Here is a 461,373-nt window from a genome sequence, read left to right as displayed (position 1 = left end):
AACAGCGGGGGCCACGTCAAGGTGTACGCCCAGTTCCGCGAGCCGCTGGACCGGCACACGGACCGGGGCCGGCACACGGACCGGGACCGGCACGAGGGCCTGGGCCCGGCAGCCGACGCAGAGGCCAACGCCGACGCAGAGGCCAACGCCGAGACCGTGCGGACGGGCCTGCTGGCCCTGTTCGAGGGCTGGGCCGCCCCCGTCCTCGAACTCCTCCGCCGCGGCACGGGCTTCGTCCGCCGCCCCCTCCACGTCCTTCCCGCGTCCCACACCTGGGACCACGTCTCCGGGGTGACGCTGATGGGCGACGCCGCCCATCTGATGCCCCCGTTGGGGGCGGGCGCGAACCTCGCGATGCTGGAGGGCACCGAACTCGCCGAGTCCGTCGCCGCCGCCTCCGGCCCCGGGGAACTGGACGAGGCCGTACGCGCCTTCGAGGAGCAGATGTGGGAACGCGCCGGCAGGTGGGCGGACATCACGATGGCCGGGCTGGAACGCCTCGTGAGCCCGGACCCCTCCGAGGCCCTCGCGCTCTTCGACGAGGTCCAGCCTTCCTGACCGGCGTCACGTGACCGGCGTCACGGTCACGGCAGCCGCTTCCGCGGGTTCTCGCGGAACGTCGTGACCGCCGCCAGGCACACCACTGCGATCCCGATGCGGCCCATGGCCTGCAGCAGCGGCCCCCGCAGCAGGATGAAGGCGTAGCCCGCGACGAGCGGGGTGACGATGGCGGGGATGCTGCCGATGGCGGCGGGGCCGGTGTTCTCGGCGGTGTGCCGTACGTACCGGCGGTCCGCGCGCGAGGCGAGGTAGCCCGCGGCGAGGAAGCCGCCGCTCATGCCCAGGGGGCCGAAGTCGAGCCAGAGTTCGGCCCACAGGGGCGCGGACAGGTTGGTGTTCTTCATGCCCATCCACTCGCCCACGCGTACGCCCGTGTCCTCCGGTTTCCCCGTCCACACGGAGCGGGGCACGAAGAACAGCGCGGTGCCGGCGGACTGGCGGCCGTAGGTGTGGCCGTCGCCCGCGCCGGCGAACGAGATGGTGTTCGCGAACATGCCGATCTGGTCGTAGTCCTTGAGGGTCAGGGGGACGAGGACGGAGTCGGTCTCGGGCTGGTTGGCGGCGTCCTCCGCGTAGCGGAAGCGGTCCGCGAACGGGAACACCACCAGGGCGATGACCGCGCCGAGCGCGAGCGCGCCCCGGTACATCACGGGGCTGCGCGGGAACGCCGTGAACAGCAGCGCGAAGAGCACCGTCAGGAACCAGTAGCGGGGGTTGGACACCGGGTTGTTGACGATCACGTTCACGCCCAGCGTCGCGGCCCACATGGCGAGCACGAGCGGCTTGCGCCGCGCCACGCGCGAGGTCACCAGCCAGCGGGTGAGGAACAGCAGTGCCAGCAGCACGGGGACGGTGCCGAAGCCGCGCAGGAACGCCGAGCCGGCCTGGGACGCGGCGGCGCCCGCCGCCGCGCCGGTGGCGGCACTGACGCTCTCGCCGATCTCCTGGCGGCTGCTGAAGAACACGCCGACGCCGCCGAGTTGGACGATCATGAGCGCGCTGGCGGCGTACGAGAACAGCACCAGCGCGTACAGCCGCGGCCGATGTACGGACGCCGGGCCCCGGTTGCGCGGCCGGCGCGGCGCCGGGCGGTGCCGGGCGAGGAGGGCGCCCACGTCGAACGCGACGACGCCGCACAGCACCAGCGCGACGGCCAGTACGGTGTCCGAACGCGGCCCGACGACGGGCGTCGGCGTACGGTCCAGCACGGTCTGGGCGAGCGGTGCCACGCCCATCGCGATGTACACGAACAGCCAGAACGAGCCCTGGATGAGGCGCCGTCGCGCGGTGAGCACCATGGAGCACAGGCGCGCGCCCGCGTAGCAGCAGAGGGTGAGCTGGAGCCAGAACGCGGTGTCCCGTGCGCCGGGTCCGGGCTGGGTGGCGACGGCACCGGGCAGTACGGCGACCATGCCGAGGACGAGGGGTACGGCGAGCGCGCGGGAGAGCGCGGCGCGCGGGGTGAAGTGCCGGAGCTCGGCCGGGTCGTACGGCGGGACCGCGCGCCCGGTGCCGGACGGCCCGGACGGCCCGCGCGTGCCGGACGGCCCGCGCGTGGCGTCAAGCGTCATACGGCCGCCCCCTTCGCACCCCGCCTGCCCCAGAGGGTGCATCCACTGTGCGGCCCCCGGGCAGTCTACCGAGTTGTGGAGCTGTGATCCGCGTTCTGTGACGCTCCGGTGACGGCGCCGTTAAGCTGGGCCGAACGCGCCGCGGGGAGGGCGCCGTCGGGGGTTCGGGGACTCTGGGGAGGGGATTCCGTTGAAGGTCCTGCATGCCGTCACGCTTCACACGCCCACACACGATTTCGGCGGTCCGACCCGCGTCGCGCTGAACCTGTCCCGCGGGCTGCGCGCCCGCGGCGTACAGGCGGCGATGGTGGCGCTCGGGGACGGCTTCGACGGGCCGCTGCCGCGGGAGGTGGACGGGGTGCCCGCCCGGCTGTACCAGGCGCGGCACGTGCTGCCGCGCTTCGAGGTCAGCGGCATCACGTCGCCCGCGCTGCTGGCCGACGCGCGGCGGCTGGTGCGCTCCGCCGACGTGGTGCACGTGCATCTGATGCGCGACCTGATCACGCTGCCCATCGCGCTGATCGCGCTCCAGTGCGGCCGTCCGCTGGTGCTGCAGACGCACGGGATGATCGACCCGACGGAGAAGCGCGTCGCGCAGCTCGTGGACGTGCTGGGGCTGCGCCGCGTGCTGAAGCGGGCGGACGCGGTGCTGCACCTGACCGAGCAGGAACGCGCCGACACGGCGGCGGTGGTCGCCCCGGAGCGGATGGCGCCCGCGTACCGGCTCGTGAACGGCGTACAGCCGCAGCCGCCGCCCGCGGCGCTGGAAGGCCCCCCGGAACGCGCGGAGGGCGAGAGCAAGGCGCCCACCGTCCTGTACGTCGCCCGCGTGCAGGAGCGCAAGCGGCCGCAGGACTTCATCTCGGCGATGCCGACGGTGCTCGCGGAGTACCCGGAGGCGCGTTTCGTGCTGGCCGGTCCCGACACCGGTGCGATGGCCGCGGACATGCTGGAGCTGGCGGGCACGCTGGGCGTCGGGCACGCGGTGGAGTACGTGGGCGCGCTGGACCACGCGGAGGTGCTGGCGCGGCTGCGGAGCGCGGACGTGTACGTACTCCCGTCCGTCGTCGAGCCGTTCGCGGTGTCCGTCCTGGAGGCGATGTCCGTGGGACTGCCGGTGGTCGTCACCCGTACCGGCGGGCTGGCGCCCGACGTGGCCGCCGCCGGCGCGGGACGGGTGGTGGACAGCCGTCCCGGCACCGACAACGGCGAGCTCGTCGGCCGGGCCGTCCTGGAGCTGCTCGACCCGGCCGCGCACCGCGCGGCTTCGCGGGCCGCGTGGGAGCTGGTACGCGACGGGTTCACCATCGACGCGGTGGCCGGGACGCTGCACGGGATCTACGAGCGGGTCATCGCGGCGCACTGAACTGCCGCTGCTCCGCGGCCTGCCTCAGTTCCCTGGCCTTGAGCCCGATCTGCCACCGGTAGAAGCTCATGGCCAGGGCGTAGTCGAAGCCGGCGCGCCCGTCGAGGAAGCCGCGCTTGTACACGTACGCGTAGCCGAACGACAGCAGCGGCTTGAACGGCGCCCGGTGGAACAGCTGCCCCTGCCGGGTCTTCGCCCGGCGGATCTGCTCCCGTACCTCCGGGTGGTGTTCGAGCCACGCCTCCCAGTCGGAGTAGCGGTTGTGCCGGTCGAACCAGGTGCGCACCGGGTCCAGGTCGCGGTGCTCGATGGGCGCACCGAGCGTGGCGACCTCCGCGCCCTCGTCGACGAGCGGCTGGTAGTGCCCCTCCTGCTCGCCCATGCCCGGCGCGTCCAGGTCGTCCGGTTCGGGGAAGCGGGAGCGCGTACGGTCCAGCAGCGCGCGTTTGACGATGGTGTAGCCGTGCCGCAGGCGCCGTCCCCCGAACCAGTAGCCGAGCGGGATGTCGAACGCCGCCGGGCGCACCGTACGGCCCGGCGGCACGGTGAAGAGCCGGCGCAGCTCGATGAGCAGCTCCTGGCTGGGCGTCTCGTCGCCGTCGAGGAAGAGCAGCCAGTCCCGTTCGGGGTGCACGTGCTCGAGGCACCACTGCTTCTTCTTCGGGTAGCCGCCGTCCCAGGTGTACGGCAGCACCTCCGCGCCGGCCTCCTTGGCGAGCGCGCGGGTGTCGTCCGTACTGTCGGAGTCGACGACGACCACGGATTCGAAGTGGTCGATCACCGAGCGGACGGTCGTCGTGATGTTCTCCGCCTCGTTCTTCGTCGGGATCGCGACCACGATGGGCAGCTTCTCCACGTGTTGCTCCTCGCCTGCTTTCGCGGCTGTTCTCACGGTCACTCGATGACTCCCGCGGCCTTCAGCAGCGGCTCGTACTCCGGGCAGAGGTGCTCGACGGCGGGCTTCGCGTTGGCGATCTCGCCCGCCTTGAGGGCGCTGAGCACGGCCTTGCGGTCGGCGTCGGCGACGGTGGCGATGCGTTCGCAGGCCGCCGTGCCGGCTTCGAGGATCGCCGCCGGGTCGGTGCCCTCGGGCACCCGGTCCACCAGGTACTTCTTCTGCTTCTTGCTGAACGTGCCGGTCGCGGGCGTGAGTTCGGACGTGGGCACCTTCGGGCCCTTGGCGGCCTTGTCCGGTGCGGGCGGGGCCGCCCGCTCTCCGTCCGTGCCGCCGGCCCCGCCGCCGTCCTTGCCCGCGGAGGGTGAACTCGCCGCGCCCGACGGGCGCTTCTCCGCGTCCGCGCCGCCGTCGCTCCCGGAGCAGCCGGCCGCGAGCAACACGGCGGCCGTCAGCAGGACGGCCGCCGTGCTGCTCCTGGCCCTGACGACGCTCACGGCACCTCGAACGTGAGGGTGAGCCTCGGTCCGGACGCCGCCGAGCGGTCGCTCGACCAGAGCCAGAGGCTGTCCGTACCGGTACTGGTCAGGGCGAGGTCCAGGTCGCCGCCCAGCTCGCCGGAGACCGCCGCCGGGTCGAGCGTGACCGTCTGGTCGGTGTTGACCGAGGTCGCGCCCGTCAGGGTGCCCAGGGTGGCGCTGTCCAGCGTCGGCTTGCTGGCGTACGTCACCGTCGACTCCGACCAGCTGCCGGTGACGAGGCGTACGCGGTGCGAGTCCGCCGAGGCGGCGTTCGCGTCGGTGCTGGTGCTGACGGTGAGCTGCGCCTTGGTGAGGGTCATGCCGCCCGGTGCCGAGGGCAGGCTGAACCGCGCGTAGCTCTCGTACGCCGACGTGCCGCGTACGGCCAGCTGCTGGTGGCCGCCGTAGTTGGAGGCCGTGGAGCCGGCGTTGACGTAGCTGTCGGCGGTGGCCTCCCGGGTGACCGTGGTCTGCTGCGGGGTGCCCGGCGTGGTAACCGTGGCCGCCGCGGACCTGGCACTGGTGTTGGCGTCCCCGGCGTCACTGGCGGTGATCCGGTACTGGTAGGCCGTGCCGGAGTCGGCGTCCGTGTCCGTGAAGCTCACCGTGGGCCGCTTCCAGAACAGCGAGTCGGCGGTGACGGTGCCGACGGGGGTGCTGGAGTCGTTCCGGTACACCTTGTACGTCAGCTTGCTGTCGTCCTCGTCGAGGCTCGCCCGCCAGCTGACCTTCACGTCGCCACCGGTGACGTTGCTCGCGGTCACCTCGTCGGGGACGGTCGGGTCGCCGGTGTCGGGCCCGGCCGCGAACCGTACGAGGCCCTGCTGCTTCATGTTGCCGTGCGTGACGATACGGGTGAACTCGCCGCCGACCCACATGTAGTCCGTGCCGCCGCGCGCGGACGAGACCATCGCCCGCGGGCCGATCTGCTCGGTGCCGGACGGGCCGTCGTCGGTGTCGGGGAACCAGGACAGCAGCGGCTTGGGGTTGCCGGTGGACTCGGCCAGCAGGTGCTGGCGCTCGTTCAGCTCGGGGAACTGGCCCATGCTGCTGCAGTTGTGCGCGTGCGAGGCGCTGTAGAGCACCGACCCGTGCACGGCGACGTCCTGGGTGGCGCCGAGGCAGGTGTCGCGCCAGCGCTGGTTGAAGTCGCTGAGGTTGAGGGCGAGACGGCCGTCGAAGACGCCGCCGCCGGTGCCCTCGTGCGCGGTGTAGACGCCGGTCGAGTCGACGGTCATGCCCTTGACCACGGAGGCGCGGTGGATGAACGTCGAGCCGTAGCTCTTGGTGACGCCGCCGGACGAGGAGTCGACCACGGCCAGCGCGTGCGAGGCACGGCCGCCTACGGTGTCGAAGTCACCGCCGAGGACCACGTTGTCGCCGTCGGGAGTGACCTCCAGGGCGCGGGCGACCTTGTCCGCCTTCGGGTTCCACGCGGTGAGGGAGCCGGTCGTGCTGACGGCGGCGAAGCGGCCGCGGGACTGGCCGGCGACGGTGAGGAAGTCCCCGCCCATGTAGACGGTGTCCGAGGTGACGTCCAGCGCCCGTACGGCGGCCGACACGGACACCTTGAAGCCCGTCTTGACGGTGCAGGACGCGATGTCGATCGCTGCAACGTTGCTCACCGAGGTGCCGTTGACCGCGCCGAACGTGCCGCCCGCGTACAGCGTCGTGCCGTCCGGCGAGACGTCCAGCGCCCGTACGGTCGCGGTGCCGCTGCCGACGGTGAAGTTCAGCCGGCAGTCGGTGGGCGCGCCCGTCGCCGCGTTGAACGCCGCGAAGTTGACGGCGCCGCGCTCGCTCGTGCCGGGCTCCGCGCCCGGCGGCCTGATCGAGGAGAAAGTGCCGCCCGCGAAGACCACGCCGTCGTGCTGGGCCATCGCCCAGACCACGCCGTTCGTCTGCCACGTCGGCAGGTCGTCGGCCGTGAAACCGACGGGCGGCGTCACCGCGTCCGCCTGCTCGGCGCTCAGCAGCTGCGCGCCCGTCCAGCCGGCGACCGTCATGGCGAGTGCGGCGCCGAGCGCCATCGCCTTCCGGCCGCTGAAGCCGCCGCTGAACCGGCCGCCCGTCCGGCCGTTGAACCGCCCGCGGAGCCGTCTGCGCGCTCTCGCGCCGCCGCCTCTCCCCGCCACCGCACTTCCCATGATCCCCACCTCTTGTTGCGTCTGCGCTTGTTGCTCGTTGCCGGTTGCCGGTTGCCGGTTGCCGGTTGTCCGGTGCCGCGGCTCAGCGGTCGATGCGGACGGTGGCCCCGGCCAGTTCGGCGTCGAGGGCGCTGATGTCCGCCTCGACCATGATCCGGGCCAGTTCGTCCCACCTGACCTGCGGCTTCCAGCCGAGCACCCGCTCGGCCTTCGCCGCGTCGCCGATCAGCGCGTCGACCTCGCTGGGGCGCTCGTAATTGGCGTCGAACCGCACGTGGTCCTGCCACTCCAGCCCGGCCGACCGGAACGCGGCGGCCAGGAAGTCCCGTACGGAGGCCGCCTCCCCGGTGGCGATCACGAAGTCGTCCGGCTCGTCGTGCTGGAGCATCCGCCACATCGCCTCGGCGTACTCGGGGGCGTAGCCCCAGTCCCGTACGGCGTCCAGGTTGCCGAGGTAGAGCCGGTCCTGGAGGCCGGCGCGTATCCGTGCCACGGCGCGGGTGATCTTGCGCGTCACGAACGTCTCGCCACGGCGTGGGGACTCGTGGTTGAAGAGGATGCCGTTCACCGCGAACAGACCGTACGCCTCGCGGTAGTTGACCGTCGCCCAGTAGCCGAAGACCTTGGCGCAGCCGTACGGACTACGCGGGTGGAACGGCGTGCCCTCGTGCTGCGGGGGCGGCGCCGCACCGAACATCTCCGAGGACGACGCCTGGTAGACGCGCGTGTCGATGCCGCTCGCCCGTACGGCCTCCAGCAGCCGCAGCGCGCCCATCGCCGTGACGTCCCCGGTGTAGAGGGGGGCGTCGAAGGAGACGCGTACGTGCGACTGCGCGCCGAGGTTGTAGACCTCGTCGGGCGCGAGATCCCGGAGGAGGTTGACCATGGCCACGCCGTCGGTGAGGTCGGCGTGGTGCAGGATCAGCGACCGTTCGGACTCGTGCGGGTCCTGGTAGACGTGGTCGAGCCGGGCCGTGTTGAAGGACGAGGAGCGGCGCACGAGGCCGTGCACCGTGTAACCCTTGGCCAGGAGGAGTTCGGCGAGGTACGAGCCGTCCTGTCCGGTGATTCCGGTGATCAGAGCGCTTTTGCCGCCTGTGCCGCCACCTGTGCCGCCGCCCGTGCCGCCACCCGTGCCGCCGCCTGTGCGGCCTGTGCCGCCGGGTCTGCCGTCCGTACTGCCGTCAGTCATCGAGTGCCCCCCTGCTTCGGGTATGTGGTCCGCCGCGCCCGGTGCGCTGGCAGAATCCGGTGGTATGACGCCACCGAGAGAGCTGTTGCCGCCCCGCGCCCGGATCTTCGTCGCGGGCCACCGGGGCCTCGTGGGCTCCGCCGTCGCCCGGCAGCTCGCCGACGAGGGCCACGAGGTGCTGACCCGCGGCCGTGCCGCGCTCGACCTGCGCGACGCGGCGGGCACCGAGGCGTACCTGCGGGACGTACGCCCGGACGCGGTCGTGCTGGCGGCGGCCACGGTGGGAGGCATCATGGCCAACCAGAACTTCCCGGTCCCGTTCCTGGAGGACAACCTCCGCATCCAGCTCAGCGTGATCGGCGGGGCGCACGCGGCCGGCGTGGGACGGCTGCTGTTCCTCGGCTCGTCCTGCATCTACCCCAAGCTCGCACCGCAGCCGATCACCGAAGAGGCGCTGCTCACCGGCCCGTTGGAGCCGACGAACGAGCCGTACGCCATCGCCAAGATCGCCGGCATCACACAGGTGCGCGGCTACCGGCAGCAGTACGGCGCCGCGTACATCTCCGCCATGCCGACCAACCTCTACGGTCCGGGCGACAACTTCGACCTGGAGACCTCGCACGTGCTGCCCGCCCTGATCCGCCGCTTCCACGAGGCCGTGCGGGACGGCCGCGAGGAGGTCGTGCTGTGGGGGAGCGGCACACCGCGCCGCGAGTTCCTGCACGTGGACGACCTGGCGCGGGCGTGCTCGCTGCTGCTGCGGACGTACGACGACGGGACGCCGGTGAACATCGGCTGCGGCGAGGACCTGACCATCCGCGAACTCGCCGAGACCGTACGGGACGTGACCGGCTTCACCGGGCGCATCGCCTTCGACACCTCGAAGCCGGACGGCACGCCGCGCAAGCTGCTCGACGTGTCGCGGCTCCGCAAGCTGGGCTTCGCGCCGCGCGTCCCGCTGGCGGACGGCATCCGGGACACGTACGAGTGGTGGCTGCGCTCCGGGGCCGCTTCCGCCTAGCGGCAGCGGGGGCCGCGGGCGCGGCTCGTCCGCGTACGGCTTGTACGGCTCGTCCGCGCGGGGCTCGTGCGGCTCGTACGCGTGCGGTTCGTGCGGCTCGTACGGCGGTGGCGCGGGGCGCATCAGTACGCCCCGCGTCCGTCGGCCACGGCACGGAATGTGCGGGCGAGCACGTCCGCGTCCATGGTGAGCGACCAGTTGTCGGCGTAGCGCAGATCGAGCGCCAGGCTCTCGTCCCAGGTCAGCTCCGACCGCCCGCCGACCTGCCACGGCCCGGTCATCCCCGGCTTCACGTGCAGCCGCCGCAGCTCCACGGGGCCGTACGCCGCCACCTCGTCGGGCAGCGGCGGGCGCGGGCCCACCAGGGACATCTCGCCGCGCAGCACGTTCACCAGCTGCGGCAGCTCGTCCAGCGAGGTGCGCCGCAGCAGCCGCCCGGCGCGCGTCACGCGCGGGTCGCGGCGGATCTTGAACGTCGGCCCGTCCTGCTCGTCCGCCGCCGCCAGCGCGGGCCGCAGCTGCTCGGCCTCCGTCACCATCGAGCGGAACTTCCACATGGTGAACGGGACACCACGGTGCCCGATCCGGAGCTGCCGGTAGAGCACCGGCCCGCGCGAGTCGAGCCGTACGACCGCGGCCAGCACCGCGAACAGCGGTGCCAGCAGCAGCAGTCCGAGCGCCGCGCCGGACCGGTCCAGCGTGTTCTTGACGACGAGCTGCGGGCCGCGCCGTACGGGCGCTGCCACGTGCAGCAGGTTCAGCCCGGCGGCCGTGTCCAGCCGTACGCGCCGCAGCGCCACCTCCGTCAGCCCGGAGGCGATCACCAGGCGCAGGCCCGCGTCCTGGACCGCCCAGGACAGCCGCCGCAGCCGGTCGCCGCCGAGCTGCGCCCCCGGCACGACGAGCACCATCTCCGCGCCGTGCCGCCGGGACGCCTCCAGAACCGTTTCGCCGTCGGTGACGTAGGCCGCTGCCTGCGCGCCGTCCGGGCCCGCGGGCGCGGCGGGCGGGACGGGGATGCCGAGGTTGAGCGTGATCTCGCCGGCCAGGGCGGCTGCGGCATCGGCGTCCAGGCCCGCGTCCGCCGAACGCTCCCCGTCCGGCGCCGCGTTCAGCCGCCCCGACTCGGGAACGCCGCTGCGCAGCGGGGCGTCGCCCACCGGCACCGCGCCGATCACCACGTACGCGTGGTCCGTACCGGACGCCAGCTGCCCCACCACCTCGTCGACCGCGCCCGCCTCGCCGACGACGAGCGCCCGGCACACGGCCTGCGCCGCGCGCCGCTGGGCGGTCAGATGGCGGTGCGTGAGCGTACGGCAGGCGACGGTCAGCACGACCACGGGGGTGAGCGCCAGCAGCGCGTACGCGGGTGCCGAACTCTCCCCGGTCGCGGCGCGGATGACGGCCAGCAGACCGAGCAGTGTCAGCCAGTCCTGCAGTGCGGAGACGAGCCCGCGTGACTCGCCGAGAGACCTGTGCACGTAGCGTTTGTGCGCGAGCTGGACCCCGAGCCAGATGAGCGCCGCCGTGGCCGCGGCGACTTCGGGGTGCGGCTGCGCGGCGGCTCTGTACACGAAGAGGACCGGCAGCGCGGTCCCCAGGATGTCGGCGGCCACGGCCAACGGTACGTACCACACCGCCTTGTCCCGGGCGCGCCGAAGCTCTCCGGCCGGCACGGAACCGGTGGCCGGTCTTCGCACGGGTCTGCGCTGACCGGACAGAAAAATGGCATCACGCCGCATGAACCCCCCAGATGCATCAACCCCAAACGGCGCACTGAACCTCCCCAAGCCCAGGGTGCCGTGTGTCAGCGACCATAAGTCATACGGAAGGGGTTCCACCGCTGTTTGTTCAAAATTCGCTGTGATGTCCAACTTGTTGGAGTCATGGCGATACTTTCCAGCCATTCCGCCGAAACCGCGCAGGAAGTCTCAGGCGTCCGCCGACGGCGTCGGCGCGTCCGCCCGCAGCAGCCCGTCCGACTTCAGCGCGGCCCAGAGCGCGGTGGGCACCGGACGTTCGAAGTGCGCCACGCTGGCGGCGACTTCATCCGGCGTACGGGCGCCGACCAGCGTCGTGGCGACCGCCGGGTGCGCCGGAGGGAACTGCAGCGCGGCGGCGAGCGGCGACACCCCGTACCGCGCGCAGACCGCCCGCAGCGCGTGCACGCGTTCGTCGCGCGAGTCCGCGTCCGTCAGCAGCCCGCCCTGGAAGACGCCCGCCGCGATGACGGCGACGCCGCGCTCCGCGCAGAGCGGCAGCAGATCCGCCAGCCCCGACTGGTCGAGCAGCCCGTAACGGCCCGCCAGCAGCACGCAGTCGGGGCCCGGCGCTGGCGCCTCGCGGAGGAAGCGGGCGGCGACGTCGGCGTGGTTGACGCCGAGGGACACGGCGCCGACGGCGCCGCGTTCGCGCAGCTCGGCCAGGGCGGGGTAGGCGCCGTGGAGCGCGGTGGGGTAGTCCTCGTCCGGGTCGTGGACGTGCAGCACGTCGATCCGGTCCAGGCCGAGCCGGTCCAGGCTCTCGACCACGGAGCGGTGCGCGGCGTCGTACGAGTGGTCGCGGCGCGGCCCGACGCCAGGCGGCGGATCGGCCCAGACGGGCTGCGTGTCCGTGCCGCCGGGCTCGATCAGCCTGCCGACCTTGGTGCACAGCACGTACTCCGCGCGCGGACGCGCCCGGAGCGCACGCCCGGCGCGGGCCTCGGACCGGCCGTAGCCGTACACGGGCGCCGTGTCGAAGAAGCGGAGCCCCAGCTCCCAGGCCCGGTCGACGGTGGCGCGCGCCTGCGCCCCGGGCACGGGCGTGAACAGGCCGCCGATGGAGGCGAGTCCGAGTCCGAGGCGCGTCACCGACAGGTCCGTACGGCCGAGCCGGACGCGTTCGTGTGCCTTCATGCGTGTGCCCTCATACGGCCAGCATCGCAGCACGGAGGACGGCACGGGGTGCGCCCTGGAGCTCTCTCAGCGGGACGGAGCCGTGTGTGCGGCGTGTACGGCCGCGTGCGGGCGCGGTGGCGCCAACTGCTCGGTGCCGCCGCGCTTCCGGCAGGTGCCGCAGACGTACGCGCCGCCGTGTGCGGTGCGTTCCGGCACGGACAGCCGCCCGCACCAGCGGCACAGCCGCAGCGTTAACTGGTCGCTCATGCCGCGGCCCCCCGGCGTCTCCGGGCCGTCCGGGCGTCCCGCCGCTCCCGCCCGTCGGGTCCGTGCCGTCCCCCGTGACGGCGTGAGCGGTGCCGCCGCGGTGGTACGGGGTGCTGGCCGGCGTCGTGCATCGTCGGGCTCCTCGCTGTCCCGGCCGCGCCCCGGACCGACGCCTCGCGTCGGTCGCCGAGTCCGCGCGGCGCCCTGTGACCGGGGAGTCACAACGCGCCGAAACGGTGCGGCGGTGGAAATGGCGTACAGCTCTACAGCGCCGCGCCGAGCTGCGGTGTTGCACATGAGGCAACCATTCCGGTGAGCCTCACCGAGGGTCATCGCCGGGCGGGGCGCACCGCCCAGCGCGCCCCGGAGGCCACCGCGCGCCGTCCGCGCGTCACGCGCCCCGCGCACTCCGCGCGCCGCGCACGGGCAGCACCAGGCGGGCGCCCGTACGCGGATGTTGGACGATCTCCACCGGCTGCTCGTAGATCCGCGAGAGCGCCTCCGCCGTGAACACCCCGTCCGGCGGCCCCTCCAGCGCGATCCGCCCCTCGTCCAGCACCGCCGCCCGGTCCGCGTACGCCGCCGCCAACCCGAGGTCGTGCAGCACCACCGCCACCGCCGTGCCCGCCGCCGCCCGCGCCCGGCACAGCCGCAGCACCAGCTCCTGATGGCGCAGGTCCAGCGCGGCGGTCGGCTCGTCCAGCAGCAGTACGGGCGCGCGCTGCGCTAGAACGCGGGCGAGCGCGACGCGGGCCCGCTCGCCGCCGGACAGCGCGGAGAACGGGCGGGCGGCGAAGTCCGCGACCTCCGTGTCGGCCATGGCGGCGGCCACCGCCTCGTCGTCCTCGTCCTCGGCGTCCGTGCCGGCCCACGGCGCCCGGCCCATCCGTACGACCTCCTCGACCGTGAACGGGAAGGCCAGCTCGGCGGCCTGCGGCAGCACCGCGCGGCGCAGGGCGAGTTCGGGCGCCGACCAGTCGGCGCAGCGGCGGCCACCGAGGCGCACCTCGCCCGCGCCGGGCGCGAAGTCCCCGGCGAGCGCCCCGAGGAGCGTGGACTTGCCCGCGCCGTTCGGCCCGACGAGGGCGAGCAACTCGCCTGCGGACAGCGCCAGATCGACGCCGTTGAGCACCGTACGGGAGCCGATCCGTACGGAGAGCCCGCGCGCCGCGGCGACCGTCGTACCCGTACGGGCCGCCTCCGGCAGCGCACGCCCCGCCGCGCCCCACACCCGTACGGCACGCAGCCGCCTGCGGTACGGCCCGTTCACGCCCAGCCTCCCTGCCGCCGCCGCGTCCTGCGCAGCAGCCAGAAGAAGAACGGCGAGCCGATCAGCGCCGTCAGCACGCCCAGCGGCAGCTCCGCCGGCGCCACGACCGTGCGGGCCGCCAGGTCGGCGGCCACCAGCACCACCGCGCCGCCGAGCGCGCTGCCCGGCACCAGGAAGCGGTGGCCGGGGCCCGCGGCCATCCGCAGCAGATGCGGAATCACCAGCCCGACGAACGTGATGATCCCGGCCACTGCCACGGCCGCCGCCGTGAGCAGCGCGACCACCAGCACCAGTACGATCCGCAACCGCTCGACGTCCACGCCCAGATGGCGCGCGGGCCGCTCGCCGAGCGCCAGCAGATCCAGCCGCCGCGCGTACAGCGGCGCCACGCACAGCCCCGCCAGCGCGCACGGCAGCACGGCCAGCACCTTGGCCCAGGTGGCCTGCGCCAGGGAACCGAGCTGCCAGAACGTGATCTGGGTGAGCGCCGCGTTGTCGGCGAAGAAGAGGAACAGGCCGATGAGGGCGCCCGCGAAGGCGTTCACGGCGATGCCGGTGAGAATGAGCGTGACGACCTCCGTACGGCCGCCGGACCGCGACAGCACGTACACGAGCAGCACCGTGGCGAGCCCGGCGGCGAACGCGCACACGGTGACCGTCCAGTTGCCGAGGAAGCCGAGCCCGAACGCGATCGACGCGACCGCGCCGACCGCCGCGCCCGACGAGATGCCGATGACGCCCGGCTCGGCGAGCGGATTGCCGAACATGCCCTGCATCAGCGCGCCGGCGCAGCCCAGCGACGCCCCGACGAGCAGCCCGAGCACGACGCGCGGGAGGCGCACGTTCCACAGCACGCTCTCGCCGACCCGGTCGAGCGGCGCGCCCCCGAGCCCGGCCCGGTGGGCGAGGGAGCCGAGGACGTCGGAGAGCGGGATGCCGTACGCGCCGCTGCCGACGGACAGGAGTGCCAGGACGGCGAGCGCGGCGGCGAGTACGGCGGTGAGCAGGGCCGTACGGGCGCGGCGCGGGCGGGTGCGGGTGCGGGTGCGGTGCGGGTCCGGGGTCGGGCTCGGCGCACGCGCCGGGGCGGTGGCCTCGTCGTGTGTCTCGCCGTCCTCGGTCACGGCCGCCGCACCGGCTTCCGCGGTCACCCGGCTCCCTCGTGGAACTGCCGTACCAGCGCGCGCAGCACCCGGTCCGTACGCGGCCCGTAGCTGAGCAGCACGCCGTCGTCGACGCTCGCGACGCGGCGGTCCATGCCCGCCGGGGTCTGCGCGACGCCCGGGACCTGCACCAGGCCGTCCACACCGCCGACGGACTCCAGGCCCTTGGCCATCACCAGGATCACGTCGGGCGCGGCCTTGACCAGCGCCTCGCTGGTGAGCGCCGTGAAGTCCTTGCGCAGCCCCGACTCCTTGCCCGCGTCCACGCCGCCCGCCGCCTCGATGAGCGAACTCGCGCCCGAACCCGCCCCGCCCAGCAGGTAGACGGACGCCGTGCCGCGCAGATAGAGGAACGCGACGCGCGGCTTTCCGTCCGTGCCCTGCCCGTCGCCGCCGCTGTCGCCGCTGTGGTCATTGCCGCCGTTGCCGCCGTTGCCGCCGGGGATGTCCTGGCGGGCCTTCGCGATCCGCTGCTCGGTGCGCGTACGGAGCCGGTCGCCCGCCTTCGTCACCCCGAGGGCGGCGGCGACCATGTCGATACGCGTGCCGACATCGTCCAACTCCCGTGCGGCGGCGACCACGACGACCGGCACGCCCGCGTCCCGCAGCTGCCGTACAGCCTCGTCGGGGCCGGTGGTGGTCTCGGCCAGGACGACCGTCGGCTTGAGCGCGAGCACGCCCTCGGCGGAGACGTCGTGCCCGCGGGTCACCAGCGGCAGTTTCGCCGCCTGTTCGAAAGTGGCCGACACGTCCCGTGCCACGACCCGGTCGCCGAGGCCGAGGGAGAAGACGATCTCGGAGAGCGAGCCGGAGAGGGGCACGATCCGTTCGGCGCTCTCGACGGTCACGCTGCCGCCGTCGTCTGAACTGCCGCCGCTGCCGCCGCCCTTGCTGCCGCCGCTGCCGCCCGGCTTCGCCGTGCCGACCGTGACCGGCAGGCGCGGGTTCGGCGCGGGCCCGGTCAGCGGCTCGGCCCGGTCGGCGCGAGCGGACGCCTTGGCGCGCGCGGGCTCGCCGCCCGCGTCCGCGCCGCCCGTGCCGCCGCACGCGGTGAGGACGAGGGCGGAACTGAGCAGGGCGGCCAACACGCCCAGGACACGCGGTGGTTGACGCACGGCGCACTGCCTTCCAGGGGGAGGGGGTTCCAGCGGGACCGGGGATAGCTTAGGTTAGCCTTACCTTTGTTTCCAGTCTTGATCTGCCCAGCCTGGTCTGCCCAGGGAGGTCCGCTGTGTCCGCGTTCAGAACCCTCCGCGTGCTCGCCGCCGCACTGCCCGCGGCGGTGCTCGCCGTCGCGCTGCTCCCGGCCGACGGCGCGCGGGCGGCGGACCGTACGGTCGCCGGCGGTCGGCTCGACTGGAGCGTCAAGGCGTCGTTCCAGCGCTACGTCACCGGGCCTGTCGCCGAGGGCGGCTGGACCCTCCGCGGGGGAGCGAGCACGGCCGGGGAAAGCCAGTTCCGGTTCCACTCGGCTTCCGGTTCGTACGACCCGGCGGACGGCGCGTTGCAGGCGGGCTTCCGGGGCGGCGTGCGGTTCACCGGGCATCCGAAGCCAGACGGCACGAAGGAGCTGGACCTCACGATCAGCAACCCCACCGTCCGCGTCACCGCGGGCGGTTCGGGCTCGCTCCGTGCCGACCTGCGCAGCAGGGCGAAGGGGTCCGGGAAGGTCACCGAGAGCAGGCAGGTGCCGCTGGCCTCGCTCGACCTGTCCGGTGTCGACATGCGCGGCGGCGGCACGCCCCTCACCCTCGCCAACGTGCCCGCCAAGCTGACCGCCGAGGGCGCCGAGTCGTTCGCGGGCTACTACCCGGCGGGCACGGCGCTCGACCCGGTGAGCCTGTCGGCGGACGTACGGGCGGCGGGCGGCGCGGGCCGTACGCCGGGCGGCGCGGGTGACGACGAGGGCGGTGCCTCCGGCTCGCCGCGACAGGCCGCCGTACGGGGGAAGTTCACGGACGCCGCCGTCGACTGGGGCGTGCGGCGCACGTTCCGCGAGTACGTCACCGGGCCGGTCGCCAGGGGCCGCTGGCAGCTCTCGGGAGGGGCGCGGGACGGCGGCGCCGCCTACCGCTTCCCCGCCGGCACCGGCCGCTACGACCTGGCCAAGGGCGAACTGGACGCGGAGTTCGGCGGCACCGTCCGGTTCACCGGCAAGCACCTGGACACGGCCCTGAGCGGGGTGTCCGTACGGGTACGGGACCGGAGCGGCACGCTGTCCGCGGACGGCACACCGCTGGTGACCTTCCCGGTGAAGGCGCTGAAGCCCGGCGCGGCACGCGACGGCCTGCTCCGCGTCACCGAGGCACCGGCCGAACTCACCGCGGACGGCGCGGAGTTCTTCGGCGGCGTTTACGCGAAGGGCACCGACATGGCGCCCGTGTCCCTCGCCGTCGCCCTGACCGAGGACGCCGAACTGCCCGCGCTGCCCGACATCGGCACCGCCCCGTCCGCTTCCGCTTCCCCGTCCGCTTCGGTTTCCGCGCGCCCGGCCGCGGCGGACCCGGACGCGGGCACGGCCGAGACCGCCGCGTCCGGGTCCGGGGCCGCGCTGCCGGTCGCGCTCACCGCCGCCTCGCTGGCGGTCCTCGGCGGCGTCTTCTGGTACCTGCGCGGCCGGCGCCATGTCCGTACGGCGGCCGCGGTCCCCACGTCCGTAACCCATCCCGATCCCGATCGCGACTCAGCAGCCAACTCCAAGGAGCAGCAGCCCGAATGACCGCCACCAGGAGCACCAGACCCACCAGGCCCGCCGGTCCCGGCAGGCCCGCCGTACACGGCGCGGCGCTCGCCGCCGCCACCGCGACCGTTCTCGCCGCGACCGCGTTCCTCGCCCTGCCCGCGACCGCCGCCGCCGTCGCCGCCGACGACGGCGGCGGCGCCCGCGACCGTACGGCCGCACAGGCGCCCGCCGCCGTCGAACTGACCGACGGCACCCTGGACTGGGGCGTCAAGAAGTCGTTCCGCGACTACGTCACCGGCCCGATCGGCGGCGGCGACATCACCGTCGGCGACGGCGCCGAAGAGAACCCGGACGGCACCTTCCGCTTCACCGCGGGCACCGGCACGTACGACCCGGGCAGCCACGGCGTGGACGTCGCGTTCGAGGGCAGCGTCCGCTTCGCCGCGCACGGCGGGCAGTTGGATCTCGCCTTCGCCGACCTCAAGGTGACCTCGGACGACGGGCGGCAGGGCACGATCACCGCCGACGTCAGCACGGGCGGTACGTCGAGCGACGACGTCGAGGTGGCCGCGCTCGACCTGGCCGCGGTCGAGCCCGGGCAGGGCGAGGGCGGCGAGATGACCTTCGCGGACGTCCCCGCGACGCTGACGGCCGAGGGCGCGAAGGCGTTCAACGGCTTCTACAAGGAGGGCGACGACCTCGACCCCGCCACGCTCGCGGTGCGCCCCGTAACCAGTGGTACGGGCGGTACGGGTGCCGCCGGTGGTGGCGGCGAGAGCGGCAACGGCTCGGCGGGCACGGGCAGTACGGGCGGTACGGGTGGCGCTGGCAGTACGGGTGCGTCAGGCGGCACCGGCGCCGACACCGGCCCCGCCCCCGGTACGGGCTCGGGCAGCGACCCCGCCGACCCCGCCGACCCCGCGACCGCCGAGTCCGGCGAGGTCGTCGACGGCAACCTGGACTGGGGCGTGAAGGAGTCCTTCCGTACGTATGTCACCGGCCCGATCGGCGGCGGCAAGGTCGAACTCTCCGGCGGCGCACAGGACAACGGCGACGGCTACCGCTTCCCCGGCGGCAACGGCGACCTCGACTCCGGCGCAGGCTCCCTCGACGCGGACTTCGACGGCGCCGTCCGCTTCCTCGCCCACAAGGAGTCGGGCCAGGGCCAGGAGTACGCCCTGGACCTGAAGTTCTCCGCGCTGCGCGTGGAGACCGACGGCACCGAGGGGTCGCTGGTCGCAGACGTGGCGGCCAAGGACCGGAAGACGGGTGAAGTGAGCGAGTACGACGCCCTGACGGTCGCCTCGCTCACGGTTCCCGACGGCGCCCTCACGCCGGACGAGGACATCGTCACCCTCGACAAGCTGCCCGCGACGCTGACGGCCGACGGCGCGAAGGCGTTCGGCGGCTTCTACGAGAAGGGCGACGCCCTTGATCCCGTGACCGTCTCCGTTGCGCTGGACGAGGGTGCGGAGCTTCCGGGCGGTGGGTCGGACGGTACGTCCGGTTCCTCGGACTCGTCCGGCTCGGACGGCTCGTCCGGCTCGTCGTCGTCGGCCGGAACGGTCGGCGGCGGTGACACCGGCGGCTCGGGCAGCCTCGCCTCGACCGGTACGGGTACGCCTGTCGCGGCTCTGCTGGGCGGAGCGGGCGGCCTGGCCCTGATCGGTGCGGCAGCGGCATACGCCACCCGCCGCCGCGGCCCTTCCAGCCCGTCCGGCGTTTGAGGACAGCCCTCAGCCGGAGTCCGAGCCGAGGTCGGCCCCCGGCCGCGCCCACGCGTACGCCGAGGTGACCCGCCAGGGTCACCCGTCCCGCGGTCGTGGCCGGGGGCCGTCCTCAATCGCCGGACGGGCTGGAATGGGCTGAGGTGCCGGATCAGGTGAGCGCCGGACGGGCTGGAATGGGCTGAGGTGCCAGAGGGGCTACGCGCTCGCCGGGAACTCCTCGCCCAGTTCCCGGAACACCGCCGTGTTCAGCGCGAACGCCCGCTTGCACTCGTCCACCACCCGCTGCTTCTCCAGGTCGTCCAGCGGCAGCGCGTCCAGCCGTTCGCGGTACGCGCGCTTGAATGCCGCCGGGTTGCCGATCTCCTCGAAGACGTAGAACCGCACGCCGTCGCCCTTGCGCGCGAAGCCCCAGGTCTGTTCCGCCTTTCCGCGGATGATCTGGCCGCCGGAGAGGTCGCCGAGGTAGCGGGTGTAGTGGTGCGCGACGTAGCCGCCCGGCCAGTCCCGCGCGAGCTCCGCGATCCGTGCCGCGTACGCGCCCGTGGCCGGGAGCGGCCGTACGCGCGTACGCCAGTCCGTGCCGCCGTGCAGGTGGTCCAGGTCGCGCCGCAGGGACGGCAGCCGGAACAGGCCGGGGTCGATGAACGGCCCGGCGACCGGGTCGGCGCGGAGGCCGTCGGCGGCGGATTCCATGGCGTCGTAGACGAACCACAGCTGCTCGGTGTAGCGCCGGTACGCGTCCACGCCGAGCCGCCCGCCGAGGAGGTGGCTCATGAACGCCGACGTCTCCGCCTCCTCGTGCTGCTCCTTCGAGGCGGTGCGGATGAGCGTGGAGAACGGCGTCGCGGCGGACTGGGCCGTGACATCGGAGGTGACATCGGACGCGGCCATGGCGGGGGCCTCCGTGGGTGCCGGGGCAAAAGGGGACGGACGGCGGTGCGAGCATGCCGACGCTCCGCCGATCCTCCTACTTAGGCTTACCTAAGTCAATGTTTTGCCGACGCGCTGTCGGCAAATCTGACCCGTGCCGCGGAGATCCCCACGGGAGACCCTCAGGGCAGCGTGAGGATCTCCGCACCCGTCTCCGTCACCACGAGCGTGTGCTCGAACTGCGCCGACCGCTTGCGGTCCTTCGTGACGACCGTCCAGCCGTCGTCCCACATGTCCCACTCGTACGTGCCCAGCGTCAGCATCGGCTCGATCGTGAACGTCATGCCGGGCTTCATCACGGTGGTGGCGCGCTCGTCGTCGTAGTGCGGGATGATCAGCCCGGAGTGGAACGACGAGTTGACGCCGTGGCCGGTGAAGTCCCGTACGACGCCGTATCCGAAGCGCTTGGCGTACGACTCGATGACGCGCCCGATCACGTTCACCTGGCGGCCCGGCCGTACGGCCTTGATCGCGCGCCGCAGCGACTCCCGGGTCCGCTCCACGAGCAGGCGGGACTCCTCGTCCACGTCACCGCACAGGTACGTGGCGTTGTTGTCGCCGTGTACGCCGCCGATGAAGGCCGTGACGTCCAGGTTCACGATGTCGCCGTCGCGGAGGACGGTGGAGTCGGGGATGCCGTGGCAGATGACTTCGTTGACCGAGGAGCAGAGGGACTTGGGGAACTTGCGGTAACCGAGCGTCGAGGGGTACGCGCCGTGGTCGCACATGTACGCGTGCGCGATCTCGTCCAGCTTGTCGGTGGTCACGCCGGGCGCGATGTGCTGCGCGGCCTCCTCCATCGCGCGGGCGGCGATGCGGCCGGCGACGCGCATCCGCTCGATCGTCTCGGAATCCTGCACTTCGGGCCCGGTGTACGGGGTGGGGGCGGGCTTGCCGACGTACTCGGGACGCGGGATCGAGGGCGGGACGGCACGCTGCGGAGAGAGTGTGCCGGGAACGAGAAGAGACTGGCCAGACATGTCGCGAGTGTAGCTGTGGTCACCGGCACGGCCCTGGGGCAGCATGAACGCATGGCACTCTTCAAGCGCAAGACGGTCGGCAAGCCGGGCGAGTGGTTCTACTGCCTCGAGCACCAGACGGTCGAGGAGGGTCCCGAGTGCCCGGGCAAGGACCGTTTCGGGCCGTACGCGAGCCGCGAGGAGGCCGCGCACGCCATGGAGACGGCCCGCGAACGCAATCTGAAATGGGAGAACGACCCGCGCTGGCACGACGCGACGCCGGCGGAGGACGAGGAGGCGGACGAGGAGGAGGGCCGCTGAACGCGCCGCCGGCACCACGCCGAACCGCGTCCCGCGCCGGAGCCGCCTGGCGCGGCCCCGGCGCCTAGAGCGACTCCTGCGTACGGCTCATGCGGGCCTCGCGGACCGCCTTCGCGTGCGGGCTCGTCCGCGCGTCGTACGCCATCAGCTTCGGCAGCGCGAGCGCCAGCAGCCCCGCCGCCGCCACGCACGCGAGTCCGCCGCTCCACACCGACGTCCGTACGGAGGTCAGCGCGGCCACGCCGCCCGACCGCACCTGTCCGAGCTGCGGCCCCAGCGAGTACGACAGCAGCTCGATGCCGGCGAGGCGGCCGCGCAGTTCGTCGGGGATGGACTGGTTCCACATCGTCGAACGGAAGATCCCGCTCACCATGTCGAAGCCGCCCGACATGGTGAGGAACAGCAGCACCAGCCAGATGTTCTGCATCGCCCCGGCCACCGCCATCGACGCGCCCCAGCACACCGCCGCGAGCGCGACCACGCGCCCGTGCCGGTGGATGCGTCTGCTCCACCCGCTCGTCGCGCTCACCAGCATCGAGCCGAACGGGAGCGTCGCGTACATCAGCCCCAGCGCCCACTCCGCGTCCAAGTCGTCGGCCAGGAACGGGAACAGCGCCAGCGGGAAGGCGAACAGCATCGCCGCCAGGTCGATCGCGTACGTGCCCAGCAGCTCCTTCCTGCTCCACGCGTAGCGGGCGCCCGCGAGAATGCCGCTGAGGGACGGCTTCTCCGCGTCGTGCGCGGCCGGCGACGGCCGCAGCTGCCAGGCCAGCGCGACGGACACGACGAAGGTGAGGACGTCCAGGGCGTACGCGACCTCCAGCCCGGCGTAGGCGATCAGCAGGCCGGCGAGGGCTGGGCCGACGACGCCGCCGATCTGCCAGCGGAGGGCGTTCAGCGCGGCGGCGGCGCTGAGTTGGTCGTGGGCGACGATCCGGGGCACGAGCGCGTCCAGGGCGGGCTGCTGGATGCCGGCGAGCGCGCTGGTCAGCGCGCCCGCGACGTACAGCGGCCAGATCATGGGCGACGGCAGCAGGGTGTTGAGGAGCAGCCCGAGCGCGGAGACACCGAGCGCGACCTCGCTCCAGAAGATCAACTTCCGTTTGTCCGCGGCATCCGCGAGCGCGCCCCCGTACAGGCCGAACACCACCAGCGGCACCAGCTGCACCGCGCCCAGTGCGCCCACCGCGACCGGCGACCCCGTCAACTCCTTGAGCTGGTACGGCAGCGCGACAAACGAGAGGAAGCTGCCGAACACCGTGACGGCGCCGGCGATCCACATGAGGCGGAAGTCCCGCGACGCGTGCCAGGGGGCGAGGTCGGGCAGCAGCGCCCGGAGCTTGGGGGACACGAGAGGTCATCGTTCACCGTGCCGAACGGGCGGGCAACGGAATATCCGCCGCGGGCGGCGGCCCCGGGGCCGGGGCGCGTGGTGTCCGCGGGCGCGTCTACCAGCGCGTGGGCGGTGGCGCCGTCAGCTGGTCGGCCAGCCGCGAGAGGCGGTCCCGGAAGCCGCGGGCGCGCTTGCGCGGGCCGGCGGCACCGGCGTTCGTCCCGTACGGGCCGGCGGAGTTCTCCCCGGCCGCGGCGCTCACCAGGTGCTGCAGCGTGTCCAGGTCGACCTCGTCCGGGTCGGCGGTGAGCGCGTCGTGCGCGAGGCCGCGCAGCTCGGGCGCGCCGCCCGCGCCACCGCCGCCCGCCTCCCCGCCGTCCATCGCGAGCACGGTGGCCCCGGCGCGGCGCGCGTCCTGTACGCGTTCCAGCAGCCCCGCGCCGGGCTCCTCCGGCGTCACCACGAGCAGCGTCTCGCCGCGCCCCGCCGCCGCGACGCGGCCGAGCCCGACGGACAGGTGCGCGGGGGCGGAGTCCGGCACCCGGTGCCGTACGAGCGTCGGCGACAGCTCCGGCAGCCCCGACCAGGCCGCCTCGTCGTCCAGGTGCGCGGCCAGATGCCACGGCTCGTGGTCCTCGCTGCCGACCAGCAGCAGCCCGCCGCGGCGGCGCGGCGCGACCGACGTACGCAGCGACCCGGCGAACCGGCGCGTGGAGTCCAACCACTCGGTCCCGGCGAGCACTTCACGCAGCAGCGCGACCCGTACGGCATCCATGGCGCGCATGATGCCGGACGGGACGGGTGTGGCGTGGCGGATTGCCGTGACAGGCCCGTGCGCCGCGCGCGTGCGGCGCACGGGCGGGGGCGGTGCGCCCCCGGGTTCGCGCGTGGGCGCATGGCGCGTGATGACCTTCACTACTCTCCGGTACGGCGAGTTCCGGTCCGGGCTGGCAAGATCTCCGTATGACCTCACCTGCCGCACCGAAGGCCGCTCCGAAGAAGGACCCCTGGGACCTCCCCGACGTGTCCGGGCTCACCGTAGGCGTGCTCGGGGGCACCGGCGACCAGGGGCGCGGCCTCGCGTACCGGCTGGCCAGGGCGGGCCAGCGGGTGATCATCGGCTCGCGCGCCGCCGAGCGCGCCCAGCAGGCCGCCGGTGAACTCGGCGAGGGCGTCGAGGGCGCCGAGAACGCCGAGTGCGCGCGCCGTTCCGACGTGGTGATCATCGCCGTTCCCTGGGAGGGCCACGGCAAGACGCTCGAGGCGCTCCGCGACGACCTGGCGGGCAAGCTGGTCGTCGACTGCGTGAACCCGCTCGGTTTCGACAAGAAGGGCGCCTACGCCCTGAAGCCGGAGGAGGGCAGCGCCGCCGAGCAGGCCGCCGCGCTCCTGCCCGACTCCCGTGTCACGGCCGCGTTCCACCACCTCTCCGCCGTCCTCCTCGCGGACCCCGCCGTCGAGGAGATCGAGACCGACGTGATGGTGCTCGGCGAGGTGCGGGACGACTGCGAGATCGTGCAGGCGCTGGCCGGCCGCATCCCCGGGATGCGCGGCGTCTACGCGGGGCGGCTGCGCAACGCGCACCAGGTCGAGTCGCTCGTCGCCAACCTGATCTCCGTCAACCGCCGCTACCGCGCGCACGCGGGGGTACGGCTCACCGACGTCTGAGGCGGCGGGGCGATGGGCGACAATGGCACCCGTACGTCCACCGCACCCGGGTGCGTACGCGCCGCCCGTCACGTACGCGCCGCCCGTCACGTACCGTCCCGTACGGTCCGTACGCCCTGAGCCCGCACCGCCGACTGGAGCCCGCCCGTATGACCGCCCCGACCCCCAGCCCCAGCACCGCCCCCGCGCCGTCCCGGTCCCGCGTGCCGCGCCCGCCCCGGGGGATCGCGCTGTACAGCACGGTCGTCTGCCTGCTGGCGGTCGTGGCGGCGGTGGTGTCGTTCGCCAAGGGCAGCTGGCTGGGGATCGTGTGGGTGCTGCTGGCGGGGCTCACGTCCAACATGGCGTGGTACTACGTGCGCCGCGGCCGCGCGGAGGCGGCGGCCGCCCGTACGGACGCGGACCGTACGGACGCGGGCGCGCGGGGCTGACCGTACGGACGGTCAGAACACGCCGCACCGTCAGAGCAGGCCGAGCCCCACGAACACGTTCTCCGGCTCGCCCGCCCAGAAGCGGAAGTACTCGAGGCCGAAGTAGGTCTCCGCGTCCGAGACGCCCAGCGACCGCATCACCGCGTCGATCGCGTCCCAGAACACCTCGTTGACCTGCGGAATCCACAGGCACCCGAAGACGACGAGCAGACCGTACGGCGCGAACGGCTCGGCCTGGGCGCGCGTGCGGTGCGACAGCCACGGCTCGATCACGCCGTAGCCGTCCAGCCCGGGCACCGGCAGGAAGTTCAGGATCGCCGCCGTCACCTGGAGCATCGCCAGGAACGCGAGCGCGCAGCGGAACGCCACCGGCACCCCGTCCATCGCGTCCAGCCACCACGGGGCGGTGAGCACCACCGCGAACAGCGCGTTCGTCAGCGGCCCGGCGGCGGAGATCAGACTGTGCCGCCAACGGCCGCGGATACGCCCCCGTTCGATGAACACCGCGCCGCCGGGCAGCCCGATCCCGCCCATGACGACGAACAGCACCGGCAGCACGATGCTGAGCAGCGCGTGCGTGTACTTCAGCGGGTTGAGCGTGAGATAGCCCTTCGCGCCGACCGACACGTCCCCGCCGTGCAGCGCGGAACGGGCGTGCGCGTACTCGTGCAGGCAGAGCGACACGATCCAGCCCGACACCACGAAGAGGAACACCGCGAGCCCGGTCACCCCGGCGAACCCGCCCCAGACCGCCCACCCGGACACCCCCATCACGGCAACCAGCCCCAGAAAGACGGGACTCGGCCGGCGGTGCTCGTGGCGTACGGAGGCGGCGCTGGTCATAGCGTCAGACCGTACCCGGCGCGGCACACGCTGAGCCACAGCCCGTCGGCTCCACCGGCGGGCGAACGGCCGCCCCGTTGGGCGGGCAAGCTCAGCCCAATCCAAGCCTGTCCGGCGTTTGAGGACGGACCGGGGCGGCCACGACCTGTCGGTGGACCGACGGGCTGTGGCCAAGTGCGCCGGCGTCGTGGCCGAGGGCCGTCCTCAATCGCCGGACGGGCTGAAAGGGCGCGCGGTCACGCGCCGTACGTGAGAGGCGCGCGCCGGACGGGCTGAAGGGGCGTGTGGGATCAGCGCTTGGCGGGCGCCTTCTCACACTTCTTCCAGGCGAAGTGGTACGTCGTGCCGACCTCGCCGTCCGTCGAGTCCATGGTCATGAAACTCGTCGTGTTCTTCGTGTCCGAGGTGCCCGCGTTGACGCGCAGCTCGGTGTTGATGTTGAAGTTGCGCAGTTCGCCGCAGGGCGCCCAGACCATGTGAGCCCATTCGGTCTCGTCCGTGGCCTGCCAGTTGTCGTTGTAGGCGCCGGTGTACGGGTGTTCGTGGTGCGTGGTCTCCGAGGAGCCCTGGAAGTAGTACGACGCCTTCGAGATGCTCGATGCGCCCGGCTCCAGGAAGGCGTAACCGCGGTAGTCCACGCTCGCGATGGCGTACGTGAACCCGTGCGGTACGTGCATGACGAGGCTGAGCTGGCAGTTCTTCCGGAAGTCGGTGGGCGTGGAGCCCTTGCCGACCTGTGCCAGATAGTCGGAGTAGGTGACCGTGAACGCCTTGTTGTCCGGGGACACGGCGACCGCTGCCGTCCCCTTCGGACACCCCGAACCGTTGACCGTTGCCACCGTGATCACGATCTCGTCCTCGGGCGGATCCTCGAAGTACGGCGGTGTGGCGTGCGGGTTCTGGACGGAGAGCGTCGAGGCGAACAGCGCAGCGAGTGCGCCGCCCGCGAGAAGAACACCGGGCATGGTTCTCCCATCGCAAGTCTGACTGAGAGGTACGCGCTGGTGATCAGCACTTCTTCCAGGAGAGCTGGAAGATGGTGCTGACGCTTCCGTCGGTCGAGTCCATGGTCATGAAGCTCGTCGACGAGTCGCTGTCCGAGGTGCCCGCGCTGACGCGCAGTTCGGAGTTGATGTTGAAGTTCTTGTCCTCTCCGCACGGGGCCCAGACCAGTTCGCTGTAGTCGGTGCTGTCCCTGGTCTGCCAGTTGTCGGTGAAGGGGCCCTTGAACTCGTGGTTCTGGTGCGCGGTGTGCGGGGAGCCCTGGAAGTAGTAGCTGGCCTTCTGGAGCCCCTTCGCGCCGTTCTGCAGCTGTGCGAAGCCGCGGTAGTCGACGGCGGCGACGGCGTACGTGAAGCCCTGCGGCACGTGTACGTCGAGGTTCAGCTGGCAGTTCTTCCGTACGTCGGTGGGGCTGGCGCCGCCGCCGACCTGGGCGAGATAGTCGCTGTAGGTCACGGTGAAGGCGGTGTTGTCCTGGGCGGTCGCCACCGCGGCCGTTCCCTTGGGGCAGCCAGAGCCGTTTACCGTCTGGATGCCGATCTCGATTCTCTGAGACGGGACTTCGGATTCCGCTGACGCTGGCGCGCTTTGCGCGGACATGGTCGACGCGAAGAGTGCCGCGACCGCGCCACCTGCGAGAAGAGCACCTGACATGTTTGTCCTTTCGAGCGTCGTGAGCGGCGCCGGGGGACGGAATGTGCGGTGGCGCCGCACGTGGGGGTGCCGGTTTCCGGGCAGGCTTCGCCCGCACGGTGAACCGCGGGACTGTTCACCTCCGCGCATCCCGTACGGAATGGGCAGAGGGCATGGCAATTGCGCGTTTCGAGTGCGAAGAACGAGAGAGCTCTGCGCGGCGCGCAGCCGAACCGGGCCGGTCGATGCCCGCAGGTCGATCGAGGTTGCCGAGCGGTCGATCGAGGCGCCTCGAGACCTACACGTGGGGGGAGTTGCATACTTCCCGGCAAAACCCACTATACGAACGAGAGCGCTTCCTTACCAGGCTCCGAGATGCCTGCGGGCTGAGGATTTCAGGCCACTTTTCGCCGGTGCGGCGGCAAAGGAACGCGTCGCGGCTCGGCCGGACGCGAGCCGCCGCGGACGCTTTCTGAAACATTCCTCCGGATTGCCGCGGCGCCTTGGCGGCGACCCCCGCTGACATGGGCGGTCACTCGGGCGGAGGTGTCCGTCAGCGTACGGGCCGCATTGTCGCGCGGGCGTGCGCGGACCGGCGTGGAACGGGGCGGGTGCGGGCGGCCGTACGGTCCGCGCGGGGCCCGTACAAGGGGTCCTAGCGCTCTCGCCTGGAGGTTCCGCTTGTGCGTCCGGACGTCCGGATTCCGCCGGGTGGCGGCGGGGATTGATTGAAAGCGTCACCAATTCACGGTGCGGAGCGGCCGTGGCTGCGCAAAAGAACTCCCGCATATACCACGCGGGAACAGCTGCCTTGGGCGGCCTTTTTCCCGCCGGGATAACCCGCGGCGCGGCCGCGGCAGCCCCCGGTGCGGCCGTTCGGCGCTCGGGGTGACCTGGCAGTATGAACAGGTGCGCTACCGCTATTGCGTTCTGGGGACCACGCAGGCAATCCGCACGGACGGCACCACGGTGCCGCTCGGCGGGGCGCGGCTGCGCGCCCTGCTGACCGCGCTCGCGGTGGCGGGCGGGAGCACGGTGAGCACCGAGGCGCTGGTGCGGTCCGTATGGGCGGCCGGCGAGGACCCGCCCACGGAGGAGGTCGCCGCACTCCAGGCCCTGGTCGGGCGGCTGCGGCGGGCGCTCGGCCGGGAGGCCGTGGCCTCGGGCGCCGGCGGCTACCGGCTGGTGGCCGACCGGGACGACATCGACCTCTTCCGCTTCGAGCGGCTGGCCGATGACGGGGCCCGCGCGCTCGCGGACGGCGACGCGGAGAAGGCCGCCGGGCAGCTGGACGACGCGCTGGCGCTCTGGCGCGGGCCTGCGCTCGCGGACCTCCCCGACGGCGGCGGCGCCACCGGCGTACGCGCCCGCGCCCGGCACCTCGCCGCGCGCCGCGACCGGCTGGCGGCGGACTGCGCGCTGAGCCGCCCCGAGACGGCGCTGCCCGCACTGCGCGAACTCGCCGCCGCGCACCCGCTGGACGAGCCCCTGCACGCCCTGCACCTGCGCGCGCTGCGCGACGCCGGGCGTACGGCCGAGGCGCTGGCGGCGTACGAGGAAGTGCGGGTCACGCTGGCCGACCGGCTCGGCACCGACCCCGGGCCCGAACTCCGCGCGCTGCACGCGGAGTTCCTGGCTCTTATCAACATCTCACGCTGCCGCACAAGGCGTAGGCGTAAAGCCAGGGAGGCGCCGGATCGTTGAACAAACAAACAAATTGTTGTATCTTATTTTTTAAGGATCCGGCGCCCACAGGAGACTACACCCAACACTTCGTCGGCAGCGTCAGATGGGGATAAGAGACCACACGTACCGGGTCCCCCAACGCCAGCGGCTCCACGGCATCCCCTTCCACACGGTCAGAACCCATCACGCATTCAACACCTGTCCGAGCACCGGCCCTTGCCCTCCCGGATCGAAACAGGCACAAGGCGCAAGAACCGCGGTAAGCGCAGACGCAGACGCAAGCGCGGACGCAAGCGCAACGAAACCCCCCGGTTTTCCGGGGGGTTCCGTTGCGTGGGGGGTCAATCGCTGTGGAGATCAGCCGATCTGCGCGCCGAACTTGTCGAGAGCCTCACCGACGGGCTGGAAGTAGGTCTCGCCACCGGAGGAGCAGTCACCGCTGCCGCCGGAGGTCATACCCAGCGCCTTGTCCTCGGCGAACAGTGCGCCGCCGCTGTCGCCGGGCTCGGCGCAGACGTTGGTGTGGATGAGACCGTCGACCGTACCTTCGGGGTAGGAGACGGAGGCGTCGACCGCGAGGACCTCGCCGTCGTGCAGCTGCGTGGTGCTGCCGCTGCGCTGGACGGTCTGGCCGACCTGGGCCTCACCCGCGCCGGAGATGGCCTGGGTGCTGCCGTTGTAGAGGTTGACCTCGCTCGGGTGCGGGGTGTCGGCCGTGTACATCGCCAGGCCGTAGTCGTCGCCCGGGAAGCTGCCGTCCTGCGTGGCCGCGATTTCGCCGCCGCCCTGCGAGTCGGACCAGCTGTCGACGGCGTTGGTGCAGTGACCGGCGGTCAGGAAGCCGGCCTCGCCGTTCACGGTGACGTTGAAGCCGAGGGAGCAGCGGGAGCCGGAGCCATAGATGGCGTCGCCACCGGCGATCTTGGTGGTGAACTTGCCCTCGGTGCGCTTCAGTACGGCCTTGCCGTCCTGAGCCGCGACCTGCTTCTTCAGCTTGGCCAGCTTGGCGCCGGTGACCGTCTTGTCGGCCGTGATGACGACCTTGTTGGTCTTCGGGTCGACGGCGCGCGAGGTGCCCACCATGTCGTTCTCGGTGAGCGTCTTCTTGACGCTGTTCAGCTGCGCCATGGTGTGGTCGACGACCTTGGCCTCGGCACCGGCCGACTCGACCTTCGACTTGGCGGCCTCGTCCACGACGTTGACGACGAGCTTCTTCGCCTTGGCGTCGTAGTAGGCACCGGCGTCGCCCTTGATCTCGGACACGAGGTCCTGGGCAAGGGTGGTCGCCTTGGTCTGCGACATGGTGTCAACGGCCGGCGAGTCCGCCGCGTTGGCGTTCGACAGGGTGAGCGCTCCAGCGGCCAGGGCCGCCACGCTCGCTCCGGCAACGGCCATACGGCGCTTGGATATACGACGGTTGTGTCTCAACTCCGCCTCCAGTGGGGGTTGGGCACACCCGAGTCAGAGCGCGCCCGGAGGAAGTACGGACACAGGCCTTCTCACTTGAAGAAAGTCGCGTCCATGCCAACTTGCGCGCTGAGTATTGCGCGAACGTCGGTTAACACACAAGGGCGGAGGCGGGTGCTGTCCGGTAATTGCCCGTCAGATTCCGGATTCCGGGGGGTTTTCGCGCGGTTCGCGCAGAGATGTCAGCCCTGGACCGGGTGCGGGCTAGATCCTCTTCCGCCGTTCCTCCCGCCCGGACTCCGTCTCGGGCTCCGCCTCGGACTCCCGCCCGGATTCCGGCAGCGCCACGTCGTCCTCGGGCGGTTCACCCAGCACCAGCGGCTCCAGGGGCTCCAGCGCCTCGGTCTCGTCGAGCGCTCCGCCCTGCTCCAGGGACGCGAGCGACGTCGGCGACTCCGCGTCCAGCAGCGGCGCCTGCTCCTCCGCCTGCGCCGCGTCCATCTCGGCCGCGCGCTCCGACGCCGCGGCGTCGGCCGTGCTCTCGGCCGCGCGGGCAGCCGTACGCGCCGCACGCGCCCGCTGCTCCGCCTCTTCGCCGTGCTCCTGCGAGCCGTGCTGCGTACGGTCCAGGAACCGGAGCAGCTCAACGGGGAACGGCAGCACCAGCGTGGAGTTCTTCTCCGTCGCGACCGAGGCGACCGTCTGCAGCAGCCGCAGCTGGAGCGCGGCCGGTGTGTCGGCCATCGCGTCGGCGGCCTGCGCGAGCTTCTTCGACGCCTGCAGCTCGGCGTCCGCGTTGATCACCCGGGCGCGCCTGTCGCGCGTCGCCTCCGCCTGCCGGGCCATGGATCGCTTCATCGTCTCCGGCAGCGAAACGTCCTTGATCTCCACGCGGTCGATCGTCACGCCCCACTCCACGGCGGGACTGTCGATCATCAGCTCCAGGCCCTGGTTCAGCTTCTCCCGGTTGGAGAGCAGATCGTCCAGCTCGCTCTTGCCGATGATCGAACGGAGCGCGGTCTGCGCCATCTGGGAGACCGCGAAGCGGTAGTCCTCGACGCGGATGATCGCGTCCGCGGGGTCGACGACCTTGAAGTACACCACCGCGTCGACGCGGACCGTGACGTTGTCCCGCGTGATGCCCTCCTGCGCGGGCACCGGCAGGGTCACGACCTGCATGTTCACCTTCTGGAGCCGGTCCACCGCCGGGATGATCATGGTGAATCCGGGCTGCTTCAGGCCACCTCGGAGCCGACCGAGACGGAACACGAGCCCTCGCTCGTACTGCCTCACCACCCGGGCCGCCGCCATGACGTAGAGCACGCCACCGCCGAGCCCCGCTGCGACCAACTCCAAGACCATTACGGCCCCCAAAGTCCGGTATACACACAACGGTAAACCTCGTCCCGACCGGTGGTCGAGCCCCGCACCGATGTGCCTTGCGGCCACGTGGAGCGCACCGTACGGACACGACCCGTGCCCGTACGGTCAGCAGTCCCCTCACCACGGTGCGCAGTGCCGCCGGCGCCCCTCGTCAGCAGTCACACGAGCAGCAGTCGCAGCAGTCGCACTTGTGGCAACAGCCCTCGCGCTTCTTACGGCTCCACGGCCCCTCGTACTCCTCCTTGCAGCACATCCGGCACGTGCAGCACAGGGCGAGGAAGGCGCCGCAGCCGGCGAGGAACGACCGCTTCGGCGGCCTGCCGCCGGGCCCGGGGCCCAGCCCGCCGCCGTACGGGCCGCCGGGACCACCCGGTGCGCCGCCACCGTACGGATTGCCGCCGTACGGATTCCCGCCGCCGTAGGGATCGCCGCCGTACGGGTTCCCGCCGCCCGCCGGCGGCTGCTGCCCGTACGGATTCCCGCCGCCGGGTCCGTACGCGCCTCCGTGCGCACCGTGCACGCCCCGCCCACCGTGGACGCCGTGCGGCGCGCCGCCGTGCGCGCACGTCACCCCGAACGCCCGGTCCACCGCCCTCGGCAGCTCGTGTACGAGCAGCACGTGCGCCAGCCTGCCGTCGGTGAACTCCGCGTCCCGCAGGGCGAGCCGTACGCCGTGCGCCGCGTCGTCGCACAGCCGCCGCACCTCCGCCAGGGGCGTGGCGGTGGCCGCGACCGGGTTCCACGCGCCCGACGCCTCATCGGCCGTCAGATCCTCGACGGCGTCCAGGAGATGCGCGAGACGGCCGAACAGCCGCCCCGCCTCCGTCAGCGGCGCCACGTTCGCGGGCCGCCCGGCGAGCAGCGCGGTGTGCGCGAAGGCGGCCGCCGTCGCCGTCTCGGTGGGCTCCGTGACGGCCAGCAGCGGGCTGCCCGGCCGTGCGGCGGCCTCGACCTCCGGCTGCCGGTCGATGGCCGCGGTCAGGACGCCCGTGTCGAAGCCGAGGTCCGCTCCCGTACGCGCGCCCGCCTGGTCCCAGCCCGCGGCCACCCGGCGCGCGGCGGCGGCCACGGGGCGGCGCGCCAGCAGCCCGTCGCCGTCGGCGATGTGGTCCCGCGTCTTCGCGGAGGCGAGCACGAGCGACACGGACGCGGCCAGCCGCGCCCCTTCGCCGCGCGCGACGGACGCGGTACGCATGCCGCGCAGTGGGCAGGGCCCGGCCGTACGGCGCAGCTCCTCCGTACGCGGCGACTGCGCCTCGGTCAGCACCGAGACAAGCAGGCCGTCGTAGTTGGTCACCACCCTGGCGAACTGCCCGTGGTCGCCGCGGAGTGCGAGGCAGAGCCCGCACAGGTGCGCCGTCCACGATGTCAGCAGCCCGTCGCCCAGCCGGTGGCGGCAGGGCCTGACGATTCCGAACACGCTTCCCCCGTTCCTTTGTGACGCCGGATCACGTTATCCGGGGCACAAGCTCTCTCACCCGTCTGTCAGTGGTGGCCACCCGTCCGGCGGGACGGCGTGGATCCAGCACACCGTCACCACCCGTACACGGAAAGATCCCTGATCCGGCGCCATGTGTTCTGCACCAGAACCGTCACGAATCCCGTCTGTAGCGCCAATCTACTTGGCACAACCTCCGCATCATGCATGACCATAGGATTGCGGAACCCGCGGCGGTGCCGCTATCGACAGTTTTCGACGCCGCGACGCAGAGGAGAGGAGGCGTCCAATGGGATCGGTGCGCAAGGCGAGTGCCTGGCTGGGCCTCGTCGACGACAGCGAGATGCGTTACTACGACGACGACTACGCCGAGGGACCGGAGCCCGGAGACGCCGCTCGCGAACCGTGGGTGACGGACCCGCGGGTCCGGGTGACGGCCGAGGCCGCCCAGGATCAGGGCGCCCGGATCGCGACGGTCACCCCGGACGGTTTCCGGGACGCACGCGGAATCGGGGAACTGTTCCGCGACGGGGTCCCGGTGATCGTGAATCTCACGGGGATGGACTCGGACGACGCGAAGCGCGTCGTGGATTTCTGCGCAGGGCTGATCTTCGGCCTGCGCGGTTCCATCGACCGTGTGGCCACGCGGGTCTTCCTGCTGACGCCGGCCGAATACAAGATCGTGAACGGTGAGGACCGCCGCACCGAGGGCGGCTTCTTCAACCAGAGCTAGGGTCTGGCTGACAGACCCCGGCGAACGCCCGGCGTTGAGCCGGGTGCGCAGGCGGCGGCCGTACGAGCGCCGCCCCCGTGGTCCGACGGCCCGGGGGCGGCCGGGACGCGACCCGTCGCGCCGTCATGCCGCCGCGCCGACGCCCCTCGGCGCCCCTCGGCGCCTTTCCCCGGCCTCCCCTGTGGGCCTCCCGGCGACCTCCGCCGGGCTACGACCGGGTGACCCCGGTCGACACGAGCGGCCCGCCCGCCGCGTCCTTCCGTACGGTGTCCGTCCGCGCCACGTCGCCCCGCGCGGCGTCCCCGCGTGCCGCGTCATCCCGCGGCGTCTCCCCGTGCGCCGCGTCGTTCCGCGCCGACTCCTCCTCCTGCTGGCTCGCGCACTCCATCGTCCGCGGCAGCCGCAGCGCCGCGAGCGCACCGAGCAGCAGCAGTCCGGCGCTGACGAGCAGCGTCACGTGCAGCCCGTGTACGAACGAGACGCGCGCCGCGTGCAGCAGCACACCGCCCGCCGGGTCGCCGAGGTGGGAAGCGACGCCGTACGCCTCGCCCAGCGAGTGGCTCGCGTCGCCCCGCGCGTCGCTGGGCACACCGGACACCTCGCGTACGCGGGGGGCGTAGGCGGCGTTCATGACGCTGCCGAGGAGCGCGATGCCGATGCCCGCGCCCAGCTGGTACGCGGTCTCGCCGACCGCCGCGGCGCCGCCCGCGCGGTCCGCCGACGAGTTGCTGAGCATCGACTCGTAGCAGCCGAACAGCGTCGTCTCCAGGCCGAAGCCGAGCAGCACGAAGCAGGCGACGAGGAAGACCGGCCGGTCCTCCTGGCCCGTCATGGTCAGGAGGAGCACGGCGAACGCCGTGAGCAGGAAGCCGAACGCGACCATACGGCGCGGCCCCAGCCGGTGCAGCAGCCGCGACCCGGTGAGGCCCGCCGCGATGGCGGCCACGGACAGCGGCAGCAGCCGCAGCCCGGTCTCCAGCGGGGACAGTCCCAGTACGAGCTGAAGGTACTGCGCGGCGATCAGCGCCAGCCCGACCAGCGCCAGCACGGTGAGCACGATGCAGCCGACCGCGGTGCCGAACGCGGGGCGGGCGATCGCGGCGATGTCGATGAGCGGATGCGGGCGCCGCCGCTGCCGCCGTACGAACAGGATCAGCAGCGCCGCGCCCGTCGTCAGCGGCAGCAGCCCGTCCGGGGAGAGGGCGCTGCCGGAACCGGCCGCCTTCACGCCGTAGATGACGCCGAACAGCCCGGCCGCCGCCATCGCGGCGCCCAGCACGTCCCACGGGCCCTCGCGGCGGCTGGTGGACTCGGGCAGCAGCAGACGGCCGATGGGCAGGCTGGCCGCCATCAGCGGGATGTTGATCAGGAAGACGGAGCCCCACCAGAAGTGCTCCAGCAGCAGCCCGCCGAAGAGCGGCCCGACCGCGGCGCCGACCGCGGCGACGGCGCTCCAGATGCCGACGGCCACCGCGCGTTCACGGCGGTCGGGGAAGACCTGCCGGAGGATCGAGAGGGTGGCGGGCATGATCATCGCGCCGCCGACGCCGAGCAGCGCGCGGGCGCCGATGAGCAGCTCCGGCGTGTGGGCGTAGGCCGCGACGGCCGAGGCGAGGGCGAACAGGGCGTAGCCGAACAGCAGTACCCGCCGTCTCCCGATCCGGTCTCCGAGCGTGCCGAAGAGGATGAGCAGCGAGGCACAGACGAGCGGATACGCGTCGACGATCCAGAGCAGCTGCTGCGAACCGGGACGGAGGTCCGCTGCCACGGCGGGGACCGCGACGTGGAGCACGGTGGCGTCCAGGGCCACGAGAAGAAGACTGGCGCAGAGGACGACGAGAACGGTCCAGCGGTTCGCGGCACCGGCCTCACCGGGCGGCGGGCCCACTCGCTGTGCGGGGACGTCGGCCTGGGTACCGGCCGTGGGCGTCCCTGACATGTACGCACCTCCTCTTGCATCCGGCCTCGTCGTACCGGGGGGAAAGCCGGAGCGCTCCGGGGGCGGCGCCCGGCCCGGCACAGCGGGACGGATGGGCGTCAGGGTACGCGACGCGGCGCGGTGGTCGAGTGGCGCGTCTCACCTCGGACCGCAGGCGGGCGGGCGTACGGGTCCCGCGCGGGCGGGCGTACGGGCGTCGGAGGGGCGGCCGGCGCGGGCGTCGTACGGGCTTCGGACGGAGCGTTCGTACGGGCTCCCCCGCGCGGGCGGGTCCGTGCGGCCCGTACGCGGGCGGGCCCGCCGTGGCCGTACGCTGGCGGGCCGCGGGACCGCGTTCGGGCGCTCCGCGCGGGGGTACCCGCCCCTGGTCAGGGAGTCTGTGCAAGGGTGTGCGCGCACCCGGGAAGCGAAGGGATAATTCCGGATTAAGCACTGGTGAACGGAATACAGAGAGACCGGGATACGCCGTTGTTAAGCAACGCCTAAACGCGTGATCGGGAGCCCGGATAAGCCACCGGAATACGCGGGATAAAAGCCGGGATGAGACGCACTCCACATCACATCGTCATCACAAAGGCGGTGACTAGTACGTTCACCTCTCAGACGCGTTGTAACGTCGATTGGGTGCGTACCGAGCGAATCCTCGCCAGGCTCGAGCAAGAGCCTGAGCGACCGAGCAGCCGCGATGTCCCGCGGATGAGCCGACACCGCAGGGTGCTGTTCGGCTCAACTGTGGTGCTGTATGCGGTCATTGTCGCCGCGGTCCTCCTGAAGAGCATTCTCGTACGGGTGGACTGGCAGGTGATGCTGTTCCGGCCGTACAAGCAGTGGCCGGAGTACCACGCGTTCCTGGACTACTTCGTGGTCCTCGGCCAGCGCGCCCCGACCGCCGTGCTCGTCGCGGCCTGGCTCGGCTGGCGCTCCTGGCGGCAGCGCACACCGCGCCCCCTGCTGATCCTCGCCCTGGCGCTGCTGCTGCTCAACGTGTCCGTCGGCGCGGTCAAGATCGGGCTCGGCAGGCTCGGGCCGCACTACGCCACCGAGGTCGGCTCCGCCGAACTCTTCGCCGGCGGCGATATATTCCCCTCCGGCCACACCGCGAACGCCGTCGTGACCTGGGGCATCCTCGCCTACCTCGCCAGCACGCCGCGGGCCCGCCGGATGCTCTCGCTGGTCGCCGCGTTCGCCGCCCTCGGCGTCGGCGCCACCACGGTCTACCTCGGTACGCACTGGGTCAGCGACGTGCTCCTGGGCTGGGCGGCCGGCCTGCTGATCCTGCTCGGCCTGCCGTGGTGCGAACCGGCCATCGCCCGCGCCGAGTCGCTGGTCCTCGAGTACCGCGAGCGGCTGCGCGCCCTGCGCCGGCGGCAGGCTCCCCTGCCGGTGTCCACCGCGTCCCCGTCGCCGGCGCCCGCGCTGGGGCGCTCCAACGGCCAGTACTCGGCGGCCGGGCACCGGTCCGGCGGGCGTTCCCCGCGCCCGTACGCGGGTGCCGGGGCCGCGGCCGACGAGGAGTCGGCCTCAGAGCACCCCGAAGGTGAACCGCACGCCGAGGAGCCCGCCTGGCCGGCCGAGCCGCAGCCCTCCGACGGCGCCGCCGTGCCGCCCGTCCCGGGCACACCCGGCGCACCGCCCGCCCGCGTGCACCACACGGCGCGGCCGCATCCCGTACGCGCCGCGGAACGCGCCCCCGCGGGCCAGGGCGGCGGCGGCCGCCGCCCCGCCGGCACGGACCGCACGGCGCCGACGCCCACCGCACCCCTGGGCCCGCGCGGGAAGTGACGTACGGGCACGGCGGGGGCCGTACCCGTGGCGGGACCCGCAGGGGCGGTCAGCCCTTCCAGCAGCGGACGACCGTGCCGTCCTGTACGGCGAGATTCAGCCGCCCGGACAGGAACTCCATGGTGATGATCGCGTCCGGCGCGAGCACGCGCACCGTGGACCAGCCCCGCGCGTGTGCCCGCTGCTCCGCGGTCTCGGAGGAGAGTCCGACATAACGTTCGGGATCGTCACGTTCGGGATCGTCCTGCGGGGAGTCCGGAGCTGCGGAATCGGGTGCCATGGCAGCCACCGTACGACCTCGGGCGGGGCACCCGGAAGTCCCGCCCCTATCGTTGCCTCGTCACACTTGTGTCACGGGCCGCGGTCTGTTCGGAGTTGTGTTTGTCACCCGAACGTGGCTTTTCGACCAGTCGTATTTATCCGCGGAGAAAAGCCTCTCACCGGGGCTTCCGGAGAAATTGCGGTGCTCCCAATTCCGTTTCCGCGGGCGCACGGGAATAGCGTCTCGCGCGCGCACGCGACGTGCCGAACGGCTCAGCCGCGGCGGTGAGTTCCCTCTGCACCGGTCCCCGCGCCGGCCCCTTCGCGGCCGGGTGCGGCCGAGGGCGCACCCGCCACCGCGTCCGCCCCCTCGGGCTCCCCCAGCGCCCGCGACAGGCGGTCACGGGCGAGCCGGACGCGGTCCACGAGCGCCGCGGGCTCCCGTACCTCGAAGTCGATGCCGAGCATCAGCAGGTGGATCACCATGACGTCCAGCGAGTGCGCGCCCGTACGCAGCAGGCAGGTGTGCTCGTCGACCGCCTCCAGCGTGCCGGTGGTCGGCGAGATGTGCTCGGCCGCCTCCTCGATCGGCGCCCGCAGCAGGGCGGTCGCCTGCTCCGTGTACGCGCGTGTGGACACGCCCTGGGAGACCCAGGCCGCGAGGTCCTCGGCGGGCGGTGTGCGCGGGGCGAAGCGGGGGCCGTGCGGCGGCTTGAGGGTGATGCGGTCGGCCCGGTACGTACGCCAGTCCCCGCGGTCCGTGTCCCAGCCGACGAGGTACCAGCGGCGGTGGCTGCTCACCAGCCGGTACGGCTCGACGGTGCGGCGCGACGGCGTGCCGTCGTGCGAGAGGTACTCGAAGCGCAGCCGCTCGTGGTCCCGGCAGGCGTGCGCGAGTTCGGTGATGGTGCGCGGGTCGGCGGCGGGGCCGCGGTACTCGCGGGTCATCGACACGGTGTACGCGTTGAGCGCGCTGACCCGGCGGCGCAGCCGGTGCGGGAGCACCTGCTCCAGCTTGGCGAGTGCCTGTACGGACGCCTCCTCGATGCCCTGCACGCCGCCGTTCGCGGCGCCCTGGAGCCCGACGGCGACAGCGACGGCCTCCTCGTCGTCCAGCAGCAGCGGCGGCAGTTCGGCGCCCGCGCCCAGCTGGTAGCCGCCGGCGGTGCCGGTGCTGGAGTGGACCGGATAGCCGAGGCCGCGCAGCCGGTCGATGTCGCGGCGCACCGTGCGCGGGGTGACGCCGAGGCGGTCGGCAAGGTCGCCGCCGGACCATTCGCGGTGTGCCTGAAGCAGTGAGAGCAGTCGCAGCAGCCGTGCCGAGGTCTCCAACATGCCTCGAGTCTGGCAGCGGTTGCGGACACCCACGGTCCGCAAGGGGAGCGCCCGCGGCTCAGCCGGGCGGGCTCTGCAGCCGCACCGCGAGGTCGTTGTCGCGGGTGTAGTACGGGGTGGCCGTGCCGGCCGCGGCGGAGTGCGACGGATAGACGACGGTCCGCTTCTTGTCCGGAACGTCGTCCAGGATGCGGCCCACCCGTACCGGCGCCGTTCCGTCCGAGGGGCGCAGCCACACGTCCCAGACGCGGGGTGCGCGCGTGCCGTCGGCCGGGGCGGCGGCGTGGAGTGCGGCGTCGGACGCGTCGAACAGGGCGTCGAAGGGCAGCGTGGCGCTGAAGCCGGTGCCGCCGCCGGGCGCCTCGCGTACGCCGGCGGTGACGCACTCGGCGCCGCTCCGGAGCCGCGCCTCGAGCCGGGCGCCTTCGTCGAGCGGTGCGCCGAACAGCCGCCCGCGCAGGCTCATGCCGCCGTCCGCGACGCGCAGTTCCTGCAGTTCGGCGTGCGGCCAGCGCAGCCAGGCCCGTACGGCCAGGTCGCCCTGCCGGGCGGCGTACGGGATGCGTACGCCGAGCCAGGTGCGGTGCGCGCTCGGGTCCCGCTCGCCGAGCGAGCGCAGGTCGAGAAGTCCGGGGCGCAGGCGCTGCGGCTCGTCCTCGCCGAGCGCGACGTACGCGTCCCAGCGGCCCTCGGCCAGCGTCATGGTGCTCGGCAGTGCCGCACGCAGCCGGTCCTCGCCGAACGGGAAAAGCGGCAGGCGCACCCAGTGGTCGGCGGTGTCGGTGGCGTCGCCGGGCGCGAACGGGTCGGCGTGCTCACCGGAGTCGGCACGGTCGGCCGGGGCGGCGTGGCCGTAGGGGGCGGCGGCGCCGGGCGCGTGGGCGCCCGCGGGCGCGTACGCGTGGGCCGGGGCGCGGCGGCCGGGCGGGCGTCTCTCCAGCAGGAGCGCGGCGTCCCAGCGGCCGGCCGCGGAGCCGTCCGGCAGCACGAGGTCGAAGGTCAGGCCGCCCGCGGTGTCCGCGGTGCAGTCGGCTCTCAGCCCGGTGCGCGGAGGGTGCGAGCCGGGCGAGGCAGGCGAAGTGCCGCCCTCACCGGGGGTCCTCGGCAGGGTCATGCGGAGAGTCCTCCGAGCATGCGGGGGTGGAATGTGCGGTCTCGTAGCGAATTGCGCATCTTTCCCAGATTCCACGGGGCCGCGCGCTCAGTTCCCCCACTGACCGCCTGACACCTGGATAGACCCCAAAAGGCGTGCCGGGGTTGGCCCGATTCACCACCTTGTTCTGTAAGTGTTCTGACATTGTGAGGCGCTGATGGGAACCCTGACGATCACATTGCCTTCACTGGCGTTCGGGGACGGTCGCTGACGAGCGAAAGATGTCAGGGACGGTACGCGAGCTGTGGGACCGTATAGCAGTTTTCGGTCATCTCCTCCTGACCTGTCCAGGACTCCGCCGCGTCCGCGAACCACCTCGCCGCGGCCCGGCCCTCCAGCTGCCACTGCCGCACACCGCGAGGTGGTCCGTGTCCTCGTGCTTACGGCTGCTGCCGGTCGCCCGGAGCGCGTTGCGGCAACGTGGCGCGTTCTTGTAGTCCTTCGCGACCGACGACGACCGGTTCTGAACGTTCGTGACCTTCGCGGTGAGCCGTACGGCCGTCGCGGCCCGCAGCACCTCACACTGGCGCTGCGGGCCGCGACGGCCGTGGTGTACGAACTGCGGCGCGGGACGGTCGCGTTCAGCGGCGAGCCGTCCGAGCCGCCCCGTGGCGGAATCCGGGAACTAGTCCTCGTCCAGCTCCAGTTCGGTGCCGATGGCGAGCACGTCGGGAAGCGGCCCGACCGCCTCGCGGTTGGCCTCGTACAGCTCCGGCCAGCCGCCCGGCAGCCCGTACATCTGGGCGATCGCCCACAGCGACTCCCCGGCCCGTACGACGTGGGTGCGCGCCGTCCCGTCGCTCACGCCACCGCTCGGATCGGCGCCGCCGGCCCCGACGGGGCCCTCCTCGGTGACGTCCGCGCCGTCCTCGCCGGCGTCGTCCAGTCCGCCGGATCCGGAGCCGGCGCCCTCCTTTCCGTGCAGGCCGTAGCGGGCAGAGCAGACGGGCCAAGCGCCCCAGCCCTGCTCGGCCACGACGCGTTCGGCGACTTCGATCTGCTGCTCGCGGGTGGCCAGGTCGGCGCGCGGCGCGTGGCGCAGCCCGCCGTAGGCCTCCCAGGTGGGCTGCCAGAACTGGAGCCCACCGTAGAAGTCGTTACCGGTGTTGATGTCCCAGCGCCCGTTGCTCTCGCACTGGGCGATGCAGCCCCAGGGCCAGCCGTCCGACGCACAGTCGGCTGCTGCGGGGAGCTGCTCGGATCGGGGTTCGGCGGAAGTGGCGTAGGCCGGGGAGACGGGCAGCAGCACGGCGGTCACTGCTGCGGCGACTACGGCTCCGGCACGCATACGAACACACATCTGCGGCATCGGCACACGCTAGGCACGGCCCTCGGCGTGTCCCGTCCCACCGCGCCCGCACGGCCACGGCGCCCCACCCGGTCGGAGCAGACGGCGCCGGGCGCAGGGGCCCGCACGTCGGCCCCGTACGTAGCCCGATGCGGCGATTGACCGGGCGCCGACGCGTGACCGCGAGCACCGCGCACCCGTTAGCCCTACGGATCAGCCCTACGGACAGAACCGAGCGCCGTCCGGCCCGACAGCCTGACCAGCCTGGCCGGCGTACCCGTCCGGTCAGCCTGACCAGCCTGGCCGGCCGGCACCATCCCGACCTCGTTTCCCAGACCAGCCCGAACCCGCAAGTCCGAACCGCAAGAAGCCAGGAGTCCCCCGTGCCCCCCATGCTCGACGTCAGCGAAGACGTACGCGCCGAGATCGGCGAAGACGAAGCCACCCGGCTGCTCGCCGGGGAGAACGCCCCGGGCAGCTACGACTGCACCTCCTGCCGCACCCCCGGCGACACCGAGCGCGAGCGCACCAGCACGGTGCTGTTCGTCGGCGAGGAGACGGCCGTACTCGCCTTCGCCCACGCCACGTGCGTCCCCTCGCAGGTCGTCTCGGTCTCCGAGGAACAGCTCCAGGGCGCCGTACGCTCCATCACCGGCCAGCAGGCGGGCCAGCAGGGCGGCCAGCCCGGTGCGCCGGCCGGCCGGCAGCCCGGAGGCCGGCCCGGCCCGCAGATCGGCCAGCAGATCGGCCAGCAGCCGGTGCCGGACGGGGGCACCCAGCCCGCGACTGCGGGCGGAGGCCCCGGCGCCGCCGACAGCACGCCCGCCACCCCCGAGAGCGCGGCCGGTGCCGCGCCCCGGCAGGCCGTCCTCGGCGTGACCTGCGGGCAGGTGCTGATCGGCGACACGCTGCACCCCGCCATCGTCGTCGAGCCGAACGGGCCCATCGCCCGGCCCGGTTCGGACGGCCCCGGCGACGACTTCCTGCCGCTCCTCATCGAGCAGGGCTTCCACCCCGTGATGAACCTGGACCAGGTGCCCGCGCCCATCGAGGGCTGGTCGGTGCTGCTGGCGATGGGCCAGCTGCACGGCATCCTGCAGCCGCCACCGGCGGGTTCCAGCCAGCCGGTGTCGTGGTGGCAGGCGCACCAGCCGCTGGACGTCACGGACGGCTGGCGCACCGCGGCGAACAAGAGCCACACGGTGCTGGTGTACGCCGCCCCCGTCGGCTCGATCGGCCAGCAGCCGCGCGAGGACCTGCTGCGTGAGGCGCTGGAGCGGGCCGCGGCGCACGGTGCCCTCGTGGCGGGCTCGATGCCGCTCGCGGGCACCTGAGCGGCGCGGCGCGGAGGGCGCGAGCCGTCGTAACGGAGGGCCCGCGCTGCCTTCGTACACCCTGCGAACAGGTCATTCGCCGCGCGGGCCCGCATCCGCCGGGCGGCGTGGTCGTTTGACCAGTCGTGCAGCCCTACGAACCCTCCTCCCCCGTACGGAACCATCTCGGCCAGAGCCACCTCCCCGGAATGCGCGAGCCTGACACGGCATCACCCGGCGGATCGGGTACGCCGATCTACGACGCGCTGTACGCCGAGTACAGGCGGCTGTTCCGGGCGCTGCCCGGGGACCGTTCCGGCGAGGAGGACTTCAGGTTCGAGCGGTTCGGGACGGTGCACGGCACCGGTACGGGCCGCTGGGGCGACACCCTGCGGCAGCGCGGCGGAGCACTCCCCGCCGCGCTGCCGCCCGCCCCACGGGACGGCCACCGCTACGGGTTGTGACTGCTACTCCTCCCTCGCCTCCGGGCACTTGTACCCGGCGTCGACACTCCGTCGGCCCGCGGTCGCTCGTCCCTCGCTCCCTCGGCCTCGTCACTCTCGACACCGGCGCGCCCTTTGGCTCGCGAGGGGATCCCTCGCCTCCGGGCGGTTGTACCCGGCGTCGACACTCCGTCGGCCCGCGGTCGCTCGTCCCTCGCTCCCTCGGCCTCGTCACTCTCGACACCGGCGCGCCCTTTGGCTCGCGAGGGGGCCGCTCGCCTCCGGGCGGTTGAGCCCGGAGGCCCAGGCCCGCCGCCCCGGGGTCCGGCTACTTCTTCCTGCCGCGCTTCTCCCGCACCCGTACCGACAGGTGCACCGGCGTTCCCTCGAAGCCGAACTGCTCGCGCAGCCGCCGCTCGATGAAGCGCCGGTAGCCCGCCTCCAGGAAGCCCGAGGCGAACAGCACGAACCGCGGCGGCTTCGTGCCCGCCTGCGTGCCGAAGAGGATGCGCGGCTGCTTGCCGCCCCGTACGGGGTGCGGGTGCGACGCGACGATCTCGCCGAGGAAGGCGTTCAGCCGGCCCGTCGGCACCCGCGTCTCCCAGCCCTCCAGCGCGGTCTCGATGGCGGGCACCAGCTTCTCCATGTGGCGGCCCGTACGCGCGGACACGTTCACGCGGGGCGCCCACTGCACCTGGACGAGGTCGCGTTCGATCTCCCGCTCCAGGTAGTAGCGGCGCTCCTCGTCGAGGGTGTCCCACTTGTTGTACGCGAGGACGAGCGCCCGTCCCGCGTCCACCGCCATGCTGATGATCCGCAGGTCCTGCACGCTGATCGGCTCGGTGACGTCGATGAGGACGACCGCGACCTCCGCCTTCTCCAGTGCTGCGGCGGTGCGCAGCGAGGCGTAGTAGTCGGCGCCCTCCTGGAGGTGTACTCGGCGCCGGATACCGGCGGTGTCCACGAACTTCCAGGTCTTGCCGCCGAGGTCGATCAGCTCGTCCACCGGGTCGCGGGTGGTGCCGGCGATCTCGTGGACGACGACACGGTCCTCCCGGGCGACCTTGTTCAGCAGGGACGACTTGCCGACGTTCGGGCGGCCGATGAGCGCCACCCTGCGCGGTCCGCCGAGGACGGCACCGAAGGTCTCGGCGGGCGCGTCGGGCATGACGCGCAGCACCTCGTCGAGCATGTCGCCGGTGCCGCGCCCGTGCAGCGCGGACACGGGCTGGGGCTCGCCGAGGCCGAGCGACCACAGGTACGCCGCGTCGGCCTCGCCGGAGGGCCCGTCAACCTTGTTGGCGCACAGCACCACCGGCTTGCCGGACCGGCGCAGCAGCTTCACCACGGCCTCGTCGGTGTCCGTCGCGCCCACCTTGGCGTCCACGACGAACACGACCGCGTCGGCGGCCTCGATCGCGAACTCCGCCTGCGCGGCCACGGACGCGTCGATGCCGAGCACGTCCTGCTCCCAGCCGCCGGTGTCGACGACCTTGAACCGGCGGCCGGCCCACTCCGCCTCGTATGTCACACGGTCCCTGGTGACGCCGGGCCGGTCCTCGACGACGGCCTCGCGGCGGCCGAGGATCCGGTTCACCAGTGTCGACTTGCCGACGTTCGGGCGGCCGATGACGGCGAGCACGGGCAGCGGGCCGTGGCCGGCCTCGCCGAGCGCGCCCTCCACCTCCTCGGCGTCGAAGCCCTCCTCGGCGGCGAGCTCCATGAACTCCGCGTACTCGGCGTCGCCGAGCTCACCGTGCTCGTGCCCGTCGCCGGACTGGGTCTGGTCGTTCATGGTCTCGTCCTCGTTCACAGTCATGTTCAGTTTCAGCGGCCGGTGCGGCGCCTGGCGTCCGCCAGGTGCCGTGTCAGCCGCTCCTGGATGCGCGCGGTCGCGGCGTCCAGGGCCTTACGGGTACGGCGCCCGCTGCCGTCGTCCGCGGCGAACGGTTCGCCGAACACGACGTCCACCCGCCCCCGCAGCGGCGGCAGCGCCCCCACGACCCGGCCGCGCCGCTCCGCGGTGCCCAGCACCGCCACCGGCACGACGGGCGCGCCGGAACGTACGGCGAAGTACGCCAGCCCGGCACGCACCTCGCCGAAGTCACCGTTGCCGCGGGTGCCCTCCGGGAAGATCCCGAGGACACCGCCGCGCTCCAGCACGCTCAGCGCCCTGCCGATCGCCGCCCGGTCCGGAACGCTCCGGTCCACCTTCACCTGGCCGATGGACCGCAGGAACGGGTCCAGCGGACCGGTGAACGCCTCCTTCTTGACCAGGAAGTGCACCGGCCGCGGCGCGGTGCCGAGCAGCATCGGGCCGTCGATCAGATGCGCGTGGTTGCCGGCCAGGATCACCGGGCCGCTGCCCGGGACCCGCCAGGCGCCGAGCACGCGCGGGCGCCACAGCCCGTACATCACGCCGGTCCCGATCCGGCGTCCGACCGCCGCGCCCCTGGGTGGTGGGACGTCGTCGCTCACTCGGCCAGCTGCTTCTCTTTGACGAGGGTCACCACGCATTCGACGACCTGTTCCAGCGTCAGCTCGGTGGTGTCCACCTCGACCGCGTCGTCCGCCTTCTTCAGCGGGGACGTCTTACGGCTCGAATCCGCCGTGTCCCGCTTCAGCAGCGCCGCCTGGGTGGCGGCCAGGTCCGCGCCCTCCTTGCCGCGCAGCTCGCCGCTGCGGCGCGCGGCGCGCGCCTCGGGCGAGGCGGTCAGGAAGATCTTGAGGTCGGCGTCGGGCAGGACGGTCGAGCCGATGTCGCGGCCCTCGACGACGATCCCCCGGCCCTTGCCCTCCGCGGACGGGCCGCCCTCCGCGGCCTCCGCCGCGATGGACCTCTGCAGCCCGGTGATGCGGGCGCGCACCTCGGCCACCGCGCTGACGGCGCTGACCGCGGCGGTGACCTCCTGCGTACGGATGGGCCCGGAGGCGTCTTCGCCGTCCACCGAGATGGTGGGCAGGGCCGGGTCCGTGCCGGAGACGATCATGGGTTTGCCGGCCGCGGCGGCGACGGCGGCGGGGTCCTCGACGTCGATGCCGTTGGACAGCATCCACCAGGTGATCGCGCGGTACTGCGCGCCCGTGTCGAGGTAGCTCAGGCCCAGCTCGGCGGCCACGGCCTTGGAGGTGCTGGACTTGCCCGTGCCGGAGGGGCCGTCGATGGCGACGATGACGGGAGCCGGTGCGGTTTGCACGGTGGGTGTGACCTTTCTCGATGCACGGGCGCGGGGCGGTGGTACGGGGACGGCGTACGGGGATCGGGCCGCACGGCGGCCCCGCACAAGGCTACCGGCTGCCGCGGTGCCTCCGTCACTGCGTGCGCAGTGCCCACCCGCGCTCGCGCAGCGCCGTGGCGAGCGACTGGGCCGCGCCGGACTCGACCATCAGCTGTACGTGCCCGGCCTGCTGGCCGGTGGCGTGCTCGATACGGACGTCCTCGATGTTGACGCCGACGGCGCCCGCGTCCGCGAAGATGCGGGCCAGCTCGCCGGGGCGGTCGCTGATCAGGACGGCCACCGTCTCGTACGTGGCCGGTGCCTGGCCGTGCTTGCCGGGGACCCGCGCGCTGCCTTCCCGGCCGCGCGTCAGCACGTTGGCGAGGGCGAGGGAGCTGTTCCCGTGCTTCTCCTCGTCCGCGGACTGCAGCCCGCGCAGCGCCTGTACGGTGCCCTCCAGGTCGGCCGCCAGCTCCTCGAGGACGTCGGCGACCGGGCCGGGGTTGGCGGCGAGGATGTCCAGCCACATCGCGGAGTCGGAGGCGGCGATGCGCGTGACGTCGCGGATGCCCTGGCCGCACAGCCGTACGGCCGTCTCGTCGGCCTTCTCCAGCCGGGCCGCGACCATGCTGGACAGCAGCTGCGGGGTGTGCGAGACGAGCGCGACGGCGCGGTCGTGGGCGTCCGCGTCCATCACCACCGGGACGGCGCGGCAGAGCGCCACGAGTTCCAGGGCGAGGTTCAGCACCTCGGTGTCCGTCTCGGTGGTCGGCGTGAGCACCCAGGGCCGCCCCTCGAACAGGTCGGCGGTCGCCGCGAGCGGCCCGGACTTCTCACTGCCGGCCATGGGGTGCGTACCGAGGTACGACGCCGGGTCGCAGCCGCCCGCGCGCAGATCGCCGCGGAGTGAGCCCTTGACGCTGCCGACGTCGAGGTAGCCGCGGGCCACGTCCTGCCGCTGCGCCTCCAGGACGGCCTCGGCGACCCGCGCGGGCGGCACGGCCACCAGCGCGAGGTCGACCCGCCCTTCCGGGTCCCGGTCGGTGCCCGCGCCGAGCGCGGCGGCTGTACGGGCCCGCTCCGGGTCGTGGTCGCGCAGGTGGACGCGTACGCCGCGGGCGGCGAGCGCGAGCGCGGCAGAGGTGCCGATGAGTCCGGTGCCGATGACGAGAGCGGTACGCATTTACTGTGCGATGTCCTTGCGGAGAGCGGAGGCGGCGCCGAGATACACGTGCTGGACCTCGTCCCGTGCGAGATCCGTCTCGACATGGGCGAGGATACGCACGACCCGCGGCATCGCGCCCTCGACTTCCATCTCCTGCGCGCAGATCAGCGGTACGTCCACGATGCCCAGCTCGCGTGCCGCGGCCGCCGGGAAGTCGCTGTGCAGGTCGGGGGTGGCGGTGAACCACACGCTGATCAGGTCGGTGGGCGTGAGCCGGTTGCGCCGCAGCACGGCGCAGATCAGTCCGGAGACGCGGACGCCCATGTGGTCCGACTCGTCACGGTCCAGCTGCACCGCGCCACGTACCGCCCGCACCGCCACCTGTGCTCCTCTGCTCGCAGCCGCGTCCGCCCGGAGCCGTACCGCGCCGCACCGTTTCGTACCGCACTGTCCCTGATCGCCCCTGACTGTCCTGCATGGCGGCCAGCGTAATGCGGGTGCGGCCCGTACGCGCCCCGCGTCCGACCGGCGAGACCCGGGCCCGTACGTGACCCTGCGATGATGGCGCCGTGACCTCTGACGACGGCGCCGCGGCGGCTGCGTACGGGCCCGTCGCGCACGGGCCCCCGGCGTACGGGCCGCACGCACTCGTACGCGACCACACCGTCTACGCGTGCGTCATGGGCTCGCGCGCCTTCGGCCTCGCCACGGACGGCAGCGACACCGATCGCAGAGGGGTGTTCGCCGCGCCCACGCCGCTGTTCTGGCGCCTCGACAAGCCGCCGACGCATGTGGAGGGTCCCGCGGAGGAGCAGTTCTCCTGGGAACTGGAGCGCTTCTGCGTCCTCGCGCTGCGCGCCAACCCGAACATCCTGGAGTGCCTCCACTCCCCGCTCGTCGAGCACGCCGACGCGACCGGCCGCGCGCTGCTGGAGCTGCGGGGCGCGTTCCTGTCCCGGCACGCGCACCGCACGTTCGTCGGCTACGCGGACGGGCAGCGGCGGAAGCTGGAGGCGGACGTACGCCGGCACGGCGCGCCCCGCGGCAAGCACGCGATGCACCTGGTGCGGCTGCTGATGAGCTGCCGCGACCTGCTGCGTACGGGCGAGCTGCGGCTCGACGTCAGCGCGCACCGGGAACGGCTGCTCGCGGTCAAACACGGCGAACTGCCCTGGCCCGAGGTCGAGTCGTGGATGCGGCGCCTCCGCGCGGAGGCCGACGACGCGGCGGCCCGTACGCCGCTGCCGCCCGAGCCGGACACGGCGCGCGTCGAGGACTTCCTGCTCGCCGTGCGCCGCGCCTCGGCGGCGGCCGAGCCGCCCGGCGGACCACCCGGCGGACAGCCCGCGCGGCGCTAGACCCCCCGCAGCCGCGCCCGTACGACCAGCTCGTCGAGCGCGTCGTACCCGGACGGCTCCCCGGGCAGCCGCGACGCCTGCTGCGCCTCGTCCAGCACCGCGTGCAGCGCCGCCACCTCCGCCCGTACGGCCTCGGTGTCCGCCAGGCCGTCCGCCGACCCGTGCTCGGCGGCGGCCTTCGCCTCGATCAGCGCGGGCAGCCGCGCGGGCGCCTCCGGCACGCTGCCGAGCAGCGTCGGCAGCTGGGCGACGATCTCGCCGCTGCGCATGAGGTGGATGCCGGTGAGCAGCACCCGGTACGTGTAGAGCAGCGGCTTGAGGCCGCCGTTCCGCTCGTACAGCCGCCACTGCGTACGGGCGAACCCGCGGTAGTGGTGCGCGTGGTGCCGGGTGAGCACGCCGGGCGCCAGCGCGACGAGCTCGGCGTGCGTGTCCGTGGTGTGCGGGACCAGCGGGGAGAGGAGCTGCTCCAGCACGTATCCGTTGCGCCGGAGCATCAGCCGTACGAACTTCCGCAGGTCGTGCGTCACCAGATCCATCTCGACGCCCTCCCGCACCCACATCCGCGACCGGGTCTCCTCCGGCTCCCGCAGGCCGACGAGGTCGGCGGCGGGCAGCAGATGGACACCGCGCAGATCGACGTCGGAGTCGCGGGACGGAAACCCGTACAGGTGCGCGCCGGACACGGTCGCGAAGACCAGCGGGTGGTCCCGCTCCTGCTCCGCCAGCACGGGGGCCAGATCGGGCAGGGCGGGGTCCAGGAACGCGCCGGAGGGCCGGGACGGGTACGGAGACGTGGACGGCACGGTCAGAGGCCGACCTCGTTCATCAGCATGCCGACCTCGGTATTGGTCAGCCGGCGCAGCCAGCCCGACTTCTGGTCCCCCAGCGGGATCGGGCCGAAGCGCGTCCGTACGAGCTTGTCGACCGGGAAGCCCGCCTCCGACAGCATGCGGCGGACGATGTGCCGGCGGCCCTCGTGCAGGGAGACCTCGACCAGGTAGTTCTTGCCGGTGTTCTCGACGACCTTGAAGTGGTCGGCGCGGGCGTACCCGTCCTCCAGCTTGATCCCGTCCTTCAGCTGCTTGCCGAGGTCGCGCGGGATGGGGCCCTGGATCGCGGCGAGATAGGTCTTCTTCACGCCGTAACGGGGGTGGGTGAGGCGGTGCGACAGCTCACCGTGGTTGGTGAGCAGGATGATGCCCTCGGTCTCGGTGTCGAGGCGCCCGACGTGGAACAGCCGGGTCTCCCGGTTCTGCACGTAGTCCCCGAGGCACTGGCGGCCCTCCGGGTCCTCCATGGCGGAGACGACGCCGGCGGGCTTGTTCAGCGCGAAGAACAGGTACGACTGGGTGGCGATGGTCAGCCCGTCGACCTTGATCTCGTCCTTCGCGGGGTCGACCCGCAGGCCCTGCTCGCGCACGATCTCGCCGTTGACCTCGACGCGTGCCTGCTCGATCAGGTCCTCGCAGGAGCGGCGCGAGCCCATGCCCGCGCGAGCGAGGACCTTCTGCAGCCGCTCGCCCTCCTCCTCGCCGAACGTCTTCGGGAGCTTGACGGCGGGCTTGCTGTGCCGCGCCCTGTTCCGCTCCTCGATCTGCGCCTCGTACTCGCGGGGGCGCGCGGGCGCCGACGTCCTGCGGGCGCGGGCCTTGGGGGCGCCGCTCTTGGTGACGCTCTTGGGGGCGCCGGTGCCGGTACGGGCGCCGCCGGCGGCCGCCTTGCCTGCACCGGCCTTGGGGCCGGTCTTCGGTCCGGACTTCGCACCGCCGGGCTTGGCCCCGGCCTTGGGGCCGGTCTTCGGGCCCGGCTTCTGGCCTGCCTTGGCGCCGGTCTTCGGGCCGCTCTTCGGACCCGACTTCGGCCCGGCCTTCGGGCCGCCCTTGGCGCCCGGCTTCGTGCCCGGGGCGCTCGCGCCGCCGGCGCGGGCCGCGGGGTGGCCGCTCTTCTCGTGGCGCCGCTCCTCCGGCCGGAGCCGTGCGGATCCGGAACGCTTCGCGCCGTCGCTCCCCCGGGACGCGCCACCGCGTGCCGCCCCCTGCTTTCCTCCACCCTGGGTGTTTCGGTTACCGCCGGATTTACCGGTGTTACTGCCGCTGCTTCGCATCAATGGTCCGTCGTCTGGGGGTCTGCGCTGTCGTCTACGTCGAACGACGGCATTCCCTCCTGCGTATCCCCCTCCACCGCGTCCGCCTCGGGGAGGAAGGGCGCGAGTTCGGGGAGCTCGTCCAGGCCACGCAGGCCCATCCGTTCCAGGAAGTAGTTCGTCGTCCTGTACAGGATCGCACCTGTTTCGGGTTCCGCGCCCGCCTCCTCCACCAGACCGCGCTGGAGGAGCGTGCGCATGACGCCGTCGCAGTTCACTCCGCGCACCGCCGAGACCCGGGAACGGCTCACCGGCTGCCGGTACGCGACGACCGCCAGCGTCTCCAGCGCGGCCTGCGTGAGCCGGGCCTGCTGGCCGTCCAGTACGAAGCTCTCCACCGCGGCCGCGTACTCCGGGCGCGTGTAGAAGCGCCAGCCGCCGGCGATCAGTCGCAGGTCAAAGCCGCGGTGCTGCTGCGCGTACTCGTCGGTCAGCTCGCGCAGCGCGTCCGACACCGCGCGGCGCGGCCGCTCCAGCACCTTGGCGAGATGCTCCTCGGTGACCGGCTCGTCGATGACCATGAGGACGGCTTCGAGGGCGGGCTTGAGGTCGAGCGCGGCGACGCCCTCGGGGGCGGTGCCGGTCTCGTCGTCCGGCTCGGATTCCGTTTCCGGTTCCGGCGACGGGGTCTCGTACGGCTCTTCGCTCACGGCTCATCCTCTGGTTCTGGTTCCTGCCGCCGGGCGGGCTGCGGCGACTCCTGGTCGAACTCGTCCGTCACCAGCGGCTGTTCCTCATCACCGCCGCTCCAGCGGACGGTGAGCGGCCCCAGCGCCTCGTCCTGGTCGAGCGCCACCACACGCTCGCGGTACAGCTCCAGCAGCGCCAGGAAGCGCGCGACGACGGTGAGCCCGTCCGGTGCGTCGGCGACGAGCTGCTGGAAGCTGGCCTCGCCCAGCTCCCGCAGCCGGGACACCACCACCTCGGCCTGCTCGCGCACGCTGACCAGCGGCGCGTGGATGTGCTCGACGTACACCTGCGGCTTCGGCTTGGGCTGCATCGCCTTCACGGCGAGCTGCGCGAACCCCTCCGGCCCGATGCTCAGCGCCACCTCGGGCAGCAGCTCGGCGTGGTGCGGTTCGAGGCCGACCGTACGGGGGTGGCGGCGGGCCTCGGCGGTCATCCGGTCGGCGAAGATGTCCGCGATCTCCTTGTACGCGCGGTACTGGAGCAGCCGCGCGAACAGCAGGTCCCTGGCCTCCAGCAGCGCGAGGTCCGCCTCGTCCTCGACCTCGGCGGCGGGCAGCAGCCGCGCCGCCTTGAGGTCCAGCAGGGTCGCCGCGACCACCAGGAACTCGGTCGTCTGGTCGAGGTCCCAGTCCGGCCCCATGGCCCGGATGTGCACCATGAACTCGTCCGTGACCCGCGACAGCGCCACCTCGGTCACATCGAGCTTGTGCTTCGAGATGAGCTGCAGGAGAAGGTCGAACGGGCCCTCGAAGTTGTCGAGCACGACCTTGAACCGGCCGTCGTCGACGGCGTCCTCCTCGGCGGCGGCCTCGCCGTCGGCGGCGTCCCCGGCCTCCGGCTCCGCGTCCGGCCCGGCTGCCGCCTCGGCTTCCGGTCCGGGTTCCGTGACCGGCTCGGGACCGGGCCCTGCCTCAGGTCCGTAGGCAGGACCAAGCCCGGCACCCGGTCCGGGTTCGGGACCGTCTCCAGCCCCGGGGTCCGCCTCCGGCTCGGCCTCCGGTTCCGGCTCGGGGTCTGGCCCGCCGTCCCCGGGTTCCGGTCCGGGCTCCGGGACCGACTCGGGTTCGAGTTCCGGCTCGGCCTCCGGCTCAGGGTCCGGCTCGGGCTCAGGCTCCGGCTCCGGCTCGGGACCGGGCCCTGTCTCAGGACCGTACGCAGGACCCGGCCCGGCACCCGGCACGGGTTCGGGACCGGCCCCGCTCCCGGCATCCGCCTCCGGCTCGGCCCCCGCCGGTACGGGCTCCAGCCCCGTCGCGCCCCTGCCGCCGGGCGCGCCAGAGCCCGGGCCGCGGCCCAGGGGGCGGCGCGCGGAGCGGGGCGGTGGCGCGTGGTCGTCAGGTGTCGGCATCGCGGGGCAGCGTACTGGGCTTCACTCCGGGAGGACGTCCAGGCTCACCCCACCGGCCGCCTGCGGTTTCCATCCCGTACATCCCGCACGCGCCGGCTGAGCGGCTCAGCGGCCCCGGAGGCGGCGTACGAGGATGCTCGCGTCGCCCCGCGACTCGAGGTCCGCGAGGACCACCGCGACGGCTTCCCGGACGATGCGGCCCCGGTCCACGGCGAGGCCGTGCTCGCCGCGCAGGACGAGGCGCGCGTGCTCGAGGTCCATGAGCTCCTCGGCCGAGACGTACACCGTGATCTTCTCGTCGTGCCGTTCGCGCCCGCTGGGCCGCCGGTTCGCGCCGCGTCCGCGGCGGCCGGAAGTGCCCGCGTCCTGGCGGCTCTTGGCCTGGCCGCGGGCCGGAGCGGCGGAGGTGGCGGCCGCGGCCTGCGCAGCCGGACGGCCGAGCGCGCGGCGTCCCTCCTGCTGGTCCTTGCCCTTGTGCTGGGCGGAGTTCGGGCCGACGGTCTGGCCCCCGCTCTGGCCGCCCTGCCCTGTCTGAACGTCGCGGCCTGCCTGACCGTCGCCGCCCTGCTCCTGGTCGCGCCGGCCGTGCACCGTGCCCGGTGCCGCCGCACCGGCGGACGCCTGCTGCTCGCGCCCGTTGTGCTCACCGGAGCCAGTGCCTCCGGAACCGGCGCCACCGGCGGGGGCGTCCGCCGCCGTGCCGGAGGACGGCGAGCCGTACTCGTTCGCCGTCGTGTGCTCGCCCGTGCGCTCCTGGTCGGGCTCGCCGGCGGGTGCGGGCACCCTGGGTTCACCATTGGGCTGCTGCGGCGCCGATGGCTGGACCGCGGAGCCCCCCGTCGTACGGAACAGTTCGTCGGCTGCCGGGAGACTCACTCGGCGTGGCACCGGGCGAGCACCTCCCTGGCCAGCTGTCGGTAGGCCGCCGCACCAACGGAGTTGGAGGCGTACGTCGTGATCGGCTCGCCCGCGACCGTGGTCTCGGGGAAGCGCACGGTGCGCCCGATGACCGTGTGGTACACGTTGTCGTCGAACGCCTCGACGACACGGGCCAGCACCTCGCGGCTGTGCACCGTGCGCGAGTCGTACATCGTGGCCAGGATGCCGTCGAGCTCCAGCTCCGGGTTGAGCCGCTCCTGCACCTTCTCGATGGTCTCCGTCAGCAGCGCGACGCCGCGCAGCGCGAAGAACTCGCACTCCAGCGGAACGATCACCTTGTGCGCGGCGGTGAGCGCGTTCACCGTCAGCAGGCCGAGCGAGGGCTGGCAGTCGATGACGATGAAGTCGTAGTCGGGCAGCAGCGGCGTCAGCGCGCGCTGCAGTGTCGACTCGCGGGCCACCTCGCTGACCAACTGCACCTCGGCGGCCGACAAGTCGATATTGCTGGGAAGCAGGTCCATGCCCGCGACCGCCGTCTTCAGCAGCACCTCATCGGGCGCCATACGGCGCTCCATCAGCAGGTTGTAGACGGTGAGGTCCAGCTCCATCGGGTTCACGCCGAGGCCGACGGAGAGCGCGCCCTGCGGGTCGAAGTCGACCAGCAGCACACGGCGCCCGTACTCGGCAAGTGCCGCGCCCAGGTTGATGGTCGAGGTCGTCTTGCCGACCCCGCCCTTCTGGTTGCACATCGCGATGATCTTCGCGGGGCCGTGCTCCGCGACGGGACCCGGGATGGGGAAGTAGGGCAGCGGCCGGCCCGTGGGGCCGATGCGCTCGCGGCGCTGGCGCGCCGCGTCGGGCGCGAGCGTGGCCGCGTACTCGGGGTCGGGTTCGTACTCCGCGTCGGGGTCGTAGAAGTGCCCCTTGGGAAGTTCGCCGTAGTTCGGGTCGTAGTCGGCGAGTCGATTTGCGGACTGACCGTCCGCCGGGTCGCCGGCCATGGCGTTCACGTTGTGGCCGTCCATGCTCTGGTGGGCTGTCGTGCTCGGTGACGGGCTCTGGTGGGCAGTGAAGGCGCGGACAGCGACGGAGCCGACAGCTTCGGGCCCCGCGGGGCCCTGGCCCCGTACCGGCGCTCCTGGTTGACCACCCCCGGGAGTAAATGTCGACTCATTCACAAGTCGTCCTACCTCCTTGGCGACCAGGAAACATCCAGACAGGTCAGCGTTGCACCATGCCGACGATTGGCGACTCTATGGCGTGTCGGTGGTCCGCAGCAACACAATCCACCGGACACGGCACGATGTGTCGGCAATGGAACGCCCCGATGTCAAGGCCGCAAGGGGGGCGTCAACGGGGTTTGGCGGGGGCGCGAATCGGTTAAGCAGTTATGTTCAAGGCGAGTTGACTTGCGATTCCGTCCCCCGGCGTGGCGCACGCCGACGCCACCGTCCGCACCTCGGAGGGCCTTGACCTCCAAAACACAGACGGTGACGTGATGTTGCCGACGTTGACGCGCGGCGTGCGGTGCGAGACGTACGGCGCGGCGCGGAGCGGTCGTCGGGTCGACTTGTCAGCCGAGCAGCGTGCTCAGCTCCTGCACGGCCAGCCCGTGCGCCTCGCCGACCGGCCCGTAAACGACCTCGCCCTCGTGCGTGTTGAGCCCCTTGGCCAGCGTCGCGTCACGCCGCAGGGCGTCGCGCCAGCCGCGGTTGGCCAGCTCCACGATGTACGGGAGGGTGGCGTTGGTCAGGGCGTACGTGGAGGTGTTGGGCACCGCGCCGGGCATGTTCGCGACGCAGTAGAACACCGACTCGTGCACCGGGAACGTCGGTTCGGCGTGCGTCGTCGGGCGCGAGTCCTCGAAGCAGCCACCCTGGTCGATCGCGATGTCGACAAGCACACTCCCCGGCTTCATCCGGGACACCAGCTCGTTCGTCACCAGCTTCGGCGCCTTCGCGCCCGGGATGAGCACCGCCCCGATCACCAGGTCCGCCTGGAGCACGGCCTGTTCGAGCGCGTACGCGTTGGACGTGACCGTCTGCACGCGCGTACCGAAGATCCGGTCGGCCTCGCGCAGCTTGTTCACGTCCTTGTCGAGCAGCGTGACGTGGAAGCCCATGCCGACGGCGATCTGCGTGGCGTTCCAGCCCGATACGCCGCCACCGATGACGACCGCGCGGCCCGCGCCCGTACCGGGCACGCCGCCCGGCAGGACCCCGCGCCCGCCGGCCGAACGCATCAGATGGTACGCGCCGACCTGTGGCGCGATCCGGCCCGCCACTTCGGACATGGGGGCGAGCAGCGGCAGCGCGCGGCCGGCGGTCTCGACGGTCTCGTACGCGATGGCCGTGGTGCCGGACTGGAGCAGCGCCTCGGTGCACTCGCGGGAGGCGGCGAGATGCAGATACGTGAAGAGGGTCTGGTCCTTGCGCAGCCGGTGGTACTCCTCGGCGACCGGCTCCTTCACCTTGAGCAGCAGGTCGGCGGTGGCCCAGACCTCGTCGGCGGTGTCGTGGATGACGGCGCCCGCGCCGGTGAACTCGTCGTCGGGGATGGAGGAGCCGGTGCCGGCCCCGCGCTGAACGTGGACCTCGTGTCCGTTGCGTACGAGCTCGTGCACACCGGCCGGGGTGATGGCCACGCGGAACTCGTTGTTCTTGACCTCGCTGGGGATGCCGACCTTCACGTCGATCACGGTCCTTGACTGAGAGAGTGCGATAGGGACCAGGCACATCCCACTGCATCAGCATTCATGAGCCTTATGGGCAGATGCCGGATGCCATTGGGCTGCGCACAGCGGAACCAGTCTAATGAAGGATCCCGACCTGTCGAGCCTTGCAATGAGTCAATCCTTCTCGGAATGGCTATTACTTTCGCAGGTTGGCCCACTGACAGCGCTGTCCGTACCGCCGGTCGTCGGACCGGCACTCTCGGTGTCCCCGGCGGGGCCGGTTCCGGTAGCCGTACGGGTGCCGCGCCCCGTGCCCGTACCGGCGCCGCGCCCCGTGCCCGTACCGGTGCCGCGCCCCGTGCCCGTACCGGTGCCGCTCTCCGCGTCGCTCCCGGCGTGCCGGACCAGCCTCTCGGCGGCCGCGCGGTGGGCGCGCGCCGCCCGCTCGTCGCCCAGCCGCGCGCAGGCGTCGGCGAGCCGTACGCGCAGCGCCGCCTGCAGGCGTACGTCCTCGGTGCGCTCCGCCGCGGTCAACGCGTCGCGGCAGGCGCGCAGCGAATCGCGGTGCCGCCCCGCGTACTCCTGCACTCGCGCGAGCTCGCTGAGCGCCCTGGCGTGCCCGCCCGGATCGCGCAGCCTGCGGTGCGTCGCCGCCGCCGCGCGCCACTCGCGGAGCGCCGCGTCGAGGCGGCCCGCGCAGGTGTGCGCGCCGCCCACGCGGGCGTGCAGCCGCGCCACGCCCTCCAGGTCGCCGTGTGCCTGCCGCAGCGCGAGCGCCCGCGCGTACCAGTCGGCGGCGCGCGCCCAGTCCCGCAGCTCGGCGTACGCGCCGCCCAGTGACTCCAGCGCGCGGCTGGTCGCGGCGGTGTCCCCGGCGGCGCGGGAGGCGTCCAGGGCGGCGCGGTAACGGGCGGCGGCCTGCCGCAGCCGGCCCGTACGGGCGTCCAGGTCCGCGAGGTTGAGCAGCGCGGCGGCCCGTTCCCGCGGCCGGCCGTCGGCGCCACGGTCGGCGACCTCGAGCACCAGCTCGTGCAGCCGGTAGACCTCGGGGGCGGCCTCCTCCGGCCTGCGGTACGTCTCGTACGCGCGGGACACCGCGTGGATCAGGCGGCGCGCCAGGGTGTCCAGTTCGCCACCGCCCTCCGCGACCGCCGCCAGGGCGCCCGCGAGTATGGCGGGCCGCCGCAGCTCCAGCCACGCGTGGGCCGCCGCCGCGTCCGCGAAGCGCAGATCGCGCGGCAGCCCCGCGAGCTTCTTGCGCGCGGGCGACCCGTCCGGTTCACCCGCGGCCCAGGCCGCGCGCAGCAGCCGTACGGTCCGCTCCAGCATCCGGGCGCGGGCCAGCATCACGTCCGCCGGACGCTCCGCCGCCTCCAGCGCCGCGCGCAGCAGCGGGTCGAGGCAGCCCGGCACGGTGTAGCAGCCGGGCGCGACGGGGTGCAGCAGGCCGAGCGCGGCCAGCTCCGCCAGTGCGCTGCCCGCGGCGGGCACCGTGCACCCGGCGAGCGCGGAGGCCGTGTGCCAGTCCACGAAACCGGCCGGCGCCAGTGCGAGCAGCCGCAGCAGCCGGGCGGTGGGAGACGGCAGCGTGCCGTGTACGAGGCGGAAGGCGCGGCCAAGGAAGTCCGGATTCCGCTCGTCCATCGGCGGCGGAACCTGCTCCAGCTGCTCGGTCGCGTCCGACACCGACAGCTTCGGCCGCGCGGCCAGCCAGCCGCCGACCAGGCACAGCGCGGCAGGCAGATCGCCGCACGCCTCCGCCAGCGACTCGGCACGGCGCGGGTCCACGGTGATACGGGGCGCGGCCCCGGCGCGGGCACGCAGCAACTCGACGGCGGCGGCCCGGTCGAGCCCGCCGAGGGTGCACGGCCGTACATCGGAGACGCCCGTCAGCGGTCCGGAGGCGACGGCGACCACCAGGCAGTCGCGGCTTTCCGGAAGCAGTTCGAGGAGCTGCTCCGGCTCGGCCACGTCGTCGAGCAGCAGGAGCGCGCGGCGCCCGGCGAGCACCGTACGGAGCGCCTCCGTCAGCTCGTCCTCTCCGGCCCCGGCCACGACGGGTTCGGCGCCCGCGGCCGCCAGCAGCTCCCGTACGGTGTGCTCGGTCGGCACGGGTGTGCCGCCGGGCTCGGTCAGCCGGGCGCGCAGCACGCCGTCCGGATAGTCGGCGGTGAGCCGCCGGGCCAGCTCCTCGGCGAGCGCCGTACGGCCGGAACCGGGGCGCCCGGCGATCAGCAGCACGCGGCTGTGCGGGGCGGGGCGGCCGGCGAGGGTGCTCAGGCCCGCGCGTTCGATGTCGGCGCGGAGGGCGCGGAGTTCGCGTTCGCGGCCTGCGAAGCGGGGGGTTGTGCCGCCGCTGCCGTGCGGCTGCGGAGGGTCGCCCGGCCGGGGCGGCGCGCCGTCCCGCGCCGGTCCGCCCTGCCGGGGCGGCTCGCCGCGTCGCATCGGCTCGCCCCGCACTGCCGCCTGATCCGCCACGGGTCACGCTCCCGTCCACCTGAGCCTGCGCGTATGCCCCTCCACGCCGCGAGCCGCTGCCGCGCGTCTGCGGCCGCGCGTCGCGCTCGGGCGGCGGGGACGCACCGAGCGTAAGTCACCCGGCGGGTGGGGGCGGGCAGCGCGCGACGGGCGCACGGAGGGAAGATCACCGCATCGGATCCATCCGCCCACTCAAGCCCGTCCGGCGTTTGAGGACGGACCGGGGCGGCCACAACGCCGCGCGTGGTCCCTCAGCGGTGGGGCCACCCACTCAAGCCCGTCCGGCGTTTGAGGACGAACCGGGGCGGCCACAACGCCGCGCGTGGTCCCTCAGCGGTGGGGCCACCCACTCAAGCCCGTCCGGCGTTTGAGGACGAACCGGGGCGGCCACAACGCCGCGCGTGGTCCCTCAGCGGTGGGGCCACCCACTCAAGCCCGTCCGGCGTTTGAGGACGAACCGGGGCGGCCACAACGCCGCGCGTGGTCCCTCAGCGGTGGGGCCACCGGCAGGCCCCTCGTGGCCGAGGGCCGTCCTCAAGCGCCGGACCGGCTTGATGTGGCGCACGCACACGCCACACTGCGGCCACGCCGTAGCCGAGGGCCGTCCTCAAGCGCCGGACGGGCTGGGACGGGTGGCCGGGGGCCGTCCTCAAGCGCCGGACGGGCTTGAAGTTGCGGGCGAGCCCGTCAGGGGTCGAAGGGGCGGGCCGGCCACGGCGCGTCCGCCGGACGCAGCGCGTCCAGGCCGTCGCCCGCCAGCGCCGCCGACAGCGACATCGTGCCCACGACCAGCACGTTGTTGTGCAGGTCCCCGGCCAGTACCGAGCTGACCAGCTCCGGCAGCGGCACCCGCGCCTGCTCCATCTCGGCCTCCTCCTCGGTGGCGGCGTACCGCTCGCCGTCCGCGTCGGAGATCTGGCGCGCGAGGAAGACCCGTACGGCCTCGTCGGAGCCGCCGGGCGTCGTGTAGACGTCCGCGAGCACCCGCCAGTCCTCGGCCTTGATGTGCGCTTCCTCGTACAGCTCGCGCTGGGCGGCGTGCAGCGGGTTCTCGCCGGGGACGTCGAGCAGGCCTGCGGGGATCTCCCAGAGCTTCTGCCGTACGGGGTGCCGGTACTGGCTGAGGACCAGCACGCGGTCCTGTTCGTCCAGGGCGACGACGGCGACGGAGCCGGGGTGCACCTGGTAGTCGCGGTTCACGACGGTGCCGTCCGGCATCACCACCTCGTCCGTGCGGACGCTGGTCTTGTTGCCGCGGAACGGGATGTCGCTGGCGGTGACCCGCCACTCCTCCGGGCCGTCGGCGAGCCGTCTGGCCAGGGCTCAGCCCTCCTTCTCGGTGGTACGAGCACCCTCGGCCGTACGAGCGCCCTCGGCCGTACGAGCACCCGCCGCGCCGCCGCTCTGCCGCTCGACCGCGGCCTTCACCAGGCCGGCGAACAGCGGGTGGGGGCGGGTGCTCGTACCGCCCCACCTCCTCCCACCCCCTGATCCACGGAAGGTGAATCCGCATGAGCGTCAATGTCCGAATCCCGACCATCCTGCGTACGTACACCGGCGGCCAGACCGAAGTCACCGCGGAGGGGGCGACGCTGGCCGAGGTGCTCGCGGACCTCGAGGCCAAGCACACCGGGATCGGCCCGCGCGTGCTGGACGACGCGGGGAAGCTGCGCCGGTTCGTGAACGTCTACGTGAACGACGACGACGTGCGGTTCGCCGAAGGGCTGGAGACGCCCACGCCGGACGGCGCCGGCGTCTCGATCATCCCGGCCGTCGCCGGCGGCTGAACGGGCGCCCGAACGGGCAGCCGTCACGCGGCGGTTAACCGGGCATTACGGCCGAGGCTCGTTTCCGATTGCCCCCTCCGTGTCATACCGGAGGGGGCAATTAGAGGTTTAGAAAGGGAGTAGAGTGGGATGCGCTCCCTCCCGACGTGTATGCACGCATTGAGAACGCGACAACTTGTGCCCAGGTTTGGTGCCGCAATTGTCGCGTTAGTTCGTTATGCCCGATCCCAATTGCCCCCCTTTTGCGGTGTATTCCGGATTGCGGCCGAAATGCCGTGCCCAGAATTCTCGTCGGATTGACCTGTTGCACACGGCGTTCGGGCAGATACATTCAGCGGCGGTCGACGCGCTCCGGCGCACATCTCCGGCTGCCGCCGGGGGTGAGGTCTGACCCGGGTTCGCGAAGTGCGGGCTCGCGCAGGGGCCAGTAATAGGGGAGTTAGGCATGGCTCAGGGCACCGTCAAGTGGTTCAACGCGGAGAAGGGGTACGGCTTCATCGCGGTCGACGGTGGTGCGGACGTGTTCGTCCACTACAGCGCGATCCAGATGGACGGCTACCGCACCCTGGATGAAGGTCAGCGAGTCGAGTTCGAGATCTCGCAGGGTCAGAAAGGGCCGCAGGCGGACATGGTCCGCGTGGCCGGCTGAGGCGCCGACCAGAACCGACAAGCTTTACGAGGGGCCCGTTCCGCGACCACCACGGTCACGGAGCGGGTCCTTCCGCTTGTTCGCCGTCGGAGGATCGCGCTTGCACTCGAGGGGGTCGAGTGCTAATCATGGGCGTTAGCACTCTGAGAGTGAGAGTGACAGAAGGACCGGTTCGGTGAGGTCTGCGGACGAGTGGGGCAGGGAACCACCCAGTGTGCAGGCCGTCCGTCGCGGGCGCCAGCGCGGTCCGGAGAAATCCGCCCCCTCGCACCGGGTGCTGGGGGGATCTCCGACGTCCGGGAGGACCACTTCACATGGCCAAGATCATCGCGTTCGATGAGGATGCGCGGCGCGGCCTCGAGCGCGGGATGAACCAGCTCGCCGACGCCGTCAAGGTCACGCTTGGCCCCAAGGGCCGCAACGTCGTGCTGGAGAAGAAGTGGGGCGCCCCCACGATCACCAACGACGGTGTCTCGATCGCCAAGGAGATCGAGCTCGAGGACTCCTACGAGAAGATCGGCGCCGAGCTGGTCAAGGAGGTCGCGAAGAAGACGGACGACGTCGCCGGTGACGGCACGACGACCGCCACCGTGCTCGCCCAGGCGCTCGTCAAGGAGGGCCTGCGGAACGTCGCGGCCGGCGCCAACCCGATGGCGCTGAAGCGCGGCATCGAGAAGGCCACCGAGGCTGTCTCCGCCGCCCTGCTCGAGCAGGCGAAGGACGTGGAGACGAAGGAGCAGATCGCCTCCACCGCCTCCATCTCGGCCGGTGACACGCAGATCGGCGAGCTCATCGCCGAGGCGATGGACAAGGTCGGCAAGGAAGGCGTCATCACCGTCGAGGAGTCGCAGACCTTCGGGCTCGAGCTCGAGCTCACCGAGGGCATGCGCTTCGACAAGGGCTACATCTCCGCCTACTTCGCCACCGACATGGAGCGGATGGAGTCGGAGCTCGAGGACCCGTACATCCTGATCGTCAACTCCAAGATCAGCAACGTGAAGGACCTCCTTCCGCTGCTGGAGAAGGTCATGCAGTCCGGCAAGCCGCTGCTGATCATCGCCGAGGACGTCGAGGGCGAGGCGCTGTCCACGCTGGTCGTCAACAAGATCCGCGGCACCTTCAAGTCCGTCGCCGTCAAGGCCCCGGGCTTCGGTGACCGCCGCAAGGCCATGCTGGGCGACATCGCCATCCTCACCGGCGGACAGGTCATCTCCGAGGAGGTCGGCCTCAAGCTGGAGAACGCCGGTCTCGAGCTGCTCGGCCGCGCGCGCAAGGTTGTCATCACCAAGGACGAGACCACGATCGTGGACGGCGCCGGTGACACCGAGCAGGTCCAGGGCCGGGTCAACCAGATCCGCGCCGAGATCGACAACTCCGACTCGGACTACGACCGCGAGAAGCTCCAGGAGCGCCTCGCGAAGCTGGCCGGCGGCGTGGCCGTCATCAAGGCCGGCGCCGCCACCGAGGTGGAGCTGAAGGAGCGCAAGCACCGCATCGAGGACGCGGTGCGGAACGCCAAGGCGGCCGTGGAGGAGGGCATCGTCGCCGGCGGTGGCGTGGCCCTGATCCAGGCGTCCGTGGTCTTCGACAAGCTCGAGCTCGAGGGCGACGAGGCCACCGGTGCGCAGGCCGTCAAGCTCGCGCTGGAGGCCCCGCTCAAGCAGATCGCGATCAACGCCGGCCTCGAGGGCGGCGTCGTGACCGAGAAGGTGCGCAACCTGAAGGCGGGTCACGGCCTCAACGCCGCGACCGGCGAGTACGTCGACATGCTGGCCGAGGGCATCAACGACCCGGCCAAGGTCACGCGCTCCGCGCTGCAGAACGCCGCCTCCATCGCGGCGCTCTTCCTCACCACCGAGGCCGTCATCGCCGACAAGCCGGAGAAGGCGGCGGCCGGTGCCGCCGACCCGACCGGTGGCATGGGCGGTGACATGGGCTTCTGATCCTTCCGGATCAGCGGTTCCGCTGTACGCGCCAAGGGCGGCTCCCTCGGGGAGCCGCCCTTCGGCGTGCGTGGCCCCTCGACCCCCGGCCCGTGGCCTCCCCCTGGCCTTCCTGTGGCCTTCCCCCGGCCTGCCCGGCCTGAGTCGCGATCGTACGTTCGGGCGGAACGGGGGCGGCTGTTCAAGACTGACCGTTCGGCCGATGATTCGCGGCTTTTCTTCCTGTTTGCTGTGACTCGACATCATTTGCTCTTCGAGAACAGGAAGTTGCATGAACCGAACCGTCACCGCCCGCCCCGTCGTCGCCGGTTTGCTCGCCCTGGGCGTGCTCGGCGCGGGCGTCGCGTCCGCCGCGACCGCCGCCGCCGTGGGGGAGCCGACGCCGCGCGGCCCGCAGTCCACCGCGGCCGTACAGCCCGCCAACCAGCTGATCACCGCGCGGGCCGACGCCACCACCGTCAAGGCGTGGCAGCAGTTCCGTGTGCAGGGCAAGGCCCAGGGCGTGAAGCCGGGTTACACCGTGCTGCTGCAGCAGAAGCAGGGCGCGTCCTGGAAGTCGCTGCCCGTCTCCACGACCGTCAACCGCGACGGCTCGTACAGCCTGCGCGTGAAGCTGGGCGTCAAGGGCAAGAACCAGCTCCGTACGATCACGGGCCGGCACGGCGACGTCGTGTCGCAGCCGATGTCCGTGGTCGTCCGCTGAGACCCCCTGCTGACCGGCAGGTTGGAGGGCGGCCCCACCCCTGGCGGGTGGGGCCGCTTCATGCGTGCGCGCGCCGCTCCGCCGCGGGCGCTCAGAGCAGTTCGAGTCCGCCGTCGACCGTGAGGATCTGACCGGTCAGCCAGGCGGTGTGGGAGTCGCTGAGCCGTACGATCCACGCCGCGACTTCGGCGGGTTCACCGCGGCGCCCCAGCGGGATGCGCGCCGCCTCCTCGGCCTTGATCCGGTCGATCGCGGCGTCGGGGAGGCCCGAGGCCGCCAGGGCCTCGCTCTCGGTCGGGCCGGGGGCGACGCCGTTGACGCGGATACGGTCGGGCGCCAGCTCCACCGCCCAGCTGCGGGTCAGCTGTTCCAGCGCGGCCTTGGAGGCGGCGTAGTGGCCGGCGTGGGGCGCGGGCCGGTGCCCGTACGTGCTGGAGACGTTGACGATCGCCCCGCGCGCGGCCTTGAGGTGCGGCAGCGCCGCGCGGGCCAGCAGGCTCGGTGCGGTGACGTTCGTCGCCAGGATGCGCGCGATGCCGTCCTCGGTGGCCTCTGCCAACGGCAGTACGGCGAACGCTCCGGCGTTGTTGACGAGGACGTCGAGCCGGCCCCACCGTTCGACGGCGGCCCGTACGACCCGTTCGGGCCCGCCCTCCTCCGTGATGTCGGCGGGGAAGGCGGCGATGCCCGTATGGGCGGCGGCGGTCTTGTCGAGGGCCTCGGCCCGGCGGCCGACCCCGAGGACGTACGCGCCGGCCTCGGCGTACGCCTCCGCGGTGGCGCGGCCGATCCCGGAACCGGCGCCGGTCACGATCACGACCTGGTCGGTGAAGCTGCCGGCCGTCGGGGTCCGCACGGTGGTCCTCCAGTGGTCGCCGGTGTTCGATGTTCTGCGAACTTCGAACGAAGGTAGCATGAGCGCATGAAGGATCCGCATCACCCCGCTCCCGGCGAGATCACGCTTCCGCGCGTGCTGGCAGCGCTCAGCGACCCCATACGGCTCGGGGTCGTACGGCTGCTGGCCGACGGCCGCGAGCGCGGCTGGGGCGAACTGCGGGCGCCCGTGGCAAAGTCCACGCTCAGCCACCACATGAAGGTCCTGCGGGACGCGGGCCTCACGCGCACCCGTCAGGAGGGCACGCGCTGCTACGTCGAGCTGCGCCGCGCCGACCTCGACGCCCGCTTCCCGGACCTGATGGGGACGCTGCTGGCGGTGGCGGGCGCCGAGGGCGTCGGCGGGGACGTCACCGCGGGCGGCACGGGTACGGGCGGTGCGGGCGGCACGGCCGGCGCGGCCGGGAGCTGCTGAGGGAGGGTGCGGTTACGACCCGCCCGCCGCCTGGAGCGCCGCACGCAGATGGCCGTGCGAGTCGGTGAGCAGCCGGGCGGCGGTGGGGCCGTCGACATGGCCGAGGATGGTGAGGATCGCGTGCTTCACCTCGCCGTCCGTGGCCTCCAGCGCCCGTTCGATCTCGTCGTCCGGGGCGCCCGTCGCCAGGGACACGATCCGCCGCGAGCGGGCCCGCAGCTTCTCGTTGGAGGCGCGTACGTCGACCATCAGGTTCCCGTACGTCTTGCCCAGCCGGATCATGGTGATCGTCGACAGCATGTTGAGCACGAGCTTCTGCGCCGTGCCCGCCTTGAGGCGCGTCGAGCCGGTCAGCAGCTCGGGCCCGACGACGATCTCGATTCCGTGGTCGGCGGCCCCGGCCAGCGCCGAGCCCGCGTTGCAGGAGAGCCCGACGGTCAGCGCGCCCAGCGAACGCGCGTGCTCGACGGCGCCCACCGCGTACGGCGTGCGGCCCGAGGCGGAGATGCCGACGACCGAGTCGTCCGCGCCCACCTTCAGCTCGTCCAGGTCGGCGGCCGCCAGCCGGGCGCTGTCCTCGGCGCCCTCCACGGACTTGACCATGGCGGAGGGGCCGCCCGCGATGAGGCCCATGACCTCGTTCGGGCCGGTGTTGAACGTCGGCGGGCACTCGCTGGCGTCCAGCAGGCCCATCCGTCCGGCGGTGCCCGCGCCGGCGTAGAGGAGGCGGCCGCCACGGGCCATCCGTTCGGCGATGGCGTCGATCGCGGCGGCGATGCGCGGCAGCGCGGCGGCGACGGCGGCGGGGACGGTGGCGTCCTCCCCGTTCATGATCTTGGCGATCTCCAGCGTGGGCAGCTGGTCGATCTCGGACAGCTCGCTGCGGAACGCCTCGGTGGTCATGCTGTCCAGCTGGGCGCGCAGTTCGTTGTACGACGAGTCGGCGGTGGAGGTCATGGCGAGGAGCGGCTCTTTCCGGTGCGAGTGCTGATGCTGATGCCGTGGCTGATGCCGGTGCCGGTGCCGCGCTGCACGGCGGTGTGCCGGCGCGGGCCCGTACGCGGGTGCCGGACGCGCGTGCCGCGTGCGTACGTGCCGAGCGCGCGCCGTACGGTCCCGGCGGTGCGTGCCCTGCACGCGGTCCGTGCGGGGCGCGGTCAGCGCACCCGGGGCGAGTGGCGGTGTGCCAGCGCCTCGTACGAGGCGGACAGGGCAGGCGCGGCGGACTCGTACGTCCGTTGTGCCACACCTATGAACAGGCAGTCCACCACGAGGAGCTGGCTCGTACGGCTCGACATCGCGGCCGGTCTCAGCTCGCTCTCGCGGGCGGTCGAGGTGGTCAGCACATGGTCGGCGTACTGCGCGACCTCGCCGTCGGGCCGTCCCGTGATGGCGATGGTCGTCGCGCCGTGGTCGAAGGCGACGCGCAGCGGCTCGATCACGTCGACCGTGCGGCCCGAGTGCGTGATCGCGAGCGCCACGTCGCCGGCGCGCAGCTGCACCGCGTTCGTCACCGCGAGATGCGGGTCCGCGTGGGCGTGCGCGACCAGGCCGATCCGCAGCAGCTTCTGCGCCAGGTCCTGGCCGACGAGCGCGGACGCCGCCGCCCCGTACACATCCACCCGGCGGGCGGCGGCCAGCGCCCCGACGGCCGCCTCGACCTGTGCGGTGTCCAGCCCGGCCGCCGTGTCCGCGAGGGTCTGCTGCTCGTCCTGTGCGAGCTTGCTGATGACCTCGCCGATCGGATCGTCCACCGCTATGTCGGCGGTGACGGACGGCGCGGCACCCGACTCCTGCTGCGCGGCCAGGCCCGCGAGCGCGAGCCGCAGATCGCGATAACCGGGATAGCCCAGCAGCCGCGAGGTCCGTACGACGGTGGCCTCGCTGGTGCCCGTACGCTCCGCGAGCCCCGTGACGGTCAGTCGCGCGCAGCCCGCCGGGTCGTGCGCGACGGTCTCCGCCACGCGCTGCATGGAGCGGGTCATCGACGGCGCCATCGTGCGCACCTTGGCGGCGAGGGCGGCGGGCCCGGGCGGGCCGGCCGTACGGACCGGGGGCGCGGGTGCGGGGACGGGCGAGGGTGCGTGCCCGCCACGGCTGGCGAAACTTTCCTTCACGCTGTTCGTCACGGGCAAAAGATATTTTCATTCCTACTGGCCAGTCAACCCCCCGGTAGCAAGCGACATCCGGCGTGGACCCGTACTCGCGCGAACTTTGGTCCAATTGAGACATGGAGCAGCAACCGGAGGCCCAGCCCCTCGAACAGGCACTGCACACGGCGCGCGCCCGCATCCTCGCCGACCTGCACGCGAGCGACGTCGACCAGGCCGACGTCGTCTCGCTGGTGGAGGACGCCGTGGTGCACCGGCGCTGGTGGGTCGAACAGTGGCCGGACGGCGTCTCGTTCGTGGACGGCCTCGTCGCCCAGGACGTCCAGGACGCGCTGCTGGAACGCTACGGCCGCTGGCCCCTGTGCCCGGCCTGCGGCGGCGCCGACCTGCACGCCCTGGAGGTCGAGCCGGAGCTCGGCGAGAACCCCCACTGGGTGTGCGGCAAGACGTCCACGGCGGTCGCCCGCGTGGGGGGACTGGGACGGCTGACGTGACCGTCTACATCGATCCGCCCACCTGGCCCGGACACGGCCGGATGTGGTCCCACATGGTGAGCGACTCCTCGTACGAGGAACTGCACGCCTTCGCGGAGGCCATCGGCTGCCCGCGGCGGGCGTTCGACCGGGACCACTACGACGTGCCGTCGGAGCGGTACGCGGCGGCGGTGCGGCAGGGGGCGGTGGAGGTGGGCAGCAAGGACCTGCTGCAACGGCTCACCTCGGCGGGCCTGCGGCGGCCGCGGCCGCAGTGACCCCCTGCCCGGCGGCTGCGCCGGGCCCGGCGGCTACCCCCTGCCTTTCGGCTTCGTCGTGCTCCCCGGCTACGCCGACGCCTTCGCGAGGTACTGCTGCCAGCCCCCGGTGGGCGACTGCCCCACCTCCAGGCCCCGCAGCTTCTCCAGCACCGCCGGGTCCTGGGCGTCCAGCCAGTCGGTGAACTGCCGGAACGAGACCAGGCGTACGTCCTTGCGGCCGGCTATCTGCTTGACCGTCTCCTCCACGGCGTCCATGTAGATGCCGCCGTTCCACTCCTCGAAGTGGTTCCCGATGAACAGCGGCGCGCGGTTGCCCTCGTACGCCCGCTTGAACCCGGCCACGTACGCGCCGGTGGCCTCCTTGCGCCAGGCCGGATGGTTGGCGGGCGGGCCGTTCGTGGAATTCTTGGACTGGTTGGCGAGGATGTTGTAGTCCATGGACAGGACCTCGAACTCGTGCCCCGGGAAGGGCAGGGCCTGCAGCGGCAGGTCCCAGATCCCGTTCTTCTTCACCGGCCAGCGCTGGACGCCGCCGGGCGAGGAGGCGTCGTAGCGCCAGCCCAGCTCGCGGGCGGTGGGCAGCAGCTTCTCCTGGCCGAGCAGGCAGGGTGTACGGGCGCCGACGAGCTCCTTGTCGTAGTCGAACGGGAGCGGCGGCAGGTCGTGCCAGCCGGTGTTCGTCCGCCAGTTCTTCACGAACGACTTGGCCTGGTCTATCTCGTCCTGCCACTGCGCGGAGCTCCAGTGCGCCACGCTGCCGCTGCCTTCACCGCAGAAGTGCCCGTTGAAGTGCGTGCCTATCTCGTGGCCTTCGAGCCAGGCCCGGCGTACGTACTTCAGCGTCTCCTTGATGTTCGCGTCGCGGAGGTAGCCGATGTCGGAGGCGCCCACGGTGTTGTTCGGCGGCCGGTACAGCCGCTTCTTCGATTCCGGCAGCAGATAGAGGCCCGACAGGAAGAACGTCATCCCGGCGTCGTACTTCTTGGCCAGGTCGAGGAATCTCGGGAACAGCCCGTTGCCCACCTCCCCCGCGCCGTCCCAGGAGAACACCACGAACTGCGGCGGCGCCTGCCCCGGCTTCAGCTTGGCCGGCGCCTCGGGCTGCTTCGGCTGCCGCCCCGTGTACGCCGTGGAACCGTCCCCGATCAGCTTCGGGTTCTTCAGCGAAGGGCCGCTGTCTTCCGGGCCCACCTTGTCGGAGTCGTCGGAGCCGTCGGAGTCGGAGCCCCGCAGGTCGTCCAGGGTCCCGCAGCCGGCCAGGGCCAGCGTCGCCGCCGCTCCGGCCCCCGCGGTCAGCGCGGTGCGGCGGGATACGCGTGCGGCCGTGCGCGTGGCCGTGGCCCTGGTCGTGGCCGTGCCCGTACGTGTGTCGTCTGTTCGCGCCGTTACGGCCTCGGCTGCGGCCTTGGCTGCTGCTCCGGCCTCGGGTGCGCCGCCCGTCGTCCTCTTCATGCTTGCCTTGTCCCTCCCGTTTTGCGGTGTCTGCCGCCCGGCAGTCGCCCCCGGATGGTCTTACCGGGTAACAAGTGAGAGGTCCGTACCGGCTGGAAAGTTGCACGAGAGGCCGAATGAAAGTGCGAAGCGGTCAGGTCTTCACAACTGGTAGGCCCTGGTCCATGACCGGAAGGTGGCCCTCCCGTCCACGGACCAGTTCCGCGGCCTCGCGTGCTACTCCCGCGTGTCACATGGGTCAACTCACCCTGTGCTGGGGCGGATCGGTCAGCGTGCGTCCACCATTGGCTTGGCCAGCGAGGTGTTGTTCGCCAGGGCGAGCAGCCTGTCCCGCGAGCCGTTGAACTTGTTGCGGTCGACCGGGTTGATCCCGCCGATGTTCCCGCTGTCCGTGTACTGCCAGACAGTCCAGAACGGGAAGCCGGACGGGATGGTGGGGCTGCCGGTCGTCCAGTGCGCAACCCACAGCGGCGACTTGTCGCTCATGCCGCTCCAGTTGCCCGTGCAGTTCTTCCACCAGTCGGCCGTGGTGTAGATGACCACGTCACGGGAGGTCCGCGACTTGTAGGTCGAGTGGAAGTCGGAGATCCAGTTGCGCATCGAGGCCTGGCTCAGCCCGTGGCACTGCGAGCTGGAGCCGTTCTCGATGTCCAGCACGCCGGGAAGCGTGAGGTTGTCCGCGGACCAGGCTCCGCCGTTCTTGGCGAAGAAGTCTGCCTGCGCCGCACCGCTCGACGAGCCGGGGCGGGCGAAGTGGTACGCGCCGCGGATGACCTTGTTGTTGTAGGCGCCGGTGTAGTTGGCGCCGAACTTCGGGTCCTTGTAGGTGGTGCCCTCGGTGGCCTTGATCCAGGCGAACTGGATGCCGGCACTCTTCACCGAGCCCCAGTTGATGCTGCCCTGGTAGTGGGACACGTCGATGCCCTGGACACCGCTGGTGTCCTGCGCGCCGATCTGACGGCGCTCCTTGCCTGCCGCCTCCTTCTCCGCGCTGATGCCCATGCGGCCTTCGCCGAGCCGGTAACCTTCCTCCTCGCCGCCGGCCGGGGCGGCGTTCGAGGTCCCGACGGTCGTCAGCGTGAGGGCCATCGCCGCACCGACGACGCCGGCGGCCATGGCGGTCCTCCGTACGGCCCTGCTCGCGGTCGTGTTCACGGCCTGGTCCGCGGTCCTACGCGCGTAGAAGCTGTGGGGGGTGGGTCTGCGCATGAGTGCCTCCTGGGTCAGGGGTGGTGTCTGATGCAGACATGTCACAAATACGCGACAGCGCGGGCGACGGAAAGAGCGCACGCGACGTGCCTGTGGTCTAGTCCGCTGATCGCGTCTGTGAGCTGCGGGGATGATCGCCGCCGGGCAAAACTTTCAACCGGCGAACGGCCCTCATCCAGCCGCTTCGGCCCGTTGCTTGAGTACGGACGTCGGCCACGACATCGAGCCTGTCCGGCGTTTGAGGACGGCCCTCGGCCATGGGTTGCGTGTTGTGGGCCGCTCGGCTGGGCCAGCCACCGGCCGTTGGCCGCCCCGGTTCGTCCTCAAGCGCCGGACGGGCTGGATTGGACGGGGTGCGGGCTGGCGCCCGGTCGGCGTCAGTGGGCCGAGGGGCCCCGGCCGTACGCCGCCGACGCGTCCACCGACGCGTCCACCGACGCGTCCGCCGCCGGCGAAGCCGCCGTCCCCGCCCCGCCCGCCACCACCCGCGTCGCCGCCACCCGGCGGTGCAGCCGCGACGCCACCGCCGTCGTGCCCACGGCCGCCGCGGCCAGCGCGGCGCCCGTCCAGGCGACGGCCGGGTACCCCCAGCCCGCGCCGATGACGAGCCCGCCGAGCCACGGCCCGAGCGTGTTGCCGATGTTGAACGAGGCGGTCGTCGTCGCACCGGCCAGCGTGGGCGCCGCGTTGGCGACGTTGAACATGCGGGCGTTCAGCGCGGGCGCCGTCAGGAAGGCCGTGAAGCCGAGCATGAAGGCGAGTACGACCGTGGCGGCCGGGTTGTGCGCGACGAGCGCCAGCACGCCGAGTACGACGGTCGACGCGGCGATCCCCGCGTACATCGTGCCGAAGAGGTGCGCGTCCGCGATGCGTCCGCCCACCGCCGTACCGGCCAGCGCTCCGACCCCGAACAGCCCGAGGATCCACGGCACCCAGCTCTCCGCGAGTCCGGCGGTGTCGGTGAGCAGCGGGGAGAGGTACGAGAAGAGGGCGAAGACGGCGGCGGCGTTCAGTGCGATCGTCGCGAGGGCGAGCCAGACCTGCCGGTCGGCGTAGATGCGCAGCTCGTTGCGGAGGCGTGGTGCGTCGGCGCCGGTCGCCGGGCGCGTACGGGGCACCAGCGTGACGACGCCGACCAGCGCGACCGCGGACATCGCGGCCACCGCCCAGAACGCCGAACGCCAGCCCGCGTGCTGCCCGAGGAAGGCGCCCGCCGGTACGCCGGCGATGTTGGCGATGCTCAGCCCGCCGACCATGATCGCCATGGCGCGTGCCCGCGCGTTCACGGGCACCAGGGAGATCGCGACGGCCGCGCCGACCGCCCAGAAGCCCGCGCAGGCGAGCGCGCTGAGGACCCGTGACGCGAACAGCACCGCGTACGTCGGCGCCACCGCGCCCGCCACCTGCCCCAGCCCGAAGACGGTCAGCAGCGCGATGAGCGTCGTACGGCGCGGCAGCCGCAGCGTGGCCGCCGCCAGCGCCGGAGCTCCGACCACCATCCCGATCGCGAACGCGGAAACGAGCAGCCCGGCCTTCGGGATCGAGACGTCCATGTCCCGCGCGAGCGGCTCGAGGATGCCCGCGAGCATGAACTCCGAGGTGCCCAGCGCGAAGACGGACAGGCCGAGTACGTAGACGGCGACGGGCATGCGTACGCGGGCAGCCTTGGGCGACCGGGCCGGGGAGTGGGTGGGCATGTCATCTGCCAACTCCACCCCGGACCCCACTATTCCTCCCCGCGCCGCCGACCCGGCCGGACACCGTATGAGACACGTCACCGCGCGGCGCGCATCGCGTCGCGCGGCGTCCGGCATTCGGCGCGGGGATTCAGGCGCTGAGCAGGTCCAGTTCCGCGCGGACGTTGTGGCGGGCCGTGCGTTCCCAGTGGGTGCGGCCGTACGGGGTGCGGAACAGGTGGGGGAGGGCGAGGAGTTGGTGCAGGACCTGTTTGCGGCCCGCGCGGAAGGCGTCGTCCGGGACGAAGCCGTACTCCTGGCGTACGGCGGCGGCGTAGTGCGCGTACGCCTCGGGGGAGCCCGCCAGGACGGCCAGGTCGGCGTCGCACAGGACCTCGCCGTTGGTGTCGCCGGGGGCGGGGTCGTGGCCGGCGGTGAGCCGTACGAGGCGGGCGACCTCGGCCGTACGGTCGGCGGGGACGCCGGCCTCGGCGAGGGCGCGTTCGGCGAGGTGGGCGCTGCGCTCCTCGTTCTCGCTGCGGTCGGGGCGGTAGACGGCGTCGTGGAACCAGGCGGCGAGGCGTACGGCGTCCGGGTCGGCGGCGTGCCCGGCCAGGGCGTCGACGTGGTCGAGGACGGCGCGGAGGTGGTCGGTGGTGTGGTAGCGGCGCTGCGGTTCGGCCCAGCGGGCGAGCAGGTTCGCGCCGTACGCGGCCGGGTCGGGCGCGGGGTCGAGGGCCGGGCCGGAGGCGGGGGCGTCGGCGCGTACGCGCGCGAGCAGCGCGGTCCACCGTTCGAGCAGGCCGTCGTCCGTGCGGGTGGTGCTCATGGACACAATTGTGAGGGCCGTCTACCGGGTCCGCCGGGGCTGTGGCAGTCTTTCTTACATGTCTAGACCAATTCTCGAGGTGATCGCGCTCGACGCCGCCGACGCGCGCGCCGCTCAGGCCGGAGGGGCGGACCGCCTCGAACTGGTCACCGACATGGCGGCCGACGGACTCGTACCCAGCCGCGAGACCTTCGTACGCATCCGCGCCGCCGTCGACATCCCGCTCCGCGTGATGCTGCGCGCGGCGGACGGGTTCACCGTCGGCGGCGCCGAAGCGCTCGACGGGCTGCTCGCGCGGGCGCGGGAGCTGCGGGCGGCGGGCGCCGACGAGTTCGTGCTCGGCTTCCTGGACGAGGCGGGCCAGCCGGACCTGTACGCCGTCGGCGCGCTCGCCGAGGCGACGGCGGGCTGCCCGTGGACGTTCCACCGCGCGATCGACCGCGCCGCCGACCGCGACGGCCTCCGCAAGCAACTCGCCGACCTGCCGGGCCTCGACACGTACCTCACCGCCGGTGCGCCCACGGGCGTCGACGACGGCATGGAGGTGCTGCGCGCCGAAGCCGCCCGCAGCGCCGCACGCGAACCGGGCTACGGGCCGCGGCTGATGGTCGGCGGCGGCCTGCGGCTGGAGCACGTACCGGCGCTGCGGGCGGCGGGCGTCGACGCGTTCCACATCGGCGGCGCGGCCCGTACGGCGGGCTGGACGTCGCCGGTCAGCGCCGCCGCCGTACGGGAGTGGCGGACGGCGCTGGACGGCTGACGGGCGCCCGGCACCTCCGGCAGGGCCCGGGACCCCGGCGGCATCCGCGGTGGGGCCTCGACGGCATCCGCGGCATCCGCGGCGCCCCCGGTGGGGCGCCCGCGTGGAGTCAGCGTGCGGTGGTCGCCGTCCACGAGTGCGCCACGTCGACCACCAGCCGGTCGCCGAGCTGGAACACGCGGAACGGCAGCCGCGCCCGTACGCCCAGGCCGAGTTGGGTCCGGCCCTCGTAGCTCGCGCCGAAGCGGGCGTCGCGGAACGTGCGGTAGCCGCTGAGGCTGACACCCGGCAGCGGCCGGCCGCCGCGTCCGGCGTACGTCGGCTGGTGGGTGTCGGGGTCGTAGCTCGGCGCGAGCGCCACGATCTCGAGGATCGCCCCTCCGGAGATCGCGATCTCCCGGCCGGAGCCGTCCTGGTGGAACTTGTCGACGTACCGCACCTGGTAGCCGACGGTGCTCGCGGGCAGTCCGCCGCGTACGTCGAGGACCATGCGGTCGTAGCAGTCGTGGCGGCCTGTCCGTACGTTCGTCAGCGGCCGGTCGCCGGTGCCGTCGGCGGCCTTGGGCAGGCTGCCCCAGTTGACGACGCCGCAGCTCGCCCCGGCGGCGGCGACCCGTACGGGCGCCTCGCCACTGCTCGCCGCGGCGGGCCCGACAGCCACGGCGGCCAGGAGCCCGGCACTGACGACGGCGATGCCACCGGCGAGCGGCCTGGCGGCGGACGGTCTGCGTGCGGACGATCTCTTGTTGCGCATGGAAGCCCCCTCTGATGCATTCCTTTATGGCAACACATCAGACAAGCGGGACTTGAACAAAGTTGTACGGATTGACCCTCTTTCGTGCCGCCTCAGTCACCCCTTCCGCTTGACGCATGCCCATATGGGCATACGATTGCCGCATGGCACGAGCCGCGACGACGTCGGACGTCTTCAATGCGATCGCCGAGCCGCAACGCCGGGAGATCCTGGTGCTGCTGCGGGCGGGTGAGCAGCCGGTGACCGAGCTGGCACGGGAGCTGGGGATGACCCAGCCGCGCGCGTCCAAACACCTGCGGGTCCTTCGTGAGGTCGGGCTGGTGCGGGATCGCAAGGCGGGCAAGCAGCGCCTGTACGGCCTTGACGCCCGTGGGCTGCGCTCCGTCCACGAGTGGACCGGCGGGTTCGAGCGGTTCTGGAGTGAGAGCTTCGACCGGCTGGACGCGTACGTGCAGGACCTGAAGCAGGAAAGGCAGGAGGAGTAGCTCATGAGCACGACGGGACGAGGAGCGCGGGCGCAGTCCGCGACGGCCGACCGCGAGGTCGTCATCGCCCGGGTCATCGAGGCCCCGCGGGAGCTGGTGTTCGAGGCGTTCACCGAGGTCCGGCATCTGTCGCAGTGGTGGGGACCGGAGGGGTTCACCACGACCACGCAGTCGTTCGACTTCCGTGTCGGCGGGGAGTGGGACTTTGTGATGCACGGACCGGACGGGACGGACTACCCCGAGTGGATCACCTGGACCGAGATCGTTCCGCCGGAGCGGATCGCGCTGCTCCACGGTGAGTCCCGCGGCGACCCGAACGCCTTCGAGTCGGTCCTGACGTTCGAGCCCGACGGCGCGGCGACCCGGATCGAGATGCGCACGCTGTTCCCCACCAAGAAACTGCGCGACGAGGCGGTCGAGACGTACCACGCGATCGAGGGCGGCCGGCAGACCCTGGGCAACCTGGCCGCCTACGTCACCGAGACCGTTCGGAAGGGAGCTGAGGGCTGATGGCCGGGAAGGTGTTCTTCAGCGTGTCGATGTCGCTGGACGGCTTCATCGCGCCCGAGTCCGTCGAGGACCTGATGGGGCGGCAGTGGATGGAACTGCAGCAGTGGGTCTTCCCGCAGCGGTTCTTCCGGGAGAACCTGAAGCTCGGCGCGGGCGGCGAGGAAGGGCGCGACAACGACATCCTGCGGGAGACGTTCGAGCGCACCGGCGCGAGCGTGATGGGCAAGCGCATGTTCGACGCCGGCGAGCAGGCATGGCCGGAGGACGCGCCGTTCCACACGCCGGTGTTCGTCGTGACGCACGAGAAGCGTGACCCCTGGGAGCGGCCGGGCGGGACCACCTTCCACTTCGTCAACGACGGCATCGAGTCCGCGCTGGACCAGGCCCGCGAGGCCGCCGGTGACCGCGACGTCCGCGTCGCGGGCGGCGGCGCGACGATCCTGGAGTACGTGAACGCCGGCCTGGTCGACGAGTTCTCGATCGCGCTCTCACCTGTGCTGTTCGGCGCCGGAATCCGTCTGTTCGAGGGCGTGGACGCGGGCCGCGTGGCGCTGGAGCCGGTCCGCGCGGAGCCCTCCCCGAGGGTGACGCACCTGACCTACGCCGTCCGGGAGCGGTAGCCGCACGGCACACGGCACACGGCACACGCCACACGGCGGACGCCGGCGCGCCCCCTCACTCCCCCTCCGGCCCCGCCGTGCTCGCGCGCGGGCGGAGGGCCGTGCGGAGCACGACCGTCTGGAGGGGTTTGTCCGAGCCCGCGATGCGTTCCTGGAGCAGGGCCGCCGCCGCGACCCCCAGGTCGTACGCGGGCAGCTGCACCGTCGTCAGCGGCGGTCGTACGAGCGAGGCCCAGGGGACGTCGCCGAACGACAGGATGCCGAACGACGGCGGTTCGACCCCCGCCACCCGCAGCGCCTGGAGGGCGCCGACCGTCATCAGGTTGTTGGCCACGAACACGGCGTCCGGCGGTTCGGGGAGGGCGAGCAGCTCTTCCATGGCCGTACGGCCGCCCTCCACGCGGAAGTCCGCGTGCCGCGTGTAGGCCCGTATCCACTCGTCCGCGGCGCCGGCCTCGCGCATCGCGGCGCGGTAGCCGGCGAGGCGCTCCTCGGAGGTGGAGGCGCCGGCGGGGCCGGTGATGCAGGCGACGCGCTGGTAGCCGCGGTCCACCAGGTGGGCGGTGGCCTCGTCGCTGCCGTGCTGGTTGTCGACCATCACCGCGTCGACCATGGCGGCGCGGGGCCGCCGGTCGACGGCGACGACGGGCATGCCGCGCTCGGCGAGCGCGGAGAAGTCCGAACGGCGGCGGGAGGCGGCGGCGACGATGACGCCCGCCATCTGTTCGGCGAGGGCGATGTCGAGGTAGCGCGCCTCCTTCTCGACGTCCTCGTCGGTGTTGCAGAGGACGACGGACAGATTCGTACGCTGCGACGCGTCCTCGACGCCGCGGGCGAGCGCGGTGAAGAACGGGTTCTCGATGTCGGGGATCATCAGCCCGATCACGCTGGCGCGCTGGGTGCGCAGGGAGCGGGCGACCCGGTTGGGTGAGAAGCCGAGTTCGGCCGCGACCTGGCGGACGCGCTCGGTGCGCTCGGGGCTGACCCGGCCGCCGTTGAAGACTCTGGAAACGGTCGCGGGGGAGACGCCCGCCGCTCGCGCCACATCGCTGATCGTTGACACCGGACTCCTTCGCACAACCTCTTCGCACAACCTCTTGACACCGCTCCAGGCGAACTTTACGTTCGCGTGAAATGGATTTCAACGGCATCACCCCAAGCTGCCGCTGAGGCCGGGCATCCACCACCAGTGTCCCTCTTTACTAGGTGGGATACCCATGGAGTCCAAAGAAATCGATTTCACGATCCTGTAGGAGTGTGTGCACGATGCTCGACGAGCTGTCCAGGCGTACGGACGCGGTCTCCCGGTCCGTGAGCCCGGAGAACTTCACCGGCGCCAAGGGGGCCGGCGGCCGGGCCACCGAGGGTACCGGGGCGCAGGCCGCCGGGGCACTGGGCCAGGGCTGGAAGATCTCGCCGAGCATCGAGATCGCTCCCGGCGAGACCGCCGAGCTCGCCGACATCGCGGGCCCCGGCACCGTACGGCACATCTGGTGTACGACCGCCCCGCACCGCGCCTGGCGCGGCACGCTGTTCCGGGCGTACTGGGACGGCGCGGCCGAGCCGGCCGTCGAGGTGCCGCTGGGCGACTTCTTCTGCAACGGCTGGAACGTCTTCAGCCAGGTCTCGTCCGTACCCGTGGCGGCCAATCCGAACGGCGGCTTCAACTCGTACTGGGCGATGCCCTTCCGCGACCGGGCCCGCTTCACGGTGGAGAACCTGTCCGCCGAGACGGTCGTCCTCTACTACCAGATCGACTACGAGCTGGCCGAAGTCCCCGGCGACGCCTGCTACCTGCACGCCCAGTGGCGCCGCAGCCACCCCGTCCCGTACGGCGAGACGCACACGCTGCTGGAGGGGATCGAGGGCCGCGGGCAGTACGTCGGCGCCTATCTCGCCTGGGCCACGAACAGCCCGGGGTGGTGGGGCGAGGGCGAGCTGAAGTTCTACCTCGACGGCGACACCGACTTCCCGACGATCTGCGGCACCGGCACCGAGGACTACTTCGGCGGCGCCTGGAACTACGACATCGAGGGCCGCGGCTACACCGAGTACACCACCCCGTATCTCGGTCTGAACCAGGTGCTCAAGCCCGACGGGCTCTACCGCAGCCAGCAGCGGTTCGGGATGTACCGCTGGCACGTGCAGGACCCCGTCCGCTTCGCGCAGGACCTGCGCGTCACGGTGCAGTCGCTCGGCATCGGCCCGGGGCACGGCAACGGGCTGCCCCACCGGTACCGCCCCACCAGCGACGACATCGCCTCGACGGCGCTCTTCTACCTCGACGCACCCACTGCGTCCGTACGTCCCGCCACGCCCGGTCTCCTCACGCTCGAAGTGGACTAGGGCGCGGTGTCCACGGCCTGACGGCCGCAGTGGTGTTCACGGCCTGACGGCCGCACAGGGAGGAACCACATGACAGTCGACAGCACGCGCGGCGTCCCCAGGCGCCGCGTGCTCGCGGGCGGCGCGGCGGCGGCGGGGACCGCCGCGCTCGCCGGCTGCGGACTCCAGGCGAAGGCCGAGGGCGGGCCGATGCAGTTCTGGAACTTCTACGCCCCGCAGCGCTCGGACGACCCCGCCCTCGCGGCGCAGAGCAAGTGGTTCACCGATCTGGTCGCCAAGTGGAACGCCAGCCACAAGACCAAGATCGAGCTTCTCTATCTGCCGCCGCCCATCTACCAGACGGGCTCCAAGCTGCCGACGGCGTTCGCCGCGGGCTCCGGCCCGGACATCTTCCTCGCCAGCCCGGGCGACTTCCTCCGCTACTACAACGGCGGGATCCTGATGGATCTGACGCCGCACATGGACAAGGCGGCCGTCAAGGACTACTACAAGGACGCGCTCGCCAGCCGCATGGTCGACGGCAAGGTCTACGCCCTCCCCATGGAGGTCGAGCCGCTCGCCATGTACTACGACGTCAGCGCGTGGGAGAAGGCGAAGCTCTCCGAGGGCGACATCCCCACCACCTGGGACCAGTTGCTGGACGTCGGCGCCAAGCTGAAGTCGCCCACCCGGGCCGGGATCGTCACCGAGACCAAGCCCGGCTATCTGCAGAACTTCCTCTGGTACCCGTGGATGTGGCAGGGCGGCGGCGACGTACTCGACGAGAAGGGCCGCCCGTCGGTCGACACCAAGGCCGTACGGCAGGCGCTCCAGCTGTGGCAGGACGCCGTACGCCTCGGGATCACGCCGCGCGTGCCGCCCGCCGCGAACGATCTGATCGCCGCGTTCCGGGGCGGCAACGCCGCCATGTGGCAGAGCGGCATCTGGCAGGTCTCCAGCTTCCGCGCGTTCGCCCCGAAGTTCGAGTACGGCCTGTTCAAGCTGCCGACGCCGCCCGGCGGTACGTACAAGACGGCGCTCGGCGGCTGGTCGTTCTGCGCCAACGCGAAGGGGCGCCACCCCGAGGCGGCCGCCGAGTTCTGCGCCTGGGCGCTCGGCACGATGGAGGAGGAGTGCCTCGACCGGATGGTCGACTGGTGCGTCAAGGCCAAGTCCGACATCGCGCCCCGCAAGTCCGTCCTCGAACGGGCCACCCGCGCCGGCGGCTACGACCAGTGGGCCATGAAGTACTTCAAGGACGAGGTCTTCCCCGGCGGCCGGGCCGAACCGCGCTACCCGCCGGTGATCTACAAGGCGATGTCCGACGCCCTGCAGGGCGCGATGCTCGCCGGCCGCAGCGTCGACAGCGAGACATCACGCGCCGCGCAGTCCGTCGAGGCGTACGTCAAGAGCTACAAGGGGGCGAAGCTGGTATGAGCGACCTCGCCGCACCCGAACGCACGGCCTCGGCCGCACCGGCGGCACGGCCGAAGGAGCCGCCGCAGCCGCGGCTCTCCCGCAAGCACCGCGAGTGGCTGGCCGCCGCGCTGTTCCTGCTGCCCGACTGCATCGGACTGCTGGTCTTCGTCGGCATTCCGATGGTGCTGTCCGTGGTGCTGAGCTTCTTCCAGGTCAGCGGCTTCGGCAGCTACGAGTGGGTCGGACTGGGCAACTACGAGCGGATGCTGGGCGATCCGCTGTTCTGGGACTCGATGAAGATCACCGGCATCTACGTGCTGGTGCTCGTGCCCGTGCTGTTCGTGGTGAGCCTCGGGCTCGGGCTGCTCGTCAAGCAGAACCTGCCCGGCGTCAGCATCTTCCGCACGATCTTCTTCCTGCCGTACGTCATCAGCCTCGTCGTGGTCGGCCTGCTCTGGAAGTTCATGCTCGACGAGCAGATCGGCGTCGTGAACAAGGCGTTCCGCTCCGTCGGCCTGGAGGGGGAGTCGTGGCTGGGCGATCCCGACATCGCCCTCTACTCCATCATCGCGGTCTTCATCTGGGTGATGATGGGCTACTACATGATCATTTTCCTGGCGGGTCTCCAGGAGATCCCCCGGGAGTATTACGAGGCCGCCCGGATCGACGGCGCCGGCCCCTGGACGCAGTTCCGCACCATCACCTGGCCGCTGCTGCGCCCCACCAGCTTCTTCGTACTGCTGATGTCGACCGTCGCCGCGATCACCGGAGGCTTCGAGCTGGTCTTCGTGCTCACCGAGGGCGGCCCGGCCAACAGCACGTCGCTGGCGATCTTCTACATCTACCAACAAGCCTTCGTCTTCGGGGAGTACGGCTACTCGGCCGCCATGGGCACCGCCCTCGTGCTGGCGATGGTCCTCGTCTCCGGAGTGATCTTCAAGATCACGAAGGGCGGGAGGTTCGACGATGGCGACTGAGACCCGCTTCGCACCGGCGCGCGTGACGCGCATGAGCGCCGGGCGCAGAGGACGCATCGGGCTGACGGTGCTCGGCACCGTCCTGGCCGCCGTGGCCTTCTTCCCCGTGCTGTGGATGATCACGTCCGCGTTCAAGACGCGGGACACCGTGACCGACGGGAAGCTGATTCCCGACGAGTTCACCGTGCAGAACTTCGTGTACGTCTTCACCGAAGTCCCGTTCGTCCGCTACCTGCTGAACAGCTTCTTCATCTCCGCCGTGATCACCGTCGTGGCGCTGCTGCTGCACTCGATGGCGGCGTACGCGCTGGCGAGGCTGCGCTTCCCGGGCCGCGAGACGCTGTTCATGACGATCTTCTCCACGCTGCTGATCACCGCGCCCGTCGTGCTGATCCCGCTGTTCCTGGTGGTACGTGAGCTGGGGATGCTCGACTCGTACGCGGGCCTCATCATCCCGGCGATCTTCAACGCGTTCGGCATCTTCCTGCTCCGGCAGTTCTATCTGGGGCTGCCCAGAGAGCTGGAGGAGGCGGCGATCGTCGACGGCTGCGGGCACTGGCGCGTGTACTGGTCGATCGTGCTGCCGCTGTCCCGGCCGATCCTCTCCGCGCTGGCGATCTTCTTCTTCCTCGCCAACTGGAACTCGTTCCTCTGGCCGCTGGTCTCCACGACGAACCCCGACCTCACGGTCGTACAGGTGGGCATCGCCTCGTTCCAGTCGCAGTACGGCTCCAACTGGAACTACGTGCTGGCCGCGGCGGCGGTCGCGGCGGCGCCCATGCTCGTCCTCTTCTTCAGCTTCCAGAAGCAGATCACCGAGTCCATCAAGACGTCCGGGCTGAAGTGACGGGCGGCCCGGGCCGCTTCACACGCACCACCCGACCGGCACCAACCGGCACCACCGCAGTACCCGCACCAACCCCGCACCACCTGCCGTACGCACCGCATTTCGGCACGACACACATGGAGGACCCCCCATGGCACGCATCGGTCTGCTCCCGATTTCCGACGGCCGCGACTACGTCCAGCGGGACGTCACCGAGCACGTCGGACGGGCCGCGACCCAGCTCGCCACCGTGCTGCGGAACGCCGGGCACGAGGTGATCACCGCCCCCGAGCAGATCACCAGCAACACCCTGGCGACCTCGCAGGCCCGCTGGGTGGCCGACCACCACCCGGACATCACGATCATGCACCACTCCGTGTGGACGTTCCCGCACTTCACCGCGCTCGCCGCGGAGGCCACGCCCGGCCCGCTGCTGCTCGTCGCGAACATCGACCCGCAGTTCCCCGGCATGGTCGGCATGCTCGCCGGCGGCGGCGCGCTCGACCAGCTCGGCCGCACCCACGCACGCGCCTGGGGCGACCTCGACGACCCGGCGGTGCAGGAGCGGATCCTCACCCACGTACGGGCCGGGGCCGCCGTACAGGGCCTGCGCGGCTCCACGTTCGGGCGGATCGGCGGGCGGCCGATGGGGATGTACACCGCCACCGCCAACACCGACCAGTGGATGAAGGTCTTCGGCGTCGACGTCGAGGAGATCGACCAGTGGGAGATCGTACGCCGGAGTGAGAACGCCGAGCAGTCGCGCGTCAGCCAGGCGCGCGCCTGGCTCGAGAAGCACGCCGCCGGCGTGCACTACGACGGCGACCGCCTCACCCCGGAGCTGCTCGAGCGCCAGATCCGCACCTACTACGCGATGCGCGAGCTGATCGACGAGTGGAACCTCGACTTCTCCGGCATCAAGGGCCAGCCCGAACTCACCGCGAACTTCTGCACGATGGACATCGCGGAGGCGTTCCTCAACGACCCGTACGACTGGGAGGGCCCCAAGCCCACCCATGTCACCTCCACCGAGGCCGACATGGACGCCGCCATGACGATGCAGCTGCTGAAGCTGCTCTCGGGCGACCCGGTGCTGTTCGCCGACATCCGGCACTACCACGGCGACAAGGACGTCTGGGACCTGTGCAACTCCGGGCAGCACGCCACCTGGTACGCCGCCCGCTCCGACGACCCGGCGGAGAACCTGCGGCACGTCAACCTCTTCCCCGAGGTTTTCTACTTCCCCGCGGGCGGCGCCTCCGTACAGCACCTCGCGGCGCCCGGCGAGATGACGTTCGCCCGGCTCACGCGTGAGGACAGCGCGTACCGCATGCACGTCATGCGCGGAAACCTGGAGACGTACGACGACGCCACCAACGAGCGCATGATGCGCGCCTCCACCTGGGAGTGGCCGCACGCCTTCGCGTCGCTGAACTGCGAGGCCGAGGAGTTCCTCACCAAGTTCGGCTCCAACCACCTGCACGCCGTGCCCGGCGACTACGTCGCCGAACTGCGCGCCGTCTGCCGCCAGCTGGGCATCCGCTACGACGGGTTCGGGGACGCCGCATGACAGACGAGCGGGACCAGGGGGAACCGGCGCCACCAACGGAGTTGGCGCCGGAGCCCGCGTCGGGGGCGCCGGAGCCCGCGCCGGCGCCGGCCTCGGGGGCGTCCGCGCCCGCGCCGGCGCCGCTGCTGGCGATGCGCGACATCGCCAAGAGCTTTCCGGGCGTACGCGCGCTCAAGGGCGTACGCCTCACCGTGCACGCCGGCGAAGTGGTGGCCCTGCTCGGCGAGAACGGCGCCGGCAAGTCCACCCTCATGAACATCCTCGCCGGCGTCCACGCCGACTACGAGGGCGTCATCGAGTGCGACGGCAAGCCCGTACAGATCCACTCGCCCAAGGCGGCGCAGGCGCACGGCATCGGCATGATCCACCAGGAGCTCAACCTGGTGCCGGAGCTGACCGCGGCCGAGAACATCTTCCTCGGCCGCGAGCCCCGCACCGTACGCGGCACCGTCGACCGCAAGGCCATGGACCGGCGCGCGGCCGAACTCCTCGCCCGGCTGGGCCTTGAGGTGCCGCCGCGCCGGCCCGTCAAGCACTGCCGTATCGCCGAGCAGCAGCTCATCGAGGTCGCCAAGGCGCTCAACCTCAACGTCCGTCTGCTTGTCATGGACGAGCCGACTTCGGCGCTCGCCGACGCCGAGGTCCGCCGGCTCTTCGACGTCATCCGCGACCTGACCGCGGATGGCGTCGGAGTCGTCTACATCTCCCACCGGCTCGAGGAGCTGGAGGAGATCGCGGACACCGTCACGGTGCTGCGGGACGGCGAGTTCGTCGGCGAACGCTCCATGACCGGCACCGACCGCGCCGAGCTCGTACGGCTCATGGTGGGCCGCTCGCTCGGCGAGCTCTACCCGCGCGGCAGCGCGCAGCGCAGCGACGGGCCCGTACGCCTTGAAGCCACCGGGTTGAGCTGTGCGCCCGAGGGCGGCAGCGCGCTGCACGGGATCGACGTGACCGTACGGGCCGGGGAGATCGTCGGCCTGGCCGGGCTGATGGGCGCGGGGCGTACGGAGGTGCTGCAGGCGCTGTTCGGCGCGTACGGCGCGGCGCGCGTACGCGGCACCATCACGCTGGACGGGAAGCCGTACCGGCCGCGCAGCCCCGGGCACGCCCTGCGGAACGGGATGGCGCTGGTCGCGGAGGACCGCAAGGCGCAGTCGCTCGTACTCGCCAACACCGTCCGCTTCAACACCTCGCTGGCGTCACTGGCGCAGTACCGGCGCCCGTGGCGCACCGTCGACCGGCGCCGCGAACGGGCGGCGGTCGCGGAACAGGTCGGGAACCTCAAGGTCAAGACACCCTCGCTGAACGCGATCGTCGGCAAGCTGTCCGGCGGCAACCAGCAGAAGGTCGTCCTCGCCAAGTGCCTGCTGACCAAGCCCAGTCTGCTGCTGATGGACGAGCCGACGCGCGGCATCGACGTCGGCGCGAAGGCCGAGATCCACGCGCTGATGGACGAGTTGGCGCGGCAGGGGACCGGCATCCTCGCGGTGTCGTCCGAACTGCCGGAGCTCATCGGCATGTGCGACCGGGTGCTGGTGCTGTGCGAGGGGCGGCTGACGGGGGAGTTCCACCGCGACCCGGCACACGGCCCGCGCGCGGAGCAGGAGGCGCTGCTGACGGCGGCGATGGCCCGGGAGGCGGTCCTGGCGGAGGGGGCGGTCCGGGACGGGCCCGTAGCGGATGCGTCCGTACGGGATGAACCGGCGGCGGACGAGCCCGTAGCGGATGGGTCCGTACGGGACGATCCCGCGGCGGACGAGCCCGTACAGGACGAGCCGCCCCCAGACGAATCCGTCCCGGACGGCGAGAGCGGCACGGAAGACAACGACGGGACCTCGGGGGTTCAGGGCACATGACCGGTACGCTCACCGACGCACCACCACCGGAGAAGGAAGCAGCACCCACGCCACTGGCCCGCGTCCGCCGGTTCCTCCCGGTGCTGGGCTCGCTCCAGGGCTACATAGGACTCGTCCTCGTCGTCCTCATCGGCATCGTCACCAAGGGCGACGTCTTCCTCAACGAGACGAACCTGACCAACGCGGTCGGCGCCTTCTCCTCCCGCGGCATCCTCGCCGTCGGCGTCACCCTGGTGATCCTCACCGCGGGCATCGACCTGTCCGTCGGCTCCCTGATGGGCTTCTGCTCGATGGCGGCGGCGCTCCTGCTCGTGAACGAGCAGATGCCCGTATGGCAGATCATCCCGCTGTGCATGCTGGCGGGCGCCGCGTTCGGGCTGATCAACGGCATCGGCACCTCCATCCTGCGCATCCAGTCGTTCGTGATGACGCTCGCCATGCTGTCCATAGCCCGCGGCCTGGACAGAGAGATGTCCGACAACGTCTCCGTCGGCACCCAGGTCGCCAAGCCCGACGGCACGCTGACCCCGGAGTCGGAGGCGTTCCAGAAGCTGGGGACGCCGGGCAACAACGTCTTCGAGGGCACCTGGCTGCCGCTCGTCGGCAAGGAGGGCATCTACTTCCCGGTGCTCGCCTTCGTCGTGGTCTGCATCGTGTTCCATCTGATGCTGTCGCGCTCGACGTTCGGACGGCACATCTACGCGGTCGGCGGCAACCCGACCGCGGCCCGGCTCTCCGGGATCAACGTCACCTTCGTCATCATCGCCGTCTTCACCCTGTCCGGCATGCTCGCGGGCATCGCGGGGCCGATCGACGCCGCGTACAGCGCCTCGGCCGACCCGCTCGCGGGCAACTCGTACGAACTCGACGCCATCGCCGCCGCGGTCATCGGCGGCGCCTCGCTGGCGGGCGGCAAGGGGACCATCGTCGGCACGTTCGTCGGCGCGCTGATCCTGACGCTGCTCGACAACGTGCTCGGACTGAACGCCGTCAGCGACAACTGGCAGCTGGTGATCAAGGGCTCGATCGTCGTACTGGCGGTGGTGCTGCAACGTCCCGATCTGTTCCGCAGGAAGGAGAAAATCGCATGAGGCGTACGTATTCCGTGGGCACCGTCGCAGCCGCCGCCGTCCTCGCCCTCACCGCCACGGCGGGGTGCAGCTCGGAGGCCGGGGAGGCGAGCGACGCGGGGGACAAGAACCAGGACGAGTTCGTCGTCGGCTACTCGCAGGCGAACAACGCCGAGCCCTACCGCGCGCAACTCAACCTGCAGCTCAAGCACTTCATCAAGAAGTACCCGAAGCTGAAGCTGCTGCCGATCGCCGACGCGAAGCAGAACAGCGCGACGCAGGTCAGTCAGATGCAGAACTTCATCCAGCAGAAGGTCGACATCCTGATCGTCTCGCCCAACGAGCCCGCCCCGCTCACCCCCGCCGTCACCCAGGCGTGCGAGGCGAAGATCCCCGTGATCGTGCTGGACCGCACCGTGAACACCGACTGCTACTCCACCTTCATCGGCGGCGACAACTACGAGATCGGCAAGAAGGCCGGCGAACGCGCCGTCAAGGCCCTCCCGAAGGGCGGCAAGGTCGCCGAACTCCGCGGTGTGCTCAGCTCCCAGCCGCAGATCGACCGGCACAAGGGCTTCGCCGACGCGATCAAGGGCCACGACATCGAGGTCAGCGCGCAGCGCGAGGCCAAGTGGCTGCGCGGCGACGCCACGAAGATCATGCAGCAGTGGCTGCAGCGCGGCGAGGACTTCGACCTGGTCTACGGCCACAACGACGACATGGCACTCGGCGCCCAGCTCGCCGCCAAGTCGGCGGGCAAGGACAAGGACATGAAGTTCCTCGGGATCGACGGCCTCGCCATCCCGAGCGGCGGCATACGTGCCGTACAGCAGGACAAGCTGGAGGCGACGTACCTCTACCCGACGGGCGCGGAGGAGGCCGCGAAGGCGGCACAGGACATCGCGATGGGGAAGGACGTGAAGAAGAAGCAGGTCCTGCCCACCGAGGAGATCATGTCCGACAACGCCGCCGAGATCTACGAGCAGTTCGACATGAGCGGGAAGATCAAGTGATGCGTCATGCCTGAACGTGAAGCGCTGGTGCTGGGCATCGACATCGGCACGTCCAGCTCCAAGGGCGTACTCGTGCGTGCCGTGGACGGTGAGGTCGTCGCCACCGCCGTCCGCGAGCACCGTACGGACACGCCGCGGCCCGGCTGGGTCGAGCACGACGCGGAGGAGGTGTGGTGGGCCGACTTCCGGGCGCTGGCCGGGGAGTTGCTGGGTGCCGGTCCTGATGCCGCTGCCGGTTCCGGTTCCGGTTCCGACTCCGGTGAGGGCGATGACAGGAGGGGAGCCCTCGCCGGAGTCTGCGTCAGCGGCATCGGCCCGTGCCTGCTGCCCACCGACCGCGACGGCACGCCGCTGCGGCGCGCGATCCTGTACGGCGTGGACACCCGCGCGTCCGACCAGATCGTCGCGCAGGCCGCCCGTTACGGCGGGATGCGCGTGCTGGAGCGCTGCGGTTCGCCGCTCACCAGCCAGGCCGTCGGCCCCAAGCTGGCGTGGCTGCGGGAGCGCGAGCCGGAGACGTACGAGCGGACGCGGCGCTGGTTCATGGCCAGCTCGTGGCTCGTGCACCGGCTCACCGGCGCGTACGTCCTGGACCACCACTCCGCCAGCCAGTGCACGCCGCTGTACGACCTCGACGAGGAGGAGTGGATCGAGGACTGGCGCGAGGAGATCGCGCCGGGGCTGGAGTGGCCCGAACTGGTCTGGCCGTCCGACTCCGTCGGCGAGGTCACGGCCGCCGCGTCCGAGGCGACCGGCATCCCGGCGGGCACACCCGTGATGGCCGGAACGGTCGACGCCTGGGCCGAGTCGACGGCGGTCGGCGCGACGAACGTGGGCGACCTGATGCTCATGTACGGCACGACGATGTTCCTCGTGAACGTCGTCGACGAGCCCGTACCGGACGGCCGCCTCTGGTCGACGGCGGGCGCCTTCGAGGACACGTACTGCCTCGCGGGCGGCATGGCCACCTCCGGTGCGGTGACCGGCTGGCTCCGCGACCTGACGGGCGCCGACTACGCCACGCTGACGGCGGAGGCCGCCGAACTCCCGCCGGGTGCCGAGGGCCTGCTGATGCTGCCGTACTTCGCGGGCGAACGTACGCCGGTCTTCGACGCGGACGCCCGCGGGGTGGTGGCGGGGCTCACGCTCCGGCACGGCCGCGCGCACCTCTACCGCGCGGCGCTGGAGGCCACGGCCTTCGGCGTACGGCACAACCTCACCACGATGAGCGAGGCGGGCGGCGACCTGCGGCGGCTGATCGCGGTGGGCGGCGGCGCACGGGAGTTGTGGACGCAGATCGTCTCGGACGTGACGGGCCGCGAGCAGAACATCCCGCGGCACACGATCGGCGCGGCGTACGGCGACGCGTTCCTGGCGGCACTCGGCGCGGGGCTCGCCCGGCGCGAGGACATCGAGGTGTGGAACCCGACGGAGTCGGTGGTCACCCCGGACCCGGAGCACGGCAAGACGTACGACGAGCTGTACCGGCACTACCTGGCGCTGTACCCGGCGACGCTGGAGGTGACCCACGCCCTGGCGGCCCGCCAGCACGCGGACGCGGGCGGGCCGGACGCCGGTTCCGATTCGGGGCCCGGTTCCGATTCCGACCCCGGGAGCGAGCCGGGCTGAGACCTGTGGTCCCGGACCCTCCCGGCCACCCCATGGTCCGGGACCACAGCCCACCCCCCATACGGGCGTGTACGCGTGCCCCGTCCGTACCGGCGCGTCGGCGCCGTCGCGTGCCTACACCCCCCTCGTAAGCGCGCGGCGGCGCCGTACACCGTGCGCCGTCAAACCCCCGTGACACCACGGTGGTCGGCCCACTCCTGCCCGGCCGCAGCCATCACCGCCAGCCACTCGGCGTCCGGCCTCCGGGCCGCGAAGTCCCGGTACATCCGTACCGTTGCCGCCGCGAACGCATCGACCGCGCGCCGCTCCGCGTGCCGCCACGCCGCACACCATGCCGCCCACGACTCCGCGGACGCGGCATCGTGCCCGGCCGCCACGAGCTGTACGACCAGGCACGCCGGGTCGATGAAACCCGCGCCGCGGGTGGGCCATGACCAGTCGACGGCCCACGTCTCCCGTTCCCCGATCAGGAGATTGCCGGGGTTGATGTCGGTGTAGAGCAGCGCATCGCCCTGGAAGAGCGCGGCTTCCTCGGCGTCCCGGGCGAACGGGTCCCACCGGGTCTCCAGCCACTCCCGAACCACGTCCGGCGGGCTCAGCCGACCGATGCGCTCCAGGACGCCGACGACCGCGGGCAGATCGGCCGAACCCCACGTGAAGTCCGATGGCCGTCCTTCGACCACGTTGAAACCGAGCGCCAGCCACTGCTCGTCCTCCGCGTTCCAGCGCAGAGCCGGAGAGACGGCGCGTACGGACGGGTTGACGAGCCGTTCCCGGATCAGCGAATCGCGTCGGCCCCCGGGCCGGTTGCGGATCGCCTTCACGAAGAAGGGTCCTCGTTCGCACTCGACCACGGCGGTGACATCCGAGCTGTGCCCCGCCGAGGTGTGCCGGACGTCGGTCACATCCCCGGTGTGCGGGCGGATGAGAGCCCAGAACGCTGAGGGAACGGCCTCGTTCATGATCCTTCAGTTCCTCGGGTTGCACGAGCTGCCGGGGAATCCCGGAGTGCATTCCTGATCGGGCCCGCAAGCACCGCCCTTGGCCGTACTGCGAATCCGCGCGTTCGCCTCGGCCATGGAGACGCCGCCGAGGATATCGGCCAACGAGCCGTCACGGATGTTCCCGACGCCCATCCAGTCGGAGAAGACGCACGGGGCGACCGTGCCGTCCGGGCCGACCACGGCCCGGCCGGTGCCGCACCGGCCGCAGAGACCGGACGTTGCCGGAGCACGCCCGTCCGCGCCGCGTCCGAACGGCCGGACGCGGTCGACGCTGATCATCGTCACGCCCAGCGCCTGGAGTTCCTGCTGTGCTTCGCCGATGCGCTGCGTTTCGTCAGAGGCGATGATCCCGGCACGCAGCGGGATGCCGAGTCGCACCGCGTGCTCGATGTTCGCGCGGGTCCGGTGGTGGCTGCGGCGGCCGGTGACCGCGTCGTGTTCTGCGGCCTGGTCCGAGTAGTACGACGTCGCGAGCGAGATGCCTTCGCGCCGTAAGAGGGTCCACCATTCCGGTGTGACGTGTACGAGGTTGCTGAACACCTCCACCTGGAGTCCGAGGGCCAGGGCATACCCGACCAGTTCGCGGGCGTGGGGGTGCATGGTCGGTTCCCCGCCGATGAACTGGACTCCGCGCACGCCGCAGTCGGCGGCCTGGTCCAGGACGCAGATCCAGTCCTCGCGGGCCATGGTGCCGTGCCTGCCGTCGGGACCCGACGCGTTGTAGCAGTGCCGACAACCGAGTTGGCATTTCCGGGTCAGATCCAGCCACAGAAACCGGGGCGCGGTCCGTTCAGTCGGCGACGCTTTCGTGAGCCTGGTCATTGTTGTTCCCCTCTCGCTGTGTGCCTGCGCCTGTGCAGGCGTGATGTCCGCTGAGCTCACCTGGTCGTACGTCTCGGCAGCACGGTGCCGTCTCCGGCGATGCCTGCTGCTCGCCGCTCGGCCTCCATCGCGAGCCGCACCTCATCCGGAGGGCACTCCCACTCCCGCCCGCCGCGCGGAGGACGCAGCAGCACGTACGGGCCGTCGGTGGCCATGAGGCGGCCGAGCTTGTCCAACCGCCGGTCGATCAGCCACGTTCCTTCCCGGTACATCAGCTCTGCTCAGTGCTGCGCCGGCGCCCTACCACCTCGGTCAACTTCCGTGCGGTGGCCAGATCGACGGCGCCGAGGCTGAGGAGAGCGGCACCCCCGTCGTCGGACGCGCTCCAGGTCGAGTGGTGCAGTTGCAGGGAGGGCAGCGTGATGCCTGCCTGGGCCAGCGCTTCACGAAGGCCGTGCAGGACGACCTCGGCGTTCTGGATGCGTTCTGTTCCGATGTGGTCAGTGGCCATGGGCGTGCTTCCTCTGGAGGGACGTCGTCGGGATGCGGCCACAGCACAGGCGCACACGTTGTCACTGTGTGCGCCTAGACTTGTTCACTCTGTAGCCGCTCCCATGAACGTACGGTGAGCGGCCCGGTGGAAAAACTGACCCACAGTACGGGTTGCGCAGAGTCCCATAGCGGCGGAACTGAGGACAGGACTGCACAGGAGGCACCCCTCTATGCACAGAACACTGACTGGGGGCGGGAGTTCGCGCCGACCCGTACGTGAGGGGGTGGTTACGGGGCACCTTTTCAAGATCACGCGCGAGCGGGCCGGACTGACTCAGCGCGGTCTCGCGGAGGCGACGGGCGTGGACGTGACGACCGTGCAGGGCTGGGAGTCCGGGCGCCGACCGCTTGCTGCCGTGCCGTCGGCTCATTTCCGGTCGGTACGGCGTCACTTGCTCCGCTGCGGGGCGGATCCGGCACTGCTGGTGTTGTTCGATGTGGCGATGGATGCCGACGCTGTCCTGAGCCACGCCCTGCATCACAGGGACTCGTCAGCGGACTTCCGGGCGCACCCGTTGGCGGGCTGGGTGTTCAACCGGACCTCAACACACATGATCGCTTGGGCGCTCGACGGCGCCGCGCCCGCCGCCGTACCCACCGCACCCACTGGGATGCCCCGCAGGCGCGGGCCGGTACCTGATGGCCCTCTGCTCGCCGAGCCTGAACGCCGGGCCGTCTTCGCGCACTTGCGCCGTTACGCCGAGATCGCAGACCGTGCGGGCGAGGACGGTGCTCTGCTGCGCCGGCAGGCGGTGTACCTGTGCGGCTACGACGCGGCGCCGGACACTCACGCCTGGCTGGCCCGTATGCGCGCCGGAACGCGGGTGAGGAACGGCCCGGCAGCCTGGGTGGATACGCGGTCGGTGGCCACTTCCCTGACGCGGTACGGCGAGTACGACGAACTGCGCAGGTTCATCGAGTGCGGCCTGTCCGGCGAACGGGGCGAGCGGGCGAACCTGAACTACTGGGCCCACTGGCTGGGACTGGACGTGCTGCCACGGGCGAGTGATGCGTTCATGGGCGACCGGTCGCTGTGGGACGGTGGCGCGCTGTTGCGCAGTCTGGCCGACCGGCTGCGTCCGGAGTTGGGGTGTGTGGAGCTGAACGTCCATTCCGTGTGGGCGTTGCTGGCCGCACGCCCCGGCCTGCTGGCCACGGACCCCGCTCTCGCCTCCGAGCTCAAGGGGCGCGTGGTGACATTGTTGGACGGCGGTGCGGTTTCCGCACGGTCGCGGCGCGAGTTGGAGACCCTGCATTACGGTCTGAAGCTCAACACGCCGTGATCCACCGGAGGGACAGACCGCATGTCTGACGATCAGCGTGCCAGCGGGACCGCGGGCTATCTGATGGAGATGGGCGCGCTCAAGCGAGGGAAGCGCACGGGCTGGTGGATCGTGGGCGTCAAGGATCCGGAGACGATCGCCGAGCACAGTTTTCGGACGGCGCTGATCGGAGCGGTGCTGGCGATGATGGAAGGAGCGGACCCCGCGCGCGTCGCGCTTCTGTGCACCTTCCACGACACGCAGGAAACGCGGGTCGGAGACATCCCCTGGGTCGGGCGGCGGTACCTCACCGCGGCGAAGAACGAGGACGTCACCCGGGATCAGCTCGCCGACGCGCATCCGGCTGTGGCCGCAGGCATTCAGGCCGTTGTCGACGAGTACGAGACCGGGGACTCCCTCGAGGTTCTGGTCGCGCACGACGCCGACAAGCTGGAGTGCGTGATCCAAGGGCTGGAGTACCTCGAGCAGGGCTACCGCAACGCGCGGGAATGGGTCGACACCACACGGTCCCGGCTCAAGACCCCGTCGGCGATGGCGCTTGCGGACGCGGCGGAGACGATGTCGTCGCTCGACTGGCAGCGGACGTACCTGCGGTAGGACGTACCTGCGGTAGGACGTACCTGCGGTAGGACGTACCTGCGGTAGGACGTACTTGCGGTAGGCGGCGTGGGGGCGGGTGAGCGACCGCCGCCCGACGGAGCGGTCAGGCGGCGGGGCACAGTGCCGCGGGGGCGGCCGGGGTCGCGTCGCGGGTCACCGTTGCGGGTACGGGGCGGGCGGGGCCCCCAACCCCCACCGGCAACGGCACCGGCGCCCCCACCCGGGTGCTGGTGCTCAACTCCGGCTCGTCGTCGGTGAAGTACCAGCTGCTGGACATGGCGGACGGCGCCCGGCTGGCGACCGGGCTGGTGGAACGGATCGGGGAGCGCACCTCCCGGCTGACGCACACCCCCCTGAACGGCGGCGGTGACGGCGGCAGCGGCAGCGGCGGAGAGACCCGTACGCACGACGCGCCCGTCCCCGACCACGACGCCGCCCTGAAGGCCGCCGCCGACGAGCTGGCCGCGGACGGCATGGGCCTGGACTCGCCCGAACTGGCCGCCATGGGCCACCGGGTGGTGCACGGCGGCAGGCGGTTCACCGAGCCGACACTGATCGACGACGACGTGCTGAAGGAGATCGAACGGCTCGTGCCGGTCGCCCCGCTGCACAACCCGGCGAACCTGCGGGGCATCCGTACGGCGCTGGCCCTCAACCCGCGGCTCCCCCAGGTCGCCGTGTTCGACACCGCGTTCCACACCACCATCCCGGAGTACGCCGCCCGGTACGCGATCGACGTACGGACGGCGGACGAGCACCGCGTCCGCCGCTACGGCTTCCACGGCACCTCGCACGCGTACGTCTCGCGGCGGACCGCCGAGCTGCTCGGCCGTGACCCGTCCGAGGTGAACGTCATCGTGCTGCACCTGGGCAACGGCGCGTCCGCGTCGGCCGTACGCGGCGGGGTGTGCGTGGAGACGTCGATGGGGCTGACTCCGCTTGAGGGCCTGGTGATGGGAACCCGTTCCGGTGACACGGACCCGGCGGTGATCTTCCACCTGGCCCGGGTCGCCGGGATGTCGGTCGACGAGATCGACACCCTGCTGAACAAGAAGAGCGGGCTCGTCGGCCTCTGCGGCGACAACGACATGCGGGAGATCCGGCGCCGGGTCGACGCGGGCGACGAGACGGCGTCGCTCGCGTTCGACATCTACGTGCACCGGCTGCGGAAGTACATCGGCGCCTACTACGCGGTGCTCGGCCGCGTGGACGCGGTGGCCTTCACGGCCGGCGTGGGCGAGAACTCGGCGCCCGTACGGGAGGCCGCCACGGCCGGGCTCGAAGGGCTGGGTCTCGCCGTGGACCCGGCGCGGAACGAGGAGCGCGCCGCCGTGCCCCGGCTGGTCTCCCCGGAGGACGCCCGGGTCGCGGTGGCGGTGGTGCCCACGGACGAGGAGCTTGAGATCGCACGGCAGACATACGCACTGGTCAAACACGTGTGACCGGGCTCAGTACGTGAGCCGGCTCACCCCCGATACGTTTCGCTCCTGAACAAAGTGAAAGGATGCCGCCCATGCGCCGTTCCAAAATCGTCTGCACCCTGGGCCCCGCGGTCGACTCCTTCGAGCAGCTGAAGACGCTGATCGACGCCGGCATGAACGTGGCCCGTTTCAACATGAGCCACGGGACCCACCCCGAGCACGAGGAGCGGTACCACCGGCTCCGCAAGGCCGCCGAGGACACCGGCCGCGCGGTCGGGGTGCTCGCCGACCTGCAAGGGCCCAAGATCCGCCTGGAGACCTTCGCCGAGGGCCCCGTGGAGCTGGTGCGCGGTGAGGAGTTCACCATCACCACGGAGGACGTCGCGGGCGACAAGTCCGTGTGCGGCACCACGTACAAGGGCCTGCCGGGCGACGTCGCCAAGGGCGACCCGGTCCTGATCAACGACGGCAACGTCGCGCTCCAGGTCATCGAGGTCGACGGGCCGCGCGTGCGCTGCATCGTGATCGAGGGCGGCGTGATCTCCGACCACAAGGGCATCAACCTGCCCGGCGCGGCCGTGAACGTGCCGGCGCTGTCCGAGAAGGACGTCGAGGACCTGGAGTTCGCGCTGCGGATGGGCGCCGACATGGTCGCGCTGTCCTTCGTACGGAACGCCTCGGACGTACGGGACGTGCACCGCGTGATGGACCGGGTCGGACGCCGCGTCCCGGTGATCGCGAAGGTGGAGAAGCCGCAGGCCGTGCAGAACATGGAGGAGGTCGTCCTCGCGTTCGACGGCGTGATGGTGGCACGCGGCGACCTGGCGGTGGAGTATCCGCTGGAGAAGGTCCCGATGGTGCAGAAGCGGCTGATCGAGCTGTGCCGCCGGAACGCGAAGCCGGTGATCGTGGCGACCCAGATGATGGAGTCGATGATCACCAACTCGCGGCCCACGCGCGCCGAGGCGTCCGACGTCGCGAACGCGATCCTGGACGGCACGGACGCGGTGATGCTGTCCGCGGAGTCGTCGGTCGGGCAGTACCCGATCGAGACGGTCAAGACGATGTCGAAGATCGTCGAGGCCGCCGAGGAGGAGCTGCTGAGCCGCGGCCTGCAGCCGCTGGTGCAGGGCAGGAAGCCGCGTACGCAGGGCGGTTCGGTGGCCCGCGCCGCCTGCGAGATGGCGGACTTCCTGGACGCGAAGACGCTGATCGCGTTCACCAAGTCCGGCGACACGGCCCGCCGCCTCTGCCGCTACCGCGCCGTCCAGCCGATCCTGGCCTTCACGACGGACACCCCGACGCGCAATCAGCTGTCGCTGAGCTGGGGCGTCGAGACGTACGTCGTGCCGCACGTGAACACGACGGACGAGATGGTCGACCTGGTCGACGGGGAGCTGCTGAAGCTGAAGCGGTACGACGCGGGCGACACGATGATCATCACCGCCGGCTCCCCGCCCGGAGTGCCCGGCACCACGAACATGGTCCGGGTGCACCACCTGGGCGGCGAGGCCTAGGGCCGCGCCGTACGTACGCGCCGCGCGTTGTGCGTACGCCCCGCACACGCCGGACGGGCTGGAGAGTGTTCTCCAGCCCGTCCGCTGCGCCGCGCCGCGTTCCGTTGCGTCGCGGCTAGCGCGTGATGCTCTGGTGCAGTCCGGGCACCGTGAGGGTGCCGCCGAACTGGCCCGCCTGTGTGACCTTCACCTTCGTGAAGAACACCTCGGGCAGGTTGACCGGCGGCGGGTGCTCCGGATCGAAGACGATCGGGATCAGCCCGAACAGGTTCCCCTGCAACCGCTCGGTGTACATGGTGACCTGGCCGTCGCGGATGGTGGACGTGGAGCCCTTGGCCGCCTGTACGTGGTACTTCGCGCCGTCCTGGCCCTCGACGATCTGGTGCAGGTCGCCGATGTCGAGGCTGGACGCCGTGAACTTCAGCGCCTGCTTGGACTCGCCGTTCGCCATCTTGACGTTGACGACGCCCTTGTAGTCGAGGCCGTGCAGGGCGAGTGAGGAAGCCTCCAGGTACCAGGGCTGGTTCGGGAGGGTGGCGGGGGTCTCCTGGTCGCTGCCGGCGACCTTCTTCTCCTCCACGCACGGGAACGGCTTCTTCCCGTCCTCGTCCTCGCCCGCCTTGTCCTTGGCGTCCTCGCCGTCCTTCTCGTCCTTGCCGGACTTGTCCCCGGTCTCGGACGGGGACGGCTTCGGCAGCTTGTCCTTCGCGTCCTCGGCACCCTTCCGCAGGCCGTCGGTGGCGTCCTCGACACCCTTCTCGACCTTGTCCGCGGTGTCCTCGACCGGGTTGCGGCTCTCGTCCCCGGCGGAGGGCGACGGCTCGGCGGCGGGCTTGTCCGCCTCCTCGCGCTCCTCCTCGGCCTCTTCCTGCTCGGCCTTCTCGCCGGGAGTGAGAACGTCCTTGATCTTGTCGCCCAGCCCCAGCGGGTCGAGCGGGTTCTTCGGCTCGGACTCCGAGGGCTCGGGCTCGGGGCTGTCGGCACCGCCGTCCCCGGACGAGCCGGAGTCCGTGCCGGAGTCGGAACCGGAATCCGAACCGGAGCCGGACTCGCCGTCGGAGGACCCGGATGTCCCGGAGGGATCCGGCTTCTTCGCCTCCGCCTTCTCCCTGGCTTCCTCGGCCGCCTTCTCGCGCTTGGCCTTCGCCTTGGCGGCGGCCTCGGCCTTCTCCTTGGCCTCCTTGGCCGCCTTCTCGGCCTTGGCCTTCTCCTCGGCCTTCTCCGCTTCCTCTTCCTTGTCCGGCGCGGACACGCAAGGCCCGTCCTTGAAGGGGTTCTTGGGCTGCGGTTTCGCGCTGGCCAACTGGGGCGTGAGCCCCATGCCCATCAGCACGGCGGACGGCATCGCCGCCATGGCTATCGCCTTGCCGGCCGGGACGTGCAGCCGGGTCAGCAGCGGTTTGCGGGGAGCGGCATGCCGCGGGCCGCCTCTCTCACGGCCGGCGTCCGTCGAGGCGGTCGCGTCCTCCCGCATCTCGTCACCCGGCACCGTGCCTCCCGTTCGCGTGGTTCGCGTCGGCTCCGGTCGGCGATGCCGAAGCGGAAGCCGTTCCAGTGACTGACAAGTCGTCCGTGTCCCGCTCGGACGCGGAGGCGTCCGAGGGTGACGCCGTATCGTCCGTGTCGTCCTTCCGGTCGCGCTCCCGTACGGGTTCGCCGGGCGCCCAGGAGACACCGAGCGCACCACCGATCAGCCCCAGCAGGAAGCCGATCAGAAAGGCACCGAAGTTCGAGACGACAAGCGAGACCAGGGCCAGCAGAATCGCCGCGACACCGGCGAACACCCGGGAGTGGGGCTGGTACCACATGGTCAGCCCGAGTACGACCAGCAGCACGCCGATGATCAGCGAACCCGCGCCCGCGGTGGTCGACATCCGGATGGTCAGCGAGCCCAGAGTGAGATTCTGGTACGGGATGTACATGATCGGCAGACCGGCGAGGAGTGTCAGCATCCCGCCCCAGAACGGACGCTGTCCTCGCCACACCCGGAAATTCGCGCGCATCCGGTCCAGCCGGTCGGTCGGCCGCTCTCGCGTGTCGGCGCTCATACGTACAGCTCCTCGGGGACTGGCACAAAGCTTGCTTGTGGAGCGGCCGTACGGGCGCGGGGAAGGGGGGTGCCCCCGCGCCCGTACGGATCAGTGCCTCAGTAGCACTCGTGGGCGCCCTTCTTGACGGCCATCTTGAGTCCACTGAGCTTGAATGTTCCGGCCGTTGTGGCCCATGCGCGCTGCTTGACATCGGTGAAGACGACGCTCTCCGCCTGCTGGGCGAAGGAGCCCGGCAGGTACTTGTCGCCCTTCTGCGGGCCGGGGCCCTTGGTGGTGTCATCGACGGAGACGCCGATGTCGATGTTCTTGAACGTCGCGTTCGTCGACAGGTCGTCCGCGTCGATGTACAGCTTCTTCGCCTCGACGGGGGTGCTTCCGGCACCCGCGCTGAGCTTCATCGACACGTCACCGAAGACGGGGACGGGTATGACGACCGACTGGCAAAGATTCTTGATCGATGCCTCGTTCATACCGACGACCGTGACGGGCTTGTCGCCCTTCTTGGTGCTGTCGATCGCGCCGTACTGAGCGAACCCGGTGCCTTCGAGCCGGTCAGCGGTCACCTTGAACTGCTGACCCGACACACTGAACGAAGCCGCCAGCGCGCCCTGGGACAGGGCTACTCCGATGGCGGCAGTAGCGGCAACGCTGGGCACCATGACAACGGCGAACCGCTTCCATCTGGTCCCGCCACGAGCCAGGGACTCCATGACTTTCCTCCTTCTCGGACGTACATCTCCGGCACGAGCTGCGGACCCATACCTGGGATGGGAGAAGTGCTACGTCCTCGGGAAGGAGCGCCGTCATCTGGAGCGTACTTCTACGTGCGTTCCGAGCTGTCGGCGATCACCCCCGAGCGACAACCACTGGCCACGCTCTCGCGCAACCCTGCATGGCGGACAGGCTCCGCCGGGCGGCAGAGACCCCCCTGCCCGCGGACCGGCCAAGGTGCCACCGGTCCACTCGGTGGGGACCCATCGCCCTTGGGTGCCCGACTGGTTGGCGGGCCGGGAAATGGACCGAGCCTGGCCGATCGTGGTGCATCTGACGCTGACGCACAAGGGGTTCATTACTTGCGAGTAACGCTTGGATAACCGGGAAACCTCCGGATGATGTCGGCCGGACACTCAGGGTCGCCGAGAAACATCGCGGGACAAGTGGATTATTCGGACATGTCCGGGTGGTTTTCCGCCTCGTTTTTACTACGAGTAACAGCGGCTGCGATTGCCAAGTTTTGGCAAAAGCAGCCGCTGATGTCGCTAAATCAATGAGTGGCGTGGGCCGTTGCGCACGACTCAGAAGAGGACGCGCGCCAGCGCGCTACGCGCAGTCACCACACGCGGGTCGTCCGCCCCGATCACCTCGAAGAGTTCGAGGAGCCGCAGCCGCGCCCGCTCCCGGTCGTCGCCCGCGGTCCGCTTGACGGTCTCCACGATCCGGCCGAACGCGTCCTCGACATGCCCGCCGACCAGATCGAGGTCCGCGGCCTTCAACTGCACGTCCACCGCGGTCGGCTGGTCCGCCGCCTCCTTGCGGACCTGCTGGGCGTCGAGGTCCTGGACCCGGGCGAGCAGCTCGGCCTGCGCGAGCCCGAGCCTGGCCTCGGTGTTGCCCGGCTCGTCGGCGAGGACGTTCTTGTACGCCTGGACCGCGCCGTTCAGATCGCCCGCGTCGAGCGCGCTGTGCGCGGCGGCGAGCGCCGGGTCCTCCGGGGGCTCGGGCGCCGCCGGCGCCTCCTCGCCCTCCGCCTCCGCGCCCTCGGCGTCGCCTTCCGGCACGCCCTGCAGGCCCGTGATCCCGAAGCGCTGCTCCGAGACCTGGATCAACTGGTCGAGTGTCTCCCGGATCTGCTGTTCGGGGGCGGCTCCCTGGAACAGCGGCAGCGCCTGGCCGGCGACCACCGCGAAGACCGCGGGGATGCCCTGCACACCGAACTGCTGGAAGAGCATCTGGTTGTGGTCGACATCGATCTTGGCGAGCAGGAAGCGTCCGGCGTACTCCTGCGCCAGCCGCTCCAGGACGGGCCCGAGCTGCTTGCACGGCTCACACCACTCGGCCCAGAAGTCGATCACGACGGGGACCTCGGCGGACCGCTGGAGCACCTCCGCCTCGAAGCTCGCCTCGTCGACGTTGATCACCAGGCCGGACGGTGCGGCACTGTCGCCGCGCTCGGCCGCGTCGGCCCGCACCTGCTCCGCCTTCTGCTTGGCCTCTCCGGCCGCCTTCACCGCGGCGAGGTCGACCACTCCGCTCATGGACATATTGCGTGGCTGCATGAGACCAGTCTCCCCCTTTCGCGCGGTGTTCGTTACCGGGTCCCCACCCGGTGTGTGGCTGTCGCGCCGATCATCGTTCCGCTACGACTTGTAGCGTAACAGCCCCGCCTCCAGCCCGTCCGGCGGCCGGGAAGGCCCCCGCCGCGGCGAAAGTGCGCCGGGGCGCTGCGTGATGGCCCACTGGCAGACCGTGTCCGCCGCGGACCCTCCTCAAACGCGGGAGCGGATACGGGGGTCGGTAGGGTGCCGCCATGGCCCGACCACGCAGCGCCGCCGCGGACCGCGCGATACTCGACGCGACCCGTGCCGCGCTCGTCGAACTGGGCTGGTCCAAGCTGACGATGGGCGATGTCGCGGCCCGCGCCGGTGTGGCGAAGACCACGCTCTACCGCCGCTGGACGGGCAAGAGCACGCTCGTCGTGGAGGCGGTGGCGGCGCTCTTCGACGAGCTCGAACTCCCCGACCGCGGCAGCCTCCAGGCCGATGTGAGCGGCGTCGTCCGGTCCTTCGCCGCGCTGCTGGAGCGGCCCGAGACGGCCACCGCGCTGATGGCGCTGGTCGCCGAGTCCACCCGCGACCCGGTGCTGCGGGACCGCATCCGTACGGCGATCGTGGACCGGCAGAAGCGGCTCGTGCTGGAGGGGCGCGCACGCGCGCAGGCCCGCGGGGAGCTGCCCGCGGACGAGGACCCGGCGGCGGCCGCGCGGCAGGCGGACCTGATCTTCGACGTGATCGCGGGCGCCGTCGTGCACCGGGTGCTCGTGAGCGCCGAACCGGTGGACGACGCCTGGGTGTCCGCCTTCACGGGCCTGCTGGTGTCCGGGCTCGGCTCACTCGCCTGAGCCCGGACGGACGAAGCACCGGCCCGCCGGAAGCAGCGGGGCCGGCGCGCGCTCAGAAGCCGGGCGGCTCCGTGTAGACGCCCCACTCGTCGCGGAGCACGCCGCAGATCTCGCCCAGCGTGGCCTCCGCCCGCACCGCGTCGAGCATCGGCTCGATCATGTTCGCGTCCGTACGGGCGGCCGCGAGCATCGCGTCCAGTGCGGCCCGTACGGCGGCGTCGTCGCGGGCGGCCTTGCGCTCGCCGAGGATGCGGACCTGGTCGCGCTCCACCTCGTGGCTGACCCGCAGGATCTCCAGGTCGCCGGTGACGGAGCCGGTGTGGCAGTTGACGCCGACGACCCGCTTGTCGTCCTTCTCCAGCGCCCGCTGGTACTGGAAGGCCGCCTCGGCGATCTCACCGGTGAACCAGCCGTCCTCGATGCCGCGCAGGATGCCCGACGTCATCGGCCCGATGGGGTGCTGCCCGTCCGGCACCGCGCGCCGGCCGCGCTCCTTGATCTGCTCGAAGATCTTCTCGGCGTCGGCCTCGATACGGTCGGTCAACTGCTCCACGTACCACGAACCGCCCAGCGGGTCCGCGACGTTGGTGATGCCCGTCTCCTCCATCAGCACCTGCTGCGTGCGCAGCGCGATCTCGGCGGCCTGCTCGCTGGGGAGCGCGAGTGTCTCGTCGAGGGCGTTGGTGTGCAGGGAGTTGGTGCCGCCGAGGACCGCGGAGAGCGCCTCGACGGCCGTACGGACCACGTTGTTGTACGGCTGCTGCGCCGTGAGCGAGACGCCGGCCGTCTGGGTGTGGAAGCGGAGCCACTGCGCCTTCTCGGACTCCGCGCCGTACACGTCGCGCATCCAGCGGGCCCAGATCCGGCGCGCCGCGCGGAACTTGGCGATCTCCTCGAAGAAGTCGAGGTGCGCGTCGAAGAAGAAGGACAGGCCGGGCGCGAACGTGTTGACGTCGAGCCCGCGGGACAGCCCCAGCTCGACGTACCCGAAGCCGTCCGCGAGCGTGTACGCCAGCTCCTGCGCGGCCGTCGAGCCGGCCTCGCGGATGTGGTACCCGGAGACGGACAGCGGCTTGTACGCCGGGATGCCGCGCGCGCAGTGCTCCATCAGGTCGCCGATCAGCCGCAGGTGCGGCTCCGGCTGGAACAGCCACTCCTTCTGCGCGATGTACTCCTTGAAGATGTCCGTCTGGAGCGTGCCGTTCAGCACGCCCGGGTCGACGCCCTGCCGCTCCGCCGCCACCAGGTACATGCAGAAGATCGGGACGGCGGGCCCGGAGATCGTCATGGAGGTCGTGACGTCGCCCAGCGGGATGTCCCGGAACAGGACCTCCATGTCGGCCGCCGAGTCGATCGCGACACCGCAGTGCCCGACCTCGCCGAGCGACTTCGGCTCGTCCGAGTCGCGCCCCATCAGGGTGGGCATGTCGAACGCGACGGAGAGCCCGCCGCCGCCCGCCTCGAGGATCATCTTGTACCGCTCGTTCGTCTGCTCGGCGTTGCCGAAGCCCGCGAACTGGCGGATGGTCCAGGTGCGTCCGCGGTACCCGGTGGCGTGCAGACCGCGCGTGTACGGGAACTCGCCGGGCCAGCCGATCCGTTCGAACCCCTCGTACGTGTCCCCCGGCCGCGGGCCGTACACCGGGTCGACCGGGTCGCCGGACAGCGTGGTGAAATCCGCGTCGCGGGTGCGCGCGGCGTCGTAGCGCGCCTGCCAGCGCAGCCGGCCTTGCTCGATGGCCTCAGCATCCATGCGGTTCTTCGCCTCTCCGCGAGCGCGCGGCCCCACGGGGTCTCCGCGGGCGGCTGCGGTCGGTTAATTACTAGGACGTCCTACTAATTGTCTGCCCGAACCCTGCCCGGCGCAAGTGATGCCGTACGAGGCTCGCGTCACGCCGGAGCGCCGCCGTAGCGGATGACATGCGTGGGCACCACCGTGCGGCGGGCGGGCAGCGGTGCCTCGGAACGGTCGTTGATGCGGTCGATCAGCATCTGGGCGGCGCGGCGCCCTATCTCGTCGGCGTCGTACGACACGATCGTCAGCGGCAGCCCGAGCACCTCCGCGAGATCGAAGTCGTCGAAGCCGGCGAGCGCGACCGGCCGCCCGAGCGTGCGCACGGCCCTGATCGCGCCCTTGGTGAGGCGGTTGTTGGTGCAGAACAGCGCGGTCGGCGGCTCCGGATCCGCCAGCAGCGCGGTCGCGGCGCGCTCGGCGGTGCCCACGTCGGCGAGGCCGCGGCGGATGTGGCGCTCGTCGGGTTCGACGCCGGCCGCCTCGTGGGCGGACCAGTAGCCGCGGAAGCGTTCGGCGCCGGTGTAGAGGGCGGGCGGGTTGCCCAGGAAGCCGATCTTCCGGTGGCCGTCGGCGAGAAGCTGCCGGGTGGCCTCCTCCGCGCCGCCGAAGTCGTCGACGAGGACGCAGTCCGCGTCCATTCCGGCGGGCGGCCGGGAGGCGAGCACGACGGGCATGCCGCGCAGGGCGCTCGGGGTCAGATGGCGGTGGTTGCTGCCGGCGGGAACGACGATCATGCCGTCCATCTGCCGGGACGCGAAGTCCGCCACGGCGCTGCGCTCCCGCTCGTACTCCTCCGCGGTGTTGCTGAGCACGACGCGCAGACCGTGCTCGGACGCCACCTCCTGCACGCCGAGGGCGAGGCGCGAGTAGAAGGGGTTGGCGAGGTTGGTGACGATCAGCACGATCATTCCGCTGCTGCCGAGCCGCAGCCGGCGGGCGGTCTCGTTGCGCCGGTAGCCGAGGGCGTCGACGGCACGCAGGACGCGTTCCCGTGACGCCTCGCTGACCCGGGCGTCGTCCTTGAGCACGCGCGAGACGGTCATGGCGCTGACCCCGGCACGGGCGGCGACGTCGCGCATGGTCGGTGCGCCGGCGTCGCTCGCTCGACGCTCTGTCATGGCCTGGCCTTCCTTCGTACCGTCAGACACCGTGCTCCGTGCGGTCGTACGGCAGCGGGTGTGCCGCCGGCGGGACACCCGGGCGGCGACATTCTAGGCGGGCCGGGCGGGCGGGGCGGGGCCGCCGGTCTGCCGCAGCACCCAGTGCGCCGCGCCGATCAGCGGCGCGTCGGCGGGCCGCGCCGCCGTACGCAGGTCCACCGCCTCCATGGTGCGCCCGTCCTCCCGCGCGCCGGCGTCCAGCCCGGCCCGCAGGGCGGGGGCGAGGAGGTCCCAGGAGGCCGCCATGGAACCCCCGACGACCAGCACGCCCGGCCGGAACGCGGCGCACCAGGGCGCCAGCGCCCGGCCCAGCGCGGAGAGGCAGGCCGTGAGCGCCGCCCGCGCGTGCGGGTCGCCGCGGCGGGCGAGCGCCGCGATGTCGCTGACGTCGGGTCCCTCGCCGGGGGCCGCGGTGTCCGCGCCGCCCGCACCGCCCGCACCGCCCGCACCGCCCGCCGTACGGGCGTAACGTGCGCGGATCGCGCGGCGCGAGACAACTTCCTCCAGCGGCAGCCCGCCGACGTTGATCCGGTGGACCCTGCCCTCGGGCGGCACCGAGGGCCCCTCGGTCACCGGCCGCCCGCCCCGCAGGAACGAGGAGCCGACGCCCGTACCGAGCGTGAGGCACAGCGCCCGCTCGTGGCCCGCGGCGGCACCCGCGTGGTACTCGCCGACGGCGAAGGCGTCCGCGTCGTTCAGGAAGCTGACGTTCCGCGGGCGCGGCAGCAGCCGTTCCCGCAGTCCCGCCCCGACGTCCACGCCGTGCAGCGACTCGAACTTGCCGATGCCCCGGAACCTGCCGACGCCGCTCCCGTAGTCGAACGGTCCCGGGATCGCGACGCCCCAGTGCGCGCCCTCCGGCACCTCGATGCGCCGCGCCGGAGCGGCGAGTGCGTCGAGGATCTCCCCGGCCCCCGCGTCGGCGGGCACCGGGCGGCGTACGACGCTGCCTTCGACCGGCCGGCCGTTGTCCGTGTCGACCAGGGCCGCGGTCACGTGCGTGCCGCCGATCTCCAGCACCGGCACCCGCGTCACGCCGGCCTCACCAGCGCCTTGACGACCTGTGCGGGACGCGTCCCGGCGGGGTGCAGCCGGTACGCGCCCACGGCCGCCGGAACGGTGAGGGTCTCGGCGAACGCGAGGTCGTGGCGCCGGCCGTCGGCGGTCTCCACCACGACGCCGTCACCGGCGGTCACGTTGAGGACGTGGAAACGCCCGTCGGTGTCGTCCTCGGCGGGCCCGGTGCCGTCGAGGACGAAGCGGTGGACGGCGTAGAACATGTCGGGCAGCTCGCCGAGCAGCTCCTCGCGCCAGCCCTCGCCGGAGCGCACCGTACGCGGCCGCTGGACCAGGTCCCGTACCACGTCCCCGCCGCGCCGCGCGGTGTCCAGATTGGCGAACGCGTGGCGGTGCGAGAGCGGCCGGGGCACGCCGGACGTGGAGCGGCGCAGCCAGTCGTAGAGGCGCAGGGAGTAGAGGTACGGCGTGGCGCTGATCTCCAGTACGAGATTGCCCTCGCCGGAGGCGTGCGGGACCCCGGCCGGGATCATGAACAGCTGCCCCGGCTCGGCGGAATGCGTCTGCACGTGGTCCTCGACGCGCAGCGGCGTGCCGTGCGCGGCGGACTCCTCGACTTCCTTGCGCAGGACGTCCACCTCGGCGCTCTCGCGCAGCCCGAGGTAGACGCGGGCGCCGGGTTCGCTCGCGGTGAGGTAGTAGGTCTCGTGCTGGGTGTACGTCCAGCCGAAGACGTCCCGCATGTACCGCTCCTGTGGGTGGCAGTGCACGGAGAGGCTGCCGCCGCCGACAGTGTCGAGGTAGTCGAAGCGGATCGGGAAGGAGGTGCCGTACCGGCGGTGCACGTCCGGGCCGAGGAACCGCTCGGGGTGCAGGACGCACAGCAGCTGGAACGGCAGCTCGACCTGGGCGCCGGCGTCCCGGCCGACGAGTATCCCGGACTCGGGGGCGATCAGCTCGTAGCCGAGGGCGGTGTTCCCGCCGTCGGGCGCGAAGCCGAGCTCCCGTTCGGCCCAGTGGCCGCCCCACGGGGTGGAGTTGAAGTACGGGCGGGTGCGCACCGGGCCGCCGGCGAGGCGGTCGAGGGTGGCACGGAGGGCGGCGCCGTCGAGGGACGCGGGGGCGTCCCGGTCCTGGAGGTCGACCCAGCGGTCGATACGGGGGGCGAGCGCGTCGCGGTGGCGGTCGGTGACGGGCCAGTCGGTGTAGAAGAGGCTGCGCAGCTCGCCGGGCACGCCGGGACGGCCGAGGTTGGCGCCGACCGGCAGCGTGCCCCGGGCCACGGCCCTCTCGGCGTACCGCTTCGGCAGGTCGGCCCACCACAGCAGGTCGGGTGAGCACAGGGAGCTGCCGGGGCCGTAGACGAGCAGGACGCCGTCGGCGGGGCGGTCCACCGTGAGCGGGCCGTCGAAGAGGTCGGCCACGGAGAACTCGGCGAGCGGCAGGAAGAACGCGTCGGCGTCCGCGTCGGGCACGCAGAGCCGTTCCACGGCGGCGGCGGACCAGCGGTCCCGCGCGTCGAGCAGCGCCACCTCGACGGAGCGTGCGCGCAGCGCCGCGGCGAGGCCCTCCGCGGCCGCGTTCCAGTCCAGGGCCGCGGGCCCGTCGAGGGCGAGCACGGCCGGGCCGGCCGGCAGGCCGGCGACAGCGGCCTCCCAGCCGCGGACCACGGCACCGTCGGTGGCGGCGTAGCGGGGGCTCAGGTCGTACGGGCGGGCGCGGTGCACGGGCACTCCTGGATACGGGGGGAGACGACCGAACCAATGGTACCGATAACACGAGACTCCAACAAGGCTACGATCCCAGCACCCACAGTATCTGTGCAGCTAGAGCAGCTCTCGTGTGGAGATGTCGACGCGAAGCCTTGTGCGCCAACGATGGTGTCGTTAACATCCTGGCAATCCGAACCGCCGAATCCGTGCGGTACGGCGAGATCTCCGAGGGAGGACCGGTCCCTCGTCCCCCACCACACGCCAGAGCAAGGGATCCCTGCCGGGGAGCCCGGAGGGAAGGGAATCCATGAGATCAACCGGCGAGGCGGCGCAGCGGCCGCACCCTCCACTCGCCCGTCGCGGCGTGCTGGCCGGCCTCGGCGCGGGCGCCGTGGCGCTCGTGGCCGGCGGCTGCGCCCGCGGGGACAGCACGGCGGTGCGGCCCGGCACCACGTCGCTCGCCAACGACAACGCCACCTGGGACGAGGGCTACGCCAGAGCCGGACGGGAGCTGGAGAAGCTCACCGGGTACACGCTGCGACCGCTGTCCAACCCGAACCCCACCTCGTTCAAGCAGGTCACACAGATCTCGCTGCAGACGACGAAGGCCGCGGACATGGTCAAGTGGGGCTCGGGCTACGTCCTCAAGTCCCTTGCCCGCACGGGCGAGCTGTCCGACCTCTCGCGGATGTGGGCGGCGTACGAGCGAAAGGGCTGGGTCACCAAGCCGGTGCGGGACGCGATGTCGTACCGCGGCACCGTCTACGGCGTCCCGCTCTACGAGTCGTACTACGTCCTCTTCTACAACACGGCCGTCTTCCGCGAGCACGGCCTGCGGGCACCGGACACCTGGCGGGAGCTCCTCCACAACGCCGAGGTGCTGAAGAAGGCGGGCATCACCCCGTTCGTCGCCACGCAGAACGGCAACTGGCCCGCGTACGAGTGGTTTCAGGAGCTCGTCAGCAAGGTCGACCCGGAGTTCTACGCGGAGCTGATCACCGGGACGGCGAGCTACACGGATCCCCGGGCGAGGAAGGCCATGGAGATCTGGCAGGACTTCATGGACAAGGGCTGGATGACCGCGGCCGACTTCGACCAGAACACCGGCCCGGCCGCGCTGAAGGCGGGCAGGATCGGGATGTTCCTGCACGGCTCCTGGCAGTCGCAGGGGATCTCCGCCACCGGCATGAAGCCCGGCGCCGACTTCGACGCCTTCGTCCTGCCCACCGTCGGCTCCGCCACCCGCAAGTCCGTGATCACGGAGTCCGGCGCGCTCGCCGTCCCCCGCAAGGCGGTCTCGCACGAGGCCGCCATGGCCAACGCCGCGAACTGGCTCCATCCCAGCGTGCAGCGGGTGTGGACGGACTTCCTCCAGGACTCCTCGGCCAACCCGCTGTCGCGGCCCGGCAATCCGTTCCTCGCCAGGCTCAAGGAGCGGGCGCGGAAGGAGCGCTGGATGCTGCTGCCGCGCTACGGCGAATCGGGGCCGCCCAACCTCATCCAGGGCAACACCGACGCGCTGGGCGGCTTCATGACGAAGGCCTCCTCCGCCGGCGCCACGCTGCGCGGCATGCAGGAGCGCGCGGACGAGGAGTGGGCGACGTGGAACAGGGACGAGTCATGAGCACGTCCCTCGACCGGCAGCCCCAGCCGCTGCCCCCGTCCGCCGAGACCGCCCCGCGGCCCGGCCCCGCGGCCGCGGGCGCCGTACGGCGGCCGCCGCGCCGGCTGCGCGACAGGGTGGCGGGAGCCGGGTTCCTGGCGCCCGCGGTGCTCCTCGTCGGGGCCCTGCTGCTCGCCCCGTTCGCGGCCACGCTCTACCGGAGCTTCTTCGACGACCGGCGGATCTCCGGCTTCGCCGGCCTCGACAACTACACGCTTTTCCTCACCGATCCGGTACTCAGCCGCTCCGTGCAGAACACCCTGATGTGGGTGGTCGGCACGGTCGCGCTCCCGCTCGTGCTCGGCCTCGGCATCGCGGTGCTGACGGACGGCGCCCGCTGGTCCCGTACGGCGCGGCTGTTCGTGGTCCTGCCGTACGCGATCTCCGGCTCGGCCGTCGCGGTCGTGTGGAACTTCATCCTCAACACCGAGGGCGCCGCCAACCAGGTACTCCGGGCGTTCGGGCTCGGTTCGCTGGCCCAGGGCTGGCTGCTGGAGTGGCCGGGGAACACCCTCGTGATGATCGTCGCCAACACGTGGCAGTCGGCCGGGGTGGCGGTGATCCTGTTCCTGGTCGGCCTGCAGACGATCCCGCCGGAGACGGTCGAGGCGGCGTCGCTGGACGGCGCGGAGGGCTGGCGGAAGTTCTGGTACGTCATCCTGCCGCAGCTGCGTACGGTCTCCGTGATCGTCATCGGCACCAGCCTCGTGAACGGGCTCAAGTCCTTCGACCTGATCTGGGTGCTCACCCAGGGCGGCCCAGGACGGCAGTCGGAGACGCTCGCGGTCTCGATGTACCAGGAGACGTTCCTGGCCCTCCGGCCGGGGGCGGGCGCGGCCGTCGCGGTCGCCCTCACCGTCATCGTGCTGTTCGCCTCGTGGCTCTATCTGCGGCGCCAGCTGACCCCGAAAGGCGACTGATCATGCGCACTGGACGCAGTACGGCGGAACGCGGCACCGTCCGCGGCGCGGCCGGCAAGCCGGAACGCGGCACCGTCCGCGGCGCGGCGGCCCGTACGAAGACGCCGCTGACGTACGGGCGCCTGGCGCGCCGTACGACCGTGGTGGTCATCTCCCTGCTCTGGGCGCTGCCCACCTGGCTGCTGGTGGTCAACGCCCTCGTGCCCGCCGCCGAGTACGGCGGCACGCCCCACTGGTGGCCGCAGGGCTTCGGCCTCTTCGACAACATGTCCGAGGCCTGGACGCAGGCCCACCTCGGCCCGGCGATGGGCAACAGCCTGCTGTACGCCGTCACCAGCGCCGGTGCCGCCATCGTCGTGGCCACCACGGCGGCGTTCGCGACGGTCGTCATGCCGGTGAAGCACAAGACCCTGTGGTTCTGGCTGATCTACTCCGGAACGCTGCTGCCGCTCCAGGTCTTCCTGCGGCCGCTGTTCCTCGCGTTCGCCGACACCGGGCTGTACGACGCCCAGTTCGGGCTGTTCCTCGTCTACGCCGCCATCGCCATCCCGTTCGCGTACTTCATCATGCGCAACTTCGCGCTGACGCTCCCGCCGGAGGTCATCGAGGCCGCCCGGATCGACGGGGCCTCGTGGTGGCGGATGTTCTGGCAGATCCACGTGCCGCTGTCGAAGTCCGCGATGGTGGCCGCGTTCGTCTTCCAGTTCGTCGCCGTCTGGAACGACCTCCTCTTCGGCATCACCCTCTCCACCAGCAGGAACATCCGTCCCGTGATGGCGGCGCTGGCCGAGCTCCAGGGCAACTACTCCAACGTCGGGCCGCCGGTCGTCCTCGGCGGCGCCCTGCTCGTCTCGCTCCCGACCGTCGTCCTGTTCTTCTCCGCACAGCGCTTCTTCGTCAGCAGCCTCAAGCTCCACGGCTGAACCTCCGCGCGTACCAGCCGCACACCGGACGCACGCCAGCCGTCCTACGAAAGGCAGTCCACATCATGGTGAAGACACCTGCCCGTACGGTGATCGCCCTCGCCGTCCTCTGCACAGCGGTGTGGGGCACCCCGGCCGCCGCCGCGGGCCCCGACGAGCCCGGCGGCTCGCAGAGTTCCGCCGCTCCGGCCTCCGTGTGGAGCCAGCGCGCCACGGCCACCTACGCCTCGCTCCAGGAGCACCTCTACCAGGGCGCCGACGAGCACGGCCTGTACCTGGAGAAGACCCCGCGCAAGGACGGCGAGAACCCGTACTCGTACCTCTGGCCGTTCCGCGAGGCGGCCGCGGCCGCCGTCGACATGTCCGAACTGCCGGGCACCGGCAAGCGGTACGCCGACGACGCCGACGAGCGGTTCGACACGCTGGAGCTGTACTTCAACCCCCGTGACGGCAGGCCCGGTTACGACTCGTACCTGCCCGCGCCGCTCGGGCAGGGCGGCGACGTCTTCTACGACGACAACGCTGTCGTGGGCCTCACGCTCCTCGACCAGTACCGGGCCACCGGCGACGCCGCGCTCCTCGACCGGGCCGCCGGGACGTTCGACATCGTCAGCCGCGGCTGGGACGGCGACCCGGCCAAGGAGTGCCCCGGCGGCATGGACTGGGTGGACTCGCCCAGCAACGACATGCGCGCCGCGAACGTCACCGGTCTCGCCGCCCAACTGGCCGCCGAGCTGTACGAGATCAAGCACGACGAGCGCTTCCTGGCGAGCGCGAAGCAGTGGTACGAGTGGAACTGGTCGTGCCTGCGCCAGTCCCCCGGCCTCTACAACAACAGCCGCGGCGACGACGGCACCGTGAACACCACCCTGTGGACGTACAACTCCGGCGCCATGATCGGCACCGCCGCCACCCTCTACCGCGTCACCGGCGACGACGGCTATCTGAAGCGGGCCGTGGAGGACGGTGAAGGCTCCCTCGCGTACTGGAAGCAGGGCGAGCGGCTGCACGACCAGCCCGCCATCTTCAACGCCATCTACTTCGACAACCTCCGGCTGCTGAACGAGGTGCGGCCCGACCGCGAGTACCGCGAGGTGGCCGCCGCGTATGCGGAACGCACCTGGAAGGAGAACCGGACCCCGGCCGACGGGCTGTTCCGCTTCCAGCCCTCCGGCGGCGGCGACCACGACCCCGACGCCCAGGCGGAGACCCTCGAGCAGTCGGCGATGGTGCAGATCTTCGCGGGCCTCGCCACGTACCGCCGCTGAGCACCGCAACGTACCGCCGCTGAGCCGCGGCTCCGAGTCGCACCGCACCGGAACCACAGAGAGTGGAGACCCTGCTCATGCCCCGCCCCGAACTGGCCCGTCCCTCCTGGTGGGACTCGGACATGGCCCGCGACATCCTCCGCGACCGAGGGGTGTCCGCCACCGGAGTCCTCGGCGGACACCGGGTCACGTTCTCCTGCGAACCCCTGCTGCGCCACGACGGCGACGGCGGCCTGCTCCAGTCCGTACGCGTGGCGGCGGAGCGTACGGACCGCACGGGCCCCGCGGCAGGTACGGCCCGTACGCCCGCCCGCGCCCGCGTCACCACCGTCTCCGGCGCCGCCGTGCGCTGCGACGTGGTGCGCGGGCCCGGGGGCAGCACCCGCCTCCTGGTGCCGGAAGTGGACGCGCCCACACCGGTCCTCGTCGAACTCCCGGACCTGGCCGAGGGCGAGACCGCCGAGGTGCTGCTGACCCCGCAGCGCCACTGGACGCTGCACCTGGTGCAGCACGCCCACCTGGACATCGGCTACACCGATCCGCAGGGCACCGTCCTGGCGGAGGGCCGCAAGTACCTCGACTCGCTGCTCGAGCTGTGCCGTACGACCGACGCCTGGCCGGACGAGTCGCGGTTCCGCTGGGCGGTCGAGGGGTTCTTCAGCTACGAGAACTGGTCCGCGAACCGGCCGCCCCGTCTGGTCGCGGAGTTCCTGGACCGCGTGCGCGAGGGCCGTATCGAGCTGGCCGCCATGCCGTTCAACCTGCACACCGAGACCTGCTCCACCGACGAACTGCACGAACTCCTCCGCCCGGTACGGGAGTTGCGCGAGCGGCACGGAGTCGCCGTCACCACGGCCATGCAGACGGACGTGCCGGGCCAGGTCGTCGGCCTGCCCGACGTCCTCGCGGACAACGGCATCCGCTACCTCTCCGTCGCGCACAACTGGGCGGGCCGCGCGGTCCCCCACCGCGTGGGCGGCCACGACCTGCCGAGGCTGTTCCGGTGGCGGGCGCCGAGCGGGCGCGAGGTGCTGGTGTGGCGCACGGACACGCCGCACGGCCTCGCGTACATGGAGGGGTCCGTCCTGGGCTTCGACGAGTCCTTCGACCGCGTCGACGATCTGCTGCCGCACTACCTCTCGGCGCTGGCGAACCACCGCTATCCGCACGAGGGTCGCGGCATTCCGGGATTCCCGATCCTGGACGAGGACTTCAAGGGCGACCCGTACCCGTGGGACATCCTCCATCTGCGGGTGCTGGGCAAGTTCGCCGACAACGGCCCGCCGCGCCGCATCATCGCGGACACGGTGCGCCGCTGGAACGAGGAGTGGGCCTTCCCCGCCCTGCGCACCTCCCGCAACGAGGACTTCTTCACCGACGCCGAGGCACGCCTCGGCGACCGGCTGGAGACGTACGAGGGCGACTGGACCGACTGGTGGGTGGACGGCGTCGGCGCGGGCGCCGTCCCGCTGGCCGCCACCCGCGACGGGCAGGCGGCGCTGGCCGACGCGCAGACGGTGGCGGGGCACGCGGAGATCCTGGGCGCCCGGGACGGCGCGGAGATCACGGCCGCCGCCCCGGAGGTGTACCGCGCGGCGTCCCTGTTCAACGAGCACACCTGGGGCGCGGGCGACCCCTGGACGCACGGCGACCACGGCCACTCCTCCGGGGAACGGCAGTGGCACTGGAAGTACGCGCAGGCGCTGCGCGCCCACGACGAGGCGCACACGCTGCTGGACGCGGCCGGAGCGGGGCTCGGCCAGCGGCTCGCGCCGCGTGAGGGCACGCTCGCCGGCTACTACGTCGTCAACACCCGGAGCTGGCCCCGGTCCGAGACCGTACGGCTGTTCCTGCCGGAGAGCACCGTCCCGCTCGACGACCGCGTGCGCGTCCTCGACGCACGCGACGGGACGCCGCTCGACGTGGTGGAGGAGGCGCAGTCCAACGACCGCCACCGGGCCGCGGGACGCTTCCTCCTGTTCCGGCTCGACGGCGTGCCCGCGCACGGGGCCGTACGCGTCGACATCGAGCCGGGCGAGGCGCACGACCCCGTGCGCGGCGAAGAGCCCGCCGAACCTGCCGGACCTGCCGGACCTGCCGATCCCGCCGTGCTGGAGAACGACCTCCTCCGCGTCCACGTGGACCTGCGTTCGGCGTGCGTCGACTCGGTCGTGGACAAGCGGACGGGCCGCGAACTGGTCCGCCAGGACGCGACGGTCGGCCTCAACGGCTATCTCTACGACGAGTACGCGACGGCCGGCGGCTTCAACCACCAGTCCAGCAAGACCACCGCCGACGCCTCCATGCACCTGCTGGCCTCGCGGAGCGCGGCGCCCCCTGCCGCGCTCGTGGAGCGGACGTCGGACGCGCTCGGCGAGACCCTCGTCTACGAGTGCTCCCCGGCGGGGACGCGGCGGCTGCGCGTCACCGTACGGCTGCCGCGCGCCGGCGCCCGTATCGACCTGGAGAACAGGGTCAGCAAGGACGCGACGCTGACGAAGGAGAGCGCGTTCTTCTCCTTCCCCTTCGCGATGGAGTCCCCTGTCGTACGGATGGAGGCCACCGGCGGCATGACGGGCACCGGCCTGCCCGTGGTTCCCGGATCGGCCCCGCACATGCGGGCGGTACGCCGCTGGGTGAGCCTCCGGGAGGGCGGTACGGCCGCGGCGCTGGCCACGCGGGACGCGCCGCTGATCCAGGTGGGCGGGATCGCGGTTCCCTACGTGCCGTACCCGCAGTCGCTGGCCCAGGAGGAGCCCGGGACCGTCTTCTCCTGGATACACAACAACATCTGGGACACCAACTTCCCCTCCGAGCAGGCCTTCGACCACGTCTTCCGGTACAGCGTCGGCTGGTCGGAACCGGACCCGGACCCGGACCCGGAACGAGAACCGGACGGGGCGCCGGAGCCGGACAAGGCCGCCGGTCCCGTGCTGGGCATGCGCACGGCCGCCGTCGACAGCCACCCGCTGGTGGCCGTACGGGCGGGCGGCACGGCCGTACGGCGGCCGCGGGAGTCGTACGCGCTGCTGGCGCTCGACGACCCGCGGGTGCGGGTGGTCGGCCTGACCGTGCCGGAGCCGGGGCGGGTCCTGGTGCGGCTGCAGTCCTTCGCCGAGGAGGCCGTGACCTGCCGGCTCACCCCCGGATTCCCCGTCGCCGAGGCGGTGTCGGCCCACTACCTCGGGGCGGCGGGCGCGGCGCTGGAACGCGCCGCGGACGGCTCCGCCCTGGTGCCGCTGCCGCGGCTCGGCACCGCGGCGGTGTCGCTGGCCCTCTCCACGGGAGCGGACTGAGGGCCGGTGGCAGGGCGCACCCGGCGCCCGGCGGAGCTCAGGCCTTCGCCGGTGCGCCGGGCGCGTCCGCCAGCAGTGGCTCGACCTCGCGTACGACCTTGCGCTCGACGAAGAACGCGGCCGTCGGGATTGTCCCGGAGAGCAGCACCCACAGCAGCTTGCCGAAGTGCCAGCGGGCCTTCTGGCCGAGGTCGAAGGCGCAGACCAGATACACGATGTAGAGCACGCCGTGGAGCTGCGAGACCACGAACGTGAGGTCCTCGCCCTTCTCGAAGCCGTACTTCATGACCATGCAGCCGCACAGGAGCAGCAGCATGACGGCGGTGACGTAGGCCATCACCCGGTAGCGGGTCAGCACGCTCTTCTTCATGCGGACGAGCGTATCCGCCGCTTACGGGGCGATCTTCACACCCCCCTGGCCCGTTACTCGCGGGCCTCGAAGTCCTCCGCCGCCACCCGCAGCGGGCGAAGCAGCGCGAAGATCTCGGCGCAGCCTTCCGCGTCGTACGCGCCCAGCCCGAAGTCCATGTCCATCAGGTCGCGGGTGGCCGCGTCGCACACCTCGCGGCCCTTCTCGGTGATGGAGGCGAGGGTGCCGCGACCGTCGTTCGGATTCGGGCGCTTGGCGACCAGCCCGGACTTCTGCAGCCGGTCGACGGTGTTGGTGACGGAGGTGGGGTGGACCATGAGCCGCTCGCCGATCTTCGACATGGGCAGCTCACCGGCCTGCGCGAACGTGAGGAGCACCAGCGCCTCGTAGCGCGCGAACGTCAGCCCGTACGGCTTGACCACGGCGTCGACCTGGGCCAGCAGGATCTGGTGCGCCCGCATGATCGACGTGATCGCGGCCATCGAGGGGGCGGCGCCCCAGCGGCGCGTCCAGAGTTCGTCGGCGCGCGCGATCGGGTCGAACGGCAGGCTCAGCGGCTTCGGCACGCGCTCGACCCTATCGGGCGGCCACATGCCGGCCATAGCCGTCTCACACACCGACCGCCGGGCCCGGCCGTGCCCGCTTCGCGGCGTCCGGTCCCGCGCGGTGGCGCCGTACGGCCCGCACGACCGCGAGGGCGCACACCGTGCCGGACGCGCCCGCGCCCGCCGCCACCCAGTGCGCGGGGGCGAACTCGGCGGCGAGGCCGCCCGCCGCCATGCCGATGCCCTGCCCGGTCATCAGCCCGCCGGACAGCAGCGTCATCGCGCGCCCGCGCAGCTCCTCCGGTACCGCGTCGAAGAACCAGCGGTCGAGGCCCAGGATGTACGCCATCCCCGTCCCGGTCAGCACCAGCAGCGCCAGCGACGCCACCAGGCCGGGCCGGAACGCGAACAGCACCAGCGGCAGCAGCAGGCACGCGGACAGCGGCAGCACGAGGCGTTCGCGCGCGGCGGGGCGCAGCCACGCGCCCGCGGCGAGCTCGGCGAGGGCCGAGCCGACGGGCATCGCGGCCAGCAGCAGCCCGACGGCGGCCGGGCCGGCGCCCAGCCCGTCGGCGTACGCGGGGGCCAGTGCCTCGGGCACCACCAGGAACGCCGACGGCACCCACGACAGCGCCAGCAGCGCCCGTATCCGCGGATCGGCGAGCAGCGCACGGATGCCGCCCCGGGTCCGTACGGAGGCGGCGGGCGGCCGTTCGCGGGTGCCGCGGCGCAGGATCAGCGCGGACAGCAGGAAGCAGCCGACGGTGATCAGCAGCGCGGCCCGCGGCGTCACGACGACGAGCAGCAGCCCGGCGGCGGCGAAGCCCGCGATCTGGGCGCTCTGCGCCACGATCCGGATCAGCGACCGGCCCAGCACGAACGCGTCCCCCGCCAGGATGTGGCCAAGGCTCGCCGCCCGTACGCCCGTGAACAGCGGCTGTACGAGCGCCGCCGCCGCGCGCAGCGCGAGCAGCACCGCGACGGGGGCGCCGGGCAGCACCATCGCGGCGACGCACGCGGCGCACACCAGGTCGCAGCCGACGAGCACGCGCCGCGCGGGGTACCGGTCGGCGACGGGCGCGAGGACGGCGCCGCCGGCCGCGAACGGCAGGAAGCCCAGCGCGAACGTGAGCGCGGACAGCAGCGGCGAGCCGGTACGGGCGTAGACGAGGACGGGCAGCGCGATGCCCGAAACGACGCTGCCGAGCATCGACAGCACGTGCGCGGCGAAGACCGCCCGGAACTCGCGGACGGCGAACACCTCGCGGTATCCGGCGCCGCGCGCGCGGTCGGCGGGCGGCACCGCGGGAGGCGGCACCGTACGGGAGCGGATCCGGGAGCGGGTGCGCTGGTCGGGCATGAGCGCAGCGTGCCGGGCGGCCGGCGGCGGACGTAGTCTTTCGGGTCAGGGCGAATCATCCGGGCGACACCCGTACGGGTCGGGGAACGGAGGGGTGCCGATGCCGTTCCGGCTGCACTTCGGCGCCGAGGACCTGCTGCGCTGCCGCTTCGCGCTGTCCCCCGCGTGGGAGACGCAGGAGGCCGTACGGCTGCTGACACGCCCCGGGCAGTGGGGCCACCACCTGCCGTGGCTGCGGCGCAGCGCCCCGGCCGCACGCGAACTCCGGCTGCAGCGGCTGTGGTTGCTGATGCCCGCACGCGGCTACACCCCGGACTTCCTCGCCCCGCTCCCCGACAGCCCGCTCACGTCGTTCGACGACGAGATCGCGCGCGTACGGGAGACGGATCCGGAGCTGGCGCGGGAGGAGATCGCGTGCTCCCTGGCGGACACCCCGGGCGCGGCCGAGTCCGCCGCGGGCCGCGCCATGCTCTCCGACCCCGCCGCCGCCGTACAGGCGCTGGCCGACGCCACGACGCGGGCCTGGGAGGCGCTGATCGAGCCGTACTGGCCGCGGCTGCGCGCGCTGCTGGAGGCGGACATCCTCTTCCACACCCGGCGGCTGGGCGAGGGCGGGCTGGCCGCGCTGTTCGAGGGCCTGCATCCGCAGGTGACCTGGGCGGACGGCACCCTCACCGTGGAGCGCTCCGTCGACTTCTCCCGGCGGCTCGACGGCAGCGGGCTGATCCTGATCCCCAGCGTCTTCGTCTGGCCGGACGTGATCAGCGGGTTCCGGCCGCCGTGGCCGTCCGCCGTCGTCTATCCGGCGCGCGGCATCGGCTCGCTGTGGTCCGGGCCCGGACCCGGCGGCGCCGCAGGCGGCATCCCGGCGGCGCTCGCGCGGCTGCTCGGCCCGAACCGCGCCGCCGTGCTCTCCGCGCTCGGCGAGCCCGCCACCACCACCGCGCTCGCGGACCGCCTCGGCCTGGCGCCGTCCTCCGTGTCCGTGCACCTCGCAACGCTGCGCGCCGCGGGCCTGCTCACCTCGCACCGCGTACGGCACCAGGTGCGGTACGAGCGGACGCCGCTGGGCATCGCCCTGGCGACGGGCGACGTGCCGGGCGACGGCCGTACGGACTGACCGCGGGCGCCCTCCCGTACGACGGCCCGCCACCGCCGTACGGCCCCGCCCGCGCTAGGGCCTGTCGTCAAAGTCCCGCCTTGCCCACGACGCCCTGCACGCACATCTTCCCCCTGGGCCTTGACGGCCCGGGAGGTGCCCCCTGCGTTGTCGCACCGCCCGAGTAGCCCACTACGAGGACGGCACTCCGCCTTGCAGCTGCACGCACCGGACGCCGTGGGCACCGCCTTCGGCGGACAGCGCTACTTTGACGACAGGCCCTAGCCGGAGCTCGTCGCCAGCGCCGGTTCCGGCTCGCTGTGCACCGGCGTCTTCTCGCCGAGCATGACGCCCTCGCCGCGCACCGTACGGCGGTCGCGTATGAGGTTCCCGCCGGGCGGGCGCCCGTCGCGGTACTCGCAGTACCACCACGCCGCCGGAGCCAGCGCCACGACCAGCGCGAGCAGGGACCACATCCGCATCGCCACGTGCGTGTGGCCAAGCACCACCGAGGCCAGCAGCGAGAAGCCCATCACGCCGGCCCAGGCCAGATGCGTACGGAAGGTGGCGGGCTGGTCGAGGCTCGCCGAGCCGCCCTTGGGCGTGACCACGAAGCGGCACGGGCGGCGCAGCGCGGCGGATGCCAGCGAGCGGGCGTAGATGGGCGCGGAGAGCGCCGACATGGCCATCCCGGCGAGGCCGCCGGAGCCCTTGGGCTCGTGCGGCGAGACGTTGTGCCGCCGGTTCCAGAGGTAGATCCCGATCTGGAGGGCCGCCGCGTCGGTGTAGAGCATGAGCCAGACGGACGGCGAGACCTGTGTCCCGGACGCCCCGAACCACAGGAACAGGGTGCAGCTCAGGGCGCCGAGCATCCAGGTCAGAGCGCTCATGGGGTAGTAGGCGAGCATCAGCGAGTAGCTGAACAGCCGCCCCGCGGACAGCCGGTGCGAGGTGCGGCCGTACTGCTTGAACAGCGTCTCGTACGTGCCGCGGGACCAGCGCAGCTGCTGCGTGAAGAAGTCGGTCCAGGAGACCGGCCCCTCGCCGACGGCGAGCACGTCCGGCGTGTACACGGAACGCCAGGGGCGTCGGGTCTTCGGATTGCGGCGCCGGTGCAGCTCGAATCCGGTCGCCATGTCCTCGGTGATCGAGTCGCAGAGCCCGCCGATGGACTTGATGGCGGCGATGCGCACGCAGTTGTTCGTGCCGACGAACATCGGGGAGCCGTAGCGGTTGCCCGCCCGCTGGATCAGCGCGTGGAAGAGGAACTGCTGGCTCTCCGCGAACTTGGTGACGGCCCGCTCGTAGTTGCCGTACACCTGCGGTCCGACGACGAACGCGACGTCCGGGTCGCGGAAGTAGCCGAGCATCCGCTCCAGATAGTTCGGCAGCGGCACGTGGTCGGTGTCGACGGAGGCGAAGAAGTCGTAGTCGTCGCCGTGCGCGTCGAGCCAGGCGTTGTAGTTGCCGTGCTTGGTCTTGGCGCGGTGCGGGCCGCGCGGCCGGTTCCAGTCGGCTATGCCCTTGCGGGTGAAGTGCCGTACGCCCAGCTCCGCGCAGAGCGCCTTGGCCTCCGGGTCGTCGCCCTCATCCAGCAGCCAGACGTGCAGCCGGCCGCGGTGCCGCAGCCGTACGGCGGCGGTGAGGGTCGCCCGTACCATCGCGATCGGTTCCTTGCCCGGCACGTACGTCGTGAGGAACGCGACGCTGCTGCCCTTCTTCGGGCGTACGGGCACGGGGTCGCGGGCGACGAGCGCGGCGTGGACCACGGATATGACGTTGACGAAGCGGAACAGCTCGATCAGGCCGATGGATATGAGCATCAGCCCGTCGACGACGACCAGCCACAGGGCGCCGTTGTCCCGGCGCGTCCAGTGCGAGGGCCACATCAGCCAGAGGAGCAGCACGAGCGAGACCGAGGGGGCCGCGGCCATCAGGGCTATCGCACGTATGCGGTGCGGCTCCCGGGACAGCAGGCTGCGGTAGCGCACCCGGTACTCGGGGCCGGCCGTGGCGTACGGCCCGGCGATTCGGCTGTGTGTCTCGTAGTCGTAGCCCTCCGGCGGCACAGTCCCTCCAGCAGGTCAACTCGGCTGACATACCTAACCAAAAGGGACATGTCAGTCCGTGTCGAACCGGGAGGGGCCGTGCGGGGGTCACACGCCGTCAGAAGTCCGTGCCGTACGTGAGGCGTACGGCAGGCACGCGTTCAGCCGCGCTCCGGCCGTCGCGTCAGGGCTTGACGGTGCCCTCGACGCGCTCCGTGCGGGCCCGCGCGGCGATCACTCCGGCCTGCTCCTCACGGCGCAGCACGCGGTCGCCGTACAGGCCGCCGAACGGCAGCACGGCGAGCACGAAGAAGAACGCCACCCGCTTCAGCGGCCACTTCGTGCGGTTCCACACGTCCGCGAGCAGCACGACGTACGTGACGAACAGCAGCCCGTGGATCAGCCCGAGCGGCATCATCAGGAAGTCGATGTCGGAGACCCGGCTCAGCAGCGAACCGAAGAGGAGCAGCGCCGGGAACGAGAGCGCCTCCGGCACGGAGACGAGGCGCAGACGGTGCAGGGCGGCGGCGGTCTTGATGTCCACGAGAGTGCCTTTTGTCGGGGATCGGGCTGTGGGTGTCGGAACCCGCCCATTGTCTCAGGCGGCCCCCGCGCGCCCCCGTACGGGTCCGGTTCCGGGCACGGGCCGGGTGCGGGCCCTGGTCTCCGCTCCCGCGGGCCGGTTATGTTCACCCTTGTGGCTCAGTTCCTCCTTCAGGGCAGCAAGGTGCTCGCCGTCACACTGGCCGGCGACGCCGTCAAGGCGAAGAACGGCTCGATGGTCGCCTACGACGGCCAGATGGCGTTCAAGAAGATGTCCGGCGGCGGTGAGGGCCTGCGCGGCATGGTCACCCGGCGGCTCACCGGCGAGCAGATGACCGTGATGGAGGTGAAGGGCCAGGGCACCTGCTACTTCGCGGACCGCGCGAGCGACATCAGCCTCGTCCGGCTGAACGGCGAGACGCTGCACGTCGAGTCCAGCAATCTGCTCTGCGCCGAGGGCACGCTGCGCACCGGCACCGCCTTCACCGGGCTGCGCGGCGCCTCGCAGGGCAACGGCCTGTTCACCACCACCGTCGAGGGCAGCGGCCAGGCCGCGCTCATGTCCGACGGACCGGCCGTCATCCTCCGGGTCACACCGGGCACGCCGCTGCAGGTCGACCCGGGCGCGTACGTCGCGCACACCGGCAGCCTGCGGCAGGACTTCCAGTCCGGGGTGAGCTTCCGGACGATGTTCGGCGAGGGCTCCGGCGAGTCGTTCCAGATCCGCTTCGAGGGCGACGGGCTCGTCTACGTGCAGCCCAGCGAGCGGAACACGCTCGGAGGTGAGATCTGATGCCCTTCCGCGAGGTCAGCGCGAAGATGGTGGAGGCCCAGGTGGCCCCCGGTCAGCGGCTGTTCAGCCAGCGCGGCGCGATGATCGCGTACAAGGGCGAGGTGTCCTTCACGCCGAACATGCAGAGCGGGCAGGGCGGCGTGATGTCCATGATCGGCCGCCGCGTCGCGGGCGAGGCCGCCCCGCTGATGACCGTGGAAGTTCCCCTCGGGCCTGGCGGCCCTGGGGATACCCCACCGGGCCAGGTGTGGTTCGGGCACGGCGGCCACCACATCCAGGTCATCGAGCTCTCCGGGGACACCCTCTACGTCGAGGCCGACCGGCTGCTCGCCTTCGACGGCACGCTCGAGCAGGGCACGATGTTCATGGGCTCGCAGGGCGGCGTGATGGGCATGGTCCGCGGCCAGGTCACCGGCCAGGGCCTGTTCACGACCACGCTGAAGGGCACCGGCGGCGTGGCCGTCATGGCACACGGCGGCGTCATCCAGCTGCCCGTCACCGGTGGCCGTCCCGTCCATGTCGACCCGCAGGCGTACGTGGCGCACCACGGCGACGTACGCAACAAGCTGTCCACCGCGCTCGGCTGGCGCGACATGGTCGGCCGCGGCTCGGGCGAGGCGTTCCAGCTGGAGCTGTCCGGCGAGGGCACGGTCTACGTACAGGCGAGCGAGGAGAAGCTGTGAACGCCACGGACGCCCTGGACTTCCACACGCTGCCGGCCAACGACAACGTCAACCCGTACACGTTCTGCGTCGACCTGCGCGGCCAGTGGTTCCTGCAGAAGGGGAAGATGGTCGCCTACTACGGGCAGATCGACTTCAACGGCATCGGCCACGGCCCGCTCGACCGGCTCGTCGCCGGCAGCTTCCACTCACCGCTGCACGCCGCCGACTGGGTCGTCGCCGAGGGGCAGGGGAAGATGCTGCTCGCGGACCGGGCGTTCGACGTCAACTCGTACGACCTGGAGCAGGGCAACCTCACCATCCGGTCCGGGAACCTGCTCGCCTTCGAGCCGACGCTGTCGCTGAAGCAGTCGATCATCCCCGGCTTTCTCACCCTCATCGGCACCGGCACCTTCGTGGCCGCCTCCAACGGCGAGGTGCACTTCGTCGAGCCGCCCGTACGGGTCGACCCGCAGGCGCTGGTCGGCTGGGCCGACTGCCCGTCGCCGTGCCACCACTACGACCACCGGTACATGCGGGGCGTACTGGGCGGGCTGCGGGCGCTGACCGGGATGGGCGGGGCGTCGGGCGAGGAGCACCAGTTCGAGTTCGTGGGGACGGGGTCGGTGCTCATCCAGTCCACCGAGGTGCTGATGGGGGACCTGGCCACCGGCGCCGTACCGCGGCAGGCGGGCGTGCCGGGCGGTGGCGGAGGCGGCGACGGGACGCGGCAGGGCGGGCAGCAGACGCCCAGGACGCCCGGACAGCTCGGCGGTCTGCAGCGCCGTTTCGGACTGTGAACTGACCGTGAACACGCCAGTACAGATCTCTGGGTAAGGTCGCGTGGTATGGACACCGAAAACGGCAGTCTCTGGCTCACCGAGGACGAGCAGCGGGTGTGGCGTACGCACCTCGACGTAAGCCGACTTCTGATGCATCAACTGGAGCGCGACCTCCAGCCGTTCGGCCTCACGAACAACGACTACGAGATCCTGGTCAACCTCTCCGAATCCGAGGACCACCGGATGCGGATGAGCGAGCTGGCCACGCGCACGCTCCAGTCGAAGAGCCGCCTCTCGCACCAGATCACCCGCATGGAGAACGGCGGCCTGGTGCGCCGCGAGAGCTGTGACTCCGACAAGCGCGGGCTGTTCGCGGTGCTGACGCAGCAAGGCTGGGACACGATGCGGAACGTCGCGCCGCACCATGTCGCGTCCGTACGGCGGCACTTCATCAGCCAGCTGCCACCGGAAGCGCTGGCGGACCTGCAGAAGGCACTCACGCCGGTCGCCGAACACCTGCACAGACTGCGCGGCGTCTAGCCGCCACCTGCTCCCGCCGCGACGGCGAGAACCACGACGCCCGAGGGCCCGGCGGCATCAACGACGGCCTCGGGCCGTCGCGGGGGCCCTCAATCGCCGGACGGGCTTGATTGTGCAGGCAAGTTCAGCGTGAGCAGGGCGCCGCCCTCCGGGGCGTCCGTCGCCGACAGCGTGCCGCCGTGCCGCACGGCCACGTCGCGGGCGATGGCCAGGCCCAGGCCCGCGCCGCCGTCGTCGCGGCTGCGGGCGTCGTCGAGGCGTACGAAACGCTCGAAGATCCGCTCCCGTTCCGGCTCCGGCACGCCCTCCCCGTCGTCGGCGACCTCCAGTACGGCGCGGCCGTCCTCCCGCCGCACCGAGACCCGTACCGCCGCGGCGGCGTGCCGCTGCGCGTTGTCCAGCAGGTTGCCCAGCACCCGCGCGAGCTGCGCGCGTGAGCCCGTAACGGTCACGTCCGCCAGTTCGGTGGCGGCCACCGGGTGCGGGTCGCCGGTGCGCCGCTCCAGTTCCTCCCGTACGAGCCCGGTCAGCGCCACCCGCCCCTCGCCCGGCCTCCCCCCCGCGTCCAGCCGGGCGAGGAGGAGCAGGTCGGCGGCGAGGGCCTGGAGCCGTACGGTGTCCTGCACCGCGCCGTCCACGTCGAGCAGTTCGGGGTGGGCGGCCCCCACCTCCAGCTGGGTGCGGAGGGACGCGATGGGGCTGCGCAGTTCGTGGGAGGCGTCGGCCACGAAGCGGCGCTGCCGGTCCACGGAGGTCTCCAGGGCGGCGAGCGTCTCGTTGGTCGTACGGGCCAGCCGCGCCACCTCGTCGCGGGCGGCGGGCTCGGGCACTCGGCGGGACAGGTCGGTGCTCGCGGTGATGTCGGCCATCCCCCGCCGGATGCCCTCCACGGGCCGCAGCGCGCGCCGGGTCACCAGCCAGGTGACGCCGCCGACGACGGCCAGCACGGCGGGCAGCCCGATCAGCATGGCGCGGCTGACGGAGGACACGGCCTGCTCCTGGCCGGCCAGCGACGTGCCGGCGTAGACGCTCACGGGGGTGCCGTCGCGGGTGAGGGACTGGACGGCGACGACGCGGAAGTCCTGTTCACCGGTGACGCCGTCGCCGCTCGCGAGTTCGCCGTCGTCGTCGACGGGGAGGCTGAGGGTCGCGTCGTCGCTGTCGCGGTCGAGCTCCACGGGCTCGGGGGGCGGCGTGGTGACGATCGGGGTGGGGTCGGAGCCGCGGCCACGGCCCTGGCGGTCGTCGCGGTCGTCGTCCGCGTCGTCTGAGTCGTCGGCGTCGGAGCCGGAGTCGGAGTCGCTGTCGTCCGCGTCGTCGGGGTCGGATCCGGAGTCGTCGGAGTCGTCCGTACGGCCGTCGTCGTCCCTCCCGGTGGGCCGGATGGTGCTGGGCTCCGGGTCGGGCCGCTTCTCGGGCGGCCGGTCGAAGCCGCCGAGCGCCGGGCGCCCGCGCAGCCCCTCGGACGCGCCGAGCACCTTGCCGTCCGCGTTCACGATCTGCACGGGGTCGTCGCTGTCCAGGCCGTCCACGTCGGCGAGCTTCCGTACGGTGGCGTCGCTGACCTGCGCCGCGACCTCGCGCGCCTCCGACTCGGCCTTCAGCCGCGCGTTGTCCGCCAGCCCGCCCCGCAGCGCGGCGACGACGGCCAGGCCCGCGGCGATGAGCGCGACCGCCACGACGAGGGTCGCGCCGACCGCGGCCCGGGTCCGTACGGAGCCCCTACGCACCGGCGTCCACCAGCCGGTAGCCCGCGCCCCGTACGGTGCTGATCCAGCCCGCGCCGAGCTTGCGGCGGAGGGCGCTGACGTAGACCTCGACGATGTTCACGTCGCCTTCGTACGCGAAGTCCCAGGCGTGCTCCAGGATCTCCGTCTTGGAGACCACCTCGCCGGCCCGCGTGGCCAGCTGCTCCAGCACCGCGAACTCCTTGGCCGTCAGCGCCACTTCGCGGGAGCCGACGGACACCCGCCGGGCGCCCGGGTCCACCGTCAGCTCCCCGAGGCGCAGCACGGCGGCCCCGGCGCGGGTGCGGCGGCGCAGCAGGGCGCGTACGCGGGCGACCAGCACCACGTACGAGAAGGGCTTGGTCAGATAGTCGTCGGCGCCCGTGTCGAGGCCCTCGGCCTCGTCGTACTCGCCGTCCTTGGCGGTCAGCATCAGGATCGGCGTCTCGTCGCCGGCGGCCCGGAGTGCGGAGCAGACGCGGTAGCCGTTCATGCCCGGCAGCATGATGTCGAGGACGATCAGGTCGTACGCGCCCTCACTGGCGCGGTGCAGGCCCTCGAGGCCGTCGTGGACGACGTCGACGGCGAAGCCCTCCGCCGTCAGCCCTCCGGCGAGGGACAGGGCGAGGCGGCGTTCGTCCTCCACGATCAGCAGGCGCATGCGTCCAGCTTGCCCGACGGCACCTGAAGCGATCTTCAGGGAGCTTCAGCGTGGCTTCAGCAACGCCTTGCGACGGTGGACCACATCAGCGACCACCAGGGAGGAACACCATGACCCGCACCGCTTCGAACAAGAGGAAGCTCCTCGTCGCCGCCATCGCCGCGGCCGCGGTCGCCGTCGGCGGCACGGCCGCCTTCGCCGGCGACGGCGGTTCCGGTTCGGACTCCGGCTCCGGCGACAAGGCGGCGGCCCAGTCCAGCGTGCGGACCACGGACGACGACGCGGACGACCGGGACGACCGCGACGACCGCGACGACGACCGCTCCGACGACCAGGGCGACGACCGCGACGACGCGCGCGGCCTGGCGCAGGCCAAGATCGACGCCGGCGAGGCGGTCGAGAAGGCGCGCGCGGCGGTCCCGGGCGGCGTGGTCGAGTCCGTCGAGCTGGACGACTACCGCGACAAGCTCGCCTGGCAGGCGGACGTCCACGGCAAGGACAACAAGTGGCACGAGGTCAGCATCGACGCGGTCAACGGCAAGGTCCTGAACCAGCACGTGGACCAGGACGACGACCACGACGACGACAGCGGCCGCGACGACCGCGACGACCGCGACGACCGGAACGACGACTGACCCTCGGGATGACTGACCTCTGAGTTCCCAGGTACCCGAACAAGCCACCGCCCGTCCCCGCCCCCCGTCGGGGACGGGCGGCCCGCGTCGTGCGGCCCGTCGGGCGTCCGGCCACCGGCCCGGCCCTGACCCCGGCCGGAGCTAGCTGTATTGATCATGAGCGTTGTTGACACTGGTCGGTCTTGATCACGGCGAAGACCTCCGGTGTGGTGGAGGTGTCTAGGCTTCACCGCACACGGAGGTCTTCGTGTCCCACCGTAATGCCCGGCTGACCGTTCACGGCAGGAGGATCCTGGTCGAACGCGCGCCTGACACGCGCCCTGCGCCCCGAACCCCTCATCCGCCGACGCGGCGAACGGCCACGACGGCGAGAGTCCGGCGGCACACCCGACCACCCCGCAGTGGCGGCGACCAACCGCGCGCGCCCGGCAATTCCGCCGGACCCACACCACCGTGGTCACCCGCCGTCGCGGCGGGATGAGGTTGCGGCATCAGCCGAACCGCCCCGGCGCGGGGGCCGGAGGCGTTAGCGCGACGTGGGCATCGCGTACGCCGTGGCGATCAAGTCGTAGCTGCGGACGCGGATTTCCGGGGTGTGGGCGTTGGCCGTGATCATCAGTTCGTCCGCGCCCGTGCGCTTGGTCAGCGCGTCCAGGCCGTCGCGTACGGCGTCGGGGGTGCCGTGGATGACGTTGCCGAGCCAGCCGTCGACGAAGTCGCGTTCGACCGGGCTGAAGGAGTACGCCTCCGCCTCCTCCGGTGTGGGGACCAGCCCCGGGCGGCCCGTACGGAGCCGGAGCATGGCCAGGGCGCCGGTCAGCACCTGGCGGCGGGCCTCGCGTTCCTCGTCCGCGGCCAGGGCGGACACGCCGATCAGGGCGTACGGCTCGGACAGCGCGGCGGAGGGGCGGAAGGACTCGCGGTAGAGCTCGAGGGCCGGGATCGTGTTGGCCGCCGAGAAGTGGTGCGCGAAGGCGAACGGCAGGCCCAGCTGTCCCGCGAGGCGGGCGCTGAAGCCCGACGAGCCGAGCAGCCACACCGGCGGCCTGCCGCCGTCGCCGCCCTGTACGGGGCCGGGTACGGCGTGGATGCGGGCGTAGCGGTGGTCGTCGGGGAAGTCGTCGTCGAGGAAGCGGGTGAGTTCGGCGAGTTGCTGCGGGAACTCGTCGGCGCCCTCGCGGAGGTTGTCCGTCCGCCGGAGGGCGGCGGCCGTCGCCCCGTCGGTGCCGGGCGCGCGGCCGAGGCCGAGGTCGATACGGCCGGGGGCGAGTGCCTCCAGCGTGCCGAACTGCTCGGCGATGACCAGCGGCGCGTGGTTGGGCAGCATCACGCCGCCGGAGCCGAGCCGTACGCGTTCGGTGTGGGCGGCGAGATGGGCGAGGATCACCGCCGGGGAGGTGCTCGCGACGCCCGGCATGGAGTGGTGTTCGGCGACCCAGAAGCGGGTGAAGCCGCGTTCCTCGGCGATCCGGGCGATGCGCGCGGACGCGCGGAGCGCTTCGGTCGCGGTGCTGCCGACGCCCACGGTCGCCAGGTCGAGGACGGACAACGGCACGGGGGCGCTGCCCCTGGCCTCGAAGGGGGTACCTCCCGGGCCCGCAGGGCCCAGGGGGCGGATGTGGTCGGTGCGGTCGTCGGCCACGGCTGGCCCGCCTCCCCTGCTCGTTGCTGCTCGTGCTGCCCGTGCTGCCCGTTCGCGGCCCCTCCGCACTCGACGGTCCGGGCGGTACGAAGCGGTACGGGCGCGCCCCCGCGCGGCGGCGCGGCGGCGCTCGTACGAACCGGGCAACCGGCCGCGCCCCCGCGCTATTCCCAGGGGGCGGGCAGAGGAGAGGGACGCGTCAGGCGAAGAGCTTCCCCAAGGCGGGCGTGTGCACCGTGCGGTCCAGGAGGCGCAGGCCCTCCCAGACGGTGACCTGGTTGGCGGTGAGCACCGGCTTGCCGAGTGCCTCCTCCAGGTCCGGGATCCAGGCGGCGGTGTGCAGCGCGGTGTCGGGCAGCAGGACGGCCTCGGCCTCCGGGTGGTCGCCGCCGCGTGCCAGGGCGAGCACCTCCTCGCGGCCCCAGGTGCCGACCTCCGCGGCGGTGATGATGCCGCTGCCGCGCATCGAGACGACCTCGGAGCCCGCCGCCTTCAGGAAGGCCGTGAACAGCTCGGCCACGTCCTCCGGATAGGTCGCGGCGATGGCGACCCGTGCGGCACCCAGCTCCTGTACGGCGTGGGCGAAGGCGAAGGAGGTGCTGGACGCGGGCAGCCCGGCGTTCTCGGACAGCTCGCGCGCCTGCGCGTGCGCGCCGTCCCAGCCGTAGACGAAGCTGGCGCTGGTGCACGCCCATACGACGGCCTCCGCGCCGAGCGCCTTCACCTCCTCGACCTTCGCCGAGAGCCGGTGGGCGGAGCCCATCTCGAGGAGCGCGTCGACGCGGTGGGCGTCCTCGCCGATGTCCGTGTGGACGAGCGGCAGCCGTACGTCCTCCGCCCCGGCGTCCCGGAGGATGCCCTCCAGCCGCGGAAAGTCGTCCTCCGCCGAGTAACCGGGGTAGAGGAACCCCACCGCCTGTGCCATGTACGCCTCCTGAAGCGTCGAACTCGGTCCTGTGATCGTGCCGTGCCGTGCCGTGCCGCGGTGTGTGCGGAAACACCCCGGGTGCGCCGCGTGCCGCGGCCGTACGTGCGGGCGCCGGGCCCGTGGCCCGGCACGTATGTGTCGTGTGTCTCGCTCGTGCGCGCGCGTGCGCGCACGCGCATGTCCGGTCGCCGGTACGCCGCAGCCGGTACGCCGTACGGCCGGCTCAGCCCGCGGGCTGTGCCCCGCCGCCCCGGTCGTCCGTGCCGGACGGCGGGAACGGCTGGTCGTACGGGGCCGGCGGCTCGCCGCCGCCCTCCAGGTCAGCGCCCGCGAGTGCGGCCTCCGGTGCCGCCGGCGGGGGCGGAGCCGTGTCCGCGTCCGCGGGGGACGCGGCGGGTGCGGGGGACGCCGGCGGCGCGGGCGCCGGGTCGGGCGCCATCGCCGCCGGCCCGCGTCGCGCGACGGGGTCGAGCAGCGCCTGGTAGGGGCCGACGGCCTCCTTGCCGATGCGCTGCAGCGCGGCCCAGACCGTCACCTGGTTCGCCGACAGCACCGGCATCCGCAGCTCCGCTTCGAGCTGCGGGATGACGTCGTACGTCGGCAGGTTGGTGCAGCTGATGAACAGCACGTCCGGGGCGTCGACGACGGCCTCGCGGGCCATGTCGACCACGTCCCGGTACGGCACCCGCCAGATGTGCCGGGTCAGCCCGAGATAGCTGCGGCCGGTGACGGCGATGCCGGCCTCGCCGAGGTAGTCCTCGAGCGAGTCGGTCACGGACTTGGTGTACGGGGTGACCACCGCGACGCGACGCGCGTCGAGCTCCTGCAACGCCTCGAGCAGGGCGCCGGAGGTGGTGAGCGTGGGCACCTCGCCGGCCTGCTGCATGGCAACGCTCATGGCCTTCTCGCCCGCGGTGCCGCCGACGAAGCTGCCGGATGTGCAGGCGTACGCCACGACCTCGGGGGACACGGCGGTCAGGGCGAGCACGGCCTCGTGCAGCGTCTCGTGCTCACTGACGAGCCGGGCGAGGTCGAGGCTGACCTCGACGGGGACAAAAGGGGTGCGGGTGAGGTGCAGTGAGACGTCGTCCGGCACCCAGCGCCAGAGCTCACGGTCGAGCGCGAAGTCGAACGGCGCGACGATTCCGACGCCGCGCTGCGGCTGCGGTCCACCGAGGAAGGAGACATCCATTTCGAGCCCCAAAGAGACGGAGGGGTGGCACAGGCCAGAAAGAAAGAGATAACCGGTCAGACGCCGGGAACGCCGGGACAGATGCCTTTGTTGACGAAGGTAGTTCGCCGTCCCTACCGTGGTCAATCCTCGCATCTGCGACGACTCTCCGCGCCCGAGCCCCATCACAGTCGGCTCCCGTTTCGAAACGGTTTCCTGCCTATGTCCGAAACATGTGTTCTTGTCCTGGATGCCGACCCTCTTCCCCGGCTCGAACGGCTCGAGGGACGGGCACGAATCGTGCACGCCGACGAGAAATCCCTGGCAGAGCGGCTGCCGGAGGCCGACGTGCTGCTCGTCTGGGACTTCCTCTCGAACGCCGTACGGGAGGCCTGGCCGGGCGAGGGTGCCCGGCCGAGGTGGGTGCACACGCCGAGCGCGGGCGTCGACCGGCTGCTGCCGGAGCTCGCCGGTTCGGACGTGGTCCTGACTAATGCCCGCGGCGTCTTCGATCAGCCCATCGCGGAATATGTGGCAGGGCTGGTTCTGGCCATGGCCAAGGATTTCTTCGGCAGCCGGGAATTGCAGCGCCAGCGGCGCTGGCAGCACCGGGAGACCATGCGCGTCGGCGGGTCCCGCGCGGTGGTCGTCGGCTCGGGCCCGATCGGCCGGAAGATCGGCCGTACGCTCCGCGGACTCGGCGTCCAGGTGGACCTCGTCGGGCGTACGCAGCGGGACGGCGACCCGGAGTTCGGGCGGGTGCACGGCAGCGGCGCGCTGCACGGGCTGCTCGGCGAGGCCGACTGGGTCGTGTGCGTGGCGCCGCTCACGGAGGAGTCGCGCGGCATGTTCGACGCGGCGGCGTTCTCCCGGATGAAGCGGAGCGCCCGCTTCATCAACGTCGGACGCGGCCAGCACGTGGTGGAGGACGACCTCGTCGAGGCACTGCTGTCGCACCGGATCTCGGGGGCGGCGCTGGACGTGTTCATGGAGGAGCCGCTGCCGGTGGAGAGCCGGCTGTGGGACGTGCCCGGACTGCTGGTCTCCCCGCACATGAGCGGCGACACGGTGGGCTGGCGGAACGATCTCGCCGAGCAGTTCCTGGACAACTTCGACCGCTGGTACGCGGGCGAGCCCCTGCTCAACGTGGTGGACAAGGACCTCGGGTACGTCCGGGCGGACTGACCGCCCGCAATTCCCCGGCCCTCCCGTACGGTTCCGCCGCGGCGCGGACCGTACGGGCCGTATGGTCCCGGCGGCCGTACGGACCACCGCCCCCGGTCCGCCGATCCACCGGACCGCAGATCCACCGGACCGCAGATCCACCGCTCCACAGGACCGTCGCTCCACCGATCCGTTGCCGAACCATCCGAGGAGGATGCGTTGTCCGATCTCACCGCACTGACCGCCGCCCGGCTCGTGGCGGGGTACGCCGCCGGGGACTTCTCGCCGGTCGAGGTGGCGCGCGCCGCCCTGGAACGGGCCGAGGCCGCGCAGCCGCGCGTGAACGCGTTCGTCCGGATCAACGGCGAGGTGGCGCTCGCGGACGCCCGCGCGAGCGAGGAGCGGTGGCGGCGCGGCGAGCCCGCCGGGCTGGTCGACGGCGTGCCGGTGACCGTCAAGGACATCCTGCTCCAGCGCGGCATGCCGACCCTGAAGGGCTCCTGGTCCGTACGCGAGGACGGCCGGGCGTGGGACGAGGACGCGCCCTCGGTCGCGCGGCTGCGCGAGCACGGCGCGGTGTTCCTGGCGCGTACGACCACACCGGAGTTCGGCTGGAAGGGCGTGACGGACAGCCCGCGGCACGGCGCGACCGGCAACCCGTACGACCCCGAGCGCACCGCCGGCGGCTCCAGCGGCGGCGGCGCGGCGGCCGTGGCGCTGGGCGCGGGGCCGCTGAGCCTGGGTACGGACGCGGGCGGATCGGTCCGCATCCCCGCCTCGTTCAGCGGGATCTTCGCGCTGAAGCCGACGTACGGGCGGGTGCCGATGTATCCGGCGAGCGCGTTCGGGACGCTGGCGCACGTCGGGCCGATGACCCGGGACGCGGCGGACAGCGCGCTGCTGATGGACGTGATCAGCGCGCCCGACCCGCGCGACTGGGCACAACTGGGGCCGGTGCACGGCAGCTTCCGGGACGGGCTGTCCGGCGGCGTGGCCGGGCTGCGGATCGCGTACTCGCCGACGCTCGGCGGGCAGGTCGAGGTCGACCCCGTGGTGGCCGCCGCGGTGCGGCGCGCGGTGGAGCGGCTGGCGGAGCTGGGCGCCGTGGTGGAGGAGACCGATCCGGACCTGCCGGATCCGGTGGAGGAGTTCCACACGCTGTGGTTCAGCGGCGCCGCCCGGATCACCCAGGACTTCACCGACGAGCAGCGGGCGGCGATGGACCCGGCGCTGCGCGAGGTGTGCGAGGAGGGCGCGCGCACCAGCGCGCTGGACTACCTGGCGGCGGTCGACGTACGGATGGCGCTGGGCCGCACGATGGGCCTGTTCCACGAGCGCCACGACCTGCTGGTGACCCCGACGATGCCGATCACCGCGTTCGCGAAGGGCGTCGAGGTCCCGGACGGGTCGCCGCTCCCCCGCTGGACCAGCTGGACGCCGTTCACGTACCCGTTCAACATGACGCAGCAGCCCGCCTGCTCGCTGCCCTGCGGCGTGGACGGCGACGGGATGCCGGTGGGCGTGCAGCTGGTGGCCGCACGCCACCAGGACGCCCTCGTACTGCGGGCGGCGCACGCGCTCTACGAGGCGGGCGCCGCCGACATCCCCGGGCCCGGGCCGGTCTAGGGCCCGGCCCCGGCCTACGGCTTACGGGGCGGCTACTGGACGCGCCGGAAGTTGAGGGTCTCGCCGATCGCGCCGGCCCGCCAGAGGTCCTGGCAGGCGTCGGCCATGCGGTCGAGGCCGTCCACTACCGAGCCCCAGACGATGCCGGGGACCCAGCCGGCGTCGCCGTTGATCAGCAGGTTGTTGCGTTCGTAGAAGAGGGCGAGGTCGACCACCGTGGTGCGGCCGCGGTGGTCGGCCTGCTCCTCGTAGCCGTAGGACGAGGTGGCCAACTGGGTCTGGGTGAAAGTGAAGTAGCACAGATCACCCGGAATGGGGGTGATGGTGGGGTTCTCGAGCGGCGGTTCTTCCGGTGCGAATGGCGGGATCAGTGCGTAGATCTCGTTTCGGGCGTATTTGGCGTGGTAGACATCGCCGCCGAGGGGCAAGGCGTTCCACACCGCCTCGCAGGTGATCGGCGCCCGGTCGTCGAGCAGCTTCGCGGTGCAGCTCACACCGCGCTTGTCCAGGGACACTTCGATGAAGCGGTCCGGCATCATGCCTCCCTCGGTCAGTCGTTTACCTGTCAATACTGACGTAGCGGTCAACACCACAACGACCACGTCAAGGGCTGGAAACGATTCGCATAACTCTCGGCTGCCTGGGTAGCCGCGCGCCCATGGCTCCACCACTTAGGGCGAGTACGCCATTCAACGGAAAAGGGATCAGCCGCCGCTCACTGCTCGCAGGAGCGGCGGCGGCGGGTGCGTTCGGCGTGGCCGGATGCAGCCGAGCACCGGACGAAGGGGAAGTGGAAGGGGGCGACCTCCTGGAGAGGCTGCGGGACAAGGGGAGCGTCCGGATCGGCATCGCGAGCGAGCCGCCGTTCGGATACATCAACGACGAGGGCGATGCCACGGGGGAAGCGCCGGAGATCGCCAAGGTGATCTTCAAAAGACTCGGCGTTCCCGAGGTCAAGGCGATCCCGGTGGACTTCTCCGCACTGATTCCCGGCCTCAAGGCACAGCAGTTCGACATCGTCTCGGCGGGGATGTACATCACCCCGGACCGTTGCGAGCAAGTGCTGTTCGCCGATCCGGAATACATCATGCCGGATGCCTTCATCGTGAAGAAAGGCAACCCGCACAACATCAAGACGTACCAGGATATCGCCGACAAGAAGCTCAAAATCGCTTCCGGTGAAGCTTATGCCGAAATTGCGACGGCCGAGTCGTACGGTCTCAAGGTGGAGATCTACCCGGACCAGGTCGCGGGCCTGAACGCCGTGACGACCGGCCGTGTTGACGCGTTCGCGGGCACCAACGTCACTGTCGAGACCGTGGTGAAGGGCGCCCGCAAGGCCGAGGCCACCCCGGCCTTCACGCCGAAGACGGCGGACGGCAAACCCGCCATCGGCGCGGGCGGCTTCGCCTTCCGGCTCAGCGAGAAGAACTTCCGCGACGCCGTCAACAAGGAGCTGCACAAGCTCAAGCAGAACGACTACGAAGAGCTGCTGAAGATCGTCAGTCCCTTCGGTTTCGGCAAGACCGAGATGACCGACCTGACCGCGAAGGAGCTGTGCGGCTGATGATGACTTCAGGCATGTTCACCACATGGTTCCTGCCGGGGATCTGGATCACGATCCAGGTGACCGTGTTCAGCGCCGCGCTGGCTGCCGCAGTCGCCTTCATCATCGGACCGCTGCGCACCTCGCCGTACTGGATCGTGCGCTTCCTCGCCGGCACCTACTTCGAGATCTTCCGCGGCACGTCGGCACTGGTGCTGATGTTCTGGATGTTCTTCGCACTGCCCCTCTTCGGCTGGCAGCTCGTCCCGATGTGGGCCGGCGTGAGCGCGCTGGGCCTGACGTACGGCGCGTACGGTTCGGAGGTCGTACGCGGCGCACTGGCCGCAGTCTCCCCGGCCCAGCGCGAGGCGGGGATCGCGCTGAGCTTCACCAGGCTGCAGCGGCTGCGGCGGATCGAACTGCCGCAGGCGTGGCCGGAGATGATCCCGCCGTTCAACAACCTGCTGATCGAACTCCTCAAGGGCACCGCCCTGGTGTCGGTCATCACCGTGGCGGACATGACGTTCGCCGGGAACCTCGTGCGGCTGGGCAGCAACGAGAGCGCGCCGATCTACACCCTGCTCCTCGTGCTCTACTTCGTGCTCGCCTTCATCCTCACCCGCGGCATGCGGGCGCTGGAGCGGCACGCGAGGGCCGGGATCGGCCAGGCGCCGGAGAAGAAACCGGGATTCATCAGCCGCAAGCTCAGCGAGCGCGGTGAGCGTGCGCAGGCCGGCAGCCAGGCCGCGGGAGGTATGGGATGAACAGCTGGGACTGGTCCAACGTCGACGCGTTCATGCCGCGGTTCTGGGACGGGGTGCTCGTCACCCTGCAGGCCCTGGTCCTCGGCTCGCTGATCGCCTTCTCCCTCGGTCTCGTATGGGCCATCGCGCAGCGCTCCACCCTGGTGTGGGTGCGCTGGCCGGTGACCGCGGTCACCGAGTTCATCCGGAACACGCCGCTGCTGGTGCAGCTGTTCTTCCTGTTCTACGTGCTCCCCGAGTGGGGGCCCACCATGTCACCGCTGACCACCGGCATCATCGGTCTCGGTCTGCACTACTCGACCTATACGGCGGAGGTATACCGCGCCGGCATCAACGGTGTGCCGGTCGGCCAGTGGGAGGCGGCCACCGCGCTGAGCCTGCCCAAGGCGCGTACCTGGACCTCGGTGATCCTGCCGCAGGCCATCCGCCGTGTGATTCCGGCTCTGGGCAACTACGTCGTGTCCATGCTCAAGGACTCGCCGATGATCGCCGTCATCGGGGCGTTCGAGATGCTCGGCGAGGCCCAGGCATACAGCAATGAGACGTTCACCACCGAGGCCATCACGGTGGTCGGTGTCGCCTTCGTCCTCATCGCGTACCCGGCTTCCCTTCTGATTCGAGCCCTGGAGCGTCGTCTTGTCCGCTGAGAACAAGTCCCCGAAAGAGACCGCGAACCCCGCCACCGACGGCAGCGAGCTGATCCGTTTCGACGGTGTCACCAAGCGGTTCGGCAGCAACGTCGTCCTGGACCACATGGACTTCACCGTGTCGTCCGGCAAGCACGTCACCCTCATCGGCCCCTCCGGATCGGGCAAGACGACGATCCTGCGGCTGCTGATGACCCTGCTGAAGCCCGAAGAGGGCACCATCAAGGTCGCCGGTGACTACCTCACACACGAGGAGCAGAACGGCAAGCTCGTGCCGGCGGGCGAGAAGCACATCCGCGAGGTGCGCAAGAAGATCGGCATGGTCTTCCAGCAGTTCAACCTGTTCCCCAACATGGGCGTCCTGCGGAACATCACCGAGGCCCCGGTGCACGTGCTCGGCCTGTCCAAGGACGAGGCCGAGGAGCGCGCCCGCGAGCTGCTCGAGATGGTCGGCCTGACCGAGCACATCGACAAGTACCCGACCCAGCTGTCCGGCGGCCAGCAGCAGCGCGTCGCGATCGCCCGCGCGCTCGCGATGCGGCCGCAGGTGCTGCTCCTGGACGAGGTCACCTCGGCGCTGGACCCGGAGCTGGTGGCGGGTGTGCTCGACGTCCTGCGGGACATCGCACACACCACGGACATCACCATGCTGGTGGTCACGCACGAGATGAACTTCGCGCGGGACATCTCGGACGACGTGCTGATGTTCGACGCCGGCCGGGTCATCGAGTCCGGTCCGCCGGAGAAGATCTTCTCCGAGCCGGAGCACGAGCGGACCCGCGAGTTCCTGAGCGCGGTGCTCTGAGTACGGCGCTCTGAGTACGGCGTTCCGAGCCGTACGGACCCCACGCACACGCGGCCCCCGTCTCCTCCCAGGAGGCGGGGGCCGCGCCGCACCCGCTCAAGGCATATGCCGAATGCAGCAACAGCCGATTACCGATGGCCTGTTGGCGGCTATCGTGTGACGGGTACGCGTGACCCCCCGCTCTGGTCACGATGCAGACGGTCACAACCTCCAGGGGGCACCGTGGCGCTCAGGCCGGAACCCACCGCACCGTTCCACTCGGTGCAGTACGCGCTGCGCGTGCTCGAGTCCGTCGCGGGACACCGCGACGGCGCCACCGAGGAGCAGCTGTCCCGTGAGACCGGGCTGCCCTCCGGCCATCTCGCGCACCTGCTGCTGATGCTGCGCCGCGAGGGCTATCTGGAACAGATCGCGGACGGCACGTACGTCGTCGGCGAGGGCCTGGTCCTCCTCGGCTCCGGCGGCGGCCGCGAACGCGCCCTGCGGGAGCGCCTCGACCGTACGCTCTCCGAGCTGCGCGACTCCCTCGGTGCGGCGATCTACCTCAGCCGGTACACGGACGGCGAGCTCGAGGTGATGCAGACGTCCGAGGGCCCGAACGCGCCGCTCGTCAACGAGTGGGTCGACTTCCGGTCGGCCGTCCACGCGACCGCGATCGGCAAGTGCCTCCTCGGCCAGCTCGACCACGACGGGCGCAAGGACCACCTGTCCCGGCACCGGACCGCGCGGCTCACCTCCCGCACCATCACGGACGAACGGCTGCTGCTGAACGCCCTCGACCAGCAGCCGCCCACGGTGCCGGTGCTGGACCTCCAGGAGTACGCGGTCGGTACGGTCTGCGCCGCCGTCCCCGTCACCGCGGGCTCGTCGGTCGGCTGCCTGGCGCTGTCCCTGCCGGTCGAGGACGCGCACCGGTTACGCCAGTCCGCGGAGGCGCTCAACAAGCGTGCCGCGCCGGTGATGCTGTCGCTGGCGATCTAGCGCGGGCCGCCGGGCCGTACGGCCCAGGCCCGGGTGCGCCCGCGGATGGTCGGGAGCACCGGTCCGGACCAGGTAACATGGTGGCGTCACCAGGCGCCGCTAGCTCAGTTGGTTAGAGCAGCTGACTCTTAATCAGCGGGTCCGGGGTTCGAGTCCCTGGCGGCGCACAGACGCTCGCCGGAAGGCCCTCTCGTACAGCGAGGGGGCCTTCCGCACGTTGGTCTGGTGAATTCCCGGCATGATCGCGCGGAAACTGGCCCGCATGGCGGACACGGCTCACGCGCTCGACGTGGCGGACACGGACCCCATGGCAGCTCACCGCGGGCAGCGGCCCGACCCCGCACGCTGGGGTCAGCGGCCGGTGGATCACCCACTGCTCGGTGCCGCCGTGGAACTCGCGGGCAGCGACCGGGTGCTGCTGACCGGCAGACTGTCCCCCGCCGCACAGCCCTGGCTCACCGACCACTCGGTGCACGGCTCCCCGCTGTTCCCCGGCTCCGGCTTCGTGGAGCTGGCGCTGCGCGCGGGCGAGGATGTCGGCTGCGGCACGCTCGAGGAACTCGTCGTGGAGGCGCCGCTGTTGCTCGACGAGCACGGTGCGACCCGTATCCAGGTCTCCCTCGGCGAACCGGACGCCGCGGGCCGCCGGAGCGTGGAGGTGTACGCAGCCGCGGACGACGGCAGCGGCAACGAGCCGCTGTGGCGGCGGCACGCCGGCGGCGTGCTGAGCGAGGCGGAACCGGAACCGCAGCCCCGGCCCGAGGCCGGGACCCGTACGGACGCCGTCGCGCATGCGGACGCGGACGCCGAAGTGGACGCCGGCACCGGCGCGTTCGGCACCGCCGCGTGGCCCCCGGAGGGCGCCGAGCCCGTACCCCTCGACGGCCTCTACTCCCGCCTCGGCACCGGGGGTTACGGCTACGGCCCCGCGTTCCAGGGCCTGCGCGCCGTGTGGCGGCGCGGTGACGAGACGTTCGCGGAGGTCGCGCTGCCCGAGGACGCGCCGCGCGACGGGCGGTTCCGGCTGCACCCCGTACTGCTCAACTCCGCGCTCCACCCGGAGGGCTGGGACGAGCGCGCGCGGCTGTCGTTCTCCTGGCACGACGTACGGCTGCACGGCGACGGCGGCCCCGACGGCGCCACCACCCTGCGCGTACGGCTCGCGCCCTCCGGCGACGGCGGTGTCGGTCTGCTGGCGGCCGACCGTACGGGCGCGCCCGTCGCCACCGTCGGCTCGCTGCGGACCCGGCCCGTACGGGCGGACGTGCTGCTCGCCGCGGGCGACCCGGTGGCCGACGTGTCGTACCAGGTGGACTGGCTGCCGCTGGCGTCGCCGGGTTCGAGCGGCGTGCTGGAGCACGTCGTCGCGCACGAGTCGGGCCGGGACTGCTGGGCGGTGCTGGAGGAGGAGCCGTCCGGGGTCAGCGGCGCCGCCCGCAGCATCGGGCTGTGCGTCGACACGTACCCGGACGTGGCGGCGCTCGCCGACGCCGTACGCGCGGGCGCGCCCGCCCCCGGCACGGTCGTCGTGCCGTGCCTGCCCGCGAAGGAACCGGTGTCCGAGGCGGTACGGGCGACGGCCGGGCGGGCGCTCGCCGTGGTGCAGGACTGGCTGGCCGCGGACGCCCTGTCCGGCACGCGGCTGGCGCTGGTGACGCAGGGCGCCGTGAGCACGAGGCCGGACGACGACAGCAGCGGCGACCCGGCCGCCGCCGCGGCCTGGGGCCTGGTGCGGTCCGTGAACGGCGAACACCCGGGCCGTACGGTCCTCCTGGACGTCGACTCCGACCTCACGTCCGGCTTCTGCCCCACCGAGGACGCGCACGCGCTCGGCGTCCAGCTGGTCGCCGCGCTCGCCTCCGGCGAGCAGCAACTCGCCCTCCGGCGCGGCGTCCTGCGCGTCCCGCGCCTGACCCCCGGCGCGCACGCCTCCGCGCCGCGCGCGTGCGCCGGCCGCGAACTCCCCGTACACCTCGACCCCGAGGGCCTCGCCCTGGTGACCGGCGGTACGGGCATGATGGGCGCCGTCTTCGCGCGGCACCTGGTGCGGGCGTACGGCGTACGGCACCTGCTGCTCGTCTCGCTCGACGGGCGGCAGGCCGAGGTGTCCGCCGTGCTGGAGGACGAACTCACCGCGCTCGGCGCCTCGGTGACGTTCGCCGCCTGCGACCTCGCGGACCGCGACGCGCTGGCCCGCCTGCTGGGCGGACTCGACCGGCGGCTGACCGCCGTCGTGCACACGGCGGGCGTCCTGGACGACGGCCCCGTCACGGAGCAGAGCCCGGAACGGCTCGACACCGTACTGCGCCCGAAGGTCGACGCCGCCGTGCACCTCGACGAACTGACACGCGACCTCGACCCGGAGATCTTCCTCGTGTGCGCCTCGGTGGCGGGCGTGTTCGGCGGCCCCGGGCAGGCCAACTACGGTGCCGCCAACGCCGCGCTGGACGCCTTCGCCGTGCAGCGCCGCGCCTGCGGGCGCCCGGCGACGTCCGTGGCGTGGGGCGTGTGGTCGCCGCGGCGGGGCATGGCCACGCAGCTGACCGGCGGGCACTGGGCGAAGGTGACCCGGGCCGGGGTGCTGCCGGTGTCCGACCGGCAGGGCACGGCGGTCTTCGACGCGGCGCTGGCGGCGCCGCGCGCCGACGTGGTGGGCGTACGGCTGGACCTGCCCGCGATGCGGCGCCGGTACCGGCCGGTGCCGCCGTTCTTCCGCGAGGTCGTACGGCCGCCGGCCGGCACGGGTGCGGATGGCTTTGGCGCGCACGGCAGTTGGGGCGCCGAGCTGCGTACGGCGCCGGCCGAGGAGCGCGAACGGCTCCTGCTGGACCTCGTACGCCGCTGGGCGGCCGGCGCGCTCGGCGCCGAAGGGCCGGAGGAGATCGCGCCGGACGGCGACCTGCTGGCGGCCGGGCTCGACTCGCTGGGTGCCGTCGAACTGCGGGCCGCGCTGGCGGAGGCGACGGGGCTGCGGCTGCCGCCGACGCTGGTGCTCGACGAGCCGGTGCCGGCCGGGCTCGCGGCGCGGCTCGCGGAACGGATGCCTGCGCCGCCGCCCTTGCCTGCGCCTCCGCCCTCGCCTGGGCCGCCGGCGGGCGGCCGCCTGCGCGCGGCGTTCCGCCGCCTCCGCGCCCGCCGCCGCCCGTCTGGCACTTGAGGAGGCCCTCAGCCACACTCCGGCCCGTCCGGCACGTGAAGACGGCCCCCAGCCACCGACATGCGGCAGCCGCCGGTGAACAATCACCGCATCACACGCCAAGCGCACCCCGGAACCGGGCCGAGGTCCGTCCTCAAACGCCGGACGGGCTTGATCTCGTCGTCAGTCCGGCACGAGGGACAGCGCGAACGCGTGCCGCGTCACCGTGCTCGACTTCAGGCCCGGGTACTGCTGCACCCGCCGCCACGCCGCCGTCGGGGAGCCGACGCCGTCACCCGGTGCGGCGAGGGCGTCGATGTGGGCCTGCTCGCTCTCCCATTCCGCGTAGTTGAGAACGTGCGCACCGTCCGTGCTGACGTGGAAGTGGGCCGAGAAGCCGCCCGGGTGCGGGTCCGGCTCGTCGTCGAGGGCGTCGAACACCGCGTCCACCCACGCCCGTTGGCGTCCCGCGTCCGGCCCCTCGAACTCGATCTCGACGGTCACGATGCAGCCCGGCACCCGTACGTCACCGGCCGCACCGCCCGGCGCGACGACAGCGCTGCGGTACCGGTCGTACACGCGCAGGCCGAGCCGTTCGGCATCGGGCACCGCCTCGAAGATATCGGCGAGGCGCTCGTCGCGGTGGTGCTGCTGGAAGACGCGGAGCGCCTCCTCGCTGGTCCACTGCGAGTAGTGGAGCAGGGTGTGCCCGTCGTTGGCGGTGTAGAGGCTGTACGAGAGCAGGTCCGCGGTGGGCCACGGCCTTGACTCCCAGGCGGCGGCGATGGCGTCGACGGTGGCGGCCTGCCGGTCCGGGCCGTTCGTACGCCACCGGCTGAAGACGGCGACGCCCAGGTCGGGGCGGTCGAGGCGGGGCGGGGTGTGCACGGCGGCCGTCATGGCGGTTCTCCTCTGGGTGACGCCTCAGGGTGGCGCCTCGGGGGCGCCTCGGAGGCGGTGTTTCCGGCTGACGGTGACCACCCTGCGACTTCAACTTCGGTTCAAGTCAACAACTTCCGATCAAGTCAACCGCCGTCCCGCGCACCACGGATCGGCGCGTCAGACCGGCAGCCCGGAGTACCCGCGCAGGCCCGGCGGGTCGGCCGCGCGGCGGCGGGCCGCGAGGAGCAGCGTGACGACGGCGCCCGCGACGGCCCAGCCGGCGAGCACCCACATCGGTGCGGCCAGCGCGTGCCCGTGGAAGTAGACGGTGTTGCGTACGGCGCTGACTCCCGCACCCGGCGGCAGCCAGTCGCCGATGGCGCGCCAGAAGGCGGGGATCATGTGCTCCTGGTACGCGCCGCCCGCGCTCGGGTTGCCCAGTACCACCAGCAGCACGATGGCGAGTCCGATCCCGAACACGCCGAACAGCACCTGCAGCGCGATCGTCAGCGTGCCCGCCGCGAAGACCACGAGGGCGCCGATGCCCCAGAGTTCGGGGAGATGGCCGGGCAGCGCGCCCAGTACGGGCCCGACGATCACCGCGCCGCCCAGCCCGGACACGGCGGCGTACACGGCGGTCGCGGCGAGCCGTACGACTGCGCGGCGCAGCGTCGCAGGCCGCGCCCCTGCGGTGACGCCGAGCATGGAGGCGGCCAGATAGCCGCCCACGAGCCAGCCGACGACCAGGTAGAAGGCCGTGAGGCTGCCCTTGTCCTGCGCGCCGGCGGGCGCGATGTCCTCGGTGGTGAGCGTACGGCCCTGGTCCCGGGCGAGTTCGCGGCCGATCTCGGTGACGGCCGAGGTGACGGAGCTGCCCGCGCCCGAGGCGATCAGCAGGGTGTCCTGGCGGCCGTCGGGGTTCATCACGTACGCGCCCTGGGCATCGCGCCGCATGATGCGTGCGCGTGCCTCGCCCTCGTCCCGTACGACGGTGCTGCGTACGGGTTCGCCGGGCAGCGCGTCGAGCCGGTCGGCGACCCGGTCGGGGGCGACGACGGCGAGCGGTACGCGCTGGGGCTCGGGATGGTGGAAGGCCCCGATGTAGGAGAGCAGGAAGCCGAGTTGGACGAGGAGGACGCCCAGCATCAGCAGGAAGGCGCGGGGCGTGATCGCGTCGCGGAGCTCGGCGACAAGGGGGCTGTTGCGCATGGGACGTATCCTTACGGGCGATTTGTCCCATGCTTACCCCACGCGGGTCCCGCCCGGGCGGCGCGGCGCGCGGCCCGGGCGGGATGCCCGTGCTTACGGGTACGGCGCCCACACTCGGGCACGCAGCCGGGCCCGTACTCGGACCCGCGCCCGCGCCCGTACCCGGCTCACATCCGTACCCGAGTCACACCCGTACCCGTCAGAACTCCACGTCCGCGCAGGAGTAGAACGCGTTGGCGGTGTCCGCGATGTTCCACACCGCGACGATGAGGTGGCGGCCGGACTTGTCCGGCAGCTTGCCCTCGTGACTCTCGGTCGCCTCGGGCTGCTTGCCGTCCATCGGCACCGTCAGGAACGGCTCGGACTCCAGGTCGGCGCGGGTGAGCTTGGAGCTCGGGTCCCAGCCGTCCTTGGTGACGAAGTACTGGTAGTCGGTGGTCGAGTGGCGGGCCGTGTTGGTCCAGCTGAAGGTGTGGTTCGCACCGCCGCTCAGCTTGGTGGTGGGCCACTCGCCGCCGCGCGGGTCGTCGAGTTCGGCGAAGCCCTCGTTGCCGCCGGCGCAGATGGTGCCGTCCTCGGGGCCTGCCTCGGGGAAGCCCTTGGGGCCCTCGACGCTCTGCGGCTCGTGCTGGACGGCGCCGCAGTCGGTCACGGTGCCCTCGGCGCAGTGCACCTGGCGGCTGGTCGGGGAGGAGGCGTAGCCGTGCCCCTGGGCGGAGCCGGTGGTGACGAAGATGGTGGCGCCCGCGATGCCCATGGCGGCCACGGCCGTGATGACGGTCTTGCGCTTGACTGTGCTGCGCTTGCGCATGCTCGCTCCAGTAGACGTGGGGGGTCCGCGCGCATACGAGCCGTACCGGCCGGGGCCGGCCCGGCTCACGTGCGGTTCTGGTCCAGGACTGGTCCAGACCAGAACTACGAAGCTAACGCCGGTGATTGGGCATGTCCAGACCAATGACGGATCGGTTCCGGGCCGTGCGCTCCGATACGGCTTCCATGGTCCGATACGGCTTCCGTGGCGATTCGCCCGCCGATCGGTGAGACTCGGCGCATGCCCCCGGAGAAGATCGGCCTCCGCGCCCTCAACCGCGCCTACCTCGCCCGCCAGCTCCTCGTCGAACGCAGCCGGATGAGCGTCCTCGACGCGGTCGAGCACCTCGTCGGGCTCCAGGCGCAGGCGCCGAAGCCGCCGTACTTCGGGCTGTGGTCCCGCGTCGCCGGCTTCCGCCCCGACCAGCTCGGCGACCTCCTGCTGGACCGCAGCGCCGTACGGATCGCGCTGATGCGCGGCACGGTGCACCTGGTGAGCGCGCGCGACTGCCGCTGGCTGCGCCCCCTGACGCAGGTCATCTACGAGCGCACGCTGCCCACCGCGTACGGCAGGCAGCTGGCCGGCGCGGACCCCGCCGAGATCGCCGCCGCCGGCGCCGCGCTCCTCGCCGAACGCCCGCGCACCGCGCAGGAGCTGGGCTCGGAGCTGCAGCGGCGCTGGCCGGAGCAGGAGCGCCGGGTGCTGTCGCAGGTCGTACGCTTCCTGCTGCCCGTCGTACAGCTGCCGCCGCGCGGGCTGTGGGGCCACCCGGGGCAGCCGACGTACGACACGGCGGAGCGCTGGACCGGCGAGCCGCTCGCCGCCGACGCCTCGCCGGAGCGGCTGGTGCGGCGGTATCTGGCCGCGTTCGGGCCCGCGTCCGTACGCGATGTGCAGGTGTGGTCCGGGCTGACCCGGCTGAACGAGGTGCTGGAACGGCTGCGGCCCGAGCTGCGTACGTTCGCCGCGGAGGACGGGCGCGAGCTGTTCGACCTGCCGGACGCGCCGCGTCCGGACCCCGGACTGCCGGTGCCGGTGCGGTACATCGCGGAGTACGACAACCTCATCCTGTCGCACGCCGACCGCACCCGTGTGATCAGCGAGCCGTACCGGAGGCGGATCGCCACCCGCAACGGCCAGGTGCCCGGCACGTTCCTGGTGGACGGCACCGTACGCGGGAGCTGGCGCACGGAGGTGAAGCGGAAGCGGGCGACGCTGACGGTCACGCCGTTCGAGCGGCTGCCGCGGAGCGCGGAGCGGGAACTGGAGGCGGCGGGCGGCGAGTTGCTGGCGTTCGCCGCGGAGGAGGCGGCGGAGCACGAGGTGCGGTTCGACGCGGCGGGGTGAACGCGCGGAACGGACCGCGCCGGACGGCCGTCACGCGTTCCGGCGGGCGGCCCTTGCGCGGTGACGGACCCTCGCGGGATTCGATCGGCATTCCAGGCGGGTCGGCGACCATGCCGAGCGGAAGCGGATCCCGACGGAGGAGTGGTATGGCGATGTCATCACGTGTGCGCACATCCCCCGGCGCGGGCGCCATCACGGGGCCGCCGGCAGCGGTGCTCTCCGGGCTGCCGGAAGTCTCCCGTCTGGACGAGCTGCTGTCGGAGGCGGCTCAGAGGTCACCGGACGAGACGGCGCTGCGTACGTCCCGCGGGATGCTGACGTACGGCGAACTGACCGGCAGGGTGAGCGCGTTCGCCGGTGCGCTCCGCGCGCTGGCCGGCGGGCCCGGCGCGGTCGTCGCGGTGACCGCTGAGCTCGGCTCCGCCTTTCCCGTGGCCTACTTCGGGGTGTCCCGCGCGTCGGGCGTCAGCGTCGTCCTGGATCCGCTGCTGCCGGACGGCCGGCTGGTCCACGCGTTGCGCGTATCCCGGGCAACGGTGGCCGTGGTCACGCCCGATATGCACTGCCGCCTGCTGGCGGCGCGCGACCGCCTTCCCGACCTCGCCGAGCTGGTCGTCACCCGTCGGGATGCCGCGTACAGCCCGCCGGACGCGCCCACCGTCGGCGAACTGGTCCGGCAGGGACCCCCGCACACCGCCGGGAGCGGGGACGAACGGAGCGCGGACGAGCCCGCCTCCCTCCAGTTCACCGGCGGAACGACCGGCGGACCGAAGGCCGCGCGGCTGACGCACCGGAACCTGACCGTCAACGCGGCGCAGACGGCGTACGGCACCCGGCTGACCGGCTCGTCCGTGCTGTTCCACCATCTGCCGGCGCTCCAGCCCGGCCTTCTGGCCGCGAGCGTGGCGGCGGGAGCGGCCCTCGTGCTGCACGAGGGCGAGGACCCCGCGGAAGCCGTACGCGCTGCCCGCCGGTGCGGCGCCACACACTTCCACAGCCTTCCCGCACGGCTGGCCCGGCTGGCGGCCGACGCCCGGCTGCCACGGCTGCGCGCCCCGGATCTCCGGGCGATCGTGTCCGGAGGCTCGGCGCTCTCCGAGCGGACGGCGGCGACGCTCGCGGGGCGCTTCCGCGTCCCCGTCGTCCAGGGATACGGGCTCGCCGAGACCGCCCAGGCCACGCACCTGGACGACCTCGCCCACCCCAGGCCGGGCTCCGCCGGGGTGCCGCTGCCCGGAACGCAGTGCCGTATCGCCGACCTGGTCACCGGCGCGGCGCAGCTCCCCGGGGCACGGGGCGAGATCCAGGTGCGGGGGCCCCAGCTCATGCGCGGATATCTGGACCGGAAGGACTCCGGCATCGGCCCCGACGGCTGGTTCGCGACGGGAGACCTCGGCTACGTCGACGCCGAGGGCCGCCTGTTCGTTGTCGGACGCATCGGGGACGCCTTCATCTGCGACGACCGTATGGTCATGCCGACCGAGATCGAGCGCGTTCTCAGCGGCCACCCGGCGGTCGACGACTGCGTGGTGCTGGACCGCCCGGAGCCGTCGCGCGGTGCGGTCCCCTGTGCGCTGGTGGTGGCATCCGACGCCGTGGAGCCGGGTGATCTGGTGGCCCACGCGAACGCCCAGCTGCCGTACTACGGACGGCTGCACGATGTGAAGCTGGTGCCCGGCATCCCCCGCTCCCCCACCGGCGGGGCGCCGCGCCGTGAGCTGCGGAGGTGGTTACTCGCACTGCCCCGGTGACGTCAGTACGGACATGTCGACCAGCCCGCGCAGTCCGTGCACGAACGCGTCGGCGTCCCAGTCGCCGAAGAGCGCGGCCTGTACGAGATACCCCTGCAGCACACCGCCGAACGTACGGGCCAGGTCCTCCGCGTTCACGAGCGGGTCGACCCAGCCGAGCTCCTGGTACTGCCGTACGAGCACCACCCACTGCTCGATCACCGAGCTGAAGCCGGCTGCCATCATCCTGGCGAACTCCTCGTTCCGCAGTGACTCTCCGAACACCTGGATGAGCAGCTGCGGCAGGTCCCGGTCGGCCTCGGGGGCCGGTGCGTTCCCCCTCATCCGCGCGAGCACCGAGGCGACGACCGTGTCGGGCCTCGGCGGCGGATCGGAGGTGACGACGGCGGTGTACGCCTCGTGGACGCTCTCGAGTGCCTCCGCCACGATCACGGCGACGATGTCGTCCTTGCCGCGGAAGTAGCGGTAGACGGAGCCTGCCGACAGCCCTGCCTCACGCAGGATGTCCTGCATCGATGTGGCGTGGAAGCCGTTGCGGGTGAAGCAGGCTCTGGCGCCTCGGAGGATCTGGCGGCGACGGGCGTCGGCGGCGCTCCGGGGGGACACGGCCATGCTTTACCCTAAAACGAACGTTCATTCTTGACAAGCAACGGGCCTCTTGGTGCACTGGCGTACAGAGAGAGAACAAATGCTCCTTCTTTTTGAGAGGACACATGTCCGCCCCTCCTGCACCCCACGGTTCCCCCATGTCACCGGGGCGCGCGCTCGTCGCGGTCCTCGTCCTCGTGCCGCTGATCGTCTCCTTCGCGCTCTGGGCGTTCGTCTGGCCGGCGGCCCGCACCGCTCCGCGCGAGGTGCCGATCGGGCTCGCCGGCCCGGCCGCGGCCACCGCCCCGGTCCAGGACAAGCTGACCCGCGCCGGCGACTCCTTCGACGTCCACCGCTATTCCGACGAGGCCCAAGCCCGCGACGCGATCGAGCAGCGTGACGTGTACGGAGCCATCGTCGTCACCCCTGACGGCCCCAAGGCGCTCACCGCGAGCGCCGCCAGCCCACTGGTCGCCCAGCTGCTGCAGACGACCGTGACGCAGATGGCGGGTGGCTCCGCACAGAGCGACGCGCCACCGGTCAGCGACGTCGTCGCCACACCTCAAGGCGACCCGCGTGGCACGGCGTTCAGCACGAGTGCTCTGCCACTGGCCATCGGAGGCGTGGCGGCCGGAACGCTGATCTTCATGCTGGGCCTGCGCGGCACGCGCGCGCTGGTCGCACTGGTCAGCGCGGCCGCCCTGATCGGCCTCGTCGCCACCACACTGACCCACAGCTGGCTGGAAGTGCTGGGCGGCAACTGGTGGGCCGAGGCCGGTGCGTTGTCGCTGTCGGCGCTGGCGCTCAGTTCCATCGTGGCCGGGATGGCCATGTTCATGGGGACAGCCGGTATCGGAATCGGAGCGCTGCTCGCCGTGATGCTGGGCAACCCGTTCTCCGGCGTCACCTCCGCACCCCAGATGCTGCCCGAACCCTTCGGGGCGATCGGTCAGTGGCTGCCGCCGGGCGCCGGCGGGAGTCTGCTGCGGTCGGTCTCTTTCTTCGACGGAAATGCCATGACGCAACCCGCGCTCATCCTCTCCGGTTGGGCGTTGGCCGGCCTGACGCTCGTGGCGGTCAACGGCTGGCGCAACCGGACCGGGGCTCACAGCAGTTCGACCTCTCCCGAATATGTTCCCGCGTCCGCGGCCTGAACGGGCACAATGACGCATTATGACGTTGATCATCCGGCTGGACTGGTCAACACCGGGCGGAGGGAGTAGGACCACACACCTCGAACGCGGGCGTACGGTGCGCCGTCGCCCGACTCCGCCGACCGAGCATCCCGAAGAAGTGCGGGTGCGCTGCCCGGTACATCCGATCTCCCCCGGTGACGTTGTCGGCAGTCCCCCCGCAGACTGATCCCAATTCATGTTCCATTGATGCCCGCTTGCGGCCTTCGATCAGTTCGGAAACACTCGTGTCAGCGCGTACGGAGCTGCACGGCGGGGATGACCGTGACCTGTCCCCGCCGTACGCCAGAACACGGGGACATGGGGGAGCTATGCCCGAACTGAGGGTGCTGTTGGCCGAGGACGCTCATATGGTCAGGGGCGCGCTTGTCGCCCTTCTGAAGCTGGAACCCGACCTGAGAGTCGTCGCTTCCGTCGACCGGGGGGACGCCATCGTCCCCACCGCCGTGGCGACGCAACCTGATGTCGCGGTGATCGACGTGGTGATGCCGGGCCTGGACGGACTGACCGCCGCGGAAGAGTTACGGCAACACCTGCCCAACTGCGGGACCTTGATCCTCACAGCCGTCGAACGGCCCGGCACTCTGCGGCGGGCTCTCGACATGAAGGTCGGCGGGCTGCTGTTCAAGAATGCGCCGCCCGAGCAGTTGAGCAAGGCCATTCGCTCCGTGGCGACCGGGCAGCGGTTCATCGACCCGCAGGTCGTGCTCTCCGCATGGGACTATCTGGAGAATCCGCTTTCACCACGCGAGCTGGATGTTCTCCAAATGGTTGCGGAAGGTGCCGATCCAGTGGAGATCGCGAAATCCCTGCATCTGTCGAAAGGCACGGTGCGGAATTACCTGACCACCATTGTCACCAAGCTCAATGCGCGGAGCCGGGTCGACGCGGTGCTCATCGCAAGGGAGGCCGGATGGCTTGCCTGAGTGCCCGTGACTCGGTTCGTCCGCGCTCTTTCGACATGCCGTAAATAGCGCGGAAGGAACGCACAGATTAACCGGACATGACACCTGGAGAGAAGGCACGACGAGCGTTCTACGGAACGGGTACAGGCTGTCAAGAATGCCCGTATATGAATCTTTCATGTATCAGGTCATGACCTGAACACTAGGCGTCAGTCAACGCGTATGACATTCTCGTCCTCAGTTCCATTTGCCATACCAGTCGCTTTCGAGGGGGACCCCCGGGAGGCGCTTCTCAGACGAGAGAGAGGCACAGTGGAGATCAATGTCCTGGGGCCGCTACGCGCCCTTGAACATGGAGTATCGATAGTGCCGAGTGCGGCGAAGCCTCGGCAGCTGCTGGCCTTGCTCGCGCTGCGGGCCGACAGAGTCGTGACCGTGTCGACACTCATGGAAGAAATCTGGGGCGAGTCGATTCCCCGTAGCGCTTCCACCACGTTGCAGACGTACATTCTGCAACTCCGGCGGAAGATCAGCACCGCCCTGGGAGCGCAGTCCGGGCTCCAGGCGAAGGACGTGCTGGCGACCCAGCACGGCGGCTATCTGCTGCACACACAGCAGGGTCTGATCGACTGTCAGGAGTTCGACCGGCTCGCCGAGGCCGGCCGGCGCGCGATGGAGGCGGACGACGCGCACCGCGCCTGCGACCTGTTCCAGCAGGCGCTCGCGCTCTGGCAGGGGCCCGCGCTGGTCGACGTACGGGTGGGCCGGTCGCTCGAGCTCGAGGTCCTGCGCATCGAGGAGACGCGGATGGCCACCCTGGAACGCTGGGTCGAGTCCGGTCTGCGGCTGGGCAGGCACGGCGAACTCATCCCGGAACTCCAGGTCCTGGCGGCCGAACACCCGCTGCACGAGAACTTCTCGGCACAGCTCATGGTCGCGCTGTACCGGTCGGGGAACAGGTGCCGCGCGCTGGAGGCGTACCAGCGGCTGCGCGGCTCGCTGACCGAGGAGCTGGGCCTGGAACCATCGCTCAAGCTGCAGCGGCTCCAGCAGGCCATCCTGACGGGCGCGCCGCTGGAGGAGCAGTCGCCGTTGCTGCTGGAGGCGTACGACGCCGGGACCCTGCCCGCACCGGGCCCCTGCGCGGTGGCACCAGCGCGGCCCACGGGCGTCCCGGCGGGCGGACGGCGGTCGCACGCCTGACCGCCGGCCGGTGCTCGGGCGATTCCGCCGCAGACCGTGACCGGTCTCCACCGGGCCACGGAACCGCATACCTCACCCGGATCCCTGCCCCCCGTCAGGGATCCGGGTGAACCCACGTCCGCGACATGCCCAGGGAGCGCCGGCAATGCGGCAACCACGTGCGGCACGACCGCCGGAGTCGGCCGGCCCGGCGGACTTCGTACCCGTGCGGTGGGGCGGCCGGCTGGAGCGCCTGGACGTGCTGGGCCAGCTGATCCGCCCCCTTTTCCGGTCGGACGTACGGCTGGGGCTCGGGAACGGCCTGGACGGCTTCGCCGCTTCCGTTCCGGTGTGGTCGGCCGGCAGCACGGAGCAACGCCGGTACGTCAGCGGCCTGTTGATGTCCGGAGAGCCCGTGGCCCTTCTCGGAGCCGGCCGCACGGAACAGGTGTGGGCGCGGGAAGAACCGTACGGCTGGCGGCTGACGGGAGTCGCCGAGGCGGCTCGCGGGCTGGAGCCCGCCCGTGCCTTGCTGGTCACCGCTCGCACCCCTGCCGGGCCGCGGGGCGGCAGACGTACGGCGCTGCTGGTGGACACCGCCACACACGTCCCGGGCCGCGATGCCGGCCGGCCGGTCCCGCGCGATGCGGTCGTCGGGGAGCTGGGGGGCGCCGCGGAACTGTGGCTGCGCAGCGCACCGCCGACCCACGCCCTGGTGGCGCCCGCGGCGGTGGCCGCCGGGGACACCGTGCTGCGCACGGCGCTCCGGTGCGTGCGGGACGCTGCCGGCACGGGGCGGCAGCCGGACGCGTACGGCCTCGACGCGGTCGCGGGTGCGTTCCTCGATCTGCTGACCGCCGACTGCCTCGGGCTTGTGGCGGCGCGCGCCGTCCAGCTGCTGCCGGACAACGCGGTCGTGTACGCGGCCGCGGCAGCGGCCTGGGCCCCCGCGGCGCTGACCGAGTCCGGCTACGACCTGGCGCCCCTTCTGGGCGCCGGGCTGTTCGCCCGTACGGGGCCCTGCGGCTCCTTCAACCGGCAGTTGCGCGGACTGGCGCTGCCCGCCCGCCGGTACGCGCCCGTCGCGTCGTGCCGGGCGGTGCTCGCGGCTCAGGTGTCGGCGTTCGCACAAGGGCCGTGGTTCGCAGACGAGAACGGAGCACCACCCGGGCTGTACCGTCCCGGCGACGGGCTGCCGCCGTTGGACATCCGTCCGTATCCGCTGGCCGCGCCGTCGGATCCGCTGGCGGGCTCACTGATCACGCTGGCCGCGCGGGCGGGAGGGGAGGGTGACGTCGCCGCCCACCCCGGCTGCGCCGGGGCGCTGAGCGCGGTGCTGCGCGTGCTCGTGGCCGAACTGCGCGAGGTGCACCGGTCCTTGGCCGCGTACAGGCCGGCGGTCACCATGGCCGCGGGCCCGCGGACGTACGGGCTGACCAGCCGCTACGTGCTGCTCCTGGCCGCCGCCGCCTGCCTCGGCGTGTGGTGGCACCGCTGGCGCGGCCCGCACGGCGGTTTCCTCGCCGACTCGTGCTGGGTGACCGCGGCGCTGCTGCGCATCGCCGCCCGGCTGGGCTCCGTCGGCACCGGCCCGGCGCCGTGCTGCGAACACGTGGTGCGGCGGGAGGCGTATCTGCGGTTCGTGGAGGGACGGAGCTACGACCTGTACGCGGCGCCGATCGACGGCCCGGACGTCCGCCGTTCCGGCCGTGAACGCCCGCCGGATGACCGCGGGAAGGCGGCCCTGTGAGCGTACGGGCCGACCGCCGGCCGCTGCTGCACGCGCCGGGAAGCCGTACGGACTGGCGGCCCGTACTGGACCGAGTGGAGCGGCACGGCTTCGCCGTCGTACACGGTCTCCTGGAGCGCTGGCTGCCGGACGGCCCCGGAGCGGGAGGCGAGTCCGCGGTCCGCGCTCTCCTCGGCCGGGACTGGGAGCGCTACCGGTCGATCGGGCACCCGGCGGCCCGCCGACGGTTTCTCGCCTCCCGCGCGTTCCTCAAGCACGCGTGCGCCCACGTCCTGGGGGTGCGGCCGGAATCGCTGGACCTGGCCCGCCTGCCGGGCGGTGCCCCCTGCCTGCGGGGCTGCGAAGGACTGCGCGTCAGTCTGAGCCACACGGGAGGGGTGGCGCTGGTGGGCCTCAGCACCCGCGGCCGTATCGGAGTGGACGTCGAGCCCGCCCGCAGGCGGATCGCCGGCACCGGGCTGGAGGCCGAGATGTGCGCCGCCGGGGAGAGAGAGGCCCTCGCGGCGCTGCCCCCGGCCGCCCGGAACGCCGAACTCGTACGGCTCTGGACGCTCAAGGAGGCGTTCACCAAGGCCATCGGGCAGGGGCTGCGGTTCCCGTTCACCGAGTTGGCCTTCTCGCCGCCGGCCGCGGGCGGTGCCCGGGAACGACTGCGGGTGCTGGCACCGGACGGTTCGCCGGGCACGGGCCCCGAGTGGGACTTCGTGAGCACCTGCCTCCCGGACGGGCGCCATGTGGCCGGGGTCGCCTGCGAGGAGGGCGCCCCCGGCACAGCCGGCACGGGACTCTTCCCGGACTCCTGGGACGAAGAGGTGCTGCACGTGCTGCGCACGCGCGGACACGGCCGTACGGCGGAAGGCGCGCCGTAACGCCGCACGGAACGTCAGAAGTTCGGCTTCGCGGAAGGCGCCTCGAGGTCGCCCAGGTAAGGGTGCCAGAGGTGGCCGGGGTCGGCCTCGACGGCCTCGACGATCTCCCGCATGGCGGACAGGGCCTTGGGCTCCTCGTCGTCGTAGACATCGCCCTGGAGCATCTTGAGGACGTCGAGACGGTACCGGTCGTCCTGCACGAAGGCCGTGAACAGGATGTTGAGGCGGTAGTAGATCGTGATGAACTCGTACCAGTTCCGCACGCCGCGGCGCAGCTTCTCCTCGTACCGGGCGAAGCGCGGCTTGGAGAAGTCGCCGGCCTGCACGGCAGCGATGATGTCCTGGCTGGCGATGCGGGCGCTGTTGAGGGCCACACTCACCCCGCTGGAGAAGATGGGGTCGACGAACCGGGCGGCGTCACCGATGAGGACGAAGTTGTCGCCCGCGATCTGCCGCATCCCGTAGCTGTAGTCGCCCTCGGTCTTCAACGGCTTGACCTGTTCGGCGTTCTTGAGCACGTCGAGGAGTTCCGGCCGGCTGGCGACGGTCTCCCAGAAGAACTTCTTCCTGTCGCCCTCGTACTCCCTGAACCGGGCCTTCTGGCTGACGACTCCGATGGACGTGACCGTTTCGGTGATCGGTATCTGCCACACCCACGTGTCGCTGACGGGCAGGAAGTGGATGAAGATGTAGTCCGCCTGGTCCTTGTTCACGGCGAGTGCCTTGCGGTCGAGACCGTCGAACCAGGTGTGCACGGCGTACTGGTTGAACACCGGGTCGGCCACCTTGAACTTCTCCTGGCTGCCCAGCATGGTGCGGCGTCCGCTGGCGTCGACCACCATCCGCACGGGGACGTGCACCTTCTGCCCGGCCATCTTGGCCTCGATGACGGGCAGTTCGCCGTCGAAGTCGACCTTGCCGACCCGGACGCCCTGATACACCTTCGCGCCGAGTTCCTCGGCGTGCTTGAGCAGGATCAGGTCGAACTTGCTGCGGTCCACGTGGAAGGTGTGGTCGCGGTCGACGCCTTCCTGGTCCCGTTCGCTGAACAGGATCTCCGCGGCACGGAAATCATGCGTCAGTCCGCGGAAACCGTTGTGGTCGATGTCCCGGTCCTCGGCCGAGGTCCATGCCGCGCCGAACTTCTTGGGGAAGCCGGCCTTCTCCATCTTCTCCATCGCGCCGATCTCCACGAGAACGGGAGTGGTGGCCGGCACGAGGGACTCACCGACGTGGTCCCGCGGGAAGTTCTCGCTCTCGAAGACGGCGACCGATATCCCTGCCTTGGCCAGGTACGAGGCCATTGTCGAACCGGCCGGACCGCCGCCGATGATACCGATGTCGAACTGCGCGTCCACTGCGTACTCCTCTTGTCGTGGTATGGACTGTGGTGAGCTGCCGAAGCCGGTCTCCGCCTCCCTTTCCGGCCCCTCACGCCGACTGCGGGGCGAGTCCGTACACGAGGTCGGTGACGGCGTCCAGGCTGGCGAAGTGCCGTCCCGTGATGTGCGTCGGCGGCACGACCACATCGAGTTCCGTCCGGATGAACGCGAGCAGCAGCGAGGTGTTCATGGAGGTGAGCACGCCCCATTCGAGAAGCGGCGTGTCCGGCGCCAGCTCGGTCACATCGCTGTCGTCGAGGAAGTTCTCCTGTACGTACTGCCTGATGGCGTCGTAGATGGTGTCGCGGTCCGGATGCACGGGTTCCTCCTGGTAAGCAGAGAGCGTCGGTGCGTGCTCGACCACACAGAGATTGGGCGACGCCGCTGGAGTGCGGCTTGTATTCCGCTCAGGTACGGAGCGGAGGCGAGGGTTCTACGGCCTGCGCCCCGCTCGTCAGCCTGGCCAGGCGGGCCGAGAGCACGGGCGGGAACGCGGGCTCGTTCAGGAAGAAGTGACCGCCGGGCAGCAGCGTGAGGTCGAACTCCGCGGTGGTCTCCCGCGCCCAGCCGAGCACGCCCTGAGCGTCCGTCAGCCGGTCGCGGCGCCCGGCGAACGCGGTCACGGGGACGTCGAGCGCCGGCCCCGACGGGCGCGCGTAAGTCTCCACGAGCCGCAGGTCGTTGCGGATGGCCGGAAGGAAGAGGCGCAGCAGGTCCGGCTCGGCGAGGAGTGATTCGGGCAGGCCGCCGTAACGGCTCAGCGCGGTCACGAACTTGTCGTCCGGAAGGCTGTGGATGGGCCGGTGCGACAGCGGTTCGGCCGGCCCATTCCGGCCGCCGACCAGGAGGGCGACCGGCGGCACTTCCAACTGGTGGAGCCTGCGGGCCAGTTCGACGCCGAGGATCGCGCCGAAGCTGTGCCCGAAGACGGCGAACCGCTCACCGTCGGCGGCGGGCCTGATGGTCCGCACCAGTTCCGCGACGAGCAGCTGGAGATCCTCGACGAGCGGCTCCCGTATGCGGGTACCGTGCCCGGGCAGTTCCAGGGGGCGGACACGTACGGAGGCGGGAAGGAAGTCGGACCACCGTCTGTACACGGCCGCGCTGCCGCCCGCATGCGCCAGGCAATAAAGCGTGAGGGAGTCGTCAGTGTGCCGGTTACGGGAATAGGACTGCACGGTCGTCATCTGGCTCCCCCTTGATGGCATCCCTGGAAAGGCGACGCTGATTCGCCAACGCACACAAGACCCAAATCGGTGCAATGGGTCGGGCGCTTACGGAGGCTACATGACGGCGCCGACTTGTCGAGGGGATGCCCGGTGTGCAATACCGCGCCCATTCACGTTCAAGTGGTTCTCGAGTTCCGGTTGCGACAATGCCGCAACGGATTGGGTTCAGGCGGCGAATGTCCACACGGCACGGGTTCTCGACCGGGCCGGGCGGCGGCGCGGCCTGACGGCATGGACTCTGCCGAAGCCAGCGGAGGAGACCGACACGTGACCGCACGCGAGTCCATTGCCATTGTCGGGGTCGGCTGCCGGTTTCCGGATGACGCGGACGGCCCGGACGCGTACTGGCGTTTGCTGCGCAGCGGCGGTGACGCCGTTACGGAATTTCCCGCCGACCGCGCGGACGACATCGGCATCGTCCGCCCCGACCCGGGCGCGCTCGGGGATTTCCCGCTCCGCGGTGGATTTCTGCGCCGCGTCGACCGTTTCGAGCCCGCGGTGTTCGGTATTCCCGCGCACGAGGCACCGGGCATGGACCCGCAGCAGCGGCTGGCGCTGGAAGTGGCCTGGGAAGCCCTGGAACACGCCGGGTACGCGCCGGACTCGCTCGACGGCACCGCCACCGGCGTGTACCTCGGGGTCAGCAGCTCGGACTACGCGCGATTACGACAGCTGTACGGCAATCCGCGTGACGTCGACGCACACCAACTCCTCGGTGAGCGCAGCTATGTCGCCGGCCGGATCTCCCGGGCCCTCGGACTGCGCGGGCCGAGCAAGGTGACCGACACCGGCGGATCGTCCTCCCTCGTGTCCGTGCACGAGGCATGCCAGGAACTGCGGGACGGCGGGTGCGACCTCGCGCTGGCGGGCGGCGTGCACCTGCTGCTCTCCCCCTTCGGCTTCGCCCTGCTGGAGCGCGCCGGCGGCCTTTCCGCGCAGGGCCGCTGCCGGACGTTCGACGCCGCCGCGGACGGCTGCGTACGGGGTGAGGGCGCCGCCGTGGTGGTGCTCAAGCGATTCGCCGAGGCGGTGCGCGACGGCGACACCGTGCTGGCGGTGATCGAGGGCTCGGCCGTCTGCCACGCCGGGCTGGACGACGGCCCGGAGGGGCCGGGGGTGGCGACGCGCCGGCATGTGGTGGAACGGGCGCTGGCTCGTGCGGGGGTGAGCGGCGCCGAGGTCGACTACGTGGAGGCGCACGGGACCGGTGTGCCCGAGAGCGACGCGGCCGAACTGCGCGCCCTCCAGGCCGCGATCGGCTGCCTGCGCCCCCCGGACTCGCCGCTGCTGGTCGGCTCGGTCACCGCGAACATCGGCCACCTGGAAGCCGCCGCGGGAATCGCGGGCCTGGTCAAGCTGGTGCTGTCGCTGCGGTACGGCGAGATCCCCGCGCAGGTGCACTTCCTGAATCCCACTCCGCGGGTCGACTGGTCACGGCTGCGGATCGACATCGCCCGGCAGACCCGCGCCTGGCCTTCCGCCGCCGGACGCCGCCCCATCGGAGGAGTGAGCGGTTTCGGCGCCAGTGGTACGAGCGCCCATCTCGTGGTCGCACTGCCTCCGGAGCCCGCACCGGAGCCCGCACCGGAGCCCGTACCCCGCCACGAGCGGCACACCGGGCCCGGCGTGCTGCTCGTCTCCGCGCACACGGAGTCCGCGCTCACCGAGCTCTCGCGCCGCTACACCCGCGATCTGCGGCGCTCCGTCGGACTCACCCACGCCGACGCCTGCTGGACCAGCCAGGTGGGCCGTGCCCGGCAGTCGTACGGGATCGCCGTGGCCGGCGACTCGACCGACGAACTGGCCGAGGCGCTGGAGGCGTACAACCGCGGCGAGCCCGACACACGGGTGCGCATGAGCAACCGGTCGGGCTCCGAAGGCAGCGGCGTCGCCTGGCTGTTCCCCGGACACGGCACGGAGCGGTTCGGGCTGGTGCGCGAGCTCGCCGGACTGCCCGCGTTCCGCGCTCCGTTCGAGGAGTGCCGTGCCCTCTTCGAGGAGATCCTGGACCGGCCGGTGGACCCGCTGCCGGTGCCCGGCCCGGCGCCCCGCCCGGAGCCCCGGCCCATCGCTCCGCCCGAGTTGTTCGCCGCGGAGTACGCGCTCGCCCGTATGTGGCTCGGCTGGGGCCTGCGCCCGGCGGCGCTGCTGGGCCAGGGCTGTGGCGAGATCGTCGCGGCATGCGTGGCGGAGGCCGTAAGCCTGCCGGATGCCGTACGGCTGGTGGCGCTGCACACGGAACTCACGGCCGGGACGGCGGACGAGGCGGTGCCCGACGGCACGAGCCCCGGCGGGCGTCTCGACGCCGCGGCGGACGGTATCCGTTACGCACCGCCGGTCTTCCCGCTGCTGTCGCAGGCGACCGGGAGGGCGTGGACCGCGCCGGCGGACGGGGCCGGACGCCGCGCCCTGCCGGCTCCGGAGCCCGTCCGCTTCCGGGCCGGACTGACGAACCTGTACCTCGACGGGGTGCGTACGTTTCTGGAGCTCGGCCCCGGGGAGCTGCTGAGCCTCGGCAACAAGGCGGTCGACGACCCCGACTGCGCGTGGATCCCGTCCCTTTCCCCACCGGACCGGCACGGCCGGGGCCCCGACGGGCGCGCCGGGACGCTGCTCGCGCTCGGCTCCATGGCGCTGCGGGGCGCGGAACCCGACTGGCGCGCCGTTCACGGGGACGCCCGGCCGCGCCGGGTGCCGCTGCCGACCTCCGTGTGGCGGGGCTCGTCGTACTGGTTCGAGAAACCGGCCGGTGAGCGGGCCGCCGAGACGGACGGCTCACGGCGCAGCAGCGAGCCGCTGCTCGGGCTCGGTCAGCGGCTGCGGGGCGCCATCCCCACGTACGAGATCCCGCTGGACGGCAAGTTCTGGGAACCGTTCGTACGCACCGACCAGCACGGCCGCCGGTATCTCACGCTGGGGCCGCTGGGGAAGGTCGTGCTGGCCGTCGCGGGGGACGCGCTGGGCGGGCGCTGGACCTGCATGGAGGAGCTGATCTCCCATCAGCTGATCCCGATGGACGGCTCCAAGAGGCTGCTCCAGCTGACGGTCCGCTCGGCGGGGCACGGCCACGCGACGGTGGAGTGCCACTCGGTCTCCGCGCGCGAGGAAGCCGCGGGCGCGCCCTGGCAGTTGCACGGCCAGGCCATTCTGCGGCGCCGGCTCACCACCCGGCCGCGCCGCCCCGATCTGCAGTTCCACCGGTACGGGGACAGCTTTCCGTACCAGACCGCGTCGCTGCACCCCGCGCTGATGGACCGGGTCACCAGCACGCGGCGCGGCGGCGACGGGGTGCTGGTGGCGCTCGCGCCGGACGACATGGAGAGCAGCCACGGCCTGGTCGCGGCCGTCGACGCCGCCGTCGCGGCGCTGTTCTGGGACGTCGGCGCCCCGGACCACGAACCGGGCGAGAACGGGTTCGCCCGGGTCCTGCGCGACGTGACCTGCGAGGAACCGCACCGCATCCGGTACGTGCGGGCCACGGCGCAGCCCACCGGAGACGGGCCTGAGCACACCTCCCGTACCAGCCGGGAGGTGCGGGGGGAAGCGGAGTTCTACGACTACGACGGCGCCCATGTCGGCGGCATCCGGGAGCTGTTCGTCGTCGAACCGGAGACCGTCAAGTCCGACAGGACACCCTGGCAGCACCCGGACGACCTGCTGATGCGGATCGAGTGGCAGCGGACCGGACGGCTTCCCGGCCCGCGGCGGCTGACCGGCGAGAGCGTGCTCCTGCTGCCCGACGGGGAGGGCGTCGCGGCACAGCTCGAGGCGGAACTGCGGCAGCGCGGCGCGCACTGCCTGGTCGCGGAGCCGTACGAGGCGGTGCCCGATCACGCCGTCCTGGCCCGGCTGCTGGACCGCTGGCTCGCGGACGCGGGGGCGGACGCCCGTACCCGCCGGGTCGTGGTGCTCACCGGCCTGGACGCCCCGGTGCCCGACGAACTGGACGCCGAGGACCTGCTGGAGTACCGGCAGCGGACCGAACTGACCGTGCTGGCGCTCGTCCAGGAGCTGGCGGCGGCACCGGAGCACGCGTCCACCTCGGTGTCGCTCGTGACCCGCGGGGCGATGCCCGTACTGCCCGAGCACGCCGTGACCTGCCCCGTGGCGGCCACGCTGTGGGGGCTCGGCCGGGCACTGGCCGTGGAGCGCCCGCAGCACTGGGGCGGCGCCGTCGATCTGGACCCGGTCGGCCCGTCCCGGGACGAGGACGGCACGGCGTTGCTCGCGGCCCTGCTGGACGTGGCCGCCGAGGACCAGCAGGCGCTGCGCGGCCGGGACCGCTACGTCGCCCGGCTCGTACGGCAGCGCACCAACCCGCGGCAGCTGCGCCGGCAGCCGCAGATCCGCACCACGGGGTCGTACCTCATCACGGGCGGCTTCGGCGGGATCGGGCAGGCCGTCGCGCACTGGCTGGCGCAGCAGGGGGCGGGCCGCCTGATCCTGCTCGGGCGCACTCCCCTGCCGCACCGTTCCGACTGGGACGCGCCGGGGCACTCGACGGCCGTACGCGCGCGGATCGCCGCCGTACGGGATCTGGAGGCCACCGGGGTGCCGGTGGAGGTCGCCGTGGCCGACGTGAGCGACGCGGAGCAGCTGGGGCAGGTCGTCAGCGGCTGCGCGGGCAGTGCCTATCCGCTGTGCGGCGTGGTACACGCCGCGGGCTCCCCGGCTCCCCAGCCGCTCCAGGACCTGGCCGCCGAGGACCCGCACGAGTACGACGCGGTATGGCGGCCGAAGGTGGTCGGCGGCTGGCTGCTGCACCAGCTCACCGAGGACCTCCGGCTCGACTTCTTCCTCAGCTTCTCCACCGCCTCGACCGTCTGGGGCGAGCGCCACCAGGCGGGGAACTGCGCCGCGAACGCGTTTCTGGACGGGCTGGCGGAGTACCGGCACGCGGTGGGCGAGGCCGCGCTGACCGTGAGCTGGAGCCCGTGGGAGACCGCGTCCAGCCTCTACGACGAACGCGCGCTGGCGACCCTCGCCGCCCTCGGTCTGCGGCCACTCGCTCATCCGCAGTGCCTCCAGCTGCTGGGCATGCTGCTGGCCGGGCCCGCGCCGTCCGCGATCGTGTGTGCCGCCAACTGGCAGGTGTACAAGCCGATGCTGGAGCAGCGCCGGGCCCGGCCGGTGCTGCGGGGCCTGGGCTAGTCTTCTGAGTCGGGAATTCTGTTCAGATAGCTGGCGAGGCGTTCGAGGATCTCGTCTGCGGTCTTGGTCCACACGTAGGGCTTGGGGTCGGTGTTCCATGCGGTGATCCAGGCACGGATGTCTCAAAAGAAACAGGAGGGGTAATAGAGTATGAGACAAATGACGAATAAAGTTGAAACGGATGAGCAGTAAGTGAAAAAAGACAAAAGTAAATAAATGAGTAGAAAGGGGAGGGTGGATGTGGAATGAGGTTATTATTTTTTTTTTTACAAGCGGAAGAGGGCATCCGAGATGGGCGCCCTTCTGTTGGGCTGGGATATGTTTATAAGAGACGTCCTCCCCGCCACTCTCAACGTATAGCGCACGGGGGGCCTTGCGGCAAGGCCCGGGTCGTACCGCACAATCGTCGGCCAAGGCCAGGACCTGCGGAAATCCGTGATCCGCGAAGTACGCGGCGTATGTATGTCGTTGTGGGCATACGGGCGCGCGGCGGCAGGTCCGCGGGGCCATCTCGTGGAGTGGGGGGATCATGACTGACGTCATCATTGCCGGCGGCGGCCCGACCGGCCTGATGCTGGCCGCCGAACTGCGCCTGCACGGCGTGCACGTGGTCGTACTGGAGAAGGATCCGGAGCCGCCCGCGTACGTCCGCGCGCTCGGGCTGCACGTACGCAGCATCGAGGTGATGGACCAGCGCGGCCTGCTGGACCGGTTCCTCGCGCTCGGCACGCGGCATCCGGTCGGGGGCTTCTTCGCCGGCATCCCCAAGCCCTCGCCCACCCGGCTGGACACCACACACCCGTACGTCCTCGGCATCCCGCAGACCACCACCGACCGCCTGCTGGCCGAGCGCGCCGCCGAACTCGGCGCCGACATCCGGCGCGGCCACGCACTGGCCGGGCTGAGCCAGGACGAGCACGGAGTGGCCGTCGAACTGTCCGACCGTACGGTGCTGCGCTCGCGCTTCCTCGTCGGCTGCGACGGCGGCCGCAGCACCGTACGCAAGCTGCTCGGCGTCGGCTTCCCCGGCGAGCCCACCCGTAACGACACGCTGCTGGGCGAGATGCGGGTGGACGTGCCGCAGGAGACGGTGGCCGCCGTGGTGGCCGAGGTACGCAAGACGCAGCTGCGGTTCGGCGTCGGGCCCTTCGGGGAGGACGTGTACCGCGTCGTCGTACCCGCCGACGGGGTGGCGGAGGACCGTACGGCCGCGCCGACCCTCGACGAGTTCAAGCGGCAGCTGCGCGCCTGCGCGGGCACCGACTTCGGCGTGCACTCGCCGCGCTGGCTGTCCCGGTTCGGCGACGCGACCCGGCAGGCCGAGCGGTACCGCGTCGGCCGCGTGCTGCTGGCCGGCGACGCGGCGCACGTCCACCCGCCGATGGGCGGGCAGGGCCTCAACCTCGGCATCCAGGACGCGTTCAACCTCGGCTGGAAGCTGGCCGCCGAGGTCAACGGCTGGGCGCCGGAAGGGCTGTTGGACAGCTACCACGCCGAACGGCACCCGGTGGCCGCCGCCGTACTGGACAACACCCGCGCGCAGGCTGAGCTGATGTCCACCGAACCGGGGGCCCGGGCCGTACGGCGGCTGGTGGCGGAGCTGATGGACTTCGAGGACGTGAACCGGCACCTGACGGAGAAGATCACCGCCATCGGGGTCCGCTACGACTTCGGCGACGGCGACGGCGACGGCACAAGCGACGGCGACGGCGCCAGCGACGGCCACCCGCTGCTCGGCCGGCGGCTGCGGGACATGCGGCTGAAGCAGTCCCGCCTCTACGAGCTGACACGCGGCGGCCGTGGCCTGCTGCTCGACCGGACCGGCCGGCTCTCGGCGGCGGGCTGGGCCGACCGTGTCGACCACGTCGTGGACGACGCGGACGACGCGGACGACGCGGACGACGGCGAGCAACTGGACGTACCGGCGGTGCTGCTCCGCCCGGACGGCCACGTGGCCTGGGCGGGCGAGGACCAGACGGACCTGCTCGCGCACCTGCCGCGCTGGTTCGGCGCACCCGCCGGTACGGGGGCGGGGGCCGGTACGGGAGCGGGCGCGGCGACGGGTCAGCGGGTTTCCGGTTCCTCCGGTGCGGCGGCGGGCGCGAAGTCGTACACGGACCACTCGGTGACCGGCACGTAACCGAGGCGCTGGTAGAGGGCGTTGCTGGTGGCGTTGGCGGGGTCCGCGAAGAGCACGACGTCCGTCGCGCCCCCGGCCAGCGCGGCCCGGCTCACCTCGGCCGTCACGGCGCCCGCGTAGCCGCGGCCGCGGAGGTGGGCCGGGGTGTAGACGGGGTCGATCCGGACCATGCCGGCGACCATCGACGTCGCGGCCGCCATGGCGACGGGAGCGCCGTCCGGGGTCTCCCAGAACGTGAAGTGCCGGTCGGCGAAGCGCGAACCGGCCCAGGACCGGGCGCCCACGGCGGGCACTTCGCCGACGGTGTCGACGAACTCGCCGCACCAGCGCACCCGTAGCTCGTGGTCCTCCTCGCCCACGGCACGGCCCCGGCCCTCGGGGAGCGGCTCCGGCGGGGTGAGCGTGCCGAGCCGGTACAGCCGGATGCGCGTACCGAGCGCCGGCGCCGCGCCCGTGTGCCGCTGCCATGCCCCGGCGAAGGCGGTGGCGGTGCCGTGGTCCGCGCTGACGGAGGGCAGGGAGTGCCCGAGGCCGGCCAGGCGGGCGGCGAGGGCGTCCGCTTGCCCGTGGGTGAGGCGGGTGGGGCTCAGACCGCGCGACGGAAGCCGGTAGCAGGCGGCGCGGACCGTACCCGCCTGCTCCAGCAGGCCGAAGACGGGGACTTGGGTGCCGTACGGGTCCGCGCCGCCCGTGCCGTACGCGTCCGCCCGACCCGTGCCGTACGCGCCCGCCCCGCGCGTGCGCAGCTTCTCGGTCACGGTCAGCGGCATGGTGTGCAGGGCGGGGCGCGAGCGCAGGAAGTGCCCGGCGCGGGCGAGGAAGTCGTCGACGTCTTCGGTGAGTTGCCAGTCGTCCGGTCGCATGCTTCATGGTTCCGCACGCCGCGGACCCGCCGCGCGGCGGCCTCCCCGTTACGGCATAGGAATCCCCTATACCCCCTGCTGAATTTACGTCTTTGCCTCTCATTCTTTTCCGTACGTACCGTGAACCCGCAACTGACACCCGCCTGGAAAGAATTCGAGAGGACCGGTGGCATGACCACGACCGAGAACGGATCGGGAACCCGAGAACTCGCGGGAAAGCGGGCCCTGGTCACCGGCGGCTCACGCGGAATCGGGGCGGCCATTGTGCGCCAATTCCTGGACGCGGGCGCCGAAGTGCTCACGAACGCCAGGTCGGCAGCGAGCACGCCGCACGACGGTGCCACGTTCGTGGCGGCCGACGTACGGACACGGGCGGGCGCGGAGACGCTCGCCGCGGCCGCGCACGAACTGCTGGGCGGGGTGGACATCCTGGTCCACAACGTCGGCGGGGCCGGGCCGCACAAGGGCGCGCTGGCCATCCCCGACGAGGAGTGGCAGGACACGCTGGCCCTGAACTTCCTGGCGCCCGTACGGCTCGACGCGCTGCTGGCACCGGGCATGCGGGAACGGCGTACGGGCGCGATCGTGCACGTCTCGTCGGCCGCGACCCCGCTCGCACCACCGCCGTTCCTGCACTACACGGCGGCGAAGGCGGCGCTGGAGAACTACAGCCGGGGACTGGCCGCGGAGCTGGCCCCGTCCGGAATCCGGGTCAACACCGTGTCCCCCGGCAGAACCGCCACCCCCGGCGGCGAGGCGACGCGGGAGCAGTGGGCGCTCCTCGACGAGGGGCCGGGCCAGGACACCACGGCGCCCCCGATAGGTCGCGACGGCCGTCCCGACGACATCGCCGACGCGGTGCTGTTCCTCATGTCGGACCGGGCGGGCTGGCTGACCGGAAGCAATCTCGTCGTGGACGGCGGCGAGTTCCCCAGAGGCTGAACCGCTTCCGGAATTTTTCAGAACTCCGGGACACCACGAAAGGTCACACGGAATGGAATTGCGGGGAAAGACCGCACTGGTCACCGGCGGCACTTCCGGCATCGGGCTGGACACCGCACGGCAGCTGGCCCGCGCGGGCGCCGAAGTCGTCATCACCGGCCGCGACGTCCAGCGCGGCAAGAACGCCGTGCACGCCGCGCGGGAGGACGGCGCGGTCCGGTTCATCGCCGCCGACATGGCCGACCTGGACTCCGCCGCCGAACTGGCCCGCGACAGCGGCCCGGTGGACGTCCTCGTCAACAACGCCGGCACCTTCCCCACCTCGCCCACCGTCGAGCAGAGCGTGGAGGGCTACGAGCAGATCTTCGCCACCAATGTGCGCGGCGCCTACTTCCTGGTCGCCACCCTCGTGCCGCACATGCTGGAGAAGGGCGACGGCGCCATCGTCAACGTCACCTCGCTCGCGGCGTTCCGCGGCTTCAGCGGCGCCTCCGTGTACAGCGCGTCCAAGGCCGCGCTGACCTCGCTGACCCGCACGTGGGCGGCGGAGTTCGCCGAGGGCGGCGTACGGGTCAACAGCGTCTCGCCCGGCCCGACCCGTACGGAAGGCGTGCTGGCCGAGTGGGGCGAGGAGGGCAACGAGGGCGTCGCCAGGGACCTGGGCCTCCAACGGACGGCCAGGGCACCCGAGATCGCCGAGGCGATCTGCTTCCTCGCCTCTCCCCGCGCCGCCTACATCACCGGCACCACGCTCCACGTCGACGCCGGCGGCAGCGCCTTCTAGCCCTCCTGAGAGCAGCCGCCCCCAGGGCGCGCGCCCGGCCGTCAGGGCACCGGCGAGAAGGCAGCGGGCTCAGACCAGGTCTCCTGGCGCAGGAGTTCGAGCAGCGCCGTCTCCGCCGGGCCCGCGTCCTGCCGGAGCACGGCGATGACCGGCTGGGACACGGCGGGGAACACCGGCCGTACGAGGTGCTCGTGCCCGTGCGGCACCGCGGAGGCGGGGACGAGCGTCACCCCCAGCCCATGGGCGGCCCAGCGTACGGCCGTCGCCGTCTGGGACGCGCGGGCGGCCGTGACGGGGGTCAGCCCGTTGTTCCGCAGCACGCTCACCAGTACGCCGTCGAGCGCGCTGTCGCGGTCGAACCGCACCCACGGCTCCCCCTCCAGCTCCCGCAGCCCGACCCGGTCCGCGGCGAGCAGCCGGTGCCCGGCGCCCAGCGCCACGGCGAACTCCTCGTCGCCGAGGTGGTGGGCGTCGGCGGGGGTCCGCTCGCACTCCGCCATCAGCGCGAGGTCCAGGACGCCCCGGCGGCACAGCGACTCCAGCTCGGCGGAGCTCGGCTCCTCGAAGACGGTGACCTCCAGCCGCGGGAAGCGGCGGCGCAGCGCACCCAGCGCGCCGGGCAGCTGCCGCGTACCGAAGCCCATCTGCACCGCGACCACCAGCTCGCCCGCCAGATCGTCGGCACCGGCCTGCGCGGTCGCCCGCGCCCGCCGCGCCGCGCTCACCGCGACCTCCGCCTCCCGCAGGAACGCGCGCCCGACCACGGTGGGCACCAGCCCGGTCGGCGTACGGGCGAACAGCCGCACGCCGAGCTCCCGTTCCAGGCCGCGGATCTGCTGCGACACCGACGGCTGGGCGACGTGCAGCCGCTCCGCCGCCGCCGTCACCGAGCCCTCCTCGGCAACGGCCAGCGCGTACTCGTACTGCCGAAGGCTCACCGGCTCCCGCCCCTTCCCGTCTCTGTCCGTCCCGTCCGTCCCGCTGTTCTCACCGTCCCGCTGTTCTCACCGTCACAGCAGGCAACCCGGCCGGGGCGGCGGGGATTCCCCGCGGGCACGCCACAGCGCGGGCACGGCTACGGCGCGGGGGCACGCCGCGGGCACAGGCGCGCTACTACGGCCGGCGCCCCAGGTACGCGGCCAGCCGGGTGTAGACGTCGGCGTCGTCGGCCACGGGGACGACCGGGCTGAACGGCCCCTGCTCGCTGCGCTCCTCCGGCGGCGCGAACTTCGAGAACCCCTCAAGCGCCCGCGCGCCGAGGTCGGGGTCGAGCTCGGCGAGCCGCCCGGTGGCATGTGCGAGGTCCCAGGAATGGGCCGTGAACTCGTGGGTGTAGGCCTCGAGAGCGTCCCGCCCGCGCAGCGTGGCCCACGGCAGCTCGACCATCCGGTCGAGCTGCCCGTCCCCGGCCCACACCCGCTCGGCCTCGCCACGTGCCTCGGCGAACGCGCGCGCCCAGCCGTCGTCGGCTATGCCCTCGGCCACATCGGGCACGCCGCGCGCATCGCCTCCGCTCCCGGCACGTTCGAGCTTGTGCAGCACGGAGACCACATGCCCGAGCAGCGCGCGCACGTCGTAATCGGCACAGGGAGTGCGCTTGCCCAGCTCCCCGGGGCTCACTGCCGCGACCTGCTGCTCGGCTTGATCAAGCGCCCGGACGAAGGCCGGACGGGGGTCGTGGGCCGGCTCTGTAGTCATGCTCGGGAGCGTACAAGGGCCCACTGACAGTCCGGTGTTGACGAGCCCCGGCCACCCGGTGGAGCAGTGTCAGCGGTGTCCGCTTGGATGTGCCGTATGACTGTCCACGATGTCGCCGCGGTGCTGCCCGGCATCCCGGTGTTGCGAGACCTCTGCAGGTCGATGGCCATGGCCGACGCGGTACTGAACCCGGACGACGAGCCGTACTACTCGTTCAACGCCGGCTGGTCGGAGACCGAGGAGCTCGCCTCGATGAGAACCGGGTCAGGTGACGAGTTCGACATCGTCTTCTCGTCCGCCGGCGCGTACATACGCGGCTTCGATCACGAGTCTCCGCTGAGTCCGTACCACCGGGACGACGTGCCCGCGCCGTGGCCGGGCGTGGTGGACACGGTCCCCGCCGTCTTCCGCGGCCTCGTCAGCGAGCCCGCGTTCACCGATGAGGACGGCACGCCCGTGGTGACGGTGTGCATGTGGCGGCAGGAGGGCGACGACCGCTGGCAGGCCGGGCAGATCGACTTCCCCGGCGGGCATCCGGACCCCGACGGCTCGGATTGGCTGTTCGGGCTGCTTGCCGACCCGACTCCCGAGGCGTTTCAAGCGTTCGCGGAGGACTACTACGAGACCGCCGTCGACATCGAGGCCGTGCGGCACGTCTACGGCCTGCGTCCGCTGGACCACTCCGCAGTCGCCGGTCTCAACCCGGACGCGTCCTACGACGATCTCGTCGCGGCGGCGGAAGCGATCGGCTACCCCCTCGCGTGACCATTGGCCGTACGACTGCCTGTCCGTACGCCTGACCGTCCGTCTGCCTGACTGTCCGTTCGCGGTCGCCAACCCGCCTGCCGCGAACGCGGGATGCCGCCGGACCGGCCTACCGCTGCCCGCAGCCGGGCGGCATGATCTGTGCCGGGAGGTGGTGGCGGTGGAGCCCTTGGCGGAGTCCGACCCACGGGAGATCGGGCCGTACCGGTTGCTGGCCGTGCTGGGCCACGGCGGCATGGGCCGGGTCTTTCTGGGGACCGGGCCGGACGGCCGGCCGGTGGCCGTCAAACTCATCCGCGCGGCTCTCGCCGACGACGCGCGCCACCAGGGGCGGTTCAGGCGGGAGGTCGCCGCCGCGCGCAGGGTGCGCGGCGCGCACACCGCCCCCGTGCTCGACGCGGACCTCGACGCGCCCACACCGTGGCTGGCCTCGACCTTCGTCTCCGGCCCGTCGCTGCAGCAGGTGGTCGATGCCGGTGCGGCCGGTGGCGGCATCGGCGGCGGCGCCGATGCCGATGCCGCCACCGTCGGAGTCACCACCGGATCCACCGGAACGCTTCCGGAGAAGGCCGCCCTGCGGCTGGCCGCCGGTCTGACCGCCGCCCTCGACGAGATCCACGGGGCAGGGCTGGTGCACCGGGACCTCAAGCCGGACAACATCCTCCTCACCGATGAAGCCACCACGACGGGCGTCCCGCTCGCCGGCCAGGGCGGGGTGCTCGTCAACGACGAGGGCGTCCGGGTGGTCGATTTCGGTATCGCGCTGGCCACCGACGACGCCCCGGGCAGCACCAGGCTGACCCGTACCGGATGGGCCGTCGGCTCGCCGCCCTACATGTCTCCCGAACAGGTCGAAGGAGCCGCGATCACGCCGGCGAGCGACATCTTCTCGCTCGGTGCCGTGCTGGTCATGGCCTGTACCGGAGCGAGCCCGTTCACGGGAACGTCGATGCCGCAGGTGCTCCACAGCGTCCTGCACTCCGAGCCCGACCTGTCGGCGCTCCCCGACCGGATACGCGCGGTCGCCGAGGCATGCCTCGCCAAGGACCCGGCCGAGCGGCCCGGCCTGGGCCGGCTGCAGGACCTCATCGGCCATGCCGCCGCGTCCACCCGGCCCTGGCCGCCGCGCGTCAACGACCTCGTACGGGACCAGCGGGCCGAGGTCGACCGGATCCTCGGCCCCGCGGGCGGGGCGGCCACCACCGGAGCGGAGGGAGACGGCAAGATCGACGAGGAGACGTGGAGCAGCAGGGCGACCGATCCGATTCCGTTCACCGCGGACGCCCTGCTGCCGGAGAAGTTCGTCAACGATCTCGACGGCGAGTACGTACGGGTGGCGGCGGGCCCCCGCCCGGCCGAGGAGGCCGGACCCAGGAACCTGACCTCCGTACTCACCTCCTGCGACTGCTCGCAGGTGATGGCCGGGGTCTATCTGGAGCAGGGCAGCCCGAACCCGCCCGTCCTGGTCTCCGTCACCGTTGTCCCCATGCCGGACAGCGCGATGGCGAGCATGGTCTACAACTTCCTTCTCCAGGACGGCGAGTGGGAGAAGAAGCTGACGCTCTGGTCCGCCCAGTCCCACAGTGACGGCAGCCCCCGCCGCGGCGACTACGGCGACGGTTTCTTCGAACGCGCCCACATGCGCACCTCCGGGCGCTACGTGATCACCGTACGGACCCTGCGCACCGACCTCCTCGCGGAGACCTGGCTCTATCCGTACGTGTACGCCGCGACGACCCGGGCTTCGCGCTCCTGCGGCCCGGAGAACTACGGAAAGCGCTGACCGCACCGCCGAGGCCCCTCGCACCGCCGAGGCCCGCGTCGGCTAGCAGGTGAGGGCCTCGGTGATCTGCCGGGTGGTCTGCGCGGCGATCCGGGGGTTGACGGCGGCGTAGGAGGTGTAGGCGTTCAGGCCGGTGGCCAGAGCCCAGCCGCGGCCCCGCAGCCAGGTGGCGTCGTCCACGCCGAGCGTGTCGCGGAATGCGGCTCGGCTGCCGGCCGTCATGAGGGTGAAGGCGATCATCAGGTCGCACGCCGGGTCACCGATGCCGAGCCCGCCGAAGTCGATGACGGCGCTGAGACGGCCGTCGACGGTCAGCAGGTTGCCCGTGTGGAAGTCACCGTGGAACCAGACCGGAGGGCGGTCCCACGCGGGGGCGCTCATGGCCGCGTCCCACAGCTCGGTCATGGCCGCGGCGTCGAAGACGCCGTCGACCTCGGCGATGGCGTACCGCGTCGCGCGGTCCCGGTCGGCCAACGACCAGCTGCCGAGCTCTCCGCGGCCGGTCTCGGCGGGAACGCCGTCGGGTGCGAACTTCTGCAGGGACCGCAGGAAACGAGCCAACTCGGCTGCGGCGCCGGTGGAGTCGGCCAGTGCGTCGACGGTCGCCACCTCGCCGTCAAGCCAACGGGACACCGCCCACGGCCACGGATATCCGAAACCGGGCTCCCCGACCCCCACCGGCACCGGAACGGCCAGGGGCAGATGCGGGGCGAGCCGGGGCAGCCACCGGAACTCCTTCCGCGCCTGCCCGATGGCCCCGGCATGGCGGGGCAACCGTACGGCCAACTCTTCGCCCAGCCGGTAGATCACGTGATCGCAGCCGGCCGAAGCGAAGAGTTCCAGGGGCAGCCCGGCCCACCGCGGGAACTGCGTGTCCACCAGACGCCTCACGAGCGCGGCGTCGATCTCGGGCCGGATGTCCGCGGTTCTCGCCGTTGCCAAGCCAGCTCCTGCGGTCGGTCCGCACCGTACGGCGGACAGCAGCGGCCATCACAGCGCCTCGCGGCAGCGCCTGTCGACCGGTTATCGACCCCTCCGCCCTTCCTGGGGCGTCGCTCGCCGACTGTCACATGCCCGCGGCCCACCGCCCGTTCCACCGGCTTCCGGGACAGGATGGGGACATGCCCCGTAACCGCCCGGCGGCGTCCGTCCATGCCGCAGTCGTCGCCACCCGAGGAAGGCAATCCCCATGAACGGATCGACCCTGCTCAAGACCGCGACCGCCTGCGCGGAGGAGCTTCCCGGAGCGCTGCCGACGCATCCCTTCGACCCGCACACCTACGGCATCGACACGCGGGCGGCGCGGTGAGTGCGGCCGACGACCGGCTCCAGGACACCGCCCGCCAGGTGGCCCTCGCCCTCCCCGACGTCAGCCACGGCCGCCCCTTCACCCCCGCACTCGACGTGTACAAGGTCGCAGGCAAGGTGTTCCTGATCGTCACCGACGACCCGGACGAGCAGATCATCACGGTCAAGTGCGAACCCGAGCACGCCCGCGCGCAACAACGCGGCTACCCCACGATCACACCGGGCCGCTACCTCGACAAACGGCACTGGATCTCGCTCGGTCCGGGCCCCGGCATCACCAAGCGGCTGGTCACGGACGCGGTCGAGCACTCCTACGACCTGGTCGTCGAAGGACTGCCGCGACGCGACGGCCCCGGCACGCGGTGAGCGCCGCGCGCCATTCCGCGACCGGCTGAGCCCTCGCTCGGCACGGTGACGAGGGACACTTTTGCAAGCACGGCGCTTGCAAAAGTTAGCAGCGCCGGGCACGGTGGAGTCATGGCTTCCCTGAACGTCGGCGGGCTCGGCGAGTTCCTGCGGGAGCAGCGGCGCACCGCGCAGCTGTCCCTGCGGCAGCTCGCCGACGCCGCCGGGGTGTCCAACCCGTACCTCAGTCAGATCGAGCGCGGCCTGCGCAAGCCGAGCGCCGAGATCCTGCAGCAGCTGGCGAAGGCGCTGCGGATCTCCGCCGAGACGCTGTACGTGCAGGCCGGGATCCTCGACGAGCCGCAGCGCGACCGGGACGACCTCGGCGTGGCCGCCGCGGTGCTCGCCGATCCGTCGATCAACGAGCAGCAGAAGCAGGTGCTGCTCCAGATCTACGAGTCCTTCCGCAAGGAGAACGGGCATCCGGCGACACCGCCGCCCGCGCCGCAGACGGAGCAGCGGGCGGACGAGCAGGCGGAGGAGCGGGCGGGCGACGACCCGGAGCAGACCGCCGACGCCACGGCCGACGGGAAGCCGAAGCCGCAAGCACAGCCGTAAGCCGTAAGCCGTAAGCCGTAAGCACAGCCGTCACAGCAGACACCAGACACCACCGCACGTCCTGGAAGGGATACGGCACATGCCCCTCGCCGACGACATCCGCAAGACCCTGACCGACCCGACCCCGCTGTACTTCGCCGCCGGCGTCATCGACAAGATCCGCGAGGAGGCCCCCGACCGCATCGCGGCCGTACGCGAGGCCGACCCCAAGGAGGTCCAGCAGAAGGTCACCACGCAGGCCAAGGAGACGCAGGCCAAGGTGAGCGAGGCGCTCGGGCACATCGACACCGACGTGAAGAAGCTGCGCGAGCAGGCAGAGACGCTCGCGCTGCAGAGCGTGGGCGTGGCCGCGGAGTACGCGGTCAAGGCCCGCGAGACGTACGACGAGCTGGCCGAGCGCGGCCGCGGCGCCGTGCAGACGTGGCGGGGCGAGGAGCCGCGCGACGTGCCCGAGGTGACGGTGGAGCGCACGACCGTACGCGTCGCCGAGCCGCCCGTCGCGGAGCCGCCCGCCGCCACCCGGAGCGGCCGGAACGGGAAGGCCGAGGACGGCGGCGCCGGCACCCGTACGACCCGCGATGCCGCGACGACCGCCAGTGAGAAGCCGCGCCCGGCGGCCTCCAAGGCGACGCCGAAGACCGCGCCGAAGACAGCACCCAAGACCGCCTCCAAGGCGGCGCCCAAGGACAAGCCGGCCGCCGCGAAGAAGACCGCCACCGCGCGGAAGACGGGCACCTCGGCGAAGAAGCCGACGACGCCCGAGTCGGACAGCTGACCCAGCGGGCCGGGCACAGAAGGCGTGCCCGGCCCGTTGTACGGGTAGCGTGGGCGCTACGGCTCCACGTGCGCCACGTGCTCCACGACGGATGACTGACGACGACCACCGACGGCGAACAAGGGTGTGTGCATCATGTTGGTGCAGGAATTCACGGCATCGGTCTGGCTGCTGATCGGCATCGTTCTGCTCGCGCTGGCCGTCTTCGCGTTCATCGACGCCGCGATGCGCCGGCAGGACGCGTATCCGGCGGCGGACAAGCAGAACAAGCAGTTCTGGATGATCATCCTGGGCATCACGGTGGCGGTGAACCTGCTGATCCCGATGCTGTTCCTGCAGATCATCGGCCTGATCGCGACTATCGTCTACATCGTGGACGTCCGCCCCGCCCTCAAGCAGGTCATCGGCGGAAACGGGCGCCGGCAGGGCGGCAGCAGCAGCGACGGGCCGTACGGGCCGTTCAACGGCGGTCGCTGACCCCCGTCACCGCGGAAACGCCGCGGAAACCCCCGCAGCATCCCCCGTCACCGCGGAAACCCCGGTCACCGCGGAAACGCCCCCGCTCACCCGCGGTCCAGCAGCAGCACCGCCACGTCGTCCGTCAGCTCGCCGCCGTTGAGCCCGCGGACCTCCTCCATCGTCGCCTCGAGCAGCGCCTCGCCGCGCCGCCCCTGCGCGAGGAAGCGGGCGACGATGTCGACCATGCCCTCCTGGCCCAGCCGCTGTCGGCCCGTGCCGACGCGGCCCTCGATCAGCCCGTCCGTGTACATCATCAGCGACCAGGCGCGGCCCAGCTCCACCTGACGCCGGGGCCAGCGTGCCGACGGCAGCAGGCCGAGCGCGGGGCCGCTCTCGTCGTACGGGAGCAGCCGCGGCCCGGCGCCGCCGCAGCCCGCGATGAGGGGCGACGGGTGGCCCGCCAGGCACACGCCCGCGCTGCGCCCGTCGGGGGCGATGTCGACGGTGCAGAGGGTGGCGAACACCTCGTCGGTGGGCCGCTCGTGCTCGATGACCTTCTGCAGGGTGCCGAGCAGTTCGTCGCCGCACAGTCCGGCGAAGGTCAGCGCGCGCCAGGCGATGCGCAGTTCGACGCCGAGTGCCGCTTCGTCGGGCCCGTGCCCGCACACGTCGCCGATCATCGCGTGCACGGTGCCGTCGGCGGTACGGACCGTGTCGTAGAAGTCGCCGCCGAGCAGCGCGCGGGACCGGCCGGGCCTGTAGCGGGCGGCGAACCGCAGGTCGCTGCCGTGCAGTAGCGGGGTGGGCAGCAGGCCGCGTTCCAGCCGGGCGTTCTCCTCGGCGCGCAGGCGCGACTCGGTGAGCTGGCGCTGGGCGAGGTCGGCGCGCTTGCGTTCGACGGCGTAACGGACGGCGCGGCCGAGGAGGCGGCCGTCGAGCTCGTCGCGGAAGAGGTAGTCCTGGGCGCCGACGCGTACGGCCGCGGCCGCCCGTTCGGCGTCCGCGCCGTCGGTCAGGGCGAGTACGGCGTGCCGGGGGGCGAGGCGGAGGACGCGGCGCAACATGTCCAGCTCGTCCTCGTTGTCGGGTACGTCGGAGCCGTCCGCGCCGCCCGCACCGCTCGCACCGCCGCCCGCACCGCTCGCACCGCCGTTCGCACCGCTCGCACCGCCGCCCGCACCACCCGCGCCGCCCGAACCGCCCGAACCGCCCGAACCGCCCGCGCCCGCCTCCGTACGGAGGGTGAGCGACAGGTCGAGCAGGATGCAGTGCACGTCGTCGGTCAGGAGCCGCTCGGCCTCGGTGAGGTTGCGGGCGGTACGGGTCCGGATGGGCTCGCTGGGCGCGCCCAGCAGCGCGGGCACGCTGACACTCCCGGTCGGGTCGTCTTCGATCACCAACAGGGTGAGCCCTGCGCTTCCGGCCCCTTCCCCCTGGGGCTCACCCTGGTTCGGGATCACCGCGAGCGGCGAGGCCGCCGTGTTGTCCCGATGCACGGGTACCGGCATGACTGCGATTCCTCTTCCCTCCCCCCGAGGGCGCGGCACCCCTGGTCGCCAGGCGCCGCAGGCGACACTAGCGCCCTGGCACACCCGTACGGAATGCCTGCAGGCAACATGCTCTTGTCATATGCCAGATGTCACGTCCCGTGCGTACGCCCGCCGCGAGCCGCCGCCGGCCGGCCGCCCGGCCGGCCGGCCATCAGTCCTCCGCCGGTCCCCCGTGTCAGCCGCCGTCCGCCGCCGCGTCACCGTCCGGCCGTACGACGCCGAGGATCGGCATCGAGCCCGCGCCCTCCACCGTGATCTGCCGCCCCGTGCGCGGCGCGTGCACCATCGAGCCGTCGCCGACGTACATCCCGACGTGGCTGGCGTCCTTCTTGTAGATGATGAGGTCGCCCGGCCGCATCTCCTTGATCGGCACCTTGGGCAGGGACTTCCACTGCTGCTGCGACGTGCGCGGCGGGGTCTCGCCCGCCGCCTGCCACGCGCGCATCGTGAGTCCTGAGCAGTCGAAGGTCTTCGGGCCCTCGGCGCCCCACTCGTAGTCCTTGCCGACCTGGTCGGTGGCGTACGCGAGCGCGCGCTTGCCCGCCTTCGACGCCTTGCCGCGGATCTCCTCGAGCACGCCGCTCTCGAGCCAGCGGGCCTGGCGCGCGTCCGCGGCGCGCTTCTCCAGCTCGGCCAGCTCCTTGAGCTCGTCCTTCTCCAGCTGCGAGCGCAGCTTCTCGGCCTTCTTGAGGCGGTCCTCGACGGTCTTCTTCGCCTTGGCCTTCTTCTTGCGGTTGCTCTCCAGCCGCTGCCACTGGTCGGCGGCCTCGGCCGCGTACCCGTCGAGCCGGTTGCCGGTGTCGGTGAGCTTGCCGAGGAAGCCGCGGGTGGCCTGCTGGCCCTTGCGTACGAGTCCGGCCTGCCGCATGAACTCCGCCGGGCTGTTGGCCAGGATCAGCTGCGCCTCGTCCGGCATGCCGCCGCCGCGGTACTGGGCGCGGGCCATCGCGCCGGCGCGGTTTTTGAGGGCGTCCATCTTGCCCTTGTTCGCGGAGATCTTACGGTTCAGCGCCGATACGTTTTTCCGCTGCTGCTTGGCCTTCTCCTCCGCCGCGTTGTACTCCTCCGCCGCGGATTCGGCCTTGCTGTGCAGGTCCTCGATCTCCTTGCGGACCTGCTCGAGGCTCTTCTCGCCGGAAGCGCCGGAGCCGCCGGACCCGTCAGAGCCGCCAGAGCCGCCAGGACCGCTCGCGGACGGCTGCGGATCCGGCGCGGGCGGGTCCGCGTACGCGCTCCCCGCCAGCGGCCCGGCCAGTACGCCCAGTACGCACGCCACGGCCAGCGCCACCCGGCTCCCGAGCGCGCGCCCGCCCCGTACGGTCCCGCGCACCGTCCCGCGTACGGAACCCGCCCCGCGTACGGAACCCGCCCCGCGTACAGAACCCCTCGGCTGCCGAGTCACCGGCCGCACCCCCTTTGCCTTCCGGCTCAACTCCCGCTCTGGTCACGTCAGCTGGAGCGGATGCTGCCATGCGGCCGCCGAAACGAACAGGGCGCCATGGCCCGTACGGGCAAGCGGACCGAACGACTCAGGTCTCGGCGAGGTCACGGCGGCTACCGCACTGACCGCCGAGGTTCACTTTGCGTTCACTCTCGGCCATGGGCCGCTTCACCTGTTCTGCCTAATTTCAGCCTTACAGCCCGCGCGCCCACGCCACGAGGCAAGGACCGCGCGACCTAGTGAACGCATACGACGGACTCCCGATCTCTTCGCGCGCCGACCCCACCGGCGGGCCCCAGGAAGGAACTGAACGAAAGTGAAGCTTCAGCGCACGAACCGGCTTCGCGCCCTCGCCGCCGGCGCTCTCGCGGTCTCCGGTGCCCTGGTCCTCACCGCCTGTGGCTCGGACGACAACTCGGGCAGCGGCGACGACGGGTCCAGCAAGGCCGCCAGCAACATCAAGTGCGAGGGCAAGGGCAACCTGCTCGCCTCGGGCTCCAGCGCGCAGAAGAACGCCATGGACGTCTGGGTGAAGAACTACCAGGCCGCCTGCCCCGACACCCAGATCAACTACAAGCCCACCGGCTCCGGCGCGGGCATCCAGGAGTTCCTCCAGGGCAAGACCGCCTTCGCGGGCTCCGACTCGGCGCTCGAGCCGGAAGAGGTCACGCAGTCGAAGAAGGTCTGCAAGAGCGGCCAGGGCATCGACCTGCCGCTCGTCGGCGGCCCGATCGCCGTGACGTACAACGTCTCCGGCGTGGACAACCTCGTGCTGGACGCCGACACCCTCGCCAAGATCTTCGACTCGAAGATCACCAAGTGGGACGACGCGGCCATCAAGAAGCTCAACCCGGACGCCAACCTGCCGTCCACCAAGATCCAGGCGTTCCACCGCTCGGACGACTCCGGTACGACGGACAACTTCACCAAGTACCTCAACAAGGCTGCGCCCAACTCCTGGAAGTACGAGCCCGCCAAGAAGTGGGCCGCCGAGGGCGGCCAGTCCGCGGACGGCTCCTCCGGCATCGCCACGAACGTCAAGCAGAACGACGGTGCGATCGGCTACGCCGAGCTGTCCTACGCCACGGGCAACAACATCCCCACCGTGAAGCTGGACACTGGTGCGGACGCCCCCGTCGAGGCCACCACGGCGAACGCCTCGAAGGCCATCGCCGAGGCCAAGGTCGTCGGCAAGGGCAACGACCTGGCGATGGACCTCAACTACACGACGAAGGCCGCGGGCGCGTACCCGATGGTCCTGGTGACCTACGAGGTCGCCTGCGACAAGGGCAACGACAAGGCGACGCTCGCCGCCACCAAGTCCTTCCTCAAGTACGCCGCCAGCGCGGACGGCCAGAAGGCGCTCGCCGACATCGACTACGCGCCGATGCCCGACGAGATCATCACGAAGGTCCGCCAGACCATCGACAGCCTCGCCTGACACCCGGACCGGCGGTCGCCGACGCCGGCTGGCAACAGCCCGTCGGCGGCCGCCGGTTCCGAGTGACCGAGCGCGTCCCTGAGTTTGGCAGTCCCGACAACTGAAACGTCAGGTTCCGCAGCCGAGCCGCCTCCCCGCGCCGCGCGCCGCGGGACCGACGTGGACCATCCGGTGCACCGCCGCCCGGGACCCCGCCCTGACACGCGGGCCTCCCTCCAGACCGGAGAAACCATGAGTATTGATTCCGCACCCGCTTCGGCCTCGCCGCCACCGCCGACCCCTGTGAGCACCGCCGGCGGCAAGAAGCCGACCCGCCCCGGCGACCGCGTCTTCCTCGGGCTCGCCCGCGGTTCCGGCATCACGCTGCTGGTCATCATGGCCGCCATCGCGGTCTTCCTGACGTGGCAGGCCACGAAGGCCCTCGGCGAGAACGAGGGCAACTTCCTCACGACGTTCGAGTGGGACGTCAACGCCGAGCCGCCGGTCTTCGGCATCGCGGTCCTCGCGTTCGGCACCGTCGTCAGCTCCATCATCGCGATGGTGCTCGCCGTGCCCGTCTCCATCGGCATCGCGCTGTTCATCTCGCACTACGCGCCGCGCAAGCTCGCCACGCCCCTCGCGTACGTGGTGGACCTGCTGGCCGCCGTCCCCTCCATCGTCTACGGCCTGTGGGGCGCGCTCTTCCTGGTGCCGCACCTCACCGGGCTGTACGAGTGGATGGACGAGTACCTCGGCTGGACCGGCATCTTCGAGTACAACGGCGGAGCCGCGCGCTCACTGTTCACCGCGGGCATCCTGCTGGCGATCATGATCCTGCCGGTCGTCACGAACGTTTCCCGCGAGGTCTTCAAACAGTCCCCGAAGATGCAGGAGGAGGCCGCGCTCGCGCTCGGCGCCACGCGCTGGGAGGTCATCCGGATGTCGGTGCTGCCCTTCGGCCGCTCCGGCGTCATCAGCGCGTCCATGCTCGGCCTCGGCCGTGCGCTGGGCGAGACCATGGCCGTGGCCACGGTGCTCTCGCCGAGCTTCCTGATCGCGCCCAGCCTGCTCGACCCGGGCGGCGGCACGTTCGCCCAGAACATCGCGGCCTCCTTCAAGGAGGCCTCCCCGGCGGGCGTCGGGCGTGAGGCGCTCATCGCCTCCGGCCTGGTCCTGTTCGTCATCACGCTGCTGGTCAACGGTCTCGCCCGGCTGATCATCGCGCGCCGCAAGGAGTACTCGGGGGCCAACGCATGACCGACGTCACCCTGGACAAGACGCCCGTCGACGAGGTGCCCGTACCCTCCGCTCCGCTGCGCCAGCCGCGGCTGCCGCGCTGGGCCCCGTTCGGCCTCGCGGTCCTCGCCGCCGCCCTGGGCTGCGGCATCGGACTGGCGGCCGGGCTGGACAGCCGTATCCAGTGGGGCCTGATCGCGGCCGTTCTCTACGTCGCCATCACGTTCAGCCTGACGACCGCCGTCGAGGGCAAGCGCCAGGCCCGGGACCGGCTGGCGACCAGCGTCGTGTGGGTCTGCTTCCTGATCGCGGTCGTGCCGCTGCTCTCCCTCATCTGGGAGACCGTCGCCCGCGGTTCGAAGGTGCTGGACAACACGTTCCTCACGCACTCCATGAACGGCGTGATCACCCTGCAGCCGGGCGGCGGCGCGTACCACGCGCTGATCGGCACCCTCGAGCAGATCGGGCTGGCGAGCCTCCTGGCCGCGCCGATCGGCCTGCTCACGGCGATCTACCTGGTCGAGTACGGGACCGGCAAGCTCGCCAAGGCCATCACGTTCTTCGTCGACGTCATGACGGGCATCCCGTCGATCGTCGCCGGTCTGTTCGTGCTGGCCTTCTGGATCATCTACCTCGACATGGGTTACTCGGGCTTCGCCGGCGCCATGTCCCTCGCGATCCTGATGATGCCCATCGTCGTCCGGTCCACCGAGGAGATGCTCAAGCTGGTGCCGAACGAGCTGCGGGAGGCGTCTCTCGCGCTCGGCGTGCCGAAGTGGCTGACGATCCTCCGGGTCGTGCTGCCCACCGCGATCGGCGGCATCACGACCGGCGTCATGCTGGCCATCGCCCGTATCGCCGGTGAGACCGCGCCCATCCTGCTGCTGGTGTTCGGCGCCTCGTCGATCAACGCGAACCCGTTCGACGGCGCCCAGTCGTCGCTGCCGTACTACGTCTACGAGCAGTGGAAGCTCGGCAACGAGGCGTCGTACGACCGAGCGTGGGGCGCCGCCCTGCTGCTGATCGCGTTCGTCATGGTGCTCAACCTGCTGGCGCGCGGCATCGCCGCCTGGAAGGCACCCAAGTCCGGCCGCTGAGGCCCCCGAGACCCCTGTCTGCTGGGGCCGAACCCCAGACCCCCGAGGAGTGATCCGAACCATGGCCAAGCGCATCGACATCAGCGGCCTATCCGCCTACTACGGCTCGCACCGCGCCATCGACGACATCTCGATGAGCGTCGAGCCCCGCTCCGTCACGGCCTTCATCGGCCCGTCCGGCTGCGGCAAGTCCACCTTCCTGCGCACCCTCAACCGCATGCACGAGGTCACGCCCGGCGGCCGGGTCGAGGGCAAGGTGATGCTGGACAACGAGGACCTGTACGGCTCGGGCGTCGACCCCGTCTCCGTACGCCGCACCATCGGCATGGTCTTCCAGCGCCCCAACCCGTTCCCGACGATGTCCATCTACGACAACGTCGCGGCCGGCCTGAAGCTCAACGGCAAGTACAAGAAGTCCGAGCTGGACGGCGTCGTCGAGAAGTCCCTGCAGGGCGCGAACCTCTGGAACGAGGTCAAGGACCGCCTGAACAAGCCCGGTTCCGGCCTCTCCGGCGGCCAGCAGCAGCGGCTGTGCATCGCCCGCGCGATCGCGGTCGAGCCGCAGGTGCTGCTGATGGACGAGCCCTGCTCGGCGCTCGACCCGATCTCCACGCTGGCAATCGAGGACCTGGTCGGCGAGCTCAAGTCGAAGTACACGATCGTGATCGTCACGCACAACATGCAGCAGGCGGCGCGCGTGTCCGACCGTACGGCCTTCTTCAACCTGGCCGCGGTCGGCCAGCCCGGCAAGCTCATCGAGATCGACGAGACCGAGCGCATCTTCTCCAACCCGGCGGTCCAGGCGACCGAGGACTACATCTCGGGCCGCTTCGGCTGACGTGCTGGTTCTCTCCCGCCGGCGGTGCCGGTGGGGGAGCCGCCTCGCGGTGCTGCATGGCGGTGCCACCGCAAGGCAGGGCCCGCTCCTGGCTCCCGGGGGCGGGCCCACGTCTGTCCCCAAGCCGTCGCTTGAGGACGGGCCGCAGCCACCGCTTCAAGCCCGTCCGGCGATTGAGGACGGCCATCGGCCACGACGGACCGGCAGTGGGCCACAAGCATCGCGACCACGCAACGGCCGGTGGCCGCCCCGGTTCGTCCTCAAACGCCGGGCGGGCTTGGGTGGGTGGCCGCTCAGGGCCGCTCGCGGGAGCGGGACGAGCCGGGCCGGGACGAGCCGGGCCGGGACGAGCCGGGCCGGGCCGGGCGGTCAGGAGACGAGCGTGACCGCCGCGTAGCAGACGGCCGCGACCCCCGCCGCCGCAGGCATCGTGATGAACCACCCCGCCACGATGTTCTTCGCAACTCCCCACCGCACCGCGGAAACCCGCTTCGTCGCGCCCACGCCCATGATCCCCGACGTGATCACGTGCGTCGTCGAGATCGGCGCGTGGAAGAGGAACGACGCCGTGTACATCACGGACGCCGCCGTGGTCTCCGCCGCGAACCCCTGCGGCGGGTCCAGTTCGATGATCCGGCGCCCCAGCGTCCGCATGATGCGCCAGCCCCCCGCGTACGTGCCGAGCGACAGCATCAGCGCGCACGTGATCTTGACCCAGGCCGGGATCTCGTTGTGGTCCTGTACGTCGGCGATGGTCAGGGCCATCACCACGATGCCCATCGTCTTCTGCGCGTCCTGCAGCCCGTGCCCCAGCGCCATCCCGGCCGCGGACACGGTCTGCGCTATGCGGAAACCCCGTTTGGCCTTGTGCGGGTTGGCCTTGCGGAACATCCACATGATCGCGAGCATCACCAGGTAGCCGAGGCCCATGCCCACGATCGGCGACAGGAACATCGGGATGACGATCTTCTCGAGCACGCCCGACCAGTACACCGTGATCCCGCCCGCGAGCGCGGCGCCCACCATGCCGCCGAACAGCGCGTGGCTGGAGGAGGACGGCAGCCCGTAGTACCAGGTGATCAGGTTCCAGACGATGGCACCGACCAGCGCCGAGAAGAGGATCGCCATGCCGCCCGAGCCGTGCGGGGTCTCGATCAGCCCCTCGCTCACGGTCTTGGCGACGCCGCTGCCGAGGAACGCGCCCGCGAGGTTCATCACGGCGGCCATCAGCAGCGCGGCGCGCGGGGTGAGGGCCCGGGTCGAGACGGACGTGGCGATCGCGTTCGCCGAGTCGTGGAAGCCGTTGGTGTACGTGAAGAAGAGCGCGACCCCGATGGTCACGACCAGCGCGAACGTGTCCACTAGCGGTCAGGACTCCTTGACCGCGATGGTCTCGACGGTGTTGGCCACGTGCTCGAACGCGTCCGCGGCCTCTTCCAGCGAGTCCACGATCTGCTTGAGCTTCATGACCTCCATGGCGTCGAACTTGCCGTTGAAGAGGTGCGCCAGCAGCTTCCGGTGGATCTGGTCGGCCTGGTTCTCGAGGCGGTTGACCTCGATCCAGTACTCGGTGAGGTTCTCCATCGTGCGCAGGTGCGGCATGGCTTCGGCGGTGAGTTCGGCCGCCCGCGCCAGCACCTCGATCTGCTGCTCGACCCCCTTGGGCAGCTCCTCGATCTGGTAGAGGACGACGAGGTCGACGGCCTCTTCCATGAAGTCCATGATGTCGTCGAGCGACGAGGCCAGTTTGTAGATGTCCTCGCGGTCGAAGGGCGTGATGAAGGAGGAGTTCAGCTGGTGGAAGATCGCGTGCGTCGCGTCGTCCCCGGCGTGCTCCGCGGCCCGCATCCGCTCCGCGATCTCGGCGCGCGCGGAGGAATCCGCCCCGAGCAGTTCCATCAGCAGCTTGGAGCCGGTCACGATGTTGTCCGCCGACGCGGCGAACATGTCGTAGAAACTCGTCTCCCTTGGGGTCAGACGAAAGCGCACAGGGGTTCCTCGGTGGGCATCGATTTCTCTGGGGGTCGGTCTCGATGATGCTAGGCGCATCATCCGGCCACGGCGAACCGGCGTTCCCCAGTGTCACCCATCGGACGACGGGCTCCACACGGGGCTCCGGAAATTGGGGTATAGTATACCCAGTGGGGGTATACGACCCGCTCTGTTACCGCCTTCTCCTCTCTCCACCCCTTCGGGAGGATCCCCATGACAACGGCCGAGAACACTCCCGTCGCCGCCGTGACGGCCGATCCGAAGACGGCCGAATGTTGCTCTGCTCACGCCGCGACCGGTGAACACGGCTACACGAAGGACAAGGACGCCCACCTCAAACGGCTCCGCCGGATCGAAGGCCAGGTCCGCGGCCTCCAGCGGATGGTCAACGAGGACGTGTACTGCATCGACATACTCACTCAGGTCTCGGCTTCCACCAAGGCACTCCAGTCTTTCGCGCTCCAGCTCCTGGAGGAACACCTGCGGCACTGCGTCGCGCACGCGGCGATCGACGGCGGCAGCGAGATGGACGCCAAGGTCGAGGAGGCCACTGCCGCCATCGCGCGCCTGCTGCGTACGTGACCCGCCTCACGCGTACCCGGCTCACGTGTACCCGGCTCCGGCCTACGGGACACGCCCGTACGGGACTTGCGCGGAGGTGCGTACGGGACATACACCACGTACCCGTACAGAACGGGGCATCGTACAGAGGGCAGGGGACGGCGGCACCGAGCTGAGCACTACGCCGGGCAGCGCACCGGACACCGCGCCGGACACGCGCTCAGCACCGCGCGTGCGGCGGGCACGCGGAGTCGTCGCGTCCGTGTTCCACCACGCGCAGCACCTCGTCGATACGCGCCACGCTGAGCCGTTCCTCGCCCGCCAGCTCCGCCGCCGCGGCCGCGATCATCAACTCACCGCACAGCTCGATCTCGGCGAGGGCGACATGGTCCTGGACCGCACTGCTCCGTGATCCGCGGGAGTTGCCGGGCACAGACCCTGATACCGGTACAGGCACACGCACCACCTCCTCGTGCTCCGAGGCGCCGGAACGCCGGATTCCCAGAGTAGGTAGGGGCGCACCCTCCGCGCATGGCACTTCCGAACCATTTCGGGACTGCCCGTACCGCCCGCCTACGGTGCGGCGATCTTCCCGGTGTAGATGTCCTCCGGAGCCGGCATCGCGACGTCCACCGGAGCACCGAAGCCGAACATCCCGGTGGTGGACGTCACCGTGGTGTCCGAGCCGTGCCCGCTGCCGCCGCCACCGTTGCCGTCGCCGGCGGCACCGAACGTGAACCGGTGCTGCACCTTCCTGAGGCGCGCCTGCCCATCGAGGAAGGCGTCAAACGACACGGTGTCCTCGGCGAATCCGCGCGCGGCCGCGGCCAGTTGCTCGCGTGCCGCGCCCGTCGCCGCGCGCGCCGCCGCACCCAGGTCCGTGACCCCGCTGTAGTGCCGGACGACGGCGCCGTCCATGCGTTCCGTACCGACGTAGCTCAACTCGCGGGCGCCGCGCAGCAGTTCGGCGGCGGTCAGCGGGTCGGTGGCACCGCTGGTGACCAGGTTCCCGTCAGGCAGCGTCGTGGTGTCCACGCGCACCCACTTGTCGGCGGGCACGCCGGCGCCGCGGTTCTTCATGTACAGCGCGCCCGGCGTGATCAGCTGCGTGATCGGCTTCCCGGTCGGCGCGCCGGACGGCTCCTGCGGGCGCGACACCTCGAGACGGCCGGTCCTGCGGCCGTAGTCGAAGCCGCCCGTGCCCCGGATCGTGACCCGGGTGCCGCCGCTGGCCATGCGTACGGAGGTCCGCGTACGGGAGGTGCCCGCGCGCTCCAGCGCGTCGGCGGCGCCGCGTACGGCCGCCAGCGGGTCGCGTTCCGGCTTGCCGTCCGCGGTGGCCGAGTCGGCGGCGTTGTCGGCGTCGCCGGCGCCGTCGGGGCCGTCCGTGGCGGCGCCGGTCGTCGCGCAGCCGGTGACCACGACCGTACAGACGAGTGCGGCACCCACCCCGGCAGCGGCGGCCGCAGCCGCACCCCTACGCCCGTGCCGTCCCGCGACCATGTGTCTGCCGACCCCCACAACCCGTCCTCGTAACTCGCTCCGCTTCCGCTAACGAGGACCCGCGGCAGCCGTCACGCTCTCCTTCGCGCCCCCGCCCTGGCAGTACGGTGGACGGGTGCGCCCTGAGAACAGCACGAGCGGCATGGCATTCCGGTCCGGCACCGGCCCGGCCGCCCAAGGACCCGAGGCGACGGCGGCGCAGGACGAGGCCGCCCACGACACGACCACCGTGGAGCACGGCGCGTTCTCGCACGCGCGCTGCGGGTGCGGCTGGCGGGGTCCGGCCCGGCGCTCCAGGGACCGCGCGCGGTCGGACGCGACGGCGCACAGGGGCACGGTGTAGGGCGCGGGGGCACGGCGGGAGCGCGGGGCGGCGCGGCCTGCGCGGGCCCGCGCCGCCGGGCGCTGCACCCGTTAGGCCCTTACGCCGTTACGCCCTTACGCCCGTTACGCCGCCAGGTCGCCGTCGTACGGCTTGCCGGCGCCCGCACGCTCGTCGCCCGGGTCCGACGCGGGCTCGCCCTCGCCGCTGCCGCCAGTGCCGCCCGTACGGGCACCCGTACCGTCCGCGCCGCCGTCGGCCGCGACCGCGGCGACGCCTGCCGCAGGGGCCCACACGAGGCCGCCCACGCGGGCCGAGCCCGCGACCGTCCGCACCAGCGGGGTCAGCAGCCACAGCGCGACGGGCGCGAGCAGCAGGGCCGCCGCCGTGCCGAGCGCGAGCCCGCCGATGACGTCCGTGGGGTAGTGCACGCCCATGTACACGCGGCAGAAGCCCTCGAGGAGCGCCAGCGCGAGGCCGACCAGGCCGAACCGGCGGTTCACCATGAAGAGTCCGACGGCGAGCGCCATCGCGAGCGTCGCGTGGTCGCTCACGAACGAGAAGTCGTTCTTCCCGGTCGCCAGCACCTCCAGCCCCTTGTGCTCGCGGAACGGGCGCGGCCGCTCCACCAGTCCGCGCACCGGGATGTTCACCAGCACCGCGATGCCCGCCGCGAGCGGTCCCCAGATCAGCGCGGCCATCGACGTGACGGCCGTCTCACGGTCGGCGCTGCGCCGCCGTACGGACCACCAGGCCCAGCAGGCGACGAGGACGAGCGCGGCGAGGATGCCGTACTCGCCGATGTGACCCGCCGCACGGTCCGCCCACGCCGGTGCGTCCTTGGCGAGCCCGTTGATGTCATAGAGCAGGTCGACGTCGGGGTTGTCCCATCCAGCCATCGCGGTACGGCCCCTTCACTCCTAGTCGAACTGCGCTGCCGATCCCCGTACCCCCGTGGTCGTGATTACGGAATGCCCATTCCGCACGAGAGAACGCCCGGCACCCCGCCAGACGTTCCTGTCTCCACCGAAAGATCACCCTGACGTTATCGAAGGGAGACCCATCCGCGCAGCTCAGGGCCTGCGCCTCACAGAGAGTTCACAATCCTTTGCGACTTCTGTCGGTTGTGCTTCGGCTCGGCGGCGGCCGGGTCGCGGCCGCGCGGCACGAACCGGTGCCCGTCAGTCCGCCGTCGGCCGTGTCGCCCCGAAGTAGTCCGGGGAGTCGATCGGGTCGAAGCGGATCTTCGCGCCCGTGTACGGCGCGTCGATCATCTGACCGTCGCCTACGTAGATCCCGACGTGGTGGATCGACGCGGGGTCGTTCAGGTCGTGTGCGAAGAAGACCAGGTCGCCCGGGAGGAGTTCGTCGCGCCCCGGGTGCGGGCCGGTGTTCCACTGCGCGCTGGCGAGGCGCGGCAGCTCGATGCCCACGGCCTTGTACGCCGCCTTGGACAGCCCGGAGCAGTCGAACCGGCCGCCGTCCTCGGGCGTACCGTCGCCGCCCCACAGATACGGCGTGCCGAGCTTCTCCTGCGCGTAGTTGATGGCGCCGGCGGCCTGCTTGGACGGGTCGACGCGGCCCTTGTTCGCGGCGAAGCTCTTCTCGAGCTTCTGGATCACCTGCACGTAGTTCTGCGTCTCCGAGTACGGCGGGACGCCCTGGTACTGGATCACGCGGTACGCGCCCGCGTTGTACGCCGCGAGCATGTTCTCCGTCGGATTGCCGGGCACGTCCCCGACGTAGTCCGCCAGCTCGCAGTCGTACGAGGCGGCGGACGGGATCGCGTCCTTCGGGTCCCAGACGTCCCTGTCGCCGTCCTTGTCGCCGTCTATCCCGTGCGTCGCCCACGTGCCCGGGATGAACTGCGCGATGCCCTGCGCCTCGGCGGGGCTCTGCGCGTCCGGGCGCCAGCCGCTCTCCTGGTACAGCTGCGCGGCCAGCAGCGCCGGGCTGATCTCCGGGCACAACTGCCCCCACTTGCGCACCAGATCCTGGTACGCGGCGGGCACGGTGCCCTTCGCCAGTCCGGTCGGGCGTCCGCCGCCCCCGCCACCCATGATCGAGGAGGCGGCCACATACGTGCCCACGACAAGCAGTGCCATGAGCCCCGACAACACCGCGGCCCCGGCCCCGACTCCCACCCACACCTTCCGCACGTCTCAACCATCCCCCAGATAGCCCGTGATGTCACAAGACAGCGGTAGAGTCATAGGAGTGCGCGGGGCGACCGCGCCGGGCGTCCCTGACGTCAAGTCACACCAAAACCAACATTCCGAGCGGGGCGGTGAGTTACGCATGATCCTGGCAGCTGAGAAGGGTGACATCACCACCATCATCGGTGGAATCGCCCCCGACTGGGGGCCGTTCGGGTCACTGGGCAACGAAGCACGGGTGATGATCGAGGTCGTGATGGCGGTCGCCATTCTCATCTGCCTCGGCATCGCGATCTGGGGCGCTGCCAAGCAGCGCATCGGTGCGACGGCGCTGCGCGACACGTTCAGCGCGGAGCAAGGGAAGGGGCTGATCGTCGCGGGGCTCACGGGCGTGTTCATCATCGGCTCACTCGGCACGCTCTTCACGATCGTCTACGGCATGGCGGTGTAGGCCGGGGCTGCTTTCGGCCGATATTCGGCTGAATTTCGGCCGAATTCCGCCGCCGCCCGTCACCCCGCAGCTCGCCGCCCGCTTTCCGTCGTCGGCTGCCGCAGGTTGTCGCCGGCTGCCGCCGGGTGTCCGGCGTCAGCCGCTCAGCGGCAGCGGCCTGGCCACCTGCTCCCAGCGGGTGTCGAACCACTGCCGGATCTGCTCGAACCGGGCGTCGTCCAGCGGTGACGCGCCCGGCGCGCTCCGGGTGAACGGGAACAGGCTGCCGTCGCTGTACAGCTCCAGGATGTCGAGCGTCGCGCCGTCCGGGTTGTTGTACATGTGGCTGCGGCGGATGCTGTAGAAGCCGGTGAGGATCTCCGCGTTGTTGATGATGTAGCGCTTCTCTCCGGGGATCGTCGGCATGCCCCGGATCTCCACCCGTACGTCCTCCACGAGGTGCGCCTCGGCGAGCGTCGTCAGCGAGTGCTCCAGCGCGCCCGCGTACGTGCGGATGACGTGCCGCAGCCGTTGCAGCGGGCGCGGGTCGTCGGGGTCGTCCACGTGCCGCGGATACGGATGCCGGGTCTCCAGGTCGGGCAGCAGCACCCGGACGGCGATGGACTCCGGGCGCTGCTCGCCCTGCCGTATCTCCGCGGCCTGGTTCTGGATCGCCTTGCTGAGCGTCTCCACCGTCAGTGACCACACGTCCAGCGACACGTGCTTCGCCGAGAACGCGCGCGCGATGTGGTGCGCCAGCGGCTGCAGGCTGCTGCCCTGCTGAGCCACCCGCGCGGCCCGCCCCGGCACGCCCTCCTCGATCAGCCCCTCCTCGCGCAGCAGTTGCAGCGCGCTCTGCACGGTGCCCCTGCCCACGCGGTAGCGGCGCTGGAGCTGCTGCTGCTTCGGCAGCGGCCGGTCCTGCCCGATTCTGCCGTCCAGGATCATGGCTCGGAGATCGTCCGCAACCCGCCGGTACCGGGGAATTTCGACGCTTCCGTCGGCCCCCGTGTCCCCCGCGTCCCCGCTCTTGCCCGCAGTCGTCGAAGCCACTTGCCGAGGCTACAACTGCCGTTCACACCGGGACAGATGGCCGCAACTTCCGGTCATCTCGGCGGATGCCCGTACCTTGCCCGCGTCATGCCGCCGACGGGTCGGCCGTCTCCGGTCAGGCTGGTCCGGTCGTTCGGAGTTGGTCAGGGTTGGTCAGGGGTAGGAGTCGAATCTACGAAGTACGCGACCAATGGCAGTGCCTCAATGAAGAGTTACTGCCAACGGGGATACCAACCGAAGGTATTCCACTCGGAAGGACGTGATCCGCAGGAGGTGAGGGCCATGGCGGCATTGGTCCGCACAAATCTGCTCATTGAGCTGCTGTTCCAGGTCGCCGTTGACCTGGCTGTGACGATTGGCTGGCACGGTGCCATGGTGGTCACCCTGATCACTGTGCTTGCGCGGGGACTTCGGCGGAATCCGATGCCCCAGAACCTGGTCTGCGTGACGAGCGTGCTGCTCGTACTGATGCTGATCGCGGACCGCCAGTGAGGCCGTAGCGCCCACGAACACACACGCACCGCCTCATGACTAAGGCTCCATGGGGCGGGCGATGGTGTCCCAGAGCGAGTCGAACCACAGCTTCGTCTGCTGTACGTACGCCTCCGTCACCTGGTCTCCCGGCACCGCCGTGTGGCGGAAGAGGATGCCGTCCAGGCCCAGCATGTCGTAGATCTCCATCGGATCGCGGCTGAGCTCCACGCGGCGCGGCAGCACTTGGTAGTGCCCGGTGAGGACCTCCTCGCCGTTCAGGATGAACACCCGCTGGGTCGGCGTGATCGACACCTTCCGCGCCTCCACCCGGACCTCCGGCACCAGCTCCCGTACCTCCAGCATCCGCAGCGAGTGCCGCAGCGAACCCCAGATGTGCTCGGTCACCTCGCGCAGCCGCTCGCGCGGCCTGCCGTCCAGCGGATCACCGACGACCTGCGGCAACGCCAGCGGATTGTCCGGGTCCGGCAGCAGGATGCGGACGCGCAGCGACTGCGGGCGCGGCTTCCCGGCGGTCACCGCGACCACCGGGCCGGCCAGCGCGGAAGCGAGCGTCTCCCCGCTCGCGCAGTACGCGTCGATGCTGACGTGGGTGCCGCGGAACGCCCTGGCGACCCGTTCGGTGAGCTCCAGCCCGGCCGTACGCGGCACGTGCTGGCGGCCGAACGGCGCCTCGCCCGGCGCCGCGGGGCGGTCGGGCACGTTCTGCACGACCTCGGCGGGGGTGCCCTGGCGGGCGCGCTTGATCAGCCCTTCCCGTTCCAGGAGTTCGAGGGCGCGGCGCACGGCGCCGCGCGGCACCGAGAACTGCTCGCTGAGGTCCGCCTGAGTGGGAATCTGCTGGCCTATCCGCAGCTCGCCGCGGGAGATGCGGCGCCGCAGCCCTTCCGCGACGACATCCCGCGGGCTTCGTTGTCCATCTGCTGCCATGCTGTCACTGGACACGGCCATTAGCCTACAACAGCCTGCCATTGAACAGGAGTTGTGCGGCAGGTTCACGCTCGTTCACCAGGGGCGGCCACTTCGGGTGGCCATTGAGGCACCAGCCGAGCGCCAACCGGGCGCCAACAGGCCGCTAAATGGAACGGCGCCGGGAGGACACAGCACGTAACCTGCGGCCCATGGTGTCGACCTCACTGCCCTTCGAGCGGTACCGCTCCGAAATCCTCCGGCAGACGCGGCTGTTCCGGGAGACCCTCGCCGGTGCCGACCCGTCCGCCCAGGTGCCGAGCTGCCCGGACTGGACCCTCCGCGAACTGGCCGTCCACCTGGGCGGCGCGCACCGCTGGGTGCACGAGATCGTCCGTACGCGGGCGCAGGAGGAAGTCCCGGACGAGGCGGTGCCGGAGTTCGAGGGGCCGCCCCCGAAGCACGAGGCGGCGGCGGATGCCGCGGCCCTCGACGAGTGGCTCGCCGAAGGCGCCGAACTCCTCGCGGGCGCGCTGCGGGACGCCGGACCGGAAGCACGCCTGTGGACCTGGTCGGAGGAGCAGAGCACGGTCTTCTGGGCGCGCCGTATGACGCACGAGACGGTCGTCCACCGCGCCGACGCCTGCCTGGCGGCGGGACAGCCGTACGAGGTCGCGCCCGAGGTGGCGGCGGACTGCGTGGACGAGTGGCTGGACATCGTGTGCAGTCCGGAGGCCCAGGCGTACGACGAGCAGCTGCTCCAGCTGCGCGAACGGGCCGGGGACAGCCTCCACTTGCACGCGACGGACACGGGCGGGGGCGAGGACGGGAGCGGCGTCAGGGCGGAGTGGCTGATCGAGCTGGGCCCGGACGGCCCGCTGTGGCACCGTACGCACGGCACCGCGACGACGGCGCTGCGCGGGCCGCTCACCGACGTGCTCCTCGTCTTCTACCGCAGGCTGGCGCCGGACAGCGACCGCGTCGAGGTGCTGGGCGACCCCGTGCTGCTGGACTTCTGGCTCGAGCGCACCAGCTTCGGCGGCTGAGCCGCCCGGTGCGCCCGCGGTTCCGCGCGCCGGTACGCCCGCGCGGGGTTGCGACCGCGCGGGCGTAACCCCGCGTGGGCGCCCTTCCGCCCCGGCTACAGGTCGAGCTGGCACTCCACCGCGCGGTGCGTCGGCACGTAACCCAGCGCGTCGTTGATGCCCCGCATGTACGGGTTGCTGTCGGCGGTGTCCGTCAGCAGACCGCTCAGTCCGGGGTGCCGCTCGCGCACCTGCCGTACGGACTCGGCCTTCATCCGGCGCCCCAGCCCGCGCCCGCGGTGCTCCGGCAGCACGCCGGTCCCGTAGTGCTGGCCGTCGCCCCTGCCGTCGCCCGGCACCACGAGTTCGGTGAACCCGGCGATGGTGCCGTCCGACTCGTCGACCGCGGCGACGGTGTACAGCAGGTCGCCGCGGGCCGCGACCGCCTCGGCCACCTCGCGGACGCGGGCCACGTCCCACTCGACGGTGCCGTAGTCCGTGTCGTCCATGGGCATGTCGTCCATGGCGCGACGCGAGTCGGCGAAGGTACCGGCCAGTTCGTCCGGGACGGTCCCGGCCCAGGACCGCAGCCGGTAGCCCGGATGCGGCCGGCGGGCGGCTGCCGCCGGTCCGGGCAGGTCGGCCGGTCCGGCCCCGGTGGACAGCGGCAGGCGGGCGAAGGTCAGCGTGAGGACCGTACGGAACCCGCGGGCGGCCAGGAACCGTTCGCCGGCCGAACCCGCCTCGGCCTGCGCGAGGACGCGCCCGCGCCCTTCGGCCCGCGCGGCGCCGACCGCCGCGTCGAGCAGCCGGGACCCGACGCCCGCCCGCCGTTCGGCGGGGTGGACGGCGAGCCGCAGCTCGGCGAGATGGCGCTGCCCGTCCCGGTGGAACAGCCGCAGGAACGCGGACCCGAGGGGCACGCCCGCGGCGTCGGACGCGAGCCACGCGAGACGGTGGCTGGACGGGGGTTCCGCGGCCTGCGGCGACGCGGAAGCGCCGGGGCCGGGATCGGCGCCGGGGTCGGTCAGCGGGGTGATGCGGGGCGTGTCGACCGTAGTGCGACCCGTAGTGCGAGAGGACAAGACGTCTCCGTGGTGAGGTGGTGGAAGGTGGCAGTGCTGCGCTGGCGCTGCTGCGGCTCGGGCGTGCGCATGAGCCGTACACCTCCCTCCCTGTCCGGTCCTTCCGTGCATCCGGAACCCGGAACGTAACCGCCGACGGGCCGCCGGGCAACGGAATATCCGCGGGCCCGTGGTCGGTCACACGTGCAGCGTGCCGTCCAGGACCGTGACGGCGCCGCCCGTCAGATGTACGCGGTCGCCGCGCACGGCGGTGCGTACCAGCCCCGAACGCGGTGACGCCTGGAGGCCCGTGAGCCCGTCGCGGCCCAGTCGCGCCGACCAGTACGGGGCGAGCGCCGTGTGGGCGCTGCCGGTTACGGGGTCCTCGGCGATGCCCTCGTTCGGCGAGAAGAAGCGGGAGACGAAGTCGTAGCCGAGCCTGTCCGTACTCGCCGGCGCCGTGATCATGACGCCGCGCAGCCCCGCCTCGCGCACGACCGCCGCCAGCGCGTCCGGATCGGGGCGCGCGGCCCGTACGGCGTCCTCGTCCTCGAGGACGGCCAGCAGGTCGCCCAACGCGCCGGTGCCGTACGTGGCTTGGGGCTCGGCGCCCAGCGCCGCCGCCAGCCCGTCGGGCACCGGCCTCTCGGTGCCGGGTGCGGCGGGGAAGTCCAGCGTGATGTCACCCTCCGGTTCGGCATGGGCGACGAGGACGCCGCTGAAGCGGCTGTGGAACCGTACGGTCCCGGCGATGCCCCGTTCCATACGGAGCACGTGCGTGGTGGCCAATGTGGCATGGCCGCAGAGATTGGTCTCCATGACGGGAGTGAACCAGCGCAACTCCCAGTCCACCGCGGACTCCCCGCCGGCCGCCTCGGGCCGCGGCCGGGCGAACGCCGTCTCCGAGTGGTTCACCTCGGCGGCGACCTGCTGCATCCACGCCTCCTCCGGCCAGTCCCCGGCGGGCAGCAGGCAGACACCCGCCGGGTTCCCGGCGAACGGGCGGGCGGTGAAGGCGTCGACGATGTGGATACGCGTGGCGCGCGATGTGGCGGACATGCGGGAAAGCTAGCCGTGCCCCGCACCGGCCCAACAGGTCCAATCGGACGACAGTGGACTGATGCGGGGCACGGTGGCCCTTACGGTGGACCGGACACGGCTGCCCTTACGCGCCTAGGCGCCTACGTGCTTACGCGCCTACGCGCCTACGGCGTCCCATCCGCCGTACGGGCGCGTGATCACTTCCATGCCGTGACCGGCGGGATCCATGAAGTACACGCCGCGCCCGCCGTCGTTGTGGTTGATCTCGCCGGGCCGCTTCCAGTGCGGATCGGCGGCGTACTCGACACCGCCGTCCTTGATCCGCTGGAAGATCCCGTCGAACTCCTCCTCGGTCACGAGGAACGCGTAGTGCTGCATGACGATCGACTCGGGATCGATGGACGCGAAGTCCAGGGTGACGCCGTTGCTGGTCTGCACGGGGATGAACGGGCCCCACTCGGCCCCGGTCTCCAAATCGAGGATGTGCGCCAGGAATTCGGCGGAAGCCCGGTTGTCACGGGCGTGAATGATGGTGTGATTCAACTCGACTGACACGGTGGAATGCCTCCGTCAGGCATCTCACGGGCACCTCCACGCCTCACCCGGCCGGTGACCGACGCGCGATGCCGTCCTCCGATCGTAGATCGGCCCCGCGCGCCCTGTCACGACAGATCCGGACCGCCTCGGCAAGATCCGGTGCACGCGACAGATTTCGGTCGCGTGCCGCCGGCCGGGGTGCCGCGGGTGCCGCCGGGGGCGGGAGCGCACGTTGGTACGGGTGTGCGACCGCTGCGCCCCCGGCTGCCTCCGGCAATCCGAGGAGATGCCCCGGTCCCTCCGTCTCACTGGACCCACGCAGCCGGTACCCCCGCTAACGTCGTGTGAGGGGACAATGCAGTGACGGCGGTTGACTGACTGAGAGTTGCTGAGAGTTGAGGGGCACGTCCGGCATGAGCGTTGAGGGAGCACGTCCGGCATGAGCATCGGCGGCGACGGGTACGACGAGCGCGGTCGTACGGGCGGCGAGACGGGCCCGTCGAGAAGACGCGGTTCGGCCGGCGACTCCGCGGGCGGCACCGGCCGCCTGGGGACGCGCACGCGGCTGCCGGGCGAGGACGGCGACGTGTACGGCGTCGGCAGACGCTCCGCCGGCCGCCCCGGCCGCAGCCTGGTCACCGTGGTGGGCGTCGTGGTGCTGCTCATCGCGGCGATCGCGTTCGCCAACCGCAGCGGTGACGGCGGCGGTTCGGACTCCGGCGGCACCCGCGCGGACGACGGCAAGGACGCCGCCGCCCAGCCGACGGCCCCGACGGGCCGCGAGCCCGTAACGGACAAGAACGCCGCCACGGGCATCCCGTCCGGCTTCGCGCAGTCGGAGCAGGGGGCGCAGAGTGCGGCGGCGAACTACATGGTGGCCCTCGGCGGGGACGGCATGTTCGACAGCGCGAGCAGGAGCCAGATCGTCGACGCCGTCTACGCCCCCGACATCGCGGCCACGCGCAAGGCCTCGCTGGACAAGGTCTACGGGGACGCCGCGTTCCTGAAGCGCATCGGGCTGAAGAGCGACGGGTCGACTCCCTCGGGCCTCACCTTCATCTCCCGCGTGATCCCCGTGGGCACGCAGACGCAGGAGTACGACGAGGGCAGCGCCAAGGTCAGCGTCTGGTACTCGTCGCTTTTCGGGCTCGCGGGCACCGATTCCAAGAACCCCGTCTCGGAGAGCTGGTACACCACCACCTTCGATCTCAAACGGGCCGGTGACGACTGGAAGGTGGTCGACTTCAAGCAGAAGGACGGCCCGACGCCTGTCGGCAGGGACCAACAAGCCTCTCGTGCCGAGGAGATGAGTGAGGCCGTGGAAGGGTTCGGAGGGTTCACCTATGCCCGTTGACACACGGCGGTTCCTGACCGTGGCTTCCCTCGTGGCAGGAGGTCAGGCCGCCGGGCTGGTCCTGGCAACCCGTGCCGCGGCGGCACCGTCGCCCAAGCCGGAGGACGACGCGTGCGACGAGGTACGCGGACCGGCCAGGGATTTCTGCGAGGACGACGGTGGCGGCGGCGGAGGCGGCGGTGAGCAGCCCGAGCCCGAGTATCTCGTCGACCCCCTCAACTCCCTCGCCAAGGGCTTCGCCGAGGCCGCCGCGTGGACCATCCACAAGCTGTCGGACCTGGTCAACGAGACGTCCACGGTCGACTTCACCAACACCTCGTTCCTCCGCCAGTACGCCATCGTGTTCGCCGCGTCGACCATCCTCACGCTCGTCCTGTGGCTGCTCGCGGTGGCCAAGCGGGCCGTGCGCGGCGTGCCGTTCGTGGAGGCGTTCACCGAGGCGATCGGCTTTCTGTGGCTGGTCGTGCTGGCGTCCGCGTTCACGCCGCTGGTGCTGTACACCGTCGTCACCGCGACCGACTCCGTGACGGCGGCCATCGCGACGGGCACGAGCAGTGACACGGACGCGTTCTTCGGTACGTTCGCCGAGGCCCTGGAGAAGGGCACGGGCATCGGCGGCGGGCCGATCATGCTGATACTGGTGTCGCTGATCTCCGTCCTCGCCGCCGGCGTGCTCTATCTGGAGCTGGTGCTGCGGGCGACGCTGCTGTACGTCGGGGCGCTGCTCGGCACGGCGGTGTACGCGGGGCTGGTGGACAAGAACCTGTGGGGCAAGGTGCGCCGTTGGGCGGGCCTCATGATCGCGGTGGTGCTCGTCAAGCCGGTCATCATGATCGTACTGAGCCTGGCGGGCGCGCTGACGACGTCGGAGGGGCCGAACTCGGTTTCGGCCATCGTGTCCGGGCTGGCGATCATCATTCTCGCCATCTTCGCCTCCGCGATGATCTACCGCTTCGTGCCCGGCTTCGGCGACGAGATCGTCAACTACCGCAACGCGAGCCAGGACGCGGCGTCCCGTACGTCCGCCGCGATCGTCGCGTCCCCCGCCACGACGCTCCGGCAGGGCATCAACACCCACGGCGCGCGCGGCGGAGGCGGCGGCAGCGGAGGCGGTGGCGGCGGAGCGGCCGGGGACGGCGGCGGTGCGTCCCGCCCCGCGAGCCCCGTCTCCGGCGGCGTCGCCGCGCACAGCACGCGCGGCGGCGACAGCGGTGGCGGCGGCCCTGGCTCGTATACACCTCTGTCGCCGCCGACGAAACCTGCGGGTTACGATCGTGGGTGCACGAGCCGGTGGCCCCGCGGCACCAGTTGATACCCCCGCAGTGGGACACCCCGACCCCGCCCCCGGGGTTCGGGCCGCCGGTCCCGCCCGGCGGGACCGGGCCGTCCGGCGGCGGGGGCGGCCGTCGCCGCCGCAACGCCCTGCTCACCGTCCTCGCCGTCCTGCTCGCGGCCGGACTCGGCACCGGCGGCTGGCTGATCGCCCGGGACGGTTCCCGTACGGGCTCGGAGTCCGGGCCCGCGGCACGCGACGACTCACCGCTCCCCGAGCACCGTGCGAGTGCCGGGATCGCCTGGACGAAGCCCGCGCGCCAGGCGCCCGAGCAGGCACCGGCGCCCGGCACCTGGTTCACGGACGAGGCGGTCGTGAAGACGCAGCCGGACGAGGTGGTGGCGCACGACCTCGCAACCGGCAAGAAGAGGTGGGGCGTTCCGCTCCAGGGGCGGGTCTGCGGCACCTCCGTCGAGTCCGCCGCGGGCAGGGCCGCCGTACAGCACGGCGACGAGTGCCGCTCGCTGACCGTCGTCGACCTGGAGGAGGGGAAGCGGCTGTGGACGCGGCAGCTCACCGACCCGGACGACCCGGAACGTTTCGAGGCGGGCGAAGTGGCCGTCACCGAGAACACCGTCGGCATCGCCTCCCTCAGCGGCTGGTCCGTCTACCGCATCGACGACAGGAAGCGGCTGCACGGGAGTTCGCCGACCAGCGAGTGCGGCGCCAAGGGGATGCGCGGCGGCGAGCAGCTGGTCGTCACCGGCTACTGCGACAACCTCGGCAGCAGCGAGGTCTGGGTGTACGACCCGAAGACGGGCAAACCGGACTGGACCTGGGACGTGCCCGGTGACCTCGAAGCGCTCAAGATCCCGTCGACCTCGCCGCTCGTCGTGGCGCTCGGCCGCGAGGAGACGGGCGAGGTCGAGTTCCTGATGCACCTCGAAGGCGAGGGCAGGAAACCCGTACGCATCGACATGAAGCGGCAGGCGCGCTACATCTGCAGCGACCAGAACGCGCTCTGCCCGGGCATCGTCGTCAGCGACGACGCCGTCTACGTGCAGGGCGAGTCCCACAGTTCCGCCGGCGACGGCGGTGCCACCGTCAACTCCGTCCTCGCCCACGACCTGAAGACCGGCGCCGCCGTCTGGGTCGGCGAACCCGAGGACAAGCGGGAACTGGTGCTTGCCGGCACCGTCGACGGCGACTTCGTCGGCTACGAGCCGCCCACGGGCGAGAAGGGCGGTGCCCTGCTGCGCTACGACCGGAAGACCGGCAAGCGCACGGTCTACGAACGCCACCCGGCCCAGACCAGCGAGCAGGAGATCGGCCTGGCCGAGGACGCGCTGCCGGTGCTGCACCGCGGCATGTTCTTCCTCGCCGCGCAGGAAGTGACCTCCGAAGCACCGGAGGAAGAGACGGCGAGCCCTCTCGTCGCCGCCTTCAGATGACGGCCGTTTTATTCGAAGCGGCCCGTGCCGAGGTCCGTCTACCATGACCGCCCGCCGCGCCGCCCCCGCCGTCGCCGCGCGCTTCCCGAAACCGGAGTTCACCGCCTGTCATGACACAACCGCCCGCCCCCAACGGCCCGGACAACACCCCGTACCACCCGCCGTACAACCCGCCGCCCCAGCCCGGCTGGCAGGGCCCGAACCCGTACGCGGGCGGGCAGCAGCCCGCGGTGCCGGGCATGCCGCCCGCCCCGCCCACGCTGCCGCCGCGGCCTCCGGGCGGGCCGGGTGGGCCGGGCGGACGGCGCAGGGGTGTGATGGCGGCCGTCGTGACCGCCGTGGTGGCGGCGCTCCTCGCGGGCGGCGGATGGCTGGTGTTCGCCCCGGGTGACGACGGCGGGGGCGGTGGCGGCGAGTCGAAGGGGAAGCCGTCCGCGCCGCCCAAGCCCGAGTACGCGCACAAGAAGGTCAGCAGCATCGCCTGGCAGGCGCCCGCGCCGAAGGGGAAGATCGTCGACCACCAGGCATCGGAGTCGCCCGGGATCTGGTTCAACGGGGACTCCGTGATCAAGCCGGAGCTCAAGGAGATCAAGGCGTATGGGCGGGAGAAGGGCGACGTCCGGTGGAAGGTCGCGTTCCCCGGCGACATCTGCGGCAGCCGTACGGGCCCCAAAGGCGGCTTCATCGTCCTCACCTACGAGTCCGGGGGAGTCTGCAACAAGCTCACCGCCGTCGACACGCGCAGCCACAAGCAGACGTGGACGAAGGACCTGCCCGCCAAGTACGCCAACGGCGACAAGGTCGAGTGGGCCATCACCGCCCGTACCGACGAGTCCGTGATCGTCGGGCACGACGGCCGACTGACCGCGTACGGCGCCGCCGACGGCGAGGAGCAGTGGCAGCGGAAGCTGTCCGGCGGCTGGCAGGTGCAGTATCTGGCGGGCGACGACAGCCTGCTGGCCACGGTGTTCAAGGAGAGCGGCGGAACGACCTCGTACGAGGTGCGGCGGCTCGACCCGGACGGCGGGAGCACGCACTGGAGCTGGGCGGTGCCCGCGGGCAAGAAGCCGATGTTCTTCGCGTCCAAGGCTCCGGTGGTGATCGGGCTCGGCTACGACACGCACTACATCGAGAGCGAGTTCATCACCCTGGACGAGAAGGGGAAGCTCCGCTCCCGCGTCTCCATCGTGACGGGCAACACCAGCCCGGACGACGACGTGCCGAAGAGGAAGTACCTTCCCAACTGCACGTACGCCGACTACGGCTGCAACGCCGCCGTAGTCGCCCACGACACGCTCTATCTGCCGACGGACAGCGTGCGCAGCAGCGGCTCCCTGGCCGACGACTGGCGGGAGAACAAGATCGTGGCGTTCGACCTCTCCGACGGGCGCATCAAGTGGTCGCGGCCGGTGGGCACGAAGCGCTCCGGGCTGCCGGTCGGCGTGGACGGCGGCAACCTCATCGTGTACGTGGAGCCCACCCGGGAGAGCGGCGGGCAGCTGCGCCGCTTCACGCCGGAGAACGGGGAGAGCTCGCTGTACCAGCGGCATCCCGACAGCCAGAGCGAGACGGAGCTGGAGGCGTACGGCTGGCCGGGCACCCCGATCTCCGTCTACTTCGACCGGGGGCAGTTCTTCACCGGGTACGAATCGCTGGGCGGCAGCGAGAAGTTCATGCTCACCGCCTTCGAGTGAGGCGGGCGGCGCGCCGCCCTTGGCGGCCGGTCCGCCCGGTCAGTCCACCCGGCGCGGCGTGCCCAGCAGCCCCGACTCCGCGTCGGTCGGCTGCGTCAGCGAATAGTGCCGGTCCCGGCGGGTGCACCACAGGGTGACGCCCTCGCCCAGCGTGGACAGCGCCTCCACGTCGGCGGCGGGCAGCGACATGACCCGGCCGATCTGCCGCGCCTCGTCCGGCGACACCCGCTGGATGCCCACCAGCGCCGCGCCGCGAAGCAGCCGCGGCGCCACCGGACTCAGATACGGCAGCAGCGTCAGCACCGACTGCCAGGGCGCCGAGGCGACCCGGCCGCGCGGCGGGCGCATGCCGCAGTCCCGCACCACCAGCACCGGGCTGCCGACGGTCGCCCCCAGCGGCGGCACGCGGCCGACGTCGTGCAACGTGATGCACTCGAGGCCGCCGCCGGCAGCCTGCACCATGTTGGTCCACGCCTGCTGCCGCCCCGTCTCGACGGCGACCCGCGCGCCCGTGCCCGCCGTACGCAGCGCCAGCACCTGTGCGGTCCACAGACCGCCGACCAGCACCACGTCGTACGGCACCGGGTGGTGGAAGCCGAGCACCTGCGGGCGGCCCTCCGCGTCGTTGCCGACGACCACACCGTCGTCGCCGATCGGCAGCGACAGGGCGGCCAAGTGGTCGGCGGGCAGCGCGTGATGGGCGCGGCGCGGGCCGCGCAGCCCCTGCAGATGCCGGATGCCGGACGCCATCAGCGCGCACCCCCCAGCGGCAGCGTGGCCAGCACACCGGGCAGTTGCTCCCGGTCCAGCCGTATGAGGCCCACCTTGGCGCCGCGCGCGGCCTGTTCCAGATGGCGCCGCGCCGCCGTCAGCTCTGTGTCCGAACGCCCGGTGACCCGCACGTGCCCGCTGACGGCCACCGACTGGCGGCGCACACCGCGGCCCAGCGTGAGGCTGAACGTGGTCGTGAGCGCGGGGACCGCGGTCAGCAGCGAGACCAGCCGCGGCAGCGGCGTCGCCGCCCGCCCGAGCTCCGGCCAGCGGCCCACGCCGTACGTGGTGTGCCAGCGGTCGTCGCAGCGCCAGGCGCGCGGCGTCTCGGCCGTACGCCGCACGGGCGGGGCGTCGGGCTGGCTGGCCCGCGCGGTGGCGATGGGATTGACGCACGCGGACGTGGCCACGGCGGCGACCAGCTCCTCCTCGTTCAGCAGCGTGGCGCGGAAGCCCGCGCCGGTGATCCGGCTCGCCAGCTGGTCGGCCGTACGCAGCAGCGCGCGCTGCGCGCCGCCGAGCCCGCCGCCGCGCGCCTCGACCGCCTCCCGGCACAGCTCCGGATCGAGCTTCAGCGCCACCCAGGTCAGCCGCAGCGCGGGCGCGCCCGTCTGCTCCTGCAGCGGTGCGTAACTCCGCCTGGCCACCGCCTGCTCGGGCAGATGCGGTGCGGGCGCCGGCTGCACGTGCTGCACCAGCTGCACCGACTCCAGCCGTATGCCGTCCACTTCGAGCGCGCCGTGCAGCAGCGCCAGCGGCAGCGCGCGGGCGCCGAACGCCGGGCGCAGCGCCCTGTCTCCCGCCTCTATCCGCACCACGGCGGTCAGGAAGCTGCCGTCGCCGATCATGCCGACGGTGCGCCGGTTCCGGTCGACGAACGCGTACGTCCGCAGCCCCGGCGCGCACTCGACCGCCGGAGCCAGGCTCGCGTCCACCCGCTCGGTCAGCGGCAGCGCCGACTGCCGTCTGCGGGCCCGCAGCTCCAGCACGGTGGACAGCCAGTCCCGTATCGACCGCTGGTGCCGGCGCATCAGCGCGAACAGCACCAGCCCGGCGGCGACCACGCCCGCCGGCACCAGCATCAGCTTGTCGATCGCGGCGCCGATCACGAGCGCCGCGAGCGCCAGCTCGATCAGCACGAGCTGTTGCAGCTGGAACGGCCCCACCCGGCTCGTACGCGACTCGGTGCGCAGCGCCGTGGACGCGGGGGCGCGTGGCCGCGAGCCGTTCGCCACGGCATCGGGACCGTTCGCACCGGGGCTGCCGGACCGGGCTGCGGAGCCCTGGCTGCGCGTCGCAGTGCCCATCGCCGCAAAGCCCCCTCATGTCCGAAATCGCCCTGGTTTTCACGGGCGCTGACCGGTCGATCACCCTACCGGAGCAGCGCAGGAGGATCGTCTACCGGCATAGTAGGGGGCCGGTCCGACAATCGGGTATCAGTGGCGGGGACCGGGAGTTCCTGGGACCGGTCGGCGGGGACCAGTGGGGAGAGGCAGCAAGACATGGCATCACGGCGGGACGAGCTCAATGCCTACACCTTCGCGAAGAAGCGGTTGCTCGCGGCGTTCCTCCAGCCCACCCCCAGCGGTACGGAAGAGGGTGCGCCGCGCCCGCTGCGCGCGGTGGTCCCGGGACTGATCATCGGGGTGGTGATCATGGCGGGATTCGGCGCGTGGGGCATGTTCAAGCCCAAGGCGCCGGAGGGCTGGGACGAGCCGGGCCAGAAGGTCATCATCGGCAGCGACTCGACCACCCGCTACGTCGTCCTGGAGGACGACGACGGCAAGAAGCAGCTGCACCCCGTGCTGAACCTCGCCTCCGGCAAACTCCTCCTCGACCCGGACAAGTTCGAGATCGTCAAGGTCGACGAGAAGACCCTCGACAACGGCGACATACCGCACGGCGCCACCCTCGGCATCCCGTACGCGCCCGACCGGCTGCCCGACGCCGGCGAGGCCTCGGAGGAGAAGCGCTGGGCCGTGTGCACGCAGCCGGGCGGGCAGGGCGAGACCGTGCAGAAGGCCGCGTTCGTCCTCTCCGACGAGGAGAAGGACAAGGTCGAGGGCAGGAACCGGCTGCGCGGAGGCGACGTGATGTACGTCGAGGGGCCGGACGACGATCTGTACCTCGTCGACCGCAGTGGCACCGCGTACCCCATCGAACGCGACCCGAACCTGCTGCTCACCGTCGTGGGCGGGGAGACCAGGGACGAGCCGCAGAAGGTCACTTCGGACTGGCTGTCCACCCTCAGGAAGGGCCAGGAGATCGAGTTCCCCAGCGTCACGGGCATCGGCGATCCTGCCGGCGCGGGCGACGGCCTGGACGCGAACGTGAACAAGGTCGGCATGGTCCTCCGGGCGCAGACCGGCGACGGGCCGCAGCACTACGTCGTTCTGCGCGGCCAGGTCAGGCCGGTCACCGACTTCATGGCGAAGCTCCTGCTCAACAGCAAGGAGGCCATCCCGCTCGGGCAGCACGGCCGGCCCACCGACGTGAGCTCCGCCGCGATCTCGCCCGGCGACGAGGCGTACGGCGGCAACCTCGACTGGCCCGACGACGAGGCCGTCACCGTCAACAAGGCGGGCAGCGGCCGGGACACCCTCTGCAACGTGCTGCGCGGCGTGGACAAGAACGCCCGCCCCACGCTGAGCACCTGGGTGAGCGACGACTACCCCGCGGTCCTGCCCAACGGCGCCACCAGCGCGTACGTCTCGCCCGGCACCGGGCTGCTGTTCCGGCAGGTGAAGGGCGAGTCGACCAAGTCCGGCGGGATCTTCCTGGTGACCGACACGGGGCTGCGCTACGCGGTGCAGGGCAACAGCGACAGCGGCAAGGACAAGTCGGACATCGGCTCTGACAAGAAGCAGGAAGAGCAGGCGCAGGAAGAGGGCAACAAGGCGCAGATCCGGCTCGGTTACCAGGACGCGAAACCGGTCCTGGTGCCGTCGGAATGGTCCCAGTTCCTGCCCACGGGGCCGCGGTTGAGCACGGGCGCGGCCCAGCAGCCGCAGGGCTCCTGAGCCGGGGAAGGGGGAGGAGCGGCGATGAGGCAGCGGACCGGCGCGGCGCGTGGGGAGGGCTGCCGTGCGGGCGGCGGCCGTACGTGGGGAGGCCGTACGGCCCGTGCGGCCCGTGCGACCCGTACGGCGCTCGCGGTGGCGGCGGTGCTCGGGCTCACGGCGCTGACGGGGCTCGGGACGCTCGTGGGGGCCCCGCCCGCGGCGGCGGACAGCGGGCAGTGCACGTTCCCGGCGAAGCCGTACAAGGAACGGCCGTGGTCACTCAAACGAGTGCTCCTCGACCAGCTCTGGCAGGACACCCGGGGCAAGGGCGTCAAGGTCGCCGTCATCGACACCGGAGTGGACGTGAAGCACCCGCAGCTGAAGGGTGCAGTCGACACCAAGGCCGGTAAGAACTTCCTGCCGAAGAAGCCCAAGAAGGACGAGGACGGCGAGACGCAGAAGCGCGGCAAGGAGGACGGCACCACCGACGTGGTCGGGCACGGCACGAAGGTCGCCGGCATCATCGCCGCCCGGCCCGACTCGAGGACCGGCTTCGTCGGCCTCGCCCCGGAGTCGACCATCATCCCGATCCAGCAGAACGACGGCGAGGGCGGCGGCACCGCCGCCACCCTCGCCAGTTCCATCGACTACGCCGTCAAGGCGGGCGCGGACGTCATCAACATCTCGCAGGACACGGCGGAAGCCCTGAAACCGGAATCCGCACTCAAGGTCGCGGTGGACAAGGCACTCGCCCGGGAAATCGTCGTGGTCGCCTCGGCCGGCAACGACGGCCTCGACGGCGACGACAAGAAGACCTACCCGGCGTCGTACGAGGGCGTCCTCGCCGTCGCCTCCTCCGACCGCAACAACGAGCGGGCGCCGTTCTCCCAGTCCGGCGAGTTCGTCGGGATCGCCGCACCCGGCGTCGACATGGTCTCCACGGTCCCCGGCGACGGCCACTGCTCGGACAACGGCACCAGTTTCTCCGCCCCGTACGTCGCCGGCGTCGCCGCCCTGCTGCGCGCCGAACACCCGAAGTGGAAGGCACACCAGATCGTCGCCCAGCTCGAACAGACCGCTGAACGCTCGATCGCGGGCCACGACCGGCATGTGGGCTGGGGCGTCATCGACCCCGTACGCGCGCTGACGGAGGACGACGAACCGGTGGACCGGCCGGCGCCGAAGGAGGGCGTCAGCAAGGCAAAGCCCCCCACACCAGCAAAGCTCCAGCTAGGCGAGACGACCCAGGAGCGGAACGAGCGTCTGGGCACCTACGTACTCATCGGCGGCGTCGTGCTGGTCGGCGTGATCGGGGGCGGCTCGCTGGTCTACCGGGACTGGCGGCGGCGCACGGTGAGTGAGTAACTGTCACAGAACCCTTACGTTGACGGCCCGTTGGCAAGTCAAAGCCGGGCAAAACGGGCCGTGGGCGAGTCGGCAGGTTGCTCTGTGGTCAGGCTGTCGACAGGATGAATCCCGCCTGTTGCAGACCACGGGTTGACAGCGAGAGGGTGCGGGTATCCGGCGGGTGAACGTGCCGGGTGGCCCAAGTCACCTCCGCTGGTTTGCAGTTGGAACAGCAGAAGCGAGTGGCTAGAGTGTCTTGGGACATCTGAGCATCGCGATGATCGCCACGGGTGGAGGGGGAGCCTGATGAGGGCGCCAATGTACGGCGGGGTTCCGACCAAGGACCTGAAGGTCCAGGCTGGCGACCTCCAGACATTCAAAACGCGCGTCGACAACATCATCACGGAACTCGAGACTTCCGCTGCGGGCAAAGGCAAGATGTCCGAGCAGGTAATCCCCCGGACGTCGTTCGGCGCCGGCGGCCTGAATGAGGCCGACTCCCTCTCGACGCAGTACAACCGCGTGCACACCCTGCTCACCACGCTCTCGCAGACGCTCAGGGACCAGATCGAGGCGATGGGCATCGCGGTCCAGGGCGCGAAGAACGGCTTCGACAGCCTCGAGGACGATGTGAAGCGCCGCTTCTGGGAGATCCAGACGAGGGCACACGAGCGCTACGAGCAGCAGAAGCGCGATCAGGCCGCACTGCGCGGGGAGAAGGACGCGAAGCCCGCCGGCTCGGACGGCGAGACCGAGGGCTTCAGCGATGGCGAGTGACCGAGCGTTTTCCGTTGAGGGGAGGGACATCGAGTGACTGGCAAAAACGAAGAACCGCCTCCGGAGGATGTGCTCCCCGCGGTTCAGAACGCCATGACCGATGTTCGAAGAGTGATGGGGTCCGTTTTCGGGTTCGGCTTCGACAAGGCACCACCCGGCTTCAGTAAGACCTCGTTCGAAGGTTTCGATCTCAACGACCTGGTCGACATGGTCGACAATGCCAATCCGGGCGACCTGGAAGCCGTGGGTGACGCCCTCTTCACGGCTTCGGGAAAGATCGAAGAACTCGGCGTCGACCTCTTCAAACACATCGAGGGCGTCGACTGGGAAGGCGAAGCCGGGACGGCGTTCCGAGAGTGGGGCAAGGACCTCGCCAACAACACCAAGAAGCTGGGCACATACACCGGTTCGGCGAGCACGCAGATCAAGGCCGCGGGAATGGGCCTGGCCATGGTCAGGAACTCCATGCCCCCGAAGGACGACGGCACCGGCCCCACGGTGAAAGACATCAAGTCACCGGCTCAGGTGGAGACCAACCCGGAGTTCGTCAAGGCGCAGAAGGCTGACGCCAAGCGGGAGCAGAACCGCCAAGAAGCCATCATCCAGATGACCAAGCTCAGCTCGTACTACCAGGTGTCGCACGAGACGCTGGCGGCGGAGAGCCCGCCGGTGTTCAAGCCGATGCCGCCCGCCGTTGGTGTGCCGAAGCCGCCGCCGATAGCGGGAGACCCGATCGTGGGCGGCTACGGGTCAAGCCAGCCGTCCGTGGGACAGTCAGGCATCACTGCTACTGGGGCCGAGGGCTTCAGCGGTGTGTCAGACGCCAGTGGGCAGCCGGGCGCGCCTGTCCCGGCGGGTCAGCCCGGCACCGTGCCGTCGCAACCGGTTGGGGCTATGCCCGACCAGCAGGTCGGCACCGAGATCGACAGCGTGCAGTCGCCGCCTGCGCCCAACACCACGGAACCAACCTCGCGGCCGGTGACCCAGCCGGGTCCTGGTCCGGGCCCGGCGAATCCCACCCCGGTGGGGCCCGTGTCGAACATGCCGCCGGCGCGTCCGGTTGGGCCCAAGGGCCCCAGCATCACGGGCAACCCGCGCTCCACAGGACCGACCAAGACCGGCCCCACTGGCCCCGTGGGTCGTCCGACGGGACCGCCCGGTCCGGTCGGCCGCCCCACCACCACCGGCCCGACCACGGGCCCGGTCGGCCGCCCCACCACCACTGGCCCAACAGGTCCGGTGGGCCGCCCGGTCTCGCCGCAGCCGACGGGCCGCAGCGGAATCTACGGTGGCCAGCCCAACCCCCGTACGACCACGGGCGAGTCTCGCGTGCCCAGAGGGCTGGTCGTGGGTAACGATCAGCCGGGACGTACGCCGATGGGTCGCGGCCCGATGGGCATGGGTATGGGCAACATGGGCCCCACGGGCGGAGGTGCGGGCAACTCTTCCGCCCGCAGGCTCGCATCCACACCGGGCGGCATCGTCGGCACCCCGCGGGCGGCTGCGGGCGGTCAAACGGGCAGGGCATTCACCCCTGGCGGTACGGGCCTGGTCCGCGGTGGCGGAGCAGGCAGCAACGCCATAGGGATGGCGCCGCGCGGCCAGACCCCGAACGGCCGCGACCGGGAACGCAACGACTCTCAGCGGCCGGACTACTTGGTCGAAGACGAAGAGACATGGACCACCGGGCGGCGCGACAGCGCCCCGCCCGTTGTCGAATAGCCCCCGACGAGAGAGCAGTGATGACGGCAGGACTCAGGCGAGGCAGGGAGACATCGTCGCGGCGGCGCAGGTGCCGAAGTCTCCTTCCCTCGCTGGCAATCACCGGTGCGCTCACAGTCAGCCTCGCGGGCCTGGCTCCTGCCGCCGCTGCCGACACCGGGCCGGAACAGTGGTACCTGGAAGCCATGCAGGCCGAGGAGATGTGGAAGGTCAGCACGGGAAAGGGTATGAAGGTGGCCGTGGTTGACACAGGAGTCAATGATTCGACTCCCTCCCTCCGGGGCCAGGTTCTCCCTGGTAAAGACACTTCCAATGAGCCCGGTGACGAGAACGTCGACCCTGACAGCCACGGTACGACCATGGCTGAGCTGATCGCGGGAACTGGTGACGGTGCCGGGATCAAAGGGCTGGCGCCTGACGCCAAGATCATCTCTATCCGAGCGGCTCTCAAGAAGAAGGGCCAGACGGTTGACTGGTCAAAGAGCGGAAATATCGATGAATCCATCCGAGCCGCTGCGGACAGCGAGGCTCAGATCATCAACCTCTCCTTTGCGAGTGAGTACTACACTCCACACCTCCAAGATGCGGTGAAGTATGCAGTCGGCAAGGGCAAGCTGGTATTCGCCGGTGTTGGTAACGATGGCGACGGCAAGAACAAAAGCCTGTACCCGGCGTCGCTGGAAGAAGCTGTTGCCGTAGCCGCAGTTGACGAGTCCGCCAAGGCTACCGAGTTCTCTCAGCATGGGGGTTACGTCGATTTGGCTGCCCCAGGGAAGAATCTACCTGGCTGGTGCCCGGGGCAGTTCGACCGCTACTGCACCGGGGGGTACGGGACAAGCCAGGCCACCGCGCTCGCCTCCGCCTCCGCGGCTCTCATCTGGTCCAAGCACAAGGACTGGACCGCCAACCAGGTTCTGCGCGTCATGATGGAGACCGCCGGCAAGCCCAAGGATGGCAAGGTCCCCAGCACACGCGTCGGTTACGGCGTCGTGCGCCCCAACGACGTTCTCCTGAAGGGCAAGGGCGACCCGGGGGACCCGGGCAAGCACCCGCTCGACATCCCGGAACCAGGCGAGTCCCCATCCACGTCTCCCTCAACCGGGAGCGGAAACAACGATGACAAGGGTGCGGCCGACAAGGTAAACGTGGCTGACTCGACAGAGTCGGACGACGACAGCAAGCTGGGGCTGATCCTCGGAACGGGGGCTGCAGTGGCTGTCCTTGCAGTTGGTGCTTTCGCCTTCGTGCGTATGCGCCGGAGATAGTCGGCGGCTGGTGTCGCACACGTGCACTTCGACGCCAGGTCAGCAGGCAAGAGCAAACAGACTGAAGGAGGAACAAAGTGGCCAATCTGCAGTTTGACGATCAGCAACTTCAGGCGCTCATCACCGACGTGCAGAAGATGCAGCAGACCCTGAAGAGCAAGATCAGTAACCTGAACGCGGTAGTGGACGCGATCGAGGCTGCTTGGCAGGGCGAGGCGCACAAGTCGTTCGACCAGACGCAGCGCAAGGCGAACGAGTACGCCCGGAGTCTGGACGCAAAGCTCCAGATGATGGAGGAGGCGCTCCAGGCGGCCAAGGGCGGATTCACGCGCGAGGAAGTCGATCAGATGGAGAACTTCAAGAAGATCGAGAACCAGAGCCCGATCAGTGACTTCAGCGGCGTGAACACCACCCCGACCGCTCGCTAGTACGGCAGGAGACTTAGATGACCATCAAGATCACCTACGGGACGGTCACCGCTGCTGCGGACGACATCAACAGCGCCGCGACGACGATCGAGGGTGAACTCGAGGCTCTCAACGCCCGTGTGGCGAAGGTAGTCGGCACCTGGGACGGTGACGCCAAGGCTGCCTACAACGCCAAGCACGCGGGCTGGGACACCAACGTCAAGGGGCTCACGAGCACTCTTCGCGCCCTCTCGCAGGCCGTGCACGGCGCAGCCGGAGGCTACCAGCGCACGGACAAGAAGGCGGCGCAGCAGTTCGACTTCTGAACGTCGCTGCTCACAACCTCATATGGGCAACGCCTCTGGGCGGACACGTGCGCAATTCACGTGTCCGCCCAGAGGCGCGCTAATACCTCTCCGAAATCGCTCGACGACGTACGGTAGTGTGCATGTCATGAGTATGTCGACGCCCCCTGGGTGGTACCGCGATTCGGAGCACCCGGCGTATGGCGGCGGGTCCGCTCGAGAACGCTGGTGGGACGGCGCCAATTGGACGGCCCACACTCGGCCCGTTACGCCTGAAATGGGCGCCCAGCCGCCTCAGATGCCGCCCCCGATTCCCGTCCAGACGCCACCCTCGGCACCCGGCCCGTCTGTTCCCGCTGCCGCGGGAAGCGGCGACCGCTCTTCACGTGGCCGGGTCATCGGCATTGTGGCGGGCAGCGTGATTGCCGGTGCCGGTCTCGCCGTGGGCGCGATGCTGCTGTTCGGCGGCGGCGACGACGACAACAGCTCGGACGATAACGCGAAGCCCGCTCCTTCGAAGAAGTCGAGCGCGCCGGCGAGTGGCGGACCGCGTCCCGGTCTGGAGACACCGGGTTCGGAGCCGGCAGAGCAGGAGGTGAATCCCACCTCGGGTATCAAACTGCCGATCCTTGATGGTTGGGAGCAATCAACACCGAACGCCGCTGGCGGAGACACGATCGAGACCGGGCTGCATCCCTGCGAGGACGACAAGGAAGCCACGTGTACGAGGGGTCAAGTGTCGGTCCATCGCAGCTCAGAGGACCGCGGCACGAAGATGACACTGAAGGAAATTGCCGAGAGAGATGTAAAGAAGCAGCTCAAGAACAGCTTTGGCGTCGAAGGCAACACGCATGAAGTTGCCAAGTCCGAGCAGGTAGTGGTCACCACAGAGTCCGGATACCGGGTGCGCTGGAAGATATCCGACAAGTCAGGGCCGATGGCCTACCTTGAATCGGTTGTCTTTCCGTCGCCACACGATGACGGCTCCATTTTGATCTTTCACATTTTTGCCCAGATCCATCCGAAGGCGCCGTCCATCGAGTTCTCTGAACAGCTGCTGATCAAGACTCAGAAGATTCCTCGAACCGATCGCGGAGGAGAGGGAGACACCATCTAGGCTTGGTCTGGGCTGTGTTCTCCGGGCCCCGGGGTTCTCTGCGCTATGGAACGGCGCCGCCAGCGGCGGCACCTTCTCCGCCGCTGACGGTCTGTTCAGTTGCCACACGAATACTCAGGGCTCGAGGTCGAACTCCCCGTCCCGCGCCCCCAGTACGAACGCCCGCCACTCCGCCTCCGTGTAGCGCAGCACCGTGTCCGGGTCCTTGGAGTTGCGCATCGCGACGGCGCCGCCCGGGAGGTGGGCGATCTCGACCCGCTCGTCCTGCGGGCCGTCCGGGGCGCTCTCCCAGACCGCGTCCGAGATGTCCATCGCGTACAGCTCCGCCTTCTCCTGCTCACTTGCCACGAGCGGACGTTCCCTTCGTTGAGTACGGCGGTGAAGTCACCGTGCCGACAAGGCCTTTCCGCCCACATTACTTCGGGCGTCACCGCGCCGGAGGCCCGTCGTCCGCCCCGTACGGGGGAATACCGAGGGGGTCCGCTACGGGACCAGCGGGCGGACCTGGTCCGCCGTGAAGCGGACGAAGCCTTCCGGGTCCGGTTCGTCCGCCGTGGGCTGCAGGATGACCGTGTCCGCGCCCGCGTCCGCCATGCGCTGGACAGCCTCCGCGACCGTGGCCGCGTCGCCGGCGACGCCGAGGTCGGGTACGGAGGCGTCGCCCGAGTCCTCCAGTTCGGACTGGAGGCGGGCGGCGGCGTCGGGGCCGGTGGCGGTGAGGAGGTAGACGATCACCTCGTGGTCGTCGGGCGTACGACCCGCTGCCTTGCGTCCCTCGTCCGCGAGCCGGCGGGCCTGGCGTACGCCGTCCGGCGGGACGCCCGCGTCGAGGATCGTGCCGTCCGCCGCCTCGCCGGTCAGCCGCAGCGAACGGGGCCCGCGCGCGCCCGCGAGCACGGGCGGTGCCGTCGCCGGGGGCCAGTCCAGGACGACGCCGTCGAGCTTCACGTACCGGCCGTCCACGGTGACCCGTTCGCCCCGCAGCAGCGCGCGCATGGCGTCCAGGTGCTCGCGCAGGAGCGTCATCGGGGACTCGACGCGGGCACCGACCTGGCCCATCCAGCTCTGGATGCCGTGACCGAAGCCGAGGAGTACGCGTTCCGGGAACAGCCGGTTGAGCGTCGCGGCCTCCATGGTGGCGAGCGCGATGTTCCGCAACGGCACGGGGAGCAGGCCGACGCCGACACGCAGCCGCTCCGTCCAGGCCAGGGCCGCGGCGGCGCTGGCGATGCCGCTCTCGAAGAAGCAGTCCTCCCAGAGCCACAGTTGCTCGAGCCCCGCGTCGTCCGCGGTCCGGGCGATGTCGCGTAGCCGTTCGGGGGGCAGTTGGGGCCGGAACACAGCGCCGAGAGCAGTCATGCGATCCTTCCTACCCGGCTGCTCAGGGGCGCACAACAGCTATTACGGCGGAGCCACGCGCCGGCTTCAGCGTGCCCCGCCGCAGGCTCAGCGTGCGACCTTGCCAGTGCTCTCGTCCGGCTTCGGAGACGCCGCGACCGTCTCCGGATCGGGGTAGTCGGGTTGCTCGCGGCAGTCCATGGCGGAGGTGACCTTCTTGGCGGTGGCGATGAGGAGTTTCGCGTGAGAATGAGCGCTCACCGCGAACTCGTCGCGCAGCGCGAATTCGAGGGCGTAGTTGTCTCCGCGCCGCTTGCCTTCCAGTTCGCAGCGCACCTCGAGCATCGCCGCGTTGCCTCCGATGGGCTCGCCCACCATGGTGCGGACGGACTTGCCATGGGGCACCCGGTGGCCCACCCAGGCGACGTCGAGGGACAACAGCTCATTGCCCTTTCCGTCGAGCAGGACGCAGAGGTCGTGGCCGGTTCCCCACGTGGTCTCCTTTGTCAGCGCCGCGGCGGCCGCGGAGGGGGCCTCGGCCTTGCCCTGGCGGACCCGCTCAGGGCCGGGGGGCTTTGTCGCCTCTGCCACGGTCTCCTTGTCGAAGACGCCGCCGCACGTCTGCTCCATGCGGACCATTTCGGCCTTGCTGTTCTTCCCTGACTCGTCGGACGCCTCGGCGTCGTCCTTCTTCTCCCCGTCGCCGCCGCAGCCTGCCAGCGTGAGTGCCGATACGAGTGCGCAGACTGTGAGGAAGAGACGGCGGGACCTGCGTGTCACCATGGGGGGCCTTTCGCACGTGCCGGTTCAGTTGCCGCTGCCGGTGAGCCGGCTGTCGTTCGCGCCTCGGTTGTAGCCGTTGCGGATCTCCTCGTTGGTTTCGCTGTACCAGTCGGTGTCGTTGGCCTCCGGATGTGCCGCCAGATATGCCTCAAGGGGGATCACCGAGCGGCGTTGACTCTTCTCCACGAAATCCTTCTGCATGTCGTGCGCGTCGCTGTCGACCTTGGTGTCGAATGCCTTCTGCTGGCGCTCTATCTCCCGGTCGATCATGATGCCCGATTCCGTCTCCAGCGCTCCCGTTCCGGCGTCGATGACCGGGGCGATGAACGGTGCCGCGCGGGCGGCCTCGAACGGGGCCTGGATGAGCGATGCCCCCGTGTTGACGGCGGTGCTCTTGGTGTACTTCTGCCACTCGCCGGACTCGCTGAGTTTCCGCGCCTTCTCTTCCTTGCTGTCGTCGGCGTCCGACATGATGGCGTCCGAGCGGGCCTCGTCGAGGATGCCGTGAGTTTCCGCGCCGGTACCGAACACCGTCGTGAGCACCCTGTCCGGTTCCGGGTGTGCCTTGATGGCGCTCGTGGTGAACTCCTGCTGTGCGGCGGAGAGTATGCCGTAGCTGCCCTCGTCGCGACCGACCGCGGACAGGAAGTTCTTGGCCGTCTCGTTGCCGACCTTGATGTCCGAGTCGCCGAGCGATCCGAAGGCGGCGTTACGCGTGTCCTCGCCGCCGAGGCTCGCATCTCCGTGGTTGGCCGTCGCCCAGTTCAGGTTGTCGATGTAGCCCGCGCCCATTCTCGCCATGCTGTCGCTGATGCCCGGTTTGGCGTCCACCAGGCCCGAGTTGTCGGCGACCATCGACACCGCCTGCGTCATGACGTTGGCGCTCTCCGGGCTCTTGTGCAGGCCCAGTTCCGGCTGGTCGTACGGGTGGCCCAGGGTGGCGGCCTCCAGGGCGTGGCCCAGTTCCCCGTAGCCGTACGCCTTCTTGTCGCCGGCGATGGAGTCGTTCACCCATTCCCGGTCCTTGAGCAGATACTGCAGGTCCGGGTCGGGCTTCACGTCGTGGGAGTTCTCGAATCCCTTCTGGTAGAAGAGATCCTGCGCAGCCTCGGGATTGCGGCCCAGCGCCTCCATGTAGCCGGCCATGGGGTCCAGCCCGTTGTCGCCGCCCGGGCCGAGGTTGAGCATCGCCTGGTAGCGGTCGTCGTCGCCGCCTCGCCAGAAGTCGTCCAGAGAGCCGTTCTTCGACGCCTTCTTGTCGAATTCGATGAGGCCCGGCACGTGGTTCTTGCCCTCCCCGTACCCCTTGCCGTACTGGGTGAGGAAGTCCTTGTCGTACTCGCCGTACCGCATCAGGCTGCTCATGATCTGGAAGCCGTACGGTCCCTTGGCGGGCCGGCCGCCCACGTCGAAGTTCGTGTCCTCGAAGCGCTGGGTGCCGAGCTTGATGGCGTCGTGCTTCCACTTCTCCATCGCGGCGCTGTCCGAGTGCGAGGCGGTGGCCAGGGTCAGGCTCAGGTTCTTCTGGAGGTCCGCCGTCGTCTTCGTCTTGGCGTCGCCGGTCTGCCGCTCGTCGGCGACGCGCTGCCAGAACGCCAGGGTGTTCTTCGCGCCCATGTCGGTGGCGAACTTCTCGGCGAAGAACGGGTCGCCGGAATGCTTGGCGAGGAGCGTGTTCGTGCGTTTGAGTTCCTCGGGCGTCAGCTCGCGGTAGTCGATGGACGCCAGCTTCGTGAGCTCCTGCGCGTCCTTCACGGCCAGTTCGCGTCCGGCCTTCGCGGCGTTCATGCTGTTGAGGCCCTCGTCGGTGAATCCCTTGCTGCGTCCGTTGGGATCGAGTCGGAGGGCCCAGTCGAGGAGTTCGTCGGCCTTCGTCGCCTGGTCCAGGACCTCGGTGATGTACCGGTTGTAGTCCATGGTGACCTGGCTGTAGTTCTTGGCCTGCATGCCCTGTGCCTGTGGGCTCAGCTCGTCCAGGTTGGTGGGTTTGTAGCTGACTCTCCCGGTGCCGTCGATGTCGAGATTCTTGTCGGCGTCGACGCTCTTCTTGTAGCCCTTGAGCTTGTCCTGCAGGCCCTTGAACTTCTTGTGCGCGCTCTGCAGCAGATTGTGTACGTCGTCGGCTTCCCCCGTCGCCTCGTCGAACTGGGTCGACACCTTGCGGATCTTCTCCCGCGCGGCGTCCGCGGTTTCGCCTTCCCAGTCCGAGTTGATCAGCGGCGCTTCCACCTGGTTGTAGAAGTTGACGCCTATCTGGCGGAACTGGCCGGGGAGGTTGCCCCATTTGGTGACGGCTTCGGAGAGGGGTTCGAGATCGACGTCGAGGAGTTGCTGATAAGAGACCACGTCTGCTTCCTGGGTGTCCGGAGGATGAGTGGCGTGTGCGCTGTCCGTGCACGTGGGCCCTAGCGGGGCACCCTGTCGTCTCCGCCGTCCTTGCCCTTGCCGCCGTCTTCGAGCGGGAACTTGTCGCTCGCCTCGAAGTTCGCCGCGGCACTGCGGAGGGCGCCGGCCACGCCCTCCTTCATCGACCCCTGAAGATGCTTCATCTGCGCCTTCCAGCGGTCCTCGAACACGTCGAAGGCGGCCGCCGACTTGAAGCCCTTGAGGCTCGCCTTGACCTGACCCGTCTCGGTCATGGTCTTGTTGTCCGCCTTCATGAAGTCGCCGGCGTTCTCGTCGGTCTTGGTCGCCTTCTCGCGCAGCACGCTCGGCGTGACCTTGAGTTTCGGCTTGCTGCCCCGCCCGTGCGCGTCCGGGCCGTATCCGGCCAGCTGCATGCCGGCGGAGCGGTCCTTCGCGGCCGCGGCTTCCAGCTGGGCCCACTGTTCATCGAATGACATGACCAACGTGATCCACCGTCCCCGTACGGTTGGTGACCAACAGCTGACTCACGTGTACGTATCGAATTAAAGCAGGGGCCACTGCGCGGCCACACCCCTATTCAACGGCGTTACGGCCAGGCCCTGTTGGACCGGTACGGCGGCCCCGCACCGCTCCGTACGGAACCCCCGTACGGCGGCCCCCCCCACCGCACGGCTAGTCCGTCATCCGCCCCAGCTGCACGAGCGGCGTCCCCCGCTTCCGCGAGGCGAAGAAGCCGCGGCCGGGCGGCATCGGCCGGGCCCGTACGTTGCCGATGATGTCGCCCTCGCTCGGGTCGCCGGACAGGACGACGCCCTGCGCGCCCAGTTCCTTGATGCGCTGCATGAACGGCTCGAACGAGGCCCGCGAGGCGCCCGCCGCGCTGCGCGCGATGATGAAGCAGACGCCGATGTCGCGGGCGAACGGCAGGTGGTCGGTGAGGACGGCGAGCGGGTTGCCGCTGGAGGTGGACACCAGCTCGTAGTCGTCCACGATCACGAACATCTTCGGCCCCTCCCACCAGCTGCGGTCCCGCAGCTGCTGCGGAGTGACGTCCTCCGGCGGCTTGCGGGCCTCCATCAGGCCCTGGAGCGCCGCCATGTGGGTGTCCATCGCGTTCGACATCGCGGCGTACACGATCATGTGCGACTCGGGGACGGTGCCCAGCAGCGAGCGCCGGTAGTCGGCGACGACGATGCGCGCCTCGTCCGGCGTGTAGCGCTCCGAGATCTGCCTCGCGAGCAGCTGGATCAGGTTGGACTTGCCCGACTCGCTCTCGCCGAAGATCAGGAAGAACGGGTCGGTCTCGAAGTCCACGAAGACCGGCTCGAGGTTGTTCTCGTCGATGGCGAACGCGACGCCGCGCTCCGGGTGGTCCGCGCCCTTCGGCAGCTGGTGCGCCGGGAAGTCGCGGGGGAGCAGCCGTACGGCCGGCGCCTCGGGCCCCTGCCAGGCGGCGGCGACGGCCCGGTTGAGCTCCTCCATGGCGTCGGAGAGGTTGTCGTCGGAGCCGACGCCGTCGATGCGCGGCACCGCCGTCATGAAGTGCAGCTGCTCGGGGGACTGACCGCGGCCGGGTACGTCGGCGGGTACGTTCGCCGCGACCTTGCGGTTGAACTCGGAGTCCATGGTGTCGCCGAGCCGCAGTTCCAGCCGGTTCGCCAGCTGGTCCTTGAGCGCGGGGCGCACTTCCATGGTGCGCGAGGCCGCGACGATGACGTGCACGCCGTAACCGAGGCCGCGCGACGCCATGTTGGTGACGACCTCCTCCAGCATGTCGTACTCCTGTTTGAAGTTGCCCCAGCCGTCGATGACGAGGAACACGTCGCCCCAGCGCTGGTCGGCGAGTTCACCGCGGGAGCGGCGGCGCCGGTAGGTGCCGATGGAGTCGATGCCGTTGGCCCGGAAGTACTCCTCGCGCTGGTTGAGGATGCCCGCGACCTCCGCGACCGTACGCCGCACCCGCTCCGGGTCCAGCCGGGAGGCGATGCCGCCGACGTGCGGCAGGTCGGCCACCGCGGACATGCTGCCGCCGCCGAAGTCCAGGCCGTAGAACTGCACTTCGGCGGGCGTGTGCGTGAGCGCGAAGGACGCGATGAGGCTGCGCAGCAGCGTGGACTTGCCGGACTGCGGGCCGCCCAGGATCATCATGTGGCCCGCGGCGCCGGAGAAGTCGCAGTAGAGCGGGTCGCGGCGCTGCTCGAAGGGCCGGTCGACGAGGCCGAGCGGGACGACGAGCTGGCCCAGCCGCGGGTAGTCGGGCTTGGTCAGGCCGCGGTTCTCGACGGGCGTGAGCCCCGGCAGCAGTTCGTCCAGCGGCGGCGCGGTCTCCAGCGGCGGCAGCCACACCTGGTGCGCCGGGGTGCCCTGGCCCTCCAGCCGCCGCACGACCACGTCCAGGACGGTGTCCGCGAGCGCGTCGTCCTCGCCCGGCGAGGCCGGTTCGGGCTCCGGCGTGCCGGGCTCCGGTTCGACGTGCTGTACGGGCACGGGCGCCGCGGTGAAGGGAACGGCGCGGCGGTTCAGCGGCAGCGGCCCGGACGCGGACTCGTCGTCGGACGAGCCGGAGCGGTACACCCCGGAGACGTACGCCGCCTTGAAGCGGGTCATCTCGTCCGTGCCGAACTTCAGGTAGCCGGAGCCGGGCACCGACGGCAGGTGGTACGCGTCCGGCACACCGAGCGCCGCCCGCGATTCCGCGGCGGAGAAGGTGCGCAGACCCACGCGGTACGAGAGGTACGTCTCCAGGCCGCGCAGCCGCCCCTCCTCCAGCCGCTGCGAGGCGAGCAGCAGATGCACGCCGAGGGACCGGCCGATGCGGCCGATCTGGATGAACATGTCGATGAAGTCGGGCTTGGCCGTGAGGAGTTCGCTGAACTCGTCGATCACCAGGACGAGTGACGCGATCGGGGCCAGCGGCGCGCCCGCGGCCCGCGCCTTCTCGTAGTCCTTGATGTTCGCGTAGTTGCCCGCGTCGCGCAGCATCTCCTGACGGCGGTTGAGCTCGCCGCGGATCGAGTCGCCCATCCGGTCGACCAGCGTGAGGTCGTCGGCGAGGTTCGTGATGACGGCCGCGACGTGCGGCATCTGCGACATCCCCGCGAACGTCGCGCCGCCCTTGAAGTCCGCGAGAACGAAGTTCAGCGTCTCGGAGGAGTGCGTGACGGCCAGCCCGAGTACGAGCGTGCGCAGCAGCTCCGACTTGCCGGAGCCGGTCGCGCCGACGCACAGGCCGTGCGGGCCCATGCCGTCCTCCGCGGCCTCCTTGAGGTCGAGCATGACCGGCTGCCCGTCCTCGCCCACGCCGATCGGCACCCGCAGCCGTTCCGCCTGCGAACGCGGCCGCCACGTACGCCGTACGTCCACGGACGCCGCGTCGCCCAGCCCCAGCAGGTCCGTGAACTCCAGCTTCGCCAGCAGCGGTTCGTCGTCATCGCCGCCGGTGCCCATGCGCAGCGGCGCCAGCTGGCGGGCGAGCGCCTCGGCCGCAGGCAGGGACAGCCCGTCCGGCTCCCCGTCGTACACCAGGCCCTGGCCCGACTCGAGCTGCAGGCTGCCGGGCCGTACGGTCACGGACAGGCCGCCGCGCGGGTTGTCGATCTCGCCGGGCACCACCTCGACGACGGTCACGCCCTGCAGCCCCTCCGGCGCCGCCAGCATCGAACCGGGCGACACCGTCGCGCCGCCGTCCAGCACCACCAGTACGTGCGGCTGGTCCAGCAGCGGCTGCCCGCCCGCGTTGAACCGGGGGCGGCCCTCCAGCCGCGGGACCAGCAGCCCCTCCAGCTCCAGCGCGTCGTCAGCAATCAGCCGCCGGGTGCCGGCGCCGTCCACCGTGCCGGGCGCCTGTACGTGCGGCAGCCACTTCGCCCACTCCCACCGCTCCGCCGAACCGCGGCCCGTCACGACGGCGATCACCAGGTCGTCGGGCGAGTGCAGGGAGGCCAGGGAGCCCACCATGGCGCGGGCCGTGCCGTGCACGGACTCGGGCTCGCCGCTCACCGTCATGTGGTAGAAGGCGCGCAGCGAGACGGCCATCGGCAGGCCGTCGAGCGTGCTGTGCGTGGCGAGGAACTGGTGCATGGCGCCCGCCGTCAGCGGCTCCAGCTCGTCCACGGGCGCGGTCTCCGGGGCGACCAGGGGAGTGGCCAGCTGCTGCGCGCAGAGCCCGATCCGCACCTGCCCGAAGTCGTCGTCGCCCGGCCGCCGTTCCCACACCCGGCTGCCCTCGGCGACGAGCGCCCACAGCTGCTCGGGGGAGGGGTGGAGGTAGAACTGCGCGTCGCGCTGCTTCCGCGCCGTCTTCCGTACCTTCCGCCGCGTCTGCGCCAGGTACTTGAGGTAGTCGCGGCGCATGTCAGACATCTGTCCCTGTGTGCCCCTGCGAAATCGGACCACCATCGCAATGACCATGGCGATCGTCGAGGCGACCATCACGAGACCCATGATGCGCATGAACGGGTGCGCGCCGGGCATGAAGAAGAACACCACCGAGCCGCCCATGCCCAGCATGGGCAGGACCTGCATCAGCATGCCCTCCTGCTGGCCGCGCGGCAGTTCGGGTGGCGGCTCGAGGGTCAAGTCCTCGCTGGGCACGCTCGGCGGCAGGGCCCGTGGGGGGCGCTTGACGACGATCTGACTCACGGCGCACCAATCCCTCATGTGTACGGGACAGTTCCTCGGTCGACGCCCCCGTGGCGACGGACCCCGTCCGCGCGGGCCGATCCTACTGGCATGACAACCCGACAGGGAGCGGTAGGGTGTCGCGCGGTGTGTGCGCAGCAGCGAAGCGTAGGTGTGCACGGCCGCGAACGAGCACTCCGCGGTGCCGGATCCGTGAACGATCCGCGGGCACCGTGAAATCTGTGGGCAGCCCGTGAGCAGCGTATGAGGGGGATCTCAAGGTGAGTACGACGGCATCAGCGGCCGCCACCGGGTTCTGCCGGGTCACCATCGTCGCGCCCGACAGCCGTATCGACGTGGCACTCCCCGAGGACATCCCGGTCGCGGACATCTACCCGGAGATCCTCCGGCTCAGCGGCCAGAGCCCCGCCGAGGGCGCCCCCGTCGGCTACCACCTGGTGCGCCGCGACGGCACCGTCCTCGACAGCGCCCGCTCGTTCGCCGCGCAGCGCGTCCTGGACGGCGACGTGCTCAGCCTGCGCCCGTTCGCGGAGTCGCTGCCGCCCGCCGTCTTCGACGACGTGTCCGACGCCGTCGCCTCCGCGGTCACCAAGGACCGCAGGCTGTGGAGCGACAGCCTGATGCGCGGCGCGGGACTCATCGGCGGGACGGTGCTGCTGGTCCTGGCGGCGTTCGTGCTGTGGTACGCGGACCCCGTACGGCACGACATGCACAGCCTGCCGGGCATCCTCGCGGCCACCGCCGGGGTGCTGCTGGTGGCGTTCGCGGCCGTACGGGCCCGGGTGTACGACGACCGGACCTCGGCGCTCGCGCTGGGGCTGGGCGCGCTGCCGCACGTCATGGTGGCCGGCTCGGGGCTGCTCCCGCTGGAGGACGGGCACGGCATAGGGCGGCTGCAGTTCCTGCTCGCCTGCGTGGCCGCGCTCGTCGCGTTCGTCGTGCTGATCGCGGCGACGCCCAGCGGCGACGGGCCGTTCGTCGCCGTCGCGTTCGCGGCGTCCGTCGGCACCCTGCTGACCTTCATCGCGATCCTGAGCGACATCCCGCCGGTGGAGACCGCGTCGATCTGCGTACCCGTCGCCGTCGGGCTGATCGCGTTCCTGCCCGGCCTGTCCTCGCGCTTCGCCCGCCTCCCCATCGGCTACACCGCGCCGCAGACCTCCACCATGCGCTACGACGAGGACCCGGACGCCACCCCGGCGAACGCCGGCCCGGTCGACGCCGAGCGCATCGCCGCCCAGGCCCGGCGCGGCCACGAGATGCTCGTCGGCCTCGTCGGCGGCTGCGCCGCCCTGGTCATCGGCTCCGCCGCCGTCCTCGGCTTCTCCGACTCCGGCTGGGGCCAGCTCCTCGCGCTCGCCGCGGGCCTCGCGATGCTGCTGCGGGCCCGCCTGTTCCGGTACACCTCCCAGGTCAGCTGCGCCCTGGTGGCCGGCATCGGCGCCATCGTGCTGCTCGGCATCGGCCTCGCGCTGAACCCGCCGGCCCAGCTGGTCGTCGACATGCTCAGCGGCGAACGTACGGACCTGGACATCCGTACGATCTGGCTCACCGCCGCCATCGCGGGCGCCGCCGCCGTGGTCACCGCGATCGGGCTGGTCGTGCCGAGCAAGGGCGTGACGCCGTTCTGGGCGCGCTTCCTGGAGATCTTCGAGACGTTCGTGCTGCTCTCGCTGGTCCCGCTGTGCCTCGCGGTGATGAACGTCTACTCTGCCGCGCGCAGCATGACCAGCTGAGGCTGGTAGGATTGCCCGGCCTCCCGAGTGTGAACAGACTCCCCTGTGAAGCAGACCAGGGGACGCTCGGCGGCCGGAACCCCTGAGGAGTACGCGTGTCGTCGCTCGATGCCGCCACAAAGAAGCAGATCATGACCGAGTTCGCCACCAAGGAAGGTGACACCGGCTCCCCGGAGGTCCAGGTGGCGCTCCTGTCCCGGCGTATCTCGGACCTGACGGAGCACCTCAAGACCCACAAGCACGACCACCACTCCAGGCGTGGTCTGCTGCTGCTCGTCGGCCAGCGCCGGCGCCTGCTGCAGTACCTCGCGAAGAAGGACATCCAGCGCTTCCGCGCCCTCGTCGAGCGCCTCGGCATCCGCCGCGGCGCGGCGGGCGCCCGCTAGCGAAGGAGAAGGGGAGCGGCTCCCGCATGACGGGGCCGCTCCCTTCGCCGTATCTCACGGGACGCCGAACCTTTGTAGGCTGGTCCCACAACGGCACAAGCGCGTACGAGTACATCGACGTACGCGGGAACACCCGTACACGTACAACAAGTACACGAGCACGAGGCGAGCGCGCCCGCACGACGTCGGTCCTCGGTAGTGGCTCCCGGACACAGACACGGTTCCGGGTGCTTCGATCGAAGACCGGCACCGCAGGGGGGCGCTCCGCCACCGACGGTTCACCGCCACACGGGCGGTGGACGCAGACGAGGAGATATCCCGAGTGGAGAACGAGACCCACTACGCCGAGGCAGTCATCGACAACGGCGCCTTCGGCACCCGCACCATCCGCTTCGAGACGGGCCGCCTGGCCAAGCAGGCCGCCGGATCCGCCGTAGCCTACCTGGACGACGACACCATGGTGCTGTCGGCCACCACCGCCTCCAAGAACCCCAAGGACCAGCTCGACTTCTTCCCCCTGACGGTGGATGTCGAGGAGCGGATGTACTCCGCGGGCAAGATCCCCGGTTCCTTCTTCCGCCGTGAGGGCCGGCCCAGCGAGGACGCGATCCTCACCTGCCGGCTGATCGACCGGCCGCTGCGCCCCTCGTTCCAGAAGGGCCTGCGCAACGAGATCCAGGTCGTCGAGACGATCATGGCGCTCAACCCCGACCACCTCTACGACGTGGTCGCCATCAACGCCGCCTCCTGCTCCACCCAGCTCGCCGGACTGCCCTTCTCCGGGCCCATCGGCGGCACCCGGGTGGCGCTCATCCGCGGCCAGTGGGTGGCCTTCCCGACGCACACGGAGCTGGAGGAGGCCGTCTTCGACATGGTCGTCGCCGGCCGTGTGCTGCCCGACGGCGACGTCGCGGTGATGATGGTCGAGGCCGAGGCCACCGAGAAGACCATCGAGCTGGTCAAGGGCGGTGCCGAGGCCCCCACCGAGGAGGTCGTCGCCGCCGGTCTGGACGCCGCGAAGCCGTTCATCAAGGTCCTGTGCAAGGCGCAGGCGGACCTGGCCGCCAAGGCGGCCAAGCCCACCGGCGAGTTCCCGATCTTCCTGGACTTCCAGGACGACGTGCTCGACGCGCTGACCGAGGCCGTACGCGGCGAGCTCGCGCAGGCGCTCACCATCGCGGCCAAGCAGGAGCGCGAGACCGAGCTGGACCGCGTCAAGGCGCTGGCGGCGGAGAAGCTGCTGCCGCAGTTCGAGGGGCGCGAGAAGGAGATCTCGGCGGCGTACCGCGCGCTGACCAAGTCCTTGGTGCGCGAGCGCGTCATCAAGGAGAAGAAGCGCATCGACGGCCGCGGCGTCACGGACATCCGTACGCTCGCCGCCGAGGTCGAGGCCATCCCGCGGGTGCACGGCTCGGCGCTGTTCGAGCGTGGCGAGACCCAGATCCTGGGCGTGACCACGCTGAACATGCTCCGCATGGAGCAGCAGCTGGACACCCTCTCGCCGGTGACCCGCAAGCGGTACATGCACAACTACAACTTCCCGCCGTACTCCACGGGTGAGACCGGCCGCGTCGGCTCCCCGAAGCGCCGCGAGATCGGCCACGGCGCGCTCGCCGAGCGCGCCCTGGTGCCGGTGCTGCCCGCGCGCGAGGAGTTCCCGTACGCCATCCGGCAGGTCTCCGAGGCGCTCGGCTCGAACGGCTCGACGTCCATGGGCTCCGTCTGCGCCTCCACCATGTCCCTGCTGAACGCGGGTGTGCCGCTGAAGGCGCCCGTCGCCGGCATCGCCATGGGCCTGATCTCCCAGGAGATCGACGGCGAGACGCACTACGTCACGCTGACGGACATCCTCGGCGCCGAGGACGCGTTCGGCGACATGGACTTCAAGGTCGCCGGCACCCGCCAGTTCGTCACGGCCCTCCAGCTGGACACCAAGCTGGACGGCATCCCGGCCTCCGTGCTGGGCGCGGCGCTCAAGCAGGCCCGTGACGCGCGGCTGCACATCCTCGACGTGATGAACGAGGCGATCGACGTTCCGGACGAGATGTCCCCGAACGCGCCGCGCATCATCACGGTGAAGATCCCGGTGGACAAGATCGGCGAGGTCATCGGCCCCAAGGGCAAGATGATCAACCAGATCCAGGAGGACACCGGCGCCGACATCTCCATCGAGGACGACGGCACCATCTACATCGGTGCCTCCGACGGCCCCGCCGCCGATGCCGCCCGCAACACGATCAACGGCATCGCCAACCCGACGATGCCCGAGGTCGGCGAGCGGTACCTGGGCACGGTCGTGAAGACCACCACCTTCGGTGCCTTCGTGTCCCTGCTCCCGGGCAAGGACGGCCTGCTGCACATCTCCCAGATCCGCAAGCTCGCCGGCGGCAAGCGCGTGGAGAACGTGGAGGACGTGCTCGGTGTCGGCCAGAAGGTCCAGGTCGAGATCGCCGAGATCGACCAGCGCGGCAAGCTCTCGCTGATCCCGGTCCTCGAGGACGAGGACGCGGCGGCCGAGGGTGACGCCGACTCCGCTGACAACGGCAACGGCAACGGGAAGTCCACCGGCGACGCCGGAAGGGACCAAGCCTCCTCGTGACGCGTACGCCCCGCACGACGACGGCCCGCCACTCCGCTGAGAGGCGGGCCGTCGCCCGTACCCAGACGCTGCCCGGAGGAGCCCCAGGCGTGGGCTCCGTACGCAAGACCGTCCTGCCCGGCGGGCTGCGGGTGATCACGGAGTCCGTGCCCACGGTCCGCTCCGTCACCTTCGGCATCTGGGCACGCGTCGGCTCGCGGGACGAGACCCCCGCGCTGAACGGCGCCACGCACTACCTCGAGCACCTGCTGTTCAAGGGCACCGAGCGCCGTTCCGCGCTCGACATCTCCGCGGCCGTGGACGCCGTGGGCGGTGAGATGAACGCCTTCACCGCCAAGGAGTTCACCTGCTACTACGCGCGGGTCCTCGACACCGACCTGCCGCTCGCCATCGACATCGTGTGCGACATGCTCACCGGCTCCGTCATCGAGCCGTCCGAGGTCGAGGCCGAGCGCGGCGTCATCCTCGAGGAGATCGCGATGACCGAGGACGACCCCGGCGACTGCGTCCACGACCTGTTCGCCAGCACCATGCTCGGCGACTCACCGCTGGGCAGGCCCGTCCTGGGCACGGTCGACACCGTCAACGCCCTCACCCGCGACCGCATCGCCCGCTTTTACCGCAAGCACTACGACCCCACGCACCTGGTCGTCGCCGCCGCGGGCAACGTCGACCACGACACCGTCGTACGGGAGGTCCGCGCCGCCTTCGAACGCGCGGGCGCCCTGCCCGGACCGGAAGCGGACGGCACCGCCGCCGCCGAGCCCGTCGGGCCGCGCGGCGGCACCCGCGCCATACGCACCGCCGGTCGCGTCGAGCTGCTCGACCGGCACACCGAGCAGGCACACGTGGTGCTCGGCATGCCCGGCGTCTCCCGCAACGACGAGCGCCGCTGGGCGCTCGGCGTGCTCAGCGCAGCCCTCGGCGGCGGCATGAGCTCGCGCCTGTTCCAGGAGATCCGCGAGAAGCGGGGCCTGGCGTACAGCACGTACTCGTACACTTCCGGCTTCGCGGACTGCGGCCTCTTCGGCGTGTACGCGGGCTGCCGTCCGAGCCAGGTGCCGGACGTGCTGAAGATCTGCCGCGACGAGCTCGACCGCGTCGTCCAGCACGGCCTCACCGACGAGGAGGTACGGCGGTCCGTCGGCCAGCTGTCCGGCTCGACCGTCCTCGGCCTCGAGGACACGGGCGCGCTGATGCACCGGATCGGCAAGAGCGAGCTGTGCTGGGGCGAGCAGATGTCCGTGGACGACATGCTCGCGAAGATCTCCGCCGTCACGCCGGACGACGTACGCGCGGTGGCGCGCGAGGTGCTCGGCGTCCGGCCGTCGCTGTCGGCGATCGGACCGTTCACCGACCGGCAGGCGTCCTGCCTGCACGAGGCAGTGGCCTGACGGCGTACGGAGGGCGGCGTACGCGGTGACGGCGTGCGCGGCGACAGTCGTACGCGGTGACGGGGGCGTACGGGGCAGAATCCGGCGCGGCACGCTGTCCGCGGCCGGCAGGCACGAGGAGTGAGAGGACTCCCTGATGAGCAACCGAATCCGGGTAGCCGTCCTGGGCGCGCAGGGGCGCATGGGCAGCGAGGCGGTCAGGGCGGTGGAGGCCGCGGACGACATGGAGCTGTCCGCGGCCGTCGATCGCGACGACAGCCTCGACGCCCTCACCCGGGCGGGCACCCAGGTCGCGGTGGACCTGACCCACCCGGACGCGGTGCTGGGCAACCTCGAGTTCTGCGTCCGCAGCGGCATCCACGGCGTCGTCGGCACCACCGGCTGGACCGACGAGCGGCTGGCACGCGTACGCGGCTGGCTCGCGGACTCTCCGGAGACCGGCGTGCTGATCGCCCCGAACTTCGGCATCGGCGCCGTCCTCACCATGCGCTTCGCCCAGCAGGCCGCGCGGTTCTTCGAGTCCGCCGAGGTCGTCGAGCTGCACCACCCGAACAAGGCCGACGCCCCCAGCGGCACCGCCGTACGCACCGCGCGGCTCATCGCGCAGGCCCGGCAGGACGCGGGCTGCGCACCGCAGCCCGACGCCACCAGCACCGCGCTGGACGGGGCGCGGGGCGCGGACGTCGACGGGGTGCCGGTGCATGCCGTACGGCTGCGCGGGCTCGTCGCGCACCAGGAGGTGCTGTTCGGCGACGAGGGCGAGATCCTCACCATCCGGCACGACTCGATGAACCGCGGCTCGTTCATGCCGGGCGTGCTGCTCGGCGTACGGCGGATCGGCACGGCGCCGGGGCTCACCGTGGGGCTGGAGAACTTCCTGTTCGACGAGCAGGGCCTGTCCGACGAGCCGGAGGCGTCCGGCGCGCCGGGGGCGGGGGACGGCTGACGTGCGGGCGCGCCTGACGTACTTCGCGCTGGCCGGCGTCCTGGTCGTGTACTTCGTCCTGGTCGGCAGCCGCGGCGTGCTGCTGATCCGGCAGGGCACGCTGCTCACCGTCGTCTTCGGCATCGCCGTACTGGTGCTGCCGGGCATCGGGGCCTGGTTCCTCTGGCACACCACCCGCTTCGCGCGCCGCGCCAACCGGCTCGCCCGCGAGCTCGAGGCCGAGGGCGGGCTGCCGGTGGACGAGCTGAAGCGGACGCCGAGCGGCCGTATCGACCGCGCCTCCGCCGACGAGGTCTTCGCGAAGCGGCGGGCGGAGACGGAGGAGCGCCCACGGGACTGGCGGAGCTGGTTCCGGCTGGCCGTCGCGTACTACGACGCGCGCGACACACCCCGGGCCCGCAAGGCCATGCAGCGGGCCATCGCGCTGCACGCGGGCGAGCAGAGCTGAGCCGTCCCGTACCTGCGGTTCTGGGCCCGCCGCTTCTGCCGCTACGCCGTTACGGACGGGGCCGGGCCGGTGCCGCGGCCACGCCGCGCGACTCGTCCGCCCACGCCTCTATGACGTCGGCCGCCCGGTCGAACGACTCCGTCCGGTTCAGGAAGTCGGCGTTGTGGTCGGTCAGCAGCGTCCGCAGCGGCTCACCCTCCGCGCCCTGCCCGTACGCCGCCGCGCCCTGCGGCACCTGATGCGCGCCGCCGGCCCCGGCCGCCCGTACGACCACCAGCGCCTGGCCCTGCACGGTGCGCGGCAGCCCGAGCCACCGTACGGGCTGCTGCGCCGTCCGTACGGCCGCGACCTCGCGCCACTCCAGCGTCACGGTGTAGAAGATCCCGACCTGCCGCAGACCGTGCGCGCTGACCCACACGCCGACGCGCAGCAGCCGCAGCGCGAGCGCGATCACCGCGGCGGCCGCTGCCGCGCAGACCGCCGCCCCGGGCAGCGCGCCCGCGAACGCGATGATCACCGTGGAGATCAGCAGGTAGGAGGCGAGCAGGAGCAGCAGCGCGCCACCGGCCACCCGCCAGGGTCCGGGCCGGTACGGGCGCCGCCACTCGTCACGTTCCTCGAACGGCGGCGGCGCCTCCCCGGCGAGCGCCGAGGCGTCGTCGTCCAGTTCACGGTCGGCCGTCAGGATGGTCAGGGGCACGGCGGGTCCTCGATCACGGGCAGTGGTGTCGGTGTGCCCGGTGAGATTAGCGAGGTGCGGCGGGACCGACTACCCCTGGGCCCTCACAGCGCCCCCGCGCGGCCCCCCACGAATCGTCAGCGGCCTTCGCGCGCCGCCTGTTTGCCGTGCCCGGGCTGGTGTCCCGGATCGAGTGCGGGGAGGCCGACGAGCAGCGATCCGACCAGCCCGGAGACGATGGTCAGGCCGAACAGCGCGGCACCGGCTCTGCTGCGCGGGTCGGGACGGGGCTTGGGCGGCGGGGTGACGTTGCTGCGGAACCGGTCGGCTTCGGCGACGAAGCTGAACGGCACTGGCTCTCCGCGGGGGGACATGCTTGTTGCTCCTGTAGATCGGTCTGGGCTGTACCTGGAAGAACGTCCGTACCTCCGATGTAGTGCCCGGTCTTGGAGGTATCTGCGAAAAGATTCGCACAGCGGTCCCGCTTCGCCCCTCAGCGTCCGGTTTGCCGGGCCGTCAATTCGTTGTCGGTGGCGGCCCGTAGGCTGAGCGCCGCCCCTTGAGTACGTACGTGGAAGGATCCGCCGGTGACCCGAGCCGACACCCCCGCCCCGACCCCCAGCTTCCGCAGCGACGTCACGGTCGAGCTGGTCAAGCACAGCGCCGCCGACACGGACGTGCTGTGGGCGGCCAGGGTCTCCACCGCCGGGGAGCAGTCCCTGGAGGAGCTGCACAAGGACCCGGAGCGTTCCAAGGGTCTGATCAACTTCCTGATGCGGGACCGCCACGGCAGCCCCTTCGAGCACAACTCCATGACCTTCTTCGTCAGCGCCCCGCTCTTCGTCTTCCGCGAGTTCCACCGCCACCGCGTCGGCTGGTCGTACAACGAGGAATCAGGCAGGTATCGCCAGCTCGAGCCCGTCTTCTACGTCCCGGACGAGTCCCGCAAGCTCGTCCAGGAGGGCCGCCCCGGGAAGTACGTCTTCGTCGAGGGCACCGAGGCGCAGCACGAGCTGGTGGGCCGCGCCATGACGGACTCGTACCGGCAGGCGTACGAGACGTACGAGGAGATGCTCGCCGCCGGCGTCGCCCGCGAGGTGGCTCGGGCGGTGCTGCCGGTGGGGCTCTATTCGTCGATGTACGCGACGTGCAACGCCCGCTCGCTGATGCACTTCCTCGGCCTCCGCACGCAGCACGAGGAGGCGCGGGTGCCGTCCTTCCCGCAGCGGGAGATCGAGATGGTGGCGGAGCTGATGGAGGCCGAGTGGGCGAAGCTGATGCCGCTGACGTACGCGGCCTTCAATGCCAACGGGCGTACGGCGCCGTGAGGTCCGCGTTTCCCGGTGTCCGTATTGCGACATTTCGAGAAGTTCATCTAGGCTGATTGAACGGACTCGGCACTGCCTGAACCCCCGAGCAGGCAGTGCCGGGCTCCGTATCCGACCGCCCCGAGGGAGCGACCGACCGCTGGCTGCGAGTAGCGTGGGACCCATGGCTCCGACCTCCACACCGCAGACGCCCTTCGGGCGGGTCCTGACCGCGATGGTCACGCCGTTCACCGCGGACGGCGCTCTCGACCTCGACGGCGCACAGCAGCTCGCCGCCCATCTGGTCGACGCCGGGAACGACGGTCTGATCGTGAACGGCACCACCGGCGAATCCCCGACCACGAGCGACGCGGAGAAAGCCCAGCTCGTACGGGCCGTGGTGGAGGCAGTCGGCGACCGTGCCCATGTGGTGGCCGGAGCGGGCACGAACGACACGGCGCACAGCCTGGAGCTGGCCCGTGCCGCCGAGAAGGCGGGGGCGAACGGCCTGCTCGCCGTGACGCCGTACTACAGCAAGCCGCCGCAGGAGGGCCTCTACCGGCACTTCACGGCCATCGCGGACGCCACCGAGCTGCCGGTTATGCTGTATGACATCCCCGGCCGCAGCGGCGTCCCGATCAACACCGAGACGATCGTGCGGCTCGCCGAGCACCCCCGCATCGTCGCGAACAAGGACGCCAAGGGCGACCTCGGCCGCGCCAGCTGGGCCATCGCGACCAGTGGCCTGGCCTGGTACAGCGGGGACGACATGCTCAACCTGCCGCTCCTCTCGGTCGGCGCCATCGGCTACGTATCGGTCGTCGGACACCTCGTCGCGCCCGAGCTGCGCGCCATGCTGGAAGCACACGTGAGCGGTGACGTCGTCAAGGCGACCGAGATCCACCAGAAGCTGCTGCCCGTCTTCACGGGAATGTTCCGCACGCAGGGCGTCATCACGACCAAGGCCGCCCTCGCCCTCAAGGGACTGCCCGCCGGACCGCTGCGGATGCCGCTGGTCGAGCTGTCGCCGGAAGAGACCGAGCAGCTCAAGCACGATCTCGCGGTCGGCGGAGTGCAGCTCTGACTTCAGACTTCACAACTGAATACCGACCAACAACTGCAAGTGAACGAAAATCGCTCGCGCCACGTGACCCCCACACAGGTCGCGTGGCGTGCGTGGTAAGGAGAGTCTTTTGAGTCATCCGCATCCCGAGCTCGGCTCACCGCCGCAGCTCCCCGAGGGCGGCCTGCGTGTCACCCCGCTCGGCGGCCTGGGCGAAATCGGCCGCAACATGACGGTGTTCGAGTACGGCGGGAGACTGCTGATCGTCGACTGCGGCGTCCTCTTCCCCGAAGAGGAACAGCCCGGCGTCGACCTGATCCTCCCGGACTTCAGCTCCGTACGGGACCGTCTCGACGACATCGACGGCATCGTGCTGACGCACGGCCACGAGGACCACATCGGCGGAATCCCGTACCTGCTCCGCGAGAAGGCGGACATCCCGCTGATCGGCTCCAAGCTCACGCTGGCACTCATCGAGGCCAAGCTGCAGGAGCACCGCATCCGCCCGTACACGCTGGAGGTCCGCGAGGACCACCGTGAGCGCATCGGGCCGTTCGACTGCGAGTTCGTCGCGGTCAACCACTCCATCCCCGACGCGCTGGCCGTCGCCATCCGCACTCCCGCGGGCATGGTCGTGCACACGGGCGACTTCAAGATGGACCAGCTGCCGCTCGACGGCCGGCTGACGGACCTGCGCGCCTTCGCGCGGCTCGGCGAAGAGGGCATCGACCTGCTGCTCTCCGACTCGACCAACGCCGAGGTGCCGGGCTTCGTCCCGCCCGAGCGGGACATCTCGCAGGTGCTGCGGCAGGTCTTCGACAGCGCGCAGAAGCGCATCATCGTCGCGAGCTTCGCCTCGCACGTGCACCGCATCCAGCAGATCCTCGACGCGGCGCACGAGTACGGGCGCCGCGTCGCTTTCGTCGGACGCTCGATGGTGCGGAACATGGGCATCGCCCGCGATCTCGGTTATCTACGGGTCCCGGCCGGGCTTGTCGTGGACGTCAAGACGCTCGACGACCTGCCGGACGACGAGGTGGTGCTGGTCTGCACCGGCTCGCAGGGCGAGCCCATGGCGGCGCTGTCCCGGATGGCGAACCGGGACCATCAGATCCGTATCGTCCCCGGCGACACGGTGATCCTGGCGTCCTCGCTGATCCCCGGCAACGAGAACGCGGTCTACCGCGTCATCAACGGGCTCACCCGGTGGGGCGCCAACGTGGTCCACAAGGGCAACGCCAAGGTCCATGTCTCCGGCCACGCTTCGGCGGGCGAGCTGCTGTACTTCTACAACATCTGCCAGCCGAAGAACCTGATGCCCGTGCACGGCGAATGGCGCCACCTCCGCGCGAACGCCGAACTCGGCGCCCTCACCGGCGTACCGCGAGAACGTGTCGTCATCGCGGAGGACGGTGTGGTCGTCGACCTGGTGCAGGGCATGGCGAAGATCGTCGGCAAGGTGCAGGCCGGTTACGTGTACGTCGACGGGCTGTCGGTCGGCGACGTCACCGAGTCCTCGCTCAAGGACCGGCGGATTCTGGGGGACGAGGGCATCATTTCCGTCTTCGTCGTCGTGGACAGCAGCACGGGGAAGATCGTGGGCGGCCCGCACGTGCAGTCACGCGGCTCCGGCATCGACGAGTCGGACTTCAGTGCGGTCATCCCGAAGATCGACGAGGCGCTGGCCAAGTCGGCCCAGGACGGCATCTCGGAGCCGCACCAACTCCAGCAGCTGGTACGGCGTTCGGTGGGCAAGTGGGTGTCTGACACCTACCGCCGGAGGCCGATGATCCTGCCCGTGGTCGTCGAGGTCTGACGGCCCAACAGGAGCCGGGGCGCCTCGATTTGCATCCAGGCGCCCCGCTCCAGTACGTTTACGGCTCCACCACAGGGGAACCCGGCCGCAGTTCTGCGCCGGAGAGCCCCGGCTGGAGAAATTCGGACCGGAATTCGGAACGAAGATCGTCTGGTAAAGTGGAAAACACGAAGGGAAGCGCCCGGAGGGTCCCGGTGAAACGGGTCCGATGGAAGCGTCCGTTCTTTGAGAACTCAACAGCGTGCTAAAAGTCAACGCCAGATATGTTGATACCCCGCCCCTTGTTTTTGTGGGGGGTATGGGTTCCTTTGAAGAACAACACACAGCGAGGATGCTGTGGACGTGTCCGGGTTATTCCCCTGGGCCGTCCCGCTCCCTGTGATGTCAGCTCTCTAGCTTTCTTGCTGGAGCCCCGGCCCCCGCCGTACGGGCGCCCCCGCGCCCGGCACCCTTCCCGCCGGGAACCTGCGCACCCGGCTCACCTCCTTCGTCGGCCGCGAAGCCGACCTCGACGCCATCCGTACGGATCTGCGCGGCGCGCGCCTCGTCACGCTGCTCGGCGCCGGCGGCGCCGGGAAGACGCGGCTGTCGCAGGAGGCCGCCGAGTCCGTCGCCGACCGCTGGCCCGACGGCGTCTGGCTGGCCGAACTCGCCCCCGTACGCGACCCGGACGCCATCGCCGAGGCCGTCCTGACCGCACTCGGCGGGCGCGAGACCGTCCTGCGCGGCAGCACCGCCGAGGGGCTGCGCGCCGCCACGGACCCGCACGCCCTCGATCCGCTCGCCCAGCTCGCGGAGCGCTGCGCCAGCCGCCACATGCTGCTCGTCCTGGACAACTGCGAGCACGTCGTGGACGCCGCCGCCACCCTGGTCGAGACGCTGCTGCTGGAGTGCCCGCACGTCACGGTGCTCGCCACCAGCCGGGAGCCGCTGGGCGTGCCGGGGGAGTCCGTACGGCCCGTGGAACCGCTGCCCGACCCGGTGGCGCTGCGGCTGCTCGCCGACCGGGGCGCGGCGGCGCTGCCCGGGTTCCGTACGGAGGCGGATCCGGAGGCCTGCGCCGAGATCTGCCGCCGGCTGGACGGGCTGCCGCTCGCCATCGAACTGGCCGCCGCCCGGCTGCGTTCGCTCACCCCGCGCCAGCTCGCCGACCGGCTGGACGACCGGTTCCGGCTGCTGACGGGCGGCAGCCGTACGGTGCTGCCGCGGCAGCAAGCGCTGCGCGCGGTCGTCGACTGGTCCTGGGACCTGCTGGACGACGCCGAACGCGCCGTGCTGCGGCGCCTGTCGGTGTTCTCCGGCGGCTGTGAGCTGGACCAGGCGGAGGCGGTCTGCGCGGACGGCGACGCCGAGCCGGCCGCCCGGCTGGTCGACCCGCGCGACGTGGCCGCCCTGCTGGGCGCGCTTGTCGACAAGTCGCTGGTCGTCGCGGCACCGGCGGGGCCGGGCGGGATGCGGTACAGGCTGCTGGAGACCGTCGCCGAGTACGCCTCCGAGCGCCTCGACGAGGCGGGCGAGCGGTCCGCGGCCGAACGGCGGCACCTCGTCGCGTACCGCGAACTGGCCCGTACGGCCGACCCGTTGCTGCGCGGCCCCGCCCAACGGGAGTGGCTGGAACGGCTCGAGAGCGACCACGACAACGTACGCACCGCGCTCCGCCGCGCCGTCGCCGCCCGCGACGAGCACGAGGCGCTCTGCCTCGTGCTGTCCATGTACTGGTTCTGGGAGCTGCGCGGCCACCGCTCCGACGCCACCACCTGGTCGAAGGCGGCGTCCGACCTCGGCCCCGACCCGTTCGCGGAGCCCGGCGTGCGCGCGCCCGCGCTCCGCGAGCGCTGCACCGACGCGCCTCCGCCCATGAGCCCGGAGCAGCTGGCGGAGGCCCGGCGCGAGGCGTGGATCATCCACTTCGCCTGCGCCCAGCCCGACGTGATGTGGGTCAACTCCGAGGAGGGCCGCGGGCAGTTGCGGGTGCTGGCCGAGACGTACGCCCCGGGCCAGCCGCAGGTGTGCCGGCCGCCCGCCGCGTCCTGGTTCTTCGCGCTGCTCGTGCTGGGCGAGTACGTCCAGGTGAACGAGGTCCTGGAGGCCTCCGTACGCAGCTGCCGCGAGTCGGGCGCCGAGTGGGAGCTGGCCATGACGCTCCACATGCGCTGCAGGATGCTCAACGAACGTCCGGGCGGGCTCGAACAGAGCGAGCTGGACGCCGAGGAGAGCCTCGCCCTCTTCACCCGGCTCGGCGACCAGTGGGGCGTCGCCGAGGCGCTCTCGGGGCGCGGCGAGGCGTACGAGCGGCTCGGCCGGCTGGCCGAGGCGGCGGGGGACTACCGCAGGGCCATCACCCTCGCGGAGGAGCTGGGCGCGCACTCTCAGGTGCCGATGCTGCGGGCGCGGCTGGCCGGGGTGCTGCTGGAGTCCGACGACGACTCGCTCGGCGAGGAGGGCGAGGACGCCGAGGCCATGCTCTACGAGGCCGTCGAGCAGGGCGAGCGCTCGGGCGGCGACACAGGGCACTTCGCACGCGTCGGGCTCGCGATGCGGCTGGGCCGCGAAGGGCGCGTCGAGGAGGCACGGGAGCAGATCCGCGCGCTGCGGGGCACGTTCGAGCAGTGGGCGCCGTCGTTCTTCTGCGGCATGATCGACGGGCTGGACGGCTACCTCGACGTACGGGCGGGCGAACCGAGGGCGGGGCTGGCCAAGTTGCGCGGCGCGATTGCGGGCATGCGCTCCGATCCGCTCACCCAGATCGTCGCGCCGCAGATGGTCGTCTGGTGGCTGGCCACCGTCGCCGAGGCGATGAGCGGCATCGGGCGGGCGGACACCGCGGCGCGGCTGCTGGGCGCGTACGACGTGCAGCGCGAGCCGTTCGGCAACGTGCCCGTGGTCACCCGCGAGTGCCGGGACCGCGCGGCGCGCGCGGCCCGTACGGAGCTGGGCGACACGGTGTACGAGCGGTTGTACGCCGAGGGCGGTGGCCTCACCCCCGACGAGGCCGCCACGCTGGCCGGCACGCACGATGACGGGCCGGCCGACGGGACGTGAGCCGACGGACGGGCCGGTGCCGCTCAGGTCTTCAGGTCTTCTTGCGGAACTGCGCGATCGCGACCGGCGCCGTGACCGCCGTCAGCCCTATCGACCAGATCACCGTCCACATCGCCGGACTTGCGACGGCGCCCTCGCCGAGCATCAGGCCGCGTGAGGCATCCGCCACGTGCGTCAGCGGGTTGACGTTGGTGAACGCCTCCAGCCAGCCCGGCATGGTGCCGACGGGCACGAAGACCGACGAGCCGAACTGCAGCGGCATGATCACCAGGAACGAGACGCCCTGCACGGCCTGCGCCGTACGCATCGTCAGCCCCAGCACCATGAAGATCCACACCAGCGAGGCGCCGAACAGCGTCGTCAGGCCCACCCCGGCGAGCATCTCCAGCCAGCGGCCCTCGATGTCCAGGCCGACCATGAAGCCCACCGCCAGCAGCACGATGATGGCGACCAGCATCCGGGCTATCTCCACCACGACCTTGGCGACCAGCACCGAGGAGCGGGCTATGGGCATGGACCGGAAGCGGTCCATCACGCCCTTGCGGAAGTCCTCGTTGATGCCGGTGCCGACGGCCATGGCGATGTTCATGCCCATCATCGCCATCATGCCGGGCATCAGGTAGTTGGTGTACGCGTCCCGGTCGCCGTCACCGCCGCCGGTGCCGATCGCGCCGCCGAAGACGTACACGAACAGCAGGGTGAAGATGATGGGCATCAGGAGCGCGTCCATCATGGACTCGGGGTCCTGCTTGATCTGCAGGGCGTTGCGCCGCACGAGCGCGCCGATGTGTCTCAGGTTGCCGCGGAGGCCGATCCGGCCGTCGTCGGCGCCCGGCTTCGCCGGAGGCGACTCGCCGGGCGTGGCGGGCGTACGGGAAACGGTGGCGGTGCTCACGCCGCTACCTCCTTGAGTTCGGGCTGCTGCCCGTCCGGGTCGTCCTGGCGCGTGGCCTTCTGGCCGGTGATGGCCAGGAACACCTCGTCCAGGCTGGGCATGTGGGTGGAGATGTCGGCGATCGCGAAGCCCCGCTCGCCCAGCAGCCCGACCACAGCGGTCAGTTGCTCGTCGCTGATGATCGGGACGGCCACCACGCCGCGCGCTTCGTCGGCCGCCGCGCCCGCCACCCCGTCCAGACCGGCCTGCGCGAGGGCGCCGACCATGCGGTTCAGCTCGCCCGGGTCGGTGGGGCGCACCTCCAGCGTCCGGCCGCCGACCCGCGCCTTCAGCTCGGGCACTCTGCCCTCGGCGATGACCTTGCCCTGGTCGAAGACGACCAGCTCACTGGCGAGCTGCTCGGCCTCCTCCATGTACTGCGTGGTGAGCAGCACCGTGTTGCCCCCGCCGACGATGCGCTCGATCTCGTCCCAGACCTCGTTGCGCGTACGCGGGTCGAGGCCCGTGGTCGGCTCGTCCAGGAAGAGGACCTTGGGGTGGCCGATCATGGAGGCGGCCAGGTCGAGCCGGCGGCGCATGCCCCCCGAATACTTCATCACCGGCTTCTTGGCGGCGTCCGTCAGCGAGAACCGCTCCAGCATCTCGTCGGCGCGCTTGCGGGCCGCGGCGCGGGGCAGGTCGAGCAGCCGCCCGATCATGTAGAGGTTCTCCCAGCCGGCGAGCTTCTCGTCCACCGAGGCGTACTGCCCGGTGAGGCCGATCGTCCGGCGCAGCTGCCGGGGCTGCCGCACCACGTCGTGCCCCGCGACGGTGGCCGTGCCCGCGTCGGGCAGGAGCAGCGTGGAGAGGATGCGTACGAGGGTCGTCTTGCCCGCGCCGTTCGGCCCGAGCACGCCCATCACGGTGCCCTCGCGCACGTCCAGGTCGATGCCGTCGACCGCTCTGGTGTCCCCGAAGTGCTTTACCAGGCCGCGGACTTCGACGGCGTGCGGGCCGTGCCCGTTGGTGTCCTGTCGCGTCATGGATCCCAAGATGCCACCCGCCACCGACAAACCCCCGACATCCCGCCTACACGCACGAACCGCCCCGCACTCGGCGAGTGCGGGGCGGTGGGTGCGTACGGGCACGGGCCGGGGCGAACCCGGCACGGTGGCGGTCCCGGGCGCGGTTACGTGAAGCTGTGCTCGGCCTGCGGGAAGCCGCCGCCCGTCACGTCCTCGGCGAACGCCTTCGCCGCGCCGCCCAGCGTCTCGCGCAGCGCCGCGTACTGCTTGACGAAGCGCGGCAGCCTGCCCGGTGTCAGGCCCGCCATGTCCGTCCACACGAGCACCTGGGCGTCGCAGTCCGGGCCGGCGCCGATGCCGATGGTCGGCACCTCCAAGGCGCGGGTGACCTCGGCCGCCAGTCCGGCCGGGACCATCTCGAGGACGACCGCGAAGGCGCCCGCCTCCTGGGCCGCCTTGGCGTCCCGCAGCACCTCGTGCGCGTCCTGCTCGCCGCGGCCCTGCACGCGGTACCCCATGGCGTTCACCGACTGCGGCGTGAGGCCGAGGTGGGACATCACGGGGATGCCGGCCGAGACCAGCAGCTCGGTCTGGGCCAGCGAGCGCTGGCCGCCCTCGAGCTTGATCGCGCCGACGCCCGACTCCTTGACCAGCCGGGTGGCGTTCCGCAGGGCCTGCGACGGGCCCTCCTGGTACGCCCCGAAGGGCAGGTCGGCCACGATGAGGGACCGCTTGGTGCCCCGTACGACCGCGGCCGAGAGGATCGCCATCTCGTCCATGGTGACCGGGACGGTGGTCTCGTAGCCGAGATGGCAGTTGCCCATGGAGTCGCCGACGAGCAGTACGGGGATGCCCGACTCGTCGAAGACGGAGGCGGTCATCGCGTCGTACGCGGTGAGCATGGGCCACTTCTCGCCGCGGCCCTTGGCAGCGGCGAGATCGCGGATGGTGATGCGGCGGTTCTGGGCACCGCCGTAGAGCGACTTGGGGGAGGACTTGGCTCCGGCGTCCGCGGCGGAAGCGTCCGCGGCGGGGGCACTCGGGGTCTGAGCGCCGGCAGAGAGGTGGGCAGGCGTCATCGCACTGGCTCCTGTTGGTCGTCGTCTCGAGGCGCCCTTACGGCGTCCCCGGATCTCCTGTCCATGCTGGCACGTGCCGGGGCCGCGCGGAAGGGCCGTCCAGGGACGGCTCTTGACCCTCCCTTTACGATACGAGACGACCCCGTATCGTAAAGGGTTTACGCTGGTGGGCATGAGTTCTCCCGTATCCGGGGCCGTTTCCGGGCCCGTGTCCGAGGCCGTGCACCGGCGGCGCTGGGCCATCCTCGGCGTGCTGATGTTCAGCGTGCTGATCGTCGTGCTCGACAACTCGATCCTGAACGTCGCCATGAAGACCATCGCGCAGCCCGCCCCCACGGGGCTGGGCGCCAGCCAGAGCGAGCTGGAGTGGGCGATCAACTCGTACACGCTGGTCTTCGCCGGGCTCCTGTTCACCGCGGGGCTGCTGGGCGACCGGATCGGGCGCAAGAAGGTGCTGCTGTTCGGGATGCTCGTGTTCGGCATCGGCTCGGTGCTGGCCGCCGTCTCCGGCTCGCCCGGCGAACTCGTCGCCTTCCGCGCCCTGATGGGCCTCGGCGGCGCCTTCGTGATGCCCGCCACACTCGCCATCCTCATGAACGTCTTCGAGCGCGAGGAGCAGGCCAAGGCCATCGGGATATGGGCCGGCGCCGTCGGGCTCGCCATCGCCATCGGCCCGATCACCGGCGGGGTGCTGCTGGAGCACTTCTGGTGGGGCTCGGTCTTCCTGGTCAACGTGCCGATCGTGGTCGTCGCCGTGCTCGCGATGGCCCTGCTCGTACCGGACTCCCGCGATCCGCGCCCCGGCCGTGTCGACGCGAAGGGCGTGCTGCTGTCCGTGGCCGGGCTGGTGCTGCTCGTCTACGGCATCATCAAGGGCGGCCAGCTCGCCGACTTCGCCGACACCGAGGTGCTGCTCACGGCGGGGGCCGGACTGCTGCTGCTCGCCGCGTTCGTGCTGCACGAGAAGCGCAGCGACCATCCGGCGCTGGACATGCGGTACTTCCGGAACCCGGCCTTCTCGGCCGCCGTCGCCGCCATCGCGCTGGTCTTCTTCGCGCTGATGGGCGTCACGTTCTTCAGCGTCTTCTACATGCAGAGCGTCCGCGGCTACTCCCCGCTCGCCGCCGGTCTGCTGCTCCTGCCGCTCGCCGTCGCCCAGATGGTGTTCGCGCCGAGGGCGCGGCTGGTTGTCGAACGGTTCGGAGCGAAGGCCGTCTGCACGGTCGGGCTGACCCTCGTGGGCGCGGCCATGGCCGGCTTCCTGCTGCTCGACCGGGACACGCCGCTGTGGGTGCTGGAGGTCATCTACTTCGTGATGGGTACGGCGATGGCGCACGTCATGCCGCCCGCGACGGTCTCGATCATGCAGGCGCTGCCGCGCGAGAAGGCCGGTTCCGGATCGGCGGTGAACAACACGTTCCGGCAGGTCGGCGGCTCCCTCGGGGTCGCGGTGCTGGGCTCGCTGCTGTCCGCCACGTACCGCGCGAGCGTCGAGGACGATCTCCAGCGGGTGCCGCCGGAGGCGCGGCACGCGGCGGGGGAGTCGATCGAGGGCACGCTGGCCCTCGCGGAGAAGCTGGGCCCGGCGGGCCGGGCGCTGGTCGACCCGGCCAAGTCCGCGTTCATCGACGCGATGCACGTCACGGTGGTGTGCGCGGCGGCGGTGGCGCTCGTCGGCGCGCTCGTCGTGGCGATCTGGCTGCCGGGCAAGCCCGCGGAGAGCGAAGCCGGCTCGGGCGGTCCCGAGGGCACGGGCGGCGGCGCGGAGGGCGACGCCGGCGCGGGCGGCGACAGGGCCGCCGCGGGCAGCGGAGGCGGTCCCCGGTGACCGCGGCGGACACGGGCCGAGGGACGGCCGCGGGCCGGGATACGGGCACCGGCCGGGACGCGGACGTACGGGCGGACGCGGACGATGTACGGCCGCCCTCCGCCCGCCGCGGACGCCCGCGGAACGCCGCCGCGGACACAGCGATCGTCGAGGCCGTGCTGCGGCTGCTGGAGGACGGGGCGAGCGTGGACGCGCTGTCCATCGAACGCATCGCCCGCACCGCAGGTGTCGGCAAGGCCACCGTCTACCGCCGCTGGACCGGCAAGAACGCCCTGCTCCTCGATGTGATGCGGACCCTGGACGAGCCCGCGGCCATACCGCCCGGCGAGTCCGTACGCGACGACCTCGTGCACCTCCTGGAACAGCTCCGCCGGCGCGGCCTGGCCAAACGGAACTCCGTGCTGCTGCGCACCATGATCAGCCACTTCCAGAGCCATCCGGGGCTGTGGCGCGAGTACCACGACACCGTGATCGAGGTGCGCCGGAAGCTCCTGTACGACGTGCTCCAGCGCGGCGTCGCCGGCGGCGAGCTGCGGGACGACATCGACATCGAAGTGCTGGAGGAGCTGTTCACCGGGCCGATGCTGGCGCGCGCGATCCTGCACGAGGGCAAGGACCTGCCGGAGGGGCTGGCCGAGCAGATCGTCGACGGGGTGCTCCAGGGCGTCGGCCCGCGCGCCCCGCACCCGTAACAGCGGCCCGCGCCCCGCACCCGTAACGGCGCCGCGGGGGCGGCGAGCCGTACGGGACCGCCCCGCGCCGGCCGCCCGGTATGTGCGCGTTCTGTCACAGCCGCGCGCACCGCGCGCCCAGCCGGAACCTGCCGTACCGCACCCCTCGTCCTGCACTCGGTACGGGCTTGAGGCACCTGGCGTCCCCGACCGCACGAACCGCGCGGGTTTCGCCGACTTCGCGGGTATCGCCGGTGGTCACCTATGGTTCCTCAGTCAGCAGCACGGTAATTGAGGACGGCGCATGGCACGGGTGTTCACCACGGAGGCCGCGGATTCTGTCGATGGCCGGCCACCACGTCCCCGCGGTGCCGCCGAGCGGCTGCGGAGCGCCTTCGGCGGCTGGCGCGGCGAGGGCATGTGGCGGCGCGGCTGGCTGCTCGCGGCCGTCGCGCTGCTGCTCGGCCTGGCGCTCCTGCTGCACGCGGAGGTGCCCAACGCGTTCGGGAACCTCGGCTCGCTGTGGGAGACGTTCCTGCCGTGGGGCGGTCTGCTCGTGCCGGTGCTGCTCGTCGGCGCGCTGATCCGGCGCTCCGTCACGGCGCTCGCCGCGCTGCTGGTGCCGACGCTCGTCTGGGTGGACCTGTTCGGCGGCCTGGTGTCCGACCGCACCGGACCGGAGGGCGACTTCACGGTCGTCACGCACAACGTCAACGCGGACAACCCGGACCCGGCCGGCACCGCGCGCCAACTCGTGGGCTCGGGCGCCGAGGTCATCGCGCTGGAGGAGATCGCGGGCAGCCGCGTCCGCACGTACGAGGAGGAGCTCGCGGAGGCGTACCCGTACCACGACGTGCAGGGCACCGTGGGCGTCTGGAGCCGCTACCCGCTGAAGGACTCCGAGCACGTCGACATCGGCATGGGCTGGAAGCGCGCGCTCCGCACGACCGTACGGACACCGCAGGGCGAGGTCGCGGTCTACGCGGCGCACCTGCCGTCCGTACGCGTGCAGTTCCGCTCCGGCTTCACTGCCGGGAAGCGGGACGAGAGCGTGCGGATGCTCGGCCGCAGGATCTCCTCCGACCCGGTGCGGCGCGTCATCCTGCTCGGGGACCTGAACGGCACGATGAACGACCGCGCGCTGGCGCCCGTCACCTCGCAGCTGCGCTCGACGCAGGGCGCGAGCGGGGACGGGATGGGCTTCAGCTGGCCGGCGTCGTTCCCGATGGCGCGCATCGACCAGATCATGGTGAAGGGCGTCGACCCGGCGTCGTCGTGGACGATGGACGCGACGGGCAGCGACCACCTGCCGGTGGCGGCGTCAGTGAACCTCTGACGCGCGAGCCGCTCCCGTACGGGTCCCTGCCGCGCCCCTGTGACGTACGCCTCTGAAGTGTTCGCCCGCGCGAAACACGCTGGTTTCTTCCGGGAGCACGGGACCCTGTAGACTTTGTTCAGTCTGAGAACATATTGAGAGCGGCCCACCCGGCCCGACGACGGCGTCGGCGCGCGTGCAGACACCGCTCGCTCCCCTCCCGCGTGACTGTCGCTCCACCCTGCCGGAAAGGTTCCACCGCCATGCCCCTGGCCTTGCTCGCTCTCGCGATCAGCGCCTTCGGAATAGGCACGACCGAGTTCGTGATGATGGGCCTGCTGCCCAACGTCGCGGAGGACCTCGACACGTCGGTGCCCACCGCCGGATACCTCGTCTCCGCCTACGCCGTCGGCGTCGTCCTCGGGGCGCCGCTCCTCACCGCCTTCGGCAACCGCGTACCGCGCCGGCGGATGCTCGTCCTGCTGATGGGCGTCTTCGTCGCCGGGAACCTCGCCTCCGCCCTCGCGCCCGGCTACGGCACGCTGCTCGCCGGCCGGCTGCTGGCCGGGCTCCCGCACGGCGCCTTCTTCGGCGTCGGGGCCGTCGTCGCCGCGCGGCTGGTCGCCGAGGACCGGCGGGCGCGCGCCGTGGCCACCATGTTCCTGGGGCTGACCGTCGCCAACATCGTCGGCGTGCCCGCCGGCACCGCACTCGGCCAGGCGCTCGGCTGGCGGGCGACGTTCCTGGTGGTCACGGCCATCGGTGTGGCCGCGATGGTGGCGCTCGCCACGCTCGTACCGCACCTGCCGCTGGAGCAGCACCGCGGCGTACGGCACGAGATCCGCGCACTCGGCGACCGCCAGGTGCTGCTCGGGCTGCTGACCGCCGTCCTCGGCTTCGGCGGTGTCTTCGCCGTGTACAGCTATCTCGCCTCGATGATGACCGAGGTCACCGGCCTCGCCGAGTCCTCCGTGACGCTGGTGCTGGCGCTGTTCGGCATCGGCATGACGCTGGGCGCGCTCGCCGCGGGACCGCTGACCGACCGGGCGTTGCGGCCCACGCTGTACGGGGGGCTCGGCTCGCTCGCCGTCGCGCTGCTCGTCTTCCACGCCGTGGTCGAGATCCGGTGGGCCGCGCTGGTGATGGTCGCGGTGCTGGGCGCGGTCGGCTTCATGACGACCACGCCGCTGCAGATGCTCGTCATGCAGAAGGCGCGGCACGCGCCCACGCTGGCGTCCGCGTCCAACCACTCCGCGTTCAACCTCGCCAACGCGGGCGGCGCGTGGCTGGGCGGCGTCGCCATCGCCGCCGGCTGGGGCTGGACCTCGCCGATGCTGGTGGGCGCCGTGCTGGCGGCCTCCGGGCTGGGCGTCGCGCTGCTCGCGGGGATGCTGGACAAGCCCGCGACCGGCTCCGTCTCGCGGGTCGTCGCCCGCGCGCCCGGCACCGGACCGCGCGAGTCCGCGCCGGCCGCGGCCTCCGCCGAGCGCGTACACAGCTAGAGGCGCGTACACAGCGGGAGGGGGCGACCGTACGGCCGCCCCTGTCCCGCTCCGCTCAGGAGCCCGTCTCGCGCCAGTGGTTGGTGATCGGCAGCCGGCGGTCCTTGCCGAAGCCCTTCGCGGAGATCTTCGTGCCCGGCGGGTACTGCCGCCGCTTGTACTCCGCGCTGTCCGTCATCCGCAGCACGCGGTTGACCAGTTCGGCGTCGAAGCCGCGCGCGACGATCTCGTCCCGGCCCCGGTCCTGGTCGACGTACAGCTCCAGGACGCGGTCCAGCACGTCGTAGTCGGGCAGCGAGTCGGTGTCCCGCTGGTCCGGGCGCAGTTCGGCGCTGGGCGGCTTGGTGATGGAGCGCTCCGGGACGGGCGGCGTGTGGCCGCGCTCGGCCGCCGCCTTGTTGCGCCACTTCGCGAGCCGGAAGACGGTCGTCTTGTAGACGTCCTTGATCGGCCCGTACGCGCCCACCGAGTCGCCGTAGAGCGTCGAATAGCCGCAGGCCAGCTCGGACTTGTTGCCCGGGGCCAGCACGATGTGGCCCTCCTGGTTGGACAGCGCCATCAGCATGGTGCCGCGCAGCCGCGACTGGAGGTTCTCCTCGGCGAGGCCGGTGAGGGCGAGTGACTCCATGTACGCGTCGAACATCGGGCCGATCGGCACCGTACACAGCTGGAGCCCCGTACGCCGCGCCAGCTCCTCCGCGTCCTCCAGGGAGTGGTCCGAGGAGTAGCGGGACGGCATCGCGACGCCGTACACGTTGCCCGCGCCGACCGCGTCGCACGCGATGGCGGCGGTCAGCGCCGAGTCGATGCCGCCGGAGAGGCCGACGAGCACGGAGCGGAAGCCGTTCTTCGCGGCGTACGCGCGCAGCCCGACGACCAGCGCGGTGTAGACCTCCTCGTCGTCCTCCAGGCGCGGCGCCTCGCTGCCGGTGACCTCCGGCTCGTACGGCGCGAGCGGCTCGGCGGACAGCGTGACGTGGTCGATCCGCAGCCCGTCGTCGACCGTGCCGGACGGCACCGGGCCCGCGGCGGGCAGCTCCAGGTCGAGTACGACGCAGCCCTCCTCGAACTGCGGTGCCCGCGCGATCACTCCGCCGTCCCGGTCGACCACGATCGAGTCGCCGTCGAAGACCAGCTCGTCCTGGCCGCCGATCATCGCCAGGTACGCCGTGCTGCACCCCGCCTCCTGCGCCCGCTTGCGTACGAGGTCGAGCCGGGTGTCGTCCTTGTCCCGCTCGTACGGCGACGCGTTGACCGACAGGAGCAGCCCGGCACCGGCCGTACGGGCGGCGGGCACCCGCCCGCCGTCCTGCCACAGGTCCTCGCAGATGGCCAGCGCCACGTCCACGCCGTGCACCCGGACCACGGGCAGCGTCTCGCCCGGCACGAAGTAGCGGAACTCGTCGAAGACGCCGTAGTTGGGGAGGTGGTGCTTGGCGAACGTCAGCACCACCTCGCCGCCGTGCAGCACCGCGGCGGCGTTCTGCGGGGCGCCGGCGGGCTGCCCGTAGCGGGGCTGCGGCTGCTCGACGCGGTCCAGATAGCCGACGACGACCGGGGTGTCCCCGAAGCCCTCCGCGTCGAGCCGCCGGGCCAGCGCGCGCAGCGCGGCGCGGCTCGCCTCGACGAACGAGGGGCGCAGCGCCAGGTCCTCGACCGGGTAGCCGGTCAGCATCATCTCGGGGAACGCCACGAGGTGCGCCCCCTGCTGGACGGAGTGCCGCGTCCAGTGGACGACGGCGGCGGAGTTGCCGTCGAGATCGCCGACGGTGGAGTCGATCTGATTCAGGGCGAGACGTAGTTGAGGCACGTCTCCACTGTAATCGTCTTACTGACGCGATGGGGGCGGAGCGGACCGCGCACCCCGTACGGGCTCCCGGCGCACTTCCGTACGGGCTGTCCGCGCGGTGGCCGCCCCATGACGGGGTGACGCCGTCACCTGGCGGAGTTACGACATTGACGCGAACTCGCCACCACGAAGATGATGCGTTCATGCTGGAGGCGCTCGATCTTGACCCCGTACAGCAGCAGACCTACGAGGCGCTTGTGGACGGGGCACTCACAGTCCCCGAGCTCCGTTCCTCACTCGGGATTCCCGCCACCCGGATCAGGGCGACGCTGGGCACGCTGCAGGAGCTGAACCTGGTCGAACGGGTCGCCGGTTCCCGCGGTGATCCGGACCGCTATCTTCCCGTGTCGCCGGATGTCGCGTTCGACACACTCCTGGCCACCCGCGAGGAGGAGCTGCAGCGCGCCCGCCGGCACGTCCAGCAGCTGGCCGCGCGGTTCCGCGCCAACAGCGACGCCCGCGACCCGACGGACCTGGTGGAGATCGTCACCGGGCGGGCGGCGGTAATCCAGCAGGTCGACCAGCTGCAGCGCAGCGCGCGGCGGCAGATCCGCGGCATCGACCGGCCCCCGTACGTCAACAGCGGCCCGGACCGGCGCGATCCGAAGACCGGCATGATGCCGCTCCAGGAGCAGACGATGCGCCGCGGCGTCGGCTACCGCGTCATCTACGACATGGAGGGCCTGGCCACCTTCCACCGCCTGGACATGGACATCGAGGCCTGTGCCGAACTGGGCGAGGACGCCCGGGTGATGGCCGGCACGCCCACGAAGATGATGATCGCCGACGACCGGCTCGGGCTGATCCCGCTGCGCGCGGCGCCGTACGAGGTGGCCAGCAGCGTCGTGGTGCACCCCTCGGGGCTGCTGGAGGCGCTGTGCGAGTTCTTCGAGGTGCTGTGGGCGGGCGCGCTGCCGCTCAGCGACCATCTCGCCGAGCGTTCGGGCGGCTCCGCGGACGGGCCCGAACCGGACGACGGCAGGCTGCTCGCCCTGCTCAGCACCGGTCTCACCGACCAGGTGATGGCGCGTCAGCTGGGCATCAGCCACCGTACGTTCCAGCGCCGGCTGCGCAATCTGATGAAGCGGTTCGGGGCGACCACGCGCTTCCAGCTCGGCCTGCGGGCCGCGAGCCAGGGTTGGGTGGAGGCGGGCAACGAGCGGGCGGCGGAGCGTTCGGGGGAGCGGCCCAACGCGGGTTCCACGGGCGGCGGCTGAGCCCGTACGGGGGGCGGAAACGCACCAGGGCGAGTCGCCCCGTATTGCTGACAGAAAACCCAATTGCCCGTTTCTCGGGGCCTCTTGTTACTCGCCGGTGAATGCGGTTGGCTGATCTGCATGCGCCCCCACACAGCGCTACCCCCACACGAGAAGGACTTTGCGATATGGCAGTAAAGCGTAAGAAGCTCGCCGTCAGCATCTCCGCCGCAGTCGCCGCGGCGGCCATCGGTACGGTCGTCGCCCTGCCCACCGCCAACGCCGCTCCGGCCGAGGGCACGGTCGTCGGTGCCAAGTCCGAGACCGCGATCAAGGGCAGCTACATCGTCACCCTGAAGAAGTCCGCGTTCAAGGCGGACTCGGCGAGTGGCAAGTCGGTCGTCGCCGACCACGGCGGCAAGGTGAAGCGGACCTTCAGCCACGCGCTGAACGGCTACTCCGCTTCCATGTCCGCCCAGGAGGCGCGCGAGCTGGCCGCCGACCCCGCGGTCGACAAGGTTTTCGCCAACCAGCAGCACACCATATCCGGCGAGCAGCCGAACCCGGAGAACTGGGGCCTCGACCGGATCGACCAGCCCGAGCTGCCGCTCGACGAGAAGTACACCTACCCGGACTCGGGCGGCGAGGGTGTCACCGCGTACATCATCGACACCGGTGTCCACAAGTCGCACACGGACTTCGGCGGCCGTGCCACGGACGGCATCGACACCGTCGACGGTGACGAGGAGGCCCAGGACGGCAACGGGCACGGCACGCACGTGGCCAGCACCGTCGCGGGCGAGAAGTACGGCGTGGCCAAGAAGGCCGACATCGTGGGCGTCCGGGTGCTCGACGACCAGGGCTCCGGCACCACCGAGGGCGTCGTCGCGGGCATCGACTGGGTGACCGAGAACGCCGACGGCCCGTCGGTGGCCAACATGTCGCTCGGCGGTGGCGCGGACGAGGCTCTGGACGAGGCCGTGCGCAACTCCATCTCCGCGGGCGTCACCTACGGTGTCGCGGCCGGCAACGAGAGCTCGGACGCCGGCAACTCCTCGCCCGCGCGGGTGACGGAAGCCATCACGGTGGGCGCCACGGACAACACCGACGCGCAGGCCGACTTCTCCAACTACGGCGAGGTCCTCGACATCTACGCGCCGGGCGTGGACATCACCGCGGCCTGGAACACCGGTGACGACGCGACCGACACCATCTCGGGTACGTCCATGGCCACCCCGCACGTCGTGGGTGCCGCGGCCGTGTACCTGGGCGGCCACACCGACGCCACGCCCGAGGCCGTCTCCACGGCTCTGGTCGAGGGTGCTTCCTCTGACGTCGTCGGCAACCCGGGCGAGGGCTCCCCGAACAAGCTGCTCAACATCGTCGAGTGACACACGAGTTGAGTGACTCTCGGGTGGTCTGACGACCGCACCACAACCGACCGCGGTCCGGCACACACAACGCCGGGCCGCGGTCGGCGTGTTCGGGCACGCCCGGACCGCGGGGGTCCGTGTGTGGGGGGCTGGTCGGGAAGGGCCGTACTGAGGGCCGTACCGGGGGCCGGGCCGAACCGGGCCGCGCGGCCTAGAAGCTGGGCGCCGCGGACGGGGCGCGCAGGGTCCCGAGGTACGGGCGCCACAGGTGCTCGGGGTCGTTCTCCACGGTGGTCACGATGTCCCGCATCGCCTTGAGCGCGACGGGCTCCTCGCCGTCGTAGAAGTCGCCCTGGAGCATCTTCAGCACGTCGATGCGGTACCGCGGGTCCTGCACGAACGCGGTGAACAGCACGTTCAGCCGGTAGTAGATGGAGATGAACTCGTACCAGTTCTTCACCGCGCGGCGCAGCGTGTCCTCGTACGCCGCGAACCGCGCCTTCCGGAAGTCCCCGGCCTTGTGCGCGGCGACGATGTCACGCGCCGCCAGCCGCGCGCTGTTGAGCGCGACGCTCACGCCGCTGGAGAAGATCGGGTCGACGAACCGTGCCGCGTCGCCGATCAGCAGGAAGCGGTCGCCGCAGATCCGCTGCATGGCGTAGCTGTAGTCGCCCTCGGCCTTGAACGGGGTGACGCGCTCGGTCTTCCGCAGCGCGTCGAGCAGGTCCTGCCGGCTGCCGACGGTGTCCCAGAAGAACTTCTCCCGGTCGGCGTTGGCCGCCTTGAACCGCTCCTTCTGGGTCACGACCCCGATGCTGGTGACGGTGTCGGTGATGGGGATCTGCCACATCCAGGTGTCCTCGAGCGGGAGGAAGTGGATGTAGATGTAGTCGGACTTGCCGGGGCCGGTCGCCATCGCCGAGCGGTCGAGCCCCTCGAACCAGGTGTGCACCGCGTACTGGTTGAAGACCGGGTCCGCGACCTTCACCTTCAGCTGCTTGCCCAGCATGGTCTGCCGGCCGGACGCGTCGATCACCATGCGGGCGGTGAAGTCCACCTGGCGCGGGCCGATCCGGCAGTTGAGCGTGACGCTGTCCGGGTCGGTGTCGAAGTCCGCCTTGAGCACGCGCGTACGGGGGAACACGTGCGCCCCCTGTTTCTCCGCATGCTTCAGCAGGATGAGGTCGAACTTCGCCCGGTCGACGTGGTACGTGTGCTCGCGGTGTACGCCGGGCTGGTCGCGCTCCACGAACATGACCTCGGCGGCGCGGAAGTCGTGGTCGAGTCCCGTGAAGCCGTTGTGCGGCACGTCGCGGTGCTCGGCCGAGGTCCAGGCCGCCCCGTACTTCTTGGGGAAGCCGGCGGCCTCGATGTCGTCCATGACGCCGATCTCGTCCAGGACGGGCATCGTCGCGGGCACGAGCGACTCCCCGACGTGCGGCCGCGGGAACATCTCCCCTTCGAACACGGCCACCGACAGTCCTGCGGAGGCGAGATACGAGGCCATGGCCGAGCCGGCCGGGCCGCCGCCGATGATCGCGGCATCGAAATCGGGTTCCATGATTCCTCCGTCAGCTCTTCGCGGCGGCCGCGAGATCGTCGATCATCGCGGCGATGGTGCGCGGTGTCTGGAAGTTGGCCGCGCTGAGCCGCTCCGGGGGGACCGTGAGCCCGAGCCCGTGGTTGATGTAGTTGAGCAGGATCGCCGTCTTCAGGGAGTTGAGGATGCCCAGCTCCATGAGCGGGGTCGCCTCGTCGATCACGAGGTCCGTGTCCTCGGTGAGCAGGTTCTCCTGGATGAACGACACGAGCTTCGCCGTGTTCTCCTGAGCGTTCACTTTGCGCTCCTCCGGTGCTGCGGAAGTCTGGCCAGGGCGGCTCAGGGTCTCGACTTCCGCTTAAGGCGCCCTAGAGCGGGCCTATCCGGGCAGGCCGGGCGTTCCGTACGGGCTCTGCGCAGTGCCGAGCCGTGCAGTGCCGCGCCTTGTCGCGCCGTCCCGCGGCGGCCGGGGAAGGGGCGACTTCAGGCCACTACCCGCCGGCATCCGGATGAGGTTAGCCTTACCTAAACGAGATGCGCCCCCCACCCGTACCGAGAGAGAGCTCCGGCGTTGAACTCCCTTCCCAGCACACCCCTGTCCCGGCGCGGACTGCTCGCCACCGGCGGCGCCCTCGGGCTCGGCGCCCTCCTCACGGCCTGCGGCGGCGACGACGGCGGCTCCGGCGCGAAGGGCGCCGACTCCGGCCCCTGGAAGTTCACCGACGACCGAGGCAAGAAGCTGAAGGCCGGCCAACGGCCGGAACGCATCGTCGCGTTCGTCAGCTCGGCCGCCGCGCTGTACGACTACGGCGTCGAGTGCGTCGGCATCTTCGGCCCGAGCGAGCCGTTGAACGGCAAGCCCAACCCGCAGGCGGGCGACCTCGAGACCGCCGAACTCACCAGCCTCGGCACGGCGTTCGGCGACTTCAACATCGAGAAGTACGCGGAGCTCCGCCCCGACCTGCTCGTCAGCAACATGTTCCCGTCGCCCGACCTGTGGTTCGTGCCGCCCGAGTCCAGCAAGAAGATCAGCCGTCTCGCGCCCACCCTCGGCATCAGCTTCGCGCGCACCTCCCTGCTCGACCCCCTCGAGAGGTACGAGGAGCTGGCCGCCTCACTCGGCGCCGACCTGAAGGCGGAGAAGGCCACCGCCGCCAAGGCCCGGTTCCGCAAGGCCGAGCAGACGCTGCGGGACGCGGCGAAGGCGAAGGGCGGCCTGAAGGTGCTGGCCATGACCGGCGACGCCGAGCAGATGTACGTGGCCGTCCCCGACTCGTATGTCGACCTGCACTACTTCAAGGACCTCGGCGTCGAGTTCGTCGAGGGCAAGAAGAGCGACAAGTGGGGCTTCTGGGAGTTCCTCAGCTGGGAGAACGCCGACAAGTACCACGCCGACCTGCTGATGCTGGACAACCGCTCGCAGGCGCTCACCCCGGACGACCTGGCCAAGAAGCCGGTCTGGGCCGGGCTCCCCGCCGTGAAGGCCGGGCAGACCGTCCCCTGGGCGATGGAGGAGCGGTGCAGCTACCGCGGCTGGGCGCCCGTGGTCGAGCGCCTGGCGGCCGCCCTCACGAAGGCGGACCGGCTGGACTAGGCCGGCACGGGGGCGCGTACGGTCGGCGTGCGCGGGCCGCTACGGGCGCGGGGCCGTAACACTCCGGAAAACGTGTGGTGGGATGGTCGAGTGCCCCGACGTGTCCGACGTGTGCCGAGGCGTCGCAACGGGCGGCTTGACCAGCGAGGATGGTGGATATGGATAAGCAGCAGGAATTCGTGCTCCGCACGCTCGAGGAGCGCGACATCCGGTTCGTCCGGCTCTGGTTCACCGATGTCCTCGGCTTTCTGAAGTCCGTCGCCGTCGCGCCCGCCGAGCTTGAGCAGGCGTTCGACGAGGGCATCGGCTTCGACGGCTCCGCGATCGAGGGCTTCGCCCGCGTCTACGAGTCGGACATGATCGCCAAGCCCGACCCGGGCACGTTCCAGATCCTGCCCTGGCGCGCGGAGGCGCCCGGCACCGCGCGGATGTTCTGCGACATCCTGATGCCGGACCTCTCCGCGTCGTACGCCGATCCGCGCTACGTGCTCAAGCGCACCCTCGCCAAGACCTCCGACCTCGGGTTCACCTTCTACACCCATCCCGAGATCGAGTTCTTCCTGCTCAAGGACAAGCCGGTGGACGGCTCCCGGCCCACCCCGGCCGACTCCTCCGGCTACTTCGACCACACCCCGCAGCACGTCGGGCAGGACTTCCGGCGGCAGGCGATCACCATGCTGGAGTCGATGGGCATCTCCGTGGAGTTCTCGCACCACGAGGGCGCACCGGGGCAGCAGGAGATCGATCTGCGGTACGCCGACGCGCTGTCCACCGCCGACAACATCATGACCTTCCGGCTCGTCATGAAGCAGGTCGCGCTGGAGCAGGGCGTGCAGGCGACGTTCATGCCGAAGCCGTTCTCGGAGTACCCCGGCTCCGGCATGCACACCCATCTGTCGCTGTTCGAGGGCGACCGGAACGCCTTCTACGAGTCGGGCTCCGAGTACCAGCTGTCGAAGGTCGGCCGCTCCTTCATCGCCGGCCTGCTGCGGCACGCGGGCGAGATCTCCGCCGTCACCAACCAGTGGGTGAACTCGTACAAGCGGATCTGGGGCGGATCGCAGCGGACGGCCGGCGAGGGCGGCGAGTCGCCCTCGTACATCTGCTGGGGCCACAACAACCGTTCCGCGCTGATCCGCGTCCCGATGTACAAGCCGGGCAAGACCGGCTCCACCCGGATCGAGGTCCGCTCGCTGGACTCGGGGGCCAACCCGTATCTCGCGTACGCGGTGCTGCTGGCCGCCGGGCTCAAGGGCATCGAGAAGGGCTACGAGCTGCCGGCGGGCGCCGACGACGACGTGTGGGCGCTGTCCGACTCCGAGCGCCGCGCCATGGGCATCGAGCCGCTGCCGCAGAACCTCGGCGAGGCCATCACGCTGATGGAGCGCAGCGAGCTGGTCGCCGAGACCCTGGGCGAGCACGTCTTCGACTTCTTCCTGCGCAACAAGAAGCAGGAGTGGGAGGAGTACCGCTCCCAGGTCACCACGTACGAGCTGCGCAAGTCGCTGCCGGTGCTGTAAGCCGTACGCGGGCCGGCCCCGTTCGCGGTCAGGCCGCGGCGGGCCGGTGCACGTAGGCGGGATAGTCCAGGTAGCCGGTGTCGCCGCCCTGGTACCAGGTGTCCCGGTCGGCCTCGCTCAACGGCGCCCCGGTCCGCAGGCGTTCGACCAGATCCGGATTGGCGAGGTAGGCGCGGCCGAAGCTGACCAGGTCCGCGCCCTGGCCGAGCCAGTGCTCGGCGTCTGCCCGCGTGGTCGGCTTCGGGCCGATCTGGCCGCCCGGGTTGGCGATGAACGTGTGCGGCCACGCCTTGCGGAGCGCGAGCAGCAGGTCCTCGTCGGTGGCGACGAGCACGTGCACGTACGCGAGGCCCAGCCCGGCGAGAGCGTCGAGCAGCGCCGCGTACAGCTCCGGGACGTCGTCCTCCGCCGTGTCCCAGACCCGGCCGCCGGGGGAGAGCCGGATGCCGACGCGGTCGGCGCCGACGGCGTCCACGGCCGCCTCCGCCGCCTCGACGGCGAACCGGATGCGGCCGGTGACGGAGCCGCCGTAGGCGTCGGTGCGCCGGTTGACGTTGGACGACAGGAACTGCTGGATGAGGTAGCCGTTCGCGCCGTGCAGCTCCACGCCGTCGAACCCGGCGTCGACCGCGTACCGCGCGGCGTCGCCGAACACCCGTGCCTCGCCCGCGGCTTCGCGCGTCGACAGGGCGCGCGGCTCGGGCGCGGGCAGCAACCCCCTGGGCCCGGTGAACAGTTCGGCGTCGAGCCGTACCGCGGACGGCGCGACCGGCACGTACCCCGCGACCTCGGGGTGCCCGACCCGTCCCCCGTGCATGAGCTGGGCGAAGATGCGGCCGCCGTTGGCGTGCACCGCGTCGGTCACCGGCAGCCACGCGGCGGCCTGCGCGGCGCTGTGCAGGCCCGGCGTGTACGGGTTGGACTGGCCCTGGAGGCTCGGCTGCACGCCCTCGCTGACGATGAGCCCGGCGGTGGCCCGCTGGGCGTAGTACGTCGCCTGCGAGGCGGTCGGCATGCCGTCCGCGGTCGCGCGGGCCCGGGACATCGGGGCCATCACGACCCGGTTGGGCAGCCGCAGGGCGCCGAGCCGGTGGCTGTCGAACAGACTGGTCATGGCGTTCGCTCCTCGGTTTGCGTCAGTGCTGCGGGGGCCGCGCGGCCGTTCATCGGCTACGCTAAAACCTGACACTGATGTCAGGGGCAAGCGTTGTCGCGCAGGTCACAGCGACCGGGGACAGAGCGAGGGGTGGAGAGCGGTGCGCATCGGCGAACTGGCCGCCAGGACCGGCGTGAGCGTGCGGTCCCTGCGGTACTACGAGGACCAGCAACTGCTCGGCTCCGAACGCAGCCCCGGCGGGCAGCGGCACTACGCGGAGTACGCGGTCGACCGGGTCCGGATGATCCAGCAGCTGTACGCCGCCGGCCTGTCCAGCAAGACGATCCTGGGCATCCTGCCGTGCGTCGTCACCGGCGAGGTGACACCGGAGCTGCTGGGGCGGCTGACGGCCGAACGGGACCGTATCGACCGGCAGATCAGCGATCTGGCCGCGACCCGGGACCGGCTCGACACCATCATCAGCGCGTCCACCTGCGTCCACGAGGCGGGCGGGCACTGCGCCCCGGAGGGCGGTGCACGGCCCCTCGCGGCCGAGGGCGCGTGCCGCTGAGGCGGCGGGCGAGCCGGTCGACGTGAGGCGGCCGCCGCGGTGATGATGGGCGGCGAGCGGAGTACGGACCAGCCGGGAGGCGTGCGCGAGGCGCCCGGTGCACAGCGGGAAAGGGCGTGAACGTGGCGCAGGGCGGGCGACGGGACAGCAGGTTCGGGCAGCTCCTGCGGCGCGGGTTCCAGCAACCGGCGGACGCCGTGGGGCTGCTGGACACACCGGGCCTGGAGCCCGTACGGGACGACACGCTCATTCTGGACGCGCTGGCCGCGACTGCCGACCCCGACCTGGCGCTGTTCGGCCTCGTGCGGCTGGTGGAGGCGCTCGCGGCAGAGCAGGCGGACGAGAGGCCGGTGAACGGCGCCGGGACCGCGAATGGCACGGGCACAGCGACCGACGGCGCGCAGGCCCTGCTGGACACGCTGCTCACCGCCAAGCCGCTGCGTGACCGGCTGCTCGGCGTGCTCGGCGCGTCCGAGGCGCTCGGCGACCACCTCGCCCGCCACCCCGCCGACTGGCAGGCGCTGGTCACGTACGAGGCGGCCGATCTGCACCCGGGCGTCGAGGAGTTCGTCGCCGCGCTCGACGGGATCGCCGGCCCCGACGAGCTGCGCGCCGCCTACCGCCGCTGCCTGCTGTCCATCGCCGCCCGCGACGTGTGCGGTACGACAGGTCTGGCCGAGACCGCCGCCGAACTCGCCGATCTGGCCACCGCCACCCTGCGCGCCGCCCTCGCCCTGGCGCGCGCCGAGGCGCCGGAGGACGCCGCCGCCTGCCGGCTCGCCGTCGTCGCGATGGGCAAGTGCGGCGGCCACGAGCTGAACTACGTCTCCGACGTGGACGTCATCTTCGTCGGTGAACCGGCCGACAACGGCACCCCGGAGGGCGAGGCCGTACGGGCCGCCACCCGCATCGCCTCCCGCATGATGCGGATCTGCTCGGACACCACCGCCGAGGGCACCATCTGGCCCGTGGACGCCAACCTCCGCCCCGAGGGCCGGAACGGGCCGCTCGTACGCACCCTCAGCAGCCATCTCGCGTACTACCAGCGGTGGGCCAAGACCTGGGAGTTCCAGGCGCTGCTCAAGGCGCGGCCGGTCGCCGGGGACGAGGCGCTCGGCGCCGCGTACGTGAACGCCGTGGCGCCGCTGGTGTGGCAGGCGTCCGAGCGCGAGAACTTCGTCACCGACGTGCAGCAGATGCGCCGCCGCGTGGTGGAGAACATCCCCGTCGCGCACATGGAACGCGAGCTGAAGCTCGGGCCCGGCGGGCTGCGCGACGTCGAATTCGCCGTGCAGCTGCTCCAGTTGGTGCACGGCCGGTCCGACGCCACGCTGCGCAGCCCCACCACCCTCGCCGCGCTGGACGCGCTCGCCGCCGGCGGCTACGTCGGCCGCCAGGACGCCGCCGCGCTCGACGCGTCGTACCGCTTCCTGCGCACCATGGAGCACCGCATCCAGCTGTACAAGCTGCGCCGCACGCATCTGATGCCCGAGGACGAGGCGGACCAGCGGCGGCTGGCCCGCTCGCTGGGCTTCCGCACGGAGCCCCTCTCGGAGCTGCACAAGGCGTGGAAGCGGCACGCCTCCTCCGTACGGCGGCTGCACGAGAAGCTGTTCTACCGCCCGCTGCTCGACGCCGTCGCCCAACTCGCCCCCGGCGAGATCCGGTTGTCCGCGAAGGCCGCCAAGCAGCGCCTGGAGGCGCTGGGTTACGCCGACCCGGGCGCCGCGCTGCGCCATCTGGAGGCGCTGGCCAGCGGCGTGAGCCGGAAGGCCGCGATCCAGCGGACGCTGCTGCCGGTGCTGCTGGGCTGGTTCGCGGACTCGGCCGACCCGGACGCCGGGCTGCTCAACTTCCGCAAGGTGTCCGACGCGCTCGGCAAGACCCCCTGGTATCTGCGGCTGCTGCGCGACGAGGGCGTCGCGGCGGAGAACCTGGCGCGCGTCCTGTCCGCCGGCCGGCTCGCCCCCGACCTGCTGCTGCGGGCCCCCGAGGCGGTCGCCCTGCTCGCCGCCGCGCACGAACTCCAGCCGCGCGGGCGCAGAGCGCTGACCCAGGAGATCCTGGCTGCGGTCGGCCGCGCGGACGGCCCGGAGCAGGCCGTCACGGCGGCCCGCGGAGTACGGCGGCGGGAGCTGTTCCGTACGGCCGCCGCGGACATCATCGGCGCGTACGGCACCGAGGACAGCCCCGTGCCGGAGGATCCCGCGCCGGCCGTCGACCGGCTCGGCGGCGCGCTCTCCGACATCAACGCCGCCACCCTCGCCGGCGCCCTCCGCGCCGCCGTACGCGACCAGTGGGGCGACGAACTGCCCACCCGCTTCGCCGTCATCGGCATGGGCCGGTTCGGCGGCCACGAGCTGGGCTACGGCTCGGACGCGGACGTGCTGTTCGTACACGAGCCGCGACCGGGCGTGAGCGAGGAGGACGCGGCCAAGGCCGCGTACACCGTCGCCAACGAGATCCGCCGGCTGCTCCAGCTGCCCGCCTCCGACCCGCCGCTGCTCGTCGACGCGGACCTGCGCCCGGAGGGCAAGTCCGGCCCGCTGGTGCGCACCCTGGCCTCGTACGCCGCGTACTACCGCCGCTGGTCCCAGACGTGGGAGAGCCACGCGCTGCTGCGCGCCGCGCCGGTGGCGGGGGACGAGGAGCTGGGTGCGCGGTTCATCGAGCTGATCGACCCGCTGCGGTATCCGGCCGACGGACTGAGCGAGGACGCCGTACGCGAGATCCGCCGCCTCAAGGCCCGCATGGAGGCCGAGCGGATGCCCCGCGGCGCCGACCCCACCACCCACGCCAAGCTGGGCCGCGGCGGGCTGTCCGACGTGGAGTGGACGGTGCAGCTGCTCCAGCTGCGGCACGCGGCGGCGGAGCCGGGGCTGCGCACCACGCGCACCCGCGAGGCGCTGGCCGCCGCCGCGGCGGCGGGCCTGCTGGACGGCGACGACGCGCGGACCCTGGACGAGGCGTGGCTGCTGGCGACCCGCGTGCGGAACGCCGTGATGCTCGTACGTGGCCGGCCCGGCGACACCTTCCCGTCCGAGCCGCGCGAACTCGCGGCCGTGGGCCGGTACCTGGGCTACGAGGCGGAGCCGGGGAGCACGGAGGGCGGCGAGCCCGGCGGCAGCGTCGGCGAGATGCTGGACGACTACCGCCGGACGACGCGGCGGGCACGCGCGGTGATGGAGCGGCTGTTCTACGGGGCGTGAGCCGCGCGGGCCGTACGGTCACGGTGTCCGCCCGTACGGTCACGCCGTACGGGCGCACAGTCACGCGATACGGCCACGGTGTGCGACCGGCCAACTCCGGTGCGGCACCGGCCCGTACGGACTCAGGCCGCCGTGCCGAGGGCCACTTGGCTCGGCATCTGGGCCGGCAGCCGCCCGTACCAGAGGCGGGTCACGGCGAAGCCGAAGCTGAGGCAGATCAGACCGCCGACGGCGTCGAGCCAGAAGTGGTTGGCGGTCGCGACGATCACGAACAGGGTCGTCAGCGGATAGAGCACGCCGAGAACCCGCACCCAGAGGGGCGCCGCGAGCGTGGCGATCATGATGCCGCACCAGACCGACCAGCCGATGTGCATCGACGGCATCGCCGCGTACTGGTTGGACATGTCGGCGAGGTTGCCGGACGCCATCGAGCCCCAGGTCTCGTGCACCTGCACCGTGTCGATGAAGCCCGCGTCCGGCATGAGCCGCGGGGGAGCCAGCGGATAGAGGTAGTAGCCGAGGAGGGCCGTGCCCGTGGTGGCGAAGATGACGAGTCTGCTCGCGGCGTAACGGCCCGGCTGCCAGCGGTAGAGCCAGACGAGCACGCCTATGGTGACGACGAAGTGCAGCGTCGCGTAGTAGTAGTTCATCGAGACGATGAGCCAGGTCACGCCGTTCATGGCGTGGTTGACCGAGTGCTCGAAGCCCAGCCCGATGGCGCGCTCCGCGTCCCAGATCCAGTCGGCGTTGCGCAGGGCCGAGTCGCGCTGCTCGGGCACCGCGTTCCGGATCAGCGAGTACGTCCAGTAACTGACCGCGATCAGAGCGATCTCGAACCAGATCCGGGGTCTGCGAGGAGCTCTCATCCGCTGCACGAGCGTCCGCGTGTGCGTGCGCGTCTGCGTTACCTCCGGGCCGGTCTCGCGACTCTCCTCATCGGGGTTGGTCGCGGCGACCGGCCGGTGGGCTGTCTTCGTCCTCACAGTCGGTGCCCCCATGGGGGAACAGTCTGCCAGACTTCCGCGCCGCGCCGATCATCCTTCGGTCGGGTCTTCGGCAGTTTCCGTCCTGCGCCCGGAGTAGGTGGAAACGGAGGCAGTTGAACCACGAACGACCAGTTCAGGGAGGAATACGAACTCGCTGTGCGGCGCCGGGGTGCCGCCCACCTCCTCCAGCAGCGCGCGTACGGCGGCCTGTCCCATCGCCGTCACCGGCTGCCGGATCGTGGACAGCGGCGGATCGGTGAACGCGATGAGCGGGGAGTCGTCGAAGCCGACCACGGACACGTCGCGCGGCACCGCGAGACCGCGGTCCCGCGCGGCCCGGATCGCGCCGAGCGCCATCATGTCGCTCGCGCACACCACGGCCGTGCAGCCGCGCTCCAGAAGCGTGCCGGCGGCGGCCTGGCCGCCCTCCAGCGTGTACAGCGAGTGCTCGATCAGCCGCCGCGCCTCCGGCTCGGCCAGGCCGAGTTGCTCCGCCATGGCGCCCAGGAACCCGTCGATCTTGCGCTGCACCGGAACGAACCGCTCCGGGCCCAGCGCGAGTCCGATGTCGCGGTGCCCCAGCGAGACGAGATGGGTGACCGCGAGCCGCATCGCCGCACGGTCGTCGGGCGAGACGAACGGCGCGCGCACCTTCGGCGAGAAGCCGTTCACGAGCACGAACGGGACGCCCTGGCCGCGTAGCCGCTCGTAGCGCTGGGTGTCGGCCGTGGTGTCGGCGTGCAGTCCGGAGACGAAGATGATGCCCGCGACGCCGCGGTCCACCAGCATCTCGGTCAGCTCGTCCTCCGTGGAACCGCCCGGGGTCTGGGTGGCGAGCACCGGCGTGTAGCCCTGCCGCGTCAGACCCTGCCCGATGATCTGCGCGAACGCCGGGAAGATCGGGTTCTCCAGCTCCGGCGTGATCAGTCCGACGAGGCCCGCACTGCGCTGCCGCAGCCGCACCGGCCGCTCGTAGCCGAGCACGTCGAGGGCGGCGAGGACGGATTCGCGGGTGGCAGCGGAGACGCCGGGCTTGCCGTTCAGAACACGGCTGACCGTCGCCTCGCTGACCCCCGCCTGGCCTGCGATGTCAGCTAGTCGTGCGGTCACGGTCCGGACTGTACCGGGCGCACTCGCACGCTGCACAGCGCACACGGTGCGGTACGGGGGGTGCGGAGCGCCGCCGTACGGGATTCAGCGGGCGATCCGGTAGCCGTACAGCAGCTCCGCGCGCCAGCGTTCGGCGGTGCCGGTGAGGGCCGGGCGCGGCGACTCCGTACGGCGCAGGACCGCCTCCCAGGCGGGCTCCAACTCGTCGAACAGAGCCTGGCCTTGGGCCAGCGGCTCCCGCGGCACCGCCTTGGTGAGCGCGGTGTAGAAGGCGCTGCGCACCGGGTCCGCGAGCACCTTCCGGGTGTAGGCGCTCTTGCGGGTCGGCAGCAGACCGAGCCGTACGGCGGCACGTTCCTGCTGCCGCGCGTCCGTCATGAAGCGGACGAAGTGCCGTGCGGCGTCGGCGCTGTCGGCCTTCTCGTCCCCGGAGTCCCCGCCGTCCGCGGAGTCCCCGGAGTTCCCGGCGTGCTTCGAGACCACCAGGTTGTGCCCGCCGACGGGCGCGCCCGCCCTGCCCGTCGAACCGGCCGGCACCGGGGCGACGCCGAGGTTCTCCGGGTCCGCGAACTCCCGCCCGGACAGCGCGTCCGCGGTCGCCCAGGGGCCGTTGACCATCATCGCCACGTCGCCGTTCTTGAACGCCTCCTGCATCGCGTCGTACGCCTTCCCGCCCGCGGGCGGCCTGGGCGCGGCCCCGGAGCGTACGAGTTCGGCGGCGGTCGTCGCACCCCGTACGGAGGCGGCGCCGGCGACCGTGATGGTGCGGCTGCCGCTGTCGACCATGCCGCCCTTCTCCCCGTACAGGAAGGGGAGCGCGAAGTACGGGTCGGTGTTGAGCGCGATGCCGTCCGCGCCGGTCGCCGCCGCCACATCGGCCGCGGTGGCCTTCAACTGCCGCCAGGTGGCGGGCGGTCGGTCCGCACCGGCCCGTTCCAGCAGCCGCCGGTTGTAGAACAGCGCGAGCGTGTCGGTGACCTGCGGGACGCCGTAGACGCCGCCTTCGAGCGCCGTGCCCGCGGCCGTGCTGGGCAGGAAGTCGCCCCTCTCGTGCAGCGCCGGGGTGTCGGTGAGGTCGGCGAGATACCCCTGCTCGACGAGCCCCGCCGTCCAGCCGACGTCGGCGCGGAGCACGTCGGGCACGCCGCGGCCGGTGCGCGCGGCGGCCTCGTACCGCCCGCGGGCCTCGGTGAAGGGGACGTTGACGTGCTTCACCTCGACGTCCGGGTACTTCCGCTCGAAGTCCGCGACGAGGCGGGCGAACACCGGCGCCTCCGTCGCGTTCGAGGTGTCCCACCAGGTGATCTCGCCCGAGACGGCGCCCGGGTCCCCGCCGTCGCCGTCCCCGCCGCAGGCGGTGCCGGACGCGGCCAGGGCGAGCGCGAGGGCGGTGAGGGACCGGGCTCCTGGCTTCATGAACTCGGAAGGTAGCGCGGGGTGAGACCGCGCGGAAGAGTTGCGGTCTGATTTGCAGAAAGTTGCCGCAAGGTCTTTCGGAAGTGTGTCGCCGCTGTTACGTTCCTCGGCATCTGGGCGCCTGCGACGGCGCCGGGGGCACACCTTGGGAGGAACGACATGCGGCGTGGCATAGGGGCCACCGCCCTGATAGCGGGGCTGGCGCTTGCGGCAACAGCTTGCGGCGGAGACGACGGCGGGGGCGGCGAGGGCTCGGACGGCGAGATCTCCGGCACCGTCACCTACTGGGACACCTCGAACGACGCCGAGAAGGGCACGTACAAGAAGATCGCCGAGGACTTCGAGAAGAAGCACCCGAAGGTCGACGTGAAGTACGTGCACGTGAACTTCGGCGACGCCAACGCCAAGTTCAAGAACGCGGCCGGCGGCAACTCCGGCGCACCGGACGTGATGCGCACCGAGGTCGCCTGGGTCGCGGACTTCGCCAACCTCGGCTATCTCGCGCCCCTCGACGGCACCGCCGCGCTGGACGGCGCGGACGACTTCCTCAAGGCCCCGGTCGGCAGCACGAAGTTCGAGGGCAAGACCTACGCCGTGCCGCAGGTCACCGACACCCTCGGGCTCTTCTACAACAAGAAGCTGCTCAAGGAGGCGGGCGTCGAGGTGCCCAAGACCTTCGACGAGCTGAAGTCCGCGGCGCGGAAGATCAAGAAGGACACCGGCGCCACCGGCCTCTACCTGCGCGGCGACGACCCGTACTGGTTCCTCCCGTACCTCTACGGCGAGGGCGGCGACCTGCTCGACGTCAAGTCGAAGAAGGTCACCGTGGACGACGGTCCCGGCGCCAAGGCGCTCGCCGTGATGAAGGACCTGGTCGACTCCGGCGCCGCGAGCAGCGACGCCAACAACGGCCAGGAGAACGGCCTCAAGGCGTTCAAGGACGGCGACGCCGCGATGATCGTGGACGGCCCGTGGGACATCGCGGGCGCGCTGGAGGGCAAGCAGTTCAAGGACAAGGGCAACCTCGGCGTCGCCCCCGTCCCCGGCGGCAGCGCCGGCCAGGCCGCCCCGCAGGGCGGCTGGAACCTCTCCGTGTACGCGGGCTCCAAGAACCTCGACGCGTCCTACGAGTTCGCCAAGTACATGAGCTCCGCCGCGGTCCAGGAGCGGACCGCCAAGGAGATCAGCCTGCTGCCGACCCGCGCCTCGGTCTACGAGAAGCCGTCGGTCAAGGAGAACGAGATGGTCCAGTTCTTCAAGCCCGCCGTCGACAAGGCCCACCAGCGGCCCTGGATCCCGGAGACCAACTCGCTTTTCGAGCCCGTACGGGTGCAGATGAACGCCGTCCTCTTCGGCGGCACCAAGCCCGAGGACGCCGCCGGGAAGATCGGCGACGAATTCCGCAAGCTGCTCAAGGACTACAAGTAAGGGCTGCCCACCCATGGCTGTGGACACCGGCAGGTCGGCGGAGACGGCCGCGGACGGAGAACACCACTCCGGCCGCGGCCGCCGCGGGACCGCGAAGAACGGAAACCCCCCGGGCCGGCGGCGCGCGCTGACCGGTCAGCTCGGACGGCAGCTCTCCCGGCACTGGTACGCCTGGGCGATGATCACGCCCGTGGTGCTGGTCATCGGCCTCATCATCGGCTACCCGCTGGGCCGCGGCGTCTTCCTCTCGCTCACCGACGCCGACGAGTCCAACGTCGCCCGCACCATCGGCGTCAACGAGATCCCGGCGACGTACGACTTCGTCGGCCTGGAGAACTACACCGAGATCCTCTCCGACAGCGTCTTCTGGGACCGGCTCGGCTGGACCGCCCTCTGGACGGTCGGCTGCGTCAGCGTGACGTTCCTGCTCGGGCTCTCCCTGGCCAACATGCTCAACCGGCAGGTCAAGGGGCGCTCTTTCTACCGCATCGCGATGATCGTGCCGTGGGGCATCCCCGCGTTCGTCTCGGTCTTCGCCTGGAAGATGCTGTTCAACGAGAAGTACGGCATCCTCAACGAGGTCCTGGACGGCGGCGGCATCGACGCCGTGCCCTGGCTGAGCGACCCCACCTGGGCCAAGGTGGCGGTGATCGCCGTGAACGTGTGGCTCGGCGTCCCGTTCATGATCGTCGCGATGCTGGGCGCACTCCAGGCCATACCCGACGAGCTGTACGAGGCCGCCGACATGGACGGCGCCAGCCCATGGCAGCGCTTCACGAACATCACGCTGCCCGGCGTACGGGCCGTCAGCAGCACGGTGATCCTGCTCAGCACCATCTGGACGTTCAACATGTTCCCGGTGATCTACCTGCTGACCCAGGGCGGGCCGGGCGACAACACCGAGATCCTGGTGACGTACGCCTACCGGCTCTCGTTCGTGAACAGCCCGCGCGACTTCGCCACTTCGGCCGCCTGGGGCGTCCTCATCCTCGTACTGCTGTCGCTCTTCACGCTGATCTACCGACGAGCACTGCGCAAGCAGGGAGAGGTGTGGTGACGATGCGCACCCAGAAGAGGAGCAGACCGGCCTCCGTCGGACTGCACGCGGGCCTGCTGATCGGCACCGCCGTCGCGCTGTTCCCGCCGCTGTGGCTGCTGGTGACCTCGTTCAAGCCGAAGAGCGAGGCGTTCTCCACGGCGCTGGTGAAGGACTTCACCTTCGACAACTACGACCACGTGCTGGCCGACACGTACTTCCTGGACTGGTTCGGGAACTCGCTGCTGGTCGTACTCGGCACCACCGTCGTCGGCGTCTTCATCGCCTCCACCACCGGCTACGCGCTCAGCCGGTTCCGCTTCCCCGGGATGCGGCCGCTGATGTGGGTGCTGCTGATCACCCAGATGTTCCCGATGGCGGTGCTCATCGTGCCGCTCTACAACACCCTGGCCACGATGGGGCTGCTGAACCAGCCCGTCGGACTGATCATCACGTACCTCACCGTCGCCGTGCCCTTCTGCGCCTGGATGATGAAGGGCTTCTTCGACACCGTGCCGGTCTCCATCGACGAGTCGGGCCGCGTGGACGGGCTCAGCCCGTTCGGCACCTTCTGGCGGCTGATCATGCCGCTGGCGAAGCCGGGGCTCGCCGTCACCGGCTTCTACACCTTCGTCACCGCGTGGGCCGAAGTCGCCTACGCCACCGCCTTCATGACGGGGGAGGAGAACCTCACCCTGGCCGGCGGCCTGCAGACCTTCGTCAACCGCTACGGGGCCGACTGGGGCTCCATGACCGCCGCCGCGGTCATCATCGCGGTGCCCGCCGCGGTGGTCTTCGGCTTCGCACAGCGCTACCTCGTCTCCGGGATGACCGCCGGAGCCGTCAAGTCATGAGTCCTGACGGACACCACGGAAGTCCTGTCGGACACCACGAACACAGGGAAGACATGACCCAGCACTCACCCGGCCCCGCCGCAGACACGGCCGCCGCCGGAAGCTCCGCCGCCCCCGGAGTCCCCGCCGCCCCGCACGCCGGCCGCGACCCGGACGACCGTACGGGCTGGTGGCGCGACGCCGTCATCTACCAGGTGTACCCCCGCTCCTTCGCCGACGGCGACGGCGACGGCATGGGCGACCTCGCGGGCATCCGCGAGCGGCTCCCGTACCTCGCCGGGCTCGGCGTCGACGCCGTCTGGCTGAGCCCCTTCTACGCCTCCCCGCAGGCCGACGCCGGCTACGACGTGGCCGACTACCGCGTCATCGACCCCATGTTCGGCACCCTCGACGACGCCGAGGCGCTGATCGGGGACGCGCACGAACTCGGCCTGCGGATCATCGTGGACCTCGTCCCGAACCACTCGTCCGACCAGCACGAGTGGTTCCAGCAGGCGCTGCGCGAGGGCCCCGGTTCGCCGCTGCGCGGCCGCTACCACTTCCGGCCCGGACGCGGCCGCAACGGCGAAGAGCCCCCGAACGACTGGGAGTCCATCTTCGGCGGCCCCGCCTGGACCCGTACCAAGAACCCGGACGGCAGCCACGGCGAGTGGTACCTCCACCTCTTCGCGCCCGAGCAGCCGGACTTCAACTGGGAGAGCACCGCCGTACAGGATGAGTTCCGCTCCGTCCTCCGGTTCTGGCTCGACAAGGGCGTCGACGGATTCCGCATCGACGTCGCACACGGCCTCGTCAAGGCCGCGGGCCTGCCCGACATGGGCCACGGCGAGCAGCTGAAACTCCTCGGCAACCAGGTCCTGCCCTTCTTCGACCAGGACGGCGTCCACGAGATCTACCGCTCCTGGCGGCACATCCTCGAGGAGTACGGCGGCGACCGCATCGGCGTCGCCGAGGCCTGGACCCCCAGCGCCGAGCGCACCGCGCTCTATCTGCGCCCCGACGAGCTGCACCAGGCGTTCAACTTCCACTACCTCAAGGCCCCCTGGGACGCCGCCGAGCTCCGCGCCGTCATCGACGAGTCGCTCGACTCCATGCGCCCCGTACGCGCCGCCACCACCTGGGTGCTGTCCAACCACGACGTCGTACGGCACCTCACGCGCCTCGGCGGCAGCCCCGCGCGTGCCAGGGCGGCCAGCCTGCTGATGCTGGCGCTGCCCGGCTCCGCGTACGTCTACCAGGGCGAGGAACTCGGCCTGCCCGAGGTGCTCGACCTGCCGGACGAGGTGCGCCAGGACCCGTCGTTCTTCAAGAGCGACGGCCAGGACGGGCTGCGCGACGGCTGCCGGGTGCCCGTCCCGTGGACGCGCGGCGGCAGCTCGTACGGCTTCGGGGCGGACGGCAGCTGGCTGCCGCAGCCCGCGGAGTGGGGGGCGCTGAGCGTCGAGGCGCAGACCGGCGACCCGGACTCGACGCTGGAGCTGTACCGCACGGCGCTGCGGCTCCGCCGCGAGCACCCGGACCTGGGCGCGGGCGACGCGGTGGAGTGGCTGGCGGCCCCGGAGGGGGTGCTGGCGTTCCGGCGGGGGTCGTTCGTGTGCGCGGCGAACACCGGGGCGGAGGCCGTGGAACTGCCGTTCGCGGTGGGGCGGATGCTGCTGGCGAGCGGGCCGTCGGAGGGGGACGGCCCGGACGCGGGCGGGTCGGCTTCGGCGCCGGGCTCCGTTCCGGCCGCGGACTCCGGTCCGGTCTCGGGCTCCGGTCCGGTCTCGGTCACGGGCTCCGTTTCGGGCTCCGTTTCCGGCCGCGGCTCCGCTGACAGGGCCGTGCTGCCCGCCGACACCACCGTCTGGTGGACGGCCGGATGACGGCACCGCCCCCGCTCCCCACCGCCCGCCTTGCCGACATCGCACTCCAGGCCGAGGTCAGCGAGGCCACGGTCAGCCGCGTGCTGAACGGCAAGGCGGGCGTGGCCGCGGCCACCCGGCAGAAGGTACTCGCGGCACTCGACGTGCTCGGCTACGAGCGCCCCGTACGGCTGCGGCAGCGCAGCGCGGGCCTCGTCGGGCTGGTGATCCCGGAGCTCACCAACCCGATCTTCCCGGCCTTCGCCCAGATCATCGAGCAGGCCCTGAGCGGCTACGGCTACACCCCCGTGCTCGGCACCCAGATGCCCGGCGGCGCCACCGAGGACGAACTCGTCGACCAGCTCGTCGAACGCGCCGTCACCGGCATCATCTTCCTCTCCGGTCTGCACGCCGACCTCTCCGCCGACCCCGGCCGGTACGCCAAACTCGCGGGCCGCGGCGTCCCGTTCGTCCTGATAAACGGCTACAACGAGAAGATCAGCGCGCCCTTCGTCTCCCCGGACGACCGCGCCGCGGCCCGGATGGCGGTCCGGCACCTGGCCGACCTCGGCCACACCCGTATCGGCCTGGCCGTCGGCCCGCAGCGCTTCGTACCGTCCCGCCGCAAGGCGGAGGGCTTCACGGACGCGGTACGCGCGCTGGGCGGCACCGTACGGGGCTCGGTGCGGCACACGCTGTTCACGGTGGAGGGCGGCCACGCGGCGGCGGGACCGCTGCTGGACGACGGCTGCACGGGCATCGTCTGCGGCAGCGACCTCATGGCGCTGGGTGTCGTACGCGCCGCCCGCCAGCGCGGCCTCCGCGTCCCCGCGGACGTCTCGGTCATCGGCTACGACGACTCGGAACTCAACGCCTTCACCGACCCGCCCCTGACCACGGTCCGCCAGCCGGTCCGCTCGATGGCGAACGCCGCGGTCCAGGGCCTCCTCGAGGAAATCGGCGGAAACCCGGTCCCCCGCACGGAGTTCGTCTTCCAACCGGAACTGGTGGTCCGCGGCTCCACATCCCAGTCCCCACCGGGCCGCCGCGACGCCTGAACGGGCCCGCCTGATTCAGCGACGCTTGATTCAGCGCGCCGGGCAGCGGCCCGGCAGGCGGCGGAAACGAGTGGTGTGGAGGCGGGATGGGCGCGTACACGTACTTTCCCGCCGTTCCCGCGGGGACGGGGACGGTCACCCGCCCAAGCCCGTCCGGCGTTTGAGGACGGACCGGAGCGGCCACAACGCGTCAGCCGGCCGGTCGGACGGCCCGCGGCCAGGCGTACCGCCGTCGTGGCCGGGTGCCGGGTGCCGGGTGCCGGGAGCCGGGAGCCGGGCCCCGGCACCCGCGCACCCCGCCCGCGGCGCAAAGTGACCGTACGCACCAGGGCCCCCTTGCGCCCCGCGCCGGCTTGTAGTCCGCTAACGCCCATGGCGAAGAGGAGCGTTGCCACACTGATCGCCGCGCTGGTCGCGGGTTCCCTGTTGACGGGTGCGCCGAATCCGAGTGCGGAGGCGGCCGAGCCCGGGGGCGGTGCGGCGCCGCCGGACGGGGTGCCTCCGACGACGGCGCTCGGCAACGGCGTCGACCTCGACACGGTGACGATCCCCGAGCTGCAGGCGCGTATGGCGGACGGTTCGCTGACCTCGCGGGCGTTGACCAACGCCTATCTGCGGCGCATCAAGGCCATCGACCCGAAGCTCAACTCGGTGCTCCGCACCGACCCGACGGCGCTGCGCCAGGCCGCCGCCAGCGACGTACGGCACCGGCGCGGCCACACCCGCGGGCCGCTCGACGGCATACCCGTGCTGCTCAAGGACAACGTGAACACCCGCGACATGCCGACGACCGCCGGTTCGCTGGCGCTGGCCGGGAAGCCGCCGCGTACGGACGCCGCCCTGGTGACCCGGCTGCGCGAGGCGGGCGCGGTCATCCTCGGCAAGGCCAACCTGTCCGAGTGGGCCAACTTCCGTGCGGCGAAGCCCACGTCGGGGTGGTCTGCGGTGGGCGGCCAGACCCGTAACCCGTACGTGCTGGACCGCAACCCCTGCGGCTCGTCGTCCGGTTCGGGTGCGGCGCTGGCCGCGTCGTTGTCGCAGGTGGCGATCGGTACGGAGACGGACGGCTCGATCGTCTGCCCGGCCGGGATGAACGGTGTCGTGGGCCACAAGCCGAGCCTCGGCCTCGTCAGCCAGGACGGCGTGGTGCCGATCTCGGCCGAGCAGGACACGGCAGGGCCGATGGCGCGCAACGTGATCGACGCGGCGCTGACCTTCGCCGTGCTCAGCGGCGCGGACAGCGCCCGCGCCGCGGACAGCGCCCGCGCCGGGGACACCGACACCGCCCCGAGCCTCGGCGACCTGCACGGCAAACGCATCGGCCTGTGGCGCCTGCCCTCTCTCGGCAAGGAGGTGGACGCGCTGATGGGCCGTACGGCGGAGAAGCTGCGCGCGGCGGGAGCCGAGGTCGTGGAGGTGACGCCGCCGTACCAGGAGCGGCTGGCGGAGCTGGAGTTCCCGGCGCTGCTGAGCGAGTTCCACCGGGACATCGACGCGTACCTCGCGACGCGCGAGGGGCCGCGCGACCTCGCCGAGCTGATCGAGCCCTTCTACTGCCCCATCGACCCCGCCATGCACCCCCGGGTGGACGAGGCCGAGACCCGCGCCGTCGACTGGATCGACCGGTCCGGCTTCTGCCGTACGGCCGCCGAACGGGCCTGGGTGCTCGGCAGCAGGAGCGCCGACTTCTACGCCCGCTTCGTGCCCGAGGCGGACCCCGACCGGCTCTGGATCACCGCCTGCTGGGTGTACTGGGGCTTCGCCTTCGACGACGCCCGCTGCGACGAGGGCGAACTGGCCGCCGACCCCGCCGCGTTCGCCGCGATGGCGGGCCGCGTGCAGCGCGCGCTGGAACTGCCCGGCGCGTACGAGGGCGACGACGCGCTCGCGGCCGCCGTACACGACCTCGGCGAGCGCTTCCGCGCCTGCGCGACGCCGACGCAGGTACGGCGGTTCGAGGCGGCGCACCGCGCGTGGCTGTCCGGCGTGCAGTGGCAGGTCGGGAACCGCGCCCGCGGCCTCATGCCCGGCCTCGACGACTACTGCGTCATGCGGCTGCACGCCGCGGGCGGCGAACCCACGTTCGCCATGCTGGAGATCGCCAACGCCGCGGAGGTGCCAGCCGCCGAGATGGACTCCCCGGCGGTCGTCGCGCTGACCGAGATGGCCATCCTCGTCGCCAGCCTCGACAACGACTTCCACTCGCTCGCCAAGGAGGCCAGCCGGGAGCAGACGGACCAGAACCTCGTCAACGTGCTCGCACACGAACGCGACGTGCCGTACGAGCAGGCCCTGGACGACGCGTTCGCCCTGCGGGACCGCATGCTGTGCCGCTTCCTCACCCTCCGCGAACGCGTCCTGCGCCGGGCGAGCCGCGAACTGGCCCGCTATCTCACGGACCTCGGCCACGGCATCCGCGGCAACGCCGAGTGGGGCCTGATCGTGCCCCGCTATCTCAGCCTCAACAGCGGCGCCGAGGGCCCGGGAGAGACCGCCGCGCCGGACCGCATCGTGTGGGCCGATCGCCCCCGCGACTCCCGCGCGGAGCCGCTGCCGCTGCCGTCCCTCGCGTGGTGGTGGGACGACCTGGTGCCGTGACCCGCCCGTGCGCCCGCCTGCCCGCGCGCCGTTCCCGTTCCGGCCCCATGACGCCGCGAACCGCCGCCGGGTACGGTCTGTCTGACCGCTCGGCGGCCGTACGGCCAGGCGGGCGCCCGCGCGGGGGAGCCGCGGGCGCAGGAGGGCGGAAGGGGCGAGGGGGGAACGATGCGCGAGCGTGCCACGGGTGCCGCGAGGGCGGCCGTCACCACGGAGGCGGAGACAGCGGCGGAGCCGGAAGCGGAACGGAAACCGGAGCCGGAAGCGGAACCGGGCGGCGCGCTCGTGCGCGTCGAGGACCTGCACCGCACGTACGGCACCGGCCCGACCGCCGTACACGCCCTGCGCGGCGTCTCGTTCAGCGTGCCGCGCGGCCGTCTCGTCGCGCTCAAGGGCCGCTCCGGGTCCGGCAAGACGACCGTGCTCAACCTCGTCGGCGGCCTGGACACACCCGGCTCCGGGCGGATCACCGTCGACGGCACCGAACTGGCCGGGCTCGGCGAGGAGCAGCTGCTGGCGCTGCGCCGCGACCGGATCGGCTTCGTCTTCCAGGCGTTCGGGCTGCTGCCCGTCCTCACCGCCGCCGAGAACGTCGGCGTCCCCATGCGCCTGCGCAGGCTCCCGGCGCGCGAGCGCGAGGAGCGCGTCGCGCTGCTGCTCGCCCTCGTCGGCCTCGCCGACCACGCCGCGCAGCGCCCCGGCGAGCTGTCCGGCGGCCAGCAGCAGCGCGTCGCGATCGCACGGGCTCTGGCCAACCGGCCGTCCCTGCTGATCGCCGACGAGCCGACCGGCCAGCTGGACGCCGAGACCGGCATGGCCGTGATGGAGCTGCTCCGCGCGGTCGTGCACAGCGAGGGCGTCACCGCACTCGTGGCGACCCACGACGAGACGCTGCTCGGCCTCGCCGACGAGGTGCTGGAGCTGGCCGACGGGCGGATACGGGAGGACTGACCGCCGCGCCCGCGGCCCCCGTACCGCTGCCCCGGTTCGCACATCCATACGGAACCCTGACGCCCGCACGCCCCCGTACGGCGCCCGTACGGGCGTCCCCCGGTGACAATGGGGGCATGTCGGCGGCACACCCCACCCGGCCCGCGCCCCGGCGCGGCACGCTGCGGATCTACCTCGGCGCCGCGCCCGGGGTCGGCAAGACGTACGCGATGCTCAGCGAGGCGCACCGCAGGGCCGAACGCGGCACGGACGTGGTCGTCGGCTTCCTGCAGCACCACGGCCGGACCCGTACGGAGAGGCTGTGCGACGGCCTGGAGCAGGTCCCGCGCCGCACGTACACGCACCGGGGCGCCGTCCTCGGCGAGATGGACACCGCGGCCGTGCTCGCCCGCCGCCCCGCCGTCGCCGTCGTCGACGAGCTCGCCCACACCAACGCGCCCGGCAGCCCGCACGAGAAGCGCTGGCAGGACGTGGAGGACCTGCTCGCCGCGGGCATCGACGTGATCTCGACCGTCAACATCCAGCACCTGGAGTCGCTGGGCGACGCCGTCGAGTCGATCACGGGCGTACGGCAGCGGGAGACCGTACCGGACGAGGTGGTGCGCCGCGCCGACCAGATCGAGCTGGTCGACATGTCCCCGCAGGCGCTGCGCCGCCGGATGGCACACGGCAACATCTACGCCCCCGACAAGATCGACGCGGCGCTCTCCAACTACTTCCGCCCCGGCAACCTCACCGCCCTGCGCGAACTCGCCCTGCTCTGGACGGCGGACCGCGCCGACGAGTACCTCCAGCAGTACCGCGAGGAGCACCGCATCCGGTCCACCTGGCGGGCCCGCGAGCGGATCGTCGTCGGCCTCACCGGCGGGCCCGAGGGCCACACCCTGATCCGGCGCGCGGCCCGGATGGCCGCGAAGGGCTCCGGCAGCGAGATCCTCGCCGTCCACGTGGCCCGCTCCGACGGGCTCACCGCCGCCTCGCCCAAGGAGCTCGCCGTCCAGCGGACCCTCGTCGAGGACCTGGGCGGCACGTACCACCACGTGATCGGCGACGACATACCGCAGGCGCTGCTGGAGTTCGCCCGCGGCGTCAACGCCACCCAGATCGTCCTCGGGTCCAGCCGCCGCAAGGCGTGGCAGTACGTGTTCGGGCCCGGCGTCGGCGCGGGCGTCGCCCGCGACTCCGGGCCCGACCTGGACGCGCACATCGTGACGCACGAGCACGTCGCCAAGGGCCGCGGACTGCCCGGCGCCCGCGGCGCCCGCCTCGGCCGGGCCCGTATCGGCGCGGGCTGGCTCACCGGGCTGCTCGGCCCCTGCCTGCTCACGCTGCTCCTCACCAGCCTCGAACCGGACCTCGGGCTCGCCAACGACGTGCTGCTCTTCCTGCTGGTCACCGTCGTCTCCGCGCTGATCGGCGGGCTGCTGCCCGCGCTCGCCTCGGCCGCCACCGGCTCGCTGCTGCTCAACTACTTCTTCACCCCGCCCGTCCACACCTGGACCATCTCCAGCCCCCGCAACCTGGTCGCGATCGTCGTCTTCGTGGCCATCGCCATCGCCGTCGCCTCCGTCGTCGACCTGGCCGCACGCCGTACCCACCAGGCCGCCCGGCTGCGCGCCGAGTCGGAAATCCTGTCCGTCCTCGCGGGCAGCGTCCTGCGTGGCGAGGACTCACTCGACGCGCTCCTGGAACGCGTACGGGAGACCTTCGCCATGGACTCCGTGGCGCTGCTGGAACGCGAGCACGAGCACGCCGGATGGAGCTGCGCGGGCAGCGTCGGCGGGGCCGGGAGCGGCGAGCCGCCGGCCCGGCCCGAGGACGGCGAGGTCGACATGCCGGTCGGCGACCGCATGATGCTCGTGCTCCGCGGGCGGGCGCTGCCGGCCGAGGACCGCCGGGTGCTGGCCGCGTTCGCCGCGCAGGCCGCCCGCGTACTGGACCGGCAGCGGCTGCTGGACGAGGCGGAACGGGCCCGCGAACTGGCGGAGGGGAACCGTATCCGTACGGCACTCCTGGCCGCCGTCTCGCACGACCTGCGCACCCCGCTCGCCGCCATCAAGGCCGCCGTCTCCTCGCTCCGCTCCGACGACGTCGAGTGGTCCGAGGAGGACGAGGCCGACCTGCTGGAGGCCATCGAGGAGGGCGCCGACCGGCTCGACCAGCTCGTCGGGAACCTGCTCGACATGTCCCGGCTGCAGACCGGCACCGTCACGCCGCTGATCCGCGAGATCGGCCTGGACGAGGTGGTGCCGAAGGCACTGTCGGGCGTCCCCGCGGGCAGCGCCGGGCTGGACATCGCGCAGTCGCTGCCGATGGTCGCCGTGGACCCCGGGCTGCTGGAGCGCGCCGTCGCCAACATCGTCGAGAACGCCGTCAAGTACAGCCCGGACGGCAGCCCGGTCCTCGTACGCGCGAGCGCGCTCGGCGAACGCGTGGAAGTACGCGTCACGGACCGCGGGCCGGGCGTGCCCGACAGCGCGAAGGACCGTATCTTCGAGCCGTTCCAGCGCCACGGTGACGCACCGCGCGGCGCCGGCGTCGGCCTCGGGCTGGCCGTCGCCCGCGGCTTCGCGGAGGCGATGGGCGGCACACTCGAGGCCGAGGACACCCCGGGAGGCGGCATGACGATGGTGCTCACGCTGCGCGCCGCCGCGCCGCCCCGGGCGGACCACGCCGCCGTACGGCCGCCGCCGGGGCGGTCCGCCGCCTCGGCCGCGCCGTGAGCGGGCCACCGTACGGTACGGGCGGCACCGGGCCGTACGGGCGGCACCCGCACCGGCATGGGCGGTACGGGCGGTACGGCTGCCGGGCGGCCCGCACGGGCCGCCGGCACGGAAGGCCCACGACAGGAAGGACGCTCCCGAATGCACCGGGTGCTCGTAGTCGACGACGAACCGCAGATCGTCCGCGCTCTCGTCATCAACCTCAGGGCGCGGAAGTACGTGGTGGACGCCGCGCACGACGGCGCCGGCGCGCTGCGGCTCGCCGCCGAGCGCCACCCTGACGTCGTCATCCTCGACCTCGGGCTGCCCGACATGGACGGCGTCGACGTCATCCGCGGCATCCGCGGCTGGACCCGCATCCCCATCCTGGTGCTCTCCGCCCGCCAGACCTCCGACGAGAAGGTGGAGGCGCTGGACGCGGGCGCCGACGACTACGTCACCAAGCCGTTCGGCATGGACGAACTGCTCGCGCGGCTGCGCGCCGCCGTCCGCCGGGCGGAGCCCGCGACGGGTGCGGGCGGCGAGGGGGTGGTCGTCGAGACCGACGCGTTCAGCGTCGACCTCGCCGCGAAGAAGGTCCACCGGGACGGCCGGGACGTACGGCTCACCCCCACGGAGTGGCACCTGCTGGAGGCGCTCGTACGGAACTCGGGCCGCCTCGTCAGCCAGAAGCAGCTGCTGCAGGAGGTGTGGGGGCCCTCGTACGGCACCGAGAGCAACTACCTCCGCGTCTACATGGCGCAACTGCGCCGCAAACTCGAGGCCGACCCGTCGCGGCCGCGGCACTTCGTGACCGAACCGGGAATGGGATACCGCTTCGAGGTGTGACGGGCCGGGTGCGAGAGACGGGCGGGGCGGGATGTGCCGCGGAATACGGGCGGGACGAGGCGTGATGGGGGCGTACGCGCACCGGTACGCTGGCGGTTATGACGGGTGCGATCCGAGACGAGAAGTCGGCCGGACGGTTCCGGCGCTTCCTGGAACGGCTGTCCTCCTCCGAGGAGGACCTCCGCTCGGCCGAGCTGCGCGAGGACGCGGTCACGACCGGTTGCACGCGGATCTGCGACTGCGGCGACCGGCAGGTCGTACGGGTCACCGGTACACTCCGCACGGTCACGCTGCGGCCGCGCGCCGGAGTGCCCACCCTGGAGGCGGAGCTCTTCGACGGCTCGGCCGCGCTGGACGTGGTCTGGCTGGGCCGCCGGGCCATCGCGGGCATAGAACCGGGCAGGAAGATGATCGCCTGGGGGCGCATCTCGATGAACCACGGCCGCCCGGTGCTGTTCAACCCGAAGTACGAGCTGCGACCCCTCGGACAGGAGTAGTGGGTGACCTCCCTCGACAAGCCGACCGGCACCGACCGGGACGGGCCGTCCGACCAGGACGGCCCTGACGCGAACGGTCTGCCAGACGCGCACGGCCGATCCGACGCGAACGGGGCGTCCGACGCGCACGGCCCGTCCGGCTCGCACGCCCTCACCGAGGCGGCCCTCTTCGAGGCGTTCGGCGGCGTGCGCGGCCTGGTGGAGACGACGGTGCCCGGCCTCGTTTTCATCCTCATCTTCACGATCAACAAGGACCTGCACGTCGCCGCGGTCGCCGCGCTGGTCCTCTCCGGCCTGCTGGGCGTGGCCCGGCTGGTTCGCCGCGACACCCTGAAGCACGCCTTCAGCGGCGTCTTCGGCGTGCTCGTCGGCGTCGTCTTCGCGATGGTGACCGGCAACGCCAAGGACTTCTACCTCCCCGGCATGCTGTACGGCCTGGGCCTCGCCCTCGCGTACCTCGTCAGCGCGGCCGTCGGCTACCCGCTGCTGGGCCTGCTCCTCGGGCCGGTCTTCAAGGAGAACCTCTCCTGGCGCACCCGCAATCCGGGCCGCAAGAGGGCGTACGTCAAGGCCAGTTACGCGTGGGGCTTCATCTTCCTCGGCAAGTCCGCGATCCTCTTCCCGCTGTACTGGTGGGCGGACCCCACGCGGTTCGGCTGGGTCACGGTGGCCCTGAAGATCCCGCCGCTGCTGCTGGCGGTCTACCTCACCTGGATCTTCCTCGCGAAGGCGCCGCCGCCGATCAATGTGATCGCGGAGATGGAGGCGGAGGAGGAAGCGGAGGAGCGGGCGAAGGCCGCGGCCTCAACCCCCACGGACGGCGCCCCCCGCCACCGCCGCGACTAGCCCTTCTGCGGCGCCGCGCCCCCTCTCAGCCTGCGGCTGGGGACGGGCCTCGCCGCATCCAGCCCGTCCGGCGTTTGAGGACGGCCCTCAGCCACAGACCGGCCGCACCCGCCGGTGGACGGACACGGCATCGCGGCCCAGCGCGCCCCGGCGACCGGCCGGGGTCCGTCCTCAATCGCCGGACGGGCTGGTTCGTCGGCTGAGCGCCGTGTTCACAGTGCCGGACGGGATCAGGTGGTGCCGCCGCGGACCGAGAGCAGGTCCTCGAGTTGCTCCTCCCGCGCCGGCGCCGCCACGAACAGGAGCTCGTCGCCGGCCTCCAGCGCGTCCTCCGGGTCGGGCGCCATCACGCGGTTGCCGCGGATGATCGTGACCAGCGCCGTGTCCTGCGGCCACGTCACGTCGCCGACGCGGGTGCCCGCGAGGGCCGCCTCCGGCGGCAGGGTCAGTTCGACGAGGTTCGCGTCGCCCTGCGAGAAGCGCAGCAGCCGTACGAGGTCGCCGACGCTCACCGCCTCCTCCACCAGCGCGGACATCAGCCGCGGCGTGGAGACGGCGACGTCGACGCCCCACGACTCGTTGAACAGCCACTCGTTCTTGGGGTTGTTGACCCGCGCGACGACCCGCGGCACGCCGTACTCCGTCTTGCCGAGCAGCGAGACGACCAGGTTGACCTTGTCGTCGCCGGTCGCGGCGATCACCACGTGGCAGCGTTCCAGCGCGGCCTCGTCGAGCGACGTGATCTCGCAGGCGTCCGCGAGCAGCCACTCGGCCTGCGGGACGCGCTCCACCGAGATCGCCGTCGGCGCCTTGTCGATGAGCAGCACCTCGTGCCCGTTCTCCAGGAGCTCGCCCGCGATGGAGCGGCCCACCGCGCCCGCTCCCGCAATCGCCACCCTCATCGCTGCTGCGCCTCCTCGGGCCCCTTCGCGAACGCCGCCTCGACGTCGGCGATCTGGTCGCAGCGCATCATCACATGCACCAGGTCACCCTCCTGCAGGACGGTCTGCGAGGTCGGCAGCATCGCCTCGCCCAACCGGGTGAGGAACGCGACCCGCACCCCGGCCTCCTCCTGGAGCTTGCTGACGCGGAACCCGACCCAGGCGGGCGACGCGTGCACCTCCGCGAGCTGTACGGCGCCGCTGGGGTCGCGCCAGAGCGGCTCGGCGCCGTCCGGGAGGAGCCGGCGCAGCATCTGGTCGGCCGTCCAGCGGACGGTGGCGACGGTGGGGATGCCCAGCCGCTGGTACACCTCGGCGCGGCGGGGGTCGTAGATGCGCGCGGCGACGTTGTCGACACCGAAGGTCTCGCGGGCGACGCGGGCCGAGATGATGTTGGAGTTGTCGCCGCTGCTGACGGCGGCGAACGCCCCGGCCTCCTCGATCCCGGCCTCCCGCAGGGTGTCCTGGTCGAAGCCGATGCCGGTCACTCTGCGGCCGCCGAACCCGGAGCCCAGCCGCCGGAAGGCGGTCGGGTCGCGGTCCACCACCGCGACGGTGTGGCCTTGCTGCTCCAGAGCCTGTGCGAGTTCGGATCCGACCCGCCCGCAGCCCATGATCACAATGTGCACGCCCGTCCCTCTCATCCCGTACAGCGGGCCGTATCAGCATCGCACGGCTGACCGCATACGATCCTCCCCGTGCCCAAGTTGACCGACGTACCGAAGCGCATCCTCATCGGCCGCGCCCTCCGCAGCGACAGGCTGGGAGAGACGCTGCTGCCGAAGCGGATCGCGCTGCCGGTGTTCGCGTCCGACCCGCTGTCGTCGGTCGCGTACGCGCCGGGCGAGGTGCTGCTCGTACTGTCGATCGCCGGGGCCTCCGCGTACCACTTCAGCCCGTGGATCGCCGTCGCCGTCATCGTGCTGATGTTCACGGTCGTCGCCTCCTACCGGCAGAACGTACGCGCCTACCCTTCCGGCGGCGGCGACTACGAGGTCGCCACGACCAACCTCGGCCGCCGCGCCGGTCTCACGGTGGCCAGCGCGCTGCTCGTGGACTACGTCCTCACCATCGCCGTCTCCATCTCTTCCGGGGTGGAGAACCTGGGCTCCGCGATCCCGTTCGTGGTGGAGCACAAGACGGCCTGCGCCGTCGGCATAATCCTGCTCCTGACGCTGATGAACCTGCGCGGTGTCAGGGAGTCCGGCACGCTGTTCGCCATCCCCACGTACTGCTTCGTCGCCGGCGTCTTCGGACTGATCGTCTGGGGCATCGTACGGAGCACGGTGCTCGGCGACGACATGAAGGCGCCGACCGCGGACTACGAGATCCACACCGAGCACACCGAGGGCCTGGCCGGCTTCGCCCTCGCGTTCCTGCTGCTCCGCGCGTTCTCCTCCGGCTGCGCTGCGCTCACCGGCGTCGAGGCGATCAGCAACGGGGTGCCCGCCTTCCGCAAGCCGAAGTCGAAGAACGCCGCCAACACCCTGGCCATGATGGGCGTCATCGCCGTCACGATGTTCTGCGGCATCATCGCGCTGGCGCTGGCCACGGACGTGAAGATGGCCGAGAAACCGGCCTCCGAGATCCTCATCGACGGGGTGCCCGCGGGCGCCGACTACACCCAGAACCCGGTCATCTCGCAGGTGGCCGCCGCGGTCTTCGGTGACGGTTCGCTGCCGTTCGTCTACCTCTCCGCCGCCACCGCGCTCGTCCTCTTCCTGGCGGCCAACACCGCGTACAACGGCTTCCCGCTGCTCGGCTCGATCCTCGCCCAGGACCGCTACCTGCCGCGGCAGTTGCACACCCGAGGCGACCGGCTGGCGTTCTCCAACGGCATCGTGCTGGTGGCCGCGGCCGCCACGATACTCGTCCTCGTGTACGAGGCCGACTCGACGCGGCTCATCCAGCTGTACATCGTCGGTGTCTTCGTGTCCTTCACGCTCAGTCAGATCGGCATGGTCCGGCACTGGAACCGGCACCTCCGGTCCGAGCGGGTGCCCGCGAACCGCCGCCACATGATCCGCTCCCGCGCCATCAACACGTTCGGCGCGTTCTTCACCGGCATGGTGCTGGTCGTCGTGCTGGTCACCAAGTTCTCGCACGGCGCGTGGGTCTCGCTGGTCGGCATGGGGCTGTTCTACGCGCTGATGACCGCCATCCGCCGGCACTACGACGGGGTGTCCGACGAGCTCGCCGCAGACGACGACAGCGGCGAGGCGCTCGTACGGCCCTCCCGCGTCCACTCCATCGTGCTCGTCTCGAAGATCCACAAGCCGACGCTGCGCGCCCTCTCGTACGCCCGGCTGATGCGCTCCGACACCCTGGAGGCCGTCACCATCAGCGTGGACCCGGCGGAGACGAAGGAGCTGCGCCGGGAGTGGGACCAGCGGGGCCTCGACGTACCGCTCAAGATCCTCGAGTCGCCGTACCGCGAGGTCACCCGGCCCGTCATCGACTACGTGAAGCGGCTGCGCAGGGAGAGCCCGCGGGACGTGGTGAGCGTGTACATCCCGGAGTACGTCGTCGGCCACTGGTACGAGCAGCTGCTGCACAACCAGAGCGCGCTGCGCCTGAAGGGGCGGCTGCTGTTCACGCCGGGCGTCATGGTGACGTCCGTACCCTGGCAGCTGGAGTCCTCCGAGATCGCCCGCAAGCGAGCCCGCAAGCGCGCCGAGTGGAACGCGCCCGGCGCCGTACGGCGGGGTCCCGTACCCGGTGCGCGCAAGAGAGACGAACACCAGCAGTAGACTGGACGGCTGTCCCTCCTTCGCACGGCCCGGCAGCCCCATTCCGGCCCGGTCCGCCGCCTTCAGCCGCCTTTCCCCGCCCCGTACTGGAGCCATCCCCCTCATGCCCGAGCACCTGCCCGACAGCGCCGACCCCTCCGCCGGCACGGAGCCCGCCGGCACGGAGCCCGCCGGCACGGAGCCCGACGCTCCCGCCGCCTCCCGCGTGGGGGAGGAGTACGAGCTGGAGGTCGGGCCCGTCGCGCACGGCGGGCACTGCGTCGCCCGTACGGAAGCGGGGCAGGTCGTGTTCGTACGGCACACGCTGCCCGGCGAGCGCGTACGCGCCCGCGTCACCGAGGGGACGACCGCCTCCAGCTACCTGCGCGCAGACGCCGTCGAGGTCCTCACCGCGTCCAAGGACCGGGTGCCCGCCCCCTGCCCGTACGCCGGACCCGGCCGCTGCGGCGGCTGCGACTGGCAGCACGCCAAGCCGGGCGCGCAGCGCCGCCTCAAGGGCGAGGTGCTCACCGAGCAGCTGGCGCGGCTGGCCGGGATGACACCCGAGGACGTGCACTGGGACGGCACCGTCGAGCCCGCACCCGGCGACAAGGTGCCGGCCGGCGAGGTGCCCCAGTGGCGTACGCGCGTGCAGTACGCCGTGGACGCGGAGGGCCGCGCGGGGCTGCGCCGGCACCGTTCGCACGAGGTCGAGCCGATCGACCGCTGCCTGATCGCGGCGCCCGGCGTGACCGAGCTGGGCATCGAGAAGCGGACCTGGCCGGAGCTCGCCTCCGTCGAGGCCATCGCCGCCACCGGCTCCAACGACCGCCAGGTGGTGCTCACCCCACGCCCCGGCGGCAGGCTGCCGCTGGTGGAACTGGACCGTCCGGTCTCGGTGCTGCGCGTCGGCGAGAAGGACAAGGCGGTACACCGCGTACACGGCCGCCCGTACGTCCGCGAGCGCGCCGACGACCGCACCTGGCGCGTCGGCGAGGGCGGCTTCTGGCAGGGCCACCCGCAGGCGCCCGGCATGCTCGTGGACGCGGTGATGCGCGGACTCACCCCGCGCAAGGGCGAGATGGCGCTCGACCTGTACTGCGGCGTCGGCCTCTTCGCGGGCGCCCTCGCGGAACGCGTCGGGGAACGCGGCGCGGTGCTCGGCATCGAGTCCGACAAGCGCGCGGTGGAGGACGCCCGGCACAACCTCGACGACTTCCCGCGCGTCCGCATCGAGCACGGCAAGGTCGACGCGGTGCTGCCCCGTACGGGCATCACCGAGGCCGACATCGTCGTCCTCGACCCGCCCCGCGCGGGCGCGGGCAAGCGCACGGTGACCCACGTCGCGGGCCTGGGCCCGCGCCGCATCGCGTACGTCGCCTGCGACCCGGCGGCCCTGGCCCGCGACCTCCGCTACTTCGCGGACGCGGGCTATGTCCCGCACTTCCTCCGGGCGTTCGACCTGTTCCCGATGACGCACCACATGGAGTGCGTCGCGATCCTGGAGCCGGCGAAGAAGCGGCGCTGACCTGAGGTTTTGTGCGTGCGCATGATGTGCGGTGTGGGCGTTACGGGCGATATCCTGACGCTGAAATGACGCTCGTGACGCTCAGTTGACGCTCGTTCTGATGGGGCGTCAGGCGCTTTGTCGGGCAGGTCAGGGCCCGGCAGGGCGGCGTATGTCCATGGGGCGCGGAGCGTGAGCGACGCCGAGCGCAGACCTGCTGAGTCCTGCGGCTCGTTGGCCGTGCTTGCTTCGTGGCTGCTCTGTGGTCGTGGGGTGGTGCCTTTCGACGAGCGGGGCAGGGCGTGGCGGGGGACTGTCAATGATGCGCGGGATCGCCGGTTGTGCCGCGTCCCCGGACCCCGCCAGACACTGCCGACCGATCGAGCACGGAGAAACGATGAAGGACTTCCAGGGCCTCATCCAGCCCTCACGTCTTGATCCGAACGGACTCGGTCGCGGTAGTGGCCGGCGATTGCGGCGAAGGCGGCCTTGGGCTCCCAGGGCAGGTCGGGGTATGTGTCGCCGTGGCGGTCTTCGAGGATCTTGACGATGCCGAGGCTGGCGAGGTCGAGGTCGTCGCGAGGATCGCCATCGGGGCGGTGGGGCAGGTTGTACAGCGCGAAGAGGAACACGAAGGCGCTGTCGACGCCCTCGCTGTCGAAGATCTCCAGCAGCTCGCTCAGGTAGGCCGCTTGGCCGGCCTCGTCGCGCTCGTATTCCCCGGTCAGCCGGATCGGCGCCCCGGTCGCTTCGTCGGTTTCGAGGATTTCCATGCTGCGGGGCGCGACGTCACCCGCGCCGCGCCAGGTGGCGGTGCCGAAGCCGGTGACAGCGACCGGTTTGGGCTGTGCGACGAGGCTGCGCACGGCTTCTCGGAATCGGTCGGCTACCTCCGCAGATCGGATGAGTTCGAAGGTCGTGAAGTCGAACAAGTCCCAGTCGACGGCTTCGAACTGGATGGCGGCGTAGGTGACCTTGCCGTGGAAGCGCTCGCGGACCACCGCCACGGCTTCGCGGAGGAAGGTGTTGAGGCGGGTGCCGACCGCGGCGATTCTCTCGGGCCGACGGGCCGGGTCGCTCAGTAGCCAGCCGAGTCGCTCTTCGGTGCCGTCGCCTTCGAGGAACCCATGGTTCATGACGCTCAGCTCGGCGCCGGTAACGAACACGACCTCGGCTCCCTGCGTCCGGAATCGCTCGGCCCGCTCTGCGCAGTCAGCGATCAGGGTGAGGATTTCCTCGGTCGTCAGCTCCAGCGGGTAGGGCGAGAACCAGATCTCCAGTCCGAGCTCGGCGGCGTGACGGGCGGCGAGTTCCAGGCGGCCCGGGTCGCCGCCGGTGATGTGGACCGCAGTGCAGTGGAGATCGTCACGGATGATGGTCAGCTCCTTCTTGACCAGGTCGGGGTCGAAGTGCTCCCGGGAGCTGCTGCCGTTGCGGAGGAAGCCGGTGTCGTAGCAGATGCCCTTGGCTCGCATGCGTCTGACCTTTCTGTAGGGGGGCCTGAGAGTAGGAGCAAATATTGCGCGCACGCAAGTTTGCGTGCACGCACTCAGGTTGGGATACTTCGAGGGTGACGACGAGACGGACCGGGCTGCGCGAGGAGAAGAAGCAGGCCACCCGAGTGGCATTGCGTGAGGCGGCACTTCGGCTTGCCCTCAAACACGGGCCCGACAACGTCCGCGTCGACGACATCGCCGAGGCCGCCGGGGTCTCGCCGAGGACCTACAACAACTACTTCTCCAGTCGCGAACAGGCGATCGTCGCCGCTGTCACCGCCGAACGGGAATCCCGGGTCGCCGCGGCCGTGGCAGCCAGGTCCTCCCAGGTCCGCCTCGCCGATGCCCTGGCCGAAGCGATCCTGGAGCAGTACACCGAACCGCGTGACCACGACGAGCTGCTGCTGATCACCGCCAGTCCCGTACTGCGTGACACGTTCCTCGCCGCCGCAGCAGCGATCGAACAGCCCCTCGCCGCCGCGATCGACCAGCGCCTCGGCCACGCCGGCACGCCTGCCCCGCGCGTCCTCGCGGCGAGCGTGGCCGCTGCGGTTCGGGTCGCGCTCCAGCAGTGGCTCCAACCTCCGGCCGCGCCCCTCACAACCGGTGGGCTTGTCGTGCCGTCCGGCTCGCTGCCAGACCTGCTCCGCTCCGCGCTCGCCACACTCGAACCGGCACTTGACGCCGCCGAAGAACAGGCACAACAGCGCTTGCTCACTGACGGCGCCGACGTCTAAGTGGGGCCGGAGTGAGCCGCAGCGTCAGCGATCGACGGCAGCTTCATAGGTGGTCCAGTCGGCTGCCTCCAGGCCCATGAGGGCGATGTGGGCCTGAGGGCCGGTCAGGACAGCTGTCACGGCGCTGGGGTGAGCGGGGTGGGTGACAGGGCGGACGTGGGCGTCGATGGGGGCAGTCACGCTGGGTTTCGTCTCTTCTGCCGGTGGCCGGACCTTGGGTCCGGCCACCGGCGTATGCGGGCTGCCATCGGGTTGCCCGCGCTCCGCGGGCGGTGTGCGCGGCCGTGATGTCGGCGGCCAGGCGCGGGTGGTGAGCCCCGGCCGCCGTCGCGGCGTCGGGACCATTCCGGTGGCGTGCTGCCGGCGGGTGCGGACGGCGCCGATGCCGGCGAGGGATCGGCGGACGCCGACGACGAGTTGGAACGGGGTGTTCGCTGTGATTCCGAACACGCTCCGAATATGATGAGTGCATGACGATCGCAGCGGAACTCCCCGGGGCGACCCGGCGTTCCTCGGACCTGAGCAAGCACTCGGCCGAGGTCTTCGCCGAGGCCGAGGACCCCCCTGTCACGGTGACGCGCCGCGACGGTGAGGCGCTGGTGCTGATGTCGCAGCGCGAGGCCGAGGGGCGCGCACGTCTGCTGAACTTCGCTGAGCAGCTCATCACCGTGACGCTCGACGACAACGGCACGCTCGCCGAGCGCATGTCCAGGGCCTTCCCCTGGATGCTGGCGCTCTCCCTCACGGATCGGGAGTCCTGCGCGCAGGACCTCGTCGACGCCGCGCGCGCCTCGCTCTCCACAGATCAGCCGCACCTGGCGATCGCCGAGCTGACGTCCTGGAAGGAGACGGCTGCGGCTGTGGCTGCCGGGCTCGGCAGCGCCGACCTCGAACGGCTCGACGACGACGCGGCCCAGACTGCGGAGCGTCCCTGAGCGTGGCGGCCGCCAAGAAGGGGCAACTGGTCCTGGCCACCGAAGAAGGCCGAGTACGAGATCCCCTTCGCCACCGCCGACGCGCAGAAGGGGTGGCGGGACCTCGCCGCAATCATCCGCAACCCATGACGGAGACCTGGGACTTCCTCACGCGCTCGCCTCTGGCGACGACGCCGACGAACTATCGGCTCAAGGGCGAGGTCGGGACGATCCAGCGCGGCGGCGCGGCCCATGAGCGCTGGCAGCACAAGCCGAGGCCGAAGGGCACCGCGTACATCTGGTCCTTCGTCGACGAACGCACGGTCTACCTCGAGCAGGTGCACACGAGCCACCCGAACGAGACGAAATGGCCAAGCGCCGGACCCAAGAGGAGGAGCCGCCATGCAGGAGGGCACGACGACGCAGTGGCCGGGCGACCCTGCAGCGTGGACGGACGCAGCCTCTTCCTCCCCGCCCCGGCTCGACCGACCTCGCGAGGTGCCAAGGCCTGAGTCGGTGGACGAGGTCGCGAAATGGGAGGACCCCGATGGATTGGGCCGAACGGAGCTCTACTACGCGCCGATCTTCTGGGTACTCCTCCCCCTTGCCGCGCTCGGGTACCTGATCTGGGGCACCGTCACCGACCCCGGCGACGGCTGGACGGGCAACCTGCTCGACGACAACTCCCCGGGGAATCTCTGGAACTTCTGGCTGGTGTGGGCCGGCGCCGCCGTCTGGCTGCTCATCGCGCTCGGAGTCCTCGTGTTCCGGTTCAGCCTCACCTCTCAGGTGCGCGCGGACAACGAGTGGATCCATCAGCACAGCATCCCCTGCTCGGTCCATCATTCCCCGTATCGCAGCGATGACGGCGAGGGCGGCAGCTGGCCGACCTTCATCGCCATCGATCACCGCACGGCGGACGAGCAAGCAACTCGGATCCACCTCGGGCTTCACGTCTGGCTGTCGCACGAGGGGGTGCGCGGCGAGCTGGACTCCGGATCGCTGCGGGAGCGCAGGGTGATCTCGTCCACGGAGTTGTTCGGCGAGGAGGCCGCGGGAGGGTTCTACCTCCGCTCCATCCCCGGCTTCGGCCCCGCCGAGGACTTCGAGGCGCATCGGTGGGTTCTCCTCACCGAACCCCGAGACGGGGAGGGTGACGCGACCGTGACGACGGTGCCGCGGCACAAGAAGCTGCAGAAGATCCGCCGCAGGCTCCGTCGGAAGGCAGCACGAAAGAGCACGTCATGAGGTGGCTCGAGCAGAGGCTCCCGCTCCACAATGCCGACGACCAGACTGCGGACTGGATCGCGAAGGCGCGCACTCCGGAGAGCCGGGCCCGTATCCGGCGCTGGTCCCGCGTGGAGACGATCGGTGTGCTCGTGGCGCTGGGCGGCCTCGCTGCGCTGTTCATCGCCCCGATCGTGACCCTGGCGTTGGCCATCTGGTCCGCCATCGCGGGAATCGACCGCACCGACGTCTACTGGTGGCTGTGGGGCGTCGCGATCAGCGTCTCAACCCTCGGAGCCATCATCATGACTGTCGGCAGTCGCAGGCGCCTCTACTCGTGCTTCGCGGACGGGCACGTGTCGACGGGTCGAGTCGACAGGGTGATCGAGAAGCCCGCAGTCGGGGACGATCAGGCCTGGTACGACCTCAGGGTCAGCGCAGAGCTGCCCGGCGGGGTCGTCCTCCGCCGGAGGCTGTACCGAGATGGGAATGATCCCCGCAGACGGATCGGAGAACCGATCCGTTTCCGGCACAACACCCTTGACTCTGACGACCTGCACGACGCGCTCTTCGACGGATGGCCGGGCGGCACGAAAGATGGTCGATGATGAGCAGCGGAAATTCCGGCATGCACGGCTGGCCGACTCCCCTCCGACGACTCTGGGAGGCGATTGTCCGTGAGTTCACCCCGCCGCCGAAGCCGCGTCCTGCCCCGAGCGAGGAACAGCTTGCCGAGGGGCAACTCGCCGTCGGCGTGATCGACGACGCGATCGAGGATGGTCCCGGATGCGATGTGCAGGGGCCCGACATGCTCATCATCAGCGCCGACGCTCCAGGGCACGGGATCCTCCACCGGAGAGTCCCGTGCCCGCTGTCGATGCCCGGCAGCGGGCGCAACCTGGTCGGACAGACCATCACCTTTCGTCACACCACTCTTGATCCCCACTTCGTGAACGACGTGCTCGTCGTCCGGTGGCCCGACGAGGTCAAAAGAGCCCTGGAACCGTTCCGCCCCACAGGGCCCGGAGCACTGCGCGCACGGGCATGGAGATTCCTGGCCGGGTGCAGTGGGGTGATCGCGGTGGGCGGGATCCTGTTGACGATGGTGATGCTCATCGGCGTGATCTTCACCGGCGGCGAGCTGTTCGCCGACCTTCCTGCATGGTTCCACCCCGGCATCGCGCTGATGGCGAGCGTGGGTGCGGCGGTGCTGGGGCTCTTCGCGTTCTCCATCTGCGAGTCACACGGGTGGCGTGTGCTGTCGGAAGGACAGCAGTGATGAGGGTTGGACACGCAGTGCCCCCCACTCCCCGTGCCCGATGGCGGCTGGCCGCACCTGCTGCGCACGGCGGTCGCGGCCGCGATGCTCTGGGCGATCGCGGGATTCGCCATGACGGCCCTCCTGCTGCCGCGGATCGATCCGCAGTGCTCTTCAGGCCCCGGGGCACGCGTCTGCCCGATGGATCCGGACCCGGCGATCTCGCACCGGTTCGACCCTGCCTGGCCTCGGATCCCCGAACTCCGGGGAGCTGCAGTGCTGGTGGTGTCGATGCTGCCCGGGGTCGCCATCGCACTGTTCATCGACACCAGCGCACCTTGGCCGAAGACCGGCGGCGCACCGCCCGTCGCGGGCTTCCTCGCCGGTCTCCCCGACCCGTCCGACTGGAACCGGGGCGGTGACGTGCCGGTCCGCTACCAGGATGACGCTGGAGAGCACTTCGTCCGGGCACGCCTGAACACCTACGCGCACCGGATCCCCGTGCCGGGCACGCACGTGAACGTCTTCACCGACGGCGACGGCGACGGCGACCTGCTCGTCGAGCTCGACCGGGCCCACCCGCTGGAGTACCACCCCGACAACCGCCCGTACGAGTCGGACTCCAGCGGCGGCGGGAACTGAGAGCGCTGCGCCGCCGGCCACTGGCGTGCATCCGTGCTCGCGGTGGCTTCGGCAGGAGGGGTTACCCGTGACCGTCGGGCTGGGGTGGCCCTCGGCATCGGCGCCTCCGCCGTGACACTCATTTGACGCTCCGCGCGTGTTGCGATCCCCGAGATCGTTCCTCAGGTTGGGGCGTGTCGTGCCGATCTGTCTTCGGGCGCCACCACGTGGCAGGCCGCGGTCATCCGGTCGCCGCGACCCCGGCTTTGGTGATGAGCATGTCCAGAAGCGAGAGCAGCGCACCGCGCGCGTCGTCACGGGAGCGGGCATCGAGCAGATGGATGGGTGTGTTCGGGTCACGCAGATGCAGCGCCGCTCTGATCTCCTCGGCGGTGTAGGGCTGTTCGCCGTGGAAGCAGTTCGCGGCGACCACGAACGGAAGCCCTCGGTTCTCGAAGAAGTCGACGGCCGGGAAACTGCGGTCGAGGCGTCGTGTGTCGACAAGGACAATCGCCCCGAGCGCCCCGTTCAGCAGGTCGTCCCACATGAACCAGAAGCGCTCCTGGCCGGGTGTGCCGAACAGGTAGAGCACGACCTGTGCGTCGGTGAGGGTGATGCGGCCGAAATCCATCGCGACGGTGGTGACCGCCTTGGACTCGATGCCGTCGAGGTCGTCGACGCCGACGCCCGCGCTCGTCAGCCGCTCCTCGGTGCGCAACGGCTCGATCTCGGAGACCGTCTCGACCAGGGTCGTCTTGCCGACGCCGAATCCCCCAGCGATGAGGATCTTGACGGGGTCCGCTTCCTGGGCAGGGGTGTCATATCCGGGCAAGGTTGTCCCTGATTTTCATGAGCAGGTGGACATTGGTGGTCTCGGTCCCTTCCAAGGGCGGCCGGTGCTCGATCAGTCCCCGATCCGCGAGTTCGCCGAGAAGAAGCGTCATGGGGGTGAGGCGGATGTGCGTGCGCGCCGCGATCTCGGCGACCGCCAGGCCGCCCGGAGGCGAGCACATCGCGAGGATGGCCTGCCACTCGCTGGGCAGGCTGCCGTGGCCGTCCGCGACGGCCACCGCCGTGATCGTGGTGTCCATGGTGAGGGCGGTGCGTGCAGCCGTCGTACGTCCATCAGTCAGCGCGTACAGCCGTGTCCGGCGGCGGCCTCCCTCTCGCGGTCCGGGCTCGTCCGCCATTAGGACCGCTGCGCCTGGCCGCGTTCAGGCGTGTTCAGCCACTCACCGAGCGCCTGAGCGGTGCGCACGGCTTCACCGCCCAGCTCCCCCAGCCGCGCCTTGCGGGAGGTCACCACGATGAGTGTGCTGCCCTCTCCGCACCCGACGATGCAGAGATAGCTGTCGTCCATCTCAACCAGCTGGCGGATCACCCGGCCGCCGTCGACCTCCCTGGATATCGCCTTCATCGTGGAAGCGATGCCGGAGGACGCGGCGGCCACGCGCTCCGCCTGGTCCCGTTCCAGCCCGTACGAGCTGAGCTTGATCCCGTCGTTGGAAAGGAGTACGGCTCCCTTGATGCCGGCGATCCTGCTCAGGTTGTTGTCCAGGACGCTGTAGATCATGTCGTTCGTTGTCGTCGTCATGGCTCATCCTGTCGGTGTTCTTCTTCCACTGTCTGAGTCCCGTGTTCGTAGTCCGCCCAGGCGTCGGCCACTTCTTCGGGTGTCGCAGCGTCCCGTTCGACGGCAGTCTCCGCTGCGTGTGGCGCGCGGAGCTGCTCGGCGATGTGAGCTTGCGGGACCCGCTCGGGGAGGGCCGGCTTCGCGTCACCGTCCCCTGTATGGGAAGACACCGGCGGCGGCTTACTCTTCGCCGGCTGCTCGGGCGAGCGCTCCGGCGTCCTACGGTCGGCTGCCCCGGTCTTCGCGTGCAGGAGCAACTCGGGCCCTCCTCCGTCGAGTGGGCCCGGTGCCGGGGCGGGCGTCGCCGCCGGGCGCGGCGCTTCATCTTCGACCCGGACCGGTTCGGTCGGCACCAGGTGTTCCTCGGGAAGGGTCACCACGGCCGACGTCCCTCCGTATACCGAGCGGCGCAGCGTCACTTGGGCTCCGAGCTGTTCGGCGATGTGGCCGACCACGAAGAGTCCGAGCCGGTGCGCGTTCTCCGCCAGGACGGAATACGGCGGGGCCGAGTGCAGACGCCCGTTCATCTCCTCGTAGGTTGAGGCGGTCACCCGAGGCCCGCGGTCCTCGATGGCGACCAACAGCCCGTCTGTCACCAGTTCGGCACGGACGACCACCTTCGACTGCGGCGGGGAGAACCGCGTGGCGTTGTCGAGGAGTTCTGCCAGGAGGTGGCTGATCTCGCTGATCACCCGCGGTACCACGCTGATCTCGTCCAGGGCCTGACGCTCGATCCGCCGGAAGTCCTCTACTTCCGCGGCGGCTTCGCGCAGCAGGTCGGCGACGCGCATGGGCTCGGTGTGCGGATCGGGGATCTCCCCACCTGCCAGGATGAGCAGGTTCTCGATCTGCCGCCGCATACCCACCGTCAACTGGTCGGATCGCATCAATCGGGCGAGAAGCTCCTCGTCGTGCCCGAAGGCGTCCTGCAGTTCGTCAGTGAGGGTCAGTTGGCGGCTGACCAGGTTTCCGGTGCGCGAGGCGATTCCCGCGGCGAACATACCGAACCCCTGACGCTCGGCCGCGAGACGCGCATGCCCGTCGACGGATACGGAGACGACCTGGGCGAACGCGTCGCTGATACGTCCGACCTCGTCCCGGTCTCCGCTCACAGCGGGCAGCGCAGCGTCGTCGACGGGCTGTCCGCGCTGGAGCCGGGCAATGACATCCGGCAGCGTGTACTCAGCAATGGCCACCGTACGTTGGTGCAGACCGCGCAGGCGGCGGAGCACCGAGCGCGTGGTGAGCACGATGACGGCCGCGAGGGCAAAGACGGCTGCGCCGTTTCCGACGATCAGCCAGACGACCTCGTTCTCCAGCTGCGTGGCCTTGGCGTCGGCGTGCACGAGCAGTGCTCGCCCCTGTTTCGCGTCGAGCGCGGCAACGCGCGGCGCGAACTGGTCGTACGCGGCCCGCCAGGCGTCGGCCTCCCTGGGCAGCTTGACGCCGGACGCGGTGTTCTTGTGGTCGGAGATGACCGCGTCTTCGATCCGGACCTTCGTCTTCCAGCCGTCCGAGGCGAAGACCTGGTCGTAGGCCGCTTTGTCCTCGGCCGTCAGATACGGCGCGACCCACTCGTCGTACTGGTACCGCTGGGATCCGACGGAGTTGACGAATTCGACGAACCCCGAAGAGCTCAGACGTTTGGACGGCCCGGCCATGGCGAGGATGGTGGTCTCACGTGCCACCATCTCGGACACCGTGAACACCGTGACGACCAGGCCGCTCTCCTGGATGAGCTCGGGGTCTTCCGCATGGCTGAACGCGTTCTGGTAGACCCGGATGATGCGTTCGACGAGGTCGGAGTAGTAGGCGATCGTCTGATCCGCGCTCCCGCTGCGGGCGTCCGCGCGCTTGCGGAACGCGGCCATATCCGCGAGGCCGTGCTTCAGCTCCGCGACGTAATGGTCGTCCTCACGCCCGGTCGCCGCCAGAGCTCCGTCCGCCGCCCGGCGGAACCCGTCTGCGGCCCGGTCCGTGGCCGCGCGCTGCTCGCGCAGCTCTCTTTCGGACACGGAGCCGCCCGCCCACCGTGTGGCGGTCATCCTCCGCTCAGCCTGCACTCTGACCATCAGCCTGGTCAGGGGTACGTCGGTCCGCTCTCCAACTGCCACATCAGCGCGCAGTTGCTCCGACTGGCGTTCCAGCCGCTGTGCGGTGACGAGCGCTTGGGCACTCATCGCCAGAATAGGGACGATTGCCAGCCCAATGAGCAGTGTACGCAGGCGCGGAGTACGCCGCCGACGAGTCGTCAACTGCCTTTGCGCGCCTTCGGGTTGTTCTATGGGAGACATCAGTCCTCGGAGGGGGAACGGTGGGGACGGCCCAACAGCCGAAGCCAGACGCAGTCCTGGGCTCAGGATTGGGGGAAGTCCGGTTCGGCTTTGATGCGACGTGGGGGGACCGATCATAACCAGCCGCGTCGAAGAAACGGAGAGATGACTTCTGTTGGCTGCATGTGGTAGGGGCGACGGATGCGTTGCGCACCGGACGTTGGCGTCCATCTGACGGCCTACCACAGGCGTGCCCGTGCAGACAGGGCATCCCGCTTTCCCCGTCGCATGTCCGACCGGCCACCAGGTCGCTTGAGGCGCCGGGTGGGGGGCCGGCCATACCGGCGGATGCGGCTCGTCGATCGTCGGATGAGCATGCGGAGCGGGACGGGAGCGGCGGCGCAGAGGTAGAGGTCTCACGGCCTCGCCGCTCTTCGGCGCAGCGCCGGAGCTTGCCGTAGTCGTTCATCCACGAGTGGGTGCGCTCGGCACCCACGCGCCGGCCTGGATCGGCGCATATCGCCCGTGCGCGCGATTTCGGCCGAGCTTCAGTCGGACGAGGGCTTCGTACCGCGGCGGGACGGGAAGTCCGGTACGCGGCGGTCCGCGAAGGCGCCGAGCCCCTCGCGGGCGTCAGCCGAGGTGAAGGCCCGCTGTCCGTACAGGGCTTCGCTGTGGAATGCCTGGTCCTGCGGCAGGTCGCCGAGGCGCAGGACTGCCTCCTTGATCGTCGCGAGCGCGGTGCCGCTCTTGCGCGCCAGCCGGTGGGCGCGGTCCAGCGCGGTGTCGAGCAGCCGCGGCGCCGCCACGACCTCGTTGAGGAGGCCGTAGCGCAGCGCTTGCGCCGCTGGGATGCGCCCGCCCTCGAGCATCAGCTCCATCGCCCACGCGTACGGGATCTGCCGGGTGAGCCTGGTGAGTGTGCCGCCGGCGGGCACGACGCCGACGCCGCTCTCGGGCAGGCCGAACTCCGCGGTGTCGGCGGCGATCCGCAGGTCGGTGGACAGCATGATCTCGAACCCGCCGCCGAGGCAGAGGCCGTTCACCGCGGCGATCACCGGCTTGAACAGCGTGGTGTGCTTCTGGTGCGCGGCATCCCACGCGGAGATGTCGAAGCGCCCCTCCGCCAGCGCAGGGATGGATTCGGTGAGGTCCGCGCCGACGCAGAACGCCCGGTCTCCGCGGCCGGTGAGGACGGCGATGGCGAGCGAGTCGTCGTCGCTGAACTCGGCGAAGGCCGCGCCGAGTTCGTCGTACATCGCAAGGGTGAGGGCGTTGAGCTTGTCCGGCCGGTCGAACCGGATGACGGCGACAGCGCCGTCCCGCTCCAGGGTGATGCCGCCCATCAGATGACGCCCTTCTCCCGCAGCGCGGCGATCTGCCCCTCGTCGAGGTCGGCGAGTGCCCGCAGGACCGTGTCGGCGTGCTGGCCGACGCCGGGTGCCAGACCGCGCGGCTGGGTGGGCGTGCTGCCGAGCTTGACGGGGGAGCCGAACATCCGCAGCTCCCCGAACTCGGGGTACGCCACGTCGACGATCATGTCGCGCGCGGCGATCTGCGGATCCTCGACGACCTCGCCGATGTCCTTGACCGCGCTCAACGGCACGGAGTCGCCGGCGATTTCCTCCAACTCGGTCTTCGACTTGTCCTCGAACCACGTGTGCAGCAGCGGCCGGACACGCCGCTCGTAGACCTCGGGGTCGAAGCGTTTGGCCATGCTGTCGATCTCGGGGTCGTTGGCGAGCTCGGGCTGCCCGAACAGCTCGCAGGACAGGCGCCAGAACTTGTCGGTGTAGCCGCCGAAGAACACGAACCCGTCCTTGCACGGGTAGAGCTCGTACGGCTTGACGAACGGGTGCTCGTTCCCCAGCGGTCCGGGGACCTTGCCATCCACCGTGTACGACACGACGGCGTTCTCGGTCAGGCTGAGCACCGAGTCCTGCTGCGACACGTCGACCAGCTGCCCCTCCCCGGTCTTCTCCGTCTGCCGCAGCGCGGCCAGCGTGCCGATGACGGCGTACAGCGTCGCGGACAGGTCGCCGATGATCGTGCCCACCCGCGCGGGCGGCCGGTCGGGGAACCCGTTCATCGACCACAACCCGCCCGTGGCCTGTGCGCTGTTGTCGTACGCGGGCCGGCGCCGGTACGGGCCGGTCTGCCCGTAGCCGGAGATCGCCGTGTACACCAGGCGGGGGTTCTCCGCGCGCAGCACGTTGTAACCGACACCGAGCTTGTCCATCGTGCCGGGCCGGAAGTTCTCGACCAGCACGTCGGCGCGCCGGGTCAGCCGCTTGAGTACGTCCTTGCCGTCGTCGGTTGACAGGTCGAGGGTCAGCCCGAACTTGTTGCGGTTGAACTGTGCGAAGAACCCGCTGAACTCGTCGCCGGCGGCGGACTTCAGTTTGGGCGGGAAGTCCCGTGCGTAGTCCGGGTCCCTCGGGTTCTCGATCTTGATCACGGTCGCGCCGAGGTCCGCCAGCAGCATCGAGCAGAACGGGCCCGCCACGACGCGAGTGATGTCCAGGACCACGACGCCGCGCAGCGCACCCTCGGACAGGCCGCCCGGAAGCATGTTCGCAATCCCGCTGTCGTTGATGCCCATGTTCGCCCCTGATCCGTAGGTGGTCGCTTTCGGTACCGGCGCGCTCGTTGGCTCACTCACCGTGAGCATCCACGTGGGCGTCCACGCGGACACGTGCCTCCAGGAGGGTGCCGCAGTCGGGACTGTAGAACTCGTCGATGAGCACCCTGCGGCCTTCGGTGCGCGGGCGCGCGCGGACGCCGTGCTCGGCGAGCCGGTCGGCGGCGACGTGGGTGGTCCTCAGCGCGGCGTCGTGCCAGTCCTCACCGGTGCCGAGGCGGGCGCCGCTGGCGGGCACGTACCAGCCGTGGGCGTCGCGGCGCGGCGCGGAGGACTCGGCCGGGGACGCCTCCGGGACCTCCCTGGCGGGGTTCCTGCCCAGGCGTGCGCGGCGCAGCGCCGTGCGCGCACGGCGGGTGGCCGCCTCGTCGGCGACGCCGTCGGCGAGGACCACGCCGTAGGTGTATTGCGCCGTGGCGGCAGGGACATAGCGGTCGCGCACGTCGGCGGCGACGAGCGCCGGGTCACGGAGCAGCGGGTCGCCGTAGCCGCCTCCGCCGGCGATCCACTGCACCAGCACGTCCCCGGAACGGATCGGCACGGACTGCTGGTTGATGGCCAGCAGCTCCTTCTCCTCCGCGCCCAGCGTGTCCCGGGTGGGGACCCGGCCCTCGGCCAGCTGCCCGGCGACATCGGTACGGCGCCACACCTCGTGACCGCTGCCGCCGCCGGGCAATCCACCGCCGTAGCCGTCGGCCACGACCTGGGCGTTCGGGGCGAACACAGTCTGCGTGACCTCCTGGGCGCCGTGCAGCGTCCACGCGAAGCGCAGCCCGAGCCCGCCGCGGTGTGCGCCGTGCCCGGCGCTGTCGGTGTTGAGCTGTTTCCACAGGTAGAGCACCGGGTAGAGCATCTCGTTCATCTCGACGTCCGGCAGCATGTTGTTGACCTGCGTCATCATCCCGGCGCAGTCGAGACCGTCGAGCTCCGGCTGGGCGCCGGCACCCATGCCGCCGCCGTCCATGTTGAACAGCACGAAGTACTCGCCGTTGTCGGCGGTGCCCGCGGAGATCCCGCCGGTCCACGAGTCGGCCCAGACGCCCTGGGTGCGGCTGCGGACCGTGTCGTCGTCGCTGGCGCGGCACGCGTCGTTCATCAGCTTGGTCACGACGCGGCTCACCCGCGCACCAGTGGTGAGGTGCCCGTTGCTGATCGGGGCCGGCGGCCGGGGGTTCACGATCGAGCCGGGCTCGGCCACGATGTCGAACGCGGTCATGACGCCCTCGTTGAACGGGACGTCCCAGGCGAGGATCGGCACGATCGCGCTCGCGACGCTGCCGACCAGCGCGCCGTAGCTGCAGTTGATGAACCCGTCGGTCTGCTCGCTGGAGCCGGTGAAGTCGAAGCTGACCTGCCTGTCGCGCTTGGTCATGGTGCAGGCGACGCGGTAGAGCTCGTCGACGTGCCCGTTGTGCTCGGTCCACTCCTCCGCCGTGTACGTGCCGTCGGGGATGTGGGCGATCCGCTCCCGTACGACCTGCTCGGCCAGCTCGAACGACAGCTTCGTGTAATTGCGGAACCGGTCCGGGCCGAACTCTTCGATCGTGCTGAGCAGCCGCCGGATTCCGGTGTTGTTGCTCGCCACCAGGCTGCGCACGTCGTTCCAGAACAGCGCGGGCACGCGGACGTTGTTGAGCAGCAGCCGGCGCACCCACTCCACGGGCTCGCCCCGCTCGAAGATCTTCACCCCGGGCGGCAGTCGCAGCGCCTCGGAGTAGCAGTCGTGGGCTCCGGGCGCGAATCCGCCGGGCGTCATGCCGCCGACGTCGAGCAGGTGTGCCTGGGACTGCGCCCAGCCGACCAGTTCGTCAGCGTGGAAGATCGGCGAGATCACGTTGGTGTCGGGCGGGTGGCTCGCACCGGCGGTGTGCGGGTCGTTGGAGATGAACGCGTCGCCGGGCGCGAGCGGCTCGCCCTCGATCGTCTTCACCAGATTCTGTACGGCCACGCTGCCGGACCCGATGTGGAACTGCACGTAGTCGGAGTAGGCGTAGATCCGGCCCGTGGGGTCGAACAGCGCGGTGTTGAAGTCGCCGGCCTCGGTGATCACCGGGGAGCCGGACGAGCGGATCATCGCGATGCCCATCTCCTCCACGATGGAGTCGAGGCGCATGCGGATCACTTCGAGGGTGACCGGGTCGTACCCGTCGGGCAATGCGTGCGGGGCGCTGGTCATGTTCGTCTCCTTTGACAGGCGGGAATCAGCGGTCGGCGAGACGCAGCAGGAAGTCGCCGCTGTCGGTCAGCTCGACGGTGGCGCCGGCCGGCACGTACACCGTCGTGTCGGGCTCCTCCAGCAGGCACGGCCCGGTGGCGCGGCCGAGCGCACCGAACCCGCGGTGCACGTCCATTCCGGTGCGCTCGCCGGCCAGCGGCTCGGTCACCTGACGGTGGGTGAGCTCGTGGCGCTCCTCGCCCGCACCAGCCAGGTGCTCCATGGTCTGCACGTCACTGCGGCCGATGGCGCGCACCCGGGAGTTGACGAGCAGGATCTCGGCCTCGGTCCAGGCGGTGCCCGCGCCGAACTCCTCTTCGTAGTCGGCGAGGAACCGGGCCCGCAGGCCGTCCTTGTCCGCCTCGCCGAACGTACCCGCGTGCAGCCGAGTGGTCACCTCGAAGATCTGGCCGACGAACTTCATGTCCGCCTCACGGTGCAACTCCCGCCGGTTCCCGGGGATCCGCTCGGCCTCGAACCACGCCTGCGCGCGTTCCTCAAGGGCGGCGAACTCCCTGTCCAGCGCGGCAGCGGGCTGATCCATCGTCCACGGGCTGGTCTGCACGGCGGAGAACACCGAGTCCGCGTGCATGAGGCCATGCGCGGAGAACACTGCGGCGTCGCGCGGGATCACGACCTCGCGGACGCCCGCCTCCGCGGCGATGCTCGCGGCGAACAGCCCGCAGGCGCCGCCGAAGCCGACGAGGGTGAACTCGCGCGGGTCGTGGCCGCGGTTCACGGTGATCTTGCGCAGCGCGTTCGACATCTGCGATGTCGCCAGCCGGTACACCCCCGCGGCCGCCGCGTCCTCGGTGATGCCCAGCGGATCGGCCACGTGCTTGCGTAGCGCGGCCCGCGCCTGCTCCTCGTACAGGGGGACGGTGCCGCCCAGGTAGTAGTCCGCGTTGATCAGCCCGAGCACCAGCGCGGCGTCGGTGACCGCGGGCCGGGTGCCGCCCTTGCCGTAGCAGGCCGGGCCCGGCGTGGACCCCGCGCTGTGCGGACCGACGCGCAGCAGGCTGCGTCCGTCGACCCAGGCGAGGCTGCCGCCGCCGGCTCCGATGGTCTCGATGTCGACGGCGGTCAGGCTGGTGGGCAGACCGCCGATCTCGGCCCGCGGCAGCAACCGGAACTCGTCGTCGATGATCGCGGCCGCGTCGAGGCTCGTGCCTCCCATGTCCGCGGTCAGCACCCGGCGGCGGCCGAGCTGCCTGCCCAGCAGCCGGGCGCCGGTGACACCGCCCACCGGACCGGAGTTGAACATCGAGATCGGGGCCTTGCCGGTCTCCTCCACCGACAGGAACCCGCCGTGCACCTGCATGATCTGTACGAGCGCGCGCAGCCCCCGGCCCCGCAGCTCGTCGGCGAGATGGTCGAAGTGCGACGCCACGATCGGCTTCACGGCGGCGTCCAGCGCGGTCGTGACCATCCGCTCGTATTCGCGGTAGACGGGCGTCAACTCGCTGGAGAGCGTGTACGGGACGTCCGGGTGGTGCTTGTCGAGGTACTCGCCGATCGCCTGTTCATGGCCGGGGTTCCGGAACGACCACAGCAGACACACCGCGATGGCCTCGGCACCCGTCGCGAGCACCGCGTCCACCGCGTCGGCGATCGTGCTGTGGGTGAGGGGGATCAGCACCTCGCCGTGCGCGTCGACCCGCTCGGCGACCTCGACAATGCGGCGGCGCTCCACGATGTCGGGCGGCGGGGACATCTTGTGCGGGTCGCGTTCGTCGGTGCGCGCCGAGCGGGCGATGCGGAGGGTGTCCCGGAAGCCCTGGGTGGTCAGCAGTCCGACGGCGGCGTACTTCTGCTCGTCGACGGCGTTGGTCACGATGGTGTTGCCCAGGACGAAGCGATCCACCGCGGTGAAGAACTCGGCCTCCGTCAGTCCCGCACGCTCCTGGAGCACGCCCAGCGCGCCGAGGATCCCGGTGGTCACGTCCCTGGTGGAGAACGCCTTGCCCCGGATCGCTCGGCCGTCCAGGATCGCCACGGCGTCGGTGAACGTGCCACCGACGTCAATGCCCACGTGAAGCGTCATGCGCTGTCTCCCTTGACTGCGTCGGTGCGGATCGTGGCGGGCCGATGGGGATGATCGATAGGAAAGGGTTGGTTTCGATTTTCACGTACGTTCTCCGTATCGCCCGCGGTCTGGACGCTACGAGTACGGACGTCGGCCGACTATGTATCGTCGGTACAGGATCTCCGGTAGTGCTCAGGGCCGTCAGCACAGGGAAGTGAGGTGGCCCGTGGCCGACACCGACGCCATCCCCGTCGAGGCCGTCGTCGACCTGTTGCGGGCGGCGTCCGCGGAGCAGGAGGTCGACGTGGACGCCCTGCTCGCCGAGACGGACCTGCCCGAGCTGGCCGCCGCGCGCGTCGGCCACGAGCTGCGGCGCCTGCGTTCGACCTCCGACCGCTGGCGGCGCCGCGGCCAGGAGCTCGCTGCGCTGTTCTCCTCCGCGCGCGAGCTCGCGCAGCTGCGCGACGTCGACGAGCTGCTGGGCCGGCTCGTCGAGCGGGCACACGACCTGGTGGGCACCGACGTGACCTATCTGTCCGAGTTCGACGCGGACAGCCAGGAGCTGCGGGTACGTACGACGCTCGGCACCGTCGCGCCCTCCTTCCTCGGCCTACGGGTGCCGCCCGGCATGGGCCTGGCGAGCCAGGTGGTCGAGGGGCGGCGGCCGAGCTGGACGTCCAGGTACACCACGATGACCCAGGTGCCGCACGACTCGGCCATCGACGCCGCCGTCGCCGCGGAAGGACTCGTGTCCCTGCTCGGCGTCCCGCTGCTGGCCGGCGACGAGGTGATCGGTGTGCTGTTCGCCGCGAACCGCGTGGAGCACGCTTTCTCCCCCGACGAGGTCTCCCTGCTCTCGGCTTTCGCCGACCACGCCGCCATCGTGCTGCAGACCGCCCGCCTCCTCGCGCGTACTCAGGAGTCGGCGGACGAGACCCGCCGCGCGTACGGGGAGCTCGCACGGCACGTCGAGGCGATGGAACGGGCCAGCGAGGTGCACAGCGACCTCACCAGCCTTGTCCTCCAGGGCGGCGAGGCACCGGATGTCGCGACCGCGCTCGGGCGCGCCCTACGGTGCGACGTCGAGCTTCTCGACACCGGCCGCCTCGACCCGTCTCTCGCCGACGCGGTGGACCGCAGCCGCCGCAGCGGACGGTGCGCGTCCGCGGGAGACGGCAGCTACGCGGTCGCCGTCCTCGCCGGGCCCGCCCTGCTGGGCGCGCTGCTGCTGACGCAGGGTGAGCTGGAGTTCGGGCCCGTCGAGCTGCGAACCGCCGAACGCGCCGCCCAGATCACCGCGCTGCTGAAGCTCAAACAGGACGCCATGATCGAGGCCGAGCAGCGCGTTCGGGGCGACCTGCTGGCCGACATGCTCTCCGACGACGCCGACCGCCGTGCCGGCCTTGCCACCCGCGCCCGCGCCCGCGGCATCCGGCTCGACGAGCTGCGGTCCGCGGTCGTGGTCTCCGTCCCGGCCGAACGCCGCCGCGAGGCCGTCCGTGCCCTCCGCAGGAACGGCGGCCCCGTCGGTGAACACGCCGACCGGGTCGTGGCGCTCACCGCCGATCCCGACCCGGGGGTGGCCGGTGCGCGGGTCCACGCGACCGTCAGCCGCGCCGTCCGGGTGCCCGTACTGGCCGTCGGCGCGGGCTTCGCCGAGGCTGCCGGCGACCTGCGCGGCCAGGTCGAGGCGGCCTCGGCATGCGTACGGATCCTGCCGTCGCTCGGACTGAGCGACACAGCCGTCACCGTCGACGAGTACCTCCCGTACACGGCCCTGTTCGGCCCGGGGGAAGCACGCGTGGCGACGTATGTGCGGCGCGTGCTCGGGCCCGTGCTGGACTGGGACGCGGAGCACGCGGGCAAGCTGCTGCCCACCCTCGCCGCCTACCTGGCCCACAGGATGAGCCCGGTCGCGACCGCGCGCGTCCTCCACCTGCACAAGAACACCGTCCTCCAGCGGCTCGAGCGGGCGGCGGAACTGCTCGGCGCGGACTGGCAGGAGCCGGACCGCCTCTTCCGTATCACCGTCGCGGTGCGCCTCGTCCAACTGACCAAAGGCCCATAACGGTGCGTTGGTTAGTGGACGATCAGTCCGTTCCTGGCCGATGTCATGCCCACTAGCGTCCCCTCCCGTACGCAGCCACACCGAGGTGGGAGGGCGCCATGCCCCGCACAAGTCGTATCCACGGTCTCCGGGATCTCTCCGTCGAGGCCCGGCGCAAGTCGGTCGCCGAGGCCGCCGGCGTCGACCCCGCGTCGCTCGCCGCCTTCGACCCCGGCCAGGGGCTCGGCCTCGGACTCGCCGACCACATGATCGAGAACGTCACCGGAATCCTCGGCGTACCGCTGGGGGTCGCGACGAACTTCGTCGTCAACGGCGCCGACGTGCTGGTGCCCATGGCCACCGAGGAGGCCTCGGTCGTCGCCGCGGCCAGCAACGCCGCCAAGATCGCACGGATCCACGGCGGGTTCACCACCTCCTCGACCACGCCCGTCATGCAGGCCCAGATCCAGATCGTCGACGTCTCGGACCCCGAGGCGGGGCGCGTACGGCTGCTGGAAGCCCGTGACGAGCTGATCGCGTTGGCGAACGCGCAGGACCCGAAGCTCGTCGAGTTCGGGGGCGGTGTCCGCGACATCGCGGTCCGGCTGGTGCCCTCACGTGCGGGCACGTACGTGGTCGCGCACCTGAGAGTCGACGTGCGCGACGCGATGGGCGCCAACGCGGTCAACACCATGGCCGAGGCGGTCGCCGGGCGTGCGGCCGAGATCGCCGGCGGGAACAGCCTGCTCCGGATTCTCACCAACAAGGCCGATCTCCGACTCTCCCGCGCCCGCGCGGTGTTCGACGCCGAAGCACTCGGGGGCGCCGTCGTCGTCGACAACGTCATCCATGCCGCCGCCCTCGCCGAGGCCGACCCGTACCGGGCCGCCACGCACAACAAGGGCATCATGAACGGAATCACCGCCGTCGTCCTCGCCACCGGGAACGACACCCGCGCCGTCGAGGCCGGCGCCCACTCCCACGCGATCTCCGCCGCGGGTCTCTACACGTCGCTGTCACGCTTCGAGAAGGACGCCGACGGCAACGTCGCCGCCACCCTCGAACTGCCCATGCCGGTAGGGCTCGTCGGCGGTGCAACCAGAGTGCACCCCGTCGCGCAGGCCGCGGTCACCCTCCTCGGAGTACGGACGGCCGCAGAGCTCGCGGAGATCGTCACCGCGGTCGGCCTGGCCCAGAACTTCGCCGCCGTACGTGCCCTGGCCACAGAGGGCATCCAGCGCGGCCACATGTCCCTGCACGCCCGCAACATCGCCTCCACCGTCGGCGCCACCGCCGAGGAAGTGCCGACCGTCGTCGCCCGTTTGATCGCCGACGGGAAGGTCCGCGCCGACCACGCCGGGCAGGTCCTGGCCGAGCTGCGGTCCGGTCGATGAGGCACGTGCGGTCGATCAGGCACGTCCGGGCGATGAGGTCCGGGCGATGAGCGGCTGCGGGACCGCACCGCTTCCCGGACTCCCCGAAGCTGTCACGATCTGCGAGGTCGGCCCCCGCGACGGACTCCAGAACGAGCCCCGGCCCGTGGACACCGGGGTGAAGGCCGAGTTCATCGAACGCCTTGCGGACGCCGGGCACCGGGTCATCGAGGCCACGAGCATGGTGCACCCCAAGTGGGTACCGCAGCTGGCCGACGCCGAGGAAGTCCTTCGCCGGGTCGACCGCCGCCCCGGGGTCCGCTACCCCGTGCTCGTACCCAACGAGCGGGGCCTGCGCCGCGCCCTCGACCTCGGTGTCTCCGACATCGCGGTATTCGCTTCGGCCACCGAGAGCTTCGCGCAGGCAAACCTCAACCGTACCGTCGCCGCGTCCCTTGACATGTTCGCCCCCGTAATCGGCCTGGCCCGCGAAGCCGGCCTTACCGTACGCGGATATCTGTCCATGTGCTGGGGCGACCCCTGGGAAGGTGCCGTCCCCACGGCGCAGGTCGTCGACGTCGCGACCAGACTGATCTCCCTGGGCTGCACCGAACTCAGCCTCGGCGACACCATCGGCGTCGCCACCCCGGGCCGTGTCGGCGCGCTGCTGGGAGCGTTGACGGCCGCCGGCGTACCGATCGACCGCATCGCCGTCCACTTCCACGACACCTACGGCCAAGGGCTCGCCAACACGCTCGTCGCACTCCAGCACGGAGTGACCACGGTGGACACGTCGGCGGGCGGACTCGGCGGCTGCCCGTACGCCCGGAGCGCGACCGGCAACCTCGCCACCGAGGACCTGCTCTGGCAGCTCGAAGGGCTCGGGGTCCGTACCGGGGTCGACCTCACCAAGCTCGTCCAGACGAGCGTCTGGCTGGCGGGGCACCTGAGCCGCGAGAGCCCGTCGGCGGTCGTCCGCGCCCTGGGCGAGCCGCAGGAGGGCTGAGCGAGGGCGGTCGAGCAGGTTCCGTTCGGGCCGGGCGCCGACCGCCCCGTGCACGGCACGGCGGCTTCGGCCTGCCCGGAGAGGCGTCGCACCAGCCCGAGCCCCTCCGTTCCGCCGCCCTGCCGTTCCGCCGCCCTGCCCTCGTGCCGGAGACCGCCATGGCGCTGCGCATCGACTTCACCGTGGAAGACCTGGCCCGCGTCCGCTTCCTGGCCGGGCCGCACCCGCTGTGGGAGGTGCTGCTGCCCCTGCACATGTTCCGTTCCGCGTACCGGAGCCCGGTGTTCGGCACCTGGCGGCGCCAGGTCGGCTCCCGGCTGCGGCAGACCGCGGAGCGGCCGGTGCGGGCACTGGCCCGGCTGGCGCCACCGCGCGGCTACTCACCCGACTTCCTCACCGACCTGCGCTCCGGCATCGACACCGTGCTGAGCACCCCGCGTACGGCGCTGCGTTCGGACCTGACCCGGCTGGCCGCCGGACACCCGCGCGGTGCCGCCTGGCGGCGGGGGCCCGAGGCGCTGCGGGGGCTCGGGGCCGGGATCGAGGCGTTCCACGGTGTGGCCGTCGAGCCGTACGAGCCCGCGATGCGCCGGTCGTTCGACGCCCGACCGCGCCCGGCGCGAACGGGCGCTGCTCGACGGCGGCGTCTTAACGTCCCGGTGCCGGGGCCCGCCAGGGGCCCCGGCACCGGGACGATCTGGTCCGCCGTCAGCGGCCGAGGCCCCCTACTTCCGGCACTCCTCCAGGTCAGGGCGGCCCGGTGGGGTCTCGCTGCCCATGACGGGGGCCAGGTTGTCCATGTACATCCGGTCCCAGGAGCCGTTGGCCTTGATCTCCCGCAGTGCCGAGCACACCTTGCCCTTCAGGATCGGGCTGTCGGGAAGCATCGCGATGCCGTACTTCTCGACGCCCTCGATGTTGTTCAGCCGCCGCAGCCTGTCCGGGTCCGCGTACTCGAAGCCCGCGAGGACGACGTCGTCCGAAGCCACCGCGTAGACGGGGGATTTGTCCTCCAGCAGCAGATTTTTGCAGCCCTCGTACGTGCTGGGCTGCGGGTCCTTCATGTTGAAGCCCCTCTTGTCCAGCTCCTTCTCGTACGTGGATTTCGCCGCGGTGCACACTTCGAGCTTGTCGTCGATCAGCTCGTTGGAGTCCGAGATCGGGCGCTTGCTCTGCTCGCGTACCAGGAATCCCCGGCCCGCGAGGTAGTACGGGCCGGCGAAGTCGACCGGGTACTTGCCGGACTTCTTCCGGTCGTCCGTGATGCTGTACGAAGCGATGACCAGGTGCACCTTCTTCTTCCACAGGTCGCTGCTCCGGTTCACGGTCTCGACCGTCTCGAGTTCGACCTTCCCCTTGTCGTACCCCATCTTCCGGCCGATCTCGTAGGCCAGCTCGACCTCGAAACCCGTGCGCTTGCCGTTCTTCTCGAGACCCAGGCCCGGCTGATCGTCCTTGACGCCGATCTTCAGAGTGGTGGGCGGCGACGCCCACTCCTCCGCCCCGCCGCCGTCCTGGCCCTCCTGACCCTCCTGACCCTCCTGGCCGGCATTGTCGGTCTTGCCGCCCGGATCCTCGTCGCCGTTCGCCACCAGCCAGCCGGCCGTGGCCAGCAGCGCCACGCACAGGGCCGCCGCCGCCACCTTCAGCCAGAGCCCGCGGCGCTGTCCGGTGCCCTGTCCGCTCGCCGCCGCGGCGGCCGGGGCGGGTGCTTCCGGGGTGGACGGGGCAGACGCGGCGGCCGCGGCCCCCGCCGCAGGCCCGGGGGCTACGGGAGCGGGGCCGGGGCCCCGTTGAGAGGCGGCCGTCGGCGGGCGCGTGGCCGCTGCCGGGGGTGAGTGCGGCGCGGGCGGGTCGCTCAGCACCTCCTGAAGCATGACCTCCGCCGTGGCCGCGTCCAGGCGTTCGCCGGGGTCCGTGCTCAACAGCCCCTGGATCACCGGGGCGAGGGGACCGGCGTACCGGAACGGCGGGTCCGGATACCGCCGGATGTTCTCCTGGACCTCCCACACTTCGCTGCCTGCGAAGGGGACGCGGCCCTCGACCATCTTGTACAGCGTGATCCCCAGCGCCCACAGGTCGGACGCGGCGGTGCGGTCGGCGGAACCGGAGGCGAAGATCTCCGGCGCCAGGTACGAGGGCGTGCCGATGACGGTGCCCGCCCGGGTCACCTCGGCGGCGCCCTCGAACGTCGCGATCCCGAAGTCCACCAGGATCACCAGCCCGTCGTCCCGGACCAGTACGTTGCCCGGCTTCACATCGCGGTGGACGACGGAGGCCGCGTGCACCGCCCGCAGGCCCTGGAGCATCTGGAGGCCGATGTCCGCCGCTCTCGGTACGGCGAGCGCCCGATCGGTGCGCAGCAGATCCTCCAGGGATCTGGCTTCGAGCAGCTTCATCACGATCCAGACCTGGTTGGCGGTCTCCACCTGGTCGTGGACCGTCACCACGTTCCGGTGCTCGATCTTGGCGATGGCCTCCGCTTCCCGGCGCGCCCGCTGCATCGCCGCGGCCCGGGTGCCTGCGGTCATCGCGTTCTGGTCGAGCATGCCCTTCACGGCGACGTGCCGGCGCAGCCGCCGGTCGTGGGCCTTCCACACCTCGCCCATGCCGCCGCTGCCGATCGGTTCCAGCAGCTCGTAGCGGTCCTCGATCACCACCTGCGGGGATGCCGGGGATTCCGGGGATGCCGGGGAGTCCGGGGCGGGTGGGGCCGTACGTGGGGGGGCGGGTGAGGGGATGGCCCGGGGCGGGGGGTGGCCGGGGCTGGGGGGGGGCGGGGGGGCGGGGGGGGGGGGCCGGGGGGGGTGCGAGCAGGCCGGGGCACGGGGGGGCTGCGGGGAGGGGGGCGGGGTGGGGGGTGCGGGGGGGGTTGGGGGCTGGTCTCATTCGCGGGCTCCGTTCGTGCGGCAACGTGAGCTGGGGGGCGCGGGGTTGGGGGCAGTGTGTGCCGAACTGCTGTGACAACGTTGTCTGGTGGGCACCCAGCACTATGGCAGAGGGCGGCGTGCGGCAGAAGGGGTCGTACGCGGCGTCCTCGTACCCGTAGTACCTGAGAGCTACGCGCCCCGACCCTCCTCACGCGTGACGACGGGGGCGCGGCGGCCGCGTAACTTCCGTACCGGCGGACGCGGACGCGGGTGCCGGTACGGCGGGGGTGGCGGCATGACGGAACGGCCGGCGGACAGAGCGCGCGGGGAGCGCGTCGTACGGCGTGCCCTGCGCGCCCTGCGCCATCTCCGCGTCCTGCGCGTCTTCCGTGTCCTCCGCGACGACCTGTGGACCACCGCCGCCGAGCCGCCGCCGCACACCGCCCGCCCCCGCTGGCTGGACTGGCTGCCCGCGATCGCCGTCGTGGTGGTGGTCCTCGCGGGCCTCCTGCTGGCGGGCAGCGCGAACGAGTACGCCTTCGACTACCACATGGGCACCCGCCCCGGACTCCTCCTCGCCGCGCTCCAGTCGGCCGCGCTGGTCGCCGCGCTGTTCCGGCCGGTACCGGCCTGGTGGGGCGCGACGCTCGTGATGCCCGTGGTCGCGTGGTACGCGCGGGGCGAGGCCGACGTCGACGCGCTGTACCCGTGGACCGGCACCGGGCTCACGGCGCAGGCGGGGGTGCTGTTCCTGCTGGCGCTGCGGGTGCGCCCGCGTATCACCCTGGAGACGCTGCTGATCAGCGCGGCGACCGGGCTCGGGTGCGGGCTGCTGCAAGCCGGGCGGCCCGGCGGCCACTTCGCCGTCACCGTCCTCGCGGTCGCCGCGCTCGCCGGCGCGGCCCTGCGCGGCAGGCAGGTCGCCCGTACCGAACTCGCCGCGCAGCAGGAGCTGACCGCCGAGGAACGCACCCGGCGGACCGTCCTTCAGGAGCGCACCCGGATCGCCCGCGAACTCCACGACGTCGTCGCCCACCACATGTCCGTCGTGTCCATCCAGGCGCAGGTCGCGCCGCACCTCGTCGACCGGCCCTCCCCGGAGCTGACCGAGAACCTGGCGGGCATCCGCGCCAACGCCGTCGACGCGCTCGCCGAACTGCGCCGCGTGCTCGGGCTGCTGCGCGCCGAGGACACCGCCGGGGGCGCCCCCGACGACGGCACGCGGCACGCCCCGCAGCCGGGCCTCGACCTGCTGGACGAGCTGCTGGGCAAGGTACGCGGCACGGGCCTCGCCGTCACCGCCGTCACGACCGGTGAACGGCGGCCGTTGCCGCCCGGCGTGGAGCTCTCCGCGTACCGCATCGTGCAGGAGTCGCTGAGCAACGTGCTGCGGCACGCGCCGGGGGCGCGGGCGCGGGTGGAGCTGGGGTACCACCCGTCGGGGCTCACGGTGCGGGTGCGGAACACGCGGCCGGAGGGGGCCGTTCCGGCGGCGGGGGCCCCCGGTTCGCGTACGGCTTCCGGTGCGGGCTCCCGTACGGGCTCCCGTACGGCTTCCCCTCCCGGCTCCCGTACGGCTTCCCCTCCGGACACCGGCCACGGCCTGCTCGGCATGCGCGAGCGCACCGCCATGCTGGGCGGCGAGCTGGCCACCGGCCCGACGCCGGACGGCGGTTGGGAAGTGACCGCCGTCCTGCCCACGACTCCCCCCGCCGAGGACGCCACGTGACGCCGCCCATCCGCGTACTGATCGCCGACGACCAGGTCATGGTCCGCCAGGGCTTCTCCGTGCTGCTCAACGCGGAGCCGGGCATCGAGGTCGTCGGCCAGGCCGTGGACGGCGCCGACGCGGTCGCCCGTACGGCCCGGCTCGCGCCGCACGTCGTCCTGATGGACATCCGCATGCCCGGACTCGGCGGCATCGAGGCGACGCGCCGCATCACGGCGGCGGCCGGCGCACCGGACGCCGCCCCCGTCAGCGTCCTCGTCCTGACGACGTTCGACCTCGACGAGTACGTCTACGAGGCACTGCGCGCCGGCGCCTCCGGCTTCCTCCTCAAGGACGCGTCCGCCGCCGAACTCGCCCATGCCGTACGGGTCGTGGCCCGCGGCGACGCGCTCCTCGCGCCGAACGTCACCAAGCGCCTCATCTCCGCCTTCGCCCGCACCGCGGACGCGCCGCGCGCCCCGCTCAAGGACCGCGTCGGCGACCTGACGGAGCGCGAGACGGAGGTGCTGTCCCTGATCGCACAGGGCCTGTCGAACGCGGAGATCGCCACGCGCCTCGTCGTCGCCGAGCAGACCGTGAAGACCCACGTCGGCCGCATCCTCGTCAAACTGCGGCTGCGCGACCGCACCCAGGCCGCCGTCTTCGCGTACGAGACGGGCCTGGTGCGTACGGGCGAGGGCTGAACCCCTCGGCGGGAGCGCGCAAGCGGAACCCGGGGCGGGCCGCTCAGTCCGGCTCGACGGGGCCGTAGTGCGCCGCGGGGGCGCCCGTCATCAGGGCCCAGTAGCGGTCGCCGTAGGACCAGTGCCACCACTCCGTGGGGTAGTTGACCAGCCCGGCGGCGGTGAGCGCGGCGCCCAGGATGTCCCGGTGCGCGCGGGCCTCGTCGCTGATGTTGCCGGCGTGCGTGTAGCAGGCGCCCGCGCTCTCCTCCGGGTCCGCGTTCATGCGGGTGCCCAGGTCGAGTTCGCGCCCGTCGGCGTCGGCGAGGGTGAGGTCCACGGCCGCGCCCGCGCTGTGCGGGGCGATCTCCGGCGGCGACACGTAGCGGCTGGCGGCCGACCTCAGCCGGTCGGCCGGCCACTCCGGATTCCGGGCGCGGAGCGTGGCCGCGTACGCCTCGAAGTACCGCCGCTGGAGCGCCGGCGGCCGGTACCCCTCGACGTACAGCAACCGCAGCCCGTCCGGCAGCCGCGCCTCCGCCTTGGCCAGCCGCTCGAGGACGCCTGCCCGCAGGTGGCCGCAAGCGCCGCCGGAGTCCGCCTCCTTACGCCCGTCGACGAGCAGCGAGCCCTCCCGCCGTACGTCCACGAGGCGTTCGCCGGTCTCCCGTACGGGCACGGCCGCGACCGCCGGGTCGGACATCAGGATGATCTCGTTCAGGGCCCGATCATCTCCCGTACCGCGTCCGCCGGTTGGCCCGCTTTCCCCGGTTCGCTCTGCTCGCTCCGTTCACTTCGTTCACCTCGGTTGCCTCACTCGGGGAGCAGCGGGAACAGCCGGGAGATGAGGGCGACCGGGCGGGCGCCGTCGGGGCGGGCCAGCGGCCGCTGCTCGCGGTCCCGGTACGGCGCGAGTGACCGGCGGATCGCGTCCGCGACCCGCTCCATCTCCTCGGGCGTGAGGTGGGCGACGGCGCTGAAGGCCTCGTCGCGGCGCCACTCGGCGGGCGCCTGGTCGCGCTGGGCGAGCCAGCGCTGCCAGCTCTCGTCCTCCAGGCCGCGCGCCAGATCGCCGAACTCCGCGGCGGGCGCCCCCTCCTGAGCCCCCGCGCCCCCTTCGGGCGCCCCGGCCGTGGCCTGCCGCCGCAGGCGCCAGGGGCGTACGCGTCCACCGCCGTGCGGTGCCTCCTCGACACGTCCGTGGCGTGCGAGCTGCCGCAAGTGGAACGAGCAGAGCCCGGAGCTGTAGCCCAGCCGCGCCGCCGCCTCCGTCGCCGTGACGGTGCCGACGTCCGCGAGCAGCTCCAGCAGCGCCGTACGGACCTCGTGCTCGCGCAGCCCGCCACCGGCACCGGCACCCTCACGCGCACCGGTGTGCGGAGGAGTCCGGCCGGACGGGGAGCTGAGTTCGTCTTCGGTCACTTTGCAAAGTCTGCTACTTTGCAAAGAGCTTGGCAAGCGTGCGGTGTGCGCGGCAGGACAGCAAGCCGGAAAGGGACCACAGCATGTCTGTTCGTCACGAGCGGTCACGGGCCGCCGACCGGCGGGTACGGGTGCAGGGCCGCCCCGTCGACTCCCACCCGGCACCGTCCCCGGAGGCGGAACGCGGTTCGCTCCGCCGGATCACCGTGGTGGGCGAGGACGTGCTGCACCGCCCGTGCCGCGAGGTGACCGAGTTCGGCTCGCCCGAGCTGTCCGCGCTGATCGACGACATGTTCCTGACGATGTTCGTGGCCGACGGCGCAGGCCTCGCCGCCAACCAGGTCGGCGTCGACCTGCGGCTGTTCGTCTACGACTGCCCCGACGACGACGGCGTCCGGCACGTCGGCCACCTCGTCAACCCCGTGCTGGAGCTGCCCGGCCCCGCCGGCCGCCGGCTCATCGACGACTTCGAGGGCTGCCTGTCCGTACCCGGCGCCGGGATGGCCGTCCCCCGCACCGACCGCGCCGTCGCCCGCGGACACGACAAGGACGGCAACCCCCTCGTCATCGAGGCGACCGGCTACTTCGCCCGCTGCCTGCAGCACGAGGCCGACCACCTCCAGGGCCACACGTACCTCGACCGGCTCTCCAGGCGCGACCGCAAGGAAGCGCTGCAGCAGATGACGGCGCGCCGCGAGGACGTCCTCGCCCAACGCGCCGCCAAGGCCGCCGGACTGGGCCGCTGACCGGCGGCGCTCGCCTTCGTGACGTACCGACCGGACTTCTGACCTGGCCGAATCGGCGGGTAGGGTGCGGCGCGCACGCCGAGTCGTACAGATTGCCGAGGGATACGCATGGCGTCCGAGACGGGAGTTCCCGGCTCCGATGAGCAGCCACAGGCGCGTACGGCGAGGGAGCCGCTGCCGCCGGCCCGGCGTAAGAAGGCGGGCATCACCGCCTTCTTCGCCGTACTGGCGCTGGTGTCCGGGATCGGGCTGCTGAAGACGGACTATCTGGACCCCAAGAGCGTCATCGACGACGGACGGCCGGGCGTCTTCACCCTGGACCGGTGCGAACGCACCGGCGGCAGCAAGCAGGGCCCCAGCACCTTCTGCCACGGCGACTTCCGCTCCGACGACGGCACGCTGAAGCTGACGGACCTGCGCCTGGAGGAGAGCCACGACGCCGAGGGGATGGAGAGCGGCGAGTCGTTCACGGCACACGCCACGCGGCCGGACCACGGGCCCCCCGGCCTCATCCGCTCCGACGACCAGGGCAGGAGCAACCTGACGATGCGCGGCGTCGGCGCACTCGGCCTGGCGCTTCTCGGCGCGATGCTGGGCGGGTTCGCGTGGCGGGCGACGCTGGCGCCCGGCCCGGCCCGGTCCCGGCTCGGGGCCTGGCTGGGCTTCGGGACGGTGACCTCGGCGCTGCTGTGGCTCCTCGGGATGGGCACGGGAGGCGGGTTCTGGGCGTGACGGCGCCCCTCCGATCCGGCGACGCCGACCGCCGACGGCTACGGCTACGGCTACGGCTACGGCTACGGATCTACGCGGACGGCTCCCCGTAGCGGGCGGCGATCGCGGCGGCCCGGTCGCGCAGGGAGGTACGCAGCCACTGCGGGGACAGTGCCTCCGCGTCCGTGGCGAGCCGCCACAGCGCCCACTCCGCGTGCCTCGGATCCTGGAAGGTCACTTCCAGCCGCAACCAGCCGCCCCCGTCGGCGTCTTCCGCTTCCTCGGCGAGGACGGCCAGCGCCGTGCCCGCCAGTTCCTTCCGCCGTGCCGGGTTCACCCGTGCCAGCACGGTGACTTGGTCACCGCCCGTACGGAACCGCGTGCTGCGTTCCTGCCAGGCCCGGTCCAGATCGACCCGGTCCGGTCGCTGCGCCGGTTCGGTGAGCTCCTCGGCCGCCGAGACGCGGGACAGGCGGTAGGTGCGGTCCGCGCCGGACCTCGTGGCCAGCAGGTAGCCCTGGCCGCGTACGGTGACCAGGCCGACCGGGTCCACCGTGCGCCACTTCGGGTCCTGGTCCACGGCCGCGTAGCGGATGCGCAGCTTGTGTCCGGCGAACACCGCGCGCCGTACCTCGGCCACCACGGCGTCGGGCACCTCCTCGGCGACCTGCCGGCGCGCGAGGAGATCGGTCTCCGGATCGATGAGCAGCCGCTGGACCGCGCCTGCCGCCGTGGCCCGTTGCCCCTCGGGCAGCGCGTCGACGACCTTGCGCATGGCCGAGGCGAGCGCCGCACCGAGGCCGAACGCCTGCGCACCGCGCCGCGATCCGGCGGCCAGCAGGGCGAGTGCCTCGTCGTGGTTCAGCCCGGTGAGCTCGGTCTGGAAACCGGGCAGCAGCGCGAACCCGCCGTGCCGGCCGCGTTCGGCGTAGACCGGGACACCGGCCGCCGACAGCGCCTCGATGTCGCGCAGCACGGTGCGGGTGGACACCTCCAGCTCGCGGGCGAGCGCGGCCGCGGACAGCCGGCCGTGCTGCCGCAGCAGCAGCACCAGTGAGACCAGCCGGTCGGCGCGCACACGGAGACTCTACTCCGATACGTGACACAGGATGTCGTATATCCCTTGGGAGGCTGAGCCGCATGACAGACAACAGAGCGGCCACCGAGCCGAACGACCTGGGCAGGTACTTCGTCGAGCGCGCCAACGCGGGCGACGTGGCAGGGCTGGTGGCGTTGTACGAGCCGGACGCCGTGCTGGCGTTCCCGCCGGGCCGCCTCGCGACCGGACACGCGGAGATCCGCGAAGTGTACGAGCAGTTCGTCGCGGCCGCGCCGGTCCTCTCGCCGGGCAGGCAGCACCCGGCGCTGGTGGCCGGCGACCTGGCGCTGACCGCGGCCACGCTGACCAACGGCGACGTGACAGTCGAGATCGCCCGCCGCCAGCCGGACGGGTCGTGGCTGTGGGCCGCCGACCAGCCGGCGCTGGCGCGGTAGGGCCGGGTGCCGCGATGAGGCGCGTCGCGACGATCGGCGTCTACGGCTTCACGCCCGTGGCCTTCCTGGCGAAGCTCGCCGACGGCGGCGTGGGGCTGCTGCTCGACCTCCGCCAGCGCCGCGGCGTACGGGGCCCCGAGTACGCCTGGGCGAACTCGGGACGGCTCCAAGACGCCCTCGCCGCGGCGGACATCGGCTACCGGCACGTCAAGGAGCTGGCGCCGACGACCGGGCTCCGCCGGCTCCAGTACCGCGAGGACGACCGCCAGGGCGTGGGCAAACGCGACCGTGTCGCGCTGGCACCCGCGTACGCCGAGCTCTACGTCCGCGAGATGCTCGACCCGTACGACCTCGGTGCACTCGTGGCCGGGCTTCCGGACGGTTCGGCGACCGCCCTTCTCTGCGTCGAACGCGATCCGGCGGCCTGCCACCGCTCGCTGGTGGCAGACCGCCTGCGGGCCGAGCACGGCCTGCCGGTCACGCACCTCCGCCCGGACTGAGCGTCGCGTCCACGCGGCGTCGCGTCCACGCGGCTGACGGGTCAGCGGCGCTGCTGACCCGTCAGCTTCTCCCAGTTGCCGGATCCGATCGCGGCCTTCTCCTCGTGGCTGAACGGTGCCTGCTCGAGGAACGAGCGGGCGACCCCGTTCGCGGTGTCGAGGAAGGGGAATCCGCCGGGCCGGGTGCCGAACGTGTAGGGGTAGTCGGTCGAATACATCATGCGCTCCGTGCCCACGACCTCCGCCGTCCACCGCATGTAGCGCTCGCTGACCGTGCCGCTGCCGCACACCCGGAAGTTCTGCGTGAAGTAGTCGGCGAGCGGGCGCTCCAGCCCGGCGTTGTGCGCCATGATCCCGGTGTGGTCCAGATAGAACAGGACGACTTCGCCCCAGTGCCCCGCGATCACCTGTAGCCCGGGATGCCGGTCGAAGACCCCGGAGAAGATCATCCGCAGATACTGGATGCCCAGGTCGAAGTACCAGCCGAGTCCCGCCGTCGCGAGCCCCATGCCCGTACCGCGCGCCATCCCCACACCGTCGTCGAAGCCGGAGTAGTACGCCTTGAGGACCTCGGGGACCGGGGTCTGGGGATGGAAGTGCAGCGGCACCCGGAGGCGTTCGGCCGTGGCGTACAGCTCCTCGAACTCCGGGGCGTCGGCCAGCTTGTCGCCCGTACGCCCGTACAGCATCGCGCCGGGGAAGCCGAGCCGGGTGACCGCGCGCTCCAGTTCGGCCGCGGCGGCCTCGGGCGCCGCCGTGGGGACGGCGGCGAACGCCTGGAACCGGTCGGGGCGCCCGGCGACGACCCCGGCCAGCGCGTCGTTGGCCTCGCGGGCCACGCTCACCGCGTCCTGGGCCGCGAGGTTCTGCACGCCGGGCGAGGCCAGGGACAGGACGGCGACATCGACGCCCTGGTCGTCCATGTCGGCCAGGCGCTGCTCCCCGGTGTCCCGCAGCCGCCGCGCGAACGGCTCGTCGCCGAACCCGAGCTGCGGGATCTGCGGCACGCCCGCCTTGGCCCACGCGTCGAGCAGCGTCGGCAGGGCGACGTGCTCCTCGAGAGCCACGATCTTGATCCGGTCTGGCATTCCGCGCTCCTCAGCCTCGATGATTCCAATGGAACCATCGAGACCGTAACACTGAAACTATCGATGGAACCACCCAGGCTGTATCGTCGGAACATGCCATCTCGTCCACACAGCGGTGGCGGCGCAGCCGCCCCGCCCGGCGCCACCGTCCCCGTCGCACCCGGCACTGCCGCCACCGGCCGCGAACAGCTACGGCAGCGGGTCATCGAGGCCACCATCGACCTGCTGACACGCGAGGGCCGCGACGCCGTCACCACACGCGCCGTCGCGGTCGCGGCAGGCGTACAACCACCGGCCATCTACCGGCTGTTCGGCGACAAGGACGGGCTGCTCGACGCGGTGGCCGAACACGGCTTCACCACGTTCCTCGCGGCCAAGCACATCGACCCCGACCCCGAGGACCCCGTCGAGGACCTCCGGAACGGCTGGGACCTGGCCGTCGAGTTCGGCATCGCCAACCCGGCGCTCTACACGCTGATGTACAGCGAGCCCACAAAGGAGACGTCAGCCACCTTCCAGACCAGCATGGAGATCCTGCTGGGCCGCATCCGGCACCTCGCCGCCCGCGGCTGGCTCCGCGTCGACGAGCACCTCGCCGCCGCGCTCATCCACGCCACGGCCCGCGGCGCGGTCCTCACCTGGCTCTCCCTGCCCGAGGACCGGCGCGACCCGGCCCTGCTGACCACACTCCGGGAGTCCATGATCACCAGCGTGACCAGCCAGGAGCCGACCGTGCAGGAACCGGGCCCGGCCGGCGCCGCCCGCGCCCTGCGGGCCGCACTGCCCGAACAGACCACACTGAGCAGCGCCGAACAGCACCTGCTCGGCGAGTGGCTGAACCGCCTCGCCTCCGGCGAGCCGGGGTCCTCCGCCTGACGGCCCCGGTCGGCACACGGGGCCGCCCCGGCCGCCCGTACGGACGGGTCAGCGCAGTCCGGCGAAGAGATCGTTCTCGGGCACGGCCGCGCCCGTGGCGTCCCGGACACGCAGGAAGGTCTCCATGCCCATCAGCTCGCCGAACCTCTCCCTGCCCATCTTGAGGAAGAAGATGTTGTCACCCTGACTGGCGTGCGCGGCCAGCGCGTCGAACTTCTGACCGCTGAACGCCGTGGTGTCCACCCACGTGGTGATCTCGTCATCGGGGAGTCCGATCTCGGCCATCGCCGCGGCCTCGGCAGGATCCGGCTCCGGCATGTCCTCCCCGAACTCGCGCATGAGCTCGCCGAACCGCTGCATCACCGAGTGCGGCATCGTGGTCCAGTACACCTTCGGCGTCAGCTCGGTCATCTCCAGCGCCGCCATCGTGATGCGGTGGGCCTGGATGTGGTCGGGGTGGCCGTAGAAGCCGTTCTCGTCATAGGTGACAACCACATCGGGCCGGTAGTGCCGCATGAGCTCGGCAAGCCGGGCCGCGCCGTCCCGTACGGGGGTCTGCCAGAAGGCTCCGGGGGCGTCGTTGCTCGGCCAGCCCGTCATCCCGGAGTCCGCATAGTCCAGCATCTCCAGATCGCTGATCTTCAGGGCCTCACAGCTCGTCTCGAGTTCCTGACGGCGCATCACGGCGACCGCCGCGGGGTCGTGCCCGGGATCACCCGGTTTGACACCCCCCGGCCCGTCACCACACCCGCCGTCGGTACAGGTCACGAGAACCGTACGGATGCCTTCCGCCGCATACCGCGCAAGGACCCCGCCGGTTCCGGTCGCCTCGTCGTCGGGATGGGCGTGTACTGCCATGAGCGTCAAGGGCCGGTCAGTCATGGAAAGTCCTCCTGCGGAATGCGTAGTGGTCCGAGCGCGCGGCGGGCGCACCGCGATCACGGGGCCCGGACCCCGGCGGAGCGGACAGCCCCGCGACCTCCGTGTCCCCCACCCGCGCGGCACCGGTCCCTCAACCGATGCAACCGCGCCGGCCGTACCTGCTGTTCCCGGCGCGGCCGATTGGCCCTCCAGGCCGCCGACAGCCCTACCGCGGCGCCCGGAAGCCGCCGATCTCGTGCTCGAGCAGTTCGGCCAGCCGCAGCGGGGTGCGGTCCTCGAACACCGGGCCGATGAGCTGCACCCCCACCGGCAGACCCGCCGGGGACCGGCCCGCGGGCACGGCCGTGGCGGGCAGGCCCGGCATGGTGGCCACACCGGCCCAGACGAGCTGGTCGAAATACGGGTACTCGACGCCGTCGATGTCGATACGGCGTTCCCTCGGGTCGGGATTGTGGTCGTGCGGGAACGCGGGAGTGGGCGTGACGGGACACACCACGGCGTCGAACTCCGCGAAGAACCGCCGCCAGCCATGGCGATGGAGCTCGCGACGGCCGTTCGCCTCGATCCAGTCACGGTGGCTGAACACCATGCCGCGCAGCCGCGCCGCATCAAGACTCCGGTCGTCCGCGCTCAGCCCTGCCGCGCGCGTCCGCAGCACCTCGTACGACTCGACGGGAAAACGCGCGACGGAACCCGAAAACAACAACTGCGTGTAGAGCACGGCGGCCTCGGCCAGATCGGGCAGCAGCGCACTGTGCCGCTCCACGCGGGCGCCGGCCTCGACAAGCGCGTCGGCCACACGCCGTACGCCCGCCCGCACGGCGGAACCGGTCGGAATGAACGGATGCTCGTCGAGGACCAGGACCCGGAAGTCGCAGAGCCGCTCGTGGCGCGCGGGCGGCAGCGTCACCTCGTGCGCCACACCGAGCGTCAGCGGATCCGGCCCGGCCATGACATCGAGCAGAAGCGCGAGGTCACGCGCACTGCGCGCCATCGGACCGACGACGGCGAGGTCGGGTTCGGCCGGCAACGCAGGTGTGAGCGGCGGGACCATACCGCGGGCCGCCGCCAGCCCGAGCGTCGGCTTGTGTGTGTAAATCCCGCAGAAATGCGCGGGAGTCCGCAACGAACCGGCCAGGTCGGACCCGATGGACAGCGCCCCGAACCCACACGCCAGGGCCGCCGCTGACCCGCCGGACGACCCACCCGGTGTACGGCCGTGATCCCACGGGTTGCTGGTGGTGCCGTGGATCTCGTTGAAGCTCTGAATATCCTGCAGCCCCAAGGGCACATTCGTCTTGCCGAGCACCACCGCACCCGCGGCCTTGAGCCGCGACACCTGCACCGCGTCCTCGGCCGGCATGTAGTCCCGATGCAGCGGCATTCCCCAAGTCGTCGGCATCCCGACGATGTTGTACGACTCCTTGACCGTGACCGGAACGCCGAGCAACGGCCCGTCCTCACCCTGGGCGCGCGCCCGGTCGGCACGGCGCGCGGCAGCCCGCGCACGGTCGAAGTCCGGCACACAGACGGCGTTGACCGCCTTGTCCTCCCGCTCGATACGGGCGATCGCCTCGTCCGTCAGGTCCGCCGACGTCACTTCACCGGCACGCAAGGCAGCCGCGGTGTGCTCGGCCGTCGGAAATATCTGCTCCATGAACCGGACCGTAACGACCCCTCAACGAGGGCAGAAAATCCAAATTCTCACAACACGGAACCCGAGAACCCACAGCCGCTTACATGCCGTTCGCCATGTCCACAAAGCGCGAATAGTGCCCCTGGAACGCCACCGTGATCGTCGCCGTCGGACCGTTACGGTGCTTCGCCACGATCAGATCCGCCTCGCCCGCGCGCGGCGACTCCTTCTCGTACGCGTCCTCCCGGTGCAGCAGGATGACCATGTCCGCATCCTGCTCAATACTGCCCGATTCTCGCAAATCGGACACCATCGGCTTCTTGTCCGTCCGCTGCTCCGGACCACGGTTCAGCTGCGACAGCGCGACCACCGGCACCTCCAGCTCCTTGGCGAGGAGCTTGAGGTTCCGGGACATCTCCGAGACCTCCTGCTGTCGGCTCTCGGGGCGGCGCGAGCCGCCCGACTGCATCAGCTGGAGATAGTCGATGACGACCAGCTGCAGATCGTTCCGCTGCTTCAGACGGCGGCACTTGGCGCGGATCTCCATCATCGACAGGTTCGGCGAATCGTCGATGTACAGCGGCGCGTCCGTGACCCCCGGCATCTGCCGGGCCAGCCGCGTCCAGTCCTCGTCCGTCATGCTGCCGGACCGCATGTGATGCAGCGCCACCCGCGCCTCGGCCGACAGCAGCCGCATCGCGATCTCGTTCCGGCCCATCTCCAGCGAGAAGATGACACTGGGCATGTTGTTCCGGATCGAGCAGGCCCGCGCGAAATCCAGCGCGAGCGTCGAGTTGTGGGTGGGGATCATGGACCGGGTGGCGAGATACAAGTGGTCGGGATTGTCCACCTGTACGCACCGGACGGGAACGCTCTCGATCTCGCGTACGTCCTTGATGAAGCGCTGCCCCAGCCTCGGCGTGGCAGGCCGCCTGCGCTCGCTGTGCACGCGCCGCTTGCGTGCCAGCCGGAAGACGTCCCCGGTCGGAGTGAAGGTCGTGATGTACACCGTGGACGTCTCCTCGGAGCGCCCCTTGACTCGCTTGACCGCCGTCCCGCACCGGTGACCGAGGCTCATCAGCAGCTCGCGGAAACCGTCGGACAGGGCCCGGCTGGTCACGGCGAACTGCACCGAGCCGGTCGCGTTGACCGTCCCGTCCGTGTCCAGCAAACCGGCCAGCAGAGCCCGCCGCTGCTCGACGGAGGCACGGAGATACTCCGCCGGAATGTGCTTGTCGCCCACGCGGTGGCCGTCGCCGAGCCAGGTGCCCAGCGTGTACGGCGCCACGGGCAGCTCGCGGTGCGGCAGTTCGAGGGGGGCGACATTCCGAACGCTGTGGTTCAGCCTGCCGTCCGCCACGCACCGCAGGGTCTCCGCGATCTCCTTGGTCGTTCTGACCTCGGGCCCGCCACCCGGACGCATCGCCGCCCTGCGGGAAGCACGGGTATCGGTGCGCCACTGGTGCTCCGCGTCGGCGACGACAGTCGTGCCGTCGTCGAACGTGACCTCGTAGCAAGGGCGTCCGGCCATCACCTCGGTGGCCGCGACCACCCGCGTCGGCGTCCCGTCGTGAGCCAGCAGCCGGTCGCCGACGCCCACCTCGCCCATGGTGGTCCAGCCCTCCGGCGTGGGCAGCGGCGTGTCCAGGGCCAGCGCCTTGCCCATGGCCGGCCGTGCCGCGACCACGACCATCTGGCCCGGGTGGAGGCCGTTCGTCAGGGAGTCCAGGTCCGTGAAGCCCGTCGGGACGCCCGTCATCTGGCCGCTGCGGGAGCCGATCGCCTCGATCTCGTCGAGGGCGCTCTCCATGATCTCGGCGAGGGGCAGATAGTCCTCGCTGGTGCGCTCCTCCGTCACCGCGTAGATCTCCGCCTGGGCGGAGTTGACGATCTCGTCGACGTCGCCGTCCGCCGCGTATCCCATCTGGGTGATACGGGTGCCCGCCTCCACGAGGCGGCGCAGCACGGCCTGTTCGTGGACGATCTCCGCGTAGTACTCCGCGTTGGCCGCCGTGGGGACGGACTGGACCAGGGAGTGGAGGTATCCCGGGCCGCCCACGCGGCCGATGTCGCCGCGCTTGGTGAGCTCGGCGGCGACGGTGATGGGGTCGGCGGGCTCACCCTTGGCGTAGAGGTCGAGGATCGCCTGATAGACCGTCTCGTGCGCCGGGCGGTAGAAGTCGTGGCCGCGGAGGACCTCGACGACGTCCGCGATGGCGTCCTTGGAGAGCAGCATGCCGCCGAGCACGGACTGCTCGGCGTCGAGGTCCTGCGGCGGCACCCGTTCGAACGGTGTGCCGGAGCCCCAACCGCCGCTGTCGCGGCCGCGGTCGTGCTGCTCCGGTGCCGAACCGCCGTTGCGGCGCTGGGCGGAGAGCGCGACGCGGTCGCCCGGGCCGCTCATCTCGGCCATCCAGGGGTCCTCGACGTGCTCGGGCTGCTGGGTCACCTCGCCACCTCCTCCCGTCGCGACCGATCCGGCCGACAGGCTCGGACCGTATCGACGCAGTGCCTCTTTCCTACGGCACGGCTCTGACAATTCCGTGACGCCCGGCTTCGCTTACGGCGCGTCGAGGCCGCGGTGAAGACGAGGGGAACGACAGGCAGGCGCTGGACCACGTTAGGCGGCCGGTGGGCGCCCAGCCAATCGTGTTATCCACAGGGGCTGTGGGTAGTCGACGTCTTCCTGTGGAGAACTCGGTGGAAGCTGTGTACGAGCCGGTGGACGGCCCTGTGGAGGAGTCTGCGGCGCCCCGCCGATATGCCGTCTGAGCTGGGGTTACGGCGTCCACCGCCTGTGCGCGGAAAAAACTTCGGCGGTTGGTGCGAGTTCACCTCGAACAGCACGCACAGGCTCACTCCACGCAACCAACGGTAATAGACGCTCGGCAGTTGCAGTCATTACCTGTGGATGTTTGAATCGAACCCGTGACCAGTACCGCGACGAGTGCCCGACGCCACGACCGAGAGATCCTCGCTCTCGCCCTCCCCGCCTTCGGCGCACTCGTCGCGGAGCCCCTCTTCCTGATGGCGGACAGCGCCATCGTGGGCCACCTCGGCACCCCGCAGCTGGCGGGGCTCGGCGTCGCGGCGGCGCTGCTGCAGACAGCCGTGCACGTGTTCGTGTTCCTCGCGTACGCCACCACCGCCGCCGTCGCGCGCCGGGTCGGCGCGGGCGATCTGCCCGCCGCCATCCGGCAGGGCATGGACGGCATTTGGCTGGCGCTGCTGCTCGGCGCGGCCGTCGTCGCCGTGGTGCTGCCTGCGGCTCCGGCGCTCGTCGACGTCTCCGGTGCCTCCGCGACGGCCGCCCCGCATGCCGTGACGTATCTGCGGATCAGCGCGCTCGGCATTCCGGCCATGCTCGTCGTGCTCGCCGCGACCGGGGTGCTGCGCGGTCTGCAGGACACGAGGACGCCGCTGTACGTCGCCATCGGCGGCTTCTCCGGAAACCTCGTGCTGAACGTGGTGTTCGTCTACGGCCTCGGCTTCGGCGTAGCCGGTTCCGCCTGGGGCACGGTGCTCGCGCAGTGCGCGATGGCCGCCGCGTATCTGGTGGTGGTCGTCAAGGGCGCGCGCCGGCACGGGGCTTCGCTGCGCCCGGACGCGGCCGGGATACGCGCCTGCGCGCAGGCCGGTGCGCCGCTGCTGGTCCGTACGCTCTCGCTGCGCGCGGTCATGCTGATCGCGACCGCCGTCGCGGCCCGGCTGGGGGACGCCGATGTCGCCGCGCACCAGATCACGCTGACCGTGTGGTCGCTGCTGGCGTTCGCGCTGGACGCGATCGCGATAGCGGGCCAGGCGATCATCGGCCGGTATCTGGGTGCGGGGGACGAGGCGGGGGCGCGGGCGGCGTGGCGCCGCATGGTGCAGTGGGGGATCGCGTCGGGTGCGGTGCTGGGGCTGGCGGTGCTGGCGGCGCGGCCGTTGCTGATGCCGCTGTTCACCTCGGACCAGGACGTGCACGCGCGGCTGTGGGCCGTACTGCTGGTGGTGGCGGTGACGCAGCCGGTGGCGGGGGTGGTGTTCGTGCTGGACGGGGTGCTGATGGGGGCCGGGGACGGGCCGTATCTGGCGGGGGCGATGCTGGTGACGCTGGCCGTGTTCGCGCCCGTGGCGCTGCTGGTGCCGCGTATGGGCGGCGGTCTGGCGGCGCTGTGGTGGACGGTGGCGGGGCTGATGATGTCGCTGCGGCTGGTGACGCTGTGGCTGCGGGCGCGGTCGGGCCGCTGGGTGGTGACGGGGGCGGTACGGGCCTGAGGCGCGGGGCCTGAGGCCCGCGGTCCGCTCCGTAGAGGCGTTGACCGCCCGCGGAGGCGGGGACCACCGGCAGAGGCGGGGCCCTGCCGCCGAGGCGCGCTCCGCCCCCAGGCGCGCGGTCCACCCGTACGAGGCAGCGCGTACGTACGCCCCGCAGGCGCACCCGTACGCCCGCGAGCCCCCGTACGGGCGCCGGCCCGTCGGGCCACCCGCCGCCGCGCATGCCGGAGGGCCGCACCCCGTGTGCCGGGATGCGGCCCTCCGTGCGTGCGGCGAGCCGTACCGCCGTACGGCCCGCGTGCGTGCGCTATGCCGTCTTGACCTCGACGTCGAAGCTGGCGACGACCTCGGGGTGCAGGCGTACCGAGACCTTGTGCGAGCCCAGGGTCTTGATCGGCGAGCCGATCTCGACCCGGCGCTTGTCCAGGTCCGGTCCCTTGGACTCCTTCACCGCCGTGGCGATGTCGGCCGGGGTGACGGAGCCGAAGAGACGGCCGCCCTCGCCCGCGCGGACGGTGAGGGCGACGGTGACGCCCTCGAGCTGGCCCTTGACCTCGTTGGCCTGCTCGATCGTGGCGATCTCGCGGATCTTGCGACCCCGCCGGATCTGCGCCACGTCCTGCTCGCCGCCCTTGGTCCAGCGGATCGCGAAACCGCGCGGGATCAGGTAGTTGCGTGCGTAGCCGTCGCGTACCTCGACGACGTCGCCCGCGGTGCCGAGGCCGGAGACCTCGTTGGTCAGGATGATCTTCATGGTCGGGTCACCCTTCCCTTAGCGCGCGGTCGACGTGTAGGGCAGCAGCGCGACCTCACGGCTGTTCTTCACGGCCGTGGCGACGTCGCGCTGGTGCTGGGTGCAGTTGCCGGTGACCCTGCGGGCACGGATCTTGCCGCGGTCGGAAATGAACTTCCGCAGCAGGTTCGTGTCCTTGTAGTCAACGTAGGTGATCTTGTCCTTGCAGAAGACGCAAACCTTCTTCTTCGGCTTGCGCGGAGGCGGCTTCGCCATTGTCTTTCTCCAGTGTGTTCAAGTAAGTGAGCGGCTGAGCCGGTCCCCTGACCTGGCAGGTCAGAAGGGGGGCTCGTCCGAGTAGCCGCCGCCGGAGCCGCCGGAGCCTCCGCCCCAGCCGCCACCGCCGCCGCCCTGCTGGCCGCCGCCGGCGGGTGCGCTGGTGGCCCACGGGTCGCCCGCGGGCGCACCGCCGCCGCCCTGCTGGCCACCGGGGCCGCCGCCCCAGCCGCCTCCGCCGCCGCCCTGGCCACCGCGGCCGCTGGTCTTGGTGATCTTCGCGGTCGCGTTGCGCAGGCTGGCGCCGACCTCGTCGACGTCCAGCTCGTAGACCGTGCGCTTGATGCCCTCACGGTCCTCGTACGACCGCTGCTTGAGGCGGCCCTGTACGACGACGCGCGTGCCCTTGGTGAGGGACTCGGCGACGTTCTCCGCCGCCTGCCGCCAGACCGAGCAGGTCAGGAACAGGCTTTCGCCGTCCTTCCACTCGTTGGTCTGCCGGTCGAAGGTGCGCGGGGTGGACGCGACGCGGAACTTCGCGACCGCCGCACCGGAGGGGGTGAAGCGCAGCTCGGGGTCGTCGACGAGATTGCCGACGACCGTGATGACGGTCTCGCCTGCCATGGGTGAACCTCTCGGCGGGTGCTGCTGCTGGGCTGCTTGTTGCGCTGGCTGCTGCGTGCAGTGCGTACGGTGCGCGCGGTACGTGTGCTGTCTGTGCCGCGTGCGCCGGGTGCGCTGCGTGTCGCGTCGGCTGCGAGTGTTCGCGCCGGCCGCGGCTGCGTGCTGCTCGGATTTCCGAGTGCCGACCGGACCGTCAGGTGCCGGTCAGTGCATCTCGGGACGGAGGACCTTGGTCCGGAGGACCGACTCGTTCAGGTTCATCTGACGGTCGAGCTCCTTGACGACCGCGGGCTCGGCCTGCAGGTCGATGACCGAGTAGATACCCTCGGGCTTCTTCTTGATCTCGTAGGAGAGACGACGACGGCCCCAGGTGTCGACCTTCTCCACCTTGCCGTTGCCCTCGCGGACGACGGAAAGGAAGGACTCGATCAGCGGGGAGACTGCTCGCTCCTCGAGATCGGGGTCGAGGATGACCATCACCTCGTAGTGACGCATGTGGAAACCCACCTCCTCTGGACTCAGCGGCCACGGTCGTTCCGTGGCAGGAGGGTCGTGATGCGTTGTCCGCACCCGGTGCGCCGCCGGCATGGCCGGGGCAGAGGGTGCAGACCGCAAAGGGTACCCGCACCGTGCCTCGCGGTTGAAATCCGGCTGTGTATGCCCGCAATCTAGAGGTATCGGGTGTGAGCGGCGTCATATTCCTCCGCCGCTCTTTTCCGGCCTACGGAGGTGCCCCATGGCACAGGCAGCACGTCATCAGCACAGCCTCCTGTCCTTCCTCAACACCGACGGCAAGGCGCATCCGGTGGAGAACACGCTCGCCGCGGTGACGGCCCTGCTGGGCGTGGTCGCGTTCGCCGCGGGCCTGGTCACCCAGCGGGACGGCGCGGATCTGCATCTCCTCGCGTCGTGGGCGGGGCTGGCGGGCGTGCTCACGGGCGGCTGGGGCCAGTTCATCTCGGCCACGACCGGCGAACGGTTCGTGCTGATCCTCGGGCTGGGTGCCGCGGCCATCGGGCTGTTCCTCGGCATGGCCTACGGCGGTCTGTTCGGCGGGCTGCTGGGCTGACGGGCCGAACGGGGCGCCGGAGCGGGCAGTAGGCTTCCGGGCGAGCCTTTCCCCAGCAGCATGACTGGGGTTCCGCCCGTCGCCGGAGGAGCGTCCCCTATGAGTCTGTCCTTGAGGACCATCAGCCGCGAGCAGCATCTGGCGTACATCCAGAGCCTGCCCTCGGCCAGTCACTGTCAGGTTCCGGCGTGGGCGGACGTCAAGAACGAGTGGCGGTCGGAGAACCTGGGCTGGTTCGACGACCGCGACGGGCAGCTGGTGGGTGTCGGCCTGGTGCTGTACCGCCAACTGCCCAAGGTGAAGCGGTATCTGGCGTATCTGCCCGAGGGCCCGGTGATCAACTGGCATGCGCCGAACCTGGAGGACTGGCTCAAGCCGATGCTGGCGCATCTGAAGGCGAAGGGCGCGTTCTCGGTCAAGATGGGCCCGCCCGTGGTGATCCGGCGCTGGGACGCGGCCGCGATCAAGCGGGGCATCCAGGACCCGGACGTGAAGCGGCTGCGCGATGTCGAGGCGACGGAGATCGTGCCGCGCGCGTTCGAGGTGGCGGACCGGCTGCGGAAGATGGGCTGGCAGCAGGGTGAGGACGGCGGCGCGGGCTTCGGCGACGTGCAGCCGCGGTACGTGTTCCAGGTGCCGCTGGAGGGGCGGACGCTGGAGGAGGTCCACAAGGGCTTCAACCAGCTGTGGCGGCGCAACATCAAGAAGGCCGACAAGGCGGGCGTCGAGGTCGTCCAGGGCGGCTACGAGGATCTGGCCGAGTGGCAGGCGCTGTACGAAGTCACCGCGCAGCGCGACCACTTCCGGCCCCGCCCGCTGGCGTACTTCCAGCGGATGTGGACGACGCTGAACGGCGAGGACCCGAAGCGGATGCGGCTGTACTTCGCGCGCCACGAGGGTGAGGCGGTGGCGGCGGCGACGATGCTCGTCGTCGGGGGGCACGTCTGGTACTCGTACGGCGCGTCCGCGAACCACAAGCGCGAGGTCCGGCCGTCGAACGCGATGCAGTGGCGGATGCTGCAGGATGCGTACGCGCTGGGTGCGAGCGTGTACGACCTGCGCGGCATCAGTGACTCGCTGGACGAGTCGGACCACCTCTTCGGGCTGATCCAGTTCAAGGTGGGCACGGGCGGGCAGGCTGCGGAGTACCTCGGCGAATGGGACTTCCCCCTCAACAAGCTGCTGCACAAGGCGCTGGACATGTACATGAACCGGCGCTGAGCCCGTTCCGTACGCCTTCCCGCACCCCAGTACGTACGCTCTCCGTATCGCTCCGTACGCTCTCCGTACCGCCTCTTACCCCTCTCGGTACGCCCGACCGGCCGCCCCCCTCCTTCCCCTTTCCCTTTTGAGCAGAAAGGCATCCGACCCGTCATGGCGCTCACCCTCTATGTCGACACCGATCGCTGGCGGGCGCACCAGCAGTCGGTGATCCAGCAGTTCCCCGGCATCGTCCCGGTCTGCAAGGGCAACGGCTACGGCTTCGGCCACGAGCGGCTCTCGGACGAGGTCACACGCTTCGGCTCGGACGTGATGGCCGTCGGGACGACCTACGAGGCCGCCCGTACAAAGGACTTCTTCGGCGGCGACCTGCTCGTGCTCACCCCGTACCGGCGGGACGAGGAACCGGTGCCGCTGCCGGACCGGGTGATCCGGTCGGTGTCCTCGGTGGAGGGCGTGGGCCTGATGCGCGGGGCCCGCGTCGTGATCGAGGTCATGAGCAGCATGAAGCGGCACGGCGTCACGGAGGCGGACCTGGGGCGGCTGCACGCCGCCATAGACGAGGTGCGCCTGGAGGGCTTCGCGATCCACCTGCCGCTGGACCGTACGGACGGCACGGACGCGGTGGACGAGGTCATCGGCTGGATGGACCGGCTGCGGACGGCGCGGCTGCCGCTGGACACGATGTTCGTGAGCCATCTGAAGCCGGACGAGTTCGCGCGGCTGCAGCAGCAGTTCCCGCAGACGAACTTCCGCGCGCGGATCGGCACCCACCTGTGGCTGGGCGATCACGCGGCCACGGAGTACCGCGGTTCGGTGCTGGACGTGACGCGGGTCGGCAAGGGCGACCGGTTCGGGTACCGGCAGCAGAAGACGGCCGGCGAGGGCTGGCTCGTCGTGGTGGCGGGCGGCACGTCGCACGGGGTCGGGCTGGAGGCGCCGAAGGCGCTGCACGGGATGACCTCGCGCGCGAAGGGCGTCGCGCGGGCCGGGCTGGCGACGGTCAACCGGAACCTGTCGCCGTTCGTGTGGGGCGGCAAGCAGCGCTGGTTCGCGGAGCCGCCGCACATGCAGGTGTCGATCCTGTTCGTGCCGGACGACGCGCCGGAGCCGAAGGTGGGCGAGGAGCTGGTGGCGCACCTGCGGCACACGACGACGATGGTGGACCGTACGGTCGACCGCTGAGCGGGCGCCGTACGCGGTCCCCGTAGGCGGGCGCCCGTACGCACGCCGCAGGCGGCACCCCGCAGGCCGCGTGCCGTGCGGCGCGTGCCGTACGTGCCCGACGCGCGGCGGCCCCGGGTGCTCGTCCGGGGCCACCGCCGCGTCGACGGCCTACTTCTCCGCCTTGCCCTGGATGAACAGCTCGACGTTCTGCCGGGCCTCGTCGTCGAAGTACTGCACGGGCGGGGACTTCATGAAGTACGAGGACGCCGAGAGCACGGGGCCGCCGACGCCCCGGTCCTTGGCGATCTTCGCGGCGCGGAGCGCGTCGATGATGACGCCCGCCGAGTTCGGCGAGTCCCAGACCTCCAGCTTGTACTCGAGGTTGAGCGGCACGTCGCCGAACGCGCGCCCCTCCAGGCGGACATACGCCCACTTGCGGTCGTCGAGCCAGGCGACGTAGTCGGACGGGCCGATGTGGACGTTGTCCGCGCCCATGTCCCGGTCGGGGATCTGGGAGGTGACGGCCTGCGTCTTGGAGATCTTCTTGGACTCCAGGCGCTCCCGCTCCAGCATGTTCTTGAAGTCCATGTTGCCGCCGACGTTCAGCTGCATCGTGCGGTCCAGGACGACCCCGCGGTCCTCGAACAGCTTGGCCATCACACGGTGCGTGATGGTGGCGCCCACCTGTGACTTGATGTCGTCGCCGACGATCGGGACGCCCGCCTCGGTGAACTTGTCGGCCCACTCCTTGGTGCCGGCGATGAAGACGGGCAGCGCGTTGACGAAGGCGACCTTGGCGTCGATGGCGACCTGCGCGTAGTACTCGACGGCCGTCTGCGAGCCGACGGGCAGATAGCACACCAGGACGTCGGCGCCGCTGTCCTTGAGCGCGCGGACCATGTCGACCGGCTCCTCGGCCGACTCCTCGATGGTCTCGCGGTAGTACTTGCCGAGGCCGTCGTTGGTGTGGCCGCGCTGGACCTGGACGCCCGTGCGGGGCACATCGCAGATCTTGATGGTGTTGTTCTCGCTCGCGCCGATGGCGTCGGCCAGATCGAGGCCGACCTTCTTGGCGTCCACGTCGAAGGCGGCGACGAACTCGATGTCGCGCACGTGGTATTCGCCGAACTGGACGTGCATGAGGCCCGGGACCTTGCTGTCCGGGTCGGCGTCCTTGTAGTACTCGACGCCCTGTACCAGCGAGGCGGCGCAGTTGCCCACGCCGACAATGGCTACGCGAACCGAACCCATTCCGGTTGCTCCCTGTGTGCTAGATGAGCCCGCCGAATGCGGGCTCAGTTGGTGTCATCGGACGGATCCGGCGGGGTGCCTTCCCGGTGCCGGGGCTGCCCGCCCGTCTCTTCTGGCCTGCGCTCTTCCGGCGCTTCGGGGCGCCGGTCGCGCCCTGCCCGCTCGCTCTCGATCAGCTCGTTGAGCCAGCGGACCTCGCGCTCCACGGACTCCATGCCGTGGCGCTGCAGTTCGAGGGTGTAGTCGTCCAGCCGCTCGCGGGTGCGCGCCAGGGAGGCCCGCATCTTCGCGAGCCGCTCCTCGAGCCGGCTGCGGCGGCCTTCCAGCACCCGCACCCGTACGTCCCGCGAGGTCTGGCCGAAGAACGCGAAACGGATGCCGAAGTGCTCGTCCTCCCACGCGTCGGGGCCGGTCTGGGCGAGGAGCTCCTCGAAGTGCTCCTTGCCCTCGGCCGTCAGCCTGTAGACGATCTTCGCCCGGCGTCCGGAGAGCGGTGCCGCGAGGGGATCCTCGGGCGGATTTCCGGATTCCTCGATCAACCAGCCCTGCTGGACAAGCGTCTTGAGGCACGGATAGAGGGAGCCGTAGCTGAACGCCCGGAAGACGCCCAGCGAGGTGTTGAGCCGCTTGCGCAACTCGTACCCGTGCATCGGGGACTCGCGGAGCAGGCCGAGGACGGCGAACTCGAGGATGCCGGAACGTCTGCTCATTGCCCGGTCCTCACCTCCCGCGTGCCGAGTGCCGTACGACCCCGTACCGGTGTACCGGGTGGCGTGTACCGAGCGGTATAGCGGGCCGATGTACCGGCCTGATGTATCGCCGCGATACATCTCGACGATAGGACGAAGCAGTCGCCGACGACAAGAGGGGGCCGGGGCGGATGGGGGTGAAGGGACTCACATTGGCCATTCGTCGAGGCGGGTTGCGCCGGATGAGGCGAATGTTCGTTAAGGAGTGTTTTGGAGCTGCGTAGTCTGTCCGCTGTGCAGACCACCAACCGGGAACCGTGCGGCGCAATCAAGCGTCCTCGTCCTGGGTGCAGTGCGCCTCGAAGCGGTTGTGCGACGGGGTGTGCTCGGGGGGACCAAGATGTCAACTGCCGCCTTCAGGCGTGTGTCTGTACCGCCTGCCCGAGGAGTAGCTGTTTCCAATGAGCGAGCACCGTCGAAAGCAGCCGCCTGGCCGCGGCCGGCGAGCGGCACAGCAGCCGCCGCAGTCCGGCCGGCGGGCGGCACCGCCGCGTGACGCCACCACCAGCTCGTACGGGGCGCAGGGGGCCGGCCGTCCGCCGGGCGGGCGCGCCGAGTCACGCCGGGCGGCCACGCCGCAGGGGGCGGGGGGCGGCAGACGGCGGGCGGCGAACGCGTCGGCGGCCGGCGCGGCCGGTGCCGCCGCCGCGGGCGGGCGCGCGGCGGCCCGCGGGCGCGCGCGTGTGCAACCGCGCGCCAAGAAGCGCTTCATCGACTACCCGCGCTCGGACCGCGACGGCCTCCGCCGCTGGGTGCCCTCCTGGAAGCAGGTGCTGGGCACGTTCGTCGGGTTCGTCGGGCTGCTGATGGGCCTGGCGGGCATCGCGTACGCAATGGTCGAGGTGCCGAAGCCGCAGGACGTCGCCACGTCCCAGAAGAACGTCTACTACTGGTCGAACGGCGACCGCATGGTCACCGCGGGCGGCGGTGACCAGAACCGGCAGATCGTCGAGCTCTCCCAGATCGCCAAGTCCATGCAGCACGCGGTGATCGCCGCCGAGAACGAGTCGTTCTACAAGGACAAGGGCGTCGACCCGGTCGGCATCGGCCGCGCGCTGTTCAAGATGGCGACCGGCGGCGACACCCAGTCCGGCTCCACCATCACCCAGCAGTACGTGAAGAACACGTATCTGGACCAGTCCCAGACCCTGACCCGCAAGGCGAAGGAACTGCTGATCTCCATAAAGGTGGGCGCCGAGAAGGAGAAGGACGACATCCTGGCGGGCTACCTCAACACCGCCTACTACGGGCGCGGCGCGTACGGCATCCAGGCCGCGGCGCAGGCGTACTACAAGAAGGACGCCGTCGACCTCACCACGAGCGAGAGCGCCTTCCTCGCGGCCGTCCTGAACGGCGCGAACCTCTACGACCCGCACGGCGGCGAGGGCGGCGGCGCGGCCCAGACCCCGAAGAAGAACAAGCAGCGTGCCGAGGCCCGTTGGAAGTGGATCCTCGACCGCGAGGTCGAGACCGGCCGGCTGGACAAGGCGAAGCGGGACGCCATCACGACGTTCCCGATGCCGAGGCCGCCCGAGCAGGCCACCAACCTCAAGGGCCAGATCGGCTATCTGGTCGAGCTCGCCAAGCGCGACATCACCAACAACCCCGACAGCGGCATCACGGACCAGAAGCTGAAACAAGGCGGCTTCGAGATCCACACCACCTTCGACAAGAAGAAGACTCTGGCGCTCGAGAAAACCGTCCAGAAGGTGAAGAAGAAGAACTTCGACCCGGACAAACGCGAGCGCGACAAACACGTCCAGTTCGGCGGGGCCTCGGTGAAACCGGGCGACGGCGCGATCGTCGCCGTCTACGGCGGCGCCGACGCCGTCACGCACTACACCAACAACGCCGACTACACCGGCGCTTCGGTCGGTTCCACCTTCAAGCCCTACGTGATGGCCGCCGCCCTGCGCGACGGCGTACGGGATCCGGACGGCCCGGAGGAACAAGGGCCGGACCAGCGGACGCTGGTCTCCCCCAGAAGCGTCTACAACGGCGACAACAAGGTGAAACTCCTCGACTACAACGGCGACACCTGGCTCAACAAGGACAACGAGGAGTGGCACCAGAAGAACGACGGTGACGACAGCTACGGCGACATCACCCTCAACGAGGCCATGGAGGTCTCGGCCAACACCCCGTTCATCCAGCTGGGCATGGACGTCGGGCTGAAGGAAGTGAAGCAGTCCGCTCTGGACGCGGGAGTCAACGAGGAGAGCCTGTCGGCGCTCACCCCGGCGTTCTCGCTGGGCACTTCGGCGCCGAGCGCGATCCGTATGGCCACCGGCTACGCCACGTTCGCGCAGAGCGGTGAGAAGGCCGAGCCGTACTCCGTCAAGGAGGTCAAGGAGAAGGGCGCGACCCGCTACAAGCACGAGAAGAAGACCGAGCGGTCCTTCGACTCGAATGTCGCGGACAACATCACCAGCATGCTGGAGAACGTCGTCCAGGGCGACAAGGGCACCGGCAGCACCGCCAAGGCGCTGAACCGCCCGGTCGCGGGCAAGACCGGTACCACCGACGACAACAAGCACGCGTGGTTCACCGGCTACACCAAGCAGCTGTCCACCTCGATCGGCATGTGGCGGATGGACGACCAGTCCGACAAGCCCGAGTTCCTCTCGATGAACGGCACCGCGGGACTGGAGCAGATCCACGGCGCCTCGTTCCCCGCCGAGGTGTGGACGGACTACATGATGAAGGCGATGAAGGGCCAGCCGAAGCTGCCCTTCCCGGAGCCGGGGCCCATCGGCGAGAAGGTGTGCAGCCACAGCACCTGCCCGTCGCCGTCGCCGACGCCCTCGGAGACCGAGGAGACGGAGTCGCCTTCGCCGTCGCCGACCAAGTCCTCGCCGTCGCCGAGTCCGACCGACTCGACGCCGAACCCGTCGCCGAGCGACACCTGCCGGTGGGGCCAGCCCGACTGCGACGACCAGGGGACGACCAACGGCCCCGGTGACGGCGGTGTCGACGGTGGCGCCGACGACGGCGGCGCCACGGACGGAGGCGCCGACAACGGCGGCCCGGGTGATCCGGGCGGCGGAGACGACGGCGGCGGCCTCTTCGGCGGGACGAACGGCGCCCGCAGAGAGTGACGCCGCGGGGCGCGCGGCCCGTACCGCACGTACATCACGTACGGCACGGGCCGCGCGCCCCGCACACGGGAGCGTACGGAGCCCCCGTCGGGTCTGGCTGGACCCGGCGGGGGCTCCGTGCGGCAGGATGTGCGCATGACGAGCGCGCACCACCAGCAGCAGCCCCCGGCACGTGAGGCCCCGCGGCAGCGGGTGCCGCTGGGGCGGCAGAGGGTGCGGCCCACCGAGCAGGACGAGGTGGCCGCCGCCGGCAGCGAGCTGATCGGCGGGCCCGCGGGGCGGCGGGCGGCCGGGCCGGGGTGGTGGACGCCGGTACGGGTGACCGTGCTCGTCACGCTGGGCACCTTCGTGCTGGGCATGCTGCAGAAGCTGCCCTGCTACAACGGCGCCTGGTTCTTCGGCCAGACCAGCCAATACGCACACGCGTGCTATTCCGATATCCCGCACCTCTACAAGGGGCGCGGCTTCGCGGACAGCCTCGTCCCGTACTTCCAGAGCATCCCGGAGGAGACCTCCGGCGGCATGGAGTACCTCGAATACCCGGTCCTGACCGGGCTGTTCATGAAGGTCGCGGCCTTCATGACACCCGGTGGCGAGGACCTCGTACACCGCGAGCAGATCTACTGGATGGTCAACGCGGGCATGCTGATGGTCTGCGCCGTCGTGATCACCGTCTGCGTCAGCCGTACGCACCGACTGCGCCCGTGGGACGCGCTGCTGGTCGCGATGGCACCCGCCTTCGCCCTCACCGCCACCATCAACTGGGACCTGCTGGCTGTGGCCCTCACCGCCGCCGCCATGCTCATGTGGGCACGCAGCCGGCCGCTCGCGGCGGGCGTCCTGATCGGACTGGCCACCGCCGCCAAGCTCTATCCGCTGCTGATGCTCGGCCCGCTCCTGCTGCTGTGCTGGCGCGCGGGACGGTGGCGAGAGTTCGGCTCGGCGGTCAGCGGCGCCGCGTTCTCCTGGGCCGCCGTGAACCTGCCGGTGATGCTGCTGGCGTGGGACGGCTGGAAGAAGTTCTACACCTTCAGCCAGGAACGCCCCGTCGACTTCGGCTCGTTCTGGCTGATCATCTCGCAGCGCACCGGCAACCAGCTGGAGGACGTCAACACGTACGCCACGCTGCTGATGCTACTGGGCTGCGCGGCGATCGCGGCCCTGACCCTGTACGCGCCCAGGCGGCCGCGCTTGCCGCAGCTGGTGTTCCTGGTGATCGCGCTGTTCATCCTCACCAACAAGGTCTACTCGCCGCAGTACGTGCTGTGGCTCATCCCGCTGGCCGTCCTGGCCCGGCCCAAGTGGCGCGACTTCCTGATCTGGCAGGCGTGCGAGGTCATCTACTTCCTCGGCATCTGGCTGTACCTCGCGTACACCGGCAGCGGCGACAAGCACCACGGACTGCCGCCCGAGGGCTACCAGTTCGTGATCCTGCTGCACCTGCTCGGCACGCTCTACCTGTGCGCCGTGATCGTCCGCGACATCCTGATGCCGGAACGGGACGTGGTCCGCCGGGACGGCTCCGACGACCCGGCGGGCGGCGTCCTGGACCGGGCGCCGGACCGCTTCGCGCTGACCCGGCACGTACGGCACGCACAGTCCGCCGCCCCGCGCAGCCACGCGGCGGACCTCGAGGGCGGCTACGTGCGGTGGGGAAGCCCGTCCACGGGCTGAGCGGGCAGAGCCGTCCGCCGCGGCTGCCTCTCCTGGGGGGCGACCCCCGGGCCCCCGGCCGTCCGAACCTGTCGTGGCCGATGTTTCACGTGAAACGACGGCCGAGTGTGTGAGGGTTGAGCGCATGCCACTCGTCGGTGATCTCCGCACTCTGCTGCGCTTTCCCGGGTTCCGGCGGCTGCTCGCCGTGCGTCTGCTGTCCCAACTCGCCGACGGCGTCTACCAGGTGGCGCTCGCCGCCCATGTGGTGTTCTCGCCCGAGGAGGAGACCTCCCCCGCCGCCATCGCCTCCGCGATGGCGGTTCTGCTGTTGCCGTACTCGCTCCTCGGCCCCTTCGCCGGGGTGCTCCTCGACCGCTGGCGGCGGCGGCAAGTGCTGCTGTTCGGCAACCTGTTGCGGTCCGTCATGGCGCTCAGCACCGCGGCGCTGATCCTCGGGGCCGTACCGGACTGGCTGTTCTACCTCTCCGCCCTCTCCGTGACCGCGGTCAACCGCTTCATCCTCGCGGGACTGTCCGCGAGCCTCCCACGGGTCGTCGACGACGAACGGCTCGTGATGGCCAACTCGCTCTCCCCCACGGCCGGTACGGTCGCCGCCGCGGCCGGCGGTGGCGTCGCCTTCGCCGTACGGCTGCTCGCCCCCGGCGGAGGCAGGTCCTCCGACGCGCTCGTGGTGACCGTCGCGGCCACCGTCTACCTCCTCGCTGGACTCGCGTCCCTCCGTATGCACCGCGATGTGCTGGGCCCCGAACCGACCCGCGTGCAGCCGCACTTCGTGGCGGCCGTCGCGAGCACGGCGCGCGGCCTCGTCGACGGGCTGCGGCACGTCGCGGAGCGCCGTACGGCGGCCCGTACGCTCGCCGCGATGGCGCTGATGCGCTTCTGCTACGGGGCGCTGACGGTGATGGTGCTGATGCTGTGCCGGTACGCGTGGGCGGACGGCGCCGGTCCCGGCGGTGCGGGCGACGCCACCGGCCCGGCCGCCGACGACGGCCTGAAGTGGCTCGGGGTCGCGGTCGCCGTCTCCGCGGTGGGCTTCCTCACCGCCGCGATCGTCACGCCGTGGGCCGTCGAACGGGCGGGGCAGCTCGGCTGGATCGCGGTCTGCGCGGGGTCGGCGGCCGTACTGGAGCCCGCGCTCGGGCTGCCGTTCGCCCCGGTGCCGATGATGGCCGCGGCGTTCGTGCTGGGCCTGGTCACCCAGGGGGCGAAGATCACGACGGACACGGCGGTGCAGTCGTCGGTGGACGACGCCTTCCGCGGCCGGGTGTTCGCGCTCTACGACATGCTCTTCAACGTGGCCTTCGTCGGCGCGGCCGGAGTCGCCTCGCTGATGCTCCCGCCCGACGGGCGCTCGACGGCCCTCGTAGTAAGTGTGGCCGGAATCTATCTTGCCGTGGCCGTCGCTATGGCCCGATTTCGGCAGTCTTCGCCCGTGGCCTGAGTGTCACAACTGTCACATCGATGCCACAGGTTGCTCCAGCGTCCTGATTCGGCCTGTCCTTATCGATAACTTACCTGGGTTACCTCGCACACCGTGCGATTCATCACCCATCAGAGGAACACCCCGATGACGACTCCGCCTCCCCAGGGACAGAACCCTTACGGCCAGCAGCCGGGCCAGCCCTACCCCGGGCAGCCGCAGCAGCCCTACGGCCAGCAGCCCCAGCAGCCGCAGTACGGTCAGCAGCCCGGTGGCGTGCCCATGGCCCCGCCGCCCGCACCGCAGCGCGGCGGCGCCGGCAAGGCCAAGAAGATACTCATCAGCATCGCCGGTGTCATCGCGCTCGTGGCGGCCGGCGCCGCCTGGTACTCGGGTCAGGACGACGCGGACCAGGCGGCCAAGGGCGACTGCGTCATCAACCGCGGCTCGGACATCTCGCCCGAGGTCGAGGTCGTGGACTGCTCGTCGTCGGACGCCGAGTACAAGGTCGCCGAGAAGCACGACGGCGAGGGCGAGTGCGACCGTGAGAAGTACGCCCAGTACTCCGAGACCAAGGGCAGCGACGTCCTGTTCACGCTCTGCCTCGAGCCGCACAAGAGCAGCTGAGCCCCACACAGCCGCCCGTACCGTTGTCCGCCCCCGGCGGTCAGTCCCGCTGCGCCGCCCACCACTCCTTGAGGGCGTCCACCGCCGCGTCCCGCCCCAGCGGTCCGTGTTCCAGCCGCAGCTCCAGCAGGTGCTGGTACGCCTTGCCGACCTCCGGTCCCGGCCCGACGGCCAGCACCTCCATGATCTCGTTGCCGTTCAGATCGGGCCGGATCGCGTCCAGCTCCTCCTGCTCCTGCAGCCGCGCGATGCGCTCCTCCAGACCGTCGTACGCCCGCGAGAGCGCCGCGGCCTTCCGCTTGTTCCGCGTCGTGCAGTCCGAACGCGTCAGCTTGTGCAGCCGCCCGAGCAGCGGCCCCGCGTCCCGTACGTATCTGCGCACCGCCGAGTCGGTCCACTCGCCGGTGCCGTAGCCGTGGAACCGCAGATGGAGTTCGACCAGCCGGGAGACGTCCTTGACCAGTTCGTTGGAGTACTTGAGCGCGGTCATCCGCTTTCTGGTCAGCTTCGCGCCCACCACTTCGTGGTGGTGGAAGGAGACCCGCCCGTCGGACTCGAAGCGGCGCGTCTTCGGCTTGCCGATGTCGTGCAGCAGCGCCGCGAGCCGCAGCGTGAGGTCGGGGCCCTCGTCCTCCAGGTCCATGGCCTGTTCCAGCACGATCAGCGAGTGCTCGTAGACGTCCTTGTGCCGGTGGTGCTCGTCCCGCTCCAGGCGCAGCGCCGGGATCTCCGGCACCGTGCGCTCCGCGAGCCCGGTGTCCACCAGCAGCCGCAGGCCCTTGCGCGGATGGGGCGACAGGATCAGCTTGTTGAACTCGTCGCGCACCCGCTCCGCCGACACGATGTCGATCCGCTCCGACATGGCCGTCATCGCGGCCACCACGTCGTCCGCCACCTCGAAGTCCAGCTGCGCGGCGAAACGCGCCGCCCGCATCATCCGCAGCGGATCGTCCGAGAACGAGTCCTCGGGCGTCCCCGGCGTACGCAGCACCCGCCGCGCCAGGTCCTCCAGGCCGCCGTACGGGTCCACGAACGTCTTCGCGGGGAGCGCGACGGCCATGGCGTTCACCGTGAAGTCCCGGCGGACGAGGTCCTCTTCGATCGAGTCGCCGTAGGACACTTCCGGTTTGCGCGACATGCGGTCGTACGCCTCGGAACGGTACGTGGTGATCTCGATGTCGAAGCGCTGCCGCCCCCCGCCGTCCGCCGGCCCGAACTTCTTGCAGCCGACCGTGCCGAAGGCGATCCCGACGTCCCACACCGCGTCCGCCCACGGCCGCACCAGCGCGAGGACGTCCTCGGGGCGGGCGTCGGTGGTGAAGTCCAGGTCGTTGCCGAGCCGCCCCAGCAGCGCGTCCCGTACGGAGCCGCCGACCAGCGCCAGGGTGTGCCCGGCCCGCTCGAAGCGGCGGGCGAGGTCGTCGGCGACGGGGGACACCCGCAGCAGTTCGCTCACGGCGCGGCGCTGCGCCCCGTTCAGCTCCTGGGCCGCGGCCTGAGGCTGCTCCGGCGGCTCCTGGCGTGGGCGCTGTGGCCGCGGGGGCTGCTGGGGCCGCTGCTCTGTCTGCTGGCTGTCTTCGTTGGCGTTCGGCACAGCAGAACAGGGTACGTTGACCTTTCCGCAGCCGTGCCGGGCGTCCCCCGGCTGATCATGGGGCGTGGTGGGCAGCCCCGGCACGCAGCACCCCCGGCGATCGTTACCATCAGGGGTTCAGGACCACCACACACCCACGACGGAACGACGGGACGGACAAGCGTGGCCGAGGCGGCTGAGATGCAAGGCACCCCGACCGCTCCCGTCCGCAGCAGGCTGCGGCGCGCGGCGGCAGCCGCGCTCGTCACCATGCCGCTGCTGTGCGCCGTTCTCCCGGCCCCCGCCGCGGCCGCCGCCCCTTCCGCCGACCGGCCGCAGGCGGGCCCTCAGACGGCGGCCCAGGGGTCGGCACAGGCGTCGCAGGCGTACGCGCGGGCACACGCGCACGCGCAGCCACAGGCGAAGGCCGGCGCGCGGACCGGTTCCACGACGAACGCGCCGTCCGGGAAGAACGCGCCCAGCGGCTCCCGTACGACCGACATCTCCGTCGACCGGCTCACCCCCTCGGTGCCGAGCAAGGGCGACACCCTCACCGTCACCGGCACCGTCACCAACAAGAGCAGCCGGACCGTCAGCAGCGGCCACGTCGCGCTCCGCCTCGGCCCCGCCATGAACAGCCGCAGCGCGATCGACCAGGCCGCCCAGCGCAAGGGGTACCTCCCCGGCGCGGACGGTACGGAGATCGACGACTCCCGCGTGAAGATCGCCGCCCTGCCGCCCGGCGTCACGCGCAACTTCAGCATGAAGGTGCCGGTCGGTGACCTCGGCCTGGGCCAGAGCGGCGTGTACCAGCTGGGCGTCTCCCTGACGGCGCAGACGAAGGCGCAGCCGTACGACCAGGTGCTGGGCATGGAACGGAGCTTCCTGCCGTGGCAGACGTCGGGGTCGTCGCCGAAGACCAAGCTGACGTACCTGTGGCCGCTGGTCTCCTCCTCCCACCTCACCGCCCGCACGGAGTCCGACGAGCAGCAGACCTCGGTCTTCCGCAACGACGACCTGGCCAAGGAGATCGCCCCCGGCGGCCGACTGCAGCAGATGGTCGAGCTCGGCGCGGACCTCCCGGTGTCCTGGGTGGTCGACCCGGACCTGCTGGCGAGCGTCGACGCCATGACCAAGCCGTACGAGGTCAGCACCGAGGACGGCGGCACCGAGCCGGGCAAGGGACAGGCCGCTGCCAAGGAGTGGCTCAAGAGCCTCCAGGAGGCCGTGCGCGGCCAGAAGATCGTCGCGCTGCCGTTCGCCGACCCGGACCTGGCGTCCCTCGCGCACCGCGGCCGTGCCGTGCCGGGCGCGCTCAGCCGGCTGCGGCCCGCGACCGAGCTGGCGGCGCGCACCGTCGAGACAGTCCTGCACACCAAGCCCAGTACGGACTTCGCCTGGCCCTACGAGGGCGCGCTCGACTCGTCCGTGGTCGAGGTCGCCACCTCCGGGGGCGCGCACAACGTCATCGCGCGCAGCGACAGCTTCCGCGAGACCGGCGGCATCCCGTACACCCCGACCGCCGCCCGGCCCATCGGCGGCGGCACCACCGCGGTGGTCGCGGACCACCGCCTGTCGACAGCGTTCGAGGCGGACCTGACGCGGGCCGGGGCGTCGACGCTGGCGGTGCAGCAGTTCCTCTCCGAGACGCTGTCGGTCGCGCAGCAGGTGCCCAACCGGCAGCGCAGCATCGTCGTGGCCCCGCAGCGCACGCCGACCGTGTCCCAGGCGCGGGCGATGGCGCAGGCGCTCAGCGCGCTCTCCGACGGCGGCGGCTGGACCCGGGCCGCCGGCCTCGCCGACGCGGCGAAGGCCAAGCCGGACCCGGCGGCCCGACGTTCGGTGCCGGGCGGCGGCGCGTACCCGGACTCGCTGCGCAAGCAGGAGCTGCCCACGAAGGCGTTCGAGCAGATCCAGCGCACGCAGAGCATGCTGAACGACTTCAGCGAGATCCTCTCCCGCAAGGACCGCGTGGTGCCCCCCTTCGGGAACGCGATAGACCGTGAGGTGTCCAACTCGTGGCGCGGCGAGCGTGCGGACGCCGAGCGCTTCCGCACCTCCGTGCAGGACTATCTCGTCGGGCTGACCCGCAAGGTGCAGCTGATCCACAAGTCGGACCTGACGCTGTCCGGGCGCAGCGCGACGATCCCCGTCACCGTCCAGAACAACCTGCTCCAGGACGTCAACGGGCTCAGGCTGCGGCTCACCTCCAGCCGCGCCCTCGGTCTGGAGGTCGGCGAGGACCAGCCGGTGGTCGTCGCCGGCGGGCACAGCCAGTCCGTCAAGTTCGACACCACCGCCAAGGCCAACGGCCGGGCGACCGTGACCGCGCAGCTGTACACCAAGGAGGGCAAGCCGTACGGGCCGCCGATGACGTTCCAGGTGAAGGTCACCTCCATCACCTCGACGGTGCTGCTGGTCATCGCGGGCGGCGTGCTGCTGGTGGTGCTGGCCGGCATCCGGATGTACACGCAGCGCAAGCGGCGGGGTTCGGACGCGGCCGGCGCGGGCACCCCGGGCGGCGGCGGGGACGAGAGCGACGCCGGGGCCGCTGCCGAGGCGCCGGCGGACGACGCGGTGACGGACGACACGGTGGCGGATCCGAACGACCCCTCGGGCACGTCACAACAGCACAGAGCGGCCGAGCAGCCGGGTGAGCGGGGCGCGGACACCGCGGCGGAAAGCAGCGGCCCGCAGGACACGGGTGAGAAAGTGGACCGTTGAGTCAGCTGGCCGAGCAGGGGCAGGGGTAGGTAGCAATAATGAACGCGCCGTACGACGGTGACCGTGGTGGCGGGCCCCAGCCGCCGGACGACCCGTATGCGCAGAACCCCTACGGCGAGGACCCGTACGCACAGGACCCTTACCAGCAGGACCCGTACCGGCAGGACGACCCCCGCAGCGGATACGCGCAGGACCCGTACGCACAGGATCCCCACGGCCAGCAGGATCCGTACGGCCAGTACCCGCAGGGCCGGCACCCCCAGGGCCGGCCCCCGTACGCGCAGGACCCGTACGCGCAGCAGCCCCCGCCCCCGGACGCGTACGGCCAGGATCCCTACGCCCAAGACCCGTACGCACAGGACCCGTACGTGCAGGACGCCTACGCCCAGGACGCGTACAAGCGCGATCCCTACCTCGGCGGCCCCTCCCCGCACGGCCCGGCCCACGACGGCCGCTACGACGGCGCCGCGCACCCGCCGCCCCCCGCCGGCCCGCAGGACCCGCGCGCGCAGCAGTACCAGCCGCCCCCGCCGGGCCCGTACGGCCCCGATCCGCGCCACTGGGCGCCCGCGCCGGCGCCGCAGTCCGAGGGCTTCTCGCAGTACATGCCGTACGGGGACGACCCGGCGACCGTCCAGTTCACCGGCCTCGACGACCTGCTGACGCAGGCCCCCCGCATGCCGCGGAGACCCCGCGAGCCGCGTGACCCCCGGACCGGCCACGGCCAGGGATACGGCGCCGAGGGGTACGGCCACGGCGCCGGCCAGGCTCCGCCCCAGGCACCGGGGCAGGGCCAGGGCGGCGCCCCGTACGTGGGCCCGGCGGGCGTCAAGCCCAACCCGGAGGACGCGTTCGCGCACCTCTTCCGCGACCAGTACCCGGCGCGTACGCAGCCGCACGGCGCTGACGGCGGCGCGACCGGTGCGCCGCCCGCCCCCGGAAGGCCGCCGGGCGCCGGGGAGGGGCCGGCGCAGGCGCCGCAGCAGACGGGCGGCAAGGCCGCCGGGCTGCTGCGCTCCAGCGCGATCATGGCGGCGGGCACCATGGTGTCCCGGCTCACCGGGTTCGTACGCTCCGCGCTGATCCTTGTCGCGCTCGGCGCGACGACCCTGGGCGACACGTACCAGCTGGCCATCACGTTGCCCACGATGATCTACATCCTCACCGTCGGCGGCGGCCTCAACTCCGTCTTCGTGCCGCAGCTCGTGCGCGCGATGAAGGAGGACGAGGACGGCGGCGAGGCGTACGCCAACCGGCTGCTGACCCTGGTCGCCGTCATCCTCGGGCTGCTCGCCGTGGCCGCCGTGGTCGCGGCGCCGGCGCTGGTCCAGCTGATGTCGGTGAAGATCGCGAACGACCGGCAGGCGAACGAGATCGCCGTCACCTTCGTCCGCTACTGCCTGCCGTCCATCTTCTTCATGGGCATCCACGTCGTCATGGGCCAGATCCTCAACGCCCGCGGCCGCTTCGGCGCGATGATGTGGACGCCGGTCCTGAACAACGTCGTCATCATCTTCACCATCGCCCTCTTCCTCTGGGTGTACGGCACCGCCAGCCACTCCGCGCTCGACGTCGAGACCATTCCGCCCGAGGGTGTACGGCTGCTGGGCGCGGGCACGCTGCTCGGCCTGGTCACGCAGTCGCTGGCGATGATCCCGTACCTGCGTGCGGCCGGGTTCCGGATCAGACCGCGCTTCGACTGGCGCGGGCACGGCCTCGGCAAGGCCGCGAAGCTCGCCAAGTGGACCGTGCTGTTCGTCCTCGCCAACCAGGCGGGCGTCCTGGTCGTCACCCAGCTGTCCACCTGGGCCGGCGCCGTCGCCTCCGAGAACGGGCACCCCGGCACCAACTACATCGCGTACTCGAACGCGCAGCTCATCTGGACCATGCCGCACGCCATCATCACCGTCTCCGTGATGGCCGCCCTGCTGCCCCGGCTGTCCCGCGCGGCCAGCGACGGCGACACCGGCGCCGTACGCGACGACATCTCGCAGGGCCTGCGCAACTCCGCCGTCGCCATCGTGCCGATCGCCTTCGGCTTCATCGCGCTGGGCATCCCGATGTGCACGTTCATCTTCGGCTCCGCGGGCGCCGACGGCGCGCGGTCCATCGGCTACATGCTGATGGCGTTCGGCCTCGGCCTGATCCCGTACTCGGTGCAGTACATCGTGCTGCGCGCCTTCTACGCGTACGAGGACACCCGCACGCCCTTCTACAACACGGTCATCGTCGCCGCCGTCAACGCCGCCGCCTCCGGGCTGTGCTTCGTGCTGCTGCCCGCGCGGTGGGCGGTCGTCGGAATGGCGGCGTCGTACGGCCTCGCGTACATCATCGGCGTACGCATCGCCTGGCGGCGGCTGAGCGCCCGGCTCGGCGGGGACCTCGACGGCGCGCGCATCGTCCGCACCTTCGCGCGGCTGTGCGGCGCGAGCATCCCGGCGGCGCTGGCGTCGGGCGGCGCCGCGTACGCCGTGACGGGGGCGCTCGGCAGCGGATTCCTCGGTTCGGTGTGCTCGCTGCTCGCCGGAGGACTGACACTGGCGGTTGTTTTCGTGCTGGCTGGGAAGCGGATGCGCATCGAGGAAATGAACGCGATGGTCGGCATGGTCCGCGGCAGGCTCGGCAGGTGATGCTGCGGATGACCGGCCGGCGACCGCGACGCAGGAAGGCTGGGCGCGAACACAACCATCCGCCACCACCGTGTGTCGTGCATAACGGCGGACTGTAGGCACAATTGTTTCTGGCTGTTTCTGAGAATCGGCCGCAATGGAATGGGGAGGCAGGAACGACGGTGGCGGAACGGAGCACAGCTGCCGTCGACGTGGCCAGCACGAGCGGCGAGCACAAGCCGCAGTCCGGCGAGACGGACGAAGCCACGACCGACGGTGCGACCGAAGGGCACAACGGCAGGCACGGCACCGAGCGGGCGGCGGACGGGAAAGCCAGGGGGGACACGGCAGCCGACGGCGCCGCGGGCGGGGAAGCGGAAGCGGACGGCGCCGCGGAGACCGGCCAGGAAGCAGCACGGGACGGCGCGGAAGCCCCGGACACGGACGGCACCGCGGACACCGCAGCCACCCCGGGCAGTCCCGATACGGAGGCCGCCGGCACCGCACCTGACACACCCGCACCGGCCCCCACACCCGCCCCCGCGGATGACTTAGGAGACTGAGTGCGTGTGATCTTGGTCGTCGTTTGTGACAGAGACGGGGACCACCGAGATCTCCACCGAGGCCGTCGTCGGCAGCGTCAGGTGGGTATAAGAGCCAGACGGGGGAACAGGGAAACGGGGGATCGCACGGGGGAACATCCGGCCCCGCGGCCGGACGCTGAACTCAGCGCCTGCCGCGGGGCTTTCGGCTGCCCGAGCCCGAACAGCTCCCCGAACAGCCGTCAGCGGCGCGGCGCGTGCGGCGAAGGTACGACGGGGCGGGCCGCCCGGCACTTTCGTACGGGCCGCCTGGCGGGCCGCTGCGTACGGTCCCGTCAGCGCGTCCCGAAGAACCCGGCCAGGCCGTCGGGAAGTTCGCCGAAGTCATCGGCGATGCCCACCTGGCCGCGGAGCGACCCGCGTTCCGTCCGCCGCACCGCCGGCCGGTGCGGCGCCGCCTCGGCGGCGGGTTCACCCGCTTCGCCCGCAGCGCGGTGCCGGGCGCCGGTCCCTGGCCGCGGTGCCGGGCGCCGGGCGCCGGTGCCGTGGCGCTCAGGCTCGGTCACGGTCGTCGCCGGCGTGCGGGTCGTCGTCGGGCAGGAGGCGGAAGGCGTCGTGGGGCGTGAGTGGCCGGATCGTGTGCGGAAGTGCCGCCGGTCGATCGTGAAAAGCGTGTCCGTGCGGAATTCCATGGCCAGCACCGCGTTCATCGCGTCCGTAAGTCCGATGTCCAGCTCGACGTACCGTTGCATCACGGCACGGGCGTACGGCCTTGTCACTGTCCGTGTACGGGTGCGCATCACCGCTATCGGCGTGCCGTTCTTGGTGATCACGAGGATTCGCCCTGTTCGACGCGGGCGAGGATGTGGGCGGCCCGCCCCGGGGCTCCCGGTCCCGCGGCCGATGTCCGCGGGCCGTCGTACGCTGGAGACCCCGGCCCGCTCGCGCGTCGGGTTCTTCGTGTTGCCCCCGCGTGCTGCCCAGTCACGCCCTGCCACCTCGGACGGAAGCCTCCATGAGCCTGCACGGTCTGCTCGATGCCGTCGTACGCGACCCTGCCCTGGACGAGGCCGTCAAGGCCGCCGCCGACGGCCACCGGCCCCATCTCGACCTCATCGGGCCGCCCGCCGCCCGCCCCTTCGTGATCTCCGCGCTGGCGCGCGGCGCGCGGCGGCCCGTGCTCGCGGTGACCGCGACCGGGCGGGAGGCCGAGGACCTGGCGGACGCGCTGCGTTCGCTGATGCCCGCGGGCCAGGAGGACGCGGTCGTGGAGTTCCCGTCCTGGGAGACGCTGCCGCACGAGCGCCTCAGCCCGCGCAGCGACACCGTCGGCCGCCGCCTCGCCGTGCTGCGCCGGCTGGCGCACCCGGACCCGCGCGACCCGGCGACGGGCCCGGTGAGCGTGGTCGTGGCGCCCGTACGGTCCGTGCTGCAGCCGCAGGTCAAGGGGCTCGGCGACCTGGTGCCCGTGGCGCTGCGGCAGGGCGAGAGCCACGATCTGGAGGAGATCGTGGACGGGCTGGCGGCGGCCGCGTACGCGCGGGTGGAGCTGGTCGAGAAGCGCGGCGAGTTCGCGGTGCGCGGCGGCATCCTCGACGTGTTCCCGCCGACGGAGGAGCACCCGCTGCGGGTGGAGTTCTGGGGCGACGACATCGAGGAGATCCGGTACTTCAAGGTGGCGGACCAGCGTTCGCTGGAGGTCGCCGAGCACGGCCTGTGGGCGCCGCCGTGCCGCGAGCTGCTGCTGACGGAGGACGTACGGGAGCGTGCCGCCGCGCTCGCCGAGAGCCACCCCGAGCTGGACGAGCTGCTGGGGAAGATCAGCGAGGGCATCGCCGTCGAGGGCATGGAGTCGCTGGCGCCCGTCCTCGTGGACGAGATGGAGCTGCTGCTGGACGTGCTCCCGGCGGGCAGCATGGCCGTGGTGTCCGACCCGGAGCGGGTGCGTACGCGCGCGGCTGACCTGGTCGCGACGAGCCAGGAGTTCCTGGAGGCGTCCTGGGCGGCTGCCGCGATGGCCAGCACGGACGAAGTCCGTCCCGGCAAGGGTGGTGGTGGGCGACGGGTGGGCGGGGGCGACGCGCCGATCGACGTGGGCGCGGCCTCGCTGTGGGGCATCGCGGACGTCCGGGAGCGGGCGCGCGAGCTGGGCATGCTGTGGTGGTCGGTGAGCCCGTTCGGCACGGACACCGCGACCGGTGAGCTGGCCGTCGAGGGGGCGGGCGCCGACGAGGTCGCCGGCCTGGACGACGCGCTGCAGCTCGGCATGCGCGCCCCCGAGTCGTACCGCGGCGACACCGCCCGCGCCCTCGCCGACACCAAGGGCTGGCTGTCCGACGGCTGGCGCTGCGTGTACGTCACCGAGGGCCACGGCACCGGCGCCCGCATGGTCGAGGTGCTCGGCGGCGAGGGCATCGCCGCCCGGCTGGACGCCGACCTGGAGCAGCTCAGCCCGTCCGTGGTGCAGGTGGCGTGCGGCTCGCTCGACAACGGCTTCATCGACGCCTCCCTCCGGCTCGCCGTCCTCACCGAGACCGACCTGTCCGGGCAGAAGGCCGCCGGCAAGGAGCTGGGCCGGATGCCCGCCCGGCGGCGCAAGACCATCGACCCGCTCACGCTCCAGCCGGGCGACTTCATCGTGCACGAGCAGCACGGCGTCGGGCGGTACGTGGAGATGGTGCAGCGCACCGTGCAGGGCGCCACCCGCGAGTATCTGCTGGTGGAGTACGCGCCGGCGAAGCGCGGCCAGCCCGGCGACCGGCTGTTCGTGCCCACGGACCAGCTGGAGCAGATCACCAAGTACGTCGGCGGCGAGCAGCCGTCGCTGCACCGGCTCGGCGGCGCGGACTGGACGAAGACGAAGGCGCGGGCGAAGAAGGCCGTCAAGGAGATCGCGGCGGACCTGATCAAGCTGTATTCGGCGCGGATGGCGGCCCCCGGGCACGCCTTCGGCCTGGACACGCCGTGGCAGCGGGAGCTGGAGGACGCGTTCCCGTACGCCGAGACGCCGGACCAGCTGACGACGATCAGCGAGGTCAAGGAGGACATGGAGAAGTCGGTCCCGATGGACCGGCTGGTCTGCGGCGACGTCGGCTACGGAAAGACGGAGATCGCCGTGCGCGCCGCGTTCAAGGCGGTGCAGGACGGCAAGCAGGTCGCGGTGCTGGTGCCGACGACGCTGCTGGTGCAGCAGCACTTCGCGACGTTCACGGAGCGGTACGGCCAGTTCCCCGTACGGGTCAGGGCGCTGTCCCGGTTCCAGTCCGACACGGAGACGAAGGCCGTCATCGACGGGCTGCGGGACGGCTCGGTGGACATCGTCATCGGCACCCACCGGTTGTTCTCGGCGGACACGAAGTTCAAGGAGCTGGGTCTCGTCATCGTCGACGAGGAGCAGCGCTTCGGCGTCGAGCACAAGGAGCAGCTGAAGAAGCTGCGGGCGAACGTGGACGTGCTCACCATGTCGGCCACGCCCATCCCGCGCACCCTGGAGATGGCCGTCACCGGCATCCGCGAGATGTCCACGATCACCACGCCGCCGGAGGAGCGGCACCCGGTGCTGACGTTCGTCGGGCCGTACGAGGAGCGGCAGATCGGCGCCGCCGTCCGGCGCGAACTGCTCCGCGAGGGCCAGGTGTTCTACATCCACAACCGCGTCGACTCCATCGAGCGCGCCGCCGCGCGGCTCCGCCAGGCCGTGCCCGAGGCCCGTATCGCCACGGCGCACGGCCAGATGTCGGAGTCCGCGCTGGAGCAGGTGGTGGTGGACTTCTGGGAGAAGCGGTTCGACGTGCTCGTCTCCACGACGATCGTCGAGAACGGCATCGACATCTCGAACGCGAACACGCTGATCGTCGAGCGCGGCGACAACTTCGGCCTGTCGCAGCTGCACCAGCTGCGCGGCCGGGTCGGCCGCGGCCGCGACCGCGGGTACGCGTACTTCCTCTATCCGCCGGAGAAGCCCCTCACCGAGACCGCGCACGAGCGGCTGGCGACGATCGCGCAGCACACCGAGATGGGCGCGGGCATGTACGTCGCGATGAAGGACCTGGAGATCCGCGGCGCGGGCAACCTGCTGGGCGGCGAGCAGTCCGGGCACATCGCGGGCGTCGGCTTCGACCTGTACGTACGGATGGTCGGCGAGGCCGTCGCCGACTACCGCGCCGCGCTGGAGACCGGCGGCGAGGCGGCGGAGGAGCCGCCGCTCGAGGTCAAGATCGAGCTGCCCGTCGACGCGCACGTCCCGCACGACTACGCCCCCGGCGAGCGGCTGCGCCTCCAGGCGTACCGCTCGATCGCCGCCGCCAACTCGGAGGAGGACATCGCGGCCGTACGGGAGGAGCTGGCCGACCGGTACGGCCCGCTGCCCGAGCCGGTGGAGAACCTGCTGCTGGTCGCCGGGCTGCGGATGCTCGCCCGGTCCGTCGGCGTCTCGGACATCACGCTGCAGGGCAACAACGTGCGGTTCAGCCCCGTCGAGCTGCGCGAGTCGCAGGAGTTGCGGCTGAAGCGGCTGTATCCGCGGTCGGTGATCAAGCAGTCCGCGGGCCAGGTGCTGGTGCCCCGCCCGAAGCCGTCCGCCATCGGCGGCAAGCCGGTGGTGGGCCGCGAACTGCTGGCCTGGGTCGGCGAGTTCCTCACCACGGTGCCGGGGGCGTAGGGCGGCGCAGGGGGCGTAACCGTAACGGGTGACGCGCGGGGGATATTGACCACTTGTCAGGAGGGCCCCGTGTACGGTCCGCTGGATGCGGTGGTCGTGGCGGCGGATGAGCGGGGGCGGGCCGGTGGCGGTCGGGGCGCGGTACGGGTACGGGCGCGGGCACGCCGCGGCGGCGCTGGCGGTGGCCGCGGTCCTGCTGAGCGGCGGCTGCGGCGAGGGCACCGGGAAGGGCGCCGCGGACACGGCGGACCCGGAGCCGCCCGCCGGTTCCTCCGCACCGGCGACTTCCGCGCCGCAGTCCCCCGGCGCGGGTCCGGGCGACGCGGGCAAGCTGCTCGACGGGCTGACGGTCCGTAAGCCCGGCAGCATGGACGGGTACTCGCGGGACCGCTTCCCGCACTGGTCCGAGCAGCAGGGGAACTGCGACACCCGCGAGGCCGTGCTGAAGCGGGACGGCGAGGACGTCCGTACGGACCGCTCCTGCAAGGCCGTCTCCGGCAGCTGGCGCAGCCCGTACGACGGCGAGACCTGGACCGAGGCGTCCGACGTGGACATCGACCACATGGTGCCGCTGGCCGAGGCGTGGCGCAGCGGCGCCCGTACGTGGAGCGACGACCGCCGCGAGGCGCTCGCCAACGACATGGACCGGCCGCAGCTGCTGGCCGTCACCGACAACGTGAACCAGTCGAAGGGCGACAGCCCGCCGGACGACTGGAAGCCGGAGCTGAAGAGTTACTGGTGCACGTACGCCCAGAACTGGGTCGCGGTGAAGCACCACTACGAGCTGTCGGTCACCACGGAGGAGAAGTCGGCGCTGCGCGAGATGCTGGGCCGCTGCGAGCGGTGAGCTGTATGAGGTGAGCTGTATGAGGTGAGCTGTATGCGGTGAGCGGTGAGCGGTCAGCGTCCGGGGCCGTCCTCACCGGCCGCCGGGCCCGGGGACGAAAGCGGTGAAAGCGGTGAAACCCCCGCCCCCGGCCATCCGCGCACCCCGAACCGGTGGTCACAGCCCGCCGCACTGCCTAACATCGATCATCGACAGGTTGTGAAACCGCGCACAACCCTCGCCGCCGCCCGGGAGGCCCCATGCACCGCCGTAGGTCCGCGCTCACCGTCAGCACTGCCGCCGTACTCGCCGTCGTGGCCCCGCTGCTCACCGGCTGCGGCAGCGACGCGCGCCCGGGTGCCGCGGCCGTCGTGGACGGGGACCGGATCACCATGGCGCAGCTCCAGTCGCGGGTCGGCGCGGTGCGGGACGCGCAGAACGCGGAGCCGCAGGGCGAGCAGCTGGTGCAGCGCAGCGGCCAGCTCACCCGCGCCACGCTGGACAGCATGATCCGCGAGCGCGTCGTACGGGAGGCCGCGGACGAGGCCGGGGTGTCCGTCTCGCGGCGCGAGATCCAGCGGATGCGCGACCAGCTGGAGAAGGGGGCGGGCGGCGCCAAGCAGTTCGAGGCGGCGCTGCTGCAGCAGCAGGCCATCGCGCCGTCGGAGATCGACGAACGGGTGTGGCTGGAGCTGGCCGTACGCAAGATCGCCGGGGCCTCGGGCATCGACCTGCAGACCCCGGAGGGGAACGAGGCGCTGACCGCCAAGTTCGCCGAGACCGCCAAGAAGATGAAGATCGACGTGAACCCGCGCTACGGCAAGTGGAGCACCCGCCAGGCGGCCCTGGCCGCGGCGAAGGACCCGTGGCTGAACGACCTCTCGGGCAAGGAAGCGGAGCGCGAGCAGCAGCAGGCGCAGCAGCCGCAGGGCACCTGAGGCGCACGGAGAGCGGGCGCGGAGGGCGGGCCGGGAGCGGCCAGAGAGCTGGCCGGGAGCGGGCGCGGAGGGCGTACGCCGGGGTGCGTTAGTTTCGTACGGTGCCGCACACACCCGAGAACCCCGCCGGCGGGCCCCGCCGCCCCCGCATCGTCCTGCTGACCACCAGCCACCGGGTCGCCCCCGGCCTGCTGTCGTGGCCCGCCTGGCAGGCGCTGCGCACCGCCGGCCGCGTCGTCTGCGCGGACCCCGGCCACCCGCAGCTCCCGTACGTACGGGAGGCCGGCGTCGAGGTGGAGCTGGCCGCGCCGAGCGCACGCGAACTCGTCGACGCCTGCCTCGCCGACGGCGCCACGGCCGTGGTCATCGCGGCCGCCGAGGGCGAGCCCCGGCTCACCGACGGGCTGGCGCGGCTGGCCGGCACCGGCCGCGAGGAGATGCCGGAACTGGAGCTGCTGCCCGGCTCGTACGACCTGCCCGGCGCGCGCCTCCTCGACCTCGTCCAGGTCATGGACCGGATCCGCACCGACTGCCCGTGGAGCGGGCTGCGGACGAACGAGGACCTCGTGAAGTACGGCATCGAGGAGGCGTACGAGCTCGTCGAGGCCATCGAGTCGGGCGACCGCGAGGCGCTGCGCGAGGAACTGGGCGACGTGCTGCTCCAGGTCGTCTTCCACGCGCGCATCGCGCAGGACGACCCGGACGAGCCCTTCTCCGTCGACGACGTGGCCGCGGTGATCGTCGAGAAGCTGATCCGCCGCCACCCGCACGTGTTCGGCGACGAGTCCGCGGAGACCCCCGAGGACGTCAAGGCGCACTGGCTGCGTACGAAGGCGGAGGAGAAGCGCCGCGACTCCGTGACCGAGGGCATCCCGCTGGACCAGCCCGCGCTGGCGCTGGCGGCGAAGCTGGCGGGCCGCGCCCGTACGGCCGGGCTCGGCGTGCCGCTCCCGGCGGGCGAGGGGCCCGGCTACGAGCTGCTCGCCCTCGCCGCACGCGCCGAGGAGGCGGGCACCGACCCGGAGACGGCGCTGCGGGCGGCGGCCCGTACGTACCGGGACGCGATCCGCGCGGCGGAGGCGGAGGCGCGTACGGGCGGGCCTGCGGACGGCCGTACGGACGAGGACGGGCCTGCGGACGAGGACGGCGCGGAGGCGTGACGCGCGACGCGTGACGCGCGACGCGTGACGCGCGACGCGCGGTGCGCGACGCGCGGTGCGCGGTGCGCGGCGCCCGGGGAGGCGTGACGCCCAGCCCTGGCAGGCCCGTACGGCTGCGCACCCGGTCAGCGGCCGGTGGCAGCCGTGCGCTTCCCGCACTGTTCACCCGCTGTCCGCCGGAGGGACACGCACGGCGTGCGGTCATGGGGCAGAGTTCGGCACTCTGTTCGGCCGATTGTGGAGATCCGATGGGTACGTTGTGGACGCGGTCGCGCGACCCCATGACCGCGTGCGCGGAGACCTGCGCGGACTATCTCGCCGCGCTCGACGGCCCGCCCGACGCCGGGCGGCTGCGCCTCGCCGCGTCCCTCGGCGCCCTGCTCGGCACCCGCGGCTTCGACGCGCTGCTGCACGCCGGCGCCGCCGCCCTGGACGCCGCCGAACCGGGCGGCGGCGCCCCCGGCGCGAGCGGCGAGAGCGAGGCGCGGCTGGCGCTGCGACTCGCCGACACGGCGCTCGAGATCCGCCGCAAGTCCAAGGGCGCCTGGCGCCTGCGCGCCCGCGCACTGGAGACGCTGGAGCGCCCTTCCGAGGCCATCGAGGCGTACGAGCGCTACCTCGAACTGTCGGAGGGCGGCCCGGCGGCGTACGAAGTCGCCCTGCACCTCGCCACGTTGAAGGAGCGGCGCGCCTGCCTGGCCCAGGCACTCGAACCGGGCGCGGACGGCGGCGGCACGGACGGCTGCCCGTACGCGCGCGCCTTCGCGGAGGCCGTACACGGCGAGCGGCCCGAGGCGGAGACCCGCCGCGCGTTCACCGCCCACGTGGGCGCCCGGATGCGGGAGCGCGGCGCGGCCGACCCGGACGTACGGCGGCTGACGGCGCTCTACGCGACGTACTGCCGGCTGGCCGCCCAGCCCCGCATCACCGACCCGCTGCTGGGCGACTGCGAACCGCTCGGCATCGGCGAACTCCGCGGCCTCGTCGAGGGCCGCCGCGTCTGCCTCGTGTCCAACGCCGGGGAGCTCGCGACGGGTCCGGACGCGCGGGGCGCGGAGATCGACGCGTACGACCTGGTGGTGCGCTGCGACGCGTACCGCGCCGGAACACCGGGCGGCGGCGCCCGTACGGACGTGCACGCCGTCTCGCCCGCCCCGTCCGCCCGGCGCGCGCAGCTGCGGCACGCACGCTGGTACGAGCCGGTGCGGGCGCGGATCGTGTTCGCGGAGTCGGGGGACGACTGGCAGCGCGCGGTGCGCGAACTGGTGCCGGGCGCACAGCGGTACGCAGGCGACGTGGCGCTGCGCCGGCCGCTCGCGGACCCCGCGCTGATCGGCGAGGGGGGCTGGGGCGGGCGGCCGTCCACGGCGTTCACGGTGCTGCGGCTGCTGGACTTCCTGGACGTGAGCTCCGCCATCGACCTGTTCGGCTACGAGCTGCCGGGGCAGCTCCGCAGGGAGGAGAGGGAATGGGTCACGGCACACGCGAAGGGGAGCGGCGAGATACGGATGTCGCTGCGGTGACGGCGGGTGCCGCTGCGGGTTCCGTCAGGGGTGCCGCTGCGGGTGCCGCGGTCACGGCGAGGCCGGTCACGGCGGGCTCGGCCACGGGCACAGGCGGCCGTACGCGCGGCACCGGCAAGCGCCGTATCGCCTTCGCCTGCCACGTCGGCGGCGAGGAACGGCTGCCCGGCCTGCTCACGCTCCTGCGCAGCCTCGCCCTCAGCAACCCGCACCTGTGCGAGGACTTCCTCCTCCTGCACGACGGCCTCCCCGACGCCGCGCTCGACGCGGCCCGCCGCCTGCACCCCCTCGTCGTACCGCGCCGCGCCGCCTCCCGCCGCGAACTGCTCACCCCGCCCCGGCCGTCGGCGGGGGAGGGGGACGGCGGCGCCGGGTACGACACGGTCATCGCGCTCACCACCGGCATGGTCGTCCTCGGCGACATCGGCGGACTGCTCCGCCTGCGGCACGGCACGGCCGCCGTACCGCAGCTGCTCGGCGGCACGGAGCGGACCGTACTGGACGACGGCCTGTACGTCCTCCAGCGCGACGCCGCCGACACGGACGCCGCCCTTCCGGAAGCCGCCGACGCGGACGGGCGCAACGGGCACGACGGGTACATACGCCTCGACGCGCGCTACGACTTCCTCGCCCGCCGGCTGTACGACGACGCACCCGTGCCGGAGCAGGCGGTGATACTCAACTTCGGCGAACAGCCGCCGGACCGGCCCGGCTACGGGCCCGCCGAACTCGCCTGGCGCCGCCACGACCTGACCGACGACGCCTTCCGGCGCGCCTACTGCGCCCTGCCCGCCCCCAAGCACCCCGACTACTTCGCGCACTGCGCCCGCCCGCTGCTCGCCGGCGGTTCGCAGCCGTCCGTGAACCTCGCCCGCGAACTCGCCGCCGTCCACCTCGAACAGGGCCGCTACGAGGAGGCCGTCGAGGTGCTGTCGGCGGTGCTGGACCGGGCGCAGCCCGACCAGCCCCGCTTCCACGAGACGGCGGGCACCGCGCTGATGGCGGTGTCGCGCTACGACGAGGCCGAGTCGCACCTGCTGCTGGCGACGGCGGCACCGCATGTCGCGGCCAGCGCGTTCGGGCAGTTGGCGCGGCTGGCGTGGCTGCGCCGTGACGACGAGGCGGCGCGCGCGTACGCCCGCGAAGGGCTCGACTCGGAGCCCACGCACCGGGGTTGCCGGACGCTGCACGGTCCGCGGGAGACGGTCCCGCCGCGGGCCGTACCGCAGTCGATCGTCCAGAAAGAGACGATCCCCGAGCGGACCGTCTCCCCGCTGCCCGCTTCCTCCCGGACCGGCCCCGCCGCCGCTCCGGCAGGCGCCTCCGACCGGCCCGCCATCCCCGGGCAGCGCCGCCACCAGCCCGCCCCGGCCGGGCAGTTCGCGCACGTCGCCCTCTTCTCCACCGGCAAGGAGAACGCGGGCGACAAGGTGCTCCCCGAGGCCGTACGGATGTGCCTGGACGCCGACACCGGCCCGGACCGCTGGCACCCCGTCCCCGTGCACCGCCTCTTCGGCGAGCACGCCCTGGAGCAGGTGAACGCCCGCCGCGGCCTGGTCATCGGCGGCGGCGGACTGTTCCTGCCGGACACCTGGCCCAACGGCAACAGCGCCTGGCAGTGGAACGTCCCGGACGAGATGATCTCCCGCATCACCGTCCCGCTCGCCGTCTTCGCCGTCGGCTACAACGCCTTCGACGGCCAGGACTACGGCCGCCGCCGCTTTGCCGAGAGCCTCCGCGCACTCGTGGAACAGTCGTCGTTCTTCGGGCTCCGCAACCACGGTTCGGTGGAGCGCGTACGCGACCTGCTGCCCGCCGGACTGCGCGACCGGGTGCGCTGGCAGCCCTGCCCCACCACCGTCACCCGCCATCTGGTCCCCGGCTGGACCGACCCCGCCGAACGCGCCGACACCGCCCTGATCAACTGCGCCTACGACCGCGCGGGCCTCCGTTTCGGCCACGACTACGGCCACTTCCTCGCCGAGATGGCCACCGCCGTACGCGCCCTGCGCTCCCGCGTGGAGGTGCGGTACGCCGCGCACACGCCCGCCGACGAGCGCTTCGTGTACGACCTGCGCCGCGAGCACGGGCTCACGCTCCCCGTCGACCCGCTCTACGACTTCACCAACGACGCCATCCGCGCCCACTACGCCCGCACCCGCCTGGTGATCGGGATGCGCGGCCACGCGACCATGATCCCGTTCGGCTCCGGCACTCCCGCCCTCAGCCTGATATCCCACCCCAAACTCGCCTACTTCCTCAGCGACATCGGCCGCACGGAGTGGGGAGTCTCCGTACACGAACGGGAGTTGGGCGCCGTGCTCACCGAGCGCGCCACCGCCCTGCTGGACGCGCACACCGCCGCCGTGGAGGACGTACACGCCCGGCAGCGCGAGCTGTGGCGTACGACATCCGGGAACCTCCGCGAACTCGCCCGCACCTTCGCCTGATCCGCCCGCCTCGACCCGCTGTCCGTCCGCCGTCCGCCCGCCGCCGACCCGCTGTCCGTCCGCCGTCCGTTCGTTTCACGGCGGCAGGGCGCACGGAGCCCTCTTGACCTCGCGTGACGCCCCTGGTCATGCTGCCCGGCATGGCAATGGCGATCACCGGGCGCGGCGCGCGCTCCCTGCTGAGGTCCGCGGCGTGCGGGCTGGTCCGTCCGGACGGCCACGGACGAGGGGCGCTGGCCGCGTACGGCGCGCTCTCCGCCGTCGATCTGCTGGCCACGGCCCGTGCCCCGCGCGGGCCGCGCAGGGCCGCCAAGCCGCTGCTGATGCCCGCGCTCGCCGCGCACGTGCTGCGCCGCCGCGCCTCCTCCTCGGCGCCGCTGCCGAAGCGGCTGACCGCCGGGCTGGCGTTCGCCGCCGCCGGTGACACGGCGCTGCTGTTCGACGACCACGAGCCCGCGTTCCTGCTCGGCATGGCCGCCTTCCTGGGCACGCAGGTCTGCTACGCGGCGGGCCTCGCCGGACTGCCGGGCACCGCGAACGAGCGGCGCACGTCCGGCGCGCGCCGCGGCGCCCGTACGCGCGGGGGCGCCGCGTTGGGCTGCCTCGCCGCCTGGGCCGCGGCCAACGCCGCCCTCGCCCCCACGCTCGACCCGCAGCTGCGGCTGCCGGTGGCCGGCTACAGCCTGGCGCTCGCCGCGATGGGCGCCGCGGCGTTCGGCGTCGGCGGCAGGGTGGCCGCGGGCGCGGGCGCGTTCCTCGCCTCGGACCTGCTGATCGGCCTCCAGGCGGCGGGACACGAGATGCCCTCGCAGGAGGTGCTGATCATGGCGGGCTACATGCTGGGCCAGTACCTGCTCGTCACCGGCTGGCTGGACATCCTGGAGGGCTCACCGGCCACGCCGGCCGGCACCCCGTAGCGCCCCGGCCGGCGCCGCACGTGGCCCCTGCGCGGCCCGCGCCCCCGCCCGTACGGCCTCCCGCACGCGGCCCGTACGGGCCCCTGCCCGCCGCCGGATACGGTCGGGGCGTGCACGACGACACCCCCGCCCCCGTACCGCGCCGCGCGCCGGACCAGCCGCCCGCACCGCCCGCATCGTCCACGCCGACCGCATCGCCCGCACCGACGACGCAGCCCGCGCCGCCGCCCGTGCCGGAGCTGTTCGGCTGGGAGTCCGCGGCCGACCCGTACCCGGCGTACGCCTGGCTGCGCGAGCACTCGCCCGTACACCGCACCCAACTGCCCAGCGGGGTCGAGGCGTGGCTGGTCACCCGCTACGCCGACGCCCGCCAGGCGCTCGCGGAGCAGCGGCTGAGCAAGGACCCGGGGCACCACAGCGAGGGCGGCGCGCACGGCAAGGGGAAGGTCGGCATCCCGGGGGAGCGCAGCGCGAACCTGATGACGCACCTCCTGAACATCGACCCGCCGGACCACACCCGGCTGCGGCGGCTGGTGTCGAAGGCGTTCACGCCGCGCCGGGTGGCGGAGTTCGAGCCGCGCGTACGGGAGCTGGCGGACCAGTTGATCGACGCCATCGTCGAGCGGCAGCAGGACCAGGCGGGCCCGGCCGCGGCGGGCGGCGGGCGGACGTACGAGGCCGACCTGATCCACGAGTTCGCGTTCCCGCTCCCGATCTACGCGATCTGCGACATGCTCGGCGTCCCGGCAGAGGACCAGGACGACTTCCGGGACTGGGCGGGCATGATGATCCGTCACGGCGGCGGCCCGCGCGGAGGCGTCGGCCGCGCCGTGAAGAAGATGCGCGGCTACCTCGCCGAACTCATCCACCGCAAGCGCCTCGACCCCGGTGACGACCTGATCTCCGGCCTGATCCGCGCCTCCGACCACGGCGAACACCTCAGCGAGAACGAGGCCGCCGCGATGGCGTTCATCCTCCTCTTCGCCGGCTTCGAGACGACCGTCAACCTCATCGGCAACGGCACGTACGCGCTGCTCCGCCACCCCGAGCAGCGCACGCGGCTGCACGAAGCGGCCGTACGCGGCGACGACGGCCTGCTGGCCACTGCCGTCGAGGAGTTGCTGCGCTACGACGGGCCGGTGGAGCTGGCGACGTGGCGGTTCGCGACGGAGCCGCTGGAGCTCGGCGGGCAGCGGATCGCGGCGGGCGATCCCGTACTGGTGGTGCTGGCGTCGGCGGACCGCGATCCGGCCAAGTTCGACCACCCGGACGTACTTGACCTGGGCCGCCGCGACAACCAGCACCTGGGCTACGGGCACGGCATCCACTACTGCCTGGGCGCCCCGCTCGCCCGGCTCGAGGGCCAGATCGCCCTGGGTACGCTCTTCCGCCGGCTGCCCGGTCTGCAACTCGCGGCCGCTCCGGAAGACTTGCGCTGGCGTGGTGGCCTGATCATGCGTGGATTGCGCACTTTGCCCGTGACCTTCACGTGATCCACGCGACATTCACTTGTGACGGCAGGGGCTCGACGCTACGTTCGACCACCGATCCAGACGCACGATCCGACTGGCTCCAGATGTTGAACGAGAGGCACCACATGCGCTCCGGTAACGGCCGTCACCGACGCCCCCGCCAGGCCCCCGCGTTCTTCGTAGCGGCCGGGGTGACGGGCGCGGGCATCGCCATCCCGCTGCTGGGCGCGGGCAGCGCGCAGGCCGCCGACGCCGCGACCTGGGACCGCGTCGCCGAGTGCGAGAGCGGCGGCCTGTGGAGCTCCAACGGGGGCAACGGCTATTACGGCGGGCTCCAGTTGACGCAGGACACGTGGGAGCAGTACGGCGGTACGGACTTCGCCGAGCGCCCCGACCTGGCCAGCCGCGGTCAGCAGATCGCCGTCGCCGAGAAGATCCTCGCGGACCAGGGACCGCGGGCCTGGCCGAGCTGCGCCGTGCAGGGCGGGCTGACCGAGGGGGCGACGGAGTCGCCGGACACCGACCCGGAACCGTCGGACGACCCGACGTACGAGCCGCCGTCCTCGTCCGAACCCACGCCCACGCCGACGCCGACGCCCGGCACGTCCACCGGCCCGGGCGGCGAGCCGACGCAGCCGAGCGAACCCAGCACCGAACCGACGCGGCCCGGCGAGCCGAGCGACGGCCCGACGCCCACACCCACCCCGACCCCCAGCACGCCGGAGTCGGGGGAGCCCGGCACGGAGTCGCCGTCCCCGACGCCGACTTCGCCCTCGCCCTCCGCGCCGGAGCCGGAGGAGCCCGGCACGGACTCGCCGTCCCCGACACCGACTTCACCCTCGACCGGCTACCCGGGCCACCCCGGTGAGCCCGACGGCTCGGACGGCTCGGACGGATCCGGCGATTCGGAGCAGCCCGGCGACGGCGAGGGCACCGGTCGGCACCGAGGCGAGCCCGACGAGCGGGAGGGCCGCGGCCCCGGCCACCCGTCGCGCGGCGGCCACGACAAGGGCGGCCAGGACGGCGACTACCGCGTGCAGCGCGGCGACTCGCTCTCCGCCATCGCCGCCGAGCACGATGTCGAGGGCGGCTGGCCCGCGCTGTACGAGGACAACCGCGAGGCCGTCGGCTCCGACCCGGACCTGATCATCCCGGGCCAGCGCCTCCGCCTCTGACTCCCGGCCTGTGACTCCCGGCCTGTGACCCCCGGGCCTGTGACCCCCGACCCCCGGCCCGTACCCCTCCGGCCCGTGACCCGTTGCCGGTGACCCGCCCCCGGGCCGCCGCGCCCGGTCCCGTACGCCCCGGTTCCGTGCACCCTCCGCTGCGGAACCGTCCGCGACCGGACGGTCCGCCACGGGATGAACAGCAGGCCAACCGTCCGTAAGAAGAACGTTCCGTTACGGATCAGATCCGTAACGGAGCGTTTTCTTTACCAGCGGAACAAACGCTTCGGAGCGGGAGCCGGTTAGGCTGCGGGGGCACAGGCCAGACACACCACGAAGGAGACCCTCGTGCCGTCCATCGACGTCGTCGTAGCCCGCGAGATCCTCGACTCGCGAGGCAACCCCACGGTCGAGGTCGAGGTCGGCCTCGACGACGGCAGCACCGGTCGTGCTGCCGTGCCGTCCGGAGCTTCGACCGGTGCCTTCGAGGCACTCGAACTCCGCGACGGTGACTCGGGCCGCTACGGCGGCAAGGGCGTCGAGAAGGCCGTCCTCGCCGTCATCGAGCAGATCGGTCCGGAGCTCGTCGGCTACGACGCCACCGAGCAGCGCCTCATCGACCAGGCGATGTTCGATCTGGATGCCACCGCCGACAAGTCCTCCCTGGGTGCGAACGCCATCCTCGGCGTGTCCCTCGCCGTCGCGCACGCCGCCTCCGAGGCGTCCGACCTCCCCCTCTTCCGCTACCTCGGCGGCCCGAACGCGCACCAGCTGCCGGTCCCGATGATGAACATCCTGAACGGCGGGTCGCACGCCGACTCCAACGTGGACATCCAGGAGTTCATGATCGCGCCGGTCGGCGCCGAGTCGTTCTCCGAGGCCGTCCGCTGGGGCGCCGAGGTCTACCACGCGCTCAAGGGCGTGCTGAAGGAGCGCGGTCTCGCCACCGGCCTCGGCGACGAGGGCGGCTTCGCGCCGAACCTCGGCTCCAACCGCGAGGCCCTGGACCTGATCCTGGAGGCCGTCGAGAAGGCGGGCTACACCCCGGGCCAGGACATCGCGCTGGCCCTCGACGTCGCCGCCTCCGAGTTCTACAAGGAGGGCGCGTACGTCTTCGAGGGCAAGAACCGGTCCGCCGACGAGATGACCGCGTACTACGAGGAGCTCGTCGACGCGTACCCGCTCGTCTCGATCGAGGACCCGCTCTTCGAGGACGACTGGGCCGGCTGGTCCGGGCTCACCGCGAAGCTCGGCGACAAGGTGCAGCTCGTGGGCGACGACCTGTTCGTCACCAACCCCGAGCGCCTCTCCCGCGGCATCGACGAGAAGGCCGCCAACGCCCTGCTGGTGAAGGTCAACCAGATCGGTTCGCTGACCGAGACCCTGGACGCCGTCGAGCTGGCGCAGCGCAGCGGCTTCAAGTGCATGATGTCGCACCGTTCCGGCGAGACCGAGGACGTCACCATCGCCGACCTCGCCGTCGCCACCAACTGCGGCCAGATCAAGGCGGGCGCCCCGGCCCGTTCGGAGCGCGTCGCGAAGTACAACCAGCTGCTGCGCATCGAGGAGATCCTGGATGACGCCGCGGTGTACGCGGGCCGTTCCGCGTTCCCGCGCTTCAAGGGCTGACCCTCCCTCAGGCCCGCTCAGGGCCGCCCCCGCGGCCGGCCCCCGGACGCTCCGAGTCCGCGCCCCGGCCCGCGCCGTCTGACCCGCGTCCCCGCCGCCGTTCCCGTACGGTGGCGGGGACGCACGTACGTACGTGGCGCACGTACGCGGCGTGCCAGGGCGCCCGGACGACAGACGACAGGGGGAGAACGTGCCCGCGGACCGGTTCTCGACCGCGACGAGGCTCAAGGCACTCGGCTCGCAGGCCGCCGAACGCGTCTACCGCGCGCAGAGCCGCCGCGTACGCACCCCGCGCCGCAGCCGCCTCACCGGCCGGGCCGCGCTGCTCGGGCTCGTCGTCTGCTCGATGGTCGTGGCGCTGGCCTACCCCACGCGGCAGTACATCTCGCAGCGCTCCGACATCGAGGACCAGCGCCGCCAGGCCGAGCAGACCAGGGAGCGCGTCCGCGAGCTGCGCGAGCAGAAGGCACGCTGGCAGGACCCCGCGTACGTGGAGCAGCAGGCCCGCCGCCATCTGCACTTCGTCCGCCCCGGCGAGACCGGCTACATCATGCGCGACGGCACCGCCGACACCCTCCGCCCCCGGGACAGCGGGGCCGCCGACCGGCCCTGGTACCGCAACCTCTGGGACGGCGTCGACCGGGCCGACCAGCGCGGCTGAGCGCGGCGCGGGCCCCGTAAGCTCTGCCGTACGGGTCGTACGGTCCGCCCGCCGCGGCCCGTTCCCCCCTTTCCTGCCCCTCCCCGAGCCGAAGAGAAGCGCCAGCGATGGACACCCCGCCACCCCAGACCGAGGCCACACCGCCCACCGAGGCGGACATCGCGGCCTTCCGGGAGCAGCTCGGCCGCCCGCCGCGCGGCCTCCGGGCCATCGCCCACCGCTGCCCCTGCGGCGAGCCGGACGTGGTCGAGACGGCGCCGCGGCTGGAGGACGGCACGCCGTTCCCCACCACGTACTACCTGACGTGCCCGCGCGCGGCCTCCGCGATCGGCACGCTCGAAGCCGACGGCGTGATGAAGGAGATGACCGCCCGGCTGGGGGAGGACGACGAACTCGCCGCCGCCTACCGCACGGCCCACGAGGACTACCTCGCCCGCCGTGACGCCATCGAGGAGCTGCCCGGCTTCCCGAGCGCGGGCGGCATGCCGGACCGGGTGAAGTGCCTGCACGTGCTCGTGGCGCACTCGCTGGCCGCCGGGCCCGGCGTGAACCCGCTGGGGGACGAGGCGCTCGCGATGCTGCCGGAGTGGTGGCGCAAGGGCCCGTGCGTCCGTACGGACCGCGCGGCCGGCCCCGCCGAGGAGCCCGCCGACACCACCGCGCCCGCCGAAGGAGCCGCCGAATGACCCGCGTAGCCGCCGTGGACTGCGGCACCAACTCCATCCGCCTGCTCGTCGCCGACGCCGACCCGCGCACCGGCGAACTCAAGGAGCTGGACCGCCGGATGGAGATCGTCCGGCTCGGCCAGGGCGTGGACCGTACGGGCCGGCTCGCGCCCGAGGCGCTGGAGCGCACCTTCGCGGCCTGCCGCGACTACGCCGCCGCCATCCGCGAACTCGGCGCGGAACGCACCCGGTTCGTCGCCACCTCGGCCTCCCGCGACGCGGAGAACAGAGACGAGTTCGTACGCGGTGTCGTCGGCATCCTCGGCGTCGAGCCGGAGGTGATCACGGGCGACCAGGAGGCGGAGTACTCGTTCACCGGCGCCACCCACGAACTGTCCGGCTCGGCGCACCCGCGGCCGTACCTGGTGGTGGACATCGGGGGCGGCTCGACGGAGTTCGTGGTCGGCGAGGAGCACGTACGCGCCGCCCGCTCCGTGGACATCGGCTGCGTGCGGCTCACCGAACGGCACCGGCTGTCCGACCCGGTGACGGACGCGGAGACCGCCGCGATGCGCGCGGACATCGCCGCCGCCCTCGACCGCGTGGCCGAGACGGTGCCGCTCACCGAGGCCCGCTCGCTCGTCGGCCTCGCGGGCACGGTCACCACGGTGACCGGCATCGCGCTGGGCCTGGACGCGTACGACTCGGCCGCCATCCACCACACGCGCGTCGGCGTCGAGCGGGTGGCCGAGATCGCCGAACGGCTGCTGCGCTCGACCCACGCCGAGCGCGCGGCGATCCCGGTGATGCACCCGGGCCGCGTCGACGTCATCGGCGCCGGAGCCCTGATCCTGCTCGCCATCATGGAACGCACGGGCGCCCGCGAGGTGATCGCGAGCGAACACGACATCCTGGACGGCATCGCACACAAGCTGGCGGCGGACGGCTGACCTTCGCCGCAGGGCGCGTCGCGTGTACGCGCGGGCCGGGGGTCTCCGGGCGGCACCCGGAAAAAACTTTGTGAAGTCCTTCACAAGAAAAAGTCCCCAGTCAGGCCCGCTGTAGGTAAGTAAGAGCCGGATAAGCGGCCGATCGGCCCCGCGTCACCGCGTGGGGGTCACGGAGGCGTACGGGCCCGGCGCCGCCGGGTCGGGCGTGCCGGGGGCGGGTGCGCTGTGATAAGCGCAGTTCAAAGGGGTCGCCGGCGGCGTACGAGGAGCCCGTTCCGGCCCCGTACGGGAGGCTGGGAAGCCGACGGGTCGCGCAGTGTAGCAGAAGTGCCCCAGGTGCTTGTGAACCCCCTCACGAGCTACCCCCGTCTGAGTGCTGGATACTCGATTACATGAGCACCACGGAGCGTCCTCGAATCCTCGTAGTGGGTGGCGGGTACGTCGGCTTGTACGCGGCGCGCCGCATCCTGAAGAAGATGCGCTACGGCGAGGCGACGGTCACCGTCGTCGACCCGCGTTCGTACATGACGTACCAGCCCTTCCTTCCCGAAGCCGCGGCCGGTTCCATCTCCCCGCGCCACGTCGTGGTGCCGCTGCGGCGCGTGCTCCCCAAGGCGGAGGTGCTGACCGGCCGGGTCAGCACCATCGACCAGGACCGCCGCGTCGCCACCGTCGCCCCGCTCGTCGGCGAGCCGTACGAGCTGCCGTTCGACTACCTCGTCGTCGCGCTCGGCGCGGTCTCCCGCACCTTCCCGATCCCCGGCCTGGCCGAGAACGGCATCGGCATGAAGGGCGTCGAGGAAGCCATCGGGCTCCGCAACCACGTGCTCGAGCAGCTCGACAAGGCCGACTCCACGACGGACGACGAGATCCGCCGCAGGGCGCTGACTTTCGTGTTCGTCGGCGGCGGCTTCGCCGGCGCGGAGACCGTCGGCGAGATCGAGGACATGGCGCGCGACGCCGCGAAGTACTACCCCAACGTGCGGCGGGAGGCCATGCGCTTCGTGCTCGTCGACGTCGCCGACAAGATCCTCCCGGAGGTCGGCCCGAAGCTCGGCGAGTGGGGCCGCGAGCACCTCCAGAACCGCGGCGTCGAGGTGTACCTCGGCACCTCGATGAAGTCCTGCACCGACGGCCGTGTGGTGCTCTCCAACGGCTTCGAGGCGGACTCCAACACCATCGTGTGGACGGCGGGCGTCAAGCCCAACCCGGCGCTGGCCGGCTTCGGCCTGCCGCTCGGCCCCCGCGGCCACGTCGACACGACGGCCGCCCTGCAGGTCAAGGGCACCGACTACATCTGGGCGGCCGGCGACAACGCCCAGATACCGGACCTGGCCGCGGGCGAGGGCCAGTGGTGCCCGCCGAACGCGCAGCACGCGCTCCGCCAGGCGAAGGTGCTCGGCGACAACGTCATCTCGGCCCTCCGCGGCTTCCCGCAGAGCGACTACAAGCACGCCAACAAGGGTGCGGTGGCCGGTCTGGGACTGCACAAGGGCGTCGCGATGATCGTCGTCGGCAAGATGAAGATCAAGGTCAAGGGCCGGCTCGCCTGGTACATGCACCGTGGCTACCACGGCATGGCGGTGCCCACCTGGAACCGGAAGATCCGCGTACTGGCCGACTGGACCCTCGGCATGTTCCTCAAGCGCGAGGTCGTCTCGCTGGGCGCGATGGAGACGCCGCGCGAGGAGTTCCACGAGGCGGCGGCGCCCGTCATGGCCGCCGCGGCGGCGAAGCAGCCCGAGCGCGCCGACCGCCGGGAGGACGCCGCACACGCCGGCAAGGCGGGCAACGGCGCGAAGGCGAAGGCCGGCTGACCGCACCCAGGCGCGCGCGAGACGAGCCGAGCAGTGAACGCCGGTTGACCCGCGCCCGTATGGGCGCGGGCGGAGCGTGGGAAGCCTGGAAGCCGTCACGGCGTTGTTACGGATACAGCGGAGGTGTGCGCTGTATACGTGTGGCAACCCGTCATGACGGAGGTGTGTGGAAATGGCCGATGCCGCGTCGCGGCTCTACGCCCTCGCCGAGAGAGTCCTCAACGCACCCGTCCAGGTGCGCATCCGCGCCTGGGACCACAGCGAGGCCGGTCCGCCGGGCGCACCCACGGTCGTCGTCCGGAACCGGCGCGCACTGCGCCGCATCCTGTGGCGGCCCGGTGAACTGGGCCTGGCCCGCGCCTGGGTGGCCGGCGAGATCGACATAGAGGGCGACCTGTACGACGCCCTCGGCAAGCTCTCCGAAGTCCTCTGGGCCCGCGACGCGCACGACGGCACCGCACCGTCCGAAGCCGCACCCGGCGCCCCCGCCCCCACCCCCGCCGGACCCGAACCGGCGCGGAGCGCCCTCGCTCTCGCCCGCGACCCGGCCGTACGTTCCGCCGCCCGCGAACTGGTCCGCCTCGCCGGCCCCTGGCCGCCCCCGCCGCCGCCCCGCGAGGAGACCCGCCGCCGTACGGGCCTGCGGCACACGCTGCACCGCGACCGCCGGGCCATCAGCCACCACTACGACGTCGGCAACGACTTCTACGAGCTCGTGCTCGGTCCCTCCATGGTCTACTCGTGCGCCTACTGGCACGAGGACCTCGACCCCGCCGCCCTCGCGGACGCCCAGCGGGCCAAGCTGGACCTGATCTGCCGGAAGCTGGCCCTCCGTCCCGGCCTGCGGCTGCTGGACGTGGGCTGCGGCTGGGGCTCACTGGTGCTGCACGCCGCGCGCGAGTACGGCGTCCACGCCGTCGGTGTGACGCTCTCTCAGGAGCAGGCGGCGTACGCGCGCAAACGTATCGCCGAGGAGGGCCTGACCGACCGCATCGAGGTCCGCGTCCAGGACTACCGCGAGGTGGCGGACGGCCCGTACGACGCCATCGCGTCGGTCGGCATGGCCGAGCACGTGGGCGCGGCACGCTACCGGCAGTACGCGGGCAGCCTGTACGCGCTGCTGCAGCCCGGCGGCCGGCTCCTCAACCACCAGATCGCGCGCCGCCCCGCGCGCGACGAGGCCGCGTACGAGGTCGACGACTTCATCGACGCCTACGTCTTCCCCGACGGCGAACTCGCCCCCGTCGGCCGCACGGTCGCCCTCCTCGAAGAGGCCGGCTTCGAGGTACGCGACCTGGAGTCGCTGCGCGAGCACTACGCCCTGACGCTGCGCCGCTGGGTGGCCAATCTGGAGGCCCACTGGCGCGAGGCGGTGCGCCTTACGTCGCCGGGCCGGGCGCGGGTGTGGCGGCTCTACATGGCGGCGTCCGCCCTCGCCTTCGAGCGCAACCGGATCGGCGTCAACCAGATCCTGGCGGTCCGGACGTCGTCCGACGGCGCGTCCGGGCTGCCGCTGCACACGCGGGACTGGCGCACGGCGTAACGCCGTACGCGCCCGCCCGCCGCGGACGCAGTGAGGCCCCAGCGCCGCCCCCGGGGGGAGAGGGGCGGGCGCCGGGGCCTCACCGGCTTGTCGCCGCGTCCGCCGGGCGGTTCAGCCGCCCGGCGTCACGCGGTCCGTGTCACTCCGCCTTGATCGCGGACAGCATGTCCATCTTGGCGGCGCGGCGCGCGGGCCAGAGCGCGGCCACCACGCCGACGGCCGCCGCGAGCAGCAGGAACACGCCCATCCGGCCCCACGGCAGGACCAGCGAGTACGTGTCCAGGCCGGCGCCCGCGATGAGCTCACCCGCCGCCCAGCCGAAGAAGACGCCGAGTCCGATCCCCAGCACACCGCCGAAGAGCGAGATCACCAGCGATTCCAGCCGGACCATCCGCTTGACGCCCCGCCGGTCCAGGCCGATGGCGCGCAGCATGCCGATCTCCTGGCTCCGTTCGAAGACGGACATGGCGAGGGTGTTGACCACTCCGAGGACGGCGACGATCACCGCCATGGCCAGCAGCCCGTACAGGATGTTCAGCAGAATGCTGATCATCTGCGCGATGCCCTCGGAGATGTCCTCCTTGTCCTGCACGGTGACGACCGGGTTGTTGCCGAGGCCCTTCTCCAGCTTCTCCTTCATGGCGTCGCTGGCGCCCCCGCTGGTCTTCACCATGACCTGCAGGTCCCCGACCTTCGCCATGTGCGGGGTGAGGGTCTTGTTGTCGAGCTGGATGCCCTTGATGACCTGGTTGCCCTTGTACAGGCCGGCGACGGTCAACGCGCCCTGCTGGCCGTCCTGGTAGGTCACCTTGAAGGTGGACCCGACCTTCCAGCCGTGGTCCTCCGCCATGTCCGTGTCGACGACGGCCTTCTTGCCGCCGGACACGCCCGCCCAGGAGCCCTCGGTGAACTCGAGGCTGGTCAGGTCGGCGACATTGGAGCCGTCGACGCCGGACAGCGACTCCTTCTCGCCGTCGATACGCGCCGGTGCGGTGCGGAACGCCGAGCTGGCCGTGACCTCGTCCATCGCGTCGAGCTTCTTCTTCACATCCGGCGACAGCTGCGAGAAGTTGGCCATGGAGACCGCGTAGTCGGCCTTGAGGGAGCCGGTCGCCATCTTGTCGATGGCGTGCTGGATACCACCGGCGATCACCGTCATGCCGGTGATCAGCGTGAGGCCGATCATCAGCGCGGAGGCGGTGGCGGCCGTACGGCGCGGGGTGCGCACCGCGTTGAGTCGCGCCAGCTTCCCGCTCACCTTGAACAGCTTCAGCACCGGCGCCGCGGCCGCGATCATCGGACGCGACAGCAGCGGCGTCAGCACGAAGACGCCGATCAGCAGGAGCGCCGCGCCGAGGCCCATCATCTTGGTGTCGTCGCTGGAGATCGCGCCGAGCACGAGTGCAGCGCCGCCGCCCGCGAAGAGCGAGCCGATCGTGTTCCGCAGCACCAGCGAACGGGTCGTCGCCGGGGCGTGCACGCTGCCCATCGCCGCCACCGGGGGGATACGGGCGGCGCGCCGCGCGGGCAGCCAGGCGGCGAGCACCGTGACGACGACGCCCACGATCAGCGTGGTCACGATGGTGTTCGGCGAGACGACCAGCGGCCCCTCGGGCATGTCACCGCCGCCCACCGAGCTCATCAGCGAACGCAGCCCCACCGCGATGCCGATGCCCGCGGCGAGACCGGCGGCCGAGGCGACGGCGCCCACCGAGAAGGCCTCGAGCAGCACCGAACGGGTCACCTGCCGGCGGGTGGCGCCCACCGCGCGCATCAGCGCCAGCTCCTTGGTGCGCTGGGCGACGAGCATGGTGAAGGTGTTCGCGATGATGAAGATGCCGACGAAGAGGGCGATGCCGGCGAAGGCCAGCATGGCCGTCTGCATCCCGGAGGTCTGCTTCTCGATCTGCTTGGACTGGTCGTCCGCGAGCTTCTGCCCGGTGACTGCCTCGGCCTCCGGCGGCAGGAGCTTCTCGGCCGCCGCCTTCAGCTGAGCCTGCGAGGTGCCGGACGCGGCGGCGAGCTGGATCTCGGTGTACTCGCCGGGGTCGGCGAGGAGCTTCTGCGCGGTCGCGTTGTCGAACAGCACCAGCGTGCCGCCGGCCTGGACGCTGCCGTCGTCGGTGGTGAAGACGCCGACGACCTTCTGCTGGCGCACCGGGCCGTCGACGGAGACGGGCACGGTGTCGCCGACCTTGTAGCCGGTGCGGTCGGCGGTCTTGGCGTCGAGGGCGATCTCGTTCGCGCTCTGCGGGGGACGGCCCTGCTTCATGGGGTAGCGAGAGTCCTCGCTCTTGCCGTCCTTGCCCGCGTAGTAGTTGGCGCCCATGGTGCCCCAGCCGCCGCCGGCGAGGCTGCCGTCCTTCTTGGCGATGCCGGTGAAGCCGGAGACGATGCCGATCGCCGACTCGGTGCCGGGCAGTGCGGCGGCCTTGTCCAGCGTCTGCTGGTTGAGGTTGTCCACCGGCTTGAGGTTCTCGTCGTCGGACTTCCGCTCGACGGGCTGTATGGCCACATCGACGTGGCTGAAGCCCTCCTCGGAGCTCTTCTGGTAGGCCGACTGGATCGTCGAGGTGAAGACCAGGGTGCCGGCGACGAAGGCCACACCGAGCATGACGGCGAGCACGGTCATCAGCAACCGGCCCTTGTGCGCAAGGACGTTGCGCAAGGCGGTTCGGAGCATGGATCAGTCCAGAGGGGAGAGTCCCCTCGCGGTCGGCTGCGGCGCTGCTCCGGCCGGGGGCGTGGCGGAGGGCGCTCGCGGCGCGGCGCGAGGCGGGGATGGCTGGTGCGTGGGGGATGGCGACGCGTGGCGGGCGCGCCGCGCTGTTCGGTTCAGCTGACGCGGCCCTTGGCGTCGAACGCCTTCATGCGGTCGAGCACGGACTCCGCGGTGGGGTTGGGCATGTCGTCGACGATCCTGCCGTCGGCGAGGAAGACGACGCGGTCGGCGTATCCGGCGGCGACCGGGTCGTGGGTGACCATGACGACGGTCTGGCCCAGCTCCCGTACGGAGTTGCGCAGGAAGCCGAGCACCTCGGCGCCGGAGCGGGAGTCGAGGTTGCCGGTCGGCTCGTCGCCGAAGATGATCTCCGGCTGGGAGGCCAGCGCGCGGGCCACGGCCACGCGCTGCTGCTGGCCGCCGGAGAGCTGGTTCGGACGGTGCTTGAGCCGGCCGGAGAGGCCGACGGTCTCGATGACCCGGTCCAGCCACTGCTGGTCGGGCTTGCGGCCGGCGATGTCCATCGGCAGCGTGATGTTCTCGAGCCCGTTGAGGGTGGGCAGCAGGTTGAACGCCTGGAAGATGAATCCGATGCGGTCCCGGCGCAGCTGGGTCAGCTTCTTGTCCTTGAGCGAGGTCAGTTCGGTGTCGCCGATCTGCGCGCTGCCGCTGGAGACCGAGTCGAGGCCGGCCATGCAGTGCATCAGGGTCGACTTGCCGGAGCCGGACGGCCCCATGATCGCGGTGAACTCCGCCTTCCGGAACTCGACGGAGACCTGGTCCAGGGCGACCACCTTGGTCTCGCCCTGTCCGTAGACCTTCGAGAGGTCAATGGCGCGGGCCGCCGCGACTCCGGGGTAGGCAGGGACGGCGGCGTGCGCGCCGGCCTGGGTGGTGGTGGTCACGAGACGGTGCTCCTGTCGGACGGGGGATGTGACTTTGTGACTTGACCATCGTCCCCTCTGTCAAGGGCCGCCGGATCACCCCGCGAACCGGTTTCCGGGGGAGCCCTGGGAGGTATGCCAAGGGCAGTCCGTCCTACCTGGGTAGGACGGGACCCTGAGGGAGGGGACCCGAACGGGTGGCGGGGGCGGCGACTTTCCGTCATTCCCGGCGGCATGTGCGCGTCGGCGCGGCAGGGCTCCGAGGAGGGGAGGGCAACGCTGATACTCCGTCAGCTGCCAATAAAATAAGACAACATCGGGCTCTCGATCCGCTGTTCGGGGGAAGACCTGGATAGGCTCGTCCCGCGCCCCGGGCGGACCGACGATGGTCCCCCTCCGGTGTGTAGGCGTCTGCCTGGAGCCAGTGCCCGGATGGTGGAATGCAGACACGACGAGCTTAAACCTCGTTGGCCCTCGGGCCGTGCCGGTTCAAGTCCGGCTCCGGGCACCAACCTCGTCGGTGTTCCCCCAGTGTGCGGGAACACCCGCGGGCCCCGGTCGCTCCTCGTACGTGACAGGCGTGCGTCCCGTATGACAGCGCCCCGGGGAGCGGCCGTCCGCCGGGCGGATCGTGGATTCTTTGCGTATCCGTGGAGCGGTGGCTCCGGATAGGCGTGCCCGCGGCGCGCGCGTAGCTTTCCGGTGATCGACCGTACGAGCTCGCGCTCCGCGCCTGCTCCAGCGCGGCGGCGTCCACGCGGGTCCTGCCGGCGACGAGCGGGCCGGTCCGGCGCGGTGCGCGCCGCGTCCCCACACGAGGAGTTTTGACATGCGCATGTCTCTAGGTAGGTGTGCCGGGGCCGCCGCCCTGGTGCTCGCCCTGACCGCCGCGTACCCGGTCGCGGCAAGCGCGGGCGAGGACACCGGCGCGCCGCGTGCCGCGTCCGTCCAGAACGAGCAGAACAAGCAGGACCGGCAGGGCAGCGACGGCCGGGCGAAGGCCGCCGAGAACGGGAAGCGCGCCGACGGCGTGGCCCCGGCGTTCAAGGACGTCAAGGGGGCGAAGCCGGCCGCCGGCGCCAAGGGCGCGAAGGGCGCGTCGAACGGCACGAAGGCGGCCTGGGGCTACCAGATCATGCCCTCGTGCGCCGGTCTCGAGGCCCCGATCCGGCAGGGCGCCGCCTACTGGGAGGGCGCCACCGAGACGCCCGGCAGCGGCAAGCCCGTCGAGTGCACCTACGGCTACATCGCGGACTGCTTCGGCACGGTCAACGCCGTCGGCTGCAACTACGGCCCGGGCCAGATGATCATGCTGTCCACCAGGGTGAGCGATTTCGCGCTGCTCGCCGCGCACGAGTTCGGGCACGAGTGGCACCCGCACTCCGCGCCGGGCTGCATGAACTGGGCCAGCGCGTACGAGGTCATGCGGCCGACGATCTGCTGACCCGGGCCCGCTGACGGGCGGGTGGGCGTGCGGGCGCGCGCCGTGCGCGTCCGGCCCGCCCGCCCGCTCAGCGGCCGCCGTCAGCCGCCGCCTGCCCCGCCGTGCCCCGTGTGGTCCGCCAACTCCCGCCGCAGGCCCACGCCCAGCTTGCGCATCGCCCGCGACACGTGCTGCTCCACTGTGCGCGGCGACAGGTGCAGCGTGGCCGCGATCTCCCGGTTGGTGAGTCCGCTCGCCGCCAGCTCCGCGACCTCCGCCTCGCGCGGCGAGAGCCCTTCCGTGTACGCGGGCCGCCCGCGCGGCCGCCGTACCGCCGCGGGGTGGTGCGTCCGCAGCGCCGCCCGTACGCGCGCCGCGTCCCAGGAGGCGCCGAGCCGGGTCAACTGTTCGACGCAGCCCGTGACTTCCTTGACAGCGGTGTTGACTCCGGTGCCCGTGCGGAACGCGCAGCGCCCCGCGCCCTCGGTCATCAGCGCCCGCGCGTACGGGTACGAGAGACGCGCGTACGCGGCGCCCGCCGCCTTGAAGTGCGCCCCCGCCTGCTCCAGTTCACCGTCTGCCTCCGCCAGTACGGCGCGGCAGTGCAGCAGCGCCGCCGACGCCGCCGGGGCGTCCCGTCCGGACAGGCCGTCCGCGAACTCCGCCACCAGCGCCCCCGCCTCCGTACGGTGGCCGGCGCGCACGTGTGCCTCGGCCGCCCAGGGGGCGAGCTGGGCGCCCCAGACCCAGACGCCCTTGCGGGCGAGCCCCGCCCAGGCCGACGCCGCCGCGCGCGCGGCGGCGTCGGCGTCCTCACGGGCGAGCAGGAGCCGGACGCGTACGCCCGCCGCCGTGGCCGCCACCGGCGTCTCGCAGCCCTCGTACGAGGGGTGCCCGTCCGGCGGGAGCCAGTCGTCCGCCGCGCTCCACTCGCCCTTCGCGAGCGCCAGCAGGGCGAGGACGACGCGGGCGTCGTTCGCGATGCCGTCCTCCGCGACCAGGCCCGTGCAGCGTTCCGCGAGGCCCTCCCAGGAGCCGGTCAGCCACTCGCGGAAGAGGGTGGTGCCGCAGCCGACCCGTCCGAGGAACGGCGCGTCGCTCCGGGCGGCCAACTCCAGCCCTTCGCCCAGCAGTTCCGCGCCGCGCCCGTGGTGGCCGAGGTACACCGCGCCGCTCGCGGTGTTGCACAGGCCGCGTGCCACCTGCTGCCGGTCGGCCAGGGCCGTGCCGTCGCGGGGGAGTTCGCGCACCAGCCGCCAGGCGGCGGGGTCGCCGGCGGCCAGCAGCAGGGTGGCGCGGCTCGCGGCGGCCGCCGTACGGGCCGTGCCGTCCCCGGAGGCGGCGGCGGTCTCGTCGGCGCGCCGCTGCCAGTCGAGGTGCTCGGTGAGGGAGGCGCCGGGGAAGAACGGGTTCGCCAGCGCCGCCATCGCCAGGGTGGCGAGCGCGGAACGCTCGGACAGTTCGCCGATGGCGCGGCGCACCTGCTCGCGTCCCTCGTGGAAACGGCGCTTCTGGTTGTGCAGCAGCAGCCCGAGTTCGAGCCGTATCTCGCCTCTGGTCGCGGCGGGCAGCGACGTGTCGGCCACGACCGTCCGCAGGGCCCGCACCGTCTCCTCCGTACGGAGGCCGAGCGTGGCGCCGCGGGCCAGCGCCAGCGCCAGCCGCGCGCGCAGCTCCGGGGGAGTGCCGTCCTCGTTCAGCGCCTGTTCCAGCAGCGCCACGGCGGCCTCGTCCTCCGTCACGGTGCCGCCGCCGTCGCCGCGGGCGACGTGTTCCGTGGCGCGCAGCCACTCCTCGGTACGGCCGCAGCCCCTCAGGTGGCGTGCGATGCGCGCCCACGGAACGGGCTCCCGCGCGCCGTACAGCTCCGCCGCCCTGTCGTGCAGCCGCTCCCGCAGCGGTCCGGGCAGGTCCCGGCGGACGGCCGCGGCGGCGAGGGGGACGGCGAAGCCGTACCGGCCCTCCTCCGTCTCCCGCAGCGCGCCCGCCTTCAACGCGGCGACGAGCGCGGCACGTGCGGGCTCGGCCCCGAGCCCCGCGACGGCGGACAGGTCCCGCGCGTCCGCGGGCCGGTCCAGTACGGCGGCCGCCCACACCACCGCACGGTGCTGTTCGGGCAGTGCGCGCACCGTGTCCAGTACGGACTCGGCGAGCCGCACCGGCACCCCTACGGCGTCCACGTCCCTGGCCGTGAAGTGCGTACGGCCGTCGCCGGCGTCCCGGAGCATCCCCAGCAGGTCCACGAGCACCTGCGGTATCCCGGCGGAGCGCCGGCGCAGCCCCGCGACCAGCTCCGCCGAGCAGCGTTCCGCGCCCAGCGCCTCCTCGGCGGCGGCGCGCACCTGCCGTTCGTCCAGTGGCCGCACCGGCCAGCGCACCACGGACAGCCGTGCCGGGTAGTCGACGGCGCGGCCCAGCGGCAGCCCCCGTCGGGGCAGTTGCCCGGGACGGTACGTGAGCACCGCCGCGAATCGGCCCGGCGGCTCGGCCAACAGCCCGCGCAGTAGCGCGAGGCAGTCCTCGTCCGCGTGGTGCACGTCCTCGGCGACGAGAAGGGCGGGGCGTACGGAGGCGAGCGCCGCGCGGAGGGTGTCGCGGGCGCCGGCCTCCGTACGGTGCGGCGTACCCGTACGGTGCGCATCCGCACGGTGTGGTCCCGCACGGTCTTGTGCATCCGTACGGTGCGCATCCGTACGGTGCGCCCGCGCCGGTTCGGTCACCGCGAGCGCGCCGGAGGCCTGGAACGCGACGGACACCCGCGCCGCCGTACGCGCCTCCGGCAGCCGGGCCAGCCGGCGCGCCAGCCGGCTCTTGCCCGTCCCGGCGGCGCCCTCGACGAGCAGCAGGACGGGCTGCCCGGTGCCGGCCAGCGCGTCCGTCAGCCGGCCCTCCCACGCCCGTTCGCACACGACTGGCCGCTCCTCGTCCCTGGTTCCGCACCGGATCGTACGGCCGGTGCCGCCGCCCGCCATACGCGCGGGGGCCACGCCGCCCGCCGGCACGCTCGGTGCCGGAACAATCACGGCCCTTCCCTCGTTCTTACGACGGCACTAGCGTGCGAGCTTTGCTCACGCATTACCCTGGATGCAAGGCCGCGCCGTGCGGTCATGGAGGAGTGAGATGAGGAGCAGCAACCCGGTCTTCTCGCGTCGGGGGTTCAGCCGTGACAGCGGCTACGCCGGTTCCAACGGCACACAGCAGCCGCAGGCCGGGAACCCGTACGCGACGAACCCCTACGCGACCAATCCGTACGCACAGCAGCCGCAGACGGCGGTCGGCCCGCAGGGTGCGCCGCCGGTAGCTCCGCCGCACGCCGGCCGTATGACGATGGACGACGTCGTCGCCCGCACCGGCATGACCGTGGGCACCGTGGTCGTCACGGCTGCGCTCGCCTGGATCGTCGACCTGTCTCTGGGACTCGCCATCGGCGCCGCGCTGGTGGCGATGGTGCTGGCGCTGGTGCAGGCGTTCAAGCGCACGGCGTCCCCGCCGCTGATCCTGGCGTACGCGGCGTTCGAGGGCCTCTTCCTCGGCGCCATCAGCAACTTCGTCGACAGCCGCATCGCCGACGGCGCGGCCATGCAGGCCGTGTTGGGCACCATGGCCGTCTTCACCGCGGTGCTGGTGATGTACAAGACCCGCATCATCCGGGTCACCCAGCGGTTCTACCGCTTCGTGCTCGCCGCCGCCATCGGCTTCGTGCTGCTGATGGGCGTCAACCTGCTGTTCGCCGCCTTCGGCGGGGGCGACGGGCTCGGCTTCCGCAGCGGCGGCATGGGCATCCTCTTCGGTGTCATCGGCATCGTGCTCGGCGCGTGCTTCCTCGCGCTCGACTTCAAGCAGGTCGAGGACGGGATCGCGTACGGCGCGCCGCGCGAGGAGTCCTGGATGGCCGCGTTCGGGCTGACCCTGACGCTGGTCTGGATCTACCTCGAGTTCCTCCGGCTGATCGCCATCCTGCAGAGCGAATGACGCGTGTCCGCGCCGCCGTGTCCGGCGGCGCGGAGCCGTGCAGGACACGGAGAAGGCCCGCGAGGCAGTCGCCTCGCGGGCCTTCTTCTGTTCACGTCTCGCTTGTCGCGGATCGGTGTCGTGTCCCGGACCGGAGTCCGGTCTCTCGTGTCGCGCCCGGGGGAGGGCCTGGTCAGAGGTGGCGCGCGGCGCGCCGCAGATCGTGCTCGTGGATGATCGCTTTCGCGTGTCCGTACGAGAGCTCATGCTCTCCGCGGAGCCAGCTCACCTTCTCCTCGAACCGGAAGAGGGCGGGTCCTTCGTCTACCGTGCGGAGCCAGTCGGAGACTTCACGACCGGTGCAGTGCGGGATACGGGAGAGCAGGTTCTGATGGGTCTCATCGGAGAAAGTCTGGGACATCGGCGCCTCCGGCTGCTGCCTTATTGAGTCCTTCACGCCACCGTGCCTGAGTGTTCGGGCGATGGCAACCGTCCGAGGAAGGCGCATAGGCTTGCGCCGTGCTCGACACGACCCCCCTGACCCAGCGCGTGGACCGTCTCGCCGACCGGCTGCGGGCCACTCCGCAGAGCGCGCTGAGGCGCGGAGCTGCGGCGGAGGGCCTGGCACTGGCCCGGGAACTGGCCCGGCGCGCGCAGGATCTGGAGTTCTCCGGGCGCGCGCCGTACGAGCTGCCGGACGCCGGGCCCTTCGCGGTCGGCGACCAGCTCTCGGTGACGGGGCACGATCTGGCGCTCGCGCTCGAGGCCGCGGGTGACGAGACGGCGCTCGCGGAGGCGGTGAGCCTGGTGGAGGCGGCCGGCAAGGGCGTGACGGGCGGTGCCGGAGGGGGCAGGAGCGGTGCGCGTGACGGGCGCTCACGCTGAGTCCTTACGTGCCGCACGTACCCCCGGGGTCGGACGTACGGCGGTGAGTGGCACGGGGGAGCGCGTGGCGCGCGGGGTGCGCCGGGCAGCGGGCTACGGGCTATGGGCTCAGAGTGACGCGATGACGCGGTCCGCGAGCGTGTAGACGAGCTCGTCGTCGACAGCGAACGTCAGCGCGTACGCGCCGGATACGCCCGAGCCGCCGAGCAGCAGCGGCGCCCGGCCGCCCTCCAGCGCCTGCGCCAGATACTGCGCCGTCTCCGGGTGGCCGGGCGACATGCACAGCGTCGTGCCGTCCTCGAAGGCGTACACGTCCAGCGTGCCGAGCGGTCCGGGGCGTACATCCGCGAGCGGCGTACGGGCCTCCGCGAGCTCCGTGAGCCGCTGCACCGTGCGCTCGTGCTCGGCGAGCACGGGGCCGCCGGGCGGTGTGGGGGCGGGGACGACGGGCTCGCCGTTCAGGTTGTAGTCGGGGTGCGAGGGGTGCCGGCGGCGGGCGGCGGCCAGCTCGGCGGACTCGGGGTCGAGGTCCGGCTCCGCCTCGCCGGTACGGGCGTCCGCGTGCTCGGCGAACTCCGGGAGCTCCGACAGCTCCGCGAGCTCGGAGAGCTCCGCGAACTCGGCGGCGTCGGCGTGCTCCGCGAGCTCCGTTCGGGCCTCCTCGGAGTCGGGCTGGCGGGGGACGAAGACCTCGCCCTCCAGCTGCCCGTGCAGCCCTTCGAAGCCGTCGAGGCGGCCCTCGAGGAGTGCTTCCAGAAGTGTGGTGTCGGGGTCCGGCGCGATCTCGTACTCGGTGCCGTGACCGGCGAGCAGCCCGCCCGGGTCGGTGCCGGCGTCGCGCGCCTCCTGCGCGGCCCAGAAGGCGCGCGCTTCGGCGAGTTCGCGTTCGCGCTCCTCGGCCAGGGCCTCGGTGACGGCGGCCCGGATCTCCTCGGCGGGGGTCTGACGGGCGGCGGGGACCGGCGCCGTGGGGGCGGCCGTCTCGCGCGCCGCCTCCGCTGTGTCCAGCTGGTCGCGCAGTGCCGTCAGCTGACGGTGCAGTCCGCGGGCGGTGTGCAGGGCGGCGCCGCCCAGGGCCGTGGCGACGGCCGCGGCCACCAGCAGGACGATGGATATGGCGCTCACTGACGTACTCCCGGTTCCGTTTCGATCCCCGAATTCCTACCTCAGTTTCGGTGGCAAGACCCCTCGACCGTAGTGCAAAACGTCATCAAGGGGACAGGTACAAAGACCCGGGCCGTCCGGTCCTACGTCGTTGACCTGGGCCAATGCGGCGCCCCCAGGGGATATATCACATCCTGGGGGCGCTTCGGTCTCGCTGACATATAGAGACTGGCCTGCGGCTGAGTTCCGGCCGGTTCGATGCTGTTCCGGTCCGGGACGGTGCCCGTACGTGCCTCAGCTGAGGCGCTCGATGACCATCGCCATGCCCTGTCCGCCGCCGACGCACATCGTCTCGAGGCCGAACTGCTTGTCGTGCCACTGCAGCGAGTTGATCAGCGTCCCGGTGATACGGGCGCCCGTCATCCCGAAGGGGTGGCCGACGGCGATGGCGCCGCCGTTGACGTTCAGCCGGTCCAGGTCGATGCCGAGCGCCTGGTAGGAGGGGATGACCTGGGCGGCGAACGCCTCGTTGATCTCGACGAGATCGATGTCGCCGATGCTCATCCCCGCCCGTGCCAGGGCCTGTTGGGACGCCTCGACCGGGCCGAAGCCCATGATCTCGGGGGACAGCGCGGAGACACCGGTGGAGACGACGCGGGCGAGCGGCGTGATGCCCAGCTCGCGCGCCTTGGTGTCGGACATGACGACGAGCGCCGCGGCACCGTCGTTGAGCGGGCAGCAGTTGCCCGCGGTGACCAGCCCGTCGGGGCGGAAGACCGGCTTCAGGCCCTGTACGCCCTCCAGCGTGACGCCCGGCCGCGGGCCGTCGTCGTGGGACACCACCGTGCCGTCGGGGAGCGTGACGGGGGTGATCTCGCGCTCCCAGAAGCCCTCGGCGATGGCCTTCTCGGCGAGGTTCTGGGACCGTACGCCGAACTCGTCCATCTCCGCGCGGGAGATGCCCTTGTCCCGGGCGAGGTTCTCGGCGGTCTGGCCCATGGCGATGTAGACGTCGGGGAGTTCGCCGTTCTCGCGCGGGTCGGTCCAGCCCTCGCCGCCGTGTTCGGCGCGGTGTGCCGTACGGGCCTCGGCGTCCGCGAACGCCGGGTTGTGCGTGCCCGGCATGCCGTCGGAGGAGCCGTTGACGGAGCGCGAGACCGTTTCGACGCCCGCCGACAGGAACACGTCGCCCTCGCCCGCCTTGATCGCGTGCAGCGCCATCCGGGTCGTCTGCAGCGAGGACGAGCAGTAGCGGGTGACGGTGCAGCCGGGCAGCCGGTCCATGCCCAGCTGTACGGCGACCACGCGGGCGAGGTTGTGGCCCTGTTCGCCGCCCGGCAGGCCGCAGCCCAGCATCAGGTCCTCGATCAGGGCGGGGTCGAGGCCGGGCACCTTGTCGAGTGCGGCCCTGACGATCTCGGCGGTGAGATCGTCAGGACGCAGGTCCTTGAGCGATCCCTTGAAGGCGCGTCCGATCGGCGAGCGGGCGGCGGAGACGATCACGGCTTCGGGCATCACAGGCTCCAGGGTGCGCTGGGCGGTTCCGGACTGACTACGGAAGCTACCGACCCGTAGCGCGGGGGTCACGGCTCACACGATGTGATGCCGGACTCTTTTCTAAGCGCTTGCTTGGGTGTTGACGGGTTCTTACGGACGTACGCCCGCGTCCCGCCGCGGCGCGGCACCCGCGTCCGGCTCCCCGCCGGCGCCCGGCTCGGCCTCCGGATCGGGCTCGGGCTCGGGCTCCGACCCGGGCTCCGGCCCCGACCCAGGCTCCCCGTGCGTGCCGGCCGCCGACTCGGCCGGCGGCAGCCGGCGCCGCCGCCGGTGCTTCAGCAGCGCCCACGGCCCGCGTACGGCCGCCACCTCGGTGCCGCCCTCCGCCGCGGCCTCGGCCGCGGCGCGCGCCACCGGGAGGATGCCCTCGCGGCGCGCGGCGTCCGGACGCTCGTCCTCCGTGGGCCACAGGCCCAGCGCGGCGCACAGCGTGGGCAGCATCGCCATGGCGGCCGTCGCGTAACCCTCCGCTGACGGATGGTAGTTGTCCGGCCCGAACAGCTCCCGTGGATTCGCCGCGAACTCCGGCCCGAGCAGGTCGCCGAGCGAGACCGTACGGCCGCCCTCCTCGACGACCGCGATCGTCTGCGCGGCCGCCAGCTGGCGGCTCAGCCGCCGTGCGATCCAGCGCAGCGGCTGCCCGACGGGCTCGATCGTGCCCAGGTCGGGGCAGGTGCCGACGACCACCTCGCAGCCCGCCGTACGCAGCCGTGCGACGGCGTCCGAGAGCAGCCGTACGGAACGGGCCGGGGGCATGCGGTGCGTGACGTCGTTCGCGCCGATCATGATGACGCAGACGTCGGGCGCGTGCGACAGGTCGCGCTCGCTCAGCAGCAGCGTCACCTGGCGCTCCAGGCCGTCGGACTGGGCGCCGGGCACCGCGACGTTCCGCAGCTCGACGGGGCGTTCCGCGACGGCCGCGAGAGCGGACGCGAGCAGGCCGCCCGGTGTCTGCCGGGCCCGGTGCACGCCCTGCCCGGCGGCCGTGGAGTCGCCCAGCAGCGCCAGCCGCAGCGGGCGTACGTGGCGGGCGGACGCGGAGCCCTTGCCGTGCGGGTTCTCGCGCGGGTTCTCGCGCGGGTTCTCGCGTGGATCGAGAGCGGTCCTGGCGAAGGCGGCGCCGTACAGTCCGTCGGCCATCGGCGGTTCGTCGTCGGAGCCGCCGACCTTGCGTTTGGCGATCTGGACCTCGGTGAAAACCAGTCCGACCGCCGCTCCTCCGAGCAGCCCGAGACCGCCGCCGCCGTACGCGGCAGCGGTCGCGATCCGGCGTGCCACCCTGGCACTGGCCGCCTTCGACATCGGCATATCTGTGGTCCCGCCTCCCGATGGTTCTATCCGTAACGTTCCGTGTACGTACGGGCAATTGTCCTCGACAATGTGTTACCCCGCGCGGCCCTCCGTGCAACGCGCCCCTGGTGTGCGCATGTTGCGCAATATGGTGTCGACACGGGTAGAGCGACGGCAGCGGCCCGCTGCATTCCGCTGGGCCGGCACCCCACAGGGACCGCCGGCCCCGCCACCCCCGGACCCGAAAGGCAGAACAGGTGCAGTATCACGAGTCGATGATCGAGCTTGTCGGCAACACCCCGCTGCTCAAGCTGAACAGTGTGACCGGGGGCATCCGGGCCACCGTGCTGGCGAAGATCGAGTACTTCAACCCCGGCGGGTCCGTGAAGGACCGCATCGCCGTGCGGATGATCGAGGCCGCGGAACGGAGCGGGGAGCTGCTCCCCGGCGGCGTGATCGTCGAACCGACCTCCGGCAACACCGGCGTCGGGCTGGCCATCGTCGCGCAGCAGAAGGGCTACCGCTGCATCTTCGTGTGCCCGGACAAGGTCTCCACGGACAAGATCAACGTGCTGCGGGCGTACGGCGCCGAGGTCGTCGTCTGCCCCACGGCCGTCGACCCCGAGCACCCCGACTCGTACTACAACGTCTCCGACCGGCTGGTCCGCGAGACGCCCGGGGCGTGGAAGCCGGACCAGTACAGCAACCCCAACAACCCCCGGTCGCACTACGAGACGACCGGTCCCGAGCTGTGGGAGCAGACCGACGGGCGCATCACCCACTTCGTCACCGGCATCGGCACCGGCGGCACGATCTCCGGAACGGGCCGCTATCTCAAGGAGATCAGCGAGGGCCGGGTGCGGATCGTGGGCGCGGACCCGGAGGGCTCGGTGTACAGCGGCGGTTCCGGGCGGCCGTACCTCGTGGAGGGCGTCGGCGAGGACTTCTGGCCCGACGCGTACGACCGCGAGGTGACCGACGAGATCGTCGCCGTGTCCGACAAGGACTCGTTCCAGATGACGCGGCGGCTGGCCAAGGAGGAGGGGCTGCTCGTCGGCGGCTCCTGCGGAATGGCGGTCGTCGGCGCGCTGCGCGTCGCCGAACGGCTCGGCCCCGACGACGTCGTCGTGGTGCTGCTGCCCGACAGCGGACGCGGCTACCTCAGCAAGATCTTCAACGACGACTGGATGAACGACTACGGCTTCCTCGAGGAGGGCGAGCCGACCATCGCGCGCGTGAGCGACGTCCTCCGGTACAAGGAGGGCCCGCTGCCCTCGCTCGTCCACATGCACCCGGAGGAGACCGTGGGGGACGCGATCGAGGTGCTGCGCGAGTACGGCGTCTCGCAGATGCCGGTGGTCAAGCCGGGCGCCGGGCACCCGGACGTGATGGCGGCCGAGGTCATCGGGTCGGTGGTGGAACGGGAGCTGCTGGACGCGCTGTTCGCCCAGCGCGCCTCGCTGACGGACCGGCTGGAGAAGCACATGAGCGGACCGCTGCCGCACGTCGGCTCCGGCGAGTCGGTCGGTGACCTGATGAGCGTGCTGGAGGGGGCGGACGCCACGCTGGTGTTGGAGGAGGGGAAGCCGACCGGGGTGCTGAGCAGGCAGGACCTGCTGGCGTATCTGGCGCGCGACACGAAGTAGGCTGTCTCTGATACCCCTCTTATTCCTCTGACGCAGCTGTGGGCTAAGGTCGGTAGGCCGCCCGCGCCCGTCCCCGTCCGTCCACGACCCGCCCCGACCCCGTAGCAGCAGCACATTCGCAGAGTCAGGAAAGGTGCCGCCATGTCCGCTCCGGTACGCACTCGCAACCGCTCTTCGCTCACCCACCGGGTCCGCTACGCGGCCCGCCACCCGCAGCGCATCGCCCCGTATCTGCGCCGGCTGACCCGCGACTGGAGAATCCGCCGGAGGACCGGCGGCGACCACGTCGCGTACTACCGCGCGGTCATGCGCGCGGACACCGCCCGCAATCCGCGCGGCGCGGTCGGCACGCCCTCGGAGGAACGCTGGAACGCTCTGGGGCAGCTGCAGTTCGACTATCTCCTCGGGCACGGACTGACCCCCGCCGACCGCATGCTGGAGATCGGCTGCGGAAATCTGCGCGCGGGCCACCATTTCATCGGGTATCTCGAGCCGGGGCATTACCACGGCATCGACATCTCCCCCGACATCCTGCTGGCGGCGCAACGCACCCTGGCCGACTGCAAGCTGCAATCCCGGCTGCCCTATCTGACGCTCGTGAACGACCTCAGGCTGGCCCATCTCCCGGACGGCCATTTCGATGTGGTGCACGCGCACAGCGTCTTCTCGCATTCGCCGCTCCCCGTCATCGAGGAGTGTTTCGCGCACATCGCACGCGTCCTCGCGCCGGGCGGATTCTTCGATTTCACCTACAACCGCACGGACGGCACCGAACACCACGTCCTGCACGAGGACTTCTACTACCGTCCCGGCACGCTGATCGCGCTCGCCGAGTCGTACGGGCTCGCCGCCAGGGTGATGGACGACTGGGACAAGCTGCCGCACAAGCAGTCCAAGATCCGGGTCACCGGCCCTGCGGCACAGGCGAGTTGAGCCGGCCCGCCGCAGCCTGCTCGGGTCAGCGGCAGCGGGCGTGTCGGCGGCGGCCGCCGGCGCGCTCGCACCCACGGCCACGGCGGCGGAACGCACGGGCGCGGAACGTACGTTCCGTGAACGTACGGGCCGTGAACGTACGGGCCGTGAACGTACGGGCCGTGAACGTACGGGCCGTGAACGTACGGGCCGTGAACGTACGGGCCGTGAACGTACGGGCCGTGAACGTACGGGCCGTGAACGTACGGGCGGTGAACGTACGGGCGCCGCCCGCCCCTGGCCCGACACCCTCCACCTTCCCGACCTTGACGGCGGCGGCGCCCGTTACCGCGCCCGCATCACCGACGAGCGCTTCGACATCCCGACCACGGCCGCCGCGTACCGGGGCAGGCTGTACGTGGTGAACGCCCGCTTCACCACCCCGCCGACGCCCGGCACCCCGTACACGGCCGTGTCCGTCCCGCTGCTCTGAGCGCCACACCGGGGTGCTCTGAGCGCCACGCCGGGTCCCGCCCGTTCGGCCCGGCGGCCCGTCCAGTCCAGCGGCCAGTTCAGCGATCCGCTCAGTCCAGCGGCCCGTTCCAGGCCGGGTGCTCCGGGCGGTCGGCCCGTACGACGACGTCCGCCGCCTCCGCCGGGCCCACCTCGTCCTCGTAGCGGGCGAAGGCGGGCAGCGTCCACCGTTCCGCCGCGCTGGTCCGCCGGGCCAGCGCGGCGGCGGACAGGCTCAGGTGCACCGTCAGGTCGAACGGGAACCACCGCCCGAGCAGCAGCGGCCCGTGCAGCAGGAGTACGCCGCCGGCGCCGAGCGCGACGCGTTCGCTGCGGGTGGCCCGGTCGGTGGCCGGGTTCCACAGGTCGGGCAGCACCCGCCCGTCGCCGTCCGGTTCGAGAGGGTCGAAGACCTCGCGCCACAGGGCGCCGGTGTCGTACCAGAGGTCGTAGAACGCGTCGGGGTCCTGCTTGCCGTACTCGAAGCGGAGCGACGCCGGACGCAGGAAGCCGTCCACCGCGACCGGCAGCACCGGGCGTCCGCGCAGCCGCAGCGCCTCCGCCAGCTCCGCCGCGAGCTCCTCCGGCCGGGCGGCGGGCGCGCCGTCGAGGGCGACGCGCAGCCGGCGGCCGCCGCCGGCGGGCGGGGTGGCGATGAGGCGTTCGGCGAGTGCCTCGGTCAGCCGCTGCCAGGTGATCGCTTCCAGTCGCACACGCTCCATGATGCCGCCGCACCCGGACCCGTACGCACCCGGACCCGTACGCGCCCGGTCCCGTAGGAGTCGGGTCCCGTACGCGCCGCCCGTACGGCTACCCCGGCGCCCGCTGCGCCGTCGCCCGGTAGCGCGAGGGCGGGACACCGTAGCGGGCGACGAACGCCTGTCGCAGCGTCTCCGCCGACCCGAACCCGCACCGCGCCGCCACGCCCGCCACCGGCAGCCGCGTCGACGCGAGCAGATGCGCGGCGGCCTCCGTACGGGCCTGCCGTATGAACCGGCCCGGTGTCTGCCCGAGCTCGTCCAGGAACAGCCGGGTGAGATGCCGTTCGCTGACGCCCACGGCGGCGGCCAGCCCGGCAACCGTCAGTTCGCCGGCAAGCCCGCCCGTGACGAGGTCGACGGCACGCCGTACGAGCCCGTCGCCCGGCGCGGGCGCGCGGGTGAACATGCTCATCTGCGCCTGGTTGCCCGGCCGTTGCAGGTACGTCACCAGCCCGCGGGCGACGCGCCGGGCCAGCGCCGTGCCGTGGTCCTCCTCGACGAACGCGAGCGTCAGGTCCAGCGCGCTGGTGACGCCGGCCGCGGTGGAGACGTCGCCGTCGCGTACGTAGATCGGGTCGGGGTCCACCGTCACCTTCGGGTAGTCGGCGGCGAGCTGCCCCGCCCAGCCCCAGTGCGTCGTCGCGCGCCGCCCGTCGAGCAGCCCGGCGGCGGCCAGTACGGTCGCCCCCGTGCACACCGACGCGACCCGGCGGCTCTCGCGGGCCAGCCGCCGTACGTGGCCGGTGACGCGCGGATCGGCCGCGGCCCTCTCGTGGCCGAAACCGCCCGAGACGACCAGGGTGTCGAGCGGGCCGCAGACCCGTTCCAGCGCGCCGCCTGCGCGCAGCGTGAGGCCGGAGCCGCAGGCGACGTCACTGCCGCCCGGGGTGGCCAGGGTGACGGCGTACGCGGGGTCGGCGCCGCTGAGGTTGGCGCCGTCGAAGCTGGACGTGACGCACGCGATGTCCAGCAGCTCCGCGCCCTCGAACCCGACGACCACCACCCGCCGTTCGCTCATACGGGCGACCATACGGGCGACTCTATGCCGGACACGGCGGCCGGCGGCCATGTCGGAAGGACTGGGATCCCACGTATCCGGACACGCTCGCCGTCCGGCCTCGCCGCGCGCCGTACGGGCGCCGACGGTGGGGCCATGACCAAGACGATCGCCTTCGCGCTGTACCCCGGCTGCACCCCGCTCGACCTCGTCGGCCCGCTCCAGGTGCTGACGGGGCTGACCGCGTTCGACCCGTCGTACGAGGTGGTGGTCGCCGGCGCGGACACCCGTACGCCGGCGGACACGGACACCCCGCTGCGGCTGCTGGCCTCCCACACCTTCGAGCAGGTCCCCCGGCCCGCCGTACTCGTCGTGCCGGGCGGCGGCGAACCGACGCTCGCCGCGCTCGCCGACGAGTCCCTGGTCGGCTGGATCCGCGAGGCCGCGCCCACCGCCGACGTCGTCGCCTCGGTGTGCTCGGGCTCGCTGCTCCTGGGCGCGGCGGGGCTCCTCGAGGGGCGCCGGGCCACGACGCACTGGGGGCTCCGCTGGATGCTGCCCGCGTTCGGCGCGGAGCCCGTCGCCGAACGGTGGGTGGAGTCCGGCCCGGTCCTCACGGGCGCCGGCGTCGCGGCCGGCATCGACATGGCACTGCACCTGGCGGCGCGGCTCGCGGGCGAGGCGGTCGCCCGCAAGATCCAGCTGATGATCGAGTACGACCCGGAGCCGCCGCTCGGCGGCATCGACTGGGACTCCCCCGACATCGCCGGCTTCGGCCCCATGTTCGACGAGATGGTGCGGACGGCGCTCGCCGACCAGCCCGCGCTGCTGGCACGGGTCACGGAGCGGACGGGGCCGGCGGCCGGGGACCCCCGGTAGGCGCGGGCCCCCGGCCGTACATGCACAGCTTCCGCCGTACGTACGGCCGGGGGTCCGGGCACGTACGGCAAGTGCCCCCCTTGGCGGAGGCCACGGTTCCGGGGGAGGATCAGGCCATGCAGAGTGAGCTCTTCGCCTCCGAGAACATGGCCCAGCCGGCCACCGCAGCGGGCATGACCCAGCAGAACGAAAAGTCGATCAAGTACGCGGTGAACGGCGAGTGCTACGCCCGTCAGGGCGCCATGGTCGCCTTCCGCGGCAACCTCCAGTTCGAAAAGCAGGGCCAGGGCGTCGGGAACTTCCTCAAGCGGTCCGTCACCGGCGAGGGCCTGGCCCTGATGGCCGTCCGCGGCCAGGGCGAGGCGTGGTTCGCGCACGAGGCCGCCAACTGCTTCATCGTCGACTTCGCCCCCGGCGACTCCCTCACCGTCAACGGGCGGAACGTGCTGTGCTTCGACGCCAGCCTCAGCTACGAGATAAAGATGGTGAAGGGCGCCGGAATGACCGGCGGCGGTCTGTTCAACAGCCTCTTCACCGGCCAGGGCCGGCTCGCCGTGGTATGCGAGGGCTCCCCCATCGTCATCCCCGTGTCGCCGCAGGCGCCGGTCTTCGTCGACACGGACGCGGTGGTGGGCTGGAGCGCCCAGCTCCAGACCTCGCTGAACCGCTCGCAGAGCTTCGGCTCGATGATCCGCGGCGGCTCGGGCGAGGCGGTCCAGCTGAAGCTGGAGGGCGAGGGCTTCGTCATCGTCCGCCCCAGCGAACTCCAGCCGACCCCGGCCTCCAACTGACGCCCTCCCCCTCCAGCCCTGCGTCCCGTACGGGATCACGTGCGGCCATTCGGCCGTAGGGCGGACCCGGGGTGGTCATCTGCGGGGATACGGGGGCGCGGAGCGGTGGGACGGGGGCGGGTTTCCGGCACGATGCCGTAGGCCGCGTGGTTGCGGCCGCACATCGTGTCGAGGGAGACCTGATGCAGAGACGCACGTTCGCCCTGTCCGCCGCCTCCGCCGCCGCCGTGGTGCTGGCCGGGACGCTCGCCGCCGCCCCGGCCGCCGCCCCCGACGGTGGCGCCTCCGACGGCTCCGACGGCGGGTTGAAGTGGACCGGGTGCGGCACCAAGGATTACCCGAAGCTGCAGTGCGCCACCGTACGGGTGCCGCTGGACCACGCGCGGCCGGACGGCCGGCAGATCGAGCTGGCGCTGTCCCGCATCAAGCACACCGCCCGTACGTACCAGGGTCCGCTGCTGGTCAACCCGGGCGGGCCGGGCGGCAGCGGGGTGGGCATGGCCGGGTACGTCGCGAAGTCGCTGCCCGCGGAGGTCGCGGCGCAGTACGACGTGATCGGCTTCGACCCGCGGGGGGTCGGGAAGAGCGAGCCCGCGCTCGACTGCCGGCCGGGGTACTTCGACCCCGTACGCCTCGACTCCGTGCCCCGCGGTCCGCAGACGGAGCAGGCCGGGCAGGCTGGGCAGGCCAACGTGCAGCGCGCCGCGGGCTTCGCCCGGTCCTGCGCGCAGCGGCACCAGGATGTGCTGCCGCACATGAACACGCCGAGCGCCGCCCGGGACATGGACGTGATCCGGCGCGCGCTGGGCAGCGAGAAGATCAACTACTTCGGCTACTCGTACGGCACCTACCTCGGCGCCGTGTACGCCAAGCTGTACCCTGGCCGCGTACGCCGTGCCGTGCTGGACAGCGTCGTGAACCCGGAGGGCGTCTGGTACGAGGCGAACATCGCGCAGGACTTCGCGTTCGACAAGCGGCACAAGGCGTTCGCGGCCTGGGTCGCCCGGCACGACGCCGAGTACGGCCTGGGCACGGACCCGGCGGACGTGGAGGCGGCGTGGTACGCAATGCGGGACGCCGTACGCGAGGACCCGGCCGCCGGGAAGGTCGGGCCGGCCGAGCTGGAGGACACGTTCCTGCCCGGCGGCTACTTCAACGGCTACTGGCCGGAGTTGGCCGAGGCCTTCGCCGCGTACGTCAACAAGGGTGACGACGGGCCGCTCGGCAAGGCGTACGACGAACACGCCGCCGTGGACGCCGCGGGCGACAACAGCTACTCCGTCTACGCGGCGGTGCAGTGCCGCGACGCCTCCTGGCCGCGCGACTGGAACACCTGGCGCCGGGACATGTCGGCGGTGCACGCCAAGGCACCGTTCATGACCTGGAACAACGCGTGGTACAACGCCCCGTGCGCGTTCTGGCCCGTGCCCTCGCTGACGCCGCCGGACGTGTCCAACCGCGAACTGCCGCCCGTACTGCTGCTCCAGGCCACGGACGACGCCGCAACCCCGTACGAGGGCGCGGTCACCTTGCACCGCAAGCTGGCGGGGTCGAGCCTCGTCGTCGAGGAGGGCGGCGGCAACCACGGCATCTCGCTGAGCGGCAACCGCTGCCTGGACGGCCACGTCGCCGCGTATCTGGCCACGGGTGAGGTGCCGCGCCGCGGGAGCCAGGGCCGCAACCCGGCGGACGCGGTCTGCGCCGCGCTGCCCGACCCGGAGCCGCGGGACGGCGCCAAGACGAGTGCGCGGAACGGCACTTCGGGTACGGCCACGGGGGCGGACGGCGCCGCGCTTCACCGGCTGCTGGGCTTCCGTTCCTGAGCTTTCGGCCTCCGTACGGAGGCCGAAACGCCTCCGTACGGAGGCACAAAGCGCATCCGTACGGCTGATTCTGAGATCGCTCTACAACCCTTCGCGCGCGTCGCGTGTCTTCTTGGGAGATCGGAGCTTTTGGCCGGTGTCCCCTCCGGACGCGTACGGAGGGACGACCCACACCTGCGCCCTGCTCCGAGGCCAACGCACAACCGAGCAAGGGGGAACCACCCATGCGTTCACGCATGTTCGCCACGGCGGCCGTCGCCGCCGCCTTCGTCATGGTCCCGGCAGGCAGCGCTCTCGCGGGCAGCGGACCGGCTCCCGCACCGTCCGAGCGCGCCTCGTCCCAGTCCACGGCACCCACGCCCGAGGGCAACCCCTCGAGCAAGAAGGCCCAGGCCATGGACGTCTGTGAGGACGCCCACCAGATCGGCACCACCGGCTACATCAAGCAGGGCGGCGAGACCATCGCCTCCGTCAAGCAGTTCTACTCGCCCGAGTGCAAGGAGAACTACAGCTACGTCTGGGTCTGGCAGAGCTTCACCGACAAGCAAGACGACTACGACGTCAGCGCCGGCGTGTACAGCTACACGCAGGACAAGCAGCTCGGCACCGTGACCTGGCCCAAGGACAACGGCCAGGAGTACTGGTCCGAGGGCGCGGCCACGGTGGACGACTGCACCGCTGCCGTCGGCACCCTCCGCCCGGCAGGCTCCGCCACCACACTCTCGGGGCAGAGCGACAAGCGCTGCTGACGAACGGAGCCCGAGCGCGGCCCAGCGGCGGCTGAGCCGCGTAAGCACCGCCGGACGGGCAGCGGCTGAGCCGTTGCGAACGACCGGAAGCGCCCCGGCTGTCCACCCGGACAGCCGGGGCGCTTCGCGTGCGCGGGCAGGTCTGTTCGCGCGCCACACGACCGTTGCGACGCAACGTTGCACCGCAAGTCTGTTGCGCCCCCGCCCCGTTGCGCCACGGCTCCGTTACGCCGTGCCCAGTGCCGCGATCTTGGACCTGACTTCCTCCGCCTGGAGGTCGCCGAGCTCCTCGAAGAGGTGACACGCGCCCTGCCAGCCCTCGAGCGCGCGGGTGGATTCGCCGGCGGCCGCGTACAGGTCGCCCAGCGAGTGCAGGACGACGGCCTCGTGCCGCCGGTCGCCGAGGCGGCGGAACGCGGCGGCCGCCGCGGCGTGCTGCTCGACCGACTCCTCGCGCGCGCCGCGCAGTTGCAGCGCCGTGCCGAGGTGGAAGGTGGTCAGCGCGGTGCTCCACTCGTTGCCGAGCTCGTCGAAGACGGCGAGCGCCCGCCGGTAGCAGGCGACGGCCTCCGCCAGCCTGCCGAGGCCCTGCTGCGCCTGTCCGATGCTGAGGTGGCACATGCCCTCACCGCGGCGCTCCCCGATCCGGGCGAAGACCCGCCGGGCCTGCCGGGAGTAGTCGAGTGCGGACTCGTGCCGGCCGAGCGCCAGTTGGGCGATGCTCATCCCGCGGAGGGAGAAACCCTCGCCCCACTCGTCGCCCGTGTCCCGGGTTGCGTCGAGTGCCTGGCCGAAGTACGAGAGGGCCGTCTCTGTGCGGCGGGTGTCCCAGTAGGCGTCGGCGAGGCTCAGGGCGAGCCACCCCTCACCGAACCGGTCGCCCGCGCTCCGTGCCGACCGCAGCCCGGTGAGGTGGGTGGAGATCCAGTCGTCCCAGTACGATCTCCGCTCGAAGAAGCCCATCAGGGCCACCGGGAGCTTCCAGGCGATCTCGTGCTTGCCCAGCGAGTGCGCCTGGTTCACGGCGTCCAGCAGCGTCTGCCGTTCGTCCTCGCACCACTGAAGCGCGGACTCCAGGCTCTCGAACTCGGCGCCGCCCGCGCCGCCTTCCGTGCCCTCGGGCCCGTACACCGGGGCGGGCAGGGCGAGTTCGCGGCCCTGCGGCAGGATCAGCCGGGACGCCGCGTGCGCCGTGCGCAGGTACCAGGAGAGCACTCGGTCGGTGGCGGCGTCGCGCAGGGCGTTCGTCTCTTCTTCCACGACTCTCTCCAGTGCGTAGGAGCGCAGCAGGTCATGCAGGCGGTACCGGTGCCGGGCCCGCTGCTCGATCAGATGCAGACCGCTCAGGCTGTCCAGCGCCCGCCCCGCCGCGGCCGGACTCGCGCCCGTCAGCGCGGCCACCGCGGACGTGCTGAAGTGGGGTGACGGGTGGACGGCGAGCAGCCGGAACGTACGCGCCACGGCAGGCGCGAGAGCGCCGTAGGACCAGGAGAAGACGGTGCGTACGGCGGTGAGTTCGTCCTCGTCCAGCGCGAGGGCGTCGAGCCTGGCGCGCTCGTCGGACAGCTCGTCGACGAGATCGGCGAGCGTGTGATGCGGGTGGGTGACAGCACGTTCGGCCACAATGCGCAATGCCAGGGGCAGTTGGTCGCACAGCTCGGTCAACTGCCGTGCGGCGTGCTCCCCCGCGGCCACTCGTTCGGCTCCGACGATCTCGGCGAGCAGCCGGAGCGACTCTTCAGGGGTCAGATGGTCGACGGTCATACGGGCGGCTCCGTCCCGTGCCACGAGTCCTGAGAGCCTGCTGCGGCTCGTCACCAGGACGAGGCTTCGATCGGCGGCGGGCAGAAGATGACGCACCTGATCAGCCGTTGCCACATTGTCGAGCACGAGCAGGACGCGTTTGGAGGCGAGAAGCGTACGGAAGAGCGCGGCCCGTGCTTCGAGTTCGACCGGGATACGGGTCGGTGCGATATCGAGCGCGTGCAGGAATCCGCCGAGGACCTGTTCCGGCGTCTTACGGGCACGCAGGTCGTATCCGCGCAGGTCGGCGTAGAGGGTGCCGTCCGGAAAGGCGTCCCGCGCGCGGTGTGCCCAGTGCACGGCCAAGGCGGTCTTTCCCACTCCGGCCGCGCCCGCGATGGCCGTGATCACCATGGGTGCCAGCCGGGACTCCGGTGGTGCGGCCCGCAGCACGGCGTCCAGCGCGGCGAGTTCACTCCCCCGGTTCACGAATCCGACCACGTCCGGTGGAAGTTGGCGCGGCACCGTCCACGACGGCCCGTCGTGCACGGTGAGATGTACGCCGCCCTCGACGGTGCCGGCCTGCACGGACGCGCCGGTGCTGCCGGACAGGTCGTTGTGGATCCGGGGCCCGGAATTCCGCTGATCCGTCATCTTTTACTGCCGTACGGGTCAGCGGTCTCAGCGCCCTCACATCCATCACTCGATCTGATGACTCTCCAGTGCATCACCTGACTCCCGTCTATCAGGGAATGAACGATTCCGTGGTTCCGGACCTGGCCGAAAAGGACGTTTGCCCGGGCACACGTCAGCGGGAGGATGGTATCGCCGCATCACTCGGACGGTAAGGTGACGCCGCACTCGCGCCAAGTTCGCCGCCAACAGGTTCAGAATCACAGGGAGAGCCCGTGAAGCTACGCTTCCTCACCAGCAGCAGCAATTCCGGATCGTGTCCCTCGCTGTACGAGACCGACAGCGGCGACATCGTCGTGCAGGGCGACAAGTTAACCGATCCGGAAGCGATCTCCCAGCTCAGGAACGTGCTGCCGGGAGAGGACTTCGTCGTCGTGCCGCGCTCGCTGCTGGAATCCCTCAAGTGAACACACACCTCAAAGAAGCCGCGGCCACCGAAGTCATCAGCGATCCGGAAGCCTTCGAGCGGCTATTCTCGGATTTCGCATCCACTGCATACCGCCTGGAAGTGCGCACCGCGTACGGTGTCGCCTCCGAGGATGTCCCGTTCCAGCGATATCTGGCGGGCGAGGACCCCGGAATCCAATGGCTGCAGCCTTGGCTCGACCTCATGTCCGAACAGACCGGACGGGGAAAGCGGGTCAGCAGGGTCCGGGTGGTCGACTCACCGCCCAGTGACTATCTGCGCTGGGAAATCGTGAACACCCCGCACAATCTCCGCGCCGGTGAGGACATCCGCTATCTCACGCGCTCGCGTGCCCGCAAGATCGGCCTGCCGCGGCACGACTACTGGGTGTTCGACGAGGAGTTCCTCGCCCTGCTCGAGTTCGGAGCGGACGACCGTTTCCTCGGCTTCCGCCTGGTCGCGGACGCCACCGCCGTGGCCGCGCATCTGGAATGGCAGAAGCGGGCGTGGCGGCACGCGCTGCCGTACGCGCGGTACGTGGCGGAGGAGTTCGCGGACGGATGCGCGGACGGGTTCACGGGAGGCTTCCCGGAGGGGTACGGCGCGTGAGCCTGTGGCGGGGCGAATCCGTGCTGCTGCGTGGTTTCCAGGCATCGGACTGGGAGTACTTCCAGCGGTTCGAGGAGAACTCCGAGGACGCCCGCTCCGTTTACCGCGTCGTCCCGCCCCGGTCCGCCGAGGGGCACCGCCGCGAGACGGAGGAACTCGCCGCGAAACCGGTGGACGAGGAGGAGTTCGCGCTCGCGGTGGAAAGCCTGTCGGGGAAGGAGACCGTGGGTGCGATATCGACGTTCGGCGTGGACCGGCGGGCGGGGCACTTCCGTTACGGCGTGGCGATCGACCGCGCCCACCGGCACCGCGGCTACGCGACGGAGGCCGTCGGCATCGTCCTCGACTACATGTTCCTCGAGCGGCGCTTCCACAAGTGCGTCGCGGAGGTGTACGCGTTCAACCGCACGTCGCTCGCCTTCCACGGGCGCCTGGGGTTCGTACGGGAAGGGCTGCTCCGCGAGCACGAGTTCTTCCGTGGCGCGCGTCAGGACGTGGTCGTCCTGGGCCTCCTCGCGGCGGAGCACCGGCACGGGGGCGGGCCGGGGTAGCGGGGCCGGGGTAACGGAGCTCGGGTGACGGGCAGGCGGTGAGGCGGTCAGCCAGGGTCCAGGACGTCGCCCACCGGGCGGCGCGGGGTCGCCGGGCCGGACGGGCCGTAGCCGAGGCGCAGCACCATCTGGACGTACGCCATGGTCGACTGCGGGTCGCGGACGAGGCGGCGCAGGTCGGCGTGCTCCACCGCGTGCGAGGTGAGCGAGGTGGCCAGGCCCGCGCGGGTGGCGGCGAGCAGGACGCGTTCCATCGCCTGGCCCGCCCGCAGCCAGTCCGCGGGCTCGTCACGCGCCGTGCCCAGCAGGACGAGGTGCGGCCAGTCCTCGAAGTCGGCCGCCTCGCGGCCGGGGACCTGGCGGCGCCCCGCGAAGTCCCGTACGGGCGCCCTGCCGCCCCGTCTGCGCGGGCCGAAGGCGTACGCCGGGATGCCCTCCGTAGCGGGGTCCGGGCTGCCGCCCCGGGGCCCTGCGGCCGAGGCGGAGGCGGCGGCTCCGGGCTGTTCGGTGCCTGTGTGCGTCCAGCGCGCCGCCTCCTCGAACTGCTCCGGGTCCAGCGTGTCCCGGCCCTCCGCGTCCCGGACGAGTTCCAGCAGGGTGTCCACGTGCCACGAGGTCGGCAGCACCAGTTGCGCGCCCTCCTTGCGGGCGGCGCGGGTGAGTTCCGCCTGGACGTCGGCGGGGATCTCGCGGTCCTCCGTAAAAGGGTGGCGGCTCGTACGGCGGCGGGAGAGCGCCGGGTAGAGCGCGGCGAGTTCGGCGTCGGGCGCGCCGGTGTCGGACAGCCGTACGGTCGCGAGCAGCGGTCCGCGGGCACCGGACGGAGTGGCGGTGCCGGGCGCGGACGGGCCGGACGGGCCGGACGGGCCCTCCTGCCGGTACGGCAGCAGCCGCGTCTCGGCGCCCCAGCCCGCGTCGGCGACGGCGACCCGCAGGTTGAACAGCGCCGCGCCGCATCCCAGGTGCGCCGCCCGGCCCTCGGGGTCGGTACGGCGGAAGGCGCGCCCGGGGTCCGAGCGCAGCTCGAACGTACGGCTGCGCGAACGGAAGCGGAATCTCCACGGCTGTGCGTTGTGCAGGGAGGGCGCCGTCGTCGCATCGCTGATGAGGCCCGTAACGGTCCCGCTGTCGAGCGGACGCACCGACATCGGAAGCTCACCTCCCGCCATGAACCGGAACGTGTTTCGCGGGCTGGTCCGGTCCGGCGTCCAGGATACGGCGGTCCTCGGGGCGCCGCCGTTCGGCAGCGGGCAGAAGCGGGCGGGAGCAGGCGGCAGCACGCCCCACACGCGCCCCCGCACATTGCCCCGCACACGCCCCGCACGCACCGTGACCGCCCGTGACCGCCCCCGGCCCCGCCTGACCCCGTGTCACCGATTCCCGCACTGTCGATCATGCGCACGGCGAGCTGTGCCATCGTGGAGTCGGGCCGAGACCGCCGCCCGGCACCGCACCGTCACCGCCGGGCACGCCCGGCCCACGGCCAGAGAGGAGCCGGAGAGCGCAGGATGATCTCCCCCGACACGGCCCGCTTCTGGTGGCGGGCCGTCCCCAAGGAGCGCCCCAAGGGCGCCGGCTGGCGCGCCGTCGACGAGTCGGACTTCAGGGAGCGCGAAGACCGCGTCACCGGCCGGCAGAGCCTCACCGGGCCCGTGCCCGGCTGGGCGGACGATCTGCTGCGGACGGCCAGGGCCGTCTTCCTGGCGGACCGGCTCGTCCGCCGCGACGCGTCCCCCGACCGGTGGACCCGGCACTTCACGCTCTCGCTCCCCGTGACCGATCCGGAACGGTGGCAGGAGGCCGCCGTACCCGTGCTGGAGCCGCTGCTGCGGGCCTTGACGGGGGACGTGTGGACGCTGGAGTTCCGGCAGCTGCCGCAGCGCCCGACGCAGGTGCTGTTCCCCGGCGACGACGCGCGCCGCGCCCGCGAAGTCGCCCTCTTCTCCGGTGGCCTGGACTCCCTGAGCTGGGCGGCGCAGCGCGCGGCCGACGCGAGACGCGGCCCGCTGCTGCTCGTGACCTTCGCGGAGCGGAAGCCGCAGAAGCGCGTGCAGCAGCCCGCGCACGAGGCCGTACGCGCGCTCGCCAAGCGGCTCGTACGCCAGATCACCGTCCCCGGTCAGACGCCGCAGGCGCACGGGAGCACGCTGGAGCGCTCGGCGAGGTCGCGCGGGCTGCTGTACGCCGCGCTCGCCGTGCGGGCGGCCGCCGCGGAAGACGTAACCGTGCTGCACGCGCCCGAGAACGGCCAGCTCGCCCTCAGCCCGCCGCCGAGCAGGCAAGCGGAAGGAGAAACGGAAGGGGAAGCGGAAGAGGGTGCCGTCGGCGGGCTGCCCGCCAGCGTCGTACACCCGTGGCTCCTGCACCTCCTCAATCAGCTGATACAGGCCGTCGCGGGGACCGTGCGGGTCAAGAACCCGCTGCTGTACGACACCTGCGGCGAGGTCTGCCAGGCCGCGCTGGCGGCCGGGCTCGGCCGCGACGACCTCGAACGGACCCTGAGCTGCGCGGCCGCCCCCGCGCGCCGGCCCGGACCGGACATCGTCAACTGCGGGCTCTGCTACGCCTGCCTCGTGCGCCGTTCCGGACTGCTGCACGCGAACGGCGCGGACGCCACCCCGTACGAGGCGGCGCCCTGGCTGCTGCCCGCCGACCACAGGCGCACCGAGCTGTGGCGCGCGCTCGAACTGTGGCTGGAACGGCCGGAGTTCACCGCCGACGATCTCGTCGCCGAGCTGCCCCTGCCGCCCCGTACGCACGCGGAACCGCTGCTGGAGGTCGTCGAGCACGGGCGCGACGAGCTGCGGCGGCTGGTGCGTTCGGCGCCGCGCATGGAGGAGACGGCCTGACGCTTGTCAGCGGCCCCCGCCCCCGGCACCGCTCCCGTCCCCGCCCCCGTCGTGGTCGGCCGTGTCGTCGTCCTCGGCGAGCGGGAACAGCATCACCGTGCCGCCCACCCGTACGGTGTACGGCGCGTGCGGCGGCTGTGCCGCGTCGTGCAGGTCGGCGAGGAGTTCGGCCATGCGCCGGCGGAAGCCGTCCCAGTCGGCCGGCGTCAGCCAGAGTTCCGCGTCGGCGGTGACGCCCGGGCTGCCGGGCGCGTGCCGGGCGGCGCGCTCGCGGAGGTTGTGCGCGAGGGTCTCCGACAGCAGGGCGGTGCCGTCGCGTTCGCCCTGGTCGGAGAGCGGCGTGCCGTGCACGGTGCGGTAGCGGCGCTCGACACCGCCCCGGCGCGTACGCGTCCCGTCCAGCTCCGCCAGCCCCGCGGCGCCGAGGAGCCGCAGGTGGTGGCTGGCCAGCGCGTGCGAGATCCCCAACTCCCGTGCGAGCGCGGCGGCCGACTGCGGGGCGGCCCACATCAGCGACAGCATCCGCAGCCGCGTGGGGTGGGCCAGCGCGCGCAGTACGGCGTCGTTCGTGGTCACGGCGGTCAGTAAACACCACTGTACGGGGGCCGGTCAGCGACTCCCAAGTGTTGACTTGGGGGTGCGGCCGTGTTCACCCTCGTACGTCGGGCACGGACGTACGGAGCGGGCGCGCGGCATACGGCGGCGGGGGGCGACGCGTGGAGTGGGGTGCCGCCAGGGTCCTGCGCGACCGGAACTCCGGGCTGTACCTGGGCGGCGTCGTCGTCTCCGGCTTCGGCAGCTCCGCGATGTCGCTCGCCGCGGGCGTCTGGGTCAAGTCGCTGACGGGCTCGGACAGTCTGGCGGCGCTGGCGCTGTTCTGCGTGTGGGCGCCGACCCTGTTCGGTCCGGTGATCGGCACGCTGACGGACCGTACGCGGCGCCGCCCGCTGCTCGTACGCGCCAACCTGGCCATGGCGGCACTGCTGTTGACGCTGCTCACCGTCCGTACCGAAGGACAGGTGTGGCTCCTCTTCGCGGTGCTCACCGCGTACGGCGTCAGCGCCGTTCTGACGGACGCGGCGGAGGCGGCGCTCGTCGCGTCGGCCGTCCCCGCGGAACTGCACGGCGACTTCAACGGCCTGCGCATGACCGCAAACGAGGGCATGAAGCTCGTGGCCCCGCTGCTCGGCGCGGGGCTGTTCGTACAGTTCGGTGGCGCCGCGGTGGCCGTCCTGGACGCGGTCACGTTCGCGCTCGCCGCCGGTGCCTTCGCGCTGATGCGGGTGTCCGAGCCGCCTCCGCCGCGGAAGGGGGCGGCGCGGTGGACGGCGCGGACCGCGGAGGGCGCGCGGTACGTGTGGCGGCAGCGCGGCCTGCGGCGGCTGGTGCTGGCGGGCGCCGCCACCATGTTCGTCGCGGGGCTCAACGGCGCCGCCGTGTACGCCGTCGTGGACTCCGGGCTGCACCGCTCCCCCGCATTCGCGGGGGTGCTGTACGCGGCGCAGGGCGTCGGGTCCGTACTCAGCGGCGTGGCGGCGGGCCCGCTGCTGCGGCGGCTGCCCGAACGGGCCTTCGCCGCGGCCGGTATCGCCCTGTTCGGCCTGGGCGTCGCCCTGCGCACCACGCCGTCGTCAACGGTCGCGCTGGCGGCCAGCGTGCTCATCGGGGCCGGGCTGCCGTGCGTACTGATCGCCGCCATGACGGCCGTACAGCGCGATACGCCCCACGCGCTGCTCGGCCGCGTCGCCGCGACGGCCAACACCCTGGTCTTCGCCCCGAACGCCGTCTCCCTCGCGGCGGGCGCGGGCCTGGTCGCCCTGCTCGACCACCGCGTACTGCTCGCCGTGGCCGGCGCCCTGGCCGGTGCGACGGCGCTCGGCCTGGTCGTACGCGGGCGGCCGGAACGGGGCTGAGCCGCAAACGGGGCTGAGCGGCGGGAGAGACCGAGGGCCCCGCTCAGAGGCGTTCCACGATCGTCGCGTTGGCGAGGCCGCCCGCCTCGCACATCGTCTGCAGGCCGTACCGGCCGCCCGTCTGCTCCAGGACCGACAGCAGCGTCGTCATCAGGCGCGCGCCGCTGGCGCCCAGCGGGTGGCCGAGCGCGGTGGCGCCGCCGTTGACGTTCACCTTGGCGAGGTCGGCGCCCAACTCCGCCTGCCAGGCGAGGACCACGCTGGTGAACGCCTCGTTCACCTCGAACGCGTCGATGTCCGCCAGTGCCAGACCGGCGCGGCCGAGTGCCTTGCGGGTGGCGGGGATGACGCCGGTGAGCATGTACAGCGGGTCGTCGCCGGTGACGGCGAACGTGTGCAGCCGCGCCCGTGCGCGCAGCCCCAGCCGCGCGGCCGTGTCGGCGCCCGCGATGAGCACCGCGGCGGAACCGTCGTTGACCGGCGAGGAGTTGCCCGCGGTCACCTTCCAGCCGAGGTCCGGGAAGCGCTGTTCCCAGTGGGGGTCGCGGAACGCGGGCCGCAGGCCGGCCAGTATCTCCGTCGTCGTGCCGGGCCGTACGGACTCGTCGCCGGTGACCGGCACGGGTGCGCCGCCGTCGGCGGGCGCCTTCAGCGCCGCGACCTCCCCCGCGAAGCGCCCTTCGCGCCAGGCGCGCGCCGCACGCTGGTGGCTCTCGGCGGCGTACGCGTCGAGCTGTGCGCGGGTGAGCTGCCAGCGCTGGGCGATGAGTTCGGCGCTGATGCCCTGCGGCACGAGGCCGTCCGGGTAGCGCGCGGCGACCTCCGAGCCGAGGAAGTCGCGGCCCGCGGTCTGGCTGCCGATCGGCACGCGGCTCATCGACTCCACTCCGGAGGCGATGACCAGGTCGTACGCGCCGCTCTGCACGCCCTGTGCCGCGAAGTGGAGCGCCTGCTGGCTGCTTCCGCACTGCCGGTCGACCGTGACCGCCGGCACGGATTCGGGCAGGCCCGCGGCGAGCGCCGCCCAGCGCGCGGTGTTGGAGCTCTGCTCGCCGATCTGGCCGACGGCGCCGCTGATGACGTCGTCCACCAGGGCGGGGTCGATGCCGGTGCGTTCGATGAGGGAGCGGAGGGCGTGTGCGTGCAGGTCCACGGGGTGCACTCCGGAGAGCGCTCCGCCGGGCTTGCCCTTGCCGATCGGCGTGCGTACCGCGTCGACGATCACCGCATCGCGCATGGTCCTGCTCCGTTCTCGGGGTCGGTCACCATTACCTGTATACGCTCGTCAGTTGGATTTCACAACTAACGATTTCGGGGTGCTACATTGACCGGCATGAACGGCCGCGAGTGCTCGATCGCCAACGCCCTCGGCGTCATCGGCGAGCGCTGGACCCTGCTCGCCCTGCGCGAGGTGATGCTCGGCGTGCACCGTTTCGACCAGATCGCGCGCAACACCGGCGCCAGCCGCGACATCCTCGCCACGCGCCTGCGCAAGCTCGTCGAGGCGGGCGTGCTGGAGAAGCGGGAGTACGAGAGCCGCCCGCGGCGCTACGAGTACGTGGCGACCGAAGCGGGCCGCGCCCTCCGGCCGATCCTCCTCAACCTCATGGAGTGGGGCGACCGTTACGCGACGGACGGCCCCGCGCCGACCGTCTGGCGCCACTCCTGCGGCGCGGACCTGCACCCGGCGACCGTCTGCGCGCACTGCGGCGAGCCCGTCGAGGACGGCTCGGCGCACCCGGTGCGCATCGGCGCCGTCCGCTGACGGGCGCCACGACCGGCCGCGACCGGCACGCAACTGGCCGCGACTGGCCGCAACTCGCCTGTTGCGGCGCCTACTTGGCCGCCGGATCACCTGCACGTGCACGGGCGGATCGCTAACGTGACGCCATGCCCCTTTCGAAGCGCTGGAGACGAGTACGGCAAGCGGCGGTCACGGCGGTCTGTGTGGCGGGAATCGCCGCGGCGCCCTCGGCCGCGGTGGCGACGCCCGGCAGCGGCGTCACCTCGAAGACCCTCGCGGAGGGCAGCACGGCGGACGGTGTGGAGATCAGCGCGGAGGGGCGTACGGACGTCGCCTACAGGAAGATCACCATCGAGCCCGGCGGCACCACCGGCTGGCACTACCACCCGGGCCGGCTGCTCGCCGTCGTGAAGTCCGGCACCCTGACCCGTACGCTCGCGGACTGCTCCGTCGAGGTCTCCGGGCCCGGCGACACCGTGGTGGAACCGGTCGGTCCGGAACATGTGCACACCGGCCACAACCACGGCAAGGAGCCGGTGGTGCTGTACGCGACGTACGTCAAGCCGGAGGGCGGCCCCGACTCGGTGGACGCGGCCGACCCGGGCTGCGGCTGAACGGCGCGGGCGCCCGGCGGGGCGGTGGCGCCGGGGTGTCGGTGCCGCACACCGTCGCGTCGCCAAGTGTGGGGAGCGGGTACGTAGGAAGCGGGCCGCCGCGTCCCTACCGTTCCGGGCATGACGAGCCCCGCTGACCCCAGCCGCGCCCCCGCCGACACCGACGACCGTACGCAGCTGAACGACCGTACGCGCCCGTACGACCATGCGCGCCCGTACGCCCGTACGCGGCTGGACGGCCGTACGGTCCTGGTGACCGGCGGCGGCAGCGGCATCGGGCGGGCCTGCGCGCGTACGTTCGCCGCCGCGGGTGCGCTGGTGCACGTGGTGGACGTGGACGCCGAGGCCGCCAAGTCGGTGGCGGAGGAGGTCGGCGGCCATCCGCACGCCGTGGACCTGGCGGACGCGGAGGCGGTCGGACGGCTGCCGCGCGCGGTGGACATCCTCGTGAACAACGCCGGGCTGCAGCACGTGGCCCCACTCCAGGACTTCCCCGCCGAACGGTTCGAGCACCTCCAGCGCGTCATGGTCACCGCGCCGTTCCTGCTGCTGCGGCAGTGCCTGCCGCACATGTACGGGCGCGGCTGGGGCCGGGTCGTGAACATCTCCAGCGTGCACGGGCTGCGCGCGAGCGCGTACAAGGCCGCGTACGTCGCGGCCAAGCACGGCCTCGAAGGGCTGAGCAAGGTCGCCGCCCTGGAGGGCGCCCCGCACGGCGTGACCAGCAACTGCGTCAACCCCGGCTACGTACGCACCCCGCTCCTGGAGGGCCAGATCGCCGCCCAGGCCGGCGCGCACGGCGTCGCCCCGGACGACGTGGTGAACGATGTGCTGCTGGACCGGTCCGCGATCAAGCGGCTGATCGAGCCCGCGGAGGTGGCCGAGGTCGCCGCCTGGCTGTGCGGCCCCCACACCGGCTATCTCAGCGGCGCCTCACTCCCCGTCGACGGCGGCTGGACCGCCGGCTGACCCGCTCCCCGTGTGGGTGACGGTCGCCTCGGGTTCCCCGTCCGCGCCGGACGCGAAGGCGATACGGGTGCGCGCGCCGTCGTCCGCCCACCGCACCTCGACCGACCCGGGGCCGGCGGCCAGCACCTCCGCCGCCTCGGCCAGGGGCGCCGGCTCGGGTTCCGCGGTCAGCGTGGCGAGCGCCGCGTACAGGCCCGTGTCGGGCGGCGCGTCCGCCGTCAGCCGCGGTACGCGTGCCCAGCGCGTGTACGCGGTGCCCTGCGGCGCCCGTACGGTGTCGCTCCCGGTCCAGCCGTGCAGCGGGTGCAGCGCTGACCGCAGGGGCCCGTCCCCCCGGTCCGTGCCGTCGCCGGTCGCCCACCCCGTCTGGCTGACCCGCGCCCCCGGCGGCGCACCCGTCACGTGGTGGACGCGCAGCTCGTACCGGCCGCGTACGAACGTCACGCTCGCCACCCGCAGCCCCGGCACCATCGGCGGCCCCGGCGCGAACACCGGCAGGTGCCAGGACGCGGCCCAGCCCCAGCCGTCGCCGTGCCCGGCGCCGAGCGGGCGGATGCGGCGGCGCGTGCTGCGTGCGCCCGCGGCCTCGACGGCGAAGTGGTTGTCCGGGGCGTTGTCCGGCGCGGTGGGACCCGTACGGGTGGAGTACGCCTGCCGGCCGTAGTGCGGATCGGCGGCGGCCGACTCACCCTCGTGCGGGCGTACGTGGTCGCTGCCGTGGTTGTGCAGCCGTACGACGCCGTCCGCGCGGGTCGACTGGAGCAGCAGGCCGGGGGCGGGCAGGGCGAGGACGCGGTCGGGTCCCTCGCTGGGCGCGGGTTCCTCGGTGGCGGTCCACAGCGGATGGCCGGCCGGGGCGAGGAGGGAGACGAAGCTCTTGGCGGCCCAGTACGGCGAGGAGGGCCCGGAGTAGTGCTGGAGGGTGGCGTCGTGCGGGCCGTGCCAGCCGAGACTGAGGAGCCCGTCGGTGCCGGTGGCGCCGCGGTCCAGAAAGTAGCGGAGGGTGCCGCTGAGCAGCCGCCGCGAGGCGCCCGGCGTGAGCGGCGTGTGCCCGCTGACGGCGCCCATCGCGACGGCGGCTCCGGCCGCGAAGCGGTACGTGAGCGAGCGCCCGAAGTACATCGGTGCGCCGTCGGCGCCGAAGGTGAGGGCGAAGCCGTCCAGGTGCGCACGCAACCGCGGGCCGTGGTGGCCGAGCTGTGCGGCGTCCCGCGCGAGATGCGCGTGCAGCATCGGGTACAGGTGCAGGGCCCAGCCGTTGTAGTGGTCGAAGGCGCGGCCGTCGCCGTCGGCGTACCAGCCCTGGCCCCGGTACCAGCTCTCCAGCAGCCGCAGCGCCCGCTCCTTCGCCCGCTCCGTCTCGCCGTCGCCGCGGCCCGCGGACTCCAGGAAGGTGGCGACGGCGTACTGGAACAGGTACCAGTTGTTCGGCGCCGGCGTGTGCCGCAGCGCGCCGCGCAGCCACTCCTCCGCCCGGTCCCGTACGCCGTCGTCCAGCCGGTCCCACAGCCACTCGCGGGTCAGCCGCAGACCGATCGCCACGGAGGCGGACTCGACCATCGGCTGGCCCTGCACGTGGTGGTCGAGGATCAGCGGCCACGACTCGGCGTCGTCGCGGCCCGGCGTACGGGTGCCGGACGCGAGCCCGTCCGCGTACCGGCCGAGCCAGCCGTACGGGTCCGCGCCGCCCGCGCCTGCCACCCGGAACGCGGCGGCCAGGAACGTACGGGCGTACCCCTCCAGCCCGTCCGAGCGCACGCCGGAACCGGAGGGCCGGCCCGGCAGGTCGAGCAGCGCGCTGCCCGGCGTGGCCCAGCGCCAGGCGGCGTCCAGCAGACCGTCTGCGGCGGCCTCCCAGTGGGCCCGCGTATAGCCGGTGTACGGGCTCAGCTCCCGGTCTTCCGGAGGCAGTTCGAGCACCGTAGGGTGCGCGCCGTCGGTGAGTGTCATGCCAGTGACTCCAGCCGTTCGCGTCGTACGGGATGGGCGAAGCCGTCACCCGCCGCCCACCGGGCCGCCTCGGAGACGGCGAGCTCGGCCAGCCGCCGCCACTCGTTGCCCTGCGAGCCCGCGAGGTGCGGGGTGATCAGTACGTTGCCGCAGTCCCAGAGCGGGTCTCCGGGCGGCAGCGTGTCGGGGTCGGTGACGTCCAGGACGGCCCGTACGCGGCCCTGCCGGAGCAGGTCGGTGAGGGCGCCCTGGTCGACGACGGCGCCGCGCGCGGTGTTGATGAACGTGGCGTCCGGGCGCATGGAGGCGAGCAGTTCGCGGGTGACGAGGCCGCGGGTGGCGGGCAGCAGCGGGGTGTGGACGCTCACCGTGTCGCTGTGCGCGAAGAGTTCGGCGAGCCCGACGGCCCGTACGCCGAGTGCGGACGCCTCCTCCGCGGAGACGTACGGGTCGTGCAGCAGCACCTCCATGTCGTACGGGCGCAGCAGCTCGATGACCCGCCGGCCGATCAGGGAGGCGGACAGGATGCCGACGGTGCGGCCGTAGTTGCCGACGTCGGGGCCGACGCGCAGCCAGTCCTCGCGGCGGCGTTCGGCGCGGAACGCCTCGGCGCGTTCCAGTACCCGCTTGCCGGTGAGGACGATCATCGCGACGGTGTACTCGGCGACGGGCAGGGCGTTGGCGGCGGCCGCCGAGGACACCTCGATGCCGCGCTCCCAGCACGCCTCGGTGACGTGGCCGCGTACGCTGCCGGCCGCGTGCACGATGGCGCGCAGCCGGGGCGCTGCGGCCAGCACGGCGGCGTCCACGGGCGGGCAGCCCCAGCCGGTGACGAGGAGTTCGGCGTCGGCGAGCGCGGCGCGGGCGCGCTCGGTGCCGAAGTCGTCGAGCGCGGGCGGCGGTACGAGGTCGCAGTGCTCGGCGAGCGCTGCCAGCGACGGCGGGGCGAGGACGGTGTCGGCGACCTCGGGTGCCATGGCGAGGACGGCGCGGGGCCGGCGCGTACGGCCGCTGCCGGGGGTTGGTGCGGTGGGCATCGGGCTCCTGGGCTGGGACTGACGGGTGACGTGCTGACAGGTGGCTTACGGGTGGTGGCCTGTGCGCCCGGAACGGGCGGCCCCCGGCGGCTACTTCACGGCGCCCGCCGTGAGGCCCGACCGCCAGAAGCGCTGCAGCAGCATGAAGGCGAGGACCAGCGGCAGGACCGCGAGCAGCGATCCCATGATGACGACCGGGTAGTACTCGGGCGACACGGTGGCGGAGCTGTTCCAGGTGTACAGGCCCAGGCTCACCGGATAGAGGTCCTGGTCGGACAGCATGACCATGGGCAGGAAGAAGTTGTTCCAGATGGTGGTCAGCTGGAAGAGGAACACGGTGACCAGGCCGGGGCCGAGCATCCGCAGCGCGACACGTACGTACGTCGTGAGCTCCCCGGCGCCGTCGACGCGGGCCGCCTCCAGCACCTCGTCGGGGACGTAGCCCTGGCTGAAGATCCGGCCGAGATACACCCCGAACGGGTTGAAGAGGACGGGCACGAAGACCGACCAGAAGGTGTTCACGACGCCCGTCTCGGACGCCAGCAGGTACAGCGGCAGGGCGAGCACCGTCTGCGGCACCATCACGGCCGCGAGCACCAGCCCGAACAGCTTCTCCTTGTGCCGGAAGCGGTACTTGTCGAAGGCATAGCCGCAGGCGACGCTCAGCAGCGCGCCCAGCGCGGCGCCGACGACCGCGTACAGCAGGCTGTTGACGTACCAGCGGCCGTACAACCCGCCGTCCATCGCGAACAGGTCGCCGAGGTTCCGGGTGAACGAGAGGTCGCCGAGGTTCAGCAGGTCGCTGCTGAACAGCGCGCTGCGGTCCTTGCTGGCGGCGAGGACGAGCCAGAGCGCCGGCAGCAGCGTGTACAGCACGGAGAGCGCCACGATGGTGTTGACGGCGGCGCGTCCCAGCAGCCGGGGGCGGAGCGCGGCGGGGGTGCCCGTGCCGGAGGAGGAGCGGCGGCGCGGGGAAGTGCGGCGCGGACGGGTGGCGGTGCCGGCGGGGGCGCTCATCGGGCGTCCTCCTGGGCGGAGTTGAGGCGGCTGGTCCAGCGGGTGACGCCGTACGAGACGGCGATCGTGCAGACCAGCAGGACGACGGAGGCGGCGGCCGCGAGGCTGTAGTTGTTGCGGGTGAACGCGGCGTCGTAGATGTACATGCTGGGCGAGAACCGCGAGTTGATCATCGGCGTGGACTGGCCGAGCAGCATCGGCTCCGTGAACAGCTGGAGCGACCAGATGAGCGTGAACATCCCCACCATCACGATGGCCGGGCGTACCAGCGGCGTCTTGACCCGCAGCGCCGTACGCACCGGGCCCGCGCCGTCCACCACGGCGGCCTCGATCGTCTCGCGGGGCACGGCCTGGAGGGCGGCGTAGAAGATCACCATGTTGTAGCCGAGGTTGCTCCACAGCGCGATGTTCATGATCGACGGGAGCACGGTGTGCACGCCGAGGAAGTCGACCGTGATGTCGGCCTTGCCGAGGACCTCGATCACGGGACTGAGGCCGGGCGTGTAGAGGTACAGCCAGATGATGGCGGCGATGATGCCGGGCACCGCGTGCGGCAGGAACAGCGCTAGCTGCGCCCAGGCGCGCAGCCGTACGACGCCCGAGTCGAGGAGCAGCGCGAGCGCGAGCGACGCGAGGACCATCACCGGGATGTACACGGCGCAGTAGAGGGCGACGACGCCGAGCCCGGAGAGGAACGTCGGGTCGCTCAGCACGGCGGCGTAGCTGCGGAGGCCGGAGAAGACGGTGCGCTCCGGGCCGAAGCCGAGTCCGGGCTGGTCGGCGCTGAAGAAGCTCAGCCAGACGGCGGTGCCGACCGGGATCAGGAAGACGGCCACGAGGAGGACGAAGAACGGGGTCATCAGGACGGTGCAGGCGCCGAGTTCGCGGCGGCGGGCGGCCTTGCGGGGGCGGCGCACGTGCGGGGCCGCGGTGCTGCCGCGGGTCGTGACGGGCGGTGGCGCCGTCGCGGTCATGGTGGTCACCTGCCTTCCTGTGCTGCTGCCGTTGCGGGTGCGGGTGCGGGCGCTGACGCGGCTGCCGGTGCGGGTGCCGGTGCCGGTGCCGGTGTCGCTTCCGTATGCGGGGTCACGTCGTGTGCTCGGTGGTGGCCAGGCCCAGCGCGCGGAGGTCGGGCATGGTGGCGTCCTGCGCGGCGCGCGCGGCGCCGATCAGCGTGCCCTGGCCGCCGCTGACGCGTGCGAAGCCGTCCTCCATCACCGTCTGCGTCGCGGTCATCCGGGGCCCCCACGTCCAGCCCGGCCGTACGAGCCGGGCCTGCTCCTCGAAGAGGCGGTAGACGTCCTGGCCCCGGTAGTACGAGCGGTCGAACGCCTCGGCCCCGACCGACACCAGTCCGGGCGCCGCCGGGTACTGGCTGCTGGCGCCGCTGGAGAGCCGCGCGCGCAGCGCGTCCGCGTGGGAGACCTGCCACTCGATGAACTCCATGGCCGCCTCCGGGTTCCGGCTGTCCTTGGTCACCGCGAACGTGGAGCCGCCGTGCGTCCCGACGACCGGCTTCTCCGGGCGCCACTGCGGCAGCGGCGCGACGGTCCAGGCACCCTTGTGCTCGGGGTGCGCGGTCATCTGCGCGCCGGCGTCCCAGGCGCCGCTGAGCCGTACGAGGACCCGGCCGTTGCCGACCTGCGCGTGGCCCTGCGTGCTGTCGACGGGGTTCATGAAGACAAGGTCGTCGTCGATGAGCCGCTGCCAGTACGCGGCGACGCGGCGGGTGGCGGCGTCCGCGAGGGAGACGTTCCAGGCGCCCTCGCTGATGTCGAACCACTGCGCGCCGAGCTGCCAGCAGAACGCGGCGAAGTGCATCGCGCCGTCCGTCGGCAGGAGGACGAGCCGCCGGCCCGGCGCCCTGCGCCGCACCTCGCGGGCGACGGACTCGAACTCCTCCCAGGTGCGGGGCACTTCGAGTCCGTAGCGCCGGAAGAGGTCCGAGCGGTAGTGCATCACCATCGGCTCGATGTCCAGCGGGACGCTGAACACCCGCTTCTCGAACGTGGTGAGGCCGAACGCCTGCGGCAGCAGCCTGGCGCGCAGCCGGTCACTGAGGAGCGGGCCGAGGTCGCGGGTGACGCCGTCGATGGCGAAGCCGGGCAGCTGCGGGTACTCGATGGTGGCGACGTCGGGGGCGTTGCCGGCGCGGGCGGCGTTGCTGAGCTTGGCGTAGCCGCCCTGGCCTCCGGCGGGAATCTGCTGGAAGTTGACGCGGACGCGGCGCTGCGAGCTGTTGTACGCGTCGACCACTTCCTGGCTGCCGCGCAGCGCGGACCAGAACGTGATCTCTGCGGGTGTACGGGCCGAACTGCGGTGCGCCGAACGGTCCGTGCCGCCGCCGCTGCACCCGCTGACGGCGCCGCCCGCGAGGGGCAGCGACGCCATGGCGGCAATCAGGGAACGACGGCTCTGTCGACCAGCCATGAGGGCCTCCCACGGAAGCTGTCGGAGTCATGGGAATACTGATCGACCGATCAAGTAGCGTCAATGCTGCGATCAAAGGAAATTGAAACGGTCAAACGCTCAGTCGTTTACCGGGTCCTGTGCGGGGCCCTCCGCGGGGTCCAAGGCGGTGGCGATGAGCGTTCCGGTGACCGTTTCACCGGCGGGCTGGGCGTCCGTACGCACGACCGCCGCGCCGCCGTCCGGTGCTGCGCCGCCCGGCTCCCGTACCGAGCCGCGCACCTTCAGTTCGGGCAGCAGCTCGACCCGCCGCACCGGCGCGGCCGCCGCACCCGCCGGGTCCGTGTCCTCCGGCGGCGCGGCGGGCCACTCCGCCAGCCGCTTCAGCAGCAGTTCGGCCGCCGCCGCGCCGACCGCCGCCTTCGGCGGTGCCACCGCCGTCAGCGGCGGGCTGCCCAGCGCCGCCACCACGTCGTCGTACGCCACCACCGAGCAGTCCTGCGGCACCCGGATGCCCCGGTCCATCAGCATCTGCACGAGCATCAGCGCGTCCTCGTCGCCGTGCAGCAGGGCGGCCGTGGCGCCGCGTTCGCGCAGCAGGGCGGGCAGGTCCCGGCGCGTGCCCGCGCCGTCCTCCGCCGCTTCCGGCGCGGCCCGCGCCGAACTGAGCGTCACGGTCCAGTCGTCGATCTCCGGGGAAGCGGCGGCGATGTCGGCGAACGCGGCCCGTACGGCGCGCGCGGTCGGGCTGTCGTTCCGTGCGGCCAGTACGACGCGCCGGTGCCCGTGCGCGACCAGGTGCCGCACGGCGAGGTGCGTGCCGTACCAGTGGTCGGAGCACACCGAGTCCAGCGCGTGGAGCGCGCTGCCGGGCCGGGGCCGCCGCTCCATCAGCACCGTCGGCACCCGCGCGGCCACCTCCGCGAGCCAGCCGTGGTCGGCCTCCTCGCTGCCCGCGCTGCGCCAGCGCGGCGCGATCAGCAGCCCGCGTACGCCCTTCGTCAACGCCCGCTCCACCATGGGCCGTTCGGCGCCGGCGGCCTGCGGGGCGACGTACAGCGCGATGCGCGTACCCGCCTCCTCCAGCACGGAACGGGCGCCGTGCAGGGTCTCGTAGAGGTACGAGTGCCGCTCCGGCACGACGAGCGCCACCGCACCGCCGTCCGCGCCGCCCTCCGTACCCGGCCGGCCGGGTGCGGCCGACTCCTCCTCGACGTGCGCGAGGGAGCGCGCCACTCCGTGGCCGCGGCGCAGCCTGCCCGCACGGGCCAGCTCCTCGACGTCGCGGCGGACCGTGACCAGGGAGACCTCGAGTTCGGCGGCGAGATCGCTGACCTTCGCGACACCGCGCGACTCCAGGACCGCCAGGATGCGCTTGCGCCTCAGTTCGACCGGCTCCCGCATGCTGGGCCCCCTCGCCGGGCCGCTGCCGCCGCCCGTGTTGTTGTTCGTTTGAATGGTGTTCGTTTGAACGCTTTGCGGCAGCATAACGATCGGGCAGGGTGTTCTGTCCAGGCCGGAGCGGCCGGCCCGGCCCGCGGGGGCAGCCTGCCGGGCCCGCGGGGACGCCCGCGTGGGACCGGCACACACAGGCCGCGCCCAAAGTATGGCGACGCGGCACATGGGGTTCTGACCAGGCCGTTCCTACGGTGTGGGCGACACGGAACGATTCCCCGTCCCCGCCTGGAAGTGGTGACCATGGCAGCCGCCGCACCAACCGCTCCCCCGACTCCGCCGACTCCCCCCAAGTCCGGCTCCCTGCGGCGCGTTGTCGCCGCCAGCCTGATCGGCACCACCATCGAGTGGTACGACTTCTTCCTCTACGGTTCCGCCGCCGCCCTGGTGTTCAACGAGCTGTTCTTCCCCGACAGCGAGCCGCTCGTGGGCACCCTGCTGGCGTTCATGACGTACGCGCTCGGCTTCGCGGCCCGGCCCATCGGCGGTCTCGTCTTCGGTCACTTCGGCGACCGGATCGGGCGCAAGAAGCTGCTGGTGGTCAGCCTGCTGCTGATGGGCGGGTCCACGTTCGCGATGGGCCTGCTGCCCACGCACGCCACGCTCGGCCTCGGCGCCGCCGTCCTGTTGACGGTGCTCCGCCTGGTGCAGGGCTTCGCGCTCGGCGGCGAGTGGGGCGGCGCCGTACTCCTGGTGTCCGAGCACGGCGGTCCCAAGCACCGTGGTTTCTGGGCCTCTTGGCCGCAGTCCGGTGCGCCCGGCGGGAACCTGCTGGCGACCGGCGTCCTGGCGCTGCTCGCCGCGGTCCAGTCGGACGACGCATTCCTCGCCTGGGGCTGGCGGGTGCCGTTCCTGCTGTCCGGGGTGCTGGTGATCATCGGGCTGTGGATACGGCTGTCCGTCTCCGAGTCGCCCGTCTTCGTCGAGGCGCAGCGCAAGGCCGCGGCGCAGGCGGCGGCGCAGGCCGCGGACGCGGCGGACCCGACCGGTGCGAAGGCCGGGGCCGAGGCTGGGGCCAGGGCCGAGGAGGACGTGCCCCACGCGCCGCTCCCCGCTCCCGTACGGGCGCCGGTCGTCGAGGTGTTCCGCAGCAGCTGGCGGCAGGTGCTCACCGCGATCGGCGCGCGCTTCGGCGAGAACGTGTCGTACTACATCATCACGTCCTTCGTGCTCGTCTACGTGACCGCCCATCTCGACCTGCCCAAGAGCACGGCGCTGAACGCCGTGCTGATCGGCTCCGCGCTGCACTTCGTGACCATCCCGCTGTGGGGCGCGCTCTCGGACCGGGTCGGCCGCCGTCCGGTGATCGGGCTGGGCGCGGTCGGCATGGCGGGCTGGGCGTTCGCGTTCTTCGCGCTGATCGACTCGGAGTCGTTCCCGGTGATCACCGTCTCGGTCACCGTGGGGCTGCTGTTCCACGGCGCGATGTACGGGCCGCAGGCGGCGTTCCTCTCCGAGATGTTCGACACCCGGGTCCGCTACACGGGGGCGTCGATGGGCTCGCAGGTCGCCGCGATCGTCGCGGGTTCGCTCGCCCCGATCATCGCCGTGGAGCTGCTGAAGGACTTCGACTCGTCCGTGCCCGTGTCCGTCTACCTCTGCCTCGCGTCCGTGATCACCGCCGCCACCTGCTGGGTGGCCGCCGAGACCCGTGCGCGCGATCTGACGCGCGACGAGGTGCCCGTCGGGTCCGGCCCGCCCGCCACCCCGGCGGCGAAGCACGAGAACGCGGAGAACCAAGCGGACACAGCAGGCACAGCGGACACAGAAGAGACAGATGACACAGCGGCGGACGCGGACGGCGAGCGGAAGGTGCCCCGCCGCTCGGCCAAGGTCAACGGCTGACCCCCGGAGGCGATCACCCCCTATGCTCCCCACCGTGACAGCCCCCCGGCCCGAGGAGCCCGCCGGCGGCCCGCCCCCGCGCTCCGGGGACGGCCTCCGGCAGCTCCTCGACCTGCTCGCGCGCGGCGCGCCCGCCGAGGAGTTCGCCGGGCCCGCCGCCGAGGCCCGTGAGGCGGGGGCGGCGGCGGAGGAGGTGGCCGCCGTCGAGGCGGCGGCGCGGGTCGCGCTGTCGATCCGGCGCACCCTCACCCAGCACCGGGAGCGCGAGGCGGAGCTGACCGCGCTGTTCGACACGGCGAGCGACCTGGCGGCGCTGCGCGACCTGGATGCCGTGCTCCGCGCCATCGTGCACCGCGCCAAGCTGCTGCTCGGCACCGACGTCACGTACATGACGCTCACCGACGAGACCGCCGGCGACACGTACATGCGGGTCACGGACGGCTCGGTGGCCGCCTCGTTCCAGCAGTTGCGGCTCGGCATGGGCGAGGGCCTGGGCGGGCTGGTCGCGCAGACGGCCCGCCCGTACGCCACCGGCGACTACCAGGCGGACCCGCGTTTCCACCACACCGTCACCATCGACGGCGGCGTACGGGACGAGGGCCTGCGCGCGATCCTCGGTGTGCCGATGCGGCTGGGCGCGACGGTGATCGGGGTGCTGTACGCGGCCGACCGCACGCCGCGCGAGTTCTCCCGCGAGGAGGTGGCGCTGCTGTCGTCGCTGGCGGACCACGCGGCCATCGCGATCGACAGCGCGCGGCTGCTGGAGGAGACGCGTTCGGCGCTGGCGGAGCTGGGCGCCGCCTCGGAGACCATCCGGGCGCACAACCGGGCCATGCGCCGTACGGAGGAGGCCCACGACCACCTCACGGACCTGGTGCTGCGCGGCGCGGACGCGACCGAGGTGGCCGCAGGGATCGCCGCGCTGCTGGACGGCGGCATCCTGATCCACGACGCGGACGGCACCGAGCTGGCCCGTACGGGCACGGACCCGCTGCCGCCGCCGGAGCAGGCCGTGTCCGCGTCGCGCAGCAGCGGGCGCGCGGTGTGCAGCGACGGGACGTGGGTGTGCGCCGTGCTGGCCGGGCCTGAGCTGCTCGGCGACATCGCGCTGACGGGCCGCGCGGAGCTGGATGACGCCGACCGGCTGCTGTTCGAGCGCGCCAGCATCGTGACGGCGCTGCTGCTCCTGCTGCGCCGTACGGCGGCCGAGACGGAGGACCGGGTACGCGGGGAGCTGCTGTACGACCTGCTGGCCGCGACCGGCGACAGCGGCAGCCTCGCGTCCCGTGCCCGCCGGCTGGGCATGGACCTGGCGCAGCCGCACGCCGTACTGGTGGTGGACTGCACGGCGGCCAGCCGGCGGCGGCTGCTCACGGCGGCGGCGCAGAGCGCGCGTACGCGGGGCGGCCTGGCCGGGCTGCACCACGACCACGTCGTGCTGGTGGCGCGTACGAACGAGCCCGGCCGGTGCGCGCAGTCGCTCGCCGCCGAGTTGGGCAAGGCCGTGGGCGCGCCGGTCACCGTGGGCGGCGCGGGCACGGAGGGCGGCTGCGGCCCGCACGCGCTGTCCACCGCACACGGCGAGGCGCACCGCTGCCTGTCGGCGCTGCTCGCGCTGGGGCACACGGGGCACGGCGCGGCCCTGCCCGACCTCGGTTTCCTCGGCGTGCTGCTCGGCGACCACGCCGACCTGGCCGGCTATGTGAACGGCACCCTCGGCCCCGTCCTCGACTACGACGCGCGCCGCGGCACGGAGCTCGTCCACACCCTCGACACGTACTTCACGCAGGGCGCCAGCCTGACCCGTACGAAGGACGCGCTGCACATCCACGTCAACACGGTCGTGCAGCGCCTGGAGCGGATCGGCCGGCTGCTCGGCAAGGACTGGAACGCGCCCGCCCGTTCACTCGAGATCCAACTCGCGCTGCGGCTGCACCACTTGGCGCAGAAACTGTAGCCCGCGCCGTACACACACGCCCGTACGGGGCACACTCCCGCGGGCAAACGCCCGCATGCCCGGACACGTACGCGCTCACACCGCCGCCAGCCAGAACGCCTTCCCCTTCGACGTGTTCTCGCCCAGGTCGACCGGGAGCCCCACCGTACGGAGCCGCGCGCCCATGTGCGTGCCCCGGTCGAGGCTGCGCTGGGTGCCGTCGTCGGTCAGCCGGATGCCGCCGTCGCGGAAGACGACGGTGGCGCGCAGCGCGTCGTTCTCCAGCGTCCAGGTGCGGCTGCGGGCTCACGGGGATCACCCTTCGCTGGTACGGGAGTTGCCTGTCGCACGGAGTTCGATGACGGTCACCGCGAAGGCGAGCGGCCCCAGGACGAGCGGTGCCAGCAGCGGCAGCATCCAGACGAACGCGCCGCACAGCACCACCGCCACCGCCGTCAGCACGCAGCCGCCCGGATCGGCCACCGCGCGCGCGGAGGCGTTTCGCAGCGCCGTACGCCAGCTGGCCGCCGCAGCGGGATCGGCCGCCGCGCGCAGCCCGACGACAAGGGCCGCCGCGGCCAGGACGGCGAGCGCCGCCGACACGGCGGGCGCGCCGGGCAGTCCGGCGCGTGCGAGCAGCAGGTCGAGGCCGAGGAGCGCCGCGACGCCGAGGACGGTCGCGCCCGCCGCGAGGGTCCGCGGCAGGCCGTGTGCGCGCAGCGCGGCGGCGTAGCGGCCGACGGTCACCGTACGGTCCTCGCGGATCGCGCCGCGCAGCACGGAGCAGGCGGCGGCCAGCGCGGCGGGCGCGGTGACGACGGGAAGGCAGACGACGGCGGTGGTGATGCCGACGGCGAGCATGTCGGCGAACAGCGCGAAGCGCGGCCCGAACAGCTCGCCGGGCTCCCGGGTCTCACGGCGCAGCGTGCCGGGCGTACGGGCGGTGCCCACGGCCCGTCAGCCCTTCAGTCCGGACGTCGCCATGCCCTGCACGAGATAGCGCTGGAACGCGAAGAAGAACAGCACGATCGGCAGCAGCGAGACCACGGACATCGCGAACATCGGCCCGAACGCAGAGGTGCTGGACTGGTCGACGAAGTTCCGCAGGGCCAGCGTGATCGTGAACTTCTCCGGGTCGAAGAGGTAGATCAGCTGGGTGAAGAAGTCGTTCCAGGTCCAGATGAACGTGAAGATCGCGGTCGTGATCAGCGCGGGCCGGGTCAGCGGCAGCACCACCGACCAGAAGATGCGGAACGGCCCGCAGCCGTCGATACGGGCCGCCTCGTCCAGCTCCCTCGGCAGCCCGCGCATGAACTGCACGATGAGGAACACGAAGAACGCCTCGGTGGCGAGGAACTTCGGCAGGATCAGCGGCCAGTACGTGTCCACCATGCCGAGCTGGTTGAAGATGATGTACTGCGGGATCAGCACCGCGTGGTGCGGCAGCATCATCGTCGCCACCATGAACGCGAACATCACGCCGCGCATCCGGAACCGCAGCCGCGCGAAGGCGTACGCGGCCAGCGCGCACGACAGCACGTTGCCGAGCACCGAACCGAGCGAGATCAGCAGGGAGTTCGTCAGCAGTCTGCTGACGGGCACGCCGCTGACGCCCTCCATCGCGGTGCTGTAGTTGGACCACTCCAGCCGGCCCGGCAGCAGCCTGAGGCTGGTGACGACCTCCTCGGCCGGTTTGAGGGACGTCGCCAGCAGCCACACCAGCGGGTACAGCAGGACGAGCAGCACCGCGAGCGCGCCCGCGTGCCGCGCCAGGCGGCGCGCGCGGGTACGGGCACGTGCGCGCCCGCCGGTGCGCGCGGGTCCGTCGTGGCCCGCGCCGGTGCCCGGGCCCGTACCGGTGCCCGTGCCGGTGTCGTGCGGGGCGGCGGCGGTCGTCATCAGCCCTCCTCGTTCGCGTAGAAGACCCAGGAGCGTGAGGTGCGGAACAGCACGACGGTCACCGCGCCGATGGCGAGCAGCAGCACCCAGGCCATCGCCGAGGCGTAGCCCATGTGGGAGGCGGAGAAGCCGCGTTCGTAGAGATAGAGCGTGTAGAAGTTCGTCGAGTCGGCCGGGCCGCCCTTGCCGGCGCTGATCGCGAAGGCGGGCGTGAAGACCTGGAAGGACTGGATGGTCTCCAGCACCAGGTTGAAGAACAGCACCGGCGACAGCATCGGCAGGGTGACGGACACGAACTGCCGCCAGCGGCCCGCGCCGTCCAGCGCGGCGGCCTCGTACACGTCGGTCGGGATCTGCTGCAGCCCGGCGAGGAAGATGACCATGGGGGCGCCGAACTGCCAGACGGTCAGCAGCACGACGACGAACACGGCGAGGTCCGGGTCCGCGACCCAGCCGCCGGTGTTGATGCCGACGCCGGAGAGGAGCTCGTCGACGGTGCCGCCGTCGTTGAACAGCGCCCGCCACACCAGCGCGATGGACATGCTCGCGCCGAGCAGGGAGGGGGCGTAGAACGCGGAGCGGTAGAAGCCCTTGCCGGTGCGCATGGAGTTGAGCAGGAGGGCGACGCCGAGCGCCAGCGCGAGCTTGAGCGGCACGGCGACGACGACGTACAGCAGCGTCGTACCGACCGAGCGCCAGTAGCGCGGGTCCTCGGTGAACATCTCCGCGTAGTTGCGCAGGCCGACCCACTTCGGCGGGTCGAAGAGGTTGTAGTCGGTGAAGGAGAGGTAGAGCGAGACGGCCATCGGCGCGAGCGTCAGCAGGACGACGCCGAGGATCCACGGGGACAGGAAGATGTACGCGGGCCCCTGCCGTTCGCGCCGCACCGGCCGGCGGCGCCCGGGGGCCGCGCGGTCGCGGGCCGGGGCGGGCCGTTCCGCGGCGGCGGCCGGGGGCGGTGCCTGGGCGGTCATCGCAGCTCCCTCTCAGCCTCGGCGACGTACTCCTCGGCGGCCTCGGCCGGGCTCTGCCGCTCGTACACCACCTGCTGGTAGACCCGCGAGAACGACACTTGCAGGACGACGTCGCCGCGCGGCGGCGCCTTCGGCGGCGGGTCGACGCCGTACCGGATGACCTTCTTGCCGAAGTCGTAGAGCTCCTTCTCCGGGCCCTTCAGGTCCTTGCTGACCCGTTCGGCGATCTCCTGGTTGGGCGGTACGCCGCGGGTGACGCCGAGGATGTCGCCCGCGGCCGGGTCGTTGAGCAGGAAGTCGACCAACTCGGCGGCCTCCTTCGGGTGTTCGCTGTTCGCGCCGACGCCCAGCAGCATCGTCGGCTTGATGTACTGCCCGGCCTTGCCGCCCGTGGTGGGCACGGGTGCGAAGTGGACGCTGTCGCCCAGCAGCGGCGGATACCCGAGGAACGGCGCGTCCCAGGTGAAGTCGGTGGCCGCCAGCTTGCGGCCCATCGGCCCGCTCTCCACCGCGCCCGAGATCTGCGACGTGTCCTTGGCCTGCGACACGACGCCCTCACGCCGCAGCTTGTCGGTGAAGCTCCAGAACCGTGCGAGATCGCGTGCGGTGAAGCCGAGTTCGTCCTCCGACGCGTACAGCTGCTTGCCGCGGCTGCGCAGCCACATCTCGAACGCGTCCTCGTGGACGCCCATGTCGGTGTGCCCGGTGTACGGCTTGCCGTTCGGGCCCTTCAGCCCGAGGTCGCTGACCGCGCGCCCGGCGTCCGCCCACTCCTGCCAGGTCCAGCCCGGCTTCGGCGGGTCGACGCCGGCCTTCTCGAACACGGCGGCGTCGTACGCGAACCCGGTCGTGCCGCTGCCCATGGGCAGGGCGTACTGCGTGCCCTCGTACGCCCCCGTGCTCAGCAGTTCCTTGTCGAACGCGCCCGTGCGCAGCGCCCCGCTCTTGACGTACGGGCCGAGGTCGCGGAGCGTGTCGCTGCCCGCGTACTGCGAGATCTGCCGGTAGTCGAGCTGCGCCACGTCCGGCAGGTCACCGCCCGCCGCCTGGGTCGCGAGCTTCTGCACGTACGACTCGTAGCTCGCGAACGACGTGCGCACCGTGACGTTCGGATGCCGCTTCTCGAACAGGTCGACGGCCTCGTTGGTGCGCTTGTGCCGGTCGTCGTTGCCCCACCAGGCGAAGGTGAGCGTCACCTTGCCGCCGCTGGAGCCGCTCGCGTCGCCGGAACAGCCGGACAGCAGCAGCGCCAGCGCGCTCAGCACGGCCAGCGCGGCGAGTGCGCGGGGCGGCCGGGTCCGCGAGCGCGGTGTGCGCGGCCTGCGTGCCGTGCGCGGCGTCCGGCGTATGCCGGGGGTGCTCGTCACCGTGCCTCCTGGGGGTCGTCGGTACGGGCGTGGGGTGATCCGCGTGTCTGTGGTGGCAGGGGTCCGCGTGTGGGGCATGCGTACGGGCGTGTGGACGTACGGGCTACGGCCCGGGCAGGGGCTCCCGGGCCGTGGCCGCGCTGGTCGCGTACACGTCCAGCCGCCCGCACATCCCGAACCGCCCGCGTACGGAAGGCTGTTCGGCCCGCACCTCCGCCTCCGCCAGATGCCCCGCGTCGCCCCGTCCCAGCGCGGCCAGCTGCGCGCCGGTCGCCGCCGACGCCGTCGCGGCGCCGCGCTCCCAGCGCTGCCGCCACTCGTCCAGCCGCGGCCGTACGAGCGCGGCCGCCGCCCGGTGGAACGCGGCGAGCGGCTCCGGGTCGCCGGCCTCCGTGGCGCGGCGCAGGGCGTCGTAGCCCTCGAGGGCCAGGTCGCGCCGTGCGCGTGCGGCGCGCTCCTGCCCGGCCTCGCTCGCGCCGGCCGGCAGGGCGGTGGCGGCGGCGTAGGTCTCCGGGTCGCGCAGCTGCTCCGGCGGGAGGGTCAGGACGGCGTCGCCTGCCTCGGGCAGCCCGCTGTTCTGCATCATGACGACGATGCGCAGGTCGCCGTCGTTCACGAGCCGGTGGATCGTGCCGGGCGTGAACCAGACCAGCGAGCCCGGTTCGAGCGGCGTCTGCCGGAAACCGGACGCGGTGAGCGTCTGCACCGCCCCGGCGCCGCCCGTCACCACGTACCCCTCGGTGCAGGTCAGATGCATGTGCGGGGTGCCGCCGCAGAGGCCGTCGGCGGCGGGCCAGTCGTAGACGGAGAGGTGGGACACGGCGACGGCGCCGGGCGGCCCGGCGAAGGTCACCACGGGTGCTCCCGCAGGTACGCGGCGATCTCCTCGCGCTCCCACGCGCCGTCCGCGACGACGACGCGGTAGCGGCGGGTGAGGGTGTCACCGGGGGCGAGCGCGAGTTCGTCGTGGAAGGCGAGGGAGGGGGCGACGGCCGCGAACGGCTCGTTGCGTACGAACCAGTGCGCGGGGTGCGCGCCGTCCTTGCCCAGGTCGTCGTTCTCGGGGGCGTGCGCGAAGACGAGGGTGGCGTGGCCGTCGGCGCCGTCGTGCTCGCCGGAGTACGCCAGCCACGGCGCCTGCTCCCCCATCAGCCCCGGGCCCTCGGCGTCGGGCCCAAGCACCCTGCCCGCCCGGAAGGCGCGCGGGCCGCGCCAGAACAGCCCGGTGTAGCCCGCCTGTTCGCGCCCGTGCGTGGTGGGGCTGCCGAACAGCAGCGGCTCCGTACGCCGGTTGGTGACGGCGCTCGTCCAGGTCAGCGCCCACGAGCCGGCGCCGGGCTCCGGGTGCACGTCGTGCACCTCGATACGGCGCTCCTCGTCGGCCCACAGCTCGCCGGTGTACGGGTGCCAGGTCAGCCGCTCGGCGATCACCGCGCGCCCGTCGTCGTCCGCCGACACCTCGTCGAACCCGGTGTGGGCCATCGAGCCGACCCGTTCGGGCAGCGCGAGATAGCCCTCGCCGTGCACATAGGTGTTGCCGCCCCACAGGTTCTGGCCGGACAGATGGGAGGCCGTCATCTGGAGGCCCTTGTGCCAGCGGTGGTCGTTGGGCCGGTAGTCGGTGACGACGTTCGCCGAGAGGGTGCGCAGCGGGTGCAGATACGGCTTCGGCGCCTCCCACGCCGCCTCCGGGCGGTAGACGTAGCGCAACAGCTCGACACCCGTGGCCGGTTCGGTGACCGCGATGTGCTCGCCGTGCGCGTGGACGAGCCGCAGCCGCTTGCCGTCGCCGCTCATGCGGCCACCTCCGTGTCGTCCGCGTTGTCCGTTCCGCCTGTGTTTCCTGTGTCGCCTGTTTTGCCTGTGTCGCCTGTTTTGCGGGTGCTGTCCGGTGGGGCCCAGCCGGGGGCGCCGCCGTGCAGGACGGTGTAGTACGGGTCGCCGGGGCCGATCTCGCCCGCCCGTACGGTCCCGCCCGTGAACGCCGACTTGTACAGCGCGGTGATCAGCTCCAGGCTCGTACGCCCGTCCGCGCCGCTGCTGCGCGGCCGTACGCCCGCGCGCATGCTCGCCACCAGCTCCCGCAGCTGCGCGGTGTGCGAACTGGGCACGTCGGGGCCGAAGTCACGCCACTCCGCGACCTGCGCCTCGGGCACGCCGGGGGCGGGGGTGACGCGCCAGTCGTCGTTGCGGTGGCCGTAGAGGTGGGTGAGTTCGACGGTGGCCCGCTCGCAGTCGACGCGGATACGGCTGACCTCGTCCGGGCTGAGCACGCTGTTCACGACGGTCGCCATGGCGCCGCTGTCGAAGCGGACGAGGGCCGTCGAGACGTCCTCCGTCTGCACGTCGTGCACCAGCCGGCCCGCCATCGCACGTACTTCGGTCCACGGACCGAGCAGATCGAGCAGCAGATCCATCTGGTGGATGCCGTGCCCCATCGCCGGGCCGCCGCCCTCGGTGTCCCAACGGCCGCGCCACGGCACGGCGTAGTACGCGGTGTCCCGGTACCAGGTCGTCTGGCAGTGCGCCACGAGCGGCCTGCCCAGCGCCCGTTCGGCCAGCAGCCGCCGTACGTGCCGGGTGCCCGAACCGAACCGGTGCTGGAACACGACCGACGCGAACGGCCCGCCGTCCGTGCCCTCGGCCGCCTCGACGGCGTCGAAGTCGGCGAGCGACGGGCACGGCGGCTTCTCGCACCACACCCAGGCGCCGGCGCGCAGCGCGGCGACGCTCTGCGCGCGGTGCAGGGTCGGCGGCGTGCAGACGGTGACGAGGTCGGGGCGCTCCTCGGCGAGCATCAGGTCGAGATCGGTGTACGGGCGGGGCGCGGGATGTGTGGTCGCTGCCGCTTCCGCTACCGCTACCGCGCAGAACGCGGCGACGGCCGCCTCGTCGACGTCCACGGCGGCGACGAGCTCCACCTCGTTGTCGGCGGCGAGTTCGGTCAGGGCGGTCAGATGACTGCGGGAGATGGCGCCGGTGCCGATGACGGCGGCACGGAGAGCACGGCCTTCAAACGGATGAGCAGACGTGGGAAACACCCCATCGGGCAGGCTGCAGTGGGCTAGAAAGCGCTTGCTGACATGCAAGCTACGGGCGGGGTGCGACACGGGTCAACAGAGGTGCAGCAACGAACTTCGCGCTCTCGGCGCGCGGCACTGACCCCGTACGGGCGGCACAGCACGTACGGGGGCGGGGCGGCGTACGGGCCGCGGGGCGGTCCGCGCGTGCCCGCACCGTCCGTGACCTGCCCAGTTCACGGCAGTTGAGAGGCCTGCGGGCACGGCGGCGCGGCCCGGCGGCGGCTCCCCGAGCCACGGGCCGCCGGGCGCACGGGAGTTGGCGGCCGTGCGCCGCGGGGCCTGGTACGACGCCCGGCCGGTGGGGTGGCGTGCCGACGTACGGGCAGCGGGAAGCGGTTGCCTCAGAGCGGCAGTTGAGTCGTACGATCGGCCACTCGATCGTACGGTCACCGAAAGCGATCGTACGCTCAAGCGGTCGTTCGGCGGGCCGTACGGCAGATGCCCGCCAAACACGTTCAAACGCGCATCGCAGACGCGTCAGACGTCTGCCTGGTGGCTGGTGGCTGGTGGCTGGTGGCTGGTGGCTGGTGCCTGTCAGACGCGAGGTCACATCAAACGCGCATCAGACGGTCAACACGTCTGCGCGCGCTCAGTAGATGGTGAGACCGTACGCGGCGAGCACCTCGGTGATCGGCTGGTAGTAGGAGGAGCCGCCCGAGCTGCAGTTCCCGGTGGCGCCCGACTCCATGCCGAGTGCCGTGGTGCCGGAGAACGCGGGGCCGCCGCGATCGCCCGGTTCGGAGCAGAGGTTGGTGCGGAAGAGACCGTTCACCGTGCCCTGCGGGAAGTTGACGCTCACGTTGACCGCGGTGACGATCCCGCACCGCACGCCGGTGAGGGCGCCGCCCCGGCAGACGGACTGTCCGACGGTGGGCTCGGCGGCGCCGGTGATGTCGATGAACTGGCCGCCGCCGATGGTGATCTCGCCGGGGTAGGAGAGCTCGGAGTTGGTGTAGCGGATGAGCCCGTAGTCGCCGTCCGGGAAGTGCGCGCCCTCGGTGACGCCGACCTGCACGGTACGGCCCGGGTCCGCGTACCAGGTCTGCGAGAGCTCCGCGCAGTGTCCGGGCAGGGTGCCGTAGTACGAGGCCGCGTCACGGACGTTGAACCCGATGGCGCAGGCGAATCCCCCGTCGCCGTACAGGATGTCGCCCCCGCGCACGGCCGGCGCGGCGGCCGACGGTGCCGCTTCGGCGGGCGGGGCCGCGGGCGCCGCCGTGGCCGGGGACAGGGGCAGGGCGAGCGCCGCCGCGAGACCGGCCAGCAGCGCGGCGGCGCTCGCCCTGCCCCTGTCCTGTCCCTTATCCCCCTCCCCGCGCCCACCGGACGGACTCGGGCTAGCCGTACGTACGCCCGCCCCCGTACGGCTAGCCCGGCCCGTCCGCCGGGCGCTCGTCCAGCACGCGGTTGAACTTCCCCGCCGAACGCTCCAGCGTCCCCGGCGCCGTGATCTCCACCGCGACGGTCACCCCGATCTCGTCCCGTACGGCACGCGCGATCGCGTCCACCGCGGCGGTGCGCTGCTCCGGCGCGGCACCGGGCCGCGCCTCGGCCCGTACGGTCAGCCGGTCGAGCCGCGCCTCCCGGCCGAGCCGCAGCTGGAAGTGCGGCGCGACGCCGGGGGTGCGCAGCACGATCTCCTCGATCTGGGACGGGAAGAGGTTCACACCGCGCAGGATGATCATGTCGTCGCAGCGGCCGGTGACCTTCTCCATGCGCCGGAACGCAGGCCGCGCCGTGCCCGGCAGCAGCCGCGTCAGGTCCCGGGTGCGGTACCGCACGACGGGCGTCGCCTCCCGCGTCAGCGACGTGAACACCAGCTCGCCGCGCTCGCCCTCCGGCAGCACCGCGCCGGACACCGGGTCCACCACCTCCGGATAGAAGTGGTCCTCCCAGACGTGCAGCCCGTCCTTGGTCTCCACGCACTCCTGCGAGACGCCCGGCCCGATCACCTCCGACAGGCCGTAAATGTCCACCGCGTCGATCGCGAAGCGCTCCTCGATCTCCCGCCGCATCCGCTCCGTCCACGGCTCCGCGCCGAAGATGCCGATCCGGAGGGACGTCGTACGCGGGTCGACGCCCTGCCGCTCGAACTCGTCGAGCAGGGTCAGCATGTACGACGGCGTCACCATGATGATCTCGGGCTCGAAGTCCTGGATCAGCCGCACCTGCCGCGCCGTCATCCCGCCGGACGCCGGGACCACGGTGCAGCCGAGGCGCTCCGCGCCGTAGTGCGCGCCGAGTCCGCCGGTGAACAGCCCGTACCCGTAGCCCACATGGACCCGGTGCCCGGGCCGGCCGCCGGCGGCGCGGATGCTGCGGGCGACCACGTCCGCCCAGGCGTCCAGGTCGCCCTGCGTGTAGCCCACGACGGTCGGCGCGCCGGTCGTCCCGCTGGACGCGTGGACGCGCCGCACCTGTTCGCGGGGGACGGCGAACATGCCGAACGGGTAGTTCTCGCGCAGCATGTCTTTCGTGGTGAACGGGAATGCCGCCAGGTCTTCGAGCGTGCGGCAGTCCTCGGGGCGTACGCCCGCGGAGTCGAACGCCCGGCGGTAGGCGTCCACGTGGTCGTACGCGTGGCGGAGCGAGGCGCGCAGCCGTTCCAGCTGGAGCCGGCGCAGCTCCTCGCGCGTGAGCCGTTCCGCGGAATCCAGCTGCTGCATGGCACCCCAACAGGTCGTACGGCGGCGCTCGGACGCGTCAAGTAAGCAGTGCCGCGGTCGGCGGGTCAAGGCTCGCGGCCCGGCGGGGCGCCGGCCGGCGGGCACCGCGGCGGCCCGCAGGGCGCGCGAACGGCCCGCGGAAGAAGGCCCGTTGGGACGCCCGTTGAGTGCTCACGCGGCCTGTGCGCGCACCGCACGGATGGATAGTCTGGTCCGGGAAGCGCATCGGGAGGAGCACGCACGTGGCAGACGGCACCACCACCACGACGGCGAGGAAGCCGGAACTCGATCTGACGAACGCCGAGTGGCGGTCCGGAAGCCAGGGGAAGGGCGATGTGCAGATAGCGTTCGTGGAGGGCTTCATCGCGATGCGCAACGGACGCCACCCCGAGGTCCCTGCCGTGATCTTCGCCCCGAGCGAGTGGCGCGCCTTCGTGCTGGGCGCGCGGGACGGCGAGTTCGACCTCACCTGAGCACACCATTCACCTGAGCACGGCCCGTACCGATCCGCGTACGGGCGTATGCGTACGGGCGTGCGGCTTCACGTGAGCACGACGCAGCCGCGTGCGGTCAGCGCCCGTACCACCTCGTCGTCCTCCCCGACGCCGCTCCAGCGCAGATCGAGCTTCTCCAGCGCGGGCAGCTCCGTGAGCCGCGCGGGGAGGCGCCGCAGCGGGTTGGCGCGCAGGTCGACGCGGCGCAGCAGGGGCAGGCCGCAGACGGCGTCGGGGAGCTCGGCCAGCTCGTTCTCGCGCAGGTCGAGCAGGCGCAGCTCGCGGAGGGCGGCGACGCCGTCCGGCAGCGCGGTGAGCGCGTTGCCGCGCAGCCACAGCTCGCGCAGCCGGGTCAGCTCGCCGATGCCGTCCGGCAGCCGCGTCAGCCGGTTGTGCTGCGCCCGGAGCTCGACGAGGCCGGTCATCGCGCCGAGGGTGCGGGGGAGCCGGGTGAGGCGGTTCTCGCCGGCGTTGAGGTACGCGAGCCGGCGCAGCTCACCCAGCGTGTCCGGGAGCTCGGTCAGCCGGTTGTCGTGCACGTAGAGGAACCGGTCCAGGCCGCTCAGCGCGCCGATCTCGGGCGGGAGCGAGGTGATCGCGTTGTGCCCCAGGTCCAGGGTGTGCAGACGGGTCAGCCGCGCGATGTCCGGAGGGACCCGGGTCAGCGCGTTGTCCGCGAGGATCAGCACCCGCAGGTCCTCGCGCCGGAGCAGGTCTTCGGGCACGGCGGAGATGCCCGCGCGCCACAGGTTGGCGGTGCCGCGGTCCGGCGCGGCGGGGCCGGTTGCGGCGGGGGTCCGGGTCGTCTCGTCAGGGCTTTCCGTCATCAGAACGGTGATCCTGGCAGACGGAGCCGTCGGGGGAAACACCCGGTGGACCGGCACGTACCATGACCCCATGTCGTTCCTCCGCCGCCGCAACGCAGCAGTGCCCGCCGGGCCGGACTTCGATGTCCTGGCCATGGACCCGTCCGACTGGCCGGGCAATCTCGGGGCGGGTCTGCTGCCGGCCCCGGACGGCAGCTGCCAGGGCGTTTTCCTGCGCTACGACCTGTTCGGCGGCCGCGGCCCCGCGATGATCATCGGCAACCTCCCGGAGGGCGCGCCCGCGCGCGACGTCGCCGAGGGTGACGTGCCGTTCGAGGTGGCCCAGCTGCTGGCCGCGCTCGAGAACGACGAGCCGGTGGAGGTCGTCGGGGTCGAGGAGGACCCGGTGATGCACGACGACAACCTGCTGATCGTGCGCCGCGTCAAGTGCTCCGAGGAACGCATCTCCTGCGTGCAGTTCGACCGCAGCGACGGCGTGCTCGTGACGATCGCCAGCTGGGACCGGCCGATCACCAACGACCTGTACGCGCTGCTGAAGCCGCTGCCCGCGGAGCTGTTCCAGCAGCAGTAGCGATGCGCCCGCAAGACCGGGGCCCGCAAGACCGTACGCCGTACGCCCGCGCCGCCGTCCCCCGTACGACGCCGCGGGCGCTTCCCCTTGCCTCCCCTTGCCGCGGGCGCCCTCAGCGCGTGCCGACCGCCGCCCGTACCGCCCTGCGGGCCAGCCCGCAGTCGTCGTGCAGCCGCCGCAGCAGCAGGCGTTGCTCCTCCCCGTACGCCATCGCGCCCGCGCGCTCGTGCCCGCGGCCCGCGGCGTTGGCCGGGGGCGGTTCGCGCATGGCGCGCTGCACCGCCGTCTCGTACGTGCGGATCTCCCGCGTGAGTACGAGCATCAGGTTGACCAGGAACGCGTCCCGCGCCGCGGGCCCCGCCGCCTGCGCCAGCTGGCTGATCTGGCGGCGTGCTCCGGGCGCCTCGCTCAGGACCGCCCACAGGGTGGCGAGGTCGAAGCCCGGCAGGTACCAGCCCGTGTGCTCCCAGTCCACGAGCACCGGACCGGCCGGTGACAGCAGCACGTTGGAGAGCAGCGCGTCACCGTGGCAGAACTGCCACGGCGCCTGCTGTCTGCCGCCCGCGTGCGCCACACCGTGCAGCAGCTTCTGCAGATCGCCGAGGTCGCGGTCGGTGAGCAGGCCCAGTTCGTGGTAGCGGTTCAGCCGCGCCGGATAGTCGATCGGCCGGTCGAACGCGGCGGGCGGCGGCCGCCACAGGTTGAGCCGGCACACCGAGCCGAGCACCGCCCGTACGTCCGCCCGGTTCGGCGCCTCGAACGGGTGCCGCTTCAGCGCCCCCGGCCGCCCCTGCATCCGCTCGGTGACGAGCGTGCCGGCGTCGGGGTCGGCGGCCACCAGCCGGGGCACCCGTACCGGCGGCCGGTGGCGTACGAACGTGCGGTACGCCGCTATTTCGTGCTGGAACCGCTCCACCCACTCCGGGGACCGGTCCAGTAAACACTTGGCCACGACGGTGTTCCGTCCGACGGTGCCCGCCAGCAGCACCGAACGGCCGCTGCGCCGCAGCAGTTGCACCGGCTGGAAGTCCGGGCAGATCCTGTGCACCGAAGCGATGACGGTGCGCAGCTGCGCACCCTGTGGGCCGGACAAGTCCAGCCTCCCGCTGAGGGGGTGGAGACCGCCGCCTTGCGCGCCGTTCGCCCGCCGCGGCCCGCCGTACGGCTGCGTGAGCGGCGGCCTGAGCGGCGTGGACACGGGGGACGTTGCTGGATACATGGGCGAGCAGGATCCCTTCGTGCGCCGACGGTTGGCTGCGCTCCCGGCCCGGAGGGCGGGCACGGACGGGTCATGTGCACCCTGGGGAATGCGGATCGTACGGACCGCTCCCGGGCCGGGGTGGCGCGTTCCTACGGCACACCAGCCCGCGGGTGGCACACCATCTGGCGGACCCTGGCGAACCCTGGCGAATCCTCGAAGCGCGGCGCCCGTGACCGTTACTGTCAACTCAGCCGAGATCCTGGGGGCTTGACGTGACAAAGGGACCCAACACCCGTCTCGCGGACCTGTTCGGCCTCGCCGGCTGGTCCAAGGGCGAACTCGCGAGACTCGTGAACCGGCAGGCGGCGGCCATGGGCCACCCCCAGCTGGCGACCGACACCTCGCGGGTACGGCGTTGGATCGACGTGGGGGAGACCCCGCGGGATCCGGTGCCCAAAGTGCTGGCCGCCCTGTTCACCGAGCGACTCGGTCGTGTCGTGACCATCGAGGATCTCGGGTTCCGCAAGCCGGGGCGTACGGCGCGGAGGCAGTCCGTCGACGGACTTCCCTGGGCAGCAGAGCGGACGGCCGAGGTCCTCACCGAATTCACGGGAATGGACCTCATGCTCAACCGACGCGGCTTGGTGGGCGCGGGCACCGCGCTCGCCGCAGGATCGGCACTCAGCAGTGCCATGTACGACTGGCTCAGGGCGGAACCGGCCGCGGCCGGCGCCCGTATCGGCGCGGGCGCGAGCACGGACGCCGTCACCATCCGGGACTACCGCTACCCGCACCCCGACCCGTACGAGGCGGCGCCCGTGGGCGCCCAGGAGATCGACGCGCTCGAGCGCTCGGTCGAGGTCTTCCGCGCCTGGGACGCCGCCCGCGGCGGCGGCCTCCAGCGCAAGGCCGTCGTGGGGCAGTTGAACGAGGTGGGCGGCATGCTCACCTACCACCACCCCGGCCCGCTGCAGCAGCGGCTCTGGGGCGTCGCGGCCAATCTCGCCGTCCTGGCCGGCTGGATGTCCCACGACGTCGGCCTGGAGCCCACCGCCCAGAAGTACTTCGTGATCGCGGCGCACGCGGCCCGCGAGGGCGGCGACCGGCCGCGCGCGGGCGAGGCGCTGTCCCGCGCCGCCCGCCAGATGGTGCACCTGGGCCGCCCGGACGACGCGCTCGACCTGATGCAGCTGGCCAAGTCCGGCTCGGGCGAGGCGACTCTGCCCCGTACGCGGGCCATGCTCTGCACCGTCGAGGCGTGGGCGCAGGCGTCCATGGGGCGCGGCCAGGCGATGCGCCGCACGCTCGGCGAGGCCGAGGACCTGTTCGCCTCCGACCGGGGCGACGTGCCGCCACCGAGCTGGATGCAGATCTTCAAGGAGGAGGACCTGTACGGCATGCAGGCGCTGGCGTACCGCACGCTGGCGGAGCACGAGCCGGCGGCCGCGGGCAAGGCCCAGCGGTACGCGGAGAAGGCGCTGAACCTGCGGGTGGACGGCCGCCAGCGTTCCAAGATCTTCGACTACCTCACGATGGCCTCCGCCTGCTTCATCGACGACGACCCGGAGCAGGCCGACCGCTACGCCAGGCTGGCCCTGCTGACCATCGGCCAGACCTCGTCCCACCGGACCTGGGACCGGCTCCGCGAGATGTACCGGCTCACCGGCCAGTACACGGGCCACCCCAAGGTCGAGGAGCTGCGCCACGAGGTGCGGGCGGCGCTGCCCAAGGGCCCGAGGGAGCGGAAAGGCGGCGGGGGGACGGCGGTGTGACGTGAGGCGCGGGCGGGCCGTACGCGCGCCGGACCCGTACGCGTACGCGCGTGCGCCGGACCCGTACGTGTACGCGCGTCAGTCGCCGACCCTCGCGATCAGCACGCACGCGTCGTCCTCGCGCTCCCTGTCGCCGAACTCCTCGACGACCGCGCGCACGCACTCCTGCGCCGTGTGCGCCGCCGCGAAGCGGGGGGCGAGCGCCAGCAGCCGGTCGGTGCTCGTACGCGCGCCGCCCGCCTGCCCGGACTCGAACTCGGCGCTGCGCGGGGCCAGTCCGTCCGTGTGCAGCACGAGCAGGTCACCGGGCTCCAGTTGGTCGACGCGCTGCCCGTACACCGCCCCCGACATCGCGCCCAGCAGCACGCCGTCGGGCCGCCGCAGTGAGCGGCCGACGCCGCTGCGGAACAGCAGTGGGGCGGGGTGTCCGGCCTGGGACCAGGTGAGGGTGCGGGTGACGGGGGCGTAGAGGCAGCAGACCGCGCTGCCCAGCGCGGGCTGCGCGGTGGAGTCGAGCAGCTGGTTGAGGTGTCCCATCAGGGCGCCCGGCTGCACGCCGGCGACGGCCATGCCGCGCACCGCGCCGAGCAGCGTCGCCATGCCCGAGGTCGCCGCGACCCCGTGCCCCGTCAGGTCGCCCGCGGTCAGCAGGGTGGCGCCGCCGGCGAGCTCCAGCGCGTCGTACCAGTCGCCTCCGATGAGCGCGCCGGTCGCGGACGGGAGATAGTGCGCGGCCAGTTCGAGCGCGCCCGGGTGGCCGCCGGACCCGTGCGGGAGCCGCAGCGAGCCGCGCCACGGCGGCAGCACGGACTCCTGGAGCTCCACCGCGAGCCGCCGCTCGGTCTGCGCGAGATGCCGCTCGTGCTGCAGCGACGCCCGCGTCTCCCGTACGGTCAGCTCGCTCCGGCGCAGCGCGCTGACGTCCCGCAGGACGGCCCACATGGAGGCGGTGCCGCCGTCCGCGTCCAGCAGCGGCTCGCCCATCATGTGCACGGTGCGTACGGCGCCGTCCGGGCGCACGATGCGGAACTCGCCGTCGACGGGCTTGCCGTCCACCAGGCAGTCGGTGACCGCGGCCATCAGCGCGGGCTGGTCCTCGGTCCACACCCAGGACGGCAGCTCGTCGAGGGAGAGCGGGCCGTCGGCCGCGGTGCGGCCGAAGATCCGGAACAGCTCGTCGGACCAGGTGACCTCGTCCGTCAGCAGGTTCCAGTCGGCGCTGCCCACACGTCCCACCAGGGTGCCGGCCGCCGGCCCGGTGCCGTACGCCGCGGCGTGGTGGTCGCCGTACGCCGCCGCGGGGCCGTGCCCGCCGCCGTGCTCCCGCAGGGCGTCCTGGTCGGCCTGCCCGGCGGCCGGTCCGTCGTCGACGCCCTCGCGCAGCTGCGTGAGCTGACCGCCGAGGTCGTCGAGGTGGTGGACGGCCAGCTCGCACAGGGCGCGCTGCCAGCGCCGCTGGGGGTCGGACGACGCGTCCTCGTCCTCGCCCAGGGCGTCACGGCGCACCGCGTCGATTCCGCCGCGCAGCCTGCGGGTCTGGGTGATGAGGGCGTCCAGCGTGCCGCGCTCGGGCGGCTGTACCGAAGGACGGTCCGCATGGAGGTGGGAGGACATGGCAGGTCTCCGATACGGGTGAGGGCCGGTGACGACTCTTGCACAGGCTGCGACCGTGCGTAAGGGATTCGCACGTACCCGATTCGGTGGTGCTTCTGGCATATGTCAAAGGCTTCCCGATTCGCTCTGACCAGCGGATCGGCCGATATGGCGGAATGGGTAGTTCCAGGTAGGCTGCGGCCGCTGGACGGTGCTTCGCCGATCAGGAGTAGAACCGCTGTCACCGGCAAGACTGCCGGTCAGCGGAAATCCCGTTGCCAGCCGAATACCCCGCACCGGATGCTGACTCTTATGTTCGTCGATTCAGTCGATTCAGACATAGCGCCCAGCGGCACGCTGCTCGGCCTCCTTCAGCGAGGCCGTGGCGACGGGACGCTGCACGCCCTCGCGGCGCCGCGCACCGAAGCGCTCTCCGCGCTCCGGCACTGCGTGCTGCACGACCCCCGGCGCGACTGGCAGATCGAGCACCGCTCGCTCTACTACGCCCGGCTCCACATGGAGCTCGACGCCGGGCTCGACGACATCGAGGGACACCTCTTCCACCGCGACGACCTCGTACTGACCGAAGCCGCCGAGGAGCGCACCGGCCTCGCGCTGTCCGTGCTCGGCCACCTCGTCAGCTACGGCGACAAGGGCGCGCTGCGGCTGCTGCGCCGGTACGCGGTCGCCGGCGCCAACTGGCAGTGGGCACTCGACGAACTCGCCGTCCGCGACGACGACTCCGGGCTGCGGGCACTCGGATCGGCGATCCTGGCCCGTTTCCCGCCGACGTCCGAGGGCGACGCCGCTCTCGGCGAGGCCGCGCGCAACGCCTTCGAGCCCCGCCCGTGGCGCCTCTGGGCGGAGGACCCGGCCCACCCCGAACAGGCCGAACGGCTGCGGCTCCTGCAGGAACGCGGCAACTTCGACCGCTGGCAGCGCCAGCTGCACACCCAGGGACCGCGCCCCGGCTGGAGCGTGCGCGAGGTGCTCACCTGGGCACAGGAGGGCGGTGAGCAGCCCGCCGGCCCGCACCGCGAGGCCGCCGCCGCCCGCTGCCTGGCCGCCGTGGCCGGCCCCGACGACCGGCCCGAACTGCTCGCCGCGGCCCGCAGCGGCCCCGACGCCTGCCGCGCCGCCGCCCTGCGGCACCTCGCCGAGCGCGGCGACCCCGACGCGCTCGACCTCATCCAGGAGGCCGCCACCGACCCGGCCTCCGGCTACGACGGAGCGCCGCTGCCGCCCGTCGTGAGCTCCGCGCTCGCCTCGTTCGCCCGCATGCGCAGCGTCGCCGCGCTGGAGCGCGCCCGGCAGTGGGCCGCGCACCGCGACGACGCGCTCGGCCTCACCGCCGCCCAGATGCTCGCCACCAGGGGCGGGCAGCAGGACGCCAAGGCGGTGCTCGGCGCACTGCGCCGCGCCGTACGCGAACAGGGCCCCGACAGCGACGACCTGTGGCCGCTCGTCGACGGCGTGGGACGGCTGACCGTGCACTGCGCGGCGCCCGTGCTGCGGCACATCTACCGCGAGACCGCCTCCTCCCAGCTGCGCGGCCGTACGGCGCGCGCGCTGGCCGCCACCGACCCCGCCTTCCCGGCCGGCTTCGCCATCGAGTGCCTCTGGGACTGCGAGGAGAGCACCCGCGAACTCGCCGCCGAGCACGCCACCACCGGCGACGCCCGCGTCGTCGAACGGCTGCGGCGGCTGGCCGCCGATCCGGCGGAGCAGGCCGGCGTGCAGAGCGCGGTCCGCGGCAGGCTCAGCCCGGACGCGGGGCCGCCCGGCTGACACCGCGGGACAACCACCGCCCGCCACGCGGCGGCCTGGCACGATGGCGGCATGAGCGGGCGCTGGGAGTTCTGGATCGACCGTGGCGGCACCTTCACCGACATCGTCGGCAAACGGCCGGACGGCAGCCTGGTCACCGAGAAGCTGCTGTCGCACGACCCCGGCCGCTACCGCGACGCGGCCGTCGCCGGCATCCGGCGGCTGCTGGGCACCGCGCCGGACGAGCCGGTGCCCGGCGACCGTATCGCCGCCGTGAAGATGGGGACCACGGTCGCCACCAACGCCCTGCTGGAACGGGCCGGCGAGCCCACCGTCCTGCTGACCACCGAGGGCTTTCGCGACGCCCTGCGCATCGCGTACCAGAACCGCCCGCGGATCTTCGACCGGCACATCGCGCTGCCCGGGGCGCTGTACGCACGCGTCATCGAGGTGCCCGAACGGATGGGCGCGCACGGCGACACCGTACGGGCGCTGGACACCGAGGCCACCGCGGAGGCGCTGCGGACGGCGTACGGCGAGGGCTTCCGCAGCGCCGCCGTCGCGCTGCTGCACGCGTACCGCTCGCCGGGGCACGAGCGGGAGGTCGCCCGCCTCGCGCGCGAGGCGGGCTTCACCCAGGTCAGCTGCTCGCACGAGGTCAGCCCGCTGATCAAGCTGGTGCCGCGCGGCGACACCACCGTCGTGGACGCCTACCTCTCGCCCGTCCTGCGCCGCTACGCGGACCAGGTCGCCGCCGAACTCCCCGGCGTCCGGCTGATGTTCATGCAGTCCAACGGCGGCCTGCGCGAAGCCGCCCACTTCCGCGGCAAGGACGCCGTACTGTCCGGGCCGGCCGGCGGCGTCGTCGGCATGGCGCGCAGCTGCGCCGAGGTCGGCCACGGCCGCGTCATCGGCTTCGACATGGGCGGCACCTCGACCGATGTCTCGCACTACGCGGGCGAGTTGGAACGCGTCTTCGGCACGCAGGTCGCGGGCGTACGGATGCGCGCCCCCATGATGGACATCCACACCGTCGCGGCCGGCGGCGGCTCCGTGCTGCTTTTCGACGGCGCCCGCTACCGCGTCGGCCCCGACTCCGCGGGCGCCGTCCCGGGCCCGGCCTGCTACCGCCGCGGCGGACCGCTCACCGTCACCGACGCGAACGTGATGCTCGGCCGCGTCCAGCCCCGGCACTTCCCGCACGTGTTCGGCCCGGACGGAGACCTGCCGCTCGACGCGGAGCTCGTACGGGAGCGCTTCACGCTGCTCGCCCGCGAGGCCGCCGAGGCGACCGGGGACGACCGCAGCCCCGAGGAGGTCGCCGAGGGATTCCTCGAGATCGCCGTCCTCAACATGGCCAACGCCGTCAAGAAGATCTCCGTACAGCGCGGCCACGACGTCACCCGCTACGCCCTCGCCAGCTTCGGCGGCGCCGGCGGCCAGCACGCCTGCGGCGTCGCCGACGCGCTGGGCATCGACACGGTCGTCGTCCCGCCGCTCGCCGGGGTGCTCTCCGCGTACGGCATCGGCGTCGCCGACGCCACCGCCCTGCGCGAGCAGTCCGTCGAGGCCGAACTCACCCCCGGCCTCCTGCCGGAGGTACGGGAGCTGTGCGCGCGGCTGTCCGAGCGGACGCGCCGCGAACTGCGCTCCGACGGCATCGCCGACGACGCGATCAGCACCACGGAGCGGCTGCAGCTGCGGTACGCGGGCACGGACGCCACGCTCACCGTCGGGCTCGGCGAAGCCGACGCGATGCGGCGGGACTTCGAGGACGCCCACCGCGCCCGGTACGGCTTCACCATGGACAAGCCGCTCGTCGTCGCCACCGCCGTGGCCGAGGCCACCGGCACGTCCGGGCCGCACACCGTACGGGCCGCGCCCGGCCTGGACACGGCACCCGGCGGTGGCACGCCCGAACCCGCCGACCAGGTGCGGACGTACACCGGCGGCCGCTGGCGCGACACCCCGCTCCACCGGCGCGACGCCCTGCGCCCGGGGCACACCGTACGGGGGCCCGCCGTCATCGCCGAGGCCGACGCCACCACCGTCGTCGACCCCGGCTGGCAGGCCGCCGTCGACCCGCGCGGCCACCTGCTGCTCGCGCGCGCGGAGGCGCGCCCGGCGCGTACGGCGGTGGGCACCGGCGCGGACCCGGTGCTGCTGGAGGTGTTCAACAACCTCTTCATGGCGATCGCCGAGCAGATGGGCGTCCGGCTGGAGAACACCGCGCACTCCGTGAACATCAAGGAGCGCCTCGACTTCTCCTGCGCCCTATTCGACGAGGACGGCAACCTCATCGCGAACGCCCCGCACATCCCCGTACACCTGGGCTCGATGGGGGAGTCCATCAAGGAGGTCCTGCGCCGCAACGAGGGCGGCATGCGGCCCGGCGACGTCTACGCCATCAACGACCCGTACCACGGCGGCACCCACCTCCCGGACGTCACCGTCGTCACGCCCGTCTTCGACGCGGGCGGCGAACAGCTGCTGTTCCTCGTCGCCTCACGCGGGCACCACGCCGAGATCGGCGGCATCACGCCCGGCTCGATGCCCGCGTTCAGCCGGACGATCCACGAGGAGGGCGTCCTCTTCGACAACTGGCTGCTCGTACGGGACGGCAGGCTGCGCGAGGCCGAGACACGCGAGCTGCTGGCGACGGCGCCGTACCCGTCCCGTTCACCCGACGCGAACCTCGCCGACCTGCGGGCACAGATCGCCGCGAACGAGAAGGGCATCGCCGAACTCCACCGCATGATCGACCAGTTCGGGCTGGACGTCGTACGCGCCTACATGCGGCACGTCCAGGACAACGCGGAGGAGTCCGTCCGCCGCATCATCGCCGGCCTGCACGACGGCTCCTGCCGCTACGAGACGGACAGCGGCGCCGTCATCCGGGTCGCCGTCACCGTCGACCGCGAACGCCGCGGCGCCGTCCTGGACTTCACCGGCAGCTCACCGCAGCGCGCGGACAACTCCAACGCGCCCAGCTCCGTGGTGATGGCCGCCGTGCTGTACGTCTTCCGCACCCTCGTCGCCGACGACATCCCGCTGAACAGCGGCTGCCTCACCCCGCTGGAGATCCGCATCCCGCCCGGCTCCATGCTCGCACCCGAGTTCCCCGCGGCGACGGTGGCCGGGAACGTCGAGACGTCGCAGGCGGTGACGGGCGCGCTGTACGCCGCGCTCGGCGTCCAGGCCGAGGGCTCCGGCACCATGAACAACCTCACCTTCGGCAACGACGAGGTGCAGTACTACGAGACGGTGGCCAGCGGCTCCGGCGCGGGCGACGGCTTCGCGGGCGCCGACGCCGTACAGACCCACATGACCAACTCGCGGCTCACCGACCCGGAGGTCCTGGAGCACCGCTACCCGGTCCGCGTCGAGGACTTCCGGGTACGCGCCGGCAGCGGCGGCGCCGGCCGCTGGCCCGGCGGCCGAGGCGTGGAACGCCGCCTCCGCTTCCTCGCACCGATGACGGTGGCGCTGCTCAGCGGCCACCGCCGCGTGCCGCCGTACGGCATGGCGGGCGGCGGTCCCGGCGCCCTCGGCGCGAACGCGCTGGAGCGTACGGACGGTTCGGTCACGCCCCTGGAGGGGCGCGACGCGGCGGAGGCGGAGGCGGGCGACGTGCTCGTGGTCCGTACGCCCGGGGGCGGCGGCTACGGGACGCCTGCGGACGGCGGCGGCTGAGCCCCGTACGGCGTTGCCGCGGCGGGGCGCGCCGGGCTCAGTCGCCGGCCCCTCGGAGCGCGCGCGAGGCGTCGCCGCGCTCCGGGAAGCCGCGGAAGACGCCGTCCTCCTCGACGCTGTCGGCGTAGTCGAAGAAGTCCATGTTCGAGATCGACAGGTTCGCCTCGATTTCGGGCAGCTCGGCGGCGGTCACCCGGAACGAACGGCCCGGCTCGTGCAGGAGGTCCACGATCAGCACGGGCAGTTCCGGCGAGGCCAGCGCGGGCCCGTCGACCACCACGAAGAACGAGTCCTCGTAGTCCTCCGGGAGCAGCTGCATCAGTTCGTCCGAGGTGAGGTCACGGTACGCGGGGTCGTCGAACAGCTCGACGTCGGCGACGGAGTCGTCTCCGCCGTCCGGTTCGTCCATGGCCGCGACGAAGGCGTCCCACGCCTCGTCGTCGGAGAAGTCGGTGCGGATCGCCAACGGGAAGTCGTGCGACGGGATCCGGTTCACGCTGAGGTCCTTTCGTGGTCGTCTACGATCCCGGGACGGCCCCACCCCCGTCGGAGGATGAGTTGACCATGCGAGCACGTCCGTCCCTGGTCCTGGTGCACAGCCCGCTCACAGGGCCGTCGACCTGGGAACCGGTCGCGACGGAGCTGCGCGGGCGAGGGTACGTCACACATGTGCCGTCCGTGGCAGGGGAGTTCGCCGACGGCGGACCGTACTTCCCGCGGCTCGCCGCGCGCGTCGCGGACGGCATCGTGCGGGACGGCGGCACCGGCCCCGTGCTGCTGGCCGCGCACAGCGGCGCGGGGGCGCTGCTGCCCGCCGCCGCGGCGGCCGCGGAGGGCGCCGGAGTGCCCGTCGCGGGCCTCCTCCACGCCGACGCGCCGCTGCCGCACCCGGGCCGCAGCTGGTTCGACACGGTCCCGGTCGAGCTGCGGGAGCGGCTGAACGCCCTCGCGCGGGACGGCGAGCTGCCGCCGTGGGACGAGTGGTTCCCGCCGGGCACCATCGAGGAGCTGCTGCCCGACGGCGCGCAGCGCGCCGCCTTCCGCGCGGAGCTTCCCCGGCTGCCCCTCGGCTGGTTCGAGGAGCCCGCGCCCGAACTCCCCGCCCGGTACGCCCCGTCGCCGAGCGGCTACCTGCGGCTCAGCGGCGCGTACGAAGACGAGGCCCGGCGCGCCGAACGGGAGGGCCGGCCCGTCGTACGCCGCGACGCGCACCATCTGGCCCTGCTCACCGAACCCCGGGCGACCGCCGACGCGTTGGCGGAACTGGCCGGCGCGCTCACCGAGTGACCGTGCCGCACCCGGGCCGTGCCGTTTCGTCCGTTGTCAGTGGCAGCGCTTAGTGTTGCCGACGTGACTGAGCACGCCCTGGTGAACCCGCCTTCCCCGCCGTCCCCGGCCCCCGGCCCCGCAGCCGACGAGGGGCTGGCCCGCCGGCTGCGCGCGCTCGCCTGCACCGCGCCGCTGCACGACCTGGACGTGCGCAAGGCGAACCTGGCGGGCGAGTACGGCATGTACGCGATGGCCGAGGTCGCCCTCGCCGCCATCGACCTGGTCACCCTGAACATGGACTTCGACACCGGCGCCGACCACGAGGAGATAGTGGCCAGGCTGCTGCCCCGGGTCGCCGCGCAGGCACCGCGGCGGACGTCCGCGGAGCACGAGCGGGTCGCCCGCTGGGTGCTGGAGAACCTGATCAACGTCGGCAGCGTGGACCGCGGATTCCGCGCCGTCTACGGCACGTTCGGGCCCGACGGGGCGTATGTGCGCAGGGACTACGACTTCAAGCTGGTGGAGGAGGTGCCGGGGCCCGGCGGCGGGGTCTATCTCCGCACCACGGACGAGGCCGTCAACGTCCTGGTGGGCGCCCTCGACACGGACGTCACCAGCGCCCAGATCGCGGCCGAGGTCAAGCTGGAGGTGCTGATCAGCCGCGGCCGGCTGGCCGACGCGCAGCTCGCCGCCGAGCAGGCCCGGTACCGCACCGTGCAGTACGCGGAGACGCTGCGCCGCACGCTCGACGCCACCCGCCGCGACGTGCGCGCCGTGGACTGGCTGCGCACCGTCCCCGACATGATCACCGAGGCGCTGGACCACGTCGCCGACCGGTACCGGCACGAGAACGCCATCCTCACCAACATCCGCCGCGCGCGCGACGAGGCCGAAGAGGCCGACCACAAGCGGCGCGCGGCCGAGCTGGTCGACATCGTCAAGGACTGCATCCGCCGGCACACCCAGCTGCAGTCCCGGCTGCTGGAGGCCGGCCCGCTGTTCCGCGCCGAGCAGGACCGGCAGGCGTTCGCGCCGCCCGCCGCCCGCGCCGGCATCGACCTGTACGGGCAGCTGGTGACACCGCTGCTGCCGCTGCCGCTGGAGAGCGCCGTCCGCGTCACCGACGCGTTCTTCGCCTACGGCGCCGGGTTCCGCACGCCCGGCGCGGTGCGCGTGAACGACCTGATAGACCTGCTGCTCACGCCGCCCGCCCCGCGCGAGCACCTGGGCGCCGAGATGCCCGACCCCGACCTGGTGGCCACCCCTGACGACAGCCGGTTCAGCACGGAGCAGTTCGAGGCCGCCGCGGAGCTGCTCGACCTGCCGGCGGACGCCCCCCGGCGGCTGTCCGGGCTGATCGCGGACGCCCGCCGCCGCGACCCCGAACTGCCGTATCTGGTCGCGCTGCTGGCCGTGCACGCCGCCAGCCCGTCCGTCGGCACCGCGTACCGGCAGGGGGAGCAGCGGCTGCTGTTCGCAGCCGACGACGGCACCGAGCTGGACGACCCGGAATTCGGCGGCGCCGACCTCATCGTCGGCACCGCCCTGCTCGACGCGGCCGGCATGGCCGCGGACCGTACGGAGGCGGCATGACCGACCACGGCCTCGACCTGGACCTCGGAGGCGGCGCCGGCGGCGCACAGGGCGCCGGGGCAGCCGGTGCCCCCGCGGAGGCGCCCGTCACCCCCGCCGACGCGGCGGACGCCGCCCGCCTCGTCTCCTTCGGGCTGCACCCCAAGCTGCTCCCCGCACGCGACGCCGAGTACGCGGCACTCCTGCGGCGTTACCGCGAGGAGCCACCCTTCGCACGCCTCGCCGACGCCGTCGCCACCGGCCTCGGGCTCGTCGTCCTGGAGGTCTCACCGCGCGCGGGGATGGCCGTGACGGCGGCCGAGGACTCGGTGTTCGCCGTCCGCATGGGCGACTACGCCCGGCGCGCCACCGCCGACTCCGCCGACCGCTTCCTGCACGGCCTCGCCCATCTCGCCGTCGCCGCCATGGCGTTCCCGCGCCCGCAGGACCTCGCGGACGACGGGTACGTCGGGCGGATCACCGTCAACGGCGTGGACGCCTTCGTACGGCAGGCGTGCCGCCGCCTCGAGGAGCGCGCCGAGCAGCAGGGCGAGAACACCGACCCGGCCACCGACGCGCCCGGCCTGGAGGCGGCCTGGCGGGTGTACGCGCGGCGCAGCGCCACCGGGGCGACCAAGGACGCGCGGAGGCTGGCCGGTTCGACGACCGGCATCGTCGCGAAGGCCGTCGCGTTCCTCGTCGACTCCGGCTTCCTGCAGCGCACCGGCGACGAGGGCGGCGGCACGTACCGCACCACCGCGCGGTACCAGCTCCAGGTGCGCGACACGGCCGGCAGCGCCGCCATGGCCGAACTGCTGGAGCTGGGCATAGTGCCCGTCGGGGACGGCAGCCCGACGCTGGTGCCGCCCGAAGACGAAGGGGAGGCGGAGCTGGTGGCCGAGGCGGGACTGCCGTTCCACACGCACCGGCACGGCCAGCCCTGACACCCGCCGCGCGGTCCGGCTCCGACGGGCCGCCGCCGTACGGCCGTTCCGGCCCGGCGCCCCGGCACCCGACCGCCGGCAGCCGGGCCGGTCCCGAAACACCGACACCGACCCCCGCACCGACACCGACCCCCGCACCGACACCGACGTCCACACCGACCGCACGCCTACGAGAGTCCGCCGCCATGTACGAGCTGTCCCGTATCCGCCTCTACTCCATCGGGCCCGCCGGTGCGCGCTACGCCGACACCGTGCTGGACCTGCGCGGAGTCGGCGAGCCGGTGCCCAGTCCGGCACCCGCGCAGGCGGACTTCTTCGAGGACGAGCCGACCGGCCCGCCGCGCCGCCCCGCCCCCGCGGGCGTGCTCTTCCTGGAGAACGGCGGCGGCAAGTCCGTCCTGCTCAAGCTGATCTTCTCGGTGATGCTGCCGGGCCACCGGAACACGCTCGGCGGCGCCAGCTCCGGCGTGCTGCGCAAGTTCCTGCTCGCGGACGACTGCGGGCACGTCGCCCTGGAGTGGCAGCACACCCGTACCGGCGAGACGGTCGTGGTCGGCAAGGTCAGCGAGTGGCGCGGTCGCCAGGTGTCCGGCGACCCGCGGAAGTTCGCGGAGGCGTGGTACGCGTTCCGGCCGGGCCCCGGCATGAGCCTGGACTCGCTGCCGGTCGCCGAGTCCGCGGCGATGCGGCCCGCAGCCGAGGGCGCCTCCGCCGCGCGCGGCCGCAGGCGCACCATGAAGGGCTTCCGCGACGTCCTCACCGAGACCGGCAAGGCGTACCCCAACCTGGACGTCGTCTGGGAGGAGGTCCACGAGCGCTGGAACGAGCACCTGACCGGTCTCGGCCTCGACCCCGAACTCTTCCGCTACCAGCGCGAGATGAACGCCGACGAGGGCGAGGCCGCCGGGCTCTTCGCGGTCAAGAACGACTCCGACTTCACCGACCTCCTGCTCCGCGCCGTCACCGACACCCGCGACACCGACGGCCTCGCCGACCTGCTGCACGGCTTCGCGCACAAGCTCGGCCGCCGCGCCGAGCTCACCGCCGAACGGGACTTCACCGCGGGCTCGCTCGACCTCCTCACCCGCATCGCCGAGGCCGCCGAGGAGCGCTCCCGCGCCCGAGACATCCACGCCGGCGCCGAGCGCCGCACCCGCACCCTCGCCCGCCGGCTGTCCGCCCGCGCCAGTGGCGAGCGGGACCGTGCCGCCGAGCTCGCCGAGCGGCTGGCCACGGCCGGTCAGGCGGTCACGGACGCCGAGTCCGCCCGCGCGCAGGCCGGCCGCACCGCCGCCGAACTCGCCTACCGGCACGCCTCCCTGGCCCTCGCCGCCGCCGAGAAGTCCGCCGCGGCGCAGCGCCGGGAGCTGATCGACGCCCGTACGCTGCACTCCGCCTGGCAGGCCGCCGAGACCGTGCTGCAGCACCGCGCCGCCGCCGACCGCGCCGAGCGTGTCGCCGCCGCCATCCGCGAGGCCGAACGGGACGCCGCACCCGCGCTCGCCGCACGCGGCAAGGCCGCCGCCGAGCTCGTACGCGCGCTGCACCACGCCGCCGAGGACGGCGAGCGCATCGCGGCGGAGCAGGAGGAGCGTTCGGCGCGGCTCCAGGCCGAGGGCGAGGCGGCGCACCGCGACGCCACGGCCGCCGCCACCGAGGCGCAGCGCGCCCGCAGCGAGGGCGACCATCTGCGGCAGCGGCTGGCCGAGGTCGAGCGGGAGACGGCGGAGGCCGTACGCGCCGGCTGGCTCGACGACACCGCCCCGGACGCCGATCCGGCCCGCGCGGCGCTCGCCGCCAGCGACGCGGAGAACCAGGCCGTGGCCGCCGCCGAGGCGGCGCGCGAAGCCGCCGCGCGAGCCGCGGACCGCGCCCAGGAGGCGGCGGCCGAGCACGCCCGCGCCGAGCTCGGCGCCGCCCGCGCCGCGGACGCGGCCGACGCGGCGCGCAGCGCGTACGGCGCCGAGCACGCCGCCGCGCAGGCACTGGGCGCCGAGCAGCGGCTGGCCGAACTGCTCGGCGCGGAGGGCGCGTTCACCGCCGAGGAGCTGGACCGGAACGCCGAGTCGCTCCGAGACCTCCTCGACGAGTCCGTTTCCGCCACCGAACGGCAGCTGTTCGCGCTGCGTACGGACGCCGCCGAGGACTCCCGCGTGCTCGGCGCCCTCGGCGACGGCGGGCTGCTGCCGCCCGGCCCCGACGTGCTGGCCACCGTCGACTACCTCGGAGAGCACGGCATCCCCGCGCTGCCCGGCTGGCGCTATCTCGCCCAGGCCGTCGACCCCGTCGACCACGCCGCCGTGCTGGCCACCAGGCCCGAACTCGTCGACGGCGTCGTCATCACCGACCCCGACAGCCACACCCGCGCCCGCGAGGTGCTCGCCGCCGCCGCGCTGCTGCCCCGCTCCGCCGTCGCCGTCGGCACGGCCGCCGCGCTGCTCGCGCCGACACCGTCGCCGGAGGAGCGTGACAGCGGGGTGTTCCTCGTGCCGCCGAACCCGGCGATGCACGACGAGCGCGCCGCCGACGACGAGCGCCACCAGCTGCGGGAGCGCGCCGTCGCGCGGGACGAGGAGATCCGTACGCTCGCCGCCCGGCTGTCCGCCGACCGCGCCCTGTCCGCGCGGCTCGCCTCCTGGCGCACCGGCTGCCCCCAGGGACGGCTGGCGGAGCTGGCCGAGGCCGCCGCGTCGGCCGGCACGGCCGCCGAGGCTGCCGAACACCGCCTCACCGAGGCCCGTACGGCGCGCGCGGAGGCCGACGAGTCCGCGGCCGAGTGCGCGCGGGCACGCGAGGAGCACCAGGAGCGGGCGCAGCGCGCCCGGCGCAGCGCCGACGCGCTGGCCGGGCTGGCGTTCCGGCTGCGGGAGCGCGCCAAGTGGCAGGTGCGGCTGCGGGAGCTGGCCGACGCCGCCGCCGAGCCCGAGGCGCGCGCCGCCGCCTGCCTCGAACGGGCCCGCGCCGCCGACGAGGACCGCCGCGCCGCCCAGCGCGCCGCCGACGACGCCCGCCGCACCGCACGCGCGCTGCGCGCCGAGCGCGCCGAGATCGCGGGCGTGCCGGACGGCGCGGAGCAGCAGCCCGACGGCGGCGGCCCGCAGGCCGGCGCGTCGCTGCCCGCGCTGCGCGAGGCGTACCGCTCGGCGTCACAGCTGTACGAGAAGGTCGGCGTCGGCACCGACCTGCGCGCCGAACAGGCCCGCGCCGAGAGCGACGAGAGCGCCGCGCTGGCCACCCTCGACCGGCTCACCAACAAGGTCCGCACCCGCGCCGCCCAGCTGCTGGAGGGCCCCGAGGGCGCCGACGGCCCGTCCCGGCAGGCGGCGGCGGCCCGCGCCGAGTCCCTCGTCCAGCTCCTGGAGTCGCGCGCCTCCGACGCCAGCGAGCAGCTCGGCCGGCTGCGCGGCGAGGCCGAACGGCTCGCACCCGACGGCGGCGGCGCCCACACCGAGCTGCCCCCGGACCTCGTGCCCGCCGACGCCGAGCAGGCCCAGACGCTGCTGCGCACCGCCAACGCCGAGCTCGCCGCCCGCGGCGACGAACTGGCCGCGGCCACCGCCGCGCTCGACGAGCTCCAGCACACCCACCGCGCCGCCGAGGACGCGGCGAGCGGCTTCGACGAGACCGCCGCCATGCTCCGCGACCTGCTGCGCGAACCGCAGGGCGGCGCGGAGGAGACGGCGGAGGAGCCCGAGCCGTATCCGGGCACCCTGCCCGAGGCGCGGCAGTCCGCCGCCGAGGCCCGCCGCTCCCTGCGCGGCTGCGCGGCCGACCTTTCCGCCGCCGAGCAGGCCGTACGGGACGCCAGCGACGTGCTCGTACGGCACGCCAACTCGACGCGGTACGAACAGGTCCGCACGCCCGCCCGGCAGCAGATCCGCGAACTGCCCGCGGCCGCACTGCCCGAGCACGCCGCGGAGTGGGCGGCGGCGTTCGCGCCCCGGCTGCGCGTCCTGTCCGACGAGCTGGAGCAGCTGGAGCGGAACCGCGACAGCATCGTCGACCGGCTGCGCGGGCTCGTCGAGTCGTCCGTGGCGACGCTGCGTTCGGCGCAGCGGCTGTCCCGACTGCCGGAGGGGCTGGGGGAGTGGTCGGGGCAGGAGTTCCTCCGCGTCCGCTTCGACGACCCGGACCAGGCCACGCTGACCGAGCGGCTGGGCGAGGTCATCGACGAGGCGACGCGCGCCGCCGTCCGCAAGAACTCCGACCTCCGCCGCGACGGCATGTCCCTGCTGCTGCGCGGCGTCCACGCGGCGCTCCAGCCGCGCGGCGTGTCCGTGGAGATCCTCAAGCCGGACGCGGTGCTGCGGGCGGAGCGGGTGCCGGTCGGCCAGATGGGAGACGTGTTCTCCGGCGGCCAGCTGCTCACCGCCGCCATCGCGCTGTACTGCACCATGGCCGCCCTGCGGAGCAACGACCGCGGCCGTGACCGGCACCGGCACGCGGGCACGCTGTTCCTCGACAACCCCATCGGCCGGGCCAACGCCACGTATCTACTGGAGCTCCAGCGCGCGGTCGCCGACGCGCTCGGGGTGCAACTGCTCTACACAACGGGACTTTTCGACACCACGGCACTGGCCGAATTCCCACTCGTGATCCGGCTGCGCAACGACGCGGACCTCCGCGCCGGGCTGAAGTACATCAGCGTGGAGGAGCATCTGCGGCCCGGTCTGCCGCGCGAACCGGCGGACGGCGAGCCGGCGGAGGGCGAGCCCGTGCACGGCGAGATCACCGCGACGCGGATGTACCGCCGTCCCGACTAGCCGAACGGCCGGACCTCACGGCCGCCTTGCGTCTCTGCCGCTCGGCCGCCCGTCTGCGCCGGGCGACGCTGCTCGGTTCCGAGATCACGCCGTGCCGCTGGATCCACACCTGCCGGGTCACCCACACGTCCAGCACGCTCCACGTGGCCACGACGGTGCTGGCCACGGTGGCCAGCACCATCGGGAAGGCCAGCCACACGCCCGCGTAGGAGCACAGCAGCGCCACCGTGAGCTGCACCAGCGTCAGCGCGATGATGATCACCGCACGCACCGCCGCGGCCCGCACCGGATCCGGCAACCGGGGCTTCGCGTACATGTTTTCTCCACTCCCCCTTCACGTCGCCGGGCATGCAAACCCCTCCGGTCACGTGTCCTGCGCCACATTTACCGATACCGCCTCAGGGCATCGACGGACAACTCAGGATGAGGCACCCTGGACGATCGATTGAACGTGGGGACACGTCTACGAGTTGGCGGTGGCGCAGTAGTAGGCTCGCGCCGTTTGCTGTTGAAACACGCCTCCGAGCGGAGGGGTTGACGTAGGGGAGGCCATGCGCTTTCGCGGTAAGCCGATCCGCCGGAAGATCGTGGCGCTGCTGCTGGTGCCGCTCGTGTCCCTCGTGTCCATCTGGGCCTTCGCGACCTACCTCACCAGCCGCGAGGCAGCAGACCTGATCTCCGCCACGGAGGCCATGGAGCGGGTCGACGACCCCGTCCACGACGTCACCCACGCGATCCAGCGCGAACGCCGCCAGATCCTGATCCACCTCGCCGACCCCCGCCGTTCCGATGCCCTCACCCGGCTCCACAGCCAGCAGCGGTCCACCGACCGGGCTGTCGACACGGTACGCGAACAGGTCGACGAGGGGCTCAGGGGGGATCTGGAGGAGGAGCCGCGCGCCCAGCTCGACAACATGCTGGAGGGCCTCGACGGGCTGCAGGACCTGCGCGACAAGGCCGAGAACAGCACGCTCAGCCGCGGCGGCGCGTTCCAGGCGTACAACGAACTCATCGACCCCTGCTTCCTGTTCCTCGACTCGATGAACGGACTGGAGCAGGCCGGGCTCGAGAAGCAGAGCCGCGCGCTGACCGGCTTCACCCGCGCCCGCGAGTATCTGTCCCGCGAGGATGCGCTGATGGCGGCGGCACTGGCCGCGGGCGAGATGACCAGCGGCGACCGGCGCGCGTTCTCCGACCGGATCGCCGAACGGAACCTCGCGTACATCGCCAGCGTGCAGCAGCTGCCCAACGAGGACCGCGAGGGCTTCGAGGACTACTGGAGCGGCACCGACGGCCGCACCCTCGCCAGCTACGAGGACGCCATCATCGCCGCCGGCGCGCGCGGCGCCGCCGGCGTCGTCGGCGCGGACCGCTGGGAGGAGGCCACCACCGCCGTCCTCGACGACATGCAGCGCCTCCACTTCGACGCGCACGAACGATTCCACGACCGGATCGAGCCCGAGACCACCAACGTGCTCCTGCGCGCCGGAGCCGCCGGCGTCCTCGGCTTCCTGGCCGTGCTGGCCTCCATCGTCATCTCGTTCCGCGTCGGCCGCGGGCTCGTACGCGACCTGAGCACGCTGCGCAAGGAGGCCAACGAGTCCGCGGGCGTACGGCTGCCCAGCGTGATGCGCCGGCTCGCCGCCGGCGAACAGGTCGACGTCGAGACCGAGGCACCGCGCCTGGAGTACCCGCAGGACGAGACCGGCCAGGTCGGCCAGGCCCTCAACACCCTCCAGCGCGCCGCCGTCGAAGCCGCCGTCAAACAGGCCGACATGCGCCGCGGCGTTTCCGAGGTCTTCGTCAACCTCGCCCGCCGCAACCAGGTGCTGCTGCACCGCCAGCTCACCCTGCTCGACACGATGGAGCGCCGTACGGAGGACGCCGACGAGCTCGCGGACCTCTTCCGGCTCGACCACCTCACCACGCGCATGCGGCGGCACGCCGAGGGCCTGGTCATCCTCTCCGGCGCCGCGCCGTCCCGGCAGTGGCGCAAGCCGGTGCAGCTGATGGATGTCGTACGGGCCGCGGTGGCCGAGGTCGAGGACTACGAGCGGATCGAGGTACGGCGGCTGTCGAAGCTCGCCGTCGACGGCAGCGCCGTCGCCGACCTCACCCACCTCATCGCCGAACTCCTCGAGAACGCCACCGTGTTCTCGCCGCCGCACACCGCCGTCCAGGTCCTCGGCGAACGCGTCGCCAACGGGTTCACCCTCGAGATCCACGACCGCGGTCTGGGCATGAACGCCGACGCCCTGCTCGACGCGAACCTGCGGCTCGCCGAGACACCCGAGTTCGAGCTGTCCGACACCGACCGGCTCGGGCTGTTCGTGGTGTCGCGGCTCGCCCAGCGGCAGGGCGTACGGGTCTCGCTGCAGCCCTCCCCGTACGGCGGCACCACCGCGGTGGTGCTCATCCCCGGCTCGGTGCTCACCGAGACCGCCGACCGCGACGACGAGCGCGCCGTGGCGCGCGCCGACGACGGCGGCACGGACGACCGCTTCGCCGCGCTCGCCCAGGTGCCGGTGCCGCTGCTGGAGAGCGGCAGCACGCCGCCGGCCGCGGCGCTGGACGGTCCGGTCGAGCTCGAGGCGCCGCTGGAGCTGGAGTTGGAGGACACGGACAGCAGCCCCGGCGGCCTGTTCCGGCGCCGTACGAAGCCGCAGGGGCGGCGCCACTCCGACAGCGGCCCGGGCCCCGTACCGGACCCGGAGGCAGCGCCCGGTGGCGAACAGCACCAGCAGGCGCGCGAGCCCGCGGAGACGTCCCGCGCCGCCGGGACGGACGGCACGGCGCCGCTGCCGCGCCGCCGCAGGGGCGCGCCCGTACTGGTCTCCGACCACGGCCGCCCGGTCGAGGACCGGCAGCGGCAGCAGGGGCCGCGGCACGAGCCGGAACAGGGCGGCACGGCAGCGGACAGGGACACGGGCCCCGGCAGGGACTCGGGTTCAGACGCGGACCCGGGCTCCGGCGCGCCCGCCACCGTCGGCGGACTCCCGCGCCGCGTACGGCAGGCGAGCATCGCCCCGCAGCTCAGGGCGGAGCCGTCGGAGGCCACGTACGGTGGGGGCCAGGACGCGCGTACGCAGGCGCCGGAGGAACGTGACGCCGAGGAGGTACGCAGCCGGATGGCGTCGATGCAGCGCGGCTGGCAGCGCGGCCGGCAGGACAACGGTGACCCGTCGCGGGACGGCACGGGAGAACCACCAGCAGGAACAACTCCAGAGGGGGAAGGTCGATGACCGGTCCGAAGGCCGCCTCGTACGCCAACACGCGGGGTGCGGACGAACTCAACTGGCTGCTGGACGAGCTCGTCCAGCGGGTGGGCAGTATCCGCAAGGCGCTCGTGCTCTCCGGCGACGGGCTCCCCAGAGGCACCTCCGGGGGACTCACCCGGGAGGACGGCGAGCATCTCGCGGCGGTGGCTTCCGGGTTCCACAGCCTGGCCAAGGGCGTCGGCCGGCACTTCGAGGCGGGCGGCGTCCGGCAGACCGTGGTGGAGCTGGAGGAGGCGTTCCTCTTCGTCACGGCCGCCGGCGACGGCAGCTGCCTGGCCGTGCTCGCGGACGCCGAGTCCGATGTCGGCCAGGTCGCCTATGAGATGACGCTGCTGGTGAAGCGCGTCGGCGTACATCTCGGCACCGCACCCCGCTCCGGCCCGCCCGGCGGAAGCTGACAGGAAGCGGGCAGGGGATCTCCCATGACGGAGCGCTGGTTCGACGACGCGGCAGGTCCGGTGGTGCGGCCGTACGCCATGACGCGCGGCCGCACCCGGAGCAGCGCCGACGAGGCGCGGCTCGACCTGATCGCGCTCGTCATCGCGGAGAGCCCCGGCGACGGCACGGGCGGCGGTGACGCCGGCGAGGACATCGACGACCACACGCTCGCTCCGGAGCACGTCGACATCGTCACGCACTGCCGCCGCAACCCGCAGTCGGTCGCCGAACTGGCCGCCGAACTCGATCTGCCGGTGGGCGTCGTACGCGTCCTCATCGGCGATCTCATCGACGCGGAGCTGGTCCGCGTCACCCGCCCCGTTCCGCCGGCCGAGCTGCCGGACGAGAACATACTGCGCGAGGTGATCAATGGTCTTCGGGCGCTCTGAGCGCAGCCGCGCGAAAGCCGCGGCCGCTGCCGTGAACGAGCCCGTCACCCTGAAGGTGCTGGTCGCCGGCGGCTTCGGCGTCGGCAAGACGACGCTCGTCGGATCCGTCAGCGAGATCAGGCCGCTGCGGACGGAGGAGACGCTGACGGAGGCGGGCCGGCCCTTCGACGACACGAACGGTGTGGAGGCCAAGACCACCACCACCGTCGCGATGGACTTCGGCCGCATCACGATCAACGACAAGGTGGTGCTGTACCTCTTCGGCACCCCCGGCCAGAACCGCTTCTGGTTCCTGTGGGACGAGCTGGCGCAGGGCGCGCTCGGCGCGGTGGTGCTCGCCGACACCCGGCGGCTGGAGGACTGCTTCGCGGCGATCGACTACTTCGAGCGGCGCGGCATACCCTTCACCGTCGGCGTCAACTGCTTCGACGGTGCCGACCGCTACCCCGTGGAGACCGTGCGCCAGGCGCTCGACCTCGGGGAGAACGTGCCGGTGATGCTGTGCGACGCGCGGAAGCGCGCGTCCGCCCGCGACGTGCTCGTCATGGTCGTCGAGCACGCCATGCGGACGGCCGCAGAACGGAGCCAGCCCGCGGCCGCCACCTGACCGACAGCCGTCCGGACACGGACCGGACGGCTGAACAGACGGACAGGCGGACGGCCGCGGGCCCCGTACCTCAGCTCGCGCCGTCCTCCTCCCAGCCGAAGCTGCGCTCCACCGCCTTGTGCCAGTTGTGGTACTCCCGCTCCCGCTCCTCGGTGCCCATGCGCGGGGTCCACTCCGTGTCGCGCTTCCAGTGCGCCTTCAGCTCGTCCGTGTCCGACCAGACGCCGGTGGCCAGCCCCGCCGCGTACGCCGCGCCGAGACACGTCGTCTCGGCGACCACGGGCCGGATCACCGGCACGCCGAGAACGTCCGACTGGTGCTGCATCAGCAGGTCGTTGACGGTCATGCCGCCGTCGACCTTGAGGGTGGTGATGCGTACGCCCGAGTCCTCGTACATCGCGTCCACCACCTCACGCGTCTGCCAGCTCGTCGCCTCCAGCACGGCGCGCGCCAGATGGGCCTTGGTGACGTAGCGGGTGAGGCCGGTGACGACGCCGCGGGCGTCCGAGCGCCAGTACGGCGCGAACAGGCCGGAGAACGCCGGCACGATGTACGCCCCGCCGTTGTCCTCGACGCTCGCGGCCAGCGGCTCGATCTCGTCCGCCGAGGAGATGATCCCCAGCTGGTCGCGGAACCACTGCACCAGCGCCCCGGTGATCGCGATGGAGCCCTCCAGGCAGTAGACCGGCGGCTCGCCGCCGAGCTGGTAGCCCATCGTGGTCAGCAGCCCGTTCTTGGACGGCACCGGCCGCGTGCCGGTGTTGAGCAGCAGGAACGAGCCGGTGCCGTACGTGTTCTTGGCCTCGCCGACGCCGTAGCAGGTCTGCCCGAACACCGCCGCCTGCTGGTCGCCGAGCGCCGAGGCCACCGGCACCCCGGCGAGCTGCCCGACGGCCGTGCCGTACACCTCGGCGGACGACCTGATCTCCGGCAGGACGGCCTCGGGCACGTTCATCGCCGAGAGGATCGAGGAGTCCCACTGGAGGGTCTCCAGGTTCATCAGCATGGTGCGGCCCGCGTTGGTCACGTCGGTGACGTGCACGCCGCCGTCGGTGCCGCCGGTCAGGTTCCAGATCAGCCAGGAGTCCATGGTGCCGAACGCGATCTCGCCCGCCTCGGCCCGCTGCCGCAGCCCCGGCACGTTGTCCAGCAGCCAGGCCACCTTCGGCCCGGAGAAGTAGCTGGCGAGCGGCAGCCCCGTACGGTCACGGAAGCGGTCCTGCCCGTCGGCGCCGCCGAGTTCCGTGCACAGCGCCGACGTACGGGTGTCCTGCCAGACGATCGCGTTGTGCACGGGCTTGCCCGTGGCCCGCTCCCACAGGACCGTGGTCTCGCGCTGGTTGGTGATGCCGAGGGCGGTGAGCTGGTCGGGGTTCAGCCCCGCCTTGGCGATGGCTCCGGCGACGACGGCCTGCGTCTTGGACCAGATCTCGGTGGCGTCGTGCTCGACCCAGCCGGGTTTGGGAAAGATCTGGCGGTGCTCTCGCTGGTCGACGGTGACGATCGCGCCGTCCTGGTTGAAGATGATGCAACGGCTGGAAGTGGTGCCCTGGTCGATTGCCGCGACGTACGAATCCGTCATGGGTTACGTCCCTTGCTCAGAAGGCGAGTTTGTAGATGCCGGCGCCGATCAGTCCGCCTATGAGCGGGCCGGCCACCGGGATCCACGCGTAGCTCCAGTCCGAGGTGCCCTTGTTGGGGATCGGCATCACCGCGTGGGCGAGGCGCGGGCCCAGGTCGCGGGCGGGGTTGATGGCGTAGCCGGTGGGCCCGCCCAGTGACAGGCCGATGCCGACGACGAGGAGCGACACCATCAGCACCGATGTGCCCGACTCGCCGAGGCCCGTGGTGAGGCCGAAGGCGAGGATCGGGAGGACCAGCACGGTGGTGGCGATGACCTCGGTGACCAGGTTCGCGGCCGGGTTCCGGATCTCCGGGATGGTGGAGAAGTTCCCGAGCGTCGGCTGCGCGTGGTCCTTGTCGGCGTTGGCGGCGAACTGCGAGTAGTAGACCAGCCACGCCAGTACGGCGCCGATGAACGCGCCGATCATCTGCGCCAGGATGTAGAGCGGCACCTTGCTCCACTCGCCGCTCTCCGTGGCGAGCCCGACGGTCACCGCCGGGTTGATGTGGCCGCCGGACAGCGGCGTCGCGGTGTACGCGCCGGCCAGCACGCCGAAGCCCCAGCCGAAGGCGATGACGACCCACCCGGCGTCCTTCGCCTTCGAGTGCCTCAGATTGACGGCGGCGCAGACTCCCGCGCCGAAGAGAACCAGGATCGCCGTACCGATGACTTCCCCGGCGAAGATGTCCCCGTTCGAGAATTGCTCCATAGCGGCTCCTTGTGCCCTCGCCCGGGGTGGCGGCCCCGGACGTCCCTGAAGGGTATGTGCTTGCCTGGCTACGGAACCGACAGCAGGGAGGACCGCCCAACCGCGTGTCCTCCGCCCCGCCCGGCCTCCGCGACGAGCGTGGACGCAGTGTTCATCGCTGCTGAGGGGCCGTCAAGGTCATGGACACGGCGGACTCGTCGGCCGTGCCGCGCAGAACTTCGTGCCCGTCGCGGCCCGGGCGCCCCAGCACCCAGCTCGCGCCGCGCAGCGCCTTCGCCGCCTTCTTCAGCGGCGCCAGACAGGCCGAGGCCTGCTGGTGGTCCGCGACGCTGCCGGGCTCGCACACCACGGTCGCCAGCGACAGCGTCACCCGCATGCCGCCCGCCGACCAGGGCGTGTCCAGCACCTCGGCGGCGAGGTCGCCGAGGCACCGCGCGTCGGCGAGGATCAGGAAGTCGTCGCCGCCGATGTGGCCGATACGGGTGGCCGACTGGCCGTCAGCGGCCGCGGCCCCGGCCAGTGTCCGCCCCACGGAACGAATCAGCTCGTCGCCCGCCGCGAACCCGGCGCCGTCGTTGACCTGCTTGAAGCCGTCCACGTCCAGCCAGCTCAGGGTGAACGCCCTGCCCTCCGCGATCCGTTCGGCAACCTCTGTGCGGACCGCGTCCGAGCCCGGCAACCGGGTCAGCGGGTTGAGGGACGCGGCCTGCTCGACGCGGGACTCGGCGAGCGCCCGCACGATGTCGGTGAGCCGGACGACGCCGACGCACCGGCCGTCTCCGTCCACGGCCGCCACGTCGTCGCCCGTACGGCTGCGTTCGTCGGCCGCGACGACGCCGAGCACCTCCCACGCGGTCGCGTCCGTACGGACCGTGCGCGGCGTGTCGGCCAGACGGGCGGCCGGCCGGTCGGCGTACAGGGCGTGCCCGTAGCGCCCGGACAGCGGCAGCAGGAAGCGGTCCCGGTCGATGGACCGTACGGGCGCCCCGTCCGCGTCGACCAGCACCACACCGGACACGTCGGGGGCGCCGGTGAGCAGCGCGCGCACCTCGCCCGCCGAGGCGGACAGCGGCAGCAGTGCGGCGGGCCGCAGGAACTGCGTGACCGGCGGGCCCGCCGGCTCCGGCGCCGCCACCGCCGGCGCGGCCGTCACCGGGCAGTGCACACCGGCCGCGGGCCGCCGCATGGGCGGCGCGAACAGGTGGCCCTGCGCGAGCTGCGCGCCCGCCTCGCGGGCGGCCGCGCACTGCCGTTCGGTCTCCACGCCCTCCACCGCGAGGAGCGCGCCGATCCCGTCGCAGAGCCGCCGCAGGGCGGCCGCGGCGGCGAACCGCTCGGGGCGGTCGGGGAGGGCGGCGGCCAGCGAGCCGTCGAGCTTGACCAGGTCGGGTGCGAGGTCGACGAGGAGGTTCAGCGGGAGGTCGCCGTCGCCGACTCCGTCGGCGCTGATCCGGAACCCCTCCGCCCGCAGCGCCGCCACCCCGTCCAGCAGTGCCCGCGGGGGCGCGGGTGCGAAGGGGGCGCTCAGGTCGACGGTCACCTCCCACGGGTGCCGGCCCGCCTCCCGTACGGCCGCGCGCAGCGCCGTCAGCGTGCCGAGCCGCGCGAGGGTGCCCGCGTACACGTTGACGTGCAGCGGCAGCAGCGTCTCCTGGTGTGCGGCCGACCGCAGGGCGAGGGCGGCGAGTTCGGCGTCGAGGTCCGGTGCGCGCCGGGCGGCGGCCAGCACGTCGCCGGTCTCCGGGCGGGCGAGTATCTCCAGCGCGGTCACGGAACCCGTGGCCAGATTCACGACGGGCTGGAAGGCGAAGCGCAAGGAGTCCGACCAGGAGGGCACGGCAGCATGATGGCGTCAACTGCCGGGCCCGCAGGGGTGGTTCACACACTGTTCATGAGCAGTTCCGGGCAGTGCGACCGCGGTACGGGGCGGTGCCCGCCGGCGCCGGGCGTGTGCCGACTGTCACGAGCACGTCACCACCTTCCCATGCGGGTCACGGGCCGCCGGATCTTGAACCGCCGCCCGGGGAAGGGCGTCCACTACAGATGACGGCGGCGCCGGGACCCACGGGGGTGGTTCCGGCGCCGCCGACTCTGTACGGGGAGTCCGGCAGGCTCAGTGGCCGCCGAGGGACCGGCGGGAGACCGGGAAGTCGAAGTACGTGTCCGGGAACGTCTCCGGCTGGAAGGTGAAGTGCCACCACTCGTGGGCGTAGTTCTCGAAGCCCGCCGCCTCCAGCCCGCGCTTCAGCAGCAGCCGGTTGGCCCGCTGCTCACCCTGCACCCGCGGGTCGAGCGTGTGCGAGAGCGTGTCGAAGCAGTCGTAACCGGTGCCCATGTCGACGGAGTTGTCGGGGAAGCGCTCCTCCCGCGGCGCATAGCACGGCACGAGCGGCTCGCCGGGCACGTACGGGCGGGTGGGCAGCGCCGGGAGCCGTACCAGCGTCAGGTCCACCGTGCTGCCGCGGCTGTGGCCGGACTGCTCGGCGATGTAACCGTCCTCGAACAGCCGGGACTTGTCCACGCGCGGATAGAACTCGTCCTTCATCCGCTCGTCGTCCAGGTCCTTCGCCCAGCGCACGAAGTGGTCGACGGCGCGCTGCGGGCGGAAGCAGTCGTAGACCTTCAGGGTGTAGCCCTGCCGCAGGAACTGCCGCTGCGCGGTGCGCAGCGCGCGGGCGGCGTCCTCGGTGAGGATGCACATCGGGCTGCGGTAGCCGTCGATGCGCTCGCCCACGAAGTCGTGCCGCGTGAAGTAGCGGATGTCCTGGAGGATCGTCGGCGCCACGTCGCGCAGCGCGACGAACTCCTCCGGCGCCCTCGGCTCACCGCCGCGCGCCCCGTCGGCCGCGGCGGGCGCCGGAGTCAGCGTGCCGAGGAGGGCTGCGGCGACTGCGGCGAGGACGAGGCGGCGCGCCGGACGGCGGCGTACGGACGGGCGCAGCGGCGAGAGGCGGCGGCGCAGCGCGCGGATGGGGGAACGGCCTGGGGAGGAGACTGATCGCGACATCCCCTTTGACTACCGCAGCGGCACACCCGCGCGGAAGAGGGAACGCCGTACGACAAAGGGAAGCCGTACGACAAGCGGCACCGTACGGTGCTCAGCCGCGCACCCGCAGCGGGTAGCCGGCCGGGCCCCCGTCGTCCCGCGTCACCACCGGCCCGCCGTCCTCCCCGGTCTGCACCGTCAGCCGTACGACCTCCGGCGCGTCCCAGCCGTCCCCGGCGTCCGTGATCAGCAGGCCGGTGCCGCTGCGTCCCGGGGCCGGGGTCCACACCTCCAGTTCGATGCCGCCGTCCGCGCCGACCACCGGTATCGCCGCGCCCGCCCGCGCCAGCACCGGGATGCGGCCGAGCGGCGCGTCGAGCTCCGCGCGCGCGGGCCCCTCGTACGCCTGCCCCGTCGCCGTGTCGTACCAGCGGCCGCGCGGCAGCCGTACGGTCCGCCGCCGCGCGCCCTTCTCCAGCACCGGCGCCACCAGCAGCGCGTCGCCCAGCAGGAACGCGTCGTCGCAGTCGCGCAACGCCCGGTCCCGCGAGTGCTGCCACCACAGCGGGCGCACGTACGGCGCGCCCGTACGGTGCGCGAGATGGGCCAGCGTGACGAAGTACGGCAGCAGCTGCTCCCGGCGCGCCAGCGCCTCCCGCGCGCTCTCCAGCACCTCCTGACCGAACTCCCACGGCTCGCGCCGCCCGGCCCGCTTCGAGGCGTGCGTGCGGAACAGCGGGAGGTACGCGCCGAGCTGGAACCAGCGCAGGTACAGCTCCGGCGACGGCGTCCCGGTGAACCCTCCGATGTCCGGGCCCGAGTACGGCACGCCGCACAGCCCCAGCCCGAGCACCAGCGACAGCGAGGCGCGCAGCCCCGGCCAGCCGGTCGCCACGTCGCCGGACCAGGTGCCGCCGTAGCGCTGCATGCCGGCCCAGCCGGAGCGGGAGAAGAGGAACGGCCGCCGGGCGGGCCGGAGTTCGAGCAGCCCCTGGTAGCCGGCCCTGGCCATCGCCAGCCCGTACACGTTGTGCGCCTCGCGGTGGTCGCCGCCGCGGCCCTCCAGCGCGTGCCGCGCCGAGCGCGGCAGGGTCGGCTCGCCGAACGCGGCGAACGACGTGGGCTCGTTCATGTCGTGCCACACGCCGGAGAAGCCCTGGGCGAGCCGTTCCGCGTACAGCCCGCCCCACCACTTGCGCACCTTCGGGTCGGTGAAGTCGGGGAACACCGCCGGACCCGGCCACACCACGCCGCGTACCTCGCGCCCGCGCCCGTCCCGTACGAAGGCGTCCGCGGCGGACCCGCTGTCGTACACCGCGTTGCCCGGCTCGGCCTTCACCGCCGGGTCGACGATCGACACCAGGCGCGTGCCGCGCGCGCGGAGTTCGGCCGCGAGCCGCGGCAGGTCGGGGAAGCGGTGCCGGTCGACGGTGAAGACGCGGTGGCCCTCGTGGTGGTCGATGTCCAGGTGCAGGGCGCGCAGCGGCAGGCCGCGCTCCTGATAGCCCGCGGCGATCCGGCGCACCTCCCGTTCCGTGCCGAATCCCCAGCGCGCGTGCTGGTGCCCGAGCGCCCAGTGCGGCGGCAGCGCGGGCGCGCCGGTCAGCGCCGTCCAGCCGCGCAGGATGCGCGCGGGCGCGCCGGCCACCACCCAGTACCGCAGCGGCCCGCCGCTCATCCGCAGCTCGCAGCGGCCCGGCCGGTCGTGGCCCGAACCGGCGCCCTCGCCGCCCTCGTGCAGCGTCACCCGGCCGTCCCACGTGTTGTCGTGGAACACCAGATGGCTGCCCGCGTCCGCCACCACGAGCTGCACCGGCATGGTGATGTACAGCGGGTCCTGGCCCGGCTCGAACGCGCCCGGGTCGGTGTTCCAGAGGCGGTACGCGCCGTCCCGCAGCCGGGGACCCACCGAGCGGCCGCCGAGCCCGAAGAACCGCGCGTCGGGCGCCACTTGGGAGCGCTGCACCCACCGCGTGACCGACGACCCGTCCTCCGGACCCCACCAGCACGGCGGCAGGTCGCGGCGCAGCACCGCGCCGCCCGGAGTGCGCAGTTCCACGGAGCCGAGCCGGGAGACGGTCACCATCACGCGCTCGGACACGACGCGCCAGCCGCCGTCCTTGTCCGGCTCCAGCCCGGCGCGCGGATCGGGCTCGGGACAGGAACCGGCCAGCGCGTACGACGGTTCGGGACCGGCACCGTCCCAGCCGCAGAACACGGCGCCGCCCACCGCGACCCGTACCCGCAGCGAGGACCGCGCGAAGTGGATCACGCCGCCACCTGGGCGCGGCTCGGCGCCGCGCGCGGCGCCGGGGACGCGGGCGCGCTCGGGGCGCGGGCGGGGGAGGCCGTCGGCGTCGGTACGGCTGCGGCGCCAGGCGGACCGTATGGCGCGCACGCCCTGAGCCGTGCCCACCACTCTGACCGACCGCACCAGGCCCCGCGCATCCATGCTGCTCAGCCTGCCACCGGCGGCGAACGGGTGGAGCATCGTTCAACTGGCGTTCACCCAGGTCTCGCTGGATCGCCGCATTGGCGCCGGGTTGTTCGCTTGCCGGTGGCAAATCCTGCAAAGAGCGGGCGGGGCACGTTCCGGTTCGGCCCTCCTGGCCGGAAACAGATCGTGCGGAGGTACGTGGAACGAGTCGCTCCGGCGGCCCGCGCCCACACCGCGCGCCGCGCTGTGCTGCCGGGAACACCCAGCACACCCGGCCCGTACGCCTCCGGGCGGGCGTGAGCGGCCCACAGCCCCGTGCGCCCGGAGTGTGTGACGTCGCCACTGGTGTCCGGAACGATCACGTGGCATCGTCCTGCAGTACCGCCGTGGCACGCGCACACCCCAGCTCGTGCGCGGAGCCGACGCACACGACGCGTAACAGCCGGGAGCCGTCATGACCGCAGCGCACAGTACGCCGCCCTCCGCCCACTCCGCCGGGTCCGACGTCCCGCGGCCCCTCTGGCAGCCCGCCCCCGAACGGGCGGACAGCGCGCGCATCACCCGGTTCCAGACCTGGGCGGCGGAACGGCACGGCGCGCCCGCACCGGTCCCGGGCGACCCGGCGGCCTCGTACGCGGCGCTGCACGCGTGGTCCGTACGGGAGCTGCCCGCGTTCTGGCAGGCCGTCACCGAGTGGTTCGACGTGCGCTTCACGACCCCGTACGAGACGGTGCTCGCCGACAGCGCCATGCCCGGCGCCCGGTGGTTCCCCGGCGCCACCCTGAACTACGCCGAGCACGCCCTTCGCGCCGCCGAGGACCCCGCCCGCGCCGCCGAGCCCGCCCTGCTGCACGTGGACGAGCGGCACGAACCGGAACCCGTCGGCTGGGCCGAGCTGCGCCGCCGGGTCGGCTCCCTCGCCGCCGAACTGCGCAGGCTCGGTGTACGCCCCGGCGACCGCGTCAGCGGCTACCTGCCCAACATCCCGCAGGCCGTCGTCGCGTTCCTCGCCACCGCGGCCGTCGGCGGCGTGTGGACCTCGTGCGCGCCCGACTTCGGCGCCCGCAGCGTCCTCGACCGCTTCCAGCAGGTCGAGCCCACCGTCCTGTTCACCGTCGACGGTTACCGCTACGGCGGCAAGGAGCACGACCGTACCGCCACCGTCGCCGAACTCTGCCGTGAACTCCCCAGTCTGCGCGCCGTCGTGCACGTACCGCTGCTCGGCAGCCCGGCGCCCGGCGGCGCGCTGGAGTGGGACGACCTGATCGCGGCGGACACGGAACCGGAGTTCGAGCCGGTCCCGTTCGACCATCCGCTCTGGGTGCTCTACTCGTCGGGCACCACCGGCCTGCCCAAGGCCATCGTCCAGTCCCAGGGCGGGATCCTGGTCGAGCACCTCAAGCAGATCGGCCTGCACTGCGACATCGGGCCCGAGGACCGGTTCTTCTGGTACACCTCCACCGGCTGGATGATGTGGAACTTCCTCGTCTCCGGCCTGCTCGCCGGCAGCACCGTCGTCCTGTACGACGGCAGTCCCGGCTACCCGGACACCGCCGCCCAGTGGCGCGTCGCCGAACGCACCGGCGCGACCGTCTACGGCACCTCCGCCGCGTACGTCATGGCCTGCCGCAAGGCCGAGGTCCACCCCGGCCGCGACTTCGACCTCTCCCGCCTCAAGTGCGTCGCCACCACCGGCTCGCCGCTGCCCCCTGACGGCTTCCGCTGGCTGCACGACGCCGTGGCGGACGACCTGTGGATCGCCTCCGTCAGCGGCGGCACCGACGTGTGCTCCTGCTTCGCCGGCGCCGTGCCCACGCTCCCCGTCTACACCGGCGAACTCCAGGCCCCCTGCCTGGGCACCGACCTCCAGGCCTGGGACCCGGCGGGCAAGCCGCTCACCGACGAGGTCGGCGAGCTCGTCGTCGTCAACCCGATGCCGTCCATGCCCATCCGCTTCTGGAACGACCCCGACGGCACGCGCTACCGCGAGAGCTACTTCGACATGTACCCGGGCGTCTGGCGGCACGGCGACTGGACCACCCTGACCGGCAGGAACACCGTGATCATCCACGGGCGTTCGGACTCCACGCTGAACCGCCAGGGCGTCCGCATGGGCTCCGCCGACATCTACGAGGCCGTCGAACGCCTCCCCGAGATCCGCGAGTCGCTCGTCGTCGGCGTCGAACAGGACGACGGCGGCTACTGGATGCCCCTCTTCGTCCACCTCGCCCCCGGCGCCGCCCTCGACGACGACCTCCTCGCCCGTATCAAGACCACCATCCGGCAGTCCCTCTCACCCCGCCACGTACCGGACGAGGTGATCGAGGTCCCGGGCGTGCCGCACACCCTCACGGGCAAGCGGCTGGAGGTTCCGGTCAAGCGCCTCCTTCAGGGAACGGAGCTGGAGAAGGCCGTCAACCCGGGCTCCGTGGACAACGTGGAGCTCCTCCGCTTCTACGCCGGACTGACCCCCGGCGGAGCCGCCTGAGGGCGGGGACCGAACCGGCCGGAGGCCGATTGTCAGACCCCCCGACTACGGTGAGTGAGCATCGTAGCCGTACGTAACGAGGGGGAGTCATGGCACACACCAGGAGCCGCAGGAGGCACCCGTTCCGTTCCCTGCGCCGTGAGGCACCCAGCATCGTGGCGGTGCTGGCCGCCCGCACGGACTTCGCGGCCATGACGGGATACCGGACGTTCGCCTTCCGCGACCACGACGCGTATCTGCGCCAGACGGAAGTGCTCCTGCGCGCGCTCGCGAGCCAGGGCGTGCACGCGCGCGTCGCGTTCTTCGACACGGGGGAGTACGCGCTGTTCTGCGAGGAGGAGCGGCTCGACCCGGACTCCGCGGCGAGCCGCACACGCTATGCCGCGGAGGTCGCCGCGGCCGGCGTCACGGTGCCGTACGAGGGGCAGCGCATCGACGAGCTGGTGCCGCTGCTCCTCGACGCCCACGCCAGCCGGCGCACCTGGGAGGAGGTCACGGCGCTGCTCGCGGACGCAGGCGGCGGCACGTACGACAGCGGCCCGCCGGCGCCCGGCCAGGCCGCGTTCGACCGCGCCGCCGAGGCGCTGACCCGGCTGCTGGAGGCCGCCGGGTCCGGCACCCACCACGTGGTCTGCAGCGTCCACCCACCCGGCACCGCCGCCCCGCTCTGCGCGGCGCTCCGCGTCGAACGGGTCCACGACGGCAGGCTGCGCATGGCCGACTCGGAGGCGCTGCTCCTGTGCGGGGTGCTGGCCGCCGGGCTGGCGACCGGCAGCCCGGGAGGCGTCGTCCTCCGCAGCGAGCTCCGCAGCGAGCCGGCGCCGCCGTCCGAACCACCGGGCCCCGAGACCGTCCGTGGCTGGTGCCTGCGGGACGGCTGGCTCCGGCCCCTCACCGAGGCCGAGGTCTTCGCCGCGTACTGCACGGACGCCGACACGGGCGAGCCCGTGCCACCCGAGCCCGGCGTCAGCTACGCAGCGGGGTACGCACTGCCGCGCCGCGGCGGTGAGCCCCGATGACGGCGCTCACCCCGCGGCCGTCCGGCTCACTCCCCGGAGAGCACCGCCTGCGCGGCGGCCCGCGCGTCCTCGGCGCTGTCCGCCGCGCGGGCTGCCGCTGCCGCGCGCTCGCACTGGGCCAGCGTGTGCTTCGCCAGGGTGGCGCGCACGTACGGGAGCGAGGCGGAGCCCATCGACAGGCTCGTCACGCCGAGCCCGGTCAGCACGCAGGCCAGCAGCGGATCGGCCGCCGCCTCACCGCATACGCCGCAGCTCTTGCCCTCTGCCTTCGCTCCCTCCGCCGACAGCGCCACCAGGTCGAGCAGCGCGGGCTGCCACGGGTCCTGGAGCCGGGAGACCGCGCCCACCTGCCGGTCGGCCGCGAAGGTGTACTGCGCGAGGTCGTTGGTGCCCAGGGAGAGGAACTCCACCTCCTGCAGCACCGAGCGGGCCCGCAGCGCCGCCGACGGAATCTCGACCATCGCGCCGAACTTTGCCCGCAGCCCCGCCGCCCGGCACGCGTCCGCGAACGCACGGGCGTCCTGCCGGTCGGCCACCATCGGAGCCATCACCTCGAGGTACACGGGCAGGCCCTCGGCCGCCTTCGCCAGCGCGGAGAGCTGCGTGTGCAGCACCTCGGGATGGTCCAGCAGCGTCCGCAGTCCGCGCACGCCGAGCGCCGGGTTGGGCTCGTCGGCGGGGGTCAGGAAGTCCAGCGGCTTGTCCGCACCCGCGTCCAGGACGCGTACGACGACCCGCCCTTCGGGGAACGCCTCCAGCACCTGCCGGTAGGCGGCCACCTGCTTGTCCTCCGACGGCGCCTTCGCGCTGTCGTCCAGGAACAGGAACTCCGTACGGAACAGCCCCACGCCCTCGGCACCCGCCTCGAGCGCGGCGGCCACGTCGGAGGGACCGCCGATGTTCGCCAGCAGCGGCACCTTGTGCCCGTCCGACGTCGCACCGGGCCCGGTGGCCGTGCTGAGCGCGGCCTTCCGCTCGGCCGCGGTCTGCGCCAGCGCGGACCGCTCCTCGGGGCCGGGGTTCACCACGACATCGCCGGTGCTGCCGTCCACGGCGACGACCGTGCCCTCGGACAGCTCGCACGCGCCGGGCAGCGCCACGACTGCGGGCACGCCCAGGGCACGCGCCAGGATGGCGCTGTGGCTGGTCGGGCCGCCCTCCTCGGTGACAAAGCCGAGGACGAGCGAGGGGTCGAGCAGCGCCGTGTCCGCCGGCGCCAGGTCACGGGCGATCAGCACATACGGCTCGTCGCTGTCCGGCACACCCGGCATCGGCACGCCCAGCAGCCGGGCGACGATACGGTTCCGCACGTCGTCCAGGTCCGCGACGCGGCCCGCGAGGTACTCGCCCGCCCCGGCGAGCAGCGCGCGATAGGCGGCGAACGCGTCGTACACAGCGCGCTCCGCCGTACTGCCCACCGTGATCCGGCGCTCCACGTCCGCCAGCAGCTCCGGATCCTGCGCCATCATCGCCTGAGCCTCGAGCACGGCCTGCGCCTCGCCACCGGCCAGTTGGCCACGGGCGATCAGGTCCGCCGCGACGGCCTCCACGGCCCGGCGGGCACGGGTCTGTTCGTGCGCGGCGTCCTCGGCCGCGATCTGCTTGGCCGGCGGCTCCAGCACCGCGGTGCCCATGTGCCGTGCCTCGCCGATCGCCACCCCGTGGCTCACACCTACGCCTCGAAGCGTTGCGTCCATCTCACCCGTCTCCGGTTCTGGTGCGACGGTACGGCCGCCGCGGTTGCTGCTGTCATTGCCCCGCGACGGGGCGCGGGGTCACGTCCAGCTGAAAAGCGTCTCGCCGGGCGCGGTGTCACCGTCCTCGGCGACGTCCGCGAGGGCGTCGGCGGTTGCCTCCAGGGCGACGACCGGAGAAATGGGGGACTTGCCAGCCTCCTCCACCGCGGCCGGGTTCCAGCGGACCACGGGGTCGCCGCGCTTCACGGTGTCGCCCTTCGCGGCGAGCAGCTCGAAGCCGTCGCCGTTGAGCTGCACCGTGTCGATGCCGAGGTGGGTGAGCACGCCGTGGCCCTCCGCGTCGACCACGACGAACGCGTGCGGATGCAGCGACACCACGATGCCCTCGACCGGCGCGACAGCCTCGGTGGGCTCCCGTACGGGGTCGACGGCGGTTCCCGGGCCGACCATCGCGCCGGAGAAAACCGGATCGGGGACGGC

The 461,373-nt window shown here is 71.9% G+C and carries 388 protein-coding genes, 2 tRNA genes and 5 pseudogenes (2 of these 395 cut by a window edge); 210 read left to right on the top strand and 185 right to left on the bottom strand.

Going from position 1 to position 461,373, the window contains the following annotated elements; genetic code table 11:
* Window positions 1-558: the 3' end of an FAD-dependent oxidoreductase gene (locus DVA86_RS25680; RefSeq protein ID WP_208881805.1), read on the top strand. The gene continues 636 nt to the left of window position 1, outside the view; 558 of the gene's 1,194 nt are visible here — the last part of the coding sequence; the start codon falls outside the window, past its left edge; the stop codon is at window positions 556-558.
* Between the two features lie 26 nt (window positions 559-584).
* Here the strand turns inward: DVA86_RS25680 and DVA86_RS25675 are convergent, their stop codons facing one another.
* On the bottom strand, window positions 585-2,132 hold the full coding sequence (locus DVA86_RS25675) for a hypothetical protein (protein WP_245997146.1): 1,548 nt from the start codon (window positions 2,130-2,132) through the stop codon (window positions 585-587).
* Window positions 2,133-2,322: 190 nt separating this feature from the next.
* On the opposite strand from DVA86_RS25675, the gene DVA86_RS25670 reads away from it, so the two are divergent.
* On the top strand, window positions 2,323-3,498 hold the full coding sequence (locus tag DVA86_RS25670) for a glycosyltransferase (RefSeq protein WP_208881803.1): 1,176 nt from the start codon (window positions 2,323-2,325) through the stop codon (window positions 3,496-3,498).
* On the opposite strand, the gene DVA86_RS25665 is transcribed toward DVA86_RS25670, so the two are convergent.
* From DVA86_RS25665 to gmd, 4 genes are all read right to left on the bottom strand, one after another.
* Window positions 3,482-4,354 (bottom strand): glycosyltransferase family 2 protein, encoded by an 873-nt coding sequence (locus tag DVA86_RS25665; RefSeq protein WP_208881801.1) that lies wholly within the window; start codon window positions 4,352-4,354, stop codon window positions 3,482-3,484. The genes DVA86_RS25670 and DVA86_RS25665 overlap by 17 nt on opposite strands.
* Before the next feature lie 38 nt (window positions 4,355-4,392).
* A complete protein-coding gene (locus DVA86_RS25660) occupies window positions 4,393-4,890 on the bottom strand; it encodes a hypothetical protein (RefSeq protein WP_208881799.1) in 498 nt (165 codons plus the stop codon).
* A complete protein-coding gene (locus DVA86_RS25655; protein WP_208885158.1) occupies window positions 4,887-6,944 on the bottom strand; it encodes a CBM96 family carbohydrate-binding protein in 2,058 nt (685 codons plus the stop codon). The genes DVA86_RS25660 and DVA86_RS25655 overlap by 4 nt, the downstream gene beginning before the upstream one ends.
* Window positions 6,945-7,143: 199 nt before the next feature.
* Window positions 7,144-8,253 carry a GDP-mannose 4,6-dehydratase gene (gmd, locus tag DVA86_RS25650; protein WP_208881797.1) on the bottom strand — a complete coding sequence of 370 codons (1,110 nt, stop codon included), beginning with the start codon at window positions 8,251-8,253 and terminating at the stop codon, window positions 7,144-7,146.
* Window positions 8,254-8,317: 64 nt separating this feature from the next.
* Between gmd and DVA86_RS25645 the strand changes: the two genes are divergently transcribed.
* On the top strand, window positions 8,318-9,274 hold the full coding sequence (locus tag DVA86_RS25645; RefSeq protein ID WP_208881795.1) for a GDP-L-fucose synthase family protein: 957 nt from the start codon (window positions 8,318-8,320) through the stop codon (window positions 9,272-9,274).
* Between the two features lie 122 nt (window positions 9,275-9,396).
* Here DVA86_RS25645 and DVA86_RS25640 read toward each other — a convergent pair whose 3' ends face one another.
* The 6 genes from DVA86_RS25640 to DVA86_RS25615 all read right to left on the bottom strand — a co-directional run bounded on the left by DVA86_RS25640 (window position 9,397) and on the right by DVA86_RS25615 (window position 15,968).
* Window positions 9,397-11,016: an exopolysaccharide biosynthesis polyprenyl glycosylphosphotransferase gene (locus DVA86_RS25640; protein ID WP_208881793.1), complete on the bottom strand. Its 1,620-nt coding sequence runs from the start codon at window positions 11,014-11,016 to the stop codon at window positions 9,397-9,399.
* Between the two features lie 189 nt (window positions 11,017-11,205).
* A complete protein-coding gene (locus DVA86_RS25635; protein ID WP_208881791.1) occupies window positions 11,206-12,171 on the bottom strand; it encodes an aldo/keto reductase in 966 nt (321 codons plus the stop codon).
* A gap of 66 nt (window positions 12,172-12,237) precedes the next feature.
* Window positions 12,238-12,420 (bottom strand): hypothetical protein, encoded by a 183-nt coding sequence (locus DVA86_RS25630; protein ID WP_208881789.1) that lies wholly within the window; start codon window positions 12,418-12,420, stop codon window positions 12,238-12,240.
* Window positions 12,421-12,811: 391 nt separating this feature from the next.
* Entirely contained in the window at window positions 12,812-13,627 is an 816-nt protein-coding gene (locus DVA86_RS25625) for a heme ABC transporter ATP-binding protein (protein WP_245997737.1), read from the bottom strand.
* Between the two features lie 59 nt (window positions 13,628-13,686).
* A complete protein-coding gene (locus tag DVA86_RS25620; protein WP_245997736.1) occupies window positions 13,687-14,697 on the bottom strand; it encodes a FecCD family ABC transporter permease in 1,011 nt (336 codons plus the stop codon).
* 140 nt (window positions 14,698-14,837) lie between these two features.
* Complete coding sequence (locus DVA86_RS25615) at window positions 14,838-15,968, bottom strand: heme/hemin ABC transporter substrate-binding protein (RefSeq protein WP_245997139.1); 1,131 nt, start codon at window positions 15,966-15,968, stop codon at window positions 14,838-14,840.
* Window positions 15,969-16,084: 116 nt separating this feature from the next.
* Between DVA86_RS25615 and DVA86_RS25610 the strand changes: the two genes are divergently transcribed.
* Both DVA86_RS25610 and DVA86_RS25605 read left to right on the top strand, forming a co-directional pair.
* Window positions 16,085-17,572, top strand: a complete 1,488-nt coding sequence (locus tag DVA86_RS25610) for an HtaA domain-containing protein (RefSeq protein WP_208881787.1) — start codon at window positions 16,085-16,087, stop codon at window positions 17,570-17,572.
* Window positions 17,569-19,263 (top strand): HtaA domain-containing protein, encoded by a 1,695-nt coding sequence (locus DVA86_RS25605; RefSeq protein ID WP_208881785.1) that lies wholly within the window; start codon window positions 17,569-17,571, stop codon window positions 19,261-19,263. Before DVA86_RS25610 ends, DVA86_RS25605 begins: the two co-directional genes overlap by 4 nt.
* A 198-nt stretch (window positions 19,264-19,461) precedes the next feature.
* Here DVA86_RS25605 and DVA86_RS25600 read toward each other — a convergent pair whose 3' ends face one another.
* Together DVA86_RS25600 and map are read right to left on the bottom strand one after the other, a co-directional pair.
* Window positions 19,462-20,157, bottom strand: coding sequence for a biliverdin-producing heme oxygenase (locus DVA86_RS25600; RefSeq protein WP_208881783.1), 696 nt, complete (start codon window positions 20,155-20,157; stop codon window positions 19,462-19,464).
* 161 nt (window positions 20,158-20,318) lie between these two features.
* Window positions 20,319-21,176 (bottom strand): type I methionyl aminopeptidase, encoded by an 858-nt coding sequence (gene map, locus DVA86_RS25595; RefSeq protein ID WP_208881781.1) that lies wholly within the window; start codon window positions 21,174-21,176, stop codon window positions 20,319-20,321.
* A 51-nt stretch (window positions 21,177-21,227) separates the two neighbouring features.
* Between map and DVA86_RS25590 the strand changes: the two genes are divergently transcribed.
* Window positions 21,228-21,476 (top strand): hypothetical protein, encoded by a 249-nt coding sequence (locus tag DVA86_RS25590; protein WP_208881779.1) that lies wholly within the window; start codon window positions 21,228-21,230, stop codon window positions 21,474-21,476.
* A gap of 64 nt (window positions 21,477-21,540) precedes the next feature.
* On the opposite strand, the gene DVA86_RS25585 is transcribed toward DVA86_RS25590, so the two are convergent.
* The gene (locus DVA86_RS25585) at window positions 21,541-22,827 is read right to left on the bottom strand and encodes an MFS transporter (protein WP_245997136.1); all 1,287 of its coding nucleotides are present in this window, start codon (window positions 22,825-22,827) and stop codon (window positions 21,541-21,543) included.
* Between the two features lie 97 nt (window positions 22,828-22,924).
* Window positions 22,925-23,584 (bottom strand): hypothetical protein, encoded by a 660-nt coding sequence (locus DVA86_RS25580; RefSeq protein WP_208885150.1) that lies wholly within the window; start codon window positions 23,582-23,584, stop codon window positions 22,925-22,927.
* A 188-nt stretch (window positions 23,585-23,772) separates the two neighbouring features.
* Here DVA86_RS25580 and npdG point away from each other — a divergent pair, with 188 nt between their 5' ends.
* Window positions 23,773-24,477, top strand: a complete 705-nt coding sequence (gene npdG / locus DVA86_RS25575; RefSeq protein ID WP_208881777.1) for an NADPH-dependent F420 reductase — start codon at window positions 23,773-23,775, stop codon at window positions 24,475-24,477.
* 149 nt (window positions 24,478-24,626) lie between these two features.
* Window positions 24,627-24,908, top strand: coding sequence for a hypothetical protein (locus tag DVA86_RS25570; RefSeq protein WP_245997134.1), 282 nt, complete (start codon window positions 24,627-24,629; stop codon window positions 24,906-24,908).
* A gap of 30 nt (window positions 24,909-24,938) precedes the next feature.
* On the opposite strand, the gene DVA86_RS25565 is transcribed toward DVA86_RS25570, so the two are convergent.
* The 3 genes from DVA86_RS25565 to DVA86_RS25555 form a co-directional block, all read right to left on the bottom strand.
* Window positions 24,939-25,751 (bottom strand): site-2 protease family protein, encoded by an 813-nt coding sequence (locus tag DVA86_RS25565; RefSeq protein ID WP_208881776.1) that lies wholly within the window; start codon window positions 25,749-25,751, stop codon window positions 24,939-24,941.
* 290 nt (window positions 25,752-26,041) lie between these two features.
* Entirely contained in the window at window positions 26,042-26,716 is a 675-nt protein-coding gene (locus tag DVA86_RS25560; RefSeq protein ID WP_208881774.1) for a DUF4360 domain-containing protein, read from the bottom strand.
* A 43-nt stretch (window positions 26,717-26,759) separates the two neighbouring features.
* Window positions 26,760-27,407, bottom strand: coding sequence for a DUF4360 domain-containing protein (locus tag DVA86_RS25555; protein WP_208881772.1), 648 nt, complete (start codon window positions 27,405-27,407; stop codon window positions 26,760-26,762).
* Between the two features lie 888 nt (window positions 27,408-28,295).
* Here DVA86_RS25555 and DVA86_RS25550 point away from each other — a divergent pair.
* Window positions 28,296-29,021 (top strand): annotated as a pseudogene (locus DVA86_RS25550) (AfsR/SARP family transcriptional regulator); the annotation flags it as partial.
* A 408-nt stretch (window positions 29,022-29,429) separates the two neighbouring features.
* Here DVA86_RS25550 and DVA86_RS25545 read toward each other — a convergent pair.
* From DVA86_RS25545 to DVA86_RS25535, 3 genes are all read right to left on the bottom strand, one after another.
* Complete coding sequence (locus tag DVA86_RS25545) at window positions 29,430-30,467, bottom strand: S1 family peptidase (protein ID WP_208881771.1); 1,038 nt, start codon at window positions 30,465-30,467, stop codon at window positions 29,430-29,432.
* A gap of 276 nt (window positions 30,468-30,743) precedes the next feature.
* Window positions 30,744-31,841 carry a slipin family protein gene (locus DVA86_RS25540; RefSeq protein WP_208881769.1) on the bottom strand — a complete coding sequence of 366 codons (1,098 nt, stop codon included), beginning with the start codon at window positions 31,839-31,841 and terminating at the stop codon, window positions 30,744-30,746.
* Window positions 31,842-32,013: 172 nt separating this feature from the next.
* On the bottom strand, window positions 32,014-33,282 hold the full coding sequence (locus DVA86_RS25535; RefSeq protein WP_208881768.1) for a DUF5685 family protein: 1,269 nt from the start codon (window positions 33,280-33,282) through the stop codon (window positions 32,014-32,016).
* Window positions 33,283-33,589: 307 nt separating this feature from the next.
* Between DVA86_RS25535 and DVA86_RS25530 the strand changes: the two genes are divergently transcribed.
* The gene (locus tag DVA86_RS25530) at window positions 33,590-34,033 is read left to right on the top strand and encodes a cell division protein SepF (protein WP_208881766.1); all 444 of its coding nucleotides are present in this window, start codon (window positions 33,590-33,592) and stop codon (window positions 34,031-34,033) included.
* A gap of 208 nt (window positions 34,034-34,241) precedes the next feature.
* On the opposite strand, the gene DVA86_RS25525 is transcribed toward DVA86_RS25530, so the two are convergent.
* Window positions 34,242-35,972, bottom strand: coding sequence for an MFS transporter (locus DVA86_RS25525; protein WP_208881765.1), 1,731 nt, complete (start codon window positions 35,970-35,972; stop codon window positions 34,242-34,244).
* A 696-nt stretch (window positions 35,973-36,668) separates the two neighbouring features.
* Between DVA86_RS25525 and DVA86_RS25520 the strand changes: the two genes are divergently transcribed.
* The gene (locus DVA86_RS25520; RefSeq protein ID WP_425470928.1) at window positions 36,669-37,754 is read left to right on the top strand and encodes a phosphatase PAP2 family protein; all 1,086 of its coding nucleotides are present in this window, start codon (window positions 36,669-36,671) and stop codon (window positions 37,752-37,754) included.
* 49 nt (window positions 37,755-37,803) lie between these two features.
* On the opposite strand, the gene DVA86_RS25515 is transcribed toward DVA86_RS25520, so the two are convergent.
* The 5 genes and pseudogenes from DVA86_RS25515 to DVA86_RS35520 form a co-directional block, all read right to left on the bottom strand.
* Window positions 37,804-38,034, bottom strand: coding sequence for an I78 family peptidase inhibitor (locus DVA86_RS25515; RefSeq protein ID WP_208881762.1), 231 nt, complete (start codon window positions 38,032-38,034; stop codon window positions 37,804-37,806).
* Window positions 38,035-38,288: 254 nt separating this feature from the next.
* A complete protein-coding gene (locus DVA86_RS25510; RefSeq protein ID WP_208881760.1) occupies window positions 38,289-39,350 on the bottom strand; it encodes a helix-turn-helix transcriptional regulator in 1,062 nt (353 codons plus the stop codon).
* A 58-nt stretch (window positions 39,351-39,408) separates the two neighbouring features.
* A complete protein-coding gene (locus tag DVA86_RS25505) occupies window positions 39,409-40,464 on the bottom strand; it encodes a hypothetical protein (RefSeq protein ID WP_245997131.1) in 1,056 nt (351 codons plus the stop codon).
* 263 nt (window positions 40,465-40,727) lie between these two features.
* Window positions 40,728-41,041 (bottom strand): annotated as a pseudogene (locus tag DVA86_RS35525) (ABC transporter substrate-binding protein); the annotation flags it as partial.
* 87 nt (window positions 41,042-41,128) lie between these two features.
* Entirely contained in the window at window positions 41,129-41,791 is a 663-nt protein-coding gene (locus DVA86_RS35520; RefSeq protein WP_245997128.1) for a LysM peptidoglycan-binding domain-containing protein, read from the bottom strand.
* 392 nt (window positions 41,792-42,183) lie between these two features.
* Between DVA86_RS35520 and DVA86_RS25495 the strand changes: the two genes are divergently transcribed.
* Window positions 42,184-43,125: a hypothetical protein gene (locus tag DVA86_RS25495; protein WP_208885144.1), complete on the top strand. Its 942-nt coding sequence runs from the start codon at window positions 42,184-42,186 to the stop codon at window positions 43,123-43,125.
* Between the two features lie 188 nt (window positions 43,126-43,313).
* A complete protein-coding gene (locus DVA86_RS25490) occupies window positions 43,314-43,568 on the top strand; it encodes a hypothetical protein (RefSeq protein WP_208881759.1) in 255 nt (84 codons plus the stop codon).
* Between the two features lie 307 nt (window positions 43,569-43,875).
* On the opposite strand, the gene der is transcribed toward DVA86_RS25490, so the two are convergent.
* The 5 genes from der to aroH all read right to left on the bottom strand — a co-directional run bounded on the left by der (window position 43,876) and on the right by aroH (window position 48,311).
* On the bottom strand, window positions 43,876-45,342 hold the full coding sequence (der, locus tag DVA86_RS25485) for a ribosome biogenesis GTPase Der (RefSeq protein WP_208885143.1): 1,467 nt from the start codon (window positions 45,340-45,342) through the stop codon (window positions 43,876-43,878).
* Between the two features lie 32 nt (window positions 45,343-45,374).
* Window positions 45,375-46,064 carry a lysophospholipid acyltransferase family protein gene (locus DVA86_RS25480; protein ID WP_208881757.1) on the bottom strand — a complete coding sequence of 230 codons (690 nt, stop codon included), beginning with the start codon at window positions 46,062-46,064 and terminating at the stop codon, window positions 45,375-45,377.
* Window positions 46,022-46,744, bottom strand: a complete 723-nt coding sequence (cmk, locus tag DVA86_RS25475; RefSeq protein ID WP_245997127.1) for a (d)CMP kinase — start codon at window positions 46,742-46,744, stop codon at window positions 46,022-46,024. Before cmk ends, DVA86_RS25480 begins: the two co-directional genes overlap by 43 nt.
* Window positions 46,745-46,859: 115 nt before the next feature.
* A complete protein-coding gene (locus DVA86_RS25470) occupies window positions 46,860-47,948 on the bottom strand; it encodes a prephenate dehydrogenase (protein WP_208881754.1) in 1,089 nt (362 codons plus the stop codon).
* Complete coding sequence (gene aroH / locus DVA86_RS25465) at window positions 47,949-48,311, bottom strand: chorismate mutase (RefSeq protein ID WP_208881753.1); 363 nt, start codon at window positions 48,309-48,311, stop codon at window positions 47,949-47,951.
* Window positions 48,312-48,499: 188 nt separating this feature from the next.
* Here aroH and DVA86_RS25460 point away from each other — a divergent pair, with 188 nt between their 5' ends.
* Window positions 48,500-49,288, top strand: coding sequence for a nucleotidyltransferase domain-containing protein (locus tag DVA86_RS25460; RefSeq protein WP_425470927.1), 789 nt, complete (start codon window positions 48,500-48,502; stop codon window positions 49,286-49,288).
* On the opposite strand, the gene DVA86_RS25455 is transcribed toward DVA86_RS25460, so the two are convergent.
* From DVA86_RS25455 to DVA86_RS25415, 9 genes are all read right to left on the bottom strand, one after another.
* Window positions 49,285-50,049 carry a nucleotidyltransferase domain-containing protein gene (locus tag DVA86_RS25455; RefSeq protein WP_208885140.1) on the bottom strand — a complete coding sequence of 255 codons (765 nt, stop codon included), beginning with the start codon at window positions 50,047-50,049 and terminating at the stop codon, window positions 49,285-49,287. The two genes, DVA86_RS25460 and DVA86_RS25455, sit on opposite strands and share 4 nt — an antisense overlap.
* Window positions 50,050-50,096: 47 nt before the next feature.
* Window positions 50,097-51,395, bottom strand: coding sequence for a pseudouridine synthase (locus tag DVA86_RS25450; RefSeq protein ID WP_208881751.1), 1,299 nt, complete (start codon window positions 51,393-51,395; stop codon window positions 50,097-50,099).
* On the bottom strand, window positions 51,395-52,084 hold the full coding sequence (gene scpB, locus DVA86_RS25445) for an SMC-Scp complex subunit ScpB (protein WP_208881749.1): 690 nt from the start codon (window positions 52,082-52,084) through the stop codon (window positions 51,395-51,397). The genes DVA86_RS25450 and scpB overlap by 1 nt, the downstream gene beginning before the upstream one ends.
* Window positions 52,081-53,472 carry a segregation/condensation protein A gene (locus DVA86_RS25440; protein WP_208881748.1) on the bottom strand — a complete coding sequence of 464 codons (1,392 nt, stop codon included), beginning with the start codon at window positions 53,470-53,472 and terminating at the stop codon, window positions 52,081-52,083. The genes scpB and DVA86_RS25440 overlap by 4 nt, the downstream gene beginning before the upstream one ends.
* Before the next feature lie 105 nt (window positions 53,473-53,577).
* On the bottom strand, window positions 53,578-54,348 hold the full coding sequence (locus tag DVA86_RS25435) for a hypothetical protein (RefSeq protein ID WP_208881746.1): 771 nt from the start codon (window positions 54,346-54,348) through the stop codon (window positions 53,578-53,580).
* Window positions 54,345-55,529 (bottom strand): ParA family protein, encoded by a 1,185-nt coding sequence (locus DVA86_RS25430; protein WP_208881744.1) that lies wholly within the window; start codon window positions 55,527-55,529, stop codon window positions 54,345-54,347. Before DVA86_RS25430 ends, DVA86_RS25435 begins: the two co-directional genes overlap by 4 nt.
* 395 nt (window positions 55,530-55,924) lie before the next feature.
* Window positions 55,925-57,040, bottom strand: coding sequence for an alanine dehydrogenase (gene ald / locus DVA86_RS25425; protein ID WP_208885138.1), 1,116 nt, complete (start codon window positions 57,038-57,040; stop codon window positions 55,925-55,927).
* Between the two features lie 159 nt (window positions 57,041-57,199).
* A complete protein-coding gene (locus DVA86_RS25420; RefSeq protein WP_208885137.1) occupies window positions 57,200-59,470 on the bottom strand; it encodes a tetratricopeptide repeat protein in 2,271 nt (756 codons plus the stop codon).
* A 720-nt stretch (window positions 59,471-60,190) separates the two neighbouring features.
* Window positions 60,191-60,823: an NUDIX domain-containing protein gene (locus DVA86_RS25415; protein ID WP_208885136.1), complete on the bottom strand. Its 633-nt coding sequence runs from the start codon at window positions 60,821-60,823 to the stop codon at window positions 60,191-60,193.
* 191 nt (window positions 60,824-61,014) lie between these two features.
* On the opposite strand from DVA86_RS25415, the gene DVA86_RS25410 reads away from it, so the two are divergent.
* From DVA86_RS25410 to DVA86_RS25395, 4 genes are all read left to right on the top strand, one after another.
* Entirely contained in the window at window positions 61,015-61,290 is a 276-nt protein-coding gene (locus tag DVA86_RS25410; protein ID WP_208881742.1) for a MoaD/ThiS family protein, read from the top strand.
* Between the two features lie 445 nt (window positions 61,291-61,735).
* Window positions 61,736-61,939: a cold-shock protein gene (locus DVA86_RS25405; RefSeq protein ID WP_070195347.1), complete on the top strand. Its 204-nt coding sequence runs from the start codon at window positions 61,736-61,738 to the stop codon at window positions 61,937-61,939.
* A gap of 314 nt (window positions 61,940-62,253) precedes the next feature.
* Window positions 62,254-63,882: a chaperonin GroEL gene (gene groL, locus DVA86_RS25400; RefSeq protein ID WP_208881740.1), complete on the top strand. Its 1,629-nt coding sequence runs from the start codon at window positions 62,254-62,256 to the stop codon at window positions 63,880-63,882.
* 271 nt (window positions 63,883-64,153) lie between these two features.
* Complete coding sequence (locus DVA86_RS25395) at window positions 64,154-64,585, top strand: hypothetical protein (RefSeq protein WP_208881738.1); 432 nt, start codon at window positions 64,154-64,156, stop codon at window positions 64,583-64,585.
* Between the two features lie 91 nt (window positions 64,586-64,676).
* Here DVA86_RS25395 and DVA86_RS25390 read toward each other — a convergent pair whose 3' ends face one another.
* A complete protein-coding gene (locus DVA86_RS25390) occupies window positions 64,677-65,441 on the bottom strand; it encodes an SDR family NAD(P)-dependent oxidoreductase (RefSeq protein WP_245997119.1) in 765 nt (254 codons plus the stop codon).
* A gap of 66 nt (window positions 65,442-65,507) precedes the next feature.
* On the opposite strand from DVA86_RS25390, the gene DVA86_RS25385 reads away from it, so the two are divergent.
* Window positions 65,508-65,894: an ArsR/SmtB family transcription factor gene (locus DVA86_RS25385; RefSeq protein ID WP_208881734.1), complete on the top strand. Its 387-nt coding sequence runs from the start codon at window positions 65,508-65,510 to the stop codon at window positions 65,892-65,894.
* 12 nt (window positions 65,895-65,906) lie between these two features.
* Here DVA86_RS25385 and murQ read toward each other — a convergent pair whose 3' ends face one another.
* Entirely contained in the window at window positions 65,907-66,851 is a 945-nt protein-coding gene (gene murQ / locus DVA86_RS25380; protein ID WP_208881733.1) for an N-acetylmuramic acid 6-phosphate etherase, read from the bottom strand.
* 200 nt (window positions 66,852-67,051) lie between these two features.
* On the bottom strand, window positions 67,052-68,023 hold the full coding sequence (locus DVA86_RS25375) for a MurR/RpiR family transcriptional regulator (RefSeq protein WP_208881731.1): 972 nt from the start codon (window positions 68,021-68,023) through the stop codon (window positions 67,052-67,054).
* 101 nt (window positions 68,024-68,124) lie between these two features.
* Between DVA86_RS25375 and DVA86_RS25370 the strand changes: the two genes are divergently transcribed.
* Both DVA86_RS25370 and DVA86_RS25365 read left to right on the top strand, forming a co-directional pair.
* The gene (locus DVA86_RS25370; RefSeq protein WP_208881730.1) at window positions 68,125-68,499 is read left to right on the top strand and encodes a hypothetical protein; all 375 of its coding nucleotides are present in this window, start codon (window positions 68,125-68,127) and stop codon (window positions 68,497-68,499) included.
* Window positions 68,496-68,756 carry a DUF4031 domain-containing protein gene (locus DVA86_RS25365; RefSeq protein WP_208881728.1) on the top strand — a complete coding sequence of 87 codons (261 nt, stop codon included), beginning with the start codon at window positions 68,496-68,498 and terminating at the stop codon, window positions 68,754-68,756. Before DVA86_RS25370 ends, DVA86_RS25365 begins: the two co-directional genes overlap by 4 nt.
* 69 nt (window positions 68,757-68,825) lie before the next feature.
* Here the strand turns inward: DVA86_RS25365 and DVA86_RS25360 are convergent, their stop codons facing one another.
* The 4 genes from DVA86_RS25360 to DVA86_RS25345 all read right to left on the bottom strand — a co-directional run bounded on the left by DVA86_RS25360 (window position 68,826) and on the right by DVA86_RS25345 (window position 73,925).
* Entirely contained in the window at window positions 68,826-70,211 is a 1,386-nt protein-coding gene (locus DVA86_RS25360) for a polysaccharide deacetylase family protein (RefSeq protein WP_245997117.1), read from the bottom strand.
* A 267-nt stretch (window positions 70,212-70,478) separates the two neighbouring features.
* Window positions 70,479-71,327, bottom strand: coding sequence for a GH25 family lysozyme (locus tag DVA86_RS25355; protein WP_245997734.1), 849 nt, complete (start codon window positions 71,325-71,327; stop codon window positions 70,479-70,481).
* Between the two features lie 470 nt (window positions 71,328-71,797).
* A complete protein-coding gene (locus DVA86_RS25350; RefSeq protein ID WP_425470925.1) occupies window positions 71,798-73,117 on the bottom strand; it encodes a Cmx/CmrA family chloramphenicol efflux MFS transporter in 1,320 nt (439 codons plus the stop codon).
* 130 nt (window positions 73,118-73,247) lie between these two features.
* On the bottom strand, window positions 73,248-73,925 hold the full coding sequence (locus tag DVA86_RS25345) for an HD domain-containing protein (RefSeq protein ID WP_208881724.1): 678 nt from the start codon (window positions 73,923-73,925) through the stop codon (window positions 73,248-73,250).
* 58 nt (window positions 73,926-73,983) lie between these two features.
* Here DVA86_RS25345 and DVA86_RS25340 point away from each other — a divergent pair, with 58 nt between their 5' ends.
* A complete protein-coding gene (locus tag DVA86_RS25340) occupies window positions 73,984-74,685 on the top strand; it encodes a copper homeostasis protein CutC (protein ID WP_208881723.1) in 702 nt (233 codons plus the stop codon).
* Window positions 74,686-74,794: 109 nt separating this feature from the next.
* Here DVA86_RS25340 and DVA86_RS25335 read toward each other — a convergent pair whose 3' ends face one another.
* On the bottom strand, window positions 74,795-75,439 hold the full coding sequence (locus DVA86_RS25335) for an AMIN-like domain-containing (lipo)protein (protein WP_245997115.1): 645 nt from the start codon (window positions 75,437-75,439) through the stop codon (window positions 74,795-74,797).
* Window positions 75,440-75,582: 143 nt separating this feature from the next.
* On the opposite strand from DVA86_RS25335, the gene DVA86_RS25330 reads away from it, so the two are divergent.
* The 3 genes from DVA86_RS25330 to DVA86_RS25320 are packed head-to-tail and all read left to right on the top strand — an operon-like array spanning window position 75,583 to window position 77,054.
* Window positions 75,583-75,924, top strand: a complete 342-nt coding sequence (locus tag DVA86_RS25330) for an ArsR/SmtB family transcription factor (RefSeq protein ID WP_208881721.1) — start codon at window positions 75,583-75,585, stop codon at window positions 75,922-75,924.
* A gap of 3 nt (window positions 75,925-75,927) precedes the next feature.
* Window positions 75,928-76,434 carry an SRPBCC family protein gene (locus tag DVA86_RS25325; protein WP_208881719.1) on the top strand — a complete coding sequence of 169 codons (507 nt, stop codon included), beginning with the start codon at window positions 75,928-75,930 and terminating at the stop codon, window positions 76,432-76,434.
* On the top strand, window positions 76,434-77,054 hold the full coding sequence (locus tag DVA86_RS25320) for a dihydrofolate reductase family protein (protein ID WP_208881717.1): 621 nt from the start codon (window positions 76,434-76,436) through the stop codon (window positions 77,052-77,054). The genes DVA86_RS25325 and DVA86_RS25320 overlap by 1 nt, the downstream gene beginning before the upstream one ends.
* Window positions 77,055-77,109: 55 nt before the next feature.
* Here DVA86_RS25320 and DVA86_RS25315 read toward each other — a convergent pair whose 3' ends face one another.
* Window positions 77,110-78,117 (bottom strand): LacI family DNA-binding transcriptional regulator, encoded by a 1,008-nt coding sequence (locus DVA86_RS25315; RefSeq protein ID WP_208881715.1) that lies wholly within the window; start codon window positions 78,115-78,117, stop codon window positions 77,110-77,112.
* 203 nt (window positions 78,118-78,320) lie between these two features.
* Here DVA86_RS25315 and DVA86_RS25310 point away from each other — a divergent pair, with 203 nt between their 5' ends.
* The 9 genes from DVA86_RS25310 (at window position 78,321) to DVA86_RS25270 (ending at window position 89,742) form a co-directional block, all read left to right on the top strand.
* Complete coding sequence (locus DVA86_RS25310; RefSeq protein WP_208881713.1) at window positions 78,321-79,400, top strand: glycoside hydrolase family 172 protein; 1,080 nt, start codon at window positions 78,321-78,323, stop codon at window positions 79,398-79,400.
* A 69-nt stretch (window positions 79,401-79,469) separates the two neighbouring features.
* The gene (locus DVA86_RS25305) at window positions 79,470-80,816 is read left to right on the top strand and encodes an ABC transporter substrate-binding protein (protein WP_208881711.1); all 1,347 of its coding nucleotides are present in this window, start codon (window positions 79,470-79,472) and stop codon (window positions 80,814-80,816) included.
* Window positions 80,813-81,775 carry a carbohydrate ABC transporter permease gene (locus tag DVA86_RS25300; protein ID WP_208881710.1) on the top strand — a complete coding sequence of 321 codons (963 nt, stop codon included), beginning with the start codon at window positions 80,813-80,815 and terminating at the stop codon, window positions 81,773-81,775. The genes DVA86_RS25305 and DVA86_RS25300 overlap by 4 nt, the downstream gene beginning before the upstream one ends.
* On the top strand, window positions 81,765-82,622 hold the full coding sequence (locus tag DVA86_RS25295) for a carbohydrate ABC transporter permease (RefSeq protein WP_222623362.1): 858 nt from the start codon (window positions 81,765-81,767) through the stop codon (window positions 82,620-82,622). The genes DVA86_RS25300 and DVA86_RS25295 overlap by 11 nt, the downstream gene beginning before the upstream one ends.
* A gap of 130 nt (window positions 82,623-82,752) precedes the next feature.
* Window positions 82,753-84,171 (top strand): L-fucose/L-arabinose isomerase family protein, encoded by a 1,419-nt coding sequence (locus DVA86_RS25290; protein WP_208881708.1) that lies wholly within the window; start codon window positions 82,753-82,755, stop codon window positions 84,169-84,171.
* The gene (locus DVA86_RS25285) at window positions 84,168-86,030 is read left to right on the top strand and encodes a sugar ABC transporter ATP-binding protein (RefSeq protein WP_245997112.1); all 1,863 of its coding nucleotides are present in this window, start codon (window positions 84,168-84,170) and stop codon (window positions 86,028-86,030) included. Before DVA86_RS25290 ends, DVA86_RS25285 begins: the two co-directional genes overlap by 4 nt.
* Window positions 86,027-87,121, top strand: coding sequence for an ABC transporter permease (locus DVA86_RS25280; protein WP_208881707.1), 1,095 nt, complete (start codon window positions 86,027-86,029; stop codon window positions 87,119-87,121). Before DVA86_RS25285 ends, DVA86_RS25280 begins: the two co-directional genes overlap by 4 nt.
* Window positions 87,118-88,113: a substrate-binding domain-containing protein gene (locus DVA86_RS25275; protein ID WP_208881706.1), complete on the top strand. Its 996-nt coding sequence runs from the start codon at window positions 87,118-87,120 to the stop codon at window positions 88,111-88,113. Before DVA86_RS25280 ends, DVA86_RS25275 begins: the two co-directional genes overlap by 4 nt.
* Window positions 88,114-88,119: 6 nt before the next feature.
* Window positions 88,120-89,742: an FGGY-family carbohydrate kinase gene (locus DVA86_RS25270; protein ID WP_208881704.1), complete on the top strand. Its 1,623-nt coding sequence runs from the start codon at window positions 88,120-88,122 to the stop codon at window positions 89,740-89,742.
* 161 nt (window positions 89,743-89,903) lie between these two features.
* Here DVA86_RS25270 and DVA86_RS25265 read toward each other — a convergent pair whose 3' ends face one another.
* From DVA86_RS25265 to DVA86_RS25250, 4 genes are read right to left on the bottom strand one after another with little or no spacing between them, the layout of a single operon-like run.
* The gene (locus DVA86_RS25265) at window positions 89,904-90,704 is read right to left on the bottom strand and encodes a hypothetical protein (RefSeq protein WP_208881702.1); all 801 of its coding nucleotides are present in this window, start codon (window positions 90,702-90,704) and stop codon (window positions 89,904-89,906) included.
* A 6-nt stretch (window positions 90,705-90,710) separates the two neighbouring features.
* Entirely contained in the window at window positions 90,711-91,568 is an 858-nt protein-coding gene (locus DVA86_RS25260) for a radical SAM/SPASM domain-containing protein (RefSeq protein WP_208881700.1), read from the bottom strand.
* A 56-nt stretch (window positions 91,569-91,624) separates the two neighbouring features.
* A complete protein-coding gene (locus tag DVA86_RS25255) occupies window positions 91,625-91,840 on the bottom strand; it encodes a hypothetical protein (protein WP_208881699.1) in 216 nt (71 codons plus the stop codon).
* Window positions 91,840-92,079 (bottom strand): hypothetical protein, encoded by a 240-nt coding sequence (locus tag DVA86_RS25250; protein WP_208881698.1) that lies wholly within the window; start codon window positions 92,077-92,079, stop codon window positions 91,840-91,842. The genes DVA86_RS25255 and DVA86_RS25250 overlap by 1 nt, the downstream gene beginning before the upstream one ends.
* Window positions 92,080-92,290: 211 nt before the next feature.
* Between DVA86_RS25250 and DVA86_RS25245 the strand changes: the two genes are divergently transcribed.
* The 4 genes from DVA86_RS25245 to pyk all read left to right on the top strand — a co-directional run bounded on the left by DVA86_RS25245 (window position 92,291) and on the right by pyk (window position 96,941).
* A complete protein-coding gene (locus DVA86_RS25245) occupies window positions 92,291-93,403 on the top strand; it encodes a helix-turn-helix domain-containing protein (RefSeq protein ID WP_245997110.1) in 1,113 nt (370 codons plus the stop codon).
* Window positions 93,404-93,424: 21 nt separating this feature from the next.
* The gene (locus tag DVA86_RS25240; protein WP_208881695.1) at window positions 93,425-94,000 is read left to right on the top strand and encodes an HD domain-containing protein; all 576 of its coding nucleotides are present in this window, start codon (window positions 93,425-93,427) and stop codon (window positions 93,998-94,000) included.
* Between the two features lie 227 nt (window positions 94,001-94,227).
* On the top strand, window positions 94,228-95,445 hold the full coding sequence (locus tag DVA86_RS25235; protein WP_208881693.1) for an acetate kinase: 1,218 nt from the start codon (window positions 94,228-94,230) through the stop codon (window positions 95,443-95,445).
* Between the two features lie 71 nt (window positions 95,446-95,516).
* A complete protein-coding gene (gene pyk / locus DVA86_RS25230; RefSeq protein WP_208881692.1) occupies window positions 95,517-96,941 on the top strand; it encodes a pyruvate kinase in 1,425 nt (474 codons plus the stop codon).
* A gap of 115 nt (window positions 96,942-97,056) precedes the next feature.
* Here pyk and DVA86_RS25225 read toward each other — a convergent pair whose 3' ends face one another.
* From DVA86_RS25225 to DVA86_RS25210, 4 genes are all read right to left on the bottom strand, one after another.
* A complete protein-coding gene (locus DVA86_RS25225) occupies window positions 97,057-98,430 on the bottom strand; it encodes a hypothetical protein (protein WP_208881690.1) in 1,374 nt (457 codons plus the stop codon).
* Window positions 98,420-98,989: a DUF6114 domain-containing protein gene (locus DVA86_RS25220; protein ID WP_208881689.1), complete on the bottom strand. Its 570-nt coding sequence runs from the start codon at window positions 98,987-98,989 to the stop codon at window positions 98,420-98,422. Before DVA86_RS25220 ends, DVA86_RS25225 begins: the two co-directional genes overlap by 11 nt.
* 98 nt (window positions 98,990-99,087) lie before the next feature.
* Complete coding sequence (locus DVA86_RS25215) at window positions 99,088-99,702, bottom strand: DUF6230 family protein (protein ID WP_208881688.1); 615 nt, start codon at window positions 99,700-99,702, stop codon at window positions 99,088-99,090.
* Window positions 99,703-100,287: 585 nt separating this feature from the next.
* Window positions 100,288-101,268, bottom strand: coding sequence for a tetratricopeptide repeat protein (locus DVA86_RS25210; protein WP_208881686.1), 981 nt, complete (start codon window positions 101,266-101,268; stop codon window positions 100,288-100,290).
* A 251-nt stretch (window positions 101,269-101,519) separates the two neighbouring features.
* On the opposite strand from DVA86_RS25210, the gene DVA86_RS25205 reads away from it, so the two are divergent.
* Window positions 101,520-102,110 (top strand): TetR/AcrR family transcriptional regulator, encoded by a 591-nt coding sequence (locus DVA86_RS25205; protein ID WP_208881685.1) that lies wholly within the window; start codon window positions 101,520-101,522, stop codon window positions 102,108-102,110.
* Between the two features lie 52 nt (window positions 102,111-102,162).
* Here DVA86_RS25205 and icmA read toward each other — a convergent pair whose 3' ends face one another.
* From icmA to DVA86_RS25185, 4 genes are all read right to left on the bottom strand, one after another.
* On the bottom strand, window positions 102,163-103,863 hold the full coding sequence (gene icmA / locus DVA86_RS25200; protein ID WP_208881684.1) for a coenzyme B12-dependent isobutyryl-CoA mutase large subunit: 1,701 nt from the start codon (window positions 103,861-103,863) through the stop codon (window positions 102,163-102,165).
* Window positions 103,864-104,000: 137 nt separating this feature from the next.
* A complete protein-coding gene (locus DVA86_RS25195) occupies window positions 104,001-105,023 on the bottom strand; it encodes a LacI family DNA-binding transcriptional regulator (protein ID WP_208881683.1) in 1,023 nt (340 codons plus the stop codon).
* A gap of 93 nt (window positions 105,024-105,116) precedes the next feature.
* The gene (locus DVA86_RS25190; RefSeq protein ID WP_245997107.1) at window positions 105,117-106,100 is read right to left on the bottom strand and encodes an ROK family protein; all 984 of its coding nucleotides are present in this window, start codon (window positions 106,098-106,100) and stop codon (window positions 105,117-105,119) included.
* Window positions 106,097-107,809, bottom strand: a complete 1,713-nt coding sequence (locus DVA86_RS25185) for a class I mannose-6-phosphate isomerase (RefSeq protein ID WP_208881681.1) — start codon at window positions 107,807-107,809, stop codon at window positions 106,097-106,099. Before DVA86_RS25185 ends, DVA86_RS25190 begins: the two co-directional genes overlap by 4 nt.
* Before the next feature lie 292 nt (window positions 107,810-108,101).
* Between DVA86_RS25185 and DVA86_RS25180 the strand changes: the two genes are divergently transcribed.
* From DVA86_RS25180 to DVA86_RS25160, 5 genes are all read left to right on the top strand, one after another.
* Window positions 108,102-109,418 carry an ABC transporter substrate-binding protein gene (locus DVA86_RS25180; protein ID WP_208881679.1) on the top strand — a complete coding sequence of 439 codons (1,317 nt, stop codon included), beginning with the start codon at window positions 108,102-108,104 and terminating at the stop codon, window positions 109,416-109,418.
* Window positions 109,415-110,377: a carbohydrate ABC transporter permease gene (locus DVA86_RS25175; protein ID WP_208881677.1), complete on the top strand. Its 963-nt coding sequence runs from the start codon at window positions 109,415-109,417 to the stop codon at window positions 110,375-110,377. Before DVA86_RS25180 ends, DVA86_RS25175 begins: the two co-directional genes overlap by 4 nt.
* A gap of 2 nt (window positions 110,378-110,379) precedes the next feature.
* Window positions 110,380-111,300: a carbohydrate ABC transporter permease gene (locus DVA86_RS25170; protein ID WP_208881675.1), complete on the top strand. Its 921-nt coding sequence runs from the start codon at window positions 110,380-110,382 to the stop codon at window positions 111,298-111,300.
* Window positions 111,301-111,365: 65 nt separating this feature from the next.
* Complete coding sequence (locus tag DVA86_RS25165; protein ID WP_208881674.1) at window positions 111,366-112,568, top strand: glycoside hydrolase family 76 protein; 1,203 nt, start codon at window positions 111,366-111,368, stop codon at window positions 112,566-112,568.
* Between the two features lie 77 nt (window positions 112,569-112,645).
* Window positions 112,646-115,864: a glycoside hydrolase family 38 N-terminal domain-containing protein gene (locus tag DVA86_RS25160; RefSeq protein WP_208881672.1), complete on the top strand. Its 3,219-nt coding sequence runs from the start codon at window positions 112,646-112,648 to the stop codon at window positions 115,862-115,864.
* 37 nt (window positions 115,865-115,901) lie between these two features.
* Here DVA86_RS25160 and DVA86_RS25155 read toward each other — a convergent pair whose 3' ends face one another.
* The 3 genes from DVA86_RS25155 to DVA86_RS25145 are packed head-to-tail and all read right to left on the bottom strand — an operon-like array spanning window position 115,902 to window position 118,139.
* Window positions 115,902-116,234, bottom strand: a complete 333-nt coding sequence (locus tag DVA86_RS25155) for a DUF3817 domain-containing protein (RefSeq protein WP_208881670.1) — start codon at window positions 116,232-116,234, stop codon at window positions 115,902-115,904.
* Window positions 116,235-116,287: 53 nt separating this feature from the next.
* Window positions 116,288-116,800: a MarR family winged helix-turn-helix transcriptional regulator gene (locus tag DVA86_RS25150; RefSeq protein WP_208881669.1), complete on the bottom strand. Its 513-nt coding sequence runs from the start codon at window positions 116,798-116,800 to the stop codon at window positions 116,288-116,290.
* Between the two features lie 43 nt (window positions 116,801-116,843).
* The gene (locus DVA86_RS25145; protein WP_208881668.1) at window positions 116,844-118,139 is read right to left on the bottom strand and encodes an MFS transporter; all 1,296 of its coding nucleotides are present in this window, start codon (window positions 118,137-118,139) and stop codon (window positions 116,844-116,846) included.
* A 100-nt stretch (window positions 118,140-118,239) separates the two neighbouring features.
* Between DVA86_RS25145 and DVA86_RS25140 the strand changes: the two genes are divergently transcribed.
* Window positions 118,240-119,259 (top strand): ArsR/SmtB family transcription factor, encoded by a 1,020-nt coding sequence (locus tag DVA86_RS25140; RefSeq protein ID WP_208885124.1) that lies wholly within the window; start codon window positions 118,240-118,242, stop codon window positions 119,257-119,259.
* A 260-nt stretch (window positions 119,260-119,519) separates the two neighbouring features.
* On the opposite strand, the gene DVA86_RS25135 is transcribed toward DVA86_RS25140, so the two are convergent.
* Window positions 119,520-121,307, bottom strand: coding sequence for a glycosyltransferase family 2 protein (locus DVA86_RS25135; protein WP_208881666.1), 1,788 nt, complete (start codon window positions 121,305-121,307; stop codon window positions 119,520-119,522).
* A 163-nt stretch (window positions 121,308-121,470) separates the two neighbouring features.
* Complete coding sequence (locus tag DVA86_RS25130) at window positions 121,471-121,830, bottom strand: DUF3817 domain-containing protein (RefSeq protein ID WP_208881664.1); 360 nt, start codon at window positions 121,828-121,830, stop codon at window positions 121,471-121,473.
* A gap of 141 nt (window positions 121,831-121,971) precedes the next feature.
* On the opposite strand from DVA86_RS25130, the gene DVA86_RS25125 reads away from it, so the two are divergent.
* Genes DVA86_RS25125 through DVA86_RS25110 form a run of 4 tightly spaced genes read left to right on the top strand, consistent with a single transcriptional unit; the run spans window position 121,972 to window position 124,606 of the window.
* A complete protein-coding gene (locus DVA86_RS25125) occupies window positions 121,972-122,622 on the top strand; it encodes an AIM24 family protein (RefSeq protein WP_208881663.1) in 651 nt (216 codons plus the stop codon).
* Window positions 122,622-123,305: an AIM24 family protein gene (locus tag DVA86_RS25120; protein WP_208881661.1), complete on the top strand. Its 684-nt coding sequence runs from the start codon at window positions 122,622-122,624 to the stop codon at window positions 123,303-123,305. Before DVA86_RS25125 ends, DVA86_RS25120 begins: the two co-directional genes overlap by 1 nt.
* On the top strand, window positions 123,302-124,084 hold the full coding sequence (locus DVA86_RS25115; protein ID WP_245997103.1) for an AIM24 family protein: 783 nt from the start codon (window positions 123,302-123,304) through the stop codon (window positions 124,082-124,084). Before DVA86_RS25120 ends, DVA86_RS25115 begins: the two co-directional genes overlap by 4 nt.
* A gap of 48 nt (window positions 124,085-124,132) precedes the next feature.
* Window positions 124,133-124,606, top strand: coding sequence for a MarR family winged helix-turn-helix transcriptional regulator (locus DVA86_RS25110; protein ID WP_208881659.1), 474 nt, complete (start codon window positions 124,133-124,135; stop codon window positions 124,604-124,606).
* A gap of 89 nt (window positions 124,607-124,695) precedes the next feature.
* Here the strand turns inward: DVA86_RS25110 and DVA86_RS25105 are convergent, their stop codons facing one another.
* Together DVA86_RS25105 and DVA86_RS25100 are read right to left on the bottom strand one after the other, a co-directional pair.
* Window positions 124,696-126,336 carry a sensor histidine kinase gene (locus DVA86_RS25105; protein WP_208881657.1) on the bottom strand — a complete coding sequence of 547 codons (1,641 nt, stop codon included), beginning with the start codon at window positions 126,334-126,336 and terminating at the stop codon, window positions 124,696-124,698.
* Window positions 126,329-126,994: a response regulator transcription factor gene (locus tag DVA86_RS25100; protein WP_208881655.1), complete on the bottom strand. Its 666-nt coding sequence runs from the start codon at window positions 126,992-126,994 to the stop codon at window positions 126,329-126,331. The genes DVA86_RS25105 and DVA86_RS25100 overlap by 8 nt, the downstream gene beginning before the upstream one ends.
* 110 nt (window positions 126,995-127,104) lie before the next feature.
* Here DVA86_RS25100 and DVA86_RS25095 point away from each other — a divergent pair, with 110 nt between their 5' ends.
* Window positions 127,105-127,629 carry a PepSY domain-containing protein gene (locus DVA86_RS25095; RefSeq protein WP_208881654.1) on the top strand — a complete coding sequence of 175 codons (525 nt, stop codon included), beginning with the start codon at window positions 127,105-127,107 and terminating at the stop codon, window positions 127,627-127,629.
* Window positions 127,630-128,155: 526 nt separating this feature from the next.
* Here DVA86_RS25095 and DVA86_RS25090 read toward each other — a convergent pair.
* The 3 genes from DVA86_RS25090 to DVA86_RS25080 form a co-directional block, all read right to left on the bottom strand.
* Window positions 128,156-129,247 (bottom strand): LLM class flavin-dependent oxidoreductase, encoded by a 1,092-nt coding sequence (locus DVA86_RS25090; protein ID WP_208885122.1) that lies wholly within the window; start codon window positions 129,245-129,247, stop codon window positions 128,156-128,158.
* A 223-nt stretch (window positions 129,248-129,470) separates the two neighbouring features.
* Complete coding sequence (locus DVA86_RS25085) at window positions 129,471-130,196, bottom strand: maleate cis-trans isomerase family protein (protein ID WP_208881652.1); 726 nt, start codon at window positions 130,194-130,196, stop codon at window positions 129,471-129,473.
* Window positions 130,197-130,422: 226 nt separating this feature from the next.
* Entirely contained in the window at window positions 130,423-131,391 is a 969-nt protein-coding gene (locus DVA86_RS25080) for a maleate cis-trans isomerase family protein (protein ID WP_245997102.1), read from the bottom strand.
* A 201-nt stretch (window positions 131,392-131,592) separates the two neighbouring features.
* Between DVA86_RS25080 and DVA86_RS25075 the strand changes: the two genes are divergently transcribed.
* Window positions 131,593-132,555 (top strand): D-2-hydroxyacid dehydrogenase, encoded by a 963-nt coding sequence (locus tag DVA86_RS25075; RefSeq protein ID WP_208881650.1) that lies wholly within the window; start codon window positions 131,593-131,595, stop codon window positions 132,553-132,555.
* Window positions 132,556-132,753: 198 nt separating this feature from the next.
* The gene (locus tag DVA86_RS25070; protein ID WP_208881648.1) at window positions 132,754-134,160 is read left to right on the top strand and encodes an amidase; all 1,407 of its coding nucleotides are present in this window, start codon (window positions 132,754-132,756) and stop codon (window positions 134,158-134,160) included.
* A gap of 32 nt (window positions 134,161-134,192) precedes the next feature.
* Here DVA86_RS25070 and DVA86_RS25065 read toward each other — a convergent pair whose 3' ends face one another.
* A complete protein-coding gene (locus DVA86_RS25065; protein WP_208885121.1) occupies window positions 134,193-134,696 on the bottom strand; it encodes a DUF3830 family protein in 504 nt (167 codons plus the stop codon).
* Between the two features lie 122 nt (window positions 134,697-134,818).
* Here DVA86_RS25065 and ehuB point away from each other — a divergent pair, with 122 nt between their 5' ends.
* The 7 genes from ehuB (at window position 134,819) to DVA86_RS25030 (ending at window position 142,060) form a co-directional block, all read left to right on the top strand.
* Complete coding sequence (ehuB, locus tag DVA86_RS25060) at window positions 134,819-135,727, top strand: ectoine/hydroxyectoine ABC transporter substrate-binding protein EhuB (RefSeq protein WP_208881646.1); 909 nt, start codon at window positions 134,819-134,821, stop codon at window positions 135,725-135,727.
* Window positions 135,727-136,470, top strand: a complete 744-nt coding sequence (gene ehuC, locus DVA86_RS25055) for an ectoine/hydroxyectoine ABC transporter permease subunit EhuC (RefSeq protein WP_208881644.1) — start codon at window positions 135,727-135,729, stop codon at window positions 136,468-136,470. The genes ehuB and ehuC overlap by 1 nt, the downstream gene beginning before the upstream one ends.
* Window positions 136,467-137,117: an ectoine/hydroxyectoine ABC transporter permease subunit EhuD gene (gene ehuD, locus DVA86_RS25050; protein WP_208881642.1), complete on the top strand. Its 651-nt coding sequence runs from the start codon at window positions 136,467-136,469 to the stop codon at window positions 137,115-137,117. Before ehuC ends, ehuD begins: the two co-directional genes overlap by 4 nt.
* The gene (gene ehuA, locus DVA86_RS25045) at window positions 137,107-137,922 is read left to right on the top strand and encodes an ectoine/hydroxyectoine ABC transporter ATP-binding protein EhuA (protein ID WP_208881640.1); all 816 of its coding nucleotides are present in this window, start codon (window positions 137,107-137,109) and stop codon (window positions 137,920-137,922) included. The genes ehuD and ehuA overlap by 11 nt, the downstream gene beginning before the upstream one ends.
* Window positions 137,923-138,144: 222 nt before the next feature.
* Window positions 138,145-138,903, top strand: a complete 759-nt coding sequence (locus DVA86_RS25040) for an IclR family transcriptional regulator (protein WP_208881638.1) — start codon at window positions 138,145-138,147, stop codon at window positions 138,901-138,903.
* A gap of 93 nt (window positions 138,904-138,996) precedes the next feature.
* Window positions 138,997-139,070, top strand: a tRNA-Lys gene (locus DVA86_RS25035).
* A 95-nt stretch (window positions 139,071-139,165) separates the two neighbouring features.
* The gene (locus DVA86_RS25030; RefSeq protein WP_208881637.1) at window positions 139,166-142,060 is read left to right on the top strand and encodes a type I polyketide synthase; all 2,895 of its coding nucleotides are present in this window, start codon (window positions 139,166-139,168) and stop codon (window positions 142,058-142,060) included.
* Window positions 142,061-142,222: 162 nt separating this feature from the next.
* Here DVA86_RS25030 and DVA86_RS25025 read toward each other — a convergent pair whose 3' ends face one another.
* The 3 genes from DVA86_RS25025 to DVA86_RS25015 all read right to left on the bottom strand — a co-directional run bounded on the left by DVA86_RS25025 (window position 142,223) and on the right by DVA86_RS25015 (window position 144,941).
* A complete protein-coding gene (locus DVA86_RS25025; protein ID WP_208881635.1) occupies window positions 142,223-142,939 on the bottom strand; it encodes an antibiotic biosynthesis monooxygenase in 717 nt (238 codons plus the stop codon).
* Window positions 142,940-143,098: 159 nt separating this feature from the next.
* A complete protein-coding gene (locus DVA86_RS25020) occupies window positions 143,099-144,130 on the bottom strand; it encodes an ABC-2 transporter permease (RefSeq protein WP_208881634.1) in 1,032 nt (343 codons plus the stop codon).
* Between the two features lie 199 nt (window positions 144,131-144,329).
* Window positions 144,330-144,941 (bottom strand): lytic polysaccharide monooxygenase auxiliary activity family 9 protein, encoded by a 612-nt coding sequence (locus DVA86_RS25015; protein WP_208881632.1) that lies wholly within the window; start codon window positions 144,939-144,941, stop codon window positions 144,330-144,332.
* A gap of 240 nt (window positions 144,942-145,181) precedes the next feature.
* Here DVA86_RS25015 and DVA86_RS25010 point away from each other — a divergent pair, with 240 nt between their 5' ends.
* A complete protein-coding gene (locus DVA86_RS25010; RefSeq protein ID WP_208881631.1) occupies window positions 145,182-146,288 on the top strand; it encodes a winged helix DNA-binding domain-containing protein in 1,107 nt (368 codons plus the stop codon).
* A gap of 152 nt (window positions 146,289-146,440) precedes the next feature.
* Complete coding sequence (locus DVA86_RS25005; RefSeq protein WP_208881629.1) at window positions 146,441-148,039, top strand: class I adenylate-forming enzyme family protein; 1,599 nt, start codon at window positions 146,441-146,443, stop codon at window positions 148,037-148,039.
* On the opposite strand, the gene DVA86_RS25000 is transcribed toward DVA86_RS25005, so the two are convergent.
* Window positions 148,019-148,651: a TetR/AcrR family transcriptional regulator gene (locus DVA86_RS25000; RefSeq protein ID WP_208881628.1), complete on the bottom strand. Its 633-nt coding sequence runs from the start codon at window positions 148,649-148,651 to the stop codon at window positions 148,019-148,021. The genes DVA86_RS25005 and DVA86_RS25000 overlap by 21 nt on opposite strands.
* 134 nt (window positions 148,652-148,785) lie before the next feature.
* Here DVA86_RS25000 and DVA86_RS24995 point away from each other — a divergent pair, with 134 nt between their 5' ends.
* The 5 genes from DVA86_RS24995 to DVA86_RS24975 all read left to right on the top strand — a co-directional run bounded on the left by DVA86_RS24995 (window position 148,786) and on the right by DVA86_RS24975 (window position 154,526).
* Window positions 148,786-149,781 (top strand): ABC transporter permease, encoded by a 996-nt coding sequence (locus tag DVA86_RS24995; protein WP_245997100.1) that lies wholly within the window; start codon window positions 148,786-148,788, stop codon window positions 149,779-149,781.
* A gap of 350 nt (window positions 149,782-150,131) precedes the next feature.
* Entirely contained in the window at window positions 150,132-150,746 is a 615-nt protein-coding gene (locus DVA86_RS24990; protein WP_208881625.1) for a response regulator transcription factor, read from the top strand.
* Window positions 150,747-151,037: 291 nt separating this feature from the next.
* Window positions 151,038-151,928, top strand: coding sequence for an AfsR/SARP family transcriptional regulator (locus DVA86_RS24985; RefSeq protein WP_208881624.1), 891 nt, complete (start codon window positions 151,038-151,040; stop codon window positions 151,926-151,928).
* Window positions 151,929-152,073: 145 nt separating this feature from the next.
* Window positions 152,074-153,657: a hypothetical protein gene (locus DVA86_RS24980; RefSeq protein ID WP_208881622.1), complete on the top strand. Its 1,584-nt coding sequence runs from the start codon at window positions 152,074-152,076 to the stop codon at window positions 153,655-153,657.
* Window positions 153,654-154,526: a 4'-phosphopantetheinyl transferase family protein gene (locus tag DVA86_RS24975; RefSeq protein ID WP_208881621.1), complete on the top strand. Its 873-nt coding sequence runs from the start codon at window positions 153,654-153,656 to the stop codon at window positions 154,524-154,526. Before DVA86_RS24980 ends, DVA86_RS24975 begins: the two co-directional genes overlap by 4 nt.
* A 14-nt stretch (window positions 154,527-154,540) precedes the next feature.
* Here DVA86_RS24975 and DVA86_RS24970 read toward each other — a convergent pair whose 3' ends face one another.
* The 3 genes from DVA86_RS24970 to DVA86_RS24960 form a co-directional block, all read right to left on the bottom strand.
* On the bottom strand, window positions 154,541-155,884 hold the full coding sequence (locus DVA86_RS24970) for an NAD(P)/FAD-dependent oxidoreductase (RefSeq protein WP_208881620.1): 1,344 nt from the start codon (window positions 155,882-155,884) through the stop codon (window positions 154,541-154,543).
* A 73-nt stretch (window positions 155,885-155,957) separates the two neighbouring features.
* Window positions 155,958-156,227, bottom strand: a complete 270-nt coding sequence (locus DVA86_RS24965) for an acyl carrier protein (protein WP_208885120.1) — start codon at window positions 156,225-156,227, stop codon at window positions 155,958-155,960.
* Between the two features lie 88 nt (window positions 156,228-156,315).
* Window positions 156,316-157,095, bottom strand: a complete 780-nt coding sequence (locus DVA86_RS24960; protein ID WP_208881618.1) for a thioesterase II family protein — start codon at window positions 157,093-157,095, stop codon at window positions 156,316-156,318.
* Between the two features lie 309 nt (window positions 157,096-157,404).
* Between DVA86_RS24960 and DVA86_RS24955 the strand changes: the two genes are divergently transcribed.
* A complete protein-coding gene (locus tag DVA86_RS24955) occupies window positions 157,405-162,288 on the top strand; it encodes a type I polyketide synthase (RefSeq protein WP_208881617.1) in 4,884 nt (1,627 codons plus the stop codon).
* On the opposite strand, the pseudogene DVA86_RS35515 reads toward DVA86_RS24955, so the two are convergent.
* Window positions 162,285-162,410 (bottom strand): annotated as a pseudogene (locus DVA86_RS35515) (IS630 family transposase); the annotation flags it as partial. The gene DVA86_RS24955 and the pseudogene DVA86_RS35515 overlap by 4 nt on opposite strands.
* 407 nt (window positions 162,411-162,817) lie before the next feature.
* Here DVA86_RS35515 and rox point away from each other — a divergent pair.
* Complete coding sequence (gene rox / locus DVA86_RS24950; RefSeq protein WP_208881615.1) at window positions 162,818-164,428, top strand: rifampin monooxygenase; 1,611 nt, start codon at window positions 162,818-162,820, stop codon at window positions 164,426-164,428.
* On the opposite strand, the gene DVA86_RS24945 is transcribed toward rox, so the two are convergent.
* The gene (locus tag DVA86_RS24945) at window positions 164,353-165,291 is read right to left on the bottom strand and encodes a GNAT family N-acetyltransferase (RefSeq protein ID WP_208881613.1); all 939 of its coding nucleotides are present in this window, start codon (window positions 165,289-165,291) and stop codon (window positions 164,353-164,355) included. The genes rox and DVA86_RS24945 overlap by 76 nt on opposite strands.
* A 171-nt stretch (window positions 165,292-165,462) precedes the next feature.
* On the opposite strand from DVA86_RS24945, the gene DVA86_RS24940 reads away from it, so the two are divergent.
* Both DVA86_RS24940 and DVA86_RS24935 read left to right on the top strand, forming a co-directional pair.
* Window positions 165,463-166,233 (top strand): oxidoreductase, encoded by a 771-nt coding sequence (locus DVA86_RS24940; RefSeq protein ID WP_208881611.1) that lies wholly within the window; start codon window positions 165,463-165,465, stop codon window positions 166,231-166,233.
* A gap of 52 nt (window positions 166,234-166,285) precedes the next feature.
* On the top strand, window positions 166,286-167,017 hold the full coding sequence (locus tag DVA86_RS24935; protein WP_208881610.1) for an SDR family NAD(P)-dependent oxidoreductase: 732 nt from the start codon (window positions 166,286-166,288) through the stop codon (window positions 167,015-167,017).
* Between the two features lie 41 nt (window positions 167,018-167,058).
* Here the strand turns inward: DVA86_RS24935 and DVA86_RS24930 are convergent, their stop codons facing one another.
* Both DVA86_RS24930 and DVA86_RS24925 read right to left on the bottom strand, forming a co-directional pair.
* Window positions 167,059-167,955 carry a LysR family transcriptional regulator gene (locus DVA86_RS24930; RefSeq protein WP_208881608.1) on the bottom strand — a complete coding sequence of 299 codons (897 nt, stop codon included), beginning with the start codon at window positions 167,953-167,955 and terminating at the stop codon, window positions 167,059-167,061.
* Between the two features lie 175 nt (window positions 167,956-168,130).
* Complete coding sequence (locus DVA86_RS24925; protein ID WP_208881606.1) at window positions 168,131-168,715, bottom strand: TIGR03086 family metal-binding protein; 585 nt, start codon at window positions 168,713-168,715, stop codon at window positions 168,131-168,133.
* A 96-nt stretch (window positions 168,716-168,811) separates the two neighbouring features.
* On the opposite strand from DVA86_RS24925, the gene DVA86_RS24920 reads away from it, so the two are divergent.
* Together DVA86_RS24920 and DVA86_RS24915 are read left to right on the top strand one after the other, a co-directional pair.
* Window positions 168,812-169,480, top strand: coding sequence for a hypothetical protein (locus tag DVA86_RS24920; protein WP_208881604.1), 669 nt, complete (start codon window positions 168,812-168,814; stop codon window positions 169,478-169,480).
* Between the two features lie 160 nt (window positions 169,481-169,640).
* Complete coding sequence (locus DVA86_RS24915) at window positions 169,641-171,263, top strand: serine/threonine-protein kinase (protein WP_245997093.1); 1,623 nt, start codon at window positions 169,641-169,643, stop codon at window positions 171,261-171,263.
* Window positions 171,264-171,305: 42 nt separating this feature from the next.
* Here DVA86_RS24915 and DVA86_RS24910 read toward each other — a convergent pair whose 3' ends face one another.
* Window positions 171,306-172,205 (bottom strand): aminoglycoside phosphotransferase family protein, encoded by a 900-nt coding sequence (locus DVA86_RS24910; protein ID WP_208881602.1) that lies wholly within the window; start codon window positions 172,203-172,205, stop codon window positions 171,306-171,308.
* A 363-nt stretch (window positions 172,206-172,568) separates the two neighbouring features.
* On the opposite strand from DVA86_RS24910, the gene DVA86_RS24900 reads away from it, so the two are divergent.
* The 4 genes from DVA86_RS24900 (at window position 172,569) to DVA86_RS24885 (ending at window position 174,786) form a co-directional block, all read left to right on the top strand.
* Entirely contained in the window at window positions 172,569-172,937 is a 369-nt protein-coding gene (locus DVA86_RS24900) for an MmcQ/YjbR family DNA-binding protein (protein ID WP_208881600.1), read from the top strand.
* 111 nt (window positions 172,938-173,048) lie between these two features.
* The gene (locus DVA86_RS24895) at window positions 173,049-173,534 is read left to right on the top strand and encodes a helix-turn-helix domain-containing protein (RefSeq protein WP_208881598.1); all 486 of its coding nucleotides are present in this window, start codon (window positions 173,049-173,051) and stop codon (window positions 173,532-173,534) included.
* A gap of 79 nt (window positions 173,535-173,613) precedes the next feature.
* Complete coding sequence (locus DVA86_RS24890) at window positions 173,614-174,309, top strand: hypothetical protein (protein WP_208881596.1); 696 nt, start codon at window positions 173,614-173,616, stop codon at window positions 174,307-174,309.
* Window positions 174,310-174,444: 135 nt separating this feature from the next.
* Complete coding sequence (locus tag DVA86_RS24885; RefSeq protein ID WP_208881594.1) at window positions 174,445-174,786, top strand: DUF2516 family protein; 342 nt, start codon at window positions 174,445-174,447, stop codon at window positions 174,784-174,786.
* 86 nt (window positions 174,787-174,872) lie between these two features.
* On the opposite strand, the gene DVA86_RS24880 is transcribed toward DVA86_RS24885, so the two are convergent.
* Together DVA86_RS24880 and DVA86_RS24875 are read right to left on the bottom strand one after the other, a co-directional pair.
* Complete coding sequence (locus DVA86_RS24880) at window positions 174,873-176,276, bottom strand: PP2C family protein-serine/threonine phosphatase (RefSeq protein ID WP_208881592.1); 1,404 nt, start codon at window positions 176,274-176,276, stop codon at window positions 174,873-174,875.
* Between the two features lie 217 nt (window positions 176,277-176,493).
* Complete coding sequence (locus DVA86_RS24875; RefSeq protein ID WP_245997091.1) at window positions 176,494-177,648, bottom strand: C40 family peptidase; 1,155 nt, start codon at window positions 177,646-177,648, stop codon at window positions 176,494-176,496.
* A 427-nt stretch (window positions 177,649-178,075) separates the two neighbouring features.
* On the opposite strand from DVA86_RS24875, the gene pstS reads away from it, so the two are divergent.
* The 4 genes from pstS to pstB all read left to right on the top strand — a co-directional run bounded on the left by pstS (window position 178,076) and on the right by pstB (window position 182,350).
* Window positions 178,076-179,200, top strand: coding sequence for a phosphate ABC transporter substrate-binding protein PstS (gene pstS, locus DVA86_RS24870; RefSeq protein ID WP_208881591.1), 1,125 nt, complete (start codon window positions 178,076-178,078; stop codon window positions 179,198-179,200).
* A 231-nt stretch (window positions 179,201-179,431) separates the two neighbouring features.
* A complete protein-coding gene (pstC, locus tag DVA86_RS24865; RefSeq protein WP_208881589.1) occupies window positions 179,432-180,436 on the top strand; it encodes a phosphate ABC transporter permease subunit PstC in 1,005 nt (334 codons plus the stop codon).
* Window positions 180,433-181,512, top strand: coding sequence for a phosphate ABC transporter permease PstA (gene pstA / locus DVA86_RS24860; RefSeq protein WP_208881587.1), 1,080 nt, complete (start codon window positions 180,433-180,435; stop codon window positions 181,510-181,512). Before pstC ends, pstA begins: the two co-directional genes overlap by 4 nt.
* 61 nt (window positions 181,513-181,573) lie before the next feature.
* A complete protein-coding gene (gene pstB / locus DVA86_RS24855; RefSeq protein ID WP_208881586.1) occupies window positions 181,574-182,350 on the top strand; it encodes a phosphate ABC transporter ATP-binding protein PstB in 777 nt (258 codons plus the stop codon).
* Between the two features lie 369 nt (window positions 182,351-182,719).
* Here the strand turns inward: pstB and DVA86_RS24850 are convergent, their stop codons facing one another.
* Together DVA86_RS24850 and DVA86_RS24845 are read right to left on the bottom strand one after the other, a co-directional pair.
* The gene (locus DVA86_RS24850; RefSeq protein ID WP_208881584.1) at window positions 182,720-183,712 is read right to left on the bottom strand and encodes an inorganic phosphate transporter; all 993 of its coding nucleotides are present in this window, start codon (window positions 183,710-183,712) and stop codon (window positions 182,720-182,722) included.
* 6 nt (window positions 183,713-183,718) lie between these two features.
* The gene (locus tag DVA86_RS24845; RefSeq protein ID WP_208881582.1) at window positions 183,719-184,339 is read right to left on the bottom strand and encodes a DUF47 domain-containing protein; all 621 of its coding nucleotides are present in this window, start codon (window positions 184,337-184,339) and stop codon (window positions 183,719-183,721) included.
* Window positions 184,340-184,555: 216 nt separating this feature from the next.
* On the opposite strand from DVA86_RS24845, the gene DVA86_RS24840 reads away from it, so the two are divergent.
* Entirely contained in the window at window positions 184,556-184,924 is a 369-nt protein-coding gene (locus DVA86_RS24840; RefSeq protein WP_245997088.1) for a metal-sensitive transcriptional regulator, read from the top strand.
* A 199-nt stretch (window positions 184,925-185,123) separates the two neighbouring features.
* Here the strand turns inward: DVA86_RS24840 and DVA86_RS24835 are convergent, their stop codons facing one another.
* Both DVA86_RS24835 and DVA86_RS24830 read right to left on the bottom strand, forming a co-directional pair.
* Window positions 185,124-185,360: a hypothetical protein gene (locus tag DVA86_RS24835; protein ID WP_245997086.1), complete on the bottom strand. Its 237-nt coding sequence runs from the start codon at window positions 185,358-185,360 to the stop codon at window positions 185,124-185,126.
* Between the two features lie 116 nt (window positions 185,361-185,476).
* Entirely contained in the window at window positions 185,477-186,406 is a 930-nt protein-coding gene (locus DVA86_RS24830; RefSeq protein WP_208885113.1) for an SCO4651 family lipoprotein, read from the bottom strand.
* Window positions 186,407-186,521: 115 nt separating this feature from the next.
* On the opposite strand from DVA86_RS24830, the gene DVA86_RS24825 reads away from it, so the two are divergent.
* Window positions 186,522-186,749 carry a hypothetical protein gene (locus tag DVA86_RS24825; RefSeq protein WP_208885626.1) on the top strand — a complete coding sequence of 76 codons (228 nt, stop codon included), beginning with the start codon at window positions 186,522-186,524 and terminating at the stop codon, window positions 186,747-186,749.
* A 104-nt stretch (window positions 186,750-186,853) separates the two neighbouring features.
* On the opposite strand, the gene DVA86_RS24820 is transcribed toward DVA86_RS24825, so the two are convergent.
* Together DVA86_RS24820 and DVA86_RS24815 are read right to left on the bottom strand one after the other, a co-directional pair.
* Window positions 186,854-187,627, bottom strand: coding sequence for a phosphatase PAP2 family protein (locus tag DVA86_RS24820; RefSeq protein ID WP_208881580.1), 774 nt, complete (start codon window positions 187,625-187,627; stop codon window positions 186,854-186,856).
* A 282-nt stretch (window positions 187,628-187,909) separates the two neighbouring features.
* A complete protein-coding gene (locus DVA86_RS24815) occupies window positions 187,910-188,833 on the bottom strand; it encodes a C40 family peptidase (protein WP_208881578.1) in 924 nt (307 codons plus the stop codon).
* 193 nt (window positions 188,834-189,026) lie between these two features.
* Here DVA86_RS24815 and DVA86_RS24810 point away from each other — a divergent pair, with 193 nt between their 5' ends.
* Entirely contained in the window at window positions 189,027-189,335 is a 309-nt protein-coding gene (locus DVA86_RS24810) for a hypothetical protein (RefSeq protein WP_208885112.1), read from the top strand.
* Between the two features lie 135 nt (window positions 189,336-189,470).
* Here DVA86_RS24810 and DVA86_RS24805 read toward each other — a convergent pair whose 3' ends face one another.
* Window positions 189,471-190,367 (bottom strand): winged helix-turn-helix domain-containing protein, encoded by an 897-nt coding sequence (locus DVA86_RS24805; protein ID WP_208881576.1) that lies wholly within the window; start codon window positions 190,365-190,367, stop codon window positions 189,471-189,473.
* Between the two features lie 282 nt (window positions 190,368-190,649).
* Here DVA86_RS24805 and DVA86_RS24800 point away from each other — a divergent pair, with 282 nt between their 5' ends.
* Window positions 190,650-190,859 (top strand): hypothetical protein, encoded by a 210-nt coding sequence (locus tag DVA86_RS24800; RefSeq protein ID WP_208881574.1) that lies wholly within the window; start codon window positions 190,650-190,652, stop codon window positions 190,857-190,859.
* A gap of 39 nt (window positions 190,860-190,898) precedes the next feature.
* Here DVA86_RS24800 and DVA86_RS24795 read toward each other — a convergent pair whose 3' ends face one another.
* Entirely contained in the window at window positions 190,899-191,804 is a 906-nt protein-coding gene (locus DVA86_RS24795) for a winged helix-turn-helix domain-containing protein (RefSeq protein ID WP_208881573.1), read from the bottom strand.
* A 176-nt stretch (window positions 191,805-191,980) separates the two neighbouring features.
* Between DVA86_RS24795 and DVA86_RS24790 the strand changes: the two genes are divergently transcribed.
* Entirely contained in the window at window positions 191,981-192,814 is an 834-nt protein-coding gene (locus DVA86_RS24790; protein ID WP_208881571.1) for a maleylpyruvate isomerase family mycothiol-dependent enzyme, read from the top strand.
* A 95-nt stretch (window positions 192,815-192,909) separates the two neighbouring features.
* On the opposite strand, the gene DVA86_RS24785 is transcribed toward DVA86_RS24790, so the two are convergent.
* The 3 genes from DVA86_RS24785 to DVA86_RS24775 form a co-directional block, all read right to left on the bottom strand.
* Window positions 192,910-193,878 (bottom strand): GNAT family N-acetyltransferase, encoded by a 969-nt coding sequence (locus DVA86_RS24785; protein ID WP_245997084.1) that lies wholly within the window; start codon window positions 193,876-193,878, stop codon window positions 192,910-192,912.
* 177 nt (window positions 193,879-194,055) lie between these two features.
* Window positions 194,056-194,916, bottom strand: a complete 861-nt coding sequence (locus DVA86_RS24780; protein ID WP_208881567.1) for a PhzF family phenazine biosynthesis protein — start codon at window positions 194,914-194,916, stop codon at window positions 194,056-194,058.
* Window positions 194,917-195,054: 138 nt separating this feature from the next.
* Window positions 195,055-195,453: a VOC family protein gene (locus tag DVA86_RS24775; protein ID WP_208881566.1), complete on the bottom strand. Its 399-nt coding sequence runs from the start codon at window positions 195,451-195,453 to the stop codon at window positions 195,055-195,057.
* A gap of 421 nt (window positions 195,454-195,874) precedes the next feature.
* Between DVA86_RS24775 and DVA86_RS24770 the strand changes: the two genes are divergently transcribed.
* The 4 genes from DVA86_RS24770 (at window position 195,875) to DVA86_RS24755 (ending at window position 201,207) form a co-directional block, all read left to right on the top strand.
* On the top strand, window positions 195,875-196,789 hold the full coding sequence (locus DVA86_RS24770) for a hypothetical protein (RefSeq protein WP_208881565.1): 915 nt from the start codon (window positions 195,875-195,877) through the stop codon (window positions 196,787-196,789).
* Window positions 196,779-198,101, top strand: coding sequence for a hypothetical protein (locus DVA86_RS24765; protein ID WP_208881563.1), 1,323 nt, complete (start codon window positions 196,779-196,781; stop codon window positions 198,099-198,101). The genes DVA86_RS24770 and DVA86_RS24765 overlap by 11 nt, the downstream gene beginning before the upstream one ends.
* The gene (locus DVA86_RS24760) at window positions 198,068-199,513 is read left to right on the top strand and encodes an outer membrane protein assembly factor BamB family protein (protein WP_208881562.1); all 1,446 of its coding nucleotides are present in this window, start codon (window positions 198,068-198,070) and stop codon (window positions 199,511-199,513) included. Before DVA86_RS24765 ends, DVA86_RS24760 begins: the two co-directional genes overlap by 34 nt.
* Window positions 199,514-199,623: 110 nt before the next feature.
* On the top strand, window positions 199,624-201,207 hold the full coding sequence (locus tag DVA86_RS24755) for an outer membrane protein assembly factor BamB family protein (RefSeq protein ID WP_208881561.1): 1,584 nt from the start codon (window positions 199,624-199,626) through the stop codon (window positions 201,205-201,207).
* Window positions 201,208-201,246: 39 nt separating this feature from the next.
* Here DVA86_RS24755 and DVA86_RS24750 read toward each other — a convergent pair whose 3' ends face one another.
* Together DVA86_RS24750 and eccE are read right to left on the bottom strand one after the other, a co-directional pair.
* Window positions 201,247-201,957: a hypothetical protein gene (locus tag DVA86_RS24750; RefSeq protein ID WP_208881559.1), complete on the bottom strand. Its 711-nt coding sequence runs from the start codon at window positions 201,955-201,957 to the stop codon at window positions 201,247-201,249.
* Window positions 201,957-203,285, bottom strand: coding sequence for a type VII secretion protein EccE (gene eccE / locus DVA86_RS24745; protein WP_208881557.1), 1,329 nt, complete (start codon window positions 203,283-203,285; stop codon window positions 201,957-201,959). The genes DVA86_RS24750 and eccE overlap by 1 nt, the downstream gene beginning before the upstream one ends.
* A 195-nt stretch (window positions 203,286-203,480) precedes the next feature.
* Here eccE and eccB point away from each other — a divergent pair, with 195 nt between their 5' ends.
* The 9 genes and pseudogenes from eccB to DVA86_RS24705 all read left to right on the top strand — a co-directional run bounded on the left by eccB (window position 203,481) and on the right by DVA86_RS24705 (window position 211,920).
* Window positions 203,481-204,998, top strand: coding sequence for a type VII secretion protein EccB (eccB, locus tag DVA86_RS24740; protein ID WP_208881556.1), 1,518 nt, complete (start codon window positions 203,481-203,483; stop codon window positions 204,996-204,998).
* Between the two features lie 24 nt (window positions 204,999-205,022).
* Window positions 205,023-206,345, top strand: a complete 1,323-nt coding sequence (mycP, locus tag DVA86_RS24735) for a type VII secretion-associated serine protease mycosin (protein WP_208881554.1) — start codon at window positions 205,023-205,025, stop codon at window positions 206,343-206,345.
* A gap of 300 nt (window positions 206,346-206,645) precedes the next feature.
* Window positions 206,646-207,104: a hypothetical protein gene (locus DVA86_RS24730; protein ID WP_208881553.1), complete on the top strand. Its 459-nt coding sequence runs from the start codon at window positions 206,646-206,648 to the stop codon at window positions 207,102-207,104.
* Window positions 207,105-207,137: 33 nt separating this feature from the next.
* Entirely contained in the window at window positions 207,138-208,826 is a 1,689-nt protein-coding gene (locus tag DVA86_RS24725) for a hypothetical protein (protein WP_208881552.1), read from the top strand.
* A gap of 185 nt (window positions 208,827-209,011) precedes the next feature.
* Window positions 209,012-210,091 carry a S8 family serine peptidase gene (locus DVA86_RS24720; protein ID WP_245997083.1) on the top strand — a complete coding sequence of 360 codons (1,080 nt, stop codon included), beginning with the start codon at window positions 209,012-209,014 and terminating at the stop codon, window positions 210,089-210,091.
* A gap of 77 nt (window positions 210,092-210,168) precedes the next feature.
* Window positions 210,169-210,519, top strand: coding sequence for a WXG100 family type VII secretion target (locus tag DVA86_RS24715; protein WP_208881549.1), 351 nt, complete (start codon window positions 210,169-210,171; stop codon window positions 210,517-210,519).
* A gap of 17 nt (window positions 210,520-210,536) precedes the next feature.
* Window positions 210,537-210,824: a WXG100 family type VII secretion target gene (locus tag DVA86_RS24710; RefSeq protein WP_208881547.1), complete on the top strand. Its 288-nt coding sequence runs from the start codon at window positions 210,537-210,539 to the stop codon at window positions 210,822-210,824.
* 22 nt (window positions 210,825-210,846) lie between these two features.
* Window positions 210,847-211,065: pseudogene (locus DVA86_RS36320) on the top strand (DUF2510 domain-containing protein); the annotation flags it as partial.
* A 36-nt stretch (window positions 211,066-211,101) separates the two neighbouring features.
* On the top strand, window positions 211,102-211,920 hold the full coding sequence (locus DVA86_RS24705; protein ID WP_245997081.1) for a hypothetical protein: 819 nt from the start codon (window positions 211,102-211,104) through the stop codon (window positions 211,918-211,920).
* 114 nt (window positions 211,921-212,034) lie between these two features.
* On the opposite strand, the gene DVA86_RS24700 is transcribed toward DVA86_RS24705, so the two are convergent.
* From DVA86_RS24700 to eccCa, 6 genes are all read right to left on the bottom strand, one after another.
* Window positions 212,035-212,232 carry a DUF397 domain-containing protein gene (locus tag DVA86_RS24700; RefSeq protein ID WP_425470999.1) on the bottom strand — a complete coding sequence of 66 codons (198 nt, stop codon included), beginning with the start codon at window positions 212,230-212,232 and terminating at the stop codon, window positions 212,035-212,037.
* Window positions 212,233-212,403: 171 nt separating this feature from the next.
* A complete protein-coding gene (locus DVA86_RS24695; RefSeq protein ID WP_208881543.1) occupies window positions 212,404-213,279 on the bottom strand; it encodes an LLM class flavin-dependent oxidoreductase in 876 nt (291 codons plus the stop codon).
* An 87-nt stretch (window positions 213,280-213,366) separates the two neighbouring features.
* A complete protein-coding gene (locus tag DVA86_RS24690; RefSeq protein WP_208881541.1) occupies window positions 213,367-214,041 on the bottom strand; it encodes a hypothetical protein in 675 nt (224 codons plus the stop codon).
* 24 nt (window positions 214,042-214,065) lie between these two features.
* Window positions 214,066-216,387, bottom strand: a complete 2,322-nt coding sequence (locus DVA86_RS24685; protein ID WP_208881539.1) for a hypothetical protein — start codon at window positions 216,385-216,387, stop codon at window positions 214,066-214,068.
* A 59-nt stretch (window positions 216,388-216,446) separates the two neighbouring features.
* Window positions 216,447-216,884 carry a type VII secretion target gene (locus tag DVA86_RS24680; RefSeq protein ID WP_208881537.1) on the bottom strand — a complete coding sequence of 146 codons (438 nt, stop codon included), beginning with the start codon at window positions 216,882-216,884 and terminating at the stop codon, window positions 216,447-216,449.
* Window positions 216,885-217,080: 196 nt separating this feature from the next.
* Window positions 217,081-221,049: a type VII secretion protein EccCa gene (gene eccCa, locus DVA86_RS24675; protein WP_208881535.1), complete on the bottom strand. Its 3,969-nt coding sequence runs from the start codon at window positions 221,047-221,049 to the stop codon at window positions 217,081-217,083.
* A 260-nt stretch (window positions 221,050-221,309) separates the two neighbouring features.
* On the opposite strand from eccCa, the gene eccD reads away from it, so the two are divergent.
* From eccD to DVA86_RS24645, 6 genes are all read left to right on the top strand, one after another.
* Window positions 221,310-222,785 (top strand): type VII secretion integral membrane protein EccD, encoded by a 1,476-nt coding sequence (gene eccD / locus DVA86_RS24670; protein ID WP_208881534.1) that lies wholly within the window; start codon window positions 221,310-221,312, stop codon window positions 222,783-222,785.
* A gap of 95 nt (window positions 222,786-222,880) precedes the next feature.
* A complete protein-coding gene (gene rpsO, locus DVA86_RS24665; RefSeq protein WP_079166964.1) occupies window positions 222,881-223,171 on the top strand; it encodes a 30S ribosomal protein S15 in 291 nt (96 codons plus the stop codon).
* 322 nt (window positions 223,172-223,493) lie between these two features.
* Window positions 223,494-225,770, top strand: a complete 2,277-nt coding sequence (locus tag DVA86_RS24660) for a polyribonucleotide nucleotidyltransferase (protein WP_208881532.1) — start codon at window positions 223,494-223,496, stop codon at window positions 225,768-225,770.
* Window positions 225,767-227,164 (top strand): M16 family metallopeptidase, encoded by a 1,398-nt coding sequence (locus DVA86_RS24655; protein WP_208881530.1) that lies wholly within the window; start codon window positions 225,767-225,769, stop codon window positions 227,162-227,164. The genes DVA86_RS24660 and DVA86_RS24655 overlap by 4 nt, the downstream gene beginning before the upstream one ends.
* 136 nt (window positions 227,165-227,300) lie before the next feature.
* Entirely contained in the window at window positions 227,301-228,110 is an 810-nt protein-coding gene (gene dapB / locus DVA86_RS24650) for a 4-hydroxy-tetrahydrodipicolinate reductase (protein ID WP_208881528.1), read from the top strand.
* Window position 228,111: 1 nt separating this feature from the next.
* The gene (locus DVA86_RS24645; RefSeq protein ID WP_208881526.1) at window positions 228,112-228,558 is read left to right on the top strand and encodes a tetratricopeptide repeat protein; all 447 of its coding nucleotides are present in this window, start codon (window positions 228,112-228,114) and stop codon (window positions 228,556-228,558) included.
* Between the two features lie 49 nt (window positions 228,559-228,607).
* Here the strand turns inward: DVA86_RS24645 and DVA86_RS24640 are convergent, their stop codons facing one another.
* Window positions 228,608-229,258 carry a hypothetical protein gene (locus tag DVA86_RS24640; RefSeq protein ID WP_208881524.1) on the bottom strand — a complete coding sequence of 217 codons (651 nt, stop codon included), beginning with the start codon at window positions 229,256-229,258 and terminating at the stop codon, window positions 228,608-228,610.
* 116 nt (window positions 229,259-229,374) lie between these two features.
* Window positions 229,375-229,611, bottom strand: a complete 237-nt coding sequence (locus DVA86_RS24635) for a hypothetical protein (protein ID WP_208881522.1) — start codon at window positions 229,609-229,611, stop codon at window positions 229,375-229,377.
* Between the two features lie 213 nt (window positions 229,612-229,824).
* On the opposite strand from DVA86_RS24635, the gene thyX reads away from it, so the two are divergent.
* From thyX to DVA86_RS24615, 4 genes are all read left to right on the top strand, one after another.
* Window positions 229,825-230,565, top strand: a complete 741-nt coding sequence (gene thyX / locus DVA86_RS24630; RefSeq protein WP_208881520.1) for an FAD-dependent thymidylate synthase — start codon at window positions 229,825-229,827, stop codon at window positions 230,563-230,565.
* A gap of 163 nt (window positions 230,566-230,728) precedes the next feature.
* Window positions 230,729-231,628: a 4-hydroxy-tetrahydrodipicolinate synthase gene (gene dapA, locus DVA86_RS24625; protein WP_208881518.1), complete on the top strand. Its 900-nt coding sequence runs from the start codon at window positions 230,729-230,731 to the stop codon at window positions 231,626-231,628.
* 109 nt (window positions 231,629-231,737) lie between these two features.
* Window positions 231,738-233,423, top strand: coding sequence for a ribonuclease J (locus DVA86_RS24620; RefSeq protein ID WP_208881517.1), 1,686 nt, complete (start codon window positions 231,738-231,740; stop codon window positions 233,421-233,423).
* A gap of 465 nt (window positions 233,424-233,888) precedes the next feature.
* On the top strand, window positions 233,889-236,465 hold the full coding sequence (locus tag DVA86_RS24615) for an ATP-binding protein (protein WP_208885111.1): 2,577 nt from the start codon (window positions 233,889-233,891) through the stop codon (window positions 236,463-236,465).
* A gap of 31 nt (window positions 236,466-236,496) precedes the next feature.
* Here DVA86_RS24615 and DVA86_RS24610 read toward each other — a convergent pair whose 3' ends face one another.
* The 3 genes from DVA86_RS24610 to panB form a co-directional block, all read right to left on the bottom strand.
* Window positions 236,497-237,360: an ABC transporter permease gene (locus DVA86_RS24610; protein WP_208881515.1), complete on the bottom strand. Its 864-nt coding sequence runs from the start codon at window positions 237,358-237,360 to the stop codon at window positions 236,497-236,499.
* The gene (locus tag DVA86_RS24605; protein WP_208881514.1) at window positions 237,357-238,382 is read right to left on the bottom strand and encodes an ATP-binding cassette domain-containing protein; all 1,026 of its coding nucleotides are present in this window, start codon (window positions 238,380-238,382) and stop codon (window positions 237,357-237,359) included. Before DVA86_RS24605 ends, DVA86_RS24610 begins: the two co-directional genes overlap by 4 nt.
* A 146-nt stretch (window positions 238,383-238,528) precedes the next feature.
* A complete protein-coding gene (gene panB / locus DVA86_RS24600) occupies window positions 238,529-239,443 on the bottom strand; it encodes a 3-methyl-2-oxobutanoate hydroxymethyltransferase (RefSeq protein ID WP_208881512.1) in 915 nt (304 codons plus the stop codon).
* Between the two features lie 172 nt (window positions 239,444-239,615).
* Here panB and DVA86_RS24595 point away from each other — a divergent pair, with 172 nt between their 5' ends.
* The 4 genes from DVA86_RS24595 to DVA86_RS24580 all read left to right on the top strand — a co-directional run bounded on the left by DVA86_RS24595 (window position 239,616) and on the right by DVA86_RS24580 (window position 244,759).
* On the top strand, window positions 239,616-241,271 hold the full coding sequence (locus DVA86_RS24595) for an MFS transporter (RefSeq protein WP_208881510.1): 1,656 nt from the start codon (window positions 239,616-239,618) through the stop codon (window positions 241,269-241,271).
* Complete coding sequence (locus DVA86_RS24590; RefSeq protein WP_208881509.1) at window positions 241,268-241,963, top strand: TetR/AcrR family transcriptional regulator; 696 nt, start codon at window positions 241,268-241,270, stop codon at window positions 241,961-241,963. The genes DVA86_RS24595 and DVA86_RS24590 overlap by 4 nt, the downstream gene beginning before the upstream one ends.
* Before the next feature lie 397 nt (window positions 241,964-242,360).
* Window positions 242,361-243,278, top strand: a complete 918-nt coding sequence (locus DVA86_RS24585) for an endonuclease/exonuclease/phosphatase family protein (RefSeq protein ID WP_425470998.1) — start codon at window positions 242,361-242,363, stop codon at window positions 243,276-243,278.
* A 242-nt stretch (window positions 243,279-243,520) separates the two neighbouring features.
* The gene (locus tag DVA86_RS24580; RefSeq protein WP_208881505.1) at window positions 243,521-244,759 is read left to right on the top strand and encodes an MFS transporter; all 1,239 of its coding nucleotides are present in this window, start codon (window positions 243,521-243,523) and stop codon (window positions 244,757-244,759) included.
* Window positions 244,760-244,814: 55 nt separating this feature from the next.
* Here the strand turns inward: DVA86_RS24580 and DVA86_RS24575 are convergent, their stop codons facing one another.
* Window positions 244,815-246,569, bottom strand: coding sequence for an NAD+ synthase (locus DVA86_RS24575; RefSeq protein ID WP_208881503.1), 1,755 nt, complete (start codon window positions 246,567-246,569; stop codon window positions 244,815-244,817).
* 182 nt (window positions 246,570-246,751) lie between these two features.
* Between DVA86_RS24575 and DVA86_RS24570 the strand changes: the two genes are divergently transcribed.
* Together DVA86_RS24570 and DVA86_RS24565 are read left to right on the top strand one after the other, a co-directional pair.
* The gene (locus tag DVA86_RS24570; protein WP_208881501.1) at window positions 246,752-247,825 is read left to right on the top strand and encodes a helix-turn-helix domain-containing protein; all 1,074 of its coding nucleotides are present in this window, start codon (window positions 246,752-246,754) and stop codon (window positions 247,823-247,825) included.
* Between the two features lie 167 nt (window positions 247,826-247,992).
* The gene (locus DVA86_RS24565) at window positions 247,993-249,195 is read left to right on the top strand and encodes a S8 family peptidase (RefSeq protein ID WP_208881499.1); all 1,203 of its coding nucleotides are present in this window, start codon (window positions 247,993-247,995) and stop codon (window positions 249,193-249,195) included.
* A 193-nt stretch (window positions 249,196-249,388) separates the two neighbouring features.
* Here DVA86_RS24565 and DVA86_RS24560 read toward each other — a convergent pair whose 3' ends face one another.
* Complete coding sequence (locus tag DVA86_RS24560; protein WP_208881498.1) at window positions 249,389-250,738, bottom strand: NAD(P)/FAD-dependent oxidoreductase; 1,350 nt, start codon at window positions 250,736-250,738, stop codon at window positions 249,389-249,391.
* A gap of 10 nt (window positions 250,739-250,748) precedes the next feature.
* Window positions 250,749-251,015: a phosphopantetheine-binding protein gene (locus DVA86_RS24555; protein ID WP_208881496.1), complete on the bottom strand. Its 267-nt coding sequence runs from the start codon at window positions 251,013-251,015 to the stop codon at window positions 250,749-250,751.
* Between the two features lie 273 nt (window positions 251,016-251,288).
* Here DVA86_RS24555 and DVA86_RS24550 point away from each other — a divergent pair, with 273 nt between their 5' ends.
* Window positions 251,289-252,311 (top strand): ABC transporter substrate-binding protein, encoded by a 1,023-nt coding sequence (locus tag DVA86_RS24550; protein WP_245997079.1) that lies wholly within the window; start codon window positions 251,289-251,291, stop codon window positions 252,309-252,311.
* Between the two features lie 158 nt (window positions 252,312-252,469).
* Window positions 252,470-253,831 (top strand): type I glutamate--ammonia ligase, encoded by a 1,362-nt coding sequence (glnA, locus tag DVA86_RS24545; RefSeq protein WP_208881494.1) that lies wholly within the window; start codon window positions 252,470-252,472, stop codon window positions 253,829-253,831.
* A 28-nt stretch (window positions 253,832-253,859) separates the two neighbouring features.
* Here the strand turns inward: glnA and DVA86_RS24540 are convergent, their stop codons facing one another.
* Window positions 253,860-254,945, bottom strand: coding sequence for an alkene reductase (locus DVA86_RS24540; RefSeq protein WP_208881493.1), 1,086 nt, complete (start codon window positions 254,943-254,945; stop codon window positions 253,860-253,862).
* 142 nt (window positions 254,946-255,087) lie between these two features.
* Between DVA86_RS24540 and DVA86_RS24535 the strand changes: the two genes are divergently transcribed.
* Complete coding sequence (locus tag DVA86_RS24535; RefSeq protein WP_208881491.1) at window positions 255,088-255,498, top strand: MerR family transcriptional regulator; 411 nt, start codon at window positions 255,088-255,090, stop codon at window positions 255,496-255,498.
* A gap of 116 nt (window positions 255,499-255,614) precedes the next feature.
* Window positions 255,615-258,707, top strand: a complete 3,093-nt coding sequence (locus tag DVA86_RS24530) for a bifunctional [glutamine synthetase] adenylyltransferase/[glutamine synthetase]-adenylyl-L-tyrosine phosphorylase (RefSeq protein WP_245997076.1) — start codon at window positions 255,615-255,617, stop codon at window positions 258,705-258,707.
* Between the two features lie 122 nt (window positions 258,708-258,829).
* Here the strand turns inward: DVA86_RS24530 and DVA86_RS24525 are convergent, their stop codons facing one another.
* From DVA86_RS24525 to DVA86_RS24515, 3 genes are all read right to left on the bottom strand, one after another.
* Complete coding sequence (locus DVA86_RS24525; protein WP_245997073.1) at window positions 258,830-259,573, bottom strand: phosphatase PAP2 family protein; 744 nt, start codon at window positions 259,571-259,573, stop codon at window positions 258,830-258,832.
* A 168-nt stretch (window positions 259,574-259,741) separates the two neighbouring features.
* Window positions 259,742-260,803 carry a LacI family DNA-binding transcriptional regulator gene (locus DVA86_RS24520; RefSeq protein WP_208881487.1) on the bottom strand — a complete coding sequence of 354 codons (1,062 nt, stop codon included), beginning with the start codon at window positions 260,801-260,803 and terminating at the stop codon, window positions 259,742-259,744.
* Window positions 260,804-260,887: 84 nt separating this feature from the next.
* Complete coding sequence (locus tag DVA86_RS24515; RefSeq protein ID WP_208881485.1) at window positions 260,888-262,219, bottom strand: extracellular solute-binding protein; 1,332 nt, start codon at window positions 262,217-262,219, stop codon at window positions 260,888-260,890.
* 159 nt (window positions 262,220-262,378) lie between these two features.
* Here DVA86_RS24515 and DVA86_RS24510 point away from each other — a divergent pair, with 159 nt between their 5' ends.
* From DVA86_RS24510 to DVA86_RS24460, 11 genes are all read left to right on the top strand, one after another.
* Window positions 262,379-263,647, top strand: a complete 1,269-nt coding sequence (locus DVA86_RS24510; RefSeq protein ID WP_208881483.1) for an extracellular solute-binding protein — start codon at window positions 262,379-262,381, stop codon at window positions 263,645-263,647.
* A 13-nt stretch (window positions 263,648-263,660) separates the two neighbouring features.
* Window positions 263,661-264,704, top strand: a complete 1,044-nt coding sequence (locus DVA86_RS24505; RefSeq protein ID WP_208881481.1) for a carbohydrate ABC transporter permease — start codon at window positions 263,661-263,663, stop codon at window positions 264,702-264,704.
* A gap of 2 nt (window positions 264,705-264,706) precedes the next feature.
* Complete coding sequence (locus DVA86_RS24500) at window positions 264,707-265,537, top strand: sugar ABC transporter permease (RefSeq protein ID WP_208881479.1); 831 nt, start codon at window positions 264,707-264,709, stop codon at window positions 265,535-265,537.
* Window positions 265,538-265,590: 53 nt separating this feature from the next.
* Window positions 265,591-267,402, top strand: coding sequence for a glycoside hydrolase family 13 protein (locus tag DVA86_RS24495; RefSeq protein ID WP_208881477.1), 1,812 nt, complete (start codon window positions 265,591-265,593; stop codon window positions 267,400-267,402).
* Window positions 267,399-268,439 (top strand): LacI family DNA-binding transcriptional regulator, encoded by a 1,041-nt coding sequence (locus tag DVA86_RS24490; RefSeq protein WP_208881475.1) that lies wholly within the window; start codon window positions 267,399-267,401, stop codon window positions 268,437-268,439. Before DVA86_RS24495 ends, DVA86_RS24490 begins: the two co-directional genes overlap by 4 nt.
* 372 nt (window positions 268,440-268,811) lie before the next feature.
* On the top strand, window positions 268,812-271,037 hold the full coding sequence (locus DVA86_RS36315) for an amidase family protein (RefSeq protein ID WP_222623361.1): 2,226 nt from the start codon (window positions 268,812-268,814) through the stop codon (window positions 271,035-271,037).
* A 168-nt stretch (window positions 271,038-271,205) separates the two neighbouring features.
* Complete coding sequence (locus DVA86_RS24475) at window positions 271,206-271,988, top strand: ABC transporter ATP-binding protein (RefSeq protein WP_208881474.1); 783 nt, start codon at window positions 271,206-271,208, stop codon at window positions 271,986-271,988.
* A gap of 116 nt (window positions 271,989-272,104) precedes the next feature.
* Window positions 272,105-274,711: a sensor histidine kinase gene (locus DVA86_RS24470; RefSeq protein ID WP_245997071.1), complete on the top strand. Its 2,607-nt coding sequence runs from the start codon at window positions 272,105-272,107 to the stop codon at window positions 274,709-274,711.
* A 141-nt stretch (window positions 274,712-274,852) separates the two neighbouring features.
* The gene (locus tag DVA86_RS35500) at window positions 274,853-275,539 is read left to right on the top strand and encodes a response regulator (protein WP_245997069.1); all 687 of its coding nucleotides are present in this window, start codon (window positions 274,853-274,855) and stop codon (window positions 275,537-275,539) included.
* Between the two features lie 98 nt (window positions 275,540-275,637).
* Window positions 275,638-276,036, top strand: a complete 399-nt coding sequence (locus tag DVA86_RS24465; RefSeq protein WP_208881472.1) for an OB-fold nucleic acid binding domain-containing protein — start codon at window positions 275,638-275,640, stop codon at window positions 276,034-276,036.
* A gap of 3 nt (window positions 276,037-276,039) precedes the next feature.
* On the top strand, window positions 276,040-276,882 hold the full coding sequence (locus DVA86_RS24460; RefSeq protein ID WP_208881470.1) for a DUF3159 domain-containing protein: 843 nt from the start codon (window positions 276,040-276,042) through the stop codon (window positions 276,880-276,882).
* 230 nt (window positions 276,883-277,112) lie between these two features.
* On the opposite strand, the gene DVA86_RS24455 is transcribed toward DVA86_RS24460, so the two are convergent.
* Window positions 277,113-277,784 (bottom strand): potassium channel family protein, encoded by a 672-nt coding sequence (locus DVA86_RS24455; RefSeq protein ID WP_208881469.1) that lies wholly within the window; start codon window positions 277,782-277,784, stop codon window positions 277,113-277,115.
* Window positions 277,781-278,452, bottom strand: coding sequence for a potassium channel family protein (locus DVA86_RS24450; protein WP_208881467.1), 672 nt, complete (start codon window positions 278,450-278,452; stop codon window positions 277,781-277,783). Before DVA86_RS24450 ends, DVA86_RS24455 begins: the two co-directional genes overlap by 4 nt.
* A 69-nt stretch (window positions 278,453-278,521) precedes the next feature.
* On the opposite strand from DVA86_RS24450, the gene DVA86_RS24445 reads away from it, so the two are divergent.
* Together DVA86_RS24445 and DVA86_RS24440 are read left to right on the top strand one after the other, a co-directional pair.
* Entirely contained in the window at window positions 278,522-280,573 is a 2,052-nt protein-coding gene (locus DVA86_RS24445; RefSeq protein WP_208881466.1) for an APC family permease, read from the top strand.
* 103 nt (window positions 280,574-280,676) lie between these two features.
* Window positions 280,677-282,080, top strand: coding sequence for a class I SAM-dependent RNA methyltransferase (locus tag DVA86_RS24440; RefSeq protein ID WP_208881464.1), 1,404 nt, complete (start codon window positions 280,677-280,679; stop codon window positions 282,078-282,080).
* Between the two features lie 395 nt (window positions 282,081-282,475).
* On the opposite strand, the gene DVA86_RS24435 is transcribed toward DVA86_RS24440, so the two are convergent.
* Window positions 282,476-283,534, bottom strand: a complete 1,059-nt coding sequence (locus DVA86_RS24435; protein WP_208881462.1) for a glycoside hydrolase family 113 protein — start codon at window positions 283,532-283,534, stop codon at window positions 282,476-282,478.
* Between the two features lie 95 nt (window positions 283,535-283,629).
* Between DVA86_RS24435 and DVA86_RS24430 the strand changes: the two genes are divergently transcribed.
* The 7 genes from DVA86_RS24430 (at window position 283,630) to DVA86_RS24400 (ending at window position 288,333) form a co-directional block, all read left to right on the top strand.
* Window positions 283,630-284,292 (top strand): TetR/AcrR family transcriptional regulator, encoded by a 663-nt coding sequence (locus tag DVA86_RS24430; protein ID WP_208881461.1) that lies wholly within the window; start codon window positions 283,630-283,632, stop codon window positions 284,290-284,292.
* Window positions 284,293-284,762: 470 nt separating this feature from the next.
* On the top strand, window positions 284,763-285,227 hold the full coding sequence (locus tag DVA86_RS24425) for a prevent-host-death protein (protein ID WP_208881459.1): 465 nt from the start codon (window positions 284,763-284,765) through the stop codon (window positions 285,225-285,227).
* A 125-nt stretch (window positions 285,228-285,352) separates the two neighbouring features.
* Window positions 285,353-285,718, top strand: coding sequence for a hypothetical protein (locus DVA86_RS35495; protein WP_245997066.1), 366 nt, complete (start codon window positions 285,353-285,355; stop codon window positions 285,716-285,718).
* Between the two features lie 40 nt (window positions 285,719-285,758).
* Entirely contained in the window at window positions 285,759-286,454 is a 696-nt protein-coding gene (locus tag DVA86_RS24415; RefSeq protein ID WP_222623360.1) for a hypothetical protein, read from the top strand.
* The gene (locus tag DVA86_RS24410) at window positions 286,451-287,041 is read left to right on the top strand and encodes a hypothetical protein (RefSeq protein WP_208881457.1); all 591 of its coding nucleotides are present in this window, start codon (window positions 286,451-286,453) and stop codon (window positions 287,039-287,041) included. Before DVA86_RS24415 ends, DVA86_RS24410 begins: the two co-directional genes overlap by 4 nt.
* Window positions 287,038-287,712, top strand: coding sequence for a hypothetical protein (locus DVA86_RS24405; protein WP_245997065.1), 675 nt, complete (start codon window positions 287,038-287,040; stop codon window positions 287,710-287,712). Before DVA86_RS24410 ends, DVA86_RS24405 begins: the two co-directional genes overlap by 4 nt.
* A gap of 33 nt (window positions 287,713-287,745) precedes the next feature.
* Entirely contained in the window at window positions 287,746-288,333 is a 588-nt protein-coding gene (locus tag DVA86_RS24400; RefSeq protein WP_208881455.1) for a hypothetical protein, read from the top strand.
* Between the two features lie 220 nt (window positions 288,334-288,553).
* Here DVA86_RS24400 and DVA86_RS24395 read toward each other — a convergent pair whose 3' ends face one another.
* The 8 genes from DVA86_RS24395 to DVA86_RS24360 all read right to left on the bottom strand — a co-directional run bounded on the left by DVA86_RS24395 (window position 288,554) and on the right by DVA86_RS24360 (window position 299,118).
* Window positions 288,554-289,144 carry a GTP-binding protein gene (locus DVA86_RS24395; RefSeq protein ID WP_208881454.1) on the bottom strand — a complete coding sequence of 197 codons (591 nt, stop codon included), beginning with the start codon at window positions 289,142-289,144 and terminating at the stop codon, window positions 288,554-288,556.
* A complete protein-coding gene (locus tag DVA86_RS24390; protein ID WP_208881452.1) occupies window positions 289,131-289,502 on the bottom strand; it encodes a DUF742 domain-containing protein in 372 nt (123 codons plus the stop codon). Before DVA86_RS24390 ends, DVA86_RS24395 begins: the two co-directional genes overlap by 14 nt.
* Window positions 289,502-289,906 (bottom strand): roadblock/LC7 domain-containing protein, encoded by a 405-nt coding sequence (locus DVA86_RS24385; protein WP_208881451.1) that lies wholly within the window; start codon window positions 289,904-289,906, stop codon window positions 289,502-289,504. Before DVA86_RS24385 ends, DVA86_RS24390 begins: the two co-directional genes overlap by 1 nt.
* Window positions 289,903-292,125, bottom strand: coding sequence for a sensor histidine kinase (locus DVA86_RS24380; RefSeq protein ID WP_245997063.1), 2,223 nt, complete (start codon window positions 292,123-292,125; stop codon window positions 289,903-289,905). Before DVA86_RS24380 ends, DVA86_RS24385 begins: the two co-directional genes overlap by 4 nt.
* Window positions 292,126-292,766: 641 nt before the next feature.
* A complete protein-coding gene (locus DVA86_RS24375; protein WP_208881448.1) occupies window positions 292,767-293,564 on the bottom strand; it encodes an enoyl-CoA hydratase/isomerase family protein in 798 nt (265 codons plus the stop codon).
* Window positions 293,564-294,820: a CaiB/BaiF CoA transferase family protein gene (locus DVA86_RS24370; protein WP_208881447.1), complete on the bottom strand. Its 1,257-nt coding sequence runs from the start codon at window positions 294,818-294,820 to the stop codon at window positions 293,564-293,566. The genes DVA86_RS24375 and DVA86_RS24370 overlap by 1 nt, the downstream gene beginning before the upstream one ends.
* 52 nt (window positions 294,821-294,872) lie before the next feature.
* Window positions 294,873-297,035 carry a hydantoinase B/oxoprolinase family protein gene (locus DVA86_RS24365; RefSeq protein WP_208881446.1) on the bottom strand — a complete coding sequence of 721 codons (2,163 nt, stop codon included), beginning with the start codon at window positions 297,033-297,035 and terminating at the stop codon, window positions 294,873-294,875.
* Between the two features lie 25 nt (window positions 297,036-297,060).
* Window positions 297,061-299,118: a hydantoinase/oxoprolinase family protein gene (locus DVA86_RS24360; RefSeq protein WP_208881444.1), complete on the bottom strand. Its 2,058-nt coding sequence runs from the start codon at window positions 299,116-299,118 to the stop codon at window positions 297,061-297,063.
* A gap of 208 nt (window positions 299,119-299,326) precedes the next feature.
* Between DVA86_RS24360 and DVA86_RS24355 the strand changes: the two genes are divergently transcribed.
* The 3 genes from DVA86_RS24355 to DVA86_RS24345 all read left to right on the top strand — a co-directional run bounded on the left by DVA86_RS24355 (window position 299,327) and on the right by DVA86_RS24345 (window position 303,526).
* Complete coding sequence (locus tag DVA86_RS24355) at window positions 299,327-301,168, top strand: helix-turn-helix domain-containing protein (protein WP_222623359.1); 1,842 nt, start codon at window positions 299,327-299,329, stop codon at window positions 301,166-301,168.
* Between the two features lie 98 nt (window positions 301,169-301,266).
* Window positions 301,267-302,541 (top strand): hydroxymethylglutaryl-CoA reductase, degradative, encoded by a 1,275-nt coding sequence (locus DVA86_RS24350; RefSeq protein ID WP_208881441.1) that lies wholly within the window; start codon window positions 301,267-301,269, stop codon window positions 302,539-302,541.
* Between the two features lie 46 nt (window positions 302,542-302,587).
* A complete protein-coding gene (locus tag DVA86_RS24345) occupies window positions 302,588-303,526 on the top strand; it encodes a hydroxymethylglutaryl-CoA lyase (protein ID WP_208881439.1) in 939 nt (312 codons plus the stop codon).
* A gap of 725 nt (window positions 303,527-304,251) precedes the next feature.
* Here DVA86_RS24345 and DVA86_RS24340 read toward each other — a convergent pair.
* Window positions 304,252-306,186 (bottom strand): serine/threonine-protein kinase, encoded by a 1,935-nt coding sequence (locus tag DVA86_RS24340; RefSeq protein ID WP_425470919.1) that lies wholly within the window; start codon window positions 306,184-306,186, stop codon window positions 304,252-304,254.
* A gap of 505 nt (window positions 306,187-306,691) precedes the next feature.
* Between DVA86_RS24340 and DVA86_RS24335 the strand changes: the two genes are divergently transcribed.
* On the top strand, window positions 306,692-308,125 hold the full coding sequence (locus DVA86_RS24335; RefSeq protein ID WP_208881437.1) for a sensor histidine kinase: 1,434 nt from the start codon (window positions 306,692-306,694) through the stop codon (window positions 308,123-308,125).
* Window positions 308,122-308,808: a response regulator gene (locus DVA86_RS24330; RefSeq protein WP_208881435.1), complete on the top strand. Its 687-nt coding sequence runs from the start codon at window positions 308,122-308,124 to the stop codon at window positions 308,806-308,808. Before DVA86_RS24335 ends, DVA86_RS24330 begins: the two co-directional genes overlap by 4 nt.
* A 43-nt stretch (window positions 308,809-308,851) precedes the next feature.
* Here DVA86_RS24330 and DVA86_RS24325 read toward each other — a convergent pair whose 3' ends face one another.
* Together DVA86_RS24325 and DVA86_RS24320 are read right to left on the bottom strand one after the other, a co-directional pair.
* Entirely contained in the window at window positions 308,852-309,508 is a 657-nt protein-coding gene (locus DVA86_RS24325) for a M15 family metallopeptidase (protein ID WP_208885097.1), read from the bottom strand.
* Window positions 309,509-309,600: 92 nt separating this feature from the next.
* Window positions 309,601-310,209 (bottom strand): ArsR family transcriptional regulator, encoded by a 609-nt coding sequence (locus tag DVA86_RS24320; RefSeq protein ID WP_425470918.1) that lies wholly within the window; start codon window positions 310,207-310,209, stop codon window positions 309,601-309,603.
* 83 nt (window positions 310,210-310,292) lie between these two features.
* Here DVA86_RS24320 and def point away from each other — a divergent pair, with 83 nt between their 5' ends.
* Together def and DVA86_RS24310 are read left to right on the top strand one after the other, a co-directional pair.
* Complete coding sequence (gene def, locus DVA86_RS24315; RefSeq protein WP_208881433.1) at window positions 310,293-310,955, top strand: peptide deformylase; 663 nt, start codon at window positions 310,293-310,295, stop codon at window positions 310,953-310,955.
* 108 nt (window positions 310,956-311,063) lie between these two features.
* Complete coding sequence (locus tag DVA86_RS24310) at window positions 311,064-311,687, top strand: hypothetical protein (RefSeq protein ID WP_208881432.1); 624 nt, start codon at window positions 311,064-311,066, stop codon at window positions 311,685-311,687.
* Window positions 311,688-311,757: 70 nt separating this feature from the next.
* On the opposite strand, the gene DVA86_RS24305 is transcribed toward DVA86_RS24310, so the two are convergent.
* Window positions 311,758-312,744, bottom strand: a complete 987-nt coding sequence (locus DVA86_RS24305) for a helix-turn-helix transcriptional regulator (protein WP_208881430.1) — start codon at window positions 312,742-312,744, stop codon at window positions 311,758-311,760.
* A gap of 62 nt (window positions 312,745-312,806) precedes the next feature.
* On the opposite strand from DVA86_RS24305, the gene DVA86_RS24300 reads away from it, so the two are divergent.
* Both DVA86_RS24300 and DVA86_RS24295 read left to right on the top strand, forming a co-directional pair.
* Entirely contained in the window at window positions 312,807-313,160 is a 354-nt protein-coding gene (locus tag DVA86_RS24300) for a YybH family protein (RefSeq protein WP_208881428.1), read from the top strand.
* Between the two features lie 14 nt (window positions 313,161-313,174).
* Window positions 313,175-313,660 carry a DUF488 domain-containing protein gene (locus DVA86_RS24295; protein ID WP_208881427.1) on the top strand — a complete coding sequence of 162 codons (486 nt, stop codon included), beginning with the start codon at window positions 313,175-313,177 and terminating at the stop codon, window positions 313,658-313,660.
* A gap of 41 nt (window positions 313,661-313,701) precedes the next feature.
* Here DVA86_RS24295 and DVA86_RS24290 read toward each other — a convergent pair whose 3' ends face one another.
* Window positions 313,702-314,748: an amidohydrolase family protein gene (locus DVA86_RS24290; protein WP_208881425.1), complete on the bottom strand. Its 1,047-nt coding sequence runs from the start codon at window positions 314,746-314,748 to the stop codon at window positions 313,702-313,704.
* 93 nt (window positions 314,749-314,841) lie between these two features.
* On the opposite strand from DVA86_RS24290, the gene DVA86_RS24285 reads away from it, so the two are divergent.
* Window positions 314,842-315,624: a TetR/AcrR family transcriptional regulator gene (locus tag DVA86_RS24285; RefSeq protein ID WP_208881424.1), complete on the top strand. Its 783-nt coding sequence runs from the start codon at window positions 314,842-314,844 to the stop codon at window positions 315,622-315,624.
* A 48-nt stretch (window positions 315,625-315,672) separates the two neighbouring features.
* Here the strand turns inward: DVA86_RS24285 and DVA86_RS24280 are convergent, their stop codons facing one another.
* The 3 genes from DVA86_RS24280 to dnaB form a co-directional block, all read right to left on the bottom strand.
* Window positions 315,673-316,506, bottom strand: coding sequence for a PIG-L family deacetylase (locus DVA86_RS24280; RefSeq protein ID WP_208881422.1), 834 nt, complete (start codon window positions 316,504-316,506; stop codon window positions 315,673-315,675).
* A 205-nt stretch (window positions 316,507-316,711) separates the two neighbouring features.
* Complete coding sequence (locus DVA86_RS24275) at window positions 316,712-318,163, bottom strand: amidase (RefSeq protein ID WP_208881421.1); 1,452 nt, start codon at window positions 318,161-318,163, stop codon at window positions 316,712-316,714.
* Between the two features lie 79 nt (window positions 318,164-318,242).
* Window positions 318,243-320,546 carry a replicative DNA helicase gene (gene dnaB / locus DVA86_RS24270; RefSeq protein WP_208885093.1) on the bottom strand — a complete coding sequence of 768 codons (2,304 nt, stop codon included), beginning with the start codon at window positions 320,544-320,546 and terminating at the stop codon, window positions 318,243-318,245.
* Between the two features lie 524 nt (window positions 320,547-321,070).
* On the opposite strand from dnaB, the gene DVA86_RS24265 reads away from it, so the two are divergent.
* A complete protein-coding gene (locus DVA86_RS24265) occupies window positions 321,071-322,402 on the top strand; it encodes an MATE family efflux transporter (protein WP_425470916.1) in 1,332 nt (443 codons plus the stop codon).
* Between the two features lie 307 nt (window positions 322,403-322,709).
* On the opposite strand, the gene rplI is transcribed toward DVA86_RS24265, so the two are convergent.
* From rplI to rpsF, 4 genes are all read right to left on the bottom strand, one after another.
* A complete protein-coding gene (gene rplI, locus DVA86_RS24260) occupies window positions 322,710-323,156 on the bottom strand; it encodes a 50S ribosomal protein L9 (RefSeq protein WP_208881419.1) in 447 nt (148 codons plus the stop codon).
* Window positions 323,157-323,174: 18 nt separating this feature from the next.
* Window positions 323,175-323,411: a 30S ribosomal protein S18 gene (rpsR, locus tag DVA86_RS24255; protein ID WP_027749007.1), complete on the bottom strand. Its 237-nt coding sequence runs from the start codon at window positions 323,409-323,411 to the stop codon at window positions 323,175-323,177.
* A gap of 60 nt (window positions 323,412-323,471) precedes the next feature.
* Window positions 323,472-324,035 carry a single-stranded DNA-binding protein gene (locus tag DVA86_RS24250; protein ID WP_208881417.1) on the bottom strand — a complete coding sequence of 188 codons (564 nt, stop codon included), beginning with the start codon at window positions 324,033-324,035 and terminating at the stop codon, window positions 323,472-323,474.
* 204 nt (window positions 324,036-324,239) lie between these two features.
* Window positions 324,240-324,530: a 30S ribosomal protein S6 gene (gene rpsF, locus DVA86_RS24245; protein WP_121517896.1), complete on the bottom strand. Its 291-nt coding sequence runs from the start codon at window positions 324,528-324,530 to the stop codon at window positions 324,240-324,242.
* 241 nt (window positions 324,531-324,771) lie between these two features.
* Here rpsF and DVA86_RS24240 point away from each other — a divergent pair, with 241 nt between their 5' ends.
* From DVA86_RS24240 to DVA86_RS24230, 3 genes are all read left to right on the top strand, one after another.
* Window positions 324,772-325,104, top strand: a complete 333-nt coding sequence (locus DVA86_RS24240; RefSeq protein WP_208881416.1) for a hypothetical protein — start codon at window positions 324,772-324,774, stop codon at window positions 325,102-325,104.
* Between the two features lie 99 nt (window positions 325,105-325,203).
* A complete protein-coding gene (locus DVA86_RS24235) occupies window positions 325,204-326,325 on the top strand; it encodes a lipid II:glycine glycyltransferase FemX (protein WP_208881414.1) in 1,122 nt (373 codons plus the stop codon).
* Window positions 326,326-326,478: 153 nt separating this feature from the next.
* Entirely contained in the window at window positions 326,479-327,510 is a 1,032-nt protein-coding gene (locus tag DVA86_RS24230; protein WP_208881412.1) for an alanine racemase, read from the top strand.
* A gap of 150 nt (window positions 327,511-327,660) precedes the next feature.
* Here DVA86_RS24230 and DVA86_RS24225 read toward each other — a convergent pair whose 3' ends face one another.
* Together DVA86_RS24225 and DVA86_RS24220 are read right to left on the bottom strand one after the other, a co-directional pair.
* Window positions 327,661-328,743, bottom strand: a complete 1,083-nt coding sequence (locus tag DVA86_RS24225; RefSeq protein WP_208881411.1) for an inositol-3-phosphate synthase — start codon at window positions 328,741-328,743, stop codon at window positions 327,661-327,663.
* A 44-nt stretch (window positions 328,744-328,787) separates the two neighbouring features.
* A complete protein-coding gene (locus tag DVA86_RS24220) occupies window positions 328,788-329,453 on the bottom strand; it encodes a PadR family transcriptional regulator (RefSeq protein ID WP_208881409.1) in 666 nt (221 codons plus the stop codon).
* Window positions 329,454-329,893: 440 nt separating this feature from the next.
* Here DVA86_RS24220 and DVA86_RS24215 point away from each other — a divergent pair, with 440 nt between their 5' ends.
* From DVA86_RS24215 to DVA86_RS24200, 4 genes are all read left to right on the top strand, one after another.
* Window positions 329,894-332,590, top strand: a complete 2,697-nt coding sequence (locus tag DVA86_RS24215) for a transglycosylase domain-containing protein (RefSeq protein WP_208881407.1) — start codon at window positions 329,894-329,896, stop codon at window positions 332,588-332,590.
* A gap of 135 nt (window positions 332,591-332,725) precedes the next feature.
* Window positions 332,726-334,264 (top strand): glycosyltransferase family 87 protein, encoded by a 1,539-nt coding sequence (locus tag DVA86_RS24210; RefSeq protein ID WP_208881406.1) that lies wholly within the window; start codon window positions 332,726-332,728, stop codon window positions 334,262-334,264.
* A 124-nt stretch (window positions 334,265-334,388) separates the two neighbouring features.
* Window positions 334,389-335,708 carry an MFS transporter gene (locus DVA86_RS24205; RefSeq protein WP_208881404.1) on the top strand — a complete coding sequence of 440 codons (1,320 nt, stop codon included), beginning with the start codon at window positions 334,389-334,391 and terminating at the stop codon, window positions 335,706-335,708.
* A 126-nt stretch (window positions 335,709-335,834) separates the two neighbouring features.
* Window positions 335,835-336,314, top strand: a complete 480-nt coding sequence (locus tag DVA86_RS24200) for an LppU/SCO3897 family protein (RefSeq protein ID WP_208881402.1) — start codon at window positions 335,835-335,837, stop codon at window positions 336,312-336,314.
* A gap of 40 nt (window positions 336,315-336,354) precedes the next feature.
* On the opposite strand, the gene DVA86_RS24195 is transcribed toward DVA86_RS24200, so the two are convergent.
* On the bottom strand, window positions 336,355-337,908 hold the full coding sequence (locus tag DVA86_RS24195; protein ID WP_208881401.1) for a CCA tRNA nucleotidyltransferase: 1,554 nt from the start codon (window positions 337,906-337,908) through the stop codon (window positions 336,355-336,357).
* A 180-nt stretch (window positions 337,909-338,088) separates the two neighbouring features.
* On the opposite strand from DVA86_RS24195, the gene DVA86_RS24190 reads away from it, so the two are divergent.
* From DVA86_RS24190 to DVA86_RS24180, 3 genes are all read left to right on the top strand, one after another.
* A complete protein-coding gene (locus DVA86_RS24190) occupies window positions 338,089-340,611 on the top strand; it encodes a DUF6049 family protein (RefSeq protein ID WP_222623357.1) in 2,523 nt (840 codons plus the stop codon).
* 38 nt (window positions 340,612-340,649) lie between these two features.
* Entirely contained in the window at window positions 340,650-343,241 is a 2,592-nt protein-coding gene (gene murJ / locus DVA86_RS24185) for a murein biosynthesis integral membrane protein MurJ (RefSeq protein ID WP_208881398.1), read from the top strand.
* Window positions 343,242-343,402: 161 nt separating this feature from the next.
* Window positions 343,403-343,783 (top strand): hypothetical protein, encoded by a 381-nt coding sequence (locus DVA86_RS24180; protein WP_208881396.1) that lies wholly within the window; start codon window positions 343,403-343,405, stop codon window positions 343,781-343,783.
* Window positions 343,784-344,097: 314 nt separating this feature from the next.
* On the opposite strand, the gene DVA86_RS24175 is transcribed toward DVA86_RS24180, so the two are convergent.
* Window positions 344,098-344,517, bottom strand: coding sequence for a PIN domain-containing protein (locus DVA86_RS24175; RefSeq protein WP_208881394.1), 420 nt, complete (start codon window positions 344,515-344,517; stop codon window positions 344,098-344,100).
* Between the two features lie 260 nt (window positions 344,518-344,777).
* On the opposite strand from DVA86_RS24175, the gene mfd reads away from it, so the two are divergent.
* From mfd to DVA86_RS24100, 15 genes are all read left to right on the top strand, one after another.
* Window positions 344,778-348,422, top strand: coding sequence for a transcription-repair coupling factor (mfd, locus tag DVA86_RS24170; RefSeq protein WP_208881393.1), 3,645 nt, complete (start codon window positions 344,778-344,780; stop codon window positions 348,420-348,422).
* Between the two features lie 106 nt (window positions 348,423-348,528).
* Window positions 348,529-349,269, top strand: a complete 741-nt coding sequence (locus DVA86_RS24165) for an HNH endonuclease family protein (RefSeq protein ID WP_208885090.1) — start codon at window positions 348,529-348,531, stop codon at window positions 349,267-349,269.
* Window positions 349,270-349,508: 239 nt separating this feature from the next.
* Window positions 349,509-350,186 carry a SurA N-terminal domain-containing protein gene (locus tag DVA86_RS24160; protein ID WP_208881392.1) on the top strand — a complete coding sequence of 226 codons (678 nt, stop codon included), beginning with the start codon at window positions 349,509-349,511 and terminating at the stop codon, window positions 350,184-350,186.
* A gap of 101 nt (window positions 350,187-350,287) precedes the next feature.
* The gene (locus tag DVA86_RS24155; protein ID WP_208881390.1) at window positions 350,288-351,346 is read left to right on the top strand and encodes a nucleoside triphosphate pyrophosphohydrolase; all 1,059 of its coding nucleotides are present in this window, start codon (window positions 350,288-350,290) and stop codon (window positions 351,344-351,346) included.
* Window positions 351,347-351,594: 248 nt separating this feature from the next.
* Window positions 351,595-352,869, top strand: coding sequence for a tetratricopeptide repeat protein (locus DVA86_RS24150; RefSeq protein WP_208881389.1), 1,275 nt, complete (start codon window positions 351,595-351,597; stop codon window positions 352,867-352,869).
* Window positions 352,815-355,319: a polysaccharide pyruvyl transferase family protein gene (locus DVA86_RS35485; protein WP_245997059.1), complete on the top strand. Its 2,505-nt coding sequence runs from the start codon at window positions 352,815-352,817 to the stop codon at window positions 355,317-355,319. Before DVA86_RS24150 ends, DVA86_RS35485 begins: the two co-directional genes overlap by 55 nt.
* Window positions 355,320-355,459: 140 nt before the next feature.
* On the top strand, window positions 355,460-356,236 hold the full coding sequence (locus DVA86_RS24140; RefSeq protein WP_208881387.1) for a lysoplasmalogenase: 777 nt from the start codon (window positions 355,460-355,462) through the stop codon (window positions 356,234-356,236).
* Window positions 356,237-356,346: 110 nt separating this feature from the next.
* Window positions 356,347-357,729, top strand: a complete 1,383-nt coding sequence (locus DVA86_RS24135) for a cytochrome P450 family protein (protein WP_208881385.1) — start codon at window positions 356,347-356,349, stop codon at window positions 357,727-357,729.
* Window positions 357,730-357,833: 104 nt separating this feature from the next.
* Window positions 357,834-358,883 carry a LysM peptidoglycan-binding domain-containing protein gene (locus tag DVA86_RS35985; RefSeq protein WP_208881384.1) on the top strand — a complete coding sequence of 350 codons (1,050 nt, stop codon included), beginning with the start codon at window positions 357,834-357,836 and terminating at the stop codon, window positions 358,881-358,883.
* Window positions 358,884-359,222: 339 nt separating this feature from the next.
* The gene (gene eno / locus DVA86_RS24125; RefSeq protein WP_208881383.1) at window positions 359,223-360,503 is read left to right on the top strand and encodes a phosphopyruvate hydratase; all 1,281 of its coding nucleotides are present in this window, start codon (window positions 359,223-359,225) and stop codon (window positions 360,501-360,503) included.
* A 190-nt stretch (window positions 360,504-360,693) separates the two neighbouring features.
* Window positions 360,694-361,164, top strand: a complete 471-nt coding sequence (locus tag DVA86_RS24120) for an FtsB family cell division protein (protein WP_208881381.1) — start codon at window positions 360,694-360,696, stop codon at window positions 361,162-361,164.
* Between the two features lie 107 nt (window positions 361,165-361,271).
* Window positions 361,272-361,850, top strand: a complete 579-nt coding sequence (locus DVA86_RS24115; protein WP_208881379.1) for a DUF501 domain-containing protein — start codon at window positions 361,272-361,274, stop codon at window positions 361,848-361,850.
* Complete coding sequence (locus tag DVA86_RS24110) at window positions 361,847-362,779, top strand: Ppx/GppA phosphatase family protein (protein WP_208881378.1); 933 nt, start codon at window positions 361,847-361,849, stop codon at window positions 362,777-362,779. The genes DVA86_RS24115 and DVA86_RS24110 overlap by 4 nt, the downstream gene beginning before the upstream one ends.
* Window positions 362,780-363,171: 392 nt before the next feature.
* Entirely contained in the window at window positions 363,172-364,596 is a 1,425-nt protein-coding gene (locus DVA86_RS24105) for an NAD(P)/FAD-dependent oxidoreductase (RefSeq protein WP_208881376.1), read from the top strand.
* A 172-nt stretch (window positions 364,597-364,768) separates the two neighbouring features.
* Complete coding sequence (locus DVA86_RS24100; protein ID WP_208881375.1) at window positions 364,769-366,139, top strand: SAM-dependent methyltransferase; 1,371 nt, start codon at window positions 364,769-364,771, stop codon at window positions 366,137-366,139.
* Window positions 366,140-366,278: 139 nt separating this feature from the next.
* On the opposite strand, the gene DVA86_RS24095 is transcribed toward DVA86_RS24100, so the two are convergent.
* Together DVA86_RS24095 and DVA86_RS24090 are read right to left on the bottom strand one after the other, a co-directional pair.
* A complete protein-coding gene (locus tag DVA86_RS24095; protein WP_208881372.1) occupies window positions 366,279-368,822 on the bottom strand; it encodes an ABC transporter permease in 2,544 nt (847 codons plus the stop codon).
* A gap of 152 nt (window positions 368,823-368,974) precedes the next feature.
* Window positions 368,975-369,766: an ABC transporter ATP-binding protein gene (locus DVA86_RS24090; RefSeq protein ID WP_208881371.1), complete on the bottom strand. Its 792-nt coding sequence runs from the start codon at window positions 369,764-369,766 to the stop codon at window positions 368,975-368,977.
* Window positions 369,767-370,171: 405 nt separating this feature from the next.
* Here DVA86_RS24090 and DVA86_RS24085 point away from each other — a divergent pair.
* A tRNA-Leu gene (locus tag DVA86_RS24085) sits at window positions 370,172-370,256 on the top strand.
* A 318-nt stretch (window positions 370,257-370,574) separates the two neighbouring features.
* Complete coding sequence (locus DVA86_RS24080) at window positions 370,575-371,189, top strand: hypothetical protein (protein ID WP_208881369.1); 615 nt, start codon at window positions 370,575-370,577, stop codon at window positions 371,187-371,189.
* Between the two features lie 80 nt (window positions 371,190-371,269).
* Here DVA86_RS24080 and DVA86_RS24075 read toward each other — a convergent pair whose 3' ends face one another.
* On the bottom strand, window positions 371,270-374,191 hold the full coding sequence (locus DVA86_RS24075; RefSeq protein ID WP_208881367.1) for a LuxR C-terminal-related transcriptional regulator: 2,922 nt from the start codon (window positions 374,189-374,191) through the stop codon (window positions 371,270-371,272).
* Window positions 374,192-374,288: 97 nt separating this feature from the next.
* Between DVA86_RS24075 and DVA86_RS24070 the strand changes: the two genes are divergently transcribed.
* Window positions 374,289-375,140: a Bax inhibitor-1/YccA family protein gene (locus DVA86_RS24070; protein WP_208881366.1), complete on the top strand. Its 852-nt coding sequence runs from the start codon at window positions 374,289-374,291 to the stop codon at window positions 375,138-375,140.
* 172 nt (window positions 375,141-375,312) lie between these two features.
* Here the strand turns inward: DVA86_RS24070 and DVA86_RS24065 are convergent, their stop codons facing one another.
* On the bottom strand, window positions 375,313-375,540 hold the full coding sequence (locus DVA86_RS24065; protein ID WP_208881364.1) for a DUF4287 domain-containing protein: 228 nt from the start codon (window positions 375,538-375,540) through the stop codon (window positions 375,313-375,315).
* Between the two features lie 98 nt (window positions 375,541-375,638).
* Between DVA86_RS24065 and DVA86_RS24060 the strand changes: the two genes are divergently transcribed.
* On the top strand, window positions 375,639-376,004 hold the full coding sequence (locus tag DVA86_RS24060) for a hypothetical protein (RefSeq protein WP_208881362.1): 366 nt from the start codon (window positions 375,639-375,641) through the stop codon (window positions 376,002-376,004).
* Between the two features lie 108 nt (window positions 376,005-376,112).
* Here DVA86_RS24060 and DVA86_RS24055 read toward each other — a convergent pair whose 3' ends face one another.
* From DVA86_RS24055 to DVA86_RS24045, 3 genes are all read right to left on the bottom strand, one after another.
* Complete coding sequence (locus DVA86_RS24055) at window positions 376,113-377,129, bottom strand: hypothetical protein (protein ID WP_208881361.1); 1,017 nt, start codon at window positions 377,127-377,129, stop codon at window positions 376,113-376,115.
* 273 nt (window positions 377,130-377,402) lie between these two features.
* Window positions 377,403-378,623 carry an acetyl-CoA C-acetyltransferase gene (locus DVA86_RS24050; protein WP_208881359.1) on the bottom strand — a complete coding sequence of 407 codons (1,221 nt, stop codon included), beginning with the start codon at window positions 378,621-378,623 and terminating at the stop codon, window positions 377,403-377,405.
* A gap of 132 nt (window positions 378,624-378,755) precedes the next feature.
* The gene (locus DVA86_RS24045; RefSeq protein ID WP_208881357.1) at window positions 378,756-379,973 is read right to left on the bottom strand and encodes an SGNH/GDSL hydrolase family protein; all 1,218 of its coding nucleotides are present in this window, start codon (window positions 379,971-379,973) and stop codon (window positions 378,756-378,758) included.
* Window positions 379,974-380,212: 239 nt separating this feature from the next.
* Here DVA86_RS24045 and DVA86_RS24040 point away from each other — a divergent pair, with 239 nt between their 5' ends.
* The 3 genes and pseudogenes from DVA86_RS24040 to DVA86_RS35470 all read left to right on the top strand — a co-directional run.
* Window positions 380,213-381,601: a cystathionine beta-synthase gene (locus DVA86_RS24040; protein ID WP_208881355.1), complete on the top strand. Its 1,389-nt coding sequence runs from the start codon at window positions 380,213-380,215 to the stop codon at window positions 381,599-381,601.
* A 141-nt stretch (window positions 381,602-381,742) separates the two neighbouring features.
* Entirely contained in the window at window positions 381,743-382,534 is a 792-nt protein-coding gene (locus tag DVA86_RS24035) for a class I SAM-dependent DNA methyltransferase (protein ID WP_208881354.1), read from the top strand.
* A 334-nt stretch (window positions 382,535-382,868) separates the two neighbouring features.
* A pseudogene (locus tag DVA86_RS35470) lies at window positions 382,869-383,006 on the top strand (superoxide dismutase); the annotation flags it as partial.
* A 91-nt stretch (window positions 383,007-383,097) separates the two neighbouring features.
* Here the strand turns inward: DVA86_RS35470 and DVA86_RS24025 are convergent.
* Window positions 383,098-383,739 carry a nucleoside/nucleotide kinase family protein gene (locus tag DVA86_RS24025; RefSeq protein WP_208881351.1) on the bottom strand — a complete coding sequence of 214 codons (642 nt, stop codon included), beginning with the start codon at window positions 383,737-383,739 and terminating at the stop codon, window positions 383,098-383,100.
* Window positions 383,740-383,836: 97 nt separating this feature from the next.
* The gene (locus DVA86_RS24020) at window positions 383,837-384,805 is read right to left on the bottom strand and encodes a GlxA family transcriptional regulator (RefSeq protein ID WP_208881349.1); all 969 of its coding nucleotides are present in this window, start codon (window positions 384,803-384,805) and stop codon (window positions 383,837-383,839) included.
* Window positions 384,806-384,940: 135 nt separating this feature from the next.
* Between DVA86_RS24020 and DVA86_RS24015 the strand changes: the two genes are divergently transcribed.
* The 4 genes from DVA86_RS24015 (at window position 384,941) to DVA86_RS24000 (ending at window position 389,026) form a co-directional block, all read left to right on the top strand.
* On the top strand, window positions 384,941-385,663 hold the full coding sequence (locus tag DVA86_RS24015; RefSeq protein ID WP_208881347.1) for a DJ-1/PfpI family protein: 723 nt from the start codon (window positions 384,941-384,943) through the stop codon (window positions 385,661-385,663).
* 116 nt (window positions 385,664-385,779) lie between these two features.
* On the top strand, window positions 385,780-386,454 hold the full coding sequence (locus DVA86_RS24010; RefSeq protein WP_208881345.1) for an AIM24 family protein: 675 nt from the start codon (window positions 385,780-385,782) through the stop codon (window positions 386,452-386,454).
* 182 nt (window positions 386,455-386,636) lie between these two features.
* Window positions 386,637-388,277 carry an alpha/beta hydrolase gene (locus DVA86_RS24005; RefSeq protein WP_208881343.1) on the top strand — a complete coding sequence of 547 codons (1,641 nt, stop codon included), beginning with the start codon at window positions 386,637-386,639 and terminating at the stop codon, window positions 388,275-388,277.
* A gap of 224 nt (window positions 388,278-388,501) precedes the next feature.
* Window positions 388,502-389,026: a hypothetical protein gene (locus tag DVA86_RS24000; RefSeq protein ID WP_208881342.1), complete on the top strand. Its 525-nt coding sequence runs from the start codon at window positions 388,502-388,504 to the stop codon at window positions 389,024-389,026.
* A gap of 225 nt (window positions 389,027-389,251) precedes the next feature.
* Here the strand turns inward: DVA86_RS24000 and DVA86_RS23995 are convergent, their stop codons facing one another.
* Window positions 389,252-391,423, bottom strand: coding sequence for an ATP-binding protein (locus DVA86_RS23995; protein WP_208881340.1), 2,172 nt, complete (start codon window positions 391,421-391,423; stop codon window positions 389,252-389,254).
* 254 nt (window positions 391,424-391,677) lie between these two features.
* Here DVA86_RS23995 and DVA86_RS23990 point away from each other — a divergent pair, with 254 nt between their 5' ends.
* From DVA86_RS23990 to DVA86_RS23980, 3 genes are read left to right on the top strand one after another with little or no spacing between them, the layout of a single operon-like run.
* On the top strand, window positions 391,678-391,869 hold the full coding sequence (locus tag DVA86_RS23990; protein WP_208881338.1) for a hypothetical protein: 192 nt from the start codon (window positions 391,678-391,680) through the stop codon (window positions 391,867-391,869).
* Complete coding sequence (locus DVA86_RS23985) at window positions 391,866-392,477, top strand: DUF6879 family protein (RefSeq protein ID WP_222623476.1); 612 nt, start codon at window positions 391,866-391,868, stop codon at window positions 392,475-392,477. The genes DVA86_RS23990 and DVA86_RS23985 overlap by 4 nt, the downstream gene beginning before the upstream one ends.
* Window positions 392,474-393,028 carry a GNAT family N-acetyltransferase gene (locus DVA86_RS23980; RefSeq protein ID WP_245997056.1) on the top strand — a complete coding sequence of 185 codons (555 nt, stop codon included), beginning with the start codon at window positions 392,474-392,476 and terminating at the stop codon, window positions 393,026-393,028. The genes DVA86_RS23985 and DVA86_RS23980 overlap by 4 nt, the downstream gene beginning before the upstream one ends.
* Before the next feature lie 47 nt (window positions 393,029-393,075).
* Here DVA86_RS23980 and DVA86_RS23975 read toward each other — a convergent pair whose 3' ends face one another.
* Window positions 393,076-394,176, bottom strand: coding sequence for an Acg family FMN-binding oxidoreductase (locus DVA86_RS23975; protein ID WP_208881335.1), 1,101 nt, complete (start codon window positions 394,174-394,176; stop codon window positions 393,076-393,078).
* A gap of 360 nt (window positions 394,177-394,536) precedes the next feature.
* Between DVA86_RS23975 and DVA86_RS23970 the strand changes: the two genes are divergently transcribed.
* Window positions 394,537-395,877 carry an adenine nucleotide alpha hydrolase family protein gene (locus DVA86_RS23970; RefSeq protein WP_208881333.1) on the top strand — a complete coding sequence of 447 codons (1,341 nt, stop codon included), beginning with the start codon at window positions 394,537-394,539 and terminating at the stop codon, window positions 395,875-395,877.
* A gap of 6 nt (window positions 395,878-395,883) precedes the next feature.
* Here DVA86_RS23970 and DVA86_RS23965 read toward each other — a convergent pair whose 3' ends face one another.
* Window positions 395,884-396,453, bottom strand: a complete 570-nt coding sequence (locus DVA86_RS23965) for an ArsR/SmtB family transcription factor (RefSeq protein WP_208881331.1) — start codon at window positions 396,451-396,453, stop codon at window positions 395,884-395,886.
* A gap of 140 nt (window positions 396,454-396,593) precedes the next feature.
* Here DVA86_RS23965 and DVA86_RS23960 point away from each other — a divergent pair, with 140 nt between their 5' ends.
* On the top strand, window positions 396,594-397,790 hold the full coding sequence (locus DVA86_RS23960; RefSeq protein WP_208881329.1) for an MFS transporter: 1,197 nt from the start codon (window positions 396,594-396,596) through the stop codon (window positions 397,788-397,790).
* Window positions 397,791-397,833: 43 nt separating this feature from the next.
* On the opposite strand, the gene DVA86_RS23955 is transcribed toward DVA86_RS23960, so the two are convergent.
* A complete protein-coding gene (locus DVA86_RS23955) occupies window positions 397,834-399,027 on the bottom strand; it encodes a thiolase family protein (RefSeq protein WP_208881327.1) in 1,194 nt (397 codons plus the stop codon).
* Between the two features lie 96 nt (window positions 399,028-399,123).
* Between DVA86_RS23955 and DVA86_RS23950 the strand changes: the two genes are divergently transcribed.
* The 3 genes from DVA86_RS23950 to DVA86_RS23940 all read left to right on the top strand — a co-directional run bounded on the left by DVA86_RS23950 (window position 399,124) and on the right by DVA86_RS23940 (window position 401,117).
* Entirely contained in the window at window positions 399,124-399,555 is a 432-nt protein-coding gene (locus tag DVA86_RS23950; protein ID WP_208881326.1) for a winged helix-turn-helix transcriptional regulator, read from the top strand.
* 125 nt (window positions 399,556-399,680) lie between these two features.
* Window positions 399,681-400,148: a cupin domain-containing protein gene (locus DVA86_RS23945; protein WP_208881324.1), complete on the top strand. Its 468-nt coding sequence runs from the start codon at window positions 399,681-399,683 to the stop codon at window positions 400,146-400,148.
* A gap of 120 nt (window positions 400,149-400,268) precedes the next feature.
* Entirely contained in the window at window positions 400,269-401,117 is an 849-nt protein-coding gene (locus DVA86_RS23940) for a 3-hydroxybutyrate dehydrogenase (protein ID WP_208881323.1), read from the top strand.
* Here DVA86_RS23940 and DVA86_RS23935 read toward each other — a convergent pair.
* The 6 genes from DVA86_RS23935 to DVA86_RS23910 all read right to left on the bottom strand — a co-directional run bounded on the left by DVA86_RS23935 (window position 401,082) and on the right by DVA86_RS23910 (window position 408,934).
* Window positions 401,082-403,067 carry a DUF2264 domain-containing protein gene (locus DVA86_RS23935; protein WP_208881321.1) on the bottom strand — a complete coding sequence of 662 codons (1,986 nt, stop codon included), beginning with the start codon at window positions 403,065-403,067 and terminating at the stop codon, window positions 401,082-401,084. The two genes, DVA86_RS23940 and DVA86_RS23935, sit on opposite strands and share 36 nt — an antisense overlap.
* Window positions 403,064-404,104 (bottom strand): hydroxyacid dehydrogenase, encoded by a 1,041-nt coding sequence (locus DVA86_RS23930; protein ID WP_208881319.1) that lies wholly within the window; start codon window positions 404,102-404,104, stop codon window positions 403,064-403,066. Before DVA86_RS23930 ends, DVA86_RS23935 begins: the two co-directional genes overlap by 4 nt.
* 90 nt (window positions 404,105-404,194) lie before the next feature.
* Window positions 404,195-405,121, bottom strand: a complete 927-nt coding sequence (locus tag DVA86_RS23925; RefSeq protein WP_208881317.1) for a carbohydrate ABC transporter permease — start codon at window positions 405,119-405,121, stop codon at window positions 404,195-404,197.
* Window positions 405,118-406,095 (bottom strand): carbohydrate ABC transporter permease, encoded by a 978-nt coding sequence (locus DVA86_RS23920; RefSeq protein ID WP_208885085.1) that lies wholly within the window; start codon window positions 406,093-406,095, stop codon window positions 405,118-405,120. The genes DVA86_RS23925 and DVA86_RS23920 overlap by 4 nt, the downstream gene beginning before the upstream one ends.
* A 112-nt stretch (window positions 406,096-406,207) precedes the next feature.
* Window positions 406,208-407,551 carry an ABC transporter substrate-binding protein gene (locus DVA86_RS23915; protein WP_208881315.1) on the bottom strand — a complete coding sequence of 448 codons (1,344 nt, stop codon included), beginning with the start codon at window positions 407,549-407,551 and terminating at the stop codon, window positions 406,208-406,210.
* 99 nt (window positions 407,552-407,650) lie between these two features.
* Window positions 407,651-408,934, bottom strand: a complete 1,284-nt coding sequence (locus tag DVA86_RS23910; RefSeq protein ID WP_208881313.1) for a substrate-binding domain-containing protein — start codon at window positions 408,932-408,934, stop codon at window positions 407,651-407,653.
* Window positions 408,935-409,228: 294 nt separating this feature from the next.
* Between DVA86_RS23910 and DVA86_RS23905 the strand changes: the two genes are divergently transcribed.
* Entirely contained in the window at window positions 409,229-410,830 is a 1,602-nt protein-coding gene (locus DVA86_RS23905; protein ID WP_208881312.1) for an MFS transporter, read from the top strand.
* 22 nt (window positions 410,831-410,852) lie between these two features.
* Window positions 410,853-412,787: a helix-turn-helix domain-containing protein gene (locus DVA86_RS23900; RefSeq protein WP_208881310.1), complete on the top strand. Its 1,935-nt coding sequence runs from the start codon at window positions 410,853-410,855 to the stop codon at window positions 412,785-412,787.
* A 294-nt stretch (window positions 412,788-413,081) separates the two neighbouring features.
* Here DVA86_RS23900 and DVA86_RS23895 read toward each other — a convergent pair whose 3' ends face one another.
* From DVA86_RS23895 to paaK, 9 genes are all read right to left on the bottom strand, one after another.
* Window positions 413,082-413,717 (bottom strand): hypothetical protein, encoded by a 636-nt coding sequence (locus DVA86_RS23895; RefSeq protein WP_245997054.1) that lies wholly within the window; start codon window positions 413,715-413,717, stop codon window positions 413,082-413,084.
* Between the two features lie 6 nt (window positions 413,718-413,723).
* Entirely contained in the window at window positions 413,724-414,665 is a 942-nt protein-coding gene (locus DVA86_RS23890) for a carbohydrate ABC transporter permease (protein ID WP_208881308.1), read from the bottom strand.
* Window positions 414,665-415,639, bottom strand: a complete 975-nt coding sequence (locus DVA86_RS23885; RefSeq protein ID WP_208881306.1) for a carbohydrate ABC transporter permease — start codon at window positions 415,637-415,639, stop codon at window positions 414,665-414,667. Before DVA86_RS23885 ends, DVA86_RS23890 begins: the two co-directional genes overlap by 1 nt.
* Window positions 415,636-417,006: an ABC transporter substrate-binding protein gene (locus DVA86_RS23880; RefSeq protein WP_425470914.1), complete on the bottom strand. Its 1,371-nt coding sequence runs from the start codon at window positions 417,004-417,006 to the stop codon at window positions 415,636-415,638. Before DVA86_RS23880 ends, DVA86_RS23885 begins: the two co-directional genes overlap by 4 nt.
* A 103-nt stretch (window positions 417,007-417,109) precedes the next feature.
* Window positions 417,110-417,862, bottom strand: a complete 753-nt coding sequence (locus DVA86_RS23875) for a cupin domain-containing protein (RefSeq protein WP_208881304.1) — start codon at window positions 417,860-417,862, stop codon at window positions 417,110-417,112.
* Window positions 417,856-418,803, bottom strand: coding sequence for a DUF6807 domain-containing protein (locus DVA86_RS23870; protein WP_208881302.1), 948 nt, complete (start codon window positions 418,801-418,803; stop codon window positions 417,856-417,858). The genes DVA86_RS23875 and DVA86_RS23870 overlap by 7 nt, the downstream gene beginning before the upstream one ends.
* A complete protein-coding gene (locus DVA86_RS23865) occupies window positions 418,800-420,047 on the bottom strand; it encodes a Gfo/Idh/MocA family protein (RefSeq protein ID WP_208881301.1) in 1,248 nt (415 codons plus the stop codon). Before DVA86_RS23865 ends, DVA86_RS23870 begins: the two co-directional genes overlap by 4 nt.
* A gap of 631 nt (window positions 420,048-420,678) precedes the next feature.
* Window positions 420,679-421,251, bottom strand: coding sequence for a S1 family peptidase (locus DVA86_RS23860; protein WP_245997052.1), 573 nt, complete (start codon window positions 421,249-421,251; stop codon window positions 420,679-420,681).
* Window positions 421,252-421,456: 205 nt separating this feature from the next.
* Window positions 421,457-422,755 carry a phenylacetate--CoA ligase PaaK gene (gene paaK / locus DVA86_RS23855; RefSeq protein WP_208881299.1) on the bottom strand — a complete coding sequence of 433 codons (1,299 nt, stop codon included), beginning with the start codon at window positions 422,753-422,755 and terminating at the stop codon, window positions 421,457-421,459.
* Window positions 422,756-422,997: 242 nt separating this feature from the next.
* On the opposite strand from paaK, the gene DVA86_RS23850 reads away from it, so the two are divergent.
* Window positions 422,998-423,228, top strand: coding sequence for a DUF397 domain-containing protein (locus DVA86_RS23850; RefSeq protein ID WP_208881298.1), 231 nt, complete (start codon window positions 422,998-423,000; stop codon window positions 423,226-423,228).
* Window positions 423,229-423,296: 68 nt separating this feature from the next.
* Here the strand turns inward: DVA86_RS23850 and DVA86_RS23845 are convergent, their stop codons facing one another.
* Window positions 423,297-424,076: a leucine-rich repeat domain-containing protein gene (locus tag DVA86_RS23845; RefSeq protein ID WP_208881297.1), complete on the bottom strand. Its 780-nt coding sequence runs from the start codon at window positions 424,074-424,076 to the stop codon at window positions 423,297-423,299.
* Between the two features lie 70 nt (window positions 424,077-424,146).
* On the opposite strand from DVA86_RS23845, the gene DVA86_RS23840 reads away from it, so the two are divergent.
* Window positions 424,147-424,647, top strand: coding sequence for a hypothetical protein (locus DVA86_RS23840; RefSeq protein ID WP_208881295.1), 501 nt, complete (start codon window positions 424,147-424,149; stop codon window positions 424,645-424,647).
* Window positions 424,648-424,759: 112 nt separating this feature from the next.
* Here DVA86_RS23840 and DVA86_RS23835 read toward each other — a convergent pair whose 3' ends face one another.
* The gene (locus DVA86_RS23835; RefSeq protein ID WP_208881294.1) at window positions 424,760-425,866 is read right to left on the bottom strand and encodes an aminoglycoside phosphotransferase family protein; all 1,107 of its coding nucleotides are present in this window, start codon (window positions 425,864-425,866) and stop codon (window positions 424,760-424,762) included.
* A 254-nt stretch (window positions 425,867-426,120) separates the two neighbouring features.
* On the opposite strand from DVA86_RS23835, the gene DVA86_RS23830 reads away from it, so the two are divergent.
* Complete coding sequence (locus DVA86_RS23830) at window positions 426,121-427,620, top strand: DNA-binding protein NsdB (RefSeq protein WP_208881292.1); 1,500 nt, start codon at window positions 426,121-426,123, stop codon at window positions 427,618-427,620.
* A gap of 78 nt (window positions 427,621-427,698) precedes the next feature.
* On the opposite strand, the gene DVA86_RS23825 is transcribed toward DVA86_RS23830, so the two are convergent.
* A complete protein-coding gene (locus DVA86_RS23825; RefSeq protein WP_208881290.1) occupies window positions 427,699-429,234 on the bottom strand; it encodes a PP2C family protein-serine/threonine phosphatase in 1,536 nt (511 codons plus the stop codon).
* A gap of 291 nt (window positions 429,235-429,525) precedes the next feature.
* On the opposite strand from DVA86_RS23825, the gene DVA86_RS23820 reads away from it, so the two are divergent.
* Both DVA86_RS23820 and DVA86_RS23815 read left to right on the top strand, forming a co-directional pair.
* Window positions 429,526-431,001: a HEAT repeat domain-containing protein gene (locus DVA86_RS23820; RefSeq protein ID WP_208881289.1), complete on the top strand. Its 1,476-nt coding sequence runs from the start codon at window positions 429,526-429,528 to the stop codon at window positions 430,999-431,001.
* A gap of 51 nt (window positions 431,002-431,052) precedes the next feature.
* Complete coding sequence (locus tag DVA86_RS23815) at window positions 431,053-434,673, top strand: hydantoinase B/oxoprolinase family protein (protein WP_208881287.1); 3,621 nt, start codon at window positions 431,053-431,055, stop codon at window positions 434,671-434,673.
* Window positions 434,674-434,710: 37 nt separating this feature from the next.
* On the opposite strand, the gene DVA86_RS23810 is transcribed toward DVA86_RS23815, so the two are convergent.
* A complete protein-coding gene (locus DVA86_RS23810) occupies window positions 434,711-435,169 on the bottom strand; it encodes a DUF6924 domain-containing protein (protein ID WP_208881286.1) in 459 nt (152 codons plus the stop codon).
* A gap of 68 nt (window positions 435,170-435,237) precedes the next feature.
* Between DVA86_RS23810 and DVA86_RS23805 the strand changes: the two genes are divergently transcribed.
* The 4 genes from DVA86_RS23805 to DVA86_RS23790 all read left to right on the top strand — a co-directional run bounded on the left by DVA86_RS23805 (window position 435,238) and on the right by DVA86_RS23790 (window position 443,221).
* Window positions 435,238-435,960, top strand: a complete 723-nt coding sequence (locus DVA86_RS23805; protein WP_208881284.1) for a lipase family protein — start codon at window positions 435,238-435,240, stop codon at window positions 435,958-435,960.
* A gap of 63 nt (window positions 435,961-436,023) precedes the next feature.
* Window positions 436,024-437,535, top strand: a complete 1,512-nt coding sequence (locus tag DVA86_RS23800; RefSeq protein WP_208881282.1) for a hypothetical protein — start codon at window positions 436,024-436,026, stop codon at window positions 437,533-437,535.
* Window positions 437,532-438,458, top strand: coding sequence for a hypothetical protein (locus DVA86_RS23795; protein ID WP_245997048.1), 927 nt, complete (start codon window positions 437,532-437,534; stop codon window positions 438,456-438,458). The genes DVA86_RS23800 and DVA86_RS23795 overlap by 4 nt, the downstream gene beginning before the upstream one ends.
* A 185-nt stretch (window positions 438,459-438,643) precedes the next feature.
* A complete protein-coding gene (locus tag DVA86_RS23790) occupies window positions 438,644-443,221 on the top strand; it encodes a coiled-coil domain-containing protein (protein ID WP_208881280.1) in 4,578 nt (1,525 codons plus the stop codon).
* Here DVA86_RS23790 and DVA86_RS23785 read toward each other — a convergent pair.
* On the bottom strand, window positions 443,187-443,537 hold the full coding sequence (locus tag DVA86_RS23785) for a hypothetical protein (RefSeq protein ID WP_208881278.1): 351 nt from the start codon (window positions 443,535-443,537) through the stop codon (window positions 443,187-443,189). The two genes, DVA86_RS23790 and DVA86_RS23785, sit on opposite strands and share 35 nt — an antisense overlap.
* A 235-nt stretch (window positions 443,538-443,772) precedes the next feature.
* On the opposite strand from DVA86_RS23785, the gene DVA86_RS23780 reads away from it, so the two are divergent.
* The 4 genes from DVA86_RS23780 to DVA86_RS23765 are packed head-to-tail and all read left to right on the top strand — an operon-like array spanning window position 443,773 to window position 447,933.
* Window positions 443,773-446,463, top strand: coding sequence for a nitrate- and nitrite sensing domain-containing protein (locus DVA86_RS23780; RefSeq protein WP_208881277.1), 2,691 nt, complete (start codon window positions 443,773-443,775; stop codon window positions 446,461-446,463).
* Window positions 446,460-446,897 carry a roadblock/LC7 domain-containing protein gene (locus DVA86_RS23775; RefSeq protein ID WP_208881275.1) on the top strand — a complete coding sequence of 146 codons (438 nt, stop codon included), beginning with the start codon at window positions 446,460-446,462 and terminating at the stop codon, window positions 446,895-446,897. Before DVA86_RS23780 ends, DVA86_RS23775 begins: the two co-directional genes overlap by 4 nt.
* A gap of 24 nt (window positions 446,898-446,921) precedes the next feature.
* Window positions 446,922-447,326 carry a DUF742 domain-containing protein gene (locus DVA86_RS23770; RefSeq protein WP_208881273.1) on the top strand — a complete coding sequence of 135 codons (405 nt, stop codon included), beginning with the start codon at window positions 446,922-446,924 and terminating at the stop codon, window positions 447,324-447,326.
* Window positions 447,307-447,933 (top strand): GTP-binding protein, encoded by a 627-nt coding sequence (locus DVA86_RS23765; protein WP_208881271.1) that lies wholly within the window; start codon window positions 447,307-447,309, stop codon window positions 447,931-447,933. The genes DVA86_RS23770 and DVA86_RS23765 overlap by 20 nt, the downstream gene beginning before the upstream one ends.
* A gap of 70 nt (window positions 447,934-448,003) precedes the next feature.
* On the opposite strand, the gene glpK is transcribed toward DVA86_RS23765, so the two are convergent.
* The 5 genes from glpK to DVA86_RS23740 form a co-directional block, all read right to left on the bottom strand.
* Window positions 448,004-449,515, bottom strand: coding sequence for a glycerol kinase GlpK (glpK, locus tag DVA86_RS23760; RefSeq protein ID WP_208881269.1), 1,512 nt, complete (start codon window positions 449,513-449,515; stop codon window positions 448,004-448,006).
* Window positions 449,516-449,531: 16 nt separating this feature from the next.
* On the bottom strand, window positions 449,532-450,266 hold the full coding sequence (locus DVA86_RS23755; protein ID WP_208881267.1) for an MIP/aquaporin family protein: 735 nt from the start codon (window positions 450,264-450,266) through the stop codon (window positions 449,532-449,534).
* A 151-nt stretch (window positions 450,267-450,417) separates the two neighbouring features.
* Complete coding sequence (locus DVA86_RS23750; RefSeq protein ID WP_208881265.1) at window positions 450,418-452,103, bottom strand: GGDEF domain-containing protein; 1,686 nt, start codon at window positions 452,101-452,103, stop codon at window positions 450,418-450,420.
* A 276-nt stretch (window positions 452,104-452,379) separates the two neighbouring features.
* Window positions 452,380-453,273, bottom strand: a complete 894-nt coding sequence (locus tag DVA86_RS23745; protein ID WP_208881263.1) for a M15 family metallopeptidase — start codon at window positions 453,271-453,273, stop codon at window positions 452,380-452,382.
* A 91-nt stretch (window positions 453,274-453,364) separates the two neighbouring features.
* Window positions 453,365-455,704, bottom strand: a complete 2,340-nt coding sequence (locus tag DVA86_RS23740) for a glycoside hydrolase family 31 protein (protein ID WP_208881262.1) — start codon at window positions 455,702-455,704, stop codon at window positions 453,365-453,367.
* A 439-nt stretch (window positions 455,705-456,143) separates the two neighbouring features.
* Between DVA86_RS23740 and DVA86_RS23735 the strand changes: the two genes are divergently transcribed.
* Together DVA86_RS23735 and DVA86_RS23730 are read left to right on the top strand one after the other, a co-directional pair.
* Window positions 456,144-458,177, top strand: a complete 2,034-nt coding sequence (locus DVA86_RS23735) for an acetoacetate--CoA ligase (RefSeq protein ID WP_208881260.1) — start codon at window positions 456,144-456,146, stop codon at window positions 458,175-458,177.
* 89 nt (window positions 458,178-458,266) lie between these two features.
* Window positions 458,267-459,196, top strand: coding sequence for a hypothetical protein (locus DVA86_RS23730; protein ID WP_208881258.1), 930 nt, complete (start codon window positions 458,267-458,269; stop codon window positions 459,194-459,196).
* A 26-nt stretch (window positions 459,197-459,222) separates the two neighbouring features.
* Here DVA86_RS23730 and ptsP read toward each other — a convergent pair whose 3' ends face one another.
* Window positions 459,223-460,893 carry a phosphoenolpyruvate--protein phosphotransferase gene (ptsP, locus tag DVA86_RS23725; RefSeq protein ID WP_208881256.1) on the bottom strand — a complete coding sequence of 557 codons (1,671 nt, stop codon included), beginning with the start codon at window positions 460,891-460,893 and terminating at the stop codon, window positions 459,223-459,225.
* Between the two features lie 78 nt (window positions 460,894-460,971).
* Window positions 460,972-461,373, bottom strand: partial view of a PTS sugar transporter subunit IIA gene (locus DVA86_RS23720; protein ID WP_208881254.1) — the 3' portion only. 48 nt of this gene lie beyond the right edge of the window; only the last 402 of its 450 coding nucleotides appear in the window; its start codon lies off the right edge, out of view — the gene reads right to left on this strand; its stop codon occupies window positions 460,972-460,974.

The organism is Streptomyces armeniacus (assembly GCF_003355155.1).
Classification (GTDB): Bacteria; Actinomycetota; Actinomycetes; order Streptomycetales; family Streptomycetaceae; genus Streptomyces; species Streptomyces armeniacus.
This window is presented reverse-complemented; position numbering and strand designations above follow the sequence as displayed.

Coding starts and splice junctions, on each gene's coding strand:
- DVA86_RS25675 (WP_245997146.1), bottom strand. CDS start 2,132: ATGACGCTTGACGCCACGCGCGGGCCGTCCGGCACGCGCGGGCCGTCC.
- DVA86_RS25655 (WP_208885158.1), bottom strand. CDS start 6,944: ATGGCGCTCGGCGCCGCACTCGCCATGACGGTCGCCGGCTGGACGGGC.
- gmd (WP_208881797.1), bottom strand. CDS start 8,253: ATGACTGACGGCAGTACGGACGGCAGACCCGGCGGCACAGGCCGCACA.
- DVA86_RS25645 (WP_208881795.1), top strand. CDS start 8,318: ATGACGCCACCGAGAGAGCTGTTGCCGCCCCGCGCCCGGATCTTCGTC.
- DVA86_RS25640 (WP_208881793.1), bottom strand. CDS start 11,016: ATGCGGCGTGATGCCATTTTTCTGTCCGGTCAGCGCAGACCCGTGCGA.
- DVA86_RS25635 (WP_208881791.1), bottom strand. CDS start 12,171: ATGAAGGCACACGAACGCGTCCGGCTCGGCCGTACGGACCTGTCGGTG.
- DVA86_RS25630 (WP_208881789.1), bottom strand. CDS start 12,420: ATGAGCGACCAGTTAACGCTGCGGCTGTGCCGCTGGTGCGGGCGGCTG.
- DVA86_RS25605 (WP_208881785.1), top strand. CDS start 17,569: ATGACCGCCACCAGGAGCACCAGACCCACCAGGCCCGCCGGTCCCGGC.
- DVA86_RS25600 (WP_208881783.1), bottom strand. CDS start 20,157: ATGGCCGCGTCCGATGTCACCTCCGATGTCACGGCCCAGTCCGCCGCG.
- map (WP_208881781.1), bottom strand. CDS start 21,176: ATGTCTGGCCAGTCTCTTCTCGTTCCCGGCACACTCTCTCCGCAGCGT.
- DVA86_RS25590 (WP_208881779.1), top strand. CDS start 21,228: ATGGCACTCTTCAAGCGCAAGACGGTCGGCAAGCCGGGCGAGTGGTTC.
- DVA86_RS25580 (WP_208885150.1), bottom strand. CDS start 23,584: ATGGATGCCGTACGGGTCGCGCTGCTGCGTGAAGTGCTCGCCGGGACC.
- npdG (WP_208881777.1), top strand. CDS start 23,773: ATGACCTCACCTGCCGCACCGAAGGCCGCTCCGAAGAAGGACCCCTGG.
- DVA86_RS25570 (WP_245997134.1), top strand. CDS start 24,627: ATGACCGCCCCGACCCCCAGCCCCAGCACCGCCCCCGCGCCGTCCCGG.
- DVA86_RS25565 (WP_208881776.1), bottom strand. CDS start 25,751: ATGACCAGCGCCGCCTCCGTACGCCACGAGCACCGCCGGCCGAGTCCC.
- DVA86_RS25560 (WP_208881774.1), bottom strand. CDS start 26,716: ATGCCCGGTGTTCTTCTCGCGGGCGGCGCACTCGCTGCGCTGTTCGCC.
- DVA86_RS25555 (WP_208881772.1), bottom strand. CDS start 27,407: ATGTCAGGTGCTCTTCTCGCAGGTGGCGCGGTCGCGGCACTCTTCGCG.
- DVA86_RS25545 (WP_208881771.1), bottom strand. CDS start 30,467: ATGGCCGTTGCCGGAGCGAGCGTGGCGGCCCTGGCCGCTGGAGCGCTC.
- DVA86_RS25540 (WP_208881769.1), bottom strand. CDS start 31,841: ATGGTCTTGGAGTTGGTCGCAGCGGGGCTCGGCGGTGGCGTGCTCTAC.
- DVA86_RS25530 (WP_208881766.1), top strand. CDS start 33,590: ATGGGATCGGTGCGCAAGGCGAGTGCCTGGCTGGGCCTCGTCGACGAC.
- DVA86_RS25525 (WP_208881765.1), bottom strand. CDS start 35,972: ATGTCAGGGACGCCCACGGCCGGTACCCAGGCCGACGTCCCCGCACAG.
- DVA86_RS25520 (WP_425470928.1), top strand. CDS start 36,669: ATGAGCCGACACCGCAGGGTGCTGTTCGGCTCAACTGTGGTGCTGTAT.
- DVA86_RS25515 (WP_208881762.1), bottom strand. CDS start 38,034: ATGGCACCCGATTCCGCAGCTCCGGACTCCCCGCAGGACGATCCCGAA.
- DVA86_RS25510 (WP_208881760.1), bottom strand. CDS start 39,350: ATGTTGGAGACCTCGGCACGGCTGCTGCGACTGCTCTCACTGCTTCAG.
- DVA86_RS25505 (WP_245997131.1), bottom strand. CDS start 40,464: ATGACCCTGCCGAGGACCCCCGGTGAGGGCGGCACTTCGCCTGCCTCG.
- DVA86_RS35520 (WP_245997128.1), bottom strand. CDS start 41,791: ATGCGTGCCGGAGCCGTAGTCGCCGCAGCAGTGACCGCCGTGCTGCTG.
- DVA86_RS25495 (WP_208885144.1), top strand. CDS start 42,184: ATGCTCGACGTCAGCGAAGACGTACGCGCCGAGATCGGCGAAGACGAA.
- DVA86_RS25490 (WP_208881759.1), top strand. CDS start 43,314: ATGCGCGAGCCTGACACGGCATCACCCGGCGGATCGGGTACGCCGATC.
- der (WP_208885143.1), bottom strand. CDS start 45,342: ATGAACGACCAGACCCAGTCCGGCGACGGGCACGAGCACGGTGAGCTC.
- DVA86_RS25480 (WP_208881757.1), bottom strand. CDS start 46,064: ATGCGTGGTGACCCTCGTCAAAGAGAAGCAGCTGGCCGAGTGAGCGAC.
- DVA86_RS25470 (WP_208881754.1), bottom strand. CDS start 47,948: ATGCGTACCGCTCTCGTCATCGGCACCGGACTCATCGGCACCTCTGCC.
- DVA86_RS25450 (WP_208881751.1), bottom strand. CDS start 51,395: ATGCGAAGCAGCGGCAGTAACACCGGTAAATCCGGCGGTAACCGAAAC.
- DVA86_RS25440 (WP_208881748.1), bottom strand. CDS start 53,472: ATGCCGACACCTGACGACCACGCGCCACCGCCCCGCTCCGCGCGCCGC.
- DVA86_RS25420 (WP_208885137.1), bottom strand. CDS start 59,470: ATGCGACGCGGCGAGCCGCCCCGGCAGGGCGGACCGGCGCGGGACGGC.
- DVA86_RS25410 (WP_208881742.1), top strand. CDS start 61,015: ATGAGCGTCAATGTCCGAATCCCGACCATCCTGCGTACGTACACCGGC.
- DVA86_RS25405 (WP_070195347.1), top strand. CDS start 61,736: ATGGCTCAGGGCACCGTCAAGTGGTTCAACGCGGAGAAGGGGTACGGC.
- groL (WP_208881740.1), top strand. CDS start 62,254: ATGGCCAAGATCATCGCGTTCGATGAGGATGCGCGGCGCGGCCTCGAG.
- DVA86_RS25395 (WP_208881738.1), top strand. CDS start 64,154: ATGAACCGAACCGTCACCGCCCGCCCCGTCGTCGCCGGTTTGCTCGCC.
- DVA86_RS25385 (WP_208881734.1), top strand. CDS start 65,508: ATGAAGGATCCGCATCACCCCGCTCCCGGCGAGATCACGCTTCCGCGC.
- murQ (WP_208881733.1), bottom strand. CDS start 66,851: ATGACCTCCACCGCCGACTCGTCGTACAACGAACTGCGCGCCCAGCTG.
- DVA86_RS25370 (WP_208881730.1), top strand. CDS start 68,125: ATGGAGCAGCAACCGGAGGCCCAGCCCCTCGAACAGGCACTGCACACG.
- DVA86_RS25360 (WP_245997117.1), bottom strand. CDS start 70,211: ATGAAGAGGACGACGGGCGGCGCACCCGAGGCCGGAGCAGCAGCCAAG.
- DVA86_RS25355 (WP_245997734.1), bottom strand. CDS start 71,327: ATGGCCGCCGGCGTCGTCGGTGCGGCGATGGCCCTCACGCTGACGACC.
- DVA86_RS25350 (WP_425470925.1), bottom strand. CDS start 73,117: ATGCCCACCCACTCCCCGGCCCGGTCGCCCAAGGCTGCCCGCGTACGC.
- DVA86_RS25345 (WP_208881724.1), bottom strand. CDS start 73,925: ATGAGCACCACCCGCACGGACGACGGCCTGCTCGAACGGTGGACCGCG.
- DVA86_RS25340 (WP_208881723.1), top strand. CDS start 73,984: ATGTCTAGACCAATTCTCGAGGTGATCGCGCTCGACGCCGCCGACGCG.
- DVA86_RS25335 (WP_245997115.1), bottom strand. CDS start 75,439: ATGCGCAACAAGAGATCGTCCGCACGCAGACCGTCCGCCGCCAGGCCG.
- DVA86_RS25330 (WP_208881721.1), top strand. CDS start 75,583: ATGGCACGAGCCGCGACGACGTCGGACGTCTTCAATGCGATCGCCGAG.
- DVA86_RS25325 (WP_208881719.1), top strand. CDS start 75,928: ATGAGCACGACGGGACGAGGAGCGCGGGCGCAGTCCGCGACGGCCGAC.
- DVA86_RS25320 (WP_208881717.1), top strand. CDS start 76,434: ATGGCCGGGAAGGTGTTCTTCAGCGTGTCGATGTCGCTGGACGGCTTC.
- DVA86_RS25310 (WP_208881713.1), top strand. CDS start 78,321: ATGCTCGACGAGCTGTCCAGGCGTACGGACGCGGTCTCCCGGTCCGTG.
- DVA86_RS25305 (WP_208881711.1), top strand. CDS start 79,470: ATGACAGTCGACAGCACGCGCGGCGTCCCCAGGCGCCGCGTGCTCGCG.
- DVA86_RS25300 (WP_208881710.1), top strand. CDS start 80,813: ATGAGCGACCTCGCCGCACCCGAACGCACGGCCTCGGCCGCACCGGCG.
- DVA86_RS25295 (WP_222623362.1), top strand. CDS start 81,765: ATGGCGACTGAGACCCGCTTCGCACCGGCGCGCGTGACGCGCATGAGC.
- DVA86_RS25290 (WP_208881708.1), top strand. CDS start 82,753: ATGGCACGCATCGGTCTGCTCCCGATTTCCGACGGCCGCGACTACGTC.
- DVA86_RS25285 (WP_245997112.1), top strand. CDS start 84,168: ATGACAGACGAGCGGGACCAGGGGGAACCGGCGCCACCAACGGAGTTG.
- DVA86_RS25280 (WP_208881707.1), top strand. CDS start 86,027: ATGACCGGTACGCTCACCGACGCACCACCACCGGAGAAGGAAGCAGCA.
- DVA86_RS25275 (WP_208881706.1), top strand. CDS start 87,118: ATGAGGCGTACGTATTCCGTGGGCACCGTCGCAGCCGCCGCCGTCCTC.
- DVA86_RS25270 (WP_208881704.1), top strand. CDS start 88,120: ATGCCTGAACGTGAAGCGCTGGTGCTGGGCATCGACATCGGCACGTCC.
- DVA86_RS25265 (WP_208881702.1), bottom strand. CDS start 90,704: ATGAACGAGGCCGTTCCCTCAGCGTTCTGGGCTCTCATCCGCCCGCAC.
- DVA86_RS25260 (WP_208881700.1), bottom strand. CDS start 91,568: ATGACCAGGCTCACGAAAGCGTCGCCGACTGAACGGACCGCGCCCCGG.
- DVA86_RS25255 (WP_208881699.1), bottom strand. CDS start 91,840: ATGTACCGGGAAGGAACGTGGCTGATCGACCGGCGGTTGGACAAGCTC.
- DVA86_RS25250 (WP_208881698.1), bottom strand. CDS start 92,079: ATGGCCACTGACCACATCGGAACAGAACGCATCCAGAACGCCGAGGTC.
- DVA86_RS25245 (WP_245997110.1), top strand. CDS start 92,291: ATGCACAGAACACTGACTGGGGGCGGGAGTTCGCGCCGACCCGTACGT.
- DVA86_RS25240 (WP_208881695.1), top strand. CDS start 93,425: ATGTCTGACGATCAGCGTGCCAGCGGGACCGCGGGCTATCTGATGGAG.
- pyk (WP_208881692.1), top strand. CDS start 95,517: ATGCGCCGTTCCAAAATCGTCTGCACCCTGGGCCCCGCGGTCGACTCC.
- DVA86_RS25220 (WP_208881689.1), bottom strand. CDS start 98,989: ATGAGCGCCGACACGCGAGAGCGGCCGACCGACCGGCTGGACCGGATG.
- DVA86_RS25215 (WP_208881688.1), bottom strand. CDS start 99,702: ATGGAGTCCCTGGCTCGTGGCGGGACCAGATGGAAGCGGTTCGCCGTT.
- DVA86_RS25210 (WP_208881686.1), bottom strand. CDS start 101,268: ATGCAGCCACGCAATATGTCCATGAGCGGAGTGGTCGACCTCGCCGCG.
- DVA86_RS25205 (WP_208881685.1), top strand. CDS start 101,520: ATGGCCCGACCACGCAGCGCCGCCGCGGACCGCGCGATACTCGACGCG.
- icmA (WP_208881684.1), bottom strand. CDS start 103,863: ATGGATGCTGAGGCCATCGAGCAAGGCCGGCTGCGCTGGCAGGCGCGC.
- DVA86_RS25195 (WP_208881683.1), bottom strand. CDS start 105,023: ATGACAGAGCGTCGAGCGAGCGACGCCGGCGCACCGACCATGCGCGAC.
- DVA86_RS25180 (WP_208881679.1), top strand. CDS start 108,102: ATGAGATCAACCGGCGAGGCGGCGCAGCGGCCGCACCCTCCACTCGCC.
- DVA86_RS25175 (WP_208881677.1), top strand. CDS start 109,415: ATGAGCACGTCCCTCGACCGGCAGCCCCAGCCGCTGCCCCCGTCCGCC.
- DVA86_RS25170 (WP_208881675.1), top strand. CDS start 110,380: ATGCGCACTGGACGCAGTACGGCGGAACGCGGCACCGTCCGCGGCGCG.
- DVA86_RS25165 (WP_208881674.1), top strand. CDS start 111,366: ATGGTGAAGACACCTGCCCGTACGGTGATCGCCCTCGCCGTCCTCTGC.
- DVA86_RS25160 (WP_208881672.1), top strand. CDS start 112,646: ATGCCCCGCCCCGAACTGGCCCGTCCCTCCTGGTGGGACTCGGACATG.
- DVA86_RS25155 (WP_208881670.1), bottom strand. CDS start 116,234: ATGAAGAAGAGCGTGCTGACCCGCTACCGGGTGATGGCCTACGTCACC.
- DVA86_RS25145 (WP_208881668.1), bottom strand. CDS start 118,139: ATGCCCGACCAGCGCACCCGCTCCCGGATCCGCTCCCGTACGGTGCCG.
- DVA86_RS25140 (WP_208885124.1), top strand. CDS start 118,240: ATGCCGTTCCGGCTGCACTTCGGCGCCGAGGACCTGCTGCGCTGCCGC.
- DVA86_RS25125 (WP_208881663.1), top strand. CDS start 121,972: ATGTTCACCCTTGTGGCTCAGTTCCTCCTTCAGGGCAGCAAGGTGCTC.
- DVA86_RS25120 (WP_208881661.1), top strand. CDS start 122,622: ATGCCCTTCCGCGAGGTCAGCGCGAAGATGGTGGAGGCCCAGGTGGCC.
- DVA86_RS25110 (WP_208881659.1), top strand. CDS start 124,133: ATGGACACCGAAAACGGCAGTCTCTGGCTCACCGAGGACGAGCAGCGG.
- DVA86_RS25100 (WP_208881655.1), bottom strand. CDS start 126,994: ATGCGCCTGCTGATCGTGGAGGACGAACGCCGCCTCGCCCTGTCCCTC.
- DVA86_RS25095 (WP_208881654.1), top strand. CDS start 127,105: ATGACCCGCACCGCTTCGAACAAGAGGAAGCTCCTCGTCGCCGCCATC.
- DVA86_RS25085 (WP_208881652.1), bottom strand. CDS start 130,196: ATGGCACAGGCGGTGGGGTTCCTCTACCCCGGTTACTCGGCGGAGGAC.
- DVA86_RS25080 (WP_245997102.1), bottom strand. CDS start 131,391: ATGGATGTCTCCTTCCTCGGTGGACCGCAGCCGCAGCGCGGCGTCGGA.
- DVA86_RS25075 (WP_208881650.1), top strand. CDS start 131,593: ATGTCCGAAACATGTGTTCTTGTCCTGGATGCCGACCCTCTTCCCCGG.
- DVA86_RS25065 (WP_208885121.1), bottom strand. CDS start 134,696: ATGCCGGACCGCTTCATCGAAGTGTCCCTGGACAAGCGCGGTGTGAGC.
- ehuB (WP_208881646.1), top strand. CDS start 134,819: ATGGCTCCACCACTTAGGGCGAGTACGCCATTCAACGGAAAAGGGATC.
- ehuC (WP_208881644.1), top strand. CDS start 135,727: ATGATGACTTCAGGCATGTTCACCACATGGTTCCTGCCGGGGATCTGG.
- ehuD (WP_208881642.1), top strand. CDS start 136,467: ATGAACAGCTGGGACTGGTCCAACGTCGACGCGTTCATGCCGCGGTTC.
- DVA86_RS25030 (WP_208881637.1), top strand. CDS start 139,166: ATGGCGGACACGGCTCACGCGCTCGACGTGGCGGACACGGACCCCATG.
- DVA86_RS25025 (WP_208881635.1), bottom strand. CDS start 142,939: ATGACGGCCGCCGTGCACACCCCGCCCCGCCTCGACCGCCCCGACCTG.
- DVA86_RS25020 (WP_208881634.1), bottom strand. CDS start 144,130: ATGCGCAACAGCCCCCTTGTCGCCGAGCTCCGCGACGCGATCACGCCC.
- DVA86_RS25015 (WP_208881632.1), bottom strand. CDS start 144,941: ATGCGCAAGCGCAGCACAGTCAAGCGCAAGACCGTCATCACGGCCGTG.
- DVA86_RS25010 (WP_208881631.1), top strand. CDS start 145,182: ATGCCCCCGGAGAAGATCGGCCTCCGCGCCCTCAACCGCGCCTACCTC.
- DVA86_RS25005 (WP_208881629.1), top strand. CDS start 146,441: ATGTCATCACGTGTGCGCACATCCCCCGGCGCGGGCGCCATCACGGGG.
- DVA86_RS25000 (WP_208881628.1), bottom strand. CDS start 148,651: ATGGCCGTGTCCCCCCGGAGCGCCGCCGACGCCCGTCGCCGCCAGATC.
- DVA86_RS24995 (WP_245997100.1), top strand. CDS start 148,786: ATGTCACCGGGGCGCGCGCTCGTCGCGGTCCTCGTCCTCGTGCCGCTG.
- DVA86_RS24990 (WP_208881625.1), top strand. CDS start 150,132: ATGCCCGAACTGAGGGTGCTGTTGGCCGAGGACGCTCATATGGTCAGG.
- DVA86_RS24980 (WP_208881622.1), top strand. CDS start 152,074: ATGCGGCAACCACGTGCGGCACGACCGCCGGAGTCGGCCGGCCCGGCG.
- DVA86_RS24960 (WP_208881618.1), bottom strand. CDS start 157,095: ATGACGACCGTGCAGTCCTATTCCCGTAACCGGCACACTGACGACTCC.
- rox (WP_208881615.1), top strand. CDS start 162,818: ATGACTGACGTCATCATTGCCGGCGGCGGCCCGACCGGCCTGATGCTG.
- DVA86_RS24945 (WP_208881613.1), bottom strand. CDS start 165,291: ATGCGACCGGACGACTGGCAACTCACCGAAGACGTCGACGACTTCCTC.
- DVA86_RS24940 (WP_208881611.1), top strand. CDS start 165,463: ATGACCACGACCGAGAACGGATCGGGAACCCGAGAACTCGCGGGAAAG.
- DVA86_RS24935 (WP_208881610.1), top strand. CDS start 166,286: ATGGAATTGCGGGGAAAGACCGCACTGGTCACCGGCGGCACTTCCGGC.
- DVA86_RS24925 (WP_208881606.1), bottom strand. CDS start 168,715: ATGACTACAGAGCCGGCCCACGACCCCCGTCCGGCCTTCGTCCGGGCG.
- DVA86_RS24920 (WP_208881604.1), top strand. CDS start 168,812: ATGACTGTCCACGATGTCGCCGCGGTGCTGCCCGGCATCCCGGTGTTG.
- DVA86_RS24895 (WP_208881598.1), top strand. CDS start 173,049: ATGGCTTCCCTGAACGTCGGCGGGCTCGGCGAGTTCCTGCGGGAGCAG.
- DVA86_RS24890 (WP_208881596.1), top strand. CDS start 173,614: ATGCCCCTCGCCGACGACATCCGCAAGACCCTGACCGACCCGACCCCG.
- DVA86_RS24885 (WP_208881594.1), top strand. CDS start 174,445: ATGTTGGTGCAGGAATTCACGGCATCGGTCTGGCTGCTGATCGGCATC.
- DVA86_RS24880 (WP_208881592.1), bottom strand. CDS start 176,276: ATGCCGGTACCCGTGCATCGGGACAACACGGCGGCCTCGCCGCTCGCG.
- pstC (WP_208881589.1), top strand. CDS start 179,432: ATGAGTATTGATTCCGCACCCGCTTCGGCCTCGCCGCCACCGCCGACC.
- pstA (WP_208881587.1), top strand. CDS start 180,433: ATGACCGACGTCACCCTGGACAAGACGCCCGTCGACGAGGTGCCCGTA.
- pstB (WP_208881586.1), top strand. CDS start 181,574: ATGGCCAAGCGCATCGACATCAGCGGCCTATCCGCCTACTACGGCTCG.
- DVA86_RS24840 (WP_245997088.1), top strand. CDS start 184,556: ATGACAACGGCCGAGAACACTCCCGTCGCCGCCGTGACGGCCGATCCG.
- DVA86_RS24830 (WP_208885113.1), bottom strand. CDS start 186,406: ATGGTCGCGGGACGGCACGGGCGTAGGGGTGCGGCTGCGGCCGCCGCT.
- DVA86_RS24820 (WP_208881580.1), bottom strand. CDS start 187,627: ATGGCTGGATGGGACAACCCCGACGTCGACCTGCTCTATGACATCAAC.
- DVA86_RS24815 (WP_208881578.1), bottom strand. CDS start 188,833: ATGGCACTGCTTGTCGTGGGCACGTATGTGGCCGCCTCCTCGATCATG.
- DVA86_RS24810 (WP_208885112.1), top strand. CDS start 189,027: ATGATCCTGGCAGCTGAGAAGGGTGACATCACCACCATCATCGGTGGA.
- DVA86_RS24800 (WP_208881574.1), top strand. CDS start 190,650: ATGGCGGCATTGGTCCGCACAAATCTGCTCATTGAGCTGCTGTTCCAG.
- DVA86_RS24790 (WP_208881571.1), top strand. CDS start 191,981: ATGGTGTCGACCTCACTGCCCTTCGAGCGGTACCGCTCCGAAATCCTC.
- DVA86_RS24780 (WP_208881567.1), bottom strand. CDS start 194,916: ATGTCCGCCACATCGCGCGCCACGCGTATCCACATCGTCGACGCCTTC.
- DVA86_RS24770 (WP_208881565.1), top strand. CDS start 195,875: ATGAGCATCGGCGGCGACGGGTACGACGAGCGCGGTCGTACGGGCGGC.
- DVA86_RS24765 (WP_208881563.1), top strand. CDS start 196,779: ATGCCCGTTGACACACGGCGGTTCCTGACCGTGGCTTCCCTCGTGGCA.
- DVA86_RS24755 (WP_208881561.1), top strand. CDS start 199,624: ATGACACAACCGCCCGCCCCCAACGGCCCGGACAACACCCCGTACCAC.
- DVA86_RS24750 (WP_208881559.1), bottom strand. CDS start 201,957: ATGGCGTCCGGCATCCGGCATCTGCAGGGGCTGCGCGGCCCGCGCCGC.
- eccE (WP_208881557.1), bottom strand. CDS start 203,285: ATGGGCACTGCGACGCGCAGCCAGGGCTCCGCAGCCCGGTCCGGCAGC.
- eccB (WP_208881556.1), top strand. CDS start 203,481: ATGGCATCACGGCGGGACGAGCTCAATGCCTACACCTTCGCGAAGAAG.
- mycP (WP_208881554.1), top strand. CDS start 205,023: ATGAGGCAGCGGACCGGCGCGGCGCGTGGGGAGGGCTGCCGTGCGGGC.
- DVA86_RS24730 (WP_208881553.1), top strand. CDS start 206,646: ATGTACGGCGGGGTTCCGACCAAGGACCTGAAGGTCCAGGCTGGCGAC.
- DVA86_RS24720 (WP_245997083.1), top strand. CDS start 209,012: ATGCAGGCCGAGGAGATGTGGAAGGTCAGCACGGGAAAGGGTATGAAG.
- DVA86_RS24710 (WP_208881547.1), top strand. CDS start 210,537: ATGACCATCAAGATCACCTACGGGACGGTCACCGCTGCTGCGGACGAC.
- DVA86_RS24705 (WP_245997081.1), top strand. CDS start 211,102: ATGCCGCCCCCGATTCCCGTCCAGACGCCACCCTCGGCACCCGGCCCG.
- DVA86_RS24700 (WP_425470999.1), bottom strand. CDS start 212,232: ATGGACATCTCGGACGCGGTCTGGGAGAGCGCCCCGGACGGCCCGCAG.
- DVA86_RS24695 (WP_208881543.1), bottom strand. CDS start 213,279: ATGACTGCTCTCGGCGCTGTGTTCCGGCCCCAACTGCCCCCCGAACGG.
- DVA86_RS24690 (WP_208881541.1), bottom strand. CDS start 214,041: ATGGTGACACGCAGGTCCCGCCGTCTCTTCCTCACAGTCTGCGCACTC.
- DVA86_RS24680 (WP_208881537.1), bottom strand. CDS start 216,884: ATGTCATTCGATGAACAGTGGGCCCAGCTGGAAGCCGCGGCCGCGAAG.
- dapB (WP_208881528.1), top strand. CDS start 227,301: ATGAGCAACCGAATCCGGGTAGCCGTCCTGGGCGCGCAGGGGCGCATG.
- DVA86_RS24635 (WP_208881522.1), bottom strand. CDS start 229,611: ATGTCCCCCCGCGGAGAGCCAGTGCCGTTCAGCTTCGTCGCCGAAGCC.
- dapA (WP_208881518.1), top strand. CDS start 230,729: ATGGCTCCGACCTCCACACCGCAGACGCCCTTCGGGCGGGTCCTGACC.
- DVA86_RS24605 (WP_208881514.1), bottom strand. CDS start 238,382: ATGACGCGACAGGACACCAACGGGCACGGCCCGCACGCCGTCGAAGTC.
- panB (WP_208881512.1), bottom strand. CDS start 239,443: ATGACGCCTGCCCACCTCTCTGCCGGCGCTCAGACCCCGAGTGCCCCC.
- DVA86_RS24595 (WP_208881510.1), top strand. CDS start 239,616: ATGAGTTCTCCCGTATCCGGGGCCGTTTCCGGGCCCGTGTCCGAGGCC.
- DVA86_RS24585 (WP_425470998.1), top strand. CDS start 242,361: ATGTGGCGGCGCGGCTGGCTGCTCGCGGCCGTCGCGCTGCTGCTCGGC.
- DVA86_RS24580 (WP_208881505.1), top strand. CDS start 243,521: ATGCCCCTGGCCTTGCTCGCTCTCGCGATCAGCGCCTTCGGAATAGGC.
- DVA86_RS24570 (WP_208881501.1), top strand. CDS start 246,752: ATGCTGGAGGCGCTCGATCTTGACCCCGTACAGCAGCAGACCTACGAG.
- DVA86_RS24565 (WP_208881499.1), top strand. CDS start 247,993: ATGGCAGTAAAGCGTAAGAAGCTCGCCGTCAGCATCTCCGCCGCAGTC.
- DVA86_RS24560 (WP_208881498.1), bottom strand. CDS start 250,738: ATGGAACCCGATTTCGATGCCGCGATCATCGGCGGCGGCCCGGCCGGC.
- glnA (WP_208881494.1), top strand. CDS start 252,470: ATGGATAAGCAGCAGGAATTCGTGCTCCGCACGCTCGAGGAGCGCGAC.
- DVA86_RS24540 (WP_208881493.1), bottom strand. CDS start 254,945: ATGACCAGTCTGTTCGACAGCCACCGGCTCGGCGCCCTGCGGCTGCCC.
- DVA86_RS24525 (WP_245997073.1), bottom strand. CDS start 259,573: ATGAGAGCTCCTCGCAGACCCCGGATCTGGTTCGAGATCGCTCTGATC.
- DVA86_RS24515 (WP_208881485.1), bottom strand. CDS start 262,219: ATGAAGCCAGGAGCCCGGTCCCTCACCGCCCTCGCGCTCGCCCTGGCC.
- DVA86_RS24510 (WP_208881483.1), top strand. CDS start 262,379: ATGCGGCGTGGCATAGGGGCCACCGCCCTGATAGCGGGGCTGGCGCTT.
- DVA86_RS24505 (WP_208881481.1), top strand. CDS start 263,661: ATGGCTGTGGACACCGGCAGGTCGGCGGAGACGGCCGCGGACGGAGAA.
- DVA86_RS24500 (WP_208881479.1), top strand. CDS start 264,707: ATGCGCACCCAGAAGAGGAGCAGACCGGCCTCCGTCGGACTGCACGCG.
- DVA86_RS24495 (WP_208881477.1), top strand. CDS start 265,591: ATGACCCAGCACTCACCCGGCCCCGCCGCAGACACGGCCGCCGCCGGA.
- DVA86_RS24490 (WP_208881475.1), top strand. CDS start 267,399: ATGACGGCACCGCCCCCGCTCCCCACCGCCCGCCTTGCCGACATCGCA.
- DVA86_RS36315 (WP_222623361.1), top strand. CDS start 268,812: ATGGCGAAGAGGAGCGTTGCCACACTGATCGCCGCGCTGGTCGCGGGT.
- DVA86_RS24475 (WP_208881474.1), top strand. CDS start 271,206: ATGCGCGAGCGTGCCACGGGTGCCGCGAGGGCGGCCGTCACCACGGAG.
- DVA86_RS24470 (WP_245997071.1), top strand. CDS start 272,105: ATGTCGGCGGCACACCCCACCCGGCCCGCGCCCCGGCGCGGCACGCTG.
- DVA86_RS35500 (WP_245997069.1), top strand. CDS start 274,853: ATGCACCGGGTGCTCGTAGTCGACGACGAACCGCAGATCGTCCGCGCT.
- DVA86_RS24465 (WP_208881472.1), top strand. CDS start 275,638: ATGACGGGTGCGATCCGAGACGAGAAGTCGGCCGGACGGTTCCGGCGC.
- DVA86_RS24455 (WP_208881469.1), bottom strand. CDS start 277,784: ATGAGGGTGGCGATTGCGGGAGCGGGCGCGGTGGGCCGCTCCATCGCG.
- DVA86_RS24440 (WP_208881464.1), top strand. CDS start 280,677: ATGCCCGAGCACCTGCCCGACAGCGCCGACCCCTCCGCCGGCACGGAG.
- DVA86_RS24435 (WP_208881462.1), bottom strand. CDS start 283,534: ATGCGAGCCAAGGGCATCTGCTACGACACCGGCTTCCTCCGCAACGGC.
- DVA86_RS24425 (WP_208881459.1), top strand. CDS start 284,763: ATGACGATCGCAGCGGAACTCCCCGGGGCGACCCGGCGTTCCTCGGAC.
- DVA86_RS35495 (WP_245997066.1), top strand. CDS start 285,353: ATGACGGAGACCTGGGACTTCCTCACGCGCTCGCCTCTGGCGACGACG.
- DVA86_RS24410 (WP_208881457.1), top strand. CDS start 286,451: ATGAGGTGGCTCGAGCAGAGGCTCCCGCTCCACAATGCCGACGACCAG.
- DVA86_RS24405 (WP_245997065.1), top strand. CDS start 287,038: ATGATGAGCAGCGGAAATTCCGGCATGCACGGCTGGCCGACTCCCCTC.
- DVA86_RS24390 (WP_208881452.1), bottom strand. CDS start 289,502: ATGGCGGACGAGCCCGGACCGCGAGAGGGAGGCCGCCGCCGGACACGG.
- DVA86_RS24385 (WP_208881451.1), bottom strand. CDS start 289,906: ATGACGACGACAACGAACGACATGATCTACAGCGTCCTGGACAACAAC.
- DVA86_RS24380 (WP_245997063.1), bottom strand. CDS start 292,125: ATGAGTGCCCAAGCGCTCGTCACCGCACAGCGGCTGGAACGCCAGTCG.
- DVA86_RS24375 (WP_208881448.1), bottom strand. CDS start 293,564: ATGGGCGGCATCACCCTGGAGCGGGACGGCGCTGTCGCCGTCATCCGG.
- DVA86_RS24370 (WP_208881447.1), bottom strand. CDS start 294,820: ATGGGCATCAACGACAGCGGGATTGCGAACATGCTTCCGGGCGGCCTG.
- DVA86_RS24365 (WP_208881446.1), bottom strand. CDS start 297,035: ATGACCAGCGCCCCGCACGCATTGCCCGACGGGTACGACCCGGTCACC.
- DVA86_RS24360 (WP_208881444.1), bottom strand. CDS start 299,118: ATGACGCTTCACGTGGGCATTGACGTCGGTGGCACGTTCACCGACGCC.
- DVA86_RS24350 (WP_208881441.1), top strand. CDS start 301,267: ATGCCCCGCACAAGTCGTATCCACGGTCTCCGGGATCTCTCCGTCGAG.
- DVA86_RS24345 (WP_208881439.1), top strand. CDS start 302,588: ATGAGCGGCTGCGGGACCGCACCGCTTCCCGGACTCCCCGAAGCTGTC.
- DVA86_RS24335 (WP_208881437.1), top strand. CDS start 306,692: ATGACGGAACGGCCGGCGGACAGAGCGCGCGGGGAGCGCGTCGTACGG.
- def (WP_208881433.1), top strand. CDS start 310,293: ATGTCTGTTCGTCACGAGCGGTCACGGGCCGCCGACCGGCGGGTACGG.
- DVA86_RS24310 (WP_208881432.1), top strand. CDS start 311,064: ATGGCGTCCGAGACGGGAGTTCCCGGCTCCGATGAGCAGCCACAGGCG.
- DVA86_RS24300 (WP_208881428.1), top strand. CDS start 312,807: ATGACAGACAACAGAGCGGCCACCGAGCCGAACGACCTGGGCAGGTAC.
- DVA86_RS24295 (WP_208881427.1), top strand. CDS start 313,175: ATGAGGCGCGTCGCGACGATCGGCGTCTACGGCTTCACGCCCGTGGCC.
- DVA86_RS24290 (WP_208881425.1), bottom strand. CDS start 314,748: ATGCCAGACCGGATCAAGATCGTGGCTCTCGAGGAGCACGTCGCCCTG.
- DVA86_RS24285 (WP_208881424.1), top strand. CDS start 314,842: ATGCCATCTCGTCCACACAGCGGTGGCGGCGCAGCCGCCCCGCCCGGC.
- DVA86_RS24280 (WP_208881422.1), bottom strand. CDS start 316,506: ATGACTGACCGGCCCTTGACGCTCATGGCAGTACACGCCCATCCCGAC.
- DVA86_RS24275 (WP_208881421.1), bottom strand. CDS start 318,163: ATGGAGCAGATATTTCCGACGGCCGAGCACACCGCGGCTGCCTTGCGT.
- dnaB (WP_208885093.1), bottom strand. CDS start 320,546: ATGAGCGGCCCGGGCGACCGCGTCGCGCTCTCCGCCCAGCGCCGCAAC.
- rplI (WP_208881419.1), bottom strand. CDS start 323,156: ATGAAGATCATCCTGACCAACGAGGTCTCCGGCCTCGGCACCGCGGGC.
- rpsR (WP_027749007.1), bottom strand. CDS start 323,411: ATGGCGAAGCCGCCTCCGCGCAAGCCGAAGAAGAAGGTTTGCGTCTTC.
- DVA86_RS24250 (WP_208881417.1), bottom strand. CDS start 324,035: ATGGCAGGCGAGACCGTCATCACGGTCGTCGGCAATCTCGTCGACGAC.
- rpsF (WP_121517896.1), bottom strand. CDS start 324,530: ATGCGTCACTACGAGGTGATGGTCATCCTCGACCCCGATCTCGAGGAG.
- DVA86_RS24240 (WP_208881416.1), top strand. CDS start 324,772: ATGGCACAGGCAGCACGTCATCAGCACAGCCTCCTGTCCTTCCTCAAC.
- DVA86_RS24235 (WP_208881414.1), top strand. CDS start 325,204: ATGAGTCTGTCCTTGAGGACCATCAGCCGCGAGCAGCATCTGGCGTAC.
- DVA86_RS24230 (WP_208881412.1), top strand. CDS start 326,479: ATGGCGCTCACCCTCTATGTCGACACCGATCGCTGGCGGGCGCACCAG.
- DVA86_RS24225 (WP_208881411.1), bottom strand. CDS start 328,743: ATGGGTTCGGTTCGCGTAGCCATTGTCGGCGTGGGCAACTGCGCCGCC.
- DVA86_RS24220 (WP_208881409.1), bottom strand. CDS start 329,453: ATGAGCAGACGTTCCGGCATCCTCGAGTTCGCCGTCCTCGGCCTGCTC.
- DVA86_RS24215 (WP_208881407.1), top strand. CDS start 329,894: ATGAGCGAGCACCGTCGAAAGCAGCCGCCTGGCCGCGGCCGGCGAGCG.
- DVA86_RS24210 (WP_208881406.1), top strand. CDS start 332,726: ATGACGAGCGCGCACCACCAGCAGCAGCCCCCGGCACGTGAGGCCCCG.
- DVA86_RS24205 (WP_208881404.1), top strand. CDS start 334,389: ATGCCACTCGTCGGTGATCTCCGCACTCTGCTGCGCTTTCCCGGGTTC.
- DVA86_RS24200 (WP_208881402.1), top strand. CDS start 335,835: ATGACGACTCCGCCTCCCCAGGGACAGAACCCTTACGGCCAGCAGCCG.
- DVA86_RS24190 (WP_222623357.1), top strand. CDS start 338,089: ATGCAAGGCACCCCGACCGCTCCCGTCCGCAGCAGGCTGCGGCGCGCG.
- murJ (WP_208881398.1), top strand. CDS start 340,650: ATGAACGCGCCGTACGACGGTGACCGTGGTGGCGGGCCCCAGCCGCCG.
- mfd (WP_208881393.1), top strand. CDS start 344,778: ATGAGCCTGCACGGTCTGCTCGATGCCGTCGTACGCGACCCTGCCCTG.
- DVA86_RS24165 (WP_208885090.1), top strand. CDS start 348,529: ATGAGCGGGGGCGGGCCGGTGGCGGTCGGGGCGCGGTACGGGTACGGG.
- DVA86_RS24160 (WP_208881392.1), top strand. CDS start 349,509: ATGCACCGCCGTAGGTCCGCGCTCACCGTCAGCACTGCCGCCGTACTC.
- DVA86_RS24150 (WP_208881389.1), top strand. CDS start 351,595: ATGGGTACGTTGTGGACGCGGTCGCGCGACCCCATGACCGCGTGCGCG.
- DVA86_RS35485 (WP_245997059.1), top strand. CDS start 352,815: ATGGGTCACGGCACACGCGAAGGGGAGCGGCGAGATACGGATGTCGCT.
- DVA86_RS24140 (WP_208881387.1), top strand. CDS start 355,460: ATGGCAATGGCGATCACCGGGCGCGGCGCGCGCTCCCTGCTGAGGTCC.
- DVA86_RS35985 (WP_208881384.1), top strand. CDS start 357,834: ATGCGCTCCGGTAACGGCCGTCACCGACGCCCCCGCCAGGCCCCCGCG.
- DVA86_RS24115 (WP_208881379.1), top strand. CDS start 361,272: ATGGACACCCCGCCACCCCAGACCGAGGCCACACCGCCCACCGAGGCG.
- DVA86_RS24110 (WP_208881378.1), top strand. CDS start 361,847: ATGACCCGCGTAGCCGCCGTGGACTGCGGCACCAACTCCATCCGCCTG.
- DVA86_RS24105 (WP_208881376.1), top strand. CDS start 363,172: ATGAGCACCACGGAGCGTCCTCGAATCCTCGTAGTGGGTGGCGGGTAC.
- DVA86_RS24100 (WP_208881375.1), top strand. CDS start 364,769: ATGGCCGATGCCGCGTCGCGGCTCTACGCCCTCGCCGAGAGAGTCCTC.
- DVA86_RS24095 (WP_208881372.1), bottom strand. CDS start 368,822: ATGCTCCGAACCGCCTTGCGCAACGTCCTTGCGCACAAGGGCCGGTTG.
- DVA86_RS24080 (WP_208881369.1), top strand. CDS start 370,575: ATGCGCATGTCTCTAGGTAGGTGTGCCGGGGCCGCCGCCCTGGTGCTC.
- DVA86_RS24070 (WP_208881366.1), top strand. CDS start 374,289: ATGAGGAGCAGCAACCCGGTCTTCTCGCGTCGGGGGTTCAGCCGTGAC.
- DVA86_RS24065 (WP_208881364.1), bottom strand. CDS start 375,540: ATGTCCCAGACTTTCTCCGATGAGACCCATCAGAACCTGCTCTCCCGT.
- DVA86_RS24050 (WP_208881359.1), bottom strand. CDS start 378,623: ATGCCCGAAGCCGTGATCGTCTCCGCCGCCCGCTCGCCGATCGGACGC.
- DVA86_RS24045 (WP_208881357.1), bottom strand. CDS start 379,973: ATGCCGATGTCGAAGGCGGCCAGTGCCAGGGTGGCACGCCGGATCGCG.
- DVA86_RS24035 (WP_208881354.1), top strand. CDS start 381,743: ATGTCCGCTCCGGTACGCACTCGCAACCGCTCTTCGCTCACCCACCGG.
- DVA86_RS24020 (WP_208881349.1), bottom strand. CDS start 384,805: ATGAGCGAACGGCGGGTGGTGGTCGTCGGGTTCGAGGGCGCGGAGCTG.
- DVA86_RS24015 (WP_208881347.1), top strand. CDS start 384,941: ATGACCAAGACGATCGCCTTCGCGCTGTACCCCGGCTGCACCCCGCTC.
- DVA86_RS24010 (WP_208881345.1), top strand. CDS start 385,780: ATGCAGAGTGAGCTCTTCGCCTCCGAGAACATGGCCCAGCCGGCCACC.
- DVA86_RS24005 (WP_208881343.1), top strand. CDS start 386,637: ATGCAGAGACGCACGTTCGCCCTGTCCGCCGCCTCCGCCGCCGCCGTG.
- DVA86_RS24000 (WP_208881342.1), top strand. CDS start 388,502: ATGCGTTCACGCATGTTCGCCACGGCGGCCGTCGCCGCCGCCTTCGTC.
- DVA86_RS23995 (WP_208881340.1), bottom strand. CDS start 391,423: ATGACGGATCAGCGGAATTCCGGGCCCCGGATCCACAACGACCTGTCC.
- DVA86_RS23975 (WP_208881335.1), bottom strand. CDS start 394,176: ATGTCGGTGCGTCCGCTCGACAGCGGGACCGTTACGGGCCTCATCAGC.
- DVA86_RS23970 (WP_208881333.1), top strand. CDS start 394,537: ATGATCTCCCCCGACACGGCCCGCTTCTGGTGGCGGGCCGTCCCCAAG.
- DVA86_RS23955 (WP_208881327.1), bottom strand. CDS start 399,027: ATGCGCGATGCGGTGATCGTCGACGCGGTACGCACGCCGATCGGCAAG.
- DVA86_RS23950 (WP_208881326.1), top strand. CDS start 399,124: ATGAACGGCCGCGAGTGCTCGATCGCCAACGCCCTCGGCGTCATCGGC.
- DVA86_RS23945 (WP_208881324.1), top strand. CDS start 399,681: ATGCCCCTTTCGAAGCGCTGGAGACGAGTACGGCAAGCGGCGGTCACG.
- DVA86_RS23940 (WP_208881323.1), top strand. CDS start 400,269: ATGACGAGCCCCGCTGACCCCAGCCGCGCCCCCGCCGACACCGACGAC.
- DVA86_RS23935 (WP_208881321.1), bottom strand. CDS start 403,067: ATGACACTCACCGACGGCGCGCACCCTACGGTGCTCGAACTGCCTCCG.
- DVA86_RS23930 (WP_208881319.1), bottom strand. CDS start 404,104: ATGCCCACCGCACCAACCCCCGGCAGCGGCCGTACGCGCCGGCCCCGC.
- DVA86_RS23925 (WP_208881317.1), bottom strand. CDS start 405,121: ATGAGCGCCCCCGCCGGCACCGCCACCCGTCCGCGCCGCACTTCCCCG.
- DVA86_RS23920 (WP_208885085.1), bottom strand. CDS start 406,095: ATGACCGCGACGGCGCCACCGCCCGTCACGACCCGCGGCAGCACCGCG.
- DVA86_RS23915 (WP_208881315.1), bottom strand. CDS start 407,551: ATGGCTGGTCGACAGAGCCGTCGTTCCCTGATTGCCGCCATGGCGTCG.
- DVA86_RS23910 (WP_208881313.1), bottom strand. CDS start 408,934: ATGCGGGAGCCGGTCGAACTGAGGCGCAAGCGCATCCTGGCGGTCCTG.
- DVA86_RS23905 (WP_208881312.1), top strand. CDS start 409,229: ATGGCAGCCGCCGCACCAACCGCTCCCCCGACTCCGCCGACTCCCCCC.
- DVA86_RS23900 (WP_208881310.1), top strand. CDS start 410,853: ATGCTCCCCACCGTGACAGCCCCCCGGCCCGAGGAGCCCGCCGGCGGC.
- DVA86_RS23890 (WP_208881308.1), bottom strand. CDS start 414,665: ATGACGACCGCCGCCGCCCCGCACGACACCGGCACGGGCACCGGTACG.
- DVA86_RS23885 (WP_208881306.1), bottom strand. CDS start 415,639: ATGACCGCCCAGGCACCGCCCCCGGCCGCCGCCGCGGAACGGCCCGCC.
- DVA86_RS23870 (WP_208881302.1), bottom strand. CDS start 418,803: ATGAGCGGCGACGGCAAGCGGCTGCGGCTCGTCCACGCGCACGGCGAG.
- paaK (WP_208881299.1), bottom strand. CDS start 422,755: ATGCAGCAGCTGGATTCCGCGGAACGGCTCACGCGCGAGGAGCTGCGC.
- DVA86_RS23845 (WP_208881297.1), bottom strand. CDS start 424,076: ATGACGGAAAGCCCTGACGAGACGACCCGGACCCCCGCCGCAACCGGC.
- DVA86_RS23840 (WP_208881295.1), top strand. CDS start 424,147: ATGTCGTTCCTCCGCCGCCGCAACGCAGCAGTGCCCGCCGGGCCGGAC.
- DVA86_RS23835 (WP_208881294.1), bottom strand. CDS start 425,866: ATGTATCCAGCAACGTCCCCCGTGTCCACGCCGCTCAGGCCGCCGCTC.
- DVA86_RS23825 (WP_208881290.1), bottom strand. CDS start 429,234: ATGTCCTCCCACCTCCATGCGGACCGTCCTTCGGTACAGCCGCCCGAG.
- DVA86_RS23820 (WP_208881289.1), top strand. CDS start 429,526: ATGTTCGTCGATTCAGTCGATTCAGACATAGCGCCCAGCGGCACGCTG.
- DVA86_RS23815 (WP_208881287.1), top strand. CDS start 431,053: ATGAGCGGGCGCTGGGAGTTCTGGATCGACCGTGGCGGCACCTTCACC.
- DVA86_RS23805 (WP_208881284.1), top strand. CDS start 435,238: ATGCGAGCACGTCCGTCCCTGGTCCTGGTGCACAGCCCGCTCACAGGG.
- DVA86_RS23795 (WP_245997048.1), top strand. CDS start 437,532: ATGACCGACCACGGCCTCGACCTGGACCTCGGAGGCGGCGCCGGCGGC.
- DVA86_RS23790 (WP_208881280.1), top strand. CDS start 438,644: ATGTACGAGCTGTCCCGTATCCGCCTCTACTCCATCGGGCCCGCCGGT.
- DVA86_RS23785 (WP_208881278.1), bottom strand. CDS start 443,537: ATGTACGCGAAGCCCCGGTTGCCGGATCCGGTGCGGGCCGCGGCGGTG.
- DVA86_RS23780 (WP_208881277.1), top strand. CDS start 443,773: ATGCGCTTTCGCGGTAAGCCGATCCGCCGGAAGATCGTGGCGCTGCTG.
- DVA86_RS23775 (WP_208881275.1), top strand. CDS start 446,460: ATGACCGGTCCGAAGGCCGCCTCGTACGCCAACACGCGGGGTGCGGAC.
- DVA86_RS23770 (WP_208881273.1), top strand. CDS start 446,922: ATGACGGAGCGCTGGTTCGACGACGCGGCAGGTCCGGTGGTGCGGCCG.
- DVA86_RS23765 (WP_208881271.1), top strand. CDS start 447,307: ATGGTCTTCGGGCGCTCTGAGCGCAGCCGCGCGAAAGCCGCGGCCGCT.
- glpK (WP_208881269.1), bottom strand. CDS start 449,515: ATGACGGATTCGTACGTCGCGGCAATCGACCAGGGCACCACTTCCAGC.
- DVA86_RS23755 (WP_208881267.1), bottom strand. CDS start 450,266: ATGGAGCAATTCTCGAACGGGGACATCTTCGCCGGGGAAGTCATCGGT.
- DVA86_RS23745 (WP_208881263.1), bottom strand. CDS start 453,273: ATGTCGCGATCAGTCTCCTCCCCAGGCCGTTCCCCCATCCGCGCGCTG.
- DVA86_RS23740 (WP_208881262.1), bottom strand. CDS start 455,704: ATGGATGCGCGGGGCCTGGTGCGGTCGGTCAGAGTGGTGGGCACGGCT.
- DVA86_RS23735 (WP_208881260.1), top strand. CDS start 456,144: ATGACCGCAGCGCACAGTACGCCGCCCTCCGCCCACTCCGCCGGGTCC.
- DVA86_RS23730 (WP_208881258.1), top strand. CDS start 458,267: ATGGCACACACCAGGAGCCGCAGGAGGCACCCGTTCCGTTCCCTGCGC.
- ptsP (WP_208881256.1), bottom strand. CDS start 460,893: ATGGACGCAACGCTTCGAGGCGTAGGTGTGAGCCACGGGGTGGCGATC.